444 protein-coding genes, 5 tRNA genes, 19 pseudogenes and 1 riboswitch (2 of these 469 cut by a window edge) are annotated in these 453,652 nt (G+C 69.1%); of the genes and pseudogenes, 278 read left to right on the plus strand and 190 right to left on the minus strand.

All coding sequences use genetic code 11. The features are described from left to right. Nucleotides 1–474, minus strand: the 5' portion of a protein-coding gene (locus tag V9G19_RS11520; RefSeq protein ID WP_462285573.1) for an ABC transporter substrate-binding protein. 114 nt of this gene lie to the left of the window's left edge; the window shows 474 of its 588 coding nt (coding positions 1–474); it begins with the start codon at nt 472–474; its stop codon lies off the left edge, out of view. 483 nt (nt 475–957) lie between these two features. Here V9G19_RS11520 and V9G19_RS11525 point away from each other — a divergent pair, with 483 nt between their 5' ends. Beyond that, nucleotides 958–1,956 (plus strand): Gfo/Idh/MocA family protein, encoded by a 999-nt coding sequence (locus tag V9G19_RS11525; protein ID WP_462285574.1) that lies wholly within the window; start codon nt 958–960, stop codon nt 1,954–1,956. Between the two features lie 127 nt (nt 1,957–2,083). On the opposite strand, the gene V9G19_RS11530 is transcribed toward V9G19_RS11525, so the two are convergent. The 5 genes and pseudogenes from V9G19_RS11530 to V9G19_RS11550 form a co-directional block, all read right to left on the minus strand. Next, nucleotides 2,084–2,809, minus strand: a complete 726-nt coding sequence (locus V9G19_RS11530) for a 6-phosphofructokinase (RefSeq protein WP_462285575.1) — start codon at nt 2,807–2,809, stop codon at nt 2,084–2,086. 46 nt (nt 2,810–2,855) lie between these two features. Further along, nucleotides 2,856–3,218, minus strand: a pseudogene (locus tag V9G19_RS11535) (6-phosphofructokinase); the annotation flags it as partial. Nucleotides 3,219–3,792: 574 nt separating this feature from the next. Beyond that, nucleotides 3,793–3,864: transfer RNA gene (locus V9G19_RS11540), tRNA-Met, on the minus strand. An 85-nt stretch (nt 3,865–3,949) separates the two neighbouring features. Further along, on the minus strand, nt 3,950–4,369 hold the full coding sequence (locus V9G19_RS11545; protein WP_462285576.1) for a septum formation initiator family protein: 420 nt from the start codon (nt 4,367–4,369) through the stop codon (nt 3,950–3,952). A gap of 126 nt (nt 4,370–4,495) precedes the next feature. Continuing rightward, entirely contained in the window at nt 4,496–4,774 is a 279-nt protein-coding gene (locus tag V9G19_RS11550) for a hypothetical protein (protein ID WP_462285577.1), read from the minus strand. A gap of 235 nt (nt 4,775–5,009) precedes the next feature. Between V9G19_RS11550 and V9G19_RS11555 the strand changes: the two genes are divergently transcribed. Both V9G19_RS11555 and V9G19_RS11560 read left to right on the plus strand, forming a co-directional pair. Further along, nucleotides 5,010–5,951, plus strand: coding sequence for a winged helix-turn-helix domain-containing protein (locus V9G19_RS11555; RefSeq protein WP_462285578.1), 942 nt, complete (start codon nt 5,010–5,012; stop codon nt 5,949–5,951). A gap of 75 nt (nt 5,952–6,026) precedes the next feature. Next, nucleotides 6,027–6,569, plus strand: coding sequence for a restriction endonuclease (locus tag V9G19_RS11560; RefSeq protein WP_462285579.1), 543 nt, complete (start codon nt 6,027–6,029; stop codon nt 6,567–6,569). Nucleotides 6,570–6,648: 79 nt separating this feature from the next. Here the strand turns inward: V9G19_RS11560 and V9G19_RS11565 are convergent. From V9G19_RS11565 to V9G19_RS11590, 6 genes and pseudogenes are all read right to left on the minus strand, one after another. Beyond that, nucleotides 6,649–7,389: pseudogene (locus V9G19_RS11565) on the minus strand (MutS-related protein); the annotation flags it as partial. Nucleotides 7,390–7,489: 100 nt separating this feature from the next. After that, nucleotides 7,490–7,816, minus strand: a complete 327-nt coding sequence (locus V9G19_RS11570; RefSeq protein ID WP_462285580.1) for a hypothetical protein — start codon at nt 7,814–7,816, stop codon at nt 7,490–7,492. Next, entirely contained in the window at nt 7,750–8,034 is a 285-nt protein-coding gene (locus V9G19_RS11575) for a hypothetical protein (protein WP_462285581.1), read from the minus strand. Before V9G19_RS11575 ends, V9G19_RS11570 begins: the two co-directional genes overlap by 67 nt. 168 nt (nt 8,035–8,202) lie before the next feature. Beyond that, nucleotides 8,203–8,445, minus strand: a complete 243-nt coding sequence (locus V9G19_RS11580) for a hypothetical protein (protein ID WP_462286226.1) — start codon at nt 8,443–8,445, stop codon at nt 8,203–8,205. 393 nt (nt 8,446–8,838) lie between these two features. Continuing rightward, nucleotides 8,839–9,129, minus strand: a complete 291-nt coding sequence (locus V9G19_RS11585; RefSeq protein ID WP_462285582.1) for a hypothetical protein — start codon at nt 9,127–9,129, stop codon at nt 8,839–8,841. Between the two features lie 25 nt (nt 9,130–9,154). Beyond that, a pseudogene (locus V9G19_RS11590) lies at nt 9,155–9,373 on the minus strand (MutS N-terminal domain-containing protein); the annotation flags it as partial. A gap of 1,003 nt (nt 9,374–10,376) precedes the next feature. On the opposite strand from V9G19_RS11590, the gene V9G19_RS11595 reads away from it, so the two are divergent. The 3 genes from V9G19_RS11595 (at nt 10,377) to V9G19_RS11605 (ending at nt 11,743) form a co-directional block, all read left to right on the plus strand. Beyond that, on the plus strand, nt 10,377–10,616 hold the full coding sequence (locus tag V9G19_RS11595; RefSeq protein ID WP_462285583.1) for a hypothetical protein: 240 nt from the start codon (nt 10,377–10,379) through the stop codon (nt 10,614–10,616). Beyond that, nucleotides 10,613–11,080, plus strand: coding sequence for a GAF domain-containing protein (locus tag V9G19_RS11600; RefSeq protein WP_462285584.1), 468 nt, complete (start codon nt 10,613–10,615; stop codon nt 11,078–11,080). Before V9G19_RS11595 ends, V9G19_RS11600 begins: the two co-directional genes overlap by 4 nt. 171 nt (nt 11,081–11,251) lie before the next feature. Beyond that, nucleotides 11,252–11,743, plus strand: coding sequence for a sensor histidine kinase (locus V9G19_RS11605; RefSeq protein WP_462285585.1), 492 nt, complete (start codon nt 11,252–11,254; stop codon nt 11,741–11,743). Between the two features lie 71 nt (nt 11,744–11,814). Here the strand turns inward: V9G19_RS11605 and V9G19_RS11610 are convergent, their stop codons facing one another. Then, nucleotides 11,815–11,988 carry a hypothetical protein gene (locus V9G19_RS11610; protein ID WP_462285586.1) on the minus strand — a complete coding sequence of 58 codons (174 nt, stop codon included), beginning with the start codon at nt 11,986–11,988 and terminating at the stop codon, nt 11,815–11,817. 14 nt (nt 11,989–12,002) lie between these two features. Between V9G19_RS11610 and V9G19_RS11615 the strand changes: the two genes are divergently transcribed. The 4 genes and pseudogenes from V9G19_RS11615 to V9G19_RS11630 all read left to right on the plus strand — a co-directional run bounded on the left by V9G19_RS11615 (nt 12,003) and on the right by V9G19_RS11630 (nt 13,469). Beyond that, nucleotides 12,003–12,296 (plus strand): response regulator, encoded by a 294-nt coding sequence (locus tag V9G19_RS11615; protein ID WP_462286227.1) that lies wholly within the window; start codon nt 12,003–12,005, stop codon nt 12,294–12,296. After that, nucleotides 12,293–12,496: a response regulator transcription factor gene (locus V9G19_RS11620; protein ID WP_462285587.1), complete on the plus strand. Its 204-nt coding sequence runs from the start codon at nt 12,293–12,295 to the stop codon at nt 12,494–12,496. Before V9G19_RS11615 ends, V9G19_RS11620 begins: the two co-directional genes overlap by 4 nt. A 324-nt stretch (nt 12,497–12,820) precedes the next feature. Then, nucleotides 12,821–13,096 (plus strand): annotated as a pseudogene (locus V9G19_RS11625) (trypsin-like peptidase domain-containing protein); the annotation flags it as partial. Continuing rightward, nucleotides 13,074–13,469, plus strand: coding sequence for a S1C family serine protease (locus V9G19_RS11630; protein ID WP_462286228.1), 396 nt, complete (start codon nt 13,074–13,076; stop codon nt 13,467–13,469). The pseudogene V9G19_RS11625 and the gene V9G19_RS11630, both read left to right, overlap by 23 nt. Before the next feature lie 285 nt (nt 13,470–13,754). Here V9G19_RS11630 and V9G19_RS11635 read toward each other — a convergent pair whose 3' ends face one another. From V9G19_RS11635 to V9G19_RS11680, 10 genes and pseudogenes are all read right to left on the minus strand, one after another. Next, nucleotides 13,755–13,925, minus strand: a complete 171-nt coding sequence (locus V9G19_RS11635) for a hypothetical protein (RefSeq protein ID WP_462285588.1) — start codon at nt 13,923–13,925, stop codon at nt 13,755–13,757. 7 nt (nt 13,926–13,932) lie between these two features. Continuing rightward, complete coding sequence (locus V9G19_RS11640; RefSeq protein WP_462285589.1) at nt 13,933–14,286, minus strand: GNAT family N-acetyltransferase; 354 nt, start codon at nt 14,284–14,286, stop codon at nt 13,933–13,935. Nucleotides 14,287–14,340: 54 nt separating this feature from the next. After that, nucleotides 14,341–15,494, minus strand: a pseudogene (locus V9G19_RS11645) (trans-sulfuration enzyme family protein). Nucleotides 15,495–15,536: 42 nt separating this feature from the next. Next, nucleotides 15,537–15,944 (minus strand): Rossmann-fold NAD(P)-binding domain-containing protein, encoded by a 408-nt coding sequence (locus V9G19_RS11650; protein WP_462285590.1) that lies wholly within the window; start codon nt 15,942–15,944, stop codon nt 15,537–15,539. Between the two features lie 390 nt (nt 15,945–16,334). Continuing rightward, on the minus strand, nt 16,335–16,484 hold the full coding sequence (locus V9G19_RS11655) for a hypothetical protein (RefSeq protein ID WP_462285591.1): 150 nt from the start codon (nt 16,482–16,484) through the stop codon (nt 16,335–16,337). Further along, nucleotides 16,481–17,332 carry an amidohydrolase family protein gene (locus tag V9G19_RS11660; RefSeq protein WP_462286229.1) on the minus strand — a complete coding sequence of 284 codons (852 nt, stop codon included), beginning with the start codon at nt 17,330–17,332 and terminating at the stop codon, nt 16,481–16,483. Before V9G19_RS11660 ends, V9G19_RS11655 begins: the two co-directional genes overlap by 4 nt. Further along, nucleotides 17,308–17,652, minus strand: a complete 345-nt coding sequence (locus tag V9G19_RS11665; protein WP_462285592.1) for a hypothetical protein — start codon at nt 17,650–17,652, stop codon at nt 17,308–17,310. The genes V9G19_RS11660 and V9G19_RS11665 overlap by 25 nt, the downstream gene beginning before the upstream one ends. Nucleotides 17,653–17,689: 37 nt before the next feature. Beyond that, nucleotides 17,690–17,815: a hypothetical protein gene (locus V9G19_RS11670; RefSeq protein ID WP_462285593.1), complete on the minus strand. Its 126-nt coding sequence runs from the start codon at nt 17,813–17,815 to the stop codon at nt 17,690–17,692. Nucleotides 17,816–17,843: 28 nt separating this feature from the next. Beyond that, nucleotides 17,844–18,098, minus strand: coding sequence for a hypothetical protein (locus V9G19_RS11675; protein WP_462285594.1), 255 nt, complete (start codon nt 18,096–18,098; stop codon nt 17,844–17,846). Nucleotides 18,099–18,367: 269 nt separating this feature from the next. Next, nucleotides 18,368–19,231 carry a PspC domain-containing protein gene (locus V9G19_RS11680; protein WP_462285595.1) on the minus strand — a complete coding sequence of 288 codons (864 nt, stop codon included), beginning with the start codon at nt 19,229–19,231 and terminating at the stop codon, nt 18,368–18,370. 519 nt (nt 19,232–19,750) lie between these two features. Here V9G19_RS11680 and V9G19_RS11685 point away from each other — a divergent pair. Together V9G19_RS11685 and V9G19_RS11690 are read left to right on the plus strand one after the other, a co-directional pair. Then, nucleotides 19,751–21,190 (plus strand): annotated as a pseudogene (locus tag V9G19_RS11685) (cation-translocating P-type ATPase); the annotation flags it as partial. Between the two features lie 100 nt (nt 21,191–21,290). Continuing rightward, complete coding sequence (locus tag V9G19_RS11690; RefSeq protein ID WP_462285596.1) at nt 21,291–22,496, plus strand: cation-translocating P-type ATPase; 1,206 nt, start codon at nt 21,291–21,293, stop codon at nt 22,494–22,496. A 133-nt stretch (nt 22,497–22,629) separates the two neighbouring features. Here V9G19_RS11690 and V9G19_RS11695 read toward each other — a convergent pair whose 3' ends face one another. Further along, nucleotides 22,630–23,718, minus strand: coding sequence for a helicase-related protein (locus V9G19_RS11695; protein ID WP_462285597.1), 1,089 nt, complete (start codon nt 23,716–23,718; stop codon nt 22,630–22,632). 15 nt (nt 23,719–23,733) lie between these two features. Here V9G19_RS11695 and V9G19_RS11700 point away from each other — a divergent pair. The 4 genes and pseudogenes from V9G19_RS11700 to crcB all read left to right on the plus strand — a co-directional run. Further along, a pseudogene (locus V9G19_RS11700) lies at nt 23,734–25,356 on the plus strand (ABC transporter ATP-binding protein); the annotation flags it as partial. Next, the gene (locus V9G19_RS11705; RefSeq protein ID WP_462285598.1) at nt 25,353–25,787 is read left to right on the plus strand and encodes a fluoride efflux transporter FluC; all 435 of its coding nucleotides are present in this window, start codon (nt 25,353–25,355) and stop codon (nt 25,785–25,787) included. The pseudogene V9G19_RS11700 and the gene V9G19_RS11705, both read left to right, overlap by 4 nt. Next, nucleotides 25,784–26,137 carry a DUF190 domain-containing protein gene (locus tag V9G19_RS11710; RefSeq protein ID WP_462285599.1) on the plus strand — a complete coding sequence of 118 codons (354 nt, stop codon included), beginning with the start codon at nt 25,784–25,786 and terminating at the stop codon, nt 26,135–26,137. Before V9G19_RS11705 ends, V9G19_RS11710 begins: the two co-directional genes overlap by 4 nt. Continuing rightward, nucleotides 26,134–26,526, plus strand: a complete 393-nt coding sequence (gene crcB / locus V9G19_RS11715) for a fluoride efflux transporter CrcB (RefSeq protein ID WP_462285600.1) — start codon at nt 26,134–26,136, stop codon at nt 26,524–26,526. The genes V9G19_RS11710 and crcB overlap by 4 nt, the downstream gene beginning before the upstream one ends. 7 nt (nt 26,527–26,533) lie before the next feature. Here the strand turns inward: crcB and V9G19_RS11720 are convergent, their stop codons facing one another. The 13 genes from V9G19_RS11720 to V9G19_RS11780 form a co-directional block, all read right to left on the minus strand. Further along, nucleotides 26,534–27,697, minus strand: coding sequence for an iron-containing alcohol dehydrogenase (locus V9G19_RS11720; RefSeq protein WP_462285601.1), 1,164 nt, complete (start codon nt 27,695–27,697; stop codon nt 26,534–26,536). A 123-nt stretch (nt 27,698–27,820) separates the two neighbouring features. After that, complete coding sequence (locus V9G19_RS11725; protein WP_462285602.1) at nt 27,821–28,147, minus strand: putative quinol monooxygenase; 327 nt, start codon at nt 28,145–28,147, stop codon at nt 27,821–27,823. A gap of 64 nt (nt 28,148–28,211) precedes the next feature. Beyond that, entirely contained in the window at nt 28,212–29,690 is a 1,479-nt protein-coding gene (locus V9G19_RS11730) for a hypothetical protein (protein WP_462285603.1), read from the minus strand. Nucleotides 29,691–29,864: 174 nt separating this feature from the next. After that, entirely contained in the window at nt 29,865–30,608 is a 744-nt protein-coding gene (locus tag V9G19_RS11735; protein ID WP_462285604.1) for a glycosyltransferase family 2 protein, read from the minus strand. A gap of 16 nt (nt 30,609–30,624) precedes the next feature. Continuing rightward, the gene (locus V9G19_RS11740; RefSeq protein ID WP_462285605.1) at nt 30,625–31,515 is read right to left on the minus strand and encodes a DUF5926 family protein; all 891 of its coding nucleotides are present in this window, start codon (nt 31,513–31,515) and stop codon (nt 30,625–30,627) included. 9 nt (nt 31,516–31,524) lie between these two features. Then, the gene (locus V9G19_RS11745) at nt 31,525–32,031 is read right to left on the minus strand and encodes an ATP-binding protein (RefSeq protein ID WP_462285606.1); all 507 of its coding nucleotides are present in this window, start codon (nt 32,029–32,031) and stop codon (nt 31,525–31,527) included. A gap of 72 nt (nt 32,032–32,103) precedes the next feature. Then, nucleotides 32,104–33,606 (minus strand): flavin-containing monooxygenase, encoded by a 1,503-nt coding sequence (locus tag V9G19_RS11750; RefSeq protein ID WP_462285607.1) that lies wholly within the window; start codon nt 33,604–33,606, stop codon nt 32,104–32,106. Between the two features lie 10 nt (nt 33,607–33,616). Beyond that, complete coding sequence (locus V9G19_RS11755) at nt 33,617–34,606, minus strand: PfkB family carbohydrate kinase (RefSeq protein WP_462285608.1); 990 nt, start codon at nt 34,604–34,606, stop codon at nt 33,617–33,619. 29 nt (nt 34,607–34,635) lie between these two features. After that, on the minus strand, nt 34,636–34,824 hold the full coding sequence (locus V9G19_RS11760; RefSeq protein WP_462285609.1) for a DUF5302 domain-containing protein: 189 nt from the start codon (nt 34,822–34,824) through the stop codon (nt 34,636–34,638). A gap of 199 nt (nt 34,825–35,023) precedes the next feature. Beyond that, nucleotides 35,024–35,692, minus strand: coding sequence for a response regulator (locus V9G19_RS11765; protein WP_462285610.1), 669 nt, complete (start codon nt 35,690–35,692; stop codon nt 35,024–35,026). Next, on the minus strand, nt 35,689–37,227 hold the full coding sequence (locus V9G19_RS11770) for a sensor histidine kinase (protein ID WP_462285611.1): 1,539 nt from the start codon (nt 37,225–37,227) through the stop codon (nt 35,689–35,691). The genes V9G19_RS11765 and V9G19_RS11770 overlap by 4 nt, the downstream gene beginning before the upstream one ends. A 44-nt stretch (nt 37,228–37,271) precedes the next feature. Beyond that, nucleotides 37,272–38,315, minus strand: a complete 1,044-nt coding sequence (locus V9G19_RS11775) for a D-alanine--D-alanine ligase family protein (protein ID WP_462285612.1) — start codon at nt 38,313–38,315, stop codon at nt 37,272–37,274. Nucleotides 38,316–38,526: 211 nt separating this feature from the next. Continuing rightward, nucleotides 38,527–41,103: a glycogen/starch/alpha-glucan phosphorylase gene (locus tag V9G19_RS11780; RefSeq protein ID WP_462285613.1), complete on the minus strand. Its 2,577-nt coding sequence runs from the start codon at nt 41,101–41,103 to the stop codon at nt 38,527–38,529. Between the two features lie 260 nt (nt 41,104–41,363). Between V9G19_RS11780 and V9G19_RS11785 the strand changes: the two genes are divergently transcribed. After that, nucleotides 41,364–42,650: an aminotransferase class III-fold pyridoxal phosphate-dependent enzyme gene (locus V9G19_RS11785; RefSeq protein ID WP_462285614.1), complete on the plus strand. Its 1,287-nt coding sequence runs from the start codon at nt 41,364–41,366 to the stop codon at nt 42,648–42,650. Between the two features lie 255 nt (nt 42,651–42,905). On the opposite strand, the gene V9G19_RS11790 is transcribed toward V9G19_RS11785, so the two are convergent. The 6 genes from V9G19_RS11790 to V9G19_RS11815 all read right to left on the minus strand — a co-directional run bounded on the left by V9G19_RS11790 (nt 42,906) and on the right by V9G19_RS11815 (nt 47,944). After that, nucleotides 42,906–43,433, minus strand: coding sequence for a helix-turn-helix domain-containing protein (locus tag V9G19_RS11790; RefSeq protein ID WP_462286230.1), 528 nt, complete (start codon nt 43,431–43,433; stop codon nt 42,906–42,908). A gap of 274 nt (nt 43,434–43,707) precedes the next feature. Beyond that, nucleotides 43,708–44,892: an ATP-binding protein gene (locus tag V9G19_RS11795; RefSeq protein WP_462285615.1), complete on the minus strand. Its 1,185-nt coding sequence runs from the start codon at nt 44,890–44,892 to the stop codon at nt 43,708–43,710. Nucleotides 44,893–45,211: 319 nt separating this feature from the next. Beyond that, nucleotides 45,212–45,667: a transposase gene (locus tag V9G19_RS11800; protein ID WP_462286231.1), complete on the minus strand. Its 456-nt coding sequence runs from the start codon at nt 45,665–45,667 to the stop codon at nt 45,212–45,214. 21 nt (nt 45,668–45,688) lie between these two features. Then, nucleotides 45,689–46,336: a response regulator transcription factor gene (locus V9G19_RS11805; RefSeq protein WP_462285616.1), complete on the minus strand. Its 648-nt coding sequence runs from the start codon at nt 46,334–46,336 to the stop codon at nt 45,689–45,691. Beyond that, entirely contained in the window at nt 46,333–47,469 is a 1,137-nt protein-coding gene (locus V9G19_RS11810) for a sensor histidine kinase (RefSeq protein WP_462285617.1), read from the minus strand. The genes V9G19_RS11805 and V9G19_RS11810 overlap by 4 nt, the downstream gene beginning before the upstream one ends. A 4-nt stretch (nt 47,470–47,473) precedes the next feature. Continuing rightward, nucleotides 47,474–47,944 (minus strand): DUF6326 family protein, encoded by a 471-nt coding sequence (locus tag V9G19_RS11815; RefSeq protein WP_462285618.1) that lies wholly within the window; start codon nt 47,942–47,944, stop codon nt 47,474–47,476. A 478-nt stretch (nt 47,945–48,422) separates the two neighbouring features. On the opposite strand from V9G19_RS11815, the gene V9G19_RS11820 reads away from it, so the two are divergent. Together V9G19_RS11820 and V9G19_RS11825 are read left to right on the plus strand one after the other, a co-directional pair. Then, a complete protein-coding gene (locus tag V9G19_RS11820; protein ID WP_462285619.1) occupies nt 48,423–49,073 on the plus strand; it encodes a TetR/AcrR family transcriptional regulator in 651 nt (216 codons plus the stop codon). Between the two features lie 11 nt (nt 49,074–49,084). Then, nucleotides 49,085–49,234: a hypothetical protein gene (locus V9G19_RS11825; RefSeq protein WP_462285620.1), complete on the plus strand. Its 150-nt coding sequence runs from the start codon at nt 49,085–49,087 to the stop codon at nt 49,232–49,234. A 37-nt stretch (nt 49,235–49,271) separates the two neighbouring features. Here V9G19_RS11825 and V9G19_RS11830 read toward each other — a convergent pair whose 3' ends face one another. Both V9G19_RS11830 and V9G19_RS11835 read right to left on the minus strand, forming a co-directional pair. Beyond that, entirely contained in the window at nt 49,272–49,610 is a 339-nt protein-coding gene (locus V9G19_RS11830; protein WP_462285621.1) for an SH3 domain-containing protein, read from the minus strand. A gap of 4 nt (nt 49,611–49,614) precedes the next feature. After that, nucleotides 49,615–50,578: pseudogene (locus tag V9G19_RS11835) on the minus strand (DUF808 domain-containing protein). Between the two features lie 66 nt (nt 50,579–50,644). On the opposite strand from V9G19_RS11835, the gene V9G19_RS11840 reads away from it, so the two are divergent. Then, on the plus strand, nt 50,645–51,265 hold the full coding sequence (locus V9G19_RS11840) for a class I SAM-dependent methyltransferase (protein ID WP_462285622.1): 621 nt from the start codon (nt 50,645–50,647) through the stop codon (nt 51,263–51,265). 6 nt (nt 51,266–51,271) lie between these two features. Here V9G19_RS11840 and V9G19_RS11845 read toward each other — a convergent pair whose 3' ends face one another. The 5 genes from V9G19_RS11845 to V9G19_RS11865 form a co-directional block, all read right to left on the minus strand. Then, on the minus strand, nt 51,272–51,604 hold the full coding sequence (locus V9G19_RS11845; RefSeq protein WP_462285623.1) for a DUF202 domain-containing protein: 333 nt from the start codon (nt 51,602–51,604) through the stop codon (nt 51,272–51,274). A 6-nt stretch (nt 51,605–51,610) separates the two neighbouring features. Then, nucleotides 51,611–51,988, minus strand: coding sequence for a YidH family protein (locus V9G19_RS11850; protein ID WP_462285624.1), 378 nt, complete (start codon nt 51,986–51,988; stop codon nt 51,611–51,613). Between the two features lie 153 nt (nt 51,989–52,141). Next, nucleotides 52,142–53,698: a S10 family peptidase gene (locus tag V9G19_RS11855; protein ID WP_462285625.1), complete on the minus strand. Its 1,557-nt coding sequence runs from the start codon at nt 53,696–53,698 to the stop codon at nt 52,142–52,144. 29 nt (nt 53,699–53,727) lie between these two features. Beyond that, entirely contained in the window at nt 53,728–54,588 is an 861-nt protein-coding gene (locus V9G19_RS11860; RefSeq protein ID WP_462285626.1) for an Fpg/Nei family DNA glycosylase, read from the minus strand. Between the two features lie 30 nt (nt 54,589–54,618). Beyond that, complete coding sequence (locus V9G19_RS11865) at nt 54,619–55,710, minus strand: App1 family protein (protein ID WP_462285627.1); 1,092 nt, start codon at nt 55,708–55,710, stop codon at nt 54,619–54,621. 272 nt (nt 55,711–55,982) lie between these two features. On the opposite strand from V9G19_RS11865, the gene V9G19_RS11870 reads away from it, so the two are divergent. Continuing rightward, the gene (locus tag V9G19_RS11870) at nt 55,983–57,149 is read left to right on the plus strand and encodes a hypothetical protein (protein WP_462285628.1); all 1,167 of its coding nucleotides are present in this window, start codon (nt 55,983–55,985) and stop codon (nt 57,147–57,149) included. Here the strand turns inward: V9G19_RS11870 and V9G19_RS11875 are convergent. Beyond that, a complete protein-coding gene (locus V9G19_RS11875) occupies nt 57,134–57,859 on the minus strand; it encodes a gamma-glutamyl-gamma-aminobutyrate hydrolase family protein (RefSeq protein WP_462285629.1) in 726 nt (241 codons plus the stop codon). The two genes, V9G19_RS11870 and V9G19_RS11875, sit on opposite strands and share 16 nt — an antisense overlap. 31 nt (nt 57,860–57,890) lie before the next feature. After that, complete coding sequence (locus V9G19_RS11880; protein WP_462285630.1) at nt 57,891–60,107, minus strand: hypothetical protein; 2,217 nt, start codon at nt 60,105–60,107, stop codon at nt 57,891–57,893. A gap of 30 nt (nt 60,108–60,137) precedes the next feature. Between V9G19_RS11880 and V9G19_RS11885 the strand changes: the two genes are divergently transcribed. Next, the gene (locus V9G19_RS11885; protein WP_462285631.1) at nt 60,138–61,412 is read left to right on the plus strand and encodes a glycosyltransferase 87 family protein; all 1,275 of its coding nucleotides are present in this window, start codon (nt 60,138–60,140) and stop codon (nt 61,410–61,412) included. A gap of 71 nt (nt 61,413–61,483) precedes the next feature. Here the strand turns inward: V9G19_RS11885 and V9G19_RS11890 are convergent, their stop codons facing one another. Continuing rightward, a complete protein-coding gene (locus V9G19_RS11890) occupies nt 61,484–61,966 on the minus strand; it encodes a hypothetical protein (protein ID WP_462285632.1) in 483 nt (160 codons plus the stop codon). Between the two features lie 4 nt (nt 61,967–61,970). Next, a complete protein-coding gene (locus V9G19_RS11895) occupies nt 61,971–62,543 on the minus strand; it encodes an RNA polymerase sigma factor (RefSeq protein ID WP_462285633.1) in 573 nt (190 codons plus the stop codon). Nucleotides 62,544–62,767: 224 nt separating this feature from the next. Between V9G19_RS11895 and V9G19_RS11900 the strand changes: the two genes are divergently transcribed. Further along, nucleotides 62,768–63,361: a hypothetical protein gene (locus V9G19_RS11900; RefSeq protein WP_462285634.1), complete on the plus strand. Its 594-nt coding sequence runs from the start codon at nt 62,768–62,770 to the stop codon at nt 63,359–63,361. 18 nt (nt 63,362–63,379) lie between these two features. Here V9G19_RS11900 and V9G19_RS11905 read toward each other — a convergent pair whose 3' ends face one another. Then, nucleotides 63,380–63,988 (minus strand): TMEM165/GDT1 family protein, encoded by a 609-nt coding sequence (locus V9G19_RS11905; protein WP_462285635.1) that lies wholly within the window; start codon nt 63,986–63,988, stop codon nt 63,380–63,382. 37 nt (nt 63,989–64,025) lie between these two features. Here V9G19_RS11905 and pheA point away from each other — a divergent pair, with 37 nt between their 5' ends. From pheA to efeB, 4 genes are all read left to right on the plus strand, one after another. After that, nucleotides 64,026–64,970: a prephenate dehydratase gene (pheA, locus tag V9G19_RS11910; RefSeq protein WP_462285636.1), complete on the plus strand. Its 945-nt coding sequence runs from the start codon at nt 64,026–64,028 to the stop codon at nt 64,968–64,970. 145 nt (nt 64,971–65,115) lie between these two features. Then, nucleotides 65,116–65,961: an iron uptake transporter permease EfeU gene (gene efeU, locus V9G19_RS11915; RefSeq protein WP_462285637.1), complete on the plus strand. Its 846-nt coding sequence runs from the start codon at nt 65,116–65,118 to the stop codon at nt 65,959–65,961. Between the two features lie 58 nt (nt 65,962–66,019). Further along, nucleotides 66,020–67,180, plus strand: coding sequence for an iron uptake system protein EfeO (efeO, locus tag V9G19_RS11920; protein ID WP_462285638.1), 1,161 nt, complete (start codon nt 66,020–66,022; stop codon nt 67,178–67,180). Beyond that, the gene (gene efeB / locus V9G19_RS11925) at nt 67,161–68,450 is read left to right on the plus strand and encodes an iron uptake transporter deferrochelatase/peroxidase subunit (protein WP_462285639.1); all 1,290 of its coding nucleotides are present in this window, start codon (nt 67,161–67,163) and stop codon (nt 68,448–68,450) included. Before efeO ends, efeB begins: the two co-directional genes overlap by 20 nt. Before the next feature lie 1,034 nt (nt 68,451–69,484). On the opposite strand, the gene V9G19_RS11930 is transcribed toward efeB, so the two are convergent. The 4 genes from V9G19_RS11930 to V9G19_RS11945 all read right to left on the minus strand — a co-directional run bounded on the left by V9G19_RS11930 (nt 69,485) and on the right by V9G19_RS11945 (nt 72,908). Then, entirely contained in the window at nt 69,485–70,480 is a 996-nt protein-coding gene (locus tag V9G19_RS11930; RefSeq protein WP_462285640.1) for an ABC transporter ATP-binding protein, read from the minus strand. Nucleotides 70,481–70,498: 18 nt separating this feature from the next. Next, nucleotides 70,499–70,927, minus strand: a complete 429-nt coding sequence (locus tag V9G19_RS11935) for a hypothetical protein (RefSeq protein WP_462285641.1) — start codon at nt 70,925–70,927, stop codon at nt 70,499–70,501. Between the two features lie 155 nt (nt 70,928–71,082). Beyond that, nucleotides 71,083–72,084, minus strand: coding sequence for a 1-acyl-sn-glycerol-3-phosphate acyltransferase (locus V9G19_RS11940; RefSeq protein WP_462285642.1), 1,002 nt, complete (start codon nt 72,082–72,084; stop codon nt 71,083–71,085). Beyond that, nucleotides 72,075–72,908 carry a patatin-like phospholipase family protein gene (locus V9G19_RS11945; protein ID WP_462285643.1) on the minus strand — a complete coding sequence of 278 codons (834 nt, stop codon included), beginning with the start codon at nt 72,906–72,908 and terminating at the stop codon, nt 72,075–72,077. The genes V9G19_RS11940 and V9G19_RS11945 overlap by 10 nt, the downstream gene beginning before the upstream one ends. Before the next feature lie 139 nt (nt 72,909–73,047). Here V9G19_RS11945 and V9G19_RS11950 point away from each other — a divergent pair, with 139 nt between their 5' ends. After that, nucleotides 73,048–74,466 carry a L,D-transpeptidase family protein gene (locus V9G19_RS11950; RefSeq protein ID WP_462285644.1) on the plus strand — a complete coding sequence of 473 codons (1,419 nt, stop codon included), beginning with the start codon at nt 73,048–73,050 and terminating at the stop codon, nt 74,464–74,466. A 69-nt stretch (nt 74,467–74,535) separates the two neighbouring features. Next, nucleotides 74,536–75,963, plus strand: a complete 1,428-nt coding sequence (zwf, locus tag V9G19_RS11955; RefSeq protein ID WP_462285645.1) for a glucose-6-phosphate dehydrogenase — start codon at nt 74,536–74,538, stop codon at nt 75,961–75,963. 91 nt (nt 75,964–76,054) lie between these two features. Here zwf and V9G19_RS11960 read toward each other — a convergent pair whose 3' ends face one another. After that, nucleotides 76,055–77,335, minus strand: coding sequence for a diacylglycerol/lipid kinase family protein (locus tag V9G19_RS11960; protein WP_462285646.1), 1,281 nt, complete (start codon nt 77,333–77,335; stop codon nt 76,055–76,057). A 43-nt stretch (nt 77,336–77,378) separates the two neighbouring features. Between V9G19_RS11960 and V9G19_RS11965 the strand changes: the two genes are divergently transcribed. The 5 genes and pseudogenes from V9G19_RS11965 (at nt 77,379) to V9G19_RS11985 (ending at nt 79,642) form a co-directional block, all read left to right on the plus strand. Next, entirely contained in the window at nt 77,379–77,936 is a 558-nt protein-coding gene (locus V9G19_RS11965) for a DinB family protein (protein ID WP_462285647.1), read from the plus strand. Between the two features lie 6 nt (nt 77,937–77,942). Further along, nucleotides 77,943–78,593, plus strand: a complete 651-nt coding sequence (locus V9G19_RS11970; RefSeq protein WP_462285648.1) for a LysE family translocator — start codon at nt 77,943–77,945, stop codon at nt 78,591–78,593. Nucleotides 78,594–78,782: 189 nt separating this feature from the next. Further along, nucleotides 78,783–78,851, plus strand: a pseudogene (locus tag V9G19_RS11975) (RCC1-like domain-containing protein); the annotation flags it as partial. A gap of 85 nt (nt 78,852–78,936) precedes the next feature. Next, a pseudogene (locus V9G19_RS11980) lies at nt 78,937–79,083 on the plus strand (hypothetical protein); the annotation flags it as partial. 73 nt (nt 79,084–79,156) lie between these two features. Beyond that, nucleotides 79,157–79,642 carry an RCC1 domain-containing protein gene (locus V9G19_RS11985; RefSeq protein ID WP_462285649.1) on the plus strand — a complete coding sequence of 162 codons (486 nt, stop codon included), beginning with the start codon at nt 79,157–79,159 and terminating at the stop codon, nt 79,640–79,642. Nucleotides 79,643–79,761: 119 nt separating this feature from the next. On the opposite strand, the gene V9G19_RS11990 is transcribed toward V9G19_RS11985, so the two are convergent. Both V9G19_RS11990 and V9G19_RS11995 read right to left on the minus strand, forming a co-directional pair. Further along, nucleotides 79,762–82,356 carry a CHAT domain-containing protein gene (locus V9G19_RS11990; RefSeq protein WP_462285650.1) on the minus strand — a complete coding sequence of 865 codons (2,595 nt, stop codon included), beginning with the start codon at nt 82,354–82,356 and terminating at the stop codon, nt 79,762–79,764. 72 nt (nt 82,357–82,428) lie between these two features. Beyond that, nucleotides 82,429–82,944, minus strand: a complete 516-nt coding sequence (locus tag V9G19_RS11995) for a hypothetical protein (RefSeq protein WP_462285651.1) — start codon at nt 82,942–82,944, stop codon at nt 82,429–82,431. A gap of 77 nt (nt 82,945–83,021) precedes the next feature. Between V9G19_RS11995 and V9G19_RS12000 the strand changes: the two genes are divergently transcribed. Beyond that, the gene (locus V9G19_RS12000; protein WP_462285652.1) at nt 83,022–83,864 is read left to right on the plus strand and encodes an HAD family hydrolase; all 843 of its coding nucleotides are present in this window, start codon (nt 83,022–83,024) and stop codon (nt 83,862–83,864) included. Then, nucleotides 83,857–84,654 (plus strand): TrmH family RNA methyltransferase, encoded by a 798-nt coding sequence (locus V9G19_RS12005; RefSeq protein ID WP_462285653.1) that lies wholly within the window; start codon nt 83,857–83,859, stop codon nt 84,652–84,654. Before V9G19_RS12000 ends, V9G19_RS12005 begins: the two co-directional genes overlap by 8 nt. 1 nt (nt 84,655) lies before the next feature. On the opposite strand, the gene V9G19_RS12010 is transcribed toward V9G19_RS12005, so the two are convergent. Next, entirely contained in the window at nt 84,656–85,291 is a 636-nt protein-coding gene (locus V9G19_RS12010; RefSeq protein WP_462285654.1) for a VOC family protein, read from the minus strand. 88 nt (nt 85,292–85,379) lie between these two features. Continuing rightward, nucleotides 85,380–86,792, minus strand: coding sequence for an adenylosuccinate lyase (purB, locus tag V9G19_RS12015; protein ID WP_462285655.1), 1,413 nt, complete (start codon nt 86,790–86,792; stop codon nt 85,380–85,382). 147 nt (nt 86,793–86,939) lie between these two features. On the opposite strand from purB, the gene V9G19_RS12020 reads away from it, so the two are divergent. The 13 genes from V9G19_RS12020 to V9G19_RS12080 all read left to right on the plus strand — a co-directional run bounded on the left by V9G19_RS12020 (nt 86,940) and on the right by V9G19_RS12080 (nt 99,293). Next, entirely contained in the window at nt 86,940–87,581 is a 642-nt protein-coding gene (locus tag V9G19_RS12020; RefSeq protein ID WP_462285656.1) for a VOC family protein, read from the plus strand. Nucleotides 87,582–87,819: 238 nt separating this feature from the next. Next, the gene (locus V9G19_RS12025) at nt 87,820–88,305 is read left to right on the plus strand and encodes an SRPBCC family protein (protein WP_462285657.1); all 486 of its coding nucleotides are present in this window, start codon (nt 87,820–87,822) and stop codon (nt 88,303–88,305) included. Between the two features lie 148 nt (nt 88,306–88,453). Next, the gene (locus V9G19_RS12030; RefSeq protein WP_462285658.1) at nt 88,454–88,933 is read left to right on the plus strand and encodes an N-acetyltransferase family protein; all 480 of its coding nucleotides are present in this window, start codon (nt 88,454–88,456) and stop codon (nt 88,931–88,933) included. Beyond that, nucleotides 88,930–89,358, plus strand: a complete 429-nt coding sequence (locus V9G19_RS12035; protein ID WP_462285659.1) for an Rrf2 family transcriptional regulator — start codon at nt 88,930–88,932, stop codon at nt 89,356–89,358. The genes V9G19_RS12030 and V9G19_RS12035 overlap by 4 nt, the downstream gene beginning before the upstream one ends. A gap of 141 nt (nt 89,359–89,499) precedes the next feature. Further along, a complete protein-coding gene (had, locus tag V9G19_RS12040; protein WP_462285660.1) occupies nt 89,500–90,540 on the plus strand; it encodes a 6-hydroxycyclohex-1-ene-1-carbonyl-CoA dehydrogenase in 1,041 nt (346 codons plus the stop codon). A gap of 178 nt (nt 90,541–90,718) precedes the next feature. Further along, nucleotides 90,719–91,855 carry a 6-oxocyclohex-1-ene-1-carbonyl-CoA hydratase gene (oah, locus tag V9G19_RS12045; RefSeq protein WP_462285661.1) on the plus strand — a complete coding sequence of 379 codons (1,137 nt, stop codon included), beginning with the start codon at nt 90,719–90,721 and terminating at the stop codon, nt 91,853–91,855. Then, the gene (locus V9G19_RS12050; RefSeq protein ID WP_462285662.1) at nt 91,855–92,649 is read left to right on the plus strand and encodes a cyclohexa-1,5-dienecarbonyl-CoA hydratase; all 795 of its coding nucleotides are present in this window, start codon (nt 91,855–91,857) and stop codon (nt 92,647–92,649) included. The genes oah and V9G19_RS12050 overlap by 1 nt, the downstream gene beginning before the upstream one ends. Before the next feature lie 2 nt (nt 92,650–92,651). Beyond that, complete coding sequence (bcrC, locus tag V9G19_RS12055) at nt 92,652–93,866, plus strand: benzoyl-CoA reductase subunit C (RefSeq protein WP_462285663.1); 1,215 nt, start codon at nt 92,652–92,654, stop codon at nt 93,864–93,866. Beyond that, nucleotides 93,863–95,173 carry a benzoyl-CoA reductase subunit B gene (bcrB, locus tag V9G19_RS12060; RefSeq protein WP_462285664.1) on the plus strand — a complete coding sequence of 437 codons (1,311 nt, stop codon included), beginning with the start codon at nt 93,863–93,865 and terminating at the stop codon, nt 95,171–95,173. Before bcrC ends, bcrB begins: the two co-directional genes overlap by 4 nt. Further along, entirely contained in the window at nt 95,170–96,513 is a 1,344-nt protein-coding gene (gene bcrA / locus V9G19_RS12065) for a benzoyl-CoA reductase subunit A (RefSeq protein ID WP_462285665.1), read from the plus strand. Before bcrB ends, bcrA begins: the two co-directional genes overlap by 4 nt. A gap of 23 nt (nt 96,514–96,536) precedes the next feature. Next, the gene (gene bcrD / locus V9G19_RS12070) at nt 96,537–97,385 is read left to right on the plus strand and encodes a benzoyl-CoA reductase subunit D (protein WP_462285666.1); all 849 of its coding nucleotides are present in this window, start codon (nt 96,537–96,539) and stop codon (nt 97,383–97,385) included. Further along, nucleotides 97,382–98,392 (plus strand): GNAT family N-acetyltransferase, encoded by a 1,011-nt coding sequence (locus V9G19_RS12075; RefSeq protein WP_462285667.1) that lies wholly within the window; start codon nt 97,382–97,384, stop codon nt 98,390–98,392. The genes bcrD and V9G19_RS12075 overlap by 4 nt, the downstream gene beginning before the upstream one ends. A gap of 37 nt (nt 98,393–98,429) precedes the next feature. Then, nucleotides 98,430–99,293, plus strand: a complete 864-nt coding sequence (locus V9G19_RS12080) for a GNAT family N-acetyltransferase (RefSeq protein ID WP_462285668.1) — start codon at nt 98,430–98,432, stop codon at nt 99,291–99,293. Here the strand turns inward: V9G19_RS12080 and V9G19_RS12085 are convergent. The 11 genes from V9G19_RS12085 to V9G19_RS12135 form a co-directional block, all read right to left on the minus strand. Continuing rightward, nucleotides 99,218–99,718: a low molecular weight protein-tyrosine-phosphatase gene (locus tag V9G19_RS12085; protein ID WP_462285669.1), complete on the minus strand. Its 501-nt coding sequence runs from the start codon at nt 99,716–99,718 to the stop codon at nt 99,218–99,220. The two genes, V9G19_RS12080 and V9G19_RS12085, sit on opposite strands and share 76 nt — an antisense overlap. 27 nt (nt 99,719–99,745) lie before the next feature. After that, nucleotides 99,746–100,285 carry an SRPBCC domain-containing protein gene (locus V9G19_RS12090; protein ID WP_462285670.1) on the minus strand — a complete coding sequence of 180 codons (540 nt, stop codon included), beginning with the start codon at nt 100,283–100,285 and terminating at the stop codon, nt 99,746–99,748. 89 nt (nt 100,286–100,374) lie between these two features. Further along, complete coding sequence (locus V9G19_RS12095) at nt 100,375–101,874, minus strand: hypothetical protein (RefSeq protein ID WP_462285671.1); 1,500 nt, start codon at nt 101,872–101,874, stop codon at nt 100,375–100,377. A 52-nt stretch (nt 101,875–101,926) separates the two neighbouring features. Continuing rightward, nucleotides 101,927–103,633, minus strand: a complete 1,707-nt coding sequence (gene cydC / locus V9G19_RS12100; RefSeq protein WP_462285672.1) for a thiol reductant ABC exporter subunit CydC — start codon at nt 103,631–103,633, stop codon at nt 101,927–101,929. Further along, nucleotides 103,630–105,363: a thiol reductant ABC exporter subunit CydD gene (gene cydD, locus V9G19_RS12105; protein ID WP_462285673.1), complete on the minus strand. Its 1,734-nt coding sequence runs from the start codon at nt 105,361–105,363 to the stop codon at nt 103,630–103,632. Before cydD ends, cydC begins: the two co-directional genes overlap by 4 nt. 3 nt (nt 105,364–105,366) lie before the next feature. Beyond that, entirely contained in the window at nt 105,367–106,419 is a 1,053-nt protein-coding gene (gene cydB / locus V9G19_RS12110; RefSeq protein ID WP_462285674.1) for a cytochrome d ubiquinol oxidase subunit II, read from the minus strand. A gap of 15 nt (nt 106,420–106,434) precedes the next feature. Further along, nucleotides 106,435–107,871 carry a cytochrome ubiquinol oxidase subunit I gene (locus tag V9G19_RS12115; protein ID WP_462285675.1) on the minus strand — a complete coding sequence of 479 codons (1,437 nt, stop codon included), beginning with the start codon at nt 107,869–107,871 and terminating at the stop codon, nt 106,435–106,437. 36 nt (nt 107,872–107,907) lie between these two features. Further along, the gene (locus V9G19_RS12120) at nt 107,908–108,618 is read right to left on the minus strand and encodes a HipA domain-containing protein (protein ID WP_462285676.1); all 711 of its coding nucleotides are present in this window, start codon (nt 108,616–108,618) and stop codon (nt 107,908–107,910) included. Next, the gene (locus V9G19_RS12125; protein WP_462285677.1) at nt 108,549–109,121 is read right to left on the minus strand and encodes a HipA N-terminal domain-containing protein; all 573 of its coding nucleotides are present in this window, start codon (nt 109,119–109,121) and stop codon (nt 108,549–108,551) included. The genes V9G19_RS12120 and V9G19_RS12125 overlap by 70 nt, the downstream gene beginning before the upstream one ends. Further along, complete coding sequence (locus V9G19_RS12130) at nt 109,114–109,404, minus strand: helix-turn-helix domain-containing protein (RefSeq protein ID WP_462285678.1); 291 nt, start codon at nt 109,402–109,404, stop codon at nt 109,114–109,116. Before V9G19_RS12130 ends, V9G19_RS12125 begins: the two co-directional genes overlap by 8 nt. Before the next feature lie 72 nt (nt 109,405–109,476). Continuing rightward, nucleotides 109,477–110,496 (minus strand): molybdopterin dinucleotide binding domain-containing protein, encoded by a 1,020-nt coding sequence (locus tag V9G19_RS12135; protein WP_462286232.1) that lies wholly within the window; start codon nt 110,494–110,496, stop codon nt 109,477–109,479. Between the two features lie 80 nt (nt 110,497–110,576). On the opposite strand from V9G19_RS12135, the gene V9G19_RS12140 reads away from it, so the two are divergent. Beyond that, entirely contained in the window at nt 110,577–110,714 is a 138-nt protein-coding gene (locus tag V9G19_RS12140) for a polysaccharide deacetylase family protein (protein ID WP_462286233.1), read from the plus strand. On the opposite strand, the gene V9G19_RS12145 is transcribed toward V9G19_RS12140, so the two are convergent. Then, nucleotides 110,703–111,461, minus strand: a complete 759-nt coding sequence (locus V9G19_RS12145; RefSeq protein ID WP_462285406.1) for a transposase — start codon at nt 111,459–111,461, stop codon at nt 110,703–110,705. The two genes, V9G19_RS12140 and V9G19_RS12145, sit on opposite strands and share 12 nt — an antisense overlap. 120 nt (nt 111,462–111,581) lie before the next feature. On the opposite strand from V9G19_RS12145, the gene V9G19_RS12150 reads away from it, so the two are divergent. The 10 genes from V9G19_RS12150 (at nt 111,582) to V9G19_RS12195 (ending at nt 120,495) form a co-directional block, all read left to right on the plus strand. After that, nucleotides 111,582–112,073, plus strand: coding sequence for a polysaccharide deacetylase family protein (locus V9G19_RS12150; RefSeq protein ID WP_462286234.1), 492 nt, complete (start codon nt 111,582–111,584; stop codon nt 112,071–112,073). A gap of 149 nt (nt 112,074–112,222) precedes the next feature. After that, nucleotides 112,223–113,134, plus strand: a complete 912-nt coding sequence (locus tag V9G19_RS12155) for a Rossmann-like and DUF2520 domain-containing protein (RefSeq protein WP_462285679.1) — start codon at nt 112,223–112,225, stop codon at nt 113,132–113,134. After that, the gene (gene panC / locus V9G19_RS12160; RefSeq protein ID WP_462285680.1) at nt 113,091–114,071 is read left to right on the plus strand and encodes a pantoate--beta-alanine ligase; all 981 of its coding nucleotides are present in this window, start codon (nt 113,091–113,093) and stop codon (nt 114,069–114,071) included. The genes V9G19_RS12155 and panC overlap by 44 nt, the downstream gene beginning before the upstream one ends. Nucleotides 114,072–114,079: 8 nt before the next feature. After that, on the plus strand, nt 114,080–115,747 hold the full coding sequence (locus tag V9G19_RS12165) for an L-aspartate oxidase (RefSeq protein ID WP_462285681.1): 1,668 nt from the start codon (nt 114,080–114,082) through the stop codon (nt 115,745–115,747). Beyond that, nucleotides 115,744–116,628, plus strand: a complete 885-nt coding sequence (nadC, locus tag V9G19_RS12170) for a carboxylating nicotinate-nucleotide diphosphorylase (protein WP_462285682.1) — start codon at nt 115,744–115,746, stop codon at nt 116,626–116,628. The genes V9G19_RS12165 and nadC overlap by 4 nt, the downstream gene beginning before the upstream one ends. Before the next feature lie 93 nt (nt 116,629–116,721). Beyond that, nucleotides 116,722–117,351 carry a ScyD/ScyE family protein gene (locus V9G19_RS12175; protein WP_462285683.1) on the plus strand — a complete coding sequence of 210 codons (630 nt, stop codon included), beginning with the start codon at nt 116,722–116,724 and terminating at the stop codon, nt 117,349–117,351. Between the two features lie 226 nt (nt 117,352–117,577). Next, nucleotides 117,578–118,309 carry an AAA family ATPase gene (locus V9G19_RS12180; RefSeq protein ID WP_462285684.1) on the plus strand — a complete coding sequence of 244 codons (732 nt, stop codon included), beginning with the start codon at nt 117,578–117,580 and terminating at the stop codon, nt 118,307–118,309. 82 nt (nt 118,310–118,391) lie between these two features. Further along, nucleotides 118,392–119,849: a lysine--tRNA ligase gene (gene lysS / locus V9G19_RS12185; protein ID WP_462286235.1), complete on the plus strand. Its 1,458-nt coding sequence runs from the start codon at nt 118,392–118,394 to the stop codon at nt 119,847–119,849. After that, nucleotides 119,846–120,031 (plus strand): lysyl-tRNA synthetase, encoded by a 186-nt coding sequence (locus tag V9G19_RS12190; RefSeq protein WP_462285685.1) that lies wholly within the window; start codon nt 119,846–119,848, stop codon nt 120,029–120,031. Before lysS ends, V9G19_RS12190 begins: the two co-directional genes overlap by 4 nt. Before the next feature lie 137 nt (nt 120,032–120,168). Continuing rightward, nucleotides 120,169–120,495 carry a histone-like nucleoid-structuring protein Lsr2 gene (locus V9G19_RS12195; protein ID WP_462285686.1) on the plus strand — a complete coding sequence of 109 codons (327 nt, stop codon included), beginning with the start codon at nt 120,169–120,171 and terminating at the stop codon, nt 120,493–120,495. An 18-nt stretch (nt 120,496–120,513) separates the two neighbouring features. Here the strand turns inward: V9G19_RS12195 and ligD (V9G19_RS12200) are convergent, their stop codons facing one another. Then, a complete protein-coding gene (gene ligD, locus V9G19_RS12200; protein WP_462285687.1) occupies nt 120,514–121,398 on the minus strand; it encodes a non-homologous end-joining DNA ligase in 885 nt (294 codons plus the stop codon). Then, complete coding sequence (gene ligD / locus V9G19_RS12205; protein ID WP_462285688.1) at nt 121,398–122,339, minus strand: non-homologous end-joining DNA ligase; 942 nt, start codon at nt 122,337–122,339, stop codon at nt 121,398–121,400. The genes ligD (V9G19_RS12200) and ligD (V9G19_RS12205) overlap by 1 nt, the downstream gene beginning before the upstream one ends. Nucleotides 122,340–122,400: 61 nt before the next feature. Between ligD (V9G19_RS12205) and ku the strand changes: the two genes are divergently transcribed. The 5 genes from ku to ribH all read left to right on the plus strand — a co-directional run bounded on the left by ku (nt 122,401) and on the right by ribH (nt 126,983). Next, nucleotides 122,401–123,261 (plus strand): non-homologous end joining protein Ku, encoded by an 861-nt coding sequence (gene ku, locus V9G19_RS12210; protein ID WP_462285689.1) that lies wholly within the window; start codon nt 122,401–122,403, stop codon nt 123,259–123,261. A gap of 99 nt (nt 123,262–123,360) precedes the next feature. Beyond that, a riboswitch (FMN riboswitch) is annotated at nt 123,361–123,491 on the plus strand. Next, nucleotides 123,488–124,603, plus strand: a complete 1,116-nt coding sequence (gene ribD, locus V9G19_RS12215) for a bifunctional diaminohydroxyphosphoribosylaminopyrimidine deaminase/5-amino-6-(5-phosphoribosylamino)uracil reductase RibD (protein ID WP_462285690.1) — start codon at nt 123,488–123,490, stop codon at nt 124,601–124,603. Its footprint overlaps the riboswitch before it by 4 nt. A 3-nt stretch (nt 124,604–124,606) precedes the next feature. Continuing rightward, nucleotides 124,607–125,239: a riboflavin synthase gene (locus V9G19_RS12220; protein WP_462285691.1), complete on the plus strand. Its 633-nt coding sequence runs from the start codon at nt 124,607–124,609 to the stop codon at nt 125,237–125,239. Next, nucleotides 125,236–126,519, plus strand: a complete 1,284-nt coding sequence (gene ribB, locus V9G19_RS12225; protein WP_462285692.1) for a 3,4-dihydroxy-2-butanone-4-phosphate synthase — start codon at nt 125,236–125,238, stop codon at nt 126,517–126,519. The genes V9G19_RS12220 and ribB overlap by 4 nt, the downstream gene beginning before the upstream one ends. Further along, nucleotides 126,516–126,983: a 6,7-dimethyl-8-ribityllumazine synthase gene (ribH, locus tag V9G19_RS12230; RefSeq protein WP_462285693.1), complete on the plus strand. Its 468-nt coding sequence runs from the start codon at nt 126,516–126,518 to the stop codon at nt 126,981–126,983. Before ribB ends, ribH begins: the two co-directional genes overlap by 4 nt. A gap of 291 nt (nt 126,984–127,274) precedes the next feature. On the opposite strand, the pseudogene V9G19_RS12235 reads toward ribH, so the two are convergent. After that, nucleotides 127,275–129,067 (minus strand): annotated as a pseudogene (locus V9G19_RS12235) (IS1634 family transposase). A gap of 243 nt (nt 129,068–129,310) precedes the next feature. Next, complete coding sequence (locus tag V9G19_RS12240; RefSeq protein ID WP_462284535.1) at nt 129,311–130,417, minus strand: IS110 family RNA-guided transposase; 1,107 nt, start codon at nt 130,415–130,417, stop codon at nt 129,311–129,313. Between the two features lie 365 nt (nt 130,418–130,782). Between V9G19_RS12240 and V9G19_RS12245 the strand changes: the two genes are divergently transcribed. From V9G19_RS12245 to V9G19_RS12265, 5 genes are all read left to right on the plus strand, one after another. After that, nucleotides 130,783–131,691 (plus strand): Fpg/Nei family DNA glycosylase, encoded by a 909-nt coding sequence (locus V9G19_RS12245; RefSeq protein WP_462285694.1) that lies wholly within the window; start codon nt 130,783–130,785, stop codon nt 131,689–131,691. A gap of 19 nt (nt 131,692–131,710) precedes the next feature. Further along, nucleotides 131,711–132,391, plus strand: coding sequence for a Clp protease N-terminal domain-containing protein (locus V9G19_RS12250; protein WP_462285695.1), 681 nt, complete (start codon nt 131,711–131,713; stop codon nt 132,389–132,391). A gap of 49 nt (nt 132,392–132,440) precedes the next feature. Beyond that, nucleotides 132,441–133,289 carry an LLM class flavin-dependent oxidoreductase gene (locus V9G19_RS12255; RefSeq protein WP_462285696.1) on the plus strand — a complete coding sequence of 283 codons (849 nt, stop codon included), beginning with the start codon at nt 132,441–132,443 and terminating at the stop codon, nt 133,287–133,289. 200 nt (nt 133,290–133,489) lie between these two features. Next, the gene (locus V9G19_RS12260; RefSeq protein WP_462285697.1) at nt 133,490–134,290 is read left to right on the plus strand and encodes an ABC transporter ATP-binding protein; all 801 of its coding nucleotides are present in this window, start codon (nt 133,490–133,492) and stop codon (nt 134,288–134,290) included. 60 nt (nt 134,291–134,350) lie between these two features. Next, the gene (locus tag V9G19_RS12265) at nt 134,351–136,849 is read left to right on the plus strand and encodes an ABC transporter permease (protein WP_462285698.1); all 2,499 of its coding nucleotides are present in this window, start codon (nt 134,351–134,353) and stop codon (nt 136,847–136,849) included. 16 nt (nt 136,850–136,865) lie between these two features. Here the strand turns inward: V9G19_RS12265 and V9G19_RS12270 are convergent, their stop codons facing one another. The 3 genes from V9G19_RS12270 to V9G19_RS12280 are packed head-to-tail and all read right to left on the minus strand — an operon-like array spanning nt 136,866 to nt 141,865. After that, a complete protein-coding gene (locus V9G19_RS12270; RefSeq protein ID WP_462285699.1) occupies nt 136,866–138,743 on the minus strand; it encodes a DUF2339 domain-containing protein in 1,878 nt (625 codons plus the stop codon). A 55-nt stretch (nt 138,744–138,798) separates the two neighbouring features. Further along, nucleotides 138,799–139,845, minus strand: a complete 1,047-nt coding sequence (locus V9G19_RS12275; RefSeq protein WP_462285700.1) for an alcohol dehydrogenase catalytic domain-containing protein — start codon at nt 139,843–139,845, stop codon at nt 138,799–138,801. Further along, on the minus strand, nt 139,826–141,865 hold the full coding sequence (locus V9G19_RS12280; RefSeq protein WP_462285701.1) for a HelD family protein: 2,040 nt from the start codon (nt 141,863–141,865) through the stop codon (nt 139,826–139,828). The genes V9G19_RS12275 and V9G19_RS12280 overlap by 20 nt, the downstream gene beginning before the upstream one ends. Nucleotides 141,866–142,019: 154 nt before the next feature. On the opposite strand from V9G19_RS12280, the gene V9G19_RS12285 reads away from it, so the two are divergent. Both V9G19_RS12285 and V9G19_RS12290 read left to right on the plus strand, forming a co-directional pair. Then, complete coding sequence (locus V9G19_RS12285) at nt 142,020–143,036, plus strand: calcium-binding protein (RefSeq protein ID WP_462285702.1); 1,017 nt, start codon at nt 142,020–142,022, stop codon at nt 143,034–143,036. Nucleotides 143,037–143,156: 120 nt separating this feature from the next. Beyond that, nucleotides 143,157–144,179 (plus strand): calcium-binding protein, encoded by a 1,023-nt coding sequence (locus tag V9G19_RS12290; protein ID WP_462285703.1) that lies wholly within the window; start codon nt 143,157–143,159, stop codon nt 144,177–144,179. Nucleotides 144,180–144,257: 78 nt separating this feature from the next. Here the strand turns inward: V9G19_RS12290 and V9G19_RS12295 are convergent, their stop codons facing one another. The 3 genes from V9G19_RS12295 to V9G19_RS12305 all read right to left on the minus strand — a co-directional run bounded on the left by V9G19_RS12295 (nt 144,258) and on the right by V9G19_RS12305 (nt 147,809). Next, nucleotides 144,258–145,364: a S1C family serine protease gene (locus V9G19_RS12295; RefSeq protein WP_462285704.1), complete on the minus strand. Its 1,107-nt coding sequence runs from the start codon at nt 145,362–145,364 to the stop codon at nt 144,258–144,260. Nucleotides 145,365–145,641: 277 nt separating this feature from the next. Then, on the minus strand, nt 145,642–147,108 hold the full coding sequence (locus V9G19_RS12300; protein WP_462285705.1) for a sensor histidine kinase: 1,467 nt from the start codon (nt 147,106–147,108) through the stop codon (nt 145,642–145,644). Continuing rightward, nucleotides 147,105–147,809: a response regulator transcription factor gene (locus tag V9G19_RS12305; protein ID WP_462285706.1), complete on the minus strand. Its 705-nt coding sequence runs from the start codon at nt 147,807–147,809 to the stop codon at nt 147,105–147,107. Before V9G19_RS12305 ends, V9G19_RS12300 begins: the two co-directional genes overlap by 4 nt. Nucleotides 147,810–148,174: 365 nt before the next feature. On the opposite strand from V9G19_RS12305, the gene V9G19_RS12310 reads away from it, so the two are divergent. From V9G19_RS12310 to V9G19_RS12320, 3 genes are all read left to right on the plus strand, one after another. Next, complete coding sequence (locus V9G19_RS12310) at nt 148,175–149,032, plus strand: hypothetical protein (protein WP_462285707.1); 858 nt, start codon at nt 148,175–148,177, stop codon at nt 149,030–149,032. 137 nt (nt 149,033–149,169) lie between these two features. Then, nucleotides 149,170–149,565 carry a cold-shock protein gene (locus V9G19_RS12315; RefSeq protein ID WP_462285708.1) on the plus strand — a complete coding sequence of 132 codons (396 nt, stop codon included), beginning with the start codon at nt 149,170–149,172 and terminating at the stop codon, nt 149,563–149,565. Between the two features lie 9 nt (nt 149,566–149,574). Beyond that, complete coding sequence (locus V9G19_RS12320) at nt 149,575–150,315, plus strand: DUF3027 domain-containing protein (protein WP_462285709.1); 741 nt, start codon at nt 149,575–149,577, stop codon at nt 150,313–150,315. Nucleotides 150,316–150,413: 98 nt separating this feature from the next. Here V9G19_RS12320 and V9G19_RS12325 read toward each other — a convergent pair whose 3' ends face one another. Beyond that, entirely contained in the window at nt 150,414–150,689 is a 276-nt protein-coding gene (locus V9G19_RS12325; protein WP_462285710.1) for a DUF2530 domain-containing protein, read from the minus strand. A gap of 86 nt (nt 150,690–150,775) precedes the next feature. On the opposite strand from V9G19_RS12325, the gene V9G19_RS12330 reads away from it, so the two are divergent. Then, nucleotides 150,776–152,275 (plus strand): NCS2 family permease, encoded by a 1,500-nt coding sequence (locus tag V9G19_RS12330; RefSeq protein ID WP_462285711.1) that lies wholly within the window; start codon nt 150,776–150,778, stop codon nt 152,273–152,275. Nucleotides 152,276–152,287: 12 nt separating this feature from the next. Here the strand turns inward: V9G19_RS12330 and V9G19_RS12335 are convergent, their stop codons facing one another. The 4 genes from V9G19_RS12335 to V9G19_RS12350 are packed head-to-tail and all read right to left on the minus strand — an operon-like array spanning nt 152,288 to nt 154,987. Next, nucleotides 152,288–153,166: a 1,4-dihydroxy-2-naphthoate polyprenyltransferase gene (locus V9G19_RS12335; RefSeq protein ID WP_462285712.1), complete on the minus strand. Its 879-nt coding sequence runs from the start codon at nt 153,164–153,166 to the stop codon at nt 152,288–152,290. 6 nt (nt 153,167–153,172) lie between these two features. Beyond that, nucleotides 153,173–153,445, minus strand: coding sequence for a PLD nuclease N-terminal domain-containing protein (locus V9G19_RS12340; RefSeq protein WP_462285713.1), 273 nt, complete (start codon nt 153,443–153,445; stop codon nt 153,173–153,175). A gap of 4 nt (nt 153,446–153,449) precedes the next feature. Continuing rightward, the gene (menE, locus tag V9G19_RS12345) at nt 153,450–154,640 is read right to left on the minus strand and encodes an o-succinylbenzoate--CoA ligase (RefSeq protein ID WP_462285714.1); all 1,191 of its coding nucleotides are present in this window, start codon (nt 154,638–154,640) and stop codon (nt 153,450–153,452) included. Continuing rightward, nucleotides 154,637–154,987: an ArsC/Spx/MgsR family protein gene (locus V9G19_RS12350; protein ID WP_462285715.1), complete on the minus strand. Its 351-nt coding sequence runs from the start codon at nt 154,985–154,987 to the stop codon at nt 154,637–154,639. The genes menE and V9G19_RS12350 overlap by 4 nt, the downstream gene beginning before the upstream one ends. A 68-nt stretch (nt 154,988–155,055) precedes the next feature. On the opposite strand from V9G19_RS12350, the gene menD reads away from it, so the two are divergent. Continuing rightward, nucleotides 155,056–156,735, plus strand: a complete 1,680-nt coding sequence (menD, locus tag V9G19_RS12355; protein WP_462285716.1) for a 2-succinyl-5-enolpyruvyl-6-hydroxy-3-cyclohexene-1-carboxylic-acid synthase — start codon at nt 155,056–155,058, stop codon at nt 156,733–156,735. Here the strand turns inward: menD and V9G19_RS12360 are convergent. Beyond that, the gene (locus tag V9G19_RS12360) at nt 156,725–157,417 is read right to left on the minus strand and encodes a demethylmenaquinone methyltransferase (protein WP_462285717.1); all 693 of its coding nucleotides are present in this window, start codon (nt 157,415–157,417) and stop codon (nt 156,725–156,727) included. The genes menD and V9G19_RS12360 overlap by 11 nt on opposite strands. Before the next feature lie 40 nt (nt 157,418–157,457). Here V9G19_RS12360 and V9G19_RS12365 point away from each other — a divergent pair, with 40 nt between their 5' ends. The 19 genes and pseudogenes from V9G19_RS12365 to V9G19_RS12455 all read left to right on the plus strand — a co-directional run bounded on the left by V9G19_RS12365 (nt 157,458) and on the right by V9G19_RS12455 (nt 178,936). Beyond that, nucleotides 157,458–158,738, plus strand: coding sequence for an isochorismate synthase (locus V9G19_RS12365; protein WP_462285718.1), 1,281 nt, complete (start codon nt 157,458–157,460; stop codon nt 158,736–158,738). 101 nt (nt 158,739–158,839) lie between these two features. Beyond that, the gene (locus V9G19_RS12370) at nt 158,840–160,144 is read left to right on the plus strand and encodes a geranylgeranyl reductase family protein (RefSeq protein WP_462285719.1); all 1,305 of its coding nucleotides are present in this window, start codon (nt 158,840–158,842) and stop codon (nt 160,142–160,144) included. A gap of 115 nt (nt 160,145–160,259) precedes the next feature. Then, nucleotides 160,260–160,625: an NADH-quinone oxidoreductase subunit A gene (locus V9G19_RS12375; protein WP_462285720.1), complete on the plus strand. Its 366-nt coding sequence runs from the start codon at nt 160,260–160,262 to the stop codon at nt 160,623–160,625. A gap of 22 nt (nt 160,626–160,647) precedes the next feature. Beyond that, the gene (locus V9G19_RS12380; RefSeq protein ID WP_462285721.1) at nt 160,648–161,235 is read left to right on the plus strand and encodes a NuoB/complex I 20 kDa subunit family protein; all 588 of its coding nucleotides are present in this window, start codon (nt 160,648–160,650) and stop codon (nt 161,233–161,235) included. Then, complete coding sequence (locus V9G19_RS12385) at nt 161,232–161,933, plus strand: NADH-quinone oxidoreductase subunit C (RefSeq protein WP_462285722.1); 702 nt, start codon at nt 161,232–161,234, stop codon at nt 161,931–161,933. Before V9G19_RS12380 ends, V9G19_RS12385 begins: the two co-directional genes overlap by 4 nt. 19 nt (nt 161,934–161,952) lie before the next feature. After that, on the plus strand, nt 161,953–163,356 hold the full coding sequence (locus V9G19_RS12390; RefSeq protein ID WP_462285723.1) for an NADH-quinone oxidoreductase subunit D: 1,404 nt from the start codon (nt 161,953–161,955) through the stop codon (nt 163,354–163,356). Between the two features lie 103 nt (nt 163,357–163,459). Then, entirely contained in the window at nt 163,460–164,305 is an 846-nt protein-coding gene (nuoE, locus tag V9G19_RS12395; protein WP_462285724.1) for an NADH-quinone oxidoreductase subunit NuoE, read from the plus strand. 4 nt (nt 164,306–164,309) lie between these two features. Further along, nucleotides 164,310–165,620 carry an NADH-quinone oxidoreductase subunit NuoF gene (nuoF, locus tag V9G19_RS12400; RefSeq protein WP_462285725.1) on the plus strand — a complete coding sequence of 437 codons (1,311 nt, stop codon included), beginning with the start codon at nt 164,310–164,312 and terminating at the stop codon, nt 165,618–165,620. After that, entirely contained in the window at nt 165,617–168,157 is a 2,541-nt protein-coding gene (locus tag V9G19_RS12405; RefSeq protein WP_462285726.1) for an NADH-quinone oxidoreductase subunit G, read from the plus strand. Before nuoF ends, V9G19_RS12405 begins: the two co-directional genes overlap by 4 nt. Beyond that, complete coding sequence (nuoH, locus tag V9G19_RS12410; protein ID WP_462285727.1) at nt 168,154–169,518, plus strand: NADH-quinone oxidoreductase subunit NuoH; 1,365 nt, start codon at nt 168,154–168,156, stop codon at nt 169,516–169,518. The genes V9G19_RS12405 and nuoH (V9G19_RS12410) overlap by 4 nt, the downstream gene beginning before the upstream one ends. After that, a pseudogene (nuoI, locus tag V9G19_RS12415) lies at nt 169,511–170,050 on the plus strand (NADH-quinone oxidoreductase subunit NuoI); the annotation flags it as partial. The gene nuoH (V9G19_RS12410) and the pseudogene nuoI, both read left to right, overlap by 8 nt. Before the next feature lie 11 nt (nt 170,051–170,061). Next, complete coding sequence (locus V9G19_RS12420; protein ID WP_462285728.1) at nt 170,062–170,829, plus strand: NADH-quinone oxidoreductase subunit J; 768 nt, start codon at nt 170,062–170,064, stop codon at nt 170,827–170,829. Then, nucleotides 170,826–171,125: an NADH-quinone oxidoreductase subunit NuoK gene (gene nuoK, locus V9G19_RS12425; protein ID WP_462285729.1), complete on the plus strand. Its 300-nt coding sequence runs from the start codon at nt 170,826–170,828 to the stop codon at nt 171,123–171,125. The genes V9G19_RS12420 and nuoK (V9G19_RS12425) overlap by 4 nt, the downstream gene beginning before the upstream one ends. 16 nt (nt 171,126–171,141) lie before the next feature. After that, entirely contained in the window at nt 171,142–173,076 is a 1,935-nt protein-coding gene (gene nuoL, locus V9G19_RS12430) for an NADH-quinone oxidoreductase subunit L (RefSeq protein ID WP_462285730.1), read from the plus strand. After that, complete coding sequence (locus V9G19_RS12435) at nt 173,076–174,608, plus strand: NADH-quinone oxidoreductase subunit M (RefSeq protein ID WP_462285731.1); 1,533 nt, start codon at nt 173,076–173,078, stop codon at nt 174,606–174,608. Before nuoL ends, V9G19_RS12435 begins: the two co-directional genes overlap by 1 nt. Continuing rightward, entirely contained in the window at nt 174,605–176,176 is a 1,572-nt protein-coding gene (nuoN, locus tag V9G19_RS12440) for an NADH-quinone oxidoreductase subunit NuoN (RefSeq protein ID WP_462285732.1), read from the plus strand. Before V9G19_RS12435 ends, nuoN begins: the two co-directional genes overlap by 4 nt. A 5-nt stretch (nt 176,177–176,181) precedes the next feature. Continuing rightward, complete coding sequence (locus V9G19_RS12445) at nt 176,182–177,183, plus strand: polyprenyl synthetase family protein (protein ID WP_462285733.1); 1,002 nt, start codon at nt 176,182–176,184, stop codon at nt 177,181–177,183. A gap of 40 nt (nt 177,184–177,223) precedes the next feature. Next, on the plus strand, nt 177,224–177,964 hold the full coding sequence (locus V9G19_RS12450; RefSeq protein ID WP_462285734.1) for a polysaccharide deacetylase family protein: 741 nt from the start codon (nt 177,224–177,226) through the stop codon (nt 177,962–177,964). Nucleotides 177,965–177,991: 27 nt separating this feature from the next. Continuing rightward, nucleotides 177,992–178,936: a cation diffusion facilitator family transporter gene (locus V9G19_RS12455; protein ID WP_462285735.1), complete on the plus strand. Its 945-nt coding sequence runs from the start codon at nt 177,992–177,994 to the stop codon at nt 178,934–178,936. On the opposite strand, the gene rarD is transcribed toward V9G19_RS12455, so the two are convergent. Together rarD and V9G19_RS12465 are read right to left on the minus strand one after the other, a co-directional pair. Then, nucleotides 178,933–179,871, minus strand: a complete 939-nt coding sequence (gene rarD / locus V9G19_RS12460; protein WP_462285736.1) for an EamA family transporter RarD — start codon at nt 179,869–179,871, stop codon at nt 178,933–178,935. The genes V9G19_RS12455 and rarD overlap by 4 nt on opposite strands. Beyond that, complete coding sequence (locus tag V9G19_RS12465; RefSeq protein ID WP_462285737.1) at nt 179,868–180,998, minus strand: 2-oxoacid:ferredoxin oxidoreductase subunit beta; 1,131 nt, start codon at nt 180,996–180,998, stop codon at nt 179,868–179,870. The genes rarD and V9G19_RS12465 overlap by 4 nt, the downstream gene beginning before the upstream one ends. A 182-nt stretch (nt 180,999–181,180) precedes the next feature. On the opposite strand from V9G19_RS12465, the gene V9G19_RS12470 reads away from it, so the two are divergent. Then, entirely contained in the window at nt 181,181–181,864 is a 684-nt protein-coding gene (locus V9G19_RS12470; protein ID WP_462285738.1) for a hypothetical protein, read from the plus strand. On the opposite strand, the gene V9G19_RS12475 is transcribed toward V9G19_RS12470, so the two are convergent. The 4 genes from V9G19_RS12475 to V9G19_RS12490 all read right to left on the minus strand — a co-directional run bounded on the left by V9G19_RS12475 (nt 181,842) and on the right by V9G19_RS12490 (nt 187,384). Continuing rightward, nucleotides 181,842–182,441: a hypothetical protein gene (locus V9G19_RS12475; protein ID WP_462285739.1), complete on the minus strand. Its 600-nt coding sequence runs from the start codon at nt 182,439–182,441 to the stop codon at nt 181,842–181,844. The two genes, V9G19_RS12470 and V9G19_RS12475, sit on opposite strands and share 23 nt — an antisense overlap. Further along, nucleotides 182,405–184,792 (minus strand): BTAD domain-containing putative transcriptional regulator, encoded by a 2,388-nt coding sequence (locus V9G19_RS12480; RefSeq protein WP_462285740.1) that lies wholly within the window; start codon nt 184,790–184,792, stop codon nt 182,405–182,407. Before V9G19_RS12480 ends, V9G19_RS12475 begins: the two co-directional genes overlap by 37 nt. Then, nucleotides 184,789–185,337: a GNAT family N-acetyltransferase gene (locus tag V9G19_RS12485; protein ID WP_462285741.1), complete on the minus strand. Its 549-nt coding sequence runs from the start codon at nt 185,335–185,337 to the stop codon at nt 184,789–184,791. Before V9G19_RS12485 ends, V9G19_RS12480 begins: the two co-directional genes overlap by 4 nt. Nucleotides 185,338–185,512: 175 nt before the next feature. Further along, nucleotides 185,513–187,384, minus strand: coding sequence for a 2-oxoacid:acceptor oxidoreductase subunit alpha (locus V9G19_RS12490; RefSeq protein ID WP_462285742.1), 1,872 nt, complete (start codon nt 187,382–187,384; stop codon nt 185,513–185,515). Between the two features lie 107 nt (nt 187,385–187,491). Here V9G19_RS12490 and V9G19_RS12495 point away from each other — a divergent pair, with 107 nt between their 5' ends. The 11 genes from V9G19_RS12495 (at nt 187,492) to V9G19_RS12545 (ending at nt 198,019) form a co-directional block, all read left to right on the plus strand. Continuing rightward, nucleotides 187,492–187,848, plus strand: coding sequence for an NADH-quinone oxidoreductase subunit A (locus V9G19_RS12495; protein ID WP_462285743.1), 357 nt, complete (start codon nt 187,492–187,494; stop codon nt 187,846–187,848). Nucleotides 187,849–187,866: 18 nt separating this feature from the next. After that, nucleotides 187,867–188,436 (plus strand): NADH-quinone oxidoreductase subunit B, encoded by a 570-nt coding sequence (locus V9G19_RS12500; protein ID WP_462285744.1) that lies wholly within the window; start codon nt 187,867–187,869, stop codon nt 188,434–188,436. A gap of 187 nt (nt 188,437–188,623) precedes the next feature. After that, the gene (locus tag V9G19_RS12505; protein ID WP_462285745.1) at nt 188,624–189,961 is read left to right on the plus strand and encodes a hypothetical protein; all 1,338 of its coding nucleotides are present in this window, start codon (nt 188,624–188,626) and stop codon (nt 189,959–189,961) included. A 59-nt stretch (nt 189,962–190,020) separates the two neighbouring features. Next, nucleotides 190,021–190,533 carry an NADH-quinone oxidoreductase subunit C gene (locus V9G19_RS12510; protein WP_462285746.1) on the plus strand — a complete coding sequence of 171 codons (513 nt, stop codon included), beginning with the start codon at nt 190,021–190,023 and terminating at the stop codon, nt 190,531–190,533. Next, nucleotides 190,530–191,483: an NADH-quinone oxidoreductase subunit NuoH gene (nuoH, locus tag V9G19_RS12515; protein WP_462285747.1), complete on the plus strand. Its 954-nt coding sequence runs from the start codon at nt 190,530–190,532 to the stop codon at nt 191,481–191,483. The genes V9G19_RS12510 and nuoH (V9G19_RS12515) overlap by 4 nt, the downstream gene beginning before the upstream one ends. A 157-nt stretch (nt 191,484–191,640) precedes the next feature. Further along, on the plus strand, nt 191,641–192,261 hold the full coding sequence (locus V9G19_RS12520) for a NuoI/complex I 23 kDa subunit family protein (RefSeq protein ID WP_462285748.1): 621 nt from the start codon (nt 191,641–191,643) through the stop codon (nt 192,259–192,261). Continuing rightward, entirely contained in the window at nt 192,258–192,776 is a 519-nt protein-coding gene (locus V9G19_RS12525) for an NADH-quinone oxidoreductase subunit J family protein (protein WP_462285749.1), read from the plus strand. The genes V9G19_RS12520 and V9G19_RS12525 overlap by 4 nt, the downstream gene beginning before the upstream one ends. Then, nucleotides 192,773–193,090, plus strand: coding sequence for an NADH-quinone oxidoreductase subunit NuoK (nuoK, locus tag V9G19_RS12530; RefSeq protein WP_462285750.1), 318 nt, complete (start codon nt 192,773–192,775; stop codon nt 193,088–193,090). Before V9G19_RS12525 ends, nuoK (V9G19_RS12530) begins: the two co-directional genes overlap by 4 nt. Then, nucleotides 193,087–194,976: an NADH-quinone oxidoreductase subunit 5 family protein gene (locus V9G19_RS12535; RefSeq protein ID WP_462285751.1), complete on the plus strand. Its 1,890-nt coding sequence runs from the start codon at nt 193,087–193,089 to the stop codon at nt 194,974–194,976. The genes nuoK (V9G19_RS12530) and V9G19_RS12535 overlap by 4 nt, the downstream gene beginning before the upstream one ends. Next, nucleotides 194,967–196,526 (plus strand): complex I subunit 4 family protein, encoded by a 1,560-nt coding sequence (locus tag V9G19_RS12540; RefSeq protein WP_462285752.1) that lies wholly within the window; start codon nt 194,967–194,969, stop codon nt 196,524–196,526. Before V9G19_RS12535 ends, V9G19_RS12540 begins: the two co-directional genes overlap by 10 nt. Beyond that, nucleotides 196,523–198,019, plus strand: a complete 1,497-nt coding sequence (locus V9G19_RS12545) for an NADH-quinone oxidoreductase subunit N (protein ID WP_462285753.1) — start codon at nt 196,523–196,525, stop codon at nt 198,017–198,019. Before V9G19_RS12540 ends, V9G19_RS12545 begins: the two co-directional genes overlap by 4 nt. Before the next feature lie 194 nt (nt 198,020–198,213). Here the strand turns inward: V9G19_RS12545 and V9G19_RS12550 are convergent, their stop codons facing one another. After that, nucleotides 198,214–200,580 carry an HNH endonuclease gene (locus V9G19_RS12550; RefSeq protein WP_462285754.1) on the minus strand — a complete coding sequence of 789 codons (2,367 nt, stop codon included), beginning with the start codon at nt 200,578–200,580 and terminating at the stop codon, nt 198,214–198,216. Nucleotides 200,581–200,883: 303 nt separating this feature from the next. On the opposite strand from V9G19_RS12550, the gene htpX reads away from it, so the two are divergent. Beyond that, nucleotides 200,884–201,741, plus strand: a complete 858-nt coding sequence (htpX, locus tag V9G19_RS12555) for a zinc metalloprotease HtpX (RefSeq protein ID WP_462285755.1) — start codon at nt 200,884–200,886, stop codon at nt 201,739–201,741. 63 nt (nt 201,742–201,804) lie between these two features. Here the strand turns inward: htpX and V9G19_RS12560 are convergent. Together V9G19_RS12560 and V9G19_RS12565 are read right to left on the minus strand one after the other, a co-directional pair. Further along, nucleotides 201,805–201,978: pseudogene (locus tag V9G19_RS12560) on the minus strand (hypothetical protein); the annotation flags it as partial. A 21-nt stretch (nt 201,979–201,999) separates the two neighbouring features. Then, a complete protein-coding gene (locus tag V9G19_RS12565) occupies nt 202,000–202,671 on the minus strand; it encodes a hypothetical protein (protein ID WP_462285756.1) in 672 nt (223 codons plus the stop codon). 203 nt (nt 202,672–202,874) lie between these two features. Here V9G19_RS12565 and pepN point away from each other — a divergent pair, with 203 nt between their 5' ends. Next, nucleotides 202,875–205,376 (plus strand): aminopeptidase N, encoded by a 2,502-nt coding sequence (gene pepN, locus V9G19_RS12570; RefSeq protein ID WP_462285757.1) that lies wholly within the window; start codon nt 202,875–202,877, stop codon nt 205,374–205,376. Next, nucleotides 205,373–207,229: a glycosyltransferase gene (locus tag V9G19_RS12575; protein ID WP_462285758.1), complete on the plus strand. Its 1,857-nt coding sequence runs from the start codon at nt 205,373–205,375 to the stop codon at nt 207,227–207,229. The genes pepN and V9G19_RS12575 overlap by 4 nt, the downstream gene beginning before the upstream one ends. Here V9G19_RS12575 and V9G19_RS12580 read toward each other — a convergent pair. Beyond that, nucleotides 207,220–207,714 carry a YajQ family cyclic di-GMP-binding protein gene (locus V9G19_RS12580; protein ID WP_462285759.1) on the minus strand — a complete coding sequence of 165 codons (495 nt, stop codon included), beginning with the start codon at nt 207,712–207,714 and terminating at the stop codon, nt 207,220–207,222. The genes V9G19_RS12575 and V9G19_RS12580 overlap by 10 nt on opposite strands. Before the next feature lie 59 nt (nt 207,715–207,773). On the opposite strand from V9G19_RS12580, the gene V9G19_RS12585 reads away from it, so the two are divergent. Together V9G19_RS12585 and V9G19_RS12590 are read left to right on the plus strand one after the other, a co-directional pair. Continuing rightward, a tRNA-Tyr gene (locus V9G19_RS12585) sits at nt 207,774–207,854 on the plus strand. 261 nt (nt 207,855–208,115) lie between these two features. Continuing rightward, nucleotides 208,116–208,295 carry a hypothetical protein gene (locus tag V9G19_RS12590; protein WP_462285760.1) on the plus strand — a complete coding sequence of 60 codons (180 nt, stop codon included), beginning with the start codon at nt 208,116–208,118 and terminating at the stop codon, nt 208,293–208,295. A 6-nt stretch (nt 208,296–208,301) separates the two neighbouring features. Here the strand turns inward: V9G19_RS12590 and V9G19_RS12595 are convergent, their stop codons facing one another. The 4 genes from V9G19_RS12595 to V9G19_RS12610 all read right to left on the minus strand — a co-directional run bounded on the left by V9G19_RS12595 (nt 208,302) and on the right by V9G19_RS12610 (nt 212,197). Beyond that, nucleotides 208,302–208,979, minus strand: a complete 678-nt coding sequence (locus tag V9G19_RS12595) for a GOLPH3/VPS74 family protein (RefSeq protein WP_462285761.1) — start codon at nt 208,977–208,979, stop codon at nt 208,302–208,304. Nucleotides 208,980–209,045: 66 nt separating this feature from the next. Further along, nucleotides 209,046–209,306, minus strand: coding sequence for a hypothetical protein (locus tag V9G19_RS12600; protein ID WP_462285762.1), 261 nt, complete (start codon nt 209,304–209,306; stop codon nt 209,046–209,048). Nucleotides 209,307–209,342: 36 nt separating this feature from the next. Beyond that, nucleotides 209,343–210,386 (minus strand): SPFH domain-containing protein, encoded by a 1,044-nt coding sequence (locus V9G19_RS12605; RefSeq protein WP_462285763.1) that lies wholly within the window; start codon nt 210,384–210,386, stop codon nt 209,343–209,345. A 119-nt stretch (nt 210,387–210,505) separates the two neighbouring features. Further along, nucleotides 210,506–212,197 (minus strand): AMP-binding protein, encoded by a 1,692-nt coding sequence (locus tag V9G19_RS12610; protein WP_462285764.1) that lies wholly within the window; start codon nt 212,195–212,197, stop codon nt 210,506–210,508. Between the two features lie 226 nt (nt 212,198–212,423). Here V9G19_RS12610 and V9G19_RS12615 point away from each other — a divergent pair, with 226 nt between their 5' ends. The 12 genes from V9G19_RS12615 (at nt 212,424) to V9G19_RS12670 (ending at nt 223,807) form a co-directional block, all read left to right on the plus strand. Then, a complete protein-coding gene (locus V9G19_RS12615) occupies nt 212,424–217,919 on the plus strand; it encodes an ATP-binding protein (RefSeq protein WP_462285765.1) in 5,496 nt (1,831 codons plus the stop codon). 72 nt (nt 217,920–217,991) lie between these two features. Further along, nucleotides 217,992–218,243 carry a hypothetical protein gene (locus tag V9G19_RS12620; RefSeq protein ID WP_462285766.1) on the plus strand — a complete coding sequence of 84 codons (252 nt, stop codon included), beginning with the start codon at nt 217,992–217,994 and terminating at the stop codon, nt 218,241–218,243. Beyond that, nucleotides 218,240–219,028 (plus strand): choice-of-anchor I domain-containing protein, encoded by a 789-nt coding sequence (locus tag V9G19_RS12625; RefSeq protein ID WP_462285767.1) that lies wholly within the window; start codon nt 218,240–218,242, stop codon nt 219,026–219,028. The genes V9G19_RS12620 and V9G19_RS12625 overlap by 4 nt, the downstream gene beginning before the upstream one ends. 78 nt (nt 219,029–219,106) lie before the next feature. Next, the gene (locus V9G19_RS12630) at nt 219,107–219,607 is read left to right on the plus strand and encodes an NADPH-dependent FMN reductase (RefSeq protein WP_462285768.1); all 501 of its coding nucleotides are present in this window, start codon (nt 219,107–219,109) and stop codon (nt 219,605–219,607) included. Between the two features lie 86 nt (nt 219,608–219,693). Beyond that, nucleotides 219,694–220,506, plus strand: a complete 813-nt coding sequence (locus tag V9G19_RS12635; RefSeq protein ID WP_462285769.1) for a YwiC-like family protein — start codon at nt 219,694–219,696, stop codon at nt 220,504–220,506. Between the two features lie 133 nt (nt 220,507–220,639). Next, nucleotides 220,640–221,296, plus strand: a complete 657-nt coding sequence (locus tag V9G19_RS12640) for a hypothetical protein (RefSeq protein ID WP_462285770.1) — start codon at nt 220,640–220,642, stop codon at nt 221,294–221,296. A 33-nt stretch (nt 221,297–221,329) separates the two neighbouring features. Further along, nucleotides 221,330–221,402, plus strand: a tRNA-Thr gene (locus V9G19_RS12645). A gap of 29 nt (nt 221,403–221,431) precedes the next feature. Beyond that, nucleotides 221,432–221,505, plus strand: a tRNA-Met gene (locus V9G19_RS12650). 111 nt (nt 221,506–221,616) lie between these two features. Continuing rightward, nucleotides 221,617–221,787: a 50S ribosomal protein L33 gene (rpmG, locus tag V9G19_RS12655; RefSeq protein ID WP_462285771.1), complete on the plus strand. Its 171-nt coding sequence runs from the start codon at nt 221,617–221,619 to the stop codon at nt 221,785–221,787. A gap of 84 nt (nt 221,788–221,871) precedes the next feature. Then, nucleotides 221,872–222,315, plus strand: a complete 444-nt coding sequence (locus tag V9G19_RS12660) for an FAS1-like dehydratase domain-containing protein (RefSeq protein ID WP_462285772.1) — start codon at nt 221,872–221,874, stop codon at nt 222,313–222,315. A 2-nt stretch (nt 222,316–222,317) separates the two neighbouring features. Then, nucleotides 222,318–222,737, plus strand: a complete 420-nt coding sequence (locus tag V9G19_RS12665) for a MaoC family dehydratase (protein WP_462285773.1) — start codon at nt 222,318–222,320, stop codon at nt 222,735–222,737. Next, nucleotides 222,737–223,807, plus strand: coding sequence for a UDP-N-acetylmuramate dehydrogenase (locus V9G19_RS12670; RefSeq protein WP_462285774.1), 1,071 nt, complete (start codon nt 222,737–222,739; stop codon nt 223,805–223,807). Before V9G19_RS12665 ends, V9G19_RS12670 begins: the two co-directional genes overlap by 1 nt. A 3-nt stretch (nt 223,808–223,810) precedes the next feature. On the opposite strand, the gene V9G19_RS12675 is transcribed toward V9G19_RS12670, so the two are convergent. From V9G19_RS12675 to V9G19_RS12685, 3 genes are read right to left on the minus strand one after another with little or no spacing between them, the layout of a single operon-like run. Beyond that, entirely contained in the window at nt 223,811–224,878 is a 1,068-nt protein-coding gene (locus tag V9G19_RS12675) for an adenosine deaminase (protein WP_462286236.1), read from the minus strand. Continuing rightward, the gene (locus V9G19_RS12680) at nt 224,875–225,351 is read right to left on the minus strand and encodes a DUF5709 domain-containing protein (RefSeq protein WP_462285775.1); all 477 of its coding nucleotides are present in this window, start codon (nt 225,349–225,351) and stop codon (nt 224,875–224,877) included. The genes V9G19_RS12675 and V9G19_RS12680 overlap by 4 nt, the downstream gene beginning before the upstream one ends. Nucleotides 225,352–225,372: 21 nt before the next feature. After that, on the minus strand, nt 225,373–226,707 hold the full coding sequence (locus V9G19_RS12685) for a PLP-dependent aminotransferase family protein (RefSeq protein WP_462285776.1): 1,335 nt from the start codon (nt 226,705–226,707) through the stop codon (nt 225,373–225,375). Between the two features lie 129 nt (nt 226,708–226,836). Here V9G19_RS12685 and V9G19_RS12690 point away from each other — a divergent pair. From V9G19_RS12690 to rplL, 8 genes are all read left to right on the plus strand, one after another. After that, nucleotides 226,837–226,909 (plus strand) — tRNA-Trp (locus V9G19_RS12690). A gap of 61 nt (nt 226,910–226,970) precedes the next feature. Next, complete coding sequence (gene secE, locus V9G19_RS12695; protein WP_462285777.1) at nt 226,971–227,219, plus strand: preprotein translocase subunit SecE; 249 nt, start codon at nt 226,971–226,973, stop codon at nt 227,217–227,219. A 111-nt stretch (nt 227,220–227,330) separates the two neighbouring features. Continuing rightward, nucleotides 227,331–228,263 carry a transcription termination/antitermination protein NusG gene (gene nusG, locus V9G19_RS12700; RefSeq protein WP_462285778.1) on the plus strand — a complete coding sequence of 311 codons (933 nt, stop codon included), beginning with the start codon at nt 227,331–227,333 and terminating at the stop codon, nt 228,261–228,263. A gap of 111 nt (nt 228,264–228,374) precedes the next feature. Continuing rightward, a complete protein-coding gene (gene rplK / locus V9G19_RS12705; protein WP_462285779.1) occupies nt 228,375–228,806 on the plus strand; it encodes a 50S ribosomal protein L11 in 432 nt (143 codons plus the stop codon). An 85-nt stretch (nt 228,807–228,891) separates the two neighbouring features. Further along, nucleotides 228,892–229,611, plus strand: a complete 720-nt coding sequence (gene rplA / locus V9G19_RS12710) for a 50S ribosomal protein L1 (RefSeq protein WP_462285780.1) — start codon at nt 228,892–228,894, stop codon at nt 229,609–229,611. A gap of 138 nt (nt 229,612–229,749) precedes the next feature. Continuing rightward, nucleotides 229,750–230,598 (plus strand): LolA-like protein, encoded by an 849-nt coding sequence (locus tag V9G19_RS12715; protein WP_462285781.1) that lies wholly within the window; start codon nt 229,750–229,752, stop codon nt 230,596–230,598. A gap of 255 nt (nt 230,599–230,853) precedes the next feature. After that, nucleotides 230,854–231,510, plus strand: a complete 657-nt coding sequence (rplJ, locus tag V9G19_RS12720) for a 50S ribosomal protein L10 (RefSeq protein ID WP_462285782.1) — start codon at nt 230,854–230,856, stop codon at nt 231,508–231,510. Between the two features lie 75 nt (nt 231,511–231,585). Further along, nucleotides 231,586–231,981 carry a 50S ribosomal protein L7/L12 gene (gene rplL / locus V9G19_RS12725; RefSeq protein WP_462285783.1) on the plus strand — a complete coding sequence of 132 codons (396 nt, stop codon included), beginning with the start codon at nt 231,586–231,588 and terminating at the stop codon, nt 231,979–231,981. Between the two features lie 295 nt (nt 231,982–232,276). Here rplL and V9G19_RS12730 read toward each other — a convergent pair whose 3' ends face one another. Both V9G19_RS12730 and V9G19_RS12735 read right to left on the minus strand, forming a co-directional pair. Continuing rightward, nucleotides 232,277–233,035: a transposase family protein gene (locus V9G19_RS12730; protein WP_462285784.1), complete on the minus strand. Its 759-nt coding sequence runs from the start codon at nt 233,033–233,035 to the stop codon at nt 232,277–232,279. A gap of 83 nt (nt 233,036–233,118) precedes the next feature. Continuing rightward, nucleotides 233,119–233,427: a hypothetical protein gene (locus tag V9G19_RS12735; protein WP_462285785.1), complete on the minus strand. Its 309-nt coding sequence runs from the start codon at nt 233,425–233,427 to the stop codon at nt 233,119–233,121. 277 nt (nt 233,428–233,704) lie between these two features. Here V9G19_RS12735 and V9G19_RS12740 point away from each other — a divergent pair, with 277 nt between their 5' ends. From V9G19_RS12740 to V9G19_RS12750, 3 genes are all read left to right on the plus strand, one after another. Beyond that, entirely contained in the window at nt 233,705–234,463 is a 759-nt protein-coding gene (locus V9G19_RS12740; protein ID WP_462285784.1) for a transposase family protein, read from the plus strand. Nucleotides 234,464–235,516: 1,053 nt separating this feature from the next. Further along, nucleotides 235,517–238,996, plus strand: coding sequence for a DNA-directed RNA polymerase subunit beta (gene rpoB, locus V9G19_RS12745; protein ID WP_462285786.1), 3,480 nt, complete (start codon nt 235,517–235,519; stop codon nt 238,994–238,996). Nucleotides 238,997–239,181: 185 nt separating this feature from the next. After that, entirely contained in the window at nt 239,182–243,087 is a 3,906-nt protein-coding gene (locus V9G19_RS12750) for a DNA-directed RNA polymerase subunit beta' (protein ID WP_462285787.1), read from the plus strand. A gap of 177 nt (nt 243,088–243,264) precedes the next feature. On the opposite strand, the gene V9G19_RS12755 is transcribed toward V9G19_RS12750, so the two are convergent. After that, a complete protein-coding gene (locus V9G19_RS12755) occupies nt 243,265–243,924 on the minus strand; it encodes a response regulator transcription factor (RefSeq protein ID WP_462285788.1) in 660 nt (219 codons plus the stop codon). A gap of 5 nt (nt 243,925–243,929) precedes the next feature. Further along, a complete protein-coding gene (locus V9G19_RS12760) occupies nt 243,930–246,254 on the minus strand; it encodes a sensor histidine kinase (RefSeq protein ID WP_462285789.1) in 2,325 nt (774 codons plus the stop codon). 44 nt (nt 246,255–246,298) lie between these two features. On the opposite strand from V9G19_RS12760, the gene V9G19_RS12765 reads away from it, so the two are divergent. After that, on the plus strand, nt 246,299–246,529 hold the full coding sequence (locus V9G19_RS12765) for a hypothetical protein (RefSeq protein ID WP_462285790.1): 231 nt from the start codon (nt 246,299–246,301) through the stop codon (nt 246,527–246,529). 181 nt (nt 246,530–246,710) lie between these two features. Here the strand turns inward: V9G19_RS12765 and V9G19_RS12770 are convergent, their stop codons facing one another. Further along, on the minus strand, nt 246,711–247,598 hold the full coding sequence (locus V9G19_RS12770; RefSeq protein ID WP_462285791.1) for a hypothetical protein: 888 nt from the start codon (nt 247,596–247,598) through the stop codon (nt 246,711–246,713). Nucleotides 247,599–247,690: 92 nt separating this feature from the next. On the opposite strand from V9G19_RS12770, the gene V9G19_RS12775 reads away from it, so the two are divergent. The 7 genes from V9G19_RS12775 to V9G19_RS12805 all read left to right on the plus strand — a co-directional run bounded on the left by V9G19_RS12775 (nt 247,691) and on the right by V9G19_RS12805 (nt 254,925). After that, nucleotides 247,691–248,494, plus strand: coding sequence for a thioesterase family protein (locus V9G19_RS12775; RefSeq protein ID WP_462285792.1), 804 nt, complete (start codon nt 247,691–247,693; stop codon nt 248,492–248,494). Between the two features lie 295 nt (nt 248,495–248,789). After that, nucleotides 248,790–249,164, plus strand: a complete 375-nt coding sequence (gene rpsL / locus V9G19_RS12780) for a 30S ribosomal protein S12 (protein ID WP_462285793.1) — start codon at nt 248,790–248,792, stop codon at nt 249,162–249,164. Next, entirely contained in the window at nt 249,164–249,634 is a 471-nt protein-coding gene (gene rpsG, locus V9G19_RS12785; RefSeq protein WP_462285794.1) for a 30S ribosomal protein S7, read from the plus strand. Before rpsL ends, rpsG begins: the two co-directional genes overlap by 1 nt. A 114-nt stretch (nt 249,635–249,748) precedes the next feature. Further along, complete coding sequence (gene fusA / locus V9G19_RS12790; RefSeq protein WP_462285795.1) at nt 249,749–251,851, plus strand: elongation factor G; 2,103 nt, start codon at nt 249,749–249,751, stop codon at nt 251,849–251,851. A gap of 109 nt (nt 251,852–251,960) precedes the next feature. After that, entirely contained in the window at nt 251,961–253,157 is a 1,197-nt protein-coding gene (gene tuf, locus V9G19_RS12795; protein ID WP_462285796.1) for an elongation factor Tu, read from the plus strand. A 233-nt stretch (nt 253,158–253,390) separates the two neighbouring features. Beyond that, entirely contained in the window at nt 253,391–254,488 is a 1,098-nt protein-coding gene (locus V9G19_RS12800) for a trypsin-like serine peptidase (protein WP_462285797.1), read from the plus strand. An 8-nt stretch (nt 254,489–254,496) separates the two neighbouring features. Beyond that, nucleotides 254,497–254,925: a hypothetical protein gene (locus tag V9G19_RS12805; RefSeq protein WP_462285798.1), complete on the plus strand. Its 429-nt coding sequence runs from the start codon at nt 254,497–254,499 to the stop codon at nt 254,923–254,925. A 9-nt stretch (nt 254,926–254,934) separates the two neighbouring features. On the opposite strand, the gene V9G19_RS12810 is transcribed toward V9G19_RS12805, so the two are convergent. Continuing rightward, a complete protein-coding gene (locus tag V9G19_RS12810; RefSeq protein ID WP_462285799.1) occupies nt 254,935–255,456 on the minus strand; it encodes a mycothiol transferase in 522 nt (173 codons plus the stop codon). A gap of 132 nt (nt 255,457–255,588) precedes the next feature. Between V9G19_RS12810 and V9G19_RS12815 the strand changes: the two genes are divergently transcribed. The 35 genes and pseudogenes from V9G19_RS12815 (at nt 255,589) to rplQ (ending at nt 275,983) form a co-directional block, all read left to right on the plus strand. Next, nucleotides 255,589–256,164, plus strand: a complete 576-nt coding sequence (locus V9G19_RS12815; RefSeq protein WP_462285800.1) for a GNAT family N-acetyltransferase — start codon at nt 255,589–255,591, stop codon at nt 256,162–256,164. 295 nt (nt 256,165–256,459) lie between these two features. Then, entirely contained in the window at nt 256,460–256,768 is a 309-nt protein-coding gene (rpsJ, locus tag V9G19_RS12820; protein WP_019146773.1) for a 30S ribosomal protein S10, read from the plus strand. An 11-nt stretch (nt 256,769–256,779) separates the two neighbouring features. Continuing rightward, nucleotides 256,780–257,436, plus strand: coding sequence for a 50S ribosomal protein L3 (gene rplC, locus V9G19_RS12825; RefSeq protein ID WP_462285801.1), 657 nt, complete (start codon nt 256,780–256,782; stop codon nt 257,434–257,436). A 4-nt stretch (nt 257,437–257,440) separates the two neighbouring features. Then, nucleotides 257,441–258,124, plus strand: coding sequence for a 50S ribosomal protein L4, sunset domain variant (gene rplD / locus V9G19_RS12830; RefSeq protein ID WP_462285802.1), 684 nt, complete (start codon nt 257,441–257,443; stop codon nt 258,122–258,124). Further along, the gene (gene rplW / locus V9G19_RS12835; protein WP_462285803.1) at nt 258,121–258,420 is read left to right on the plus strand and encodes a 50S ribosomal protein L23; all 300 of its coding nucleotides are present in this window, start codon (nt 258,121–258,123) and stop codon (nt 258,418–258,420) included. Before rplD ends, rplW begins: the two co-directional genes overlap by 4 nt. A 14-nt stretch (nt 258,421–258,434) precedes the next feature. Then, on the plus strand, nt 258,435–259,271 hold the full coding sequence (rplB, locus tag V9G19_RS12840; protein ID WP_462285804.1) for a 50S ribosomal protein L2: 837 nt from the start codon (nt 258,435–258,437) through the stop codon (nt 259,269–259,271). Between the two features lie 12 nt (nt 259,272–259,283). Then, nucleotides 259,284–259,565 (plus strand): 30S ribosomal protein S19, encoded by a 282-nt coding sequence (gene rpsS, locus V9G19_RS12845; RefSeq protein WP_462285805.1) that lies wholly within the window; start codon nt 259,284–259,286, stop codon nt 259,563–259,565. Nucleotides 259,566–259,576: 11 nt separating this feature from the next. Beyond that, a complete protein-coding gene (gene rplV / locus V9G19_RS12850; RefSeq protein WP_462286237.1) occupies nt 259,577–259,960 on the plus strand; it encodes a 50S ribosomal protein L22 in 384 nt (127 codons plus the stop codon). Then, nucleotides 259,960–260,757, plus strand: coding sequence for a 30S ribosomal protein S3 (gene rpsC / locus V9G19_RS12855; protein WP_462285806.1), 798 nt, complete (start codon nt 259,960–259,962; stop codon nt 260,755–260,757). Before rplV ends, rpsC begins: the two co-directional genes overlap by 1 nt. A gap of 4 nt (nt 260,758–260,761) precedes the next feature. Continuing rightward, on the plus strand, nt 260,762–261,181 hold the full coding sequence (rplP, locus tag V9G19_RS12860) for a 50S ribosomal protein L16 (RefSeq protein WP_462285807.1): 420 nt from the start codon (nt 260,762–260,764) through the stop codon (nt 261,179–261,181). Further along, nucleotides 261,181–261,393: pseudogene (gene rpmC / locus V9G19_RS12865) on the plus strand (50S ribosomal protein L29); the annotation flags it as partial. The gene rplP and the pseudogene rpmC, both read left to right, overlap by 1 nt. A gap of 140 nt (nt 261,394–261,533) precedes the next feature. After that, nucleotides 261,534–261,824 (plus strand): 30S ribosomal protein S17, encoded by a 291-nt coding sequence (gene rpsQ, locus V9G19_RS12870; RefSeq protein ID WP_462286238.1) that lies wholly within the window; start codon nt 261,534–261,536, stop codon nt 261,822–261,824. Between the two features lie 70 nt (nt 261,825–261,894). Beyond that, nucleotides 261,895–262,263, plus strand: coding sequence for a 50S ribosomal protein L14 (rplN, locus tag V9G19_RS12875; protein ID WP_462285808.1), 369 nt, complete (start codon nt 261,895–261,897; stop codon nt 262,261–262,263). Between the two features lie 4 nt (nt 262,264–262,267). Then, the gene (rplX, locus tag V9G19_RS12880; protein ID WP_462285809.1) at nt 262,268–262,603 is read left to right on the plus strand and encodes a 50S ribosomal protein L24; all 336 of its coding nucleotides are present in this window, start codon (nt 262,268–262,270) and stop codon (nt 262,601–262,603) included. Then, entirely contained in the window at nt 262,603–263,169 is a 567-nt protein-coding gene (rplE, locus tag V9G19_RS12885; RefSeq protein WP_462285810.1) for a 50S ribosomal protein L5, read from the plus strand. Before rplX ends, rplE begins: the two co-directional genes overlap by 1 nt. Nucleotides 263,170–263,172: 3 nt before the next feature. Then, a complete protein-coding gene (locus V9G19_RS12890) occupies nt 263,173–263,358 on the plus strand; it encodes a type Z 30S ribosomal protein S14 (protein WP_462285811.1) in 186 nt (61 codons plus the stop codon). A gap of 94 nt (nt 263,359–263,452) precedes the next feature. Further along, nucleotides 263,453–263,851 carry a 30S ribosomal protein S8 gene (gene rpsH, locus V9G19_RS12895; RefSeq protein WP_462285812.1) on the plus strand — a complete coding sequence of 133 codons (399 nt, stop codon included), beginning with the start codon at nt 263,453–263,455 and terminating at the stop codon, nt 263,849–263,851. Nucleotides 263,852–263,860: 9 nt separating this feature from the next. Further along, nucleotides 263,861–264,400, plus strand: coding sequence for a 50S ribosomal protein L6 (gene rplF / locus V9G19_RS12900; RefSeq protein ID WP_462285813.1), 540 nt, complete (start codon nt 263,861–263,863; stop codon nt 264,398–264,400). Nucleotides 264,401–264,402: 2 nt separating this feature from the next. Then, the gene (gene rplR, locus V9G19_RS12905; RefSeq protein ID WP_462285814.1) at nt 264,403–264,777 is read left to right on the plus strand and encodes a 50S ribosomal protein L18; all 375 of its coding nucleotides are present in this window, start codon (nt 264,403–264,405) and stop codon (nt 264,775–264,777) included. 46 nt (nt 264,778–264,823) lie between these two features. Next, on the plus strand, nt 264,824–265,462 hold the full coding sequence (rpsE, locus tag V9G19_RS12910; protein WP_462285815.1) for a 30S ribosomal protein S5: 639 nt from the start codon (nt 264,824–264,826) through the stop codon (nt 265,460–265,462). Continuing rightward, on the plus strand, nt 265,462–265,644 hold the full coding sequence (gene rpmD, locus V9G19_RS12915; protein ID WP_462285816.1) for a 50S ribosomal protein L30: 183 nt from the start codon (nt 265,462–265,464) through the stop codon (nt 265,642–265,644). Before rpsE ends, rpmD begins: the two co-directional genes overlap by 1 nt. A 1-nt stretch (nt 265,645) precedes the next feature. Continuing rightward, nucleotides 265,646–266,116 carry a 50S ribosomal protein L15 gene (rplO, locus tag V9G19_RS12920; RefSeq protein ID WP_462285817.1) on the plus strand — a complete coding sequence of 157 codons (471 nt, stop codon included), beginning with the start codon at nt 265,646–265,648 and terminating at the stop codon, nt 266,114–266,116. A gap of 218 nt (nt 266,117–266,334) precedes the next feature. Next, nucleotides 266,335–267,642: a preprotein translocase subunit SecY gene (gene secY / locus V9G19_RS12925; RefSeq protein WP_462286239.1), complete on the plus strand. Its 1,308-nt coding sequence runs from the start codon at nt 266,335–266,337 to the stop codon at nt 267,640–267,642. Between the two features lie 6 nt (nt 267,643–267,648). Continuing rightward, nucleotides 267,649–268,221, plus strand: a complete 573-nt coding sequence (locus V9G19_RS12930; protein WP_462286240.1) for an adenylate kinase — start codon at nt 267,649–267,651, stop codon at nt 268,219–268,221. A gap of 11 nt (nt 268,222–268,232) precedes the next feature. Then, nucleotides 268,233–269,069, plus strand: a complete 837-nt coding sequence (gene map / locus V9G19_RS12935; RefSeq protein ID WP_462285818.1) for a type I methionyl aminopeptidase — start codon at nt 268,233–268,235, stop codon at nt 269,067–269,069. 52 nt (nt 269,070–269,121) lie between these two features. After that, nucleotides 269,122–270,129 carry a TIGR03617 family F420-dependent LLM class oxidoreductase gene (locus V9G19_RS12940; protein ID WP_462285819.1) on the plus strand — a complete coding sequence of 336 codons (1,008 nt, stop codon included), beginning with the start codon at nt 269,122–269,124 and terminating at the stop codon, nt 270,127–270,129. 78 nt (nt 270,130–270,207) lie between these two features. Continuing rightward, nucleotides 270,208–270,573 carry a thioredoxin gene (gene trxA / locus V9G19_RS12945; RefSeq protein ID WP_462285820.1) on the plus strand — a complete coding sequence of 122 codons (366 nt, stop codon included), beginning with the start codon at nt 270,208–270,210 and terminating at the stop codon, nt 270,571–270,573. Between the two features lie 107 nt (nt 270,574–270,680). Beyond that, the gene (locus V9G19_RS12950) at nt 270,681–271,532 is read left to right on the plus strand and encodes a VanW family protein (protein WP_462285821.1); all 852 of its coding nucleotides are present in this window, start codon (nt 270,681–270,683) and stop codon (nt 271,530–271,532) included. A 284-nt stretch (nt 271,533–271,816) separates the two neighbouring features. Continuing rightward, nucleotides 271,817–272,038, plus strand: coding sequence for a translation initiation factor IF-1 (gene infA / locus V9G19_RS12955; protein ID WP_048549119.1), 222 nt, complete (start codon nt 271,817–271,819; stop codon nt 272,036–272,038). Nucleotides 272,039–272,096: 58 nt separating this feature from the next. Further along, nucleotides 272,097–272,210: a 50S ribosomal protein L36 gene (gene rpmJ / locus V9G19_RS12960; protein WP_007928044.1), complete on the plus strand. Its 114-nt coding sequence runs from the start codon at nt 272,097–272,099 to the stop codon at nt 272,208–272,210. 199 nt (nt 272,211–272,409) lie between these two features. Then, on the plus strand, nt 272,410–272,787 hold the full coding sequence (gene rpsM, locus V9G19_RS12965) for a 30S ribosomal protein S13 (protein WP_462285822.1): 378 nt from the start codon (nt 272,410–272,412) through the stop codon (nt 272,785–272,787). Beyond that, nucleotides 272,787–273,185, plus strand: coding sequence for a 30S ribosomal protein S11 (rpsK, locus tag V9G19_RS12970; RefSeq protein WP_462285823.1), 399 nt, complete (start codon nt 272,787–272,789; stop codon nt 273,183–273,185). The genes rpsM and rpsK overlap by 1 nt, the downstream gene beginning before the upstream one ends. A 25-nt stretch (nt 273,186–273,210) precedes the next feature. Further along, nucleotides 273,211–273,819 carry a 30S ribosomal protein S4 gene (gene rpsD / locus V9G19_RS12975; protein WP_462285824.1) on the plus strand — a complete coding sequence of 203 codons (609 nt, stop codon included), beginning with the start codon at nt 273,211–273,213 and terminating at the stop codon, nt 273,817–273,819. A 224-nt stretch (nt 273,820–274,043) separates the two neighbouring features. Continuing rightward, complete coding sequence (locus V9G19_RS12980; protein WP_462285825.1) at nt 274,044–275,069, plus strand: DNA-directed RNA polymerase subunit alpha; 1,026 nt, start codon at nt 274,044–274,046, stop codon at nt 275,067–275,069. 29 nt (nt 275,070–275,098) lie between these two features. Beyond that, a complete protein-coding gene (gene rplQ, locus V9G19_RS12985) occupies nt 275,099–275,983 on the plus strand; it encodes a 50S ribosomal protein L17 (RefSeq protein ID WP_462285826.1) in 885 nt (294 codons plus the stop codon). 105 nt (nt 275,984–276,088) lie between these two features. Here rplQ and hypE read toward each other — a convergent pair whose 3' ends face one another. The 6 genes from hypE to V9G19_RS13015 are packed head-to-tail and all read right to left on the minus strand — an operon-like array spanning nt 276,089 to nt 282,100. Continuing rightward, entirely contained in the window at nt 276,089–277,165 is a 1,077-nt protein-coding gene (hypE, locus tag V9G19_RS12990) for a hydrogenase expression/formation protein HypE (protein ID WP_462285827.1), read from the minus strand. Then, the gene (gene hypD, locus V9G19_RS12995; RefSeq protein ID WP_462285828.1) at nt 277,162–278,259 is read right to left on the minus strand and encodes a hydrogenase formation protein HypD; all 1,098 of its coding nucleotides are present in this window, start codon (nt 278,257–278,259) and stop codon (nt 277,162–277,164) included. The genes hypE and hypD overlap by 4 nt, the downstream gene beginning before the upstream one ends. Further along, nucleotides 278,256–278,525 (minus strand): HypC/HybG/HupF family hydrogenase formation chaperone, encoded by a 270-nt coding sequence (locus V9G19_RS13000; RefSeq protein WP_462285829.1) that lies wholly within the window; start codon nt 278,523–278,525, stop codon nt 278,256–278,258. Before V9G19_RS13000 ends, hypD begins: the two co-directional genes overlap by 4 nt. After that, nucleotides 278,516–280,852, minus strand: coding sequence for a carbamoyltransferase HypF (hypF, locus tag V9G19_RS13005; RefSeq protein WP_462285830.1), 2,337 nt, complete (start codon nt 280,850–280,852; stop codon nt 278,516–278,518). The genes V9G19_RS13000 and hypF overlap by 10 nt, the downstream gene beginning before the upstream one ends. Further along, nucleotides 280,849–281,688 (minus strand): hydrogenase nickel incorporation protein HypB, encoded by an 840-nt coding sequence (gene hypB, locus V9G19_RS13010; protein ID WP_462285831.1) that lies wholly within the window; start codon nt 281,686–281,688, stop codon nt 280,849–280,851. The genes hypF and hypB overlap by 4 nt, the downstream gene beginning before the upstream one ends. After that, nucleotides 281,681–282,100 carry a hydrogenase maturation nickel metallochaperone HypA gene (locus V9G19_RS13015; protein WP_462285832.1) on the minus strand — a complete coding sequence of 140 codons (420 nt, stop codon included), beginning with the start codon at nt 282,098–282,100 and terminating at the stop codon, nt 281,681–281,683. Before V9G19_RS13015 ends, hypB begins: the two co-directional genes overlap by 8 nt. A 172-nt stretch (nt 282,101–282,272) precedes the next feature. Here V9G19_RS13015 and V9G19_RS13020 point away from each other — a divergent pair, with 172 nt between their 5' ends. Genes V9G19_RS13020 through V9G19_RS13045 form a run of 6 tightly spaced genes read left to right on the plus strand, consistent with a single transcriptional unit; the run spans nt 282,273 to nt 287,870 of the window. Next, nucleotides 282,273–284,066, plus strand: coding sequence for an NAD(P)H-dependent oxidoreductase subunit E (locus V9G19_RS13020; protein ID WP_462285833.1), 1,794 nt, complete (start codon nt 282,273–282,275; stop codon nt 284,064–284,066). 4 nt (nt 284,067–284,070) lie between these two features. Beyond that, nucleotides 284,071–284,766, plus strand: a complete 696-nt coding sequence (locus V9G19_RS13025) for a 2Fe-2S iron-sulfur cluster-binding protein (RefSeq protein WP_462285834.1) — start codon at nt 284,071–284,073, stop codon at nt 284,764–284,766. Next, the gene (locus V9G19_RS13030; protein WP_462285835.1) at nt 284,763–285,389 is read left to right on the plus strand and encodes an NADH-quinone oxidoreductase subunit B family protein; all 627 of its coding nucleotides are present in this window, start codon (nt 284,763–284,765) and stop codon (nt 285,387–285,389) included. The genes V9G19_RS13025 and V9G19_RS13030 overlap by 4 nt, the downstream gene beginning before the upstream one ends. A gap of 17 nt (nt 285,390–285,406) precedes the next feature. Next, the gene (locus V9G19_RS13035) at nt 285,407–286,879 is read left to right on the plus strand and encodes a Ni/Fe hydrogenase subunit alpha (RefSeq protein WP_462285836.1); all 1,473 of its coding nucleotides are present in this window, start codon (nt 285,407–285,409) and stop codon (nt 286,877–286,879) included. Next, entirely contained in the window at nt 286,876–287,376 is a 501-nt protein-coding gene (locus V9G19_RS13040) for a hydrogenase maturation protease (RefSeq protein WP_462285837.1), read from the plus strand. Before V9G19_RS13035 ends, V9G19_RS13040 begins: the two co-directional genes overlap by 4 nt. Beyond that, nucleotides 287,373–287,870, plus strand: a complete 498-nt coding sequence (locus V9G19_RS13045) for a Crp/Fnr family transcriptional regulator (RefSeq protein ID WP_462285838.1) — start codon at nt 287,373–287,375, stop codon at nt 287,868–287,870. Before V9G19_RS13040 ends, V9G19_RS13045 begins: the two co-directional genes overlap by 4 nt. 46 nt (nt 287,871–287,916) lie before the next feature. Here V9G19_RS13045 and V9G19_RS13050 read toward each other — a convergent pair whose 3' ends face one another. Further along, entirely contained in the window at nt 287,917–288,075 is a 159-nt protein-coding gene (locus V9G19_RS13050) for a hypothetical protein (RefSeq protein ID WP_462285839.1), read from the minus strand. A 14-nt stretch (nt 288,076–288,089) separates the two neighbouring features. On the opposite strand from V9G19_RS13050, the gene V9G19_RS13055 reads away from it, so the two are divergent. Genes V9G19_RS13055 through truA form a run of 3 tightly spaced genes read left to right on the plus strand, consistent with a single transcriptional unit; the run spans nt 288,090 to nt 289,999 of the window. Beyond that, nucleotides 288,090–288,368 carry a hypothetical protein gene (locus V9G19_RS13055; RefSeq protein ID WP_462285840.1) on the plus strand — a complete coding sequence of 93 codons (279 nt, stop codon included), beginning with the start codon at nt 288,090–288,092 and terminating at the stop codon, nt 288,366–288,368. A gap of 60 nt (nt 288,369–288,428) precedes the next feature. Beyond that, a complete protein-coding gene (locus V9G19_RS13060) occupies nt 288,429–289,142 on the plus strand; it encodes an O-methyltransferase (protein WP_462285841.1) in 714 nt (237 codons plus the stop codon). Further along, nucleotides 289,139–289,999, plus strand: coding sequence for a tRNA pseudouridine(38-40) synthase TruA (truA, locus tag V9G19_RS13065; protein WP_462285842.1), 861 nt, complete (start codon nt 289,139–289,141; stop codon nt 289,997–289,999). Before V9G19_RS13060 ends, truA begins: the two co-directional genes overlap by 4 nt. Here truA and V9G19_RS13070 read toward each other — a convergent pair. Beyond that, nucleotides 289,996–291,348 (minus strand): TrpB-like pyridoxal phosphate-dependent enzyme, encoded by a 1,353-nt coding sequence (locus V9G19_RS13070; protein WP_462285843.1) that lies wholly within the window; start codon nt 291,346–291,348, stop codon nt 289,996–289,998. The two genes, truA and V9G19_RS13070, sit on opposite strands and share 4 nt — an antisense overlap. Nucleotides 291,349–291,567: 219 nt before the next feature. Here V9G19_RS13070 and V9G19_RS13075 point away from each other — a divergent pair, with 219 nt between their 5' ends. The 9 genes from V9G19_RS13075 (at nt 291,568) to V9G19_RS13115 (ending at nt 305,384) form a co-directional block, all read left to right on the plus strand. Next, nucleotides 291,568–293,424, plus strand: a complete 1,857-nt coding sequence (locus V9G19_RS13075; protein WP_462285844.1) for a methylmalonyl-CoA mutase subunit beta — start codon at nt 291,568–291,570, stop codon at nt 293,422–293,424. Continuing rightward, nucleotides 293,421–295,601, plus strand: a complete 2,181-nt coding sequence (scpA, locus tag V9G19_RS13080) for a methylmalonyl-CoA mutase (protein ID WP_462285845.1) — start codon at nt 293,421–293,423, stop codon at nt 295,599–295,601. Before V9G19_RS13075 ends, scpA begins: the two co-directional genes overlap by 4 nt. After that, on the plus strand, nt 295,594–296,598 hold the full coding sequence (gene meaB, locus V9G19_RS13085) for a methylmalonyl Co-A mutase-associated GTPase MeaB (protein WP_462285846.1): 1,005 nt from the start codon (nt 295,594–295,596) through the stop codon (nt 296,596–296,598). Before scpA ends, meaB begins: the two co-directional genes overlap by 8 nt. Before the next feature lie 1,081 nt (nt 296,599–297,679). Next, nucleotides 297,680–299,392, plus strand: a complete 1,713-nt coding sequence (locus V9G19_RS13090; protein ID WP_462285847.1) for an ABC-F family ATP-binding cassette domain-containing protein — start codon at nt 297,680–297,682, stop codon at nt 299,390–299,392. Between the two features lie 107 nt (nt 299,393–299,499). Then, complete coding sequence (locus tag V9G19_RS13095) at nt 299,500–300,267, plus strand: MBL fold metallo-hydrolase (RefSeq protein ID WP_462285848.1); 768 nt, start codon at nt 299,500–299,502, stop codon at nt 300,265–300,267. A 42-nt stretch (nt 300,268–300,309) separates the two neighbouring features. Beyond that, nucleotides 300,310–302,451 carry an alpha-amylase family glycosyl hydrolase gene (locus tag V9G19_RS13100; RefSeq protein ID WP_462285849.1) on the plus strand — a complete coding sequence of 714 codons (2,142 nt, stop codon included), beginning with the start codon at nt 300,310–300,312 and terminating at the stop codon, nt 302,449–302,451. A 21-nt stretch (nt 302,452–302,472) separates the two neighbouring features. After that, nucleotides 302,473–303,639 carry a CaiB/BaiF CoA transferase family protein gene (locus tag V9G19_RS13105; protein ID WP_462285850.1) on the plus strand — a complete coding sequence of 389 codons (1,167 nt, stop codon included), beginning with the start codon at nt 302,473–302,475 and terminating at the stop codon, nt 303,637–303,639. A 3-nt stretch (nt 303,640–303,642) separates the two neighbouring features. Beyond that, nucleotides 303,643–304,440 carry an enoyl-CoA hydratase/isomerase family protein gene (locus tag V9G19_RS13110; protein WP_462285851.1) on the plus strand — a complete coding sequence of 266 codons (798 nt, stop codon included), beginning with the start codon at nt 303,643–303,645 and terminating at the stop codon, nt 304,438–304,440. After that, nucleotides 304,440–305,384, plus strand: coding sequence for a PfkB family carbohydrate kinase (locus V9G19_RS13115; protein WP_462285852.1), 945 nt, complete (start codon nt 304,440–304,442; stop codon nt 305,382–305,384). The genes V9G19_RS13110 and V9G19_RS13115 overlap by 1 nt, the downstream gene beginning before the upstream one ends. A 14-nt stretch (nt 305,385–305,398) precedes the next feature. Here the strand turns inward: V9G19_RS13115 and V9G19_RS13120 are convergent, their stop codons facing one another. Beyond that, nucleotides 305,399–307,588, minus strand: coding sequence for an MMPL family transporter (locus tag V9G19_RS13120; protein WP_462285853.1), 2,190 nt, complete (start codon nt 307,586–307,588; stop codon nt 305,399–305,401). Nucleotides 307,589–307,729: 141 nt separating this feature from the next. Between V9G19_RS13120 and V9G19_RS13125 the strand changes: the two genes are divergently transcribed. The 7 genes from V9G19_RS13125 (at nt 307,730) to V9G19_RS13155 (ending at nt 314,727) form a co-directional block, all read left to right on the plus strand. Continuing rightward, nucleotides 307,730–308,971, plus strand: coding sequence for a sensor histidine kinase (locus V9G19_RS13125; protein ID WP_462285854.1), 1,242 nt, complete (start codon nt 307,730–307,732; stop codon nt 308,969–308,971). Then, a complete protein-coding gene (locus tag V9G19_RS13130) occupies nt 308,923–309,564 on the plus strand; it encodes a LuxR C-terminal-related transcriptional regulator (RefSeq protein ID WP_462285855.1) in 642 nt (213 codons plus the stop codon). Before V9G19_RS13125 ends, V9G19_RS13130 begins: the two co-directional genes overlap by 49 nt. 197 nt (nt 309,565–309,761) lie before the next feature. Further along, a complete protein-coding gene (locus V9G19_RS13135; RefSeq protein WP_462285856.1) occupies nt 309,762–311,090 on the plus strand; it encodes an FGGY-family carbohydrate kinase in 1,329 nt (442 codons plus the stop codon). 26 nt (nt 311,091–311,116) lie between these two features. Then, complete coding sequence (locus V9G19_RS13140) at nt 311,117–311,962, plus strand: class II fructose-bisphosphate aldolase (RefSeq protein WP_462285857.1); 846 nt, start codon at nt 311,117–311,119, stop codon at nt 311,960–311,962. After that, on the plus strand, nt 311,959–312,924 hold the full coding sequence (locus V9G19_RS13145) for a 1-phosphofructokinase family hexose kinase (RefSeq protein ID WP_462285858.1): 966 nt from the start codon (nt 311,959–311,961) through the stop codon (nt 312,922–312,924). The genes V9G19_RS13140 and V9G19_RS13145 overlap by 4 nt, the downstream gene beginning before the upstream one ends. Beyond that, nucleotides 312,917–313,936 (plus strand): zinc-dependent alcohol dehydrogenase, encoded by a 1,020-nt coding sequence (locus V9G19_RS13150; RefSeq protein WP_462285859.1) that lies wholly within the window; start codon nt 312,917–312,919, stop codon nt 313,934–313,936. Before V9G19_RS13145 ends, V9G19_RS13150 begins: the two co-directional genes overlap by 8 nt. Continuing rightward, nucleotides 313,933–314,727 (plus strand): DeoR/GlpR family DNA-binding transcription regulator, encoded by a 795-nt coding sequence (locus tag V9G19_RS13155; RefSeq protein WP_462285860.1) that lies wholly within the window; start codon nt 313,933–313,935, stop codon nt 314,725–314,727. Before V9G19_RS13150 ends, V9G19_RS13155 begins: the two co-directional genes overlap by 4 nt. Here V9G19_RS13155 and V9G19_RS13160 read toward each other — a convergent pair. Both V9G19_RS13160 and V9G19_RS13165 read right to left on the minus strand, forming a co-directional pair. Further along, a complete protein-coding gene (locus tag V9G19_RS13160; RefSeq protein WP_462285861.1) occupies nt 314,720–315,979 on the minus strand; it encodes an MFS transporter in 1,260 nt (419 codons plus the stop codon). The genes V9G19_RS13155 and V9G19_RS13160 overlap by 8 nt on opposite strands. A 28-nt stretch (nt 315,980–316,007) precedes the next feature. Then, a complete protein-coding gene (locus V9G19_RS13165) occupies nt 316,008–316,589 on the minus strand; it encodes a winged helix-turn-helix domain-containing protein (protein WP_462285862.1) in 582 nt (193 codons plus the stop codon). Between the two features lie 238 nt (nt 316,590–316,827). On the opposite strand from V9G19_RS13165, the gene rplM reads away from it, so the two are divergent. Together rplM and rpsI are read left to right on the plus strand one after the other, a co-directional pair. Beyond that, nucleotides 316,828–317,271 (plus strand): 50S ribosomal protein L13, encoded by a 444-nt coding sequence (rplM, locus tag V9G19_RS13170; protein WP_462286241.1) that lies wholly within the window; start codon nt 316,828–316,830, stop codon nt 317,269–317,271. Between the two features lie 29 nt (nt 317,272–317,300). Next, nucleotides 317,301–317,804, plus strand: a complete 504-nt coding sequence (gene rpsI, locus V9G19_RS13175; RefSeq protein ID WP_462285863.1) for a 30S ribosomal protein S9 — start codon at nt 317,301–317,303, stop codon at nt 317,802–317,804. Nucleotides 317,805–317,876: 72 nt separating this feature from the next. Here the strand turns inward: rpsI and V9G19_RS13180 are convergent, their stop codons facing one another. Next, entirely contained in the window at nt 317,877–319,232 is a 1,356-nt protein-coding gene (locus V9G19_RS13180; RefSeq protein WP_462285864.1) for a hypothetical protein, read from the minus strand. A gap of 281 nt (nt 319,233–319,513) precedes the next feature. On the opposite strand from V9G19_RS13180, the gene glmM reads away from it, so the two are divergent. Then, the gene (gene glmM, locus V9G19_RS13185) at nt 319,514–320,866 is read left to right on the plus strand and encodes a phosphoglucosamine mutase (protein ID WP_462285865.1); all 1,353 of its coding nucleotides are present in this window, start codon (nt 319,514–319,516) and stop codon (nt 320,864–320,866) included. Nucleotides 320,867–320,883: 17 nt separating this feature from the next. Here glmM and V9G19_RS13190 read toward each other — a convergent pair whose 3' ends face one another. Next, nucleotides 320,884–321,537 carry a carbonic anhydrase gene (locus V9G19_RS13190; RefSeq protein ID WP_462285866.1) on the minus strand — a complete coding sequence of 218 codons (654 nt, stop codon included), beginning with the start codon at nt 321,535–321,537 and terminating at the stop codon, nt 320,884–320,886. 257 nt (nt 321,538–321,794) lie between these two features. Here V9G19_RS13190 and V9G19_RS13195 point away from each other — a divergent pair, with 257 nt between their 5' ends. Beyond that, a complete protein-coding gene (locus tag V9G19_RS13195; RefSeq protein ID WP_462285341.1) occupies nt 321,795–323,045 on the plus strand; it encodes an IS110 family RNA-guided transposase in 1,251 nt (416 codons plus the stop codon). Between the two features lie 11 nt (nt 323,046–323,056). Here the strand turns inward: V9G19_RS13195 and V9G19_RS13200 are convergent, their stop codons facing one another. Then, entirely contained in the window at nt 323,057–324,742 is a 1,686-nt protein-coding gene (locus V9G19_RS13200; RefSeq protein ID WP_462285867.1) for a fumarate hydratase, read from the minus strand. 28 nt (nt 324,743–324,770) lie between these two features. After that, on the minus strand, nt 324,771–325,694 hold the full coding sequence (locus tag V9G19_RS13205; protein WP_462285868.1) for a carbohydrate kinase family protein: 924 nt from the start codon (nt 325,692–325,694) through the stop codon (nt 324,771–324,773). A 139-nt stretch (nt 325,695–325,833) separates the two neighbouring features. Between V9G19_RS13205 and V9G19_RS13210 the strand changes: the two genes are divergently transcribed. Continuing rightward, the gene (locus V9G19_RS13210) at nt 325,834–326,424 is read left to right on the plus strand and encodes a DUF4245 domain-containing protein (RefSeq protein WP_462285869.1); all 591 of its coding nucleotides are present in this window, start codon (nt 325,834–325,836) and stop codon (nt 326,422–326,424) included. Here V9G19_RS13210 and V9G19_RS13215 read toward each other — a convergent pair. Together V9G19_RS13215 and xseA are read right to left on the minus strand one after the other, a co-directional pair. Continuing rightward, complete coding sequence (locus V9G19_RS13215; protein ID WP_462285870.1) at nt 326,414–326,674, minus strand: exodeoxyribonuclease VII small subunit; 261 nt, start codon at nt 326,672–326,674, stop codon at nt 326,414–326,416. The genes V9G19_RS13210 and V9G19_RS13215 overlap by 11 nt on opposite strands. 48 nt (nt 326,675–326,722) lie before the next feature. Then, complete coding sequence (gene xseA, locus V9G19_RS13220) at nt 326,723–327,964, minus strand: exodeoxyribonuclease VII large subunit (protein ID WP_462285871.1); 1,242 nt, start codon at nt 327,962–327,964, stop codon at nt 326,723–326,725. A gap of 66 nt (nt 327,965–328,030) precedes the next feature. On the opposite strand from xseA, the gene V9G19_RS13225 reads away from it, so the two are divergent. Next, the gene (locus V9G19_RS13225; RefSeq protein WP_462285872.1) at nt 328,031–329,044 is read left to right on the plus strand and encodes a 4-hydroxy-3-methylbut-2-enyl diphosphate reductase; all 1,014 of its coding nucleotides are present in this window, start codon (nt 328,031–328,033) and stop codon (nt 329,042–329,044) included. Nucleotides 329,045–329,088: 44 nt separating this feature from the next. Here the strand turns inward: V9G19_RS13225 and V9G19_RS13230 are convergent, their stop codons facing one another. Beyond that, on the minus strand, nt 329,089–330,303 hold the full coding sequence (locus tag V9G19_RS13230; RefSeq protein ID WP_462285873.1) for a DNA recombination protein RmuC: 1,215 nt from the start codon (nt 330,301–330,303) through the stop codon (nt 329,089–329,091). 51 nt (nt 330,304–330,354) lie between these two features. Between V9G19_RS13230 and V9G19_RS13235 the strand changes: the two genes are divergently transcribed. The 8 genes and pseudogenes from V9G19_RS13235 to V9G19_RS13270 all read left to right on the plus strand — a co-directional run bounded on the left by V9G19_RS13235 (nt 330,355) and on the right by V9G19_RS13270 (nt 335,162). Continuing rightward, on the plus strand, nt 330,355–330,990 hold the full coding sequence (locus tag V9G19_RS13235) for a hypothetical protein (RefSeq protein ID WP_462285874.1): 636 nt from the start codon (nt 330,355–330,357) through the stop codon (nt 330,988–330,990). Next, on the plus strand, nt 330,983–331,507 hold the full coding sequence (locus V9G19_RS13240) for an NUDIX domain-containing protein (RefSeq protein ID WP_462285875.1): 525 nt from the start codon (nt 330,983–330,985) through the stop codon (nt 331,505–331,507). The genes V9G19_RS13235 and V9G19_RS13240 overlap by 8 nt, the downstream gene beginning before the upstream one ends. A 12-nt stretch (nt 331,508–331,519) precedes the next feature. Further along, a complete protein-coding gene (ychF, locus tag V9G19_RS13245; RefSeq protein WP_462285876.1) occupies nt 331,520–332,605 on the plus strand; it encodes a redox-regulated ATPase YchF in 1,086 nt (361 codons plus the stop codon). Nucleotides 332,606–332,823: 218 nt separating this feature from the next. Further along, nucleotides 332,824–333,282, plus strand: coding sequence for a hypothetical protein (locus V9G19_RS13250; RefSeq protein ID WP_462285877.1), 459 nt, complete (start codon nt 332,824–332,826; stop codon nt 333,280–333,282). A gap of 54 nt (nt 333,283–333,336) precedes the next feature. Continuing rightward, nucleotides 333,337–333,540, plus strand: a pseudogene (locus tag V9G19_RS13255) (type II toxin-antitoxin system RelE/ParE family toxin). Continuing rightward, nucleotides 333,527–333,865 carry a HigA family addiction module antitoxin gene (locus V9G19_RS13260; RefSeq protein WP_462286242.1) on the plus strand — a complete coding sequence of 113 codons (339 nt, stop codon included), beginning with the start codon at nt 333,527–333,529 and terminating at the stop codon, nt 333,863–333,865. The pseudogene V9G19_RS13255 and the gene V9G19_RS13260 overlap by 14 nt, the downstream one beginning before the upstream one ends. After that, complete coding sequence (locus tag V9G19_RS13265; protein WP_462285878.1) at nt 333,762–334,376, plus strand: GNAT family N-acetyltransferase; 615 nt, start codon at nt 333,762–333,764, stop codon at nt 334,374–334,376. Before V9G19_RS13260 ends, V9G19_RS13265 begins: the two co-directional genes overlap by 104 nt. Nucleotides 334,377–334,400: 24 nt before the next feature. Next, nucleotides 334,401–335,162, plus strand: coding sequence for an SRPBCC family protein (locus tag V9G19_RS13270; RefSeq protein ID WP_462285879.1), 762 nt, complete (start codon nt 334,401–334,403; stop codon nt 335,160–335,162). 31 nt (nt 335,163–335,193) lie between these two features. Here V9G19_RS13270 and V9G19_RS13275 read toward each other — a convergent pair whose 3' ends face one another. After that, nucleotides 335,194–336,279 (minus strand): hypothetical protein, encoded by a 1,086-nt coding sequence (locus V9G19_RS13275; RefSeq protein ID WP_462285880.1) that lies wholly within the window; start codon nt 336,277–336,279, stop codon nt 335,194–335,196. A gap of 42 nt (nt 336,280–336,321) precedes the next feature. After that, a complete protein-coding gene (gene galK / locus V9G19_RS13280; RefSeq protein ID WP_462285881.1) occupies nt 336,322–337,470 on the minus strand; it encodes a galactokinase in 1,149 nt (382 codons plus the stop codon). A 55-nt stretch (nt 337,471–337,525) separates the two neighbouring features. Here galK and trpS point away from each other — a divergent pair, with 55 nt between their 5' ends. The 12 genes from trpS (at nt 337,526) to V9G19_RS13340 (ending at nt 350,774) form a co-directional block, all read left to right on the plus strand. After that, complete coding sequence (gene trpS / locus V9G19_RS13285; protein ID WP_462285882.1) at nt 337,526–338,554, plus strand: tryptophan--tRNA ligase; 1,029 nt, start codon at nt 337,526–337,528, stop codon at nt 338,552–338,554. A gap of 21 nt (nt 338,555–338,575) precedes the next feature. Next, entirely contained in the window at nt 338,576–339,091 is a 516-nt protein-coding gene (locus V9G19_RS13290; RefSeq protein ID WP_462285883.1) for a 2'-5' RNA ligase family protein, read from the plus strand. A gap of 4 nt (nt 339,092–339,095) precedes the next feature. Beyond that, the gene (locus tag V9G19_RS13295) at nt 339,096–340,193 is read left to right on the plus strand and encodes a YihY/virulence factor BrkB family protein (RefSeq protein ID WP_462285884.1); all 1,098 of its coding nucleotides are present in this window, start codon (nt 339,096–339,098) and stop codon (nt 340,191–340,193) included. 10 nt (nt 340,194–340,203) lie between these two features. After that, a complete protein-coding gene (locus V9G19_RS13300; RefSeq protein ID WP_462285885.1) occupies nt 340,204–341,283 on the plus strand; it encodes a mannose-1-phosphate guanylyltransferase in 1,080 nt (359 codons plus the stop codon). Nucleotides 341,284–341,438: 155 nt separating this feature from the next. Next, on the plus strand, nt 341,439–342,650 hold the full coding sequence (locus V9G19_RS13305) for an amidohydrolase (RefSeq protein WP_462285886.1): 1,212 nt from the start codon (nt 341,439–341,441) through the stop codon (nt 342,648–342,650). A 117-nt stretch (nt 342,651–342,767) separates the two neighbouring features. Then, nucleotides 342,768–343,838, plus strand: coding sequence for a BMP family lipoprotein (locus V9G19_RS13310; protein ID WP_462286243.1), 1,071 nt, complete (start codon nt 342,768–342,770; stop codon nt 343,836–343,838). Between the two features lie 216 nt (nt 343,839–344,054). Then, entirely contained in the window at nt 344,055–345,509 is a 1,455-nt protein-coding gene (locus V9G19_RS13315) for an ABC transporter ATP-binding protein (protein WP_462285887.1), read from the plus strand. Next, a complete protein-coding gene (locus V9G19_RS13320; protein WP_462285888.1) occupies nt 345,506–346,618 on the plus strand; it encodes an ABC transporter permease in 1,113 nt (370 codons plus the stop codon). The genes V9G19_RS13315 and V9G19_RS13320 overlap by 4 nt, the downstream gene beginning before the upstream one ends. Further along, nucleotides 346,615–347,877, plus strand: coding sequence for an ABC transporter permease (locus V9G19_RS13325; protein ID WP_462285889.1), 1,263 nt, complete (start codon nt 346,615–346,617; stop codon nt 347,875–347,877). Before V9G19_RS13320 ends, V9G19_RS13325 begins: the two co-directional genes overlap by 4 nt. A gap of 2 nt (nt 347,878–347,879) precedes the next feature. Next, a complete protein-coding gene (locus V9G19_RS13330; protein ID WP_462285890.1) occupies nt 347,880–348,305 on the plus strand; it encodes a cytidine deaminase in 426 nt (141 codons plus the stop codon). Further along, a complete protein-coding gene (locus V9G19_RS13335; RefSeq protein WP_462285891.1) occupies nt 348,298–349,587 on the plus strand; it encodes a thymidine phosphorylase in 1,290 nt (429 codons plus the stop codon). The genes V9G19_RS13330 and V9G19_RS13335 overlap by 8 nt, the downstream gene beginning before the upstream one ends. A gap of 95 nt (nt 349,588–349,682) precedes the next feature. Then, complete coding sequence (locus tag V9G19_RS13340) at nt 349,683–350,774, plus strand: adenosine deaminase (RefSeq protein ID WP_462285892.1); 1,092 nt, start codon at nt 349,683–349,685, stop codon at nt 350,772–350,774. A gap of 10 nt (nt 350,775–350,784) precedes the next feature. Here the strand turns inward: V9G19_RS13340 and V9G19_RS13345 are convergent, their stop codons facing one another. Both V9G19_RS13345 and V9G19_RS13350 read right to left on the minus strand, forming a co-directional pair. After that, on the minus strand, nt 350,785–351,984 hold the full coding sequence (locus V9G19_RS13345; protein ID WP_462285893.1) for a hypothetical protein: 1,200 nt from the start codon (nt 351,982–351,984) through the stop codon (nt 350,785–350,787). A gap of 31 nt (nt 351,985–352,015) precedes the next feature. Further along, entirely contained in the window at nt 352,016–352,675 is a 660-nt protein-coding gene (locus V9G19_RS13350; RefSeq protein ID WP_462285894.1) for a uridine kinase family protein, read from the minus strand. A gap of 60 nt (nt 352,676–352,735) precedes the next feature. Between V9G19_RS13350 and V9G19_RS13355 the strand changes: the two genes are divergently transcribed. Further along, nucleotides 352,736–353,272: a glycine cleavage system transcriptional repressor gene (locus V9G19_RS13355; RefSeq protein ID WP_462285895.1), complete on the plus strand. Its 537-nt coding sequence runs from the start codon at nt 352,736–352,738 to the stop codon at nt 353,270–353,272. Between the two features lie 20 nt (nt 353,273–353,292). Here the strand turns inward: V9G19_RS13355 and V9G19_RS13360 are convergent, their stop codons facing one another. Genes V9G19_RS13360 through deoC form a run of 3 tightly spaced genes read right to left on the minus strand, consistent with a single transcriptional unit; the run spans nt 353,293 to nt 356,613 of the window. Next, on the minus strand, nt 353,293–354,162 hold the full coding sequence (locus V9G19_RS13360) for an aldehyde dehydrogenase family protein (RefSeq protein ID WP_462285896.1): 870 nt from the start codon (nt 354,160–354,162) through the stop codon (nt 353,293–353,295). Next, nucleotides 354,159–355,604, minus strand: a complete 1,446-nt coding sequence (locus tag V9G19_RS13365) for an aldehyde dehydrogenase family protein (RefSeq protein ID WP_462285897.1) — start codon at nt 355,602–355,604, stop codon at nt 354,159–354,161. The genes V9G19_RS13360 and V9G19_RS13365 overlap by 4 nt, the downstream gene beginning before the upstream one ends. 10 nt (nt 355,605–355,614) lie before the next feature. Then, nucleotides 355,615–356,613 carry a deoxyribose-phosphate aldolase gene (gene deoC / locus V9G19_RS13370; protein ID WP_462285898.1) on the minus strand — a complete coding sequence of 333 codons (999 nt, stop codon included), beginning with the start codon at nt 356,611–356,613 and terminating at the stop codon, nt 355,615–355,617. A 226-nt stretch (nt 356,614–356,839) separates the two neighbouring features. On the opposite strand from deoC, the gene V9G19_RS13375 reads away from it, so the two are divergent. Together V9G19_RS13375 and V9G19_RS13380 are read left to right on the plus strand one after the other, a co-directional pair. Beyond that, nucleotides 356,840–357,463 carry a hypothetical protein gene (locus V9G19_RS13375; RefSeq protein WP_462285899.1) on the plus strand — a complete coding sequence of 208 codons (624 nt, stop codon included), beginning with the start codon at nt 356,840–356,842 and terminating at the stop codon, nt 357,461–357,463. A 12-nt stretch (nt 357,464–357,475) separates the two neighbouring features. Then, nucleotides 357,476–357,610, plus strand: a complete 135-nt coding sequence (locus tag V9G19_RS13380; RefSeq protein WP_462285900.1) for a hypothetical protein — start codon at nt 357,476–357,478, stop codon at nt 357,608–357,610. A 36-nt stretch (nt 357,611–357,646) separates the two neighbouring features. Here V9G19_RS13380 and V9G19_RS13385 read toward each other — a convergent pair whose 3' ends face one another. The 4 genes from V9G19_RS13385 to V9G19_RS13400 all read right to left on the minus strand — a co-directional run bounded on the left by V9G19_RS13385 (nt 357,647) and on the right by V9G19_RS13400 (nt 362,859). Beyond that, nucleotides 357,647–360,115 (minus strand): FtsX-like permease family protein, encoded by a 2,469-nt coding sequence (locus V9G19_RS13385; RefSeq protein ID WP_462285901.1) that lies wholly within the window; start codon nt 360,113–360,115, stop codon nt 357,647–357,649. 6 nt (nt 360,116–360,121) lie between these two features. Continuing rightward, nucleotides 360,122–360,853, minus strand: coding sequence for an ABC transporter ATP-binding protein (locus V9G19_RS13390; protein ID WP_462285902.1), 732 nt, complete (start codon nt 360,851–360,853; stop codon nt 360,122–360,124). A gap of 66 nt (nt 360,854–360,919) precedes the next feature. Beyond that, nucleotides 360,920–361,630 carry a response regulator gene (locus V9G19_RS13395; RefSeq protein ID WP_462285903.1) on the minus strand — a complete coding sequence of 237 codons (711 nt, stop codon included), beginning with the start codon at nt 361,628–361,630 and terminating at the stop codon, nt 360,920–360,922. Beyond that, nucleotides 361,627–362,859, minus strand: a complete 1,233-nt coding sequence (locus V9G19_RS13400; protein WP_462285904.1) for a sensor histidine kinase — start codon at nt 362,857–362,859, stop codon at nt 361,627–361,629. The genes V9G19_RS13395 and V9G19_RS13400 overlap by 4 nt, the downstream gene beginning before the upstream one ends. 235 nt (nt 362,860–363,094) lie before the next feature. Between V9G19_RS13400 and fucP the strand changes: the two genes are divergently transcribed. Both fucP and V9G19_RS13410 read left to right on the plus strand, forming a co-directional pair. Beyond that, nucleotides 363,095–364,450, plus strand: coding sequence for an L-fucose:H+ symporter permease (gene fucP, locus V9G19_RS13405; RefSeq protein ID WP_462285905.1), 1,356 nt, complete (start codon nt 363,095–363,097; stop codon nt 364,448–364,450). Between the two features lie 8 nt (nt 364,451–364,458). After that, a complete protein-coding gene (locus V9G19_RS13410; protein WP_462285906.1) occupies nt 364,459–365,745 on the plus strand; it encodes an ABC transporter substrate-binding protein in 1,287 nt (428 codons plus the stop codon). Nucleotides 365,746–365,804: 59 nt separating this feature from the next. Here V9G19_RS13410 and V9G19_RS13415 read toward each other — a convergent pair whose 3' ends face one another. From V9G19_RS13415 to V9G19_RS13430, 4 genes are all read right to left on the minus strand, one after another. After that, on the minus strand, nt 365,805–367,013 hold the full coding sequence (locus V9G19_RS13415; protein ID WP_462285907.1) for a S53 family peptidase: 1,209 nt from the start codon (nt 367,011–367,013) through the stop codon (nt 365,805–365,807). 26 nt (nt 367,014–367,039) lie between these two features. Further along, complete coding sequence (locus V9G19_RS13420; RefSeq protein WP_462285908.1) at nt 367,040–369,052, minus strand: hypothetical protein; 2,013 nt, start codon at nt 369,050–369,052, stop codon at nt 367,040–367,042. 388 nt (nt 369,053–369,440) lie between these two features. Next, complete coding sequence (locus V9G19_RS13425; RefSeq protein ID WP_462285909.1) at nt 369,441–371,423, minus strand: cell wall-binding repeat-containing protein; 1,983 nt, start codon at nt 371,421–371,423, stop codon at nt 369,441–369,443. A 206-nt stretch (nt 371,424–371,629) separates the two neighbouring features. Continuing rightward, nucleotides 371,630–373,294 carry a phospho-sugar mutase gene (locus V9G19_RS13430; protein ID WP_462285910.1) on the minus strand — a complete coding sequence of 555 codons (1,665 nt, stop codon included), beginning with the start codon at nt 373,292–373,294 and terminating at the stop codon, nt 371,630–371,632. Between the two features lie 83 nt (nt 373,295–373,377). Between V9G19_RS13430 and V9G19_RS13435 the strand changes: the two genes are divergently transcribed. Next, nucleotides 373,378–373,737, plus strand: coding sequence for a hypothetical protein (locus V9G19_RS13435; RefSeq protein WP_462285911.1), 360 nt, complete (start codon nt 373,378–373,380; stop codon nt 373,735–373,737). A 56-nt stretch (nt 373,738–373,793) separates the two neighbouring features. Here the strand turns inward: V9G19_RS13435 and V9G19_RS13440 are convergent, their stop codons facing one another. Continuing rightward, a complete protein-coding gene (locus V9G19_RS13440) occupies nt 373,794–374,627 on the minus strand; it encodes a purine-nucleoside phosphorylase (protein WP_462285912.1) in 834 nt (277 codons plus the stop codon). Between the two features lie 70 nt (nt 374,628–374,697). Here V9G19_RS13440 and V9G19_RS13445 point away from each other — a divergent pair, with 70 nt between their 5' ends. Continuing rightward, the gene (locus V9G19_RS13445; protein WP_462285913.1) at nt 374,698–376,113 is read left to right on the plus strand and encodes an NAD(P)H-quinone dehydrogenase; all 1,416 of its coding nucleotides are present in this window, start codon (nt 374,698–374,700) and stop codon (nt 376,111–376,113) included. Then, nucleotides 376,110–376,544, plus strand: a complete 435-nt coding sequence (locus V9G19_RS13450) for a (deoxy)nucleoside triphosphate pyrophosphohydrolase (protein WP_462285914.1) — start codon at nt 376,110–376,112, stop codon at nt 376,542–376,544. The genes V9G19_RS13445 and V9G19_RS13450 overlap by 4 nt, the downstream gene beginning before the upstream one ends. Nucleotides 376,545–376,562: 18 nt before the next feature. On the opposite strand, the gene V9G19_RS13455 is transcribed toward V9G19_RS13450, so the two are convergent. Next, a complete protein-coding gene (locus tag V9G19_RS13455; RefSeq protein WP_462285915.1) occupies nt 376,563–378,386 on the minus strand; it encodes an amino acid permease in 1,824 nt (607 codons plus the stop codon). A 171-nt stretch (nt 378,387–378,557) separates the two neighbouring features. On the opposite strand from V9G19_RS13455, the gene metA reads away from it, so the two are divergent. From metA to V9G19_RS13490, 7 genes and pseudogenes are all read left to right on the plus strand, one after another. After that, nucleotides 378,558–379,502 (plus strand): homoserine O-acetyltransferase MetA, encoded by a 945-nt coding sequence (metA, locus tag V9G19_RS13460; RefSeq protein ID WP_462285916.1) that lies wholly within the window; start codon nt 378,558–378,560, stop codon nt 379,500–379,502. Nucleotides 379,503–379,595: 93 nt separating this feature from the next. After that, nucleotides 379,596–380,396: pseudogene (locus V9G19_RS13465) on the plus strand (substrate-binding domain-containing protein); the annotation flags it as partial. A 41-nt stretch (nt 380,397–380,437) separates the two neighbouring features. Beyond that, a pseudogene (locus V9G19_RS13470) lies at nt 380,438–380,779 on the plus strand (Na/Pi symporter); the annotation flags it as partial. Nucleotides 380,780–380,847: 68 nt separating this feature from the next. Next, nucleotides 380,848–382,743, plus strand: coding sequence for a translational GTPase TypA (typA, locus tag V9G19_RS13475; protein WP_462285917.1), 1,896 nt, complete (start codon nt 380,848–380,850; stop codon nt 382,741–382,743). 11 nt (nt 382,744–382,754) lie between these two features. Continuing rightward, nucleotides 382,755–383,585: an N-acetyl-1-D-myo-inositol-2-amino-2-deoxy-alpha-D-glucopyranoside deacetylase gene (gene mshB, locus V9G19_RS13480; RefSeq protein ID WP_462285918.1), complete on the plus strand. Its 831-nt coding sequence runs from the start codon at nt 382,755–382,757 to the stop codon at nt 383,583–383,585. Next, nucleotides 383,582–384,067, plus strand: a complete 486-nt coding sequence (locus V9G19_RS13485; RefSeq protein ID WP_462285919.1) for a flavin reductase family protein — start codon at nt 383,582–383,584, stop codon at nt 384,065–384,067. The genes mshB and V9G19_RS13485 overlap by 4 nt, the downstream gene beginning before the upstream one ends. Before the next feature lie 116 nt (nt 384,068–384,183). Further along, the gene (locus V9G19_RS13490) at nt 384,184–385,671 is read left to right on the plus strand and encodes a VanW family protein (protein ID WP_462285920.1); all 1,488 of its coding nucleotides are present in this window, start codon (nt 384,184–384,186) and stop codon (nt 385,669–385,671) included. A 145-nt stretch (nt 385,672–385,816) separates the two neighbouring features. On the opposite strand, the gene V9G19_RS13495 is transcribed toward V9G19_RS13490, so the two are convergent. Next, on the minus strand, nt 385,817–387,223 hold the full coding sequence (locus V9G19_RS13495) for an NAD(P)/FAD-dependent oxidoreductase (RefSeq protein WP_462285921.1): 1,407 nt from the start codon (nt 387,221–387,223) through the stop codon (nt 385,817–385,819). 280 nt (nt 387,224–387,503) lie between these two features. Here V9G19_RS13495 and V9G19_RS13500 point away from each other — a divergent pair, with 280 nt between their 5' ends. Together V9G19_RS13500 and V9G19_RS13505 are read left to right on the plus strand one after the other, a co-directional pair. Then, nucleotides 387,504–389,345, plus strand: coding sequence for a DUF222 domain-containing protein (locus tag V9G19_RS13500; protein ID WP_462285922.1), 1,842 nt, complete (start codon nt 387,504–387,506; stop codon nt 389,343–389,345). A 77-nt stretch (nt 389,346–389,422) separates the two neighbouring features. Next, nucleotides 389,423–389,797 carry a hypothetical protein gene (locus tag V9G19_RS13505; protein ID WP_462285923.1) on the plus strand — a complete coding sequence of 125 codons (375 nt, stop codon included), beginning with the start codon at nt 389,423–389,425 and terminating at the stop codon, nt 389,795–389,797. Here the strand turns inward: V9G19_RS13505 and V9G19_RS13510 are convergent. Further along, on the minus strand, nt 389,794–390,630 hold the full coding sequence (locus V9G19_RS13510; protein WP_462285924.1) for a GNAT family N-acetyltransferase: 837 nt from the start codon (nt 390,628–390,630) through the stop codon (nt 389,794–389,796). The two genes, V9G19_RS13505 and V9G19_RS13510, sit on opposite strands and share 4 nt — an antisense overlap. Beyond that, nucleotides 390,627–391,328 carry a dienelactone hydrolase family protein gene (locus tag V9G19_RS13515; RefSeq protein WP_462285925.1) on the minus strand — a complete coding sequence of 234 codons (702 nt, stop codon included), beginning with the start codon at nt 391,326–391,328 and terminating at the stop codon, nt 390,627–390,629. Before V9G19_RS13515 ends, V9G19_RS13510 begins: the two co-directional genes overlap by 4 nt. A 73-nt stretch (nt 391,329–391,401) precedes the next feature. Here V9G19_RS13515 and fdxA point away from each other — a divergent pair, with 73 nt between their 5' ends. The 3 genes from fdxA to V9G19_RS13530 are packed head-to-tail and all read left to right on the plus strand — an operon-like array spanning nt 391,402 to nt 394,204. Beyond that, the gene (gene fdxA, locus V9G19_RS13520) at nt 391,402–391,728 is read left to right on the plus strand and encodes a ferredoxin (RefSeq protein ID WP_462285926.1); all 327 of its coding nucleotides are present in this window, start codon (nt 391,402–391,404) and stop codon (nt 391,726–391,728) included. A 3-nt stretch (nt 391,729–391,731) separates the two neighbouring features. Beyond that, complete coding sequence (gene dapC / locus V9G19_RS13525) at nt 391,732–392,856, plus strand: succinyldiaminopimelate transaminase (protein WP_462285927.1); 1,125 nt, start codon at nt 391,732–391,734, stop codon at nt 392,854–392,856. A 55-nt stretch (nt 392,857–392,911) separates the two neighbouring features. Next, a complete protein-coding gene (locus tag V9G19_RS13530; RefSeq protein WP_462285928.1) occupies nt 392,912–394,204 on the plus strand; it encodes a citrate synthase in 1,293 nt (430 codons plus the stop codon). An 18-nt stretch (nt 394,205–394,222) separates the two neighbouring features. Here V9G19_RS13530 and V9G19_RS13535 read toward each other — a convergent pair whose 3' ends face one another. From V9G19_RS13535 to V9G19_RS13545, 3 genes are read right to left on the minus strand one after another with little or no spacing between them, the layout of a single operon-like run. Then, complete coding sequence (locus V9G19_RS13535) at nt 394,223–395,050, minus strand: hypothetical protein (RefSeq protein WP_462285929.1); 828 nt, start codon at nt 395,048–395,050, stop codon at nt 394,223–394,225. Between the two features lie 46 nt (nt 395,051–395,096). Continuing rightward, the gene (gene dapD, locus V9G19_RS13540; RefSeq protein ID WP_462285930.1) at nt 395,097–396,041 is read right to left on the minus strand and encodes a 2,3,4,5-tetrahydropyridine-2,6-dicarboxylate N-succinyltransferase; all 945 of its coding nucleotides are present in this window, start codon (nt 396,039–396,041) and stop codon (nt 395,097–395,099) included. A 57-nt stretch (nt 396,042–396,098) separates the two neighbouring features. Further along, nucleotides 396,099–396,728, minus strand: a complete 630-nt coding sequence (locus V9G19_RS13545) for a hypothetical protein (RefSeq protein WP_462285931.1) — start codon at nt 396,726–396,728, stop codon at nt 396,099–396,101. Nucleotides 396,729–396,973: 245 nt separating this feature from the next. On the opposite strand from V9G19_RS13545, the gene V9G19_RS13550 reads away from it, so the two are divergent. The 10 genes from V9G19_RS13550 to V9G19_RS13595 all read left to right on the plus strand — a co-directional run bounded on the left by V9G19_RS13550 (nt 396,974) and on the right by V9G19_RS13595 (nt 404,251). Next, the gene (locus tag V9G19_RS13550) at nt 396,974–397,141 is read left to right on the plus strand and encodes a hypothetical protein (RefSeq protein ID WP_462285932.1); all 168 of its coding nucleotides are present in this window, start codon (nt 396,974–396,976) and stop codon (nt 397,139–397,141) included. A gap of 376 nt (nt 397,142–397,517) precedes the next feature. Beyond that, nucleotides 397,518–398,141, plus strand: coding sequence for a recombinase family protein (locus V9G19_RS13555; RefSeq protein ID WP_462285933.1), 624 nt, complete (start codon nt 397,518–397,520; stop codon nt 398,139–398,141). Nucleotides 398,142–398,145: 4 nt separating this feature from the next. Then, entirely contained in the window at nt 398,146–399,219 is a 1,074-nt protein-coding gene (gene dapE / locus V9G19_RS13560) for a succinyl-diaminopimelate desuccinylase (protein WP_462285934.1), read from the plus strand. Beyond that, nucleotides 399,207–399,992, plus strand: coding sequence for an LOG family protein (locus V9G19_RS13565; RefSeq protein ID WP_462285935.1), 786 nt, complete (start codon nt 399,207–399,209; stop codon nt 399,990–399,992). The genes dapE and V9G19_RS13565 overlap by 13 nt, the downstream gene beginning before the upstream one ends. A gap of 2 nt (nt 399,993–399,994) precedes the next feature. Beyond that, a complete protein-coding gene (locus V9G19_RS13570; protein WP_462285936.1) occupies nt 399,995–400,306 on the plus strand; it encodes a DivIVA domain-containing protein in 312 nt (103 codons plus the stop codon). Further along, a complete protein-coding gene (locus V9G19_RS13575) occupies nt 400,303–400,743 on the plus strand; it encodes an SRPBCC family protein (protein ID WP_462285937.1) in 441 nt (146 codons plus the stop codon). The genes V9G19_RS13570 and V9G19_RS13575 overlap by 4 nt, the downstream gene beginning before the upstream one ends. Before the next feature lie 71 nt (nt 400,744–400,814). Then, nucleotides 400,815–402,011: a hypothetical protein gene (locus V9G19_RS13580; RefSeq protein ID WP_462285938.1), complete on the plus strand. Its 1,197-nt coding sequence runs from the start codon at nt 400,815–400,817 to the stop codon at nt 402,009–402,011. A 128-nt stretch (nt 402,012–402,139) separates the two neighbouring features. Continuing rightward, the gene (locus V9G19_RS13585; RefSeq protein ID WP_462285939.1) at nt 402,140–402,313 is read left to right on the plus strand and encodes a DUF3117 domain-containing protein; all 174 of its coding nucleotides are present in this window, start codon (nt 402,140–402,142) and stop codon (nt 402,311–402,313) included. Between the two features lie 87 nt (nt 402,314–402,400). Next, on the plus strand, nt 402,401–403,888 hold the full coding sequence (locus V9G19_RS13590; protein ID WP_462285940.1) for a leucyl aminopeptidase family protein: 1,488 nt from the start codon (nt 402,401–402,403) through the stop codon (nt 403,886–403,888). Nucleotides 403,889–403,894: 6 nt separating this feature from the next. Next, nucleotides 403,895–404,251: a hypothetical protein gene (locus V9G19_RS13595; protein WP_462285941.1), complete on the plus strand. Its 357-nt coding sequence runs from the start codon at nt 403,895–403,897 to the stop codon at nt 404,249–404,251. On the opposite strand, the gene V9G19_RS13600 is transcribed toward V9G19_RS13595, so the two are convergent. Next, on the minus strand, nt 404,248–404,883 hold the full coding sequence (locus V9G19_RS13600) for an O-methyltransferase (protein WP_462285942.1): 636 nt from the start codon (nt 404,881–404,883) through the stop codon (nt 404,248–404,250). The genes V9G19_RS13595 and V9G19_RS13600 overlap by 4 nt on opposite strands. A 166-nt stretch (nt 404,884–405,049) precedes the next feature. Here V9G19_RS13600 and sigE point away from each other — a divergent pair, with 166 nt between their 5' ends. From sigE to V9G19_RS13620, 4 genes are all read left to right on the plus strand, one after another. Next, a complete protein-coding gene (gene sigE, locus V9G19_RS13605; protein WP_462285943.1) occupies nt 405,050–405,670 on the plus strand; it encodes an RNA polymerase sigma factor SigE in 621 nt (206 codons plus the stop codon). Further along, the gene (locus V9G19_RS13610) at nt 405,667–406,224 is read left to right on the plus strand and encodes a hypothetical protein (RefSeq protein ID WP_462285944.1); all 558 of its coding nucleotides are present in this window, start codon (nt 405,667–405,669) and stop codon (nt 406,222–406,224) included. The genes sigE and V9G19_RS13610 overlap by 4 nt, the downstream gene beginning before the upstream one ends. Nucleotides 406,225–406,613: 389 nt before the next feature. Next, nucleotides 406,614–407,801 carry a S1C family serine protease gene (locus V9G19_RS13615; RefSeq protein ID WP_462285945.1) on the plus strand — a complete coding sequence of 396 codons (1,188 nt, stop codon included), beginning with the start codon at nt 406,614–406,616 and terminating at the stop codon, nt 407,799–407,801. A 38-nt stretch (nt 407,802–407,839) separates the two neighbouring features. Next, nucleotides 407,840–408,307: a twin-arginine translocase TatA/TatE family subunit gene (locus tag V9G19_RS13620; RefSeq protein WP_462285946.1), complete on the plus strand. Its 468-nt coding sequence runs from the start codon at nt 407,840–407,842 to the stop codon at nt 408,305–408,307. Nucleotides 408,308–408,402: 95 nt separating this feature from the next. On the opposite strand, the gene V9G19_RS13625 is transcribed toward V9G19_RS13620, so the two are convergent. The 3 genes and pseudogenes from V9G19_RS13625 to V9G19_RS13635 form a co-directional block, all read right to left on the minus strand. After that, nucleotides 408,403–409,542 (minus strand): Mrp/NBP35 family ATP-binding protein, encoded by a 1,140-nt coding sequence (locus tag V9G19_RS13625; protein WP_462285947.1) that lies wholly within the window; start codon nt 409,540–409,542, stop codon nt 408,403–408,405. 9 nt (nt 409,543–409,551) lie between these two features. Beyond that, on the minus strand, nt 409,552–410,169 hold the full coding sequence (locus tag V9G19_RS13630) for a DUF1003 domain-containing protein (RefSeq protein WP_462285948.1): 618 nt from the start codon (nt 410,167–410,169) through the stop codon (nt 409,552–409,554). Then, nucleotides 410,162–411,441, minus strand: a pseudogene (locus V9G19_RS13635) (magnesium transporter MgtE N-terminal domain-containing protein). The gene V9G19_RS13630 and the pseudogene V9G19_RS13635 overlap by 8 nt, the downstream one beginning before the upstream one ends. A 109-nt stretch (nt 411,442–411,550) precedes the next feature. Between V9G19_RS13635 and V9G19_RS13640 the strand changes: the two are divergent. Then, nucleotides 411,551–412,294: a hypothetical protein gene (locus V9G19_RS13640; RefSeq protein ID WP_462285949.1), complete on the plus strand. Its 744-nt coding sequence runs from the start codon at nt 411,551–411,553 to the stop codon at nt 412,292–412,294. Here V9G19_RS13640 and V9G19_RS13645 read toward each other — a convergent pair. Further along, complete coding sequence (locus V9G19_RS13645) at nt 412,215–412,748, minus strand: hypothetical protein (protein ID WP_462285950.1); 534 nt, start codon at nt 412,746–412,748, stop codon at nt 412,215–412,217. The genes V9G19_RS13640 and V9G19_RS13645 overlap by 80 nt on opposite strands. Nucleotides 412,749–412,819: 71 nt before the next feature. Between V9G19_RS13645 and V9G19_RS13650 the strand changes: the two genes are divergently transcribed. Together V9G19_RS13650 and V9G19_RS13655 are read left to right on the plus strand one after the other, a co-directional pair. Then, on the plus strand, nt 412,820–413,887 hold the full coding sequence (locus V9G19_RS13650; RefSeq protein ID WP_462285951.1) for an HpcH/HpaI aldolase/citrate lyase family protein: 1,068 nt from the start codon (nt 412,820–412,822) through the stop codon (nt 413,885–413,887). Beyond that, nucleotides 413,887–414,750 (plus strand): HpcH/HpaI aldolase/citrate lyase family protein, encoded by an 864-nt coding sequence (locus tag V9G19_RS13655; protein ID WP_462285952.1) that lies wholly within the window; start codon nt 413,887–413,889, stop codon nt 414,748–414,750. The genes V9G19_RS13650 and V9G19_RS13655 overlap by 1 nt, the downstream gene beginning before the upstream one ends. On the opposite strand, the gene V9G19_RS13660 is transcribed toward V9G19_RS13655, so the two are convergent. From V9G19_RS13660 to V9G19_RS13670, 3 genes are all read right to left on the minus strand, one after another. Beyond that, nucleotides 414,737–415,252, minus strand: a complete 516-nt coding sequence (locus V9G19_RS13660) for a DUF6891 domain-containing protein (protein ID WP_462286244.1) — start codon at nt 415,250–415,252, stop codon at nt 414,737–414,739. The genes V9G19_RS13655 and V9G19_RS13660 overlap by 14 nt on opposite strands. Continuing rightward, the gene (locus tag V9G19_RS13665) at nt 415,242–415,478 is read right to left on the minus strand and encodes a hypothetical protein (RefSeq protein WP_462286265.1); all 237 of its coding nucleotides are present in this window, start codon (nt 415,476–415,478) and stop codon (nt 415,242–415,244) included. Before V9G19_RS13665 ends, V9G19_RS13660 begins: the two co-directional genes overlap by 11 nt. A gap of 68 nt (nt 415,479–415,546) precedes the next feature. Continuing rightward, nucleotides 415,547–416,404, minus strand: a complete 858-nt coding sequence (locus V9G19_RS13670; protein WP_462285953.1) for an alpha/beta hydrolase-fold protein — start codon at nt 416,402–416,404, stop codon at nt 415,547–415,549. A 98-nt stretch (nt 416,405–416,502) separates the two neighbouring features. Here V9G19_RS13670 and V9G19_RS13675 point away from each other — a divergent pair, with 98 nt between their 5' ends. Continuing rightward, entirely contained in the window at nt 416,503–417,405 is a 903-nt protein-coding gene (locus tag V9G19_RS13675; RefSeq protein ID WP_462285954.1) for a hypothetical protein, read from the plus strand. Next, entirely contained in the window at nt 417,402–417,755 is a 354-nt protein-coding gene (locus V9G19_RS13680) for a GntR family transcriptional regulator (RefSeq protein ID WP_462285955.1), read from the plus strand. Before V9G19_RS13675 ends, V9G19_RS13680 begins: the two co-directional genes overlap by 4 nt. 15 nt (nt 417,756–417,770) lie before the next feature. Here V9G19_RS13680 and V9G19_RS13685 read toward each other — a convergent pair whose 3' ends face one another. Then, the gene (locus V9G19_RS13685) at nt 417,771–418,607 is read right to left on the minus strand and encodes a serine protein kinase RIO (RefSeq protein WP_462285956.1); all 837 of its coding nucleotides are present in this window, start codon (nt 418,605–418,607) and stop codon (nt 417,771–417,773) included. A 311-nt stretch (nt 418,608–418,918) separates the two neighbouring features. Here V9G19_RS13685 and V9G19_RS13690 point away from each other — a divergent pair, with 311 nt between their 5' ends. Next, entirely contained in the window at nt 418,919–419,872 is a 954-nt protein-coding gene (locus V9G19_RS13690; RefSeq protein ID WP_462285957.1) for a hypothetical protein, read from the plus strand. Nucleotides 419,873–419,944: 72 nt separating this feature from the next. Here the strand turns inward: V9G19_RS13690 and V9G19_RS13695 are convergent, their stop codons facing one another. Continuing rightward, complete coding sequence (locus tag V9G19_RS13695) at nt 419,945–420,199, minus strand: hypothetical protein (protein ID WP_462285958.1); 255 nt, start codon at nt 420,197–420,199, stop codon at nt 419,945–419,947. Then, nucleotides 420,196–420,417 carry a hypothetical protein gene (locus V9G19_RS13700; RefSeq protein WP_462285959.1) on the minus strand — a complete coding sequence of 74 codons (222 nt, stop codon included), beginning with the start codon at nt 420,415–420,417 and terminating at the stop codon, nt 420,196–420,198. The genes V9G19_RS13695 and V9G19_RS13700 overlap by 4 nt, the downstream gene beginning before the upstream one ends. 248 nt (nt 420,418–420,665) lie before the next feature. Here V9G19_RS13700 and V9G19_RS13705 point away from each other — a divergent pair. Further along, nucleotides 420,666–421,869 (plus strand): annotated as a pseudogene (locus V9G19_RS13705) (acyl-CoA dehydrogenase family protein). Nucleotides 421,870–421,885: 16 nt separating this feature from the next. Here the strand turns inward: V9G19_RS13705 and V9G19_RS13710 are convergent. Continuing rightward, nucleotides 421,886–422,038, minus strand: a complete 153-nt coding sequence (locus tag V9G19_RS13710; RefSeq protein ID WP_462285960.1) for a hypothetical protein — start codon at nt 422,036–422,038, stop codon at nt 421,886–421,888. A 174-nt stretch (nt 422,039–422,212) separates the two neighbouring features. On the opposite strand from V9G19_RS13710, the gene V9G19_RS13715 reads away from it, so the two are divergent. Next, a complete protein-coding gene (locus V9G19_RS13715; protein WP_462285961.1) occupies nt 422,213–424,159 on the plus strand; it encodes a potassium transporter Kup in 1,947 nt (648 codons plus the stop codon). Between the two features lie 70 nt (nt 424,160–424,229). Then, the gene (locus tag V9G19_RS13720) at nt 424,230–424,823 is read left to right on the plus strand and encodes a YflT domain-containing protein (protein ID WP_462285962.1); all 594 of its coding nucleotides are present in this window, start codon (nt 424,230–424,232) and stop codon (nt 424,821–424,823) included. On the opposite strand, the gene V9G19_RS13725 is transcribed toward V9G19_RS13720, so the two are convergent. The 3 genes from V9G19_RS13725 to V9G19_RS13735 all read right to left on the minus strand — a co-directional run bounded on the left by V9G19_RS13725 (nt 424,820) and on the right by V9G19_RS13735 (nt 428,417). After that, complete coding sequence (locus V9G19_RS13725) at nt 424,820–426,103, minus strand: DUF2079 domain-containing protein (RefSeq protein WP_462285963.1); 1,284 nt, start codon at nt 426,101–426,103, stop codon at nt 424,820–424,822. The genes V9G19_RS13720 and V9G19_RS13725 overlap by 4 nt on opposite strands. 161 nt (nt 426,104–426,264) lie before the next feature. Then, entirely contained in the window at nt 426,265–427,719 is a 1,455-nt protein-coding gene (locus V9G19_RS13730) for an ATP-binding protein (RefSeq protein WP_462285964.1), read from the minus strand. Then, entirely contained in the window at nt 427,716–428,417 is a 702-nt protein-coding gene (locus tag V9G19_RS13735; protein WP_462285965.1) for a winged helix-turn-helix domain-containing protein, read from the minus strand. The genes V9G19_RS13730 and V9G19_RS13735 overlap by 4 nt, the downstream gene beginning before the upstream one ends. Before the next feature lie 154 nt (nt 428,418–428,571). Between V9G19_RS13735 and V9G19_RS13740 the strand changes: the two genes are divergently transcribed. Beyond that, the gene (locus V9G19_RS13740) at nt 428,572–429,324 is read left to right on the plus strand and encodes a PIG-L deacetylase family protein (RefSeq protein ID WP_462285966.1); all 753 of its coding nucleotides are present in this window, start codon (nt 428,572–428,574) and stop codon (nt 429,322–429,324) included. Here V9G19_RS13740 and V9G19_RS13745 read toward each other — a convergent pair. The 10 genes from V9G19_RS13745 to V9G19_RS13790 all read right to left on the minus strand — a co-directional run bounded on the left by V9G19_RS13745 (nt 429,245) and on the right by V9G19_RS13790 (nt 441,749). Beyond that, nucleotides 429,245–430,567, minus strand: coding sequence for an RNA polymerase sigma factor (locus tag V9G19_RS13745; RefSeq protein WP_462285967.1), 1,323 nt, complete (start codon nt 430,565–430,567; stop codon nt 429,245–429,247). The genes V9G19_RS13740 and V9G19_RS13745 overlap by 80 nt on opposite strands. Before the next feature lie 13 nt (nt 430,568–430,580). After that, the gene (locus tag V9G19_RS13750; protein ID WP_462285968.1) at nt 430,581–430,727 is read right to left on the minus strand and encodes a YciI family protein; all 147 of its coding nucleotides are present in this window, start codon (nt 430,725–430,727) and stop codon (nt 430,581–430,583) included. A gap of 109 nt (nt 430,728–430,836) precedes the next feature. Continuing rightward, on the minus strand, nt 430,837–431,754 hold the full coding sequence (locus V9G19_RS13755; protein ID WP_462285969.1) for a carbohydrate ABC transporter permease: 918 nt from the start codon (nt 431,752–431,754) through the stop codon (nt 430,837–430,839). Next, nucleotides 431,751–432,899 (minus strand): carbohydrate ABC transporter permease, encoded by a 1,149-nt coding sequence (locus tag V9G19_RS13760; RefSeq protein ID WP_462285970.1) that lies wholly within the window; start codon nt 432,897–432,899, stop codon nt 431,751–431,753. Before V9G19_RS13760 ends, V9G19_RS13755 begins: the two co-directional genes overlap by 4 nt. 1 nt (nt 432,900) lies before the next feature. Beyond that, nucleotides 432,901–434,256, minus strand: coding sequence for an ABC transporter substrate-binding protein (locus V9G19_RS13765; protein ID WP_462285971.1), 1,356 nt, complete (start codon nt 434,254–434,256; stop codon nt 432,901–432,903). A 213-nt stretch (nt 434,257–434,469) separates the two neighbouring features. Continuing rightward, entirely contained in the window at nt 434,470–435,957 is a 1,488-nt protein-coding gene (locus V9G19_RS13770; RefSeq protein ID WP_462285972.1) for an aminopeptidase P family protein, read from the minus strand. A 142-nt stretch (nt 435,958–436,099) separates the two neighbouring features. Further along, nucleotides 436,100–438,595: an RCC1 domain-containing protein gene (locus V9G19_RS13775; RefSeq protein ID WP_462285973.1), complete on the minus strand. Its 2,496-nt coding sequence runs from the start codon at nt 438,593–438,595 to the stop codon at nt 436,100–436,102. Between the two features lie 63 nt (nt 438,596–438,658). After that, complete coding sequence (locus V9G19_RS13780) at nt 438,659–440,665, minus strand: hypothetical protein (protein ID WP_462285974.1); 2,007 nt, start codon at nt 440,663–440,665, stop codon at nt 438,659–438,661. 75 nt (nt 440,666–440,740) lie between these two features. After that, nucleotides 440,741–441,145, minus strand: coding sequence for a hypothetical protein (locus V9G19_RS13785; protein WP_462285975.1), 405 nt, complete (start codon nt 441,143–441,145; stop codon nt 440,741–440,743). Between the two features lie 79 nt (nt 441,146–441,224). After that, a complete protein-coding gene (locus V9G19_RS13790) occupies nt 441,225–441,749 on the minus strand; it encodes a MaoC family dehydratase (RefSeq protein ID WP_462285976.1) in 525 nt (174 codons plus the stop codon). A 227-nt stretch (nt 441,750–441,976) separates the two neighbouring features. On the opposite strand from V9G19_RS13790, the gene V9G19_RS13795 reads away from it, so the two are divergent. Then, nucleotides 441,977–442,213 (plus strand): hypothetical protein, encoded by a 237-nt coding sequence (locus V9G19_RS13795; RefSeq protein WP_462285977.1) that lies wholly within the window; start codon nt 441,977–441,979, stop codon nt 442,211–442,213. A gap of 85 nt (nt 442,214–442,298) precedes the next feature. Continuing rightward, nucleotides 442,299–442,625, plus strand: a complete 327-nt coding sequence (locus V9G19_RS13800) for a hypothetical protein (RefSeq protein ID WP_462285978.1) — start codon at nt 442,299–442,301, stop codon at nt 442,623–442,625. A gap of 363 nt (nt 442,626–442,988) precedes the next feature. Here the strand turns inward: V9G19_RS13800 and V9G19_RS13805 are convergent, their stop codons facing one another. From V9G19_RS13805 to V9G19_RS13830, 6 genes are all read right to left on the minus strand, one after another. After that, a complete protein-coding gene (locus V9G19_RS13805) occupies nt 442,989–443,525 on the minus strand; it encodes a hypothetical protein (protein WP_462285979.1) in 537 nt (178 codons plus the stop codon). 73 nt (nt 443,526–443,598) lie between these two features. Continuing rightward, nucleotides 443,599–443,949: a hypothetical protein gene (locus V9G19_RS13810; RefSeq protein WP_462285980.1), complete on the minus strand. Its 351-nt coding sequence runs from the start codon at nt 443,947–443,949 to the stop codon at nt 443,599–443,601. Between the two features lie 84 nt (nt 443,950–444,033). Then, entirely contained in the window at nt 444,034–445,761 is a 1,728-nt protein-coding gene (locus V9G19_RS13815) for a Xaa-Pro dipeptidyl-peptidase (RefSeq protein WP_462285981.1), read from the minus strand. Between the two features lie 93 nt (nt 445,762–445,854). After that, a complete protein-coding gene (locus tag V9G19_RS13820; RefSeq protein ID WP_462285982.1) occupies nt 445,855–446,811 on the minus strand; it encodes an SRPBCC domain-containing protein in 957 nt (318 codons plus the stop codon). Beyond that, on the minus strand, nt 446,808–447,185 hold the full coding sequence (locus tag V9G19_RS13825) for an ArsR/SmtB family transcription factor (protein ID WP_462285983.1): 378 nt from the start codon (nt 447,183–447,185) through the stop codon (nt 446,808–446,810). Before V9G19_RS13825 ends, V9G19_RS13820 begins: the two co-directional genes overlap by 4 nt. Before the next feature lie 158 nt (nt 447,186–447,343). Next, nucleotides 447,344–449,119 (minus strand): acetyl/propionyl/methylcrotonyl-CoA carboxylase subunit alpha, encoded by a 1,776-nt coding sequence (locus V9G19_RS13830; RefSeq protein ID WP_462285984.1) that lies wholly within the window; start codon nt 449,117–449,119, stop codon nt 447,344–447,346. 91 nt (nt 449,120–449,210) lie between these two features. On the opposite strand from V9G19_RS13830, the gene V9G19_RS13835 reads away from it, so the two are divergent. Next, nucleotides 449,211–450,044, plus strand: a complete 834-nt coding sequence (locus V9G19_RS13835) for an aldo/keto reductase (protein WP_462285985.1) — start codon at nt 449,211–449,213, stop codon at nt 450,042–450,044. Between the two features lie 9 nt (nt 450,045–450,053). Here V9G19_RS13835 and V9G19_RS13840 read toward each other — a convergent pair whose 3' ends face one another. Beyond that, the gene (locus V9G19_RS13840; RefSeq protein ID WP_462285986.1) at nt 450,054–450,941 is read right to left on the minus strand and encodes a homocysteine S-methyltransferase family protein; all 888 of its coding nucleotides are present in this window, start codon (nt 450,939–450,941) and stop codon (nt 450,054–450,056) included. A 23-nt stretch (nt 450,942–450,964) separates the two neighbouring features. Between V9G19_RS13840 and V9G19_RS13845 the strand changes: the two genes are divergently transcribed. Beyond that, nucleotides 450,965–451,429, plus strand: a complete 465-nt coding sequence (locus V9G19_RS13845) for a hypothetical protein (RefSeq protein ID WP_462285987.1) — start codon at nt 450,965–450,967, stop codon at nt 451,427–451,429. On the opposite strand, the gene V9G19_RS13850 is transcribed toward V9G19_RS13845, so the two are convergent. Both V9G19_RS13850 and V9G19_RS13855 read right to left on the minus strand, forming a co-directional pair. Continuing rightward, nucleotides 451,415–452,947, minus strand: coding sequence for a VWA domain-containing protein (locus V9G19_RS13850; protein WP_462285988.1), 1,533 nt, complete (start codon nt 452,945–452,947; stop codon nt 451,415–451,417). The genes V9G19_RS13845 and V9G19_RS13850 overlap by 15 nt on opposite strands. A gap of 29 nt (nt 452,948–452,976) precedes the next feature. After that, nucleotides 452,977–453,652: the 3' portion of an AAA family ATPase gene (locus V9G19_RS13855; RefSeq protein ID WP_462285989.1), read on the minus strand. It continues 194 nt past the right edge of the window; the window shows 676 of its 870 coding nt (coding positions 195–870); its start codon lies off the right edge, out of view; the stop codon is at nt 452,977–452,979.

A 453,652-nucleotide genomic window follows, 5' to 3' on the forward strand; every position in this document is an offset into this window, starting at 1 on the left:
GCCGTCGCGCAGCTTGAGCGTCCAGACGTCCATGGCCTCATTCGACGTGAAGCTCTCGGCCAGCCACGGCATCAGTTCGCCGGTCTGGTAGTTGAGGATCAGGAGCGGTTCGAGACAGACCTGGTGGAAACCCTGGTCGCGGCGGTTGCCGGGGACGTAGGGGTTATAGACGCCTTCGGCAGTCCTGCAAGACGCCCACCGTCGATGTCCATGATCACGGTCTTGGCATCGATCGGAGCCTTCGGCGGCGGGTGCAGCTTCTTCAGCCGGCGCTTCGGTCGGTGCGGCTTCTTCGGTCGCGGCTTCTGCTGGCGCGGCCTCTTCCGTCGCGGCTTCGGCTGGCGCGGCCTCTTCGGTTGCAGGCTCGGCTGGCGCGGCCGGCGCCGGCGTTGCCGCGCCGCCACATGCAGCCAGTATCATCGAAAAGATGACAAGCACACTCAAAATCGCAAATGTCCACTTTCCTTTGCGCATACGATACAACCTCCTGGATTGAAAAACTGGGGAACAAAGAAAGGACTATCGTATAGAATTGTTTGCTCTACTGATGGGTCTTTGGCCTCACCCCCCCTTTCTATAGGACAGGCATGCCTGTCGAGTGACGATGTGGTTGGAATTGATAAACGGTAAACTGAAGTGGTGCAACAAAACGACGGGCCGACAACCTTTGCCATTCGAATGTATGTCAGTCATCTTTTGCGCAGACAAACTATAACGCAATGTTTTCGTTTATGCAACCCCCTTCTTTCGCAACCTTTTGCCAATCGATTTGGTTCAGCTCGGGTGAGAGACATCTGGAACTCCCCACGCCTCCAACCTGCAATACGCCAGACCGGACGTTCAGCCTTGTCAGATTCGACAAGGTGCGGTAGCGTATCGATATCTGCCCCTGCGACGTGCTTTTTGTGCAGGAGCAACAATCTTCCTTCTTCAATTGATAGCCAGACAAGAGGACCTATGCCAACCAAACTCGCCCTTGTGGGCGGCGCCCACATCCACACACCCAACTTCGTCAAACGCCTTCAGGCGCGCACCGATGTCAGTATTGCCTACGTCTGGGATCACCAACCGCCGCGGGCAGAACGGTGGGCCGCCGAACTCGGCGCCGCGGCGGTGACCGACCTGACCCGGATTTGGGACGACGCGGCGGTCGCCGCGGTGATTGTCTGCTCTGAAACCGATCGCCACCGCGACCTGGTGCTGCCGGCGGTTGCGGCCCGAAAGCACTTGTTCGTCGAGAAGCCATTGGGCATCGGCGCCGCCGACGCCGCGCAGATGGCGCACGCCATCGATGCGGCCGGCGTGCTCTTCCAGACCGGCTACTTCATGCGCGGACAGCCCGTTCACCTCTTTCTGCGCGAACAGATTCAGCGCGGCGCCTTCGGCAAGATCACCCGAGTGCGTCACTCGAACTGTCACTCCGGTTCGCTCGGACGTTGGTTCGACGCCGGGTGGCTGTGGATGACGGACCCGGCGCAGGCCGGCGTGGGCGCTTTCGGCGACCTGGGCACCCATTCGCTCGACATTCTGATGTGGCTGATGGGCGATGTGGCGCGGGTAACCGCGACGATGGATGTGGCCGTGGCCAACTATGGGCCGACCGACGAGTTTGGTGAGGGGCTGATGGTCTTCGCAAACGGCGTCGTGGGCACGCTGGCCGCCGGCTGGGTCGATGTCGCCAATCCGGTGACAGTGCTCGTCAGCGGCACCGAAGGACACGCCTATGTGCGCGACGGCGCGCTCTATTTCCAGAGCAAGCACGTAGACGGCGCCACCGGCGAAGCACCGTGGACCGCGCTGCCGGAGGCATGGCCGCACGCTTTCGAACTATTCCTGGATGCAGTGGTCGGCAAGCCGGACGTCCCACTCGTCACTGCGCAGGAAGCCGCGGCACGGAGCGCCGTGATGGAGGCGTTCTACGCCGCCGCCGCCCGCCAGGCCTGGGTCACGCTCTGACAGAGTCGCGAAAAGATCGCGTCAAGGAGCATTGTAATAGACGCGGATGCGGATTAGGCGGATTCTCGCGGATTTTAATCCGCGCAGAATCCGCCTAATCCGCGGTCTATTACTGTCTTCGCAATCGCTACCGCTCGCCCAGGCAGACGCCGATGTCGCGCGCGGTCTTGATCCACGGATGGTCGGGCGGGACGAGTTTCACCTTGCCCACCACCTCGGCCAGCGGCACCGCTTCCGCGCCGTCGCCGCGCGCCGCCACCATCACGCCAAAGACGCCCTGGTTGATCAGGTCGGCGCAGGCCGTCCCCAGCCGCGTCGCCAGCAGCCGGTCGGCGGCGGAGGGCGTGCCGCCGCGCTGCAAGTGGCCCAGGATCGTCACGCGCGATTCCAGCCCGGTCAGTTCCTCCAGCCGGCGCGAGAGGCGGAAGGTCTTGTCCAGCATCGTGAGAGTGAGCTTCTCCAACTTCACCTTCGCCCGCTCCTTCTTCTTATCGTCCTTCTCATCTTTGGCCGCCGCTTTATCCGCGGCAACCTTAGCCAGCGCCGCCGCATCCTCCTTGGACATGGCGCCCTCGGAGACGGCGACGATGCTGAAGCCGCTGCCGCGGCGTTGGCGCTGGCGGATCGCCTCGGCCACGACCTCGGTGTCGTAGGGAATCTCGGGCAGCAGGATCACGTCGGCGCCGCCGGCAATGCCCGCGCCCAGCGCCAGCCAGCCCGCGTTGTGGCCCATCAGTTCCACCACGATGATGCGGTGATGGCTGTGCGCCGTGCTGTGCAGCCGGTCGATGGCCTCGGTGGCGATGCCCAGCGCGGTGTCGAAGCCGAAGGTCATGTCGGTGCCCGCAGACATCGTTGTCGATCGTCTTCGGCAGCGTAATCACGTTCATGCCATGCTGGCTCAGGTGGTAGGCGTTCTTCTGCGTGCCGCCGCCGCCGAGACAGACCAGCGCGTCCAGGTGATGCTTGTGGTAGGTCTCCAGCATCACGCTGGTCATGTCCATGGTCTGGTCGCCCACCGGCATCTTGTGCGGCTTGTCGCGGCTGGTGCCCAGGATCGTGCCGCCCACGGTGAGGATGCCCGACATCTCTGCGCCGGTCAGCCGGATCGTGCGGTCCTGCATCAGCCCGCGGAAGCCGTCGCGGAAGCCGATGATCTGCATGCCGTAGGCGCCGATAGCCGCCTTGCCGACGCCGCGGATCGCCGCATTGAGGCCGGGGCTGTCGCCGCCGGCCGTGAGAATGCCAACGAATTGGGCCATGGATTGTCTCCTGTTTCCGTAGGATAATCGTTACGCGTCGCTCAACGGAATGAGATGCTGAGCCGAACATTGCCAGTTGCACATACGCCAGCCCCAGGGGAAACAGCACCGCGGGGTCTTTGTCCAACGTGTAGGCGCGTTCATAGTGAATCAACGCTGTGTCGTCGTCACCCGCCGCCGCGAGGCACATAGCAAGCAGCATCTGCAAGGTCGGCATCGTCTGGGTAGTCAATTACGAGCCGTTCCAGTTCCGGCCCGCGCCTGCTCGATCTGGCCGCGCTCCAGCAAATGGTGCGCGCGTGACTTGCCGGCGTTCAGCGCCGCCCGCCGGTCTGGGGGCAGCGCGCGGAAGGTTGAAAAATTGGGGCGTCGCCATTTGGGCATAAGCAGTTCTCCTGGCCGCATGATAGGCGCAGGAGGGAGGGCTGTCAAAGCCGCATCATCACTGGCAGTTGAATGCACGCGGTTGGCCGGGCAATCAGCGAATGGCCCAATTCAAGTTGGGGCCGCGCTGGCCTGACCAACATCCGCACATAAAAAGAATCGCCGGCAGATTGCCGGCGATTCTTTGAGGTTGCGGGGGTAGGAATCGAACCTACGACCTTCGGGTTATGAGCCCGACGAGCTACCGCTGCTCCACCCCGCGTTGTATTAAGTACAGTATCACAGGCCGCGGTTGCCGTCAAATTGCGCGGGATCGGGAATGAATAGCGTTGTTGCTGCCTGGCTACTCACTGCTCGCCAGCAGGCCAGAGGTCTTCCAGCCAACGCTGCCAGTCCCATTGGGCAGCAGGCTGGGCTGGCGGCAGGGCAACCGGCGCTGACGTTGCGGTCGCCGGAGGGACGAGCACGACTATCGGCTGGTCGCCCGGCTGAACCAGACCAAGATCGTTGCGGGCGGCCGCGTCGATTGCATTGGGCTGCTCAATTGTCTTCAACTCATCCTGCAATACTGCCTGCTGCTGCCGTGCCTGGGCAATCTGCGCCTCTAGCGCCCGAATCTCCGCTTCGACCGCGGCCTTGTCACTGCTGCGCTGCACATAGCCAATGGCAAACAACAGGCAAAGGGCAAGCAAGCCAACGAAGATCAACCGGCCGCTGCGGCGAATTTGGGTGCTAGCTGGTGGAGAACTCAGGTTCGGTGTCGTCATTCGCGCCTATTTCCTATGCGTTATTGACGATTATGACAATTTTTCCTGATTTGTCAAGATACTGTGTCGGCATCGGCCATCGACTCAGGCGGTATCCTGTCAAACATTCCACCATGTCGGCGCCACCTATTCGCAGATGCTCATTTGCAGTTCTTCGTCTTCGTAACAGTGGGGTGTGGATCCTCCGACCACCGGCGCCGTCATCGGCGCCGGCATCGTCAGTTTCACCATCGATGCCATCAATGAACAGAAACGCATCGAACGCCGCGCTGCGACAGCCGGTGCGGCGGCCAACGTCGTCGTGGGGGTGGGCGTGGCGTTGCCGCGCTCCTGGGCATAGCCCGGCAGCACGGACAACACGAGCAGCAGGGCAGCCAAAATAACGATCTCGATAATCTGGCGCATGGTTTCCTCTCCTTGCTACAGGCTTGCACAGTTGCGTTGAATGGTCCCAGGATAGCGACACATGCGCAGGCGTGCGCTGTGTCGCTGCGCACATGGCGGGTGTGCAGTTCGTGTTGCGCGCAGCGACAAGCTACGTTACACTGCCAGGCAGTTCCTCATCGGCATCCAACGGCAGACAAGGCTGATATCGAAATGAGCGATGCAACCGTCCCAAGCTACGACGCCATGATGCAGCATGTTCTGGCCGCGCTCCACGCCCACGACGGCCAGGCGTCCAACGTGGGAGATCGCCGCCTATGTGGCGTGGACGCTGCTGCTGCCGCCCACGGTCACGGAACGACAGCACAAGGAGGGCGCCGCACTCACCGAACTCGAATATCGCCTGCAGTGGACGCGCACCTACCTGCGCCAATCCGGCCTGATCGACAGCACGCGCCGCGGCCACTGGCTGCTCACGCCGGCCGGCTGGCAGACAGAAACGGTCGATCCGGCGGAAGTCGTGCGCGCCGTGCGCAGCCAGATGCGCGCCCGCGCAGTGGAGAAGGGTGGCCAGGCGCCGATCTTTCCGGGCCTGGCCGTGGAGCAGGCGCCCCGATCTCAGCCGGTGGCGTCAGCGCCCGGCCTGCGTTCGCCGACGCCGCTGCTGCCCACCTACACCAACGCCCGTCACTTTCTGCGCATCCTCGACGGCGTCAGCGCCGCGGCCTACTTGGGCATGGCCAGCGCCATCTGGGATCAGCGGGGCAATCCCCGCGAGCAGGTCGACTGGAGCGACCCCGACGCATGGATTGCCGCCCGGCTGGACGGGGACAACCGGATGCTGGCGCTGCGTCTCTGGCACGATTCGCAGCGCCAACTCAATCCTCGCTATACACGGGGTTGCTGGTACTTTGCGGCCAGACACGATCTGCTGAGTCGCGTATCGTGGCGACACCCTGCACGTTACCGACCGCGGCCGCCTGTTCGTCAGCGAGCCGGCGGCGCCCCTGATCGCCGAGATCGACGTCTACGAGGGCGTGCTCACCGTGCTGCAACTGGTGGCCGAACAGGGCGCCGCCCGGCGCAACACGCTGCTGCCCAGCTACAGCGCCTACAGCCGCAGCCAGACGACCTTCCAGAGCGACAACGTGCTCAAGTCGTCCCTCTACGACCGCCTGCGCAACCTGATCGACCGTGATCTTGTCACCGCCCGCGTGTGCAACCTACACAGTCACCGAGGCCGGTCTGCAATACCTGGAACGCTACGCCGGCTATGCGCCGGAACAGGCAGCCCAGCGCCGGCAAAGGCTCAGAACTCTTCCGCCTGGCGCGCGCCGTCAACGACGAGGTGAGGGCGCGGCTGCACGCCTATCTGCTGGAGATGGATGCGTTCAAGTTCGAGGAACTCATCAAACTCCTGCTGGAAGAGATGGGCTACGACAACGTGGCGACCACGTCACCCACCAACGACAAAGGCGTCGACGTCGTCGGCACCATCGAACTGGGCATCAGCGCTGTGCGTGAAGTGCTCCAGGCGAAGCGGCACAAGGGGACGATCAACCAGCCGGTGCTGGACCAACTGCGCGGCTCGCTCCACCGCTTCAATGCCGTGCGCGGAACGATCATCACCACCGGGCGCTTCTCCAAGGGCGTGGAAGAGGCGGCCTTCGAGCGCGGTGCAGCGCCGATCACGCTGATCGACGGCGAGAAGCTGGTAGACCTGCTGGTGGAGCATGAGATCGGCGTGAACCGGCGGCAGGTGGAATACCTGGAGTTCGCACCGGAGAAGTTGGTGCAGTTTCGCGGTGGCAACTGAGGTGGGGACAGGATAAGCGCCCTGCTCACACCACTGCGTCGATGCGCTGCGCCAGCGTGATGTCGGTGCTCCTTTACTGTTACTGTGCGAGTTTCTGCAACTCATACAGCCGGTTCAGCGCGTCGAGCGGCGTCAGCCCGTTCACGTCCAGCTTGCGCAGCGCCTCCACCGCCGGGTGCACCTCGGCAAAGAGCGAAACCTGCAGTCGCAGCGGCGCTCTTGCCCCGCTTTGCTTCCGGCTTCGTAGAGCCGCCGCGGGCCGGCCGCGCCGCTGCGTTCCAGGTCGGTCCAGAATCTCCTCGGCGCGGTTGACCACGGCCAGCGGCAGCCCGGCCATCCGCGCCACGTGCACGCCGTAGGAGCGGTCCGCCTTGCCGGGGATGATGCGCCGCAGGAAGACCACATCCTCGCCGCCGCCGCTGTCGTCCACCGCCACGTTGTAGTTGACCACGTGGGGCAGCCGCTCGGCCAGGTCGGTCAGTTCGTGGTAGTGGGTGGCAAAGAGCGTCTTGGCGCGCAGCTTCGGGTGGTTGTGGATGTACTCGATCACCGCCCAGGCGATGGCCAGCCCGTCATAGGTGCTGGTGCCGCGCCCGATCTCGTCCAGCACCAGCAGGCTGCGGCTGGTGGCGTGGTTGCAGGATGTTGGCGGTCTCCACCATCTCGACCATGAAGGTGGACTGGCCCGCGGTGGATCTCGTCGCTGGCGCCGATGCGCGGTGAAGATGCGGTCCACCACGCCGATGTGCGCCGCGTCGGCCGGCACAAAGCAGCCGATCTGCGCCATCAGCGTGATCAGCGCGGTCTGGCGCAGGTAGGTGCTCTTGCCCGCTCATGTTCGGCCCGGTGATGATGTGCACTGCAGGCTTCCGGCGAGCAGGCGCGGTGTCGTTGGGCACAAAGGGTTCGTCGCGTCAGGCTCAGTTCCACCACCGGGTGGCGCCCGCCGACGATCTCGATGGCCGGCGCCCTCGTCCACGCTCGGGCCGCACGTAGCGGCGCATCAGGCGCCACCTCGGCCAGGCGTGGCGAACACGTCCAGCTCGGCCAGCGCCGCGGCCAGTGCGCAGCAACTGCGCGCCGTGGTGCGGCGATCTGCGCTGCAGACCTCGGCGAAGATGCGCCTGCTCGATCTCCAGCCGCCGCTCGTCGGCGTTGAGCACCAGCGTCTCGTACTCCTTCAAGTCGGGCGTGATGTAGCGCTCGCCGTTGGCGATGGTCTGCTTGCGGATGTAGTCGGGCGGCACCTTGCCGCTCGTGGCGTGTTGGTGATCTCGATGTAGTAGCCGAAGACCTTGTTGTAGCCCACCTTGAGGCTCTTGATGTCCAGCCGTTCGCGCTCGGTCTGCTCCAGGTTGGCGATCCACTCCTTGGCGTGGCGGCTCTTGTCGACCAGGCCATCCAGCTCGGCGTCGAAGCCGGCGCGCAGGATGCCCGGCGTCGGCCAGCGTGGCCGGCGGCTCATCGGCGAGGGCCGACGGTCGAGGAGGGCGAGGACGTCGGTGCAGGGCGGGAGGGGAGGGAGGGGTGATGGATTAGGGTTTCGGCGGTCGCAGGGTTCTAGCCGGTCTTCGGGTCGTCAGCGGCTCACTTCCCCTACGTCCCCAAGACCCCAGCAACCTCACAACCCCACTCAATTGCGGTACGCGTCCCAGCACTTCGCGCATCCCCACCAGGTCGCGCGGCTGCGCAATGCCCTGGATGACGCGGTTGCTCCAGCGCTCCAGGTCGCCGATGCTGGTGCAGATGCGCGCGCGCTTCGAGACGCAGCACCGTGTTGTCGATGAAGCAGCTGCACGGCGTCCAGCCGCCGGTTGATGGCAGCGACATCGAGCAGTGGCTGGTTGAGCCAGCGGCGCAGCAGCCGGCCGCCCATCGGTGTGAGCGTGTCATCGAGCACGCCGAGCAGGCTGCCGCGTGGTGTCGCCGCCGCGCATGCGTCTCGGTCAATTCCAGGTTGCGCCGCGTCGCCTCGTCCAGCGTCATGAACTCGCCGATGGTGTAGCCGTGCAGCCGGGTGAGCAGGCCAAGGGCGCTGGACTGCATCGCCTGCACATAGGTCAGGATGGCGGCCGCCGCGCGCACAGCTTCGGGCCGTGCCCTTGCAGCCCAAAGCCGTCCAGGCTGGCTCACACCGAAATGGCGTTTCAGACTGGCGCTGGCGGTCTCCGGCTCCACCTGCCACGCCTCCACGCTGGAGATAACGGCGCGCAGCGCCTCCACCAGGCCAGTGGATGCTCGACTGTGCTCGGCTGCCAGTCCACGGTGATCAACTCGCTGGGCTGCAGGCGGCTCGACTTCCTCGCCCAGCCGCTGCTCCATCTCGGCGGCGGGCTGCGCCCGCCAGCTGTGTGGCGGCAAACTCGCCGGTGGTGATGTCGCAGTAGGCCAGGCCCGCGAGCGTGCCCGCGCTGCCGCAGGCCACGACAGCCACCAGGTAGTTGTTGCGCCGCTCGTCCAGCATCCCCGGCTCGACCACCGTGCCCTTGGTCACGACACGGCGCACCTCCCGCTCGACCAGGCCCTTGCCCGGCTCGCTCACCTGTTCGGCGATGGCCACACGGTAGCCTGCCTGCCACCAGCTTGGCTATGTAACCGTCGACGCTGTGGTAGGGAACGCCCGCCAGCGGCACACGCTGGTCGTTGCCCACCGGCCGGCTGGTAAGCACCACATCGCAGACGCGCGCCACGATCTTGGCGTCGTCGTCGAAGGTCTCGTAGAAATCGCCCAGGCGAAAGAGCAGGATGCAGTCCGGGTGCTGTTGTTTGATCGACAGGTATTGCTGCCGCATCGGCGTCGTCATAGTCGGCTCAGAATTGTGGCTCGGTCACAGTTGGCTGTTGGATATACGCAGGCCCAAGCAGTATAGCACAGCCATACAGCCGCTGTGGTATGCTACGGTGCGTTCGGGTGCATGCCAGAATTTTGCGTTCGCACCGTCTGCACGCCTCGAACGAAAATTTGGAGGCAGGTTCTGATATAATAGGTAGCTGAACCGCAAGACTTCCAAGGGCTGGCATGGCCCGCCTCAACCGGTTTGTGGTCGGCAAGGCAATTCCAAGATGGAAGACAACGCCAAAACGCACCAGGAGCGCCGCTTGATCGTGCATGACTCACAGCCGCTGGCCGCGTCTGCCGGTCCCACAACTGCCCGGCAGGCCGGCCCATCCACGGTTGAGTCGCTGCTCCTGGTCGACCGGCGCCACCGCTATGTGAGCATCGACGAAGCCTTTTGTCGTCTGCTGGGCGGCGCAACAAGAAGAGATGATCGGGCAACCGGCCGGGCTGCGCATCGGCCTGGATGCGTACGACGAGCACATCCGTCCCGCCATCGAACGCGCATTCGCCGGCGAAGTCGCGGGCGTGGCGCTGCTGACGACGCATGCGATTTTGGGCCGGCTCGACCTGACCTGCCTCTGCTATCCTTGCATCGGCACGGATGGCCACATCGATTCAGTCCTCATCCACGTACAGGGTGCTTCGTCACGCAACAGGGTGCGCCTGGCCGTGCAGCGGCGCAAGCAGCGGCAGGGCGCCCTGCTTGCCCTCGACAGCGCACTGAGCACCGAGGCAAAACTCGAAAAGAATCGGTGCGCTGGCCGTTCACAGTCTGCTCGAACTCGTCGGCTGCTGCGCAGTGACGCTGCGACTGAACCAGCGCACCCTGGTGCTCGACGCGGAGCGCGTAGCCCCGAACGACCGCCTGGTGGTGGCGTCGGCAACCGCAAGCGAACCACTGAAACCGGGCGAGCAGATTGTCCTGCCGCTCCAGGCTCAGGGCATCACCTTCGGGGGAACTGGAGCTTGTGCTCTGCGCGGGCAAGGCCCTGCGTGGGGAAGCGCAACGCTTTGTGGACGCGGTCGCCACCCGGCTGACACAGGTGCTCTTCCGCGACAATGTGCGCGCACAGATCCAGCAATATACCACCAGCCTGGAACGCATCGTCACGGAACGCACGCAGGAGGTAACCCGGCGGCGCCACGCAGCGATGGGCGTGCATGATGTCTTGGGCATGCCGATTCTCCAGATCAGCCGCTGTCCGTGATCCTGGATAACATCGTGCGCCAGGCGGAAAGCATGCTCGGCGCCGATGCCGTCACCATCTTGCAGGCGCAGGGCAAAGATGGCGGCGGCGCCTTTGTGCGGCTTGACGTCGGCGACCCCTACTCGAATATCACTGCTGCGGACCTGGACGAGGTGGAGGCGTCGATCGACCGGGTGCTGCAGCAACGCCAGCCGCTGACCGCTTACGGCGCCGAGCGGTCGGCGCCGACCGACGGTCGGTATCACACGCATCTGGTGGTGCCGATGGTCGTCGGCAGCGAGGTGATCGGCATTGTGGTCTACTTCTTTATGGCGCACCGCGAATTTACCGGCGATCAGATCGACACGGCCGTGGTGTTGAGCGAACAAGCCTTTGTGGCCGTCGCGCAGCAACCGGCTGCAAGAACGCGCCCAGGAGGCTGCGGCGCTGAAAGAGCGAGAGCGGTTGGCCGGCGAACTGCATGATGCAGTCACCCAGAACGATCTATAGCCTCAGCCTCTTTGCGGAGGCTGGTCGCCGCCAGGCGTCGAGCGGGCAGATCGAACGGGCGCAGGCATATTTGCAGCAGTTGAGCGAGACTGCACGGCAGGCCATGAAACAGATGCGGCTCTTGCTCTACGAAGCTGCGGCCTACCGTGCTCGAACAGATCGGGCTGCTGGGCGCGTTGGAGCAGCGGCTGGATGTGGTGGAGCGCCGGCGCGGGCATCGAAGCACACCTGGAAGTCGCCAGCCCCTTTCGCCTGCCGCCTGCGTCGAGGACGGTCTCTATCGCATCGCCCAGGAGGCGCTGAACAACGCCCTGAAACATGCATCGCCGCGCACGCCGTCGACCGCCTGGTGCGGGCGCAGTCGAGCGGCGATGTCGTCACCCTGGAGATGCGCCGACGATGGGGTCGGGTTTACGCCGCCGGCGGCGATCGATGCGAGCAGCATCGGCCTGCTGCACATGCACGAAGGTGCCGGCCGCATGCTAACGCGGACCTGGCCATCGAATCCGCACCCGGCAGCGGCACACGCGTGCACCGTGACCGTGCTCGTCCCGGGCATCGGCGCCACGATGAACCACAGTGACGAGACACCCCCAAACAGTAACGCATACGAGCAGCAGTTGCGTGGCACGTGGTGAGACGCAACACGTGATACAGAATCCGACAGAGTCATGGGGTGTGAGTAAGAAATGCCGTCACTGCGAAATGATCAGGATAGAAAGAGGGAGGCAGGCGTGAGCGAACAGATCAAGGTGTTGATCGCTGACGACCACAATGTCGTGCGGAGCGGGCTGCCGCGCTGCTCCTGGACACCGAGGAAGGCATCGTCGTCGTAGGTGAAGCATCGGACGGCCTGGAAGCGGTCGCCGCGGGTCGTGGTCACTCAATCCGGACGTAATTCTCTTGGACCTGGTGATGCCGCGCATGACCGGGATCGAGGCCATCGAGGCGATCAAGACAGAAAACCCGGATATGCGGATTCTGGTGCTCACCAGCTTCTCCGACGATGACAAGGTCTTTGCCGCGATCAAGGCCGGTGCGCTGGGCTATCTGCTCAAGGACTCCTCGACCCAGGAATTGATCCAGGCGATTCGCGACGTCTACAATGGCGAATCGTCGCTGCACCCCGCGATTGCGCGCAAGTTGATCCGCGAATTGAACCGCGGCCACCCACCTGCCGCCATCCGATGAGCCGCTCACCGACCGCGAGGTCGAGGTGCTGGTCTACGTGGCCCGCGGGCTATTCCAACCAGGAGATCGCCGACGAGTCGGTCATTAGCGAACGCACGGTGCGCACCCATGTGAGCAACATCCTGAGCAAACTCCATCTGGCCAACCGCACCCAGGCCGCTGCTCTATGCCCTCAAAGAGGGTCTGGCCAGCCTGGATGAAGCCAGCCGGTTGATGTAAGGATACGCACGCTGCGATGGAGATTCAGCAAACCGGGGACGCGCCGCCGTGGGCGCTGGCGGCGCACCACGATCACCCTGGCCCTGGCCGGGCTGCTCGTCGGCAGTGGTTTTGTGCTGGGCGGACTTGCGTCGTTTCCCTCTGCCCCGCGTGCCGCCATCGAGCAGGCGCCCGCGCGCCAACTGCTGCCGACGCCCACCGCCCCAGGCGCCAACCAGTCAACACCCACCCCGGACGGCACGGCGGCAGTCGAGGCTGCGGAACTGGATGCCGCCGAGCAGCGCATCGTCGCTTTGTACGACAGGGTGGCGCCGTCGGTCGTCAACATCACCACCCGCGTCCTGCGCCGCGACTTCTTCTACAACGTTCTCCCACAGGAGGGCGCTGGCTCCGGCTTCGTCCTCGACACCGTGGGCCACATCCTGACCAACTATCATGTCATCGCCGACGCCGAGTACATCGAAGTCAGCTTTGGCGATCAACTGGTTGTCGCCGCGACCGTCGTGGGCGCCGACCAGCGCAACGACGTCGCCGTCCTCAAGGTGGACGCACCGGCAGATGTGCTCAAACCGGTCGAATTGGGTTCATCGCAAAACCTGCGCTGTCGGCCAGTGGGCCATCGCCATCGGCAACCCCTTCGGCCAGTTCAGCCGCACGCTGACAACGGGCGTCATCAGCGCGCTCAACCGCACGCTGGAAGGACCGGACAACCGTCCGATCAACGGCGTCATCCAGACAGACGCCGCCATCAACCAGGGCAACTCCGGCGGGCCACTGCTAGACTCAGCGGGCGTGTCATCGGCATCAACTCCGCGATCTTCAGCCCGACAGGGGCCAGCGCTGGCGTGGGCTTTGCCGTGCCCATCGACACCATCAAGCGGATGCTGCCGGACCTGCTCACGTTGGGGCGCTATCGACACCCGTGGCTGGGCGTGCGTTACGGCTACAACCTGACGCCCGGGCTGACCGAAGTGCTGAAACTGCCCGTCAGCGCTGGCGTGCTGCTGGTGCAACTCTACCGTGGCTCGCCGCTGGATCAGGTGGGCGTAGCTGGCGCGCAGCAAGAAACAATCGTCGGCAACCAGCGCGTCTACACAGGCGGCGACATTCTGGTCGTGCTCGACGATATTCCCCTGCGTTCGCTGGAACAGTTGGAAGCGTTGGTTGAGAGTGAGTATGTGGTGGGCGCCGAGGTGACGCTGACGCTCCTGCGCAACGGGCAGGAGATGCAGGTGACGTTTACGCTGGTGGAGGAGCCAGGGTCGTAATTGCCGCGGCCACGCGCACCATCACGATGAATTCGAGATCGACGATTTCCGGCGCGGAGAAGCGCTGCACGGTCATGAAGCCGGCGCGGGCGAACATGCGCTGTGAACGCTGATCGGCGGCGGCAACGGTGCAGCGAAACATCTCCGGCTCAAAATTCGACCGCACCCCAGTCGAGCACCGCTTGCAGGAAAGCGCGCGCGCGCCCTTGTCCCACCAGGTCAGGCCGCAACCCCATGCCCACATCGAGCGCCGGCGCAGTGTAGTCGCCGCCAACCACCTGGGCGTCTTCACCGTAGCAACAAAACCCCACCATTTCGCCACTCGCGTCGCTGGCGTCGCGCACAGCATAGTAGTGATAGTCTGGCCGCAGCAACGCCGCCAGGTCGCTGTCGAAATTCTCCGCGTTCGGCTGGATCAGATGGGTCAGATCGTGATAGCGCCAGCGCAGCACGGCGCTGGCCTCTTCCGTCGTAATCGGTGAAAAATGGTACATTTGCCCCACGAGTCCAGATTTTCACAATCTCTCAATCTCATAATCTCCTGGGCGGCGGCGAGATTATGAGATCGGAGATTCTGGCTGCTTCAGCGCCGCAGCCAGATCGGCGATCAAATCATCCGGGTGTTCCAGGCCGATGGAGATGCGCAGCAGGTCGGGTGGCGTGGTGGTGTGCAGACCTTCCACCGAAGCGCGCGGTGTTCAATCAGGCTCTCAATGCCGCCGAGGCTGGTGGCGCGGGTGAACAACTGCACGCGCGCCGCCACCGCCATTGCTGCCACTGCACCGCCGTGCACCTGGATCGACAACATGCCGCCGAAGAGTTGCATCTGGCGCGTGGCGATGGCATGGCCCGGATGCGTGGGCAGCCCCGGATAATGGACCACGGCGACGGCGGGATGGCCGGCCAGGAACTCGACCACCCGCTGTGCGTTGGCGCTGTGCGCGGCCATGCGGTAAGGCAGCGTACGGATGCTGCGCAGCAGCAGCCAGCAGTCGAAAGGCGACGGCACCGCGCCGCCCAGCGTCTGCACGGTGCGGATGCGGTCGTACACTGGCCCTCGCGCGCGCAGATGAGCGCGCCGCCAAGCAGGTCGCTGTGCCCGCCCAGATACTTGGTGGTCGCGTGCATCACCACGTCGGCGCCGTGCTCGAACGGGCGCTGGCCCAGCGGCGATGGCCATGTGTTGTCGACCGCCAGCAGCGCGCCCGCGGCATGCGCCAGCTCAGCCACCGCGGCGATGTCGGTAATCTTGAGCAGCGGGTTCGACGGCGTTTCTACCCAGACCAGCCGCGTGTTGGGTCGCATGGCGCTGTGCACCGCGGCAAGGTCGGTCATGTCCACCACGCTGAATTGCAGTCCCCACTGCCCCAGCACCTCGCGGACGAGGCGCCCGGTCCCGAAGTAGACATCGTCGGGCATGATGACGTGGTCGCCCGGCGCCAGCGCTTGCAAGAGCGCGGTGGTGGCTGCCATGCCTGAGCCAAAGGCCAACGCCGCTGCGCCGCCTTCCAGTGCGGCCAGCGCCTGCTTCCAGCGCGCGGCGATTCGGATTCTCCGAGCGAGAATAAACATAGCCATCGGTGTAGGAGCCATCCGCCTGGCGCTCGAAGGTCGTGGAAAGATGGATCGGCGGCATCACGGCGCCGGTCGCCGGGTCCGGGCGCCGGCCCGCGTGGACGGCGATGGTTTCGATGTGGGTGGATGTGGTCATGCGCGCGGAATCCCCGTAATCCGAATCCCGCTGCCTTGCACCTTATTGCGCACGTTGACGCCGATCAACATGGCGGTCAGCCCTTCGACGACGGACGAGTTGGCCAGCGGGCCGGCGTCCACGCCGAAGAAGCCGGCGGCAGCAATGAATCTCACGGGTGACAGCCTTGGCCTCTTTGCTGTCGCCGGTGTAGAGCACATCGCAGTCAGCCTGCCAGTTCAAGTCCTTGAGGTGCCCGGCAGCGATGTTCTGGAACGCCGCCACGACGATGGCTTCCGGGCCAAGCTGGGCCTGCAACTCCTCGGCAGCAGAACCGGCAGCGGGCCGCCAGACCGTCGCCACCTTGGGCGGCTTGAGCGGCACGACCACGGTGATCACCGTCTTGCCCTGGCTGCCGGCAATGATCTGCTCCGCGGTGCCGTGCTGCGCCTCGTAGGGCACGCTGAGCACGACCAGGTCCGCGGCTGCAGCAGCGCCGGCGTTGGTCTCGCCGCTGATCGGCCGCGCTGCCCGGCGGCAGCAGTGCGCTCAACTCGGCGGCCACGGTCACGGCCTTCTCCGCACTGCGGCTGCCGATGCACGATCGGATAGCCGGCAACTGGCCCAGCGCACGGCCAGCCCGGAACCTTCTGCACCTGTCCCGCCGATGACGGCGATGGTTGGTTTGGTCATAAACTGCCTCAACAAATTGTGAATTGTGAATGATCAATTGTGAATTGAGAAGTAGGCGTATCCTGTTAGCTATCCGCTCAGGTGTGGATAATGACGCCATCAAACCCTTTGCGTCTTCGCACCTTTGCGTCTTTGCGTTAAAAAGCTCATTGCGTTGAGAAGTTCTCGTCAGAACATCGCCCAGTAGCGCTCCCAGGTGCGGGCAGCGATCTCCCGGCTGCGGGCGGTGATCGCCGCCTCGTCCAGCGTCAGCAGCGCGCGGTCGCGCATGAGCACCTGGCCATGGGCGATGGTGCTGTGGACGTGGCCGCCGCTCACGCCAAAGAGGATATGCCAGGGCAGGTTCTCCGGCTGTCAGCGGCGTCGTCGGGTAGTAGTCGAGCAGGATCAGGTCGGCGTAGGCGCCCGGCGCAATGATCGCCCACCGGGTGATCGAAGAAGACGCCAGCCAGCCGCCGGTTGTTGTGCACCGCCATCTGGATCACCTTGTCGGCGCCCAGATAGCGCGGGTCGCCGTGCGCCAACTTCTGCAGCATGTCGGCCACCTTCATCTCGGCGAACATGTCGTTGCTGAAGCCATCGTTGCCCAGGCAGACGGGCATCCCGCCGCGCAGCATCGGCGTGATCTCGGCTGCGCCCACCGCGTTGTTCATGTTCGAGCGCGGCTGGTGGGTGACGAAGGTGCCGGTCTCAGCCAGCAGCGCCGTCTCCCAGGCATCGATGTGGATGCAGTGGGCCATGATGCTTTCGGGCCCGGTGATGCCGAAGCTGTGCAGCCGTTCCACGCAGCGCTTGCCCGAGCGTGGCCAGGCTGTCGTATTCGTCAACCGGGTGTTCGGCCACATGGACGTGGAAGCGTGCTGGCCTCTGCCGCGGCAGGCCTCCAGCGTGGCGTCGGCGAGGGTCAGGCTGGCGTGCAGGCCAAAGGTGGCGGCCAGCCGCCCGTCGGCCGTCTGTCGCCACTGCGCCAGCCGCTGCGCGAAAGCGCACATTCTCGCGGATGCCGGCGTGCGCCGCGGCCGTCGCCGTCGCGGTCGGTGACCTCGTAGCAGAGCGCGGCGCGCAGCCCGCTGGCCGTCACCGCCGTCGGCAATCACATCCAGGCTGCCGTCGATGGCGGTCTGGCTGGCGTGGTGGTCGATCAGCGTCGTCGTGCCGTTGCGGATGGCATCCGACCAGGCAGACCTCCGCCGAAGCGCGCACGCCGTCCAGGTCCAGCGCCTTGTCCAGCTTCCACCAGAGCGAGTTCGAGAATCTCCGGGAAATCCTTGGCCGGCGGGCCGGGAATGTACATGCCGCGGGCAAAGGCGCCGTAGAAATGGGTGTGCGCGCAGATCTGCCCCGGCATCAGCACGAGGCCGTGGGCGTCCCAGCGTTCGTCGTCGGGGTAGGCGGCCAACAGGTCGGCGCTGGCGCCCACGGCGTCGATCTGCGCGCCGCTGTAAGCGGACGGCGCCGTCGGCCAGGATGCGGTTTTCGTCGTCAAAGGTGATGACGTGTGGCGTTGTGGATGATCATGGTCGTTACTCGCTGGGAACCAGGGCGATGACTCGCAGCGGGCTGCCCGAACCGGCAACCAACTTCAGCGGCGCCGCAATGACGATCGCGCCGGTGGGTAGCAGGATGAGGACGTGCGGGCGTGCGCGCATGACGGGTCTCCTTTCCGATGTGGGTCGATCAGGCAACGGGACCAGTAGCGCTGGCGGGACGCTGCTCGCCGGCGGGGCGCTGCTTGTATTCCTCGAACTGGCGCTGCAACCTGGCTTGCTGCGCCAGCGCGGCGCGCTCGCCCTCGTCCAGCGCGTAGTCCAGCCGCGAGCGATAGTTCTCGTCATAGGTGGTCTTGGGCGCCGGGCCGAAGAAATAATGATAGACCATGGCCACCGCGGCGCCGGCCACCGCGCCGATCAGTAGATAGGATGTTTTGCCCACGTGTGTGCTTCCCTCCGCTGGTTGCTTTGACTTTCCGCCATTATAACGGCGGAAGGTATCTTCTCAATATTCCGGGTACGGGCACGATATATCGTGCCCGTACGGTTGGCGCTCCCCAGATTATTGAGAAGATACGCGGGAAGAGAGAAAAGAAAACCTCCCGCCAGTGAGTATGGCGGGAGGCGGTGAATGAGAGGATGCGGGGGAGAAACGGGTGAGCGGGTGAGACAGATGCATTACCCTCGTCACCCCCTCACCCGTCAGTCATTCTAACTCGCACTGCCGTCGGTGATATCGATATCCTGCACCTTGACTGCGCCCTGCGCCTGGCCGTTCACCGGAACGATGGGCGCATTGCCGTCGGGCATGAACAGGCCAACCACGGCGTAGAGCATGGCGCCCAGCCCCAGGGTGCCGACGGCAAAGGCGGCCCAGATCAGGCGAATCAGGTTCGGGTCGATGCCGTAGCGCTCGCCCAGCCCACCGCAGACGCCCATGAAGACCCGGTTCGTCGTGCTGCGCTTGACCGGCACGCTGTTGCGCAGGTTGGTGAAGCCGTCCTTGACCTGGTCGCCGCTGGGCAGTTTCTCGCCCATCGAACCCATGGCGCCCTTCACCTTGGCCGTGGCGTCGGCAATGTCCTGGTCGACGTTGCGCTGCGTGTTGGCCCGCCAGAGCAGGTAGCCCGCACCGATCAACAGGGTCGGCCAGAAGAGCACATTGACGATGGTCCAGAAGGCGCCCCACAAACCAGGCAGGATGCCCAGGTTGGCCAGCAGCCAGAAGGCGCCGAGACCTACCAGGATGCCGGCGGCCCAGGTGATGCCCTGCTGGTTCAACTGCACGGCAGGCGGCGCCACCTGGCCCACGCGGTTGTCGCCCACGGGCAAGAGCAGCGCCAGCATCAGGTAGGCCAGGAAACCGCCGCCCCAGGTGGCAAAGGTCGCCACGATCCAGATCACCCGCACCAGCACGGGATTGATGCCCAGGTATTCAGCCACGCCGCCACAGACGCCGCCGATGATTTTGTCGGTGGCGCTGCGATAGAGCATGCGCCGCACTGGGACGGCGTTCTGGCCGTTCTGCTGCGTGCCCTGCTGGGTGGCGCCGGTTTGATCTTGTACAGTGTTCATAGAGACTCCTTCTCCGTCAACTTTCCTCGAAACCCTGTTCGAGCCTTCGCCAATTCTGCTGCGGCAGGCGCTGCTGGGCATTGTTGCCTCATTCAGCAGCGTTCCTACCGGTTTTGTGCGCTGTCGGTGAACATTACGAGGGTCTGCGCAAGAAGGTTGCAGATTTCGCAGATCTCGTCCGAAAAGCGCCGCCGCGATCATCTGGTCTGTGGTGATGAGGACGTCAAACGTCAAACGTCATGCGTCACGCTGTATCCGTGCGCCCATTGACGCCTGACGCCTGAAGTTTGGCGCCTGCCTTCCCAATCTACCAATGGAACAACCCTTACCGGCTTCGGCGGCAAATATCGTCATAATGGCGGACTTGGGGAGTAGCCACCGCATCTGCGGTGTGGGCAATCGTCATGACGAGCTGAACAGCTCCGGTTGCCCGGCAGAAGTCATTTCTGTAGGCGAGACCATCGACCTTTCGAGGCGATGGTCTCGCCTTTTTGTTTGTCTTGGAGAAGGTAGCGAACGATGGCGCAATGGTATCGGCAAACAGCCGACGCAGTACAAAAGGAACTCAATACAGATGCCGCGCAGGGTCTGAGCAGCGCAGAAGCCGCAACCCGGCTCCAGCAGGTCGGCCCCAACGAGCTGATCGAGCGCGGCGGGCGGTCCCCCTGGCAGATCCTGTGGGAGCAGCTCACCGCCACGATGGTGCTGATCCTGCTGGCCGCCGTGGTCGTGTCGGCGTTCTTGCAGAAGTGGCAGGAGGCGGCGGCCATCCTGGCCATCGTGCTCCTCTTTGCCTTCCTGGGTTTCATCCAGGAATACCGTGCGGAGCGCGCGATGGCGGCGCTCAAGAAACTCGCCGTGCCCAACGTGCGTGTGCGCCGTGACGGACGCATCCAGGAACTGCCGGCGCACGACCTTGTCCCTGGGGACATCATCCTGCTGGAGGCCGGCAACCGTGTGCCTGCCGATCTGCGCTTGCTCGAGAGCATCAACCTGCGCGTGCAGGAGGCGGCGCTCACCGGCGAGTCGGAAGCGGTGGAAAAACAGGTGGAGGCCATCGACCGCGCCGACCTGCCGCTCGGCGACCGGCGCAACATGGCCTACATGGGCACGACTGTGACCTACGGGCGCGGCGCCGGCGTGGTCGTCGCCACGGGCATGCAGACCGAACTGGGCAACATCGCCGGGCTGCTGCAAGATGTGGCAGCCGAAGCCACGCCGCTGCAGAAACGCCTCGACTATGTGGGCAAGGTGCTGGCGCTGGTAGGCGTCGCCGTGGCCGCGGCCATCGGCGTCGCCGGCTACCTGCAGGGCGAATCGCTCGACGAGGTCTTTCTGCTGGCCGTCGGCATCGCCGTCGCCGTCGTGCCCGAAGGGCTGCCCGCGGTGGTGACGATCACGCTGGCCCTCGGCGCGCGGCGGATGCTGGCGCGGCAGGCGCTCATCCGCAAACTGCCGGCGGTGGAAACGCTGGGGTCTGTCACGGTGATCTGCTCGGACAAGACCGGCACCCTCACGGAGAACCGCATGACCGTGACCATTTTGGATGTCGCCGGCCACCGCGCCGTGGTGGACGAGACGTTGAACGCGCGCGGCGACGCCAAACTTGATACGGCCGATCACCTGGACACACCGGACAGTGCGCTCAAACTGCTCCTGGTTGGCGGCGCCCTGGTCAACGACGCCGAACTCCAACTCGACTACGCCAACGGCAGCCAGCACTACCACGCCATCGGCGACCCGACCGAAGGCGCGCTGGTCATCGCCGCGGCTCGTTTCGGCCTGATGAAACAGGCGATCGATCAGGAAATGCCCCGCGTGGGTGAGTTGCCCTTCGACTCGGAACGCAAGCGCATGACCACGCTGCACCGGCCTGGCCACGCCGCGTTACTCCCCGTGACCCTGAGCGAGGATGAAACTATCGCCTTCACCAAGGGGTCGGTCGATGGCCTGCTCGACATCAGCACGCAGGTCTGGGAGGGCGGCCGCACCCAGCCGCTGGACGACAACCTACCGCCGGCGCATCGAGGACGCCAACCGCAGCCTGGCCGAAAACGGGATGCGCGTGTTGGGCGTCGCCTTCCGCACGCAGCGCGATACGGCGATCGTCGAAAACGACCTCACCTTCATCGGCTTCATGGGCATCATCGACCCACCGCGGCCCGAGGTGAAGGCGGCGGTTGCCACCTGCAAGAGCGCCGGCATCCGTCCGGTGATGATCACGGGCGACCACCCGCTGACCGCGCTGCACATCGCCAAAGAACTGGGCATTGCCGACGCGCAGAGTCGCGTCCTGACCGGCGTCGAACTGGAGCGATTGAGCAGTGAGGAACTGGACGCCAACGTCGGCGGCGTTTCCGTGTTTGCCCGCGTCTCGCCCGAGCACAAACTGCGCATCGTCGAGGCTTTGCGCCGCCAGGGCCAGATTGTGGCAATGACCGGCGACGGCGTCAACGATGCGCCGGCGCTCAAACAGGCGGACATCGGCGTGGCGATGGGCATCACCGGCACCGACGTCTCCAAAGAGGCGGCCGACATGGTGCTGCGCGACGACAATTTTTCTACGATCGTGGCGGCGGTCGAAGAAGGCCGCGTCATCTACGACAACCTGCGCAAGTTCATCAAGTTCAGCATCGGCGGCAATGTCGGCAAGATTACGGCCATGGTCGGCGGTGTGCTGGCCGGCATCACGACGCCGCTGCTGCCGCTGCAATTGCTCTGGTTGAACCTGCTCACCGATGGCCTGTTGGGCGTGGGCCTGGGCGTCGAACCGGCGGAACGCAACGTGATGCGCCGGGCGCCGGTGCCGGCGGATGCCGGCATCTTCAGCGGCGGCGTGGGTGGCCACATCGTGCGCACGGGCATCGTGATCGGCGCCGTGGGCTTGGGCGTGGGGCTGTACGCCTACTGGGCGGGCAACCCCGGCTGGCAGACGATGCTTTTCGCCACGCTGGCCTTTGCCCAGGTGTGGCAGGCCCTCGGCATCCGCACCGGCAACGAGTCGCTCTTCCGCGCCGGGCTGTTCACCAATCTGCCGCTGCTTGGCCTGGCTGTCCTGGTGGTCGTCCTGCAACTGGCTGCCATCTATCTGCCGTGGCTCCAGTCGTTCATTGGCACGACGCCGTTGAGCGGGCAGGACCTGCTGCTGACATTTGTGGCGGGCGGCCTGGTGTTTGTAGCGGCGGAAATCGAGAAGGTCTGGGTGCGGTGGCGGTTGCGCCGCAGGCGCCGGCGCTGCAGGGCATGGCCCAGCGGCGCTGACTGAGAGCAGGCTGAGCGTCTGTTCGATCGCCAGTACTTGGAGGTGCGGGCGCCTGTCACTTTGATGAAGGTTAACAAAATCAACCGGTAAACAATGCAGGGACATGAAATTTCATGCCCCTGCATTGTTGCCGAATCTATTTGTCAGGGCTTCCGCCGGCTGCGCATGTCGCAGCCGGCGGAAGCCCTATCTGTAAATCTGCATGAAAGTAACGGGCGCCTTGTCCATTATCGCCTTGACAAGCGCTATGCCTGCGTCCCCTGGCGACGGCGGGCGGGCCGGCGCAGACTTGGCCTGGAGGCCGCCTCAGTTGCGGGCGGCTTCTCCTGGGCGTGGGATTTGACCGGCGGCGCCGGCTGCTGCTGCGCTGCGCTGCCGTGTGCCGTGCTTGGCCTGGCCAGACTGGCTGCCGCCCGGCTCTGCCGTGTGGGCCGGCAGCGGCTGATGTTTGGAATAGCCCTGCTGGCCGCCACTTCGGTCGCCGGCGTGGGATGCAGAGACTGGGCTTGGTGTAGCCCTGTTTGCTGCTGTTGCGTGATTCCGTGCCACGGCTGGGCTGGGACTGGCGGCTGGCGTAGCTCGGCTGCGCCGGACGGCTCTGCCCGCCGGCGCTAGCGGCATAGCCGGCATAGTCGAACCCGGCCAGACGGCGGCGTTCCACCGGGTTGCCCAGCACCTTCTCGATGGCCCGCACCATCGGTTCGTCGTCCTGTTCGGTGAAGGTGAACGCTTCGCCGGTCAACTGGGCGCGGCCGGTGCGCCCGATGCGGTGCGTGTACGCGTCCACCGTGTCGGGCATGTCGTAGTTGATCACGTGCGAGACCGAAGCCACGTCGATGCCGCGGGCGGCGATGTCGGTGGCGACGAGGATGTCGTACTGGCCGCCGCGAAAGCCGTTGATCGCAGCCTGCCGTTTGTTCTGCGCCATGTTGCCTTGCAGCGCGGCGACGCGATAGCCGCTCTTCTCCAGCGTTTCGGCCAGAGAGCGGGCGCGGCGCTTGGTGCGCGTGAAGATCAGCACACGTTCCGTCGGCGTCTGCTGGAGCATCGTGAGCAGCAGCTTGGTCTTGAGACCGTCGGGCACCGGGTAGAGCGCGTGCGACACCGTCTCGGCGGGTGCGATCATGCCGATCTGCACCGTGACCGGGTGGGTGAGGATGTCGCCGGCCAGGCCGCGGATTTCGTCCGGCATGGTGGCCGAGAAGAAGAGCGTCTGGCGCTTCACCGGCACATGCTTGAGGATGTCACCGCGCTCGGGCGCATCCTCCTCCTCGTGCTGGGCTTGTATGCGCTCGCCGGACTGCTGTCCTGGGCGCAGGGGCGGATCATCGTCCATATCGTCAACGGCGCGGTCTATCGCCTGCGTCGTGACGTGGAGGAAAAGCTGGCGCGGCTGCCGTTGTCCTACTTCGATTCCCAGCCGCGTGGTGAGTTGCTGTCGCGGGTCACCAACGACGTCGACAATATCGGCACCTCGCTGCAACAGACCCTCGAGCCAACTGGTGACCAGCTTGCTGACGGTGGTCGGCGATGCTCGTCATGATGTTTTGGGTTTCGCCGCTGCTGGCGATCATCGCGCTGGTGACGATCCCGGTGTCGCTCGCCATCACGGTGGCGGTCGGCAAACGGTCCCAGGTCCAGTTCGTCCAGCAGTGGAAGAGCACCGGCGACGTCAACTCGATCGTCGAGGAGACCTTCACCGGCCACGGACTGGTCAAGGTGTTCGGCCGCCAGCGGGAGGTCGCCGGAGCGTTCGCGGCGGCCAATGAGCGACCTGCGCACGGCGACCTTCGGTGCGCAGTTCATCTCCGGGCTGATCATGCCGCTGATGATGTTTGTCGGGAACCTCAACTACGTCCTTGTCGCCGTCGTCGGCGGGCTGCGCGTCGCCCACGGGACGATGAGCATCGGCGATGTCCAGGCATTTATCCAGTACTCGCGCCAGTTCACCCAGCCGCTCACCCAGGTCGCCTCGATGGCCAACCTCATGCAGAGTGGAGTCGCCTCTGCCGAGCGGGTTTTCGAGGTGCTCGACGCGCAGGAGCAGGTGCCCGATGCCGCCGATCCGGTGGTCGTCGAGGACCCGCACGGACGGGTGGCCTTCGAGGACGTGTCGTTCTCCTACCGGCCGGACAAGCCGCTGATCGAGCACCTGAACCTGTGTGTCGAGCCGGGTCAGACCGTGGCCATCGTCGGTCCGACCGGCGCCGGCAAGACGACCCTGGTCAACCTGATCATGCGGTTTTACGAGCTGGACGGTGGCCGGATCACCCTCGACGACGTCGACATCGCCGAGCTGAGCCGCTCCGGCCTGCGCGACGAGATCGGCATGGTGCTGCAGGACACCTGGCTCTTCGAGGGGACGATCCGCGACAACATCGCCTACGGCAAGCCGGGCGCCACCGCCGCCGAGGTGCGCGCGGCGGCCGAGGCGACCTATGTCGACCGGTTCGTCCATTCCCTCCCAGAGGGATACGACACCAAGCTGGACTCCGAGGCCAGCAACATCAGCGCCGGGGAGAAGCAGTTGATCACGATCGCCCGGGCGTTCATCTCCGAGCCGGCGCTGCTCATTCTCGACGAGGCGACCTCCTCGGTCGATACGCGGACGGAGTTGCTGGTGCAGCAGGCGATGCATGCCCTGCGCCAGGACCGGACCAGCTTCGTCATCGCCCACCGGCTCTCAACGATCCGGGACGCCGACCTGATCCTCGTCATGGAGGACGGCCGGATCGTCGAGCAGGGCTCCCATGCCGAGTTGCTCGCCGTCGGGGGCGCCTTCTCCCGGCTGTATGCCGCGCAGTTCGCCGGGGCGCTCACCGAGGTGGACGAGCCCGAGCCGGTGGGGACACCGGTGCCGTGAGCCCCGGCGAGCAGCGCGACGTCCTGGCCGTGATCGCCGCCGGCGGGGCGCTCGGAAGCCTGGCCCGCTGGGGCCTGGCGGCGGCGCTGCCCCACCCGGCGAGCGGCATACCGACGGCGACGTGGATCGCCAATGTGACCGGTGCCGTCGTCCTGGGCGCACTGATGGTGTTGGTGACCGAGGTGTGGCCGCCGCGGCGCTACCTGCGTCCGTTCTGGGGGGTCGGGGTTCTCGGCGGCTACACGACGTTTTCCACCTATGTGCTCGACATTCATACCCTGCTGCGTTCCGGGGCGGGACCGGCTGCGGGGGTGTATCTCGCCGGCACGATCGTCACCGGCCTGCTCGCCGCCTGGCTCGGGATCGCTGCCGTGCGGGCCGCCGTCGCCGCCCGGGGCCCCCGGCGGCGGCTGGACAAGGAGGACAGATGACCCTGCTCGGCCCGGCCACGCGGTTGACGATCATCATCGGCGAGAGCGACCAGTGGCATCACCGGCCGCTCTATACCGAGATCCTTCATCGCGCCCACGCCGCCAATCTCGGCGGCGCCACGGTGATGCGCGGGATCGAGGGGTTCGGCAAGTCGAGCCGGATCCATACCAACCGGCTGGTCTCGCTGAGCGAGGACCTGCCGGTGCTGATCGTCATCGTCTCCTCGCGGGAGCGGATCGAGGCCTTCTTGCCGGTCGTTGAGGAGCTGGTCACCGAGGGGCTGGTGATGCTCGATCCGGTGGAGGTCGTCAAATATGCCGGGCGCGGCGGCTCGGCGGGGCAGCGGTGAGCGCCGGCTGGGTCACGCCGCTGCTCGTCGTGACCGGCGGTGCGGTCGGAGCGCCGCTGCGCTATCTGGTCGACCGGCAGATCCAGGCGCGGCATGACAGCGTCTTCCCGTGGGGCACGCTCATGGTCAATGTCCTCGGGTCCCTCATTCTGGGTGTCGTCGCCGCCGTGGTGGCGGCTCACGCCGCAGCGGCATGGCTGCTGACCCTGCTCGGCGTCGGCCTGTGTGGGGCGCTGACGACATTCTCGACATTCAGCTACGAGACGGTCCGGTTGGCGCAGACCGGCTCGTGGGTGGTCGCCGCGCTCAATACCGGGGCGAGCGTGGCCGGGTCGTTCGCTGCGGTGAGTGCCGGGTGGTGGCTGGCCACGGTCGCTACTTGCGGGTAGCCAGCAGTTACAGCGACCCGGTGAGGATCGCGCCGAGGTCGTCGTGGGTCAACTCCACGGGGTTGGCCTTCATGCTGCTGGCCTGCATGCCCCGGCCGATCAACTCGGGGATGTGCTCGGCGAGCACGCCGTAGGCCGCCAGCCCCGACAACCCGAGCGCCTGGCGTTGAGCGTGCAGCCAGGGCGGAACGTCATCGGGACTTGCGTCCGGGTTGCCGGTGAGCAGGACGGCGATCTCGGTGAGCTTGTCGAGCGCCGGATGCTCGATGTCGCGACGGCGCAGCGCGGCCAGGTTGACCTCGACGACCGCCGGGAGGAGCACGCCGCACACGGCGCCGTGGGGAGCGGCATACCGGGCACCGAGGACGGCGGCGAGGCCGTGCACCGCGCCCAGCCCGGAGTTGGCCAGGCACAACCCGCCGAGCAGGCTGGCCAGGGCGAGATCGGCCCGCACCTGCGGGTCCCCAAGCCCATCCCGCACGCCGCGGGCCAGCGAGCGGGCCGAGCGGCGGATGCCGTCGCGGGCCAGGGCGTCGGTGACCGGATTGGCCCGGGCCGACAGCAGCGGTTCGATGAGTTGGGAAAGCGCATCGGAGCCGCTGGCCGCCACGGTGGCGGCGGGGGTGGCGAGCAAGAGGTCGGGGTCGACGACAGCAGCGCGCGGCAGCAGCAGCGGGCTGCGCAGGCTCGCCTTGACGTCTCGCGCCGACAGGACGGCGTTGCGGGTGACCTCCGAGCCGGTGCCGGCGGTCGTCGGCACGGCCACGCACGGCAGCGATGGCGTGCTCAATGGCCGGCCGTGGCCGACGACCTCGAGGTGATCGAGCGGGTCGGTGCCCGAGGCGGCGAGCGCGGCCAGCGCCTTGGCGGCATCCAGGGCGCTCCCGCCGCCGTAGCCGAGCACGCCGTCGCAGCCGCTGCCGAGCAGCGCCGCGACCCCGTCGCGGATCAGCTCCACCGAGGGCTCTCCGGCAGTCGCGACGGCGTCGGACTCGATCCCCTTCTCTCGCAGCGCCGCGCGGATCTCCTCGGCGCGGCTGGTGGTTGCGCCGGTGACCACGAGGACGCGGGTGACCCCGAGCGCGGTGAGGATGTCCGGGACCTCGCTCACCCGCCCGGCGCCGAAGCGGATATCGGCCGGCGTGACCAGCTCGAAGCGGGGTGTGGTCACCACAGAGTCCTCGTGACAGGAGCCTTCGAGGCGAGCTTGCGGGAGTCGCTCACGACGGGCCTTCCCGACGGGAACTCACGACGGGAACTCGCGACGGCTGGCAACGGCGCTCACAACCGGCGCTCACGACTGCGTACTCACCCAGCCGAGGTCGCCGGGTGAGTGGTTGGCGAATTTCGTTGCCTGCCGCGGCCGGGCCATCATCGGGGCGACGGCGTCGCGCCAGGCGGCATAGTGCGCGGTCTCCTTGTGGGCGGCCGCTGCGGCCTCGTCGTGATAGATCTCCACGAGCACGACGTGGGCCGGGTCGTCGCGGTTTTGGATGACGTCGAAGCGCACGACACCAGGCTCCTCCCGGCTGGCGCGGGCGTTGGCCTCGCTCGCGGCGAGGAAGTCCTCCACCCGATCGGGCAGCACGGCGATATCGACATGGACGATAAGCAGGGCCATGCGAATGACATTAGCGCCGCGACAGGTGACCTGCAGGAGGTGAGGCATGCCGCACCCGCGCAGGTCACCCCGCGCGCGGCCGGCGTCGAACCGAGGACGACGTGCTCGCGAGCCAGGCGAGCGCCAGCCAGACCAGCACGGCGGCCGCGGGGGCGGCATCCCGTCGCCAGCCGAGCGTGACGGCCTCGACGGCCGGGGTCATGCCGACCACGCGCCCGGGAACATAGGCCAGACCCAGGACGAGGGCGCGGGCGATCTGCAACCGGTCGAGCGCGGTCACGACGATGGGCGGGAGGAGCGCCCAGACGAGCTGGTCGTACCACGGCAGCGAATAGGGCGCGGCGGCGGCATACGCGAGGGAGAGGACGAGCGTGAGGCGGATCGCGACGTCGCCCGGCCGGCCGTTGCCCGGTCCGACGATCCGCCACAGGCACCACGCGAGGAGCAGGCACATGATCGCCGCGGCGACAAAGATCACCGAGCGAAGCGTCGAGTCGCCCAGCGCCCCCCCGAACCACCCGTAGGCCTTGCGCCACGGCGTGGCCAGCGAGATCGACCGACGGGAGCGGCCGAGTTGGTCAAAGACGTGTGGCCCGGCCCATAGCTGGGTGGGGGCAACGACCAGCCCCGCGCCGAGGAGGAGCAGCGCGATCCGCCCGGCCGATCGCGTTGGCGAGCGAGCGTCACCCGTCGACGGCCCGGCCAATCGCCGGCGGGACTCGACCACCCAGCCGGCGACGATGGCGACAAGGACGACGCCGGCGGTCACCTTCGCCCCGATCGCCGCACCGGCGGCCAGCCCGGCCGCGAGGGCCAGAGTCAGGCGGTGGGACCGGGCGAGTAGGAGTGCGGCGAGTGCGGCGGCCGTGGCGAGCAGGTCGACGTGGGCGCCCAGGACCGCGGTGGCGAACAGCACCGGGTTGAGCGTCCACAGCGCATCGACCCTCCCGGCATGCTGGGGGAAGAGCCGGCGCAGCAGCCACCTCGCGGCCAGCCAGGCCAGGACGATGAGCAGCTGCCAGACCCAGACGACCTGGCGCAGGTTCTCGCCCCCACCCCACGCGGCGACGGCCTGGGCGAGGGTCGCCACCGGCCCATAGATGCTCGGCGTCTGTTGCCAGGGCGGCTGCACCCCGCTGGTCACCGGATCGTGCCCTCCGCCCCACGCGATCGGGGATTCCACCCACGGATCCCCGCCGAGTAGCGCGATCCGCCCGTAGGCCGCGTAGTTCGTGTGATCCGCCGACCCGAACGGCATTGTCACCAGCGCGGCGATAGCGAGCGCAGCGATCACTGTCGGCCGGGCGGGACGCGGATCGCGCAGCGCCAGAACAACACCCACGGCGCCAAGCACGTATGCCGCGGCCAGCGCCACGGACGTTGCCGCCGGCCCTAGGGCCCACGGCAGCGCCCCGGGCGCCCAACCGCGGGGCCCCAGCGGCGGCTTGGCGGCGCTCTTACCGAGGATGCCGATAAGGACGAACAGGGCGAACGCGGTCGCGAGTGCTGCCCGCCCGGCCAGGAACGAACGCGGCCGGGGCATGCGGGTCAGTCTAACCACGGCAGGTCGCCGGCCGACCGTGGCGCCCTGGCTACGTCCCGTCGAGCAAGGACGGTGCCAAGCGTCGCTGTCCTGCAGGAGGTGCCGTATACCTCACCTGTTGCAGGACACCCGCCCGCTGGCCGGCGTCACCGTCCGCGCCGTGCGAAAAAGCGCTCACCCTCCAGTGCGGCGACCGGTGCGCCGGCTTGCGGCGACCACGCGGGCGATGTCGCGCAGCTGCTTGGCGCGGTGTAGCCGCCCGCGCCAGTCGGTGCCGGAGGCGCGGTGGGTGAAGCTGACCGGGACCTCCTGCACCCGCAGCCCGGCGCGCAACACGGCCAGCAGCAGGCCGACCTCGACGCCCCAGCCGGGGGCGAGCGGGAGCGCGGCGTCGAACGCCGGCCGGGTCAGGCAGCGCATGCCGTTCAGCGGCTGATTGATCGCGACCCCGGTCGCGCGGGCGATCTCGCGCTGGGCCATCCGGACCGCGCGGCCGCCGCCGCGGGAGCTGTTCTCGCGCGGGATATTGGCGACGGTCACATCCGCTTTCCCGGACAGCACAGGAGGGATGAGCGGGGCCAACCCCGCGGCGCTTGCCACGAGGTCGGCGTCGATGAAGAGCAACGCGTGTGGCCGGTCGGGGGCGTCCACCGCAGCGACCCGCGCCGCGCCGGTGGTCATCGCCGCCGCCTTGCCCCGGTTGGCCGGATGCCGCACGACGTCGGCGCCGGCACTGGCGGCGAGCTGCGCGGTGGCGTCGGTGCTGCCGTCGTCCACGACGACGACCAGCTCGACGTGCGGCAATTGCGCCGCCGCAGCCACCGTGTCGGCGATCCGGTCGGCCTCGTCATTGGCCGGGATGACGACCGCAACCGCGGCCGGAGCTGCCGCGCCTGGCAGGCCCGCGCCCGCCGTCACCGGGCTTCCCCGCCGGTCAACGCAGCGTGACCTGCCGGCCGAGCAAGCCGTTCTTGGCGCGCCGCTCGTCGGGGGTGAGGACGGCGTCGCTGCGGGCGGCGGCATACCGCTCGGTGAAGGCGGCCAGCGCGTCCTCGTAGTCCGCCGCGGGCGTGTCGCCGACCAGTTGCCACACCGGCACGAGCAGGCCACACGCGCGGAAGGCACCTAGCAGCCGGGTGCCGTGTCCCAGCGTGTCGCTGCCGGCGGCATGCAGCCGGGCCAGGGCGTCGGTCGCCGTGTCTTCGTCGTCGGGAAGCACCAGGCGCAGGTGGGCGCGTCCCGCGAGCAGGCACCAATAGGCCGACGGTGCCGAGGTCATCTTGGTCGTCGGAACGACCGAGGCGTTGGCGCGCTCGAGCGACTGCTGGGCCTCGCCGTCCAGGTCCTGGCCCTCGACCCAGAAGTCGAAGCCCTCGTGGACGTCCACCTGCGGCGCTTGGCTGGTGTCGACCAGGTCGGCCAGCGGCGGGGTTGCATCGGTGGCCAGTGGCACGCGCGGCAACGGGGTGCCCGGCGCGGCGTCCAGTGCGGCGAGCAGCGCGCTGGCCAGGTCCCGGGAGGCATCGCCGCTTCCGCTGCCCGATTGCGTGCCGATCAGCACCGCCCCGTCGCTGCGCCGGATGGCCGGCCACGCCATCGGCAACACGGTCGCGACCGTCACCGCGTCGGGGCCGCTCTCCGGAGCCACCCCGGCCGCTAGCGGCAGGGTCACCGTCGCGGCCGGGAGGATCTCCTTCATCGCTACCCAGTCGGTCTCACCGGGCATGCCGGCGAACGGCCGGGAGGCGTATGCCGCGGGCCCGCGCCCACGGTCCTGACCGCGCTCCTGCTGCCCGGCTTGCTTGCGTCGCGATGCCTTACCCATGGGAAGCGATCATGCCCGACGCCGCGAGGGGCCGCCGAGGGAGGCCCACACCGTGATCGAGCCCTTCTTCTCGCTGACCCCCCACTCGTGCGCCAGCGAGCGCACGATCCGCAGCCCGCGGCCGGACGGGGCGAAGACGGCCTTGGGCATCGCCTTGGGCGCGGTCTCACCCCCGCCATCGGTGACGTCCACCTCGACGACGCCGTTCTTCTCCGTCCAATGGACCCGGACAGTGTTGTCATGCAACGGTTTTGCATGACGCAAAGCATTTGCGACGAGCTCGCTGGCCACGATCGCGACCTCGTCGATCGTCTCCTCGTCCACCTCGCGGGCGGCCAGGTCCCGACAGATAGCGGTCCGCACCCGCGGGATGGACGAGCCGCGCCACGGTGCCCGGATCGTGCGGGCATTCCCGACCCCGATCGTCCCCCCGAACTCGTCGAGGTCGACCTTGGGCCGGCTGGCCTTGGGCCTCTCGGACGCGTCCTTCGCGCCGGATGTGCTGGCCTTGTCCACCATCGGTCCCCTTCGTGCTGTTCGGCTTCCCGCGTGCGAGTTTTCCCGGCGCTCGGCTTTCCGGGCCCGAGGCTACCCGGCCAGAGATCGCCGGACTGGCGCTGGCGTGCGGCGAAAAGTCATGCCCTCCTCGACCCGGGCATGCCGGCCCAGGCGCCGCCGCTCGGCGAGGTAGTTCTGCCGCACCTGCCACACGCCGCGCCCCGTCTGCCGCGGCAGCACGTCCGCTCCGCGCTGGATGTAGCCGGCGGCGAAGTCCATCAGCGGCCGGGTCGGCTCCCCCGGTGCCGGCGCATCCGGCCAGGCCGAGCCGAAGCCATGCCGGTCCAGGTAGCCGATCAGCCGGCATACATAACGACTGACGAGATCGACCCGCAACGTCCACGAGGCGTTGATATAGCCCACGGCGAGAGCAAAATTGGGCACTCCACAGAGCATGATCCCGCGGTAGGTGACGGTGCTGGCCAGGTCGACCGGCCGGCCGTCGACGACCAACTCGGCGCCGCCGCCAGGGCGCAGGCGTAGCCCGGTCGCGGTGACGACGATGTCGGCGTCGAGGTGCCGCCCGCTGCGCAGCGCGATCCCATGCTCGGTGAACGTTTCGATCGTGTCGGTGACGATCTCGGCGCTGCCGTCGCTCAGCGCGGCATACAGGTCCCCGTCGGGGACGAGGCACAGCCGCTGGTCCCACGGGTTGTAGCGCGGGTTGAAGTGTACATCGAGTGGATAGTCCGGCGGGAGGAGTTTGGCCGCGTCGCTGCGAATGAACCGGCGCACGAGGTCCGGCCGGCGACGGCTGACCTGATAGAGCCCCCACGCCTGAATGATGTGACTCCACCGGGTCAGTCCGTATGCCGCTCGCGCCGGCAGCGCTCGCTCGGCAACGTCGGCGATGGGGTCCTTCGAGGGCATATTGAGGACGTAGGTCGGGGAGCGTTGCAGCATCGTCACGTGCCCGGCGCCACCACGGGCCATCGCCGGGACGATCGTGACCGCGGTCGCGCCGGAACCGATGACGACCACCCGCTGGCCGGTGAAGTCGAGGTCGTCCGGCCAAAACTGCGGGTGGACGACCCGGCCGCCGAAGCTCCCCAGGCCGGGCAGGTCCGGGGCGTGCGGGTTCTCGTAGTCGTAGTAGCCCGAGCAGGCATACAGGAAGCGGGCGGTGACCGTGCGTTCGCTGGCGATGCCATCAGCGTCGGTGTGGGTCGCGGTGACCGTCCAACGGGCCTGCGAGCTCGACCACTCGGCGCGAATCACGTTGTGGCGGTAGCGGATGTGATCCTCGACGGCAAACTCGCGGGCGGTGTCCTGGATGTAGCTCCGGATATCGTCGCCGTCGGCGAGCGCGTGCGCGCCGCGCCAGGGGCGGAAGGCGTAGCCGAGGGTATACATGTCGGAGTCGGAGCGGACGCCCGGGTAGCGGAAGAGGTCCCACGTCCCGCCAATCGCCTCGCGGGCTTCGAGGATGAGGTAACTGGTGCCGGGCAGTTCGCGCTGCAGGTGGCAGGCGGCGCCGATGCCGGACAGGCCGGCCCCGATGATCAGGACGTCGACGTCGGTGGCGCTGGACACAGACTCTAAGTTATCGGTCAGTTCGCAGGGACGTGGGTGCGGGAGCGTGGGTGCCGGCTCTTGGGTCGTCACCAGGGGAGGGCCACGACGCGAGGAAGGCGTCGATCTCGGCAGCGGTGGGGGCGGTGTTGGGGCCCTTGCGGGTCACCTTGATCGCGCCGGCGGCGTTGGCTCGCCGGGCGGCCTCGACCCAGTCGGCGCCGGAGGCGCGCACGGCGACCAGGACGCCGGTATGGGTGTCGCCGGCGCCATTGGTGTCCACCGGGGTCTGCGGAAACCCGGGGACCGGTGTGTTTCCCCCGGCGACGCGCACGATGCATCCCCTGGGCCCGTCGCGGACCACGACGACGGCGTCGGAGCCAAGCCGGTCGGCGACCGCCATGCAGGACTTGGCGATCGGGGCCAGGCCGGTCAGGTCCTCGGCCTCATCGGCGTTGGACGTCCACACCGAGGTCCGGGCCAACATCCGCTCCTGCAGCGAGGGTTCGAGGGCGGCGAACTCGGCGCCCGGGTCGAGCACCACGACCACGCCCGGCGCGAGGGTTTCCAGCCAGCTCAGCAGCGGATCCCGGGTGCGCCCGAGCAGCGAGTAGCCGCTGACGCACACGAGATCGCCCGGTGCCGGCTGGCACGCGTGCAGCGACTCCGGGGTGATCTGCCGCTCGGCGCCCTGAGTGGTGACGAACGTGCGCTCGGCGGTCGGCTCGATCATCACGAAACAGATGCCGGTGTCGAGATCGGGGATCGGGGCAGCGCTCAGCGTGACGCCCTCGGCGGCCAGGGCCGCGCGGATCCGGTCGCCGTTCGGTCCGGTGCCGTGGGCGCCGGCATGCACGCACGTGGCCCCGGAGCGCGCGGCGGCGAGGAGGATGTTGACGGCGCCCGCGGCATACAGCTGGTGCATCTGCGCCATGACATTGCCGCCGCGGCGCGGCAAGGCCGGGATCTCGACGACCTCGTCGACCAGAGCCTGCGCGGTATGGATGACGCGTGCTGTCACGGGTGGCAATCCTGCCACCCGCGCGTGGGTTATCCGCCGGCCTTGCGGCGGAACATCTTCTGGTGCGCCTCGGGGCCGTGCGAGTGCTCCACCTTGCCGTGCTCGCCGGTGTCGGAGACGTCGACGCCGCCGCCCTTGGCCTTGCGCTCGAGCGCCTCGCGGAACTTCCGCTTGGTCTCCTCGTCCGGAACCGACCGCTTCGGGCTGCCCTTGCTCATGGCGTCATCCTCTCATCGGCCCGGATGCCGGGCGGAAGCCTTCACCGTCACGTTTCGCGGCGATCGGCTCGCGTTTACCTACGTGATGCGTGTCGCTACCAGCATGTCATCGCACCACGGGATAGAACCATGGAATAAGGACCCGGCCAAGTATGAGGTGGTCGGGTCCGTGGTTTGCGCCAGGGACCAACTCATCGACTCAGCTGGCGCCGGTCAGCCCGTGCTCGTGGGCGAAGACGACGATCTGGACCCGGTCGCGCAGGGCGAGCTTGCGCAGGATTGCCCCGACATGGGTCTTGACCGTCGATTCGCTGGCGAAGACGCTGGCCCCGATCTCGGCGTTGGAGTAGCCCTTGGCGATCAGTGCCAAGACCTCCCGCTCCTTCTCGGTCAGCATTCCGTAGGCCGCAGGCACCGCCGCCTTGGTCCGGAACTGGCCGTCGAGCAGCGTCGTCAGATCGCGAGGGGCGAGGACGGCGTTGCCGGCGTGCACGGTGAAGATCGCCTCTGCGAGCATTGTGGGGGTCGCGTCTTTGAGGAGGAAGCCGCTGGCGCCCAACCGGATCGCGGTTGCGGCGCGGTCGTCGAGGTTGAACGTGGTCAGCACGATCACCCGCACCGGCTTCTCCCGGGCGGCGATGCGGGCGGGAGCGAAGATCTGGCGGGTGGCCTCGACGCCGTCCATGATCGGCATCCGGATATCCATGAGCACGACATCGGGGGCGAGCGACTCGACGGCGGCGACCGCCTCCGCTCCATCGGCGGCCTCGCCGACCACCGTGATTCCGTCGTGGGCGTTGAGGATGCGCGCCACCCCGGCGCGGAAAAGCTCCTGGTCATCGACCAGGAGCACTCCGATATCGCTCATTCCTGCCCTTCCGCAGTCACCTCGGCCGAGCGCAGCGGGAGCCACGCGGTCGCGGTGAACACTCTGCCACCGGCGTCCGGCTCGACGTCGGTGACCAACTGGCCACCCACCGATTCGAGCCGATAGCGCATCGAATCGACCCCGAGACCGCCGCTGGCGTTCGGGCCCGCAGTGGGCAGGGGACGGGTCGACTCGGACTCCACAAGGTTGCGCACGCTGATCCGTAGCTGGGCGGCCCGCCAGTCGACCGGCCACTCCTGCTCCACCCAGACCGGGCCACTGCGGCGGCCGTGCTTGAGCGCGTTGGTCAGCATTTCCTGCAGCACCCGGTAGGCGACCTGTTCCAGATCGGGCGGCAGCGGCCGCGGGGTGCCGATCACATGCCGGCGCACGTCGTTGCCGGCGGTGGCCACCCCGTCGATGAGCGCGTCCAGCCCGGTCTGGGGCGCCTGCTCCCCGGTGGGCGAGGGCTGCAGCACGTGACGGACGTCCTGCAGCGACCGGCGCGCCGACGTGGCGACATTGCTCAGCGTCTCGCGCATCTTGTCCACCTCGTCATCGCCGAGGTATTGCGCAGATTGGGCCTGGGCGAGGATGACCGCCAGGGAGTGGCCGACGACATCGTGGACATCGCGGGCCAGCTGCGCCTGCCCGGCCTTGAGTTCGGCAACCTGCTGGGCGTAGCCGCGTTCGCGTTCGGCCAGTTCGCGCTGGGCCTGGGCCGACTCTTCCCGCTCCCGGGAAAGCTGGAGGGAACGTCCGAACCGTCCAACCGTCCACGGCAGCACGAGGAGGAGGGCCCAGGCCATGCCGGGAGCGGCCGCTTGGCTCGCTATCTGATCCCAGGGCAGGGCGAACGGAGCGCCCGCGTTCCACTGCCGGGAGAGGACATCGATGTGGGGCGCCGCCAACGCCACCAGGCCGGCGATGGGGGAGAGCAGGACGACCGTCCCGCTCAGCCACCGCAATCCGCGGCTGCCGAAGCGCGCGCAGCCGAACACGATGATCGACGCCGTTGCGATTTGGGCGAACAGGGCCGCCCCGGTCAGCAGGCCCACGCCGAAACTGACGATCAGCAGCAGCAGGCCGACTCCCGGCACACGCCGGAAGCTGCCGCCCGCCGCCACCGCCGACAGCAACATCAGCGCGGACACGCCGGGGGAGGGATAGTAGCCGCTGACGTCCATCGACCAATAGACGGCGACGACGATCAGGACAGCGAGAACCTCCGGCCACCACTCTCGAGCGAGGTCGACTGCGCCGGTGGGCAGTTGCAGCGGCGGCAGTTCCGGCCGCCCCGGCCGCCGCGGCTCGGGCAGGCCGGTCGCCCACGGCGCTCCTCCATCGGGTGGCCCCTGGTGCCAGTAGCTGGAACCAGAAGGCCCGGACCAGCCCGAGCCGGACCCGCTGTCGCCGCTCGCGCCGGAACCGCTTGCGCCCGTATGGGGGGCCGGGCCCGCCGCGGGCGCTGCCGCGCCCTCGCCGGCAGAGGTGTCCCCGGGTGCGCCAGTGGCGCTCGGGGGTTCAGGGGTCACTGGGTCAGTATGGCTAGCGGTTGTGACCGGTCCGGCGCTGGACATCAGCGGGCCGTCTCCACGAGGGCGTCGAGCAGCGCGGGATAGCTGGTCCCCGCGGCCGCAAACAGGCGAGGCACGGCATCCCGCCGGCCGAGCGCCGGCGCCAGGTCGACGTCATCGAGCACGGCGGCCCGCGCCCCGAGGGTGAACGTCACGGTCATCGCCCCGGTGGCTCCGAGCGCGGTGAGCAAGGTCAGCGCGTCGTGGTCGATCCGGCGCCGTTGGATCGGATCCAGTTGCGCCACGGTCACGGCGCTGCCCCGTCCGGTGCCGACCGGCATGCCAGAGCCGGGGCGACCCAGGTCGGGTCCCGGGCCGGTGTGCGGCGGGCGGGCCCCCGTCCGCCCGCCGCCGCCGAAGGGGCGCCCCGCCCCCACCGGGATCTCGCCGGTCCAGGAGGGCGTTGCCGCCCCCGCCGCCGGCCGTTCGAGGTAGGGCGGTGAGACCAGCGCCGCGCCGTCCGCGCGCCGCAAGACGGCCACGGTGACCCGCTCGCCGTCGAGGGCTTGCTCGACGACGGCGTGATCGGCATACGTGAAAGCGCGCTCCAAGGCGAGCGGGAACTCGGTGGCGCACGCGACGTGAGTGCGGCCGGGCACCGGCCCGCGGGTTGCCGGGCGCACCTCGACAGGGTCGAGGTAGTCGAGGCCGCGGGCCAGAGACCGGGAGACCCGGACGCCCGGGGCGACGTCGAGGCCGGCATCCTGCGCGGCCAGCCGGGTCGCCCACCAGTTGTGGCCGAGCATGATCGCGGCGGGCCGGCTCCCGGCGACGGGCACGCCGGCGAGCGCGCACAGCGCGGCCAGATTGGGGTCACCCGAAAGCGGCATGGCCAGGTCGGCGGTGGCCAGCACCGATACCGCCGCGGCCAGGCTAGCCGCGGGCGATTCGCCGAGAAGCTGGCTGCCGAGGTGCCACAGCCGCGAATGGACGCTCAGGCGCACCACCTCGTGGCGCTCGGCGAGGCCGGCGATCACCGAATCGGACCAGTGGGTGCGGTCCGCCTCGATGACCGCGACCCGGCGCATGGTGGGTTCCCCTCTCACCCCGTTAGCATCGTATGCCGCGCGGTGCCACCGCCTCCACCTGAGGTACCACGTCGGTGTCCGCAGGTGCCGACGACTTCGCGCACACAGGTCCCTGACGACTTAGCGCACCCTGGTCAACCTGCCGATAAGCAGCACCGTATTGCCCATCGAGGAACTTCTGCTAGCAGAGGTTCCTCGGCCCGCCCCGCAGCCCGCCCCGCAGCCCGCGCTACTTCAGCGGCTTGGTGTGCCAGATCCGGTCGATGTAGTCGCGCATCGAGCGGTCGGAGGAGAAGAAGCCGCTGCGCGCCACATTGAGGATCGCCTTGCGGGACCAGGCGTCCCGGTCGGCGTATGCGGCGTCCACCCGGGCCTGGGCGTCGATATAGGACTGGAAGTCGGCCAGGGTCAAGAAGCGGTCGTTGTAGAGCAGGTCGTCGAGCACGGGAGCGACCGACTCGCGGTTGCCTTCGGTGAAGTGACCGCTGGCGATCAGGTCGATCGCCGACTTCAGCAGCGGGTTCGATTCGTAGACCTGGCTGGGGACATAGCCGTGCGACTGCAACTCGACGACCTCGGGCTCGGTCATCCCGAAAAGGAAGAAGTTGTCGTCGCCGACCAGCTCGCGGATCTCGACATTGGCGCCGTCGTCGGTGCCGATCGTCAGCGCGCCATTGAGCGCGAACTTCATGTTGCCCGTTCCCGACGCCTCCTTGCCGGCCAGCGAGATCTGCTCGGACAAGTCGGCGGCCGGGATGAGCTTCTCGGCGAGGGTGACGTTGTAGTTGGGCGGGAAGGCGACATACAGCCGGCCCTGCGTGCGCGGGTCGGTGTTGATCGTGGCACCGACCGCGTTGATCAGGTGGATGATCTCCTTGGCCATCCGATAGCCGGGTGCGGCCTTGGCGCCGAAAATGAACGTCCGGGGCGTCACGTGCGCCGGGTCGACCGCGCCCGAGAGGATCTGCTCGTAGGTGGAGACGATATGCAGCAGCTTCAGCGACTGCCGCTTGTATTCGTGCAGCCGCTTGACCATGGCGTCGAGCAGGTGGTCGGCCGGCAGGTCGATGCCGTCGCGGGCGAGTAGGAGCTGACGCAGCCGCTCCTTGTTGGCCGACTTCACCGCGCGGAAGCGGGCCCGGAAGTCGGCCTCCTCGGCATACGGCTCGAGCTCGGCGAGCCGGTCGAGGTCGGTCACCCAGCCGACCCCGATCGTCTCGTTGATTAGCTGGGAGAAGTTCCAGTTCGCCAGCCGGATGAACCGGCGCGGGGTGACGCCATTGGTGACATTGGTGAACTTCTCGGGCCAATAGTCGGAGAAGTCCGGCAGCACCTTGTCGCGCAGCAGCTGGGAGTGCAGCTCCGCGACCCCGTTGACCTTCGAGCCGGCGACGGTCGCGAGGTAGGCCATCCGCACCGCGCGCTCGGGATAGTCGGCGACGATCGACATCCGCCGCACTCGCATCTCGTCACCCGGGTAGGCCGCGCGCACGTCCGCGAGGAAGTCGTCGTTGATCCGGCAGATGATCTCCAGGTGACGTGGGAGCAAGCGCCCGAGCAACTCGGTCGGCCAGACCTCCAGGGCCTCGGGGAGCAGGGTGTGGCAGGTGTAGGCGAAGCATTGCTGGGTGACCTGCCACGCCTCCGCCCACGGCATATCGCGCTCGTCGACGAGGATGCGCATCAACTCGGGGACGGCGATGACCGGGTGGGTGTCGTTGAGCTGGAAGATGATCCGCTCGGGCAGATGGTGCAGGTCGAAGTCTTGCGGAAGCTCGCGATCGATGAAGTCACGCAGCGAGCAGGCAACGAAGAAGTACTGCTGTTGCAGGCGCAGCTCGCGGCCTTGCGGGGTCGAGTCCTCCGGATAGAGGACCTTGGAGATGTTCTCGGCGAAGGTCTGGGCGCGCACCGCCTCGGCGTAGTCGCCCGAGTTGAAGATGTCGAGGTCGAAGGCCTTGGTCGCCTGCGCCGACCACAGCCGCAAGGTGTTGACCCGGCCGTTGTGATATCCGGGGACCATGTAGTTGTAGGGGATGCCGAGGACATTCCACGACGGCACCCACCGGGTGCGCGTCTCCCCGTCCTCGTCGGTGTAGGTCTCGGTGTGCCCACCGAAGTCGACCCGCACCGAGTTTTCCGGGTGTGGATACTCCCACGGTGAGCCGAGCGCGAGCCATGCGTCGGGCTGCTCGACCTGCCGGCCGTCAACGAAGGTCTGCCGGAAGATGCCGTACTCGTAGCGGATGCCGTAGCCGATGCACGGGATGTTCAGCGTGGCTAGCGAATCAATGAAGCAGGCCGCCAGCCGCCCGAGGCCGCCATTACCGAGGCCCGGCTCGACCTCCTGGGCCCGCAACGTCGCCAGACTGATCCCGCAGGCCGCCAGGCCGTCCTCGACGATGTCGCGCAGATCGGTCGCGAGCAGGGCGTTGCCCAGCTGGCGGCCGAGGAGGTATTCGGCGGACAGATAGCCGACGGTCTTGGCCTTGGTCTCGCGCTGCACCCGGCTGGTCTCCAGCCAACGCGCGGCAAGGTAGTGGGCGACGGTCCGCGCCAACGCGAGGTATTGGTCGTTGACCGTTGCCCGGGCGAGCGCGACGCCTTGGCCGTAGTTGAGTTCGCGGAGGAACTCCCGCACGAACCCCTCGACCGAGTGCGGGGGGGTGACGATGGGACCGGTCGCCAACGGGTGGGTGGCGGTGGACTCCGGGCCGTAGCGATGCTCGTCGGTGCTCGGCCGCTCGTCGGCAGGGACGGCGTCCAGGGTCGTCCGGAAGGGTTCGGCAGGCACAGCGATGGTCACAGGATGTCCTTCGTTGCGGATGGGGACAGCGCCCTCCCGGGCAACGCTGCCGGGGGCGGCGCCGTGGTAGCGCTTTCATGGGGTTCTTAGACACCTAGGATACCCGGGCGTCGGCCCTGCCCAATCGCCGACAGATCGGCTGACCCGATCGGCCCCGGGGCCGTGCGCGCTAGTGTCGGACGCGGACACCGGACCGACCGCGGCGTTCGCGCCATCCCGAGAACGCGGCATACCAGAAAATGAGGCGAAGGAGCCCGGCCATGACCGACTCAGCGATGCACGATCCCGAACTCGTCTTCCACTCCTGGTCGGCGCAGGCGGCGCTCAATCCGCTGGAACTGGTCGGCGGATCGGGTGCCGTGATCCGCGATGCCGCGGGAACGGAATACCTCGACTTCTCGTGCATGCTCGTCAACGTCAACATCGGTCACCAGCACCCGGCGGTGGTGGCGGCGATTCAGGAGCAGGCGGCGACCTTGGCGACGGTCGGCCCGGCGTTCGGCTCCCGGGTGCGGGGCGAGGCGGCCCGGCTGATCCTCGACCGCGCGCCGGGCGGGTTCACGAAGGTGTTCTTCACCAACGGCGGCGCCGACGCCAACGAAAACGCCATCCGGCTGGCGCGCCTGACCACCGGCCGGACCAAGGTGCTCTCGACCTACCGGAGTTACCACGGCAATACCGGCGCGGCGATCGTCGCCACCGGTGACTGGCGCCGGATGCCCAATGAGTATGCCGTGGGGCACGTCCACTTTTTTGGCCCCTACCTGTATCGCTCGGAGTTCTGGGCGAGCACGCCGCAGGAGGAGAGCGAGCGCGCGCTGCACCACCTGCGCCGGGTGATCGAGGCCGAGGGACCGCAGACGATCGCGGCCATCCTGCTGGAGACCGTTCCCGGCACGGCCGGGATCATGGTTCCGCCGCCGGGATACCTCCAGGGTGTCCGCGAGCTGGCCCACCAGCACGGGATCGTCCTCATCCTCGATGAGGTCATGGCGGGGTTCGGCCGGACCGGGGCGTGGCTGGCGCTCGACAACTACGGGGTGGTGCCGGACCTGATCACCTTCGCCAAGGGCGTCAACTCCGGCTATGTCCCGGTCGGTGGCGTGATGATCAGCGAGCCGATCGCCAAGCAATTCGACGAGCGGGTCTTCCCCGGCGGGCTGACCTATTCGGGGCATCCGCTGGCGATGGCCTCGATTGTCGGCGCGCTGACCGCGATGGAGTCCGAGGGGATCGTCGAGAACGCCGCCCGCATCGGCGAGCAGGTCCTCGCCCCGGGGCTGCAGGCGCTGGCGCAGGAGATCGAGATCATCGGTGAGGTCCGTGGCCTGGGCGTCTTCTGGGCGATCGAACTCGTCGAGGACCGGGCGAGCCGGGCACCGCTGTCCGCCGCCCGGATGGGCGCGATCAAAGCGGGCTTGCTCAACGCGGGCATGCTGCCGTTCGTCCAGGACAACCGGATCCACGTCGTCCCGCCGTGCTCGATCACCGACGAGCAGGCCCAGCGCGGGCTGGAGATCTACCGCGAGGTGCTCGCCAGCGCCTGACCCCGGGCCGACGCGCCCGTGCGAGCATGGATTTATGCCGGACATCCGGGTCGCAGCTGCCGCCGCGCTGATGCTGACGCTGTGCGCCCGTTCGGGGGACCTGGGTCGGGACATACCACGAGGAGATGCCCGGTGGCGATGGTCTCCACACCTGCTCCGGGGTTTCGGGGACGGTGACGGACAGGTCGATGATCCGCCCGTGGTGTCCGGCAAGGCTGTTCGCTTGCGCTTCGGTCGTGGCGTGCTTCTCGGTGGTCATCGCTGCTCCTGCTCTTCGTGGGTGATCGCTTCGGGTGGGATCGGATGCGCGGCGACAACCAGCCGGTGCCGGCGGACATCGGGAGCGGTCTCGTCGTGGTATTTCGCTGTCAGGGCGATAACCGCATCCCGCAGGTCGGCGGTGAAGGCCGCCCGGTCCGTCGCGCTCGCGAACCGGATCTCGGTGTCGATCGCCAAGCTGGCCAACGGTTTTCCTGCAGCCTCGGCCAGACCGGCGAGCAGGGAGACCTCACGGATCACGCGGGCCGGGAGCGCAAGGAGATAACGCGTCGAGAGCCGGTCGGTCCGCTCGGGGGCCGGCGCCAATGGCCCGAGGGCGTCCGGAGCGACGAGGTACGCCGTCGCGCTCGCCTGCACAAGGCGCTCCTGCAAGCCGCGGCGCTGGCGCACCCCCACCTGGACGACCAAGCCGTGATCCTCCAGCGCCCGCAGGTGATAGTTCACCCGCTGCCGGGGTATGCCGAGCGCCGCACCGACGCTGCTGGCCGACCCCGCCTCGACCAGCGCGGCGAGGACTTACACCCGGGTCGGCTCGAGCGCCGCCGCAGCGACCACCGGCTCGGCGATCACCTGGAGATCCTGCATACAAGTTTGGCGCCTGCGACTCGCGGGAGGGCCTGGTCCATGTTTGCGCCTCGACGGTCAGCGGCTGCTCGCGGACGGGTTTGTCCTCGACGGCAACGCCCGCCGCGAGCCAGCGCCGAAGCCGAGCTGGCCAAAGTGGAGACTCCCAACGCCCGTTGGCGTGTCGAACCGGTTACACCGTTTTCGTGGCCGCCTAGCCGGGTGCGGTGTGGCGGCGAATGTAGTCGGCGAAGCCGGGGAGGGTGAAGCGCAGGTAGCCACGCTGGGTGTCATCGATGATGGCCTTATCGATCAGCCGGGCTCGGTAGGTGCTGATATCGGTGGCGACGGCTTGCTCGATGTCGCGGCGGGCGATGTCCCCGCTGGGGGTGGGGGCTGCGGTCGCCATGGCGGCCAGGACGGTGCGTTCGACCTCGGAGACGGAGGCCCAGCGCGCGTCGTAGAGGGCGGTGATTTCTGCCGTGCCGGCAGCCGCGCCGGCGTCTGCGACGCCGCTTGTGATGATGGCGCCGGCGTTGGGGCGGGCAGTGCGCCAAGTGGCTGAGCCGATGATTTGGACGAAGTGGGGGTAGTGCTGGGCGGCCGTGACGGCGATGTCGAGAGCGTCCGGTTCCCAGGTGACGTCGAGGTCGCGGGCCGGGGCTTGGAGGGCGTCAGACAGTTCCGTGTCCGTTAGCTCGGGCAGGGTCAGCCAGCGGCTGCGTTCCCCGAATGTGGCGGCGGCGGTCAGGACACCTCCGACGGAGGGGATGCCGGCCCCCATCAGCGCGAAGGGGTTGTGGTGTCGGTCGTGGCTGAGGTTTTGCAGGGCGTTAAGCAGGATCGCGAGTTCGCCGGGTGCGCCGGCGTGCAGTTCGTCGATGACGATCAGCAGTCCGACGCCTTGCCGTCCGCCGCTGCCGCTGGCGGCGCGGGCGGCAAGGTGGAGGGCGTCCTCGACGGCGGAGATGGCGCCAGCGGGTGGGTGGGGGTGTTCTTGGCGGGAACGGGAGAGGCTCAGGCCGAGGTTCGCCACGGCGGGGACGGCGAACTCGACGCCGATCCGGTCAACGGCGTTGCTCCAGCGATTGGGGGCCGGGAGAGCGTCTGCTGCGCGGAGGGCGCGATCGATGGTGTAGGTCAGATCTCCGAGGAACGGCTGGCCGCGCTGACAAGACGTCCAGGCGGTGATGAACCCGTCCTGGTGGGCTTGATCGCGAATGGAGTCAAGGAGGGAGGTTTTGCCGATTCCACGGGGCCCGGTGATGACCATGGGTGGTCCGGCCATGTCTCCATAGGCGATGACCGGGGCCAGGTAGTCGCGGATCGCCTCCTGTTCAGCCTTGCGGCCGGCCAGGTGGCGAGGCACCTGGCCGGGGGTGTAGGGGTTGGGCAGCACCGGGCCTCCATGATGTATGGATCTTTATATTCCTGCACTTTCATAAAAAAGCATACGCCGCACGACGTCCGGGTCGAGCACGACCCCGGACGCCACCCCGATCCACCGCGTCGATGAAAGCGGCGATGTCCACGACGAGAGACCCTCAGGGGTGAAAGGAACGCTCGCACCAGAGCTGAGCGATCCCTTCGCAACGGCGTGCGCCGCGCGCCGGAATCCCCGCGCGGCTGATCGATCGGTATGCCTGCCGGGTGCTCCTCGCCGCGGAGCGCGACCCTGCCCTCGGGGCGGCCTTTTGGCGGCTGACGCAGCTCCAGACCTAACCGGAGTCCCTGCTCGCACCCCCGATCCTGTGGCGTCCCCTCACGTCTCGGCCAGCCCAGACGATACTGCCGGCCGTCCAGGTAGCACCGCTCTGGGCGTGAAAAGGACGGGCCACGCTAAGGTGCTTCTGTAGGTGGGTGTTGCCGTGTCGGGAACGTCCGGAGCGGGACTTGCCGGCGCACTCGTGCTGACCGGGGCACATCCCGGCCCTGGACGCCAGGCGCGCGGATGTGCCGAATACGGTTATGTTGAGGCCGATCTCGCGATGATGGCCTCGGCGATGCGACTGGTCCACTCCGGGGATCGTGGTCAGTAGGTCACCCTCGGTGGCGAACGGGCCGATCAGAGCATCGACCGCGCCCGAGACCCGTTCGATCGATCGAGCACGCGAAGATCCACTGCCGGCACCGCCACTGGTTCCTCCTTCCGGTGGCCTCGCTTGTCGGGCCAGCCCCCGGTCTACCTGACAGGGTCACACGCGCTTGGTGTGGTAGGCCCACATGGCGATCTCGACCCGGTTGCGGACCGCGAGCTTGGCCATCAACGACGCGACGTGGGTCTTGACCGTGCTCAGGCTGATGAAGAGGTCAGCGGCGATCTCGGCATTGGTCCGGCCGCGGGCGACCAACAGCAGCACCTCCTCCTCGCGCTCGGTGAGTGGGTCGATCGGTTGGATCGCCACCTGCGGCGCCCGGTCGACGAAGGTTTCCAGCACCCTGCGCGTGACATTCGGAGCGATCAGGGCGTCCCCGGCCGCGGCGGCGTGGATGGCCTGGACGAGGAGATCCGGCCCGGCGTCCTTGAGCAGGAACCCGCGAGCCCCGGCGGACAGGGCGCCGAGGATGTACTCGTCGAGATCGAAGGTCGTGATGACGACGACCGCCATCGGATCCGGCACGTCCGGCCCGGCCAGCCGCCGCGTCACCTCCACGCCGTCGAGCCCGGGCATCCGGATGTCCGCCAGGAGGACATCGGGACGCAGCCGGGTCGCGGCCTCCAGCGCCCCGGGCCCGTCGGCCGCTTCCCCCACGACCTCGAGGCCGGGTTGTGCATTCAGGATCATCACTAGCCCCGTGCGGACCAGGTCCTGGTCGTCTGCCACGACAACGCGGATGGTCACGCGCGGACCTCCGCCGGGAGTTCTGCCTCGACGACCCAGCCACCCTCGGCCCCCGGCCCGGCAGCGAGGGATCCGCCGAGGAGGTGAGCGCGTTCGGTCATACCAGTCAGGCCGAAGCCGGGCTCGGGACCTGGGCCGGGATGGGGCAGTCCGTCATCGGCGATGCGCACCCTGACCACCTCGCCCACGCGGCATATCTCGATCCCGACACGGGTGGCGCTGCGCGCATGCCGGATGGCGTTGGTCAGGGCCTCCTGCACCAAGCGGTAGATCGCGGCATCCACGGGAGCCGGCAATCGGGTCACGGCGCCGGCGAGCGAGATCTCGATCGCGGGGCTGGAGTCGGTGCGGGCCAGGCCGGCCAGGTCCGCGACGCCCAATCGCGGTGCGTAGGCGTCCCATTCGTCATCACGCAGCACCCGCACCATGGCCCGCATCTCCGCGAGGGTGCGCGACGCCTCCGACTCGATCGCGGCCAGGATCTGGGCCGCCTGCAGGGGCTGGCTGCTGGCCACCACGCCGCCGGCCTGCGCCTGCACGGCGATGGCCGAGATGTGGTGGGCCACGGTGTCGTGCAGTTCGCGGGCCAGGGCCAGTCGCTCCTGGTTGCGGATCTCGCGGTGCTGGCGCTGCCAGAGGGCGGCGCGATAGCGGAACACCGCCGCGAGGGCGGCGATCAGGAGCAGTAGCAGGCTCCCGCCGACGAGTTCTGCCCCGCCCGCCGAGGTGGCGGACATGCCGAGCGCGACGACCGCCGCGACGAACGGCATACCCAGCGCTATCTCTCGTCCTGCGCCCCACCGCACGAGGGAATAAAGCAGGATCAGGACGACCATCATGGAGTACAGGCCAAGATCGCCGCTGCGCGTGGACAACTGGATGACGGACAGCACACCGGCGACGCCGAAGCCGGCCACGCAGGCCAGCAGCGGACGACTGCGGCGCCACAGCAGGGCCGGCGTCAGCGCCATGGCCAGGACGGTCACGAAGGGCTGCCCGGCCAGGTCCGCACGGGCGAGGCCCTCGACCAGCGCGGCGGCTTCGAATCCGCTGACCAGGAGCCAGTCGAGTCGGCTCACGGGTGGGGCGCCCGCGGGCCGCGGCTCGCGCCAGATGGAGCGCCAGAGGATCACCGCCTCAGCGTAGGACCAGAGCCGCGGGGTCGGAGGTCGATGCCGACGGCGTGCGACGCCAGGTCCAGGCGGAGTGCAGGATGCAGCCGAGGCAGATCAGCTCGACCGCGAGACCGAGACCGTAATAGGCCAGCCACTCCCCGCCGGCGAGGTTGAACGCCATGTAGGGGATGAGGAGGGTGGCCACGACGAGGTTCGTGGCGCGGTTCGCGCGGGCGGGCAGGGTCGTGGAGAGCAGGATCATCAGGGCCGGGATCGACGTGGCCGCGAGCGCAGTGACCGCGAACGTCTGGGTGATCTCGAAGGTGAAGACCTTGCCGTCGAGGATGTCCTCGATCACACCCGGCTTGTAGAGGCCGAGCAGGTCGACGTAGACGTAGAGGACCATGAAGCTGGTCCAGGCTGCGGCGAGCCTGACCCGGATCGGAACCACGTGGTCCCGTGCTCGGGTGAGTTCTGTTCTCTGGGTTGTCATCTGGAAACTCCGTTGCGTGCGTCGGATGGTTGGTCCCATCACGATGACTGCACCCCGTATGCCGGCACATCAGCCCGAGGACTCCAATAGGCCCGGCCGAAAGGACGGCTCGGAAACCGAGCTTTTGGCCGATCCGTGTAGCTCAGGTATCGCGTTACCCGTGGGACACGCTGGCACGGGCCGACGCTGGCCCCGAGACGATCTCTATCGCGTGCAGCGGCGTGACGGACACACAGTTGACCCGCCGTGACGACGCGATGCGTGCCGCGCATCCGGCCGGGTGGTCGCACGGTGCAGGGTGATCTCGGTTGTGCACGATAAAGCATCGGGAGGTTGCTGCCGGCGAAGAGTGTCGCCGCCACGGCCCCGAGGATGACGGGCAGGTCCATGGGGTTCCTCCTTCCAAATTAAGTAGATCAGTGACTCACCCGAAGTAGCTTTTTGGTAAGATTCGTGTCAACCCAAATGAGGAGGAGCAGTGCCGGAACCCGCGACGCAGGCCCGCCGCGCATACAACAGCCCCACGCGCCGGGCCCGGGCCGAGCAGACCGAACGCCGCATCGTCGACGCAGCCGCAAGCTTGCTTCGGGACAAGGGCTGGGCCGGCACGACCCTGAGCGATGTCGCCGACGAGGCCGGCGTCTCATCGGCGATGCTGTACAAGGCTTTTCGGACCAAGGCCGACCTCGTCAAGCGGGTGTACGACGTCACGCTCGTCGGCGACCAGGCGGACGTGCCCTTTCGCGAACGGCCGGAGTTCCGGGCCGTCCTCGACGACCCTGACCCGGCGTCGAAGGTGGCGGGATATGCCCATCTGATGCGGCTGGTCGCCGAACGCATCCTGCCGGTCTACGAACAGATCCGAGCGGCGGCGACCGCCGGAGATGAGGATCTGGCGCCGATCGCCGACACCGCAGACACCGAACGGCTCTTCGGCGCCCGAGGAATCGTTGCCGACCTCAGGGCGATGGGCGCGCTCGGACCCGGGGTGCAGGAGGCCCGGGCCGTCGACCTGGTGTGGATGGCGATGTCCCCCGAGTTCTGGTCACTCCTGCTGCGCCGCGGTTGGAGCTGGGATGAAGCCGAGACCTGGGTCGCCGGCCACCTGTGCGCGATCCTGTTGGGCTGACCACGTCCCGGGTGGGGGCGATCAAGGCGGGGGTGCTCGAGGCGCGCATGCTGTCGTTCGTCCAGGACAACCGCATCCACGTCGTCCCGCCGTGCGTCATCACCGACGAGCAGGCCCAGCGCGGACTGGAGATCTACCGGCAGGTCCTCGCCGGCGCCTGAGGCAGTGCAGGTTGCCGGTGGGAGGGCCCAGACTCGTTCAGGGCTCCAGCGTCGAGATCGGCACCCAGCCTTCCCGCCCGTCGGCTGCGCGGCACCAGTACCAACCGCTCACAAGGTCCTCATCGAGCACCTCGAGGACCTGGCCCACCTCGGTGGGCAGTTCGGTGGTGTCGTATGCCGCGACCACCTCCGTCGGGCCCTCGTCGCCGAGGAGGTGGCGTGCCGGGACCCACCCACTGCCGTGCGCAGTGGTGACGAAGACGAACTCCGGCCAGGTCTCGTCGCGCCGGCCGCACTCAACCTGCTCGCCGGGGGCGACCCGCAGCGGGGGCCGTTCGGGGATGTCGTGCGCCGTGCGTGCCGTGACTCGTCGCATCGTCCTAGTGGTGCTCGGCGGGGGCGTGGCTGTCGCCTCGAACACGGTGGACCACGGTCATGATCGCCACGACGATCGCGCCGACGATCAGGCCGACGATTGCCGAACCGAGGGTGTTGACGCACCAGCCGAGGAATCCGCCGAGGGCGCCGGTCGCGTGGTGCGACGTTCTCCTCCAGGTGGTGGACCAGCCCATAGGGGCCGTGCCAGCCGAGGTCGTCGGCGCCGACGAGCAGGATATGGCCGCCGACCCACAGCATTGCGACGATGCCGATCGTGGAGAGCGCGGCGAGTAGCTTCGGCATACCGGCGACCAGGAGGCGACCGACGCGCTGAGCGCCGGCCGACGGGCGCTCGGCGAGGCTGAGCCCGATGTCGTCCATCTTGACGATGAGGGCGACCACGCCATAGACGAGGGCCGTGATCACGATCGCGACGACGATCAAGATGATCGCGCGGGAGATGAACGGCTCGTGGCTGACCTCGTTGAGGGCGATCACCATGATCTCGGCAGACAGGATGAAGTCGGTGCGGATGGCACCGGCGACCATGGTCTTTTCCTGGTCCTCGCTTTGCATCGCGGCCGGCGCCTCGACCTCGCCGTGGTGGCCACCGCCGAACTTCTCCCAGATCTTTTCCGCGCCCTCGTAACACAGATAGGTCCCGCCAACCATGAGCAGTGGGGTCAACAGCCAGGGGACGAACTGGCTGAACAGCAGAGCGGCCGGGAGGATGAACAGCAGCTTGTTGCGCAGCGACCCAATGGCGATCCGCTTGATGATCGGCAGCTCGCGGTCGGCGGTGAAGCCGTGAACATAACGCGGCGTCACTGCCGTGTCGTCGACGACGACGCCGGCAGCCTTGGCGCTGGCCCGGCCGGCCGCGGCGCCCACGTCGTCGATGGAGGCGGCCGCGAGCTTGGCCAGCGCGGCGATGTCGTCGAGCAGCGCGACGAGGCCGCCAGCCATGGGGTCGTGCTCCTTTGTTTTGGGTCGGGAGCGTTCAGGGTATCTGGCCGAGGCAGACTAAAGCGTGTGAGCGACTTCGACGCCAGGGCGAAAACCTGGGATGACGACCCCGACAAGATCGCCCGTTCGCGAGCCCTGGCAGCAGCGATCCGCGACCGGGTGGAGCTTCGCTCGAGCACCCGGCTGTTCGAGTATGGCGCAGGAACCGGGCAACTCGCCCTCGCCCTCGCCCCGCACGTCGCCACGGTGATGCTGGCCGACGCGTCGGCCGGGATGATCGCGGTCGCGCGCGAGCGGCTGGGTGCCGCGGGGCTCGACCCGGATCGCGCCATACAACTCGACCTGCTCACCGACCCGGCGCCGGACGAGGAGTTCGATCTCGTCGTCAGCGCGATGACCCTTCACCATGTCCCCGACATCCCGGCACTGCTCACCGCCCTGCACGGCCTGCTCGCCTCGGGCGGCACGATCGCGCTGTCCGATCTCGACGCCGAGGACGGCTCGTTCCACAGCCATGACCACGACTTCACCGGGCACAACGGCTTCGACCGGGCGGCGTTGGGAACCCAAGCGCGGGCGGCCGGCTTCACCGACATCGCGTTTAGCACGCCCTTAGAGGTCACCAAGGAGGTCGACGGGGTGGCGCGCGCCTTCCCACTGTTCCTGCTCACCGCTCGCCGGGGGTGACCCTGCTCAGCTCGTCACGATGATGCCGAGCGCGACTGCCCCGACGACGAGACACAAGGCGGTCAGCCCGACCACCTCCTCCGCGGCGCTGCCGTGCTCGGCCAGCACCTCGCGGCGCCGCCGGTGGCGCAGGCGGGCCAGACCGCCCGCGGTCACGAGCCCGGCGATCACCGGGAGCAGCGCCGTGAACCCCTGGGAGGGCAACCAGCGCAAGAAGACCGACGAGAGGGCGAGCACGGCGAGCAGGGTCCGGCCCCAGGACAGGTCGGTGCGCTCGCCCGCCAGGCCGACGTCGCGCGGAATCGCCGCCGGGTCGGGGGCGTGGCGCCAACCAGGCATGGCGGGTCAGCCGTGCACGATGATCGAGAGCGCGAGCGCAGCGGCGGCCAGGGCGACCCCGCCCGCCAGGACGATCGCGATCGGGTTTAGTGGCAGCGGCCTGCCCTGTCGCATTGCCCGCTCTAGCGTGACCCAACGCCAGCAGGAGGCGGCGGCAAGCGCCATACCGAGGCAGACGAGCACGAGCGCGAGCGCGCGCCGGGCTGACACGCTCAGCGCATCGCCGGCGAACGCCTCGATCGCCACACCCCCGGCGAGCAAGGTTAGGCTGGTCCGGATCCAGGCAAGGAAGGTTCGCTCGTTGGCGAGGCTGTAGCGCGGGTCCGGCTCCGCGCCCGGCCCGAGCACCCTCCGCTCGAACCGGCCCGCGCGCTCCGCACTCACCGCGCCCGGACCCAGGTCATGGCCGCAGGATAGTGCGCCCCCGGCTCCCCCACGCCGAGGTCTGGTGTTTTCGCCGAGGTCGTACTACCGCTCATCAGACCTCAGCGAAAACACCAGACCTCAGCGTATTTTTTGGGGGTTGGTTACCGGGGGTTAACGTCGGCTGGCGCGGTGGACGAAGTCGGCCAGGTCGGCGCTTTGCCGCAGCCGGGACTCCTCGTGGACATACATCATGTGGCCGGCGTCGTAGTAGGCGCGCTCGATGTTGGCGCGCAGCCGGTCGGGCAGTTGCAGCCGGGCGAGGACCTCCTCGGCGGCGGCGGGCGGCGTCGCGCCGTCATAGACGCCGAAGGCAACATGCACCAGCAGGTGCGGGTTTTGCCGCATCGCCCGCTCCAACAGCGGCGAGACGTCGATCGGCCGGCCCTCGAAATCCTTGTAAGACCACGGGTGCACGCGTTCGGTGATCCATTCGTAGGCGAGGTCGTTCTCGTAGCCGAGTTCGACGCGCAGGTAGTGGTTGATCGCCGCGGCGAACGCCCCGTCGATCGCGTCCATGGACGGGTCGGCGTCCATCTGTTCGGCGATCGCGCTGCCGGCGGGGCCAGTGGCACGGGAGTCGAGCCGGCCCACGGTGAGCCGCTGGTCACGCAGCAACTCGCCGAAGTACCGCCAATGCTCGATCCGCAACTCGGCGCGGTCGATGTAGTCGGCGCTCAGGCCGGTCAGCTCGGCCAGCCGCTCGACGGCCGCGGCCCGCTCCGCCGGGGCGAGGCGAGCGCCCCGGGACAGGACCCACGGGTAGTCGCGCTCGGCATACGACTCGGCGGCGGCGACGACCTCCTCGCGGGTGCGGCCGGGGTGCTTGCCGTGCCGGTGGGCGGTCGCGGCATAGAACGGCAGGTAGAGGACGTGCGCGCGGTCGTTGCGCTGCTTGTCGAAGTCGACCGACGACAAATCGAGCACGCTGGAGATGAGGATCAGTCCGTTGAGGTGCATCCCGCGGCGGCGCTGCAGGTGCTCGACGAGCGCGGCGCCGCGGAGCGTGCCATAGGACTCGCCGACCAGGAACTTGGGCGAGAGCCACCGGTTGTTGCGTGTGGTCCACATCCGGATCAGCTCGCCGATCAGCTCGATGTCGGGGGCATAGCCGTGCCAGTCGGCTGGCTTGCCGCCCTCGACCGCCCGGGTGTAGCCGGTCGACATCGGGTCGATGAACACCAGATCGCTATGTGCCAGAAGGGTTTCGGGATTGTCGACCAGCCCGTATGGCGGCGGTTCGGGCGCGTCCACATCGCCGCTCACCACGCGTCGCGGACCGAGCAGGCCCAGGTGCAGCCAGACGCTGGAGCTGCCGGGACCGCCGTTGAAGACGAACGCCACCGGGCGCTGCGACGGGTCGGCGTCATCGAGGGTGTAGGCGGTGAGGAACACCTCGGCCCGCGGTTGCAGGCCGCCGAAGACACCGTCTTCCAGCTTTTCCTCGCGCAGCACGACCCGCCCGGCCGTCGCCGTGTAGGTCAGCGTCTGCTCGCCCACGCGGAGGGTATGCCGCGTGGTGACCAGGTCGTCCTTGGGCTCGGCCGGGCGGCTGGTCGTCTGGGTCGTCGAGGTCTGGGTCGAGACGACGGTCCGCGGCTGCTCCAGCGGGGGCGAGGTGTCCGGTGGGGTGGTCGGCTCGGGCTGCGTCGGCGGTGTGGGGGTGGTCACGGCGAAGACCCTAGTGCGGGCCCGGCCGCTCACTTGAGAAACTTCGAGGTTCTCCGGTCGGCGAGCGGTTTGCCGCCGGTCTGGCAGGTCGCGCAATACTGCAGCGAGGAGTCGGCGAAGGACACCTCGCGCACGACGTCGCCACACTCCGGGCAGGCCTCGCCGGTGCGGCCGTGCACGCGCATTCCGGCGCGTTTGGCGTCCTTGAGTTCGGCGGCGGGTTTGCCGGACGCGGCGCTCACGGCGTGGGCCAGCGTCTCGGTCATCGCCTCGTAGAGCCGGGCGACGGCATCCGCGTCGAGACCGGCAGCCAGGGCAAAGGGGGACATCTTGGCCACGTGCAGGATCTCGTCGGAATAGGCATTGCCGATGCCGGCGATGATCCCCTGGTCGCGCAGCACCCCCTTGATCTGGGCGCGGCGCCCGGCAAGGATCGCCGCGAACGCCTCCCGGGTGAAGTCGGCGGCGAGCGGGTCCGGCCCGAGCGAGGCGATCCCGGGCACCTGCTGCGGATCGCCGACGATGTATGCCGCGAGCCGCTTCTTGGTGCCCGCCTCGGTCAGGTCGAATCCGGAGCCGTCGGACAGCCGCACGCGCAGCGCGATCGGCGACTTGCCCGGCCGCAGCGTCGCCGTCGAGAGCGTATCCGACCAGCGCAGCCAGCCCGCACGGGCCAGGTGGAAGATCAACTGCGTTCCGCCGCAGTCCAGGTCGAGGAACTTGCCGTGCCGGGAGACCGAGTCGACCGGGGCGCCGACCAGCGCGGCCGGGGGCGGGTCGAAGGTCTTCAGCACCGAGATCGATCCCAGCTCGACGCCGACGACGGCCTGCCCGACGGCGCGCGACTCCAGGAACGCGCGCAGCGCCTCGACCTCGGGCAACTCGGGCATGTCGGCTCCTCGCGATCAGTTCTCGACAATTCAGTTCTCGACGACGACATCGCTGGGGACCGGCATACCGTCCAGGGCGACGCACAGCAGCCGGGCCAGGCCGTAGCCGTCGCTCGCCCGGCAGATCGGCACCGTCGCCCGGCGACGCCGGGTGGGGCCGAGGGGGTCGCTGGCCACCGGCGTGAAGTGCGAGAGCAACTGCTCGCGCGCCGACAGCACCCGGATGGCGATCGCGCGGACCGTCTCGGGGCGTTGCTCGGCGAACTCGCCGTAGATGCTCGGGTCGTGCTGGCCGTCGTCGCCGATCAGCACCCATTCGATCTGCGGCAGCTCGCGGGCCAGCCGGTGCAGGCAGGCGCGCTTGTGATCCTGGCCGCTGCGGAACCAGCCGGTGTTGGTCGGCCCCCAGTCGGTCATCAGCAGCGGGCCGAGCGGATAGCCCTTGTCGGTGAGGAAGCGGGTCAGCTGCGGCACGGTGTTCCACGCGCCGGTCGAGACATAGACGATCGGGGCTCCCGGATGCCGCTGCAGCAGGTCGCGATAGAGCGTCGCCATGCCGGGGACCGCCTTGCGGGCGCCCTCGTGCCGGACGAAGGTGTTCCACGCGGCGATCAGCGGGCGGGGGAGCATCGTCTTGATCACCGTGTCGTCGATATCGCTGACGATCCCGAAGGTTGTCTGGGGATCGGTGATCACGAGGGGGGCCTCGCCGCGCACGCCGCTGGCGGTGGTCAGGTTGGCGGTGTGCCAGCCCGGGGGGAGGTCGTGGTCGGCGACGAGCACGTCGAGTATGCCGCTGCGGTCGGTCCGCGCGCGGATCGTTCGGGCGCCGACCTCAATGGTGACTGGGGTGTTCATTGCGGGTGTCGTGAGGAAGGAGCGCCAGCCGCGCCGCAGCCGCAGCGCGTGGGTGCGCTGCAGCGGCGAAGCCACCGCATCGGCCTCCTCGACGTCGTGCGGGTGACGGGTCATCAGCAGCCGCGCGAGCACGCGCACGTGTCCGGTGGACCCATAGCCGGTGAACCCGATGAACCGCAGTGTCCAGCCGCTGCGCGCGAGTGCCGCCGACTTGGCCGCATTCCACCGGTCCTCTAGGACTGCGGCGGCGTGCGGCTTGGCCATGGCAGGCACAGTAGTTGGGTTGCCCGTCAACCCCAACCCCCGGCTGAGGTCAGTTCCTGTCGCGGCCAACCGTCACGGGTGGTTGCCGGGACCCGACGCTCGCGCTGATCAGTTCAGCGGATGATCGACCAGGCGGGGGCGCCGAACTGATCGATGACTGGCCGTCCGGCTCATCGGCTAGGGTCAACAGCGCGTGGCTGGGTGGAAGCGATCGCCGATGAGATGATCGGCTGGTCCACCTGATCGACCGCCGCCCGGAGTGATGTCGTCGTATGCCGCCCCTGCGCATCAACACGCTCGGCACGCGCTGGGAGGTCGACCTCGACGGGCTGGAGCGGGACAGCGCCGACGGACTACGCCGGTTGTGGCGTGACTGCGGCGACTGGACCGCCGACCCGAGTGAGCCGCCGGGTTTTCCTCGTCGGCTGCGGGCTGCGCACGAGCCCCCGGGCGACGACCCGCTCGGGGAGCGGCACCTGCTCCTGCCGGGGGAACCGGAGGCCATCGCGTATGCCTTCTCCGGAGAGCTGACCGCCAAGGCCATCGCCGCCCAGGCCGGCCGGCTCACCTTGCTGCACAGCGCGGCTCTCGCCCACCCGGAGACCGGCGCTACCGTCTTGCTCATCGCTTCCTCGGGCACGGGCAAGACCACCGCCGCGTGCCGGTTGGGGCGGCGGCTGAGCTATCTGAGCGACGAGACCGCAGCGGTCCGCGCCGACCTGAGCGTGATCGCGCACGCCAAACCGCCGTCGATCGTGCAACCGGGCGGCGGCAAGGCCGAAGCCGCGCCAGCCGACCTCGGCCTGCTGCCGGTGCGGCGGGACGCGTGGGTTGCGCTGACCGTGCTGCTGGATCGGGAGGAGGGGCGGGCGCCGCAATTGGAGCCGGTCGCCTTGGTGGATGCGCTGGTCGCGGTGATCCCGCAGTCCTCGTCGCTGCCGGCGCAGGCGGCGCCCTTTTCCGCGCTCGTCGGGGTGCTCACGGCCGGCGCGGGCGTGCACGTCCTGCACTATGGTGAGATCGACGAGGCCGCCCCGCTCCTGCTCGAGGTCCTCGGTCAGGTCGCGCGCGGGGACAGCAGCGCTCCGGAACTCGAGCTGGTCGGGCCGGATGCGGCATACGAGGGACAGGCCTGGGTGTCCGAGCCGGGGGTGACCGAACTGTCGATCACCCCCGAACTTGTGGTGACGCGCGGGGCGTGGGTCGATGCGGTGCGCGTCGCGGACGAGGTGTTGGTCCTCAACGGGCCCGGGCCAATGCGGCTGATGGGACTGGGGTCGACGCTGTGGCTGGCCGCCGATCGCCCGCGCACCGTCGCCGAGCTGGCTGCGGCGGTCCTCGCGGCGCATGGGCCGCATCCGGAGGCCGACCGGATCATCGGCGAGTCCGTGGCGGCGCTCGCCGGCCAGGGCCTGCTCAGGCCTCACCCCGGGGGCTGAGTCACGCTCGCGGAAGCGGCCGTCACGAGGGCCTCGAACAGCCGCAGATCGGTCCCTGCCTCCGGATGCCACTGCACGGCCAGCCGCCACGGCTGCGCCGGGTCCTCCATCGCCTCCAGCGTCCCGTCCGGCGCGTATGCCGCCGCGACATACCCCGGATGCGTCGCCACCGCCTGGTGGTGGTAGCTCGGCACGGTCACGCTCTCGCCGAGGATCCCGGCCAGCCGCGTCCCCTGCACGACGGCGACCGGGTGGTTGTTGAAGGTTGCCACCGCGACCGCGTGCTCGTCGCTGCCGACGACGTCGGGCAGGTGCTGGATGAGGGTGCCGCCCGCCGCCACCGCCATCACCTGCATTCCCCGGCAAATCCCCAGCGTCGGTATGCCGCTCGCCGCGCTCATGCGCGCCAGCGCCAGTTCGCTCGTATCGCGGTCCGGGCGGCCCGCCTGGACGCTCGGGTGCGGCTGGGCCCCGTAGCGGCTCGGCTCGACATCGGCCCCGCCGACGAGGACGAGGGCGTCGACGTGCTCCAACAGCTCGGCGGCGAGGGCATCGTCGCAGTCCAGGCGCGGCGGGATGACCAGGGCCAGGCCACCGGCCGCCTGGACAGACTCGACGTAGGTCTGCGGCAGCACGCTGCTCGGGGCGCCGATCCACCCGGCGCGATCGATCGGCTCGACGTAGCAGGTGATGCCGATGACCGGGCGCACGGCGAGGACCCTAGCGGTTCCCGGGCTGGGGCTAGGCAACCGGCTCATGCCCGGCCGCCAGCTCCCGCAACAGCGTGTGCGTGGCGATGACGATGGCCAGGGGGATCGTCACGGTGGCGCCGACGGCCGGGATCGCCACGCCGGAGTCGTTGATGAAGAAACCGATCGTCATCACGATTAGCCAGGCGATCAGGCCGGGACGCAGTGCCGGGATGCGTTCGAAGGAGGCGTGCAACGCCCGGGAGCCCCACGAGGTCGGCCGCAACAGCACGAGGATCGTGAACAGCAACCCGAAGGGCACGAGCAGGGAAAGGGTGTTGCTGAACAAGATCCCGAGGTTCTGCTCGGCCTTGCGCACCACGATGTCCCACGCGCCGCCGGAGCCGAGCGCGTCGAAGAAGCGGCCGAGGTGGGACTGTTTCTCGGGCGGGCGCAGCGAGTCGAGGAAGGCCACGAGCAGGAACAGCCCGGCCGTCACGGCGCCGGTCAGCAGCCCGCGGCGCCAGGTCATCCGCAGCCCGAGGATGGCGAGTACGAGATAGGCCAGGCCGGGCAGCAGGGCGGGCGGCCCACCGCCATCGGCTCCCCAGGCCGGATTGCCGTCGATGACGACGGCAATCAGCCCCACCGTGGCCACCAGCGCCGCCGCGCCACCGCGCCGCCCGGCGCGGACCAGCGGGTGGCTGAGCGCGATCGCCAGCATCAAGGTGGCGCTGGCAAAGAGCGAGAAGGTGACATTGCCCATCCCATAGAAGCGGCCGCCGACGACCGGTTGCAGCCCCATCAGCGAGGACTGCTGCAGTCGCGAACCCGTCATGACGTCGATCGCCAGGACGAGCACCGTGGCCGCCGCGACGACCGCGACCGGGCCGAGCAACCGCCGCCCGGCGGGAGGCAAGACGGCCGGCGCCAAGATGAGCGCGACGAACAGTGCGACCGAGCCGATGATCGCCGGCAACGGATGGTCGGCGCGCCACCACGGCAGCAAGTTGGCCAGGAAGCTCGCCGCCGGCACAGCCGACGCGGCGAGCGCGATGCGTCGCACCCAGCGCACCAGCCGGGTGCGGGTCGCGTCGCTGCCGGTGCGGGTCGCCCACACCCGCCAGACCACCAGATAGATGACCAGCTGAGCGATGACCAGGCCGTGGAAGAACGGCGGCACGAGGTCGTGGATCTCGTGCGAGGCCTGGTCGAGGTCGACCAGGTGGCGACGGCGGTCCTCGGCGCCGGCGTCGCTGTCGCCACCGTCGGCCCGCGCATCGAGGGCCTTGCCGCCCTGGCCGGCGGGAATGCTCGCGCCGGCGGCCCGCAGGATCGTCACGGTGAGGTCGGAGCTTTGGGTCAGGCCGAGCTGGCGCGTCGAGGGCGAATAGAGATGTCCCGGGGCGACACCGTCGCCGCGGGCGACGATCGGACGCAACCGGCTGGACCGGCCGGCGTCGCTCAACCCGGCGACGATGAGCGTGGCGTTGGGCGGCAGCCGTTCGGCGATCGTGCCGACGGTGTGGTCGATCCCGCGCAGTTGCTCGGCGGTGCTCGGGCCGGGCGCGCTCTCCCCGGTGCCGAGGTCGGCGGGATCGCGCACCGATCCGGCGTCGATGACGACCACGCGGGCGCCGGGGGGCAACCCCTGGGCTGCGTCCGTCACCGGATGGGACTCCTCGACCCGCCCGTCGCTGCGCGCGAGCGCCAGCGCCGCCCCCGGCCCGTATGCCGCGGCCCGCACTCCCGTCGCGGCGAGCTGGTCGCCCAGCGTGCCCGGCTCGGCGTCGAACCGCAGGCTGTGCGCCGCCGCGACATAGGCATCCCAGCCGTCGACCCGTCCGGCGCGGACCGGCGCGATGCCGGGACAGCCGTCGGTCAGCGGGCGAAGCGACTTATCGCCGAGCGGTGCTGCCGCGCGTTGCCCGGCCGACAACGACAGCCAGCCGTCGACCGGGCAGGTGTTGGGGTTGACCGAGCGGACGCTGACGGTCGCCGACGCGCCCGCGCGCAGCAGCCCCCACAGCGCGGGCGTGGCCTCCGGGGTGACGTCGGCCCAGGTGAAGCCGCCGGACCCGATCACGACGAGCGGGGCGCCGGCCGCGCCGATCGCCGAGTTGGCTGACCCCGTCTCGGTGCCCTGCCCGGCTTCGGTGCGCTGCCCGGCTTCGGCCGAGGCGCCCGGCGAGAGCAGGGCCGCGAGCAGGGTGGCCGGGAGGAGGAATAGACCCAGCACGACGAGGACTCGGTGGGCGGGTCGCGGCACTCGCCCAGGCTAAAGGTCACAATGGGGCACGTGAGCACCGCCGCACCGTTGTCGCCCGCGACGGCGACGCAGCGGCATACCGGATCTACCGGACGCTGGCTGCTCGCGGCCGTCATCATCGCCGCCGCGGCGGCGATCCCCGTCGCTCGCTATCTCATCTTCTGGCCGCTCGATCAGTGGCAGGTCGACGTCGAGGTCTATCGGGAGGCCGGGGTCTCGTTGCTCATCGGGCGGCCGGTCTATTCGGCGTTGACCGAGGCGCCGCAGCTGCTGCCGTTCACTTATCCGCCGTTCGCGGCCTTCCTGGCGCTGCCGCTGGCGCTGGTGCCCTTCCCGGTCGCTGCCTGGGCGTGGACGTTCGGCCAGGTGCTCGCGACCACCGCGATTGTCTGGTATGCCGGATACCGGCTCATCCACCGGCACGGCCGCGCCGACCCGCTCATCCTGGCCGGGCTGACGGCGCTGATGTTGTGGCTGCATCCGGTCTCCGACGGCATCCGCTTCGGGCAGATCAACGCCTTCCTCGTCCTCGCGGTGCTGATGGATCTGCGCCGGCCGCGGCCGCGGCTGCTACGCGGGGTGCCGCCCGGGGTGCTCGTCGGGCTGGCGATGGCGGTCAAGCTGACGCCCGGCGTGTTCGTGATCCACTATCTGCTCTGCCGACGCTGGCGCGAGGCGGCCACGGCGATCGGGACCGCCGTGCTGGTCACCGTGCTCGCTGCGCTCGCGGCACCGGCGGCGTCGGTCACCTTCTGGGGCTCGGCCCTGCAGGACCCGGCCCGGCTCGGACCCAACCGTGGCACAAGCAATCAGTCGATCCGCGGGGTGCTCTTGCGCCTGGGGCCGCAGGGGTTGCCCGGCACGCTGCTGTGGCTCGTGCTGGTTGCGGGCGTCGGCTGGTTCGGGTTCCGCCTGGCCAAGCGCGCGTATGCCGCGGGCGACTCGATCGCCGAGGTCGCCACCGTCGGGCTCCTTGCCTGTCTGCTGTCGCCGGTCGCATGGATCCACCACTTCCACTGGATCGTCGTGGTCATCCTGGCGATCCTGGGCCCGGACCCGTGGCGCGACCGGCGGCGCTTGCTCGCCGGCGCGCTGGTCACCGGGTGGTTCCTGTGCCGGCTGCCGTGGTGGGGGATCTCGTGGATCGCCAGCGCCTGGCCACCGCTGGTCGTCGGCCGGATCCTGCAGAACGCCGACCTGCTCGGGGCGCTCGTCGCGTTGTGGTTGCTGGCCTGGTCCCGGCCGCTGGGGGAGCGTGATCCCGGACAGTCAAACGATCAATGGACCCAGGCGAGCCCTACTTGAACGGTCATATCTGCCCCGGGGGCGGACTTTGATCGTTTGAGTGTTCGCATTCCAGCTTCTCGGGCTCGCGGTCACAGCTCGATGACTTGGGTGACGATGGCCGGCCGGCTCGGGCCGTGCGCGGGACCGGTGCGGATGACGAAGCACATCCGGCCGTGGGGGAGTTCGTCGAGGACGAAGCGGCCGTGGCTGTCGGTGACGGCACGGGCCAGTGGGGTTGAGGTGACCTCGGGCCGGTGGACGCTCACCTCGGCCCCGCCGTGGGTGACCCAACCGTCCAGCCGCAGCAGGCCACGGTCGTCCTCGCTCACGCCGAGCATGACGCTCAGGCTCGCGCTGGAGAAGGTGATCGACGGGGGGCTTTCGGCGATCGTCCGCAGCGCCGGAACCGCGGCGGCGGTCAACGCGGCGACCTCGGCGTTGAGGAGTCGGACGGTCAGCGCGAACTTCACCTCCTCGACCAAGTCGTCGGGCATGGGATCGAGCGCGTCGAGGACATCGCGGACCTCGTCGAGCAGAGGGGATTCCGGGGTGTCGAAGGTGCGACGGATCATGTGATCACTCCGTCCAGCGGGGGTCGTTGGAGAGGGATGTGCGGAGCTTGCCCAGACACCGGCCCCGGGTGGGTCCGATGCTCCCGACGGGGATGCCGAGGTGGGCAGCCAACCCGGCATAGTCGGGACGATCGGCATACGCGATCACGCTCATCAGCTGTTGGCACAAGGCGGTCAGGCCGCTGATGTGTTCCCAGAGGATCGCTTGCCGTTCGTTGAGTTCGGCCAGGGCCTGCGGCCCGGGCGTGAAGGTCGGCAGGTGGGCCGTTTCGTCCAACTCGACCTCGTTCCGGGATGGCCGTGAGGAGCGGCGCCAGGCATCGCGACGCACGGTGACAAGCAGCCACCCGACGACGGCGTGGGGATCGTTGATGCCGTCGCTGTGGGTGACCAATTGCAGCCAGGCCGATTGGACCGAATCGCGGGCGTCGTCACTGGAGAGGCCCTGGGCGCGGGCGAGGCGCCACAACATCGGCGTGAGCAGATCGACCAGGTCGCTCATCCCCGCGGGATCGCCGTCGCGATAGGCCGCGAACGCCGCGGTGGCGCGGTCGATCAGCGTCTCCTGCGCGCTCATGGCGGCCCTTCGGTCCGGCGGGGGTGGATCGGTCACAAGGCAAGGAGCACCCGGCGACCGCGGTGATACCTCACCCCGCGAGTCTGACGCAACTCGGTTTTGTCGTCACCCCCCCCGACCGCAACGGCACACCCCCGCGCAGCTCACCAACCTCCCGGCTCCAAACACGCACACGTGATGTGTTGTAATTAAGTAAGCAACGCAGCGAGTGAGAGGAGATCGGTATGTATCCGTTTGCGGGAATGGACTGCGGCCCGGGTGGGCGTGGTGGCGAGCGCGGGCCGCGGGCGCGGGGCGGTTTCGGCCGGCCCGGGGGTTGGCAGGTCGACGGCCTGCCCAACGCCGACGACGCGGCGTCGTGGTTCGCCGGCCGGTTGCCCCAGGGGTGGTTCACCTCGGTCGATGTGATCGTCGACCGCGAGGAGATCACCGTGATCGGCACGCTCGCCGAGGACGCCACTGATGCCGCCCAAGACCAAGGTCGGATCGCCCGCTTCCGCGCCGATACCCGGGCCGAGCGGATCGCCATTGCCCAAGAGGCCCAGGCCCGCTATGGCCGCAAGGTCAGCTGGGGCGCGCGGCTCGGGACGGCCACCGAGATCTTCACCCACGTCTCGGTGCCGGTGATGACCCGGCTGAAGCAGCCCGAGCGGCAAGTGCTCGACACCCTCGTCGACGCCGGAGTCGCCCGGTCGCGCTCCGATGCGCTGGCCTGGGCGGTGCGCCTGGTCGGCGAGCACAGCGCCGAGTGGCTGGAGCAGTTGCGCGAGGCGATGAGCGAGGTCGACAAGCTGCGCGCGGAGGGCCCCACGCTCTGACGGACCCGTCCGGCACGCTCAGCGCACCAGCTCGATCACCGTGAGGGTGGCGAGCAGCAGGCAGACGATGCCGCCGATCCGGCGGATGGTCGCCAGCCGCAGGTAGCGCAAGACCGTGCGGCCAAGCGCGGCGGCGAGCGCGGCGATCAGCGCCAGCGCGGTGAACGAGCCAACGCCCACCGAGAGCGGATCGTGATAGCGCGCGGCGAGCGAGGCGGTCAGGATCTGGGAGAGGTCACCCCACTCGGCGAGGAAGAGCACCAGGAAGCTGGCCCCGACCGCACGCAGCCCGGTCGCCGGCGCGCTGGCCTTGGCGGCGAATTCCTCCTCGGCCTCGGCTTCCTCGGCGTCGGCCTTGGACGCGCCCCGCAGGAGGAGTAGGCCGCCGAGGGCAAACATCGCCGCCGCCAGGATCTGCACCGGCTGATGCGGCAGCCGGGACAACAGCCCGCCCAAGGTGACCGCCACGGCCGTCTGGACGAGGAAGGCCGACGCGACCCCGAGCCAGACCTGGAGCGGGGGATAGCGAGTGGCGAGGACCAGCGTGGCGATGAACGTCTTGTCGGGCAACTCGACCGGGAAGATGAGCGCGAAAACGATCGCAGCGGTCGCAATGCTGAACGTCATCGCGGGCAAGCGTAGCCGCACCTTTAAGCTTCCGCCCGTGCCCACGCCCACCACCGCCCGTTATGGCTACTTCGGCCCCGCCGGAACCTTCACCCAGATGGCGCTGCTCGACTGGGGGCCGGCGCGCGGGGCCGAGCATGCGGCATACGCCTCGGTGGATGCGACGCTCGCGGCCGTCCGCGAGCGGGCGGTCGACGCGGCCGTTGTGCCGATCGAGAACTCGGTCGAGGGCGGCGTGAGCGCGACCTTGGACAACCTGGCCACGGGCGAGCCCCTGATTGTCGTCGGCGAGGTGCTCGTCAAGATCCGCTTCGTGCTGGCGGCCCGTCCCGGCACGACGCTCGATCAGATCCGCACCGTCGGCACGCACTCGCACGGCTGGGCGCAGGTGCGCGGTTGGATGGCTGGCCACCTGCCCGAGGTCACCTATGTCCCGACGCTGTCGACCGCCTCGGCCGCGGTCGACCTCGCGCCGGGCGGCGAGGGCCGGCACGATGCCGCGGTGTGTGCGCCGATCGCCGCGAAGCAGGCCGGCCTGGAGGTCCTCGCGGACGATATCGGGGATGTCAAGAAGGCGGTCACCCGCTTCGTCGTCGTGGCTCGGCCCGATCACATCCCCGCGCCAACCGGCGCCGACAAGACGACGCTCGTCCTCTATCAGCGGGCCGATCACGCGGGCGGGTTGATGGGGTTGCTGGAGCAGTTCGCGGCCCGCGGGATCAATATGACCCGTCTGGAGTCGCGACCGACGAAGCACTCAATGGGCGACTACTGCTTTTCGGTCGACATCGAGGGCCACGTCCAGGACGAGCGGGTGGGTGAGGCGCTGATGGGCCTGAAGCGGGTGTGCGCCGACGTCGTCTTCCTCGGCAGCTATCCCCGCGCGGATCGCGCCCGGGCCCACATTGCGCCGTTCAACGCCGATGGCGACTTCCGCGCCGCGGCCCGCTGGCTGGATGGCATCCGCGGGCACGTCGGCTGAATCCGCAGTGTTGGCAGAGGTCACCGCACCACCACTGCGAAACTGCGTGACCTCTGGGCCATGGGGTAGTGAGACTGGATTGACGCGGGAAGTTAGGTTAGGCTTACCTTAGTTCTCCCAACCCTCGGTCGACCGGAGTGACGTCATGCTGCTCAGCAATGCCCTCGTCGGGCTGCGTGAGGGACTCGAGGCCAGCCTGGTCGTGATCATCCTCATCGCCTTCCTCGTCAAGACCGAGCGGCGGTGGGGGCTGCGTTGGGTCTGGGCGGGAGTCGCCACCGCGGTGGTGCTCTCGGTCGCCCTCGCCGGCGCCTTGACCTATGGCACCCGGCAGCTCTCCTTCGAGATGCAAGAGCTGATCGGAGGCAGCGCCTCGATCCTCGCCGTTGGCTTCGTGACCGCGATGGTGTTCTGGATGCGCCGCGCCGCGCGCACCCTGTCCGGCGAACTCAAGGGGTCGATGGACCGGGCACTCTCGGCCGGAGGCCTGTGGGTCGCGCTCGTTGCCTTCCTCGGCGTCGGACGAGAGGGTCTGGAGACCGCGATCTTTTTCTACGCGACCGCGCAGGCGGCAGGCGCCGGGACGCTGACTCCGCTTCTTGGCTGGGTGCTGGGTATCGGCGGCGCGGTCGTGCTCGGGGTCTTGATGTATCACGGCGCGATCCGCTTCGACATCGGGAAGTTCTTCCGCTACACCGGGATTTTCCTCGTGATCGTGGCTGCCGGCATCCTCGCCTATGGCATCCACGACCTGCAGGAGGCCGCTTTCCTGCCGGGCCTGAACGCCCTCGCCTTCGACGTCAGCCACCTCATCGAGCCCGGCGGCTGGGTGGCGACCCTGCTGAAGGGGATCGTCAACTTCACCCCGGCGACGACCTGGCTGCAGGCGATCGCCTGGAGCGCCTATATCGCGATCGTCCTGCCGCTCTTCCTGCGCCCGATGCGCGCGCCCGTGCGCCCCCCGGTGGCGGCTTCCGCCTCGGCGCGCTGACCCACCCTCGTCCACCCTCCTGCCCGTCAAACCCGATCTTGTCCAAGGAGTTTTCTGGATGTCAGTTCGTATGCCGTTGCCGCCCAGCCTCGCTCTCGCCGGCGCCGCCGCGCTCGCGTTGAGCGCGTGCGGGGGCGCGGGCACAACCGCCAGTTCGGCCGGTGGTGATGGGTCCGGTGCCGGCCCGATCGCCGTGACCGCGACCGACACCGAATGCACGGTCGCGACCAACACCGCAGCGGCCGGGACGATCGTCTTCCGGGTCACCAACGCCGGCAGCAAGATCAACGAATTCTATGTCTATGCCGAGGGCGACCGGATCGTCGGCGAGGTCGAGAACGTCACGCCCGGGCTGAGCCGGGACTTCCACGTCACTGTCGCCGAGCCGGGAGACTATCAAACGGCCTGCAAGCCGGGGATGGTCGGTGACGGCATCCGGGCGGCGTTCACGGTGACCGGTGACGCACCGGCCCCCAAGACCGCCGATCAGGACCTGCAGGCCGCCGTCGCCGGCTATCAGCGGTGGGTGGGCAGCCAGGCGGACGCTTTCCTCGCGCGCACAACGGAATTCGTTGCTTTGGTCAAGGCCGGCAAGGTGGCGCAGGCCAAGGCGCTCTATCCGGTCGCCCGGTCCTATTGGGAGCGGATCGAGCCGGTCGCCGAGTCCTTCGGCGACCTCGACCCCAAGATCGACGGCCGCGAGGACGTCATTGAGGAGGGGATGGAGTTCACCGGCTATCACCGGTTGGAGAAGGACCTCTGGGTCGACGGCCTGCAGGACGACAGCGACGCGATCGCCGACCAGTTGCTCGCCGACGTCACCGAGCTGGTCGGCCTGACCAAGAAGGTCGAGCTCAACCCCCTGCAGCTGGCCAACGGGTCCAAGGCGCTGCTCGACGAGATCGCCACGGGCAAGGTCACCGGGGAGGAAGAACGCTACAGCCACACCGATCTGTGGGACTTCGAGGCCAACTTCGAGGGCTCCAAGCAGGCCATCGCCGAGCTGCGACCGTTCTTGACCACGCAGGCACCCGAGCTGGTAGCCGAGATCGACGCGACGGGCACCTCCCTCGGTGACCTGCTGGAGACCTACCGTGACGGTGACGGCTTCGTGCTCTACACCGACCTGACCAAGAAGGACGTCAACAAGCTGACCCAGGCACTGGATGCCTTCTCCGAGAACGTTGCCCAGGTGGCCGGTGTCGTTGCCGAGCAGTGAGCTGCGCGCGTCGGTCACCAGCCGGCGCGGGGTGATCGGCACCGGGGCGGGACTCGCCGTCGGCGCGCTGGCGGGCGGAGCGGCATACGGGCTGATGCGGGAGGAGATGCCCGCCGCGCACCCCGCGGGCCCGGCCGTCCCCGACGGCCAGGTGCCATTCCGCGGGGTCCACCAGGCCGGGATCGTCACACCCGCTCAGGACCGGATGCACTTCGTCGCGCTCGATGTGATCACCGAGGACGGCGAGCAGCTGCGTGCGCTGCTCACCGCGTGGACCCTGGCCGCCGAGCGGATGACGTATGGCGCGGAGGCGGTCCCCGGCGGCTCGGTGGGTGGCGGACCGTACCGGGTGCCGGCCGACACCGGGGAGGCGCTCGACCTGCCCCCGTCCAATCTGACGATCACGATCGGCTACGGTCCCAGCCTGTTTGACCGCTTTGGGCTGGCGCACCGCAAGCCGGCCGGGCTGCGGGAGCTGCCCGGGTTCCGCGGTGACGACCTCGATCCGGCGGCGTGCGGCGGCGATATAGCGATCCAGGCGTGCGCGGATGATCCGCAGGTTGCCGTCCACGCGGTGCGCAACCTGATCCGGCTCGGCTTCGGGGTCGTCGCCGGCCGCTGGAGCCAATTGGGTTTTGGCAGAACGAGTTCGACGAGCACCAGCCAGGCGACGCCGCGGAATCTGTTCGGCTTCAAGGACGGCACCGCCAACATCAAGGCCGAGGATGCGGCCGCCTTGGCGCGGCACGTGTGGGTGGCGGCCGAGGACGTGCCCGGCGCGGCCGAGTGGATGACCGGTGGCAGCTATCTCGTCGCCCGCCGCATCCGGATGCACATCGAGGTCTGGGACCGCACCCACCTGCAGGAGCAGCAGGACGTCATCGGCCGTGGCAAGCTCGCCGGCGAGCCGCTGGGGCAGAAGGCGGAGTTCGACGCGATCAACTTCTCCGCCAAGCGAACTGACGGGGAGCCGGCGATCCCGCTCGCCTCCCATGTGCGCCTCGCACACGCCGACAACCTCGACGGCATCAAGCTGCTGCGCCGCGGCTACAACTTCACCGACGGCTCCGACGGCCAAGGTCATCTGAACGCCGGGCTGTTCTTCATCGCGTTCATGCGCGACGCCCACGCCCAGTTCGTCCCGATGCAGCGCGCCCTTGCCGCCCGGGACCTGCTCAACGAATACATCGAGCACACCGGCTCGGCCGTCTTTGCCTGCCCGCCCGGTCTTAGCGAGAGCCAGGACTGGGGCGCCCAGCTCTTCGGGTGACCCGGGTGCCGCAACGCATGGTGGCGAGCATTCGACGCTATGTGCGCCGCTTCACGAGATCCGATCGTGTGTGTCGAACATAGGCAAGGCCAACGAGAAGTGCGGTTGTCCCAACAAGATAGGCGGTCGCGTGCCAAAGTGAGAAACCCCTCGAGGCGAGATCACACCCATAGCCCGCATTCGGCGGACACACCGTGTAGGTGTAACTACCGCGGCCGTAAATGAAGCCAAAAACATTGCTCAACATGGTCCATGGGCTGAGATGAACTAAGGCGGCCCATGCCTGAGGTGGGAGTTCTACAAGGGTGGTCCAGATTGCGATGGCGGCGATTCCGCCCAGTGCTGATCTCGCCAACATCCCCACACCGAATCCGAGAATCGCTGCCAAAAAAACTATACCGGCAGCGCGCGCCGCGGCTGGCGCAACCGGGCCCCACTGGAATTGGTGCCGTTGGGTGCGAGCCAGCGCCCAGGCAAGTGCACCACCTATGCTCCCCACGAGTACGCCCAACGCCATGTGCTGGGTCGCCCACGCCCCGGTTGCACCCAACCGTTCGCGAAAGTATCGTCCCTTGACTTGGTTGACTACTGAATCCAGGTCGACATTCGAGGACGTGAAGTCCATTCCGGTGCCCAACAGCATTCCGCCGAACGCGGTGGCGCAAAAGACCAGCGAAAGCCATGCAAACAAGCGCACGGCATCCTTGGGTGACGCTTCGTTAAGCCGGACATATGCAGACCGCTGCGGCTCTTCTGCACCACAGTCGTATGACGGTGGTAGTGAACCCGTGACCTTTGCCTCCTCGCATCCACGCAGTCGGTCTGCGCCGTCCTGGGCCCACTGCGCCTGGGCTTGTTCCCATTGCTCCTCCATTGCGGCGACCTGGGTCGCGGGTGGAGGACGGTGATCCATCCAAAAGCCAATTAGCAGTGCCGTGCCAACAACGCAGGCGATCGCATGCGCCGCAAGCGCAACCGGTCTGGCTGCCGTTCGCGCGAAGTATCGGGGACGTGCACGATTCCATGTCAATCCCTTAACGGACACCGATTGACCTCCGCCTCGATTGGCGCGCTGGGAGCGCGGACGGGTGCGCGTTCTGGCTTGTCGCGGTAACGAAGAATTCTTCAAGGGAAGTCGACGCGGGTATCACCCGGTCGGGGAATAGTTCGGCACCGGCCAGACAGCGGACGATGACTTGTGAAGGAGCGCCAGTCACGCGCAACGCGTCGTCGTCCTCTGCCGTGTGGCCCCAGCCCCGTTGGGTGAGTGTCTCGGCGGCACGGTCGCGATCGTCCGCACTCGGGAACCCGACAATGACTGACCGTGGAGCGCGGAGGAGCTGACCCATGGATCCAGCCGCAACGACCCGTCCCCCTTGCAGGACCGTCGCCGAATCCGCGATCGGTTCCAACTCGTAAAGTTTGTGACTCGACACCATGACGAGCTTTCCCCCGTCGGCGAGTTGGCGCATCAACTGTTGCATTCGTGTAGTGCCGTCGTAGTCGAGTCCGTTTGTGGGCTCATCGAGGATTAGCACCTGCGGATCATGGATCAGGGAGGCGGCCATCGCCAAGCTCTGGCGTTCGCCGGTGGAGTACTGGCGGGTTCGGCGGTTTACGAAACGGGAAATGGAGCATAGCTCGACGACATCTTCCACGCGGCTCAACGGCACCCCCGCTCCGCGGGCGAGTACCGCTAGGTTGTCGCGGCCGGAGAGCTGCTCGATGAATCGCGGCTGCTCTAGTGCCGCGCCAAACGAGCCCCGGATGACTCGGTCTATTGACACCCCCGCGAAGCTCACGTGGCCCGAAGTGGGTGAGTATAATCCAAGAATTATTCTCATCAGTGTGGACTTACCGGCGCCGTTGGGTCCCAGGAGAGCGTGCACCTCGCCGCAGGAAGCCCGCAATTGGACGCCGTCAAGCAACAGTTTCTGCCTGCGTCGAAAACCACTGACGACGCTCTTACTGACTGCATCCACAACCAGGTCGTCGCCGGAACCTGTCGGCGCAATTGCGGGCCTTCCCACGTCGATAATCCGGCAAGATCAGAACGTGGTGGTTCTCGTTGAGCAGGTGGAATCAACCGGCTGGTCGGCGTTTACCCATCCGTATCCATAGGTGGCCTTCGCCTTCGGCACGTACGTGTCCACTTCCTTGCGGTGCGAGACTCCACCCGTTACGTCATCGCCCGAGGTCCACTGCCAATAGGTGTGGTTGTCGGTATCCCTGACCCGAAGAACTACGTTGTTGTACGTAGCGTCGTTGTTGATCGTGTACGTCATGTAGTCGACGTACCACTCGTCGGTGTCGCCGGTGATGTAGCGGAGGGTGACGGTGAAATCCTCGCCGTCGGCATAGCAGTGCCCGCTGACGACGTAGGGAGCCCGTTGGCCTTCAGTGGCAGCCGCATCGGAAGGGATGGTCGCCAGGGCTAAGGCCCCCGCAAGCGCCGCACCCACATACTTCCTTGCCATCTCTCTCTTTCTCTCTCTCGATTGGCGAGGACCTGGGGATTGTTGGCCCCCATGTGCAGTCAACGCTCAGGCGTGCAGGCTCGCAACCGGAGGGAATGTGATGCCGCTCACCGCCCCGTCGCGGTCGCAAGTCGCCCCGTCCGGTTTTGTCGGGCCTAGTCGCGGCCCTCGACCCAGGTGTCGATCTCGGTCCAGCGCTGCGCGAGCCAGGCCTCGATGGCGGCAGGGTCGCGGGGGACGGACTCGGCGGCATACGTCCAGGTGTGGACGAGGAAGGGGTGCTCGAAGGGGATCGCGGCATAGATGTCGCGGACGCCGGTCAGCCGGCCCAGGCCGGCGTGGGCGACGATCATGACGTCGGCGTCGGGGCGGGCCTGCAGGGTCGCGATGACGCCTTTGGTCTTGGGCGGCAACACATTCCGCAACCGCTCCGCCTGCTTCACTCGGGCCGCCTGACCGCGTTCACGCAACCGGGCGATCAGCCGAGAGCGCCGCGAGGGACTGAAGTTCTGCCCCTCGGGGAACATCAGCAAGGCATCGTCGCGCCCGAGCGAGTCGGCCAGGCGGCGCACGCCGCTCAGCCGGTCATCCCCGGCGCCGGACAGGGACGGGACGAAGTCGGAGCCGAGCCGGGTCAAGATCAGGTCGATTCCGGGATCCCAGCGCAGCGCGTCGGCCAGCACGATCCGCGGGAGTCGCCCGGCGGTGCGCGACAACAGCCAGGCCACCGCCAGCGAGTCCGCCGGCCCGGCGTGCCGGGCGAAGGCGAGCAGCGGACGCTCCGGGTCACCGAAGTCCATCACCGTATCCAGCCGCACCTCGAACCCGACCCACTTCTTGCCCACCCGCATCGCGGTGTCGAGGACATCGGCCAGCAGCTGTTCGTGGTCGGCCTTCCAGGTCGGTCCGCTGCCGCGGGGGTCGGCCAGCCGCAGCCGCCAGCATCCGGAGAGCAGCTGCACGTCCAACCAGACGACGAGCAGCGTCAGCCCGGTGGCGCGGAAGAGCCGGGCCCTCCGGTCCACCAGCGACGCCACGGCGCCCGCAACCAGGACCGGCAGGCCGAGGATGGTCGTCAGGATAGCCACGCTCGGCCACACCAGCCGCAGCAACCGCCGCACGATCACCGGCGGCGGCCGCACCGAGGTCAGCGCCACCGCTCGACTCCCTCCAGATAGTCGATCGACGCAGCGTATGCCGCGTCCATCCGCTCGCGCATTCGCTGGCCGCGCGCCTGCGCGATCGACACCGTCGGGGAGCTGCTCACCCCGCTCGGGAGGATGTGCAATGCGACATCGTCGGGCACCGAGGCGATCTCGTCGACGAACCGGTGCCGGCGGGAGATCTCGAAGGCCACAGCCGCCACCGCCCACGGCGTCGTTGGCGGCTTGAGTTGCTGCTCGACCCTCCCCACCTGGAGCACGTAGATCTCGCTGGCGCCGAGGGAGAGCGCCCGCCCGACCGGGATCGAGTGCACCAGGCCGCCGTCGAGATAGTGCCGGCCGCCGATCTGCACCGCGGCGAACAGGCCGGGCACCGAGCAGGACGCGAGCACCGGCGGAGCCAGCGGGCCGGAGTCGAACCACGTCGCCGCGCAGTCCTCAATCTCGGCGGCCACACACTGGAAGGGCACGGTCAACTCCTCGAACGTCGTGACCGGCAGATAGCGCTCGACGAGCAGCTGCAGCGGGGCGTGGGAGAGGACATGGGTGCGGTTGCGTGGGATCTGTGCCACCTGACGCAACGGCCGCTGGGTGAACAACCCCTTGCGGACCACCTCGTGCCACACCTCGCCGAGGCGGTCGGCGCCTGCCTCGCTGGGGTCGGCAGCGGCGAAGGCCCCGTTGAGGGCGCCGATGCTCGTGCCGAGCACGAGATCGGGGGTGATGCCGGCGCTTGCGAGGGCGCGCAGCATGCCGACCTGGGTCGCCCCGAGCACGCCGCCGCCGCCGAGCACGAAGGCCGTTGTGCGCGAACTCACCCGCGACAGCCTATTCATCCCCGCGTAACCGAGCGTCGCGCAGAGCGGACACGGCGAGCCGCCGTGCCGGGAATGCGGCATACTGGGGCATTCGTCTGGGCGGCTGTGACCTGCGGTCGCAAGGAGGGGCAAGCACACCGTGAACAAGCGCGCCAAGGTTCTCGTCTCGTCGGCGGTCGCCGTTCCGCTCGTGTTGGCCAGCGGGGCGACCGCGTATGCCGCGCACTACCGGCACCGGGCGCTGCCGGGCAGCAGCATCGCCGGGCTCGACGTCGCCGGCATGAGCCGGGACGAGGTGGCCACGGCGCTGCGCGAGCGGGCCGCGGGGGTCGCCGTCGACGTGAGTTCGTCTGCCGGCTCCGGCAAGGCCTCGCTCGCCGAACTCGGGTATGCCGTCGATGTCGACGCCAGCGTCGAGCGCGTCTTCGACGCCAACGGTGACTGGTCGGCATACGCCCGATCGCTCTTTGGCGACTCGCCGGTCGATGTGGTCGTCACTCGCGACCCTGCGGCCTTCGACGCCTATGTCGCCAAGCTGGCCGCGAGCGAGGTGCGGCCCGCGACGAGTGCCACGGTGGCCCGCGCCAAGGACAAGAAGTCCTTCGCCGTGACCCCATCGGTGACCGGCCACGCCGCCGACGCCACGGCGCTGCAGGAGGTAGCCGCGCGGGCGGCCAATTCGTTGACGTCGGCGTCGGCCTCGGTCGCCATCGTCGACCAGGCCCCCGAGGTCACGACGGCCGAGGCCAAGGAGGTCGCCGACGCGGCCAATGCGCTGGTGCGTCGCCCGGTCCAGATCAGCGCCGGCAAGGAGAAGTTCACGGCGTCCACCGGCGAGAAGGCGTCCTGGGTGAGCATCCCCGACCAGGACGGCGAGCCGGTCGAGCCGGTCGTCAGCCGCAGCCGGGTCGCGTCGTGGGTGGCCAAGGCCGTCAAGTCCGTCGACACCGAACCCCAGGACGGCAGCCGGCACCTGAGTTCGAAGGGCAAGGTGGTGCGAGTCGTCACGCAGGCCGTTGACGGCGTCAAGGTGACCAATGCCGACGACGTCGCCGCGAGCATCGTGACCGCCTTGGACGCTGGCTCGGACGCCAAGACGCGCTTCGCGACCAAGACCCTGAAGGCGACGTGGACCGAGCGCACGCTCGCCCCGGGCGCCGAGAACCTCGCCTACCCCGCGGTGGCGGGCGAGAAGTGGATCGACCTCAACCTCTCCCGGCACACGATGACCGCGTATGTCGGCGGCTCGACCGCCTTCGGGCCGGTCCTGATGGTCAACGGGGCTCCGGCAACGCCGACGGACGTCGGCACATTCAGCATCTACTGGAAGAACCCGCTGATGACGATGCGGGGCCAAAACGCCGACGGCACCGACTACGAGACGCCCGACGTGCCCTGGTCGTCGTTCTTCAACGGTGGCGAGGCGTTGCACGGGGCCTACTGGCGATCCAGCTTCGGGTATGCCGCCTCGCACGGCTGTGTCAACCTGCCGATCCCGACGGCCAAGTGGGTTTATGACTGGGCGCCGGTCGGCACCCCTGTGGTCTCCCACTACTGAACTCCGGTTACCGCTCGCGGCTGCGGGTCAGCGCTGGCGCCCGCGCCGCACCGGGGCCAGGATGGGCGCATGGCTGCCCCGCTGACCGTCATCCTCTTCGGTGCTACCGGTGATCTATCCAAGCGCAAACTGATCCCCGGGCTGCTCCACCTCTTCCAGAGCCGGCTGCTCGACGACATGCGCGTGGTGGGGACCTCGCTCGACGACATCAGCGTGGACGCCTTCCGGGACCTGGCACTGGTCGCCATCCGCGAACACAGCACCCGGACGCTCAAGGACGAGGACTGGGCCGAGTTCAGCAAGCGCCTCGACTACGTCCCGCTGTCCGCCGGCCCCCAGGCGCTCAAGGACGCCGTGCTGCGCGCCGAGGAGGAACTGCCGGGCGACAACGAATTGCGGCTGCACTACCTGTCGGTGCCGCCCAAGGCGGCCCTCGCCGCCGTCGGGATGATCCGCGACGCCGGATTGGTCGAGCGCTCGCGGATCATCATGGAGAAGCCGTTCGGCACCGACTACGCCTCCTCCCGCAAACTCAACAGCCAACTGCACGAGGTTTTCGACGAGGAGCAGATCTTCCGCATCGACCACTTCCTCGGCAAGGAGGCGGCGCAGAACATCCTCGCCTTCCGCTTCGCCAACGGCCTGTTCGAGCCGATCTGGCACCGCAACCACATCGACCACGTGCAGATCGATGTCCCGGAGACGCTCGGGCTGACCCAGCGCGCCGACTTTTACGAGCACACCGGCGCCTACCGGGATATGGTCGTAACCCACCTGTTCCAGGTGCTGGCCTTCACCGCGATGGAGCCTCCGACCGCGCTGGAGCCGGCGGCGATCAACCGGGAGAAGACCAAGGTCTTCCGCTCGATGATGCCGGTCGAGCCGGCCAATGTCGTGCGCGGCCAATACCAGGGCTACCGACTGGAGCCGGGCGTCGCCGCCGACTCCGAAACTGAGACCTTCGTGGCGCTGAAGTGCTTCGTCGACAACTGGCGCTGGGCCGGCGTGCCGTTCTTCCTGCGGACCGGAAAGCGGATGGCCGAGGGTGCCCGGATCATCTCGATCGCGTTCAAGGAGCCACCGCGTTCGATGTTCCCGCCCGGTTCCGGCGTCGGCGACCATGGCCCGGACCACCTGACCTTTGACCTGTCCGACCAGCCGCGGATGTCGCTGTCGTTCTATGGCAAACATCCCGGTCCGGGCTATCGCCTCGACAAGCTGTCGATGCAGTTCGCGATGTCGGAGACCACGTGGGCCGGCGCGCTCCTGGAGGCCTACGAGCGGCTGATCTATGACGCCACCCGCGGCGACAGCACGCTGTTCACCTCGGCCAGCGGAGTCGAGCGCCTCTGGGAGATCAGCCAGCCACTGATCGACAACCCGCCGATCGTGCGGCCGTACGACCCGGGCACCTATGGCCCCAACCAGATCCACCAGCTGATCGCGCCCTTCGCCTGGCGGCTGCCCTTCGAGCGCAAGTGGCGCGAGCCGAGCTGACCAACCCCGCCGACCCCCAACCCCGCCGAGGTCTGCACTTTTCGCTGAGGTCGTACGAAATTTAGTACGACCTCAGCGAAAAGTGCAGACCTCAGGGCATGTGGTGGCCGGTGCTCGCGCTCGAGGCGTCCTCGACGCGCGGGCGCACCTCGACGGTCGCGCCGACCCGCACGAGGAGGGCGCGCGGGGCGAGTTGGACGCGCACGTGCGCCGCCTCGCCGATGATGTCGCCGTCGACCTGGACGACCGTCGGGTTGTCGGTCGTGACGTCAAAGCGCAAGCCCGTATGCCGCGCCATCCGCTCGTGGCGCGCCTTGCGATCGAGCGTGAGCACCCGAGCGAGAATGATCACCCAACCGGCAAAGCCCTTGGGCGAGAGCAGAACACAGTCGAGCACGCCGTCGTCCGGCTGGGCATCGGGCATCAGGTTGATCCCGCCGGTGAGACGGCCACAGTTGCCGACCAGCACCGTGCGCGCATAGGCCCGCACGGGGTCCCCGCCGTCGACCTGGACCTCCACCTTGAACCGGGGCCCGAGCATATTGCGCAATCCGGTGGCGACATAGGCCGGCCAGCCCATCTTGGCCTTGGCCTCCGCGGTGGTCTCGGCCATGATCGTCGCGTCCAACCCGACGCCGGCCATCACCAGGAAGTGATGCCGGATCGGCTCGTCCGGTGCTTCTGCTTCGGCCGCGGCTGGAGCCGCGAGTGCCTCGGGCGCCGAGGAGTCGCCCGCTGGGTCCGCGGCGGCGGGCACCGCCTCCGCGGCGAGCGCAGCCTCCGCAGCGAGCGCGGCCTCGGTGGAAGCCGTCGGCGGCTGCGGGGTCGGCGGGTCGAGGCTGACCCAGCCGACGTCGATCGGGCGGTTGCGGCCCTGCAACGCCAGGCGCAACGCGGCGGAGAGGTCGTCCAGCGGCAGCTCGAGGTTGCGCGCCAGCAGGTTGCCGGTGCCGGCGGGCAGCAGGCCGAGCGGCGTGTCGGTTCCGACGAGCGCGGTGGCGACCGCCCGGACCGTGCCGTCGCCCCCGAGCGAGGCGACCATGTCGACGCCCTCGGCGAGCGCCAGCCGGGTCTGCCCGGTCCCGGGGTCTTCGACGGTCGTCTGATAGATCAGCGGCGGCGCCCAGGCCAACTCGTGGGCGATCCCGTTGAGGCGGTCGGTGACCGCGTCGAGATCGGGAAACTTCGTCGGGTTGACGACGACCGCGAAGCGCCGCTGCCGCGGCTGGGCACTCATCCGGCGGAAGCTGTCCCGGTGCGGCCGCGTGGCCACCGGGCGTCCCGGTCGGATGTTCGCCGCCAGCACGAGCGCCACCGCGACCAGGCTCGCGCACACGGCGAGGACGAGCACCAGGGCGAGGGCGTTCGTCACGGAGGATGAAACTATCAGCGGGGCGGGAACGGCATACGGCAGCATGGCAGTTGTGACCGACCAGACCGACCGCGAGACGCCCGCGGCACCCCAGCCGGACGACAAGGACTGGACCTGGGTCCTGGACCGGGCCTGCCCCGAATGTGGCCTCGCTGCGGGCGCCATCGCGCCCGCCGACCTCGCCGGCGCGATCGCGCAGGCGACGCTGCCGTGGGCGGCGATCCTCGCCCGCCCGGACGCCGCCCGGCGTCCCGCGCCGAAGGTGTGGTCGCCGCTGGAATACGGCTGCCACATCCGGGACGTATGCCGCATCTTCACCACCCGCGCCCGCGCCATCCTCGACGAGGACGACCCGTTGTTCGCGAACTGGGACCAGGACCGCTCGGCGCTGACCGGCCGCTATTGGGCCCAGGACCCCGTTGTCGTCGCTGGCGACCTCGCCGCCGCGGCCGAGCGGCTCACGCAGACGTATGCCGCCGTCCCCGACGGGGCCTGGGAACGTCCCGGCCGCCGCAGCAACGGCTCGGTGTTCACCCTGCATACCCTCGGGCAGTACCTCGTGCACGACCTCGTGCACCACCTGTGGGACGTTCGGGCCTAAGCAGCGATGCCCGCATTCAACCTGTGGCTGGGGTTCCTCCTGGCGTGCGTGATCATCGTTGCCATCCCCGGGCCGAGCCTGCTCTTCGTCATCGGCCGGGCGCTTGCCGAGGGCAAGCGGGTCGCCCTGTTGTCGGTGCTCGGCAATGCCAGCGGCATCCTGGTCCAAATCGTGGCGATCGCGCTGGGACTGGGGCCGCTCGTCGCGGCGAGCGCGACGGCATACGGGCTGTTGAAGCTCGCCGGGGCGGCCTATCTGCTCTGGCTCGGGATCCAGGGGATCCGCCATCGCGGCGGGGCCGAGCGGGTGCTCGCCGGCGTGGAACGGCCGCGCCGGCGCGCGCGGCACGCCCTGCGCGACGGTTTCCTCGTCGGCGTGACTAACCCCAAGACGATCGTGTTCTTCGTCGCCTTGTTGCCGCAGTTCGTCAACCGGTCGGGGCCGGTCGCCGCGCAGATGATCGTCCTCGGGTTGACCTTCTTTGCGGTCGCGGTGACCAGCGACAGCATGGTCGCGCTGGCCGCGGGGTCGGCGCGAGACTGGTTTGCCCGCTCTCCGGCCCGGCTGCGGCGGATGGAGGTTGCCGGCGGGGCAATGATGATCCTGCTCGGGGTCGTGCTGGTCTTCACCGGCCGTCCGGAGCCCGCGGCGGCCTAAGCGGCGTCGCGTTCTGACCGGGCCTATTTCGCCATTCTGCCGACGCGGGTCGATCGCTCCACCTAGCGTGACGGCAGCCGATCCGAAGGGAGCTTTCCATGCGCCGCGCGCCGACGGGGCGTGGGTGCTGTGTCTTCTTCACCGGCCGCGGCCGGTGCGACACTCGCCGCGGGGACGGCCCTGCGCCAGGTGGCCGCTGGCCGCACGCACACGTGCGCGGTCACCACGGCGGGGGCAGCCGTGTGTTGGGGGGACAATTCCGCGGGCCAACTCGGCAGATGGGACCCGGACGACCAGAACCAAACCCGTGGCCGTTCTCGGCCTCGGGTCCGATGTCTTGTCGGTGACGGCCGGACACCTCACCTCCTGCGCGGTCCTCGAAGACGGCCGCGCGAAGTGCTGGGGTGCCAACGGGTTCGGCCAACTCGGTGACGGGACGACGATCGACCGCGTGCGCCCGATCGCGGTCCGGGGGATCCGGGTCCGCTCGATTTCCGCCGGTCTCGGAGCACGGCCTCGGCGCGGGTGTCACGGCGATCTCGGCCGGATTCGAGAACTCGTGCGTGCTGACCAGCCGCTGCGGGGTGCGCTGCTGGGGCTATCACGCGTTCGGCGCCATCGGAGACGGGACCACTACCAACCGCCCGACCCCGGCCCGTGTCGTCGGTCTGCAATCGGGCGTCGTCGCGATCTCGGCCGGTGGATTGTTCGCGTGCGCCGTCAATGCTAACGGGGTCGCGAAATGCTGGGGCTTCAACGGCAGCGGCCAGGTCGGGGACGGCAGCACCGTCAACCGGCTCGTTCCGGCGCAGGTGCGCGGCCTGCGGTCGCAGGTCGCGGCAGTGACAGCGTCGAACGACCACATTCGCGCCCGCATGACCGATGGCTCACTCCGGTGCTGGGGTAGCAACACGCACGGGGAACTCGGCGACGGCACCCGGACCGACCGGCACACGCCGGTGGCGGAAAGGACCCGGTCGGCACGGTTGTCGCGCGCCAAAACGTACCAACACGGTCCTCTCGACCCGGCCGGACCTACCCACCGGTAGCCCGTCGTCCGGCGCCCAGCATCGGTCCAGCCACCACGCCACTCACCGAACTCTTCGGATCAGTGGCCCGGGCCGGCTGCGCCGGCCACAGTGGAGGCGGGAAGAGAGAACTCTTCGAGTCAGAAAGCCAGCCGGGAGCCGAATGCCGCGAACACGCCGGCCAGCTCGTCGGTGCTGGTGATGGCCTCGGCCAGGGCCTCGTCCGTGGGCGCGCCGTCGGCGAGCCGGCGGTGATAGCGCGTCATGACTGCGGCGGCGAGGTCGTCTGGGACAGCGGTATGCGCGGCGACGACGCAAGCCGCCCCCAGGGCCAGCAGGGTCGCCGCGAACCCGAGCGCCTCCTCGCCTGGACGGGGGGTGGCGCGGCCGACCTCGCAGGCCGCCAGGACGACGTGCCGGGCGCTCACGCCCCGGGCTTGCAACTCGTGGGCGAAGAGTGGCCCGTCGGCGAGTTCGAGGTGGGAGAAGAGCGGGCTGCGCGGCTCGTGGTGCCCGTGCGCGGCGATGTGCACCAGGTCGCAACGCGCAACTGCGGTCAGCACCTCGGCCCGGGTGCTCAACCGGTCGGGGGCCACTCCGCGTCGGCGCCAGGCGGCACGGACGGCCGCCCGTTCCACGTCAGCGGCGGCGCCCAGTCCCGGGCCAGCCACGAGCGCCATCGCCGGAATGGCCGGATCGGCCGACCGGGCAGGATCATCTCCTCGCGTGCGCAGGTAGCTGGTCACCGACCGCGCGACGGTCACGGGACGACCGGCGAGCGAGGGCAGCAGCGCCCACGGCAGACCGCTGATCGGCCGCGTCGGAACGACCACCAGCCGCAGGTCGCTCCTGCGCACCTCGGCGAGCAAGGCCGCGTCCAGTTCGGCAAGTTCGGCGGCCAGCGAATCCCGCACCGCACCCGCGAGCGGGCTGCGTGGCTGGGTGAGGGCGGCGCGCAGGTCGGCGTGGACGCGGCGGACGAGTTCCACTGCCCGGTCGGCGGGAAGGCACGGGACCACACGCGCGCCTCCCGAGGAGACGACCAGGACCGCGATCGCATCGTCGACGCGCAGGAAGCTGCACAGGTCGGCGCCGTCGCTGTCCAGCCGCTCCCGGGCCTCGCGGAAGGGCAGCACCGGCACGCCGGCGCTGGTGCCCTCGGCGTGAAGTGACCAGTCCCGCAGCCGGATTTCCCGCTCGATCGCGGCGATCTCGGCCCGTATGCTGCCCGCGGCGCTCGCACTCCCGGCCCCGGCGAGCTGAGCGCGCGCCCCGCGCAGCCGGGCGACCAGTTCCGCCGTGCGCGGGTCGTCCGGCGGCCGCACCGCCGCGAGGTTCGCGGTCGCCGCCCGCCAGCGCTCGGTGGCGGAGTAGACCGCGCCGGGTCCCGACGCCACCGCCTGCTCCAGATCAAGGTCGATCAGCGGCTCGGTGTGCAGCGCTCGCGCGGTGCCCAGGTCGAGGCTGACGATCCGGGACTGCTCCCTGGTCAGTTCGTCGGCGGCTCGACGTAGCTCCCGTCGCGCCCGCGTCTGCTCACCACGGGCCAGGGCGCTGGCCGCCCGGATGCGCCGCCACCGCAGCCGGTCGCTCAACGATGCAGCGGCGGGCACCCGCGGGCGATGGAGCAGCGTCTCCGCGGCGGCCGGTTCGGCGGCCAGGGTGGCCTCGGCGACCAGCAGATGCGCGGGTAGCTCGAGGTCGCTGCGGGTGCGCAGCGCCCGCCGGGCGATCGCCGCGGCCGCGTGCCGGATCAGCGCCGGCTCCTCGCCGAGCGCGAACCGGGCGGCCAGGCCCGCGAGCCGGGCCGGATCCCCCTGCGGCCCGGCTGCCTGCCTGCCGAGATGCTCCTCGGCGGCCAGGGCCGCGGCATACGCCTCCTGGTGCCGGCCGGCAAGCCGCAAGGCCTGGGAGAGCGTGGTCTCGATCTGCGCGACGATGAGGTTTTGTCCGGCGGCCAAGCTCTCGGGGACGGCGGCAGCGAGGACCTCGATCGCCTCCTCGACCAGGCCCGCCTCCAAGAGAACCTTGCCCTGGTCGAGGCGGCCCGGCCCCCGGGTGACCGTGACCTCCATCGCGTCGGCGCGGGCCATCGTCGCCAGCGCCCGGGGCAGGTCGCCGGAGAGGTAGGCGAGGGTGCCGGAGTTGTAGGTCGCCATGAAATGCTCGGTCGGGTAGCGCTCGAGCGTCGCCAGCGCCAGCAATTGCTCGTTGTCGGCGGCGGCCGCGCTGTGGTTGCCCAGATGGGCGTGCAGCAGGGCCCGGTTGAGCAGCACGATGATGAGGTCCTGCTCGGTCAGCAGGTGTTGGACGGGGCGCAGCGCCTGCATCTCGGCCAGCGCGTCCCGCAGCCGCCCGACATTGGCCAGCAAGACGGCGCGCTGGCGTGCGATGAGGGCGTGCAGGTGTGGTTGGTCCGGGCCGGCGATGGTGCTCGCCTCGTCGAGCAGGGCCAGGCCGTGGCGCAGTTTTCCCGCGGTCACGTCGACGAAGGCGAGCCCGATGCGCGCGCGCACGGCGAGTTCGCGGTGCTCAGCCACTTGCGTCTCGGTCGGCGTCATGTCGGCCAGGCGCGCCAGCAGCTCGGCGTAGTCGTGCTCGGCCGGGGCGTGCCGGCCGGCGTTGTTGTGGGCGAGGGCGCGTTCGCGCAGTTCCCACAGCTCGGGCAGGGCGCGCGAAGGCGCCGCGACGGCCGGCGCCGGGGGCGCGGTGGGCGGGTGCGGCGGGCCGGACACAGGTGGCCCTTCCTGGATGATGCGGTCAGCTCGCCCGGCAGCGTAGCGCCTCCCCGCCGCCGGGCGCTGCAGTCAGGGTCTCGCGGCGTCCCCGTCGCGTTCGAGCCCAAGCGGTATCGGCGCGGACAGCAGGGTGTGCCGCGGCTCGGCCACGCGGACGAGGAAGACATGCCGGCCCGGCCGCAGCCCCTCCAACACGAACCGGCCGAACTCGTCGGCGGTCGTGTGCGCCGCCGGGTCCAGAGTTTGCAGGAGGAGGGGGTCGGGATCGGCATACGCACCGATCTCGGCGCCGGGGCGGGTGGCCCAGCCGTCCAGCCGCACGGTGCCGTCGGGCAGTGGGGAGGGCGCAATCAGGACGCTCACGGCCGAACTGGTGAGGGTGACCGCCGCGCCGGGCAGCGTGCGGTCGCGCACCGCCAGCAGGTCTGCATCGACGATCTGGGCGAGTTCGGCCTCGAGGCCGGCCACCGCGATGGCGAACTTGGCATCCTCGGCCAGACTCACCGGCACCGGATCGAGATCGTCGAAGAGATCGTGAAGCTCCAGCAGCAGGCGCTCGTCACTCGGCTCGGATCGTGCACCCATGTCAACCCCCTTGCCGACCAACCCCGATGGATCCACGATAGCGGCCGGGTTTGCGGCGCAGCGGATAACGTTCGGGTGTGCATCCGGCCCACCTCGTCGCCCTCGACATCGACGGGACCACGATCACCCACACCGGAGACCTGCGCGACCCGGTCCGAGATGCCGTGGCTCGCGCAGCCGCGGCGGGGCATCACCTCGTGCTCGCCACCGGCCGCACCGTCCTCGGCACGCTGCCGATCCTCGATCGGCTGAACCTGCGCAGTGGGTATGCCGTCTGCTCCAATGGCGCCGTCACGGTCGCCCTCGACCCGGGTCACCCGAGCGGCTACGACATCATCGAGGCGGTGACCTTCGACCCGGCGCCTGCGCTGGAGTTGTTGCGGGACGCCTGGCCCGATGCCGTGGTCGCCGTCGAAGACCTCGGGGTCGGGTTCAAGGTGAGCGCGCCCTTCCCCGATGCGCTCGACGGGGTCGTCACGGTCGTCCCGTGGGAGGAACTGATGGCGGCGCCGGTCACCCGGCTGACCTTCCGCAGCGCGACCGGGACGAGCGAGGACTTCCTCCGGCTGGCGCACCGGATCGGGTTGCACGAGATGAACTACGCGGTCGGCTTCTCGGCCTGGCTCGACATCAACCCCGAGGGCGTCTCCAAGGGGTCCGCCTTGGAACATGTCCGCCGCCGCCTCGGGGTGGACGCGCACCACACCGTCGCCGTCGGGGATCAGCGCAATGACATCGAGATGCTCCGGTGGGCCCGGCGCGGCGTGGCGATGGGCAACGCCCCCGCGGAGGTCCAGGACGTCGCCGACGAGGTGACCGGCACGGTCGAGGAGGACGGGCTGGCCCAGGTGCTCGACTCCCTTCCGGGGATCCTCCACGACGCGATCCGCGGCGGGGCAGGAGCGTCCGGACATGCCTGACCTGCTCATCACCTCACCGGCCAATCCCCGCCTGAAGCAGGTCATTGCGCTACGCACGCGCCGCGGCCGCACGGCGAGCGGACTGACCTGCGTGGAGGGGCGCGACGAGCTCGCGCTGGCCTTAGGTGCGGGCGTGCTCCCGCGCACGCTCTTCCACTGCGCCGAACTGATGGCTCCCGGCGGCGGTTCGGTGGTGGACGACGTCCGGACGCGGGGCGCCGAGACCGTCGCCCTCGGGCGGGCGGCATTCGAGAAGGTGGCCTATCGAGAGGGTCCCGACGGTTTCCTCGCCGTGGTGGCCAGCCCCGGCATAGCGCTCGGCGACCTCGAGGTGGCCGCGGGCGGGCTGATCCTGATCGCCCAGGCGATCGAGAAGCCCGGCAACCTCGGGGCGATGCTGCGGACCGCCGACGCCGCGGGGGTCGCCGCCGTCATCGCCGCCGATCCGGTCACCGACTGGGGCAACCCCAACGTCATCCGGGCGAGCAAGGGGACGGTCTTTTCGGTCCCGGTGGCCAGCGCGGATACGGCCACCACACTGACCTGGCTCGCCGAGCGCCGCTATGTCCTCGTCGCCACGACACCGGCGACCGAGCTGCTGCACACCCAGGCCGAGCTGACCGGCTCGATTGCCGTCGCTGTGGGCGCCGAGAAGTGGGGCCTGGACGCGGCGATGCTGGCCGCCGCGACGATCCGGGTGCGGATCCCGATGGCGGGTCGCGCCGACTCGCTCAACGCCGCGACCTCGGCCGCGATCGTCCTGTATGAGGCAATCCGCCAGCGCGGCTGACTCAGATCGTGACCCTGCCGTCGGGAGTGTTGAACGTGACCGCCATCAGCCCCGGCGTGCCGTGCGGCGCGACGAACGTGAAGTGGATGACCGAGGAGGTCGTCTCGGCGGGCAGGCCGAGCCAGTCCTTGACCCGCTCGGGGTCGCCGCCGATCTCCAACGACTCGATCGTGACCTCGGTGTGGGCCTCATCGGACGGGTGCGGGCTGTCGGCTTCCCACTCGACAAAGAACGGCAACTGCGGATCGGACTGCAGGCCCCGGACCCCGAGCTGGCGCCACCGGAATTCGCGCCCGTCGGCGGTGCGCCGGTTGCCGTCAACCGCCGAGCGGCCGATCCGACGCTCGAGGCCGGCCAGGTCGTCCACCCGCACGACCCAGCCGATCCAGCCGCCGCCCATCTCGCTGCGGGCACGGACTGCCTGACCGAAGGGCGCCTTGTCGGCGGCCGGGTGGTCGAGGACCTCGACCACCTCGAGATAACGCTCGTGCGCCAACGGCAAAATGACATTGCGCGTGCCGAATCTCGCGTGAATCCCGCCCTCGACCGGCTCGACCCCGAGTTCGGCTGCCAGGCGCTCGGCCGTCGCCTGCAGGCCGTCGCGCTCTGCGGCATAGGAAACGTGATCCACGCGCATGGGCTCATCGTGGCACACCCCAAGGGGTGCTCATGACCACGGTCCGCCACCGCCAGACCGGTGGAACCGTTTTCGCGAGCAGGAGGTTTCAGTCGTCGAGGTGGTCGACCAGGCGCGGCGCCAGACCGACGTATGCCGCCGGGCTCAGCTCCCGCAGCCGGCTCGCCGCCTCGGGGGGCAGGCCGAGCCCGTCGACGAAGGCGCGCAGCTCGGCCGCGCCGATCCGGCGTCCGCGGGTCAGCTCCTTGAGCCGCTCATAAGGGTTGGCCATCCCCGGGATCCCTTGGGCGGCAAGGGCTCTCATCACGGACTGGATGGGCTCGGCGAGCACCTCCCAGTTCGCGTCGAGATCGACGGCCATGACCTCGGGGGCCACGTCCAGCCCGGCGAGACCACGCGAGACGTTGTCGAGCGCGAGCAGCGAATGCCCGAGCGCGGTCCCGATGTTGCGCTGCATCGAGGAGTCGGACAGGTCGCGTTGCAGGCGCGAGGAGACCAGCGTCGCGGCGAGGACGTCGAGCAGGGCATTGCTCACCTCGAGGTTGGCCTCGGCGTTCTCGAAGCGAATCGGGTTGACCTTGTGCGGCATCGTGCTCGACCCGATCGTCCCCTGCCCCCGCACCTGGGCGAAGTAGCCGAGCGAGATGTAGCTCCAGACGTCCGTGCAGAGGTTGTGCAGGATCCGGTTGAACCGGGCCAGATCGGCATACAGCTCGGCCTGCCAGTCGTGGCTCTCGATCTGGGTCGTCAATGGATTCCACGTCAGGCCGAGACTCTCGACGAAGGCCCGGCTGATCGCCTCCCAGCCGGCGTCCGGAACCGCGGCCAGATGGGCTCCATAGGTGCCGGTCGCGCCGTTGAACTTGCCGAGATATTCCGCGTTCTCGATGCGGCGCAGTTGCCGACGCAGCCGCCAGGCGATGACGGCTAGCTCCTTGCCCATTGTCGTCGGGGTGGCCGGTTGCCCGTGCGTATGCGCGAGCAGTGGCACCGCGCGCAGTTCCCGGGCCATCGCCTCCAGCTGGCCCAGGACGGCGCTCGCTTTGGGTAGCCACACCGAGGTGATCGCACCGCGCACCATCAGGGCATAGGACAGGTTGTTGACGTCCTCGGAGGTCGCGCCGAAGTGAATGAGCTCGGTCAGCGGGTCGTCGGCGGCACGTCCCGGGAGCGCGGCGAACCGCTCCTTGAGGAAATACTCGACCGCCTTGACATCGTGCTGCGTCGTCGCCTCGATCCGGGCGAGCGCCGTAATCTCCTGCGGCCCAAAGCTTTCCGGTATGCCGCGCAGCGCCGCCTGCTCTTGCGCGCTGAGCACCCCAACACCGGAGATAACACTGTTATCGGTCAGGTAGATCAGCCATTCAATCTCTACCCGGATGCGCTCGCGGTTGAGCGCCGGCTCGGAAAGATGGTCGACCAGGGGGGCAATGGCGTCGCGATAACGGCCGTCGAGGGTGCCGAGGGCGATCGGGGGCTCGGCTCCGGCGAGGGAGAACATGCCGCCAGTCTCCCGCACGCCCACGCGGGGATCGCGGCGGCGTCCACCGGATGAATGCCGCATGACCTATCTGGTCTCGAGCGGCGGCGCGTACCACGATGGGACGCCGCGCGGCCGGCCGGGCCGCTCGGCACCAAACCGGAGGGTATGCCGATGCCCTCGGTGTGGACGACCTACATCGCGGCTGACTCCGCCGACGCGATCGCCGAGGAGGTCACGGCCGCAGGTGGGACCAACCAGATGCCGCCCTTCGACGTGGGCGACGTCGGCCGGATGGTCATCGCCAATGACCCGATCGGTGCCGCCTTCGGGGTGTGGCAGGCCAAGGGGCACAATGGTGCCGGGGTCTTCAACGAGGACGGTGCCTACTGCTGGAACGAATTGCACACGCTCGACTATGAGGCGGCGAAAGCGTTCTACGGCAAGGTCTTCGGCTACACCTTCACCGAGATCGGTGACGGCGAGAACTTCGCCTACTCGACGTTCTCCATCGACCGCGGCGGGGCCGAGTCCTCGATCGGCGGGATCAACGACGAGACCATGATGGGCGGCGCCGAGATGTCCTATTGGCTGACCTGGTTCCAGGTCGCCGACTGTGACGCCGCCACGACCAAGGCTGCCGAGCTCGGTGCCACGGTGATGACCGGACCGGACGACAGCGCGTTCGGACGGATGTCGGTTGTCACCGGGCCGCAGGGCGAGGTCTTCGGGCTGATCGACCCGACGACGACCCTGGCTGTGGAGGACACCGTGGTCGAGGACTCGGCCACGGAAACCGACTTGGAGTAACCAGCACGTCTGCCGGTCGCAGCTCGCGAGGCATTTCGGCGGTTTTGTCTATGGGGTGGTCACCCCATCGACAGCAGCGCAAGTCCGGCCCACAATAGCTGCCACGGGAGCCGCGGTGATGACGGCGAGCGGGGGCGCGTTCGTCATCACCGCGGCAATTTCATGCTCGTTTCTGCCGCCGGTGCCGGTGGCGGGCATGGTGGCCGGGTGAGCTGGTGGATGGGGTTCAATTGCCGACATGAGCGTCGCCGCGCGTCCACTTGCCGCCACGATCGAGATCGCCGCACCTGCGGAGGCGGTGTGGGCGGTGGTCTCCGATGTGCGGCGCACCGGGGAGTGGTCACCCGAGTGCCGCAAGGTGCTTGCTCGAGGGCCCGTGAGCGAGGGCTCGCGGATCGTGGGGCTCAACCGGCGGGGCCTGATCGTCTGGCCGACCACGGCCAAGGTGGTCCGGTGCGAGCCGGGCAAGGCGATCGCCTGGCGGGTCACCGAGAACGGCACGACCTGGTCCTACGAGCTGGAACCCTCGGCGACTGGCACCCGGCTGACCGAGCGGCGCGAGGCGAGCGCCGGCGTCACGCGCCTGTCCGCGACGTTCACCGCAGCTCTGCTGGGCGGCAATGACGAGCACTCCGACGAACTGGAGCAGGGCATGCGGGCGGGATTGGCGACGATCAAGCAGATCGTCGAAGCGCGGCAACCGGGGCACGCCGGAACCTGGTGATTCGGCGATGGCCGATGGGTCGGTGAACCCATCGACGCAACCGGATGTGCGCGAGAGCATCGTCTCGTGGGGTGAGAGACGTGCGCAGAGGCGGTGCTGCCGAGGGCCGCCGCCGCTGCTGCCCTCCCCCGTCGATTAGCCTGCCCCCATGCCGGATGCCGTGACCGCTGACCCCATTCGGGTGCGTACTGCCCGGGAGGACGACATCGCGGCGATCGTGGCGATGTTCCCCGCAGCCGAGGGCTTCGACGACGCCTATTGGCGGGGCCGGTTGCGCGCGTGCACCGAGGAGCCCGACAAGCGATTCTTCCTGGCCGCCGAACATGACGGTCGCTGCGTTGGCGCAATCCTGGGCGAGGTCCGTGCGCTCGAATTCCGATCGCGACCGTCGGGCAATCTGTTCGCCACCGTCACCTCACCCGAGTCGCGCGAGGCGGGTATCGGCAGTGTGTTGTTCGAGGCCCTATGCGACCGGTTCACCGCGGCTGGGGTCGATGTCGTGCGGGCGATGGTCCGCAAGGACGAGGCGCTGGACATGGCGTTCCTGCGCAGTCAGGGGATGACGGCCGGACCGTTCGTCCAGATGCAGATGCGGTTGCCGCGTCACGGGATGCGCGAGTCCGAGTGAAGCTGCAGACCGCCACCCGCCTCGGGGTGTATGCCGTGCTCGACCTCGCGGCGTCGCCGTTGCAGGCGCGCTCGGTCACCGAGATCGCCGAGCGCCGGGGCGTCTCGGTCAACCACCTGTCCAAGGTCATGCGGACGCTCGCTGCGGCGGGCCTGGTCGAGGGCGCCCGGGGCGTGGGAGGCGGCTATCGCTTCGTCGGCAACGCCAAGCGACTCACCCTGCTCGAGGTGATCGAGCTCTTCGAAGATCCGGTCGGTGAGTCGAGTCGCATCCTCGACGCGCAATTGCCGGACGTGCCGGTTCTCGATCAGATCCTCCGGGAGATCGACGATGTGACCCGGCTCACGCTAGACTCGATAAGCATCGCGACGATGATCCGGTTATCTGCGGAATTGGTTGTCCGACAAGAGAATAACGTCCAATAGCGAGGGCTGCGCGCGCGACAGAGCGGTCGGATCGAGCGGTTGACGCTAAATAGGTATAGCGGTACCGTTTTAGGCAGTGGCTCCCCGTCACATCGTGATCGCGATAGAGATGGAGGTGCGGATATGGGGCATCGCTGGCAGATGACAAGCCCAAGCGCTCCCCTTGAGCGGACCGAGATGGACGTGGTCGCTCCGCCCGCGGGTCACGTGGTCGTGGAGGTGGCCGGCTGCGGCATTTGTCATACCGACCTCGGCTATCTCTTCGACGGAGTCCGCACCAACCAGGCGCTGCCGCTCGTCCTCGGGCACGAAATCAGCGGCCGCGTCGTCGGCACCGCTGCGGATACGGCGGACTGGCAAGGACGGGCCGTTCTCGTCTGTGCGGTGATCCCGTGCGGCCGGTGCGAGACCTGTGCTCGGGGACGGAGCACGATCTGTCCCGATCAGCAAATGCCGGGCAACGACATCGACGGCGGGTTCGCCACCCACGTCACGGTGCCCACGTCGGGGCTGTGCCCCATCGACGAGGACCGCCTCGCCGCGGTGGGACTCGACCTCGCCGACATCGCGGTCATCGCCGACGCCTTCACCACTCCCTATCAGGCAGTGGTCCAGGCCGAGGTCGCTGTCGGCGACGTCGCCGTGGTCATCGGCGCCGGCGGCGTCGGCTCCGGGTGCGTGCAGATCGCCGCCGCCATGGGCGCCGCCGTGGTCGCCATCGACGTCGACGACGCCAAGTTGGCGGTGGTGGCCAATCACGGTGCGGCGCTGACCGTGAACTCGCGCGAGCAGGACCCGCGCGGACTCAAGCGCCAGATCGCGGCGTTCGCGGCCGAACGGGGCCTGCGCTCGCGCGAATGGACGATCTTCGAGTGCTCGGGCACCGCGGCCGGGCAGTCGACCGCCTGGGGACTTCTCGTCCACGGCGCCACCCTCGCCGTGGTGGGATTCACGATGGACAAGGTGGAGATCCGCCTGTCCAACCTCATGGCCTTGCACGCCCGGGCCCTCGGCAATTGGGGTTGCCCGCCAGAGCTCTACCCCGCCGTCGTCGATCTGGTCCTCGACGGGCGGGTCGCCATATCGCCGTTCATCGAGCGTCACTCGCTCGAGGACATCAACGACGTCCTGACCGCCGTGCACGAGCGCCGCATCACGCGGCGGGCGATCGTCGTTCCCTAGCCGGGGTCCCCCTGCCGGGGGCACCGACTCGTCATCAACGCGCCGGCACCGGTTGCGTCACCGCTGCCATCGGGCAGGTCCGTCTCGTCGACAACGGCTCCCGTGGCACCGCCCCACCCGGCTGCTCGTCGCCCTTCCTGCCACCCCGCTCCACCACGCCCTCTTGGAGGTTCCCGCAATGCGTCCCGACACCCAGGCACTCGTTTCCGCCGGAGCACCGGTCGATCTGGCGGATCACAACGTCGCGCCCTTCCTCGACGGGTTGGGGGTGCTTTATGAGAAGCGTCCGCTGCTCGACGGCGACGGCGCGCCGGTCGAGGGCCTCTACAACGCCTGGATCACGTTGGACAACCCGTCCCAGTTCAACTCCTACACAACGGACATGGTCAAGCAGGTGATCCTCGGCTTCCGCGCCGCATCGAACGCACGCGACGTGGTCGCCGTGGTCTTCACCGGAGCCGGTGACAAGGCCTTTTGCACCGGCGGCAACACCAAGGAATACGCCGAGTATTACGCGGGCAACCCGCAGGAATACAAGCAGTACATGCGGCTCTTCAACGACATGGTCAGCTCGATCCTCGGCTGCGACAAGCCGGTCGTCTGCCGTGTCAACGGCATGCGCATCGGCGGCGGCCAGGAGATCGGGATGGCCTGCGACTTCTCCGTCGCCTCCGATCTGGCCCGCTTCGGCCAGGCCGGCCCCAAGCACGGCTCGGCCCCGATCGGCGGCGCCACGGACTTTCTGCCCGTGCTCGTCGGGGTCGAACGGGCGATGGAGTCGATCGTCTTGTGCAAGCCGTGGTCGGCCCACCGGGCCCTGCGCGAGGGGCTGATCACCGACGTCGTCCCGGCCTTGCGGGTCGACGGTGAGTGGGTGCCCAACCCGCTGGTGTGGACCGACCGGATGCTCGACGACCGCGGCCGGATCATCCATGGCGACTCCAAGGCCGGCGCCGATCTCGATGCCGCCAAGCAGGTCATGGCCTCCGGGACGGTCGACCTCAGCCTGCTCGACGCCGCGGTCGAGCAGCTGTGCACCGAGTTGTCCCTCACCTTCCCCGACTGCACCAACAAGACGGTCTTCGAGATCCGCAAGCCCAAGCTGATCGCCTGGAACGCCAACAAGGAGAACTCGCGCGACTGGCTGGCGCTGAACATGATGACCGAGGCCCGCACCGGCTTCCGCGCCTTCAACGAGGGCACCAAGGCCGACCGCGAGACCGACTTCATCGGCCTGCGGCAGGCACTCGCCGCCGGTATGCCATGGACCGAGAACCTCATCGAGTCCGTCCTTCCCGGCAAGGGGACGGCCTGATGACCACCTCGAGCCGGGAGGGCGCCCCGCCCGCCTCGGTGGACGTCTGGCACGACCGCGACGACCGGGTCGTGCGCGTCCGGCTCGCCCGCCCAAAGGCCAACGTGCTCGATGCCGACATGGTCGCCCAGCTGCGCGAGGCATTCGGAGTCGTCGCGAGGGACGGGCACGTCAAGGCGGTCGTGCTCGACGCCGCCGGCCCGCACTTCAGTTTCGGCGCCAGCATCGAAGAGCACCTCCCCGACGCGGTAGCCGGGATGCTCGCCGGCTTCCACGCCCTCATCCTGGAGATGCTGGCCTGCCCGGTGCCGGTGCTGGTCGCCGTTCGCGGCAACTGCCTCGGCGGCGGCCTCGAGCTGGCCAGCGCCGGCACCCTCCTGTTTGCCGCACCCGACGCCCGGCTCGGCCAACCCGAGATCCTGCTCGGCGTCTTCGCGCCGGTCGCCAGCTGCATCCTCCCCGAACGGATGGGTCAGCAGGCCGCCGACGAGCTGCTGCTCTCGGGGGCACACATCGCCGCCGACGACGGGCTCCGGCTCGGGCTGGTCGCCGCCGTCGCCGACGACCCCGAAGCCGCCGCCCTGGCGTGGTATGACACCCACCTCGCCGGGAAGTCCGCGGCGGCGCTGCGCCTGGCGGTCACCGCCGCGCGCGGCCCGTTCGTCGACCGCATCCGTGCCCGCCTCACCGAGGTGGAGCACCTCTACCTCACTGACCTGATGTCAACCCACGACGCTCTCGAAGGCCTCACCGCCTTCCTGGAGAAGCGTCCCGCCCAATGGAAGGACGGCTGACAATGACGACAACCGTGACTCACGACACCACCGCTGCGGGTGAGCCGGCGCACGGCGTCGACGAACTCGTGGCCCGGGCTCGAGAGATCTTCGACGACCTGGACTTCGGCACCGCGCGCGCCTGGAAGGCCGCCGGCGAGAACCGCCGCGTCGTGGCCTTCATGCCCACGTATGTCCCTCGCGAACTCATCCACGCCGCCGGGATGCTCCCCCTGGGAGTTCTCGGCGGGGGCGACAACCTCGAGGTCATCCACGGCGACGCCTACTACCAGAGCTACATCTGCCGCATCCCCCGCTCCACCCTCGAGCTGGGCATCACCGGCCGGCTCGACTTCGTCGACGGCTTCGTGTTCCCGTCGTTGTGCGATGTCGTCCGCAACCTCTCCGGGATCTGGAAGCTCCTCTTCCCCAACGTCTATGTCCGCTACTTCGACGTGCCGCAGACCTTCCGCAAGGACATCGCCGGGGAGTACTACATCCGCGAGCTGCGCGAGTTGCGCTCCGGGCTGGAGGAGCTGCGGGGCGCGCCGATCACCGACGACGAGCTGGGGGCGAGCGTCGCGGCATACAACGAGAATCGTCGCCTGGTCCGTGAGGTGTATGGGCTGCGCGCCGAATCCCCTTGGCTGGCACCGACATCGGAGGTCTATCTGCTGATGCGGGCCGGTATGGTGCTCCCGGTCGAGGAGCACAACACCCTGCTCGTCGACTACCTCGCGGCCACCCGGGCCCAGCCACGGGCGATGCGCGACAACGGGCGGGTCGTCATCAGCGGGGCGTTCTGCGAGCAGCCACCGCTCAACCTCATCAAGGCCATCGAGATGTCCGGCTGCTATGTCGTCGACGACGACTTCATGCTCGTCAACCGGTGGCTCCTGGACGACGTCTCCACCGAGGGGGATGTGCTGACCAATCTGTCCGACACCTACCTGACCCGGTCGATGGAAAACGCCGCGAAATACCAGCCGGACCTGGCCGTCAAGGGCAAATACGTCGTCGACTCGGTGCGCGACAACGGGGCCGAGGGCGTGATCTTCGCGGCGCCAAGCTTCTGCGACCCCGCCCTGCTGGAGCGGCCGATGCTCGAAACCCGTTGCGACGCAGCCGGAATACCCTACATCGGATTGAAGTATGCCGAGAACTCCGGCCAAATGCAGCCCGTCCGGGAGCAGGCCGGCACCTTCGCCGACTCCCTCAAACTCTGGAGCACATCATGACCACTGCGACCACCGCCGCACCCGTCGTCAAAGACGACTCGATGGAGCGTCAGAAGGCGCTCATCGCGAGCAATTACGAGGCGTTGACCAGCGCACACGAGACCGGCCGCAAGGTCGCCTCGACGTTCGTCCCGGGCAACCTCAACGAGTTGATCATGTGCTTCGACCTGGTCAACAACCTGCCCGAGATCAACGCGATCCAAAACGGCATGCGCAAACTGTCCGGTGACTACATCGCCGAGGCCGAGAAGCACGGTCACTCCGAGGACGTGTGCACCTATGTCAAGGCCGACATCGGCATGATGGCCAAGGGCAACCTCTCGCCCAACGGCAAGCCACTGCCCAAACCCGATGTCCTGCTGCTGTGCTACACCGGCTGCTTCACGTTCATGAAGTGGTTCGAGTTGGTGCGCGACGAATACAAGTGCCCGACCGTGATGCTCCAGGTCCCCTACCAGGGCGACGGCGAGATCACCGACAACATGCGGCAATACATCGTCAAGCAGTTGAAGGAAGACGTCATCCCCACCCTGGAGCAGGTCTCCGGGGTCAAGTTCGACATCGACCGGCTGCGGCAGTATCTGACCGAGTCGCGCAAGGCCGAGGAAGACCTGGTCTGGGTCGTCCAGAGCGCCAAGAACGATCCCTCCCCGATCGACGCCTACTTCGGCGGCGTCTACTACATCGGGCCGATCTTCACCGCGTTCCGGGGCACCGAGAAGGCGACCGACTTCTACCGGCTGCTGCGCTCAGAGATCGAGCAGCGCCTCGCCGCCGGTCTCGGGCCGGTGACGCCGATCGGGGACATGACCGATCAGCGTTACCGCCTGGTCGTCGAAGGCCCCCCGAACTGGACCAACTTCCGCGAGTTCTGGAAGATGTTCTACGAGGAGGGCGCCGTCGTCGTCGCCTCGACCTACACCAAGGTCGGCGGCACCTACGACCTCGGCTTCCGGCACGACCCCGACCATCCGCTGGAGTCGCTCGCGGAATACTGCTTGACCTGCTACACCAACCGGAACCTGCCGCAGCGGGTCGATCAGATCACCCGCTACATCGAGGAGTACAAGGCGGACGGGTTGCTGATCAACTCCGTCAAGAGCTGCAACAGCTTCTCCGCCGGCCAACTGATGATGATGCGCGAGGTCGAGAAACGCACCGGCAAACCCGGCGCCTTCATCGAGACCGACCTCGTCGATCCGCGCTATTTCTCCGCCGCCAACGTCAAGAACCGGTTGGAGAGCTACTTCCAGATGATCGAACAGAAGCGCTCCGGCGCTTCGGCCACCGAGGGAGTATCGCGATGAGGACCTTCGTGGGAATCGACCTCGGGTCGACGACGACCAAGGCCGTGATGATGGACGAGTCCGGTGCCTCCCTCGGGCGGGGCATCACGAACTCCCGCTCCAACTACGACACGGCGGCAGCGGTGTCGAAGCTGGAGGCCACCGTCGATACCCGGTTCACGCTGTTCCGGCGCGCTCTCCTTGCCGGGGCAGCATCGGCGGCGGACGGCGTCGATGAGTTCCTCGCCGACCTCGAACGCCACTATCGCCGCGTGCAGTTCCTCGACCAGGTCGACGACCTCGAGGCGACGTGCGCCCGCTACAGTTCCGGCAACGGCGGCAAGCGGGCCAACGTCGGCCGTGGCAGCGCGCCGACCCAGCAGGACCAGAAGGCGCTGGCGGAAGCGTTCGACACCGTGTTCGGCCAGTTGCGCGGCCACGCTGCGGAGATCTTCGCCAAGGGCGCGACCCGCAAGTCGGACTTCTTCCGTGACATCGCCGGCTCCCGGGTGATGACGCTCGGTGAGCCGGTTTGCGCCGAGCTGGCGTTGCCCTTCGACACCCTGCTCAACGTCTATGACAAGTCGATCATCGAGGTCGAGAACCGGCCCCCCGCCGGCAGCGTCGAATCGACGTTCATGCGCGCCCTCGACGGGCTGCTCGAGGACGGCACCAGCCTGCCCACCGAGCTGGTGAACTCCGCGGTGCAGGACGCCCTCGGTGTTCCCCTGGAAGAGACCTACGTCGTCGGGACCGGCTACGGCCGGGTCCGGTTGCCGTTCCCCAAGGAGCACATCCGCTCCGAGATCCTCTGCCACGGCCTGGGCGCGCACATGATGTATGACGGGACCCGCACCGTCCTTGACATCGGCGGCCAGGACACCAAGGCCATCCAGGTCGACGGCGACGGGATCGTCGAGAGCTTCCAGATGAACGACCGGTGCGCGGCCGGGACCGGACGCTATCTCGGCTATGTCGCCGACGAGATGAAGATGGGCCTGCACGAGCTCGGTCCGCTGGCGATGAAGGCGCACAAGACGTTGCGGATCAACTCGACGTGCACGGTGTTCGCCGGCGCCGAGTTGCGCGACCGGCTGGCGCTCGGCGACCGGCGCGAGGACATCCTCGCCGGGTTGCACCGCGCGATCATCTTGCGGGCGATGTCGATCATCGCTCGCTCCGGCGGCATCCGGGACCAGTTCACGTTCACCGGTGGGGTCGCCAAGAACGAGGCGGCCGTCCACGAGCTGCGCCAGCTGGTCGCCGACAACTACGGCGAACGCACGATCAACATCAACCCGGACTCGATCTATACCGGGGCGCTCGGCGGTGCCGAGTTCGCCCGGCGGGCCGCCGTCTGACCGGCACCGGAAGGAGACACGACATGACCACCACAATCGGCATCGACATCGGAGCCGGTGCCGCCAAAACCGTCCTGTTCGAGGTCGGCGACGACACCCGCTGGCTCGGCCGGCAGGTCGAACGAATCCGCCAGCGCGATCCCTATCGGCTCGCCGGCGAAGCCGTCGACCGCATGCTCGCCGAGCACGGCATCACCCGCGAGGACGTCGACTACATCGCGACCACCGGAGACGCCGACGGCATCGAGTGGAGCACCGGGCACTTCTATTCGATGACGACCCACGCCCGGGGCGCCATCTATCTGCAGCCCGACGCGGTCGCCGTCCTTGACGTCGGGGCCCTGCACGGCCGGGCGATCCACATCGACCCCCGCGGCAAGGTGCTCGCCTCGCAGATGACCAGCCAGTGTGCGTCCGGGTCCGGGCAGTTCCTGGAGAACATCGCCCGCTATCTCGGCATCGCCCAGGACGAGATCGGCCTGATCTCGCTCGAGGGGCAAAACCCGGAGAAGGTGTCCTCGATCTGTGCCGTGCTCGCCGAGACCGACGTCATCAACATGGTCTCGCGCGGCATCGCGGCTCCCGACATCCTGCGCGGCATTCACCTGTCGATGGCCGGCCGGCTCACTCAGCTCATCCGCCGGCTGAAGCTGCGGGGCGGGACCGTCCTGGTGACCGGCGGACTCGGGTTGGATCCCGGCCTGATCGGAGCGCTGCAGAACTCCTTCGCGGAGGCCAAGATCCCGTTGCAGGTGGCCAGCCACGACGACGCGATCTATGCCGGCGCGATCGGCGCCGCGCTGTGGGCCGCCTTCCGCCACGACAAGCTCGCCGCCCAGCGGGTCCCACTAGCAGTAGGGAGCGCGTCATGACCACGACCACCCCGATCGCCGGCGTCTCCGTGCGGCGGATGACCCCGGAGGCCCTCCCGGACGTTGTTCGGATCGACGAGGCGACGACCGGCCGGCCGCGCCCTCGATTCCACAGAAAACGGGTCATCTCCCTGGATCAGGACGACCGCGACATCGCGCTCGTGGCCGAACGCGACGGCCAGACGGTCGGATTCGCCTTCACCCGGGTCTTCGAGGGCGAACTCGGGATGGCCGCCCCCGTCGGCGTCCTCGACTGGATCGGCGTGGATCCCCCACAGCGCGGGGCCGGCGTCGGCCGGATCTTGTTGGACGCCACGGTCGACGAACTCGATCGCCGTGGGGTGCACCAGATGCGCACCCAAGCGGCGTGGAACGAGCACAACCTCGTCGAGTTCTTCGCGGCCAACGGTTTCCAGCTCGCCCCACGAATCGCGATCGATCGACCGGTGGACCTGCCGCTCGACGACGAGTTCCAGAGCCGGGTGCCGCCACTGGCGACCCTGGACGAGGACGCCTGGGTGGAGCCCGACCGCGCCCTCGAGGTCGACTTCGCGCCAGAGGTGCCGCCCGACGTCGTGTTGGTGCGCTCGTTGGAGGAGTCCGATCTCGAGGACGTGGTGCAACTCGACCGGCTCGCCACCGGGCAGAACCGGGTCGAGTATTACCAGCGGATGGTCGAGGAGGCGCTGCACCTCACCGGGATCCGGCTGTCGCTCGTTGCCGAGTTGGAGGGCCGCCTCGTCGGCGTGATGATGGTGCGCGCGGACTACGGCGAGTTCGGCAAGGTCGAGTCGGGCGCGGTTTTGGACACGGTGGTCGTCGAGCCGGGCCTGGAGGGCCGGCACGTGGCCCGGGCCATGCTCGGCCAACTCCTCGGCAACCTGAAGTCCCTGTGCGTCGACGTGCTGCGCACCGAGGTCGCCTGGGACGACGTCGCGCTGGTGCGCTTCTTTGCCCACAACGGGTTCACCCACGCCCAACGGTTGTCCTTCGTCCGGGAGCTGTGATCACCGGCCGAATGCGCTGGTGGTTGGATGGTGTGTCGTGTCAGCCATCCCCGAGGTTCAGCTGGTCCGCACGCGGGCCGAGTTGTGTGCAGCCGCCGGCGCCGATGACGCGTTCGCGCGCCTCGACCCGCCGGAGGTACTCGACGAGGCCTATGCCCTGGGCGCGACCGTCGGCTGGCTGCGCACCTCGATCACCCGCAAACCCTCCTTCACCGCGTGGGGGCCGCGGCTGGCCGAGTTCATCGACGCGTTGTCCGGGGCGGGCGTCCTGGACGGCCTCCGACTGGGGTGGATCACGGTGCCGCGCAGCGACTTCGCGGTTGTTGGGCAGCGGTTCGCGCTCCGGGCAGGAGGCGACTGGGACTGGATGTGGACCGACGGCATGCCGGCGGTCGTGCCGGGCGAGGAGCGGTTGGTCGCGCTCGACGACACGCGCGACGCGGCCGAGATCACCGCCTTCGCGGCGCGGGAGAATCCGCGCTTCGAGGGCCATCCCGGGACCGGCCAGTCCGCGTCCTGGTTGGGCGTTCGCGACGAGGCCGGCGACCTGGTGGCCTGCGGCGCGATTCAGCGACTCGGGTCGGGAGTTGCGCATCTGGCCGGGATCCTCAGCGCCGAGCGGGTGCGCGGCCAGGGCCTCGGCCGCGCGATCAGCGCCGCGCTGACCCGCGGCGCCGTCGAGCGCGAGGGCGTCTGCACTCTCGGGATGTATGCCGACAACACCGTCGCCCGCACGCTCTATCATTCGCTCGGCTATCGCACCGACAAGGAGTGGGCCAGCCGGCTGGTTGCCAGAATGACACCGGCCGCGACCGACCCTGGCGATCAGCCGCCTGCCAGCGCATTCTTGACGTGCGCGATGATGCCGGGCACGGCGGCCTGCATCTCGGCATACGTCTGATCGAAGGCCGCGGCGCGGCCATACCACGGGTCGTCGACGTCGAGCGTGCCCGCGGCGACGGCTTCGGGGTCGAAGCTGCGGATCAGCCGGAGGTGATCGCGCTCGCCGTCGCCGGCGAGCCGCTGCAGCGAGCGCAGGTGCCAGCTGTCGGCGGCCAGGATCAGGTCCCGCTCGGCGATCCACGAGCGCTCGATGCGCCTGGCTCGGTGGGCGCCGCCGCCCCAGTCGGCGTGCCCGTTGCGGGTCAGGACCGCGAGGGTGCGTGCGTCCGCCGGGTTGCCGAATTCCTCCGCCGAGGTGCCGGCCGAGTCGATCTCGACCTGCCCGGTCAGGCCTTCTCGGTCGACGGCCTCGCGCAGCAGGAACTCCAGCATCGGGGAGCGACAGATATTGCCGGTGCAGACGACGCAAATGCGGTAGGTCACCGGCCCATTGTCCGCCGTGCCGCCGGCTCAGCCGCGCCGGCTCGGCGTGATCTCCCAGAGTTCGCGCGGCAGCGGCCGGCCCACTTCGAGATAGGTCTTCAGCCCGGCGAGCATGGCGCTCCACCCCAGCGCGGCCCGCTCGAACTCGCGCTCGTCGCGCAATCCCTCGTGGCGCAGGTCGATTCGAGTCATCGTGCGGGTCGGCGTCAAGGTCACGTGGACCCGGGACGCGCCCTCATAGGCCGGCACCCGCGACGGGCCGAAGGTGAAGTCGAGATGGCGGGGACGCTCGAGCGCCAAGACGATCCCGCCGGCGTCCGCGACGCCGGAGCCGTCGGTCCGCAGGTGGTCCCACCGCTCGCCCGGCTGCCAGGAGGAGCGGATCGCGTGATTCCAGTAGCGCGCGGTCGCGGCGGGATCGGTGAGGGCAAACCAGACGGCGTTCGGCGGCGCCAGCACAAAGGTGAGCGCGCTGAAGGTCCGTTTGGCGAGGATCGGGCGGTGGCTGGGTGCTCCGAGGTGGCGCGCGCGGGCGAGGGAATGGGTGCGGATCGCAGCAGTGCTCACGACGCGTCCTCCGTCCTTGGGGGAGAACTCCACGGTAGCGCAACTTCGGGCACCCGGACGGGGATGTGACCGTCGCGACGGGCGCCCGGCTACTGATAGGTGACCAGCGACGGGAACGGCTTGACCTCGGCGACGGTCTGGGCCGGCGTGAGCATCGGGGTGTCCTCGTCGATGAAGTTTTTCCAGCCGAGGAAGACCCCGTCCGGAAGGTCCCTGCGAATGACGTCCCAGGTGGTCTGCTTCATCGGCTGGCTCCCGGAACCATCGACATGGATGACCACCTGCAGCTCGTCGTGATCGAGGTTGATCAGGCTTCGGTCGCGGAGCATCTGCAGCTGGAATTGATGCAGCACCAACAGTTTTGGTGGGAGGTTATGGCTGCGGACCACGTCGGCGAGCCAGGCGGCGACCGCGTTGACCTCGGCGGCCTCGACGTGCCCGATCCGACTGAGCGGCAGCTCGCCCGGTTGCAGCCGCCACTCCGGGTCGAGGGCGAGGCCGACACCGGGGCGGGCGAGCAGATCGGCATACGACTGCGCTTGGGTGAGGAAGTCGCTGCGGCCGGGCTGGAGGTCGAGGATGCAATAGATGCCGGCCTTCTCCGCGACGTCGATCCACTCGGCCAGCACGTCCGGATCGGTGGCCGCCGAATAGCTGCCGTCGCTGCCGGGCGCCGCGGCCGCGACCGTCGCGATGAGTTCGAACGCCGGGCGCACGGGCTGCTTGAGCACCTCGGCATACTGCGCGGCGAGGTCGCCGGCCCGGCTGACGGCGCTTTGGGCATCCTGCTCCCCCAGCAGGCCGAGAGACGCCGTCAGCGGGTTGCCATAGATCGCGACGTAGTGGTTGGCGGGCAGGGCGAGGATGCCGCCGCCGGGGATCTCGGGCGCAGTGCGGGCGGTGGCGAGGCGCGCGACGAAGCGGCTGGTGCTGCCGAAGGCCGAGCCCACGGCCACGACGGTGGCCTCGGGTGCGGCGCGCAGTGCCGTGATCGTGGCGGCATCGGCGCGGGGGTCGGCATTCGTGGCGTGGAGGCGCTTGGCCCCGGCGGCCGTCGCGGCCGCGGCGATCAGCTCGGGAGTGTCTGTGCCGTCGGCCAGCAGCAGCGCGCGCCCGGGGCCCGGGACCGCGGGCAGGTCAATGCGCGGTTTCGGCGGGGTGGAGCCGGTTGATTCGACGATCCGGCGGTCACCCACCGGCAGATCGCGACCGGCATACGAGATGATCTCGCGGGCGCCGAGGCGATCGAGTTCGGCGGCCAGGTGCTCGTCAACCCGCAGGACGGGGACGCCGAGGTGCGCGGCTGCGGCTGCGGCGGCCGGCCAGCGGGCGCGATCGTCACCGGCGACGACCACGACCGGGGCACCGGTGAAGAAGGCCCGGGCGGCGGCGCGCAACGCCTTCGGGGTGTCGCTGGCGGGAAGCACAACGCTCTCGCCGCTCGTCAGCCGGATGCCCCGCTCGCCCGCCCGGTCGCCGGCGGAGTCGGTGCAGGCCGACGCGGTCATGGTGGCCGCGGCCCCGAGCAGAAGGGATCGCCGCGTGGTGGCCGGCACCTGCGGTCGGGGCCGGGGCTGGGTGGGCGACACCGGTCGATGGTAGGCGGTGGCGTTCGGCTCGTCGCTCAGGCGGCGCGGTGTGTCACGGCGCGGTGTCAGCGGACGGGTTATGGGCGGGCGTGGAGGTGTCCGGAGCGGCGAGCCACAGCGTCGCGCCGAACCCATCGCGGCCGTCCTTGCGGTGGGAGACCATGACCAGCGTGCGCCCGCGGGAGCCGGCGATCAGGTCGGCGACGACCTCGCGGGCGGTTGCCGAGTCGAGGTGGGCCACCGGTTCGTCGAGCAGAATGACGGGGCGCTGCGACAGTAGTGCGCGCGCCAAGGCGAGCCGGGCCTGCTCACCGCCGGACAGGCCCCGCCCCCCGGTGCCGAGCCGGGTGTCGAGGCCGTCCGGTAGCGCGGCCAGCCAGGGGCCGAGCCCGGCCTGCCCGAGGGCGTCGCGGATGGCGTCGTCCCCGGCCATACCGCCCGAGGCGAAGCGCAGGTTCTCCCGCAGGGTGGACGCAAAGACGTGGGGGCCGTCGTCCACGACGGCAAACCGGGCGCGGGCCCGGCGCAGGGGGAGGGCGAGCGCGTCGTCGGCGTCGATCCGATAGCGGCCGTCCTCGGGGTCCAGCTGCCGGGCCAGGACGGCCAGGATCGTCGATTTCCCGCCGCCGTTGGGGCCGGCGATCGTCAGGTGGGTGCCCGGTGGCAGATCCAGGTCGGTGGGCGCGAGGGCCAGCGGCCGATCCGGTGCCCAGCGCGCGCTGATGCCGGTCAGCCGTAGGTGCGGGGCTTGGCGAGTTGGTGTGTGGGCGCCGGTGTCGAGGCTGGGCGTGATCGCGGTCGACTGGGGAGCGGCAACAGCGGGGTCCTGGGCGAGGACGCGCCGCAGGCGGTCGGCGCTGCCGCGTGAGCGCGCCAGAGCGCGCGCGGCTTCGGCGAGCGGGGTGAGCGCGTCGGCGGCGGCGACCGGGGCAAGGACGAGCAGGGCCGCGACGGGGGGTGCGTGCGTCGTCGGGTCGTTACCGAGCAGGAGGGTGACGGCGAGCGTGGCCAGGCCGACGGCAAGCATGATCCCGGCGGCGGCGAGCGCCCGGCCCCGCGCTTGGTGCAGCACCCGGCGACGCAGGTCGTCGTGCGCGGCCGCCGCCTGGGCCAGGACCTCGGCGGTGCCATTGACTGCCCGGATCTCCTCCCCCTGGATGGTAATGAGCGCGGCGAGGCGGGTGATGTCGGCCCGCGCCTGGCCGATCTCGGCGTTCCCGAAAAGTTCCAGCCGGTAGCTGATCGCGCAGATCGCGGTCACGGCAACCCCGAGGGCGAGCAGGATGCCGCCGGTGCGGATGTCGATCAGCCCGGTGACCAGCGTGGTCAGCGCCCAGGCGACGATCGCGGACAACCCGGGCACGGTCACCCGGATCTGCGCGCCGACGACGTCGTCGAGATCGTCGACGACCCCGGTGAGCAGGTCGGCGCGCCCGCGCCGGCCGAGGCGCGCGGGGGTGAGCGGGATGAGGGCGGCATACGTCGAGGTGCGCCGGCCCGCGAGGTCACGCAGGGCGGCGTCGTGGGTGAGCTGCCGTTCCCAATAGCGCAGCGCCGGGCGAGCCATGCCAAAGGCGCGGACGGCGACGATGGCGGCGAGCAGGGTCAGGATGACCGGCCGCTCGCTGGCCCTGACAATCAGCCAGCCGGACGTGGCCGTCAGCGCCACACCGCTGGCGAGGGCGAGGCCGCCGATGACTCCGGCGAGGACCAGCGGCCGGGTCAGGCGCAGGATGCGCAGGTCGGGCAGGTCGCTCACGATGAGGCCCCCTCGACCGGGTGGTTCCCCAACGACTGGTCGACTACCTCGGCCCACTCGGCGGGGGTTCCGGCGGGCCGGGTCAGGTGGACGTGGGCGTCGGCGATGTCGACCAACTCGCGGCGATGGGTGACGGCCAGGACGCAGGCCCGGGTCGCCAGTTCGGCGATCGCCGTGTGGGCGATGGCGGCGCTCGCGTCGTCGAGGTGTGCGGTCGGCTCGTCGAGCAGGATCACCGATTCGGGCGCAAGCAGCGCCCGGGCGAGGCCGAGCCGGGCCCGCTGTCCGGCCGACAGCCCAAAACCGTCGTCCCCCAACGTGGTTTGCAGCCCCTGGGGCAGGCCGGCCACGGTGCCGTCGAGCCCGACGGCCCGCAGTGCCCCCCACTGGGCAGCGGTCGGTGCGCCGGTCCCGAGGGCGAGAGCGGCGGCCACCGTGCCGGTCGGGATGAACGGCCGCTGGGTGACCAGATGAGCCCGTGGGGCTCGCAGCCCCCCGGCATCGGGGCGCCGCAGGCCGGCGATGAGGTCGAGCAGCGTGGTCTTGCCGACGCCGGACGCGCCGGTCACCACGGTCAACCCGGGCCCGGCTCGCAGGGTCAGGTCGTTGATGACCCGCTCGTTCGCGCCGGGATGGGAATAGCCGACACCGCTGAGTTCGACTTCGTATGCCGCTGCTCCCGTGCCCTCGTCTGGTCCGGTTCGCGGTCGAGGTGAGGCGACCCGCCGAAGCGTAGGCGTGGTCTTCGGCATGTCCGTCTTCGGTGTGTCTCCTGCGCTCGAGTCGTCGTCCGCGTCAGGCGCTAGCGCCACGGTGATCTCGGCGAGCGCGCTGGCCCCGTCGGCGGCATTGTGAAACTCCTGGCCGACTCGGCGCACCGGCCAATAGGCCTCCGGGGCAAGTAGAATGGCCACCATCGCGGACGACAGGTCCATCGACCCGTGCGCCAACCGTACTCCGCTCAGGACGGCAACAATGGCGACCGAGATCGTGGCGAGCAGCTCGAGTGCGGCCGAGGAGAGAAAGGCCAGCCGCAGCGTCTTCATCGTCGCCGCGCGGTGCCGGTCGCTCACCTCGCCGATGGCCGCGATCTGCTTCTCGGCCCGGCCGTAGCTCACCAGGGTGGGCAGTCCCCGGACGACGTCGAGGAAGTGCCCGGCCAAATCGGCGAGCGCCCGCCAGCGCCGCTCGGTCTGCTGCTGGGTGGTCTTGCCGATCAACGCGGCAAAGAGCGGCAACAGCGGGAGCGTTAACACGACGACCAGCGCGCTCGGCCAATCGACCAGCGCCAGGATGCCGATCGCTCCGACCGGGACGACCGCGGCGGTGAGCAGCGCGGGGAGGTAGCGAGCGGCATACGGCTCAATGGCCGTGCTTCCAGCGGTGGCGAGCGTCAATGCCGTTGCCGGAGCGGGGCGTTCCTCGGCGGGGCGGGATGCCCAGGCGGCCAGCAGCCGCTGGCGCAGGGCGGTGGCGACGCTGACGCCGGCCCAGGCCGCGGCATACTCGGCAAGGGCGGCGAGCAGGGCGCGAGCGGCGAACAGGCCGGTGAGCCACAGGGCCGGCGTCAGCACCGGCTCGGAGCGGGCGATCGCGACCACCACGCCGGTCAGGGCGAAGGCAGTTGCGATCGTCGAGATCCCTTGGGCAACACCGACCATCCCCAAGGCCACGAAGGGGCGACGGGCCTCGGGGATGGCACGGAAGAGCCGGGGATCGAGCGGCCGCACGCGTCAGCGCGCCGCCGCTGCCGGGACCTCCAGCGGGTCCTGCGCCGGCGGGATGTGTGCGGTGCTGATCCGTTTGCGGAAGACCCAGTAGGTCCATCCCTGATAGAGCAGGACGATCGGGGTGAAGACGAGAGCGGCGATCGTCATGATCTTCAGCGTGTAGTCGGTGCTGGACGCGTTGTCGATCGTCAGGCTGTTGGCGGCGGCCGTGCTGCTCGGCATCACGTCCGGATAGAGCATGAGGAAGTAGGTCGCCACGGCGAGGCCGATCGTCAACGCGGTCGCGAGGAACGCCTTGCCCTCGGCGCCGGTGTTGTTGAACGCCAGGGAGGCGAGCAGGCACAGGGCGGCGAGGACGGTTGTGGCCCACGACCAGATGCTGCCTCGGGTGACGCCGAGGACGAGCAGCAGGGCGACGGCGAGGACCGCCGTCATCAGGCCGGTCTTGGCGGCGAACCGGCGGGCGTCGGCGCGGATCGGCCCGTCGGTCTTGAGGGCGACGAAGTAGGCGCCGTGGGTGAGGAAAAGCGCGACGAAGGTGAGGCCGCCGATCAACCCGACCGGGTTGAGCAGCGTGAACAGGTTGCCGGTGTATTCCATGTTCTCGTCGATCGGGACGCCGTTGACGATATTGGTCAGGGCGACGCCCCACAGCAGCGCCGGGAGCACCGAGCCGACGACAATCGCGATGTCCCACTTAGCTTTCCACGAGGATGACGCGCGCTTGCCACGGTAGTCGAAGCCCATGTTGCGGACGATCAGCGCGACCAGGATGAGCAACAGCGGCAGGTAGAAGCCGCTGAACAGCGTTGCGTACCAGTGCGGGAAGGCGGCGAAGGTAGAGCCGCCGGCGGTGAGGATCCACACCTCGTTGCCGTCCCAGACCGGGCCGATCGTGTTGAGCAGCACACGCTTACGCTTCTCGGTGTCCTCGGCGTCGACGCCCTTGCCGAGGATCGGCAGCAGCATGCCGACGCCGAAGTCGAATCCTTCGAGAACGAGGTAGCCGGTCCACAGCACCGCGATGAGAAGGAACCAGATCACTGCGAGGTCCATGTCGGTTCTCCGTTCTCAGTACGCGAATTGCAGCGGCGAGTCTTCGGTGAGATCGCCTGGTGCCGTGGGTGGTTCGAAGGGTTCGGCGCCCTTCTTGACGTAGTCGGTGAACAGCTTGACCTCGACGACGGCGAGAGCGGCGTACAGCAGGGTGTAGACGATCATCGAGATCAGCACCTCGGCGGCCGAGACCGATGGCGAGACGCCGGTCGACGTCGTCATCAGCCCATTGACGATCCACGGTTGCCGGCCGACTTCGGTGAAGACCCAGCCAAAACTGTTGGCCAGCACCGGAGCCAGCGGGGCGCCGATGGCGACGAACGTCCACCACGGGCTGCGCGGCACGCCGCCCTTGTGGGTCGACCAGAGGACCGCGATGGCCATCGCCATCGTCAGGAAGCCGAAGCCCATCATCCAGCGGAACGACCAGTAGGTCAGCGGAATGAACGGGGTGTAGGTCGAATCCTGCACGAGCGAGGAGGAACTCGTGCCGTATTTTGCGATCAACTGCTCGCGCACGTCGTTGATGCCTTCGACCGGCTTGTCGAGGCTGCCCGTCGCCATGAAGCCGAGCACGCAGGGGACCTTGACCGCGAACTTCTCGTTGAGCCCGTCGGGCGTGCCGACGGTGAAGATCGAGAACGGCGCGCACGAGTCGGAGTTTTGATAAAGGGCCTCTGCCGCAGCCATCTTCATCGGCTGGACTTCGGTCATGATCTTTCCCTGCGCGTCGCCGGAGACGATCACGCCGAGGCTGGCGACGAGCGCGACGATGGCCCCGAGGCGGGCCGAGCGGCGATACAGCGGGGTGTCCTCGGCTGGCCGGTTGCGCCGCATCAGCCAGACCGAGACCCCCATGACGACGGCCCCGCCGACCATATAGGCACTGGTGATGACGTGGGGGAAGGTGACGAGCTGGACCTTGTTGGTGAGCACCGCGAGGAAGTCGGTCATCTCGGCGCGCCCGGTCTCGGGGTTGAACGTGTAGCCGACCGGGTTCTGCATGAACGAGTTTGCCGCGAGGATGAAGTAGGCTGAGAAGACCGTGCCGATGTGCACGAGCAGCATCGTCAGCGCGTGCAGCTTTTCGGGGATCTTGCCCCAGCCAAAGATCCACAGTCCGAGGAAGGTCGACTCGAGGAAGAAGGCGAGCAGCGCCTCGAACGCCAGCGGAGCGCCGAAGATGTCGCCGACGAAGCGGCTGTAGTCGCTCCAGTTCATCCCGAACTGGAACTCCTGGACGATGCCGGTGACCAACCCGAGGGCGAAGTTGATCGTGAACAGCTTCCCGAAGAACTTGGTCAGCCGCAGGTAGTCGGGGTTGTGCGTGCGCACCCACTGGATGTGGAAGTAGGCGACGATCGCGGACATCCCGATGGTGATGGGGACAATGAGGAAGTGATAGACGGTCGTGATGGCGAACTGCCACCGCGCCAGGTCCAGGGCATCCATGTGGAACGCGCTCCCGGTGGGATCTTTACCGAATGCTTACCAAGCCACTTTAGTACCGCTGGGGGTATGTGCCGTGCGATGGGGGCGCCGTGTGATGCGAGTTACTCGTCGGTAGTCCCGGGTTCGTTCGCCGAGTTGACCGATCGTGTAGGTCAACGGCTGCTCTGGCGACCATTGAGCTACACGATGATGGGCAAGCGCGCCCACCCGGGACTCGCCGCCGATGCTCATCGCCGGCCGGGCGGTTGGCAGCGGCCCGAAGGCGCCCCAGCTGTTCAGGTCGAAAAGCGGCGCTAGCCGGACCTCCTCCCGGCCCAACAGCAGCGCGTAGTTGCGCGCGTGGGCGTCCGTGCCGCCGACGAGCGCATTGAACACCAGGGCTTGGGCGAACCGGAAGGTATCGTCGGCGGGAGCCGAACTCACCGACCGGATCAGCGCCCCGAGGGCACCCGCGGTCGGGCCGCCCTCCGACTCGTACTTGCGCCGCGGCTCCACGCCGAGGGCCTGGGCGCCGTCCTCCTGGTGCACGCGCACCACCCCGGCCGGGGTGACTAGCCGGTCGAAGCGCTCGGTCACCAGGACGCGGACGCCGGCAAAGGTCGAGTAGGTCGACAGCGGCGACCGCCAACCCGATCGCCGCCGCGGTGCGCATGGTCCAGGCCTCGACCGCGTCCTGGTCAGGCAGCGACGGGATCGCGGGCTTGAGGATGTGGGGTGGATGCGGCGGCACCCGACGGCAGCGCCCACCCGTCATCCGTATGCCGCAGAGCGACTTTCGCCTGTGCCCCGGCGAGGCTGAACCGCCCGGTGCCGGCGAGGTCGTCGGTGATCGGGACGTCCGCGAGGGCCGCCACGACGAGGTCGCGCACGTCGGCTTCGGTCAACGGCTCAATCGTCTCTGGCCGGGCGAGAACGGTGTCCAGTCGCTCGGGGCGGACGAACTGCGCGGCCCCGGCCACGTCCTCTCCGACTGCGGCGAGCAGGGGGAAGGGTTGATCTGCGATGATCCCGAACCGGCGGCGCCACGCCCTCACCAGGGGTGGGCGGTCGGGGAAGAGTCCTTCGATCCACGGCCGGATCGCCTTGTCTTGGTGCCGGGTTTGAGTGAGGGGCAGTGATACCGACAACGGACCGATCGCGTCGGCTGCGGGGAGGTAACGCAGGCGCATCCGCCCGTTGCGAAGCCACTCGAGTTCGCCGACAACGCTCGTCTCGCGGACGATGAGAAGGAGCCGCCCGGACTCAGCCATCCGTCGACCTCGTGTGCGCGGCGATGATCGCGCTCAGATCGACCGGCGGACTCGGCGGCGGGCTCGGCGGAGGGGGCGCCAGCGTCACCTCCAGCCCGAGCGCACCCAAAACGCGGAAGATCATGGCCAATGGCGCGGATCGTTTGTCTCCCGATTCAAATCCCACCAGCCACTGTCGACCGACGCCCGCCAGCTCGGCGAGCCGAGCCTGAGTGAGCCCGCGGGCTTCGCGCGTCTCCTTGACCAGCCGACCGAACGCATGCGCGGAGGTGACTGTCGTCATACGGCGACACTAGCAAAGGAGTCGTATGGCGACCACGCTATTCGTGTCGCCATACCGCGACGCTTCTCCTCCTCATGTCGTGCGCGCGGCGGTGGGTGGGACGAGCTGGATGGTGACCGGTATGCCGTTGAGCACGGCATTGGCGCCGATGCTCTCGGTGCGCTCGGGGTCGGTGAGGTCGTTGATGCTCACGCCCGGGAGGGTGGTCGCGTTCCGGAGTTGCACGCCCGGCATGGCGTGGCCGTAGCCGTGGGGAAGGCTGACGACTCCCGGCATCATCTCGTCGCTGACGTGGGTGTCGATGCGCACCTTGCCGGTGCTGGAGGTCACCTCGACAACGTCGCCATCCGAGATGTCGCGGGTGGCCGCGTCGTCGGGATGGATGAGCAGCCGGTGGCGGGGGCGGCCGCTGGTCAGCCGGGGAAGGTTGTGCATCCACGAGTTGCCGTCGCGCTGGCTGCGTCGGCCGACGAGCAACAAGTCACCCTCGGTGGTCACCGGGGCGGCATCAAGGAGTGCGGGGAGGGCGTCGAGGACGAGCGGGACGGCCAGGTCGATGCGCTTATTCTTGGTGTGCAGCCGCCCGGGTAGCTGCGGCTGCAGCGGGCCAAGGTCGACGCCGCCCGGGGTCTGGGCCAGCGTGGCGACCGACAGTCCCCGCCGGCCGGTGCGCAGCAGCACGTCGACCTGCTGTTTGGGCGTTGTCCGGAACCTGGCCTGGGCCTCGATGGCGCCCGGAAGTCCGATCGCTTTGTGCAGCATACGTTTTGCGAGGCCGAGCCGACTGGGGTCGGGTTTGGCGGCGGCGCGCCTAGCCCGGATCCGCAGCGCCAGCGCGCTCGCGATCTGCCAGTCGTGGCGCGCGTCCTGAGGTTTCTCAAAGAGCGCCGGGCTCCAGCGAGCGGTGTTGCGGACGGCGAGGGCGTGGAAGATCAAGTCGTAGTGCTCGCGCTCGAGCGGGCCGGCCGGGGGGAGGATGACATCGGCATACCGGCTGGTCTCGGTGATGTAGAAGTCGACGGCGATCCCACGGCGAATGGCGCTGGGGGGGTGCAGCCTGTCTTCTCGGCGCGGTGGCTGCGGCCGGCGCAGTCAACGGAACTGGTCACACGGATACTCCGCGAGAGCGCAGTCGCGTTGACCCCGAGGCGATCAGCTCTGTCAGCACTGCCGTGGGCGTTGTCGCGCTGACCTTTGACGACGGGCCCGATCCCCGGTTCACCCCTGCCGTGCTGGACGTGCTCAACGACTGGAACGCAACCGCCACCTTTTTCGTCATCGGTCGCAATGAGGCTTATTCACGAGGCTAGTTTCAGGAATTGTAGCCCGAGGACAGCGGTGATGGTTTGAGCGAATGTGTGGTAAGGCCGCCGGTAGTCGGTGTGGAGGATCCGCCAGGTTTTCAGGTGGGCGATGGTTCGTTCGATGGTGGCGCGGATCGCGTTGAGTTCTTTGTTGAATTGTTTCCGGTCGTCGGTGAGTTCTCCCTTGGGTGGCTTTTTGATGGGGGTAATCAGGCCGGCGCCGATGTAGCCTTTGTCCGCGATGATCGTGGCGTCACGGTCGCCGTCCAGGAGGCCGCTGGCGCGCAGGGCGGTCAGGTCGTGGGTGGACCCGGGAAGGGGATCGGAGACCCACAGCAGGCGACCCGACAAGGTGGCGGCGACCTGGACGTTGACACCGGTGGTGTGGTGTTTGCCGGAGTAGAGGTCGGGAACATCGGCCCAGGACCAGCACGGGAGCAGAGTTCCGTCGATGATCAGCACGACCTCGGGGTCGAGGTCGTCCGCGACCGGGATCCAGTCGGCGGTGGCGTCGGCCAGCACCGGGGTCATCGCGGCGATCGTCCGCGAGATCGTGGGCTGGGAGGTGGCGTACCGGTCGGCCAGGTCGTCTTGGGTGTGGTTTCGCCGCAAATAGGTCAGGGTGATGATGATCGACTTCCGTAATCCCAGCGACGGCGGGTAGGCCAGCGAATATCCCGCGTTCTCCAGGTCGCGGATCAGGAGGACGAGACGGTCGATCTGGCCCCTGGTGTAACCGGTGGTAGAATACATTCGCGACAGTCCGATCTGGAGGTTTGAGTGTGGAAACCAAATCTTCTCTTGGAGCGGGCTGTCGCTTTGTCAGGCGCTCCGATCAGAATGTCGCGATTGTATTACATTCCCCAACCGTGAATAAGCCTCAATGCAGCGAAGTACCCAGAACTTGTGGCTCGGATCGCGGCTGAAGGGCACGAGATCGCCAATCACACGCACGACCATTTGTGGTTGGACTCAGCTGCGGCCAATGTGATCGCGGAGCAGATCCGCAGCGCGGAAGAGATAATAGAAGGCTATTCCGCTGGGCGGTGGTTCCGGCCGCCGCGTGGGTGGACCAACCACGAGGTGGCACGGGAGGCGCGTGACCAGGGACTGCGCTCGGTCTTTTGGAGCGGCAGCTTTGAGGGGCATCAGGCCAAGGGGGTCGCCGAGGCGACGCGAATCGTCGTCGAGGACGCCTCGCCAGGCGCGATCATTCTCTGTCATGACGGTGGTCGTCTCGACGGCCCCAATCCCCAAGACGTCGACCGTAGCCGCACTGTCGAGGCGCTCCCGGGCATACTTTCCGGCCTACTCGCCAAGCAACTGAGCCCCGTCTCCCTTACCCGCCTCATCGGCCCGCAATGACACGGTGATCCGCGAGTCGTCGAGATCCCACCAGCCGCGCGTTGCCCTGCCAACGCGACAGGAGCAGGTGATCGCCAACCGGGGGCGACGCGCGCCATTCGGTGATGCGCCCACGCCCCCGGGCCTCGCGGCGGTGACAAGATAAGCCGGTGACCACGCCGCCACTGCTGCCACCGGGGCGGTTGCGTGTCGGGGTCGTCGGGGTCGGCCGGGTGGGCGCCGTGCTCGGGGCGGCCCTGGGCCGCACCGGCCACCTCGTCGTGGCAGCCAGCGCGGTCAGCGAGGCCTCCATCGCCCGGGCCGAGGCGCTCTTGCCGGACACCCCGATCGTGCCCGTTGACGAGGTCGTTGCGGCCAGCGACCTGGTGCTGTTGACCGTGCCGGACGACGCGCTGACCCCGCTCGTGGCGGGCCTGGCCACCACCGGAGTGTGGCGTCCCGGTCAGCTCGCCGCGCACAGCAGCGGCCGGTCCGGGCTGGCCCCGCTCGCCCCGGCCATCGCCGCCGGCGTCGGCGGCATGGCCGTCCACCCGGCGATGAGCTTCACCGGCACCGAAATGGACATCGTCCGGCTGCGCGACTGCTGTTTCGGGATCACCGCACCACCCGAGCTGCAGCCGGTCGCGGAGGCGCTGGTCGTCGAGATGGGTGGCGAGCCGGTGGTCATCGATGAGTTCGACCGGGTGCGCTATCACCTGGCGCTGGTGCATGGCTCCAACTACCTGATCACGCTGACCGCCCAGGCGTTGGAGATCCTGCGGGGCGCGAGCGTGAGCGATCCGGGGCGGGTGCTGCGACCGCTGATGAACGCCGCCCTCGACAACGCGTTGCGCGCCGGTGACGCCGCTCTCACCGGTCCCGTGGCCCGCGGCGATGCCGGTACCGTTGCCGAGCACCTCCAGGTCCTGCCCGCCGAGCACGCGGACGTCCGGGAGGTCTATCGTGTCCTGGCCCGGGCCACGGTGGTCCGGGCCGAGCGCCAGGGGCGCCTGGGCGCGGCGGCCGCCCGGGCCATCGATGCCGTACTCGACGAGGAGGACGAACGTGACCAGCGCGACTGACGAGGCCACACCGAGCGCCGCGGCCGCTGCCGGGCCGGTCGTGTGCCGCACCCGCGACGAGTTGCGGGCCGCGCGAGCCCAGCTGAGCGGCGCGAGCATCGCGGTGGTGATGACCATGGGGGCGCTGCATGAGGGTCACGCCACGTTGATCCGCCGAGCCCGCGAAGACGCCGACCATGTCATCGTGACGATCTTCCTCAACCCGCTCCAGTTCGGGCCGAAGGAGGATCTCTCCCGCTATCCGCGCACCTTCGACGCCGATCTGGCGATCTGCACCCGCGAAGGCGCCGACCTCGTCTTTGCCCCCAGCCCCGATGTCGTCTATCCCGAGGGTGACCCCGGGGTGCGCATCTCCGCGGGCCCTCTCGGCACGGTCCTGGAAGGCCAGTCCCGGCCCGGGCACTTCGACGGAATGCTCACGGTCGTGGCCAAGCTCATGCACCTGACCGCGGGCACGGCCTTCTACTTCGGCCAAAAGGACGCGCAGCAACTGCTGCTCATCCGCCGGATGGCCCGCGACCTCGACTTCGCCAGCCGGATCGTGTCGGTCCCCACCGTCCGTGACCCGGACGGGCTGGCGATGTCCAGCCGGAATGCCTACCTCACCGAGTCCGACCGCGAAGTTGCCCTCTGCCTGTCCAAGGCGTTGCGCGCCGGGGCTGCCGCCGCCCCGGAGGGCCCGTCGGCGATCCGGCGGGCGGCCCGGGCGGTGCTGGTCGCCGAGCCGCTGGTGCTCGTCGACTATCTCGTGCTGGTCCACCCGACCTCGCTGCGCGACGTGCCCGAGTGGTATCGCGGGGAAGCGCTGCTCGCCGTCGCGGGCAAGGTCGGCACGACCCGCCTGATCGACAACAGCCCGGTCCTGGTCGGCCCCGGAGGCGGCGCGCTCGACGTGTTCAGCAACCCCGACGCCGCGCCCGAGACCGGGATGCTCTGATGCCCCGTATGCCGATCCCGCGCTGGCTGCGCGCCCCCAAACCCGGGTGGATCGCGGCCGCCGATGTCGTCGTCGTCGGCTCGGGGATCGCCGGCCTGACCTGCGTGCTGCGCCTGCGCGAACGCGGCCTGAAGGTCCTGCTCGTCACGAAGACCGTCCTTAACGAGGGCTCGACGACCTGGGCCCAGGGCGGCATCGCCGCCGCGCTGGACCCGGAGGACTCCCCCGGGGAGCACCTCCAAGACACCCTGGTGGCCGGAGTCGGCCTGTGCGACGAAGGCGCGGTGCAAGCCCTGGTCACCGAGGGCCCGCAACGGGTGCGCGAACTCGTCGCTCTCGGCGCGAACTTCGACCGGGCGGCCGACGGCGAGATCCTGCTCACCCGCGAGGGCGGCCATCACCGCGACCGGATCGCTCACGCCGGGGGCGATGCCACCGGCGCCGAGATCTCCCGCGCGCTCATCGAAGCGCTCGGCCGGGTCCGTGACGACCCCGGCATCGAGGTGATCGAGCACGCCCTGGTCGTCGACCTCCTCCACGATGACGGCGACCGGGTCTGTGGCGTCACGCTGCACGTGCTCGGCGAGGGCCAGGTCGACGGCGTCGGCGCCGTCCACGCCCGCGCCGTCGTGCTCGCGACCGGTGGCTTGGGCCAGATCTACTCCTCGACAACCAACCCCAGCGTGGCGACCGGCGACGGCATGGCCGCCGCCCTGCGCGCGGGCGCCCGGCTTGGCGACCTGGAGTTCGTTCAATTCCACCCCACGGTGATGTATCTCGGCGAGGGCTCAACCGGCCAGCAGCCGTTGATCTCCGAGGCCGTGCGCGGCGAGGGCGCCGTCCTCGTCGACGATCAGGGGGTGCGCTTCATGCAGGGCCTGCACCCGCTCGCCGACCTCGCCCCCCGCGATGTCGTTGCCCGAGCGATCATCGCCCGGATGCGCCAGAACGGCGCCGAGCACGTGTGGCTGGACGCCCGCCATCTCGGCGAGGAGTTCCTCGAGCAGCGCTTCCCGTCGATCGTCGCCCGCTGCCGCGAGCTGGGCTTCGACCCCGCGACGCAACTGGTCCCGGTGGCCCCGGCCCAGCACTACGCCTCCGGCGGGGTTTGGACCGATCTGCGTGGCCGCTCCTCGCTCGATGGCCTGTATGCCTGCGGGGAAACCGCCTGCACCGGGGTTCACGGCGCCAACCGGCTCGCCTCCAATTCGCTGCTCGAGGGTCTGGTCTTTGCCCACCGGATCGCCGAGGATATCGCCGACCGGGTAGCCGCCGGTGAGCTGCCCGAGGTCGTCGTCCAGTTGCGGCGCGAGCCCGGCAAGCGCGGCGGGCTCGTGGACGCCGAGCGCCGCCTGGAGGTGCAGCGCGCCATGACCGCGGGCTCGGGACCGGTGCGCTCGGCGGACTCGACGCTGACCACCCGCGCCGTCCTGGAGGAGTTGTTGACCCGGCCGGGCAAGGAGATCACCCCCGCGGCCTGGGAAACCACCAACCTCGCCCAGATCGGGCTGGCGTTGACGATCGCCGCGCACGCCCGGGAGGAAACCCGCGGTGGGCACGAGCGCGCCGATTTCCCCGATCGGGACGACGTCAACTGGCTCGGTCACCTCAGTCACGTCCGTGGCCCCGAGGGCATCGTGATGACCTACACCCCGGCAAAGGAGTTCACCCGATGAGCAACGAGCAGGACCTCGGCTTCCCCACCGAGGAGGCGCTGCGTGTGGTCCGGCAGGCGCTCGCGGAGGACCTCGGCGGGCTGGACGGCGTCGATGTCACGACCGAGGCGACGATCGACCCCGCCGCGACGTCGACCGGTCACGTCGTCGCTCGGGCCGGCGGGGTCGTGGCCGGCCTGCCCGTCATCGCCATGGTCTTTGCCGAAGTGTGCGCCGGCAGCGACGACACCCGGGTCGACGTCGCCCTGCGCGCCGCCGACGGGGACCGGGTCGAGCGCGGCGACGTGCTCGCCGAGGTGACCGGCTCGACCCAGGCGATCTTGACCGGGGAACGGACGATGCTCAACATCCTCTCCCGCATCTCGGGGGTCGCGACGGTGACCCGGGAGTGGGCCGATGCGCTCGCGGCATACGAGACCACGATCCTCGACACCCGCAAGACGACGCCCGGCCTGCGTGCGCTCCAAAAATATGCCGTGCGCGCGGGCGGCGGCACCAACAAGCGGATGGGCCTGTATGACGTCGCGATGATCAAGGACAACCACAAGCTCGCCGCGGGCTCGATCACCGCTGCCTTCGACCGGATCCGCGAACGCTTCCCGGATGTGCCGATCCAGGTCGAGGTCACGACCGCCGACGAGGCCCGAGAGGCGATCGCCGCCGGAGCGCGGTTCATCATGTGCGACAACATGTCTCCCGAGACGCTGCGAGCCACGGTCGAGGCCATCGAGGCTGCCGGCGAGGAGGTCGAGGTGGAAGCGACCGGCGGCTTGACGCTGGAGCGCGCCGGCGAGTATGCCGCGACCGGAGTCGACTATCTCAGCGTCGGGGCGTTGACCCATTCGGCCGCGATCTTGGACATCGCGTTGGATCTGGTCTGATCCGCAGTCCACGAGTTTCGCCAAAACGCTGCGAGGCCAGCGGTGGCGCTGGCAGCCTGGAGGAGCAGGCTCCCCGCGGCGGAAGGAGCCATCATGGCTCGGTATGTGACGCGTTTGCTCGCGGTCTCGAGCGCGGTGACCGCGCTCGCGGCCATTGGTGCTGGCCCGGGAGCCGCCGTCCCGGGCGAGGCGTCCGGGCCGGTTCCGGTGGCGAGCGGGTTGAACAATCCGCGCCAACTCAGCTTCGCGCCAAATGGCGCTCTGTATGTCGCCGAGGCCGGGACGGGCGGCTCCGGCCCGTGCGTGGACGGCGCGGAGGGCGAGGTCTGCTTTGGGCCTACGGGGTCGGTGACGCGCGTGGCGGGTGGACGCCAATCTCGGGTCATCACCGGTCTTCCCTCGCTCGCCGGCGAGGGCGGGGCCGCCGCGACCGGGCCGGCAGACATCGTCGTGCACGGGGACGGCAGCTATGCGCTGGTCATGGGGCTGGGCGGCAACCCGGCCGTGCGTGCCGACCTGCCGCCCGCCGGCAAGCAGTTCGCAACGGTCTTGGGTGGCCGGCTCGGCGGGCGCCGCTCGATAACCGCTGACCTCGGCGCCTACGAGGCTGCCCATAACCCGCATGCGCAGGGCGTGGACACCAACCCGACGTCGATCGAGATGGTCGGCGCCTCCCACCTGATCGTTGATGCCGGCGGGGTCGTCAAGATCCCGATCGGCTAGCGACGGGTGTCCTGCAACAGGTGAGGTATACGGCACCTCCTGCAGGACGGCGGGTCGGGCCAGCGACGGGTGTCCTGCGACAGGTGAGGTATACGGCACCTCCTGCAGGACGGCGGGTCGGGCCAGCGACGGGGTGTCCTGCAATAGGTGAGGTATACGGCACCTCCTGCAGGACGGCGAAGCAGGCCAGCGTGGGGGTGTCGGTGGCTGCGGATAGCGTTCCGGCATGAGGTGGTTGGAGCCGCTGCCGGTGCGGCGGATTCGTCGCGCCGCGGACGCCGACCTGCCCGACGACCAGTGGCCGCTCACGATGGGGCCGGTGCGCCAGCTGCTGCGCGACGGCCTGGAGCTGGGCCGGGTCACGATCTTGGTCGGTGAGAACGGCACCGGCAAGTCCACGCTGGTCGAGGCGATCGCGATGGCCTTCGGGATGCCCGGTGAGGGCGGCTCGACCGGCGCGATGCACGCGAGCTATCCGAGCGAGTCGCCGCTGCACGAGGCGTTGACGATCGAGCGCGGCCCCGGCGGATCGCGCTGGGGATACTTCCTGCGCGCGGAGACGACCCACGGGCTGTTCACCTACCTCGCGCTCAACCCCGGCGCTCGGGATCCCGACTTCCACCGCTTCAGCCACGGGGAGTCCTTCCTCGCCATGCTGAGTTCGGGGCGCTTCCGCGGCGATGGGTTCTTTGTCATGGACGAGCCCGAGGCGGGGCTGTCGTTCTCGGCCCAGCTCGCCCTCATCGGCCAACTGCACGGCTTCGCGCAGGCACGCAGCTCCCAGGTGCTGATCGCGACGCACTCACCGGTGTTGGCCAGCATTCCGGGAGCGCGGATTCTCGAGCTCGACGAGTCGGGTTATCACGAGCGCGAGTGGGCCGATCTGGAGGTCGTCGACCACTATCGCCGCTTCTTAGACCAGCCGCAGCGCTATCTGCGGCATGTGGTCGATGCGTGAGCAAGCGCCGGCCCGGGCCGCTGGCTCAACGTAGGCTTTGCCGGTGACCGACCAGCAGCCGCCCCACGACATCTCCGAGCAGATGCGCATCCGGCTGGCCAAGCGCGCGCGCCTGCTCGCCGAGGGGATCGAGCCCTATCCCGTCGATGTGGGCCGCACCCATACCCTCGCCGAGGTCCGCGAGCGGTGGGGGGGCCTGGCGACCGGTGAGGAAACCGAGGACGTCGTCACCGTCGCCGGGCGTGTGGTGTTCAGCCGCACCACCGGCAAGCTCGCCTTCGCCACCCTCCAGGAGGGCATCGGCACCCGGCTGCAGGTCATGCTCTCCCTGGCCGAGGTCGGTCAGGAGTCCCTGGATGCGTGGAAGGCCGAGGTCGACCTAGGCGACCACGTCGCCGTGCAGGGACGGGTGATCTCCTCCAAGCGCGGCGAATTGTCGGTGCTGGCCACGCGGTGGCAGCTGGCCAGCAAGGCGCTGCGCCCGCTGCCGGTGCTGCACAAGGACCTCGCCGAGGAGACGCGCGTCCGGCAGCGGTATGCCGACCTGATCGTCCGCCAGGAAGCGCGCGACATGGTCCGGCTCAAGGCGGTGACGATGCGCGCGATCCGCGAGACCATGCACGCCCACGGCTATATCGAGGTCGAGACCCCGATTTTGCAGCTGATCCACGGGGGCGCCCACGCCCGACCGTTTCGCACGCACATGAACGCCTTCGACCAGGAGATGGTGCTGCGCATCGCCTTGGAACTCAACCTCAAGAAGGCCATCGTCGGCGGCGTCGACCGGGTCTTCGAGATGGGCCGGATCTTCCGCAACGAGGGCGTCGATGCCACCCACTCGCCCGAGTTCACGATGCTCGAGGCCTATCAGGCCTATGGCGACCAAACCACGATCGCCGAGCTGACCACCGAGATCTATCTGGCCGCCGCCGACGCGATCGGTTCCCGGCAGTTCGAGACCCCCAAGGGCGTCGTCGATCTCGACGGGCCGTGGCGGTGGCTCCCGGTCTACGACGCGGTCAGCGAGGCGGTGGGCCAGCAGGTCACGATCGAGACCGACGCGGCCACGCTGCGGGCGATCGCGCAACGGCATACGGTCGCGCTCGAGCCGGGATGGGACAAGGACAAGATCTTCCTCGAGCTGCTCTCGGAGCTGGTCGAGCCGCACCTGGCGCAACCAACCTTTTTGTGCGACTACCCGGCGATCGCCCAGCCGCTGGCCCGGCCACACCGCTCGCTGCCGGGGCAGATCGAGGCCTGGGATCTGATCATTGCCGGGGTCGAGCGGGCGACCGGGTTCTCTGAGCTGGTCGACCCGGTGATCCAACGGGAGGTGCTGACCGCGCAGTCGTTGCTCGCCGCCGGCGGCGATCCGGAAGCCATGCAGTTGGACGAGGACTTCTTGCGCGCGCTGGAGTATGGCGCGCCGCCGATGGGCGGGGTTGGGGTGGGCTTGGACCGGCTGGTCGCGTTGTTCACCAGCGCCAGCTTGCGTGAGACGATCTTGTTCCCCCATCTGAAGCCGGAGGCCAACTCATGAACTCCATCTGGCCGTATGCCGCGGCGTTACTCCCCTCGATCGGAGTCGGCTACATCTTCTATCTGATCATCAAGAACATCCTTGAGGGTGATCGGAACGAACGGCTGGCGCAAGCGCGTTGGGAAAAGGAGCAGGAGCGGGCGGTCGCGGGACAATCACCCGATCCTCGGACTCAGCCCTAGCCGGGAGCTTTCCCTGCCGGTTGGGCCGCGACATTTCTCGGCGGCTATTCTGCCGCGGCATCAAGATTCGGTGCCGGATCGAGTATGGTGGGAGCATCCACTAGTTAGACGAAGGGCGGCTATTAATGGTTCAGCGCGTGCAGGTCATGCTTGTCGATGACATCGACGAGTCGGCCGCTGCCGAGACGGTGAGCTTCGGCCTCGACGGCATCACCTACGAGATCGACCTCAATGAGGCGCACTCCGACGCGTTGCGTGGCGACCTGGCCAAATGGATCGGCCACGGTCGGCGCACCGGCGGACGCAAGTCCTCCGCTCCAGCCGGAGCCACGATTCGGGGTGCGGGCCGGCGCGAGGATCTGGGCAAGATCCGGGAGTGGGCGAGGGACAACGGTTTTCAGGTCAGCGATCGCGGGCGCATCTCGGCCGTGGTCCAGGAGGCCTACGACGCCGCACATAAGTAGGCTCGTGGGGCAGGCTGCCTACCGAGTCGTGAGCGGCGCGAGCAGATCCCCCCATGCGGCGAGTCGGTCAATGGCGTCATCGAACAGCACCTGTTCGATGACGCCCTCGCCGTGTGCCGCCGCCTCGATTTCGGACCAGGTGCGTGGCGCGGCCACGGTGGGTGTTTCCCGGCCGCGCAGCGAGTAGGGGCAGATCGTTGTCTTGGCGGCGACATTCTGGCTCCAGTCCAAGAACACCTTGCCGGGCCGCAAGGACTTCGTCATTTTCCACAGAATGAGATCCGGAAAGCGCTTGGTCAGTTCCTGGGCGAGCGTTGCCGCGAGATCGCGAACCTGATCGGAGCGAAGGTCCCCGCCCAGCGCGGCATACAGCTGCATCCCTTTGCTTCCCGAGGTCACCGGGAACAACTCCAGTCCCAGGTCTTCGAGCCGTTCGCGGACGTGCACCGCCACTTGTGCACATTCGCGCAGCCCGGCGGGTTTGCCGGGATCGAGATCGATCACCATCCGATCCGGGTTGGCCCGGATCCCCTCGCCCGCCACCTGCCACTGGGGCACGTGGAACTCCACCGAATTCAAGTTGACCAGATAGGTCAGGTCGGCCAAATCCGTGATCATGGGATAGGTGATGTCGTCGATCCGGGTGCGCGGCAACCACGACGGCGCCCCGGACGGCAGGTTCTTCTCGAAGAAGGACGGGCCGGCCACCCCGTGCGGCCAGCGCACGCGCGTCACCGGGCGCCCGGCCATGTGGGGGAGCATGACCGCGCCGACCTGCGCGTAGTAGTGGAGCACCTCGGCCTTGGTGGTCTCCGTCGCCGGGTAGAGGATCTTGTCGAGGCTGGACAGCCGCAGCGTTCGCCCGGCCACCTCCACCCGGGTCCCGGTCGCGGGCGCGGCCATCAGGACTCGGCGCTCCACGGCCGCAGTGCCTCCGGATCGAGGTCGTGCCGCACTCCGAGGAAGGCCGGCTGCCTCAACCGCCCGGCATCGGTGACGCCGAGGGCGCGCACGTCGATCACCACCTGAGGCTCGACCCAGGTGGTCTCGCGCGCGTCGACCGCGGGCACCTCGTCGGCGAAGGGCGAATCGGGGCGGGTCAACGGGGCGAGCAGGGCGGCCACGTCCGCGGCGACCCGGCCGGCCAATCCCGCGCCGATCCGGCCGGCATAGGCCCAGCCCGAGGTGATGGGCACCCCGATGAGCAGGGCCCCCAGGCGTGCCGCGCTGCCGGTCTCGGCGCGCCAGCCGCCGACGACGACCGACACCGTCTGCCGGTTGCTCGTCTTGCGCCAATCCGGCGTGCGGCGACCGGCCAGATAGGCGGCGGACCGGCGCTTGCTGACGATCCCCTCCAAACCCTGCTCACGCGTGGCCGCGAGCAACTGCGCCCCCGCGTCATAGGTGGGCGGCACCTGCCAGTGGAGCCCGTCCAGGGCCAGGCGCTCGAGCAACTCGCGCCGTGCCGTCCACGGCAGCCCGGTGACGTCCTGACCAAACAGGCGCAGCAGGTCAAAGATCATGTAGGTGACCGGCCGGGTCGCCGCGAGCCGCTCGGCCTTGCGGCGGTCTTGGACGTGCATCCGCGCGGCGAGGGCGGCGAAGGACGGCCGGCCGCCGTCGAGGGCGACCACTTCGCCGTCGATCAGCAGGTCGTCATAGGCGCGGGTCAGCCCGGCCAACTCGGGGAAGCTGGCCGAGACGTCATTGCCGCGTCGCGAATACAGGGTCAGCTGCCCGTCTCGGACGTCGGCCAGCAGCCGCATCCCGTCCCATTTGACCTCGTGCACCCAGTCCGGCCCGGACGGCACGGTGTCCGCCATGGTCGCGAGCATCGGCTGCATGGGCCCATCCTGACACCGTGCTCCTGACCCCGTGCCCGCGCCAGCGTGGGAGACTGCGGCCATGCGCGCGATCTGGAAGGGTGCCGTCTCCTTCGGGCTGGTCAACGTCCCGGTCCGGCTCTATGCCGCGACCGAGAATCACGACGTGCAGTTCCGGCAAGTGCACCGCACCGACGGTGGCCGGATCAAATACCAGCGGGTGTGCTCGATCGACGGCGAACTTGTCTCCTATGACGATATCGCCAAGGGGTATGAGACCGAGGACGGCGACATGGTCGTGCTGACCGACGAGGACTTCGCCGAGCTGCCGACCAAGTCCAGCAAGGAGATTGCCGTCGAGAAGTTCGTGCCAGCCGATCAGATCGACCCGATGCTGCTCGACAAGTGCTACTACCTCGAGCCCGACAAGGCGGCCGCCAAGCCCTATCTGCTGTTGCGTGATGCGCTCGAGACCGAGCAGCGGATGGCGCTGGTCACCGTCTCCATCCGCACCCGGATGACGATGGCGGTCTTGCGGGTCAAGGACGGCGTCATCGTCATGCAGACGATGTTGTGGCCGGACGAGATCCGCAACCCCGACTTCGCGGCGCTCGGTGACGACCAGGAGGCCAGCGAAAAGGAGCTGGCAATGGCGCACCTACTCGTCGAGCAGTTGGCCGGCGACTACGACCCGAGCGAATACGAGGACGACTACGCCAGGGCACTGCAGGAGTTGGTGCGCGCGAAGGTCGAGGGCGGCGAGGTCACGGACCTGCCCAAGCCGGCGGAGGAGTCCGGCGAGGTCGTCGACCTGCTCGCCGCGCTCGCCAAATCGGTCGAGAAGGCCAAGGCGGCCCGCGGGGAGGCGTCCGAGCCGCCGCCGGAGGCGAAGCCGGCCAAGAAGGCCGCCGCCAAGACCGCGGCCAAAAAGAAGGCCGGCTGAGCACGCCGGCGCCGACTGAGCACGCCGGCGCCGCCCGGTGTGACGCCCACGACGTGGGCGCCGCTGGCCAGCCGTGCCGGCCGGTGACAGACTGGGGCCCAACGTGCTCCGGGGTCGGTGTAATTCCGAACCGGCGGTGACAGTCCGCGACCCGGCCGCAGCCAGCGGTCGGTTGACCAGGTGCAATTCCTGGACCGACGGTGAAAGTCCGGATGGGAGGCAGCGCGTGGCCGCGGCGTTGTGCCGCGGCGGCAAGGTTCGGCGCCCGCGCGCCGGCCGCTTCTTGCCATTGCCCGGGGCTCGGCACGACGAGCGTGAGGGCACCACAGTGGATCCGGCGACCGGCTTGATGCGGCGGGCGCTGGCGGCTGCCCTCCTTGGGCCCGAAGTCGACCCCAACCCGCGCGTCGGGTGCGTGCTCACCGACGCGTTTGGCCAGGTCGTCGGCGTCGGCCACCATCGTGGGGCGGGGACGCCGCACGCGGAGGTCGACGCCCTGCGGCAGGCGGGCGAGGCGGCACGCGGGGGAGCGGCATACGTCACCCTGGAGCCGTGCGACCACACCGGGCGCACGGGGCCGTGCTCGCTCGCGCTCATTGAAGCGGGGATCACCCAGGTGCGGTATGCGGTCGCCGACCCGGGGGCGCGAGCCGGCGGCGGGGCCGCCCGGCTCGCCGCCGCCGGGATCGAGGCCGCGCCCGGTCCATTGGCGACCGACGCCGAGGCCATCAACCGCACCTGGCTGTTCGCGGCCCGCACCGGTCGCCCGTTTGTCACGTGGAAGAGCGCGAGCACCCTCGATGGCAAGGTGGCCGCGCGCGACGGGTCGAGCCGGTGGATCACCGGCGCGGCCGCCCGGGCGCAGGCGCACGCGCTGCGCGCGCGTTGCGGAGCGGTCGTCGTCGGGACCGGTACGGCGCTGGCCGACGACCCGGAACTCACCGTGCGCGGGCCGGACGGGCAGCCCACGCCCGCGCAGCCGTTGCGGGTCGTGGTCGGGACGCGCGACCTCCCGGAGGCGGCGCGGGTGCGCGATGACGCCGCGCCGACCCTGTTGCTGTCCACCCACGATCCGGCTGCCGCGCTCGCCGCGATCGGCGAGCGGGGCATCCACCATGTGCTGCTCGAGGGTGGCCCGACCCTGGCGGCCGCCTTTGTCGCGGCGGGCCTGGTCGATGAGTTCGTCGCCTATCTCGCCCCGGCCCTGCTCGGGGCCGGCCCCGCCGTCCTCGCCGACCTGGGGATCACGACGATCACCGACGCCCTTCGCTTTGAGATCACCGACGCCGCCATCGTCGGCGGCGATGTCCGCGTCACCGCCCGACCCCAGCGAAGGAGATAACCCGTGTTCACCGGAATCGTCGAAGAACTCGGCACCGTCGTAGCTATCGAGCACGGCGCCGACTCTGCCCGCCTGCGGGTGCGCGGGCCGCTCGTCACCGCGGACGCCGTTCACGGGGCCTCGATCGCCGTCAACGGCGTCTGCTTGACGGTCACCGACTGCGCGGGCGGCGAGTTCGCCGTCGACGTCATGGCCGAGACCCTGCACCGCACCGACCTCGGCGCCCTTTCCCCGGGGGATCGGGTCAACCTCGAGCGGGCGATGTCCGCCGCCGGCCGCTTCGGCGGGCACATCGTCCAGGGGCACGTCGACGCCACCGCGGTCATCTCGGCCCGCGAGCCGGGCGAACGCTGGGAGATCGTCCGCTGCTCGCTGCCACCCGACCTCGCCCCTTATCTCGTGCCCAAGGGCTCGATCACGGTCGACGGGGTCTCGCTGACCGTTGTCGATGTCGGGCCGCAGGAGTTCTCGGTCTCGCTCATCCCGACCACGCTGGAGTTGACGACCTTGGGGACCAAGGCCGTCGGCGCCACCGTCAACCTCGAGGTCGATGTCCTCGCCAAATACGTCGAGCGGCTGCTGGCCGCCCGGCTCGACAGCGCCCCTCGCCCCGCAACCAAGGAGCAGACCACATGACCGGTCTGGCCACCGTCGAGACCGCCCTGGACGCCCTGCGTGCCGGGCTGCCCGTCCTGGTCGTCGACGACGAAAACCGCGAAAACGAGGGCGATGTCGTGCTCGCCGCACAGACGCTCACGCCGGAGTGGTTGGCCTGGACGATCCGGCACAGCTCGGGATACCTCTGCGCGCCGCTGACCGCGCAGGTGGCCGACCGGCTCGACCTGGCGCTGATGGTGCCCAAGAATCGCGACCCGCTGCGCACGGCATACACCGTCAGCGTGGACGCCGCCAGCGGCGTGACCACGGGGATCTCGGCGGCCGATCGCACCCGCACCGCGCGCGTTCTGGCCGACCCCGGCGCCGGCCCAGCCGATCTGATCCGGCCGGGACACCTGATCCCGTTGCGTGCCCGCGAGGGCGGGGTGCTGGTGCGGCCGGGACACACCGAGGCGACCGTCGACCTGTGCCGCCTCGCCGGGCTCGCGCCGGTCGGTGTGATTGGCGAACTCGTCGAGGACGACGGGACGATGACGCGGCTGCCCGGGGTGCTGGCACTGGGGGAGCGGCACGGCCTGGCGGTGCTGACGATCGCCGACCTGATCGCCTGGCGCCAGCGTCACGACCGGTTGGTCCGGGTCGCTGACACCGTGATTCCCACTACGCACGGCCGGTTCCGCTCGATCGCCTACCGGGACAGCCTGACCGGCGATGAACACCTTGCCCTGATCAGCCCCCGCGGCCTCGGCTCGGAGGCGCCGCTGGTGCGGCTGCACTCGGAATGCCTGACCGGCGACGTCTTCGGGTCGGCCCGCTGCGATTGCGGCCCGCAGCTGCAGCAGGCGCTCGCGCGCGTCGCCGCGGAGGGGGGCGCGGTCATCTATCTGACCGGCCACGAGGGCCGCGGAGTGGGGCTGGCCGAGAAGCTGCGCGCCTATGAACTGCAGGATCTCGGCATGGACACCGTCGATGCGCAGGTGGCCCTCGGGTTGCCCGTTGACGCCCGCGACTACACGGCCGGGGCGGCGATCCTGCACGACCTCGGCGTCGGCGCCGTCCGGCTGCTCACCAACAATCCCGCCAAGGTCGAGGGCGTGCGCGCCCACGGCATCAGGGTCGCCGAGACCGAGAGCCTGCGAATTCCGCCGCTGCCCACCAATCTTGCCTATCTGCGCACCAAGCGCGACCGGCTCGGCCACGACCTCGACCCCGATCCGGACCCCGAGGTCGCCCAGCCGCGAGCGCCGCGGCGCGGTCGGGCGGTCGCTGCTGTCTGCGGCGTGCGGAGCCTGGGGTGAGCGGCGCCGGCGCCCCGAGTGTTGCCGTCGACGGGTCCGGGATGCGCGTGGCCGTCGTCGCCGCGTCCTGGCACGAGGAGGTCATGGGCGGCCTGCTCGCCGGCGCCCGCCGCGGGTTGGCGGACTGCGGCGTGGCCGACCCGCTCGTGGTCCGGGTCCCGGGAACGATCGAACTCAGCGTGGCCTGCGCCCGGCTGGCCCCGTCCCACGACGCGCTAGTCGCGCTCGGCGTCGTGATCCGCGGCGGCACCCCGCACTTCGACTATGTCTGCCAGAGCGTGACCTACGGCCTGACCGAGGTCGCGGTGCGAACCGGCATACCCATCGGCTTTGGGGTGTTGACCTGCGACGACGTCGAGCAGGCCCGCGACCGCGCCGGCCTGCCCGGCTCGGCCGAGGACAAGGGTCACGAGGCCGCCGTGGCCGCCCTCGCCACCGCCGTCGCCTTGGCGCCCCTGCCGTAGAGCCCCCGAGGAACTTCTGCTGATATGTAGGGCCCGTTTGTCAAGTGGCAGGGTGAAGCGGGGTCCTCTCTGGCCGGAGGGGACCCCGCTTCGTCGTTCATCGGAAAGTGGTGGCCGGGAGACAGCGTGTCAATCGACGCGCGGTCAGTCTGATATACGCGGGTTGGTTACCGCAGGGCCCTGGTTTCGGCTGGAGAGTCTCGGCTGGTCTAGGCCGAAGTTACGGCTGGTTGACGTGGCGAACCCCCTGCTGGGCAGGGGGTTCGCTGGTTTGGGTGTTGGTGGTTCTGTCTACTTGCCGTTGATGGTTAGGGGGATGGGGGCGTTTAGGAGGGCGAAGGTGTGGCGTTGGGTGGGGGTGGGTTCGGCCAGGGTGGGCACGAGGGGTGTGGTGTGGTCGGTGCCGTAGCGCAGGTCGTTGCGGGTCAGGGTGGCGAGGTGTTTGAGCAGGGCCGGGAAGGACCGCACGGGCTGGTCGTGGTCGTCGGTGTGTCGGGAGGCTTTGCGGTCCGCGGCTGGGGAGCGGTGGGCGGGGGCGACCGGGTCGGCGGGTGTTGGCGGGTGTTCGTCGGTGTAGGTCAGGGGGGCTAGGGTGGCGCGTAGGTGCCAGTCAGGTAGGCGGCGAGCATCACAATCAGGACGTGGGCGCGGACGCGGTCTTCGAGGCGGTGGTAGATCGGGCGCAGGTCGAGGTCGGTGGCTTTGATGCTGCGGAAGTCGCGTTCGACGTGGGCGAGGTTTTTGTAGGCCTGGACGATGCTGGCGGGGGTGAGGGTCTCGGCGGGCGTTGGGGTGCGTAGCACGTAGATGCCGTCGAGGGCGGCTTCGGCGGCGATCTGGCTGGTTTTGCGGGTGATCACCACGGTGGTGTCGGTGATGGTCAGGTCGAAGTGTTTGGCCATCGGGTATTTGTTGAGGAGTTTGCCGACCCGCAGGCCGATCGTGTCGGCGCCGGCTAGCCGGCCCTCGGCCACTGCTCGCTGGGTGGGGGCCAGGGCGGTTTCGGTGGCGGTGAGCAGGTCCTCGCGTTTGCGGGCGCGTTCGGTGGCCAGGAACGGGTTGCGGCAGGCGATCAGCCGTTCCCCGGGGTAGTCGGGGTGGCTGATTTCGGCCAGGTTGTGTTCATCGAACAGGGTTGGTTGAAGCGGGCCGCCCTCGGCGGCAAGGGTTTTGATCGCGGGGGCGCGGAGCGCGGTGATCCAGCCGAGGTCGGCTCGGGTGGCCGGGTCGGTGTTGGTGTGGCGGATCGCGGTGATCCGGGCGGTGGTGATCATGCCGCGGTCGCCGACCATGACCATCTCGGTGAGTTTGAAGGTGTCCCGCACCAGGGTGACGGCCTCGATGAACGCGGTGGGGTCGGCGGTGTTGCCGGGGAAGACCCGGATCGCGACCGGGCGACCGGCCGGGTCGGTCAGCAGCCCGTACTCGATCTGGGTGCGGTTCTTCTTCCCGTCGCGGGAGTAGCCGCGCCGGGCCAGTGGGCAGTGGCTGCCTTCCATCCACGAGGACGATAGGTCGAACAGCGCCATCCGGGCGGGGTTGGCGTCGGCGGCCAGGTGGCGCCGGGCCAGCTGCTTCTCGATCGCGTCCTGGCGCCCGAGTAGCCAGTCCATCGCCGCGTAGACCTCGTCGGTGGAGGCACCGGCCAGGTCGAGGTCGACGCCCAGGGTGGTGTCGGCCCACCAGGAGATGGTCGCCAGCTTCGAGCCGGGTGCCAGCACTCGGGCGATGATCAGCCCCATCGCCAGGTCCCGGGCCCGCCCGGGCGGCCCGAGTAGCCCGGGTAGGCCCAGGGCCCGGGCTTGGGCCCACACCGCGGCCACATGCCCGTGCGGCAGGGAGCGGGTGATGGTGGCGGCCTGGTCGGCCGGGATGAACGCCTGCCCGGCCAGGCAGGCCCGGATCACCTCGATCAGCTCGGCCGGCAGGTGGGAGAGGTTCGCGACCGTCTCGTTGCGCACCTTGCCGTTCTCCCGCCAGGAACGCCGCAACAGGTGGGTCTCGTAGTCCCGGGCCACCCCGTCCTTACCAACATAGTGACGACGGTGCGTGGTCACATGAACCGCTCCACCACGTTTCGCCATACCGCCAAAATATCACACCATGCCGGATCGATCGATCCACTTTAGTGACGACACACCGAGGGGTTAGAAGCCGCATCACTGCAGGTCAAAACGGGGATCAGCCCTCAAACCACTCGCAACTTCGGTTAGGGTCGAGCGTCGCCCCGGCAAGGCTCGGGGTTACTCATAGCAGGTTCGCTGGTTCTCTCCTCGCGCTGCTGCCCGGACACCAGGGGTGTTCCGTGAACGAGGCGTGGTGTGTGGTTAGGTGTCCATGGTGGCCAAAGACCAGCACCAGCCGGCCAGTTCGCGGGCGATGGCGGTGTTGGCGACGGTGTGCCGTTTCTTGTGTGCGGTCATCCGCTGCCAGGACCGGTGCAGCCGCCGGTTGCCGGCGTCACCGCGTTCAGCGGCCACGGCCGGTGCCAGCGCCCACCGTTGCTGCATGGTTTTCCCGGGGGTGTAGGCCTTCTTGTGGTGCCAGGCGGCCTCGATCAGCAGCCGCCGGGCGTGGCTGTTGCCGGTCTTGGTGATCCCTCCTTGGACCCGGCTGGCGCCGGAGGACGACTCGGACGGCACCAGCCCGAGGTAGGAGCCGATCGAGGACCCGGTCAACCGGTGCCAGTCCCCGATCTCCACCGCTAACGCGAACCCCGTCAGTGTCGAGATCCCCCGCAGGCACCCCAACCGTCGGGTGATCGCGGTGTACTCGCTGTCCGCGGCCAACGCCAGGATCTGCTCATCGAGCCGGTCGCGGCGGGCCAGGAGCTGGGTGACCGCGGTGTAGCCATCATCGAACGCGGCCCGTGTCCCCACGCCGTCAGCCCCCAGCTCGTGCGTGCCGATCCGGCGCAGCCACCGGTCATGGCCACCGGTCCAGGCCTTGCCCTGCAGGTAGACATAGCCGTGCCGCAGCAACAACTTCGACAGCTGGTGGCGGGCGCTCATCAACGCCGCCCGGACATCCTCGCGGGCCCGGACCAGATCCCGGGCCGATTCCTGCGCCGGCGTCGGGATGGTCACCGCGACGATGTCGTCATTGCGGGCCAACCGCGCCAACAACATCGCATCCCGCCGGTCGGTCTTAACCCGCTCCCCGCTCGGACGCAACAACTTCGACGGAGCCGCCACCTGCGTGCGGTGACCAGCGGCTAGCAACCCCCGCGCCAGGCCATACCCGGTCGGGCCCGCCTCATAGGTCACCAGCACCGGACCATGCTGCCGCGTCAGATCCGTGACGAACCCGACCACATCCACGGTCCGCGGCCAGACCACCCGCTCGATCACCTCACCGGTCCTCGTGTCGATCGCGGCCGCCCGCACCGACCGGGCGTGGACATCCAACCCAAGACTTGTACGCTCAGTAAACACCGGAGCCTCCTATCCATCGGCCACCAGCCAGCCCTTCTGGCCAGGTGATCCCCGAGTTGTGGCATACGCGAGGCTCCGGCCACAACCCCCACAAGATCATCCACTCACCGGACCCGGGCCAAACCTGCCAACGCGCCAGAGGAGTCAACGTGGAGCACGCGCAGCGCAGCGAGCATGAACGACGTTGAGACCGACAAGCGATGGCAGACAATCACCCGCGCCGGCGAATGGAACCTTGCCGAGGCCGAACACCCGGAACACTCGCCAACCCCCATAGGGTCTAGCAGAGGTTGCTCGCCTCCCACTAGGTTGCTGCCTATAGGGAGGCCGACCAACCTGCGCTGAGGCGGGGTTAGAGTCGCGGCATGCCCGAGGGTCACACGCTGCACCGGCTCGCGGGCGCGCTCGACCACGCGTTCGCCGGCACGACCCCGACCGTGACCAGCCCGCAGGGGCGCTTTGCCGACGGAGCCGCGCTGCTGACCGGCCGGCCGCTGGAGTCCGCCGAGGCCTACGGCAAACACCTCTTCGTCCGCTTCGCCGGTGACGCCGTGCTGAACGTCCACCTCGGCCTGATCGGCTCCTTCGACGTGCTTCCGTATGCCGATCCCGCCGGTCCGCCGGCGCCCGTCGGGGCCGTGCGCGTCCGGCTGGTCAACGACAGCGCGTATGCCGATCTGCGCGGCGCGACGACCGTGCAGCTGGTCACGCCCGCCGAGATGGCGGCCACCATCGCCCGCCTCGGCCCGGACCCGCTGCGCGCCGGCACCGCCGGCAACGAGCCGGAACGCTCGCTCGCCCGGCTGGCCCGCACCACCCGGCCGGTCGCCGAATGCCTCATGGACCAGACGATCATCGCCGGCGTCGGCAACCTCTACCGCTGCGAGGTGCTCTTCCGCCACCGCGTCGATCCCTTCGTCCCGGGCGCCAAGGTCAAGAAGCGGACCTGGTTGACCATCTGGGACGACCTGATCGAGCTGATGCGGCTCGGCGTCGCCTTCGGCCAGATCCTCACCCTGCAAGACCAGGTCATCGAAGCCAAAACGATTCTCGGGGAACGTGACCCGACGGCATACGACCCGGGCTGGGCGGGGCTGATGCCCGGCGAACGCGGCGACTTCGTGCGCGGGCGCACCGGCGGGCACTTTCCGCGGGACTTCGCCGTCTACCAACGCGACGGCCTGCCGTGTTTGGTGTGCGGGTCACGAATCCGCACGCGCGTCCTCGCCGGGCGTAACCTCTTTTGGTGCGGCCGCTGCCAGCGAAGACACTAGCCAATCCCACTGGAGGGAAATGTTCGAACGGTTCACCGACGCGGCCCGCCGCGTCGTCGCCCGGGCGCAGGAGAAGGCCCGAGAGCTCAAGAGTGCCGAGATCGGGTGCGAGCACCTGCTGCTCAGCGTTGTGGACGATGCCGGCATCGATGTCGCCCTCACCGCCACATCGTGGCCCAGCGAGACCATCCGGGACGCGGTTCTGGCCGAGATCGCGACCCGAAGCCCCGAGCGACGGCCGCCCTCGCCGCTCAATGTGCCGTTCACGCCCGTGGCCAAGCAGGCGCTGGAGAGCGCGCTGCGAGAATCGCTGCGCGAGGGCTCCGGCTCGATCACCGCGGCCCATCTGCTGCTCGGCGTGGTTTCCGCAGCCGACGACCCGGCTGCGGTGGCGCTGGCCCACCTCGGCGTGACCGCCGACCTGCTGCGCCCTCACCTGCTGTCCGCCGACCAGCCGCGGCGCGGGGCCACGTCGCCACCCGCCCGCCAGCCTGGACCCGCTCTCGGTCCGTGGGTGGCCGAGGTGACCAGGCGGGCGCACGGCTGGGCCGAGGCGCTCGGCGCGGGCGAAGTGCGCGCCGAGCACGTGCTGCTCGCCGTGCTCAACGAGCGCGACAGCGCCGCGCTGGCAGCTTTGCGTGACAGCGGCGCCGACCTGGCCGCCCTGCGCGATGCTCTCCTCGACCTCGGCTCCGAGTGACCGCAAACTCGATCAAGCCATTCCTCGTCGGCCTCGGTAGCGTCGCAGCATGCGCTATGGATTCGTCGTCCCGTACGCCAGCGAACCCGAGTTCGCCGAACTCGCCGCCCTCGGTGAGCAACACGGCTGGGACATGGTGTTCACCTGGGAGGGCGTCTATCGCTGCGACGCATGGGCCACGCTCGCAGCAGCGGCGATGCGGACCGAGCGGGTCCGCCTCGGCACCCTGATCACTCCGGCCGCACGCTACAAACCGTGGGACTTGACTCAGCGGGTCGCCTCGGTCGATCGGCTCTCGGGCGGTCGCGTCACCCTCGGCGTCGGCCTCGGCGCTCTCAATCAAAACTGGCTCGCCCTCGAGCCCGACGAGCCACGCAAACAGCGCGCCGAGAAGCTCGACGAGTGCCTCGACATCTATGTCGGTCTCCTTGCCGGACAACCTTTTTCGTATGCTGGGCAGCACTGGTCCGCGCAGCCAGTCACCGAGCTTCTCCCCCCGCCGCCGGTTCAGCGTCCGCACCCGCCCGTCTGGTGCGTCGGTGCCCTGGTTCCGGGACGCAAGCGGCAACCCTCGCTGGAGCGGGCTGCCCGGTGGCAGGGCGTCTTCCCCGCGGTCGCCGCCGGCCAAGAAGGCTTCTCCGGCCTGACAATTGAGGCTTTTGGTGAGATCGTCGAGCGACTCCGGGCTTTGCGCCGTGCGGTCGGATTGCCTTGGGAGAGTTACGACGTCGTCGTCGAAGGGGACAGCTTCGGCGACTTCGGCGATATCCATGGCCCGACGCAGCCCTGGGCCGAGGCGGGCGCCACCTGGTGGGTCGAGTCCTGGTGGGACGTCGAGGAAGGCCCTGCGGGTCTGGCGGAGATCCAGCGACGCGTGGTCTCGGGGCCGCCGATTTGACCGGCGCTCATACTCATCGAAGCCGGCCCCGGGGGCCAGGGTGCGGCACGCGGCAGACCAGCTGTCGGTGAGCCTCGGCACGCCGACCCCGGTGCCACACGAATCGGGGTTGTTCCGGATCCTGGACGGTAATCAGATCCGGGTCGTGTCAGGGAGGAAGCCACGTGCGCGCGCCGGCATGCGCGGGTAGTCTCGGGCTCATGGTTCAAGCAGGGGTGACCACTTCATCAACCGCGCCCGCGTTCGAGGATTCCGCGACCACGTCGCCGATCGCCGCTCGCACCGAGGGCCTGACCAAGATCTACGGCAAGGGCGATGCCCAAGTCGTCGCGCTCGGCGGCGTCAGCGTCGCCCTCAACGCTCACGAGTTCACGGCGGTCATGGGGCCGTCGGGCTCGGGCAAATCCACGCTCATGCACTGCGCGGCCGGCCTCGATGAGGCCACGTCCGGGCGGGTCTTCATCGGTGACGTCGAGTTGACGTCCCTGAACGAGAAGGACCTGACCCGGCTGCGTCGCGACCGCATCGGGTTCATCTTCCAGGCCTTCAACCTGATCCCGACGTTGACGGCCAAGGAGAACATCCTGTTGCCGCTCTCGATCGCCGGGCGCGAGCCCGACCCCGCCTGGTTCGACCAGGTGATCACGACCGTCGGGCTCAGCGAGCGGCTCGGCCACCGGCCCACCGAGCTTTCCGGCGGCCAGCAGCAACGGGTGGCGTGCGCCCGCGCCCTCGTCTCCCGGCCCGACATCATCTTCGCCGACGAGCCGACCGGCAACCTCGACAGCAAGTCCAGCCGGGAGGTGCTGGAGTTCCTGCGCCGCTCGGTGAGCGACTTTGGCCAGACGATCGTCATGGTCACCCATGACCCTGTCGCCGCGAGCTACACCGACCGTGTGCTCTTCCTCGCCGACGGGCTCGTCGTCGAGGAACTGCGCTCGCCGACCGCCGAGACGGTCCTCGAACGCATGGGCCACCTCGACGCGACGCCGGGAGTCTGAGGTCCGCCGATGCTACGCGCAAGCCTGAAATCATTGCTGGCGCGCAAGATGCGCCTGCTCATGAGCGCCGTCGCGGTGGTCCTCGGGGTCGCCTTCGTCGCCGGCTCGTTCATCTTCACCGACACCCTCGGCAAGTCGTTCGACTCGATCATGACCAACTCGGTCGGCGACGTCGTCGTGCGCTACAAGAGCGCGGGCGACATGGAGAATTTCGGCACCAGCACCGAGACTCTCCCCGGAAGCCTGGTCAAGCAACTCGCCAGCATCCCGGGCGCCGCCCGTGCCGACGGCAATGTCACCGACATCGGCACATTCGTGGTGTCCAAGAAGGGCAAGCTCATCGGGGGTCAAGGAGCACCCGGGATGGGCGTCAACTACACCGGTGGCCCGGCCGCCAACGGCAACGCCGGTTACGAGCTCGGCAGCGGCGAATGGCCCAAGCAGGACAACGAGATCGTCCTCGACGAGCGAAGCGCCAAGACCGGCGGCTACGTCATCGGCGACCCCGTCGATGTCGTGACCGCGGGCGCGCAGGCGCGCGTCGAACCCAAGCCCAAACTCGTCGGCCTCCTCGAGCCCGGCGGCTCGCTCGTCGGCGCCAGCGTCGTGGTCTGGACCACCCATCAGGCCCAGGCCCTCTATCTGGGCGGCAAGGACGTCTACAACGACATCTGGGTCACCCGCGCCGACGGCACCTCCCAGGATGAGCTGCGGGCCGAGGCCGCCAAGCTGCTGCCCGCCGACGTCGAAGCGGTCGCCGGTGACACGGCCGCCGAGGAGGCGTCCTCGCAGATCCAAAAGAGCCTGAGCTTCATCACCAACTTCCTGCTGATCTTTGCCGCGGTCGCGCTGATCGTCGGCTCGTTCATCATCGTCAACACCTTCTCCATCCTGGTCGCCCAACGGATGAAGGAGCTGGCGCTCTTCCGCGCGATCGGGGCCTCCCGCAAGCAGGTGGGCCGCTCGGTTCTCGTCGAGGCGTTCGTGGTCGGCCTGATCGGCTCGACGCTCGGCTTGGCCGTCGGGGCCCTGCTCGCGATGGCGATCAGGGCGCTCTTCGGGATGGTCGGGCTCGACCTGTCCGGTGCCGGCCTCGTCTTCGCGCCGCGGACGATCCTGGCCTCCTACCTCGTCGGGATGGTGGTCACGCTGCTCGCGGCCTACCTGCCGGCGCGGCGCGCGGGCAAGGTCCCGCCGATTGCCGCGATGCGCGACGATGTGACGCTCACCGAGACCTCGATGCACCGCCGGGTCATCGTCGGGGCCGTCCTCGCTGCGCTGGGCGCGGTCGGCCTGGGCCTCGGCCTCTTCGCCGACGTCGCCAAACCGCTGTGGTGGATCGGCGCCGGCATCCTCGGCGTGCTCCTTGGGGTCGCCCTGACCTCCCCGCTGGTCGGCCGCCCGGCGATCCGCGGCCTCGGACTGATCTACCGGCGCCTCTTCGGCACCGTCGGGACGATGGCCGAGGAAAACGCGCTGCGCAACCCGCGGCGCACCGCCGCGACCGCGTCGGCGCTGATGATCGGCGTGACGTTGGTCTCGATGATGGCCGTCTTCGGGGCTTCGGCCAAGGCCAGCATCGCCGGCGAGCTCGAGGAGACGTTCAAGGCCGACTATCTCGTCTCGAACGCGATCGGGCAGGACTTCTCGCCGAGCGTCGGCGACCAGATCGCCAAGACGCCCGGGGTCGCCACCGTCTCCCGGGTGCGGTGGGGCAGCGGTAGCGTGGACGGCAAGGATGCCTGGCTCGCGGCGATCGACCCGGCCACCTACGGCCAGGTGCAAGTGACCGAGATGACCAGCGGATCCCTGGCCGACCTGCGCCGGGACACGCTGTTTCTCTCCACGGACGAGGCCAGCAAGCGTGGCCTGACGGTCGGGGAGAAGGCCACGGTCACCCTCGGCGGCAAGGACCGGCAGATGACCGTCGCCGGGATCTTCAAGGCCGGAGCCGGCACTCCGTCGAGCACCCTCGTCAGCCTCGACACGTGGACCGCCGCGGGTATGCCGGCCAAGGATGCTCAGGTCTTCGTCAACCGGGCCGACGGCGCCGACGCCACCGCGCTCACGGCGGCGATCGAGAAGCTCACCGCCGACCTGCCGACGGTCAGCCTCAAGGACATGCAGTCGTATGCCGATGAGCAGTCCGCGTCGATCAACCAGTTGCTCTACATGATCTATGCGCTGCTCGGGCTGGCCGTCGTCATCGCCATCCTCGGCATCATCAACACGCTCGCGCTGTCGGTGATCGAGCGGACCCGTGAGATCGGGTTGCTGCGGGCCGTGGGCTTAAGCCGTCCCCAGTTGCGCCGGATGCTGCGCCTGGAGTCGGTCGTCATCGCCATCCTCGGCGCGGCGCTCGGCGTGGGCCTCGGCCTGGTCTTCGGCGTCGCCATCCAGCGAGCCCTGGTCGACGAGGGCTTCACGACGCTGCGCATCCCGTGGCTGCAACTCGTGCTGTTCGTCGTGCTCGCCGGCATCGTCGGGGTCCTCGCTGCGCTGTGGCCGGGGCGCCGGGCCGCCAAGCTGCAGATCCTCGACGCGATCCACAGCGAATAGCCGCCCGCTCGGCCCGTCACCCCCGGCTTAGGTCGGGGGTGACGTGCGTGCGGTCCAGGGCACGTGCATAGCCGGCGCCCATCGCGAGCAGCGCCAGGCCGGCACCGATGAATGCCACCACGCGCACAATGCCGTCGAGGGCGGCGAGGTCGAACAGCAGCAGCTTCGCCACGGCAACCGCGGCCAGGACCAGGCCCATTCGCAGCGAGAGCGTCGCGTCCCTGTTGCGCCGCAGCCCGTGCATGAGCAGGTATGCCGCGGCCGCGGCCCACAGCAGCGTCGCCAGCCCGTGGCCGGTCACGAAGCCACCCGCGTGCGCGCCCAGCCGCTCGCCGATCAACGTCGCGGCCCCGACCACCACCGCGCTGGCGCCGATTACGACCAGCGGCCAAGAGAGCAGCAGCGTCCACGAGGTCGTGCCCGCAGACGCGGCCTGGGCGGGTCGCTGGACGGCGTCGAGGACGCCGGGCAGCAGGATGCCGAGCACCGCGACCAGCCCCGAGGCAACGACGTCGGTGACCTCGATTGAGGTCAACGCCAACGGCTGGCTGAGCAGCCTGGGGATCAGCGGCAGATAGTCAAGCAGCGCGAGCGCCGCAAGTGCCAGGGCGCTGACCGGCGCCCACCGATGCGTGGCTCCCCGCGCGGCGGGAGTGCGGGCACCCACCAACGCCAGCGCAGCCAGGCCGAGCAGGGTCGCCGGCCGCGAGTGCTCCGGTGCGCCGTTGATGGCGGCGAGCACGGCCAACCCGACCCCCAGCCCACCCGCCCACGGCGACAGCGCCAGCGCGGGCATCATCGGCGGCGTGGGACCGGCAAGCAGGGCTACCGCGAGGTGAACCGCGGCTGCCGCGGCGGCCACCACCCACAATCGCGCACCCGCGCCGTGAGCGGCGCTCAGCACCGGGACACAAGTGGCGAGGAGCACCGGGGTGAAGAGCGCGGTCCGGGCACGCAGCCGGGTTCCGATGAGCGCGGTGCCGAGTTCCACGGCGGCATACGCAACGGCCAAAACGAAGACGGGATGCCCGGGCTGCGCGTCCGAGGCGGCCACCAGCGCCGCCGCGGCCGGCAGGCTGCGCACCGCGTGCAGGGCGAGCCAGGCCCGGCCGATGTGGGCTGGATAGGCCGCCGCGGCCAGGACGACGAGGAAGCCGGCGCACAGCAGGTAGCGGCCGTCCGCGACGGCCGGCGCGAGCGGGGCGACACCGCCGACGGTGATCAGCGCGAGCAATTGCCGATCCCAGGCGCGGGCCAGCACCACCCCGCTGGCGGCGATCAGCCCCCCGATAACCAGCCCGGTGGCCGGGGGCAGCCAGCGATAGATCGCCGTGACCGCGACGACATCGAGATAGGCGGTGGCATAACCCGCGGCCGCGATCGCGACGGCCCCCGCGCGGCGGCTCGGGTCACGATGCAGCCGCATGGCGACGCCAACCAGGGTGGCGGCCAGCACGGCCGCGCCCCCCACGCGGGCGCCGGGGCCGAGCAGCCCGTGCTGGATCGCGAAGGCGAGCAACAACACCACGCCGATGAGCAGGACACCGGCTCCCGCGACGCCAAGCGCCCGGATGACCATGCCCTCGCGCTGCCACCACGGAGGTGGGAGCTGCGCCGCAGCGATCGAGCCGCCCGGCGTGGCGACGGCTGCCGTGCTCTGGGCGGGCGGGGGCGTCGACGGCGCCGGGGGAGTGCCGGGCCGCACATCCGGGGCGGCCGCCGCTGGCCTCTCCATAGCGGCGGCCGCCTCCGGCTGCGGTGGCACGACAACCCGCTCGGCGACCAGCTTCGTCCGTAGTGCCGCCAAGCCATTGCCCACGGCATACAGCCGGGTCATGGCCTCGGCGAACTCCTCCTCCAACAGACGAACATCGTCGAGATCGGTAGGTGCCATACCGCCATCGTCGATCGCCGGGAGCGGCCGTGTCCTGAGTGCCGCTACTCAACAATCAACGCGACGGGTCGATCAGGCGGATGCCACCCGGCGCCGCCTCGTCCGGCGTCGCCAGGTCGGGTAGCGCCGCTGCTGCCTCGGCCAGCGAGATCACGTCGCTGACCAGCGCATCGGGCTCCACCTCCCCGGCGACCACCGCCGCGAGCAGCTCCGAATAGTCGCCGGCCGCCATCCCGTGCGAACCGAGCACCTGCAACTCCCGAGAGACGACCAATTCAAGCGGAAGCTCACTCAGCGGCCGGTCGAGCAGGCCCACCTGGACGTGGCGCCCGCCGCGGCGCAGGGCGGCCAGGCTGGCGGTGGCCAACGTGGGCGATCCCAGCGCGTCGAGGCCGCAATCGGTGCCGTCCGGTGCAACCTGCCGGACGAGCGCGGCGATCTCCTGCGCCGTCGCGGCGGCACCGACCCCGATCGTGGTGGCGCCCAAGGAGGTTGCCCGGACCAACGCGGCCGCTGAGATGTCGACGACGACCGAGTGCGCTCCCAGGGCACGGGCGATCATCACGGCGGCGAGCCCGACGCCACCGGCGCCATACACGGCGACGGTCTCACCCGGCCGCAGTCGGGCAACGGCAGTCAGAGCCCGCCACGCGGTCGCGAACCGGCAGCCCAATGCCGCGGCGGCCGGGTCGGAGACGGCGTCGGGCAGCGGCACGAGATTGACCCGGGCGTGGGGGACGGCCACGAACTGGGCGAAGGATCCCGGGTCGGTGAAGCCCGGCTGGCGCTGGGTGCGGCAGATCTGGCCCGATCCGCGGCGGCACTCGGGGCAGGCGCCGCACGCGCACACGAAGGGGACGACGACGCGGCGGCCCACCAGGTCGGGGTCGGAAGGTGCAGCGCGGACGACACCGGCGTATTCGTGGCCGGGGATGCACGGCAGGACAACGTCGGCATCGTGTCCGGTCCAGGCGTGGAAGTCGCTGCGGCACAGTCCCGTCAGCGCCACCTCGATGACGGCGCCGTCGGGTTCCGGCGTCGGGTCGGGGATCTCGACCACCTGGAGGGCGCCGCCGAATGTGTCATAGCGCAGCGCGCGCATCGGTCACCTCCTCGCTGGCGGCCAGGGCCGCCGGCAGCGGCAGTGAATGGACGATGTCGAGTTCGCTCACCGCGCGGGTGAGCACGACATAGAGCCGCCGCAACCCGGTGCGCACGTCGGGTTCGGCGGCGACGATGTCGGCGGGCTCGACCACGACGACCCGGTCGAATTCGAGCCCCTTGGCGACCGAGGCCGGGATCACGTCGATGCGGTGGTCGACGTCGCCGTGATCGGCGCCGAGAACCCCGTGCTCAAGACCGGCGACGCTCAGCGCCGCCGAGATCGTGGTGACATCCGCGTCGCGGGCGATCACGCCGACCGAGCCCGGAGCCAGCGCGGAGGCCCGGACCGTGTCGATCACACCCGGAATGAGCGCGTCCGCGCGCGTGCGGTGCACATCGAGGCGCCCGGGATTGTGGCGCACCGACTGGGGTGGGCCGAGCCCGGGAGCGATCTGCGGGAGGAGGCGCGCGGCATACGAGATCACGGTGGCGGGGACGCGGAAGCCGCGGTCCAGGACCTCGATGTGACTGTCCGATTTTCCCAAGTGCCGCAACGAATCTTGCCATGACGCGGTTGCCCACGGCGTCGTGCCTTGGGCGATATCACCAAGGACCGTCGCCGCCCCCGTCGAGCAGCGGCGCCCGACCCCGCGCAGCTGCATCTGCGAGAGGTCTTGTGCCTCGTCAAGGATGACGTGCCCGAGGCTCGGCGTGCGCTCGAGCAGGTCGACGAGTTCGTCGAGGAGCACCAGGTCGGCGGCCGACCAGCGCGCGCTGCCAGGGGTGCGTGGAGGCTTCTCCCAGCGCAGCAGATCCTGCTCGGCCGGCTCGAGGATCCCGTCGGCGGCTGCGGCGAGAAGCCGCTCCCCGCTCAACAGGGCATGCAGCACCTTGGCTGGATCCAGGCTGGGCCACAACGCTTTTGAATATGCTCTGACCGCAGTGCTGCGGGCGACCGCGTCGTGAACGCGGTCGTCCGGCATCTCGCCGGCGCGCTCCATCTGCACCAGCACGGCATGGGCCAGCCGCTGTGGAAGCATCGCCTGCGCCGCGTGATATCTGGCGCCCCGATCGCGCAACTCGCCGACGATCTCCTCGACTTCGAATGCCGGAAGCCGCCATTTGCGCACCCCACGCGGCACGACGAGCGCCTGCGTGGGGCTCTGGACGCTGAGCCACACGGCGCGGTGCAGCACCGCGGCGAGCCGGGCGTCACCCTTGAGGCGGGCCCGTTCGGCCGTGTCGGTGCCGCGGGCCGGGCGGCTGGCAAAGAGGTCGGCCACCGTCGTGTGTGCCACCCGGACTTCGCCGAGTGCCGGGAGGACGGCGCCGATATGGTCGAGGAACGCCCGGTTGGGTCCGATCACCAAAACCCCTTGCCGGGCAAGGCGTTCCCGGTGGGCATAGAGGAGCCACGCGGCGCGGTGGAGCCCGACAGCGGTCTTGCCGGTGCCCGGTGCCCCCTGCACGCAGATCGTCGTCTCGGCGTCGGCGCGGACGATCGCGTCCTGCTCCGGCTGGATGGTCGCGACGATGTCTCTCATCGGGCCGACCCGGGGCCGCTCGATCTCGGTTGCCAGGATCGCACTCGCGCTCTCGTGCTCCTGCGCATCGAGCAGATGCTCGTCTTCGTATGCCGTCAGCTCGCCCCCGCTGACTCCAAACCGACGACGCATGACGACACCCATCGGATCGGTCCGGCTGGCTCGGTAGAACGCGGTGGACACCGCAGCCCGCCAGTCGATCACCAGGGGATCGCCGGATTCGTCGCTAACATGCCGGCGACCGATATGCCAGCTTTCCCCATCGCTCAGGTCGAGCCGGCCAAAAAACAACGTACTTCCCGGGTCGTTGCGCAGCGACTCGGCGCGGTAGTAGAGCGCCCGGGCGAGATAGGCGGCGGCGATCGGGTCGGCAGCGGTCGCATCCAGGTCCTCGGTGCGCTGGCGCATCCGGGCGAGCGCGGCCCGGGCTAGATCAAGATGAGCCCGTTCACGGTCGAGTTCGGTCGCGGGCATCGGGATACTCTGCCATACCCGGAACCTGGCGGTGGTGCCCCCGACTCTCTATCCTGCAAGTGCACGATGCCCCGGCCGTCGAAGCCACGTGGGGAGCCTTGCGCGGCAGCGGGACTCGGGTGTGCAGTGCGCGATCGACCATGGGAGGGAAGGCATGACAGTACGCATCAGCCCGCTGTTGGGGGCGGCAGCCGTCGCGTCGGCGGTCCTAGCCGGGGGCGCCGGAGCCACCGAGCGGAGCGCGCCGGCCAACGACAACTTCGCCAACGCCTACACGCTCACCGGCTACGAGTCGCAAGGCCGCGGGACGAATGTCGGGGCGACCGGCCAGCCCGGCGAGCCCGGCGGCCACGAGGTGCTGAACACGGTGTGGTGGAAATGGCGCTCGCCCGCCACTGGCCGGGCCACCTTCGACACGCACGGCTCCGCGCTCGACGACGCCTACCTGTGCGTCTACTACGGCGCCTCCCTCGCCACCTTGACTCAGCTCGGCTGCGACGACGACGATGGAATCGGGCTGGACTCGGCACTGCGGGCAGATGTCGTCAGGGGCCGCGTCTACTACATCCAGGTCGACGGCGCCTTCGCCAAGGTCGGCGGGCTCGTGGTCCGCGCGCGCTTCCCCCGGTGCAACGGCGTGACCGCCACCGTGGACTTGACGGTGGAGACGCAACACGCCTCCAACGCTGACGACATCATTGTCGGCACCGACGGCCCGGACAGGATCGACGGACTCGACGGCAATGACACGATCTGTGGTTTCGGCGGGGACGACCTGATCGGTGCCGGGCCGGGTGACGACTTCGTCGTGCCAGGCCCCGGCAATGACTCGGTCAATGGTGGCGTGGGCGTGGACACGCTGAGCTATCGCGATCTGCGCTCGGCCGGTTCTCGGGTGACCTTCGACCTGGCAGTCACCACACCCCAGAGCACCGTCTCGTCCGGCACTGACCGGGCCGTCGTCTTCGAGAACCTTCACGGCGGGGCGGGCAACGACGTGCTCAAGGGCAATGCCTCCGACAATGCCATCCTTGGCGGCGCGGGCGACGACGACCTCGCCGGTGCCGGCGGGAACGACACCCTCGACGGTGGTGGCGGTGTGGACCGGTGCACGGGGGGACCCGGCAGCGACACCTGGACCGCCTGCGAGACGGTGATCGGATTCCCCTGATGGGCACGGGAGTTCAGGTTTGACGGGCTGCGGTGCTGTCCTTAGAACGGGGGACATGCGCCCCGGCTGACATTGCCACCATTCTGGGTGGGTCGGAGTCGACCAAGGAGAGGAAACAGGATGAAGACTCGACGGATCAGTTCGGTTCTTGGGGTGGCGTTGGCGGCGAGCGCGTTGGTCGCCGGAACGGCCGGAGCGGGGGCCGCCGAGCGGCGCATGCCAGGCAATGACAATTTCGAGAACGCCTACCGGCTGACCGGCTACGAGGCCTCCAGCAGCAGCACCACCGTGGGCGCGACCGGACAGCCGGGCGAGCCCGGAGGCAGCGGCACGATGAACACCGTCTGGTGGAAGTGGGTGCCGCCGATCAGCGGACCGGCCAGCTTCGACACCTACGGCTCGGCGCTCAACGATGCCTATCTGTGCATCTTCCGCGGCTCGTCGCTGGGGTCGTTGACCAACCTCGGCTGCGACGACGACGGCGGCATGGGCCTGTCCTCGGCGCTGCGCGTCTACGTGACCAAGGGCACCACCTACTACCTGCAGGTCGACGGCTGGGGCAGCAACGTCGGCGGCGTCATCGCCCGCGCCCGGTTCGCGCGCTGCAACAACATTCCGGCCACGGTGGACATGACGATCGACGGCGAATACCCGACCAGCGGCAACGACATCATCGCCGCCACCGAGGGCAACGACGTCATCGACGGCCTGGGCGGCAACGACGCAATCTGCGGGCTGGGCGGCGACGACCAGATCGGTGGCGGCCCGGGCAACGACTACATCGACCCCGGCACCGGCGACGACTGGATGAACGGCGGGTCGGGCACCGACACGGTGAGCTACCGCTGGCTCGGCGCGACCAAACCGGTCCAGTTCGACCTGTCCAAGAGCGGGGCGCAGTACACCGGGTCGTCCGGCTACGACCGGGCGGCATACATCGAGAACCTCGAGGGTGGCTCCGGCAACGACACCCTCAAGGGCAACGCGGCCGCCAATGCCCTGATCGGCGGTGGCGGCAACGACACGCTGTCCGGTCTGGGCGGCAACGACCGGCTCGACGGCAAGGGCGGAACCGACCGCTGCGACGGTGGCCCGGGCCTGGACAGCTGGGCGAGCTGTGAGATCCGGATCGGTTTCCCCTGATCAACGCGGGATCGCCTGAATGACGACGGCGGGGAGGTGCTCGGGAGAGCACCGCCCCGCCACCGCGCTGGTTAGCGGCTAGTTGTCCGGGCGCGCCGCCAGCGTGACCGAGATCTCCTGGCGTTGCCCGTCCCGGATGACGGTCAGCGTCACCGTGCCGCCGACCGTCTGCTCCCGGATGTGCCCGATCAGCGAGATGGCGGACTCGACGGGTTCGCCATCGACGGCGACGACCACATCGCCGTCACGCATCCCGGCCTGCTGTGCGGGGGTGTCGGGCTCCACCCGGCTGACCTGCGCGCCGGCCAGGGTAGCGCTCCCGTCCTTGGCCTCGCCGTCGTCGAGGTTGACGCCGAGGTAGGCATGGGTGGCCTTGCCGGTCTTGATCAGCTGGTCGGCGATCGCGCGGGCCTCGTTGACCGGGATGGCGAAGCCGATCCCGATATTGCCGCCCGAGCTACCGGTGCTCGCGATCGAGGAGTTGATGCCGATCAGCCGGCCGGCGCCATCGACGAGGGCGCCGCCGGAGTTCCCGGGGTTGATCGCCGCGGATGTCTGGATCGCGTTGGTGACGACCTGCGTTGCCGATGTCTGACCGAAGTTCCCGGACTGCTCCTGGGTTTCCACGGGCCGGTTCAGGGCGCTGACGATCCCGGTTGTCACCGTGCTTGCCAGGCCGAGCGGGTTGCCGACCGCCATGACCGGGTCGCCGACCTTTAGGGCGTCGGAATCACCGAAGGCGATGGGCTTGAGGCCGCTCGGGGGATCGGTGAGCGTGATCACCGCGAGATCGGTGGCCGCATCGGTCCCCGCGACCGTCGCAGCCAGAATCCGCCCGTCGGAGAGCGTGACCTCGATCGAACCCTCGTCAGCGCCGTCGACCACGTGATTGTTGGTCAGAATGTGGCCGGCGGAGTCGATGACCACCCCGGAGCCTTGTGCGGTGCCACCTTGGACTTGGAGTTTGATCGCCACGACGCTCGGGGTGGCCGCGGCAGCGGTCGCCGTCCAGTTCGGTGCATTGGGAGCGACTTGGCTGATCGTCGACGCGCCGGTCGTGGGCGAGTTGGGCGAGGCGGACGACGACGTGACCGGAGGGGTAGCGGTCGCGTCGTCGTCCGCCTGCATAACGGCATACGTCCCGCCGGAGGCCAAAGCCGCGGTGAGCGCTGCCAGGGCGACCATCCCCGGCCACTGTCGACGCGGACGCTGCGGGCTCATGGGAGGGGTTGCCTGCGGCGCCGCCGGTGACGGGGTGGTCCACGCGGTCGAAGGGGGCTCGCCGGCGGGAGGGCGAGAGGCCGAGGTGCGATCGCCGAACCACAGAGGACTGGTCGGCGGGGTCGTTCCAGGTTCCGGCTGCTCGTGGTGGGCCTGGGAGGGGATGCCCACGCTGGTGCCGTTCTCGCTCATCCGGGGTGTGCTCCTTCTGCGTGTTCCTGACCACTTAACCCGCCCAAGCTCAAGGACTGCTGGGGCCGGCCTGAGAGTTGGCTGTGGGAAGTTGGACCACAAAGGTGGCGCCACCGCCCGCTGTCTCGGCGATGCCGACCCGGCCGTGGTGCCGCGCGGCGATCGCGGCAACGATCGCCAACCCGAGCCCCGTGCCGCCGCTGGCCCGCGAGCGCGCCTTGTCGGCGCGGAAGAAGCGCTCGAAGACCCGGCGGGCCGTCGCCTCGTCGATCCCGGCGCCATGGTCGCGGACCTCGATGACAGCGAGGGCGCCGTCCTCGGCGGTCCCGACCGCCACCTCGATCGGGGTCCCCGAGGGCGTATGCCGGATGGCATTGGTCAACAGATTGCCGAGCATCTGGTGCAGCGCCTGCTCGTCGCCATCCACCATGACCGGAGCGAGTGCGCGGTCCTTGCCCTGCAAGGAGATCCGCCGCTCCGGGTCGCGGACTCGGGCGTTTTGCACCTGCTCGGCGGCAACCACGGTGACGTCGAGCAGGCCCTTTTCCAGCGGGCGCTCCTCATCCAGGCGGGCGAGCAGCAGCAGATCGTCGACGAGATGGGACATGCGCGCAGCCTGGGTCTCGATCCGGTTCATCGTCTCGGGGATACCGCTCGGGGGCACCGCGCCTTGGCGGTAGAGCTCGGCATACCCGCGGACGGTGGCAAGCGGCGTGCGCAACTCGTGCGAGGCGTCGGCGACGAACTGGCGCATGCGTTCCTCGGAGGCCTCGCGGACCTGGAAGGACTTCTCCACCTGAGAGAGCATCGTGTTCAGGGACGCGGAGAGGGAGGCAACCTCTTCGGGCATCGCTCGCTCCGGGACGCGCTCGCTGAGGTTCCCGGTGGCGATGGCCGCGGCGGTCTGCTCGATCCGGGTCAGCGGCCGGAAGGCGCGGCTGGTCGCAAACCAGCCGATTACGGCGCACGCCAGGCTCATGCCTAGCCCGAGAAAGGCGATGAACTGGAGCAGGTAGGTGACCGTGTGTCGCAGGTCGGTTAGCGGCTTTGCCACGATCAACGTCGCGCTGCCGTCGCGAGTCAGGCGCGCCACCGCGCGCCATTTGACATCGCCCTGCTTCGACTCGAGCGTGAACGGCTTGCGGGATAGGACCCGTGGGTCCTTTGCGGGCAAAGTTGTGGGTGCGGGCAGGTCGGGCGCGTCGTTGGCCTGCCGGGTCCGAAGGTGCATGCCGGAGGTGGCGTCGTAGAAGCTGACGGCATACTCATTGATGCTGGGCCCGCCGTCGCCGGCGCCCAGCCAGTCTTGCAAGGCCCGGTTGGCAACAAAAGTGCCATTGCGTCGCAGCGTGTCATCGACCCGCTGGGTCAGGTCCCGGTTCATCAGATAGGCCGTGGCCGCTGCCGTGAGGCTGAGCGCCAGGATGAGCAGGACGAGCATGATGGCGATCAACCGGGCGCGCAGCGGCAGCCGCTGCAGGTGCTCCATCGCGGAGCGGGGTGACGGCGCCGTCACGCGGGTGGTTTGCGCAGCACGTAGCCCACACCCCGCTTGGTGTGGATCAGCGGCGGTCGGCCCTCGGTGTCGATCTTGCGGCGCAGGTAGGAGATATACGACTCGACGATCCCCGACTCGCCGCGGAAGTCGTAGTCCCAGACATGGTCGAGGATCTGCGACTTCGACAGCACCCGGTTGGGGTTGAGCATGAGATAACGCAACAACTTGAACTCGGTCGGCGAGGTGTCGATCGACTGCCCCCCGCGGCGGACATCGTGAGTGTCCTCGTCGAGTTCCAGGTCCTCGAAGCGCAAAATGGCCCCCTCGTCGAGTTCACCCTTGGTGCGGCGCAGAACGGCCCGGATGCGGGCGATGACTTCCTCGAGGCTGAACGGTTTGGTGACATAGTCGTCCCCGCCGACCGTCAACCCCTTGATCTTGTCGTCGACCGAGTCGCGGGCGGTGACGAACACGATCGGTGCCCGTCGGCCGCTGTCGCGCAACTTGCGGGTGACGGTGAAACCGTCCATATCGGGCAGCATCACATCGAGGACGACGAGGTCGGGATCGTGCTCGGTGGCCGCCTTGATCGCGGCGCTGCCGTCGCCCGCCGTGACGACCTCGAAGCCCGCGAACTGCAAGGAGGTCGCGAGCAACTCCCGGATGTTGGGCTCGTCCTCAACGATCAACAGCCGGGCCTCGGGGTCGGCGGCGCTCATGGGCTGAGAGTGCGCGCCCAACCTGGGAGTTGCCTGGGAGGGAACTGGGCTTGCTGGAAGAGCGTAAGGGCTGGTCCAGGCCGCCCGGCGGCGGGATTGGGAACGAGCGACCGGAATGGAATGTCGTTACCAGCGATTCGCTCTCTTACTATGATTCCATGCCTTCCAGCCTCGAGTCAGCGTCCTCCCCGAGTCGACGGACCGTGGCTCGAGGTGCGGTCTGGACGGTTCCGGTCGTGGCCGTTGCAGCCGCCGCGCCCACTTATGCGGCCAGTGGGAGCGCGTGCACTACCGGTCAAGCAGTCCGGTACACCGCCCCTGCCCCGAGCACCGCGTCGGCGACAGCCGTGACGACGAGTTATGTCGTGCCGACGGGCGTGAGCTTCCTCTGCTTCCGCATCGACGGCGGCGGCGGTGGCGGGTCCGCGGCGCGCGCTGGGGGGTCGGGTGCCCGTACCACCGGCCGGATCGCCGTGACCCCGGGGGAGACGCTCACCCTCACCGTCGCGGCAGGCGGGGTCCGGACCTCGGGGAGTTTGGGCGGCGCCGGGGGCGGCGGCTACGGCAACGGCGGCTCCACGGTCGCGACGAGCACAACCGGGTTCTCCGGCGGTTCCGGCGGCGGCGGTAGCGCGATTCTCCGGGGGGCGACCCCGCTGGTCGTCGCGGGCGGTGGTGGCGGCATCGGCGGTGACCGTGAGCGCAACTCGGGGGGCTATACGTGGGCCTTCAGTGGCGGGCCCGGCGGGGCAGCCGGATCCGGTGGCGCGGCCTCGAGCTCGGCTCTGTCCCCGGGGTCCATCACCCTGAGCGTCCCCGGCGGATCGGGGGCGATCGGTGCCTCCCCCGGCGGCGCCACGACGAATCCGACGTACACCCCGGGGAGCGGCACCCCCAGTGTGCAGAGCGCCGACGTGAAACCGGGTGCGGCCGGAGTCGGCCGCAACGGCGCTGACGGAGTGCTCGCTCAGGGCCAGCCCGAGGACACCTTCCAAAGCGGCGCCGGCGGCGGCGGCTACGCGGGCGGCGGCTCCGGCGCGTGCCTGGGCATCCGGACCAACGTCCCCGCCGCGACCGGAAATGTCTCTACGGCCGTCGGTGGAGCCGGCGGCGGCGGCAGCAGCTACATCGGTGGGGTCACGGTGGTATTCACCCAGGGCCTCGCCGGGAACGGCGCGACGACTGCCGGCACGCGCCCGCCGGGCGCGATCGTCCTCTACTAACCACGGGCAACTCGCCGGACTGCGCTCGCGGGGCACGTGGTGGTTCCCTGGGCGCGAACGCGGCTTTGCGGAGGATAGCCTTGTCCCGCGCGCACCATCCGTGTGCCGCGTTCACCAGTCGTGACGGAAGGTGCACGGTGCCAACTGGCAGGGTCAAGTTCTTTGATGCCGACAAGGGCTTCGGCTTCATCAACAGCGACGAGGGCACCGATGTCTTCCTCCCCGCCAGCGCGCTGCCGGCCGGGACGACGGCCATCAAGGGGGGCACCCGCGTCGAGTTCGGGATTGTCGAGGGCCGCAAGGGCGCCCAGGCCATGGCGGTTCACCTGCTCGATCCGGCGCCGAGCGTGCAAGCCAACCGGCGCGAGCGGGACCGCAAGTCCACCGAGGACCTGGTCGTGATCGTTGAGGACCTGATCAAGCTCCTCGACAATGTCTCCAACAGCCTGCGCCGCGGGCACTACCCCGACCGCAGCACCGCCCACAAGCTGGCGCAGCTGTTGCGCGGTGTCGCCACCGACCTGGAGGCCTAGGAGGCGCCGATGTCGGCCGCGATCAAGGACGACCCCACGCTGCTCGCCAGCGCCGGCCTGGCCGAGGCTGTGCTCGCCGAAGCCGCCGAGCCCGACACCATTGGTGACCACCTCGGCGCCGTGATGATCGGTGACCGGCTGGCGGTCCACTACTTCGTCTGCACCAATGTGGCATACCCAGGCTGGAACTGGGCGGTCACGGTGGCACGCGCGCCGCGCTCGAAGGTCGCCACCGTCTGCGAGTCCGCCCTCGTCCCCGGCGCGGGGGCGCTGTTGGCGCCCCCCTGGGTTCCGTATGCCGCTCGCCTCGCCCCGGGCGACATCGGCCCGGGAGATGTCACCCCCTATCTCGCCGACGACCCGCTCCTCGAGGCAGGCTTCGAGGCGACCGGCGAGGAGGAGGTCGACGCCCTCGCGCAGTGGGAATTGGGCCTGGGTCGACCCCGGGTGCTGTCCGCCGAGGGCCGGGAGCGGGCCGCGCAGCGGTGGTATGACGGGACCCACGGCCCCGCGGCTGCGGTCGCCGTCAAGGCCCCCGCGCACTGCTCCACCTGCGGGTTCTACGTGCCGATGGCCGGTGTGCTGCGCGCGGTCTTCGGTGTTTGCGCCAACGCCTGGTCACCCTCGGACGGCACAGTCGTCAGCCGCGACCACGGCTGTGGCGCCCACTCCGAAATCGACTTGGTCCAACCCGACCCGCCCAAGGTCCCCGAGCCGATCGTCAACGAGTTCGCCCTCGACGAGCTGTGACCAGAATTCGCTGAGGTCTGCACTTCTGGCTGAGGTCGTACTACCAGTCGTCCGACCTCAGCCAAGAGCGCAGACCTCAGCGGATTTGTTGCCGCCGCTCAGTAGTGCTCCTGCGGATCGGCCGGGCGAGCGGCGGCCGCATTGCCCCGGCCGCGGCGGACGTAGACATAACCGATCGCCCCGAGTGTCAGGCCGGTGACGCAGGCCCACGGCCACCAACTGCGCTCGCCGGCGTGTAGCCGCGGCACGAGCAGGATGACAGCGAGCGCGAGCGCCCATACGGCCATCCCGGCCAGGACGATCGAACTGTTGCGCACGCGCAGCGGCTCGGGCGCGACCGGCGGTCTGCCGTTGTCCCGGCGCAGCGTGCTCACCCCAGCACTTTACATTTGCGTTAAACCCCGCGCGTCGCCGCCGGGGCGGCTCGGCGGGCGGCTCGGCGAGGAATATCGTCGGCGCCATGGCGCAGCGCACCAATCTCCCCCGCCGCTCGAGCCCGCCCCCGGCGCCCGCATCGGGCCTGGACGGCTTCTTCGGGATCACCGCACGCGGCTCGACCCTGGCCCGGGAGGTCCGCGGCGGCGTCGTGACCTTCTTCACGATGGCCTACATCGTCGTGCTGAACCCGCTGATCCTCGGCTTCGCCAAGGACGCGGACGGCGCCTTTCTCGGGGGAGGTCCCGGGGACGGGTCCAACCTCCCAGCGATCGCGGCCGGGACCGCGCTGGTCGCCGGCGTCATGACGATCCTCATGGGGGTCATCGCGAACTACCCGCTGGCCCTGGCCACCGGCCTGGGGTTGAACGCCTTCGTCGCCTTCGCGATCGCCTCGCAGATGACGTGGGCCGACGCGATGGGCCTGGTTGTCCTGGAGGGGCTGATCATCCTCGTGCTCGTCCTGACCGGCTTCCGGACAGCAGTCTTCCACGCCGTCCCGGCGCAGTTGAAGATCGCGATCTCGGTGGGCATCGGGCTGTTCATCGCGCTGATCGGCTTCGTCGACGCCGGGTTCGTGCGGCGGACCGCCGAGGGCCCGGTGCCGGTCCAACTGGGCACCGACGGCTTCGTCAACGGCTGGCCGACGTTTGTCTTCATCCTCGGGTTGGTGCTCGTCATCGCGTTGTGGGTGCGCAAGGTGACCGGCGCCATCCTGCTCGCGATCGTCGCGACGACGGTGGTCGCGATCATCGTCGAGGCGGTCGGCAAGATCGGCCCGCAGGTCGAGGGTGACAAGGTCAACCCGGTGGGCTGGAACCTCGTCATCCCCGGCCTACCCGACACGATCATCGACACCCCGCATTTGGACACGGTCGGACAGTTCTCGCTCTTCGGCTCGATCGAGCGGGTGGGCTTCGTCGCCGCCGTGTTGTTGGTGTTCACGCTGATGCTCGCGGATTTTTTCGACACCATGGGCACGATGACCGCCATCGGGCACGAGGCCGGCCTGCTCGACAGCGAGGGACTGCCGCCGCGCACCGAGGCGATCCTGGTCGTCGACTCGATCGCCGCGGCGGCCGGCGGCGCGGCCGGGGTCTCCTCGAACACGTCATACATCGAGTCCGCCTCGGGTGTCGGCGAAGGGGCCCGCACCGGACTGGCGTCGGTCGTCACCGGCGTGCTCTTCCTGCTCTCGATGGTCTTTGCGCCCCTGGTCCGGGTGATCCCGAGCGAGGCGGCCGTCCCGGCCCTCGTCCTCGTCGGATTCCTGATGATGCAGCAGGTTAAGGAGATCGACTGGGACGACCTGGAGATCGCGATCCCGGCCTTCTTGACGATCGTGCTGATGCCGTTCACTTACTCGATCACCGTCGGGATCGGCGCCGGTTTCGTCACCTATGTGCTGCTCAAGGTCCTCCGCGGCAAGGCGGGCACCATCCACCCGCTGATGTGGGTTTGCGCCGCCTTGTTCGTTGTCTACTTCGCGATCGACCCGATCAAGTCGCTCCTCGGCGTGGGCTGAACCGACGCCGGCTCAGGAAGCGGCGAGCGCGAGGCCGGTGCTCAGCAGCACGGCATACAGCAATTCCAGCCAGCCGGTGGCGCTGAGCACCGGGATCAATTCGCGGCCCTGGGCGCCGCCGGCGAGCCGCTGGAAATTCCGGATGCCGAGCGGCAAGGCGGCCACGGTCAGCACCGCCCACGGGGCCCACAATGCGGAGTAGGCGCCGAGGAGGAAGGCGATCAGCACCAGGGCGACATACATGGACCGGCTGCGCCGGTCACCGAGCCGCACCGCCAGGGTGCGTTTTCCGGCGACCGTGTCGCCGGGGATGTCGCGCAGGTTGTTGGCCACCAGGATGGCGCTGGCGAGGGCGCCGATCGCGCACGCGCCGAGCACCGCTGCCCAGGTCACCGTGTGGGCCTGCGTGTATGCCGTACCGAGAGTGGCGACCAGCCCGAAGAAGACGAAGACATTGACCTCGCCGAGACCGCGATAGCCATACGGCTTGTTGCCGCCGGTGTAGCGCCAGGCAGCCACGATGGCGAGCGCGCCCAGGAGGAGCAGCGGGAGGGTGTTCGAGAGCGCGACCAGCGCGAGCCCGGCCAGCGCTGCCAGGCCGAAGAAGGCGAACGCCATCAATTTGACGTTGCCGGGATCGGCCAGGCGCTGACCGACGAGCCGCACCGGACCGACCCGGTCCTGATCGGTTCCGCGGATGCCGTCGGAGTAGTCGTTGGCGTAGTTGACGGCGACCTGCAGGCTGAGCGCGACGATTAGGGCCAAGACGGCCAACGCGAGATTGGCCGTGCCTTCCGCGGCCGCGGCGCCGGTGCCCACGAGGACCGGGGAGATCGCTGCGGGCAGAGTGCGTGGGCGCGCGCCGGCCACCCATTCGGCGGTTGTCGCCATCGACCCTCAGAGGTTCTTGAGGAAGTCGGGGTCGTCGTCGGGGCCGATGGGCCGACCTGGCCGCGCAGCGCCACCCGGGGCTCGCCCAGGCAGTGTGAAGGCCGTGGGCCGTCCGGCGAACCACCATCCGGCCGACCCGGCGAAGGGGAAGAGCAAGATGACGAACACCCACACGACCTTGGGGAGCCCCCGGACCTTGTCATCGGGCGTCTGGACGCAGTCGACGACCGAGTAGATCGCCACCACCAGGGCGGCGAGCCAGGGCAATAGGCGAAGCATGTGCCTATTCTCCCACCATCTGGCGGGCGACCAGCGCGGCCACAGCCGTCCGGTCGGGCTTGCCCGGGCCGCGCTCCGGCAGGGCGTCCACCACGATCACCCGCCGGGGCAGCGCGTGTGCCGAGAGCTCACCACGCAGACGCTCGCGCGCCCACGCCGTGGCCTCGCCGGCCCCGAGGACTCCGCTGCCCGAGTCGACGACCAGGGCGAGGGCGAGCGCCCGACCCCACTGGGCGTCGGGGACACCGACCGCCACGGCGTGGGTCACACCGGGCAGATGCATCACGGCCGCGTCCTCCACGACCCGCGGGTGGACCTTGTAGCCACCCGTGACGATGACGTCATCACGCCGGCCGAGGATCCGCAGCCGGCCGTCGGGCTCGACCTCGCCGAGGTCGTCGGTGCGGAACCAGCGCTCGCCCGCCGCGCTGACGAAAACCTTGGCGGTGCGGGCGGGCAGACCGAGATAACCCTCGGCCAGCGTGGGACCGGCCAGGCGCACCCGCCCGTCCGGCTCGACAGCGACCTGGGTGCCCGGCAGGGCCAGCCCGTTATAGACGCACCCCCCGGCGGTTTCGCTCATGCCATAGGTCGCCACCAGCCGCACCCCCACCGCCCGAGCCCGCTCGCGTAGAGCCGGGGAGAGCGCGGACCCGCCGACGAGCACGGCGTCGAAGCGGGTCAAGGCGTCCGCCCCCGCGACGTCGGCGAGCAGCCGAGCGAGCTGAGCCGGCACCAGCGAGGTGTAGGCCCGCTCCGGCCCGGATCCGGCGGCCAAGCGCTGGGCCGCGCGCACGAACGCTGCGGCCGTGAAGCCGCCGCGGCGATCCACCGCCACCGCTCGGGTGTCGGCCAGGCGGGCGCGCACGAGCACCTGAACCCCGGCGATGTGCGCCGCCGGGAGAGCGAGCAGCCAGCGTCCCGGGCCGCCGAGCGCTGCGTGGGTGGCGGCGGCGCTCGCCCGCAGCGCCGCGCCGGTCAGCAGGGCCAGCTTCGGGGCCCCGGTCGAGCCGGAGGTTCCGATCGCGAGGGCGAGCCCGTCGGGCAACCGCGCCGGGTCGTGCGGCGGGAGGGGGAAGGGAGCGGCGGCATACGGAACGATCGGCGGGCCGCCGGCGAGGGCACGCTCCAAGGCCATCCTGAGCCGGGCCAGGTCTGCGGCATCGACCGGCACCAGGGCCGGGCGCTCGGTCACTCGGCGAGGAAGGCCGCCGCCCGGTCCTTCGGCCGCCCGATGATCGCCCGGTCGCCACGGACCAGCACCGGCCGCTGCATCAGCTCCGGATGGGCGAGGAGGACCTTGATGACCTTGCCGGCGGTGTCGACGTCGGCGTCGGTCAGGCCGGCCGCGGCGAAGCCCGGATCGCGGCGGACGAGATCGCTGGGTGCGTCCTCCAGCTTGGCGAGCAGGTCGCGCAGCTCGTCAGCGGTCAACGGCTCCCGCAGGTAGTGCCGGATCTCGACCTCGGCCCCGGCCTGCTCGGCGTTCTCGAGGGCGGCTCGGGAGGTCGAGCAGCGGGGGTTGTGCATGATCATCGTCATTCCCCCATCCTCTCCCACCGTGCCGACAGCCCCGGATCGGCGCCGGCGCCGCTGGCATGATCAAGCCCGTGCCCCCTCCCACCCTCGATCTCGCTCGCGCACTGCTCGACGAGGCCACCGACGCGGGCGTCGCCGAGATCGTGGTCTGTCCCGGGTCGCGGTCGGCTCCGCTGGCGTATGCCGCCCTAGCAGCGGCCGAGTCCGGCCGGGTCCGGCTGCACGTGCGGGTCGATGAACGCAGCGCCGGCTTCCTCGCGCTCGGGCTGGCCAAGACGTCGCGGCGCCCGGCCCTTATCGTCACGACCTCGGGGACGGCGCTCGCCAACCTCCACCCGGCCGTCCTGGAGGCGCACCACGCCTGCGTGCCGATGCTGGTCGTGTCGGCCGACCGGCCGCATGAGCTGCGGCACAGTGGGGCAAATCAGACCACGGTTCAGCCGGGGATGTTCGCCGAGGCGGTGCGCTGGGAGGCGGACGTGGCCGCGCCGGGACCCGAGGCAACGCACGCCGCAACCCACATCGCGGCGGCCCGACCGCTAGCGCGGGCGGCATACGCGGCGGCGGTGGGGAGCGCTGGCGATCCCGGTCCGGCGCACCTGAACCTCTGCCTCCGCGAGCCACTCGTTCCGGACGCCTGGCCGCTGGAGCCTCCCATCCCACAACACCCCCCAGCCTTATCCCCCCCTTCCGCACAGGCGCCGACCTCGGACCACGGGCCGACGCATCGGGCCCGCACGCTCGTCGTTCTCGGCGACCTCGTCGATCCGGCGACCCGGCCGGTGGTCAGCGCCTGGGCGCGCGTCCAGGGCTATCCGCTGATCGCCGAGCCGTTCGGGCTGCGCCGCGAGGACGCGGCGCTGCCGCACGGGCCGCTGCTCCTCACCGACCCGGGCTGGCTGGCCGCCCATCTGCCCGAGCGGGTGCTCACCGTCGGCCGGCTCACCCTCTCCCGCCCGGTCACGGCGTTGTTGCGCACCCGCGGGCTGGTCGTCGAGGCGATCACCGACCGCGCGCTGGTTCCCGATCCGGCGGGCGTGGTCTGCGCCAGCCACCCGTTCGAGGCGCTTGGGGACCCGCAATCCCACCCGCCCACCGCGTGGGGGCGAGCCTGGCAGGCCGCGGGAGAGGATCTGGCCCGGCGGCTCGCCGGCGCGCCACCGGCCTGGGACACCGGGGCGGGGTGTGCCCGCGCCGTGGCCGCCGGCGTGCCGGCCGGCGCCCACCTTTTCGTGGGCCCCTCCAACCCCGTGCGCGATCTCGACGTCGCGGTGGCACGCGTCCCCGACGGGGTGACGGTCGTCGCCAACCGGGGGTTGGCCGGGATCGACGGTTGCCTGGCGACCGCGGCCGGCATCGCGTATGCCGAGGGGGCGGCATACGCGCTGCTCGGTGACCTGACCTTCCTGCACGATGCCAACGCCCTGCTCATCGGCCCGGCCGAGGAGCGACCCGACCTCAGCGTCGTCGTCGTCAACGACGGCGGCGGTGGGATCTTCACCTTGCTCGAGCCGGGCGCCCCCGAGCTGTCCAAGGCCTTCGACCGCCTCTTCGGCACGCCCACCCAGACCGACATCGGCGCCCTGTGCAGCGCTCACGGCGTGCCCCATGTCCTCCCGACGTCGCCGGACGCGTTGGCGGAGGCGATCGGCGCGCCGCCCGACGGCATCCGGGTCATCGAGGTGCGCGTGCGGCGCGAGGGTCACCGAGCCGAGCGCGAGCGGCTGCGGACGTTAGCCGTTAGGCCTTGACCGCGCGGTGGATGGCGACGATGCCGGCACTGAGATTGCGCCACTGCACCTCGGCCCAGCCCGCGGCCGAGATCTGCGCGGCGAGAGCGCGCTGGTCGGGCCAGGCGCGGATCGACTCGGCGAGATAGACGTAGGAATCGGGGCTCGAGCTGACCCGGCGCGCGACGGGCGGCAGCCAGCGCATGAGGTTGTCCATGTAGACGCGGCGCAGCAGGCGAGGGGTGGGTGAGCTGAACTCACAGATCACCAGGCGCCCGCCCGCTCGGGTGACCCGGGCGAACTCTCGCAAGGCGGCCGCGGTGTCGGCGACATTGCGCAGCCCGAAGGACATCGTGACCGCGTCGAAGGCCCCGTCGGCAAACGGCAACCGGGTCGCGTCGGCGGCCGTGAACGCGAGGTCGGCGCGGCGGCGCCGCCCCACGCGGAGCATGCCGAGGGAGAAGTCGGCGGGCACAACCTGGACCCCGGCGTCGGCGAAGGGCTCCGAACTCGTCCCGGTGCCGGCCGCGATGTCGAGCACGCTCTGGCCGGCCCCCGCCCCAACGGCGTCAACCACGGCGCGCCGCCACAACCGGTCGATCCCGAAGGTGAGCACATCATTGGTCAGGTCGTAGCGCTCGGCGACGTCGTCGAACATCGCGGCGACCTCGCCCGGATTCTTGGCCAAGGTGGCGCGGCTCATGGACAGCATCCTGCCCCATCGGCCGTAGGCTTCTGGACCGATGACCACGATGCCGACTCCCGCCACTCCCGCGCTCGTGGCTCGCACGTCCCGGGTGGCCACGCCATCGACGGCGCTGCTCGACCTGCTTCCCGCCGGCACCGACCCGCGTGAGCTGTGCTCGTGGGTGCGCCGCGGCGAGGGAATGGTCGGGTGGGGCCGTGCGCTGACCCACGAGGTCCGGGGCCCGGATCGCTTCGCCGAGGCCGCCGCGTGGTGGCGGAGGGTGTGCCAAACCGCGGTCGTGCGCGACGATGTCGAGTTGCCCGGGACCGGTCCGCTCCTCTTCGCGGCCATGACGTATGCCGCCTCCTCGGACGCGGCCTGCACCCTCATCGTCCCGGAGGTCGTCGTCGGCCGCCGCGGTGCCGACGCCTGGCTGACCACCATCACCACCGACGGCTCGCTGCCGTATGCCGCCGCGCCCGGCCCCACCACGCCTCCCCGCGCCCCGGGCGAGGTCGGGTTCGCCGACGGGGCCAAATCCGCGGCCGACTGGGAGTTGGCCGTCGGCACGGCGGTCGAGCGAATCACCCGTGGCGATCTCGACAAGGTCGTGCTCGCTCGCTCGCTCATCGCCCGGGCCCCCGCGCCCATCGATCCCCGGTGGTTGTTGCACCGGCTGGCCGACCGCTATGACAACACCTGGGTCTTCGCGGTCGGTGGCCTGATCGGCGCGACCCCGGAGATGCTCGTGCGCCGCGACCGCGGCCTGGCCACCTCCCGGGTGCTCGCGGGCACCATCCGGCGCACCGGCGACGACGCGCACGACCTCGCGCTGGCGGCCTCTTTGGCCCGCTCCTCTAAGGATCTGGAGGAGCATGAGTATGCCGTCCGGTCGGTCGCCGACGCGCTGGGCGCGCACTGCTCGTCGATGTATGTCCCGGAAGCACCCTTTGTGCTGCACCTGGCCAATGTCATGCACCTGGCCACCGATGTCGCCGGGGTCGTCGAGGACGGCTCGTCCGCGCTCGACCTCGCGGCCTCCCTCCATCCGTCGGCCGCGGTCTGCGGGACGCCGACGGTGCTCGCGGACGCCTTGATCGCCGAGTTGGAGGGCATGGACCGCGGCCGGTATGCCGGTCCGGTCGGCTGGATGGACCGCTCCGGGGACGGCGAATGGGGCATCGCCCTGCGATGTGGTGAGATCGCGGTCGCCGACCCGTGCCAGGTGACCCTGTATGCCGGGTGCGGGATCGTCTCCGGTTCCAACCCCGAGGCCGAGGTTGCGGAGTCTGACGCCAAGCTTGTGCCGATGCGGGACGCGCTCACCGGCGGCTGATCCGGCACAGTTCAGCTTAGGTAAGCCTTACTTATGCCCAACTGCCGTGCCTGACCTAGACTCGCGACGTTCGTGAAACCGTTCACAAACCGCGAGGGGATATGACCGCAGCGTCACCCGGCGGCGGCGAGCACGCCGACGTCATCGTTGTCGGGGCCGGGCCGGCAGGCTCGGCGACAGCGGCCTACCTCGCGATGGCCGGCCTCGATGTGTTGGTCTTGGAGAAGACCCGCTTCCCCCGCGAAAAGATCTGCGGCGACGGCCTGACCCCGCGGGCGGTCAAGGAATTGATCACCTTGGGCATCCCCACCCCCGAGTCCGAGGGGTGGATTCGCAACAAGGGCCTGCGGATCATCGGCGGCGGCATGCGGCTGCAACTGGACTGGCCCGACCTGGCCAGCTTCCCGCCATACGGTCTGGTCCGGACCCGTCAGGACTTCGACGACATCCTCGCCAAGCACGCCGTCAAGCACGGCGCTCACCTGCGCGAGTCGACCCATGTCACCGGCCCGATCCGCGACGAGAACGGCCGGATCGTCGGCGTCACGGCCAAGGCCAGCGACGAGTTGGGCCGCGCCGTCGGCCCCGATCAGCGGTATGCCGCCCCCCTGGTCATCGCCGCCGACGGCAACTCCTCCCGGCTGTCGATGGCCATGGGGCGCCAGAAGCGCGACGACCGCCCGATGGGTGTGGCCGTCCGCACCTACTACACGAGCCCACGCCACGACGACGACTACCTCGAGTCGTGGCTGGAGTTGTGGAGCCAGGACAACGACGGCAACAAGATCCTCCTACCCGGCTACGGCTGGATCTTCGGCGTCGGCGACGGCACCTCGAATGTCGGGCTTGGCATCCTCAACACCTCCTCCGCCTTCGGCAAGACCGACTACAGGGACGTTTTGCGCCGCTGGGTTGCGACCATGCCCGCGGAGTGGACCTACACCGACGAGACGATGGTCGGCCCGATCCGCGGCGCGGCGCTGCCGATGGGCTTTAACCGGCAGCCGCACTATCGCGACGGGTTGTTGCTCGTCGGCGACGCTGGGGGGATGGTCAACCCGTTCAACGGCGAGGGCATCGCCTACGCGATGGAGTCCGGCCGCCTGGCCGCCGCGATCATCGCCCAAGCCTTCGCCCGCGACGACGACGCGGGCCGCGAGCGCGTCCTGCGGTCCTACCCGAGCGTCATGAAGGACGATCTCGGGGGCTACTACACGCTCGGTCGCTGGTTCGCCACGGCAATCGGCCACCCCGAGGTGATGCGGCTGGCCACCAAATACGGGTTGCCGCGCACGACGCTCATGAAGTTCCTCCTCAAGATCATGGCCAACCTGGCCGAGCCCCGCGGCGGCGACCTGTCCGACCGGCTCATCGTGGCGCTGTCCCGGCTGGCACCGGACGCGTGACACCCCACGCCGTGAACCCGCAACCTGCGCGCGCTAGCCGGGCCGCCACCCCTAGGATTGAATGGCCCACGTCGGTGACCTGCACCACACCTGAAGAAAGGGAAGTCGGTCGGCCATGAACGAGCACCCTTATCTGCCGCTGCTGTTCTTCCTCGCGTTCGGCGCGGCGTTCGCGATCTTCTCGGTCGCCATCGCGCCGATCACCGGCCCGCGGCGCTACAACCGGGCCAAGATGGACGCCTACGAGTGCGGCATTGAGCCGAGCCCGCAGGCAACGGGCGGTGGTCGGGTGCCGATCAAGTACTTCCTGACCGCGATGCTGTTCATCATTTTCGACGTCGAGTCGGTTTTCCTCTATCCGTTCGCCGTCGCGTTCAAACAACTCGGCTTGTTCGCCTTGGTCGAGATGATCCTGTTCATCGTCACCGTTTTCATCGCCTACGCCTACGTCTGGCGTCGCGGTGGGCTGGACTGGGACTGACCGGAGGGCAAAGGACCACTTCATGGGTATCGAAGAGAAACTCCCTGCCGGCTTCCTGCTGACGACGGTCGAGCAGGTCGCGGGCCAGTTGCGCAAACGGTCGGTGTGGCCGGCGACCTTTGGCCTGGCGTGTTGCGCGATCGAGATGATGGCCACCGGCACCCCCGACTACGACATCGCCCGCTTCGGCATGGAGAAGTTCTCCGCTTCGCCCCGCCAGGCCGACCTGATGATCGTCGCGGGCCGGGTCAGCCAAAAGATGGCGCCGGTGCTGCGTCAGGTCTACGACCAGATGCCGGAGCCCAAATGGGTGATCAGTATGGGGGTGTGCGCGAGTTCCGGCGGCATGTTCAACAACTACGCGATCGTCCAGGGGGTCGACCACATCGTCCCCGTCGACGTCTACCTACCGGGGTGCCCGCCGCGACCGCAGATGCTGCTCAACGCGATCCTCACCCTGCACGACCAGATCCAAAACTCCAAGCTCGGGGTCAATCGGGTGGCGGCGGCCCGGGCCGCCGAGGAGGCAGCCCTCCGGGCGACGCCGACCCAGCTGATGGCCCCGACTCACGACCACGGCCAGGCCCTCGGGCGGGGGGTCACGGCATGAGTGAGCCAACGACGCCCGAGAACCTGCCGAGCGCCCCCGGGACCACGCCGGAGCCGGTGCAGATCGGCGAGCGCACCGGCATGTTCGGTGCACGCAATGGCAGCGACACCTCCGGCTACGGCGGGCTCGTCTCCCCGATCCTTTTCCCGGGCGCGGCGGTGCGCCCATACGGCGGGGATTTCGACGCCATTGCCGATGCGCTTGAGGCGCGGGTTGATCCCGAGGCAATCACGCGCATCGTCATTGACCGCGGTGAGATGACGATCTTCGTGCCGCGTGAGCACCTCCCGCGCATCGCCCAGGTGTTGCGCGACGACACGCGGCTGCGGTTCGAGATGTGCGTGTCGGTCTCCGGTGTGCACTATCCGAGCGATTCCGGGGCCGAGTTGCACGTCGTCTACCACCTGCTGTCGATCACGCACGGCTCGCGCCGACTGCGCCTGGAGGTCACCGCACCCGACGCCGATCCGCACGTGCCGAGCATCGTGGCGATCTATCCCGCCGCCGACTGGCACGAGCGCGAGACCTGGGACATGTTCGGCGTCATCTTTGACGGGCGGGCGGCGCTCACCCGGGTGTTGATGCCCGATGACTGGCCCGGACACCCGCAACGCAAGGACTACCCCCTCGGCGGGATACCCGTGGAGTTCAAAGGCGGCACTGTTCCGCCGCCCGACCAGCGGAGGTCCTACAACTGATGATCGGAGGGGAGCCCCGATGAGCAGTGACAGCACGATCTTCGAGCGGGCCGACGACGAGTTCGAGACCGAGGCGACCGAGGAGATCGAGACCCCCGACGTTTTCGCGCCTCCTGGCTCGGACCAGGGCGACGCGCGCGTCTTCACCGCCCAAGGCGGGGACTGGGACGACATCGTCGGCGACGTCGGCTCGCTGCCGGAGGAGCGCATTGTCGTCAACATGGGGCCGCAGCACCCGTCCACGCACGGTGTCTTGCGGCTCATCCTCGAGCTTGAGGGCGAGACCGTCACCGAGGCCCGGGCAGGCATCGGTTATCTCCACACCGGCATCGAGAAGAACATGGAATACCGCACCTGGACCCAGGGCGTGACCTTCTGTACGCGCATGGACTATGTCATGCCGCTGTTCACCGAGACGGCCTATTGCCTCGCGGTCGAGAAGCTCCTGGGGATCACCGACCAGATCCCGGAGCGGGCCAGCGCGATCCGCGTGCTGATGATGGAACTCAACCGCATCGGCAGCCACCTGATCTGCCTGGGCACCGGCGGGATGGAGCTCGGAGCCACCACCGTCATGACCATCGGCTTCCGCGAGCGGGAGCGCATCTTGTCGGTCTTCGAGATGATCTCCGGCTTGCGGATGAACCACGCCTACATCCGGCCCGGCGGTGTCGCGCAGGACCTGCCCGCCGGCACGATCCAAGCCATCCGGGAGTTCATTCCCCAGTTGCGCAAGGGGTTCCGTGAACTCGAGGGGCTCATGCTCGAGAACCCCATCCTCAAGGGCCGGATGGTCGGCACCGGATACCTCGACTTGACCGGTTGCATGTCGCTGGGCATCACGGGCCCGATGCTGCGCAGCGCCGGCCTGCCACACGACCTGCGCCGGGCCAGTCCCTATTGCGGCTACGAGAAGTACGACTTCGACATCGTCACCCGCAATGATGCCGACGCCTACGGCCGACTGCGCATCCGGGTAGACGAGATGTGGCAGTCGCTGCGCATCGTTGAGCAGGTGATCGATGAGTTGCAGAACGACTCCGGTCCGGTGATGGTCGCTGACAAGCGGATCGCCTGGCCGGCCCAGCTGTCCGTCGGTCCCGACGGGCAGGGCAACAGCCCGGCACACATCAAGGAGATCATGGCCACCTCGATGGAGTCGCTGATCCACCACTTCAAGCTGGTCACCGAGGGATTCCGCGTCCCCGCGGGACAGGCCTACTGCGCCGTCGAGTCGCCCAAGGGCGAGCTCGGGTGCCACGCCGTCTCCGACGGCGGCACGCGCCCCTTCCGGGCTCACTTCCGCGAGCCGAGCTTCAACAACCTGCAGGCGGTCGCCGCCCTCTGCGAGGGCGGTCAGGTGGCCGACGTCATCGTCGCGGTCGCCTCGATCGACCCTGTTATGGGAGGTGTCGATCGATGACAACGACCATCGCAGTGGGGGCCCGGGGTCCCCGCGAAGTATCGAGCGGAGCTTGCGGAGCGAGAACTTCGTGGGGTGGGGTTATGGGGGGAGTGGACCGCTGATGGAGAACTACGGCGAACAGACGGCGTCCGGCCACTTGCGGCTCAGTGCCGAGAGCAAGCAGCCGTATGCCGCGGACGTCCGGGAGCAGTTGGTCCAGGACGCGCAGCTCGTCATCGCCCGCTACCCGCAGCCGCGCTCCGCGCTGTTGCCGCTGCTGCACCTGGTGCAGAGCGTCGACGGCTATGTCACCGGTCGGGGCGTCGGGCTCTGCGCCGAACTCCTCGGCCTGACCGAGGCCGAGGTCAGCGGCGTGGCCACGTTCTACACCCAGTACAAGCGCCACCCCAATGGCGATTACACGGTGGGGGTGTGCACCAACACGCTGTGCGCGATCATGGGCGGCGACCAGATCTGGGACGCGGTCAGCGACCACCTCGGCATCGGCCACGACGAGACCACGAGCGACGGCGCGGTCACGCTCGAGCGAGTCGAATGCAACGCCGCGTGTGACTACGCCCCCGTCGTCATGGTCAACTGGGAGTTCTACGACAACCAGACGCCCGAATCCACGCTCGCGCTGGTCGATGACCTGCGCGCCGGGACGCCGGTGCGCCCGAGCCGCGGCCCGGGCCGGCAGTGCACGTTCAAGGAGACCGAGCGGGTGCTGGCCGGCTTCCTCGACGGGCTGGCCGACGAGGGCGTCGGTGCCGGACCGGCCTCGCTCGCGGGGCTGCGGGTTGCGCACGCGAACGGCTGGCGCGCACCCGGCATCGAGGAGTCGGGCGCGCCCGCGTACCCGAGCGATCTCGCCCAGACCGTGGCCCAGAGCAAACGCGCCCAGATGACGGCTGTCGCTGGTGAGTCCCTCGAACGGGCCGAGCAGACCGAGCAGGCAGGGGAGTGACCCGATGACGACCCTCACCCCGATCTTTACCCGCTGGTGGGACCAGCCGCAGTCGTGGACCCTGCAGAGCTACGAAGCCCACGATGGCTACCAAGGGCTCGCCAAGGCGCTGTCGATGACCCCAGCCGAGATCGTGCAGAGCGTCAAGGACTCCGGCCTGCGCGGCCGGGGTGGGGCGGGCTTCGCCACCGGCATGAAGTGGGGCTTCCTGCCGCCGCCGGACGGCGGTCCCCGCTACCTCGTCGTCAACGCCGACGAGTCCGAGCCGGGCACGTGCAAGGACATCCCGTTGATGTTGGCGACGCCGCACTTCCTCATCGAGGGCGCCGCGATCACCTCCTTCGCCATCGGGTGCAACCACGCGTTCATCTATCTGCGCGGCGAGGTCGTCCACGTCTACCGTCGGCTGCTGCGCGCGGTCGAGGAGGCGTATGCCGCGGGCCACCTCGGCACGAACATCCACGGCTCCGGCTTCGACCTCGACGTGACCGTTCATGCGGGCGCTGGCGCCTATATCTGTGGTGAGGAGACCGCGCTGCTCGACAGCCTCGAGGGCCGGCGGGGCCAGCCGCGGCTGCGGCCGCCGTTCCCGGCGGTCGCCGGTCTCTACGCCCGCCCGACCGTCGTCAACAACGTCGAGTCGATCTCTTCGGTCGCCCCGATCCTGCTCTACGGCGACGAATGGTTCGCTGCCATGGGCACCGAGAAGTCCAAGGGCTTCGGCTTCTTCTCCCTCTCCGGGCACGTCAAGAACCCCGGCCAGTATGAAGCTCCGCTCGGCATCACCTTGCGTGAGCTGATCGACATGGCCGGCGGGATGCGCGATCCCAGCCACCCGCTGAAGTTCTGGACCCCGGGTGGCTCCTCGACACCACTGTTCACCGCCGAGCACCTCGATGTGCCGCTCGACTTCGACGCGGTCGCCGCGGCCGGCTCGATGCTGGGCACCCGGGCACTGCAGATCTTCGACGACACCACCTGCGTGGTCCGCGCCGTCGACCGGTGGATCGACTTCTACAAGCACGAGTCGTGCGGCAAGTGCACGCCGTGTCGCGAGGGCACGTGGTGGCTCAAGCAGATCCTCGGCCGCCTCGAGCACGGGCAGGGCGACGAGGAAGATCTGGAGAAGCTCCTCGATGTCAGCGACAACATCCTCGGCCGCAGCTTCTGCGCCCTCGGTGACGGGGCCACCTCCCCGGTGACGAGCAGCATCCAGTATTTCCGCGACGAGTACCTCGAGCATTTGACGCACGGCGGTTGCCCCTTCGACCGCTCCGCGTCGACCCTGTTCGCGAAGGAGAGCGCCTCGGTATGACCAGCACACCGGGCGACCAGCCGCCCCAGAAGGCCCCGAGCCAGCCGCAGAGCCCGAGCTCGGGAGGCGATGCCGTCGCCAAACCCGGCCAGGCCGAGGCCCCCAAGGACAACGCGGTCGCGACCCAGGATCTCATCACGCTGACCATCGACGATGTCGAGGTGTCCGTTCCCAAGGGCACGCTGATCATCCGTGCCGCCGAGCAGATCGGGATCGAAGTCCCGCGGTTTTGCGACCACCCGGGTCTCGACCCGGTCGGCGCCTGCCGCCAGTGCCTCGTCGAAGTGTGGATGCCCGGGCCGCCCGGTCCCGACGGCACGCCGGCGCCCCCGCGCCAGATGCAGGGGCCGCCCGGCCGGATGAAGCCGCAGGCCTCCTGCACGATGACCGTCGCGCCGGGCATGGTCGTCAAGACCCAGTACACCTCGCCGGGCGCGGCCAAGTCCCAGGCCGGCGTCATGGAGTTGCTGCTGATAAACCACCCGCTCGACTGCCCGGTCTGCGACAAGGGCGGGGAGTGCCCCCTGCAGAATCAGGCAATGAGCAGCGGGCGGGCGGTCTCGCGGTTCGAGGACTACAAGCGCACGTATCCCAAGCCGATCAATATCTCCAGTGAAGTCCTTCTCGACCGGGAGCGGTGCGTCCTGTGCGCGCGCTGCACGCGCTTCTCCGACCAGATCGCCGGCGACCCGTTCATTGCGCTCGTCGAGCGGGGCGCCTTGCAGCAGGTCGGTATCTACGAGGAGCAGCCGTTCGAGTCCTACTTCTCCGGCAACACCGTCCAAATCTGTCCGGTCGGTGCCTTGACCGGGGCGGCCTATCGCTTCCGCAGCCGCCCCTTCGACTTGGTCTCCACCGCAGGCGCGTGCGAGCACTGTGCGAGCGGGTGCGCGATCCGCACCGACCACAGGCGCGGCAGCGTGCTGCGCCGGATGGCGATCAACGACCCCGAGGTCAACGAGGAGTGGAACTGCGACAAGGGCCGGTGGGCGTTTAAGTCGCCGACCGTCGGTGACCGGATCTCATTGCCGCTTGTGCGCGATGCCGCGGGCGAGCTGCAGGTTGCCTCCTGGCCCGAGGCGCTCGCGGCCGGCGCTGCCGGTCTGGACGGCGCCAAGGCGGCGGCCTTGACCGGTGGCCGGATCAGCGTCGAGGACGCCTACACCTACGGCAAATTCGCCCGGATGGTGCTCGGCACCAATGCGATCGACTTCCGCGCCCGCCCGCACAGCGCCGAGGAGGCGCAATTCCTCGCCGCCGCGGTCGTGGCCACCGGCCCGGCCGGGGGCGCGGTCACTTATGCCGATCTCGAGCACGCCACGCACGTGCTGCTCGTCGGCTTCGAGGCCGAAGAGGAGAGCCCGATCGTGTTCCTGCGGCTACGCAAGGCCGTCCGCAAGAACAAGGCGGCGGTCTCGGCGGTCGCGCCGTTTGCGAGCCGCGGCCTGGAGAAGCTGGCCGGAACCCTCCTTCCGGCCGCTCCCGGCACCGAGCCCGATGTGCTCGCCGCCGACGCCGCCGCGGCGGCGCTCGCCGGGGAGCGGGCGATCATCCTGGTCGGCGAGCGGCTCGGCGCGGTGGCCGGAGGCCTTCGGGCAGCCCTCGACCTGGCCGAGCGGACCGGGGCTCGGCTCGCCTGGGTTCCGCGTCGTGCCGGCGAACGTGGCGCGCTGGAGGCGGGCGCGATCGGCGACCTGCTTCCGGGTGGTCGCCCGGCGCGCAATATCGATGCTCGCGCCCAGGTCGCCGCCGCATGGGAGGTATCGGAGCTGCCCGACGACGCCGGGCTCGACACCGCCGGCATCCTCGCCGCGGCGGCGAGCGGCGAGGTCACGGCGCTGGTCGTGGGCGGCGTCGATGCTGCCGACCTCGGACCCGACGCGGGCGCCGCCCTGGCCAGGGCGTTCGTCGTATCGCTCGACTACCGGCCCTCGCAGGTCACCACGCACGCGGACGTCGTCCTCCCGGTTGCGCCGCACGCCGAGAAGTCCGGCTCCTTCGTCGACTGGGAGGGCCGGGTGCGGCCCTTCGCGGCGGCGTTGGAGACTACTGCCCTGTCCGACTACCGCGTTCTCGACCTGCTCGCCGACGAGATGGGCCACTTCCTCGGCGCGCGATCCCTGGCCGCGCTGCAAAGCGAGATTCAGGCGATCGGCCCGTGGACCGGAGCCCGCGTCGAGCGCCCGGCAACTGCTGCATCGGCGCTGCCGCAGCCCGGAGCGGGGGAGTTCGTGCTCGCCAGCTGGCATCACCTGCTCGACCGCGGATCCTTGCAGGATGGCGAGCCCTATCTCGCGGGCACGGCCCGGGCCGCAGTGGCCCGGCTTTCGCCCGCCAGCGCCGACGCCCTCGGTGTCGGCGACGGTGAGGTCGTGACCATCACCGGCCCAGCAGGATCGATCAGCCTCCCGCTGGCGGTCACCGAAATGGTCGATCACGTCATCTGGGTTCCCGCCAATTCCGCCGGCTGCCGGGTCAGCGATCTGGGCGTCCCGGTCGGCCAACTCGTCACCGTCAACCCCGGAGGTGCCTCGTGAGCGCTGTCAGCCTGCTCGGCTCGCTGGTGACGGCCGAGCTGCCGGCCCCCTCAGTCGAGAACCCGGTCGCGGATTTCAGCGACACCCCGCTGTGGCTCTCCCTGCTCAAGGCGCTCTTCGTCTTTGCCTATTTGCTGATCCAGACCCTGCTCGTCATCTGGTTCGAGCGGCGGGTCATCGGGCGGATGCAGCAGCGCCCCGGACCCAACCGGTTCGGTCCGCTCGGTCTGTTCCAGACGCTCGCTGACGGCGTGAAGCTGGCGCTGAAGGAGGACATCACCCCCAAGAACGCCGACAAGTTGATCTACCTGATCGCGCCGGCCTTCTTCGCCTCGATGGCCTTCGTGTCCTTCTCGATCATCCCGCTGGGTCCGGCGGTGTGGATGTTCAACCACTACACCCCGCTGCAGCTGACCGACCTGCCGGTGGCCGTGCTCCTGGTGTTGGCCGTCGCCGGCGTCGGCGCCTATGGCGTGGTGCTGGCCGGCTGGTCGTCCGGTTCGACGTATCCGCTGCTCGGCGGGCTGCGCAGCAGCGCCCAGATCATCTCCTACGAGATCGCCATGGGCCTTTCGCTCGTGGCCGTGTTCATCTTTGCCGGATCGATGTCGACCAGCCAGATCGTCGCGGCCCAGCACAACCGCTGGTTCATCCTGCCGTGCATCGTCTCCTTCGTCATCTATGTGATCACGATGGTTGGCGAGACCAACCGGCTGCCCTTCGACCTGGCCGAGGGCGAAGGCGAACTCACCGCCGGCTTCATGACCGAATACTCCTCGATGAAGTTCGCCATGTTCTTCCTCGGCGAATACATCAACATGTTCACGGTCTCCGCGCTGGCGACCACCGTCTTCCTCGGGGGCTGGCAAGCCCCACCGGGAATCGCGGCGATCAACAGCGGCATGTTCAACCACGGCTGGTGGCCGCTGCTGTGGTTCACGCTGAAGATGTGGTTGTTCCTCTTCTTCTTCGTCTGGCTGCGCGGGTCGTTGCCGCGAACCAGATATGACCAGTTCATGCACTTCGGCTGGAAGTTCCTCATCCCCGTCACCATCGTTTGGGTGGTCGCGGTCGCCTTTATCCAGGCGGCGACCGAGGGCTGGCTCGGCACCAACACCGTGACCGTCGCCGCACGCACCTACAACACCTCGCTGCTCATCGTCATCGGGGTATTGGCGCTGCTCGTGCTCACGGCCACGTGGATCTGGGACGGCAAACAGGCCCGCAAGGCCGAGGCCGCCAGCCCGGCGGTGCCCGACACGATCGATCCCTTTGCCGGGGGGTATCCCGTACCCCCCCTGCCCGGCCAGCGGCTGAGTGAGCCGGCGGCGCCCGCGACCTCGGAGGTGGTCCATGGCTGAGGAGAAGAAGCCCGGCTTCTTTGCGGAAATGTTCGCCCCTGTTGCCGGTTTCGGGGTGACCTTCGCGACGATGTTCCGCAAGGTAGTGACCGAAGAGTATCCCGAGGTCAAGCGGCCCACCCGACCGCGATTCCACGGTCGCCACCAGCTCAATCGGCACCCCGACGGGTTGGAGAAGTGCGTCGGGTGCGAGCTGTGTGCCTGGGCCTGCCCGGCGGACGCGATCCTCGTCGAAGGCGCCGCCAATGACGACAGCGAAGGCGGCAGCGGCCGGTTCTCACCGGGGGAGCGCTTTGGCCGCGTCTACCAGATCAACTATCTGCGGTGCATCTTCTGCGGGCTGTGCATCGAGGCGTGCCCGACCCGGGCGCTGACTATGACGAACTTCTATGAGTTGGCCGACGACAATCGTGCCGACCTGATCTTCACCAAGGAGCAATTGCTCGCCCCGCTCGCCGCCGGTATGGTCGCGCCGCCACACGCGATGGCACCGGGCATGGAGGAGCGCGACTACTACCAGGGGAAGGTCACAGGTGAAGCTTCATGACCGGCACCGGTGAGGCAGTAGCCTTTTGGATCCTGGGCACGGTCGCGGTGCTCGGGGCAGTGACGCTGCTCTTTGCCCGCAAGACCGTGTATGCGGCCATGGGCATGGCTGTGGTGATGCTCATCCTCGGCATTTTCTACATCGAGCACGGGGCACCCTTCCTCGGCGTCGTGCAGATCTTCGTCTACTCCGGCGCCGTGATGATGCTCTTCCTCTTCGTGCTCATGTTCGTCGGCGTCGACTCCTCCGATTCGCTTATCGAGACCATCAAGGGCCAGCGGTGGATGGCGGCCCTGCTGAGCCTCGGGCTGGCCGTCATGCTCGTCGGCGCCATCGGCCGGATCACGGTCGACGGCACGCCGACGCTGACCGCGGCCAATGCCGACGGCAATGTCACGGCGATGGCCAATGTCATCTTCGGCAAATACGTGTGGGTCTTCGAGATCACCAGCGCCTTGCTGATCACCGCGGCGCTCGGTGCCATGGTGCTCGCTCACCGTGAGCGGATGGGCGTTCGGCCGAGTCAGCGGGAGCTGTCCCAGGAGCGCGTGCGGGCCAATCGATTCGTCGCCGGGTATCCCGCTCCCGGCGTGTATGCGCGGCACAACGCCGTCGACACGCCGGCGCTGTTGCCGGACGGAAGCCCGAGCGCGTTGTCGGTCTCCCGCACGCTCGTCGAACGCGATCAGATCGAGGGCCCGGGCCGCTTCACCACCGCCGAGCAGAACCTGCAGCACGAGATCGAGGAGGGCCGGACGCGATGAACCTGATGAACTACATCTATCTGGCGATCATCCTCTTCGCCCTGGGCGGTGCGACGGTGCTCATGCGTCGCAACGCGATCATGGTCTTCATGGGCATCGAGCTGATGCTCAATGCGGCCAACCTTGCGTTCGTCACCTTCGGGCGGATGCACGAGTCCCTCGAGGGCTCAGCGATCGCCTTGTTCGTCATGGTGGTGGCTGCCGCCGAGGTCGTCGTCGGTCTCGCGATCATCATGGCGATCTTCCGTGCCCGCCGTTCGGCCTCGGTCGATGACGCCAACCTGCTGAAGCTGTAGAAGGAGTCAAGACACGATGTCTTCCCTCGCCCTCCAGATCACGCAGGCCACCGCCGCGGTTGACGCCGGCCCGGTGACGCTTGCGGGCTGGCTGCTCATCGGGCTGCCCCTCGCCGGGGCTGCCGTGCTGCTCCTCGGCGGCCGGATCACCAACAGCTTCGGTCCCGGTTTGGCGACGGGGCTGTCTTGGGCCAGTTTCGGCCTTGGCGTTGTGGCCCTGATCCAAACGCTTGGCGCCGACCCCGAGGGCCGGGCCTCGCATCAGCAGTTGTTCACCTGGATCACCGCCGGCAGCTTCAACCTCAATGCCGGGATCCTGCTCGATCCGCTCTCGCTCAGCTTCGTCCTGGTGATCACCTTTGTCGGGTCGCTGATCCACGTCTACTCGCTCGGCTACATGAGCCACGACCCCGACAGGCGGCGCTTCTTCGCCTACCTCAACTTCTTCGTCGCCGCGATGCTGCTGCTCGTCCTCGCCGACTCTTACTTGCTGCTGTTCGTTGGCTGGGAGGGTGTGGGCCTGGCCTCCTACCTGCTGATCGGCTTCTGGAACCACAACCCGGCATACGCGACCGCCGCAAACAAGGCGTTCGTCGTCAACCGGGTCGGTGACATGGGCCTGTCGCTGGCGATCGCGCTGATGTTCGCGACGTTCGGTGCGGTCGACTTCGCCAGCGTCGACGCGGGCGTCGAGCATGCCAGCACGGCGGCGTTGACCGCGATCGGCTTGCTCTTGCTCGTCGGGGCCTGCGGCAAATCCGCTCAGTTTCCCTTGCAAAGCTGGCTCGGCGACGCCATGGCCGGCCCGACACCGGTCTCGGCGCTCATCCACGCGGCAACCATGGTTACCGCGGGCGTCTACCTCGTCGTCCGCAGCCACCACATCTTCGAAGCGGCACCCAATGCCCAGCTTGCCGTCGCGATCGTCGGCGCCATCACCCTGCTTTACGGCGCGATCGTCGGCTGCGCCAAGGACGACATCAAGAAGGCGCTCGCTGCATCGACGATGTCGCAGATCGGCTACATGATGCTGGCCGCCGGGCTCGGGCCGGTCGGCTACGCGTTCGCGATCTTCCACCTGCTCACCCACGGCTTCTTCAAGGCCGGCATGTTCCTCGGCGCGGGATCGGTCATGCACGGGATGAACGACCAGGTCGACATGCGCCGCTTCGGCGACCTCGCCAAATACCTGAAGATCACCTGGATCACCTTCGGCCTCGGCTGGTTGGCGATCCTCGGGGTGCCGCCGTTCTCCGGCTTTTGGTCCAAGGACAAGATCATCGAGTCCGCCTTCATCGGTGAGGGCTGGCGACCGTGGGTCTTCGGCCTTGCGGCGCTCATCGGCGCGGGGATCACCGCCTTCTACATGTCCCGGTTGTTCTTCATGACCTTCCACGGCAAGGAGCGTTGGACCGAGCACCAGCATCCGCACGAGTCCCCGCTGACGATGACGATCCCGATGATGGTGCTCGCGCTCGGGTCGGCCGCGCTCGGTGCCATCCTCGGCCCGACCGGCATCTTCAGCACCTGGCTCGAACCGGTCACCGGTCATCACGAACACGGCGAACCGGTGCTCGACCCGATGGTCCTCATCGCGTTGACGTTGATCCTCGTCGCCGCGGGGGCGGGCCTGGCGTGGCTGCGCTATGCCCGCGACGATGTTCCCCAGTACGCCCCGGCCGGCAACGCGCTGACCCGGGCCGCGCGCAAGGACTTGTATCAGGACGACATCAACGAGGCCGTGTTCATGTGGCCGGGGATCAGCCTGGCCCGATCGGTCATCTGGAGCGATAACCACGGGGTCGACGGCGGCTTCACCGGCTTGGCGAAGCTGACCGCCGCAACCTCCGACCGATTGCGGACGCTGCAGAACGGCTTCGCGCGCTCCTACGCCTTGACGATGCTCGCCGGTGTCGTCGCCGTCTTCGGTGCACTGTGGGTGATCAACTGATGGAGACCTTCCCCTGGCTGACCGTCTTGCTGGTGCTCCCGCTCGTCGGGTCACTGCTCGTGGCGGCCTTGCCCGCAGCCATGGCCGACAAGGCCAAGGGTGTCGCGCTGTTCTTTTCGCTCGCGACCCTCGCCGTGGCGATCGGGGCCGTGACGCAGTTCCAAGCCAACTCGCTCGAGCAGTTCCAGCTCACCGAGGTCCATGAGTGGATCCCGAGCTTCGGGGTCTCCTATGCCCTCGGCGTCGACGGGATCGCGCTGTCGCTCATCGTGATGTCGGCGGTGCTGGTGCCGATCTGCATTCTCGCCGGCTGGCACGACATCCCCGAAGGCGGGGCGCGAGAGAAGAACTACTTCGCGCTCACCTTGTCCTTGCTGGCGTTCATGGTGGGGGTCTTCGCCGCGACCGACGTCTTCCTGTTCTACGTCTTCTTCGAGGCGATGCTCATCCCGGTCTACTTCCTGATCGGGTCCTATGGCGGTCCCGGCCGCCAGTATGCCGCGGTGAAATTCCTCCTCTTCTCCCTGGCGGGCGGGCTGGTCATGCTCGCCGCCGTGATCGGCCTCTATGTGCATGGCCCGGGCGGCTCCCAGGGCTTCCTCGTCGACAACCTCACCGGGCTGACCATCAACCCGACCACCGAGAAGTGGTTGTGGGTCGGGTTCTTCATCGCCTTCGCCGTCAAGGCGCCGATGTGGCCGGTGCACCCTTGGCTTCCCGATGCGGCCGCGGCGGCCAAGCCCGCCACGGCCACCCTGCTCGTCGGTGTCCTGGACAAGGTCGGCACCTACGGCATGATCCGCTTCTGCCTGCAGTTCTTCCCTGAGGCCAGCAAGTGGGCAACGCCCGTCGTCATCGCGCTCGCGGTCGTCTCGATCATCTATGGGGCGCTGTGTGCGATCGCCCAGAACGACCTGCTCCGCCTGATCGCCTACACCTCGATCAGCCACTTCGGCCTGATCGTGCTCGGGATCTTCGCGATGACCACGCCCGCGGGCGCCGGTTCGGCGACCTACATGATCAACCACGGCTTCACCACGGCCGGGCTCTTCCTCGTCGCCGCGATGCTGATCCGACGCCGCGGCAGCACCCGGATCTCCGACTTCGGCGGGTGGCAGCGGGTCACACCGGTGATTGCCGGGGTCTTCCTCATCTCCGGCCTGTCCAGCATGTCCCTGCCCGGGCTGGGGTCCTTCGTCTCGGAGTTCCTCGTGCTGATGGGGACCTTCGCGCGCTACAAGGGAGCCGCGGCGATCGCCACGATCGCGCTCGTCCTCGCGGCGCTCTACATCTTGTGGCTCTATAAGCGCGCGATGACCGGACCCGCCCCTGAGCTATCCGGGCCGGTGCGCGATATGACGCTGCGGGAGAAGGTCGTCGTGGCGCCGCTGCTCGCCGCCTTCATCGTGCTCGGCGTCTATCCCAAGCCCCTACTCGACGTCGTCAACCCGGCCATGCAGCGCGTCCTTAGCATCGCCGGGGTCTCCGATCCGGCGCCCGCGATCGCCTCGACCTCCGGGAGCCAAAAGTGACCAGTCTCGCCGTCCCCGCCCAGTTCCAGGCCGTCGCGGTCAACTACTGGGCGATCATGCCGATCCTCGTCGTGTTCGGCGGGGCGCTGGTCGGCGTGCTCATTGAGGCGTTCGCGCCGCGCCCGGTGCGGCATACCCTCCAAGTCGTCGTCACCGTCGTCACGCTGATCGGCGCCCTGGTCGTTCTCGTGCTCAAGTCCCGGCACGACGAGGGCATCACCCTGGGCGGCGCCATCGTCATCGACGGGCCGGCGCTGTTCATGATGGGCTCGGTGCTCGTCTTGTCGCTGCTTGCCGTCCTGCTGATGGCCGAGAAGTTCTCCAGCACCGGCGCCGACGCGTTCACTCCCATGGGTGCCGCGGTGCCCGGCTCGAGACTGGAAGCGACCGCCACCGAGGCGGGGTGGGGGACCGGCGAGGTCTTCCCGCTTGCCCTATTCTCGATTGCGGGAATGATGATCTTCCCGGCCGCCGGCGACCTGCTGACGATGTTCGTTGCCCTGGAAGTTCTCTCGTTACCGCTTTACATTCTCACCGGGCTGGCTCGCCGCAAGCGGCTGCTGTCGCAGGAGGCGGCGCTGAAGTACTTCCTGCTCGGCTCGTTCTCCAGCGCCTTCTTCCTCTTCGGCTCTGCCCTGCTCTACGGCTACGCGGGCTCGGTCGGCTTCGGCGCGATCTCCGAGGCGATCAGCGCCGGCGCCGTCACTTACAACGGCCTGTTGTTGCCCGGGGTCGTCTTCGTCCTGGTCGGGCTGCTGTTCAAGATCGGTGCCGTGCCCTTCCATGCCTGGACCCCGGATGTCTACCAGGGCGCGCCCACTCCGGTGACCGGGTTCATGGCGGCCTGCACCAAGCTGGCCGCCTTCGGCGCCATCCTGCGCCTGGTCTATGTCGGGATCGCCGCGAACCGGTGGGATTGGCGGATCGGGGTCATGGCGGTGGCCGCGCTGACGATGGTCATCGGCTCGATCCTGTCGGTCACCCAAACCGACATCAAGCGGCTGCTGGCCTACTCCTCGATCGCCCACGCCGGCTTCATCCTCACCGGCGTGCTCGCCTTCGACAAGGCCGGGGTCTCCGGCGTGATGTTCTACACGCTCGCCTACGGCCTGGCGACGATTGCCGCCTTCGGAGTAGTGGCCTTGGTGCGGCAGCGCGACGGCGGCGGCGAGGCCACCGGGCTGACGCAGTGGGCCGGCCTGGGACGCTCCCACCCGGTGATCGCCGGGGTCTTCGGGCTGTTGTTGTTGACCTTCGCGGGGATCCCGCTCACCTCCGGCTTTACGGCCAAGTTCGCGGCCTTCGCCCCGGCGGTGGCAACCGGCGGGCGCGGCGCGGTGCTGTTGGTGGTGATTGGCGTGTTATGCAGCGCGATCACGGCATTCGTCTATGTCCGGATCATCGTGCTCATGTACTTCACCGAAGGCAGCGGCGACGTCGTCGCTCTCACTCCGTCGGTGCTGGCCACCATCGCCTTGGCGGCGGCGGTGATCGCCACGATCGGTCTCGGGGTGATGCCCGGGCCGGTGCTCGACCTGGCCGGGCAGGCCAGCCAGTTCCTGCGCTGACCTTGATGCCGAGCCGCGCCACCGTCCCCTCGCTGCCGGGAGTTTCTCCTGGTCTGCTGGCGCGCCTGGATGCCGGGCTCAAGGATGTCGAAGCGCTGCTGAACACGCGCGTCGACCACGACGATCCGTTCATCGCCGAAGCCAACGCCCACCTGCTGCACGCCGGCGGCAAACGCTTCCGGCCGCTGCTGACCATGCTGGCCGCCGAGCTGGGCGACGGGATCTCGCCGGGGGTCATCGCGGCGGCGGCGGGGGTGGAGCTGACGCATTTGGCCTCGCTCTATCACGACGACGTCATGGACGAGGCCGTGACCCGTCGGGGCGCGCCGAGCGCCAATGCCAAGTATGACAACTCCACGGCAATCCTGGTTGGGGACCTCTTGTTCGGCACGGCGTCCGACATCATCGCCGACCTCGGCCCGGAAGCGGTGAAGATCCAGGCGCAGACCTTCATCCGGTTGTGCTCCGGCCAGATCCGCGACGACCGGCCGTGCCCCGTCGACGTCGATCCGCACGCCTACTATCTTGGGGTCCTCGCCGACAAGACGGGAGTGCTGATCGCCACTGCTGCTCGCTACGGCGCGATGCTCGCCGGCTGCTCCCCGAAGACCACGGGGATCGTCACCGAGTTCGGCGAGCGGGTCGGTATCGCCTTCCAGCTGGCCGACGACCTGATCGATATCACCTCCACCGTCGATGTCCTCGGGAAAGCTCCCGGAACCGACATCCGGGAGGGCAAACGCACGCTGCCGATCATCTATGCGCTCGAGTCGACCGATCCGGCAGATGCCCGGCTGCATGAGCTGCTTCGCAAACCCACGCCCACCGAGGACGAGGTGAACGAATCGCTCGCCCTGCTCCGCGGGCACGCAGCGATGGGGCGTGCCCAGAAGGAGACCCTCGCAATGGCGAGCGCCGCCCAGGCGGCGCTGGACCCGCTGCCCGACGGCGAGGTCAAGGCGGCGCTGCAGAGCCTCGCGCTGCGGGTGGTTCGGCGCGACGCCTGACGCCCTATACGGAGTATGCTGCCGGGGAAGGGGGGATCAGGTGGTGCTGACGAGGCGGGTCCTGCTCGGTGGGGGAGTGGCCGGTGTGCTCTCCGGCGCGATCGTGACGCAAGCGGTAGCCCGCCGGCCGGAGCACACGACGACCATGGCAGCGCGCCGACGGGTCGATCCGCACGCGGTCTTCCAGTTGCACGGCAGCTCGCGTCGGCTCGCGCTCACCTTCGACGACGGACCGGACCCGGACTACACCCCGGCGATCTTGGCAGCGCTGGCTGCGGCCGGGGTGCCGGCCACCTTCTTTGTCATCGGCAGCAACGCGGCGCGCTATCCCGAGCTGATCGAGGCGATCGCCCAGGGAGGCCACCACATCGGCAATCACACCCAAGACCACATCTGGCTCGACCAGCTGCCGAGGGCCGACGTCGCCAGGCAGATCCGCGGTGCCGACCACACCCTGGGCCGGCTCGGGGTGACGCCAAATCCGCTCTTTCGCCCGCCCCACGGGTGGACCAGCCGGACTGTCGCCGACACGGCCAGCGCGCAGCACAAGACTGCCTATTACTGGACCGATTGCCTGGAGGCACATACCTCCCTCGGCCCGGCGGCCGCGGCCGACGCGGTCGTGGCCCAGACCCGGCCGGGCGCCATCATTCTTTGCCACGACGGCGGTCGCGTGGACGGCCCCAACCCGCAACGTGTGGACCGCTCGCGAACCGTGGCTGCCCTTCCGCGTCTCATCGACGGGCTGCAGCGAACCCGCTTCCGGTTCGTCACCCTGTGACGGTGGCAGCGCCCCGGACAGCGCATAATGAAAGCCGTGGTCGCACCCCGGGGAAACCTCACGCGTTATGCCTGGCTCTCCATCGCCGCCGCGGTCGCGACCATCGCCCTGAAGTTCGGGGCCTACCTGCTCACCGGGTCGGTCGGGCTGCTCTCGGACGCGGCCGAGTCGATCGTCAACCTCGTGGCGGCGTTTGTGGCGCTGCTCGCGCTGCACGTCGCCGCCCGTCCCCCCGATTCGGACCACCACTTCGGCCACGCCAAGGCCGAGTACTTCTCGGCGGTCGTCGAAGGGCTGATGATCTTCCTCGCGGCGATCTTCATCCTGTTGACCTCGGTGGAACGATTCCTCAACCCGGCTCCGCTGGAGAACGTCGGGGTCGGTTTGGGGATTTCGGTCGCCGCCTCGGTGCTCAACGGTGTCGTGGCGCTGGTGTTGCTCCGGGCCGGCCGGACACACAACTCGATCACGCTGATCGCCGACGGCAAGCATTTGCTCACCGATGTGTGGACCTCGGTCGGTGTCGTCGCCGGCGTCTTGCTCGTCGCGCTCTCGGGGTGGGAACGGCTGGATCCGATCGTCGCCTTCGCGGTTGGTTGCAACATTATCTGGACGGGGTGGCACCTGATCAGGCAATCCGTCGACGGCCTGATGGACAAGGCGCTGGACGCCGAGCGTGAGGCCGAGGTTCGCGCGGTCCTCGACCGCTTCACCACCGACGAGGTCTCCTACCACGGGCTGCGCACCCGCGAAGCCGGACACCACGTCTTCGGCTCGCTGCACGTGCTCGTCCCGGGCGCCTGGAGCGTCCAGCAGGGCCACGACCTGCTCGAAGACATCGAGGAAGCGCTGCGATCCGGGCATCCGCAGCTCGAGATCAATATCCACCTCGAGCCGCGGGAGGACCCCCGGGCCTACGAGTCCGGGGACATCCCGAGCGACGTTGCTGGCCCAGGGATGCCCTCCGCCTAGGCCTCCAGGCCCGGCTCGGCGGCCGCCAGCGACCGTCGCCCGCGCCGCGCGGCCAGCAGGGAATCGCTGCTGAGCAGCACGAGGGCGATCCAGACGATCCCGAAGCCGATCCACAACGCCGTGCTCACCTGCTCGCCGAGCCACCACACGCCGACGAGCAGCTGCATCACGGGAGTGATGAACTGGATCAGCCCGATCGTCACGAGCGGCACCCGGCGCGCGGCAGCAGCGAAAAGCAGCAGCGGAACCGCGGTGATGATCCCAGCCAGGGCAAGCAGCAGCGTGTGTTCCGCGCCCTGCCCGAAGGTCGTCTCTGCGCGCGCTCCGACGATCAAAACGATCCCCACCGCGGGCAGCGCCAGGACGAGCGTTTCGGCGGCCAGGGAGTGCAGCGGCGCGACGCTGACCCCGATGCGGTTCTTCAGTAGCCCATACAGGCCGAAGGAGAACGCCAACGTCAGCGAGATCCAGGGGAAGGGGCCCCCGGCAACGGTCAGATCGACGGCGGCGATGGCGCCCACGGCAACGGCGAGCCACTGCAGCGGGCGCAGCCGCTCGCGCAGCACGAGCACCCCCAGCGCGACGGTCACCAGCGGGTTGAGGAAGTAGCCGAGGGCTGCCTCATACGTCCGACCGGTCAGCACCGCGAAGACATAGATCACCCAGTTGACGGCGATGAGGAGAGCGGCGAGGGCGAGCGCGCCGGCCACCTTGGGCTGCCTGGCCAGCTCGCGCAACCAGCGCCAGTCGCGCCGGATGACCAGAACAAGCAGGCAGGCCGCCAGCGTCCACAGAATCCGGTGGGCGAGGATCTCCCATTCCCCGGCGGGTTTGAGCCCGTGGAAGTAGAGCGGGAAGAGACCCCACAGGCCATACGCCAAGAAGGCGTATGCCGTGCCTCGACTGTGCTCGCCCGCGGTGTCTCGTTGGCTCACTCCACCGTCCAGGTGTCCCTGCCGGCCAGCAGAGCGTGGAGGTCGGCGTCCGACGCCGGGCGGGTGGCGGTGCTGACTGCGGCATCGATCTGCCAGCGGACCTCGTCGTCATAGGTCGGGCGCTCGACCTGGCGGAAAATCCCCATCGGCACGTGGGTCAGGTTTCCGGTGTCCAATCGGCTGAGCGCGAACTGCTGGCTGGGGTCGGCCGCCGTCGCGTCGTGCACGACGATCGCCTCCGGGTCGGCTTCGGCCTCGGGCACGAACCGCATCCCGGCGGACCCAGCCCGAACGAGGACCTGGCGCTCGTCGGCGCGGCCGACGCGGACCGCCTCTCCGGTGGCGAGATGGACCAGCCGGGCCTGCTGTTGGTCGCGATCCTTGATGGCATCGAACGCGCCGTCGTTGAAGATCGGGCAGTTCTGATAGATCTCGACCAGCGCCGCGCCCCGGTGCGCCGCGGCAGCGCGCAGGATCTCGGCGAGATGTTTGCGGTCGTTGTCCAGGCTGCGGGCCACAAAGGTTGCCTCCGCGCCGAGGGCCAGGCTCACCGGGTTGAACGGGTGATCGACCGAGCCGGCAGGCGTCGACTTGGTGATCTTGCCCTGCTCGGACGTCGGCGAATACTGACCCTTGGTCAGCCCGTAGATCCGGTTGTTGAACAACAAGATCGTGAGGTTGACATTGCGGCGCAAGGCGTGGATGAGGTGATTGCCGCCGATCGAGAGCGCATCGCCGTCACCGGTGACCACCCAGACGGACAGATCCGGCCGGGCCGTGGCCAGGCCGGTCGCGATCGCCGGCGCCCGGCCGTGGATCGAGTGCAGGCCATAGGTGTCGAGGTAATAGGGGAAGCGTGAGGAACAGCCGATCCCGGAGATGAACACGATGTTCTCGCGGCGCAGCCCAAGCTCGGGCAGGAAGGCCTGGACGGTGTTGAGGATGATGTAGTCACCGCACCCCGGGCACCAGCGCACCTCCTGGTCGGAGGTGTAGTCCTTGCGACCAGCGGCGGGGGCATCCGGGGCCAGTCGGGGCACCAGGTCATCGCCGCGCCGGCTCGGCATACCGAGATCGGTGGCTCCGAGCGTCTCCCCCAAGGCGGCGGGCATGGATGACGCGGGCATCTTCATCTCCTTTGGCGGTCCGGATCACGGGCCATCGACCATCGTATGCGCGTTTGGGTCGACCAAAGCGCTTGTTTCGGGGTGTGGGCCGACGGACTGGCGACAGATCGGCGACAGCGCCGCCCGATGAGGTATGAGTGCCCGGCCACAAGGCCGGCACGGACACCCTTGGGAGGAATCAGATGTTCAGACCAGCGTTCACGGGCGCCGTGGCCGCCCTCGCCACCGTGGCGGCGGGCGGGATTGCCGCCGCGGACGGCCCGGCACCAGGCGCTAGCACCGCCGCGCACGGCGCCTACTTCCGCGATGCGTTCAACTTCGATGCCCCCGGCTGGCGCAATGTGCTCGGGCACTGGCGCGTGCGCGACGGCAACCTCGCCGCCGTCGGCGCCGCAGGCAGGTTGAGTTCCGTCGCGCACGCGGGCAGCTACGGCGAATTCGACTACGAGGTCCGGATGAACCGCACGGGCAATAGCGATGGCAGCGCCCCGAACTGCCTGATTGTGCGCGCCAACGCCACGCGGGTCGTCAACGATCTGTGGCTGCCCGGTTACTACTTCTGCTACACCAACCGGGGTGAGGCCCTCATCGTCGCCTTCGATGGCCGCGGGCAACGGCGTGAGCTGATGGACTACACCCCGGTCGAAGAGATCGGCACCGGCAGCGGCTATCGCACTGCTCGGGTCGAAGCCGTGGGCTCCTACTTCGCGTTCTCGGTCAACGGCAAAGCCATCTGGTCCGGCCACGATGATCTAGCGCGGTCGGGTCAGGTTGGCGTGGGCTTCTATGTCGAGCCGGGCAAGCGGGGCCAACTCGCCGTGGACAGCGCGAATCTCGGTCCGGTCAGGACCCGCGCCGGCCGTTGACCTCCGCCGCTGGTTGGTCCGCCGCGGCGCGGACCAAACCGGCGCAGCGGGTGAAGTCGAGCGTGGCGAGCAGCGGACCGGCGGTGGTGAGCGCCACGCGGTGGCGTTCGACGACCCGCTGCTGCCAGGGGGAAAGCACGACGCCGGCGGCGCGCAGCCGCTCATCCGCCAAGGCGAGGACCTCCGCCGCGCCCGGAGCGTCCAGCCCGGCCATGGCCGCGCCTGCCCCGGCGAGCATTTCGCCGGTGACGACGAGATCCCCGCCGCCGATCACACCGTCCAGCGATTGGGCGAATCGCGCGAGCGCCGCAGCCGGTTGATCGCAGCCGAGTGCGGCCCACCCCGCGTTGACGGTGAACAGCGAGGTCGGTGCGAGGCCGAGCCGGTCGCCCACGCTGGCCAGCGCTCGGTCGAGGATCGTCAGCGCCTCGCCCGGACGATCCGAATCGATGAGCGCCAGAGCGACTTTGGGCACGACCTGGGCGAGATCGACGGCGCTAGGGTCGGCCGCGATCAACCGCCACGCCCGCTCACTCGCGGTCACCGCCTCCGCGGGACGCTCCAGGGCGGCCAGCATGACGGCCTCCGCCCCGAGGGCTTCGGGCAGGTGGTGCTCAGCGCTCGCGCGGGCAACGGCCACGGCCGCCTGCGTGCAGGCCAGCGCCCCCGCGAAGTCACCATGCACATAGCGCCCGACCGACCGCAGGATGTGCAGCCGCGCCAGCCAGTCCCCCTCGCCGGCGAGCGGAGCAACGAGCCGGTCGAGTCGGGCGCGCTGGGCCGCGCCCTGGTCTTGCGGGAGCAGGGCCGCCTCGAAGAGTTCGAGGATGGCCGTGTGCCGCTCGTCGAGGACGCCTGCGGCCAGGGCAGCCCGGACCAGGCGCAACCCCTCGTTGCCGGTCTCGACAAAAACCAATAGCGGGACAACACGATCGCGAGATCACCGAGCGTCTCACGGTCAGCCTCGGCGAGCGCGCTGTTCAGCGCCGCCAGGTAGTCGCCATAGGACGCCGACACGTCGAGGACGAGCGCATCGGTAAGCGGACGGTCACGCCAGCGCGCGGCATACCAGCGGCGGTGGCGCTGGCGCACCGCAGCGTCGCCGCCGCTCTCGGATAGGCGTTCTCGGGCCAGCGTCTGCACGCTGCGCAGCATCCGGATCCGGACCGTCCCATCGCCTCGATCGATCTGCAGCTGCGCCTCCCGGATGAGGGTGCGCACGACGGCCGGCACATCGACGGTGGCGCCGTCCGCGCCGGGCGGCACCCGGCCGACGATGGCCTCCGCGGCGGCCATGTCGAAGGAGCCGGCGAAGACCCCGAGCTGGCACAACACGGTCCTCGCCGCCGGCGTGAGCCGCTCGATGCTCCACGTCAACGTCTCGCGCAAGGTCCGCTGGCGCTGCCCGCGGTCACGCTCGGCGGACTCGAGGTCGAGCGGCGCGTCGCCGAGAGCGAGCAAATCGGCCACCGACATCGTCGCCGCCTGGCCGGCGACGATCTCCAGCGCGAGCGGCAATCCGTCCACTCGGCGGGTGATCTCGCCGACCCTGCCCACGTCAACGGGCGACAGCTCCAGGTCGGGTGCGTGGTCACCGAGCCGATCGAGCAGCAGCGCGACCGCGGGCGCGGCTCGCGTCTGCGCCAGCGTCGATCCCGGCGCGGGGGCCGCCAACGGCCGCAACAGAATCCGCCGTTCGCCTACCAGATCCAAGGGTGTCCGCGAGGTGACGACGATCCGGGTCCCGGCGCACCGCGCGAGGATGGCGGACACCACCTCGACGGTCGCGGCGAGTGCCCACTCCGCCTCGTCGAGCAGCAAGAGGCGATCGGTGGTTCCGAGGCCCGCGACCACGGCGTCGAGCGGATCACCCGGCGCGAGGGTCAAACCGGCGGCGCGGGCGATCGTTTCGGCCACCTCCGCCACGGTGGCGTCCGCCGTCGCCGGCAGCTCGGCATACACCATCGCCGGCTGGGGCGGGCGCCGGGCGGCGAACTCGGCGAGCAGCCGGCTCTTGCCCACCCCGCCCGGCCCGACGATCGTGATCAGGGGTCGCCCGGAGGTCACTTCGTCGGCCAGGGCCTGCAACTCGGCGTCCCGGCCGACGGTCACCGTTCGCGGGCGGGGGGCGATCCCGCGGGCTGGCCGTGGCGGCAGTCGGGGCGCCGGCGCGATGTCCTGCGCGAGAATCCGCGCGTGCAGGTCCGCCGTCGCCGGGCTCGGGTCGATCCCGAGCTCGTCGCGCAACGCCCGGCGAAGGGCGTCGTAGACAGCGAGCGCCTCGCCTTGCCGGCCGGTGCGATAGAGGGCCTCCATGAGCAGTTCGTGGGCACGCTCGCGCAGCGGTTCCCGGCCGACGAGGTCGCCCGCCAGCAGGATGGCGTCGGCGCACCGCGCTGGTGATCCGGCGGCCAGCAGGCGCTCGGCCAGCTGCTCGGTGGCGGTGTCACGCAGCTCGTGCAACCGGGGACGATCGGTCGCCACGAGCGCGTCGCTGACCCCGGCATACGCCTCGGGCCCGGTCCACAGCGCGAGGGCGCGCCGAAGCAGCTCGACGATCTCGCCGTGGCGCTCAGGGACCATGGCCTGGGCCGCAGTGACGAGCCGAGTGAACTCATCGGCGTCCACCCGGATATCGCGGGCGAGGTGATACCCCTGGTCGTGCCGGGTGATCGAGGCGTGGCCGAGGGCTCGGCGCAGCCGGGCGATGACGGTGTGGACGACCGACGCATCGAGGCGGTGAGCATCATCCGCCCAGACGGCGTCGAGAATCAGCTCCGGTGACAGCGGCCGCCCGCGGCGCAGGACCAGCAGCGCCAACACGTCGCGGGCGCGCTGGCCGCGCACGGCGTTGGGGTTGGGGCCGGCCTGCAGGGCGCCCAAGACCTGGAAGTCCACCCGCGCCATGAAAGCACGGACCGTGCTCACGCGCAGGCGGTTTCGCCATATCCGAGGCTGCCGGTGTGCGCCCGGATCGCTGCTCGCAAGTCGGCGACCGCGAAGGTGAACCGGGTGTCGTCCCCGGGGTCGGCCACGGCATCGCAGCGAGCCAGCCACCGGCGCACCGGGTCATTGCTGGGCAGCGTGTGGCAGGCGAAGCGATGCACCCCCGCATGACTGGCGGCGCTGGCGAGCGCATCGGCAAGCATCAGGCCGATGCCCTGCCCGTGCAGGTCGTCGACGACGGTGAGGGCAATCTCCGCCGTATGCCGCTGCCCGCGATCTCGCGTCCATTCCCCGTGCCCGAGGGGACGGGCCCCGGCCATCGCGAGGAGGACGACGCGCTCACCGGGCACCACGTTGGCGAGTTGGCTGAGATAGCTTGCGGGAAGGCGAGGGACGCCGGTGTGGAAACGTCGCCACCGGGAGCGGTCGGAGAGGCTGTCAAACACCTGCCGGACCAGCGCGATCTCGCCGCCGGCGAGGGCGTGGACTCGCACCGGTGCGGTGACGGCAGACGTCGAACTGTTCATGGTTGGCTCCCTTGGCTCGTGAACTCGATCGAGCCACTGTGGCCAGGGCGCCTGTCACGCTCCTGTCAGCGCCCGACCCGAGACCGCCGCGCGCCACGTGCGGAGAACCCGTGCCGACAGCCCCCGTGGTTAGGGCCCGTTGGCGACGCCGAGAATGTCGGTGACGATGTCGGCGCTAGGAGCCGCTGATGCGGGTGATCTCGTCAACCAACTCGCTGGTGGTGAACGGCAGGCCGCGGACACGGGCATACGAGATGGCGTCGACGAGATAGGCCGCCCGCACCAGCAGGGCCAGTTGGCCGACGTTCATCTCGGGGATGAGGACGCGACGATAGCCGCGGACGACCTCGCCGGTGTTGGCGGGGAAGGGGTTGAGGTGGCGCAGGTGAGCGGTGGCAACCGGCACACCGCGGGCGCGGGCGGCGCGAGCCGCGGCGGCGATCGGGCCAAAGGTCGAGCCCCACCCGAGGACGAGGATCTCGGCCTGCCCGCTCTGGTCGTCCACGGTGAGCGGCGGGATGCTCGCGGCGATTCCGGCGACCTTGGCGGCCCGCAGCTGCGTCATCCGCTCGTGGTTGTCCGGGTCATAGTTGATATTTCCCGTGACGTCGGCCTTCTCGATGCCGCCGATGCGGTGCTCCAAGCCTGGGGTCCCAGGGATCGCCCAGGCGCGGGCCAGGGTCTGCGGGTCGCGGGCATAGGGATGGAAGACCGGGGTGCCGGAGCCGTCGACGCCATTGGGCGCGGTCGCGAAGTCGACGGTGATTTCGGGGAGTTCGCCGGGGCTCGGCAGTCGCCAGGGTTCGCTGCCGTTGGCGAGGTAGCCGTCCGAGAGCAGGACGACCGGAGTGCGGTAGGTCGTCGCGATCCGGACGGCCTCGAACGCGATGTCGAAGCAGTCCGCCGGTGATTGAGGGGCGATCACGGGCACGGGCGCTTCACCATTGCGGCCGAACATCGCCTGCAACAGGTCGGCCTGCTCGGTCTTGGTCGGCAGCCCGGTCGAGGGTCCGCCACGTTGGACGTCGACGACGACCAGCGGCAGCTCGAGGCTGACCGCCAGACCGATCGTCTCCGACTTCAACGCCAGGCCGGGACCCGAGGTCGAGGTGACGCCGAGCGCGCCGCCAAAACTCGCGCCGAGCGCGATGCCCACGCCGGCGATCTCGTCCTCGGCCTGCAGGGTCATCACGCCGAACCGTTTGAGCGCGGAGAGCGTGTGCAGGATGTCGCTGGCGGGGGTGATCGGATAGGAGCCGAGCACCAGTTGCAGGCCGGCCCGGTGCGCGGCGGCGACCAGGCCATAGGCCAAGGCGGTGTTGCCGGTGACATTGCGATACCGGCCCGTCCGCATCGGTGCCGGGGCCACTTCGTATGCCGTGGCGAAGCTTTCGGTCGTCTCGCCGTAGTTCCAGCCGGCCTCCAAGGCGGCGAGATTGGCCGCGAGGATGTCCGGTTTGGCGCCGAACTTCGATTGCAGGAACGCTTGTGTGCCGGTCATCGGCCGGCCGTACATCCAGGACAACAGGCCGAGGGCGAACATATTCTTCGCGCGTTCCTTGTCCTTGCGGGTCAAGCTGGTGAACGGCGCCAGGGCCTCGACGGTGATCGATGTGAGCGGGACCGGGTGGAGGTTCCAGCTGTCCAGGCTGCCGTCGTCGAGGGGCGAGGCGGCATACTCGACCTTGCTCAGATTGCGCTTGGAGAACTCGTCGGCGTCGACGATGATCGTTGCCCCGCGAGGGAGATCGGCCAGGTTGGCCTTCAGCGCCGCCGGGTTCATGGCCACCAGCACATCGGGAGCGTCTCCGGGGGTCAGGACGTCGTGATCGGCGAAGTGGAGTTGGAAGGACGACACGCCGGGGAGGGTGCCCTGAGGGGCCCGGATCTCGGCGGGGAAGTTCGGCAAGGTCGCGAGGTCGTTGCCGAGTCCTGCGGTCTCGGCGGTGAACCGGTCGCCGGTCAGCTGCATACCGTCGCCCGAATCTCCCGCGAAGCGGATGACGACACGGTCAAGACGGGTGCGGGCGGTGTTGTCAACGGTCATCGGGTCAACCCTCCAGCCCGTGGGGTGCCGGGCATCGCCCAATGTTAGGCACGCCTTGGCTGCCCGCAGAGCTGCGGTCGCTATTCGAAACCGTTAGCGTGTGCCCTGTGCGTCCGTATGTCGTGGTCGCGGCCGTCGTGCTGGCCGGCCTGTTGCTCGTGATCGCCGCGGCGGCGGCCCGCTCGCTGCTCGCGCCCCGGGCGCCCACGCCGATGAAGGCCACCACCTACGAATCCGGTGTCGACCCGGTCGGCCGGGACTGGGCCCAGACCCAGGTGCGCTACCTCGGCTATGCCTTCCTCTATGTCGTCTTTGCGGTCGACGCCGTTTATCTTTTCCCCTGGGCGCTTGTGGTGCGCACCGACCTGGGGGCGGCGAGCCTGATCGAGGTGGGCGTCTTCGTCGGGATCGTCCTGATCGGCCTTGCCCATGCCGCCCGTCGGGGGCTGCTTGCCTGGGTCTGACGCCCTAGGGTATGGGGCATGGCAATCGACCTGCCGACCCCGACACTCGGGCCGGTGGCGGCGCATGCGCCAAAGCCGATGCGGGTCGTCCTCAACTGGGGCCGCCGCTACAGCCTGTGGGTCTTCAACTTTGGGTTGGCCTGCTGCGCGATCGAGTTCATTTCCGCGTCGATGGCGCGCCACGACTTCATGCGACTGGGAGTGATCCCGCTGGCGCCCGGTCCCCGACAGGCGGACCTGATGATTGTCAGCGGCACCGTCACCGACAAGATGGCGCCGGCAGTCCGGCGACTCTATGACCAGATGCCGGAACCCAAATACGTCATTTCATTCGGCGCCTGCGCCAACTCCGGCGGCCCCTACTGGGATTCTTACAGCGTGACCAAGGGGGTCGACACGATCATCCCGGTCGATGTTTACGTTCCCGGCTGTCCGCCCCGTCCCGAGGCGTTGTTGCACGGCATACTCAAACTCCAGGAGCGGATCGCCGGCGAGCGACTCAACGCCGCTGACCTGCGGCGTTATCGGATCGGCCGCCCCCCGGGTGCTGGGGAACTCACCCGGCCGCTGCAGCCGTCGCCGGAGTGATTCCAGCCGAATCACCTGTCTCGTCCTGTGAACGAATTGATGACGGCGCCTGCGTTGCGGTTGACAGGGGGTGTGATCATGCGTTTTCCTTCTCCCGGCGTCGGTGCTTACCCCCGTTCTGTTTCCGACGCCTTTACCAGGTCGAGGCACCCCCGAGCGTCGACCGGCTTTCCGGAAGGTCCCCCGCATGTCCGGTTCACAGACCCTTGGCGACCCGCTGCTCGGTTTCGCTAATGACTCCGCTCCCTCGCTGCTGCCCGCAGGTGTCAGCCGTCGTGCCACGCTCGCCGGCTTGGGCGGTCTTGCCCTGCCCGCGATGGCGGGTGCAATGCGGCCGCTGGAGGTCGGCAAGCAGTACCGATCCACCGGCCGCACCCTGACCGACCTCACGCGCACACTCGGCGTTTGCATCTCCGGGTCCGGCAACCAGGACTCCAACCTCGCGGCGCTGCGCGGCATCGGCGCCACCTGGGTGCGGACCAAGGTCCACCTGGGCTACCGCAGCCAGCCGACGTGGTTCGCCAAGCTGGCCGCCAACGGCATCAAGGTCAACGGTCTGATGGGCAACCCGGATGGCGACGGTGGCACGCCGGAGCAGCTGGTTGCTCGCGTCGCCGAGTCGCTCGCGCCCTACATGAACAGCCTCGAAGGCGCCAACGAGTGGAACCTCAACGGCGGGTCCGACTGGCTGCCCGAACTGGTCAACCACCAGACCCGGCTGTGGAATGCCGCCAAGGGCAATGCGGTCACACGCGGGATCCCCGTGCTCGGCCCCGCCCTCGGGATGCGTCAGGGCTATGAGGAGTTCGGCAACCGCAGCAGCATCATGGACTACGGCAACTTCCACCTCTACACCGGTGGCTATGTTCCCGGCTACCGGACCGACGACATGATCGCGCGCCAGCGGATCGTGTGCGGCAGCAAGCCGATGTATGTCACCGAGACCGGCTGGCACAACGCCGTCAACTGGCGCGGCCCGCACTACTACACCCCCGAGGCCGTCGCCGGCCTTTACGCGCCCCGGCTGCTCCTTGAGTACTTCATCCGCGACGTGCCCAAGTTGGCGATCTACAAGCTCACGGACAGCAACGACCCGGACAAGAACGACCGCGAGTCCAACTTTGGCCTGCTGCGGGTCGACGGGTCGCGCAAGCCGGCCTACACCTCGTTTGCCAACCTCAACACGATCATGACCCGGCAATACCGCACCGGCGGCCGGGCGGGCACCCCGTTGAGCTTCACCTTCCGCGGCGGTCCCGCCGACCTGCGCACCGCCTTGGTGGCTCGCCCCGACGGGCGCTATCTGTTCTTTCTCTGGCGTAGCCAGGCCGCCGTCTGGGACCCCAAGAAGCGGCTGAACCTGACCCCGACCACGGAGACGGCGACCATCGACTGGGGCGGCACGCGCAGCGTTCGCCGGTTCGCTCCGGCGACCTCGTCCACGGCCATCAGCACCACAACGACCAGCCAGTCCTCGGTCGAGCTGAAGGCGCAGCTGGAGGTCCTCGAGGTTTCGCCGGCCTGAGCCGTTCGGCTCGTGTCCGGGACGAGCGCCGAGCGTCAAGGGTGACTAGGCTGCCTCGCGTGGGCGACGAGCGGCGCGAGGTCACGCCGCAGCAGTGGGCGCAAGCGGCTGCGGCGGCGCGAGCGGAGGGGTTCGACTTCTTCGACTGGCTGACCGCGGTCGACCAGGCCGACGGGGACCCGCCCGGCGTCGACATCGTGCTGCGTCTGCTCGATGACCGCAGCCCGGGGGCGCTGCGCGGGCTGCTGCTCTCGATGCGGCTCCCCGCGGGTCAGCCGCTGGCGAGCATCACCGCGATCTTTCCCGGGGCGGCCTGGCATGAGCGGGAAACTTTCGAGATGTTCGGCGTCGACGTCGCCGGCTTCAACGACGGCAGCGGCCTCGGGATCCGGCCGCTGCTGCTTCCGGACGGCTTCGAAGGGCACCCGCTGCGCAAGGACTTCGTGCTGACCGCCCGGGTGTCCAAGGACTGGCCGGGAGCCAAGGAACCGGGCCAGCCGCACGGCGGGGGGCCCGGGCGACGCAAGATGATGCCTCCCGGCGTTCCGGCCCCGGAGTGGGGGCCACGATGACCTGGCTGGAGATCGGCATCCGCGCCGCCGGAGTGCTCGCGGCTTTTCTTGTCCTGCCGCTGCTCGTCGGGCAGACCGAGCACAAGGTGATGGCGCACATGCAAGGCCGCCTCGGGCCGATGTATGCCGGGGCTTACCACGGCTGGGCGCAGCTGGTCGCCGACGGGGCCAAGTTCGTGCAGAAGGAGGATATCGTCCCGGCCGCTGCCGACCGGCGGGTCTTCAAGCTCGCGCCCGCGCTGGCGCTCATCCCATATCTGGTCGCGCTCGCCGCGATCCCGGTGCATCCCGGCTTCGCCGTCGCCGACCTGCCCGGCGGGGTCCTTTTCGTCCTCGCAGTTACCAGCGTCGGCATCCTCGGCACGCTCGTGGCCGGCTGGGCCAGCGCCAACAAGTACGCCCTGTTGGGGGCGATGCGGTCGGCCGCGCAGCTGCTGGCCTACGAGCTGCCGATGGTGATCGCGGTCGCCTCGGTCGCGTTGGCCGCCGGGACGCTCAGCCTCGGCGCGATCGTGCAGGCGTGGCAGCCGTGGTGGCTGCTCTGGCAGCTGCCGGGCGGCCTCGTCTTCCTCACCGCCGCGGTCGCCGAGTTGCAGCGCCCGCCGTTCGATATGCCGATCGCCGACAGCGAGATCGTCTTCGGCGTCTACACCGAGTACACCGGGCTGCGGTTCGCGCTCTTCCTGCTCGCCGAGTATGGCGGCATCGTCGTGATGTCGCTGCTGTTCTCGACGCTCTATCTCGGCGGCTGGCGCGGACCGTTCGACGACATCGCCGGCTGGGCCTGGACGCTGCTCAAGGGGTTCGCGGTTGCCGTGCTGATGATCTGGATCCGCGTCTCCTGGCCCCGGCTGCGGGAGGACCAGCTGCAGCGCTTCGCCTGGCTGGCCCTGATCCCACTCGCCTTGGCGCAGCTGGCGCTGACCGCGCTCGTGATCGTCCTCGGGTGACCGGCCGCTAGCCAGCGTGAAGGTCTCTGGTCGCGATAGCAGCCAGAGACCTACACGGTGACCCGGAATTCTCTGGTGGCGGCGATATTGGGCAACGTGCCGATGGCAGACCCGTGCCTGCTGGCCCGAGTCGGCGCACCCGGCTAGGTTGGAGAGCGTGAGCGCGCGCAGGGGTCTGGTGCCCGGCCTGGTCAAGGGCATGGCGACGACCGCGCGCACGATGGTGCGGCACGCGCATACGGCCGAATACCCCGATGTCCGACCGGAGTTGCCGCCGCGCTCGCGGGGGGTCATCGCGCTGCTGGAGGAGAACTGCACCTCGTGCATGTTGTGCGCCCGGGAGTGCCCGGACTGGTGCATCTATATCGACGCCCACAAGGAGACCGTCCCCGCGACCACGCCCGGCGGGCGCGACCGGCAGCGCAACGTCCTCGACCGCTTCGCGATCGACTTCTCGCTGTGCATGTATTGCGGGATCTGCATCGAGGTCTGCCCGTTCGACGCGCTGTTTTGGTCCCCGCAGTTCGAGTATGCCGAGTTCGACATCCATGACCTGCTGCACGAGAAGGACCGGCTCGGCGGCTGGATGGAGTCGGTCCCGCCGCCGCCCGCCCTGGATCTGGCCGCTGCGGACCCGGCCGAGATTGTCGCGCAGCGGGCGCCGGCGCGGCCGGCCAGGGCGGCTGGCGCCGGGGAGCGCCCGGAACGGCCCGCCAGGGCGCGTCGCCAGACGCCCCCGACGCCGGTCGAAGGTCCTGCCGGCGAGGCCGGGTCGTGACCGGTCTAGATATCGCGTTTGCGGCGACCGGGGTGATCACCGTCGGTGCTGCGCTCTTGGCCGTCACCACGCGCCACCTCGTCCACGCGGCGCTGTGGCTCGTGCTCAGCCTCGGCGGCCTGGCCGGCTGCTATCTCGTCCTCGGCGCCGAACTCGTTGCCCTCGTGCATGTCCTGGTCTATGTCGGCGCGGTCGTCGTCCTCGTTATCTTTGCGCTCATGCTCACCCGGGCACCGATCGGCCCGCGCGCCGAGCACTCCACCTCCCGGCTGCACCGTGCCCTGGCCGGCGTCATCGCTGCCGGGCTCGCGGCGCTACTGCTGGCCGTGTTGTTGCCGCTCGCCGGCGAGCAAGCAGTGGCCATCACCGACGCCGACTCGACGTCGATCGCCCAACAGCTATTCACCACGTGGGTGTGGCCCTTCGAACTGCTCTCGGTGCTGCTGCTCATCGCCCTCGTTGCGGCCTTGGCCGTGGCCCGTCCGGGCAGCCGCCCCGCTGGGGGCCACCGATGATCCACCTCGCCCTCCCGTATGCCGTGGCCGCCCTCCTTGTCGCGATCGGCGCCTTTGGCATCCTCGCCCGCCGCAACGCCGTGCTCGTGCTGATCGGGATCGAGCTGGTGCTCGCCGGGGCGGGGCTGCTGCTCGTCACCACCGGCGCCGTTCAGGGCGATCGCTGGCAGGCCGGCAACATCCTGACCCTCTTTGTCATCACGATCGCCGCGGCCGAAGTCGTCGTCGCGCTCGCGGTCATCGTCGCGCTCTTCCGCCGCGGCGCGAGCATCGACCTATCCGAGCGCTCCGCGTCGCCCGAGGTGTCGCCGTGATCGCGGGCGCGCTGCTCGCCCTGGCCATCGGGTTGCTGCTGGGCGGGGGAGGGTTGACTCTGCTGGTGGGGCACGCGCGGCCCCGGCTGGCCGCGACGGTCGCCGTGGTGGCCGGTGTGGCCGCCGCGGGCGTGGGGGTCGCTGCCGCGCTGGGGAAGCAGGGGCCTTGGCGGGCGCCGGTGTTGTGGCCCGACCTGCCCGGGCTGAACGTGGGGGGCCAGATCGTGGGCACCCCGGTCACCGACGCGATCGCCCTGACCGTCCTGCTGGTGACGCTCGCCGTGCAGATCTTCGCCGCCTGGTATCTTGCCGGCGACGACCGCTATGCCTCCTTCGCCGCCACCGTCGGGCTCTTTGCCGCCGCCATGCTGCTCCTGGTCACCAGCCGCGACCTAGTGCACCTGCTCGTCGGCTGGGAAGTGATGGGCTGGTGCTCCTACCTGCTGATCGGGCACTGGAGCCGCAAGGCGACCGCCCGCCGCGCCGCACTCAAGGCCTTCCTCGTCACCCGGCTCGCCGATGCCGGCTTCGTCATCGGGATCGTCGTCCTCGCCGCGACCTACCAAACCACCGACCTCGACCTGATCCTCACCCTGGCCACCGATCCGAGCTTCGGTCAGACGTGCACCACCTGCGCCAGCCCCCCGAACGCGACCGTCGCCTTCGCCCTCGCCGCCCTCGTCGTCGGCGTGCTCGGCAAGTCCGCCCAGATCCCCTTCCAGGACTGGCTCACCGACGCCATGGAGGGCCCGACCCCCGCCTCGGCGCTGATCCATGCCGCCACGATGGTCGCCGCCGGCACCTGGGTCCTCGCCCAACTCGCCCCGCTCCTGACGTATGCCGCCGCCGCCCAATGGATCCTGGCGCTCAGCGTCGCCGCGACCATGGTTCTCGCCGGCTTCGCCGCCTTCCTCCAAACCGACCTCAAGCGCCTGCTCGCCTGGTCAACGATCTCCCAGATCGCGGTCATGCTCGCCCCGCTCGCGGCGGCGCCGGCGGCTGCGCATTTCCGCCTCCCGAGCCCAGCCGCGCACCCGGAACCGGCCGCCGAGGCCGCGATCGGGCACCTCTACGGCCACGCGATCTTCAAGGCGCTGCTGTTCCTCACCGTCGGCTGGCTGTCGGTTGCGGCCGGCTCGACCGCCGCCCGGGCGTTGCGGGGCAGTGGTCGCGCGCACCTGCTCGCCCGGCTCGCCTGGGGCATCGGCCTGGCCAGCCTTGCCGGGGTCCCGCTGACCGTCGGCGGCTTCTCCAAGGAGCATGTCATCGACGTCGCCGCCTGGGTCGACACCGAGCCGGGCCCGGGACTGCGCCAGGGGATCGTCACCGTGGCGCTGCTGCTCACCGTCGCCCTCACCGCCGCGTATGCCGCCCGCGCCTACGCCGTCGTCGCCTCCGGCCCCGCCGAGGCCGGCAGTCATGCGTCCGGCCCGGACGGGGGCGTGCGCCTCGTCCTCGGGCTGCTCACCCTCGCCTGCCTGGCCGGCAGCGCGATCTTCTTCCTCGGCCCCCTGTCGGCCGGGCACTTCTCGGTGCTGGTCCTCGGGCTGTCGGTGGCCCTGATCCTCCTCGGCGCCACCATTGGCTGGCGATGGCGGCCCGACGACGACCTCGAACCCACGGCGTGGATGCGCGCGGCCAGCGCTGGCTTCGGTGCCGACGGCGCCTATCTTTCGCTCGTCGCTCGCCCGGTGCTCGCCCTGGCGCGCGCGGTTGCCTATCTCGACCGTGAGGTCGTCGACATCTATGTCCGCGCCGCAGCGGTCGGCACCCGTGGCGTGGGTGCCCTCGGGGCGCGCGCCCACGAACGCGAGCGGATCGCCACCACCCTCGTCTGGGTCCTGCTCGGCCTGCTCGCGCTCGCGGGGGTGGCCTGGTGGGTGTGATTCTCGTTGCGCTGCTCGCCCCGGGGGTCGCGGGGATGTGGCTGGTCCTGGCCGGGCGGGCGCTGGGGGCGCGAGCGGCATACGGGCTGGCGGTGGTCGCGAGCGGGGCGGCGCTGATCGCGACCAGCCTCGCGGTCGCGACCGGCGCGCAGTGGCGGCGCCCGTGGATCGCCGCGCTCGGCGTGGACTGGGCCTTCGCCTCGGACTGGGTCAGCCGACCGCTGCTCGTGCTCACCGCGGTCGTGACCATGCTCGTCGTCCTGCACGGGTTCGACCACGCGCCGGAGGGACCTCCCGGGCTCTTTTTCGGTCTCGTGCTGCTCGTCGAATTGGGAGCGCTGGCATGCTTTTTCGCCCGGGACGTCGTGCTCTTCTTCGTCGCCTTCGAGATCGTGTTGATCCCGATGTGGGTGCTCATCGGGCGCTTCGGCGACCCGCACGATCCGCGGGGGCGGGCGGACGCGGCGGGGCGGTTCGTGCTGTATACGGCGCTCGGGTCGACAACGATGCTGGCCGGGATTCTCGCGTTGGTTCGCTTCGGCGGGACCGCCAGCATGGACCGATTGCCGTTGGTCGGGATGACCGACAAGCAGCAGCTGGTCGTCGCCGTGTTGCTCAGCCTGGGTCTGGCCGTGAAGGTTCCGCTGTTCCCGCTGCATACCTGGTTGCCGGCGGCGCACACGATCGCCCCGACCGGCGGGTCGGTGTTGCTGGCGGCGGTCCTGCTCAAGATGGGCACCTATGGCCTGATCCGGCTGCCGGGCGAGATGACGCCGCGCGGGTTCGCCCAACTCGGTCCGATCCTGGCGGTGCTCGGTGTTGCCGGCATCCTGTGGGGTGGTCTGGCCTGCCTGGTCGAGCGGGATCTCAAGCGGCTGATCGCCTTTTCCTCGGTGGCCCACATGGGTTTTGTCGCGCTCGCCCTCGGCTCCGGATCGCCGGTGGGCGTGCGCGCCGCGGTGCTGACCAATGTTGCCCACGGGGTCGTCTCGGCCCTGCTGTTCGTCGTCGTCGGTGGGTTGAAGGAGCGGTGGGGGAGCACCGATCTCGCGGTGGTGCGGCCGGCGCTGCGCGAGGTCTGGCCGCGCTTCGGGCTCGCGCTCATGCTCGGGCTCGCCGCCAGCCTCGGCCTGCCCGGCCTGGCCAATTTCCCCGGCGAGTTCCTCTCCCTGTATGCCGCCTGGACCAGCCCCGGCCCAGGCACCTACGTCGATCTCGGCGTCACGTACCTGCCGCCTGACACGGGGGTGCTGCTGCGGGGATGCGTGGTCGCGGCCGCCTTCGGCGCGGTGCTGGCGGCGGCATACTGCCTGCGGGTGGCGGCGCTGGTCTGGGTTGGTGACGCAGTCGGCGGCGCTGCGGGCGACGAGGTCGGCGGTGACGGCGGGGGCGGCGAGGAGCGCGAAGGGCGCCCGCGGATTCTGCGGGAGATGACCGCATCCGAGCAACTCGTCTGCGGGATCCTTGGGCTTGCGGTGGTCGTTCTCGGCATCCTGCCCGGCCTGCTGTTGCCGGCCGCGGGGGCGATGCTGACCGGGGGTGGGCCGTGAGCGTCGTCTCCTTCGACTGGTTGGTCCTCGCGCCGGCGCTGGCACCGATAAGTGGCGCGCTGCTCGTCCTGGTCCTCGACATTCTTGCGTCGCGGGCGAGCGGGTTGCATCTGCCCGTCGGCTTGGTGGCCCTCGGCGCGGGGATCGGCGCCCTGCCCTTCGGCGCATTCGACAGCGTGACCGGGCGGACCCTGTGCCTGCCCGCGGGGCCGGACGGGGCCTGCTTCTACGAGGGCACTGCGTGGGGGGCGACGCTGCAGTTGATTGCTCTCGGCGCCAGCCTGCTCGTGTTGCTACTTCTCGGCCCGGGCACCGGGCACATCTCCCGCGCGCAACGCGGGGGACCCGCGGTGACGGTGGCGCTGGTGCTGACGGCGACCGCGGGGGCCGTTGTCGTCCCGGCCGTGCGTGACCTGCCCAGCTGGCTGATCGCGATCGAGCTCGCCACCTTGCCGGCGGTCGCTTTGGTCGCTTTATCGCGCTCGCCCGGGGCCCAGCGCGGCGCGACCGCGCTGCTGATGACCTCGCTGACGTCGTTTGGGCTGCTCGCGGTCGGGCTTGCGTTGTGGGTGCTGGCCACGGGTGACGCCCGGTTCGCGCCGGACACAGTCGCCGCAGCCTGGGCCGATGCCGACCATCACCGGGCGCTGGTCATGGCGGTGCTTTTCTTGCTCGCCGGGCTGGGTTTCAAGTTGTCGGCGGTGCCGTTCCACACCTGGACGCCGCAGGCGTTCGTCCCGGCGGACGAGGCGGTCGCCGCGCTGTTGGCGACCACGTCCAAGGTGGCTGCTCTCGGCGCGGTCGTCGTCGTGGTGCGCCCGTTCGTCGCGCCGGCCATGGACGGCGAGGATGGCCGGGGGACGATCATCGTCATCCTCGCGGTCATCGCGCTGGCCTCGATGACGCTCGGCAATCTGGTTGCGCTCACCGCGGACGACCCGGTCCGGCTGCTCGCCTGGTCGACGATCGCGCAGGGCGGCTGGGTGCTGCTGCCGATGGCGGTCCTCGGCGAGGGCGGCATCGCCGCCGCGGTCACCTACCTGCTGGTGTATGCCGCTGCCACCCTCACGGTCTTCGCCGTCGCTGCCGCTGCGCACAGCGGAACGGAGGGTGCGGGGGAGCGCTCGCTCGCGGCATACCGGGGCATGGGGCGGCGCCAGCCGCTGCTGGCTGGCGCGCTGGGTCTCGGGCTGCTCACCTTGGCCGGGTTGCCGCCCGGGATTGCCGGGCTGTTCGCCAAGATCGTCGCGTTGCGTCCGATCGTCGGGGCTGGCTATTGGCTGGTTGTTGCCGTGGCCGTCGTCAATGTCGTCATCGGCCTGGCCGTGTATCTGCGCTGGCTGCTCGTCCTGGTCTCGGGCGGCCCCCCGCCCGAGACCCCGCGTCAGCGGCTCGATCCCGGCCTGCTCGCCGCCCTGGTGCTCGCCACGGTGGTTCTTGTGGTGGCCAGCGTCGTGCCGGGCCTGATCCTCGGCCTCGCCGGGCTGGCCTGACGGGTGCTGGGGGCAGGGGGGCCGTCACGGAACCGACGCCGGCAAGCGGAAGCTTGGGTCCTGGCCGGGTAGCTGGATGCGATGTGTCGCGCGGCGTGGGGTGGGCCAGCGACCAGTGAGCGCGGGCCCGGCGTGGCCGAGCACAGCGGCCATGGGTCCGGCCCGGGGTCGACGGGGTGGTCAGGCCGCGCCGGTCAGGTGGGGCGGTGGCCCCAGCCGAGGGCTGGGGGTGGGATGGAGAGGTAGGTGTGGCCGGTGGGGGTGGTGATCGCGGTGATGTGGGTGCGGGGCCTGGCGTTGCGGGCGATGTGGGTGTTGCGGTCGGTCTCGGGTCCGGCGGCGTAGGCGGCGATCTCGGCGCGGGTTAGGACGCGGGTGGTGAACCCGGGGAGGTCTTTGGTGTAGTTGCAGCCGGCGGACAGGCCTTGCCCGTTCTGGTAGCTGGTGGGCCCGCCCTTCGCGGCGGGGACGGCGTGGTCAGCGTGGCGGATGGGGGCATCGCAGTGGGGCATGCGGCAGCGGTCGTCGCGCAGGATGAGCAGGGAGCGCAGTAGGGGTGGGAAGAGGCGGGCGGTGGATTCGAGGGCGATCAGGTCGCGCCGGTCGGGGCTGGTGAACGCCCGCCGCAGGGACGCCGCGGCGGGGTGTTCGCCGGGGCCCGGCGGACCGCAGTGGTTGTCGGGGGTGTCGGTGTCGGTGTCGGGGGTGTCGCAGCCGCAGAGGAGCCATTCGCGGGCGAGGGCGGCGGGGATGGTGCCGTGGCCGAGGATGCGGACGGGGTCGGCGGCGCCGGCGCAGCGGCTGCCCTCGCCGGGGCGGTGCCAGGCAGGCTCGGTGGGTGGGTGCTGGTCCGTCGGGGTTGGCGGCTCGCCCGCCGGGGCTTCGGTGATGGGGTCGGACTCGGTGGCGGGGTGGCTGTCGGGATGCGTGTCGGCGGGGTCAGGGGGCCGCTGGTCGGCGAGGACGCCGGCGGGGTCGGTGTCGTCGGGATCGGCGGCCTTGTCCGGGTCGCCGCGATCGTCACCGGGATCAGCAGGTGCGGCCGGTTCAGCAGGTCCGGGAGATGCGGCGAGTTCCGCGGCGGGACGACTCTCATCGGCCGGCTGGCTCCTGCTGCCCGCGCGGGTGTCGGCGGGCTCGGCGCCGCCATCGTTCGGCTCGTTGTGGGTGTCAGGGTCTCCGGGCCCAGGCTGGTCGGTGGGCTCGCCGTCGTCGGTGGGGTCAGCGTCGGCAGTCTCGTTCGCGCCGCTGTCGCTGCCGGTGGTGTCGGTGGCACGGCTGTCGGCGGTGCTGTCGCTGTCGGTGTCGGAAGCGCCGGTGGTGTCGGTGGTGTCGGTGGTGTCGGTGTCGGTGTTGTCGGTGGTGTCACTGGGGGCGGTGGGGGTGAATAGGTCGTTCAGGTCGTTGAGGTTCTTGCCGTACAGGTTGTCGGGGGTCATCACCAGGGTGACCGCGGCCGGGGGGAACTGCCCGGACGCCAGCCCAGACAGCCGGGCGATCGCGGTGTCGGCCAGCACCTGCGAATAGGTCCGCTCCCCCGGCGGGTCGTCCGGGTCGGCGCCGGCGAGCACGCCGGTGGCGTGCCGGTGCAAACACGCGTACGCCGACACGATCCGCGGCAACGTGTCCAAGAGGGTCAGGTAGGCCATCCCGTCCGGCGCCGGCCGGGTCCACGCTCCCCGGGAGGAGACCGCTTTGGCGTGCCTGGCCAGGACGGCGTCCGGGTCGAGCCGGGCGGCGACCTGGGCGGCGGCGGCCCGCGCCTGCGCCAGGGTCAACACCGGCAACCGCTCCCCGAGCTCGGCGTCCAGGAGGCGCTGGTCGTCCTCGGACAACCCGGCGGCTTCGGCGCAGACCGCGCCCGCGACCGCCGGGGAGATCAGGCCCGCGGTCAGGGCGGCCAGGGTGTGCGGTAACACGCTGGTCAACGCCCGCGACTGGGACAGCTGCGCCTGCGCCGCCGACGGGCTACACCCGCGGGCCAGCGCGAGTTGCGGGGTGATTCCCCGGCTCGCCGCCCGCGGCGAGAGCCCGCGGGCGTGCGCGTCGGCGGTATGGGTGTCGGCGAACGCGACGCTCACTCGCGCCTGGGCCGCCGCCAGGGCCGCTTTGAGGCGTTCACACACGCTCAACACCTCGATCCGCTCCCCCTGCCCCGCGTCCTGGGCCAGGCCGTCGACCTCGGCCAACGCGTCGGTGATCGCGGTCAGCCAGGCCACCTGATCGCTCGCCCGCTGTGGTGCCCCCACCAGCTCCGCGAACCGCGACCCGCACTCATCCCCACCCTCGCCGCCGCCGGGGTAGCCGCCGCGGCCGCGGCGGGGGAACTGGGCGGCCTCGTAGTCCTCCATGTCCGCGCGGATCTGGGCGAAGAACGCGGCCTCCTCGGCCGCGTCGGCGAACATCGGCTCCTCATCCCCGCGTTGCAGCAGCGCCAGCTCTTCCTCCGGACTCAGCTGACCGGCCAGCCCGTCACAGTCATCAAAGAAGTCATTCACGGTGTGGTCCCAGCCGCCATCGTCCCCGGGGGTTCCGGGGGTGGTGGGTAGGATCGCCGTCATACTCAGAATTATACTAGATTACCTGTGAGTAGTCAAGAACAAAGCTCGGATTATTGGAGCCGGGATTGTCATTGGGCTGGAACGCAATCGACCAAGTGCTGCCATGCCCGCCGGGGTGGCTGGCTCAGGCGACCTCGGTCCGCTCGGCCCGCCCCGGCGAATCGTTAGGTCTCGCTTTGGGGGAGGGGCCTCGGGCACCGTCGTGTCAGGCGTGGAACCGATGACGTCTGCCCGTGTTGTGAGTGATCTGTGAGCGGCCCCGACCAGGGAACGAACCGGGCTGGAAGGAGCGTTGCACCAGGCATGCACAACCATTTCAACGGGCTGAAGACCGCCGGGCTCTTCGGCCTCATCTGGGTCCTGCTACTCGGCATGGGCTCGATCATCGGCAGCGGGAAATACATCTACCTGTTCGCTCTCTTCGGCCTGGCCATGACGTTCTACTCCTACTGGAACTCCGACAAGCTGGCCATCCGGGCGATGCATGCCTACCCGGTCAGCGAGGCCCAAGCGCCGGGCATGTATCGCATCGTCCGCGAATTATCCACAGCGGCAGGCAAACCCATGCCGCGGCTCTATGTCTCGCCGACGCAGGCGCCCAACGCGTTCGCCACCGGGCGCAATCCCAACTATGCCGCCGTCTGCTGCACCGAGGGGATCTTGAACCTGCTCGATGAGCGTGAGTTGCGCGGCGTGCTCGGCCACGAGCTGATGCACGTCTACAACCGCGACATCCTGACTGGCTCGATTGCGGCCGCGCTCGCCGGGGTGATCACCTCAGTCGCCCAGATGGCGATGTTCTTCGGCGGCAGCGACGAGGACCGTCCCAACCCGATCGCCCTGCTCGGCATGGCCCTCCTCGCGCCCTTCGCCGCAATGGTCATCCAGATGGCGATCAGCCGCACCCGCGAATACGACGCCGACGAGGACGGCGCCACGCTGACCGGCGACCCGCTCGCGCTGGCCTCGGCGCTGCGCAAACTTGAGATGGGCACCCGCCGCGCCCCCCTCGCGCCGACACCCCAAGTGGTCAACAGCTCCCACATGATGATCGCCAATCCCTTCCGCGCTCAGGACGTTTCGCGCTTCTTCGCCACTCACCCCCCGATGGGCGAGCGCATCGCTCGCCTGGAGGCCATGGCGCGCAGACCGCGACCCTGAAGCCGACAACCGAGAACCCGCGGCGGGCCCTGCACACCGCGGGTTCTCGGGATGATGCCTGACCTACTTGGTGAAGGTGTAGCTCTCCGTGACCGGCTGAACCGTCTTGGTGCCGGAGAACGTCGCGGTGTAGGTATAGGTGCCGCGGGCAAGGACGCCGAGCCGGATCTCGGCAACCCCGTTGGTGACCGGGTCGGACCCAACGACAGCGCCATTGCGCTTTACCGTGACCATGCCGCCGTTCGGGTTGCCGTCGGGCTAAGCGTTCACCCGGACGACGAGGAAGGTGACATTGCTGGCATTCGTGCGCGTGCTGACGGTCAGATCGGCGCTCACGCGGTTGCCCAGGTCGTAGGTCGTCTCGCCGAGCTTGATCGCATGCAGCGTGTTGACTGCGGGGACGCCCAGCACCCATCCGGCCTGGACGATGGCGCCGGCGGGGAAGGCGGCTCGCCACTCGGCCAGACTGCCGTAGTAGGGAGATCCCTGGCCGTCGTTGTTGCCACCGCCAGGAGCGATGTATGGCGCCTTGGCGCGCATCGCCGCCGACCAGCCCTCGGTCAGCCACCACGTCCCGTTGTAGATCGACTCGTAGACCAGCGTCCCGTCATAGCTGCCGTCGCCGTCGATGTCGATGCGCAGATTTAGGCCCGCCTCGCCGCTGCCGGACACCACGCCGGCGAGGGGCACGACCACGTCGAAGTAGCCGGCCGCCTTGTCGGTCGAGGTGGTGCCCCTGGTCCAGACGTGCATGCCGCCGCCGGCGAATTCCACGTGCCCCGTTGCCCGGGTTTGTGACGTGTCGATGTGGTCGCGGTCAACCACGTAGGCCGCGGCCTGTGCCGGCGGTGCGGAGATCACGCCGGCGATGAGGAGAGTGAAGGGGACGGCCGCGGCCAGCCCCCGGGAGAATTGGTTGGCACTGCGCATTGCGATACTCCAGATTGCGAATCACTGTGATCGGAGGTGAGCAGCAGCGCATATGACGTTCCCCAGCCCAGTCGGATCGTAACGTCGATACCCAGCCCTCGGATAGAGCGCTCGGGCACCAATTTCGCGGAGCGTTGTGCCTCTGGTGCAGTTCGCGGGCCGCCCACGGTCTGCGCGGCCATCGGAGCGGGCAGGATGACCGTATGCCGAGCCTGACCCGCGCCGAGGCGCAGCACCGTGCCCGCGCGATTCAGGTCACCCACATGAAGGTCGACCTCGACCTGGACCAAGGGGATCGGCACTTCGGCTCGACGACCACGCTCCGGTTCACAGCGAGCGAGCCCGGGACGTTCGTCGATGTGCGCGCCCACCACCTGCGCCGAATCACGCTCGACGGCACCCGAATCGACCCGGCGAGCGTGGCCGACGGACGCCTCCCGCTGGACGGCCTGGGCGGTGAGCACGTCCTGCAGATCGCGGCAACGATGGCCTACAGCCAGGATGGGCAGGGGCTGCACCGCAGCCTCGACCCGGCCGACGGCAACAGCTACGTCTTCGGGCATATGTTCCTCGACGCCGCCTCGACTGTCTTCGCCTGCTTCGACCAGCCGGACCTCAAGGCCCCGTATGCCGTGACCGTCCGAGTTCCCCAGGACTGGTCGGTCCTCGGCAATGGCGCCGCTCGGGAACTCGGGCCGGGACACTGGGAACTGGCCCAAACCCCGCCGCTCGCAACCTATTTCGTCACGATCTGTGCTGGGCCATGGGCGAGCGTGCGGGAGGTGCACGACGGCATACCCCTGGGCGTGCATGCCCGCGCCTCGCTGGGCGAGCCGCTGCGGCGGCAGGCGGGGCAGCTGCTCGCGCTGACCGGCCAGTGCCTCGACTACTACCACGAGCTGTTCGGCATCCGCTATCCGTTCGGCGAGTACCACCAGGTGTTCGCCCCCGAGTTCAACGCCGGCGCGATGGAGAACCCCGGCTGCGTCACGATCCGCGACACTTATCTCTTCCGCGGCGTCGCCACCGAGGACGAGATCCTCACCCGCGCCAACACGATCGCCCACGAGATGGCGCACATGTGGTTCGGCGACCTGGTCACCATGCGCTGGTGGGACGACCTGTGGCTGAACGAGTCGTTCGCCGAATACATGGCGCACCGCACCTGTGTCGCCGCCACGCAGTACACCGGGGCCTGGGTCGACTCGACGATGGCCCGCAAGCTGTGGGGTCACTCTGCCGAGCGGGCACCGTCGCGACACCCGGTGGCCGGATCACCCGCTCCCACGGCGCAGGCCGCGCTGAACAACTTCGACGGCATCTCCTATGCCAAGGGCAGCGCCGTGCTGCGGCAGCTGATCGCCCACATCGGCGATGACGCGTTCGTCGCCGGCGTGCGGGACTATCTCGGCCGACTGGCCTTCGGCAATGGCGAGCTTGCCGACTTCCTCGGCGCCATGGAAACAGCCGCCGGTATGCCGCTGCGCGAGTGGAGCACGGCCTGGCTCGAGACCGAGGGACTCGACCAGCTGAACGTCTTCCAGGACACCGGCCGGGTCGCCCGCGGGACACCGCCGGAGTATCCGCGCGCCGGGCGGCCGCACACCTTCGATGTCGCCGGGTTCACCGGCGATGCGGAGGTCTTCCGGGTCTCCGGGACACTCACCCGCTCCACGGCCCGGTGGCCGGAGCTGGCCGCCGCGCCGACCGCCCGGATCGTGCTCCCCAACGCGGCCGACCTGACCTGGGCGGTGAGCGGTCTGGACGCCGAGACCCGGCGCAACCTGCCGGACGGCCTAGCCGGCATACCCGATGCCCAGGCTCGCAGCGTGGCCTGGCTGGCGCTCATCGACGGAATGCACCTGGCCGCCGTCGACCCGCGAGAGGTCTTGCGCACGTTCACTCGCGCCTGGCCGAGCGAACGCAACGAGTCGATCCTCAACCGGGTGAGCGGCCACATCCTCGGCCGCGTCATACCGGTCTTCCTTCCCGAACCCGAGGTTCCGGCCGCCGAAGAACTCGTCGCCGCGGCCAGCAACGAGCTGCTGCGCGGCGCCACGACCGTGGGTGCCCGACTGATCGCCGCGCGCTGCCTGGTCCAGTCGAGCACCGACGAGGCGCTGCTGCGGCGCTGGCTGACCGGCGCCGACCTGCCGCCGGGGCTCGATGAGGATTCGGACTTCCGCTGGTTCGTCGTGCGCGCCCTCGCCCGTCGAGCGTGGATGCCGGCCGAGGAGATCGAGCGCTATCGCGAGCTGGATGCCAGCCTGGCCGGGCAACAAGCCGCGCTCGCCGCGCTGGCGCTGCGGCCGACCGCGACCGCCAAGGAGTGGGCCTGGGCCGAGCTGACCGGCAACCCGCGACGATCCAACTACGACCTCAACGCGATCGCCGGGGCGTTCTGGTCCAGTCCCGAGGTCGACCTCGTGCTCCCGTATGTCGAGCGCTACTTCACCGATATCCCGGCACTCGCGGCGCGGGTCGGTGAGGACGCCCTCGGCACCGTGGCCGCGCTGGCATACCCGTTGCGCGTCGTCGCGCAGCGCACGCTCGATCTCGGCGTCGCCGCCCTCGCCCGGGGCGACCTGACGCCCGCGGTCACCAGGGCCATCGTCGATGCCCAGTCCAAGCTGACCGAAGCCCTTGCCTCTCGGGCGGCCTTCTGGCCGCCCGAGGCCGAACGCTGCGTTCCCCGACGGCCGTGACGACCGATCCCGAACGCACGCCGAGCTTCCAGCACGTGTTGCTCACCCGGTTCAGCGCCGTCCTGCACGCCGGCCAGCCGCCCGTCTCTCAGGGGTGGTTGGACTACCGGATGGCCTTCTTCTACGACGCCTGCTACCCGTCGGTGACCCGGCAACGCGGCGCCGACTTCGACTGGCTGATCCTGTTCGACGACCGGTGTGACGACGACTTCCGCGAGCTGGTCGAGGACCTGGCTCAGGACGCGTTCACGCCGGCCTGGACCCACGTGCCGTTCCGCCGCAACAGCTTCGCCGCACCCGTCGCAGACCACCTCGCCGGGCGCGGGCCGAGCAGCCACTTGATCACCACCCGTATCGACTCCGACGACGCGATGGCAATGGATTTCATGGCCGCCGTGCAGTCCCAGTTCGCCGGGCAGGACCGCCTGTTCGTCAACTTTCCCCGCGGCATCCAGATCGATCGCTCCGGCGCGGTCTATCGCAGCGACATCCTCTCCAGCCCCTTCCTCTCGCTCATCGAACGCCGCACCACGGCCCCGCCGGACACCGTGTATGTCGCCAAACACGCCTGGGCCCGAGCCCACGGCCCGGTCCGCGAAGTGCAGGCCCCGGTCATGTGGGCCCAGGTCGTCCATGGCATCAACCTGTCCAATATCGTCAATGGTGTCCGCGTCCCCCCGGCCATCGTCGCCGAGCGGTTCGACTTCGACCTCGGCTATGACGCCGCGATCTCGGGTATGCCGCTCGCCCGCGCCCAGGCCCGCCACCTCGCCAAGCTCTCACGGTTGTGGTCGACCCACCCCGGTGAGTTGACCAAATGGGCCGAGGCGCGCGCCTGGACCCTGCGCGGCACGCACGAGCGCGCCCAGGATGACGGCCAGACCCTCAGCGACCGGATGCTCGCCGCCGAGCGGAGCGCGCGGCAGGCCTGGCAGGACTCCGGGCTGCGTCGGCGGTTGAGCACGGCCCGCGGGGCAGCCCGGGACGCCCGCTGGCGGCTGCGTGGCGAGATCAACGCCCGCGTGTCGCAGCGACTGGTTCACCTGGCCGGCGATCTCGAGGCCGTGCTCGCGGCGCCGCGCGTCGTCGTCCTCGCGGAATACGCGACCACTCGCGCGCTGCGGCCCGATGCCCTCGCCATCGCGTCGGCGTATGCCGCTGCCGGGCTGTCCGTCCTGATCGTCGCGGCGTCCGATCCATGGCGTCGGCTGCGCGTGGCCGAGGTCCCGGCTGGAGTGGCCGTGGTGCGCCGGCCCAACGCCGGCTACGACTTCGGGTCCTGGTCGGCCGCGCTCGCGGCATACCCGATCCTCGCCGGCAAGGACCTCGTCGTGCTGACCAACGACTCCCTGCTCGGGCCGTTCGGGCCGCTGGATGATCTGGTCGCCCGGATCGATCGAGCACAAACCGACGTGTGGGGGCCAACCGAATACGCCTTCCCCCGGCGCTACGTGCAAAGCTACTTCCTCGCCTTCCGCGGCGGGGTGTTGCAGCACCAGCCCGTGCGTGACTTCTTTGCGACTGTCCGACCGCAGCGCAGCAAACTCGATGTCATCCACACCTACGAGGTCGGGCTCGCCGGGGTGTTGGACGCCGCTGGGCTGAGCTACGCGGCGGAGTGGACCGCAGCGTCACTCGGCCTTCCCGAGGGCACCAATGTGTGCATTGACGGCTGGCGCCAGCTGCTCGACGCCGGATTCCCGTTCGTCAAGCGCACGCTGATCGAGCTGGAGCACCTCGCGCCGCTGCGCGTCCAGGTGCTCGACTATCTCGCCAAACGCGACGACTGGGCCCCGGGGAGTGGGCGTTCGAGTTCCAGCTCCGTGACCAGCCACAGACGAGCTCAGCGGTAGTTGGTGAACTGCAGGGCGACGTCGAGGTCCTTTCCCTTGAGCAGCGCGATGACCTGCTGCAGGTCGTCGCGGGACTTGCTGCTGACCCGCAGCTCGTCGCCCTGGATCTGGGCCTTGATGCCCTTGGGGCCCTCGTCACGGATGATCTTGGCGATCTTCTTGGCGTTGTCCTGGTCGATACCGTTCTTGAGGGGGCCCTGCAGCCGGTATTCCTTGCCCGACGCCGTGGCCTCCTTGTCGCCGAAATCGATCGACTTCAGGCTGACGCCGCGGCGCACGAGCTTGGTCTCGAACACATCGAGGGCGGCGCGAACACGCTCGGGGGAGTTGGCCGTGATCAGCACCTGCTCGCCGGTCCACTGGATGGATGCGCCGACGCCCTTGAAGTCGTAGCGCTGGGCGATCTCCTTGGCCGCCTGATTCAGGGCGTTGTCGACCTCCTGCTTGTCGACCTTGCTGACGATGTCGAAGGTGGAATCGGCCATCCGGACCTACCTCGTTTTCGCGTTGGGTGATTGGCTTGCTATCCTTCCATGCGCAGCACGGCAGGTTGCCCGAGCGGCCAATGGGAGCGGACTGTAAATCCGTCGCGAAAGCTACCAAGGTTCGAATCCTTGACCTGCCACCCGTGTCGACCGGCCCCTGATCAGCGGAAACGCGAGTCAGGGGCCGTTTGTATCGGTGTGTCCTCGATTTGTCCGACGTCGCCTTGGCGGATTCGCCCAGTGGAGTTTGTTACGGTCGAGGTTCGCCAGGGGCAGCCGCCAGGAAGCGGGAGCGGGTGCCTTGCCGATCCCCAATCCCGCGGAAGTGACTGATTCATGATGCGACCATCCGCTGCTGTTACCGTCCGTCGAGGCCCTGAGCTGACCTGAGCGAGCTACCCATGTGGGATTCCGTCATCGAGCACACTTTCCACCTCAGCCATGACCGGCCGTGCCTGGGCTGCGGACACGCCGAGCACACCTACCTGCCGTGCGATAGCGGCTGCGGGTGCCCCCGCTCGCCGATCCCCGGGCTGGACGGGGACCTGCTGAAACCGGCCGCGGTCGCCCGGCGGCGCTGACGCCGGTCAGCGATTGGTCGCGACCACGGCGGCGGCCGAGATCGCCCCGTTGATCTGGGCGATCGCGTCCTTGACCGCCTGCCCGGCCCAGGCCTGCGCCGCGATCTCCTTGCCCCGGCGCCGGGCCGCCTTCTTGTCGGTCTCGTCCGAGATGACCTTGGTCAGCATGTCGGTAGCCACGAGCAGCGCGATCAGCGCTGCGGTAGCCTGACTCGGCTCGGCGCCGAGCAGGGCGGCATCGACCCGTTGACGCACCGCCCGCTCCGGCTGCGGGTCGCGCTCGGGATAGACGTCGACCGGCACGACACCCAGGACGACGCGGCGCTCGTGATCGAGGATGCCGGAGGTGACCAGCCGCTCCATCAGATCGTCGGCCAATCCCTTTCCGACCTTGCCGCCGGCCCACCGGATCAGGACGTCCTTGGGCTTGTGGCCGGCGAATTTGACCGCCTCGATCAGCGCAGTGTCGAGGATGCGGTCCTCGGTCGTGCGCTCGAGCAAGACCGTGATGCGGTCGCGCTCTCGCCACGGCAGGTGGTGTGGGGTGACACCGATCCGCTCCCGCAGCGCGAGTTCGACGAGCAGGGCACCGCAGACCGCCAGGCGCACGTGCTGGGCCGAGGCCCGCAGCTTCCCGGTGTCCTCGGTCCGGGAGAGGAGGAGGAACTCCTCGGCGATCAACATGCCCTCACCGTAGCCGCCTCCCGGCAGCCCCGGGATCTTCTCCTGGAGATCGCGTGGCCGGCGTCCTCAAAAGAGTTCCCAGACGCCCTTGACGAGGATGGCCAACACCAGCAACGTCGCGGTGACGAGGACGATCAGCCCGAGGACGGTGAGCGTCCAGCGCACCGCCTGCCGCTGCGGGGAGGCCGGCCGCGCGTCCTGGATACCGGCGCCAGCACGAGGGTCACCGGTCAGCAGACTGGCACCGGGGCGCCCGTCGCGCAGCACGGCGAGGAGGGCGCTCACGCCGGCAACGGCCAGCAGCGCCGGGATGAGCAGCCGCACCATGACACCATTCTCCTCCCTGATACGCCCGCGCGCCGGTCAGGGTTTGGCCTCCGGGGTGACGATCGCGCTGCCGTAGCTCGGCTGATAGGGGTTGAGCCCATTCTCGATCGCGCGGTTGTTGTTGTATTCCTTGGCCGAGCCGAACGGCTTGATCTTCGCTTCGGTGATCTCGGCCTCCAGGCGAGCGATCCGCGCCTCGGCCTCCTTGACCGCGACCTGTGCCTGCGCCGCGGCCTTGGCCGCCTCGGCGTCGGCGATCGCCTTGGCCTGCTGGGTGTCGGCCTCGGCGACCGCCTTGGCCTTGGCGGCGGCCGCCTGGGCCCGGGCCGACTCTTCGTTGGCCAGGGCATCAACGAGAGCCGCTGCTGGGCGGGGCTGTTGGATGAGCGCCGAGAAGCCCTGGAAGAACTCGTCCTCGCCGGGCATCTTCTGCTGGATCAAGGCGGCGAGCTGCTCGTTGACGGTCCGGTTCATCTCGTCCTTGATCGTCGGATCGGCATACAGCTCCTTCCAGGTGTATTTCTTGGCGACTCGATCCAGCGTCGCGTCCAGGGCGGGAGCGAAATACAAATCGAGCATCCGCTGCCAGCCGCGCGGCGTGGCTGACCATTCGTCCGAGCTGGTGTAGAAGGAGGCGTAGCGGTTGCCGATCGCGTCGTGGAAGCGGGTCAAGACCGCGCAGTCGACGTTGAGCCGGAATTCCACCGAACCGGGGACCTCCAGCTGCTGATAGTCCTTGGACACCACCGAGAACGGGCCGTGGTCGGCGTCTTGGCCACCGGTGAAGTTGTAGGTCCGTTGCGAGGCGGGATACCAGTAGTAGCGATCTCCCGGTCGGCGGATCTCGCGCGAGTTCGCCGCGACGCAGCCCTTGGAGTTGGGTGCCTCGATGACGCCACCGCCCTTGTGGACGGCCACCTCGTCGGCGGGTGAGGCAACGGTGCGGATCATGCTGAGCGCGCCGACAACGAGTGCGGCAACGAGCGCGAGAATCGCGATGGCGCGCAACCGTCCGCCGGCGCTGCGAGTGGGTGCACCGATCGGCGCGGGGCTGGTGGTCGTCGTGTTGTTTCGGGCCACGGCGGCCGGTCCTCCTTCGAACATGGCGCAGGCCGGCCCGGCGGCCGGCCTGCCTGGTGTGGTGCTTGGACGATTGTGCCAGGCCGGTTGGTTCCCTGGCCTGGCCGGACGCGCCGGGGTTAGCCCTTCAGCTCGGGGAACATGTCATCGCGCCACTCGTTCGCGGCGGCCCCGGGGGAGTCCTCCTCCCGCTGGCGCAGTTCCACCCGCCGGATCTTGCCGGAGATCGTCTTGGGCAGCTCGGAGAACTCCAACCGGCGGATCCGCTGGAAGGGCGCCAGGTGTTCTCGGCAATAGGTCAGGATCGACAGGGCGGTCTCGCGGGTCGGTTCGTGCCCGGCGACGAGCACGACGAATGCCTTGGGCACGGCCAGCCGCACCGGGTCCGGCGCCGGGACGACGGCGGCCTCGGCGACCGCCGGGTGCTCGATCAACACCGATTCCAGCTCGAACGGGCTGATCTTGTAGTCGCTCGCCTTGAACACATCGTCGGTGCGCCCGACATAGGTGATGTAGCCGTCGGCGTCCCGGGAGGCGATGTCGCCGGTGTGGTAGTAGCCGCCGGCCATGGCGGACGTGTTGCGCGCGTCGTCGCCTTGATATCCGGTCATCAGGCCCAGCGGGCGGTCTTCGAGGTCGAGGCAGATCTCCCCCTCCTCGTCGGTCGGCTCGTTGGTCAACGGGTCAACGAGGACGATCGGCATACCGGGAAGGGGCTTGCCCATTGAGCCCGGCTTGACCACGTCGCCGGGGCAGTTGCCGATCTGGGCGGTGGTCTCGGTCTGTCCGTAGCCGTCGCGCAGCGTCATGCCCCAGTGCTTGTCGACCTGGGCGATGACCTCGGGGTTGAGCGGCTCGCCGGCGCCGATGACCTCGCGCAGGCTGCCCGGCCCACCGGACAGGTCGGCGTTGATCAGCATCCGCCACACGGTCGGCGGCGCGCAGAAGGAGGTGACGTGGTTGTCGCGCAGCACGGTGAGTAGCGCGGCCGGATCGAAGCGGCTGTAGTTATAGATGAACACCGTCGCCTCGGCGATCCACGGCGAGAAGAAGCACGACCACGCGTGCTTGGCCCAGCCGGGGGAAGAGATGTTTAGGTGGACATCGCCTGGGCGCAGCCCGAGCCAGTACATCGTCGACAGGTGACCGAGCGGATAGGACTGTTGGGTGTGCTCGACGAGCTTGGGGCGGCTGGTCGTGCCGCTGGTGAAATAAAGCAGCAACCGGTCGGTCGGCGCGGTGCCGGGGTGCTCGGCCGGCGCCACCTCGCTCTCGTATGCCGCAAGCAGATTCTCCCAGCCGGCCACATCCCCGACGCTCGCCTTGAGATAGTCGCCGGGCACGTCGGCGAATTTGTCGGTGTCGGCCGGGTTGCAGACAACCGCCTTGGCGGCGCCGCGCTCGATCCGGTCGCGCAGGTCGTTCGGCCCGAGGGCCGTGGTCGTCGGCATGATGACCGCACCGCGTTTCATCACCCCGAGCATCGTCGACCACAGCTCGACCTGGTTGCCGAGCATGACGATCACCGAGTCGCCGCGGCCGATCCCGTGGCCGGCCAGCCAGGCGGCGATCTGGTCGGACGCCGTGGCCATCGCGTCGAAGGAGACCTCCTGGCGGCGCCCGTCCTCCTCGACGATGATCAGCGCGGGTTGGTCGTTGCCGCGGGCGATCGCGTCGAACCAGTCGATCGCCCAGTTGAACCGTCCCCCGAGGTTGGGCCACCGGAACTCGTCCACCGCCCGGCTGTGGTCCTCACGCAACGCGATCAACTGATCGCGCGCCTGACGGTAGGCCTCGGTCACCTTCGACATCGTTGTCGCCTTTCCTTGGTCGGGAGGATCGGGACACACTCTGCCAGGCGTCCGCCACTCAGCCGTGCCTGGGTGGGCGCTGGTGAGCTACGTAACCGTGACTCGCGGACTGGTCACGCGTCCAGCTCGATCGGCGTCGCCGCGGCGCGCTGGGGGCGTGCGACCCACCCCAGTCTCCCCTAGGCTGTGATGCAGGTTACAGAGGCGTAAACCTCAGGAGGCAACGGTGTTCTCACGGATCGCAGTCATCAACCGGGGCGAAGCGGCCATGCGTCTGATCCACGCAGTCCGCGACCTCAATGCCGGCGCTGGCAGCGGCCCGTCCATCGAGGTCGTCGCCCTGCATACCGAGGGGGAGAAGACGGCGATGTTCGTCCGCGAGGCGGACATCGCCTACAACCTCGGGCCGGCATCCGCGCGCCCCTATCTCGACCACGCGGTCCTCGAACGGGCCATGAAAGAGACCGGCGCCGACGCCGTCTGGGTCGGCTGGGGGTTCGTCGCCGAGGACGCCAGCTTCGCCGATCTGTGTGCCCGGATCGGGGTCACCTTCATCGGGCCGAGCGGCGAGGCCATGCGCAAGCTCGGCGACAAGATCGGCAGCAAGCTGATCGCCGAGGAGGTCGGCGTGCCGGTGGCGCCGTGGAGCCGCAGTGGTGTCGACACCCTCGAGGAGGCCACGGCGGCCGCCGCCCAGGTCGGCTATCCGCTGATGCTCAAGGCCACCGCGGGCGGCGGCGGCCGCGGCATCCGCAAGCTGACCAGCGACGCCGAGCTGGAGGCTGCCTTCCAGCTCACCCGGGACGAAGCCCTGCGCGCCTTCGGCAATGGCACCGTCTTCCTGGAGAAGCTCGTCACCGGCGCCCGGCATGTCGAGGTCCAGGTCATCGCCGACGGGCGGGGCAGCGCCTGGGCGCTCGGGGTGCGCGACTGCTCGGTCCAGCGGCGCAACCAGAAGGTCATCGAGGAGTCTTCCTCGGTGGTCATGACGCCCGAGCAGGCGCAGGTGCTCAAGGACAGCGCCGAGCGGCTGGCGATCGCCGTCGACTACGCCGGTGCGGGCACCGTCGAATTCCTTTTCCAGCCCAGCGACGGCACCTTCGCCTTCCTCGAGGTCAACACCCGGCTGCAGGTCGAGCACCCGATCACCGAGGTCACCACCGACACCGACCTGGTCAAGCTGCAGATCCACGTCGCCTCGGGCGGGCGGCTGGAGGGCACCAAGCCGCCGGAGAAGGGGCACGCGGTCGAGGCGCGCCTCAACGCCGAGGACCCCGACCGGGACTTCGCACCGGCGCCGGGCAGGATCGCGCACCTCGACTTCCCCAGCGGCCCGGGCATCCGCGTCGACACCGGTGTCGGAGAGGGCGATTCGATTCCGGCGGACTTCGATTCGATGATCGCCAAGATCATCGCCTACGGCAAGGACCGGGACGAGGCGCTCGCCCGGCTGCGCCGGGCGATGCGTGAGACCAGCGTCGTCATCGAAGGCGGGGCGACCAACAAGAGCTTCGTCCTCGACCTGCTCGACCAGCCCGAGGTCCTCGACGGCAGCGCCGACACCGGCTGGATCGACCGCGTCCGCGGCGAGGGCCGGCTGATCAGCACTGCCGGCACCGGCGTCGCCCTGGTCATGGCCGGCATCGAGGCCTACGAGGACGCCGAGGCGCTGGAGCGCAGCCGGCTGCTCACGACCGCGCGAGGTGGCCAACCCCAGGTCCAGCACCAGGTCGGCCGGCCGGTCGAGCTGAAGCTGCGGGGGGCGGCATACAAGGTGACGGTCTTGCGCATGGGCACCGACCGGTTCCGGGCCACGGTCGCCAGCGCGAGCGAGACGCGCCGGGTCGACGTCACGCTGACCCGGCAGGGCCCGTATGCCGCGCGCCTGCGGGTCGGCGGGAGCACCTATCGCCTGCTGTCGGCGACGCACGGACCCGTCCATCTCGTCGAGGTCGACGGTGTCACCCACCGGGTCAGCAGGGACGAGGGCGGCGTCATCCGGTCGCAGTCGCCCGCGCTGGTGGTCGCGACCCCCGTCGCCGTCGGGTCGGAGGTGGCCGCGGGGTCGCCGGTGCTCGTCCTGGAGTCGATGAAGATGGAGACCGTCCTGACGGCGCCCTTCGCCGCCCGGGTCAAGGAGTTGCATGTCTCGGCAGGCAGCCAGGTCGAGACCGGCGCGCCGCTGGCGCGCCTGGAGCCCCTAGGCGACGGCGACGACGACGCGAGCGCCGCGGGCGGCGAGGCAGTCCCCCTGGGGCTGTCCGAGGACGACGCCGCCGCCGAGCCGGCCGACCGCGCCAGGCAAGCATTGCGGGATCTGCGGGCGATGGTCCTCGGCTATGACAGCGATCCGGCCGAGAAGGACGCCGGCCTCGCCCGCTACCTGCAGGCGCGGGCCGAACTCGCTGCGGTCGGCCAGGTGCCGCTCGCCGACGAACTCGACCTTCTTGAGACGTTCGCCGATTTCGCCGAGCTCAGCCGCAACAAGCCGCGGGAAGAAGTCGAGATCGACGACTTCCGGATTCACTCGCCGCGTGAGTATTTCCACACCTATCTGCGCACCCTCGACCCCGACCGCGGTGCCCTGCCCGAGGAGTTCCGCCAACGGCTGATCCGGGTGCTGCGGCACTACGGCGTCGACGGGCTGGAGCGCAGCCTTGAGCTTGAAGCCGCCGTCTTCCGCCGCTTCCTCGCCGGGCAGCGGTCCTCCCCGGAGGTCCAGCTGACGATCGCGGTGCTGCAGCGGTGGCTGGTCGAGCCCCGGCCCGCGGCGCCGCTGGACGAAACCGCGCGCGACGTCCTGGAGCGCCTGATCTCGGCGACCCAGCTGCGCTTCCCGGTCGTCGGCAACCTGGCCCGTAGCGTCCGCTTCCGGTGGTTCGACCAGCCCTTCGTCGACGCCGAGCGCAAGTCCGTCCTCGACTCGGTGTCTGCCGAGTTGGAGGCGCTGCACTCCTTGCCGGACGGCCCCGAACGCACCCGCCGCCGCGAAGCGCTCGCCGACATCCCCGAGCGGATCGTCAGCTTCCTCGGTGACCGGCTGCGGCCGGGGACACCGGCGCGCGAGGCCATGCTGGCCGTGCTCATCCGGCGGCACTACCGCGAGCACGAGATGCTCGACCTGCGCGAGTTCGACGTCGACCGTCGGCCCTTTGCCAGCGCGAACTACACCCTGGACGACCGGCCGTCGCACCTGATCACCACGGTGGGCCAGCACGACGAGCTGGTCGTCGGCAGCCCGCTCGTCGAGGCCCTGACCGGCCTGCTCGGGCACAGCGGGCGCCAAGAGGTCGTCGATGTCTATATCCACACGCCGGACCTGACCCTCGACGAGGATGCCGCGTCGGCCCAACTGGCCGAGCAAGTCGCGGCGCTGCCGTTCGTGCACACGCTGCGCCGGATCGCCGTCGGCGTCGTCCGGGGCGAGGGCGTCGAGGTCGGCTACTTCACCTTCCGGCCCCAAGGCGACGGCACCGTGATCGAGGACGTCCCGGTTCGGGGCATCCACCCCATGGTGGGTCGGCGGTTGAACATCTGGCGGCTGCGCGACTTCGAGTTGACCCGGCTCGAGGCGCCCCGCGATGTGCTCCTGCTACACGGCGTCGCCCGGGAAAACCCGCGCGACCAGCGGCTGTTCGCGCTTTCCGAGGTGCGCCAGCTGGCGATCGTGCGGGACGCGAAGGGCCGCGTCGTGGAACTGCCCCATACCGTGCGTGCCCTGGCCAACTGCCTTGAGGCGATTCGCCGCGCGCGGGTCTTCCTCGGCGACGTCGGCAGCGAGCTGGACATGAACCACATCTGGATCGGTGTCTGGCCGGTCATCGACGCGCGTGCACAAGAGCTCATCGCTCTCCAGCACAGCGTCGCCCCCATGACGGCCGGGGCGGGCATCGAGGAAGTGCGCTTCGAAGGGCGACTGCGCGGCACCGATGGCGGCGCCGTCCCGATCGTCGCCCGGCTGACCGCACAACCGGGGTCGACGATGCTGGCCTCGATCGAGTCGCCGGCCACCGACCGGCTCGCTCCGCTCGACTCGTATGCCGAAAAGGCCGTCCGCGCCCGACGTCGCGGACAGGTCTACCCCTACGAACTCGAATCCCTCATCACCGGCGACGGCGGCACCATGCACGAATACGACCTGGACGGCGAGGGCAGCCTCGTCCCGGTCCAGCGCGCGCATGGCCAAAACACCTCCGGAATCGTGTGTGCGGTCGTCACCACGCCGACGCGGCTGCATCCCGAGGGGATCAAACGTGTTCTCCTGGCGGGAGATCCGTTGCGTTCCCTGGGGTCGCTGGCCGAGGACGAGTGCGCGCGGATCGTTGCCGGGATCGACCTCGCCGAGGAGTTCGGGGTCCCGCTGGAGTGGTTCGCGTTGTCGGCCGGTGCCCGCATCGCGATGGACTCGGGCACCGAGAATATGGACTGGGTCGCCCGCGCGTTGAAACGCATCGTCGAGTTCACCCAAGGTGGCGGCGAGATCAATATCGTCGTCGCTGGGATCAATGTCGGCGCCCAGCCCTATTGGAACGCCGAGTCCACGATGCTGATGCATACCAAGGGTGTGCTGATCATGACCCCGGACAGCGCGATGGTGCTCACCGGCAAGCAGTCGCTCGACTTCTCCGGGGGCGTCAGCGCCGAGGACAACTTCGGGATCGGCGGCTACGACCGGGTCATGGGGCCCAATGGGCAAGCCCAGTACTGGGCGCCCGACCTGGCCGGTGCCGCCGAGATCCTGCTCACCCACTACGACGCCACCTATATCGCCCCCGGCGAGGACGGTCCTCGGCACGCGCCGAGCGTCGATCCGGTCGATCGCGATGTCACCTTCTCGCCGCACACCGTCGAGGGCATCGATTTCGCCACGATCGGCGACATCTGGTCGGCGCAGAGCAATCCCGAGCGCAAGAAGGCCTTCGACATCCGCACGGTCATCCGGGCGGTCGTTGACCAGGACCACTCGATGCTGGAGCGGTGGGCGGGGATGGCGGACGCCGAGACCGCCGTGGTCGTCGACGCCCGGCTCGGCGGCCACTCGGTCTGCCTGATCGGGATCGAGTCCAAGGCGGTCCCGCGGCAGGGCTTCCCCCCGACCGACGGCCCCGACTCCTACACGGCCGGGACGCTCTTCCCGAAGTCGTCCAAGAAGGTCGCCCGGGCGCTCAACTCCGCCTCCGGGAACCGGCCGGTGGTCGTCCTGGCCAACCTGTCGGGCTTCGACGGCTCGCCCGAATCGATGCGCGGGCTGCAGCTGGAGTATGGCGCCGAGATCGGGCGGGCGATCGTCAACTTCGACGGGCCGATCGTCTTCGTCGTCATCTCCCGCTATCACGGTGGCGCCTTCGTCGTCTTCTCCAAGGCACTCAACCCGCGGATGACCGTGTTGGCCATCGAAGGCTCGTATGCCTCGGTGATCGGTGGCGCCCCGGCCGCCGCCGTCGTTTTCAGCCGCGATGTCGACAAGCGCACCTCCGCCGATCCGCGCGTGAAGGAGCTGGAGTCGCGTCTGGCCGAGGCAGCCAACGGGGACCGCGCAGCCGTCGCCGCCGAGCTCGCCGAGGTCCGCAAGTCGGTCCGGGCCGAAAAGCTCGGCGAGGTGGCCAGCGAGTTCGACACGATCCACGACATTCACCGGGCCGTCCGGGTGGGGTCGGTCGATGAAGTCATCGCCGCCGCGGACCTGCGGCCGCGGATCATCGCGGCGCTCGACGTGGGCTGAGCAATCATCCCCGGCGCGACACCGCTGGTTCACCCCACGGACGCGCCGGGGACGCCGGGGGTCGCTAAATCAGTGGCTCATGCGAATCCGCCGTCCCTTGTCGACATCCGTAACCCGGCCGCCCCGACACTGCTGGACTCGATCGCGGCGCCGGGCGCCAACAGCGTTGCCGTTAACGCGGGCCTGGTGGCGATCGCCCAGCAGTCCGATCTCAAGACCGACCCGGGTGTGGTCGCGTTCTACGACGCCGGCTCGTATGCTGAACGGGGCCGGGTCAGCGTCGGTGCGCTACCCGGGTCACCGGCATCCGCGCCCTGGGGTTGAAGGACCACTCGGTCAACCGCAACGCGCTGGATCCCTCCGACAAGGACGGCGGCGTGCACATCCGCGCCGGCGCCGTGCGTGGCATGTATCTCCCGGACGGGATCGCCCACTACGCCGTCGGCGGCACGGGATATCTCGTCACCGCCAACGAAGGCGATGCCCGCGACTACGACTGTTTTGCCGAGGAGGAGCGGGTTGCCGACCTGACGCTTGACCCGCGGGTCTTCCCCAATGCGGTGGCCCTGCAGCAGGACGCCAACTTCGGCCGGCTCACGGTGACGACGACGGCGCCGCAGAGCGCTCGCGGTTACACCCAGCTGCAGTCCTTCGGCGGCCGGTCGATCTCGGTGCGGAATGCGCGCACGGGCGCCCTGGTCTGGGATTTCGGCGCGAGCGTCGAGTGGCTGACCTCCCGCCGGGTGCCCGCCCTGTTCAACGCGGACAACACCGAGAACGGTGCCGACAAGCGCAGCGACAACAAGGGTCCCGAGCCCGAGGGTGTCGACCTCGGCACGATCGGCGCCAAGACCCACGCTTTCGTCGGCCTGGAGCGGCAAAGCGGCATCGTCGTCGTCGACGTGAGCGACCCGGCCGCCGGGCAGATCGTCGGCTACGCGAGCAACCGCGACCCGGAGGGCGACCCCGAGGCCGGCACCGCAGGCGACCTCGGCCCGGAGGGAATCCTCTTTGTGCCCGGTGCCGACAGTCCCAACGGACGGCCGCTGCTGATCGTCGGGAACGAGGTCTCCGGCACGACGACGATCTGGCAGGTCGCCGCGCGCTGACTTAGGAATGCTCCGGGTGTGGGCATGGTTAGCGCTTCAATAAGCGTGATTCTGTCCCCCACTCAAGGAGCACCACCTGTGAAGATCGGCATCATCATCGGATCCATCCGCGAGGGCCGCGCCGCCGAGGCCGTCGCGACCTGGGTCTTGGACCACGCCCAGGCCCACGGCGGCGCGGACTTCGAGCTGGTCGACCTGTTGAAGTTCGACGTCCCGCTGCTCACCTCGGCCACCGTGCCCGGCGCCGCCAACAAGCAGTACGACGACGAGCGGGTCACTCACTGGAGCCAGGCGATCGACTCCTTCGACGGCTTCATCTTCGTCACGCCGGAGTACAACCACGGCGTCCCCGGGGCCTTCAAGAACGCCTTCGACTCCCTCGGCAACGAGTGGGCCGGCAAGACCGTCGGGTTCGTCTCGTATGGCGCCGAGAGCGGCGTCCGCGCCGTCGAGCACTGGCGCCAGATCGTCGCCAACTTCCACATGGCCGCCGTCCGCCAGCAGGTGTCGGTCTCCCGGTTCCTGGAGTTCGACCGGAGCGCGGTTCACGCCCGAACGAGCGCCGGGTCGACGAGCTGAACACCCTGCTCGACCAGCTCCTGAAGCTGACCGCCAAGCTGCGCGGCTGAGCAGCGACATCCTTCGAGCGGCATACCCTGGGAGGCATGACCTCCCCCACGACCGCGGCGCCTGCCGCCCGGCCCGGTGACGGCCGGGGCCGGCGCCGTCGCCGTGCCCCGGGGTGGGTGCCCAATCAGCACGGCGCGTGGGCGATGCTCGCAACACCGCTGCTCGTCGGCATCCTGGCCAGCCAGCCGCGCTGGGTGCATGTGCCGCTCACGGCGTTCTGGTTCGCTGGTTACTTCGCGTTCTTCGCTGCCGGACTGTGGCTCAAGGCGCGACGCCGGAAGCGCTACTGGCCGCCGGTGCTGGCATACGGCATCACCAGCGCTGCCCTGGGCGGGGCCGTCCTGGTGATCCGGCCGGAGTTGGTGCGGTGGGCGCCGCTCTTCCTGATTCCCCTCGGCATCGGCCTGTATGCCGCGGCCCGCCGCGACGACCGCTCGCTGATCTCCGGCCTCGCGACGACGCTCGGCTCCTGCCTGATGACGGTGGTGGCGTATGACGCGGGCGGCGGCACCGACTGGCCGCGGGCGTGGCTTCTCGCCGCCGTCCTCGCGGCCTATTTCGGCGGCACCGTCGTCTATGTGAAAACCATGATCCGGGAGCGGGATTCGGCGGCGCACTACTGGCTGTCGGTCGGCTGGCACGCGTTCGCCACGGTGGCGATGGCCTGGGTCAGCTGGCCGCTTGTTGCCGTCTTTGCCGTGCTCACCACTCGGGCCGCCGTCCTGCCTCGCCTGGCCCGCCCGCTGACCCCCAAGACCGTCGGCCTCATCGAGATCGCCGCGACCCTCGCCGTCGCCGGCTGCGCCCTCGCCAACGGTGCCCTCCTGCCCGCCCCCCACATTCGCTGAGGTCTGGTGTTTTTGCCGAGGTCGGCATACCGATCATCCGACCTCGGCCAAAACACCAGACCTCGGCGTGGGTAGTTTTGTTGTGTACTAGTGCTCAGGCGGGCAGGCCCCGGGTCAGGCCAGAATCAGGCGCATGTCGACGCGCACCCGGTGGTGGCTCACCGCCCTCGTCCTCCTGCTGACCGTCATCCAGCTCGCGGTGGGCGCCTTCAGCGGGCTGCCCCAGTTCGCCGGCAAGGGCTTCGGGGCCCGGTTGTGGGCCTACCCGCTGATGATGCTGCTCGTCCCGGCGATCTGGTGGGGCTGGCGCACCCGGGCGGCGCGGGCAGCGGGGGAGGGGCGGGCCGCGGCATACGGACGAGGCGTGTGGGAGGACGGCGTGCCGTGGGGTGCGTTCGCGCTGATCATGCTGCCTTTCCTCGTCGACGTTTCCGGCAACACCCTCGACCTGTATGACGCCGTCGTCTGGTGGGACGACGCCAACCACTTCGTCAACTGGATCTTCCTCAACGCCGGTCTCGGACTGCTGCTGCTCCACGGCATCGAGCGGCCGTGGGCGCGTGTGCTGCTGGTCACAGGCCTCGGCGCAATCCTCGCGATCGGCTGGGAGCTGGGGGAGTGGTACACCTTCATCCGCCACGGCACCGAACTGGACACCGCCTATCAGGACACCCTCGGCGACGAGGCGCTGGGCACCCTCGGTGCCCTCGTCGCCGGATTGCTCCTTGCGCGCAACCGGAAAGTGCCCGCGCCCGGCCGCGATTTCTCCCAGTCGGGCCGGGCCGTGTAGGCTCTCGGTCGCACTCCCCGCGGGGGCGTGCAGGCCTCCTTAGCTCAGTCGGCAGAGCGTTTCCATGGTAAGGAAAAGGTCGTCGGTTCGATTCCGACAGGGGGCTCGGGTCGCCCTCCAAGGGGGTCCGTCCGAGGCGGGATAGCTCAGCTGGTCAGAGCGCACGACTCATAATCGTGAGGTCGCGGGATCGAGCCCCGCTCCCGCTACTGCCCGGGCGATTTCGTGGGAACGAATTCGCTCGGTACGCTGTTATGTCGTTGTCGCGGCAGCCCCGCCGCGACGCCGTCTCCCATTCGCCGACGAAGTAGGTTGCTCCCGTGGCCAAGAAGACCACCGAAATCCGCCCCAAGATCACCTTGGCGTGCACCGAGTGCAAGGAGCGCAACTACATCACGGAGAAGAACCGCCGCAACAGCCCCGACCGGCTCGAGCTGGCCAAGTTCTGTCCGCGCTGCAGGAAACACACTCCCCACCGCGAGACCCGCTAAGGTCCCTCCGCACCGCAGACAACCCGTCCCCGAGCCGACCGGCCGGGGGCTTGTTGTTTGTCCGGACCCCATAGGCTGTCCGCTATGCCAGTGAACGAGGACTATGTCGGCCGCAGCTTCGCGGCCGTCGGCCCGTATGCCGTGGATGCCGCGATGATCGCCGCCTTCGCCACCGCGGTGGGATCCACCGATCCGGTGCACTTCGACGCGGACGCGGCACGCGCGGCCGGCTATCGCGACGTCATCGCCCCGCCGACCATGGCCGTGCGCTTCGACCAGCTCGCCTCGAGCGGCTACGTCAAGGACCCGGAGGCCGGTATCGACTTCTCCCGCGTCGTGCACGGCGAGCAGAAGTTCGTCCACCACCGCCCGATCACCGCCGGCGACGAGCTGACCGCCCAAAGCACCGTCGACAGCATCCGCAGCGCCGGCGGCCACTCGATGATCACCGTCCGCAGCGAAATCACCGCCGGTGATGAGCCGGTCGCGACGACGACCTCAACGATCGTCGTCCGGGGAGGGGAGTGAGCATGGCCCGCCAGTTCAGCCAGGTCACTGTCGGCGAGCAGTTCGGCCCGGTGAGCGTCCCCGTCGGCCGCGACACGCTGGTCGCCTATGCCGGCGCCTCCCTCGACCAGAACCCGATCCACCAGGACGAGGCGTTCGCCAAGAGCGTCGGGTTGCCCGATGTCATCGCTCACGGCATGTGGACGATGGGCGCCGCCGGCACCTTGGCCGCCGACTGGGCCGGCAACGCCGGCCGGGTCGTCGAATACGGCACCCGGTTCACGAGCATGGTCATCGTCCCGCCCGAGGGCGCGACCCTGGAGGTCAGCGGCGTCGTGAAGTCCCTTGATGAGGCCACCAAGCGGGCCACCGTCGAATTGACCGCCACCGCGGCCGGCCAGAAGGTCCTCGGCCGATGCCTGGCGGTCGTCCAGCTCGACTGATGCGCACGGAGGCCGACGCCCCGCTCGCCCCCCTGACGACGATGCGGGTCGGTGGCCCCGCGCGCCGGCTCGTCGTCGCCGAGACGACCGAGGAACTGATCGGCGCCGTCCGCGAGGCGGACGCTGCCGGCGAGCCAGTGCTCGTCCTCGGCGGCGGGTCCAATGTCGTCCTGCCCGACGCCGGCGTCGATGGCACGGTCGTGCACGTGGCCACTCGCGGGATCACCCGCGAGTCGGTCGACGCCTGCGCCGGCGCGTTGGTCACCGTCGCGGCCGGAGAGTCCTGGGACGACGTCGTCCAGCACGCGATCGCCGAGGGCTGGTCGGGGATCGAGGCGCTCTCCGGCATCCCCGGCAGCACTGGCGCCACCCCGGTGCAGAATGTTGGCGCCTACGGCCAGGAGGTCGCCCAGACAATCGCCCGCGTGCGCACCTGGGACCGGGAGCGACAGCAGGTCCGGACCTTCGCCGCGCTCGACTGCGCGTTCACCTACCGCAATTCGCTGTTCAAGGCGACCAGCCGCTATGTCGTTCTCGAGGTGAGCTTCCAGTTCGTCCTCGGCGACCTGTCCGCCCCGATCGCGTATGCCGATCTGGCCACCCAACTCGACACCGACCTCGGCGCCCGCGTCCCGCTCGCCGAGGCCCGCGCGGCCGTCCTGGCCCAGCGCAGCAACCGCGGGATGGTCCTCGACCCCCAAGATCACGACACCTGGAGCTGCGGGTCGTTCTTCACCAACCCGATCCTCAGCGTCCCGCAGTTCGACGCGCTGCAGGCGCGCGTCCACGACCGCCTCGGCCCGGATGCCGCCCCCCCACGCTTCGCCGACGCCGACGGCAATGTCAAGACCAGTGCCGCCTGGCTGATCGAGCGCGCCGGTTTCCCCAAGGGATTCGGTATGCCGGGCCCGGCCGCCATCTCCACCAAACACACGCTCGCGATCACCAACCGGGGCGGCGCCACCGCCGCCGACGTGCTCACCTTGGCTCGCACCGTCCGCGACGGCGTCTACTCGGCCTTCGGGGTGACGCTCGTCAACGAGCCGATCCTGGTCGGCGCCCAGCTGTAGGCGTCAGCTACCGGCCGGGTCGACAGCGCAGTCGAGCCAGGCGTCGATCCCGTCGAGTATGTTGGCGCGCACCTCGCCCGGGGCGGAGCTGGCATGCACCGACCCCCGGGCCAACTGCGCCAATTCGGCATCGGAGAAGCCGAACACCTCTCGCGCCGCCGCATACTGCGCCGTCAGCCGCGAGCCGAACAGCAACGGATCGTCCGCGCCGAGCGCGACCGGTATCCCCGCCTCGACCAGGCGGCGCAGCGGCACCTCACCCGGCTCGGCATAGACCCCGAGGGCAACATTGGACAGCGGGCAGACCTCCAAGGCGACCTCGTCAGTGATCAGCCGCTCCAGGACACGCGGGTCCTCGACCGACCGCACTCCGTGACCGAGCCGGTCCGGCTCGATGGCATCGAGGGTGTCGGCGACCGCCGTCGGGCCGAGCAACTCGCCGGCGTGGGGCACCAGCGCCAGCCCGGCTCGCCGGGCGATCGCGAACGCTGGCGCGAACTCGCGGGTTTCGCCGCGTCGTTCGTCATTGGACAGCCCGAAGCCGACGACCGTTCCGGGTGTGTCCCCGGCATACTGCGCTGCCAGCCGGGCCAGCGTGCGCGCCTCCAGCGGATGGCGGATCCGGCTGGCCGCGACGATCACCGTCATCTGCGTCACGCCGGCACGGGAGACGCGGGCCGCCTCGTCGAGGATGATTTCCAGCGCCGGGGAGATCCCGCCGACGAACTGCGCATAAGACGTCGGGTCGACCTGCAGCTCCAGCCAGCGCGACCCCTCGGCGGCATCGTCGGCCGCGGCCTCGCGCACCACCCGGCGCAGGTCGTCCTCGCGGCGCACGCAGGCGCGGGCGGCGTCATACAGGCGCTGGAAACGAAACCAGCCGCGCTGCTCACGCACGCTCGCCAGCTGCGGTGGCCACTCGCTCAGCAGGGCATCGGGCAACCGGATGCCGTGCTCTCGGGCCAACTCGGCCAGGGTGTCGGACCGCAGCGACCCGGTGAAGTGCAGATGCAGGTGGGCCTTGGGCAAAGCCGCCAGGTCGCGACTCCCCGCCGCCGCGGGCTCGATCAGTCCTCGTCCTCGATGATGTGCATCGCGGCCTCCTCGGCCGAGGCGGCCGCGCCATCGACACCGACATCGCGCCCGACGATGTGCGGGTCGCTGTCGTAGTGGGAGCCCTCGTCGGGGGCCACGAGCCGGCCGGCGCGTCGCTCACCGACCTCGTGGTCGCCGAGCCAGTCGTCCTCGGCGGCGATCGCGTCGGGATCGTCCCCGCCGACCCGCTCCTCGTCGACGCCCAGGCGGCAATAGGGGTCGGGCTCCTCTTGCGCCAAGCGCTCGTCGATCGTCTCCTCGTGCGACTGCTCGGCCGCGGTCACGCCGTGATAGCGCGACCCGCGGTCGGTGTCAGACGGCGAGAACCCACGATCCAGCACGTCCTCGACACCGTCATAGATGAGAGTGTCTTCCGGCTGCAGCTGGTCTTCGTCGTCCACGCTCCAGGCGCCCAGGTCGTCGGTGATGGTCTCGTTCGGCTCCGACATAAAGCCCATCCTATGAGCCGACTAAGCGCCTTCGGGTGTGCTCTGTGTCGCGGAATGCCGTCCGGCCAGTTCTTCGGCGGCTGCCAGCGCCACGCAGGTCGCGACCCCGGCCATCGCCGTCTCGACGTCCGCCAACACCGGGAACGACGGCGCCAGCCGGATGTTGCGATCGCGCGGATCGTGGCCGTGCGGGAAGGACGCGCCCGCCGGGGTCAGCACGATCCCGGCGGCCTTGGCCAACTCGACAACGCGCCCGGCGGTGCCGTCGATGACGTCGAGATTGACGAAGTAGCCGCCGCTCGGCTTGGTCCACGTGGCGATCCCCAGCCCGTCCAGTTCGGCGGTCAGTGCCGCGTCCACGGCGGCGAACTTCGGGGCGAGGATCTCGCGGTGCTTGACCATGTGGTCACGCACCCCCTGTGCGGTCTCGAAGAACTGGACGTGGCGCAGCTGGTTGATCTTGTCCGGCCCGATCGAGGCGTACTGGTAATGCCGCAGATACCAGGCGACGTTCTCCGTGCTGGCGGCGAGGAAAGCGACGCCGGCCCCGGCATACGTGATCTTGCTCGTCGAGGCGAACATGATCGGCCGGTGCGGGTTCCCCCCGGCCGAGGCAACCGAGAGGATGTCGACGCCCTTGGCCTCGTCCTCGGTCAGGTGGTGGAAGGCGTAGGCGTTGTCCCAGAAGATCTTGAAGTCGGGGGCGGCGGTGGGCATCGAGGCGAGCATGGCGGCGACCTCCTCGCTGATGATCGCTCCGGTGGGGTTGGCGTAGGTCGGGACGATCCACATCCCCTTCACGGCCGGGTCGCCCTTGACCAGCGCCTCGACGGCGGCCGCGTCCGGGCCGTCGGTGTGCATCTCGACAGGCAGCATCTCGATGCCGTAGGAGTCGAGCATCGTGTAGTGCCGGTCATACCCCGGCACCGGGCAGACGAACTTGACGACCTCCTCCCGGTTCCACGGCCGCGGCGAGTCCACGCCGCCATGCAAAAGCAGCATGACGAGCGTGTCGTGCATCATCGTCAGGCTGGAGTTGCCGCCCGCCACGACCTGGCCCGGCTCGACCCACAGCAGGTCGGCGAACATCTCGCGGATCTCCCGGATACCGGACAGCCCGCCGTAGTTGCGCACGTCAACCCCGTCGGCATCGGTGTGCCCCTGCGGCAGCCCCGCCAGCCCGTCGGCCAGGTCGAGCTGCGCGCTCGAGGGCTTGCCCCGCGTCAGGTCCAGGCGCAGCCCGCGCTCGCACAAGGCCGCGTATGCCGCGCGCTTGCGCTCCACGAACTCCTGGAGTTCCGCCGGGGTCAGGTCGGACAAGGGGCGCTGCTGCGGCTGCTCGGTCACGAGCGCCATCGTTCCACCTCGGGCATTCAGTTCGCATCCGCCCGGCATGGTCCCGTATGCTGAGCCCTCGGAGTGCGTCCGCAGTGGCCTGCCCGCACTCACCACCGGGAACCCGCGCCTCAACCCGCGCGTTCCCGTAGGGCAGTGGCTCAATTGGTAGAGCACCGGTCTCCAAAACCGGCGGTTGGGGGTTCGAGTCCCTCCTGCCCTGCGTTGCCGGCGCCTTCCCGGGCCCGAGCAGATCAGTCCGTGACACCGAAGGAAGCACTCCAGTGACCGACGTGGGCGCCCCGGCCCGCTCCTCCAAGCGGAGGGACGGCAAGGGTCTATCTCCCGTGGCCCGGCTGCGACTGTTCGTCAAGCAGGTGCTGGACGAGCTGCGCAAGGTGGTGCGGCCGACCCGCTCGGAGCTGGTCAACTACACCGCCGTGGTCATCGTCTTCGTCTCGGCGGTGATGGCGTTCACCGCGAGTATCGACTACGGCTTCACCAAGCTCGTCTTGTGGGTGTTCGGCGGCTGAGTGTTCATCGGCTGAGTGTTCAGCGGCGCAGCGCCCGGCGGTGCCAACCGTCGGTGCCGGTCGCGGGTTGAGCGGCCGAGGCAATGAGGACCAGGACGTGAGGAAGAATTGATGTCGCAGCAGGAGTTCGAGCCGAGCCCGGCCGAGGACGACCTCGAGGAGGCACAGGTCGAGACCGTCGGCGACCCCAGCGACAGTGCGCTCGAGGACAGCGCGCTCGAGGCGATCGACGCCGAGGAGGGCTTGACGGACGAGCCCGACGCGACAGCCGAGTTCGGCGCTGACGACGAGGTCGACGACGATCCGGACGAAATCCACGCATCCGACGATGACGAGTCCGACGATGACGACGTGTCCGCAGCTGAGGCGGCCGAGGACGCCGCCGACGACGATGGCGATCTCGCGGACGCGCCGGCCGACGATGAGTTGCCCGCCGACCCGGTGCAGGCGTTCAAGGACGACCTGGCCAGCAAGTTCGGCGACTGGTATGTCATCCACTCCTACGCCGGCTACGAGAACCGCGTCAAGCACAACCTGCAGACCCGGATGACCTCGCTCAACATGGAGGACTACATCTTCGAGGTGCAGGTCCCGATGGAGACCGTCACCGAGATCAAGAACGGCCAAAAGAAGCAGGTCCACCGCGTCCGCATGCCCGGCTACGTGCTCGTGCGCATGGAGATGACCGACGAATCCTGGGGCGCGGTGCGGCATACGCCCGGAGTGACCGGCTTCGTCGGCAACGCGCACGCGCCCGTGCCGCTCGGGCTCGACGAGGTCTTCTCCATGCTCAAGCCCGCCGACCTGGAGACCGCGGCCGCCGCCGGCTCCGGTGCCGCCACGGCCCCGACCAAGACGGCGCCGAGCACCATCGTCGACTTCGAGATCGGCGAGTCCGTCACGGTCATGGAGGGCCCGTTCGAGACCATGCCGGCCACGATCTCCGAGATCAACCCCGACACCCAGAAGCTGAAGGTGCTGGTCTCGATCTTCGGCCGCGAAACCCCGGTCGAGCTGGCGTTCAACCAGGTCGCCAAGATCTAACTACACCTCCGGGGGGCTCCGCCCCCCGGACACCCCCGGAAAGACAACTGCATAATTTCACTGCAACCGAGTCATCGCCCACGGCGTCGGCTCACGAACAAAGGAAGAGCAATGCCTCCCAAGAAGAAGGTCTCCGGCTTCATCAAGCTGCAGATCCAGGCCGGCCAGGCCACCCCGGCGCCGCCCGTCGGGCCGGCGCTCGGTCAGCACGGTGTCAACATCATGGAGTTCGTCAAGGCCTACAACGCCGCGACCGAAGCCCAGCGCGGGAACGTCATTCCCGTCGAGATCACCGTCTATGAAGACCGGTCGTTCACCTTCATCACCAAGACCCCACCGGCCGCGGAACTGATCAAGAAGGCCGCCGGCGTCGCCAAGGGCTCCGGCGAGCCGCACAAGACCAAGGTCGCCAGCCTCACCCGCGAGCAGGTCCGCGAGATCGCCGAGACCAAAATGGCCGACCTCAACGCCAACGACATCGAGATGGCGATGCGCATCATCGCCGGCACCGCCCGCTCGATGGGCATCACCACCCAGCTCTAAGCAGCACCACAGAACGACAGGCACCACCCGTGGGAGGGGTCCGCGCTGGACCCCGTCACCACACCTCCCAACCGAAGGAGCAGCAATGAAGCAGCGCAGCAAGGCCTATCAAGCCGCGGCCGAGAAGATTGACCGCACCAAGACCTATTCGCCGGCCGAAGCGGTCCACCTCGCCAAGGAGACCGCGACCACCAAATACGACCCGACGGTCGAGGTCGCCTTCCGGCTCGGCATCGACCCGCGCAAGGCCGACCAGATCGTGCGGGGCACCGTCAACCTGCCGCACGGCACCGGCAAGACCGCCCGGGTGCTCGTCTTCGCCAACGGTGAGCGGGCCGACGCGGCCACCGCTGCTGGCGCCGACTTTGTCGGCAGCGACGACATGATCGAGAAGGTGTCCGGCGGCTGGCTCGACTTCGACGCCGTGGTCGCCACGCCCGACCTGATGGGCAAGGTCGGCCGCCTCGGCAAGATCCTCGGCCCACGCGGCCTGATGCCCAACCCCAAGACCGGCACCGTGACGATGGACACCGGCAAGGCCGTCAGCGACATCAAGGGCGGCAAGATCGAGTTCCGCAACGACAAGCACGCCAACCTGCACTTCATCATCGGCAAGGCGAGCTTCCCCGAGAAGGCGCTGCTGGAGAACTACGCCGCGGCCCTCGATGAGGTGCTGCGGCTCAAGCCGTCGGCGTCCAAGGGCCGCTATCTGCTCAAGGCGACCATGGCCACCTCGATGGGCCCCGGCATCCCGCTCGACTACACCAAGACCCGCAACCTCACCGACGAGGAAGCCCCAGCCTGAGGTATGCCGCGTAGCGGCCGGCTCCACCGGGAACCGGCCGCGGGGGCATACCGTCTGATGGGCGGCCTGCCGGGAGGACCGGCCGACCATGAACGTCTATCCGGGCATGACCCCTGCCCGGGAATGGGAGAGACCCCGATGAAGAAGCTGACCCTGGCCGCCGCCGTGGCCGCCGCCGCCCTCACGCTGGCCGGCTGTGGCGGCGGCGACACCAAGACCGACACCTCGACATCCACGAGCGCCGCCGCCTCGACCGGCAGCGCCACCGGCCAAGCCAGCGCCTCGAGCACCGCCACGGCGAGCGGCTCGGCCACGGCGACCGGCACCGAGTCCAGCGAGGCGGGTGGTGGCGGGAGCGCCTCCTCGCTTACGGACGCCAAGGTGGGCGACGAGGTCGACGCCGCCGTGGTGGCCCAATCCCTCACCGAGGCGTTCAAGGACGGCTCTAGCGGCCACATGGTTATGGATATGGGCAGCGGCGTGAAGGCCGAGGGCGACTTCGCGGTCGTCGGCGGCAAGCAGAACTCGACGATGACCATGGACATGGGCGGCCAGAAGATGGAGATGATCTCCGTGGACGGCGTCACCTACATCAAGTCACCGCTCTTCGGCGGCGGCACCAAGTGGGTCACGATGGACCCGGCCACCGGCGGCGCACCCGACGTGGGCGCCTACACCCCGGACAAGATCGCCAAGGCGTTCGGCAACCAGAAGGCCAAGGTCACCGCCAAGGACGGCGACACGACGACCGTCGAGATGGATCTCGACCTCAAGCAGATGATGGACGCCCTGGGCGGCTCGGAGTCGCTCGGCTCGGCGACCGGCAATCTGCCGGACAGCATTCCGGTCACCTACACGATCGACGGCGAGGGCCGGCCGGTCAAGACCGTCATGGAGATGGGCACCAAGATGACCGTCACCTACTCCGACTGGGGCAAGTCGGTCTCGATCGAGGCACCGCCGAAGTCCGAGGTCACCACGATGTGACCCGCGGGGACTATTGCGTCCGCGGTCGATTTGGTCGCGGACGCCGGTCGCGGCTAGGCTTGACGCGACCAATGACCGCCGGTTGCCTCGCGGCATACGCCATGAGGCCGAAGGTTCCGCAACGAGCGGGCAACCAGCGCAGGCCACGTGCTCGACCCGCCGCACCTCCGGTGCCGCGCCTCCCGCCCCGTGCCCTGCGCCGGGGCTCTTCTCGTTGATGGGCCCACCCGACCGGCCCAGACGAAGGAGGCCCAGATGGCGACCACCGGCAAGTCCGGCGCCATTGCCGAGCTGACGGAGAAATTCCGCAACTCGAACGCGGCCGTTCTCACGGAGTATCGCGGCCTGACCGTCAAGCAGCTCACCGAGCTGCGGACCGCCCTCCGTGGCAACGCCACCTACGCCGTGGTCAAGAACACGCTGACCGACCTTGCCGCCAAGGAGGCCGGGGTGAGCGCCTTCGAGGGACAGCTCACCGGCCCGAGCGCCATCGCGTTCATCGACGGTGACCCCGTCGAGGCCGCCAAGGGCCTGCGTGACTTTGCCAAGGCCCACCCGCTGTTGGTGATCAAGGGCGGTGTCCTCGACGGGCGCGCCCTGAGCGCCGATGAGATCAAGAAGCTCGCCGACCTGGAGTCGCGCGAGGTTCTGCTCGCCAAACTCGCCGGGGCGATGAACGCCTCGCTGAGCAAGGCCGTGTCCCTGTTCGCTGCGCCGCTGTCGCAGGCCGCTCGCCTCGTCGAGGCCCTGCGCGCCCAGGTCGAGGCAACTGCCCCCGCCGACCCTGCTCCGGCGGCCGACGAGGCTTCCGCTGCGGCCGACGCTGCCGCGGATGCTCCGCAGGATTCCGTCGAGGCTCCCCAGGACGCCCCGGCCGCCGACGTCGCCGAGGGTGGCGACGCACCCGCCTGACCCCGCCCTGGGAGCAGGCACTTATCACCGCACGCCACTCACGGCAGACGAAGTAACAGAAAGGACGCCACCATCATGGCGAAGCTCAGCACCGACGAGCTCCTTGACGCGTTCAAGGAGATGACCCTGATCGAGCTCTCCGAGTTCGTCAAGCAGTTCGAGGAGACCTTCGGCGTCACCGCCGCCGCCCAGGTCGTGGCCGCCCCCGGCGGGCCCGCCGCTGGTGGGGCTGGTGGCGAGGTCGCCGCCGTCGAGGAGCAGGACGAGTTCGACGTCATCCTCGAGGCCGCCGGCGAGAAGAAGATCCAGGTCATCAAGGAGGTCCGCTCGCTGACCTCCCTTGGCCTGAAGGAGGCCAAGGACCTCGTCGACGGCGCCCCCAAGGCCGTCCTGGAGAAGGTCGACAAGGCTGCGGCCGAGAAGGCCAAGGAGCAGCTCGAGGGAGCCGGCGCCACCGTCACTTTGAAGTAACCCGTCGGGCCCGGGTGAAACATCCGAGCGCCCGCATCACGCGGGGCGGACCGATCGTGGTCCGCCCCGCAGCCTTTCCACCGCAATGGCTCGCGTCCCGGCGAGCGCGCGCGTCGTCGCCCCTCTGGGGGCGCGGCGGAAGAGTTGTTGGAATTCGACAACATGTTTCCGACGGCGTCTTTGCCGGCTCCTTGTGTGCCTCAGGGTAGCAGTGGGTCACCGGATCGGATGTTCTGTCGTACGGACAGCGTGACACTCTCTTACTCCATCCAATCGAGTGTTCCTTGAGGCTTATTCACGAGGCTAGTTTCAGGAATTGTAGCCCGAGGACGGCGGTGATGGTTTGAGCGAATGTGTGGTAGGGCCGCCGGTAGTCGGTGTGGAGGATCCGCCAGGTTTTCAAATGCGCGATGGTTCGTTCGATGGTGGCGCGGATCGCGTTGAGTTCTTTGTTGAATTGCTTCCGGTCGTCGGTGAGTTCTCCACCGGGTGGTTTCTTGATCGGGGTGATCAGGCCGGCGCCGATATAGCCTTTGTCGGCGACGATGGTGAGGAGTTCCTCGGTGTCGAGGACTCCGTGGGTGCGCAGGGCGGTCAGGTCGTGGGTGGACCCGGGAAGGGGATCGGAGACCCACAGCAGCCGGCCGGCGAGGGTGGCGGCGATGTGGACGTTGACACCGGTGGTGTGGTGTTTGCCGGAGTACAGGTCGGGGATGTCGGCCCAGGACCAGCACGGGAGCAGGGTTTCGTCGATGATCAGGGGGACGTCGGGGTCGAGGTCGTCCGCGACCGGGATCCAGTCGGCGGTGGCGTCGGCGAGGGCGGGGGTCATCGCGGCGATCGTCCGCGAGATCGTGGGCTGGGAGGTGGCGTACCGGTCGGCCAGGTCTGCTTGGGTGCTGTTTCGCCGCAAATAGGTCATGGTGATGATGATCGACTTTCGCAGCCCCAGCGACGGTGGGTAAGCCACTGGATATCCTGCGTTCTGCAGGTCGCGGATCATGATGACGAGACGGTCGATCTGGCCCCTGGTGAAACCGGTGGTAGAATACATTCGCGACGGCCCGTTCTGGAGTGTTTGAGTGTGCTAACCCAATTCTCTCTAAGGGCGGGCTGTCGCTTTGTTAGGCGCTCCGGTCAGAATGTCGCGTTTGTATTACGTTCCTCCCCCTGAATAAGCCTCCTTCTGCCACCGCATCCGACATTTACGACGTCCTGAATTACGACTTCGCCTTTACAGATTTCACCGTGGTATTCAATTCGAGCCAGGACAGTACCCGTCCAGCCACGGACATCGTCTATCAGCAGTTCGACCAGGGTTTTGGTGCCGGAGCCCTTGGATTCACATGGTGCCGTCTGGGCATCGATACACTCCGATGCGACCAGCACTATGTCAGGTTCAGGGATACATTCGGTGATTCCATCGTCTGCCACGAGTCCGGTCATGCGGTTGGATTGACCCACGGAAGCGACGCCGATCCTCCTGTGGGAAATACGGACTCCGATCTCGCTTGCGTGCAGACCAGCCGCCCTTTAGCTGGATGGCCAACTTATCTTGGGTCGCATAATCGGGCCCGTATCAATGCGACGTATTGAGGCTTATTCAGGGGGAGGAACGTAATACAAACGCGACATTCTGACCGGAGCGCCTAACAAAGCGACAGCCCGCCCTTAGAGAGAATTGGGTTAGCACACTCAAACACTCCAGAACGGGCCGTCGCGAATGTATTCTACCACCGGTTTCACCAGGGGCCAGATCGACCGTCTCGTCATCATGATCCGCGACCTGCAGAACGCAGGATATCCAGTGGCTTACCCACCGTCGCTGGGGCTGCGAAAGTCGATCATCATCACCATGACCTATTTGCGGCGAAACAGCACCCAAGCAGACCTGGCCGACCGGTACGCCACCTCCCAGCCCACGATCTCGCGGACGATCGCCGCGATGACCCCCGCCCTCGCCGACGCCACCGCCGACTGGATCCCGGTCGCGGACGACCTCGACCCCGACGTCCCCCTGATCATCGACGAAACCCTGCTCCCGTGCTGGTCCTGGGCCGACATCCCCGACCTGTACTCCGGCAAACACCACACCACCGGTGTCAACGTCCACATCGCCGCCACCCTCGCCGGCCGGCTGCTGTGGGTCTCCGATCCCCTTCCCGGGTCCACCCACGACCTGACCGCCCTGCGCACCCACGGAGTCCTCGACACCGAGGAACTCCTCACCATCGTCGCCGACAAAGGCTATATCGGCGCCGGCCTGATCACCCCGATCAAGAAACCACCCGGTGGAGAACTCACCGACGACCGGAAGCAATTCAACAAAGAACTCAACGCGATCCGCGCCACCATCGAACGAACCATCGCGCATTTGAAAACCTGGCGGATCCTCCACACCGACTACCGGCGGCCCTACCACACATTCGCTCAAACCATCACCGCCGTCCTCGGGCTACAATTCCTGAAACTAGCCTCGTGAATAAGCCTCATTGATCGGGGTGACATCAAATGCTTCCTTCCAGAACGGTCCTGATAGCCGCCGTCATCGCGGTCACGGTTACCGGCTGCGGCTCCGGTCTCTCGCGGACGCAGTCGATGAGCCTCCCGGCCGCCAGCGCCCAGACATCCGCCAGTGCCACGACGATGGGTCTCAAGAACGTCGACTCGCCAGCCGGGGTCGACGGCTCATCTTTTGTGGACTTCGCCTATGATGTTACGTCGGTCAACGATTGGCGCACGTATGCCGATCACCTGGTCGACTTCGAAGTTGCGTCGGAACGGAAGGTGCCTGCGCCGGACGACACCCCTGCGCATGGGCGTGATCTCGTCCCACGCACGGTAACTATCCGCGTTCTCGGAGTTCCTTGGTCCCGGACCGGCGCGAAAACAATCGACCAACGAACGCTAGATATTGATGCCGGGGGGTGGCTGGTGGAGGCAGGGAAAGCCGACGTCCCCGTGCGCTTTAGCGGTGGAGCTTGGCTGATGGTCGGCGATCGCTACCTTGCCCCCTTCATGGCGCCTTCATGGCCTATCGCGCCGACCAGCCCTGGACACCCGTTACCGGGACGGGTCGAGCCGTGCTGGCGTACGACGGAGCTGTCGTCGGGCAGGGCGAGCGCATCGAACCGCTTGGTGATCGGAGTCGGTTCATCGGCAAGGACGCCAGTGAGGTGGCGGCCACGCTGAGGGGCTCCTGACACCGCCTCTCCAGGCGGCACGCGGGGGGCCGGCGCTGGGCCGGCGCCGTCCGGTTGAGCCCGTCCGGAAGGCGCGTCCGCTTGACGTATGCCGCGCGGCGCGCCATCCTCTACGCGTCGCTTGGCGACCGCCGTCCAGCGAGGCCGTTGGAACGGTTTGGACAGCCATGCCTTCCTCATGTATCGTGGCGCTTTGCGCTGTCCTCCCTCCCTCCTGCTCCTGCACTATCGGTATGTCCCCGGGCCTGTCGCCCGGTGTGCCGTGCTGCATGAACCTGACCGGTGGGGTGATGTGCGTTTGAAGACCAGTCAGGCCCGTGGAAGGACCCTCCTTGGCTGCCGCGCGCACCGCTTCAGCACCATCCGCAACGACGGCTTCCGGTCGTCTCTCGTTCGCCAAGATCCGCGAACCCCTCGAAGTCCCTGATCTGCTCGCCCTGCAGACCGAGTCTTTCGACTGGCTGCTCGGCAACGAGCGCTGGCAAGACCGGGTCGCGCTCGCTCTTCAGGAGGGCCGGCGCGATGTGCCGGACCGCTCCGGGCTGGAGGAGATCTTCGAGGAGATCTCCCCGATCGAGGACTTCTCCGGCTCGATGAGCCTGAGCTTCCGCGACCACCGCTTCGAGGAGTCCAAGTACTCCATCGAGGACTGCAAGGAGCGCGACCAGACCTACTCCGCGCCGCTGTTCGTCACGGCCGAGTTCATGAACACCACGACCGGCGAGATCAAGAGCCAGACGGTGTTCATGGGCGACTTCCCGCTCATGACCGAGCGCGGCACGTTCATCATCAACGGCACCGAGCGGGTGGTCGTCTCCCAGCTCGTCCGCTCCCCGGGCGTCTACTTCGAGCGCACCCCGGACAAGACGTCCGACAAGGACATCTACACCGCCAAGGTGATCCCCAGCCGCGGCGCGTGGCTGGAGTTCGAGATCGACAAGCGCGACATGATCGGCGTGCGCGTCGACCGCAAGCGCAAGCAGTCGGTCACCGTCCTGCTCAAGGCCCTCGGCATGTCCGAGGCGCAGATTCGCGAGGACTTCGCCGGCTACGAGTCGATGGAGCTGACCCTCGAGAAGGATCACATCGCCGGCCAGGACGACGCGCTGCTCGACATCTACCGCAAGCTGCGCCCGGGCGAGCCGCCGACCCGTGAGGCCGCCCAGACCCTGTTGGACAACCTCTACTTCAACCCCAAGCGCTACGACCTGGCCAAGGTCGGCCGCTACAAGATCGGCCGCAAGCTTGGCCGCGACGTCGACCTGCACGAATCGGTGCTCAGCCTCGAGGACATCGTCGCCACGATCAAGTACCTCGTTGCCCTGCACCGCGGCGACGAGACGATCGCGGGGATGCGCGAGGGCGAGCAGGTCGAGTTGACCGTCGAGACCGACGACATCGACCACTTCGGCAATCGTCGTCTGCGCAGCGTCGGCGAACTCATCCAAAACCAGGTCCGCACCGGCCTGTCCCGGATGGAGCGTGTCGTCCGCGAGCGGATGACCACCCAGGACGTCGAGGCGATCACCCCGCAGACCCTGATCAACATCCGCCCCGTGGTGGCCTCGATCAAGGAGTTCTTCGGCACCTCCCAGCTCTCGCAGTTCATGGACCAGAACAACCCGCTCGCCGGGTTGACCCACAAGCGGCGCCTCTCGGCGCTCGGCCCGGGAGGCCTCTCTCGTGACCGCGCCGGGATGGAGGTCCGCGACGTCCACCACAGCCACTACGGCCGGATGTGCCCGATCGAGACCCCGGAAGGTCCCAACATCGGGCTGATCGGCTCGCTCGCGTCGTATGCCCGGATCAACGCCTTCGGGTTCATCGAGACGCCCTACCGCAAGGTCGAGGCCGGCAAGGTCACCGACGAGATCCACTACCTGTCCGCCGACGAAGAGGACAAGCATGTCATCGCCCAGGCCAATGCGGCCCTGGACGCCGACGGCAGCTTCGCCGAGGACCGGGTCCTGGTGCGCACCAAGGGCGGCGAGGCGATCGACGTCGCCGCCGACGACGTCGACTACATGGACGTCTCCCCGCGCCAGATGGTCTCCGCGGCCACCGCGATGATTCCGTTCCTCGAGCACGACGACGCCAACCGGGCCCTGATGGGCGCCAACATGCAGCGCCAGGCGGTTCCGCTGGTGCGCAGCGAGGCCCCACTCGTCGGCACCGGCATGGAATACCGCGCCGCGCTCGACTCCGGCGATGTCGTGCGGGCCGAGAAGTCCGGCGTCGTCACCGAGGTCTCGGCCGACCTGGTCACAGTGGCGGGCGACGACGGCACCTACCGCACCTACCGGATCGCCAAGTTCGCCCGCTCCAACCAGGGCACGTCCTACAACCAGCGGGTCATCGTCACCGAGGGCGACCGGCTGGAGGAGGGCACCCTGATCGCCGACGGTCCGGCGACCGACGGTGGCGAGATGGCGCTCGGGCGCAACCTGCTCGTGGCGTTCATGCCGTGGGAAGGTCACAACTACGAGGACGCGATCATCCTCTCCCAGCGCCTGGTCCAGGACGACGTCCTCTCCTCAATCCACATCGAGGAGCACGAGGTCGACGCCCGCGACACCAAACTGGGCCCGGAGGAGATCACCCGCGACATCCCCAATGTCGCCGAGGACGTCCTCGCCGACCTCGACGAGCGCGGCATCATCCGCATCGGTGCCGAGGTTCGCGACGGTGACCTGCTCGTCGGCAAGGTCACGCCCAAGGGTGAGACCGAGCTGACCCCCGAGGAGCGGCTGCTGCGCGCGATCTTCGGCGAGAAGGCCCGCGAGGTCCGCGACACCTCCTTGAAGGTCCCGCACGGCGAGACCGGGACGGTCATCGGCGTCAAGGTCTTCGACAAGGACGACGGCGACGAGTTGCCGCCGGGCGTCAACCAGCTGGTGCGCGTCTATGTCGCCAACAAGCGCAAGATCACCGACGGCGACAAGCTCGCCGGCCGCCACGGCAACAAGGGGGTCATCTCCAAGATCCTCCCGGTCGAGGACATGCCCTTCCTCGAGGACGGCACCCCGGTCGACGTCGTGCTCAACCCGCTCGGCGTGCCCGGCCGGATGAACATCGGCCAGGTCCTGGAGCTGCACCTTGGCTGGGCCGCCAGCCGCGGCTGGCAGGTTCCCGACGGGGCGGAGTGGGCCGAGCGCCTCGGCGAGGAGGCGCGCACCGCCCCGCCCGGCACGCGCGTGGCCAGCCCGGTCTTCGACGGTGCCCGCGAGGAGGAGATCTTCGGTCTGTTGGAGAACACCAGCCCGACCCGCGACGGCCAGCGCCTGGTCGCGCGGGACGGCAAGGCCCGGCTCTTCGACGGCCGCTCCGGCGAGCCCTTCCCGGCGCCGGTCTCGGTCGGCTACATGTACATCCTCAAGCTGCACCACCTCGTGGACGACAAGATCCACGCGCGCAGCACCGGTCCGTACTCGATGATCACCCAGCAGCCGCTCGGCGGTAAGGCCCAGTTCGGTGGCCAGCGCTTTGGGGAGATGGAGGTCTGGGCCCTGGAGGCCTATGGCGCCTCCTACGCCCTCCAGGAGCTGCTGACGATCAAGTCCGATGACGTGAACGGCCGGGTGAAGGTCTACGAGGCGATCGTCAAGGGCGAGAACATCCCCGAGCCGGGCATCCCCGAGTCCTTCAAGGTGCTCATCAAGGAGATGCAGAGCCTGTGCCTGAACGTGGAGGTCCTCTCCCGCGACGGCAGCGCGATCGAACTGCGCGACAGCGAAGACGACGTCTTCCAGGCCGCCCAGGAACTCGGCATCGACCTCTCCCGCCGCGAACCCTCCTCCGTCGAGGAAGTCTGACGATCAAGCCCCAGGCCCCGAACCGGAAGGTCGCCCTGCGACCGAGGGTTCGCCGGGGAAACCGCGAGCGAAGCGCGCCTGGTTTCCCCGGAACAGGGCCGAGTCGGGCGCAGCCCGTCCTGGCCGGGAACGGCCCACATTGCTAGTGACACGTTCGATTCGGAACGAAAGTAGGGAAGCACGAAGTGCTTGACGTGAACTTTTTCGATCAGCTGCAGATCGGCCTGGCCACCGCGGAGGACATCCGCGAGTGGAGCAATGGCGAGGTCAAGAAGCCCGAAACCATCAACTACCGGACGCTGAAGCCGGAGAAGGATGGGCTGTTCTGCGAGCGCATCTTCGGTCCGACCCGGGACTGGGAGTGCGCCTGCGGCAAATACAAGCGGGTCCGCTTCAAGGGCATCATCTGCGAGCGCTGCGGCGTCGAGGTGACCCGGGCGGCGGTGCGCCGCGAGCGGATGGGCCACATCGAGCTGGCCGCCCCGGTCACCCACATCTGGTACTTCAAGGGCGTCCCCAGCCGCCTGGGCTACCTGCTCGACCTGGCCCCGAAGGACCTGGAGAAGGTCATCTACTTCGCGGCATACATGATCACCAGCGTCGATGAGGACCAGCGGCACGCCGACCTGCCCTCCCTCGAGGCGCAGATCGAGGTCGAGAAGAAGGAGATCGAGAACCGGCGCGACGCCGACATCGACACCCGCGCCAAGAAGCTCGAGGCCGACCTGGCCCAGCTCGAGGAGGAGGGTGCCAAGGCCGACGTGCGCCGCAAGGTCCGCGACGGCGCCGAGCGCGAGATGGGCCAGATCCGCCGGCGCGCCGACCAGCAGGTCGACCGGCTCGACCAGGTCTGGGACCGGTTCAAGAACCTCAAGGTCCAAGACCTCGAGGGCGATGAGATCCTCTACCGCGAGATGCGCGACCGGTTCGGCCTCTACTTCGAGGGCGGCATGGGCGCGGCCGCGATCCAAAAGCGGTTGGAGACCTTCGACCTCGACGCCGAGGCCGCGAGCCTGCGCGAGATCATCGCCACCGGCCGGGGCCAGAAGAAGACCCGCGCCCTGAAGCGGCTCAAGGTCGTCTCTGCCTTCATGACGACCGACAACAACCCCGCCGGTATGGTGCTCGACGCCGTCCCGGTGATCCCGCCGGACCTGCGCCCGATGGTCCAGCTCGACGGTGGCCGGTTCGCCACCTCCGACCTGAACGACCTCTACCGCCGGGTCATCAACCGCAACAACCGGTTGAAGCGGCTGCTCGACCTCGGCGCGCCCGAGATCATCGTCAACAACGAGAAGCGGATGCTGCAGGAGGCCGTGGACTCGTTGTTCGACAACGGCCGTCGTGGCCGTCCGGTCACCGGGCCCGGCAACCGGCCGCTGAAGTCGCTGTCCGACATGCTCAAGGGCAAGCAGGGCCGCTTCCGGCAGAACCTCCTCGGCAAGCGCGTCGACTACTCGGGCCGGTCGGTCATCGTCGTCGGCCCGCAGCTGAAGCTGCACCAGTGCGGCCTGCCCAAGACGATGGCGCTGGAGCTGTTCAAGCCGTTCGTGATGAAGCGCCTGGTCGACCTCGACCACGCCCAGAACATCAAGTCGGCCAAGCGGCAGGTCGAGCGGCAGAAGCCGGTCGTGTGGGATGTCCTCGAAGAGGTCATCACCGAACACCCGGTGCTGCTCAACCGGGCACCGACCCTGCACCGCCTCGGCATCCAGGCCTTCGAGCCCCAGCTGGTCGAGGGCAAGGCCATCCAGATTCACCCGCTCGTCTGCACCGCGTTCAACGCCGACTTCGACGGTGACCAGATGGCCGTGCACCTGCCGCTGTCGGCGGAGGCACAGGCCGAGGCCCGCATCCTGATGTTGTCCTCCAACAACATCCTCAAGCCGGCCGACGGGCGCCCGGTGACCATGCCCACCCAGGATATGATCATCGGCCTCTATCACCTGACGTCGGACTCGGGGGCGATCTATCTCGATGAGGCGCAGGAGCATCTGCGCACCTTCGCCACGCCCGCCGAGGCACGGATGGCGTTCGACGCCGGCGAGATCGAGATCGGCTCCGTGGTCAAGATGCGCCTGTCCGACGTCGTCCCGACGCCGGGGACCGAGCTGCCCGAGGACGCCGAGGTCGGCGAGGACGGCACCGTCGACACCCTGCTGGTCGAGACCACCCTCGGTCGCGCGCTGTTCAACGAGGCGCTGCCGCACGACTACGCGTTCGTCAACGAGGCCGTTGACAAGAAGCGGCTGTCGATGATCGTCAACGACCTCGCCGAGCGCTACAGCAAGGTCCAGGTCGCCGCATCGCTCGATGCGCTCAAGGAGGCCGGCTACTACTGGGCGACCCGCTCGGGAACGACCGTGGCCGTCGCCGACGTGGTCACGCCCGAGCGCAAGAGCGAGATCCTCTCCACCTATGAGGCCAACGCGACCAAGGTGCAGACCCAGTTCGATCGCGGCCTGATCACCGACGACGAGCGCCGCCAGGAGCTCATCGAGATCTGGACCAAGGCGACCAACGAGGTCTCCAAGGAGATGGAGTCCAACTTCCCCAAGAACAACCCGATCTATCGGATGGTTCACTCGGGAGCGCGAGGCAACTGGTTCCAGTTGCGCCAGATCGCCGGCATGCGTGGCCTGATGGCCAACCCCAAGGGCGAGATCATCCCGCGCCCGATCCGCACCAACTTCCGCGAGGGCCTCTCGGTGCTGGAGTTCTTCATCTCCACCCACGGCGCCCGCAAGGGGCTGGCGGACACCGCTTTGCGGACCGCCGACTCCGGATACCTCACCCGGCGGCTGGTCGACGTCTCCCAGGACGTCATCATCCGCGAGGAGGACTGCGGCACCGAGCGTGGGCTGACCATGCCGATCTCGGTAACCGGGGAGAGCGGCCGCCAGGTCCACGAGGAGGTCGAGACCTCGGTGTATGCCCGCACCCTCGCCGAGGACGTCGTCGACGCCACGGGCGAGGTGCTCGCTGAGGCCGGCATCGACCTCGGAGACGTGGTCATCGGTGCGCTCTTCGGCGCGGGCGTCGACACGGTCAAGGTCCGCTCGGTCCTGACCTGCGAGTCCCGCGTCGGCACCTGCGCCAAGTGCTATGGCCGCTCCCTGGCGACCGGCAAGCTGGTCGACATCGGTGAGGCCGTCGGCATCATCGCCGCTCAGTCCATCGGTGAGCCCGGCACCCAGCTGACGATGCGGACCTTCCACACCGGTGGTGTGGCCGGTGACGACATCACCCAGGGTCTGCCCCGTGTCGTCGAGCTCTTCGAGGCCCGCACCCCCAAGGGGGTCGCGCCGATCGCCGAGGCGAGCGGCCGGGTGGAGATCGAGGAGACCGACAAGACCCGGCGGATCATGCTGACCCCGGACGACGGCTCCGAGGACCACGCCTACCCGGTGAGCAAGCGGGCCCGGCTGCTCGTCGCCGACGGCGACCACGTCGAGGTCGGCGCCAAGCTGGTCCAGGGCGCGATCGACCCTAAGCAGGTGCTCCGCATCCAGGGCCCGCGGCAGGTGCAGATGCACCTGGTCGACGAGGTCCAGGCCGTCTATCGCCAGCAGGGTGTCGCGATCCACGACAAGCACATCGAGGTCATCGTCCGGCAGATGCTGCGCCGGATCACGATCATCGAGTCCGGTGACACCGACCTACTCCCCGGCATGCTCTCCGAGCGCGGCCGCTTCGAGCAGGAGAACCGGCGGGTCGTCGGCGAGGGCGGTCGCCCCGCCTCCGGTCGTCCGGAGCTGATGGGTATCACCAAGGCCTCGCTGGCTACCGACAGCTGGCTCTCGGCGGCCTCCTTCCAGGAGACCACCCGGGTGCTGACCGAGGCGGCGATGGAGGCCAAGTCCGACCCGCTGCTCGGGCTGAAGGAGAACGTCATCCTCGGCAAGCTGATCCCGGCCGGCACCGGCCTGACCCGCTACCGCAATATCACCGTCGAGCCGACCGCCGAGGCGCGCGCCGCGATGTATGCGATGCCGAACTACGACGAGTACGCCTACCCCGTCTTCGGGGCCGGCACCGGCGAGGCGATCCGCCTCGACGACGCCGAACTCGGCTTCGACCGCTTCGACTAGTTCCTATTGATTCCTCACCTCAACGCTCGGCGGGGTGGCGTGCTTCGCTACGCCACCCCGGCTCGCTTGATCGTCGAAGAATCGTCCGGGGTGGCGACGAAGGAGCCGATCCGCCGAGCGTTGAGGAGAGAAATCAAAAGTAATCGCGGCTGACCGGGCGGGAGGGGTAGCGCCCGGTCAGCCTCGCGGGATGTGCTCCAAGTGGCCGTCGGCGATTGCGGCGCGAACCACATCGCGCGGCGACCACACGTGCCTGCCTAACTCGCGGTAGCGAGCGCAGGCGCGGTTGAGGTAGGTGTTGACCGTCGACAGGCTGATCGGTGGTTGCATGGTGGAACCGATCGACTTGCGGGGGACGCCGTCGGCGAGCAGCGACAGTACCTCGATCTCGCGCGGGGCCAATTCGGCCGCGAGCGAGGGGTCGGTCATCAACACGAAGGCCAGGTCGCTGGAGACGGCATACTCACGTCCCCCGACATCGCGCAAGGTGGTGACGATCTGGTCGGCAGGGTCGGACTTGAGCGCGAGCCCGCTCGCGCCCGCGGCGATTGCCTTGCGGATCGGGACCGGGCGCAGTTCCGAGGTCAGGACGACAACGGGTGTGCCGGCCCCGGTGAGTTCGTGGATGGCCTCGAGGGACTCCTCGTCGGTGCGCAGATGCAGGTCGACCAGCGCGAGGTCCGGCGGCTGCGGCAACGCGGCGATGGCCTCGCGCAACTGCTCCCAGGAGGTGGCCGAGGCCACGAGTTCGATGTCGGGCGCGGTGCGGGCGACCAACGACATGATGCCCTCGACGACGATCGGATGATCGTCGACGGCAACCACGCGCAGACCCATGGCAGTCATTGTGGTTGCTGCACACCCGCCTCACTAGTCGCACCATTCGGGGACGGGCCGCAGGCAACCGTCCGACGGGCGAGCAGCCCATCCTCCAGGGGAGTCGTGAGCCAGCCCTGCGCGCCGAGTGACTCGGCGACGTCGCTGGCCGGCATGGGGTGGACCAGCACGCTCAGCCGCCACCGGTCGTCGGCGGCCAGGCCGGTCAGATCGACCTGGGAAACGGGCATGCGGCTGAGGGCAACAAGCGCACCGGAGCAGACGTCGAGCACATCTGCGGGAATGCCGCTGGACAGCCGCAGGCGGACCTCGGCGCCCTGCCGGCGCAAATCCGCCATGGTCCGCCGCAAGTGGACGTGGTCACCGACCATCAGCGCCTCCCGCAGCGATTCCTCCAACGCTTCCGCCCGCGATCGCACCGGGCTGAGGTCGTCGCCATCGGCGAGACTCTCCGCCTCTCGCAGCAGCGACCGCAGCGGTTCGAGGTCCCTGCTCAGGCGTTCGGTCAGGCGCCGATCGAAGGCCGCGGTCGAATTGGCCATGGCCGCGGCCAGCGCCGAGTCATGCTCTGCCTGATACAGGGCCCACGCCATTCGCTCCGCCCCGATGCGCACTGCCATCGCCAAGGCCAAGGTGATCAGCGGAGCCATCGTCGGCGCGAGATAGGGCATCCACTCGGCGACGGATGTCACCGTGTGCATCGTGGATGCGGCGCTGGCGACGGCGAGCCCGGCACCGCAGATCACGCTCTCGCGCCGCGGCCGATAAATCGCGAACAGCGTCACATAGGCTGCGGCGGCGACCGGCATCCACAGGAGTCGGGGGTGTGGGGCCTCGGGGGGGAGCACCAACCCGTTGAGGACCGTGACGCCCCATGCGATGGCGGTCAGTCCGGCCGAGGCGGCAACGGACAGGCGATCATGCCGCAGGGCGCTCCACGCGCTCGCGGCGCCGGCCGCCACGATAACGACGCTAGCCACCGTCAGAATCCCGGCGCCTGGGAATTGGCCGCTCATGAGCAGCCCGAACCAGAGTCCAAGGCCGAGTCGAGGCGCAATCATCAGCACGAGGTAAGGGAACATTTCGCTGATCAACCCGGCGCCCAGGACCGACGGGTCCGGGTCCTCGGCCGGGCTCCAGGTCAGCTGGACCCGCGTCCCGGACCCGGGGGCAGAGGCGATGGTGGCGGCGCCACCGACATCCCGCATGCGATCCTCGATCGAGGACGCCAGTCCACGCCGCTCGGTGGCCTGGGGGTGAAAACCGACCCCCGCGTCGGCGATGGTCACCGTCAGCACCATCCCGCGGACGGCGACCGCCACGCTTGCCCGATCGGTCTGTGCGTGCTGGGCGACGTTGCGCAACGCCTCGCGGGTCGCCGCGCGGACCGCATCGACCACCTGCATCGGCAAGGCTACTCGCAGCGGCGAGCGGACATCCACCTGGATCGGGACGTCGTCCTTCACCGAGTTGAGGAAACCGCCGGCTTCGGCCTCGGCCTGGGCGGCCAGCACCTCCTCGACCCGCCACCGCCGGCCGGTGGCTCGTCGGCCCGGCACCCGCTGCCGCATCCGCCCGACCGCCGACCTGATCTCCGGCAGCGTCACCGGCTCGCCCGCCATCGCGAGCATGCGCAGGACGTGGAGGATCTCGTCGTGGACGAAGCGGTCGACTTCCTCGGTGCGGCGCTCGTCGTCCTGCTGCTGCAAGGCCGAGGCCCGGGCGCTCTCGTTCTCTTCCCGGGCCGCATCGACCGAGCGGGCGGCGCGACGGCACATGGTCCCGACGATCCACGCCGATGCGGTCAACAAGACCATCTGGCCGGTCGCGGCCACCACCTCAAGCCACCGGGTCAGGTGTGGCAGCGCCGGTGCCGGCGCCCAGGTGTTCCATCGGATCACGACATTGAGCGCCAGCAGTAGGCCGGCCAGCGCCCATCCCCACCGCATTTGCGCCAGCGTCAGGAAGCTGCAGGTGGTGATGATGAACGCGCTCGGCCACCACGTGTCCGCCAATTGCGGCGAGACCTGGGTCATCGGGGCCGCGAGGCACAGGCCGGCCGCACCCATCACGAGCACGACCCAACTGCCGAGCGCGCGCCAGCGCCATACGCGCGTGACGGCGATGATCGTGAGCAGGGCGGCCGCCATCAGCGTGACTCCGACCGCCGTGCGGGCCTGGCTCACGTCGACGGAGGTGGAGGCGACACCGACGAACGTCAGGTTGAAGGTGACGACGAGGACGACCAGCGCGATGCGGATGGCATTCTCGACGACCTCGGCCCACGTCCGTGCCCGGGTGTCGACGTAGGCCTTGCGGGCCGTCCGCATGGGGGCCATGGTAATCGCGTGGCCCGTGGTTAGGGTGGGGAACCATGGAGGAGAAGTCGCCGGATCTGCGCCGCAGTCTGGCTGGCGGCGCCCTCGTCGCGCTCGGCCTCCTCGGGCTGTTGCGGCTGGCCGGTCCCGCCCGCCTGGCCGCCATCCTCGCCCTCGGGCTCGGCGCCTTCTATTTGAACAAGACCGACCCGCGCCGCCTTGCCGCGATCCTCGCGGTGGTCGCCATCGGTTTTGGGTTCGCCGCCTACCGCGCCTGGCATCGGTAGATGCCGTCCCTGCTGACCCTGAACATCTCTCGCCCGCCGCTCGGCCGGGCGCGCGCCATCTTGGACTATCTGTGGCAGCGCGAGGAGGAGATCCTCGTCCTCACCGAGGTCGGCCGGTCATCGGGATCCGATCTCATTGCCGCCGTATGCCGGGCCGCCGGCCACGCGGTCCAGTCCTCCTTCACCGGCGTGGACGGCCGCTCCCGGCCTGCAGCCCCTGCCCGAGCGGCGCAACCCGGTCGATCTCCACGACCTGGGGCCCCTGATCCGTCGGGATCCGCCGCCAGTCCTTTCCTTCTACTCCGACGTCAATGAAGGGGCCGAGTTGACCCCAGACCTCTCGCGGGTGGGGGTAGCCGATGGGCTGTGGCCGGGCCGGGAGCGTGTCCACCCACGGCTGCGAGTTCCACCCGCGGAGGCGGACGGGACTCCATGGGTCGCGCCGAGCCCCGGCTCGGCAGTCGTTCGACAACGGAACCCGAGTGCCGTGCAGGGTGCAGACGAGTTCGCTGACCGGCACGGCGTAGAACTGGCTGGCCAGGAGGGAGATGAGTTCCTCCGCAGCGAGCGGCTCGGCCTGATTGATCCACCCCGCCTGGCTGTCCGAACCCCAATTGACCACTGGGGCGATGTCGAAGCCGCACGCCGGATTGGGTGGGGTCATCACCAGCGTGTGCGCGTAGGTATCCACCCATGGCGCCACCTCTTGGACGGCCCACATCAGGTCCGAGCCCGTGCAGGACGCGACGGCGGTCTCGCTCAGCTCGATCCGCTGCCACGACGTCGACATGGCGGCGAGATGCACTCGCATCCGGCCGCTCATGACCGTGCTGTAGTAGCTGTCCGCCGCCGCGACGGCCGCCGTCATCCCCGCGCGGGGATCAACCGTCGGCGGGTCCTCGGCCCAATAGGCAAGAACCACGGCGACGTCCATGACGTACGCGTCGTCATCGGCCGCGGCATCCCGTGGCGGCACCGAGCCGGCCGGTCCGCAACTCCACCCGATCGTGGCCACCGCGGCGATCATCGCGATGGCGAAGCGAACCAGTTGGACCCGCGCTGACCCCATAGGCCGAACGTACGCCCCCGGGGGTGACCCGGCAAGGGAACACCGTTGGGCCCGGCCGAATGCGCCGGGCCAGGACGCGAGAGACTAGGGCGGTGACGAGCGCTGCCCCCTCCTACTACGAGTTCCTCGGCGCCGGCGAGCACGGTGACCGCTTCGCGGGCACCTGGCACACCGGCGGGCCGTGGAGCGCCGAGCACCAGCACGGCGGACCGCCATCGGCGCTGCTCGGCCGGGCGCTGGAGGCCGCCGTGGTGCCCGGCGGGTTCGTGGTCAGCCGGATGACGATCGACCTGCTCGGCGCCGTGCCCGTCGGCGAGGTCGCGGTCAGCGCCCGGATGCTGCGTAGCGGCCGCGCCGTCCACCTCGCCGAGGCAACGCTCGCCGACGTCGCAACCGGCAGGCCGGCGGCCCAGGCGCGCGCCTGGGCGGTGCCGGACGGCCCGGGACCCGTGGTCAACGACAGCGTGCCGACCAGCCGCCCGGACCAGGGCAAGGCCGTTCCGCCCCCGCCCGGCTGGGTGCGCGGATACATCGATTCGATCGACTGGCGGTGGATCGTCGGCGCGGTCGGCGAGGCGGGCCCGGGGCTGGTCTGGATGCGGCCGCACCTGCCCTTGCTCGAGGGTGAGGCACTGAGCCCACTCCAGCGCATCCTCGTCTGCGTCGACTCCGGGTCGGGGATCAGCGCCGAACTCGACATCCGCGAATGGGATTTCCGCAACACCGACCTGACCGTGCACATCGTGCGGCCGCCGGACGGGGAGTGGCTGTGCGTCGACGCCCTGACCACCATCGCCGGGGTCGGGATGGGCGCCTGCCGGACGACGGTCAGCGACCACCGCGGCATCGTCGCCTTCAGCGCCCAGTCGCTGCTGGTCCGACCCCGCACGGGGTGAGGCGACCAGGGCCATACACCCAACCGATTTTGTCCGGGTGCCCCGGGCCACTAAACTTGAACCTTGTGTCTGTGTGTCCGCACGCGCGCGTGCCCGCACAGGCAGGCAGCAGTCCAGGGTGACTGATGTGCCCACACCTCTCGCCGGGCAATCCACTTCGGCCATGCGGCCGGTCGCTGGAGAGTGCAGGGGAGAGCGCCCGGAGCGACACGCCCGACCACGGGGGTCGAGCATCGGGCATGACTAGGAGTGGCCGCGACGGTGCGGTCGTCACGACGATAACGAAGGACGCAGTTTGCCTACCATCAATCAGCTGGTGCGCAAGGGCCGGCAGGACAAGGCCGCCAAGGTCAAGACGCCTGCCCTGAAGGGCTCGCCGCAGCGCCGCGGGGTGTGCACCCGGGTCTACACCACCACCCCCAAGAAGCCGAATTCGGCGCTGCGCAAGGTCGCGCGCGTGCGCCTGACCAGCGGCATCGAGGTCACCGCCTATATCCCCGGGGTCGGCCACAACCTGCAGGAGCACTCGATGGTGCTCGTGCGTGGTGGCCGGGTCAAGGACCTCCCCGGTGTCCGCTACAAGATCATCCGCGGTGCCCTCGACACCCAGGGCGTCAAGAACCGCCAGCAGGCCCGCAGCCGCTACGGCGCCAAGAAGGTGAAGAAGTAATGCCTCGCAAGGGTCCCGCCCCGAAGCGGCCGCTGGTCGTCGACCCCGTCTACAACAGCATCCTGGTGACCCAGCTGGTCAACAAGATCCTCCTGGACGGCAAGAAGTCGATCGCCGAGCACATCGTCTACGGCGCCATGGAGGGCGTGCGCGCCAAGACCGGCACCGACCCGGTAGCCACGCTCAAGCGCGCGCTCGACAACGTCCGCCCCTCCCTGGAGGTCAAGTCCCGCCGCGTCGGTGGCGCGACCTACCAGGTCCCGGTCGAGGTCAAGCCCAACCGGGCGACCACGCTCTCGCTGCGCTGGCTCGTCGGCTATGCCCGTCAGCGCCGCGAAAAGACGATGACCGAGCGCCTGACGAACGAGATCCTCGACGCCTCCAACGGCCTCGGCGCAGCTGTCAAGCGCCGCGAGGACACCCACAAGATGGCCGACTCCAACAAGGCCTTCGCGCACTATCGCTGGTGACCCCAGCAGGACGTATGCCGCTCGCCTCCGCGGCTAGCGGCATACGGCCGCAGCGGGCGTGAGCCCGCCCGACGACACACCTGATTCGCAACGAGCGAGATGAGATAACCCACAGTGGCTAAGGACGTCCTCACGGACCTGAACAAGGTCCGCAATATCGGCATCATGGCGCACATCGACGCCGGCAAGACGACGACGACGGAGCGCATCCTCTTCTACACCGGCATCACCTACAAGATCGGTGAGGTCCACGACGGCGCGGCCACGATGGACTGGATGGAGCAGGAGCAGGAGCGCGGCATCACGATCACGTCGGCCGCGACGACGACCTTCTGGCACGACACCCAGATCAACATCATCGACACCCCCGGCCACGTCGACTTCACCGTCGAGGTGGAGCGGTCGCTGCGCGTGCTCGACGGCGCGGTCGCCGTCTTCGACGGCAAGGAGGGCGTCGAGCCGCAGTCCGAGACCGTCTGGCGCCAGGCGGACAAGTACAACGTGCCCCGCATCTGCTTCGTCAACAAGATGGACAAGCTCGGGGCCGACTTCTACTTCACCGTGCAGACGATGACGGACCGGCTCGGCGCGACCCCGCTCGTCATGCAGTTGCCGATCGGTGCCGAGAGCACCTTCACCGGCGTCGTCGACCTGCTGACGATGAAGGCCTTCACCTGGCGCGGCGAGACCAAGCTCGGTGAGGACTATGAGGTCGAGGACATCCCCGCCGACCTGCAGGAGCGGGCCGAGCAATACCGCAGCGAGCTCGTCGAGAAGGTCGCCGAGTCCGACGACGAGCTGATGGAGAAGTACCTCGAGGGCGAGGAGCTGACCATCGAGGAACTCAAGGCCGGCATTCGCCGGATGACGATCAACTCCGAGATCAACCCGATCTACTGCGGCTCGGCGTTCAAGAACAAGGGCGTCCAGCCGATGCTCGACGCCGTCGTGGACTTCCTGCCCAGCCCGCTCGACGTGCCCGACATGGTCGGTCACGCCCCGGGCAACGAGGACGAGCACGTCACCCGCAAGGCCGACGCCAAGGAGCCGTTCGCGGCGCTGGCGTTCAAGGTCGTCAGCCACCCGTTCTTCGGGCGCCTGACGTATGTCCGCGTCTACTCCGGCGAGGTCACCCCGGGCACCCAGGTGATGAACTCGACCAAGTTGCGCAAGGAGCGCATTGGCAAGCTTTTCCAGATGCACTCCAACAAGGAGAACCCGGTCGACAAGGCCTCCGCCGGCCACATCTACGCGATGATCGGCCTGAAGGAGACGACGACGGGCGACACTCTCGCCGACATCGCCAAGCCGGTGATCTTGGAGGCGATGACCTTCCCCGAGCCGGTCATCCAGGTCGCCATCGAGCCCAAGACCAAGGGCGACCAGGAAAAGCTCGGCACCGCGATTCAGAAGCTCGCCGAGGAGGACCCGACCTTCCAGGTCAGCCTCGACGACGAGACCGGGCAGACAATCATCGCCGGTATGGGCGAGCTCCACCTCGACATCCTCGTCGACCGGATGCGGCGCGAGTTCAAGGTCGAAGCCAACGTCGGCAAGCCGCAGGTCGCCTACCGGGAGACCATCCGCCGCGGCGTCGAGAAGTACGACTACACCCACAAGAAGCAGACCGGTGGCTCCGGCCAGTTCGCCAAGGTGCAGATCGCACTCGCGCCGCTGGACACCTCCGAGGGCGAGTTCTACGAGTTCGAGAACAAGGTCACCGGTGGCCGCGTCCCGCGCGAATACATCCCCTCGGTCGACCACGGCATCCAGGACGCCATGCAGTACGGCACCCTGGCCGGCTACCCGCTCGTCGGGGTCAAGGCGACGCTGCTCGACGGTGCCGCTCACGACGTCGACTCCTCGGAAATGGCGTTCAAGATCGCCGGGTCGATGGCCTTCAAGGAGGCCGTCCGCAAGTGTGACCCGGTGCTGCTCGAGCCGATGATGGCCGTCGAGGTGCGCACGCCCGAGGAATACATGGGCGACGTCATCGGCGACATCAACTCCCGCCGTGGCCACATCCAGGCCATGGAGGACATCAGCGGCGCCAAGGTCGTTCGCGGCCTGGTCCCGCTGTCGGAGATGTTCGGGTATGTCGGCGACCTACGGTCCAAGACCCAGGGCCGGGCGAACTACTCGATGGAGTTCGACTCCTACGCCGAGGTGCCCAAGAGCGTCGCCGAGGAAATCATCAAGAAAACTCGTGGTGAGTGACCGGTAGACTCTCCGGTCGACACCCAACGCGTTACCCACCCCACCCGCCGCGTCCGCCGAGAAGGTCGTAAGCGGTACCAATGAGAGAAGTCCTGAGGAGGACAAGCAAGTGGCGAAGGCAAAGTTCGAGCGGACCAAGCCGCACGTCAACATCGGCACCATCGGTCACATCGACCACGGCAAGACGACGTTGACCGCGGCGATCTCCAAGGTCCTGCACGACAAGTACCCGGACCTGAACCCGGTGTTCGCGTTCGACGACATCGACAAGGCGCCGGAAGAGAAGCAGCGCGGCATCACCATCTCGATTGCGCACATCGAGTACCAGACCGAGGGCCGGCACTACGCGCACGTCGACTGCCCCGGTCACGCCGACTACATCAAGAACATGATCACCGGTGCCGCCCAGATGGACGGTGCGATCCTCGTGGTCGCCGCCACAGACGGCCCGATGCCGCAGACCAAGGAGCACGTCCTCCTGGCCCGCCAGGTCGGCGTCCCCTACATCGTCGTCGCGCTCAACAAGGTCGACATGGTCGACGACGAGGAGATCCTCGAACTCGTCGAGATGGAGGTCCGCGAGCTGCTGTCCGACTATGAGTTCCCGGGCGATGACCTGCCGGTCGTGCGGGTCTCGGCGCTGAAAGCCCTCGAGGGCGATGAGGAGTGGGGCAAGACCGTCCTGGAGCTGATGGACTCGGTCGACTCCTACATCCCCGAGCCCGAGCGCGACATCGACAAGCCGTTCCTCATGCCCGTCGAGGACGTCTTCACGATCACCGGCCGTGGCACCGTCGTCACCGGCCGGATCGAGCGCGGTGTGCTCAAGGTCAACGAGGAAGTCGAGATCGTCGGCATCCACGAGGGCCCGGCCAAGAAGACCACCGTCACCGGCGTCGAGATGTTCCGCAAGCTGCTCGACGAGGGCCGCGCCGGCGAGAACGTCGGCCTGCTCCTTCGTGGCGTCAAGCGCGAAGAGGTCGAGCGCGGCCAGGTCGTCGTCAAGCCCGGCTCGATCACCCCGCACACCGGGTTCGACGCCAACGTCTACATCCTGTCCAAGGACGAGGGTGGCCGGCACACCCCGTTCTACGACAACTACCGTCCGCAGTTCTACTTCCGGACCACCGATGTGACCGGCGTCGTCCACCTGCCCGAGGGCACCGAGATGGTCATGCCCGGTGACAACACCGAGATGTCGGTCGAGCTGATCCAGCCGATCGCCATGGAGGAAGGCCTGAAGTTCGCGATCCGCGAAGGTGGCCGCACCGTCGGCGCCGGCCGGGTCACCAAGATCACCAAGTAACACCTGCGGGGGCGTCGTGCCCCTCGGACCCCCCGAAAGGCGTGGTCCTCGCCAAGCGAGGGCTGCGCCTTTCGGGTTCGCCGACGGTTGGGCGGCGGCGCCAGGACTCCATCGGCCCGCGACGCCTAGCCTAGCGGACGTATCGCATTCAGTGTGTGTATCACTCCGCGGCCGAGTTCCTCATTGAGGGTGGCTGCACTGGCAGCCAACAACCCGAGGGGAGTTGCCGCAAAATGTCCACAACCACCCGTCGCCGCGTCCTGATCGCCGTGACCCTCGCCAGCTCGACGATCGGGCTCAGCGTGGCTCCCGCCGGCGCGAGCACCGAGACCGAACCTCCCGCGAGCACCGGCTCCACGTCAACGCTTGCCCCGGTGCTCCTGCCCGGCATGCGTGCCGCCCGGACTTACACCGCGGCCGAGGCCCGAGCCTTCGACAAGACCGGGGGCGACCCCAAGGTTCTCGCCTACTGGACCCGCGCGCGGATGCGGGCGGCGAAGTCGCTCGACCTCCCGGGAGACCGGGCAGTCATCGACAAGACCGTCGACAAGCTGGCCAGGTCGCGGCAGGCACCCCAGACCACCGCGCCGGTGGCCGGCAGGATCGCCGCCGCGCAGGCAAAGACACCACCGGTCACCAACTTCTCCCGGACCAACGGAAAGCTGTTCATCGGCGGCTACAACAGCACCAGCTGGTGCTCCGCCTCGGCGGTCAACACCACATCTGAACGGGTCGTCATCACCGCCGGCCACTGCGTGCACTCCGGCAAGGGCGGGAACTGGCTGAACAACCTGGTCTTCGTGCCCGGATACAACGGCTACGCCAGCGACCCCGCCCCGGTCGGGATGTTCCAGGCCTACCGGCTGCGGACCTTCAACGCCTGGATCAACAACGGCGGCCAGTACCTCACCACGGCCACCCTCCCCGGCTTCCAGCGAGACGTCGGGTTCGTGACCACCTACAGCGGCGGCGACTACGGCACGACCGTCGTCCGCACCGTGGGCGGCCACGGACTGGCCTACAACGGCGGCTACTCGTGGGACGTCTCGCTGTTCGGCTACCCCGGCAACAAGAACTCCGGCAAGGTCATGTGGGCCTGCTGGGGCACCACAGCCGCCGACACGTGGGCCTATCGCACGAGGATCGACGGTTGCGGCTTCGGCGGCGGCTCGTCCGGGGGCCCGTGGCTGTGGCAGTACAGCAACTCCACCGGGCTGGGCTACGTTCGGACCGTGATGTCCACGTACAACTCCTCGCTGAACCGCAACGCGGGTGCCTACTTTGACACCGCCGTCTACAACGCGCTCCAGGCCGCCAACGGCGACTGGTGACCCCTATCGTGACCAGACTGCTCCGGTCGGCCCTGCTGGCCGGGGCAGTCGCCGCCGCCTGCGCCTGCTCCGCCCCCGGGAGTGCCGGCGGTTCGGACACGCCGGACCCGCGGAGCACGCGGACCACGGCGCCGACGTCGGGGTCGGCGCCAGTCCAACAACTCGCCCTTCGACCCGATCTCGATGCCGCGTATGCCGTGACCTGGCCCTGGCGGTTGGTCGGCGACGCCACCCTGGAGTTCCGCGGACCGGCGGGACCGGCCGCCTGTACCGCGGCTCGGGTCACCCTCGATGAGGGGTCCAGTCAGGTGACGGTGCGCCTGGAGATCGGGGGAATCCCCGGAGCCGGTGAGTGCGCCGCTATCGCCGAGGCCTCCCGCGTCGAGGTTCCCCTGTCGGACCCGCTGGGGAACCGCGCGGTCCGGGTCCGCCCGTGAACGGCGGCGTCAATAGCCGATCGTCCAGCGTGCCACCAGCCCGCGCAGGTATTGCGCCTGAGCCACGTGAGCGACGGCGTCGTCGATAACGCTGACCAGCCGCACCCCGCGAGTCACCGGCGGCTCCCAACGCCGGTCGACGATTTCATCGAGGTCGCTCTCGCCGAGGCCGCCGACATAGGCGAGCGTCGCCGCGACCACCGCCTGCAGGTAGTCGGCGAGCATGGCGGGGTCCGACACCTGAACCTTGGCGACGTCAGCGGGGGAGTCGCCGAATCCCATCGCCTCGACCGGCCGATCCAGCGCGAAGCGATCCGCCCAGCCCCCGGATCGCCATACCTCCTCGGCGCCGGCAAGCTCCGCGACCTGCGCGTCCTGCTGCCGGGCGGCGTGCCAGAGCAGCCAGGCGATCGAGCTGTGCTCGGCATCCGGCATCCGGTTCAGAACCTCAAGGGGTATGCCGTCGAGCACCTGCCGAGCGCTGTCGAGCGGTCGTGACGCGGCATCGATGAGGACCTCCCGGGCATCCATGAAACCAAGCCTGCCACCGATCAGCGCGCCGCTTCGCGCATCCCGGTGAGCCGGTCGCGAGTTTCCACGGCCGGAAACCACGCGACCGCCCAAGGACCACAATGGCCGCGTGCACTCGACTCGCGGCCGCCGATGACCCCGCGCTACCCACCGCGGGGCAAGCCGGTCCTGCAGACCGACCGGCTGACCCTGCGCCCGCTGACCTGGGATGACCAGCTCGAGCTCGAGCGCCTTGACGCCGACCCCGAGGTGATGCGCTATCTCGACCGGCCGCGCACGCCCGATCAGATCCGCGAGCGTTTCCTCGCCCGGACCGACCCCTCCCACGACGCGATGGGCCTCGGCTACTGGGTCGGCCTGGAGGAGGGCCGCTTCGTCGGCTGGTGGCTGCTCACCCCGGAAGGACCCGGCGTGGCCGATATCGGCTGGCGCCTCCACCGGGCGGCCTGGGGGCGCGGCCTCGCCAGCGAGGGCGCCCGCGCCGTCGTCCGGCACGGCTTCGCGACCGTCGGCCTCGAACGGATCGTCGCCGACACCATGGTCGTCAACCACGCCAGCCAGGGCGTGATGCGCAAGATCGGGATGCGGCATACGGGCATCGAGCATCGCGACTGGGAGCATCCGCTGCCCGGGGCCGAGCAGGGGGAGTGGCTCGCCGAGATCACCCGGGAAGAGTGGCTCGCGCAGAGCCGCGATCACCAGGGCTGATTTGGCCTGCGCAAGCTCGGCATGGCAAGATAGTCAGGTTGCTTGTGCGGCGTCGACCCCCGTCGTGCGCCCGCCGTGAGAACGCATCGAACCGCCTGACCAGGCGGGGCGACACACGCGGGAACGTGCAAGCCCGGCCATGCCGGACCAACCGATCAACCCAACGGTCGCGGGAAACCGCACGCCGTCGGGCCGCGGAGCGGGTGCGACACACCCGAGCGCGGGGGTCGGAGGTGGCCCGGTGCAGCCGACCTGGATTTTGGTAGTTGGACGGCGAGAGAGAGACGACCACACGATGGCGGGACAGAAGATCCGCATCCGGCTGAAGTCGTATGACCACGAGGTCATCGACAGCTCGGCGCGCAAGATCGTCGACACGGTGACCCGCGCGGGCGCGACCGTTGTCGGACCGGTGCCGCTGCCCACGGAGAAGAACGTCTTCGTGGTCATCCGCAGCCCCCACAAATACAAGGACTCCCGCGAGCACTTCGAGATGCGCACCCACAAGCGCCTCATCGACATCATCGACCCGACGCCCAAGGCCGTCGACTCGCTGATGCGTCTCGACCTGCCGGCGGACGTCAACATCGAGATCAAGCTCTAAGGACCGCCGACATGACTCACGCAACTGTGCGCCCCGTCAAGGGCGTGCTCGGCGAGAAGCTCGGGATGACGCAGGTCTGGGACGCCGACAGCCGCCTCGTCCCGGTCACCGTCGTCCAGGCCGGCCCCTGCGTCGTCACGCAGGTGCGGGGCGTCGAGACCGACGGCTACGACGCCGTCCAGATCGCGTATGGCGCGATCGACCCCCGCAAGGTCAACCAGCCGATGTCCGGCCATTTCGCCAAGGCCGGCGTCACCCCGCGTCGCCACCTGGTCGAGCTGCGCACCACCGATGCCGCCGACTACACGGTCGGGTCCGAGGTCACCGTCGAGGTCTTCGAGGCCGGCCAGAGCGTCGACGTCTCGGGCACCACCAAGGGCAAGGGCTTCGCGGGCGTTATGAAGCGGCACGGCTTTAAGGGTGTCTCGGCCTCCCACGGCGCCCACCGCAACCACCGCAAACCGGGCTCGATCGGTGGCTGCTCCACCCCGGGCCGGGTCTTTAAGGGCATGCGCATGGCCGGCCGGATGGGCGGCGAGCGTCAGACCACCCAAAACCTGACGATTCACGCCGTCGACGCCGAGCGCGGCCTGCTGCTGATCAAGGGGGCCGTGCCCGGTCCGCGCGGTGGCATCGTCCTCGTCCGCAGCGCCGCGAAGGGAGCCTGATCCCATGACCGCCAAGGTGATCGACATCGACCTGCCCGCCGAGATTTTCGACGTGCAGACCAATGTCCCGCTCATCCATCAGGTCGTCGTCGCCCAGCTCGCCGCGGCGCGCCAAGGCAGCCACGCCACCAAGACCCGCGGCGAGGTCCGCGGCGGTGGCCGCAAGCCCTACCGCCAAAAGGGCACCGGCCGCGCTCGCCAGGGCTCGACCCGGGCGCCGCAGTTCGCTGGCGGTGGCACCGTCCACGGCCCGCAGCCGCGCGACTACACCCAGCGCACCCCCAAGAAGATGAAGGCCGCCGCCCTGCGGGGGGCCCTGTCCGACCGGGCACGTCATGGCCGCATCCACGTCGTCGAGTCCCTCGTCACCGGCGAGGCGCCCTCGACCAAGCAGGCCGCCGAACTGCTCAGCGGACTGACCGAGCGCCCCAACCTGCTCGTCGTCCTCGACCGCGCCGACATGGTGTCGCTGCTGTCGGTGCGCAATCTGGCCGATGTCCACGTCCTGGCCGTCGATCAGCTCAACACCTATGACGTGCTGTGCGCCGATGACATCGTCTTCACCCGCGCCAGCCTGGACGCCTTTGTGACCGGCCGGAGCCCAGCGAGCCAGGAGGTCCAGGACGCGGCGGCTCCCGAGGTCCAGGACGCCCCGGCCGCTGACACCACGACGGAGGAGTCCGAATGAGCACCCCCGCCAAGGACCCACGCGACATCCTGATCGCGCCGGTCGTTTCGGAGAAGTCCTACGGCCTCCTCGAGGAGGGCAAGTACACCTTCATCGTCGACCCCCGCGCCAACAAGACCGAGATCAAGATCGCCATCGAGTCGATCTTCGGCGTCAAGGTCGACTCCGTGCACACGATGAACCGACCCGGCAAGGCGCGCCGCACCCGCTTCGGGGCCGGCAAGCGCAAGGACACCAAGCGCGCGATCGTCACGCTGCGCGAGGGCGCCATCGACATCTTCGGCGCGGGCGCCTGAGGAGCTGAATAGACATGGGAATTCGCAAGTACAAGCCGACGACTCCCGGTCGTCGTGGGGCGAGCGTGGCCGACTTCGTCGAAGTCACCCGCGCCACGCCGGAGAAGTCGCTCGTCAAACCGTTGAGCAAGTCCGGCGGCCGCAACTCCAGCGGCCGGATCACCACCCGCCACATCGGCGGGGGCCACAAGCGCGCCTACCGGGTGATCGACTTCCGCCGTCACGACAAGGACGGCGTGCCGGCCAAGGTCGCCCACATCGAGTACGACCCCAACCGCACCGCCCGGATCGCGTTGCTGCACTATGCCGACGGCGAGAAGCGCTACATTCTGGCTCCCAACCGGTTGCGGCAGGGCGACACCGTCGAGAACGGTCCGACCGCCGACATCAAGCCCGGCAACAGCCTGCCGCTGCGCAACATCCCGACCGGTACGGTCGTCCACGCGGTTGAGCTCAAGCCCGGCGGCGGCGCCAAGATCGCCCGCTCCGCCGGCGTCCGCGTGCAGCTCGTCGCCAAGGACGGCCCGTTCGCCCAGCTGCGGATGCCGTCCGGCGAGATTCGCAACGTCGACCTGCGCTGCCGCGCCACCATCGGTGAGGTCGGCAACGCCGAACAGTCCAACATCAACTGGGGCAAGGCCGGCCGGATGCGGTGGAAGGGCAAGCGCCCCACCGTCCGCGGGGTCGCGATGAACCCGGTCGACCACCCGCACGGTGGTGGCGAGGGCAAGACCTCCGGTGGCCGCAACCCGGTCTCCCCGTGGGGCCAGCCCGAGGGCCGCACCCGCCGCCCCGGCAAGGAGAGCGCCAAGATGATCGTCCGCCGCCGCCGCACCGGCAAGAAGCGCTGATAGGAGCCTGACATGCCACGCAGTTTGAAGAAGGGCCCCTTCATCGACGCCCACCTGCAAAAGAAGGTGGACGACGCCAACGCCAAGGGCTCCAAGAACGTCATCAAGACCTGGTCGCGCCGCTCGGTCATCGCGCCGGACTTCCTCGGCCACACCTTCGCCGTGCACAACGGCCGCACCCACATCCCGGTCTTTGTGACCGAGTCCATGGTCGGCCACAAGCTCGGCGAGTTCGCGCCGACCCGCACCTTCAAGGGTCACATCAAGGACGACAAGAAGGGCCGCCGTCGATGAGCGAGGTCACCATGGAAGCCAAGGCGGTCGCCCGCCATGTGCGGGTCGCTCCGCAAAAGGCGCGCCGGGTCGTCGCCCTCATCCGCGGCAAGCAGGCCACCGACGCGGTCGCCGCGTTGATGTTCGCCCCGCAAACCGCCAGCGAGCCGGTGCTCAAGGTGCTGCAGAGCGCGATCGCCAACGCCCGGGTCAAGGCCGACGCCGCCGCGGAGGCCTTCGACGAGCGCACGCTGGTCATCACCGAGGCGTATGTCGACGAGGGCCCGACGATGAAGCGGTTCCGTCCGCGGGCCCAGGGCCGCGCGAGCCGGATCAACAAACGCACCAGCCACATCACCGTTCACGTGGCCCCCAAGACCACCTCGACCACCGCCGGAAAGGCAGGCACCCGCTGATGGGGCAGAAGGTCAACCCGCACGGCTTCCGGCTGGGCATCACCACCGACCACAAGAGCCGCTGGTTTGCCGACTCCACCAAGGAGGGGCAGCGCTACCGCGACTACGTCAAGGAAGATGTCGCGATCCGCAAGCTGATGTCCCAGGGCATGGAGCGCGCCGGCATCTCCCGCGTCGAGATCGAGCGCACCCGTGACCGCGTGCGCGTCGACATCCACACCGCCCGCCCCGGCATCGTCATCGGCCGCCGCGGCGCCGAGGCCGACCGCATCCGCGGCGAGCTGGAGAAGCTCACCGGCAAGCAGGTCCAGCTGAACATCCTCGAGGTCAAGAACCCCGAGATCGACGCCCAGCTGGTCGCCCAGGGCATCGCCGAGCAGCTCAGCGCCCGCGTCACTTTCCGGCGCGCGATGCGCAAGGGCATGCAATCAGCGCTGCGCGCCGGTGCCAAGGGCATCCGGATTCAGTGCTCCGGCCGTCTCGGCGGCGCCGAGATGAGCCGTTCCGAGTTCTACCGCGAGGGCCGCGTCCCGCTGCACACCCTGCGGGCGAACATTGACTACGGCTTCTTCGAGGCCAAGACCACCTTCGGCCGGATCGGCGTGAAGGTGTGGATCTACAAGGGCGATATGACCGAGAAGGAGTTCGCGGCCCAGCAGGTCAACGCGCCGCGCGCGCCGCGTGGTCCGCGCCGTGACCGCGACGACCGCCCTGCTCGGGCTCGCCGCGACGCCGCCCCCACCACCGAGCCCACCGAGGCGCCCGCTGCGGCCGCCGAGGAAACCCAGGGAGCGTAATCACATGTTGATTCCCCGTCGCGTCAAGCACCGCAAGCAGCACCACCCCGGCCGCTCCGGGATGTCCAAGGGCGGCAACAACCTCGCCTTCGGCGACTACGGCATCCAGGCCCTCGAGCCCGCCTATGTCACCAACCGGCAGATCGAGTCCGCCCGTATCGCGATGACCCGCTTCATCAAGCGTGGCGGCAAGGTGTGGATCAACATCTATCCCGACCGCCCGCTGACCAAGAAGCCGGCCGAGACCCGGATGGGCTCCGGCAAGGGCTCGCCCGAGTGGTGGATCGCCAACGTCAAGCCGGGACGTGTCCTGTTCGAGCTCTCCGGTGTCCCGGAGGACGTCGCTCGCGAGGCCATGCGCCTGGCGATGCACAAGCTGCCGATGAAGACCCGCTTCGTCCGGCGTGAAGGTGGTGACATCTGATGGCAATCGGATCCAAGGACCTGACGCCGACCGAACTGCGCGGTTTCGACGAGGAGCGCCTCGGCGAAGAGCTGCGCAAGGCCAAGGCGGAGCTGTTCAACCTGCGCTTCCAGTCGGCCACCGGCCAGCTGGAGAGCCACGGCCGCCTGCGCGCGGTCCGCAAGGACATCGCCCGGATCTACACCGAGATGCGCGAGCGGGAGCTCGGCATCGGCGGCACGGAGGCGTGAGCATGACCGAGAACACCGTGACCGAGGACAGCGTGACCCAAGACAGCGTGACCCAAGACAGCGTGACCCAAGACAGCGTGACCCAAGACAGCGTGACCGACACCGACGTGACCCCTAAGGCCGTGACCGACCCGGCCCCATCGACCGCGGCCGCGGGTGTGGAGCGCAAGTACCGCAAGGCCCGGCAGGGCTATGTCGTCAGCGACAAGATGGACAAGACCGTCGTCGTCGAGGTCGAAGACCGCGTCAAGCACGCCCTCTACGGCAAGGTCCTGCGCCGCTCCAGCAAGGTCAAGGCGCACGACGAGCAGAACACCGCCGGCGTCGGCGACCGTGTGCTGATCATGGAGACCCGTCCGCTGAGCGCCACCAAGCGCTGGCGCGTCGTCGAGATTCTGGAGAAGGCCAAGTGATCTCACCCCATTCGATTCTTCACTCCCTCCGCTTCGCTCCTTCCGCAAACAATCGATCGGGGGCCCCGAGATGATCCAACAGGAGTCGCGTCTCAAGGTCGCCGACAACACCGGCGCCAAGGAGATCCTCTGCATCCGCGTGCTCGGCGGCTCCGGCCGGCGGTATGCCGGGATCGGCGACACCATCGTCGCGACCGTCAAGGACGCCATCCCCGGCGGCAACGTCAAGAAGGGCGATGTCGTCAAGGCCGTCATCGTGCGCACCGCCAAGGAGCGGCGCCGACCGGACGGCAGCTACATCCGCTTCGACGAGAACGCCGCCGTCATCCTCAAGAGCGACGGCGACCCGCGCGGCACCCGCATCTTCGGCCCGGTGGGCCGCGAGCTGCGCGAGAAGCGGTTCATGAAGATCATCTCGCTGGCACCGGAGGTGCTCTGACCCGATGGGCACAATGAAGATCAAGAAGGGTGACACCGTGCAGGTGCTCACCGGCAAGGACAAGGGCAAGCAGGGCAAGGTCATCGCCGTCGACACCGAGACCCAGCGGGTCACCGTCGAGGGCGTCGGCCGGGTCACCCGGCACGTCAAGCCGGGCCCGCGCGGCACCGGCGGCCTGGTCACCCAGGAGGCCCCGCTGCACGTCAGCAACGTCGCGATTGTTGATCCCGAAGACAAGCGACCGACCCGCGTTAAGACCCGCGTGGAGCAGGTCGAGCGGGACGGCCGCACCAAGACCACCCGGGTGCGCGTCGCCGCCCGCTCCGGCAAGGACATCTGATGACTGAAACCGCCACCCCGGCCGCGCCGCGGCTGAAGGCCCGGTATGCCGAGCAGATCCGCCCGGCGCTGTCCGAACAGTTCGCCTATGGCAACGTCATGCAGGTCCCGGGCGTCGTCAAGGTCGTCGTCAACATGGGCGTCGGCGATGCCGCCAAGGACTCCAAGTTGATCGAGGGCGCCATCCGCGACCTGGCCGCGATCACCGGCCAAAAGCCGCAGGTGACCAAGGCCCGCAAGTCGATCGCCCAATTCAAGTTGCGCGAGGGTATGCCGATCGGCGCCCACGTCACGCTGCGCGGCGATCGGATGTGGGAGTTCCTCGACCGGCTCGTCACGATCGCGCTGCCGCGTATCCGCGACTTCCGTGGCCTTTCGCCGCGGCAGTTCGACGGCCGGGGCAACTACACCTTCGGCCTGAACGAGCAGTCGATGTTCCACGAGATCGACCAGGACCGGATCGACCGCGTCCGCGGCATGGACATCACGGTCGTGACCACCGCGACCACCGACGACGAGGGACGCGCGCTGCTGAAGGCGCTCGGCTTCCCCTTCAAGGAGAACTGACGCATGGCCAAAACCGCTCTGAAGAATAAGGCTGCCAAGAAGCCGAAGTTCAAGGTCCGCGGCTACACCCGCTGCCAGCGCTGCGGCCGGCCGCACTCGGTCTACCGCAAGTTCGGCCTGTGCCGGATCTGCCTGCGCGAAATGGCCCACCGCGGCGAACTGCCCGGCGTCACGAAGTCCAGCTGGTAGCCCAGCCTTCCCGACCAGACCACAACTACAGCGCAGGTCCGCGCGCGGCGTAACCGTGCACGGAAACCGCGGTGAGAGAGGGCAGATCAGCCCGATGACCATGACCGACCCGATCGCGGACATGTTGACCCGCGTCCGGAACGCCAATTCGGCGCACAAGGACGAGGTTTCCATGCCGTTCTCGAACCTCAAGTCGCATATCGCCGAAATCCTCCAGGCCGAGGGCTATATCGCCTCCTGGAAGGTGGAGGACGCCGAGGTCGGCAAGACCTTGACGATCAACCTCAAGTACGGCCCCAACCGGGAGCGCTCGATCGCCGGTCTGCGCCGGGTCAGCAAGCCCGGGCTGCGGGTGTATGCGAAGTCCACCAACCTGCCCAAGGTGCTCGGTGGCCTCGGCATCGCGATCATTTCCACCTCGTCCGGCCTGCTCACCGACAAGCAGGCGGCCAGCAAGGGTGTGGGCGGGGAAGTCCTCGCCTACATCTGGTAGGAGCACCGCATGTCTCGAATCGGACGCCTTCCCGTCGCCATCCCGAGCGGCGTGAACATCACGATCGACGGTCGAACCGTCACGGTCAAGGGCCCCAAGGGCGAGCTGTCCCATGTCGTCGCCGAGCCGATCACGGTCGCCCAGGGCGATAACGGCCTCGAGGTCAGCCGCCCCGACGACGAGCGGCTCTCCCGGTCGTTGCACGGGCTGACCCGCACGCTGATCAACAATATGGTCCTCGGCGTCACCCAGGGCTATGAGAAGAAGCTCGAGATCGTCGGCACCGGCTACCGGGTGATGGCCCGCGGCTCCAACCTGGAGTTCGCGCTCGGCTACAGCCACCCGATCACCATCGAGCCGCCCAAGGGCATCACCTTCGCCGTGGAGAACCAGACCCACTTTTCGGTGCAAGGCATCGACAAGCAGCTGGTCGGCGAGGTCGCCGCCAACATCCGCAAGCTGCGCAAACCCGACCCCTACAAGGGCAAGGGTGTCCGCTACGCGGGCGAGCAGATTCGCCGCAAGGCCGGCAAGGCCGGGAAGAAGTAGTCATGGCAATGATCGTCAAGCGCGGCGCCTCCAAGGCCGCTGCCCGTGGCCGGCGGCACGCCCGCGTCCGCAAGCATGTCGTCGGCACCACCGAGCGTCCCCGTCTGGTCGTGACCCGCAGCGCCCGGCACATCGTCGTCCAGGTGGTCGACGACTCCGCCGGCGCGACGCTGGCCAGTGCCTCCACGATGGAAGCCGGCCTGCGCACGGCCGAGGGCGACAAGAGCGCCAAGGCAAAACAGGTCGGCGAGCTTGTCGCCCAACGCGCCAAGGACGCCGGCATCACCGCCGTCGTCTTCGACCGTGGCGGCAACAAGTACCACGGCCGCATAGCCGCCGTCGCCGACGGCGCCCGCGAAGGAGGCCTGTCGCTATGAACACCCAGTTCCTGAACGCCACCACCTGGATGATGAGGACAATCTGATGCCCGGACCCCAGCGTCGAGGCACCGGCGCCGCCGACCGCGGCGACCGGACCAACGAGCGCGGCGAGCGTCGCGGCCGGGACGGCGACCGCCGCGACGGTCGCCGTGACGCCGCCGAGAAGAGCCAGTATCTCGAGCGCGTCGTGACCATCAACCGGGTCGCCAAGGTCGTCAAGGGTGGCCGTCGGTTCAGCTTCACCGCCCTGGTCGTTGTCGGCGACGGCGACGGCACCGTCGGCGTCGGCTACGGCAAGGCCAAGGAAGTCCCCGCGGCGATCGCCAAGGGCGTAGAGGAGGCCAAGAAGGCCTTCTTCAAGGTTCCGCGGATCCAGGGCACGATCCCGCACCCCGTGCAGGGCGAGGCCGCGGCCGGTGTCGTCATGCTGCGCCCCGCCGCCCCCGGTACCGGGGTCATCGCCGGCGGACCGGTCCGCGCGGTCCTGGAGTGCGCCGGCGTCCACGATGTGTTGTCCAAGAGCCTCGGCTCGGCCAACTCCATCAATATCGTCCATGCGACCGTCGCAGCCTTGAAGGGCCTGGAGCGTCCCGAAGCGGTCGCCGCCCGCCGGGGCCTGCCGCTGGACGAGGTCGCTCCGGCCGCCATGTTGCGCGCCCAGGCCGCCGGGGCAGGTGCGTGATGGCCCGCCTGAAGGTGACCCAGAGCAAGGGCATCGTCGGCGAGAAGCACAGTGCCCGCGAGACTCTGCGCACGCTGAGCCTAAAGCGCATCGGTGATGTCGTCGTCAAGGAAGACCGACCCGAGATCCGGGGCATGGTCCGCACGGTCCGCCACCTGGTGGCCGTCGAGGAGGTTGAGTGAGATGGCCGAGCAGGCCGACTCGGGCACGCACGCCCTGAAGGTGCACCACCTGCGTCCGGCTCCGGGCGCCAAGACCGCCAAGCCCCGCGTCGGTCGGGGTGAGGGCTCCAAGGGCAAGACCGCCGGCCGCGGCACCAAGGGCACCAAGGCCCGCTACCAGGTTCCGGCGAGTTTCGAAGGTGGCTCCACCGCGATCCACATGCGGCTGCCGAAGCTGCGCGGTTTCAAGAACCCGTTCCGGACCACCTATCAGGTCGTCAACCTCGACAAGATCGCGGCGCTCTTCCCCGAGGGCGGGCCGGTCAGCGCCGCCGACCTCGTCGCCAAGGGTGCCGTCCGCGCCGGTTCGCCGGTCAAGGTCCTCGGCACCGGCGAGATCGGTGTGGCCATCCAGTTGAGTGTCGATGCCGCCTCGGCCAGCGCCAAGGACAAGATCGAGGCTGCCGGCGGGAGTGTCACCACCGCCAACTAAGACCCCCACAACTGGGTGCGAGGTGATGTCTGCCGTGCGGTGAGGCCCCGATGGGAACTCACCCCACGGCATACGTCGTTGGCAAGCCAGTGACCTCCCCGGCGGGCACCCGCCGCCGGGAGGTCCGGGGTATGTTTCTCGGGCGAGGGCACACCCGCCCGACCGCATCAAGAACCCGACGGGCCGGCATACCGGACCCGCGTGTGAAGGGGACCAGGTTGCTCACCGCCTTCGGCCGCGCGTTCAAGACGCCCGAGCTGCGCAAGAAGCTGCTGTTCACGCTGTTCATCATCGTGCTCTACCGGTTGGGCTCCCACGTGCCGACCCCGGGTATCAGCTATGGCGCCATCCAGGAGTGCATGAAGAACACCCCGAACACCGGCTTTCTCGGCCTCGCCAACCTCTTCAGCGGTGGGGCGCTGCTGCAGCTGTCGATCTTCGCGCTCGGGATCATGCCCTATATCACCGCGAGCATCATCGTCCAGCTACTCACGGTCGTCATCCCCCGGTTCGAGACCCTCAAGAAGGAGGGGCAGACCGGGCAGGCCAAGATGACGCAGTACACGCGTTATCTGACGATCGGCCTCGCCGTGCTGCAGAGCGCGACCCTGGTCACCTTCGCCCAAAACCCCTCGGCCCTCTTCGGGCCGTCCTGCACCAGCGTCCTCGTCGACGAAGCCATCCCCACCATCTTGATCATGGTCTTGACGATGACCGCCGGCACCGGGCTGATCATGTGGCTCGGTGAGCAGATCACCGACAAGGGCATCGGCAACGGGATGTCGATCCTCATCTTCACCTCGATCGCCGCCCGTTTCCCGGTGTCGCTGTGGCAGATCAAGAAGGAGCAGGGCTGGTTCACCTTCGGGGTCGTCGTCATCTTGGGCTTCTTGATCATCGCCCTGGTCGTCTTCGTCGAGCAGAGCCAGCGCCGCATCCCGGTGCAGTACGCCAAGCGGATGGTCGGCCGGCAGATGTATGGCGGCACCTCGACCTACATCCCGATCAAGGTCAACATGGCCGGCGTCATCCCGGTCATCTTCGCCAGCTCGCTGCTCTCCTTGCCGATGATGCTCGCCCAGTTCAACAGCGACCCGGCCAACCCCGCGGGGTGGGTCACGTGGATCGACCGCTACCTCGCCCGTGGCGACCACCCGATCTACATGATTCTCTACACAGTTCTGATCATCTTCTTCACCTTCTTCTACGTCTCGATTACGTTCAATCCGGAGGAGGTCGCCGACAACATGAAGCGGTACGGCGGGTTCATTCCGGGCATCCGGGCCGGTCGCCCCACGGCCGAGTACCTGCAGTACGTCCTGACCCGGATCACGATCCCCGGCGCTACCTACTTGGCGGTCATCTCCTTGATCCCGCTCTTCGCCTTCAGCATGATCAACGCCGATCAGAACTACTTCCCCTTCGGCGGGACCTCGATCTTGATCATCGTCGGTGTCGGGCTGGAGACCGTCAAACAGATCGAGGCGCAGCTGCAGCAGCGCCACTACGAAGGGTTCCTGAGATAGCCCATGATGCGGATGATCATCTTCGGCCCGCCAGGTGCGGGGAAGGGCACGCAGGCGCGACGCATCGCCGAGCGCTACGGCATACCAGCCATCTCGACCGGAGAGATCTTCCGGTCCAACATCAAGAACGAGACCGCCCTCGGGCTGCAGGTCAAGGAGATCCTCGCCACCGGCGGCTACGTCAACGACGACATCACCAACGCCATCGTCGCCGACCGGCTCGCGCAGGAGGATTGCGCCCCGGGCTTCCTCCTGGACGGCTATCCCCGGACGGCCGAGCAGGTGGATGCGCTCGATGTCGAACTCGCCGCCCGCAGCAACGAGCTTGATGCCGTCCTCGAGCTGACCGTCGATGACGAGGAGGTCGTCGGCCGGCTGCTCAAGCGCGCCGAGATCGAGAACCGCATCGACGACACCGAGGAGGTCATCCGGGAGCGGATGGCCATCTATCACCGCGAGACCCAGCCGCTGGCGGCGATGTATGCCGCGCGCGGCCTGCTCGTGCAGGTCGATGGGCTCGGCGACATCGACGACGTGAGTCTGCGTATCGGTGAGGCGCTCGACGGGCGCGTGCGCTGACGCGCGTGGGTATGTTCGCGAGGGAACGGATCAAGGCCAAGGACCTTGCCGACGTGCGCGCCATGCGCCCGGCGGGTCTGCTGGTCGCCCAATGCCTCGCGGCCCTGCACGCGGCGGCGGTCCCGGGCCGCACCACCGGTGAGTTGGACGATTTGGCCGAAGCGTTCATCCGCGAGCGCGGCGGCCGTCCGTCGTTCGCGGAGGTGCCCGGCTACCGGCATACGTTGTGCACCTCGGTGAACGAGCAGATTGTCCACGGGATCCCCGGTGACCGCGTGCTCGAGCGTGGCGACCTGCTCTCGATCGACTGCGGCGCGATCATCGACGGGTGGCACGGCGACGCGGCGATCTCCCTCATTGTCGGCGGTCGCGAGATTGGTGAGCCCGCGGACGTCGAGTTGATGGACGCCACCTTGGACTCGTTGTGGGCCGGCATCGGCGCGCTCGAGGTGGGCCGGGGACTCTATGAGGTCGGCGCCGCTATCGAAGCCTCGATCGAGGAATCCGGCGCGCAGGACGGACGGACATACGGCATCGTCGAGGACTACGTGGGGCACGGCATCGGCCGCGAGATGCACATGGAGCCCAATGTCCCCAACTACCGGGTCAAGGGCAAAGGGCCGACGGTCAAGAACGCAACCACCGTGGCGATCGAGCCGATGGTCACCCTTGGCGACCAGGCCAACGAGGTGCTCGCCGACGAGTGGACGGTGGTGACCCTCGACCGGGCGCGGGCCTGCCACTGGGAGCACACCGTGGCCGCGCACTCCGGCGGGCTGTGGGTGCTCACGGCACTGGATGGTGGCGCCTCCCGGCTGGGGCCCAAGTTCGCCCCGCTCGGCGACTGACCACGGCGACGCAGCCCTCCTGGCCCTAGGCTGGCGCTTCAGGAGGCTAGTCATGAAGCTCGATGTCACAGCGATTCTGGGGCCCACCGAGGTCGGCGGGTTCGTCCAGCGCGCCGAGGCAGCGGGTGTGGACGGGTTGATGCTCGCCGAGATGCAGCACGAGGTCTTCGTCGGGCTGACGGTGGCCGCGCTCGCGAGCACGCGGTTGGAGCTGACCAGCGGGGTCGCGATTGCGCTGGCGCGCAGCCCGATGGTGCTCGCCCAGCAGGCGTGGGACATCCAACGGCTGTCCGGCGGGCGGTTGCGGATCGGGCTTGGCTCGCAGGTCAAGGCGCACATCACCAGCCGGTTCGGGATGACATGGGACAAGCCGGCCGCGCAGATGCGCGAGTTCGTCCAGGCGGTGCGGGCGATCTGGACGTGCTGGCAGGATGACGTCCCGTTGCGCTTCGCCGGCCGCTACTATCGGCACTGGCTGATGACCCCGGCATTCAATCCCGGGCCGATCCCGCAGGGCCCGCCGCCGATACTGCTCGCCGGCGTCGGCAAGCTGATGATCCGGGTGGCCGCCGAGACCGCGGACGGGCTGATCACCCACCCGCTGACCAGCCTCGCCTATCTGGACGACGTCATCCGGCCGGCGATCGCCCGCCGGCGCCCGGACGGCGCCGGGCCGTTCGAACTGTGCACTCAGGTGATGGTCGCCACCGGCCGCACGGCTGATGAGGTGGCGACCAATCGCGCGGCTGTTGCCCGGCAGATCGCCTTCTATGCCTCAACTCCGGCCTATCGCGGGGTGCTGGACCACCACGGCCTCGGCGGCTTCGGCGAGGAGGCGGGCCGGCTCGCGCGCGATGGTCAGTGGGAGGCGATGGGCGAGCTGGTCACCGACGACATCTTCGACCTCTTCGCCATCAGCGGCGACCCGGACAGTGCCGGCCGCGCGCTGCTCGAGCGCTGCTCCGGGCGAGTGGACCGGATCGGCGTCAATCTGCCCGGGGCCGTCGCTCCCGACGTCGCCCTCGACGTGGTGGCTGCGGCGCGGCGCCAAGCCGGCTGAGGGCCCGCAACGGAATCTTCCGTCTCGCGGGAGCGTTGACGCACGCGATCGGCATACCCGAAGAGAAGGACGCTCGTCATGGCCACCCGCACCGTCACCGCCGCGGACATCCAATCCACCGTCACCGACAACGACATCGTGCTGCTCGACTTCTGGGCCAGCTGGTGCGGCCCGTGCCGGGGCTTCGCCCCGGTCTTCGAGGAGGCCTCGAGCAAGCACCCGGACATCGTCTTCGGCAAAATCGACACCGAAGCCGAGCAGGCCCTGGCCGGGCAGCTGCGGATCACCTCGATCCCGACGTTGATGGCCTTCCGCGAGGGCATCCTGGTCTTCAACCAGGCCGGCGCCCTCCCGGCCGCAGGGCTGGAGCAGGTCATCGAGGGCGTCAAGGGCCTGGACATGGAGCAGGTCCGCAGCCAGCTGGTCCCGGCCGACCAGGCCTGATCCAACCCACGGTGACCCGCAGCAAAACGCCCGTCGCCGGAGACAACCGTTAACCGTGCGCCGGACGTCTACTCGCCGTAGAGTTCGCTCACGGGGAGGGGCAGGTCATGGATGTGCGGGCGAGGCGAGCCGATCTGGTGCTGCGTGCCCGCCGAGGCGCCGGGCCAGGCTACCGGCGCATCAAACGCGAGTGGCAGTGGCGCCGCTGCGGCGCCGATCTCAACCTGACCACCGCCACAAGCAGCGATTTCCCGTATGCCGTGATGCGGCATACGACACCCATGTTGCGCCAGCTGCACGGATTGCCGATGCAGCTGCAGCACAACAAGATCACAAACCTCCGGCTCGCAGCCGCGCCGTTGGACGGCCGGGTGCTAGCACCCGGGCAACGCCTGTCCTTCTGGAAGTTCGTCGGGAACCCCTCCGCCCGGCGCGGCTTCCTTGACGGGGTCGTTCTGGACGACGGTGTGCTGCGGGCCGGAGTTGGCGGCGGGCTGTGCCAACTGACCAATTTGCTTTACTGGATGACGATTCACACTCCGCTGACCGTGGTCGAGCGATGGCGGCATACCTATGATGTCTTCCCCGACAACAACCGCACCCAGCCGTTCGCTTCAGGTGCGACCTGCGCCTATCCCGCGCTCGACCTGCAGATCGAGAACCGCACCGACGCGACCTTCCGGCTCGGGCTGAGCGTGGGGGAGAGCGACCTGAGCGGCGAGTGGCGCAGCAACCGGGAGCCGCGGCATACCTATCAGGTGTATGAAGCAGTGCACGTGATCACCACCGAGGGCCCGGGGATCTACATGCGCCGCAACATCATCCGGCGTCACGTCATCGACCGCGACGGCATCGAGATCGGCGACGAGCTGGTCAGTGAGAACCACGCCCAGATGATGTATGAACCGTTCCTCCCGCCCGCGCCGGTTCGCGAGGGTATCGGCGGCGGCGCCCGCTGACCTGCGCTGCCCACGCGACTCGGACCACGCTCGCGCCCCCGCGCTCAGCCCGTCAGGTGAGCCGTAGCGACGCCATGACGTCGCTCCGGCTCATGTGACGGGGCCAAGCCGGTCTGGCACGCGGCGTGGCTGGCTCGCCGATTTCGGGTGCGGCATACCGATCCCGTATGATGGAGCGTCGGTCACGTGTGCGCATGCACCCAGTGCATCCCACCGGGGCCGATTTCGTTTGGCCGGTTCCAACCTCAAGCGGGGCCGGTCGCCAACCAGGATTGACGGAGGATATGGCCAAGAAGGACGGGGTCATCGAGGTCGAGGGCACGATCGTCGAGGCGCTCCCCAACGCGATGTTCCGCGTGGAGCTCACCAACGGTCACAAGGTTCTCGCCCACATCTCGGGCAAGATGCGCCAGCACTACATCCGGATCCTCCCCGAGGACCGGGTCGTGGTGGAGTTGAGCCCCTATGACCTGACCCGTGGGCGCATCGTCTTCCGCTACCGCTGATGCAAGACCCGGGGGCCAGCACGACGCCCGGGACGCCGATCGAGAAAAGACCGAGGCAATGAAGGTTCAGCCGAGCGTCAAGAAGATCTGCGACAAGTGCAAGGTGATCCGCCGCAACGGGCGGGTCATGGTGATCTGCGACAACCTGCGCCACAAGCAGCGCCAGGGCTGAGCACCGGCACGAGCCGCAGCCGATTCGAGACCGACAACTACACAAGACACGCAGCACCCGACCCCCGCATTCGGCGGGACGTCACCCCCGGCCCGGAGGCCGGGGACGGGAGCGCACGGCATACCAGAACAGCCGTGAACAACGCGACCGACCGGCGCTGCACCCACACCTCCGGAAAACAGCAAAGGAATGCTGCTAGATGGCACGACTCGTAGGAGTCGACCTGCCGCGCGAGAAGCGCGTCGAGGTCGCCCTGACCTACATCTTCGGGGTGGGTCGCACCCAGTCCAAGAAAGCGCTCGAGGCGACGGGTGTCGACCCGTCCATCCGCGTCAAGGACCTCGTCGACGACCAGCTCGTCGCCCTGCGTGACTACCTCGAAGGCAACGTCCAGATCGAAGGTGACCTCCGCCGCGAGATCGCCGCCGACATCCGCCGCAAGCAGGAGATCGGCTCGTATGAGGGGCTGCGCCACCGCCGCGGCCTGCCGGTGCGCGGTCAGCGCACCAAGACCAACGCCCGCACCCGCAAGGGCCCCAAGCGCACCGTCGCTGGCAAGAAGAAGGCTGGTAAGTAATGCCTCCCAAGGCTCGCGCCGGCGCCAAGGTGCGCCGCAAGGTCAAGAAGAACGTCGCCGTGGGTCAGGCCCACATCAAGTCGACGTTCAACAACACGATCATCTCGATCACCGACCCCACTGGCGCGGTGATCTCGTGGGCCTCGGCCGGCCAGGTCGGTTTCAAGGGCTCGCGCAAATCCACCCCGTATGCCGCGCAGATGGCCGCCGAGGCCTGCGCACGCCGGGCGATGGAGCACGGCATGCGCAAGGTCGACGTCTTCGTCAAGGGCCCCGGCTCCGGGCGTGAGACCGCAATCCGTTCGCTCACCGCCGCCGGGTTGGAGGTCGGTGCCATCTCCGATGTCACCCCCAGTCCGCACAACGGTGTCCGCCAGCCCAAGCGCCGCCGCGTCTGAGCCCGAACGGAGAGTCTGACTAGTTATGGCCCGCTACACCGGCCCGATCACCAAGAAGTCCCGCCGCTACAAGCTCGACCTGGTCGGCGGCGACCGCGGCTTCGAGCTGCGTCCGTTCCCGCCCGGGCAGCACGGCCGCCGCCGCATCCAGGAGAAGGAATACCTCACCCAGCTTCAGGAGAAGCAGCGCGCCCGGTTCACCTATGGCGTCATGGAAAAGCAGTTCCGCCGCTACTACGAAGAGGCGGCCACCCGCCCCGGCAAGACCGGTAGCAACCTGCTGACCATCCTCGAATCCCGGCTCGACAATGTCGTCTACCGCGCCGGCCTGGCCCGCACCCGCCGCCAGGCGCGGCAGCTGGTCACCCACGGCCACTTCGAGGTGGGCGGCGTGCGCGTTGACGTCCCGTCCTACCGCGTCGAGCAGTACGACATCATCACGATCCGCAAGCAGTCCATCGAGTCCTTCCCGTTCCAGCTGGCGCGGGAGACCTTCGGCGAGCGCCCGGTCCCGGCCTGGATGCAGGTCGTCCCCGGCAGCCTGCAGATCCTCATCCACCAGCTGCCCGTCCGCGAGCAGATCGACACCCCGCTCACCGAGCAGCTGATCGTCGAGTTGTACTCGAAGAACTGACCGACCCACTCGCCCGGCCCCTGGGTCGCGGCGGTGGCGGCGGTGGCGTGACGCAACTTCTGCTAGCAGCAGTTAGTCGACCTCCCCCTAGGTTGCTAGCTATTGGGAGGCTAGCAACTTCTGCTAGCAGAGGTTGCTCACGCCGACCCGAGCCGGACATACCGAGGTTCGGCTCGGCATACGTGATCGTCAAATAGCGGTCGATCGCGAGAAAGAAGAAAACAGTGCTGATCGCACAGCGTCCCGTCCTCTCCGAGGAGGTCGTGGCCGACAACCGGTCCCGGTTCGTCATCGAGCCCCTCGAGCCCGGATTTGGCTACACCCTCGGCAACTCCCTGCGCCGCACGCTCCTGTCGAGCATCCCCGGCGCCTCCGTGACCAGCTTGCGCATCGACGGCGTGCTGCACGAGTTCTCCACGATCCCCGGGGTCAAGGAGGATGTCACCGAGATCATCCTCAACGTCAAGGCCCTGGTCGTCTCCTCCGAGGAGGACGAGCCGGTCGTCATGTACCTGCGCAAGCAGGGGGCCGGCGCCGTGACCGCGGCCGACATCGCTCCGCCGGCCGGGGTGGAGATCCACAACCCCGACCTGCACATCGCCACGCTCAACGACAAGGGCAAGCTGGAGATGGAGCTGACCGTCGAGCGCGGCCGCGGCTACGTCTCGGCCCAGCAGAACAAGACCGGCGACCAGGAGATCGGCCGCATCCCGGTCGACTCGATCTACAGCCCGGTGCTTGCCGTCACCTACAAGGTCGAGGCCACCCGGGTCGAGCAGCGCACCGACTTCGACAAGCTGATCGTCGACGTCGAGACCAAGAACTCGATGGCCCCGCGCGACGCGATGGCCTCCGCCGGCAAGACGCTCGTCGAGCTGTTCGGCCTGGCGCGCGAGCTCAACGTCGAGGCCGAGGGCATCGACATGGGCCCCTCGCCGACCGACGCCGCCCTGGCGGCCGACCTGGCGCTGCCGATCGAGGACCTCGACCTGACCGTGCGGTCATACAACTGCTTGAAGCGCGAAGGCATTCACACCGTCGGCGAACTCGTCGGCCGCAGCGAGGCCGACCTGCTCGACATCCGCAACTTCGGCACCAAGTCCATCGACGAGGTCAAGGCCAAGCTGCACGGCATGGGCCTGGCCCTGAAAGACAGCCCTCCCGGGTTCGACCCCGGCGCCCTGTCCGACGGCTACGACGACTTCGACGAGGACGACGACTTGTCCTTCGCCGAGGATGAGCAGCTCTGAGACACCCCACGAAGTTCTAGGAGACATCAATGCCTTCCCCTACCAAGGGTCCCCGCCTGGGCGGCGGCCCGGCTCATGAGCGGCTGATCCTCGCCAACCTCGCGACGGCGCTGTTCGAGCACGACTCGATCACGACCACCGAGGCCAAGGCCAAGCGGGTGCGTCCGCTCGCCGAGCGGTTGATCACCTTCGCCAAGCGCGGCGACCTGCACGCGCGCCGCCGGGTGATGACCGTGGTCCGCGACAAGAACGTCGTCCACCGCCTGTTCGTTGAGATCGCCCCCGACATGGCCGAGCGGCCCGGCGGCTACACCCGGATCACCAAGATCTCCCCCCGCAAGGGCGACAACGCGCCGATGGCAATCATCGAACTCGTCCGCGAGCCGGTGACGGCCAAGCCGAAGCGGGCCGCCGTGGCCGAGGCCGAGGGTGCGACCAAGCGCGCGGCCAAGGAGCGGGGTGCCGAAGAGCCGGCGGCCACGACGCCCGTGGCCGATTCCGGTATGGCCGCCGCCGTTCCCCCCGCGCAGGCGGAGGACGCCGGCGCCGAGGTTGCCGACCTGACCACCGCCGAGCCGGTCGCCGCGACCGCGGCAGCCGGCCTGGCCGTCGTGGCCGACTCCGGCGAGCTGGCTGAGGAGTCGGCCGAGCAGTCAGCCGAGAAGCAGGAGCAGGAGCAGCCGGCCGCGGTCGAATTGCCCGCGGCCGCGGTCGCCGCCACCGCGGACGGCTCTCCTCCCGAGGGCTACCCGGTCAAGGGCAATGCCGACTCCGGGCTCTACCACGTCGAGGGCTCGCAGTGGTATGACGCCACCGAGGCCGAGTTCTGGTTCGAGGACGCCGCTGCTGCCGAAGCTGCAGGCTTCAAGCCAGCCGGCGGCCCTGAGAAGCAGCGCGTTGACGACGACGCCTGAGCCGGTCTAAGGATCAGCGAGGTCGAGAGTGCACGACTTGCCGTAATGGCACCGCCATTACGGCAAGTCGTGCACTCTCAATGGGGATCGTCTAGCTCCAGCAAGTCAGCAGATTCGGGGCAACTGCTCGCCAAGGGGCAGGTCGACGACCCGGGTGCCGCCGATGGCGGTCCGGGCGACGACGATCCCGGGATGCTCGGCCGTCGTATGACCGATCGCGACCGACTGAGCGCCGACGGCCACCGAGCGCATGGCCGCCAGCGCGGTCTCCGCCTCGCCGGCACGAACTATGGCCACCAGGCGACCTTCGTTGGCGACATACAGAGGATCGAGCCCGAGGATCCCGCAGGCGGCCCGGACGGGCTCGAGCACGGGCACCGCGTCGTCGCGGATCTCGATCCCGCAGCCGGAGGCGGCGGCCAGCTCGTTCAGGACGGCCGCGACCCCACCGCGAGTGCAGTCCCGCATGACGGCGACCTCGGCGCCGCAGCCAAGCAGCGCCGCAGTCAATTCATGCAGGGGCGCGGTATCGCTGACGATCTCGGACTCGAACTCCAGCCCATCCCGGACCGACAGCACCGCGACCCCATGGGCCGCGATGGGACCGGACAGGAGGACGACGTCGTCGGGCTGGATCCGCTTCGGCCCCAGCATGATCCCGTCCGGGATCACGCCGACGCCGGCGGTCGTCACATAGAGACCGTCGCCGCGCCCGCGTTCGACGACCTTCGTGTCGCCGGCGACGATTGACACCCCCGCCGCGCGGGCCGCCGCGCCCATCGTCTCGACGACGATCCCGAGCTCCGCGACGGGCAAGCCCTCCTCGAGGATCAGCGCCGCGGACAGCGCCAGCGGACGCGCACCACCGACCGCGAGATCGTTGACGGTGCCGTTGACGGCGAGGTCGCCAATGTTGCCGCCGGGGAAGAAGCGCGGGTGAACGACATACGCATCCGTGGTGAAGGCGAGCCGAGCACCAAGCACGCCGAGGACGGCGGCGTCCCCCAACTCCTCGAGCACGCCATCGAGTGGCCCGCCACGGAATGCGGGCAGGCACAAGTGCTCGACCAGCTCGGCAGTCAGCCGTCCGCCGCCGCCGTGCCCGAGGACGACTGCCGGATAGTCGCGCAGCGGCATCGGGCAGGACCACGCGGCCGGATTGGGAGGCGTGGTGGCAGTCATCGCGCCACCTCGAGTCGCCGGAACTGATGGTATGCCGCGCACGCTCCTTCCGCGGACACCATCGGCGCCCCGAGTGGGCTGCGCGGAGTGCAGGCCGTCCCGAAGGCGGCGCACTCGGTCGGCTTGATCAGCCCCTGGAGCACCTCTCCCGCACGGCATTCCGCCGGCTCGCTCGCGCCGATGCCCGTGACGTCGAACCGCGCTGCGGCGTCGTAGCTGGCATACGCGGGCGCCAGCCGCCACCCCGACCCGGGGATCACCCCGATCCCGCGCCACGCCCGGTCGCAGACGGCGAAGACTTCCGCCACCACCTCCCGGGCACGCGGGTTGCCGTCCGGGGCGACCACCCGGGCATACGCGTTCTCGACCTCGTGCCGGCCGGCTTCGAGCTGGGCGACGGTCCGGCGGATGCCCTCGAGAATGTCGAGCGGCTCGAAACCGGTCACGACGATCGGCACCCGGTAGCGCCCGGCCAGCGGCCCATACTCGGCCAAGCCCATCACCGTGCACACGTGCCCGGCGGCGAGGAATCCCTGCACCCGGCAGGCCGTGCTGTCCATGATCGCCGCGATCGCCGGCGGCACCAGCACGTGCGAGACCAGGACGGAGAAGTTGGGTATGCCACGCTGCGCCGCCAGCCGGACCGCCATCGCGTTTGCCGGTGCGGTCGTCTCGAAACCGATGGCGAAGAACACGATTTCCCGGTCGGGGTTCTCGCTCGCCAGCCGGACCGCGTCGAGGGGGGAGTAGACGACGCGGACATCACCGCCCGTGGCGCGCACTCCGAAGAGGTCGGTGGCCGACCCGGGGACCCGCAGCATGTCGCCGAAGGAGCAGAAGATCACCTCGGGTCGCGCCGCGATGGCCAGAGCCTGGTCGATCGCGGCCAGCGGGGTGACGCACACCGGGCAGCCGGGGCCGTGGACGAGCTCGACCTCGGCGGGCAGCAGCTGGTCGATCCCGTTGCGGATGATGCTGTGCGTCTGGCCACCGCAGACCTCCATCAGGGTCCATGGCCGGGTGACGCTGGCGGCGATCTGCGCGAGCAGTCTGCGGGCGAGGGCGCCGTCCTGAAACTCCTTGACGTACTTCACCCCGCGCCCCCCGGCTCCTCGATGGCGCCCAGTTCCTCCTCCAGCGACCCGAGTTCGCGAAACGCCGCCAGCGACGCGAGCGCCGACTCCTCGTCTACCACCGAGAGGGCGAACCCGACGTGCACCAGGACATAGTCGCCCTCGGCCGCCTCGGGCACGTACTCGGTGCACACCTCCTTGACGACCCCGCCGAAGTCGACCCGCGCCATGGCGACGCCATCGGCGCTCCGCGTGGACACCACCCGGCCGGGCACGCTCAGACACATGGGGTGCTCCTGTCCTGTCCGCCGGTGGGCTGGGAGACGATTCTTGCACCGCCGGCCGCAGCGACGGCCGCCTGACCGAGCGCCAGGCCCCCGTCGTTCGGCGGCACCCGCCGGTGGACGAGGACGCGAAATCCCCGGGCGCGCAAGGCATCGACGCAATCCCGGACCAGCACGGCGTTGGCGAAGACCCCGCCGGTCAGCCCGACGGCACGCACATCGGTGTCGGCCACGATCCGGTGCGTGGCTTCGGCGACCGAGTCCGCCAACGCCCGGTGGAAAGCCCGGGCCGATGCACCTGCGGGTATGCCGTTCCGCCGGTCCGCGACCGCCTGCGCCACCCACGGACGCGGATCGAGGACGATCCCGTCCGGGTCGTCGTGGACGCTCACGCTCCAGCCCGGCACCGGGTCGGCCGTCGTATGCGGCTCCGCCCAGGCGGCCGCACATGCTTCGAGTTCGATGGCCGCCTGGGCCTCGTAGTCGATGGCGTGCCGGACGTCGAGGAGCGAGGCGATCGCGTCGAACAGCCGCCCGGCACTCGTCGTCGGGGTGCAGTGCGAGCCGGTGGCGAGCATCCGACAAAGCACGCGAATATCGCTGTCTGGCAACGCGTTCCCACTCGCCGTGCCCTCGACGCTCAGGCCCGCGGCGGCGAGATGTGCCAGCGCGGTTCGGGCCGGATGCCGGATCGCGGCGTCGCCACCGGGCAAGGAGACCGGGCGTAGGTGACCGACCCGGCGGACCGCGGCATACGACCCGAGCAGGAACTCCCCACCCCAGATCGTGCCGTCGTCGCCGTAGCCGGTCCCGTCGAAGACGATCCCGAGCACCGGCTCGTCCGGGGAGATCCGGTGCTCGGCGAGCAGCGCGGCGACGTGGGCGTGGTGATGCTGGACGTCCGCGTGCGGCACCCCGAGCCGGGACGCGTGCTGCGCCGCCCAGCGACGGGAGAGGTATGCCGGGTGGCGGTCGCTGATGACCATCTCGGGCCGGACCCGCTGCAGTGCTGCCAGCGTCGACGCCGTCCGGTCGAGCATGGCGAGGGTCGCCAGGTTCTCGGTGTCCCCGACGTGCTGGCTGAGCCAGGCCTGACCCGCGGCGGCGACGCAGACCGTCGTCTTCAGCTCCCCGCCGACCGCGAGCAGCGGGAGCGCCGGGACCGGCAGCGGCAAGGGAGCGGGGGCGATGCCGCGGCTGCGCCGCACCGGCTGCATGCCGTCGGAGCCGACCCGGACCACGGAGTCGTCGCACGCGACATGGATGCGGCGGTCGTGGTGGCAGAAGGCGTCGGCGATGCCGGCAAGACGGTCCTCGGCCTCGCCGGCGTCAATGCAGATCGGTTCGTCCGCGAGGTTGCCGCTCGTCATGACCAGCGGCCAGGGCGCGCCGGCGTCGGCGAGGAGATGGTGCAGCGGCGTGTAGGGGAGCATGACCCCGACCGTCCCGGTGCCCGGGGCGACCCGGTCGGCCAGGTCCCGCTCCCGGGCGGCGGCGACGACGATCGGGCGGCTGGAGCCGGTCAGGGCCCGCGTAGCTTCCTCGCTAACCGCCGCGATCTGCTGGGCCGCAAGGAGATCGGGCACCATGACCGCCATCGGCTTGCCGCCGCGGCGCTTGCGCTCGCGCAGCCGGTCCACGGCCGCCGGGTCGCCGGCCGCGCAGACCAGGTGGTAGCCGCCGATGCCCTTGACCGCCACGATCCGTCCGGCCTGCAGCAGCCGCACGAGGTCAGCGACCGGAATCGACAGCCGCGGCCCACAGTCACCGCACGCGGTGGGCTGGGCGTGGAAGCGCCGGCTCGCCGGATCGGCATACTCGACCTGGCAGGCGGCGCACAGCGGGAAGTCCGCCATCGTCGTGTTGACCCGGTCGTAGGGCAGCCGGGTCGTCATCGAGTACCGCGGACCGCAGTTCGTGCACGCGATGAACGGGTAGCCGAAGCGTCGGTCCGCCGGGTCGCGTAGCTCGCGCAGGCAGTCGTCGCACACCGCCGTGTCCGGCGGAATCGACGTCACGCCGGCACTGCGGCCGGAGGCAGCGATCACGAATCCCTTCTGCACCAAGGGATTCGGGTCGATCACGGACACCGACACGCTCTCGACCCGCGCCAGCCGCGGCGCCTCCGACGCGAGCCGGCGATGCAGCTCGGCCAGCGCATGCGGATCGCCCTGGGCCTCGAGGACGACGCCCCCAGGGTCGTTTCCGACATACCCGACCAGCCCGAGCCGGCCGGCGAGCGCCACGGCGAACGGGCGGAACCCGACGCCCTGCACGGTCCCCGTCACCCGGATCCGGACCCGCTCGGTGACGGGTTGCTCTGGTGTCATCTGCCTCGGGTCACCCCGGGCCGGGCTCGTCGTGCGGGCACTACCCCCGTCAGCCAGTCCAGCCAGGCTCTCACCCCGTCCCCCGTGCGGGCGCTCAGCTGCAGAACGCGGGCATCGGGATTGACCCGGCGCAGGTTGCCCTCGAACAGATCAACGTCAAGGTCGAGATGGGGAAGCAGGTCGATCTTGTTGACCAGCACGAGCTCGACGCTGCGGAACATCACCGGGTACTTCAACGGCTTGTCCTCGCCCTCGGTGACCGCGCTGATCATCACCCGGTGATGGGCGCCCGTGTCGAACTCCGCCGGGCAGACGAGATTGCCGACATTCTCGATGAGGACCAGGTCGAGGGCGGCCAGGTCGAGCCCGGACAGGCCCCGGGCCACCATCGGTGCATCGAGATGGCATTCACCCCCGAACCCGGCGCTGGTGTTGACGAGGGCGACCTGGGCCGCGTCGGCCGCCAGCCGGTCCGCGTCGAGCGAGGTCTCGATGTCGCCTTCCACGACACCCGCGCGAATCCCTTTCTCGCGCAACGTGCGCAAGGTTGTCGCGAGGAGCGTTGTCTTGCCGGCCCCGGGGGAGGACATGAGGTTGACGCAGGTGACGCCCGCCGCATCCAGGGCGGCTCGATTCGCCGCGGCGGCCCGGGCGTTCTCGCCGAGGATGTCCTGCAGCACGCTGATCCGTTGCCCGCCGGTCCGGTATGCCGAGTGGTCGCCCGCCGTTGTCGGCTGCCGGTCTTCGTGGACCTGCGCGGTGCCGTCGTGGTGACTTGTCGACCCGCCGTCGTGGAGATGCGTCGTGCCGTCGTTGTGGATGTGGAACCTACCCACGCCGCCTCGCCCCCGCCCCGGCCGCCTCCGGACACGCCTCGTCGGCATACCCACCCGCTGCGGCCCCACCGACGTCGTCGGCGAGTTCGATGGCCACGACCTCCAATTCGGTGCCGCCCCGGAGCACCAGGTCGACGCCGCCGCAGCCACCGCATTCGAGGTCCAGGACGGACTCGACCGTCGTGTGGGCGGCGCAGGTGCGGCATACCCCCTGGGCGGGGACCACCTCACACCGCAACCGGGACCCGGCGAGCGCGCCGCGAGCACTGACCGCCTCCCAGCACGCCACCAGCGACTCCGGGACGACCTGACGCAGGGAGCCGATGCGCACGTCGACCCAGGCCACCGCCGCGCCCGCGGCGGCGCGCTCGACGATGGCATGGATGGACTCGCACAGAGCCAGCTCGTGCATCCGTACACGATCGCACGATCGCCCGGCGCAGCCCGTGGCCGGTGACCGATCTCGCATTCCGACCCGTAGCGATGGCCGCATCCGGGGCCTAACGTGGCTGCCAGGACCCGCCGGCGCAGCCGGGGCCGAAACACCCGAGGCGATCGCCGGCCACGACCAAGGCTGGTGTTCCATGAGCGCCGACGTAGACGGCATCCTCGAGAGCTACGGCCGCGACCGCTCCCGGCTGCTCGACATGCTGTGGCGGGTGCAGGACGCCTGTGGCTACATCCCCGACGACGCCGTGGCCGAGCTGGGCGCCGGCCTCGGCCTCTCCCCGGTCGAGGTGCGGGCCACCGCGAACTACTACCACTTCTTCCACGACCGCCCCGCCGGCCGGCACCGGATCTATCTCGCCGACACCGTCGTGGCCAAGATGGCCGGCTATGACGCGGTCCTGGACGCGCTCACGCGGCATACGGGCGCGGCGCTCGGCGAGGTCGACCCGAGCGGCGAGTTCGGGCTGTTCACGACCCCGTGCATCGGCCTGTCCGACCAGGAGCCGGCGATGCTCGTCGATAAGGTCGTGTTCACCCGGCTGCGCCCCGGGAAGGTCGCCGACATCATCGAGCAGCTGCGTGGCGGCCGCAGCGCCGAGCAGATCGCCAATCCGGCGGACCTGCCACGAACCGACCTGGCCTACGTCGAGACCCTGGTCGAGTCCAATGTCCGCACCCGCGGTCCGGTGCATTTCGGCGCCCAGCCGGACCATCGCGCCCTCGTGCGCGCGTGCTTCGTCCAGCCTCCCGAGCAGGTGACCGAGCTGATCACCGAGGCCCGCCTGCGCGGACGCGGTGGCGCCGGCTTCCTCACCGGGCTGAAGTGGCAGCTGTGCACGGCGGCGGCGGGTGAGCGCAAGTACGTTATCTGCAACGCCGACGAGGGCGAACCGGGAACCTTCAAGGACCGGGTGCTGCTCACCCGGGCACCCAAGCAGGTCTTCGTCGGCATGATCATCTGCGCCTACGCGATCGGCAGTTCCAGCGGCATCGTCTACCTGCGCGCCGAGTACTGGTACCTCAAGGACTACCTCGAGGCGCAACTGCAGCAGCTGCGCGACGACGGCCTGCTCGGTCACGACATCGGCGGGCGGCGCGGGTTCGACTTCGACATCCGCATCCAGATGGGCGCCGGATCGTATGTCTGCGGGGAGGAGTCGGCGCTGATCGAGTCCTGCGAGGGCCGGCGTGGCTCGCCGCGGGTCAAGCCGCCGTTCCCGGCCCAGAAGGGCTACCGCGGCCAGCCGACGTGCATCGACAACGTCGAGTCGTTCGCCTGCATCACCCGGATCGTCGAACGCGGGCCGGAGTGGTTCACCACCTTCGGCACCGAGGAGTCCACCGGGACCCGATTGGTCTCCGTCGCCGGCGACTGCAGCCGGCCCGGGGTCTACGAGATCCCCTGGGGCACCACCGTGCGGACCATGCTCGACCAGGCGGGCGCCGCCCACGCGTGGGCGGTCCAGGTCAGCGGCCCGTCGGGTGAGTGCGTCAACGTCGCCGACGAAGGGAGCCGGCGGCTCGCCTACGAGGACCTGTCGTGCAATGGGGCGATGACGGTGTTCGGGCCGGGACGCGACCTGCTCGGGATCGTGCGCGACTACCTGCAGTTTTTCGTCGGCGAGTCGTGCGGGATCTGCGTGCCGTGCCGGGTCGGCAATGTCGCCCTGCTGGACAAGCTCGACCTCGTCATCGGCGGCCGCGCCGAGCAGCGCGACTTGGACGACCTCGTGCGCTGGGGAGCCATCGTGCGCTCGATGAGCCGGTGTGGCCTCGGCGGCACCTCACCCAAGCCGATCCTCACCACCTTGGCGAAGTTCCCGCAGCTGTATGCCGGCCGGCTCGCCACCCAGCGCGGCCCCCTCCTCGCGTCCTTTGACCTGGCTGCGGCGCTGGGCGCCGCCGAACCTTCGACCACGGGAGCGTGACGCGATGGGCGTCCAGATGAGCATCGACGAGACGGCGATCGTCGCCACCGAGGGCCAGACCGTCGTCGAGGCCGCCGCCGAGCATGGCGTCTACATCCCGACGCTGTGCTCCATGCCCCACCAGGACAGCGTCGGCACCTGCCGCGTGTGCTCGGTCAAGATCAACGGCCACGTCATGGCGGCGTGCACCGTCCGGGTCCGGCCCGGGATGGTCGTCGAGGTCGACTCACCCGAACTGGCCGACATGCGCCGGGCCGTGCTCGAACTGCTCTTCGTCGAAGGCAACCACAACTGCCCGAGCTGCGAGAAGAGTGGGCGCTGCCAGTTGCAGGCCGTCGCCTACGAGAGCGGGATGACGGTGGCCCGGTTCCCCTATCGGTATCCCGTCCGCGAAGTGGACCACACCTCGAGCACGATCTGGCTCGAACGCGACCGGTGCATCCTCTGCCAGCGCTGCGTCGAGCTCATTTGCGACGACGCCACCGGGCAGCGGGTCTTTTCGATCAGCCGTCGCGGCCCGCAGGCCCGGATCGAGATCGACACCGCTCTCGCCGATGCCATGTCCGAGGAGGCGGTCGAGCGGGCGGGCGACATCTGTCCGGTCGGGTCCATCCTTCCCAAGGGGGTCGGGCACGACACCCCGATCGGCGATCGCCGCTTCGAGGTCGAGTCGGTGCGGAAGTGGTCGATGACGTCATGAGCGGCGAACCCGGCGCCATCGCCTCCCACGAGCTCCCGCGCACGCCGCTGCCCGAGGCGCAAGCCGCCCTGCGCCGCGACAAGATCAAGATCGCGACGATCTCGCTGTGCGGCTGCTGGGGCTGCAACCTCTCGATCCTCGACTGCGACGAGCGCATCCTCGGGCTGCTCGACAAGGTGACGATCACCCGCTCCTCCTTCACCGACATCAAACGCATTCCCGAGCGGTGCGCCGTCGGCCTCGTCGAGGGCGGCGTCGCCAACGAGGAGAACATCGAGACCCTGGCCCACTTCCGCGAGAACTGCGACATCCTCATCTCCGTCGGCGCCTGTGCCGTATGGGGCGGGGTCCCGTCGCTGCGCAACACCCTCCCGCTCGCCGACGTGCTCCGTGAGGCGTATGTCGACTCGGTGACCGCCGTGGCGGGCGCGCCCGCCATCGTTCCCGCGCACCCGGATTTGCCGCGGCTGACCGTCAAGGTCTTCCCCTGTCACGAGGTCGTCCACATGGACTACTTCCTCCCCGGCTGCCCGCCGAGCGGGGATGCGGTCTTCACGGTCCTCGACGATTTGGCTTCCGGCCGGCCGGTCGACCTCCCGACCTCCTTGACCAAGTTCGATTGAGCGAGACAGGAATCCCGATGGGACGCAAGATCGTCATCGACCCGGTGACCCGCATCGAGGGTCATGGCAAGGTCGTCGTCAACCTCGACGACGCCAACCATGTGATCGACGCTCGGCTGCACGTCGTCGAGTTCCGCGGCTACGAACGCTTCGTGCAGGGCCATCCCTACTGGGAGGCTCCCGTTCTGCTGCAACGGATCTGCGGGATCTGCTTCGTCAGCCACCACCTCGCCGGCGCCAAGACGCTCGACGACATCATCGGGTCGCGGATCGGCAGCGACTACGCCATCGGCCCGACGGCGGAGAAGATGCGCCGCCTGGGGCACTACGCGCAGATGCTGCAGTCGCACGCGACGGCCTACTTCTATCTCGTTGTGCCGGAGATGCTTTTCGGGATGGACGCCCCGCCCGAGCAGCGCAACGTCCTCGGCCTCATCGAGGCCGACCCGTCCCTGGTGCGCCGCGTCGTCGCCCTGCGCAAGTGGGGCCAAGAACTCATCCAGGCGGTGTTCGGCAAGCGGATGCACGGGCTGCTCGCGGTCCCTGGCGGGGTCCAGAAGTGCCTGACCGTCGATGAGCGGGACCGGTTCGTCAATGGCGACGACACGATCCCCTCCCTGGCCCAGGTGATGGAGTATGCCGCCGACGGACTCGAGCTGTTCCGCCGCTTCCACGCCGAGCACCGCGACGAGGTCGACACCTTCGCCCCGGTGCCGGCCCTGTCGATGTGCCTCGTCGGCGATGATGGGGTTGTCGACTACTACCACGGCAGGATTCGCGTCGTCGACCAGGACAAGCGGGTCGTCGAGGAGTTCGACTACCACGACTACCTCGACCACATCGCCGAGGCCGTCGAACCGTGGAGCTACATGAAGTTCCCGTTCCTCAAGCGGCTCGGACGGCAGGCCGGCTCGGTGCGGGTCGGCTCACTGGCGCGGCTCAACGTCAGCCCGACGATGAGCACCAAGCACGCTGCCGACGCGGCCGAGGAGTTCCACGCCTACACCGGCGGTCGCGCCAACGACAAGACCCTGCACACGAATTGGGCGCGCACCATCGAGATCGTCCACGCCGCCGAGGTGATCGAGCAACTCTTGCACGACCCGGACATCCTGCGTCACGACGCCCTCGTGGCCAGCCCACCCGAGCGGGCGTGGACGGGTGAGGGGATCGGCGTGGTGGAGGCGCCCCGCGGCACGCTCCTGCACCACTACCGGGCCGACCGCGAAGGCCCGGTCACCTTCGCCAATCTCATCGTCGCCACGACCCAGAACAACGAGGTCCTCAACCGCACCGTCGCCGCGGTCGCCGAGCAGTACCTCGACGGGTGCGCCGACATCACCGAGGGCATGATGAACGCCGTCGAGGTGGGCATCCGGGCATACGACCCCTGCCTAAGCTGTGCCACGCACGCGCTCGGTCAGATGCCGTTGGTCGTCTCCGTCCACGGCCCGGACGGGGCCCTGCTCGCCGAACGAGCCCGGTCGTGACCGCGCTGCTCGACCTGGTCGGCGAGGCCGATTGTCTGGTCTATGGCATCGGCAATGAGGGCCGCGAGGACGACGGCCTCGGCTGGGCCTTCGTCGAGGACCTCGAGCGCGGCGGCGCCGGGCAGGCGCAGTTGCTGCGGCGCTATCAGCTCGCCCTCGAGGACGCCGACCTGATCGGGCGGATGCGGCGGGTGCTCTTTGTCGACAGCACCAAGGATCCGGTCGTTCCCTCGTATGCCGTCACTCGCCCGAAGCCGCGGCTGGACTTCACCTTCACCTCGCACGCGCTATCCGTTCCCGCCCTGCTGGCCACCTGCCGGATCTGCTGCGAGCGCACGCCCGAGGTGTGGCTGCTCGCGATCCGCGGCTACCAGTGGGACCTGAAGGTGGGCCTGAGCGCGGGGGCCGGCCGCAATCTCGACGCGGCGCTGACCTTCGCCCGCTCGCCCGATCCCATCCCCACGTCCCACCCGGCCCCGACTGGAGGAGTCCGATGACCGACCAGCACAACGACATCGCCGCCGCGATCCACGACGCCCCGATCGGATCCTTCGTCGGCCGTCGCGGAGCGGAGGTTCTCGCTGCCTTCGCCGGCGAGCAGACGGCGATGCGGGCGGGGGAGTTTCTCTTCCACGAGGGCGACTACGCCTCGACGTTCTACATCGTCATCTCGGGGCAGCTGGCCTTCGTCAAGAAGGCCACCGCCAAGCGTCCCCAGCTGGTGCTGCACGTCCTTGAGAAGGGCGACCTGGTCGGGGAGCTCAGCTTCATCGACGGCCACCAGTACACCCTCAGTTGCGCCGCCCTCGGCGACGCCGTCGTGCTCTCCTTCAAGGTCGGCGATCTCTCGCAGCTGGTCGAGGAGCACCCCCGGGTGATCTACGACTTCATGCGCGCGATCATCGCTCGGGTCCACCAGACACGGGCCTCGATCAGCCGCCAGCATCTGGAACTGGCCGACTACATCGCCACCGGCGGGAAGCGGCAATAGCTATCGGCCGGCCACCGGTGGCGGCGCCCAGGGCGCCGCGACTGGATCACGGCGCGAAGAGCGCCGCGACGAAGTAGTCCTCGCCTGGCCGGGTCAAGGTGGTCGTCGAGATGCGGGACATGGTGTCGAGTTGGTAGGTCTGAACCAGCGGGCGGGGGAAATCCTCGTTGAGGATGCCCAGAAGGAATAGCCGGTCGTTCGTCACCTGAAGATCCACAGGTGGACACCGACCCGGCCGACGGCCTGCCCTTCCTCGTCGCCACCGGGTTGTCCGAGGACGACGCGGTGGCCCTCTGGCAGTCGGTCATCGCCTTCGTGCTCGGTTATGCCACCTTCGCCTCCGAGGCCATCATCGGCGACGTCGACTACTTGCCTGTGAGCTTGGCGAGACGAATGCGACGCTGGGACAGGGCGACCGCTCGGCGCGCTCTGCAGGCGCGGCTCGCGGCATACGACATCGGCCAAGACCGCAACGGAGAGGATTTCCACGGTCGCTGACTCGGCCCTCCAACTGGCCGAGCATTCGACACGAGCGGGTGAGCCGATTACGTTGCCGTCGTGATCGATCGCAAACTCACCGGAATCCGGAATGCGCTCACCCACCATGGCACCCCGCTCGCGCAGGCCGTCGCCGCCGCGCTCGGGCGGAGTGCCGACGACGATCTCGAGGAGGCTGAGCGCGCCGGGATTGCCGTCATCGAAGCGCGGCGCGCGAAATTGCTGAAAGACGCCAGCCTCGTGCCCGGCTACCCGGACCTGACCGTCCGCAACGCCACGGCGAAGGCGAGCAAGAACGCCCACGAGGCCCGCGTGATCTTCCTGATTCTGCGCGGCCAGGGCGCCCTGACCGGCGTGGAACTCGGCGCCAACATGGGGATCAGCGGGGCCTACCAAGCCCTGGCGCTGCAATTGAACGGTGGGGGACAATTCATCTCCCTCGAGGGCAGCGAAGGCCGGGCCGCCTTGGCCCGAGAGACGGTCGCGCCCTACGACAACACCGAGATCCGCGTGGGGCAGTTCGATCAGACTCTGGAGCTGACGCTGGCGGAGTTGGGCGAGCTGGACTATGCCTTCGTGGACGGCAATCACCGGCGCGACCCGACCCTCGAGTACTTCGAGTTGATCCTTCCCCGGGTGCGGCGTCCGGGAGTGTTGCTGTTCGACGACATCCATCACAATCCTGGCATGGACGAGGCGTGGGCGGTCATTGCCGCGGACCCGCGGGTGTCCCTGGACTGTGGACCTGGGCCGGATCGGCCTGTGCCTCATTGAGGGATGACGAGCCTCCCCGCTCGGGCACGCAGCGGGTGCGGATCGACCTTGCTTACGACGGGCGCGCCTTCTCCGGCTGGGCCGCCCAACCCGGGTTGCGCACGGTCGAGGACACCCTCGCCGCCGCGCTCACCACGATCCTGCGGACGATCGAGCCGGTGCGGCTGGTCGTCGCCGGGCGCACCGACGCCGGTGTCCATGCCCGTGGCCAGGTGGTCCATGCCGATCTCGATGCCGCCGCGTATGCCGCGCTGCCCGGCCGCAACGACCGCTCGCCCGAGCGAGCCGCCCGGGACCGGCTGAACGCCGTCCTCCCCGACGACGTCGTGGTCCGCCGGGTCGCCGCCGCCCCGCCCGGCTTCGATGCCCGCTTCGCTGCCGTATGGCGCCGCTACCGCTACCGGATCTGCGACGATCCCGCCGCGTTCGACCCGCTCCGGCGCCACGACACGGTCGTGATCAACGACCGCCTCGACCCGGGCGCGATGACGCGCGCCGCGCAGCGGTTGCTCGGGCTGAACGACTTCGCCGCCTTCTGCAAGCGCCGCGACGGCGCGAGCACGGTGCGCACGCTGATCGACTACTCCTGGTACCGCGAGGACGACGCCACCGTCACCGCCACCGTGCGCGCGGACGCCTTTTGCCATTCGATGGTGCGTGCCCTCGTCGGCGCGCTCGTGCCCGTCGGCCTGGGGCGGGCGCCGGTGAGCTTTCCGGCGGAAGTGCTGGCGGGCGGCATACGAGATCCGCGGGTGAAGGTCATGCCCGCCCATGGGCTGTGCCTGGAAGAAGTCGGCTATCCACCGGACGACCAGCTCGCGGTCCGGGCGGCGCAGGCGAGAAACCGCCGGGGTTAAACCGCTGGCAGGTGGGCCAGGGCGTCGGCCAGGTCGGCGTCGGAGAGGGGATCGTCCCCCAGTTGGCCGGCGAGATACTTCTCGTAGGCACCGAGTTCCAGCAGGCCGTGTCCGGACAGGCCGACGACGATGACCTCCTCGGTGCCGGACTCCTTGGCGGCCAACGCGACCCGGCGAGCCTGCGCCAGCGCGTGGGCGGACTCCGGCGCGGGCACGATGCCCTCGACCCGGGCGAACTCGACCGCGGCCTCGAAGCACTCGTTCTGGTGCAGGGCGGCCGCCTCGATCAGGCCCTCGTGGAAGACGTGCGAGACCAGCGGCGCCATCCCGTGGTAGCGCAGCCCGCCGGCGTGAATCGGCGAGGGTACGAAGTCGTGGCCGAGGGTGTACATCTTCATCAGCGGCGTCAGGCCCGCGGAGTCGCCGAAGTCATAGCGGTATTCGCCGCGGGTCAGGGTGGGGCACGAGGTCGGCTCGACCGCGGTGATGGTCGGCGACAGCCGGCCCTGGAGCTTCTCGCGCAGGAAGGGGAAGGCGAGCCCGGCGAAGTTGGAACCTCCACCCGCGCAACCGATCACATGGTCGACGGCGGACTCCCCGGCCTTGGCCAATTGCGTCAGGGCCTCCTGACCGATCACCGTCTGGTGCAGCAGCACGTGGTTGAGCACGGAGCCGAGGGCATACTTCGCGCCCTCGTCCTGGGCGGCCAGCTCGACCGCCTCGGAGATCGCGATTCCGAGCGATCCGGGGTGGTCGTCGGGGAAGGCCCGGCCGGACTGGGTCATCCGCGACGGCGAGCGGTGCACGGTCCCGCCGAACACCTCGATCAGCGTGCGGCGTTGGGGTTTGGTGTCAAAAGAGACCCCGACCTGCCACACCTCGCAGCTCATGTCGAACAGCGCGCACGCATAAGCCAGCGCCGTGCCCCACTGCCCGGCACCCGTCTCGGTGGTCAGCCGGGTGATGCCGTGCAGCGAGTTGTAATACGCCTGCGGCACCGAGGTGTTGGTCTTGTGCGAGCCGGCTGGCGAGACGCCCTCGTACTTGTAGTAGATCCGAGCCGGCGTCCCGAGCCGCTTCTCCAGGCCCAGCGCCCGATACAGCGGGGAGGGCCGGTAGCCCCGGTAGACGTCGCGCACCGGTTCGGGGATCTCGACGTACTGCTCCTGGCTGACCTCCTGCATGATCAGCTCGATCGGGAACAGCGGGGCGAGGTCGTCGGGACCGACCGGCTCGTGGGTCGCCGGGTGCAGCGGCGCGGGGGGCGGCGTCGGCAGGTCGGGGACGATGTTGTACCAGTGGGTGGGAAGCTCGGACTCGTCGAGGGTGATCTTGCGCTGGTCGGTCACTGCCGCTCTCTTTCGTATGCCGCTCGACGGGCCGGCTCCGAACCCGTGCCTGCACCCTAGCGGGAGTCCGCCCGGCCGGTCCGGGCGAGGTCGTCGTGGTGGCGAAGCTCTCCCGAGGCGGGCCCCAGCCGGGCCCAGTCCTCGGTAGGCTGATCGGGATCGGCGAGGGTGCCCGAGACGATTGATGGCGCCCCGATGCACCGCAGGCAAGGAGCGAGGATGTCCGACACGATGTCGCTGGCCGGCGATTTCCCGGCGCAAACCGAGGACGACTGGCGGCGCCTGGTCGCGGGCGTGCTCAACAAGGGCCGGCCCGAGGACAAGCACCTCTCCCCGGAGGAGGCCGAGGCCAAGCTGCGAACCGGGATTCCGGGCGGGCTGAGCATCGAGCCGCTCTATGTCCGGCCTGAGAGCCCCCGGGCCCTCGGGTTGCCGGGCGAGATGCCGTTCACGCGCGGGCGCGCGCTGCGCAGTCCGACGCTGCCGTGGGATGTGCGCCAACTCCACGATGATCCCGATACCGCCGCCACGCGCGCGGCGATCATGGACGACCTGGAGCACGGCGTCACCTCGGTCTGGTTGCACGTCGGGGCCGACGGTCTGGCCGTCGGCGATGTGGCGATCGCGCTCGGCGGCGTCGACCTGGCCATCGCCCCGGCAGTGGTCTCGTCCTGGGACGACCAACCGGGCGCCGCCGCGGCGTTGTTGGCGGTCTTGTCGGAGGCGGATTGGGCCGTCGTGCAAGGCAACCTCGGTCTCGACCCGCTCGGCGCCGCGGCTCGCACCGGAGAGGCGGCGGACCTGTCCGGCCTTGCCAAGGGGGTAGCCGATGTCGCCGACTTCCCCAAGGTGCGCGCCATCACGGTGGACGCGCGCCCCTACTACGACGCCGGCGCCGATGGCGTCGACGAGATTTCGTATGCCGTTGCCACCGGCGTCGCCTATCTCCGCCGCCTGGAGAGCGACGGGGTCGGGCCGGAAAAGGCATTCGGCCAGATCGATTTCCGCGTCTCTGCTACCGCCGATCAGTTCCTCACGATCGCCAAGCTGCGGGCCCTGCGCCGGGTCTGGGCTCGTGTCGGTGAGGTCGTCGGCGTGCCCGCGGACGCCCGCGGCGCCTATACCCACGCCGTGACCGCGTTGCGGATGTTCACCCGAGACGATCCCTGGACCAATGTGCTGCGCAGCACGATCGCCGCCTTTGGCGCCTCGGCCGGTGGAGCGGACGCGATCACCGTGTTGCCCTATGACACGGTTGCCGGTCTGCCGGAGCGGTTCTCGCGACGGCTGGCCCGCAACACCCAGATCATCCTCGCCGACGAGTCCAATGTCGGACGGGTCACCGACCCCGCCGGCGGCGCTTGGTATGTCGAGGATCTCACCGACGAGGTCGCCGAGAAGGCGTGGGCCGCGTTCCAGGAGATCGAGAGCGCCGGCGGCATGGCCCAAGCCCTTGCCGACGGTGTTGTCGCCCAACGTATCTCGGACGACCGTGACGCCGAGGCCGGGCAGCTGGCCAGCCGGCGCCATCCGATCACCGGGGTGAGCATGTTCCCGCTCGCGGCCGAGCAGCCGGTGCAGCGCAGGAAGCGGACGGCTTTGGCCACGTCGGATAAGGCACTTGTGCCGCATCGGGATTCGCTGGTCTTCGAGGCGTTGCGGGACAGGTCCGCTGCGTTCGCCACCGCCACGGGCGCGGCGCCGACCGTCGGGCTCGCCGCCCTGGGAACCCGGCGCGACTTCGGCGCGCGGGAGACCTTCGTGCAGAACCTCCTCGGCGTCGCCGGCATCGGCACGGTCACCCAGGAGGGCGACGACTCGGCCGCCAAGGCAGCCGCTGCCAGCCCGGACACGGTCGTGATCGCCTGCTCGCCCAAGGGATATGGGAAATACGCTGCGGACGCGGTCGCCGCCCTGCGCGCGGCCGGCGTCGGTCAGGTGCTCGTCGCCGGGCGCGCCAAGGAACTCGGCGAGACCACGGTCGACGGCGCGATTTATGACGGCATGGACATCGTCGCCTTCCTCGGCGGACTACTCGACCGACTCGGCGCCCCGGCGGAAGGAGCCTCCCGATGAGCATCCCGACCAGCTTTGCCGACGTCGACCTTGCGGCGACCGGCGACGAAGGAGCCTCGGTGGCCGAGGCGACGGAGCGCGCGAGCGCAGCCCCCCGAGAGTCGTGGACAACCCCCGAGGCGATCGAGGTCGCGCCGCTCTATACCGAGCAGGATCTCGCCGGACTCGACTTCCTCGATACCGTACCCGGAGCGCCGCCCTTCCTGCGTGGCCCCTATCCGACGATGTATGTCCAGCGGCCGTGGACGATCCGGCAGTATGCTGGCTTCTCCACCGCCGAGGAGTCCAACGCCTTCTACCGGCGCAATCTCGCTGCGGGACAAAAGGGTTTGTCGGTCGCCTTCGACCTGGCCACCCACCGCGGCTACGATTCCGACCACCCGCGCGTTGCCGGAGACGTCGGCATGGCCGGGGTGGCGATCGACTCGATCTATGACATGCGGACGCTGTTCAGCGGCATACCACTGGATCAGATGAGCGTCTCGATGACGATGAACGGTGCGGTCATCCCGATCCTCGCGCTCTATGTCGTTGCGGCAGAGGAGCAGGGGGTCGCGCCGGAGAAGCTGGCCGGGACCATCCAGAATGACATCCTCAAGGAGTTCATGGTCCGCAACACCTACATCTATCCGCCGACTCCGAGCATGCGGATCGTCTCGGACATCTTCGGCTACACCAGCGAAAAGATGCCGCGGTTCAACTCGATCTCGATCTCTGGATATCACATGCAGGAGGCCGGGGCGACCCAGGACCTCGAGCTGGCCTACACCCTGGCCGACGGCGTCGAATACATCCGGGCGGGCAAGGCGGTCGGCCTCGCGGTCGACAAGTTCGCCCCCCGGCTGAGCTTCTTCTGGGCGATCGGCATGAACTTCTACATGGAGGTGGCCAAGCTGCGCGCCGCCCGGCTGCTGTGGGCGCGCCTGGTCAAGGAACAGGGCGGCACCAACCCCAAGTCGCTCTCGCTGCGCACCCACAGCCAGACCTCCGGCTGGTCGTTGACCGCGCAGGACGTGTTCAACAATGTCGTGCGCACCTGCATCGAGGCGATGGCGTCCACGCAGGGGCACACGCAGTCGCTGCACACCAACGCGCTCGACGAAGCGATCGCGCTGCCAACGGATTTCAGCGCCCGCATCGCGCGCAACACGCAGTTGCTCATCCAGCAGGAGTCCGGAACCTGCCGCACGATCGACCCGTGGGCCGGATCGGCATACGTCGAGAAGTTGACGCACGACCTGGCCGAGCGCGCGTGGGAACACATCCAGGAGGTCGAGGCGGCCGGCGGGATGGCCAAGGCGATCGAAGCCGGCATCCCCAAGATGCGGATCGAGGAGGCGGCCGCGCGGACCCAGGCGCGGATCGACTCCGGGCAGCAACCGGTGGTCGGCGTCAACACCTATGTCGTCGCGGAGGACGAGGCGATCGACGTCCTCAAGGTCGACAACGCCTCGGTCCGGGCCCAGCAGATCGCCAAGCTGGAGCGGTTGCGCGCCGAGCGCGACGAGCAGGCCTGCCAGGCGGCGCTGACCAAGCTCACCGAGGCGGCGCGCACCCCCGACGGCACGTTGGCGACCAACCTGCTCGCCTGCGCCATCGACGCCGCCCGCGCGATGGCGACCGTCGGCGAGATGTCCGCGGCGATGGAGGAGGTCTTCGGGCGCTACACCGCGCAGATCCGTACCATCGGAGGCGTGTATTCCGCCGAAGCCGGGGATGACCAGGGCGTCAAGACCGCGCAGCAATTGGTCGAGGAATTCGAGGAGGCCGAGGGCCGGCGCCCCCGGATCCTCGTGGCCAAGATGGGCCAGGACGGTCACGACCGCGGGCAGAAGGTGATCGCGACCGCCTTTGCCGACCTCGGCTTCGACGTCGATGTGGGTCCGCTCTTCCAGACGCCCGAGGAGGTCGCGCGTCAGGCCGTCGAGGCCGACGTCCACATCGTCGGGGTCTCCTCGCTCGCCGCCGGGCACCTGACGCTCGTCCCCGCGCTGCGGCAGGAGCTGGATAAGCTCGAGCGCCAGGACCTGATGATCGTCGTCGGCGGCGTCATCCCGGCGCAGGACTTCGACGAGCTGCGCGCGGCCGGTGCCGATGCGATCTATCCTCCCGGCACGGTCATCGCGACCGCCGCGATCGACCTGCTGAAGGACCTCCGGGCGCGCCTGGATGCGTGAGATCGATGTCGCCGCGCTGACCGACGGCGTCCTCGCCGGGTCCCGCGCGGCGATCGCCCGCGCGATCACGCTCGTCGAGTCGCACCGGCCCGACCACCGGCCGAAGGCGAGCGAGTTGGTGCGGGCGATCACGCCGCATACCGGCGCCTCGGTGCGGGTCGGGATCACCGGTGTGCCGGGGGCCGGGAAGTCGACGTTCATCAACGCGCTCGGGGTTCGGCTGATCGATCGCGAGCACAAGGTCGGTGTCGTCGCCGTCGACCCCAGCTCGCGCCGCACCGGCGGCTCGATCCTCGGCGACCGGACCCGGATGGCCGACCTGACCGCCCTCGACGGGGCCTTCGTGCGGCCCTCACCGAGCGGCAAGCACCTCGGCGGGGTCGCCCGGGCGACGCGCGAGTCGATGCTCATCCTCGAGGCCGCCGGCTTCGGGGTGATCATCGTCGAGACGGTTGGCGTGGGGCAGAACGAGATCGCCGTGTCGGAGATGGTCGACACCTTCTTGCTGCTGACCATCGCCGGGGCCGGGGATCAACTGCAGGGGATCAAGCGCGGGATCATCGAGCTCGCCGACGTCATCGCCGTCAACAAGGCCGACGGTGACAACGAGGGCCGGGCCAAGGTCGCCGCCCGCGACCTGAAGACCGCGATGCGGTTGATGCTGCCCGGCAAGGACGTGCGCCGCCCCGAGATCCTGACCTGCTCGGCGCAGACGGGCGCGGGTCTGGACGAGGTGTGGCAGGCCGTTCTGGATCACCGGGCGCATCTGGAGTCCGAGGGATCACTGGCCGCGCGCCGGGCGCGCCAGCAGGAGGACTGGATGTGGGCGATGGTGGATGCCCACCTGACCGACGCCGTCCGCGACTCGCCGTCGGTGCGGGCGATGGTGCACGACCTGACCGAGGCCGTGCGCACCGGCCGGACGAGCGCCGTGGAAGGTTCCGAGCGGATTCTCGGCTCGTATGCCGCGGACCTGCGCAGGTCTTCCCCAAGCTGACGCATTGCCGAGCAGCGCGCATTCGAGGCTGCGAGAGATGGGCTGAGAGAACAGACGTGTCACCTCACGGGGCGTCTCGGGTTGCGGGGGGGCTAAACGCTCGACAATGGTCTGGCGACAGGTCGTCGCGTCTGGCTACGGCGTGGGAGGTCGTCATGAAATCTTGGCTTCCTGACTGACAAGGCGCAATCCTGGCCGACGGTTTTCGCATCCTGGTACTTCGCCGTCGGTCCGCTCACCGGTGTCGCTGCAGGGACGCTGGCCTGCCTGTGGCCGGCGTGGCGGGCCGCCCGGGTCGCGCCGGCAACTGCAATGAGATGGAGTAGCCGCCGTGAGGCGTCCGCGAGAAGTCGAGATGGGAGCACGTGCAACTCCTGCACCACGTCGGCATCGTGGCCCCTTGCTCGTCCTAGTCGTCCTGATGTTGGTCGCGACGGTCACGACAATTCGGGCGTGGGCGGTCGAGGGAGCCTTCGAAGGCTGGGCTCGGGCGCCGATTGTCGGCAGGGAGGTTGCTGTGGTGTGTCCATCGCCGGCTGGGGAATCGGTGGGCGCCACTCGCCTGCGTGACCAACGGGGGAGATTCACCTTGACGCTTGACTCGGTCACCGGGAACGGGCAACTCCGAGCGTGTCTCGCAACGGCAGGGCCCCGGCAGATGGCGGTGGATTTTGTGGCTGTAACGACGACCCCCCCGGACTCGACGTTCGCCTCTACTGCGAGTTCGCTGCCCTACCGGGGCGGCCACGTCCGCATTGTCTATGGCCGAGTCGATGAGAGTGTGGAGAGCGTTGTCATTCACACCCGGGCCCATCGGGGGATCCAGGCGACCGTCGCCGAAAGTTGGTTCGCAGCCTGGTGGCCGACTCGCCGATACGAGTCCAGGCTTCTGGCCGACCTCGACCCCACCCTCGAATTGACCACCAAAGAGGGAGAGTCGTCCTACTTTCGGCTGCGTGCGTTTCCGAAGCGGTGACGCGCAGCCGATCCCATGCTCTGTCCCCAGCTCGGCGGCGAATAGCCGGATCGGATGGGACAAATCGGTTGGACGACGGCTCGAAATACCCCATCCTTGACCCCCGTGGGTCACATCGAAATCACCGGAGTCGAGTTCACGCTGCCCGACGGGCGGCCGCTGTTGCGCGATGTCAACCTGCGGGTCGGTGAGGGCGCCAAGGTCGCGCTGATCGGGCCCAACGGGACCGGCAAGACCACGCTGATCCGGATGATCGCCGGCGACCTCGCGCCCGACGACGGCACGATCGTGCGCTCCGGGGGGCTGGGGATCATGCGCCAGTTCATCGGGCAGGTCCGCGACGAATCCACCGTCCGCGACCTATTGCTGCTCGCCGCCGCCGGGCCGGTCCGCAAGGCGGCCGCCGAGATCGACCGCACCGAATTGCTCATGATGGAGCGCGATTCCGAGGCCGACCAGCTCGCCTACGCCCAGGCACTCGTCGACTGGGGAGACGTCGGCGGCTACGAGGTCGAGACCTTGTGGGACGAGTGCACCGTGGCCGCGATCGGTATGCCGTTCGAAAAGGCCCAGTGGCGCAAGGTCACCACGCTCTCGGGTGGGGAGCAAAAACGGCTGGTGCTAGAAGCACTGCTGCGCGGGCCGGAGGACGTGCTCATCCTTGATGAGCCCGACAACTACCTCGACGTGCCCGGCAAACGCTGGCTCGAGGAGCGGCTGCATGCCTCGCCCAAGACCGTGCTCTTCATTAGCCACGATCGGGAACTGTTGTCCCACAGCGCAACCCGCATTGCCACGCTGGAGCCCAATCCGGCCGGGGCGAGCATTTGGGTGCATCCGGGGCCGTTCACGACCTACGACCAGGCCCGCCAGGACCGCAACGACCGGCTCGATGAGCTGTTGCGCCGCTGGGAGGAGGAGCACCAGAAGCTGAAGGACCTGGTGCAGATGTACAAGGTGAAGGCGGCCTACAACGACGGCCTCGCCTCGCGCTATCAGGCTGCCAAGACCCGGCTGGCGAAGTTCGAGGAAGCCGGACCGCCGGAGCGAGTTCCGTTGCGGCAGAACGTCCGGATGCGGCTGACCGGTGGCCGGACCGCCAAGCGCGCGGTCGTTTGTGAACGCCTGGAGTTGCAGCTCGTCGCTCCGGACGGCGGGGCACCAACCCCGCTGATGAAACCCTTCGACGCTGAGCTGTGGTTCGGTGAGCGGATCGCGGTGCTCGGGTCGAACGGATCGGGGAAGTCGCACTTCCTGCGGCTGCTCGCTGCCGGCGGCAGCGATCCCGACATCGAGCACCGCCCTGTCGGGGACATCGCGCCGACGCCGGTGGCGCACACCGGGATTGTCCGGCTGGGTTCGCGAGTGCGCCCGGGCTGGTTCGCCCAGACCCACGATCACGCGGCGCTGCCCGGCCGGACACTGCTGGAGATCCTCCACCGCGGCGACGAACAGCGGGCGGGCAAGCCACGGGAGGAGGCAGCCAAGGCGCTGGACCGTTATGGCCTGGCGATCGCGGGTGAGCGCACCTTCGAGATGCTCTCCGGCGGGCAGCAGGCCCGCTTCCAGATCCTGCTGCTGGAGCTGTCCGGCGCGACCATGCTGCTGCTCGACGAACCCACGGACAACCTCGACCTGCACTCGGCCGAGGCCCTCGAGGAGGCGCTCGACGCCTTCGAGGGCACGGTCGTGGCCGTCACGCACGACCGGTGGTTCGCCCGGCAGTTCGACCGCTTCCTGGTCTTCGGATCCGACGGACGGGTCTACGAGTCGCCCGATCCGGTGTGGGACGAGTCGCGCGTGCAGCGCCAGCGTTGACGTCGCGGGCACACCTGGATCGCGGTGCGGCGCCGCGACGCCAACTCCTCCACGGATCACGGGCCTGGTAGACAACCTCGGGAATCGACTGCTGCGAGACTGCTCGGATGCGGACCTTGACCGTCCTTGGCGCCAGCGGGGGCTTCCCGGTGGCGGGTCAAGCCTGTAGCGGGTTCTTGATCGACTGGGATGGCTACCGTGTCGTTCTCGATCTCGGATACGGCGCCCTCGCGTGCCTGCTGTCCCATGCGCCCGGAGGCGTCGTGGACGCGGTGGTGATCACACACGAGCACCCCGACCACCGCATCGACCTGCACGGCCTGTTCCGCATCTACCACTACAGCGACCCCAGGCGCGACCGGCTCCCTCTGTACGCACCCGCCCACGTCCTAGAGCGACTGGCCGGGCTCGAGCCCGATGCAAAGCCGACCGACGTGTGCGCCCTCCACGTCCTGCCGGGGACCTATAACCTCGGCCCGTTCACGCTCAACGGCATCCAGCTCAGGCACTTCGTTCCCAACGTGGGCGTCCGCCTCGACGCGCCCGGGTATGCGTTGGCCTACACCGGGGACACCGGGCCCGACCCGTGCCTGGTCGACCTGGGGCGCAACGTGGCTTTGTTCATCGTCGAGGCCACCGATCGACCCGGCAAAACCGGCGCTGCCACACGCAACCTGCTGACCGCCGACGAGGCCGGACAATGGGCCGCCCGCGCGAACGCTGCGCGTCTGCTGCTGACCCACTTCTGGCCCGGAACCGACCGGCATGAAAGTGCGGCCAGGGGCCCGCAAAGCGTTCTGCGGCCCGGTGCTGATCGCCACGCAAGATCTCCAGATCTCACTCGACAGCGCGAGCACGAACACTCCCGAAGATGACAAGTAGCCGTGGCGGAACGCCCTCGTGGGTATCTTGCTCGGGTGACCCGCCGCCGTGCCTACATTCTCGTGCTCGTTGGGGTGCTCGTGGGAGCCGTCGTGGCGGGCGTCGTCACGCGAGGCAAGGACAGTCCCCCGGCGCGAGTTACCAGCCCGCTGAAGCTGTCCGACACGGAGGTGGCGAACTTGGCGCGGCGAGTGGCGCCACCTCGCCACGAGAACTTCTACTTCGTCATGGCCGACCGGTTCGCCAACGGCGACCCGGGCAACGACCGCGGCGGGCTGAGCGGCGACCGGACGGTCACCGGCTTCGACCCGAGCGACAAGGGCATGTATCACGGCGGTGACCTCGCCGGGCTCACCGCGAAGCTGGACTACGTCAAGGGCCTTGGCACGACGGCGATCTGGCTCACCCCGTCCTTCGTCAACCAGCCGGTGCAGGGCAGCGGCGCCGACGTCAGCGCCGGCTATCACGGCTACTGGATCACCGACTTCACCCGGATCGACCCGCACCTCGGCACCAACGACGAGATGACCGCGCTCATCGACGCCGCGCACGCGCGTGGGATGAAGGTCTACTTCGACATCGTCACCAATCACACCGCGGACGTCATCGGCTACGAGGGCGGCGACACGGCATACATCTCGAAGGAGACCAAGCCCTATGTCGACGCCTCCGGCACGGTCTTCGACGACGCCAAGCTTGCCGGCCAACAGAGCTTCCCGGCGCTCACCCCGGATTCCTTCCCACACAAGCCCATTTTCCGCAGTGAGGCCGACAGCAAAGCGAAAACGCCTGCCTGGCTGAACGATCCGACGCTCTACCACAACCGCGGCGACTCGACCTTCGAGGGCGAGTCGTCGACCTACGGCGACTTCTACGGTCTCGATGACCTATTCACCGAGAACCCCACGGTGGTCGACGGGATGATCGAGATCTACCAGAAGTGGATCGATTTTGGCATCGACGGCTTCCGCATCGACACCGTCAAGCACGTCAACCTGCAGTTCTGGCAACGCTTCGGGCCCGCGCTGATGGAGCACGCCAAGGCCGCCGGCAACGACGACTTCTTCATGTTCGGCGAGGTCTATGACACCGACCCGGCGGCGATGTCCCAGTATTCAACCGTGGGCGCCCTCCCGGCCACGCTCGACTTCGGTTTCCAAAGCGCCGCAGTCGATTTCGCTTCCGGACGCCCGGCCACACGCCTGCAGGAGCTGTATGCCGCGGACGACGACTACCTGGACGCCGACTCCAACGCCTATGCGCTGCCGACCTTCCTCGGCAACCACGACCTCGGCCGGGTCGCCTCCTTCCTCAGCCCCAGCGCCGTGGATGATTCCGACCTGCTCCGCCGCATCGAGTTGGCGACAGCGCTGATGTATCTGACCCGCGGCCAACCCGTCGTCTACTACGGCGACGAGCAGGGCTTTATCGGTGCCGGCGGCGACAAGGACGCGCGGCAGGACATGTTCGCAACCAAGGTGGAAGAGTATGCCGCCGACGCCATCGTCGGCGGCGACGCCGGCTCACGCGATCGCTACGACCGCGGGGCTCCGCTTTATCGCCACATCGCGGAGCTGGCCAAACTTCGCGCCGACCATGCCGCCTTGCGCACCGGCATCCAGATCGAGCGGTATGCCGCGGACACCGAGGGCGTCTATGCCTTCTCCCGCATCGACCGGGAGAGCAATGTCGAATACCTCGTCGCCGTCAACAATGCCGCCGACGCACAACCGGTCACGGTCGCCAGCGCCTCACCGGGCATCCGGTTCGACCCGGTCCTCGGCGAGGTCGAGGCAACCACGGCCGACGCCCAGGGTAGCCTGGGGTTCGCCGTTCCCGGGCGCAGCGCGATCGTGCTCCGCGCGGCCGGCCCGATTCCGCCGGCTCAGGCCGCTCCCGAGGTCACGGCGCTCACGCTCGGCACGGGCGGCGCGCTCAGCGGCCAGGCCAAGGTGAGCGCGCAGGTCCGGTCCTCCAGCCCCGTGGAGGTGACCTTCGCGCTGCGTGAGCGAGGGCACGCGGACTGGACGGTCGCCGGGACCGACGACAGCCCGGCATACGGGCTCTATCTCGATGCCGACCGGCTCACGCCCGGGGACTATGAGATCGTCGCCGTCGCCCGCACCCTGGACGGCAAGCTCGGCTATGCCTCGGGAACCGCTCGCGTCGAGCCCTGAGCGGCTTGCTAGCCTGCCCGTATGACCACGTCACCGCCGCGGGGGCCGCTGTCCGACGTGGTGGTTGTGGAACTCGCGGGGATCGGCCCGGCGCCGTTCGCGGCGCTGCTGCTCGCCGAGCTTGGGGCCGATGTGGTCCGCATCGAGCGGCCGGGCGGGGTCTCGCCGCTGGGCGATGTCGGCGGGTTGAGCCGGTCTCGGCCCAATGTGGCGGTCGACGTCAAGAGCCCCGCGGGCCGCGACGTCGTCCTGCGGCTCGTCGAGGGTGCCGACGTCCTGATCGAGGGCTTCCGGCCGGGCGTGGCCGAGCGCCTCGGGCTGGGCCCGCAGGATTGCCACGCCCGCAATGAGCGGCTGATCTATGGCCGGATGACCGGCTGGGGTCAGACCGGGCCGCTCGCCCCGACCGCGGGGCACGACATCAACTACGCGGCCCTAAGCGGTGCGCTGCATTTGTGCGGCACGCCGGAGCGCCCGCTGGCGCCGGTCAACGTTGTCGCCGACTTCGGCGGCGGGACGCTCTATCTCGTCATGGGCATCCTCGCCGCCCTGCACGAGCGCACGGCGACCGGCCGCGGCCAGGTCATCGACGCGGCTATGGTCGACGGCGCCGCATCCCTGGTGACGATGATGTATGGCATGCTCGCGAACGGCTCGTGGGAGGACCGGCGCGGCGTCAACATGATCGACGGTGGCCTGCCCTGCTATGGCACCTATCAGTGCGCGGACGGCAAGTGGGTCGCGGTGGGGGCCCTGGAGCCGCAGTTCTGGGCCGAGCTGAACGCCAAACTCGGCGTGAGTTTCGATCTGCCGCAGTTGGATCCGGCAGGATTCGCCACCCAACGGGCGGCCTACGAGGCGGCCTTCGGCTCGCGCACCCGCGATGAGTGGGCCGAGCATTTCGCCGGCAGCGACGCGTGCGTCACCCCGGTGTTGAGCATGACCGAGGCGCCGGAGCACCCGCACAATCTCGCTCGGGGGATCTTCGCCCGCCTCGACGGTGGCGCCGCCCCACGGATCGCACCCCGCTTCTCCGGCGGCGAACTCCCCGATCCCACGGCCGCTCGCGTCGTTGGCGCCGACACGGTCAGCTATCTGGCGCGGCACGGCTTCACCGCGGCCGAGATCGATGACCTCCTGCGGGCCGGGACGATCCGGCAAGCCCCCGAACCCGAACCGAAGGAGTAGCCGATGACCCAGCCCGGCGCGCGCGTTGTCGTGACCACCGAGGGTCCGGTCGCGACGATCACGATGACCGCCCCCGAACGGCTCAATGCCGTCGATCCGGCGATGCTGGAGGAACTCACAGCGGCGGTCGGCTCCCTCGACGCCGACCCCGCTGTCCGCGTGATCGCGATCACCGGAGCGGGCCGCGGCTTTTGCGCCGGAGCCGATCTTGGCGCCGGCCGGGACATCACGCCCGACAATCAGCAGGACGTGGACCTCAGCGCCACCCTGTATGGCGCCGGGCGTCTCGTCCGCGCGATTGTCACCGCGCGCACGCCGACGGTCGCGCTCGTCGGTGGTGTCGCGGCCGGCGCCGGGCTGTCGATCGCGCTGGCGTGCGACTACTCGCTCGCCACCGAATCGGCGAGCTTCACGATGGCCTTCGTCAAGATCGGGCTGATGCCCGACTGCGGCTCCACGGCGCTCGTCGCGGCCAACATCGGGCGGGCGAAGGCGCTGCGGATGGCGCTGACGGGGGAGCGGATCCCCGCTCCCGTCGCCGAGGCGTGGGGGCTGATCTGCGAGTGCGTCGCCGACGAGGCGTACGCCGAGCGCTCCCGCGCGCTGCTCGCCCAGCTGGCCGGCTCGGCCCCGGTCGCCGTGGCAGCCACGTCGGCGGCCGTCACCGCCGCCGTCCTCGACCTCGAGGCCGCGCTCGCCGTCGAAGAGTCCGGCCAGGTCGCCCTGTTGCAGACGGCGGACTTCCGTGAGGGGGTGGCGGCCTTCCTCGAGAAGCGCGCGGCCCGCTTCCAGGGACACTAATGCCGTCACCGGCGGCGCTGGTGGCCTCTGCCGGCGTCGTCACCGTCGACCTGATCCAGGTCGTCGATCACACCCCGGGCCGCAACGAGAAGATGGTCGCGGTTAGCCAGCGGCTGGAGATCGGTGGCCCTGCGGCCAATGCGGCGCGCACCGTCGCAGCCCTCGGCTGCACCGCCCGGCTGATCGCGCCCTATGGCGCCGGCCCGTTGACGGGGTTCATCCGCGAGCAACTCAGTGCCGCGGACATCGATTGGATCGATCCGATCGCGGGCCAAGCTAATCGCTCGCCGCTGTCCTCGGTGCTGGTGCATCAGCCGACGGGGGAGCGCAGCGTGGTCTTCGGCGGCGGCTCGGCCTGGCGGCCGGCGGACCGGTCCGAGGCGGCTATGTCGGCGTGGCTCGCCGACGCTGGGGCGGTGCTGATCGACGGGCACGGGGGCGCGCTGCCCGCCGTGATCGCGGGCGCCGCGCACGCCCGGGACCTGCCGGTCATCCTCGACGGCGGAAGTCACAAACCGGGCATGGAGGACTATCTGCCGCACGTTACGCTCGCTCTCCTGTCGGCGGACTTCGCACCTCCCGGCGGTGGTGACCCGCTGGCATGGGCCCTTGAGCACGGCGCAGCCGAGGCCGCCCGTTCGGCAGAAGCCGACCCGATCATCTGGCGAACGGCATACGGAGACAGGCAGGTCCCGGCGCGGCCGGTGGAGGCAGTTGACACTCTCGCGGCGGGTGACGTGCTGCACGGTGCGGCCGCCGCCGCGCTCGCGGTCACCGGTGGTGACCGCGAACGCATGGGCGAGGTGCTCGGCTTCGCCGCCGTGGTGGCCTCGGAGTCGGTGCGCTTCCCGGGGGCGCTCGGCTGGGCGGCGGACGAGCGCGTGCTCGCCGAAGCCCGGGCCGAGCTGGCGCGATTGGCCGCGGTTGGTCCTGCCGACCGCTGACCTGCTGCCTGCCGTCACCGGCCCGCGTGGACCAAGTCTCCGGGCGAGCGTTCGGGCGCGGACACGGGCGCCGGGCCGTGGGTCCGGCCGCGCCGCCGCAGGCCTGGCCACCAGGCGCGCTCACCCATCAGCACCAGCGCGGCTGGCAGCATGACCAGGCGAATCACGGTGGCGTCCAATAGGATTGCCGCCGCCAGGCCGACGCCCATCATCTTCATCTCCAGCATCGAGAGCGTGGCAAAGATGGCGAAGACGGACACCATGACCGCCGCCGCGCTCGTGATGACCCCGGCCGTGTCGGCGATGCCGCGGCGCACCGCCTCGCGCGCCGGCATCCCGGCGGCGGCGTGCTCGCGGATCCGGCTGAGCACGAACACGTGATAGTCCATCGACAACCCGACGAGCACCGTCATGACAAAGAGCGGGATCCAATCGATGATGAAGCCGGGGCTGTGGAAGGCGAGCACCGACTCGAAGTTGCCGTCCTGGAAGACCAGCCGGAGCACGCCGAAGGCCACCCCGACCGACAGCAGGTTCATTGCGGTCGAGGCGAGAGCCAACGGCACACTGCGGAAGGCGGTCAGCATCATCAGCAGGGTCAGCAACAGCACGCCGCCGATGACGATCGGCATCCGGCCGTTCTGCCGGTCGGCGAAGTCGATGCTCTCTGCGGGGCCGCCGCCGACGGCATACGTGACATCGAGCCGATCCAAGGCTGCGGGGACGAGGGACGTACGCAGCTGCCCGATCGCCTTATCCACCCGGGGATCGCGCTCCTCGAAGGGGATGGTGAGCCGGAGGCTGGTGACCGTGCCATCGGCGGAGACGGTGATCGGGTCGATACCCGGATCGATGAAGGACGAGCCACGCTGAGCGGTCGCGGCGAGGTCGCGCAGGGCCTGACCGACGACACCGGCCTGCGCGGAGGTCGCGCGGACGACGACGACTGCCCCGGTGCCCTGCGACGGGAACTTCTCGACCATCGCGTTGAGGGTGGCGACCTCGGGAATGTCCTGCGGGAGAGTCTGCAGGTTCGCACTGTGCAGGCGCATTCCCACAGCCGGGACCGCCAGCCCAAGGGTGATCGCGAGCGCGGCGACCAGCGCGGCGAGCGGATGGCGGACCACAGGCGTTAGCAACCGGGTGCTGATGCCGCCCTGACCGATGCGACGGTTTAGCCGCCACAACAACGGAATCCGCGGACGGTCCACCCACCGGCCGAGCGTGACGAGCAGTGCCGGAAGCACGGTGATGGAGCCGATGACGGCCACGGCCACCACAATGATCGACCCGGTGGCGAGTGAGGTGAACGTGGCCTGCCCGATGAGATACAGCCCGGCCATGGACGCGATGACGGCGCCGCCGGAGACCAGGATGGCGTGGCCGGAGGTTTGGGCGGCGGTGGACACCGCGTCCAAAGTGGTTGCGCCCTTGGCTCGTTCCTCGCGTTCCCGCTTGAGATAGAACAGCGAGTAGTCGACCCCGACCGCCATACCGATAAGCACGATCATCGAGTTGACCGTCGGCTCGGCGTGGATGAGATGCGAGATCGGCGCCGCCAGACCCATCGTGGCGGCGACGGACGTGCCCGCCAACAGCACGGGGACACCTGCGGCGATCAGAGCGCCGAAGGCCAGGAGCATGAGGATCCACGTCGCCGGCAGGCTGACGTATTCCGCGCTCTTGAGATCCTCGGCCACGCGCGCGTTGATCCCGTCATCGATCGTCAGATCACCGGCCTGGCGAATCTGCAGGCCGGGGTGCAACCGCTGGACAGCGGTGGTCACTGCGGTCAATGGAGCCGCATCGTCCGCTCCGGGTTCGAGGGCGACATTGACGAGCGCGGCGGAGGAGTCGGCGTTCCACGCCACCGGATCGACCGCGGCGACCCCCGGGGCGCGGGCGAGTTGCTCGGTCAATTGCTCGGCCGCGCGGTCGGCGGCGTCGCGGTCCAGCGCGCCGGAGGCCGCGGTGATCAGGACGCTCTCCGTGGCCGGGGCGGCGATTCCCGCCTCGTCGAGCATGGCGGCGGCCCGGCCGGACTCGCCGAGTCGATAGTCGGCGTCGGTCGTCGGACTCGGCGGGATGGCGATGGCCAACCCGACCGCGAGCGCGACGAAGGCGAACCAGCCGGCGATGGCCCGCCAGGGATGGGTGGCGCTCCAGCGCGCCGCGACGGTGGGCAAGGCGGTCAGGCGAGGCATATCCCCTCCTGGGGAAGTCATTCGGTATGGACGTAGCCAGCGTCGTCCGGTGTGCCCCGGTTGTCGGGAGCGCAGCCACCACCGCACCCGGTGGTGCTAGGACTACTGCGGCCGGGGCGCCGCGTCCGTCAGGATGGAGCCATGTCCCGTTCTCGCGCCGCGCGGTTCCTGGCCACCGGCTATGCCGTCGGCCATCTGCTGCTCGGCGTGTTGCTGGCCGTGCTCGTCACCATCGGGATTGCGGGTTTCGCGTTGACCATCGTCGGCATCGGGCCGGTGCTGCTGCGACCGTGGGTGAGCGCCGTCTCGGCCCAGGCCCAGCTGTATGCCCGGATGGGCGCCAGCTTCTTGGGCCGCCCGGTGCCGGTTGACGTGCCGGCGGTCAGCGGCAAGAACCCGTGGTCGCAACTGTCCGAATGGGCTGGGCAGCGACGCTTTTGGCAGCTCATCCTGTGGATTCTGTTTGCTGCCACCGTGGGAATCGTCCTGTCCGCCCTCGCGGCGGCGCTGCCGTTCGGCGTCATCGCCCTGACCGTTCTGGCGATCGTCTTTGCCGCGTCGGGACTCTCGAGCCATGTCCTGCTCGTGACCGTGCTCGCGTCTTGCGCAATCGTCGCCGCACTGGTCTGGTGGTTTCTCGGCAATGTCTTCCTGGAGTGGCGCTGTGGCATTGAGGCGGCCATTCTGGAGCCCGATGCCAACGCCCTGCTCGAGCAGCGCGTCGCCGATCTGACCGCCTCTCGCGCCGACACCGTCGACGCCTCGGCCGCCGAACTGCGCAGAATCGAGCGAGACCTGCACGACGGGGCCCAGGCGCGACTCGTCGCTCTCGGAATGAACCTCGGCATGGCGGCCGACTTGCTCGAACAGAACCCGCAGCTGGCCCGCCAACTGCTCCAGGAGGCGCGCGAGTCGACCGGCGCGGCGCTGGGCGATTTGCGCTCGGTCGTCCGCGGCATACATCCTCCTGTCCTCGCCGATCGCGGCCTGGTCGGCGCGGTCCAGGCGCTCGCTTTGGACATGGCCATTCCCGTCACCGTTGACGCGGCGCTGCCCGCGCGGCCGCCGGCACCGATCGAATCGGCCGTCTATTTCGCGGTCGCCGAGTGCCTGGCCAATGTCGCCAAGCACGCCCGCGCCGAGAACGCCTGGATCGTGATCGCTGCGTCGGGGAGCACGCTACGTGCGGTTGTGGGCGACGATGGTCGCGGCGGTGCGGATCTGCACGCCGGCACCGGACTTCGCGGAATCGCTCGCCGTCTGGGTACCTTCGACGGCACCATGGATCTGTCGAGCCCGATCGGCGGGCCGACCGTCGTGACCCTGGAGGTGCCATGCGTCTGGTCATCGCCGAGGACAACGCCCTCCTCCGTGACGGGCTAAGCAGGCTGCTCACGGCATACGGCTGTGAGGTGGTCGCCGCGCTCGAGGGAACCGACGGGCTCGATCGGGCGCTGCTGCGTCCGGACGTCGACGCCGCCGTGCTCGATGTGCGCCTGCCGCCCAACTTCACCGACGAGGGACTGCGCGCGGCGATCGCGGCGCGGAGCGCTCGCCCTGGCTTCCCGGTCATGGTGTTGAGCCAGTATGTCGAGCACCTCTATGCCCGTGAACTGCTCGCCTCGGGCGAGGGTGCGGTCGGATATCTCCTGAAGGACCGGGTTGCCGACGCCCGGGAGTTCGTCGACAGCGTCCGGCGAGTGGCGGGAGGGGGGACGGTTCTCGACCCGGAAGTCGTCGCCGCGCTGATGAAACGCCGGGGCGCGGATCCGATGGACCGTCTGACCACTCGGGAGCGAGAGGTGCTGGCGTTGATGGCCCAGGGCCGCTCGAATGCGGCGATCGGCGCCGAACTGTTCGTGACGGAGAAGGCGGTTGCCAAACACATCAACGGCATCTTCACCAAGCTGGACCTGCCCGTCGACGGCGACGACAACCGCCGCGTCCTCGCCGTGCTCGCCTATCTGAACCTCTAGCCGCCGCTCACCGCCGCTCACCGCCGCTCACTTCGCCGAGGTCTGGTGTTCTTGCTGAGGTCGGACTACCGGTAGTACGACCTCAGCGAAAAACGCAGACCTCAGCGCACTTAGGGCGCCGGGGGGTTGACGCGGCGCTTGGGATCTGCTAATTTTTCCAATGAAACCCAACATAATCCAATTTGACCGGAGGGGTTATGGGGCGGTCCCTGCTTGCCGGCATCGACGCGGGCACGACCTCGATCAAGGCCTTGCTGCTCACCCCCGACGGCACCGAGGTTGCCCTCGGGCGCGCGCCGACGCGCTGGGAGGCAACGCAGTTCGGCGCCGAGACAAGCGCCGAGCACGTGCGTGATGCCGCTCTGGCGGCTCTGGCCGATGCCCTGCGGCAGTGCCCGGAGGATCGCATCGCCGCCGTCGGTGTGGCGAGCATGGCCGAGTCAGGTGTCCTGACCGACGACTCGGACACTCCGCTCGGGCCGGTGATCGCCTGGCACGACCACCGGGACGAGGCCGAGCTCGCCGACCTCATTGCCACCATCGGGGGCGACCGCTTCTGCGCGACCACCGGGCTGCCGCTATGGACCCTGTGGAGCCTGACGAAATATCGCTGGCTGACAACACATCTTCCGCAAGTCCGGGAGACGACTCGGCGCTATCACGTTGCCGAATGGATCGTGCGATCCCTGGGCGGCGAGCGGGCCAGCGAGCTGTCCCTCGCGTCGCGCACCGGATGGCTGGACCTGCATCGGGCCACCGCATGGCCGGAGAGCCTCGAGTGGTCCGGTGCCCCGCGCTTCGTCCTGGCCGACCTGGTCAGCGCCGGAACCCCTCTTGGCCGGGCCGCAACCACCGGCGACCTCGCCGCGCTCAACGGTGCCGTTCTGACCGTCGCTGGCCACGACCACCAGGTCGCCGCGGTGGCGCTGGGCTGCCACCGTCCCGGCGCCGAGTTCGACTCCTGCGGAACCGCCGAGGCCCTGTGCCGCACTGCGCAACCGGGTCTGGCGCAGGACGTCGTTCTCCAACTGACCCGCCGCGGGGTCACAGTGGGGTGGCACGCCGCCCCCAATCGGTGGTGCCTCCTCGGCGCGACCCAAGGAGGCCTCCTGCTCGGCAAGGTCATGTCGGCGCTCGGCGTCGAGCCAGGCGTCCTCGCCCAGCTGGACCGCGCCGCCGCCACGGCCCCCGATCGCCCGGGCGCGGTGACCCTCGGCCCGACCGCCAGCGACATCACGATCGATGCGCAGGCCACTCCGGGTGAGGTGTGGCGTGCCGCCACCCGGGCGGTCACCCGGCAGGCCACCGAGCTCGCGGCGGCTTTGAGCGCTGCGTCCGGCCCGCGGAGTTCGTTGTCGGTAGCGGGCGGCTGGACTCACAGTGCCGCGCTGATGACAGCCAAATCCGCTGGAGCAGAACATCTCCGGCTCGCCGACACGCCCGAGGCAGGATGCCGGGGAGCCGCCATCTTCGCCGGCCTCGCCGCCGGTGCTTATGCCTCGCTCGACGAGGCCCCCACGGTCTGACCTATCCCGTAACAAGGAGCCCACCCATGCCACTCGTCACCACCGCAGCCCTCATCGAGGACGCTCGCGCCAACGGTCGGGGCATCGCCGCGTTCAATGTCATCACCCTGGAGCACGCCGAAGCGATCGTGCAGGGCGCGCAGCACTCGGGGCTGCCCGTCATCTTGCAGATCAGCGAGAACGCCGTGGAATTCCACCACGGGTTGCTGGCGCCAATCGCCGCCGCGACCCTCGCCATCGCCCAGTCGGCAGACGTGGCAGTGGCCGTGCACCTCGACCATGTCGAGGACGAAAACCTGCTGCGGCAGACGGCCGACGCCGGGCTCAGCTCGGTCATGTTCGACGCCTCCCACCTCGACTACGCCGACAATGTCGCGGCCACACGGGCGGCCGCGCAATGGGCGCATGCCGCCGGGCTCTATCTCGAGGCCGAGCTGGGCAAGGTCGGCGGCAAGGACGGGGCGCACGCGCCCGGTGTGCGGACCGACCCGGACGAGGCCCGCGCCTACGTGGAGGCCACGGGGGTGGACGCGCTCGCCGTCGCGGTTGGCAGCTCACACGCCATGACCGAGCGGTCCGCCGCGCTCGACCTCGACCTCATCGCGCGGCTGCGCGCGGCGCTGCCGGTCCCGCTCGTGCTGCACGGATCGTCGGGGGTCCCCGACGACACGCTGGCCGCGGCCGTCCGGGCCGGCATGGTCAAAATCAACATCGGCACCATCCTCAATGTCGCCTTCACCGGTGCCGTCCGCTGCGCGCTGGCTGGCGACGCGAGCCTCGTCGACCCGCGCAAATACCTCCGGCCGGCCCGCGACGAGATCGCGCAGGTCGTCGCCCGGATGGCCCATGTGGTGGGGGGTCCGGACGCGTGATCGTCACCGTCACCCTCAACCCCAGCCTGGATCTCACCTACACGCTGAGCGAGTTCCGGCTGGGTCAGGTCGACGTGCACCGCGCCGAAACCACGACGCTGGAGGCGAGCGGCAAGGGCGTCAACGTCTCCCGCACACTAGCGCTCGCCGGCGTGGCGACGACCGCCGTGCTCCCCATCGGCGGTCGGACCGGCGACCATCTGCGCGATCTGCTCGTCGCCGACGGCCTCGCCTGCGCCACGGTGGACGTTCCCGGCGAGACGCGGATCAACACCTCGCTGCTGCTCTCGTCGGGCGTCACCGTCAAGGTCAACGGGCCGGGGGCCCCCTTGTCCCGCGAGGCGATCGACGCCGTGCTGGCTGCGGCCGGTCAAGCCCTGGACGCCGCCGGCGATACCCCCGAACGGTGGCTGGCCGTGTGCGGGTCGTTCCCGCCCGGTGTGGCACCGGACGTGGTGACCGAGTTCGTGGACCTGGCCCATCGGCATACGGCACAGGTTGTGGTGGACATCTCGGGGCCAGCACTCAACGCCGCGTGGATCGCTGGGGCCGATCTGCTCGCGCCCAACAGCCTCGAACTCGGCGAACTCATCGGCAAGGACCTCGGTGACGCCGACGCGGCGCAGGTCGCTGCCGCGGCCGCCGAGCTGGCGCGCACGTCCGGGACCGAGTTCCTGGTGAGTATGGGCAGCAGGGGCGCCGTCTTTGCATCGCATACGACCGTGCTCCACGGGCTCGGCCCGGCGTTGACGCCGGTCAACACGGCCGGCGCAGGAGATGCCTTCCTGTCCGGCTGGCTTGCCGCCCAAGGGACTTTGCCCGACCGTATGCGCCGCGCCCTCGCGTTTGGGCGCTCCGCGTGCCTCTCGCCGCACACCGTCGATCCCCACCCCGGCACGCATGGGGTCGACGGGCTGACTGTCCACGAGATCATCCCCCAGAAAGCCGAGTCCCATGCCTGATATCCGCCGCGTCGTCGTCACCGGTCTGGACACCATCGAGGTGCGCAGCGAAGCACCCGCGGCGCTCGGGCCCGGGATGGTCCGGGTCCGCACGGTGACGATCGGCGTATGCGGCTCGGACACCCACGCGGTGCACGGCACACACCCGCTCATCCCCTTCCCCTATTTCCCGGGGCACGAGGTGACCGGCGTCGTCACCGAGCTGGGTGCAGGGGTTTCGACCGTCGGGCTGGGGGAGCGGGTCACGGTTGAGCCCACCTTGCCGTGCTGGAACTGCAAGCAATGCCGGCAGGGTCAGGAAAACCTGTGCGAGAACTTGGAGTTCTTCGGCTGCGGCTACGAGCAAGGCGGTATGGCGGATGAGTTCGTCGTCCGGGCCGACCGGCTGCATCACATCCCCGACGCGCTCGATGATCTGCAGGCCGCGCTCATCGAACCGCTGTCCACGCCCGTGCATGCCGGCCGCATCTGCGGGCCGTTGCGGGACAAGGCGATTGCCATCCTCGGCTGCGGAACCATCGGCCTGCTCATGCTCGCCGTCGCCCGCTATGAGGGCGCCCGAGCCGTTGTCATGACCGACCCGCTGGCGGCCAAACGCGCGATGGCGATGGCCCGTGGGGCCGACGCCACGGTGGACTCGACCGACCCCGAAGTCGTGCGCCTCGTCCGGGACGCCCTGGGCGAGAGCGCCGACGTCGTCTTCGACTGTGTGGCGATCGGTCCCACGATCGCCGCTGCCGTCGCGATGGCGACTAAGGGTGGGACCGTGGCGATCGTCGGCGTCCCCGCGAAGGATGTTGTCATTCCTGTTATCACAGTGCAGGACAAGCAAATCCGGATACAGGGGTGTGCGACTTACGTGCCGCAGGACTATGCGCGCGCCATCGAGATGCTGTGCGCTGGTGCGGTCACGGCGGACCTGATCACCGCCGAGTTCCCGTTGGCCCAGAGTGGGGAGGCCTTTGCTGCCTCGGCCGGCGGTGAAGAAGTCAAGGTGCTGATCCGTCCATGAGCGGCGCCCGGGGCGGCGCTGGTGAGGCTCACCTGGCGGCCTCCCGGCACAGGGCGATCCTGCGAATGCTCGACACGCATGGCCAGGTGAGTGCGGCCGGCCTGAGCGACGAACTCGGGGTCACACACGAGACCGTCCGCAAGGATCTCGTTGCCCTGCAGGAGCAGGGACTGCTTAAGCGGGTCCACGGCGGCGCGGTCCGGATTGGATCGGTTGCCGACGAGCAACTGCTAGTCGCCCGGACGCAGCAGGCCGAGGAGAAGGCCCGGATCGGGGTGGCGGCCCTACAGTTTGTTCCTGAATCGGGTGCCATCTTGCTCGATTCCGGGTCGACGGTTGCGGCCTTGGCCGCGTGTCTGCCGGTTAATCCCCGTCTGATTGCCGTCACCAACTCGCTACCGATCGCGCTCGCGCTGCTTCCCAAGGTCGGCTCCGTCACCACACTCGGAGGGCGGCTGCGGGCCGAGACCCACGCGACGGTCGATGATTGGACGCTGCAACACCTGGAGGCGATCCGGACCGACGTCGTCTTCCTGGGAACCAATGCCCTCTCACCGACGCATGGTCTCGCGACGCCCGACCAGGCGGAGTCCGCGGTCAAGGCCGCGCTGGTGCGGGCCGCCCGCCTGCGCGTCTTGTTGGCCGATCACACCAAGGTCGGCGTGGAATCCGTCTATCGGTATGCCGATGTGCAGGACATCGACGTGCTGGTCTCGGATGCGGGGCTCCCGGCCGCGGTGGCCGCCGAACTCGAGCGCGACTGCGGTGTCGAGGTGGTCCGCGCTAGATGACTGTCTGGGAGTGCGTGGCCACCTCGGCGCGGCGAGCGGGCAGGTAGCACCCGACGCCGACGATGCTGACCAGGCCCACCACGAGCATCGCCGTTGCGATCGAGGTCCGGTCGCCGAGGAGACCGGCGAGCGGGGCAACCGTGCCGTAGGCGAGGAAGGCCATCATCGAGTTCATTGACAGCACGGTCGCTCGATTGCGGGAACTCGCCTCGCGATGGAGCAGGGCCGAATGCGGGGGGCCGTTGAACCCATGCGCGGAGTAGGTGAACAGGTAGGCGACGATCAGGGCCACCGGGCCCATCGTCATGGCCATGACGACCACGCCGATGCCATTGAGCAACCGGCCGAGCATCGCCGTGCGGGCAATGTCGATCCGGCGGGAGGTCACTCCGGCCAGCCAGGTCCCGAGCGAGAAGATCGCCCAGCCGACGGCCGCGACCGGACCCATCGTGGCCGCCGCCTTCTGCTGGGTCCCGAGGAACTCTTCCAGGCGCAGCGGCAGGAGCGACTCGAAGGCGATCATCCCGATCGACCAGCACACTTCGGCCAACACGATGCCCAGCAGAACCTTGTTGCGGCCCAGGAGTTTCAAACCGTCGGCGATGACGTGCGGTGCCTTCCGGACCGAGCCGGCAACCATTGCCCGGCGGCGCTGACCAGAGGGGTGTCGAGGCGTCTCCTTCAGCAGCACGGCCACGGCGAGCAGGTGAGCGAGGTTGAGGGCGGCGAAACACCAGACGGCAAGATCGATCGCCGGCGCCGAGCGGACCGGGTGCCACCAGATGAGGGCGCCGCCGATGACCGAGCCGAGGGCGATGGCCAGGCCGAGGAAGGTGCCTTGCCGGGAGAGCTCTTGGTCGACATCCTTGCCCGGCGTGGTCGCATGCACTTCGTCGACGAACCACGCTTCGAGCGGCCCCGAGTCCAACGCCCGGAAGATGCCCATTAGGGCCGCCGCCCCGACGAACGCCCAGAAGGTGTAGGCGAAGACGTAGGCAAGGGCCGCAAGGACATTCACGACGGCCGCCGCGAGATAGACCGCCCGCCGGCCGAAGGCATCGGCGAAACCACTCGTCGGGAGTTCCAGGGCGAAGGTGACGATCCCGGATACGGCGGCATAGGTCAGGGCCTGGGCCACGGTCAGGCCGCGTCCCGTGGCGAGCAGGACGAGGATCCCGACGACCAGCCCAACGGGGAACCATCGCGTCACGGTCAGGATGTAGAAGACGCGCCGCGCGTGCGCCGGACTCATGGTTGGAGGTGTGGTCTCTCCATGGGGCTCACGCACGGGGTGCCTTGTCCAGGTCGACGGGATAGAAGACCAGATAGGTCGCGATGCGTTTGGCCTCCGGATTTCCTTGCCCCACGCGGCGATAGCGCTTGACCACCTCATCGATCTCGGCGTGCATCGCGCGTAACTGGCTGGCCGTGACCAACACCGTGTCGTCGTTCATCCCGGCACTGTCGCGCCATGGAGCCGGCCAGTTGTGGCGCACATCGAGCCAGCGCCCAAACTTCTCGGTGAAGTGCTTCAACCAGTCGCGTTCGAGCCAGCCGAGCGCGGTTGCCGCGTCCTCGTCGTCGTCGAAGTCGCTCCTCTCGAATTGCGTCATCTCGCTCGCCGCCGCCCACACTCGCGACTTCGCATCGCCCTCGCCGGTGTCGACGACCAAACCCACCTCCGCCAGCTTGCGCAGATGGTATGAGGTGGCTCCCGAATTCGTGTCGAGGTGCTTCGCCAGGGCGGTAGCTGTCGACGGGCCGTTCAGACGCAGCGCTCCGACGAGGCGGGAGCGAAGCGGGTGGGCGAGGACCCTGACGGAGGCCGAGTCGAGGCGGATGTAGGACGCGGAGTCGGTCATAGTTCGCACAATACTTCTGCATAGCTTCTTTGCACAAGTCTTATGCAAAGAAGTTGTGTGACCTGGTTCGCGCAGGTCAGCGGTACAGCGGGAAGCCATCAGGCGGATTTGGGCGGGGGGTCCGCCGCCCGTAGAATTGCTGGCTGTTGTGCCGTGCGCCCCTGGTGGGCGGCCTCACCCGCCCGGCGGGAGCACGCGGCATACCGACCCGAATCCGATCGCAAGCAAAGGCAAGATGTTGCGCACCTACACCCCCAAGGCGAGCGAGATCACTCGCCAGTGGCATGTCATCGACGCCACCGACGTTGTGCTCGGCCGGCTCGCCAGCCAGACCGCCGCGCTGCTGCGTGGCAAGCACAAGCCGACCTTCGCCGCCCACGTGGACACCGGCGACTTCGTCATCATCGTCAACGCCGACAAGGTCGCTTTGACCGGCGCCAAGTTGGAACAGAAAAGGGCCTTCCGTCACTCCGGCTACCCGGGTGGGCTGAAGTCGGAGAGCTATGCCGAGTTGCTTGAGCGCGACCCGGCCAAGGCCGTCGAGAAGGCGGTGCGCGGCATGCTCCCCAAGAACACCCTCGGCCGCCAGCAGCTGAGCAAGCTCAAGGTCTACGCTGGCGCGGAGCACCCGCACTCGGCCCAGAAGCCGGCCCCGTACACGATCTCCCAGGTCGCTCAGTAGCGGCAGACGAATACAGAGAAGGAACAGCCGTGACTGACACGACGTACGACACCTACACCGACGAGGACGTCGAACTCACCGAGTACACCTCCGAGTCCGAGGGGCCGGTGGCCGGTGCCGAGCCGGCCCCCAAGCCGACGGCGTCCGCTCCGGGCTCTGGGACCGGGCGGCGCAAGCAGGCGATTGCCCGGGTCCGCATCGTCCCCGGCACCGGCGAATGGACGATCAATGGCCGCAGCCTGGAGAACTACTTCCCTAACAAGGTTCACCAGCAGATCGTCAACGAGCCGCTGTCCGTGCTGGAACTCGATGGCGCCTATGACGTGCTCGTGCGCGTCCACGGCGGGGGGCCGTCCGGTCAGGCCGGCGCGGTCCGTCTTGGTGTCGCCCGGTCGCTGAACGGGGTCGACGCCGACCTGAACCGCCCGGCGCTGAAGAAGGCCGGCTTCCTCACCCGGGACGCCCGCGTCCCCGAGCGCAAGAAGGCCGGTTTGAAGAAGGCCCGCAAGGCGCCGCAGTACAGCAAGCGCTGATCGGCTGCCGCAGCCAGCACAACAGCCGGGGGGCGATGGCCCCCCGGCTGCTTCTTGTCCCCTGCGGGTTCGTCAGTTGGTGATCTTGACCAGGCTCACCGCGGGGCCGACCGGAATCGTGAACGAGGTCGCGGCACCGGTTGGGATACCCGCGGCGGGAGTCTGCGCCAGATCCTTGTAGAGCTTGATCCGGCGCGGGGAGGTGAAGGTGAGCTTGGTCGAGACGCTGCCCTTTGGTGTGGGCACGTGCGTGGATGCGTTGAACACCGACACCTTGCGCCAGATGGCCAGCCAGTATTCTCCGGGCGCCTTCTGTAGCAGGACGGTCTCCAACCCGAGCCGGCTGCAGTCCGGGCAGCCGTAGGACAACGCGGTCGGGGTGAACGACGCCGACCCGCCCCGCAGCAGCGACGTCAGATTGTGGGTCGCGACGGCGTGCGGCCGCGCCTGGCCGTTGCTGCGGAAGAAACCGAAGTATTGCTGGTATTGCGGTTCGGCGCTCGGTTCGTCGAACAGTTCGTACATGTAGGTGCGTTGGATCCCGATCCGGAAGGCATCGAGGTAGGCACGAGGCATGTACGTGGCGGCGCTCTGTTCGTCGATCCGGCCGGAGAACTTGCCATTGGGATCGGTGTTGTAGCCGGTCTCGGTGATGATGACCGGCTTGTCCTTGGAGATGTAGTAGGCCTCGAACTTCAGCCGCTGGTCCATGGAGACCGCACGCTCCACGGTGGGCGGCTTGACGTTGAACTGGCTGGGTGTGTGATACGGCGTGGAGTCGCGGAACTTCGACTCGGGCGTCTTGCCCACATAGTAAGAGTGGATATTGCCGGAGTCGAAGTACCGGTTCATCGGCTGGCCGTTGCCGTCGGTGGTCATCAGGTGCGCGGTTTTGGGCATGTTGTAGCCGAGCAGCGAGGGGCCGATCAGCTTGGCCCCGGGTGCGAGCCGAGAGCGCATCTCGTACATCGCGATCATCGCCGTCTTCAGCGCCGTGGGCCAGTCCTGAACCTTCGGATACCGGTTGTCGTACTCGGTGAAGGTTTCCAGGGCGTCGGTGTGCTGGGTCAACTGGTTGTTGACCAGGTAGTCGATGGTCTTGGCGACGGCGCCGCGCAGGTCGGCCTCGGTCGGTTTGGACTTCATCGGCCGCGCGACCACCATCGTCAGCTTGACGCCCCGTTGTCCCAGCGCGCGCGTGGCGGCGATGCCCTTCTTGATGCCGGGATCGACGCCCTCACTGTTGGTCATGTTGTTGCTGCGGACATAGCTGACGCCCAGGTATTGGACCTTCTCGACGATCTCTGCGGCGTTCGGATAGTCCCGATCGCTCAGGTGCGCGACGATCCCCATCGAGCCGATGAACTCGCTGGTGCGCCGCGGCATCACGCCGGCGGCAGCGGACGACTCGGATGATGCTGCGGCCATTCCATCACCCGTCGCGCCGAACCAGGCTGGCACGGCGACGGCGGTCAGCACCGCCGTGGCGCGGCGCGCGCGGCGCGTGTGAGATATCGATGTCGGCATAGGATTTCCCCTCGGTACGCTTGGCCCCCCGCAGCGATCATAACCAGACTCCGCGGGCTGTGTCTGCCGTTGACCTCGGTTTATGGGACACCCCGAGGGTGCCTGCCGCGGCAGAGGTCGGGCTTAGCATGCCCTAGTGCCGCTCAGCAGGAAGCGGTCTTTGACGGAAGGCGCAGGACTTTATGGCACGACTTTTCGGCACCGACGGCGTGCGCGGGCTCGCCAACGAGGACATCACGGCCGAGTTGGCCCTGAGCCTGTCAGTCGCCGCGGCGCACGTGCTTGGGAGCGCCGCTCGCGACGTGGGCCGCAAGCCAAAGGCCGTGGTCGGCCGCGATCCCCGCGCCTCGGGTGAGTTCCTATCGGCGGCCGTGATCGCGGGGCTCGCGTCGGCGGGGGTCGACGTGACCGACGCTGGGGTGTTGCCCACTCCCGCGATCGCTTTCCTGACGGCCGACATGGACGCTCATTTCGGTGTGATGCTGTCCGCATCCCACAACGCCATGCCGGACAACGGGATCAAGTTTTTTGCCGCCGGGGGACACAAGCTGCCGGACGCCGTCGAGGACCGGATCGCCGCTCGGGCCGGTGCGGACTGGACTCGCCCCGTCGGGGCTCAGGTCGGGCGCGTGCACACCAGCCGGGCCGGTCAGGCTCGGTATGTTGCGCACTTGCTCGCCGCGCTGCCGAATCGTCTGGACGGCGTGCGGATCGTGATCGACGGTGCCCACGGCGCGGCCAGCGCCGTCTCTCCCGAGGTCTTCCGGCTCGCCGGAGCCGAGGTGTATGAGATCGGGTGTCAGCCGGACGGGCTGAACATCAACGACGGCTACGGATCGACGCACCTGGAGCACCTGCAGGATGCGGTGGTCACCCGGGCCGCCGCCTTCGGAATCGCCCACGACGGCGACGCCGACCGCTGCCTGGCGGTCGATCACAACGGTCAGGTGGTCGACGGGGACCAGATCATGGCGGTGCTGGCGCTGGCGTTGAAGGAGCGTGGCCGCCTGGCCGACACCACGCTGGTTGCGACCGTCATGTCCAACCTGGGGCTGCTCCAGGCAATGACCCGCGAGGGCGTGAGCGTCCTTAAGACCGGGGTCGGGGACCGCTACGTCCTGGAGCAGATGCGTGCCGGCGGATACACGCTCGGCGGCGAACAATCCGGCCATGTCATCCTGCTTGACCACGCGAGCACCGGTGATGGAGTGCTGACCGGGTTGATGCTTGCGGCGCGGGTGGCCGAGACCGGCCGCCCCCTCGCCGACCTTGCCGCCGTGATGACCCGCCTGCCGCAGGTGCTCGTCAACGTCAAGGGCGTCGATGTGACCCGCGTCGCCAGTGACCCCGATCTGCTTGCCGCCGTCGCCGCCGAGGAAGCCGGCCTGGCCGAAACCGGCCGGATTCTGCTACGCAAGTCCGGCACCGAGCCGCTGGTGCGGGTCATGGTCGAGGCGGGAAGCTCGGCGCAGGCCCAAGCTGTCGCCGATCGCCTTGCCGGCGTTGTGCGGGACCGATTGACGGTGCCCGTTTAGCCGCCCGCCGTAGGCGGTTAGGCAGCCGACGCCGTGCCGATGTCGCCGATGACGTGGATCACGTGCGCGACCCCCTCGGCAAGGTCGTATTCCGCACCCACGATCGCGACGCTGCCCTTCTCGACCGCCTCCGCAATGACCGGGGACCGTTCCGTCATTAATTCGCAGGTGGCCCGGACATGGGCGTGTTCGACCTGCTCGACGGTCGGGCGTGGCGTCTCGGCGCGTGCGGCGAGGTAGCTCGGGAAGACCCGTTCAACGATGTCGCGGATGTAGCCGCGCGGCATGGTTCCGTCCTGCACGGCGCGTATCGCTGCCGCCACCGCCCCGCAGGTGTCGTGACCGAGAACGACGATGAGGTGAGCCTGGAGGACCTGCACGCCGAATTCGAGGGATCCGAGCACGCTGGGGTCGATGACGTGCCCGGCGGTCCGCACCACGAACAGATCGCCGAGGCCCTGGTCGAAGATGATCTCCGCGGCCACCCGTGAGTCCGCGCACCCGAAGAACACGGCAAACGGTGCCTGCTTGGCGGCCAACAGACTGCGGCTGTGAACGTCCTGGTTCGGATGGACGTGATCGCCCGCCATGAAGCGAGCGTTGCCGGCTTCGAGGATTCTCCAGGCCTCGGCCGGGGTGCGCGGGCGGGCAGCGTCGGGCGCGGCGCTCACTGGTCTACCTTCCTTGTGTCAGTGATCGCCTGATCGCTGATGCACCCGTGGTGCCACCAGGCCATCGCCCTGCTCGCTCGACGCGTTGGATGTCCAGCATGAGATCTGCGGGGTCTGGTGGTTACCCGGGACGTACGGACCGTCGACAGGGCTGAGCGCCTCCGAGCGCCGATCAGTGAGCGAACCGGCAGCTGCGTCCCGGAACCATCGGCACATGCGGGTGCCTCCCCACTGGGATTAGCAGCGAGGAGGCTGACGTGAAGTCTGCCAGTAACACCCTGCCCGATACACCCCCGAACGCGGTGACCGCGGGCATTGATTGGGCCCGCGATGACCATGCCGTGTGCATCGTCGATGACCGCGGCCGTCAACGGGCCCGCACCATGGTCGACCACACCGCCTCCGGCCTGAGTGCGTTGGTGCGGTTCCTGGGCCGCCACGGCGTCGGTGAGGTCGCCATCGAACGCCCGGACGGGCCGGTCATCGACGCCCTGCTGGCGGCCAAGCTGACCGTTGTGGTGATCAGCCCGAACCAGGTCAAGAACCTGCGCGGTCGTTACGGCTCGGCTGGAAACAAGGACGACCGGTTCGACGCCTTCGTGCTCGCCGACACTCTGCGCACCGACCGGCCCCGGCTGCGGGCTTTGGTCCCCGACACCGAGGAGACGGTCGCGTTGCGGCACGCGTGCCGCGCCCGCAAGGACCTGGTCAATCACCGGGTTGCGGTCACCAACCAGCTGCGCGCCCACTTGCGCAACGTCTTTCCTGGCGCGGTTGGCCTCTTCGCGGCCTTGGACTCGGCCATCAGCCTCGCGTTCATCTCCCGGTTCACCAGCCAAGCCCAGGCCGACTGGCTGACCCCCACCCGGCTGGCCGCCTGGCTGGCCAAACACGGCTACTCCGGCAAGAAGGACCCCGCCGTCCTGCACGCCCACCTGACCGGCGCGCCCCGCGGCCTGACCGGGCCGACCGCCAAGACCCAAGCCGGGATCACCCGCGCCTACCTCGCCGTCGCCGCCACCCTGGCCGAGCAGATCACCACCCTCACCACCCAAATCGAGGCACAACTGGCGGCGCACACCGATGCCCACATCTTCACCAGCCTGCCGCGCTCCGGAACCGTCCGCGCCGCCCGGCTGCTCGCCGAGATCGGCGACTGCCGCGGCAAATTCCCCACCCCCGAATCCCTGGCCTGCCTCGCCGGCGTCGCCCCCTCCACCCGCCAATCCGGCAAGGCCCGCGCGGTCACCTTCCGCTGGGCCTGCGACAAACAACTGCGCGACGCCGTCACCGACTTCGCCGGCGACTCCCGACACGACAACCCCTGGGCCGCACAGCTCTACAAACGCGCTATCGACCGCGGACACGACCACCCCCACGCCGTCCGCATCCTGGCCCGAGCCTGGCTCTTCGTCATCTGGCACTGCTGGCAAAACAACACCGCCTACGACCCCGACCGACACCAAGCGCTCCAACGACTCCTCACCCAACAAAACAGGGCGGCTTGACACAGGGCTTCTCATGTCAGCCCGGGGCGTTTGGGGATGGTCATCGTCACGGGCTTGACGACCTCGGCGAAGAAGTCGTTGCCCTTGTCGTCCACGACGATGAAGGCCGGGAAGTCCTCGACCTCGATCTTCCAGACCGCTTCCATCCCGAGTTCGGGGTATTCCAGCACCTCGACCGATTTGATGCAGTCCTGGGCGAGCCGGGCGGCGGGGCCGCCGATGGAGCCGAGGTAGAAGCCGCCGTGGGCGGCGCAGGCGTCGGTCACCTGTTTGCTCCGGTTGCCCTTGGCCAGCATGACCATCGAACCGCCGGCGGCCTGGAACTGGTCGACGTAGGAGTCCATCCGCCCGGCGGTGGTCGGGCCGAAGGAGCCGGACGGCATACCCTCTGGGGTCTTGGCCGGGCCGGCGTAGTAGACCGGATGATCCCGCAAGTAGGTCGGCATCTCCTCGCCGGAGTCGAGGCGCTCCTTGATCTTGGCGTGCGCGATGTCGCGGGCGACCACGAGGGTCCCGGTCAGGGACAGGCGGGTCTTGACCGGGTGTTTGGTCAACTCGGCGAGGATCTCGGGCATCGGGCGGCTCAAGTCGATCCGCACGACAGCGTCGGAATCGTTGCCGCCGGCGAGCGATTCGTGCGTTTCCTCGGGCAGGAAACGGGCGGGATTGGTCTCGAGCTGCTCGATAAAGACGCCCTCGGGGGTGATCTTGGCCAGCGCCTGGCGGTCGGCAGAGCACGAGACGGCAACCGCGATCGGCAGCGAGGCGCCATGCCGGGGCAGGCGGATGACGCGAACATCGTGACAGAAGTACTTGCCACCGAACTGGGCCCCGATCCCGAAGTCGCGGGTCAGCTGGTGGACCTGCGCCTCCAGGTCGGGGTCGCGGAAACCGTGGGCGGTCATCGCGCCCGCGGTGGGAAGGTGGTCGAGATACTTGGCGCTGGCATACTTCGCCGTCTTGAGCGCGAACTCCGCGGAGGTCCCGCCGATGACGATCGCCAGGTGATAGGGCGGGCACGCCGCGGTGCCGAGACCCCGCAGCTTCTCATCGAGGAAACTCATCAGCCGATCGGGGCTAAGGACCGCCTTGGTCTCTTGGAAAAGGAAGGACTTGTTGGCCGACCCACCGCCCTTGGCCATGAACAGGAACTTGTACGTGTTCTCGTGTCCGGGGGCGGTATCGGCATACAACTCGATCTGCGCGGGCAGATTGGAACCGGTGTTTTTCTCCTCCCACATCGTCAGCGGCGCCATCTGGCTGTAGCGCAGGTTGAGGCGGGTGTAGGCGTCGTAGACGCCGAGCGAGATCGCCCGCTCGTCCGGTCCGTCGGTCAACACCCGCTGCCCGCGTTTGCCCATGACGATGGCGGTGCCCGTGTCCTGGCACATCGGCAGCACCCCGCCCGCGGCGATGTTGGCGTTCTTGAGCAGGTCGAGGGCCACGAACTTGTCGTTGTTGGACGCCTCGGGGTCATCGAGGATGTTGCGCAGCTGCTGCAAGTGAGCCGGCCGCAGATAGTGCGCAATGTCGTGCATCGCGGTCTCGGTCAGCAACCGCAAGGCCTCGTCGGACACGCGGAGGAAGTCCTGACCCCCGGGGCCGCGAAGAACATCGACCCCCTCGCTGGACACCAGGCGATACGGAGTCTCGTCCTCGCCGATCGGCAGCAGATCCTCGTATGCGAAGTCCGACATCCTTCTCCTCGTTCGTGCGTCGGCGTGATCAGAGTTCGTCGAGGCTGGGCGCGTAGGCGCCGGCACGGGAGACGGTGATCGCGCCGCAGCGAGAGCCGCGCCGGATGGCCGGGATGACCGCCTCGACATCGGCCCGGAACAGACGATCCCGCTCGGCGAGACCACCGATGAGCCCCGCGGTGGACAGGCCGGAGAGCAGGCCCGCCATGAACGAATCCCCGGCGCCGACCGTATCGACCACCCGAGTGGGCGGCGCTGCCAGCGTGACATATTCCCCAGTGGTGGTCAGCCGGAAGCTGACCCCGTCGGCCGCGCGGGTCGCGACAGTCAGGCCAGGACCGAGGTTTCCCCACCGCGTCAAGACTTCCTCCAGACCGACTCCCGGATAGAGGAGCTCGAGGTCGTCGCTGCTCGCCTTGACGACATCGCAATAGCCGATAATCGACTCCATCTGGGCCCGGACCTTGTCGAGATCGCCCATGATCGACGGGCGGATGTTGGGGTCATAGGAGATCGTCGCCTGCACCTTGCCGCGCTGCAGCGCCGAGACGACGTCATTGGTCCCGGGCAGCAGGACAGCGCCGATCGAGCCGGTGTGGATGTGGCCGACCTCGGGGCCGATGTCGATGGGGCCCGGATCCCAGTGCAGGTCGAACTCGTAGGTGGCGGCGCCGCCCTCGTCGAGCATGGCCTTGGCCGTCGACGTCGGCTGGTCCTTCGATCCGGAGTCGACGGTCACGCCGCGCCGCTCCAGGTGGTCGCGGATGCGGTCGCCGCGGGCGTCGGAGCCCAAGCAGGTCGCCAGCCGGACAGCGTTGTCGAGTCGGGCCACCCCGACCGCGACATTGGCCGGCGAGCCGCCGACGTGCTCGACCGGGTTCTCGGCATACCGCTGCACGATGTCGATCAGCGCCTCGCCGATGATCAGGAATCGCTCCGAACCGTCCGCCATTATCTGTCCCTTCACCACGTCGACACTGACCCCACCGACTCTAGCGCCGCAGGCAAGGGCGTGCGCGTGGTGGTAGCCACCGCGGCGGCGGCACGACCCAGGATTCACCCGACGCCGGTTCATGGGCGACGATAGGCGCATGAGTGAACAGGTCGACGTGGGCCTCTCGCAGGCCCGGCCCGCGGGTCGGGGGGCGAGCCACTATGCCCGCGGCACGGCCGCCAATATGGTCCGGTCGCTCCTCGTGATCGGCGCTCTGATGGCGGGGCTGTTCTTTGCGGTGGCGCGCACCAACACCGTGTCTGTCCCCCAGGTCGACGTCGACGCGATGGCCCGCCAGGTCGTCGCGAACACCGGCTGGCCGATCGAGGTGGCACGGGACCTGCCGGACGGCTGGACGGTGAGCGCGGTCCGCTTTGCGACCTCTACGGACGGGCTGAAGACCTGGCATGTCGGCTATCAGACCGAGGACCGCAAGTATGTCGCGGTGGAGCAGACGATCGACGCGAGCGCCGGCTGGGTCCGGGCCCAGACCAACCGGGCGCCGATCACCGGATCGGTGAGCGCCGGTGGTCGCGAGTGGGCGGTCCATGTCCGCGACCAAAAGGTCCAGAACAGCCTGGTCAACGACCCGCCGCAGACGGGCCGGCTGACGACGCTGCTCACTGGAGACGGCTCGGTGGCCGACCTGCAGGTGCTCGCCGAACACCTGCAGGGGTTCACGACGTAGGCGTGGGCGGCACGGCGGCCTCGGCGGCATCGAGCCACTCGGTGCACCGGGCAGCCAGCGCTTCTGCGCGCTGCCACAGCGTCATGCTCTCCTCCAACCCGACGCGACCTCCCTCCAGGCGTGCGACGATGGCGACCAACTCGTCGCGGGCGTGCTCGTAGCCGAGCGTCGAGACATCGCCGGGATCCGGTGTGGCGGAATCGGCCTCGGTGCCGGGTGGGATCTGGTCCGGCTCTGGGGCGGCGCTCATCGGGCAACTCCTTTGGGTCGGCGGTGGCCGGCGGGCATGAATCGGTGGTCAGGAATCGGTGGCCCGGACGGGGAAGTCGCCGCGGGCCACGCGCACCCGCAACAGGTCACCGATCGCGATGCTCGCCTGGTCGGTGACTACGGTGCCGTCGGGCTCGGTGACGATCGCGTAGCCCCGATCGAGGGTTGCCTGGGCGGACAGCAGCCGGGCCTGGGTGCGCAGGTGCCCGACGCGCTCGCGCTCGCGCTGCACTCCGGCGAGCAGTTGTTGGCGGGCGCGTGCCCGCCAAGCCTCGATCTCGGTCCGCTGCGCGCGCACGTATGCCGTGCGATCGCGCAGCACGGGGCGGCGAGTCAGCTCGGTCACGAGTGTGCGCTCGCGGTCGAGGCGCTCGCGAGCCAGTCGGCTGAGAGCCTGGCGCTGGGCACGCAGCCCGGCGCGCTCACCGGCCGCGTCGGGAACGATCAGCGCCGCGGCGTGCGTCGGTGTCGAGGCGCGAGCGTCCGCGACGTGGTCGAGCAGGGGCGTGTCGACGTCGTGCCCGATCGCGCTGACGATGGGGGTGCGCGCGGCAGCGACCGCGCGCAGCAGGGCCTCGTTGCTGAACGGCAGGAGATCCTCGACCGACCCGCCACCGCGGGCGATGACGATCACCTCAACGTCGGCGAGGTCGTCGAGTTCGGCGAGGGCTCGGCATACGTCCTGCACGGCGGTGCTGCCCTGGACCGCGACCGAGCGGATCTCGAAACGCAGGCTGGGCCAGCGGCGGCGGGCGTTCTCGACGACGTCGCGCTCGGCGGCACTGGCCCGCCCGCTGATCAGCCCGACGGTGTGCGGGAGGAACGGGAGCGCGCGCTTGCGCTCGGGCGCGAACAGCCCTTCGGATGCCAGCGTCGCCTTGAGGTATTCGATGCGGGCGAGCAACTCCCCGACCCCAACCGGACGGATCTGGCGGGCATCGAGCAGCAACGTGCCCCGTCCCTCCCAAAAGGAGGGCTTGGCCTGGATGACGACCCGTTCGCCCGGTTGCAGGGGGCGGGGCATGGCGGCCAGGGCGTTGACCGAGATCGCCACCGACAGCGACATGTCGACGTCGGGGTCGCGCAGCGTCAGATAGGTCGTCTTGGCGCCGGGGCGGTGGTTGAGCTGGACGACCTGACCCTCGACCCACAGCACCGACATCCGGTCGACATACTGGGCGATCTTCATGCTGAGCAGGCGAACGGGCCAGGGCGACTCCGCGGTGGTCTCGGCCGCTCTCTCGGGCAGCCCGGCGGTGCTCGTCGACACAAGGTCGAAGCGTAGGCGCTCGATCTGACATGGGGGCTGGTCGACCCGCCAATCTAGAATCGGGGTATGCCCGAGACACCCAAGCGCGTGCTGCTGGCCGCCCCGCGTGGCTATTGCGCGGGCGTGGACCGCGCCGTCGTAACCGTGGAGAAGGCGCTCGAGCTCTATGGCCCGCCGGTCTATGTGCGCAAGCAGATCGTGCACAACCGGCACGTCGTCACCACTTTGGAGAAGCGGGGGGCGATCTTTGTCGAGGAGACCGAGGACGTGCCCGAAGGCGCGACCGTAGTTTTCTCGGCGCACGGGGTAGCTCCGGTCGTCCACGAGCAGGCGCGCGAACTCAGCCTCAAGACCATCGATGCCACCTGTCCGCTGGTCACCAAGGTCCACAGGGAGGCGGTCCGCTTCGCCGGCGACGACTTCGACATCCTGCTCATCGGGCACGAGGGCCACGAGGAGGTGGTCGGTACCTCGGGAGAGGCCCCCGAACACATCACGCTCGTCGACGGCCCCGACGACGTGGCCAATGTGCAGGTGCGCGACCCGGAGAAGGTCGTCTGGCTCTCCCAGACCACGCTCTCGGTGGACGAGACCATGGAGACCGTCCGCCGGCTGCGCGAGCGGTTCCCGGCGCTGCAGGATCCCCCGAGCGACGACATCTGCTATGCCACGCAGAACCGGCAGCTGGCGGTCAAAGACATGGCCGCGCAAACCGACCTGATGATCGTCGTCGGCTCGCGCAACTCCTCCAACTCGGTGCGGCTGGTCGAAGTGGCCCTGGAGCATGGCTCGCGGGCGGGACACCTGGTCGACTACGCCGACGAGATCGACGAACGCTGGCTCGACGGTGCCTCGACCGTGGGCGTCACGAGCGGGGCGTCCGTTCCCGAGGTGCTCGTTCGCGATGTCCTCGCCTGGCTCGCCGAGCGTGGCTTCGATGACGTCCAGCCGGTCATCGCGGCCCAGGAGTCCCTCGTCTTCTCCCTCCCCAACGAGATCCGCCGCGACCTGAAGGCACGCGGGTTGTCCGATCGGCTAACGCACGACGGCGCCGCAGCCGATGCCGGCTCGCTGCACTGAAATCACTGCACTGAAATCACTGCACCGAAATCACTGCACCGACATCAGCCGGCGGCGGATCTGCCCCTCCCCTCCCCTCCCGTCTCCCCCGGCGCCGAGCCGTGCGGCAGGCCGAGGTCGAGTTCGGGCCGGGCTTCGGCATCGGCCACCGCGTCGATCAACTCGATCGCCGTCAGCGGGCGAATGGCAGCGGTCACCGGCCGCTGCTCTGGCAGGAGATCACTGGCTAGGCCGAGGTCCTGCATCCGCCGGGCGGTGACCAAGACCCGGGACTCCATCGCCCCGACAACGGCGTTGTAGGCCTCCACGGCGCTCGTCAGGCTGCGGCCGAGCTTGACCGTGTGCGCCCCGAGCGTGCCCAGCCGGGCATACAGCTCGCGGCCCAGGCCGAGCAACTCCTCGGCATTGGCCGACAGGGCATCTTGCTGCCAGGTGAAAGCCACCGACCGCAGCAACGCGAGCAGCCCGCCCGGGCCGACGAGAACCACGTGTCGGCTCAACGCGCTCTCGTGCAGTGCGGGATCGGCCGCCAGCGCCGCCGACAGCATGGCCTCGGACGGCACGAAGCAGACCACCGCCTCCGGTGAGCCCGTGAACGCCGACCAATACTCCTTGCCGGCCAGTGACCCGACGTGGCCCGCGAGGGCCCGGGCGTGCTCGCCGAGCAGCCGCGTGCGGTCTGCGGCGGGAAGATCCTCGGCCTGGGCCCGCAGGAAGGCAGTCATCGGGACCTTGGCGTCGATGACCAAGCGCCGCTCGCCTGGCAACTGGACGACGACGTCCGGGCGCACCCCCTGGGCGTGCCGGCTGACCGCCGACACCTGTTCGTTGAAGTCGCAGTGGGCCAGCATCCCGGCGTGCTCCAGGACCCGCCGCAATTGCACCTCACCCCAGGCGCCCCGAACCGAGGAGGCGTTGAGCGAGCCGGCCAAGGACGCCGTGTGCCGCCCGAGGCTCGATGCCTCCTCCTCGACCCGGCCCAAAGCCGAGCGGATCGTCGCGAACTGGCCGACCCGATCGCGCTCCAAGGCCGCGACCTGGCGCTCCATCCGCCCGAGGGTGTCGTGCACCGGCCGCAGGACCGCGGCCGTCTCGGAATCCTCGCCGAGGGCGGCCTCCAGGTCGGACACCCGCAGCCGCAGCAGGTCGCGCTCGGTCACCGCCTGCACCAGGACGGCGGCGGCGCGGAAGTGGACGAGCAGCCCGGCCAGGGTTGCGCAACCCAGCGCGATGGCGACGGTGAGGATCCAGGGCTCCATGCGGCATACGCTCCCAGAGGGCACCGACAACGCCCCGGTAGCCTCATCGTCGTGACTGAGCCGGAGAGCATCGAGGCTTATGCCGAGCGGGTCTATGCCGCTCAGGCCGCTGCGGGGGGCCACCTGCCGTTGGCTGCGGACGGTTTCACCAGCTGGGCGGTCTTTCCCTTCGAAGGGGAGTTGCGGGCAAAGCCGCTCGAGCCGCTCGTCGAAGACGAAGCACCGCGGGCCGGCGAAGACCCGGACACCTGCTGGTGCACCGACTCCGGCCGCACCACCCCCGACTGGCCGGTGGTGTGGCACAACGAGACCTGGCACATCAAGACCGCGCCCCCGTCCGGCTCGCCGCTCATCCTGGTCCTGGAGCCGAACGCCCACCACGACCTGGCCGACCTGCCGCCCGACCTCGCGGCCGAATACGGCGTCCTCAGCGTCCTGCTCGTGCGGGCCATCGAGGCGCTGCCGAGCGTGGGACGCTGCCACACCGCCCGATGGGGCGACGGCGGGGCACATGCGCACGCATGGTTCCTGGCCCGCCCGGCCCGCCTGCCCCAGCTGCGGGGCACGTTCATGGCGGCGTGGGACGACATCCTTCCGCCGATGCCGGCCGCGGCCCGCGACGACAACGCGGATTTCGTCATCGACCGGCTGATCGCCGACCACGGGGGCGAGCGCGCCGGTGGGTGAGCCGCATACGCCCGGATCGGGGATCCACTGGGACGACGCCAAGCGCCTGACGTTCATCCGCACCCTCAACGAGCGGCTGCCGACCAAGCGCGTCATCGCCCAGGGGGTGTTGCGCAACGAGTGGGGGGAGGTGCTGCTCTGCGAGCTGACCTACAAGAAGGAGTGGGACCTGCCGGGCGGGGTCGTTGATCCGGGGGAGTCCCCGGCTCACTGCGTCGAACGGGAATGCCGCGAGGAGTTGGGGCTCGAACTGCCGGTCAAGGAACTGCTCACCACCTCGTGGTTGCCGCCCTATCGCGGTTGGGACGATGCGATCGCCTTCCTCTTTGACCTCGGCGTCGCCGATTCCGCCCTGGTGGAGTCGATGACCCTGCAACGGCGAGAGATCGCGGCTGTCCACTGGTGCGACGCCGACGCAGTGGCCACGCGCACGGCGGAGTACGCCGCCCGCCTCATCGTCGCCGCCCTGTCCGGGGTCGCGGCCTATCTGGAGGATGGCCGCGTGAGGCGCGGGTAGAATCTTGACCCCGTGGCTCTCACCATTGGCATCGTCGGACTGCCCAACGTCGGCAAGTCGACCCTCTTCAACGCGCTGACCAAGAACAATGTGCTCGCGGCGAACTATCCGTTCGCGACGATCGAGCCCAACGTCGGCGTCGTCCCACTCCCCGACGCCCGCTTGGGCCGGCTGGCCGAGATCTTCAAATCCGAGCGGATTCTGCCGGCAACCGTCTCCTTCGTCGACATCGCCGGGATCGTCAAGGGCGCCTCGGAGGGCGAGGGGCTCGGCAACAAGTTCCTCGCCAATATCCGTGAGGCAGACGCGATTTGCCAGGTCGTGCGCGCCTTCGTCGACGACGACGTCGTGCACGTCGGCGGCTTGGTCTCGCCGAAGGACGACATCGAGATCATCGAGACCGAGCTGATCCTCGCCGACCTGCAGACCTTGGAGAAGGCGGTGCCGCGGCTGGAGAAGGAGGTTAAGGGCAAGAAGGTCGACAAGGCGGTCCTGGACACCGCCGTCGCCGCCCAGCAGGTGCTCGAAAAGGGCAAGACTCTGTATGCCGCGGGACCGGCCGCCGGCGTCGACGCCGGCTTGGCAGCGGGGCTCGGTCTGCTCACGACCAAGCCGTTCATCTACGTCTTCAACCTCGACGAAGACCAACTCGCCGACACCGAGGTTCAGTCATCGCTGCGAGAGCTCGTCGCCCCGGCGGATGCGGTCTTCCTCAATGCCAAGCTCGAGATGGACCTGATGGACATGTCCGACGAGGAGGCACTGGAGCTGTTGCAGAGTTTCGGCGCGGAGGAGTCGGGCCTGGATCAGTTGGCGCGCACCGGCTTTCACACCCTCGGGTTGCAGACCTATCTGACCGCGGGGCCCAAGGAATCCCGCGCCTGGACCATCCACCAGGGCTGGACCGCGCCGCAGGCTGCCGGTGTCATCCACACCGACTTCCAGAAGGGCTTCATCAAGGCCGAGGTGGTCTCCTTCGCCGACCTCGACGAACTCGGCTCGATGGCCGCCGTCAAGTCCGCCGGCAAGGCTCGCCTTGAGGGCAAGGACTACGTGATGGCCGACGGCGACGTGGTCGAGTTCAGATTTAACGTCTAGCAAGGATCGTGTAGGTCATCGGTCGCCCTGGCGACCGATGACCTACACGATCTTGGGCCGAGGCGGGAGCGATCGGCGGCCGCGAGCGCGGGTTCGTTCCACCGACGCTCCAGCTACAACGGGTTGTTGCCGGAGAAGCACGTCGCCGTCCTCGGGGCCGGGGCGTCTTGCTCAACCCGCGCACCGGCAACATTCTGCCGGCGTGGATGAGAGACGAGATGGACGACGATCGCCTGCTGGGGATCTTGGGGTCGAATGGCGCGGGCAAGACCACGCCGATCCATGTGCTGGTGTGCGCCGACTTCCCCTACCCGGTGCCGCTCCCGCTGACTGCCGCGGACCGGGACGGCGGGTCCTGGTGGCCGCTGTCGATGCGTCAGGTCGAGACCTGCCGCACCCTCGTGTTCGACGCCCCTCGCCGTGCCTGCGCGCGTTCTTTGAGTCCCGGGTGGTCGACAACCTCGACATCGGTCGCCCGGATCGGGTCGAGGTCATCTTCACCGGGCGATCGACCCGACGTGGCTACCCGCGACACCTGCGGGGTCACCATCAACGCCGACTACAAGCACTCCCGGATCAAGCAGCACCTCAAGGACGGTCGCGCCCTGCGGATCGAAACCGTCTTGAAACCCCCGACGTGTCGGGCAGGGTTGTGTCCTTGCGAGCCCAGCCTTTGAGCGGGCCGCACCGTCCATCCTCACCGAGGATGGCAGGAGGTCGCCCCACGGCTCATCCGGGTGGCTCTACGTAAGCTTCGCCAAGTTGGCTCCGCTGACCCGCTTGACGATCTTCGATCGCCCCCGGCAATCGGCTCGAATCGCTCAAGGGTGACCGGGCCGGCCAGCACAGCATCAGGATCAACAGACCAGTGGCGCATCTGTTTCAGATGGGCGGACGCCGGACCAGAGGAGGTGGAGATCGCTGACTACCACTGAGAAGATCGCACCGATCCACCCTGGGGAGGTCCTCATGGAGGACTTCATCGCGGGCTTCGGGATCACGCAGAACAAGCTCGCCGTGTCGATCGGCGAGCCACCTCGCCGGATCAACGAGATTGTCCACGGCAAGCGAGGCATCACTGCCCATACCGCGCTCCGGCTAGCATCTGACCGTCGCGGGAAGGGAAGCCGCCATCGAGAGGAGCCGCTCGGCACGGTTGTCGCCACCAGGCGTACCGAGAAGCTCCTCTCGACCTGGACCAGCGGGCCAATCACTATCCGGTCCGGCCGCTTGGCATTCACCCCGGGTTCACGCGTCTGATCTAGGCTCGGCGCGTGCCACAGGAGAACGCGCAACCGGATGCCCCCGGGGCCGACTGGGTCATCGCGCCGGCGTCGGCGCCGGTCACGATCCTCGAGGCGCCCACCTGTTCGACAACGAGGTCACCGACGACGGCGCCCGCGACTTCCTCTCCCGGGACGGGCACGTGCTGCTTATCGCCCGAGACCGCGACAACCACCCCATCGGGTTCGTCACCGGTGTGGAGATGCGTCACCCGGACAAGGAGCCCGAGATCTTTGTCTACGAACTTGGTGTTGACGACGACTGGCGGCGCCAGGGCGTGGCGACCGCCCTGCTGGAGGCGCTGGAGGAGCACGCCGTCGACCGCGGCTGCCGGGGGCTGTGGACCGGCACGGAGCGCGACAATGTGGCGGCGCTGGCGACCTATCGCGGCCGCGGAGGCGTCGTCGAGGATGACTCGGTGATCGTCACGTGGGACGAGTTGCCCGACGACGCGCTCGACGCGCGCCGACAGGCCGCATCCGGCTGACGTTTCGTTCGCAGAAGGAGAATCGTGAATCCCGTTGTCCTGCTCGTTCTTGAGGGTCGGGTGCCTGACGGTGGGCAAGCCGCTCTCGAGGAATTCCTTGCCGAGGCGCGTGCGTACTACGAGGCCAACGACGGAAATCGCCTTGCCCTCCACTGGAATCGCGACGACCCCTGCCGGTTCCGCGAGACGATGAGCTATGCGAGCGAAGCGGCATACCTCGCCGATGATGAGCGCACGCGGTCCGACGCGAGGATGCGGGAGGTGCTCGAGCGCTGGCGCGCTCTGTTGGACGGGCCGCCCGAGGTTTCCGTATGGCGCCCGGCCACCCTCTCGGCGCCCGAAGCGCAGCGGGTGGTCACGGCTACACGAGAAATCGCCGCGAGCGCCGACACGATCTTCGAGTTCATCGCCGACCCCACGCGCCAGCCGCAGTGGGACGGCAACAACAACCTCAGCCAGGCCGCGCCCGGCCAGCGGGTGCGGGCAGTCGGCGACGTCTTCGTCATGCATACGACGAAAGGCATGGTCCGTGACAACCACGTCGTCGAGTTCGAGGAGGACCGCCGCATCGCGGGGAAGCCCGCGGAATCAGGTGGCGCCCCGATCGGACACCTGTGGCGCTGGGAGCTGGAAACCCTGGCCGACGGACGCACCCGAGTGACCCACACCTATGACTGGATGAACCTGCACGACGAGCGTCGCTTCGAGCGCGCGAAGTCGACGACGAGCGAGCGGTTGCTGGCCTCGATCGACCGGCTGGCGCGGCTGGCCCAGTCCAGCTGCTAGGGCGCAGACAGGCGACCCTAGGCACTCGGCGTCACCGCGGCGGCCGTGGCCGGCCGACGCTCCCCTTCGATCCGGGCAGGGCCAGCACATCAACCGCCTCGACGTGCTCGGCGATGGGCTCCAGCCGCACCAGGGCGCGCAGCACGAGGGCGGTCGCGACATCCGACTGGTGACCCTTGCGGCCGAAACTATGCTCCGCGAATCCCCGATAGGCCGACTTCGGGATGACCTGCCCGTCGCCGTCCAGCACGTATGCCGTCACGCACGCCCCGATCTCGGCCATCGCCTGCGTATCGGCCGGGTCCGCGGCCGGGGCGGCCCAGGTCCGCGGGAAGCGGCCGAGGGTCGCCACGACCTCCAGCGCCGAATACCACGTCGGCGGCCATTTGCCTTCCTTGAACGAACGGCCGTGGCCGAACATGTACGGCTGCTCGTTGCCGCGCCGCCGCCACACCTCCAGCGGAGTCCGCGTCGCAGCGTCCAGCCCGGCGGGCCTCGCCTCGTGGGGGAGCAGCGCATAGACGCGCAGCGCTTGGAGGGTCACCTGGGGGCACACGTCCGCCTTCCGGCCCGGCCCGCGGAAACCCACCGCAGGGTCTGGGACACACCGCCAGCCCGCCCCCTGCGGCGTCTCGGCCAGGGCTGCGCTCATGACCTCGATTCCCGCTTGCACAACGGGATCGGCGCCGCGCCCACCCCGGATGAGTGTCTCGAGGATCGCGTGGTGGTCGCACGGCAGCGATGACCAGCCGGTCCGGCCGCGGTAGCTCCCGAGCGACTGGAGGCGGCCTCTGTCATCCACGTGCCGCGTCATGGCATCGAGGCAGGCGTCGATGCGACCGTCGTCACCGGGCCGGACCCCGATGTCGAACAGCTGCCGCAACAGATTCGGTGCGAAGGAGGGCGCGGGGTGTCCGGAGATCCGGTTCTCGATCTCCCACGGAACGAGCCGATCAAGCAGGTCGCGCGTGTGCGGGTCGCCGAGCACCTGCCGACGGGTCTCCGTCACCACGGGATCGCTGTGCGGCCTCCGCTCGATCTCGGTCAAGGCCACCCAGCGCGCCGCGGGTTCGTCGGACCCAACCAGCCGCTCCACCCACGGCGGCTGCACGATCACACCAACGACGGTACTCCCCGGTGACCCCCTGATCCGCTGCGGCTACTCGTCTCGGCCCGCACCCGCCGACGCAGCCACCTCGAAGCAGTTCGGCTCCCGAAAGCCCTGTTGCGCGAAGGCGGTTCGCACGGCTTCGGCGGTAGCGGGCAGGATGTCCGCGGGCACAAGCGCGATCGCCGAGCCGCCGAACCCGCCGCCGGTCATCCGCGCGCCCAGGGCGCCGGCACCGGCCGCCGCCTCGACCGCGGTGTCCAACTCGGGGCAGGAGACCTCGTAGTCGTCGCGCAACGACGTATGGCTGGCCGTGAAAATCGCTCCCACGCGGCCGTATTCGCCCGCGCGCAGCGCCACGACGACGTCGTTGACCCGGCCGATCTCGGTGACCACATGTCGCACCCGCCGGCGCATCCCGTCCTCATCAAGGCGGGCCAGCGCGGCGGGCAGGTCGGCCACCTCGCGCAGCGTCTCGACTCCAAGAATGGCGGCGGCCCGCTCGCAGGTGGCCCGGCGCGCGCCATACTGACCGTCCACGAGTTCGTGGTGTGCGCGGGTGTCGATCACGAGCAGTGCGAGGCCGGCTGCGGCCAGGTCGACCGGCACCTGCTCGGTGTGCCCGTCCCGGCAGTCGAGCAGCAGCGCGTGGTCGGCGCGGCATAGCAGCGACGCCGACTGGTCCATCCCCCCCGTGGGCGCGCCGGCGATGTCGTTCTCGGCCCGGCGGCATACCGAAACCAGCTGGGCGCGACCCGAGTCCGTCGACAACAAGTCGAACACACACAGATCGCTGTATGCCGCGGCCACTGCGCATTCCAGCGCCGCAGACGAGGACAAGCCAGCGCCGAGCGGCACCCGGCCGTCGATCGCCAGATCGAGCCCGGGCACGGGGAACCCCGCCCGTTCCAAGGCCCACGGCACCCCGGCGACGTATGCCGCCCAACCCTCGACACGTCCTGGCCCCACCTCGTCCAGGGACACCTCGACGAGGCCGTCGGCCTGGACGCTCACGACGCGCAGGCGACGGTCCGCGCGGGGAGAGGCCGCGGCATACGTGCGCTGGGGGAGGGCGATCGGCAGCGCGAGCCCACCGTTGTAGTCGGTGTGCTCGCCGATCAGGTTGACCCGCCCGGGCGCGCTCCACAGCCCCTCGGGCGCGCGACCGAAGGCGACCCGGAAGGCCTCGCGCGCGTCCATCCGGCCACCCTAATCCTGGTGAGCGATCGGCCAACCGGCTGGCAGAATGGGACTCATGCCCGCCGACCCCGGCGCCACCCCGGCGCGCCCGAAACGAATCTTCTCGGGGATGCAGCCGACCTCCGACTCGCTGCATCTCGGCAACTACCTCGGGGCGTTGGTTAACTGGGTCAAGCTGCAGGACGACTATGACGCCTACTACGGCGTCGTCGACCTGCACGCCCTCACCGTGCCGACCGACCCGGAGGTGCTACGCCGGCGCACCCGTGTCACGGCCGCGCAGTTCCTCGCCGGCGGTGTCGATCCAGACCGGGCAACCCTCATGCTGCAAAGCCTCGTCCCCGAGCACGCCGAGCTGGCGTGGATTCTCTCCTGCCAGACCGGGTTCGGCGAGGCCAGCCGGATGACGCAGTTCAAGGACAAGACCGCCAAGGGCCAGCAGGCCAACGTCGGGTTGTTCACCTATCCGATCCTTATGGCCGCCGACATCCTGCTGTATGACGCGGATCTGGTCCCTGTCGGCGAGGACCAGCGCCAACACCTGGAGCTGACTCGCGACCTGGCAGAGCGGATGAACGCGCGCTTCGGCCCGCTGCTGACCGTGCCCGAGCCGTTTATCGTCACCGGCAGCGCCAAGATTCAGGATCTGCAGGAGCCGACGGCCAAGATGTCCAAGTCGCTCTCCAGCGACCTCGGCCTGATCGACCTGCTGGACGACCCCAACCGGATCACCAAGAAGATCAAGTCCGCAGTCACCGACAACGAGCGCGAGATCCGCTATGACCCGCAGGCCAAGCCGGGGATCGCCAACCTGCTGGTCATCCACTCGACCCTGTCGGGGACGCCGATCCCGCAGCTGGAGCAGGCGTTCGCGGGCCGGGGCTATGGCGACCTTAAGGGTGCGGTCGCCGAGGTTGTCGTCACGGCCTTAGAGCCGTTCCAAACCCGGATGCGCGAGTTGCTCGCCGATCCCGGTGAGCTGGACCGCATCGTCGCCGACGGATCGGCCAAGGCGCGCGTTGTCGCCGCCGACGTGCTGGGCCGCGTGCGGGATGCGGTCGGGCTGTTGCCGCGAGTTCGCTAACCACCGGTAACCTGCGTCGTCATGCCCACCATCGGCGTCGCTGTCGCGATCCCCGAACCGCATGCCGGTTTCCTGCAGGAGCGCAGGGAATCCTTCGGCGACCCCCTGGCTCACGCCATCCCACCGCATGTCACGCTGTTGCCGCCGACCGTCGTCGACGTCAACGACTTGGCGGCCTTCGAGGAGCACCTCGCCAAGGTCGCGGCTACCCACCCGAGCTTTGATATCGCGCTGGAATCGACCGGGACCTTCCGGCCGGTCTCCCCGGTGGTTTTCGTCCGACTGACCCGGGGTATGGCCGAATGTGAGGCGTTGGAGAGCGCGATCCGGACCGGGCCGGTCGTCCGCGAGTTGGATTTCGACTACCACCCGCATGTCACGGTCGCGCACCAGATCAGCGAGGAGGAGCTGGATGCGGCCTTTGTCGACCTCGATGACTTTGCGGTGACCTTCCACGTTCCGGCCTTCCACCTCTACCACCACGGGGACGACGACGTCTGGCGCCCCGTGCGCGGCTTCGACCTGCAAGGGGAGTGATCCCGTGGAGAAGCTCAAGGCAGTGTGGAAACGGATTCAGGCGAGCGATGCTTGGCGGGCCTGGTCGCGGTATGGCGATGCCCGCGGCAGCCTGCTCGCCGGCGGGGTCACCTACTTTGCGTTCTTCTCGCTGTTCCCGGCCATCGCGCTCGGTTTCACGATCTTTGGGCTCGTCCTGCGCGACCAGCCCACTCTGCTCGCCGACGTCCAGGAGGCGATCGAGAAGCAACTGCCCGGTTTTGTCAAGGGCGACGCCAACCCCGACGGTTTGATCCCCATGGCGATCCCGAGCGGGACGACGTTGAGCATCACCGCGATCGTCGGTGTGCTCGGGCTGCTCTGGGCCGGCCTGGGCTGGCTCGGCGCGCTGCGTGACGGGATCCGGGCGATCTTCGGGGTCGAGGGGTCGCCGGGCAACGTCGTGACCGCCAAGCTGCGTGACCTGCTGGTGTTGGCCACCCTCGGCCTCGGCGTCGTGCTCGCCGCGATGGTCAATGCGATCACGAGCGCTGTGGCCGGCACGGTCGCGGGCTGGATCGGGCTCGGTGAGCAGGCATGGATTGTCACGATCGCGGGCTTGCTCGCGTCTTTCCTTGCTAACGCACTGCTCGTCGCGCTCATGCTGCGGGTGCTCTCGGGCGTGGAGCTGCCCTGGCGGGCGGTGCGCAATGGCGCGATCTTCGGTGGGGTCGCGCTTACCCTGATCCAAACCTTTGCCTCGCGGCTGATCGCCGGGACGGTGGGCAACAAGCTGTTTGCCTCGATCGCGCTGGTCGTTGGGTTGCTTGCCTTCCTCAACTTCATCGCGCGGGCGATGCTGCTCTCGGCGGCTTGGGCGGCCAACGATATCGACGCGATCCACGCGGCCGCCGCCACGACCAGCGATGGCGAGCGCGAGAAGCTCGTAGAAGGCCCGCCGACGCAGGCGCAGGCCGCCGCCGAGTGGCGGCATCGGCGAGGGACGGGGCTGCCGGCCTGGGACCAGCGCGCGGTCGACCGGGCGAGTATCGCCTCGGGCGCCGTCCTTGGTGCGGCCGCGACGGCTGCCGCCGGGCTGGTCGCCGGCGCGCTACGGTCGATCCGCGGGCGGCGCGGGAGATAACGTCACTGCCATGGCCGTTCCCTTCGACTCCTTTTGTGCCGTCATTCCCGCGGGGGGTGCCGGCACGCGGCTGTGGCCGGTCAGCCGGGCCGCGTCACCCAAATTCCTGCACGACCTGACCGGCGCGGGGAGCACCCTGCTGCAGGCGACCGTTGCCCGGCTGCAGCCGCTCGCCGGCGATCGCATCCTGGTGGTCACGGGCACCGGGCACGCGCCCTTTGTGCGAGAACAGGTGCCGCAGCTGCCCGACGAGAACATCCTGGTCGAGCCGACTCCCCGGGACTCGATGGCGGCGATCGGCCTGGCGGCCGCAGTGCTGGAAGCCCGCGACCCGGACGCGATCCTCGGTTCGTTCGCCGCCGACCATGTCATCACCGACGAGGCCGCCTTCGACCAATGCATCGCCGAGGCCATCTCCCTTGCCGTCCAGGACCATCTGGTCACGATCGGCATCGCGCCCACGTATGCCGCGACCGGCTTCGGCTACATCCAATCAGGCAAGCCTGTGGCCGGCTTCCCCAGCGCCCTGCACGTGCGACAGTTCGTCGAAAAGCCGACCGCTGAGCGGGCCGCAGCCTACCTCGCCACTGGCGAATTCCGTTGGAACGCTGGGATGTTCGTTGTCCGTGCGCGGCGGCTGCTCGACCTGTTGGGACAGTGGCAGCCGCAGTTCACGGCGACGCTGCGCGAGCTGGCGGCCAGCCCGGAGCGGCTGGACGACCTGTGGCCGACGTTGCCCAAGATCGCTATCGACCACGCCATCGCCGAGCCGGCGGCCGACGCGGGTCAGGTCGTCGTCGTGCCGGGGCTTTTTGGCTGGGACGACGTCGGGGACTTCGACTCGCTGGCCACCCTGGTTGCCCCGGGCCCGCAGGGGATGCGGGTCGTCGGCGACCCGACGCTCGTCGAGGCGATCGACAGCAGCGGGATCGTCGTCACCCGAGACCGGCTCGTCGCCGTGCTCGGGCTGGAGGATGTCGTGGTCATCGATACCGAGGACGCCCTGCTCGTCACGACCGCGGCCCGCGCCCAGGACGTTAAGTCCCTTGTCGAGCGGCTCAAGGCCACCGGGAGGGCGCGGCTGTGCTGAGCCGACAAACCCACTGAGGCGCCAAACCCGCTGAGGCGCCAAACCCGCTGAGGTCTGGTCTCTTTGCTGAGGTCGTCATACCGGTAGTACGACCTCAGCAAAAACACCAGACCTCAGCGGAGTTGCCTTCGCCCACGGATAAGCTGACGATCGACATGATCCCGCCTCCCTTCTCTGCCCTGTGCGCCGCCGTCGACGCCGTCGTCCCCGACCTGATCGGCCTGCGCCGGGATCTGCATCAGCACCCGGAGCTGAGCCACGAAGAGCACCGCACGACCGCGGTCCTCGCCGAGCGTCTCGCGGCGAGTGGGATCCGCCACCGCCGGCTGACCTCGACCGGGGTGATCGCCGATCTCGGCCCGGCGGACGCCACCGTCCGGGTGGCGCTGCGGGCCGACATCGACGCCCTCCCTGTGCGCGAGCGGACCGGACTCGACTATGCCTCGATCAGTCCCCAGGTCTGCCACGCGTGCGGCCACGACGTCCACACGGCCGCGCTCTTTGGCGCGGCCACGGCGCTGCACGCGCTGGAAGCTTTCCTCGCCGAGACCCGCTCGGCCGTGCGGCTGTTCTTCCAGCCCGCCGAGGAGTCCATCCCCGGCGGCGCCGACGCGATCATCGCCGAGGGCGGGATGGAAGGGGTGGACGCGGCATACGCGCTGCATTGTGACCCCGGGCTCGATGTCGGCAGCGTCGGGCTGCGCGAAGGACCCCTCACCGCGGCATGTGACCGAATTCTGGTCTCGCTCAAGGGTCATGGCGGACACACCTCGCGCCCCCACCTGACCGAGGACCTGACCTTTGCCCTCGCGAAGCTGATCACCGACGTCCCGGCGATCCTCTCCCGACGGGTCGATCCCCGATCGGGCGCGCTGCTCGTGTGGGGCCAGATCCACGCCGGTCGCGCGGGCAATGTGATCCCGTCGACCGGAGAGGCCGAAGGCACCTTGCGCGTCCTCGAGGCCGACGTCTGGCACGGCTTGGAGCCGCTGGTCGCCGAGATTGTCGAGGACGTGATCCGCCCCTTCGGCGTCCAGGCCGAGCTACAGCACATCCGCGGCGTACCACCGGTCGTCAACACCGCCGACGCCATCGCCGACCTGCGCACCGCGGCAGCAGCTGTCGACCTCGCGACCGTCGCCTCGACGCAGTCGATGGGCGGCGAGGACTTCGCCTGGTATCTCCATCATGTGCCCGGGGCGATGGCCCGGCTCGGCACCCGGGCCCCCGGCGGACGGACCTACGACCTGCATCAAGGCGACCTGATCATCGACGAGGCGGCGATCGCGGCCGGCGCCAAACTGCTCGGCGCGGTGGCGCTGAGCGCGATCGCGCGGCATACCGCTGCGCACGTCCCGACTTCGTAACGGTTGCCACGTCCGGCACGTCAACGACGGCACGGCGGCTCCGGGGAACTATCCTTCGATCGGTTGGCGCGTTGATCTGCGCCACGAACGGGACAAAGGAGAACCACCTTGCGTCAGATGATGAAGCTCGCCGTCGCGATCTCGGCCGGAGGCCTGGTCCTCGCCGGATGCGGCGGGGGCACCAGCAAGGAGAGCAGCAGCAGCGCGGCCAACCCGTCGGCGAGTGGCAGCTCGGCGCCATCAGCGGCCACCGACGTCAAGGTCGGCATGGCCTATGACGTGGGCGGGCGCGGCGACCAGTCGTTCAACGACGCGGCCGCGGCCGGCCTGGACAAGGCCAAGTCCGAATTCGGCCTCGAGACCAAGGAAGCCACCGCGGTCAACGGCGAGAACGAGGCCGCCCGTGAGGAGCGCCTTAACCAGCTGGTTGAAGCCGGCTACACCAACATCGTCGCCGTCGGCTTCGCGTATGCCGCCTCGGTCGGCAAGGTGGCCAAGGAGAACCCCGACGTCCACTTCGCGATCATCGACGACGCCTCGGATGCCTCCAAGGGCGACAACGTCGCCCAGCTGACCTTCGCCGAGCAGGAGGGCTCCTTCCTCGTCGGCGCGGCCGCCGCGTTGAAGACCAAGGAAGACCACATCGGCTTTGTCGGTGGCGTCAACGTCCCGCTGATCGTGAAGTTCCAGGCCGGCTATGAGGCCGGTGCCAAGGAGGTCAACCCCAAGATCAAGATCGACTCGACCTACCTGACCCAGCCGCCGGACTTCAGCGGCTTCGGCGACCCGGCCAAGGGCAAGACCGCCGCCGAGGGCATGTACCAGGGTGGGGCCGACATCGTCTACCACGCCGCCGGCGGCTCCGGCGCGGGCGTGTTCACCGCCGCCAAGGACGCCGGCGGCATGGCCATCGGCGTCGACTCCGACCAGGCCAAGACCGCCGAGGAAGCGGTGCGCGACGTGATCATCACCTCGATGATCAAGAAGGTCGACGTCGCGGTCTACGACTACCTGTCCAAGGCCGTCAATGGGTCCGCCCCGGCGGGCAATATCGTCTATGACCTCAAGGCCGACGGCGTGGGCTACTCCACCACCGGCGACAAGCTCGGCGCCGACGTGATCGCCAAGCTGGAGGACTACAAGGCCAAGATCATCGCCGGCGAGATCAAGGTTCCCGACACGATGTGACCCTCCCCGATCGGGATGAGGCACCGGGGCCTGGGTGACGTTGTAGCGTTCACCCGGGCCCCGATGTCGTTGTCGGAAGCTGCCGGAGCATGAGGAGGCGCCGCCATCACTGCCACCGCCACACCGCCTGCCGCCACCGCGGAGCTGGCCGTCGAAGTCACGGGCATCACCAAACGCTTCCCCGGGGTCGTCGCCAACAAGGACATCACTTTTGCGGTGCGCCGCGGCACCGTGCACGCGCTCGTCGGCGAAAACGGCGCGGGCAAGTCGACGCTGATGAAGATCCTGTATGGCGTCCAGCGCCAGGACGAGGGGACGATCAAGGTCGACGGCCAGGAGATCACGCTGCATTCGCCGTCCGATGCCATCAAGGCCGGTGTCGGGATGGTGTTCCAACACTTCATGCTCGCCGACAACCTCACCGTTCTCGAAAACGTCGCCCTCGGCGCGGAAAAGCTGCACGGCATCGGCGGCGCCGCCAAACGCGAGATCCGGCGCATTTCCGCCGAGTACGGCCTGAACATCGACCCGGACGACCTCGTCGCCGACCTCGGCGTCGGGGACCGGCAACGGGTGGAGATCCTCAAGGTCCTCTATCGCGGAGCCAAGATCCTCATCCTCGACGAGCCCACCGCGGTTCTGGTCCCGCAGGAGGTCGATGAACTGTTCGACAACCTGCGCGAACTCAAAGACGAGGGCCTGACCGTCATCTTCATCTCGCACAAACTCGACGAAGTGCTCAAGGTCGCCGACGCGATCACGGTGATTCGCCGGGGCACGACGGTCGCGTCCGTCGACCCCAAGTCGGTCAACGCCCGCCAGCTCGCCGAACTCATGGTCGGCTCGGAACTGCCCACGCCGCAGACCACCGAGTCCACGGTGACCGACCAGGTCGTGCTGCGCCTGCGTGACATCACGCTGGCCGGCACCGAGGGCCGCGACCTGCTGCACGATATCGACCTCGACATCCACGCCGGCGAGATCGTCGGCATCGCCGGCGTCGAGGGCAACGGCCAGGCCGAACTCGTCGAGGTCATCATGGGCATCCGCGAGCCGAGCGCCGGCATCGTCGAACTCGAAGGCACCGACATCTCCGACTGGGACGTCCGCGAGATTCGCGAGGCCGGCGTCGGCTACATCCCCGAAGATCGGCACCGGCACGGCTTGCTGCTCGAAGCTCCGTTGTGGGAGAACCGCATTCTCGGCCACCAGACCGAGCGGCCCAACGAACGCCGTGGGTTGATCGACGCCCGCGCCGCCAAGGCCGACACGGCCCGGATCGTGCGCGAATACGACGTCCGCACCCCCTCGATCTATGTCACCGCCGGCTCGCTATCCGGCGGCAATCAGCAAAAGCTCATCGTCGGGCGGGAGATGAGCCATCAGCTGAAGGTGCTGGTCGCCGCCCACCCGACCCGCGGTGTGGACGTCGGCGCCCAGGCGTCGATCTGGGACCTGATCCGCCAGGCCCGGCGCGAGGGCCTGGCGGTGCTGCTGATCAGTGCCGACCTGGAGGAGCTGATCGGGTTGTCCGACACCATCCGGGTGATCTTGCGCGGCCGGCTGACCGGTGAGTTCGACCCCGACACGGTAACCAGTCAAGACCTCGGCTCGGCGATGACCGGCGCCGACAGCCCGCACGACGTCGACACCCCGCGGGACGCCCAATGAGAACGCTCAATGTGCGCCGGGTGCTGCTCTCCATCGGCGCCCCGATCCTCGCGCTGCTCGTCGCCTTCGCGCTGACCTCGCTGGTGCTGGCGGCCCTCGGCGACCCGGTGCGCGATGTGTGGATCACGATGCTGAGCAAGCCGAAGCCGCGCCAGATCACCAATATCGTCAACGGTGCGATCGTCCTCTATCTGTCGGCGATCGCCGTGGCCGTCGGCTTCCGGATGAACCTGTTCAACATCGGGGTCGACGGCCAATACCGCGTCGGCTCCTTCGCGGCCGCCCTCTTCGCCGGGCAGGCCTGGCTGCCGGGGCTGCTCAATGTGCTCGTCACGATCGTCGTCGCGATGGTGGCCGGCGGGCTGTGGGCGAGCATCGCGGCCTACCTCAAAGTCACGCGCGGGGTGAGCGAGGTGATCTCGACGATCATGCTCAACGCGATCGCCACCGGCGTCGTCTCGTGGTTGCTGCTCAAGGTCGCCGTCCGCACGGCCGGGTCCAACGCGATCGGCACCAAGGTCATCCCCGAGTCCTCCCAGCTCGAGGGCTTCAAGCTCATCCCGGGCGCGACCAACCGGGTCTACAGCCTGCTCATCCTGGCCGTCGTCGTTGGCTTCCTTTATTGGTTCGTGCTCGGCAAGACCCGCTTCGGCTTCGACCTGCGCGCCACCGGCGCATCCGAGACCGCGGCGGTCGCCAGCGGGGTCAAGGTCAAGCGGATGGTCATGACCTCGATGATCGCCTCGGGCGCGCTCGCCGGCCTGGTCGGTATGCCGCTGCTCTTCGGTCAGGACCACTCCTACGGCACGACCTTCCAGGCCGGTCTCGGGTTCGCCGGGATCGGGATCGCGCTGCTGGGGCGCAACAACGCGATCGGGATCGCCTTTGCCGCGCTGCTGTGGAGCTATCTCGACACCCAGGCCAACGGCCTGCAGATCCGCGCCGGTGTCGCGCCCGAGCTGGTCTACATCATCCAGGGCATCATCCTGTTCGCCGTCGTCATCGCCTACGAGGGCGTGCGCCGCCTCGACATCCGCCTGGAGCAGCAGAAGGTGGCCCGCGAGTTGGCCGCGAGGCGCAGCCCCGCGCGGGAAGGGGCACCGGCATGAGCACCTCCCTCCAAGCCGGCGCCGAGGTCGTCCCCGACCGGGACGGCCGGCGCGGATTCGATTGGCGCCGATGGGGGTTGATCGCTCTCGGCGGCCTGATCGCCGTGTCCGTGCTGCGGATCGTCACCGGCGCCAACGACCTGGATTCCTCCGGTGCGGTCGCGGCCGCGTTTGGGTTGGCGGTGCCCATCGCCCTGGCCGGCCTCGGCGGGTTGTGGTCGGAGCGGGCCGGCGTGGTCAATATCGGCCTGGAGGGAATGATGATCCTCGGGACCTGGTCATCGGCCTTCGCGGCCTACCACTGGGGCCCGTGGGCCGGCATCCTCGGCGGCGCGCTCGGCGGTCTCGTCGGCGGCCTGATCCATGCGGTGGCGACCGTCTATTTTGGCGTCGATCACATCGTCTCCGGCGTGGCGCTGAACATCATCGGTCTCGGGATCGCCAAATACCTCGCCTCACGCTTTTTCACCGGCCTTCCCGGAGGCGGCCCGACCCAGTCGCCGCCGCTGCCGCGGCCACCCAACCTGTCCGTGCCCTTCGTCGGTGCCCCGCTGCTGTCCTTGGAACGGCGCCGAATCGTCTTGCTGTCCGATCTCGCCGGGATCGTGCGCGGGCTGATCACCAATGTCAATGTGCTCACGGTGATCGCGCTCGGCTTGTTTGTGGCGACCTGGTGGGTGTTGTGGCGCACCGCGTTTGGGCTGCGGCTGCGCTCCGTCGGTGAGTCCCCGGCCGCAGCCGAATCGCTTGGTGTCAACGTCTACCGATACAAGTTTCTCGCCGTGCTCGCCTCCGGCGCCTTCGCCGGGCTGGGTGGCGCCTTCTTGACGTTGGTGGCCTCCAACCTCTTCCGCGACGGCCAGACCGGCGGCCGCGGATATATCGGGCTGGCGGCGATGATCTTCGGCAACTGGCGGCCCGGCGGGCTGCTCGCCGGCTCGGCCCTGTTCGGCTACACCGACGCGCTGCGGTTGCGCGGCGGCTCTAGCGTGCACGCCGTGCTGCTGCTGGTCGCGGTGCTGCTGATCGTGGTCGGCGTGTGGCAACTGGTCCGCAATCGGCGGGTGGTGTCCGGGCTGCTGGCGGTCGTGATTGGCATCCTGACGGCGTGGTGGTATTTCGCCGCCGACGCCGTCCCCGGTGAACTCGCCGGCACCCTGCCCTATGTCACGACCCTGCTCGTGCTCGCCTTCGCCTCCCAGCGCTTGCGGATGCCCGCCGCCGACGGCCTGGTCTATCGCAAGGGTGGCGGACACTAGCGGTGGCGGACGTCGACTGGGAGGCGTTGCGCCTCGCCGCGGTTGACGCGATGGCGCACGCGTACTGCCCATACTCGAATTTCCAGGTGGGAGTCGCCGGATTGACGACCGACGGGCGGGTGTTTGCCGGGTGCAATGTCGAGAACGCCGCGTATGGCGTGGGGTTGTGCGCGGAGTGCGGGATGGTGTCGGCGTTGCAGCTCGGCGGCGGTGGCCGCCTCGCCGCGGTCTATTGCGTCGGCCACGACGGGAAGGCGCTGATGCCGTGTGGCCGGTGCCGGCAGTTGTTGTGGGAGCACGGCGGTGCCGACTGCCTGCTGATGACGCCCGAGGGCGTGTTGCCGATGTCGGCCGTGCTGCCCCAGGCCTTCGGCCCCGACAATCTGACGAGGGTGGCGACCAGCGAGGGACCTTCCGGCCATGGGTGAAGCCTTCGATGCCGTCGATGTCATCATCACCAAGCGCGACCGGCGGGAGCTGACCGACGAGCAGATCCGCTGGGTCATCGACGCCTACACCCGCGGCGTGGTGGCCGAGGAGCAGATGTCCGCCCTCGCGATGGCGGTGCTGCTCAACGGGATGACCCGCCGCGAGATCGCGACCTGGACGTCGGCGATGATCGCCAGCGGGGAACGGATGTCCTTCTCCGCGTTAGGAAAGCCCACCGCCGACAAGCACTCGACCGGGGGAGTGGGCGACAAGATCACCCTCCCGCTCGCCCCTCTCGTGGCCGTCTTCGGCGTCGCTGTGCCGCAACTGTCCGGGCGCGGGCTCGGCCACACCGGGGGCACCCTCGACAAGCTGGAGTCCATCCCCGGCTGGCGGGCCAGCCTGTCCAACCAGGAGATGCTGCGCCAGCTCGATGAGGTCGGCGCGGTCATCTGCGCCGCCGGCTCCGGGCTCGCGCCCGCCGACAAGAAGCTCTATGCCCTGCGCGATGTCACCGGGACGGTCGAGGCGATCCCGCTGATCGCCAGCTCGATCATGTCCAAGAAGATCGCCGAGGGCACCGGCGCGCTCGTTCTCGACGTCAAGGTCGGCTCCGGCGCCTTCATGAAGAACCCCGATGACGCCCGCGAACTCGCTCGCACGATGGTCGAGCTCGGCGCCGACGCAGGAGTGAAAACCGTTGCCCTGCTGACCAATATGCATACCCCGCTCGGCCTGACCGCCGGCAATGCCCTCGAAGTCCGCGAGTCGATCGAGGTCCTCGCCGGTGGTGGTCCACCGGACGTCGTCGACCTCACCGTCCGGCTCGCCGAAGAGATGCTCGACGCCGCCGGACGTGGCGGGCAGGACGTTCGCTTGGCCCTAACGGATGGTCGGGCGATGGACGCCTGGCGGCGGATGATCGCCGCCCAGGACGGCGACCCGGACGCGCCACTCCCGGTCGCCGGGGAGACCGAGGACATCCTCGCCCCAGCCGACGGTGTCCTCACCACTCTGGATGCGTATGCCGTGGGGGTCGCCGCCTGGCGGCTCGGCGCCGGACGGGCCCGCAAGGAGGACCCGGTCCAGGCCGGCGCGGGTGTCGAGTTGCACGCCAAACCGGGCGCGGTGGTGCGCGGCGGGGAGAAGCTGATGACCCTGCATACGGACACCCCGGATAAGTTCGAGCGTGCGAAAGGGGCACTCGCGCAGGCGTTCACGATCGCGTCCCATGGATCACGGCCGGATCTGCCCCCGCTCGTCATCGACCGGATTGGTTGAGGCTCACTGCGGATGGCGCGCGAATGCCGCAGTCCCAACGACTGCGAGCGTGATCGCGCCAGCCACCGGACGGGCACACGGCATACCATCGGCGGATGCCAGAGAAGACGATCAGCTCGGCGGTGGCTGCGGCACCCAAGGTCCTGCTCCACGACCACCTCGACGGCGGGGTCCGCCCCCAGACGATCGTCGAGATCGCCGGCGAGATCGGGTATGCCGTTCTGCCCGCCACCGACGCCGAGCGCCTCGGCGCGTGGTTTCGCGAGAGCGCGGACTCCGGCTCCCTGGTTCGCTACCTGGAGACCTTCGAGCACACGGTCGCCGTGATGCAGAGCGCCGCCGGGCTGCACCGGATCGCCACGGAGTGCGTCCTCGACCTGGCCACCGACGGCGTCGTTTATGCCGAGTCGCGCTACGCGCCCGAGCAGCATCTCGACGGCGGACTTCGGCTCGAAGAGGTCATCGAGGCGGTCAACGCCGGCTTCCGCGACGGGGAGGCCGAGGCGGCGGGGGCCGGGCGGCCGATCCGCGTGCGGGCGCTGCTGACCGCGATGCGGCATGCGGCCAAGTCCCGCGAGATCGCCGAACTCGCCGTGCGCTACCGCGATGACGGTGTCGCCGGCTTCGACATCGCCGGTGCCGAGGCGGGATATCCACCCACTCGGCACCTGGACGCCTTCGAATACCTGCAGCGCCAGAACGCCCATTTCACGATCCACGCCGGCGAGGCGTTCGGGTTGCCGAGCATCTGGGAGGCAATCCAGTGGTGCGGCGCCGACCGGCTCGGGCATGGCGTGCGTATCGTGGACGACATCGACACGAGCGGCGAGCAGCCGCGCCTGGGCCGGCTCGCGGCATACGTCCGAGACACGCGGATCCCGCTCGAAATGTGCCCGACGAGCAATATCCAAACCGGCGCGGCAAGCGATGTGGCGACCCACCCGATCACGCTGTTGAAGGACTTGCGCTTCCGGGTGACGATCAACACCGACAACCGGCTGATGAGTGGGACCAGCATGAACGCGGAAATGCAGCAGCTGATCGATCACGCCGGCTGGAGCCTGAGCGAGTTGCGCTGGGCCACGATCAACGCGATGAAATCGGCCTTCTTGCCCTTCGATGAGCGCCTGGCGATCATCGATGCCCAGATCAAGCCCGGGTATGCCGCGCTCGGCGTGACTGCCTAAGGCCGCCACCTCAGTCGCTGCTGCTCCCGCTGTCGCTGCTCCCGCTGGACGACCCGCTGTCACCACCCCATTCGCTGCCTCCGGGCGGGGGTGCGGGCTGGGGCACCGGCGGCGGTGGGTAGTTTGCGTCCGGGGATGAGGCCCACCCGTAGGGATAGGCGGTACCTGCGCTCGCCGCGGGCGGGTAGGGATCGGACGAGGGCGGCTGCCGCTGGCCGAAGAGCGGGGGAGCGGCATACGGCGAAACGCCCTGTGGGGGCGGGAGAGTCCCACCCGGATAGGCGAGCTGAGGCCCATATCCGCTGGCGGCCGGCAGGGTGGCGATGGCCTCCTCGCGGCGGCGGGCATCGAGATACATGAGCGTCAGATAGGCGGCCGAGTAGGCGCCGTAGAGGAAGGCCAGCACGAGCATGATCGCGATCGCCGGGAGCATTGCCCAGGTCAGGCCCTGGGCGTTGCCCGGGTCCATCACGGCCGCGGGCACGACGGCGATCTGGGTGACGACGCTGATCGGGATCGCGAGGACATAGAGCAGCACCAGCCGCCCGAGCGTGGGCCACCACTGGCCCCGGGTCAACGCCCAGCTGCGCTGCGCTGCCGCGATCGGCCCGGCCTTTTCGAGGGCGACCACCTGGGCGACGAAGGTGAGCTTGACGGCGAGCACCGCATAGAGCGGCAACGCCAGGATGAAGAGCACAAACATGAGCGCGACCGCCCACCCCTCATGCCCGGCCGCGGCAATGGCCGTGATGATCGCCCCGATCACGCCGGTGACGACCAGCATCACGAGGAAGCCGAGAATCACCAGCGCCAGCAGTCGCCAGACGATCCCGCCGGCGGCGCGCCACAGCGACGGCAGCGATGGACGCGCGCCGAGGGCCACCTGGTAGGCGCCGATGGTCGTGGCGCCGGAGACGCGAACCGCGGCATACGCCATCGCCAGTCCCCCGAGCACGCCGGCGAGCACTGCAGCCAGACCCGTGCCCGAACGGGCGGCGCCGTCGGTGGCCACCGAGGTCCCCGCGAGCGCGACGATGACGAGGGCGAGCAGGAGGCCGGGCACGACGAGCAGCAGCGGCAGCCCCAAGAAGATCGCCGGCGCGGCGCGCACGGTCCGGAACGCCCCGGAGACGATGTCGCCCACGTCGAGCACCCGGTTGGGCACGGTCGGCTGGACGGGGGTGACGACGGCATCGTCGGGTGTGGACATCAAGACCCCTGGCGGCAAGACGGCAAGAGCCTCATCGTATGCCGCTGCGGCCCTCCGCCTCGGCCGCTCGCGCCACGGGATCCAAGGCGGCCAGGAGTTCGGCGGCTGTTGTCGGGGAGGCGCCCTTAGCCTGCGCCCGTGCGATCAGCGTCGGCTCGGCACGCATCAGCGCCCACCCCCTGCGCGCGAGCACGAGCGGCGGCTTGCGGCGCTCCTTCACGTCGCGGACCAGCCGGCGAATCATTGTCGTCAACGGCCGGCCGCGAACGCACCAGGCCCCGTGCAGCAGACCGCGCTCGGCCAGCGGACCGATCAGCTCGGCGGCAAAAACGCCCTCGGCGATGACGATGTGGGTCGGGGCGCAGCCGATCCGATGGCTGCCTACGCGTCGGCTGCGGGAGATGTCGTAGTCGGGGAGCTCGGCCGACCCGGTGGTGACGAGCGCCTCCAGGGCGCGCGCTGCCGCGGCCCCGTCCCAGCTGCGGGGGTCGTCCCAGTCCGGCAGGGCCAGCGTGCGGTGCCGGGGAAGCCTCGGGTCGTCCTCGTCGAGATAGAAGTCGTCGAGCCGGACGATCGGCCAGCCGTGCCGGCGGTGAAGCTGATCGGCGAGGCGGGTTTTGCCGGAGCCGCTTGGACCGCACAGCAAGAGCACGCGTGCCCGACTGCGATCTCGAGGCTCGTCGTCCGGCACCAGGCAACCGTATCCGCATCGCCAGGCACCGCAGGACGCTCGGTTGCCCGAGTCGCTACGATGCCCATCGTGCAGACTCTCGTTCTGACCGTCTCTGGCGACGACCGCGCTGGGCTGGTGAGCGCCCTGGCGGAGGCGGTGTCCGGCAATGGCGGCAACTGGGAGCGTAGCCAGCTCGTCGAACTCGGCGGCAAGTTCGCCGGGATCGTCCTGGTGACCGTCGATGAGGCCTCCGCCCCGGCGTTGCGGGCGGCGCTGGACGGGTTGAGCGGCCTGCTGGCGATCGATGTGGACCGGGGGGAGGCGCCCGAGGCTGCTGGGGAGGACGGCAGCACCGAGCGGATGGTGCGCCTAGACCTGCTCGGCAATGATCACCCCGGCATCGTCAGCGCGATCAGCGGCGTGCTCCATCGCCATGGCCTCAACGTCGAGGAGCTGACCACGGTGACGCGCGATGCGCCGATGGCGGGGGGCCAGCTTTTCGAGGCCCATCTCGTGGCGCGTGTGCCCGAGGGTGGCGATGTGGCGAGCGTGCAGACCGACCTTGAGCAGTTGGCCAGCGAGATCCTGGTCGACGTCACCGTCGAACTCGACTGACCGCGCGGCGGTGCCCTAGCCTAGCGGCCCTTGGGATGCCAGACCGTCTTGGTCTCCAGGAACGCTTCGAGCCGGGCCAGGCCGGGATCGGCCAGCCAGTCCTCCTCGGCAGACACCGGGCGGCGCACCCGTTTGAGGTTGTCGGCGGCCGCGCGCTCCAGGGCCGCCCAGTCGAGCTGCGTCCCGGCAGCTCCGGTCAGGTCGATCGCGTTGACGTCGCGGTGACTGGCCAGCCACGGCGCCATCTCGGCCGGGTCGCCGGTGAGGAGGTTGACGACGCCGCCGGGCACGTCGGAGGTCGCCAACGCCTCGGCGAGGGCGATCGCCGGCGTCGGCCGGTCCTTGCTGGCCACCACGACCGCGGTGTTTCCCGGCGTAACGATCGGGGCGACAACGCTCACCAGGCCGAGCAACGAACTCTGGTGCGGCGCAATCGCGGCCACCACGCCGGTCGGCTCCGGCGCGGAAATGTTGAAGTAGGGACCGGCGACCGGGTTGAGGCCGCCGTGGACCTGGTGGAATTTGTCGGTCCACCCGGCATACCACACCCAGCGGTCAATCGCCGCGTCGACGAGAGCGGCGGCGCGGGCGGCGGTCACTCCCTCGGCGGCGCGAACCTCGCCGACGAATTGCGCCTTGCGCGATTCCATGACTTCGGCGACACGATAGAGGACCTGCCCGCGGTTGTATGCCGTTGCTCCCGCCCACCCCGGCTGCGCCTTGCGAGCGGCGACAACCGCGTCGCGGGCGTCCTTGCGGGAGCCGAGCGCTGCGTTGGCGAGGAAGCCGCCGTTGGCGTCGGCGACGGCATACGACCGGCCGGACTCGCTGCGCGGGAAGGCGCCGCCGACGTAGAGCTTGTAGGTCTTCTTGACCTCGACCCGGCTCACTTGGTGGCCTCCGTCGTGACATAGGCAGCCAGGCCGTGCCGGCCGCCCTCGCGGCCATAACCGGACTCCTTGTAGCCGCCGAAGGGGCTCGCCGGGTCGAAGCGGTTGAAGGTGTTGGCCCACACCACGCCGGCACGCAGCTGATCGGCCATCCACAGGATGCGGGAGCCCTTCTCGGTCCAGATCCCGGCCGATAGCCCGTAGGGCGTGTTGTTGGCCTTGGCGACCGCCTCGTGCGGCGTGCGGAAGGTCAAGACGGACACGACCGGCCCGAAGATTTCCTCCTGGGCGATCCTGTGCGTCTGGCTGACTCCGGTGAAAACCGTTGGCCGGAACCAGAATCCCTTGCTGGGAAGCGCGCAGCCGGTGTCCCAGCGGGCCGCGCCCTCGGCCTCGCCGACCGCGCACATGTCGCTGACCCGCTGCAACTGGACCTTGGAGTTGATCGCGCCGATGTCGGTGTTCTTATCGAGCGGGTCACCGACCCGCAGGTGCTCCAGGCGGCGCTTGAGCCGCCGGTCGACCTCGTCGGCGATCGACTCCTGGACGAGCAACCGTGAACCGGCGCAACAGACATGGCCCTGGTTGAAGAAGATGCCGTTGACGATCCCTTCGACCGCCTGGTCGATCGGGGCGTCGTCGAAGATGATGTTCGCGGCCTTGCCGCCGAGTTCGAGCGTCGCCTTCTTGGGTGCGCCGGCGATCGAGCGGGCGATGGCCTTGCCGACCTCGGTCGAGCCGGTGAACGCGATCTTGTCGATCCCCGGGTGCTCGACGATCGCCTGTCCGGTTGCACCGGCCCCGGTCACGATGTTGACGACGCCCGGCGGCAGGTCGGCCTGCTGGCAGATTTCGGCAAAGAGAAGTGCGGTCAGGGGAGTGGTCTCGGCGGGCTTGAGCACCACGGTGTTGCCGGTCGCCAGCGCGGGAGCGACCTTCCAGGACAGCATGAGCAGCGGGAAGTTCCACGGAATCACTTGCCCGACAACGCCATAAGGCATCGGATTGGGCCCGAGCGAGGCATAGTCGAGCTTGTCTGCCCAGCCGGCGTGATAGAAGAAGTGCGCTGCCGCGAGCGGAATGTCGACGTCGCGGGACTCCTTGATCGGCTTGCCGTTGTCGAGAGTCTCCAGGACCGCGAACTCGCGCGCCCGCTCCTGCAGGAGACGCGCGATCCGGAAGAGGTACTTGCCACGGTCGGCGCCCGGCATCCGGGACCACACTCGGGTGTATGCCGTGCGCGCGGCCCGCACGGCGGCGTCGACATCCGCAGGGCTCGCCTCGCCGACGTCGGCCAGCACCTCCTCGGTGGCGGGGCTGATCGTCTTGAACGGCACGCCGGTGGCTTCCACCCAGCGTCCGCCGATGAACAGGCCGTAAGCCGGGTGGATGTCCACGACAGCGCGAGACTCGGGCGCGGGAGCGTAGTCGAACTTCGTCATGTCTGGCCCGTCAGTAGAGGCTGGGGGAGTCGTCGGTCACGTAGTCGGGACCCGAGTAGGCGCCGATCGCCATTCGTTGCCGTTGCAGCAGCAGGTCATTGAGCAGGCTGGAGGCGCCGAAACGGAACCAGGAGTTGTCCAGCCAATCCTCTCCCGCGACCTCGTTGACGGCGACCAGGAATTTGATCGCGTCCTTGCTGGTGCGGATGCCGCCGGCCGGCTTGACGCCGATGTGTTCACCGGTGAGCGAGCGCCAGTCGCGCACCGCCTCCAGCATGATTACGGTGACCGGCAGGGTAGCGGCCGGGGAGACCTTGCCGGTGCTCGTCTTGATGAAGTCGCCCCCGGCGAGCATCGACAACCACGATGCGCGCCGGACGTTGTCATAGGTGACCAGCTCACCGCTCTCCATGATCACTTTCAACCGCGCCGTGCCGCAGGCATTCTTGACGGCCACGATCTGATCGAAGACCGTCAGGTAGTCGCCGGCGAGGAAGGCCCCGCGGTCGATCACCATGTCGATCTCGTCGGCACCGGACTCGACCGCGAACGCGACATCCGCCAGTTTGACCGGCAGGCTCGCTCGTCCGCTGGGGAAGGCCGTGGCGACGGCGGCGATGTTGACCCCGCTGTCGGTGCCGAGGACATCCCGGACCACGGCGACCATATCGCCATAGACGCAGACGGCCGCCGGGCGCGGAGTGGCGGGGTCGGTGGCGTCGGGAAGGAGTGCCTTGGCGCACAGGCCGCGGACCTTGCCCGGGGTGTCGGCGCCTTCGAGCGTGGTCAGGTCGATCATCGATATCGCCAGGTCAATCGCCCACGCCTTGCTGGCGTTCTTGATCGAACGGGTCCCCAGGCCGGCAGAGCGCGCCTCACACCCGACCTGGTCGACGCCGGGCAACCCGTGCAGCCAGCCGGCCAGGGCGCTATTGGTGAGGCGGGCGACCCCGAGCAGGTCACGGGCCCGCTGGCTCGCATCGACACCGGTGCCGGTCGCTGAAGTCACGCGGCGCAGTCTAGTCAGGCGCGCCGTCAGCGGACGGGGTCATGGCCAGGACAAAGGGCTGGATCTTGTCCAGTTGCGCGGTTACTACCGCCAATTGACAAGAACTTTCTTCCCAACACGCCAGGAATACTCGCCGGTAACGCCGTAGTCTCCGCGCATAGGGAAAGTCGCCTGCCGGAAGTTATTTCCGGGGGGTTCGGGGTTAGGTCAACCTTAGGAGTGCTGCGTGGGTGGCATTAGTAACGATATTATTCGGGACGCCCAGCCGTCGAGTCGTCGAACGCTCGCCAAAGGCGCCGCCTGGTCCATTCCCGTGATGGCAATGGGGAGCTTCGCGCCGGCCCGCGCGGCCAGCTTGCCCCCCGGCCTGCAGGGTTGGGTCAACCTGATCAAGGGCTGCGACACCCAGAGCCCCCGCAACATGACCGTGGAGATCAACGGGATCGGCAACTACCCCACCCGCGGGCTGTGGGTCTACAACACCACCCCCACAACGGTCATTACCGGCGCGAAGTTGACCCTGTATTTCCCGAGCGACTGGAATGTCACCAGCATAACGGCGGCCACCGGCAATTCAGGCTGGTCGGTGCCAGCTCCGGATAGCAGCGTCCCGGTGAAGCCGGGGTTGCAGGCATATAGCACAACCTACACCGGCACCTGGCAATATGTGGCCGCCTCCGGAGGCAATCCGGCCTATAGCTACACGGTCGGACAGCCGCATTTCATGGCCACGGCCGTCGTGACGGCGGGACAGGGCTACTGCAGCACAAATGGCTTCCCCGTCACCGCGCGACGGACCGTCTTCGTCAACGGCCATGAGGTCACCTTTGAACGATCCATCCTGCTCTGAGAGGAGTGCCCGATGAGCACTATCCCCGCGGCAAGCGACACGCCGAAGCCGGCGACGACCAAGCAGTCGAAGCACAAGCCCGCTCGACGGTCCCGGAAGACTCCGCCCAAAGACCAGCCGATCATCTACATCTCCAAGCTGATCTAGGTCACGCGGGCCTGGCTGGCTGACGCGCGCCGAGAGCTACTCGGCGGCGATCGCGACCGAGGGCGGGACCCGACCGGCTTGGCGGGCGGGCAGCACCGAGGCGAGCAGGCCGGCGACGAGCGCCACGGCCATGATCAGGAGCAGGCGCGAGACCGGGAGGTCGGGACGCACTTCGACATCGGCACCGAGCAGCGCATACGCCCCGCAGATCCCGTATGCCGCGCCCAGCGCCACGCCAAGCAGCGCACCGACGACGGCTATCAGCACCGCTTCGATGGCCAAGGTCGCGCGCAATTGCCGGGCCGTGAGGCCGAGTGCGCGCAGCAGGCCGTTCTCGCGGGTCCGCTCGATCACCGAGAGCGACAACGTGTTTCCGATGCCGACGAGCGCGATGAGCACGGCGACCGCGAGCAGGGCCGCGGCGACGAGCACCATCGTGTCGAGCATGCTCTGGATGCGCTCGCGCCCGTTCGCTCCGCTGCTCAGGTCGAGACCTGGGAGATCACGCACGGCCGCCTGGACGCCGTCGGTGACCGCACCGGCATCGGCACCGCCCCTCATCCGCAACCAGAGGGACGTCACCGGGGCAGCGGGCGCGAGCGCCGCCAAGGTTTGCGCATCGATCAGCGCCTCGTGTCCGTTGGTTGCCGCGAGGACGACCCGCAACTCCCGGGCCGGGCCGGAGCCGGCGCTGACCGTGACCGGCTGTCCGGCCTTGAGCCCCCGGCTCGCGGCGAAGCTGGCGGCGACCACGAGTGAATCCGGGCCGACCGGGCGCAGTCCCTCGGCGTATCGCGTCACCTGCCGGGCCGCGTCGGTGATGCCGACAGCGCGCACGGGGTCGGTGTCGCCAGCGATCCGCAGGTCCGCGCCGGCCAGCGGGGCCGACGCGGCGATACCGTCGACTGCGGTGGCCGCGGCAACCGTTCCGCGGGGGATTTCCTTCGGCGCCGCCAGCGCGATATCGATCGGGTACTCCTCGTTGATCAGGCCCGCCGCCGAGCGCTGGGTCGTGGCTCCGCCCACGACGAGCATCGAGATCAAGGTGACCCCGACGAGGAGCGCCGACGTGGTCGCGCTGGCCCGGGCGGGGTTGCGGACCGCGTTCTCGACGGCCAGCTCGCCCGGTGCACCGAATGGCCGTCCGGCCACCTTGCCGATCCCGGCGAGCAGCGCCGGGACGAGCACGCTGCTGGTCAGCAGCACACCAAGGAAGGACAGCGCGCCCCCGGCCAGCCCGGCGGGCAGTGACGCCCCGGCGATGACGACCGCGAGCAGGCCGACACCGAGGGCCATCACCGTGAACCCAAGGGCGATTCGCAACCGCCCGGCGCGGGACCCAGCGATCACCGCGGCCTCCGGTCGCAGCGCCGCGACCGGCGGGACTCGGGTGGCCCGCCAGGCCGGCCGCAGGCAGGCGAGCACGGTGACGACGACGCCCAGAAACAGCGGGATCAGGATGGCGACCGGCGTGATCGCCACCCCCTCGAGCGGCAGTCCGGCGCCGCTGTCACCGGCCAGCCCGGCGGCCACTGCGGCCAACCCGACGCCCAGCGCGACCCCGGCGACCGAACCACACAAGCCGAGAGCCGCGGACTCGATGACGTTGGCGCGCAACAGGACTGACCGGCTCACACCGATGCAGCGGATCAGCGCGCTCTCGCGCATCCGCCGGGAGGCGAGGATCGCATAAGTATTGCCGATGACGAGGGCGGCGGCAAAGAGCGAGATTCCGGCGAAGCCGAGCAAGATCGCGCTGATGAAGTCGGTTCCCCCGGTGACGTCGGCGACCAACTGGTCGGCATACGCCGGGCCGGTGCGCACCTCGGCCGCGCTGCCGAGCGCGGCCTGGACCGACCGCACGACGTCTGCGGGCGACGACCCCGGTGCCCCGGACACGAACAGCGCCTGATAGCTGTTATCGCCGCTGATCGCCGCGACGGTCGCGCTGGTGGCAAAGACGACGGGGGTCCCGCCGGCATACTGCGCGTCCGCGCCCGCATCGACGATCCCGACGATTGCCGTCGTCGTGGCGCGACCACCGTCCAGCGGCGAGATGCTCCAGCTCTCGCCAAGGTGTTTTCCGGACGCGGCCTGCGCCGAGAGCGAGATCGCGATCTCCTTGTCCGCCGTGGGCATTCGACCGGCGCTCAAGCGCGCCTTGCTACCCGGGGACGGTGGCGTCGACAGCACGACGAACCGCTCGACATTGCCCGTGCCGGCGAGTCCGGGCTGGGTCCGGACGGCCCGGACCTGGGCCACGCCATCGGCCTTCGTCACCGCTTCCAGCGCCGTGGGCGGCAGCCCGCCGCCCCGCCCGGACGGCGAAGCGACCGCGGCATACGTCGGGATATCGCTCGAGATCGCGGCCGTGACGCCCCGGGAGAGAGTCGCACCGAGCGTGAGCGCCGCGGCGACGAAGGCAACGCCGAGGGCGATCGCGAGTGCCGGGGCGAGATAACGCCGGGGCTGGGTGCGCAGATTCGACAGGGCGAGGGTCAGCATCGTGGATCACGCGCCGATTCCGCTGAGCGCGTGCAGGATCGCGTCGTCCGTCGGCGCGAGCAAGTCGTCGACGACGAGGCCGTCGGCGAGCATGAGCACCCGGTCCGCGTATGCCGCGACGTTCGGGTCGTGAGTGACCATGACTACCGTCTGGTCCAGGCCGCGCACGCACTCGCCCAGGTAGCCGAGCAACTGGGTGGAGGACGCGCGATCGAGGGCCCCGGTGGGTTCGTCGGCAAAGATGACCTCGGGCCGACCGATCAGGGCGCGGGCGACGGCGACCCGCTGTTGTTGGCCGCCGGACAACTCGCTGGGGCGGTGGCCGAGCCGATCCTCGATGCCCAGCGTCCGCGCGATCTCCATCAGCCACGGCCGGTCGATCCGGCGCCCGCCGAGCCTGGCCGGCAGGGTGATGTTTTGCTCGGCGGTCAGGGTCGGGATGAGGTTGAACGACTGGAAGACGAACCCCAGGCGGTCCCGGCGCAGGCGGGAGAGCGGGGCGTCCGCGAGCGTGCCCAGCTCGGTCTCGCCGAGGAAAACCTGCCCGCTCGTGGCCGCGTCCAGCCCTGCGAGACAGTGCATGAGCGTGGACTTACCGGACCCTGACGGGCCCATGATCGCGGTGAAGGCGCCCGCGGCGAAGGCGGCGGTGACGCCGGCCAGCGCGGTGACGCGGCCGTCGCCGGCCCCATAGATCTTGGTCAGGTCGGTGCAACGAGTGGCGATGGGAGAGTGCATGTTTCCAGCCTTCCCCGGCAGGCCACCCGGCGCGTCTGGCCGCGGTCGGTGACGGCGCGGCGTCGACTACGACTGTGGTCTGATCTCCACCAGACCAGTCTCGTAGGCGAGCATCACCATGTGGACCCGGTCACGCAGATCCAGCTTGTGCAGGATGCGACCGATGTGGGTTTTCACCGTGCCCTCCGCCATGAACAGCGACGCGGAAATCTCGGCGTTGGTCAGCCCCTGGCCGACGGCGGTGAGCACCTCGATCTCGCGCGGGGTCAGCGGCCCCAGCCGTTCTCGTGCCGGCGCGCTCGCGCTCGCGCTCGCGTCCGGCAACTGGCCGGCCACATGCTCCAGCAGGCGCCGGGTCGTCGAGGGCGCGATGACCGAATCTCCCCTGTGGACCGCGCGAATTGCGCTCAACAACTCGGCGGGACCGGCATCCTTGAGCAGGAAGCCGGCGGCGCCGGCGCGCAGCGCGGCAAAGGCATACTCGTCCAGATCAAAGGTCGTCAGCACCACGACGCGTGGGCCGGAACCCATTGTGGCACAGATCGTTTCGGTCGCGGCGACCCCGTCCATACGCGGCATCCGGATGTCCATCAGCACGACGTCCGCGGAGGTTCGCGCCAGCAGGTGCAGCGCCTCCTGGCCGTCGCCGGCCTCACCAACGACGACCATGTCCTCCTGGGCGTCGAGCACCATCCGGAAGCCGGCGCGCACCAGCGCCTGGTCGTCGACGAGGGCGATCCGGATCGGGAATTCGTGGTCGGTTGCGTTGTCGCTCACTGCTTCTCCTTGGTTGGTAGCTCTGCATCGACGCGCCAGCCGCCACCAGGGCGCGGCCCGGCGGTGACGGTCCCGGCGACGGCGCTGGCTCGCTCGCGCATCCCGATCAACCCGCTGCCGACACCGTCGATGCGGCCAAAGGCCGCCGCCCCCCGGCCGTCGTCCTCAATGGTCACGCGCAAGGGGTCGCCGTGCTCGATCCGCGCAACGACCCGTGCTCTCGGCCCCGCGTGCCGCAACACGTTCGTCAATGCCTCCTGCACGATCCGGTATGCCGCGAGCCCCACCTCCCGGGGCACCGGTCCGTCACCGATGATCGTCAGGTCCGCGTCCAAACCCGCGGCGCGAACGCCCTCGACAAGATCGTCGATTTCGTTGAGTCCTTGGGCCGGAACGTATTCCGCGTCCGAACCCTCCTCGCGAAGCACCCCCACGAGCCGCCGGGTCTCGGCAAGTGCCTCCCGCGCGGTCGCGCCAACCGTCGTCAACGTGCGGTGCGCCTGAGCGCGATCCCACGCCGGCGCATGCTCGGCGGCATACGCGGCGCCGTCGGCCTGCACGACGATCACCGAGAGGCTGTGCGCGACGATGTCGTGCATCTCGCGCGCAATCCGGGTCCGCTCGGCCTGCGCCGCCAGCTCCTCGCGCTGGGCGCGGTCGCGCAACAGCGCCGCATTCTGCTGGGCCAACCGGTCGAGCACGTCGGCCCGCTTGCGATTGAGATCGCCCCAGACCCACGCGAGCGCTGGGAAGGCCGTCATGAACACCGTGGAGGCCACCGCCGACGGCCAACTCGTCTGGACGCCCCAGTCCAGGACCGCGAGCACCCCGGAGACGAGGATCGGGGCCAGCCCGAGCCGCCGCCACCGGGCCGACGGCGCCCAGCGCGCCAACCCATAACTGACGACCAGCACCGCGATGTCGCTGGGAACCATGGTGTCGCTGACCAGCAGTTGCGCCAGGCACGCGGCGACGACGACCCAGAACGCCAGGACCGGGCGACGTCGGCGCCACAGGACCCCAGCGGCGTGACCGATCGTCACCGCCGCCAGGGTGACCGTCACCGCCCGGGTGTTGGTGCGTGGCGGGTCGGGGGTGGCAATCACCGTGTAGAAGCCGAGGACGAGCCAGAACGCGCCGGCCAACACGATGTCGAGAAGAACCGGATGAGTGCGGGCCCACGCCGACAGCCGGGCACGTCGCCCCGAAACTGCGGGTGCTGAGGTCACAGCCCGGAGCCTAGAGCGGCCTTAGGTTCCGCGTCGTCCGACCACGGTCGGAGCCATCGGTCGCCGAACGACGGTGTGACGGTCCAGTAACAGTTTCTGGGGTGTCGGTCACGACGCGGTCGCACCAGTTGCCACTCGTGCACCAGCGGCGTAGGTTCACGCCAGGGCCGAAAAATCTTCGGCCCCGACTCAACGAGGCGTCGAGCAGGATCGGGACGCCGGACAAGGGGTTCGGGTGAGCGGAACGACCGAGCAGCAGGGCGCCACCGTGGCGCCCGAGGCCGGGAAAGATCCCGTCGGCGGCAACGAGCCTCTGGTCGGACGGGGAATGTTTGTCCTCTTCCTCGCCTTGATTGCCTGCTTCACCGCGTGGGGGATCGCGGCGGACCTGACGACACCGATGGTGGCCGGGTTCAAACGGATCTTCGAAATGAGCACCTTCCAGGCCTCACTGGTGCAGCTCGCCTACTTCGGCGCCTACTTCCTGCTGGCGTTGCCGGCCGCCTTCATCAACCAGCGCTTTGGTTACAAGGTCGGTTTGTTGGCCGGGCTCGGGCTCGCCGCGATCGGCGCGTTCGCGTTTTATCCGGCGAGCAAGATCATGACGTATGGCGCCTTCCTCGTCGCGCTCTTTGCGATGGCGGCCGGCTGCTCGATCCTGGAGACCTCGGCCAATCCCTATGTGATCGCCCTCGGCCCGGAGTCAACGGCCACGCGGCGACTGAACTTCGCTCAGGCGTTCAACCCGCTCGGCACCAACATCGGGGTCCTCCTCGCCGCGACGCTGATCCTGCCGAAGCTGGAGGACAACCCGGTCGACCTGTCGTCGCTGACACCCGAACAGTTACATACCATCCGGGCCGGCCAACTCGGCGCGGTCATGGGCCCCTATCTGGGGCTCGCCTTCCTGCTGCTCGCTATCTGGATTCTCATCGCCATCCAGAAGTCGCCGCCGATCCAGGAGGAGTTCCACGCGACCGAGCCGGGCGAGAGTGATCAATCGATCGCCTCGGTCCTTTGGTCGCGCAAGCGCTACCGCTTCGGCGTCGTCGCGCAGTTCTTCAACGTCGCGGCCCAGGTGTGCTGTTGGACCTACATCATCCAATATGTCCAGCAGGCCATCGGCGGCAGCCTGGCCCTCGGTGGCTATCTGCTTCAGGTGAGCCTGATCATCTTCCTCTTCTCCCGCTTCTTCATGACCTGGCTGATCGGCAAGATCCGGGCTACAAAGGTGCTTGCCGCCCTCGGGGCACTCGCCGTGGCGCTCTGCCTGATCGCGGTCGTCTCGCCCAATATCGTCGGTGTCGCCTGCATCGTCGCGATCTCGTTCTGCCTGTCGCTGATGTTCCCGACGATCTATGGTGTGGCCCTGCAGGGCCTCGGGCCGGCGACGAAGTTCGGGGCCGCCGGACTGGTGATGGCGATCGTCGGCGGCGCGATCATGCCGCTGGTCCAGGGCGTCGTCATCGACAAGACCTCACCGGCTATCTCATTCATCGTGCCGGCCCTTTGTTTCGCGGTCGTCACGTCCTACGCCATCTACGACCTCAAGGCGCCCGGCGGCAGCGCCGTGCTCGCCTCGGAAGGGTGAGGAAAGACATGTCCACCCCCAAACCACTCGTCCGTATGCTGTGCGCCGCCTCCGTCGCGGCGCTGGCCATCACCGGCTGCACCTCGCCGAAGGAGACCAGCGCCGACAACGCCACCGACACCCTCGAGGTCATGTCGTGGTGGACCTCGGCGTCGGAGGCACCGGCCTTCAAGGTCTTCATCGACGCCTTCACCAAGGCCAATAGCGGTGTCACGGTGACCAACGCCGCGGTCGCCGGTGGCGCCGGCAGCCAGGCCCGTGTGGACCTGGCCAAGCGGCTCTTGGACGGCAACCCGCCCGATGTCTGGCAGACCTTCGACGGGGCCGCCACCGCCGCCTTCGTCCGGTCCAAGCAGGTCCGCGACATCAGCTCGGTCTTTTCCGGGATCTCGGAGAACATGAATCCGACGATCCTCAAGGCTGTCACGGTCAGCGGCAAGCAATACGCCATGCCGACGGGCGCCCACCGCAGCAATGTCCTCTTCTTCAACAAGGACGTGCTGAGCAAGGCCGGGGTCACCGCGCCGGCGCAGGGCTACACCCGCCAGGCCTTCCTCGCGGACCTCAAGAAGGTCAAGGACTCCGGCGCCACCGCCTTGTGCCTCGGCGGCAAGGACAGCTTCACCACCGCTGAACTCTTCGAGAACGTCCTGCTCGCCAACATCGGCACCGACGGGTGGCAGAAGGTCCAGGACGACAAGCTCGATTGGGGAGGCAAGAGCGTCAAGGCCGCGCTGACCGAGTTCGACACCGTGCTCGGCTACGCCGACCCGGACGCCGACAACCAGTCCTGGGACCAGGCCGTTGCCAAGCTCGCCAAGGGCGAGTGCGCCTATCTGACGATGAACGACTCGGCATACGGCGAAGTGGTCAAGGCAGGCGGCACCGACGCGACGGTGGGCGAGGTCGCCTTCCCCGGGACCGACGGCTCCTATCTCGCCGTCGTCGATGTCTTCGTCGCCGCCACCACGGCAAAGAACGCCAAGAACGCGCTGGCCTTCCTCAAAACCCTCGCCGACCCCACGGCTAACCTCGAGTTCAACAAGATCAAGGGGTCGGTGCCGGTCTTGAAGAACGTCGACGTTGCCTCCCTGTCGACCTACCAACAGGCCGCCTCCAAGGCGTTGTGGGCCGGCCCGGTCGTCCCGTCGATCGTCCACGGCGAGGCGATGCCGCCGGCCTTCACCCAGGGCTTTTTCGACGGCGTGTCGACCTATGTCCGCACCCGCGACGCGAGCGCCTTCCTCACCAAGATGAGCGAGGCGGTCAACAGCTACCAGCCGGCCGGACACTGACCGGAAACCACACTGCCGCCCCAGCCGAATCGGCTGGGGCGGCAGTTGTGTGGTCACTGTCAGAGACCGCGCAGGCCGCGGGGCGAGCCGACGCCGGTGGGAGCGTCATACCCCTTGACGCCGTTGCACAGATAGTCGCCGCCGCACGACCCGTTGCTGCCGCCGACGACGTCATAGAACGCGCTGCGGGTCTGGTAGGGGATGCGGGTGGTGAACGTCGACCCATTGCCGCGGTTGCCGATCATGCCGGCCACCAAGGGGGCCGAAGCGCTGGTGCCGCCGCCGACGATCCAGCCCGGCGGAATCCCGAACGGGTTCTCGTAGCTGTCGTAGAAGGCGACCCCGGTGTTCGGGTCGGCGACCGCCGCGACATCGGCCACGGTCCGCATCTGGCAATGCCCGTCCGTTTGGACTGCGCCCTTGGGCACGTATGCCGAGCAGCCACTCCCGGCGCCCCACCACACGTCCTCGTCGAAGCCGCGCGGGTTGCTCGCCCGGTTCAGCGCCGTCCCACCGACCGCCAGGACGCGCCGGAAGACCGCCGGCATTTGTGCCTGGGTGAAGCCCCAGTCGCCGCTGGAGGCCACCGAGATCGTTCCCGGGTGCTCATAGGCGTCCCGCATCGACCACATGCCGCCGTATTCGCTGGCGCCGTAGCTGTGCGAGATGACGGGAGCTCCCATCCGCCACGCCTGCCGGGTCGCCTCAGCCATGCTGGTGAGGTAATTGTCGTCGGACTCGACGAGCAGGATCTTGCACGTCGGGCAGCCGGCCGAAACCATGGCCAGGTCCATCGACCCCTCCAGCGCCCAGCCACCGTCGGGCTCGGGGTAGTTGCCCTGCTGGCCGCGCTGGTTGACCTTGCGGAAACAGCCGTTGGCGGTTGTGCATGGGGGCAGGCCCGCCGTGCGGCGATAGACCGCCAGGTCGCGCTCGGCGTTGGGCACGTCGAAGGCGATGACGATGGCGACGGTCCCGGTTGCCCCGCGCGCCGGGATCTGGTAGGCCGCCTGCAGGTCGGCGGCCAGGTAGCCGTCCGGCCGCTTCGCTCCGGCAGCGGTTGACGGTGCCCGGAAGCGGCTCATGCACCGGGCATAACCCTCCCGGCGCTCGGCCGAACAGGGCACGCTGGGGCGCGCCGCGGGGGCGGCGACCGGAGCGGTGGCGGCAGGCGCCCCCGCCGATGCGGCCGTCGGGAGGATCCCGGCGACGACGGTGCCGGCTGCTGCCAAAATGGTCAGCCCGCGGCGCACGATGGTCGATCTCATGATCTTCTTCTCCTTTGCTGGGTGGCTCACCGCGGCAGCAGGAAAGCGCCGTCGATGGTTTCGGTCAGGGTGGAGCCGGCGGCGTCGGTGACGACGACCTTCAGCCCGGCGGTGCCGGAGCCGCGTGGCACGGTGATGGCGGCGCGATAGTTCGCGCCCGATCCGGTGACCGGGGCTGTGGTCCAGGTGTGGCCGTCATACGAGATCCACGCCTTGACTGAGCGGATGCCCCGGGGTGTCAGGCGACCGACCTGGTGGACCAGGATCCCGATGCTCTGGCTGCCCGCCGACAGGCGGTTGTCGACGTCGACTGCCGCCTGGTAGTCGGCCGACAGCATCGGCAGCGCTCGGCAGCTGTCACCGCCTGGGCACTCCCCGCCGGGCGGGAGGGCGATGGCAGCGGACAACGGGGTGCTCATCTCGGTGGTCAGGCGGGTTGTCTGCCGGAACGGGCTGCCCGAGCGGGTCGCGCTCTGCCGGGCGGTGATGACCTTGGCCCCCGCGGGGATCGCCCCGCCCGCGTCATAGAGGAAACCCTCACCGGAAGCGATCGTGCTGGCGTCGGCGAGCACGGCATACGTCCCGCGAATGGAGTTCGCGATCATGTCGGGGTTGCCGAAGTGGCGCGGGTTGGTGTCGGACATCGGCAAGGAGGTGACGATGACCTGGCCGTCTTGCACGCAACTCCAGCAGACCGGCTGTTCGGTCTGTGGGAAGTTGCTGTGCAGTGGCGCCGCCAGCCACGGGTCGGCGAAGACGCGCCCGGGTGTCCCCGGCGAGGCCAGTTCGTTCTGCCAGCCGGCGAACGTCATACTCTCATCGTCCTGGACGGCGAAGAGTTCACCATTCTGGTTTAGGCCAGGGCCTGCGCTCAGGTAGCGGGTCAGCTTCGGCCCGGTGAGGCGCACGCCCATACCGAATCCTCCGGACTCGTTCCCGACGTAGCTGGTGAACATTGAGCGGGAGTAGTCGCGCAGGCCGTGCACGACGCTCTTGGCCGTGGTCATCGTGCGGTCGTTCTCCACGAACGTCACCGGTGCCGCGGGCAGGCGGCCGGTCTTGCTATTCAGCGTCGCCACGATATAGGGCGACCGGGCGCTCGCCGGCGAGCCGGCGAGCACCGATTGGACCAGCGCCTGCTCACCGTGCAGGGGGCCGACGGTCGGGGCAAACTCGACCGGCAGGTCGCCGGGTGCGAGGAGTCCGAAGCTCATGCTGGAGCCATAGGGATCGCCGGGGATGTTCCGCTCGAGCGAGGTGAAGGCGAACGAATCGGCCAATGGCTTGCTGACCCGCGTGCTGAGCGCCTGGGTGGCCGTACGCAGATCGAGCGTGGCCGTCCGCGGCCCGGTGACCGTGAACTCGGGTGAGGCGGCCAGGTAGCCGGCGCTGAGATCCGCCTCGAAGCCGGAGCCGAGAAGCTGGTAGGTGCCGGACGGCATGGACACCTTGGCGATGCCCTTGTAGTTGGCGAACGCCATCCCGCCACCCTTGCCGGCGTCGGTGACGTTGAGATAGCCGACCGGGCCTGGTGCAGGGCGCCCGTCGCGGCCGATGAGGCGGAGGGTCACCGTGTGCATGGGCCAACGGGCCGCCGGGTCGCCCGGGTCGGCCATCCTGACCGCGCTGAGGCCGGCGAAGAGGGTCGCGGCGCTGGTGCCCGCCAGGGCGCGGCCCAGGGCGCGGCTGCTGCTCGGCGTGATGAAGCCGCGGCCGGTCAGGCCGCTGCGCCCGGTCACCTCCACTCCGGGGACGGCGGTGGCGGCGCCGGCCGAGGCATAGCTGAGGGTGACCGGGGTGCGCCCGCCGGTTCGCTGCGCGATCCGGGTGGCGTTGAACAGCTGCGGGTCGAGCTTGGTCCCGACCACGTCCTGGACGCTGCGGGGGATGAGGTAGGTCGCCCCGCCCACGCGCATAGACGTTGCCGCGCCGCCCGAGATCCGACCGAGGATGCTGGTCCGTGGGGCGCCCGTGGGTCCGGTGGAGAGGCCGACGAGGTCGCCGGTTGGGAGGGTGACGATCTGGCTGGGTTTGGCCACGGCGGGTGCAGCTCGGCCCTCCGGTGCGGCTCGACTGGCCCTCGTCGTGGGTGTCGCCACGGTCTCGGTGCCCTGTGCTCCGCTTGCCGGGGCGATCCCGGCGAGGGCGGCGGCGAGCCCAGCTGCCGCTGCGATCGCTGGTGTTGTCTTCCTGCGCACTGCTTGGTTCCCCTGTCTGACGCAGTCGGTGCCCGCGACTATCCGCGCGCACCAGGGAACCACTGGTTCCCCGCCTGCGATCCTGGCACAGATATACCGAGTAGGTCCACCGGTCCCCGGTCATCCGCCCTCAACCCCTCCATGCGCCGAGGTCTGCACTTTTAGCCGAGGTCGTACTACCGGCAGTACGACCTCAGCCAACAGCGCAGACCTCGGCGGGATTCCGGCGTCAGCGGTGGCGCGTCACATAGTGCTCCAGCTCGGCTTCGACGCTGGTGTTCACCGTCGCCGGGCCGCCGAGGATGACGATCTTTTGCGGGTTGAGCCGCTCCAGCTCGGTGTCGATCGACGGCGGGATCTCGCCGGACTTGACAAGCAGCATCGGGCCGGGGGTGTGGCCGGCGATGGGGGAGCCGGACAGGGCGTCGGTGAAGATCTGGCCCGAGGCGATGAACGCGATCCGCACGCCGGGGCGGAAGGACTTGGCGCTGATCTTGGCCGAGGCCTCATACCGGTCCAGGCCGTCCCAGCGGTCGACGATGCCGGAGGTGTAGCGCTTCAGCGCCTGCTGGACCCCGTCGTCAATGGTCGCCGGGCCGCCGAGGACGACGATGTCCCGGGGCCGCAGGCGGGCCAGTTCGGTGGCGATCGACGGCGGGATCTCGGAGTTCTTCACGAGCAGCATCGGTCCGGGGGTGTGGCCGGCGATGGGCGAGCCGGACAGGGCGTCGGTGAAGATCAGGCCGGAGGCGACGAATGCCGTCTCCACCCCCGGGTTGAACGACTGGGCGCTGATCTTGGCCGAGGCCTCATACCGATCGGCGCCGTCCCACCGCACGACCGCGCCGCTGGTGTAGCTGCGCAGCTGGCTCTCCACGCCCCTGGTGATCGTGTTCGGGCCGCCGAGGATGACGATCTTGCGGGGCGCCAGCCGTCGCAGCTCGGCCTGGATCGCGCCGGGGATCTCGTCGGTGCGGACCAGCAGCATCGGGCCGGGGATATGGCCGGCGATGGGGGAGCCGGACAGGGCGTCGGTGAAGATGAGTCCGGAGGCGATAAACGCGGTGTCGACCCCAGGGTTGAACGACTGGGCGCTGATCTTGGCCGAGGCCTCATACCGGTCGGCGCCATCCCACCGCTCGACCTTGCCGGCCGGTGGGTTGCCGCCCACCGTGAAGTCGACGCTCGCGGTTTGGCTGGTGCCGTCGGTGAACTCCGCGCGCGCGGTGGCCGTGTAGTCGCCGGCGGTCAGGCCGCGTGCCGTCGCCGACCAGTTACCGAGGGTGTCGATCGACGCCGCGATGTCCGCCCCGAGCCCGGAAACGGTAACCGAGCGGACGGTATTGGGCTGGGAGTTGGTCAGGTTGGCGGCCAGCGTGGACGGATCGAGCACCACCGTGCACGATTCACCGGTGGCGTCGGCCAACACCCGGAGAGGTTGCCCGCTCTCGCACGAGTCGGCGCCGAGTTCTCGACCGATGGCAAAGGTCCGAACCTTCACTCCGGACGACCGTAGCCGGTCCATCGTGCCGTCCGTGACGTCATTGATGGGTTCGCCATCGGACATGAAGAAGAGCCATCTGGACCCGGGTTGACTCTCCAATTCGTCGAGCGCGGTGCTGATGGCATCTTCGTAGTCCGTGCTCGCGGCAAGGGCGTGCTCGACGAACTGCCCCACGCGTTGCACGTCCAACGATCGGCCGACCCCCTCGACGTTGGGTTGTGCGCCGTCGCGGCGCCCCGGAGCAATGAGCGTTTCGCCTGCGGTCGAACTCATCTGTGCCGCTACCGCTTCGCCGGCAAAGGCGAGGACCCCAACCCGGATGTTGTCGGCGCTATCCGGAATGGCGGCGATGTCCCGGTTCACGGCGAGCAGCCCCGCGATCTCGCAGTCCAGGACGTCTCCGATCGCGCCATCGCCGTTCAAGTCGTCGGCGGCGTTGACGGTTCGATCGCCCGTGCAGTCCAGGCCGTCGGGGTCTTCGGTCGATGACGACAGGTCGGCCGTATACAGGATCCGGTGTTGTTCCCGCGCGCCGTCGGTGCCAGCGGTGCCGCGCACGGTGAGGTCGCCGACGGGCACGGTGGCGCCGGCGGTGGGATAGCTGATCGTCACTGTGTTGTCGGCCGCGTTGGCGGCCGGTGCGGTCATCCAGGGGATGGCCAGCGCGAGGGAGACGAGCGGCGCGAGCGCCGCTTTGGCAAGCTTCATCAGGGTCCTTCCCAATGTGGCAAATGACCCCACCCGCGGCCTGACAAGCCGTCGCGGACGGGGCCACGATGGCGTTGGTGCCTTCGACGCTAGGAGCCTCGCGCGGGAGGAAAGTCCAACACTGCGAGTACTTGTCCCCATGCGAACCTGCGTGATATAGCCCCAGCCCAGGGATTCATGAGGTCTTGGCCCATCAGGTCAGGGGCTCACGACGCGTGAGTGATGTCCGCCATCGCGACCCGTATGCCGCTGAGCCGGTCTGCGGCGCGCTGCCGGGCCGCCGGCAGGTCGCCCGGGTCACTCACGGCTTCGATCACCTCGAGATAGATCTTCAGCTTGGGCTCGGTGCCGGACGGGCGGACGATGATCCGGGAGTCATCGGCCAGGTAGCAGCGCAGCCCCTCGGTCGGCGGCAACCCGGCCCCGCCCTCGGCGAGATCGTCGGCGCGCGCCACGGCGATGCCCGCCACCTCGCGCAGGGGCTCGCGCCGCAGCCGGTCCATGACGGCACCGATCAGGGCCAGGTCGGCGACTCGGACCGAGAACGCATCGGTGGCATAGACCCCGTGCGCGATCGCCAGTTCGTCGAGCAGCCCCTGCAGATCGCTCCCGGCGGCCCTGCGGGTGGCGGCCAGCTCGGCGAGCAGCAGCGCCGCGCTCACGCCGTCCTTGTCGCGCACCCGGCCCGGGTCGACGCAATAGCCGAGCGCCTCCTCATACCCAAACGCCAACCCGGGGACCCGGGCGATCCACTTAAACCCGGTCAGCGTCTCCTCATGGGCAACACCGGCTGCCGCACACATCGCTCCGAGCAGCCGGGAGCTGACGATCGAGTTGGCGCAGGTCGCGTCCGCACCCACGCCGCGGGCCAGGACGTGCGCGCCGAGAACCGCGCCGAGTTCGTCGCCGCGCAGCATCCGCCAGCCGCCGGCGCTGGGGATCGCGGCGGCGCACCGGTCGGCGTCCGGATCGTTGGCGATCACCAGATCCGGCCCGGTCTGCTCGGCGAGCGCCAGCGCGAGGTCCATTGCCCCCTGTTCCTCGGGGTTGGGGAAGGAGACGGTCGGGAACAGCGGGTCCGGCTCGGCTTGGGCCGCAACGGGAATCGGCTCAGCGAACCCGGCGCGGACGAAGGCCCGGCGCACCGTCTCGCTGCCCACTCCGTGCATCGCCGTGTGCACGACGCTGATTGCGCGCGGCGCGTCCGGATTCACAACGGCTGCGGCATCGTCGAGGTAGGCCTCCACGACGTCCTCCCCGAGTGTCTCCCACCCGTCGTCGGCCAGCGGCACCGACCTGACCGAATCGACGCCGGCGATCCGGTCGGCGATCAGCTGGTCGACCGGCGGCACGATCTGGGAGCCGTCGCCGAGATAGACCTTGTAGCCATTGTCCTGGGGCGGATTGTGGCTGGCCGTGACCATCACGCCGGCATCCGCGCCGAGGAATCGGATGGCATAGGCAAGGACCGGCGTGGGCAGCGGGCGCGGCAGCACCGCCGCCCGGCCCCCCGCCGCCGTGACGACCGCCGCTGTATCCCGGGCAAAGACGTCGGAGTTGAACCGCGCATCAAAACCGATCACGACAAAAGGCTCGGCGACAACGCTTTTCAGGTATGCCGTCAGCCCCACCGCCGCCCGGATCACCACTGCGCGGTTCATCCGGTTGGGTCCGGCGCCGAGCGCCCCGCGCAGCCCGGCGGTCCCGAACTGGAGCGTCCCGGCGAAGCGGTCGGCCAGGTCGGCTGCGGCCGCCTCATCACCGCCCTCGGCTGTCGCGATCACCGATTCGAGTTGGGCGCGGGTCTGCGGGTCCGGGTCCTCACCCGCCCACGCGCGGGCCTGGGCGAGCAGGGCGGGAGGGGACGGCATACGGGCTCCTTGGGCCGGCGAGCGGTATCGGCTCAGACCATATCCAGTGGCGATCCCTTGCCCCGGCTCGCAACACTGGCCGTATGCCGTGGCACCTCCTCGCCGACCGCACCCGCACGCTCCCGCCGCCGCCACCTTTCGTGCGGGAGGACCTGCTGTTTCCGCGCGCCGAAGGGATCCGTGCGTGGCTCGATCTGCTCGCCGACGAGATCGCCCCGCGCATCGAGGCCACGCAGGACGGGCCGATCGTCTGGTCCTCGCTGTGGCCCGCGCGCCCGGCTCTGCGGATCGTGCTGGACGTGACGGCCCACGGGAGCGAGACCGCGTTGCGCTTCCGGCTGGAATCCCCTGAGCCGGTTGACGATCCATCAGCCGTCGGCCACTATCGCCGCCGCCTCAACGAGCTCTTCTTCCGCGACCTGCGCCAGACCTACGGCCAGTGACCGGCGCGAGCGCGTCTGGCAATTGTCGGGGTCGCGCAGAACTCTGTGTGGGGTGACTAGATGCGCGTGACGATCTGCCCCAGCAAAGCCCCGCAGCGGGCGCCAGCGGCTTGGCCGGCCTCGATCACCTCGGCATGGGACAGCGGGGTCGCCGAGATGCCGGCGGCGGGGTTGGTGACCAGCGAGATGCCGAGCACCTCCAAACCTGTTGCCCGGGCAGCGATCGCCTCCAGCGTCGTGGACATGCCGACCAGGTCGCCGCCGAGAATCCCGGCCATCCGCACTTCCGCGGGCGTCTCGTAGTGCGGGCCGCGGAACTGGACGTAGACGCCCTCGTCCAGGCTGGGGTCGACCTCGCGGGCGAGGGCGCGCAGGCGGGGGGAGTAGAGGTCGGTCAGGTCGACGAAGCTCGCCCCCTCCAGCGGGGAGGTCCCGGTGAGGTTGATGTGGTCGCTGATCAGCACCGGCGTGCCCGGGGCCCACTCGGGGCGCAACCCGCCGCAGCCGTTGGTCAGCACGATCGCCCGGCACCCGGCCGCCGCGGCGGTGCGCACCGCGTGCACAACCGCGCGCACGCCGCGGCCCTCGTAGACGTGGGTCCGGGTGCCGAACACGAGCGCCCGCCGGCCGCTGTCGCCGATGGCGACCGAGCGCATCGTCCCCGAGTGGCCGGCGACTGCGGCCTTGGCGAAGCCGGGAACCTCGGTGTTGTCGATGCTCGCCAGCGTGCGGCCGATCCGGTCGGCCGCCTCGCCCCAGCCGGAGCCGAGCACGAGCGCCAGGTCGTGCCGCTCGGCGCCGGTGCGCTCGGCGATGACGGCTGCCGCTGCCGTCGCCACCTCGGCGGGGTCGGCACCGGGGGCGTCCAGGGGGTTGTCCGGCTCGTTCACCCGCGCAGACTACCCCGCGGTTTGCGGCTACCTTGTGGCTGCACAGGTGCACCGGGCGAGAGGCGGGCGGATGAGTCAGCACAATCGGGTCGTCGTCGTGGGTGGCGGGCCGGGCGGGTACGAGGCCGCGCTGGTGGCCGCTCATCTGGGTGCGGCTGTCACGGTCGTCGACAGCGACGGTCTGGGCGGGGCGGCGGTGCTCACCGACTGTGTCCCCAGCAAGACGTTGATCTCGACTGCCGACTACCTCGGCGAGCTGGAGGTGGCGGCCGATCTCGGCGTCCACCTGGGCGACGACGAGGGCGAGGAGATCGCGCACGCCAGCGCCGATCTCGCCCGAGTCAACACCCGAGTCCTCGCGCTGGCCAAAGCCCAGAGTCAGGACATCGCCCGCCGCCTCGGCGAGGTGGGTGTCCGGGTGGCGCGGGGAACGGCATACATCGAAGCCCCCGATCGCGTCCGGGTCGACGGCGAGGACGACCGCGAGGTCTTGCCCGCGGATGTGCTGCTGCTCGCCACCGGTGCCGCGCCCCGAGTCATGGCCACGGCCACACCCGACGGCGAGCGGATCTTGACCTGGCAGCAGATCTATACGCTGCCGCGCCTGCCCGAGCACCTGATCGTCGTCGGCTCGGGAGTCACCGGCGCCGAGCTGGCCCAGGCCTATCTCGGGCTCGGCTCGCGGGTCACGCTCGTCTCCAGCCGCGAGCACGTGCTGCCCGGCGAGGACCCGGACGCCGCGCGCGTCATCGAGGAGGTGTTCACCCGGCGCGGTATGAGCGTGCTTGCCCGCTCCCGGATGGCGGCCGCCGAGGTGATCCGCAACGATGCCGGGGCACCAACCGGGGTGCTCGTCACCCTGGAGGACGGGCGCGTCATCGACGGCTCGCACGCGCTGCTCGCGGTCGGGTCGGTGCCGCGCACATCCGGGGTCGGTCTGACCGAAGCCGGGATCGCGCTCACGCCCTCGGGCCACATCGCCGTCGACCGGGTCTCGCGGACCTCCGTCCGCGGGGTGTATGCCGCGGGCGACTGCACCGGCGTCCTCCCGCTCGCGTCGGTCGCCGCGATGCAAGGCCGGATCGCGATGGCGCACGCCCTCGGCGACGCGGTCGCGCCGCTGCGGCTGGAGATCGTCTGCGCCAACATCTTCACCGACCCCGAGATCGCCACGGTCGGGGTGTCCGAGAAGCAGATTGCCGAGCGGGGGCTGCAGGTGCACGCCGAGACGATCCCGCTCGGGCGCAACCCGCGCGCCAAGATGCTCGGCATCGCCGACGGCTTCGTCAAGCTCTTTGCCGAGCCTGGATCGGGGACCCTGCTCGGTGGCGTGATCGTCGCGCCGCGGGCCTCGGAGCTGATCTTTCCGGTCACGCTCGGCGTCAGCCACCGACTCAACGTCGACCAGGTTGCCAGCGCCTTCACCGTCTATCCGAGCCTGACCGGCTCGATCGCCGAGGCCGCCCGCCGGCTGCACGGAACGTGAGCGCCCAGGCCGAGCCGCCGCGGATCGACGTGGTCGCGGCGATCCTGCTCGACTCGCTCACCACGCCGACCCAGTTGCTCGCCGGGCGCCGCACCGAGCCGCCGTTGCTGGCCGGCGGCTGGGAGATCCCCGGCGGCAAGGTGGACCCGGGCGAGAGCAGCGAGCAGGCGCTGCACCGCGAGATCGCCGAAGAGATCGGCGTGCAGATCGTGATCGGGCCGCAGGTGCCCGGGCCGCTGGCCGGGTGGTGGCCGCTCGGTCTGCGCTACCGGATGCTCGTCAACCTGGCCGAGATCTGCGCGGGCACGCCCGAGCCGCTGGAAGACCACAGCGAGCTGCGCTGGCTCGCGCCCCCGGCCCTGTGGAGCGTGGACTGGCTGCCCGCCAACCGGCCGATCATCACCGCCGCCGCGGCCTTGCTCTGGCCGTGACGGCGGCAACGCCGGCGATCACACCCGGACCAACGGCGCGACGACGACGTGCAGCAGCGGGATGTCGTACTTCTTCCGGGCCTCATCAACGACACCACTGCGCAGCCAGTTCGACTGCTCCTCGGGCTGAGTGGAGATCACCAGTTGGTCGGGGTTGAACGAGCGCACCGCTGCGTCGAGGGCCACTGCTGGCCGGTAGTCGCCGAGTTCACCGGTCACCGAGAGCCCTTGGGCGCGAAGGATACTCAGCGTCTCCTGCAGGCGCTCCTGGGCAGCCTGGGTGGTGGCTTCCCAGACGTAGGCCGCCCCCTCGTGCATCGCCTGACCGGTGTCGACCGGGTTGGCCGGCACGATGACGTGATAGCGGGCGCGCCCCGATCCCTCGATGCGCTGCAACGCCTCGTGCAACTCGTGGGCCGCCATCGTCCGGTTGGCAATGACGAGCACCCGCGAAGGCGCCGCGGCCGTCGCCGCGCGCTCCGGCGGGACCGAGCCGCCGCGGAGGCGGACGACGACATACATCACGAGGACGATGCCCCACGAGAGCAGGCTCAGCAACAGCTGCGAGCGGGTCGAGCCGTCGATGCCCATCTGCACCAGGACCGCGACGATGCCGAGGGCGGTGAGCAGGGTCAAGACGGGGAAGGCCCACATCTTGACCATCAAGTCTTCGCTGCCGGTCCTGCGGCGCAAGACATATTGCGAGATCGCGATCAGCAGGTAGACAAAGAGGATCACCGCGCCGGAGGAGTTGAGCAGGAAGAGGAAGACCGTCTCGGGCCACAGAAAGGCCGCGATGACGCAGGCGAACCCGACGACCGTCGAGGACAGGATCGCCCACACCGGGACACCTCGGCCGTTGACGGTGAGCAGCCGCAAGGGCGCTTCCCGGCGGGCCGCCAGGACGAACAGCATCCGCGAAGCCGTATAGAGGCCGGAGTTCAGGCACGACAAGACCGCCGTGAGGACGACGGCGTTCATGACGTGATCGGCATACGGCAAGCCCATTTCCTTGAAGGCGGCGACGTATGGCGAATCGCCCAACTCGGTGTCGTTCCACGGCAAGATCGTCACGAGCAGGAAGATCGAGCCGACGTAGAAGATCCCGATCCGCATGATCACCGACTGGGTGGCCTTGGCGATCGCCTTCTCGGGATCGTGCGATTCGGCGGCCGCGATGGTGGCGATCTCGGCGCCGACCATGGAGAAGATCACCACGACGATCGCGGCGAAGACCGCGCCGATTCCCTTGGGCATGAACCCGTCGTGCTTGGTCAGGTTGGAAAAGTCCATCCCGTGCCCGCCCCAGACGCCGAGGATGTAGGTCACCCCGAGCGCGAGGAAGAGCATGATGGCCGCGACCTTGATCCCGGCGAACCAATACTCGAACTCGCCGTATGACTTGACCGAGAACAGGTTCGTCGCGGTCATCAGCGACATCAAGAGCAGCGCCATCAGCCACAGCGGCGCATCGATCCAATACTGCAGGATCTTCGCCCCTGCGACCGCTTCGAAGCCGACGACGATGACCCAGAAGTACCAATAGAGCCAGGCCACGGAGAAGCCGGCCCAGCCGCCCAGGGCGGAACGGGCGTAATCCGCGAACGATCCGGTCGACGGATGCGCGGTCGCCATCTCTCCGAGCATCCGCATGACCATGATGATGAGCAGGCCGCAGAGGGCATAGGTGACGAACGCTGCTGGCCCGGCGGCCTGGATCACCGCGCCCGAGCCGACAAAGAGCCCGGCGCCGATGACCCCGCCGATGGCAATCATCGTCAGGTGGCGCTGTTTGAGGCCCTTTTGCAGATCGCCGCTGCCTGCGGGTGCAGGTGCTCCCATGGAGGTCCCTCGCTTCCTGCCGGTCGATCGCGTCCGCGGCGATCGTATGGATGCAACTGTGGCACTGGCCCGGTCGAGCGTCCACTACAAGCGGTCAACACATGGGACGCCGCGACAACGTTCGAGGGCCGACGGAGACAATGGCGGGGCGTATGAGCGAAGGAGGAGTAGGTGCCCGTCAACATCCCCAGCGCCCTGCCCGCCCGGCAGATCCTGGAGAGCGAGAACGTCTTTGTCATGACCCAAGGGCGAGCCGTCCACCAGGACATCCGCCCGCTGCGCATCGCGATCGTCAACCTCATGCCGACCAAGATGGCGACCGAGACCCAGCTCTTGCGGTTGCTCGGCAACACCCCGTTGCAGCTCGAGATCACGCTCGTGCGCATGGCCACCCACGACCCGCGCAACACCGCCCAAGCGCATCTGGATGCGTTCTACACGACATTCGAGGAGGCCAGGGCCTCCCGGTTCGACGGCTTGATCATCACCGGCGCCCCGATCGAGACCCTTCCCTTCGAGGAGGTCGACTACTGGCCCGAGCTGTGCCAGATCATGGACTGGAGCCGCGACCACGTCTTCTCCACCTTGCACGTCTGCTGGGGGGCGCAGGCGGGGCTGTACCGACACTACGGCATACCGAAATACCCGTTGCCGGACAAGATGTTCGGTGTCTTCCCGCATCGTGTGCTGGATCCGCGCAACCGGGTGCTCAGTGGTTTCGACGAGGTCTTCCCGGCGCCGCATTCGCGGCATACCGAGACCCGGGCGAGCGATATCGAGGCGACGCCGGGCATCCAACTGCTCGCCGTCTCCGAGGAGGCGGGCGTCTATCTCGCCGGGAGCACCGACGGCCGTGAACTCTACGTCACCGGCCATCCGGAGTATGAACGCGACACCCTGAAGGCGGAATACGACCGGGACATCGGCCGCGGCCTGGACATCGCCGTCCCTCGGCACTACTACCCGGGCGACGACCCGAGCCGTCCGCCGATGGTGACCTGGCGTTCGCACGCTTTCCTGCTCTACGCCAACTGGCTGAACTACTGCGTCTACCAGCGCACTCCGTTCGATCTGGAGACGATCTCGTCCCAGACTCCGCAGTTCGACGACGACTGACGTTCAGCAGATCTTCCAGGCCGCGCCTACGCCTCGTGCGGCCCCGGCCACCTTCGCCTGGTTCGTTAGCGCCGTGATCCGGAGGTCGACCTCGCCATCGCCGACTATCCGATCTCGGCCCAGGCGCTGGACGAGCAGAAGGTCGAGCAGTTTCCGGTGGCGATCGCCGCCGTTGCCGTCGTGCACAATCTCGACCTGCCCTCGGGTCAGATACTGCGGCTCGACGCGGCGACGACCGCGGACATCTTCCGCGGCGCGATCACGACGTGGGATGACCCGGTGCTTGCCCAGCTGAATCCCGGTGTGTCGCTGCCCAATCTGACGATCCATCCGGTGTATCGCAAGGAGGGTTCGGGCTCGACGCTCGGATTCACGCGCTATCTGAGCGCAGGCAGCCGCGACTGGCAGGACGGTCCGGGCTCCGGCACCCTTGTGACGTGGCCGGTCGGCCGGGCGGCCGAACGCTTCAGCGGGCTGATCTCGGCCGTTCGCGGCACGCCGGGATCGATCGGCTATGTGGAGTTCGGCCAGGCGGTCCGGGCCACCCTCAAACCGGCCGCGATGGCGAACGATTCCGGCGGTTTCGTCCCGCCCGGTAGCGCAGGAATGCAAGGAGCGGTGGCCGGTGCGGACTGGTCTGCCTCGGGCCGGTATGCCGATCCCCTCGCGATCGCCGATGACGACGACGCCTATCCGCTCACCGTCGCCATCGATGCGATGGTCCGCGACGACCCCCGCTACCGCGGCGAGCGTGACCGCGCCCTGCGCTTCCTGAGCTACCTGCTCGATGAGTATGACGGGGTGGCCGAGGACCTCGGCTACCTCCCCTTGCCGTCCTCGGCGGCGGCCGCTGTCCAGGAGCACTGGCGCAGCGCGTTCGGCGTCGACAGCTAAGCCGTTGACGGCTCCACCCATGTCGAAGGGACAACTGCGCGATGGAAGTTGATCTGTTCAAGGAAGTCCTCGTGCCCGTGATCGGCGGCCTTGGTGTCTTCCTGCTCGGTTTGGAGTTCATGGAGAACGGCATCCACGCGCTGTCCGCCAACAAGATGCGGTCGTGGATGGCCAAGATGGCCGGCAGCCCGGGCAACGGCGTCCTCGCCGGGACGGTCATCACCGGGATCATCCAGTTTTCGACCGCCTTGACCGTGATGACCGTCGGGCTGGTCAACGCCGGGGTGTTGTCCCTGCGGGGCGCGATCGGCGTCATCATGGGCGCCAACATCGGCACGACGCTCGGGAACGGGTTGATCGCTCTCCCGCTCGGCCCGCTCGGCTTGCTCTTTGGGGGCATCGAGCTTCGCCGGATTCGGCGCGGGCGGGGGTGGCCTGAGAGAATCGGGCAATGCCCACGCCGTCCCGCAGCGACATCCGCAATGTCGCCATCGTCGCCCACGTCGACCACGGCAAGACCACGCTCGTCGACAAGATGCTCTGGCAGGCGGGGGCCTTCGGCGAGCACCAGCATGTCGACGAGCGGGCGATGGACTCCGGCGACCTGGAGCGGGAGAAGGGGATCACGATCCTCGCCAAGAACACCGCGATCCGGTATGCCGGCAAGGCCGCCGCCGCGGCCGGCCTCCCGGAGGGCGTGACGATCAACATCATCGACACTCCCGGGCACGCCGACTTCGGCGGTGAGGTCGAGCGCGGCCTGTCGATGGTCGATGGGGTCGTGCTGCTCGTCGACGCTTCCGAGGGCCCGCTGCCGCAGACCCGGTTCGTCCTGCGCAAGGCGCTCGCCGCGCACCTGCCGGTTGTGCTGTGCATCAACAAGGTCGACCGTCCGGATGCCCGGATCGCCGAGGTCGTCGATGAGGTCTACGAGCTGTTCATGGATCTGATGGAGGACGGCGGCAACGCCGAGCACGTCCTCGACTTCCCGATCGTCTATGCCTCGGCCAAGGCCGGCCGAGCCTCGCTGATCCGCCCGGCGGACGGCAGCCTGCCGGAGGAGGAGGACCTCGAGGCGTTGTTCGCCACCATCCTGGCGACCGTCCCCGCGCCGAGCTATGACGACCAGGCCCCGCTGCAGGCCCACGTCACCAACCTCGATGCCTCCAGCTATCTCGGCCGGATCGCATTGCTGCGCGTGCACAACGGGACGATCCGCAAGGGCCAGCAGGTCGCCTGGTGCCGCGCCGACGGGTCGGTCGCCAAGGTGAAGATCACCGAGCTGCTGATGACCGAGGCACTCGAACGCAAGCCGGCCGAGTCCGCGGGGCCAGGTGACATCATCGCGATCGCCGGGATTCCCGACATCATGATCGGCGAGACCCTGGCCGACCCGGACGACCCGCGCCCGCTGCCCCCAATCACCGTCGACGAGCCGGCGATCTCGATGCTCATCGGCACCAACACCTCGCCCATGGCCGGCCGGGTGCGCGGCGCCAAGGTGACCGCCCGCCTGGTCAAGGAGCGCCTCGACCGTGAGCTGGTCGGCAATGTCTCGCTCCGGGTTCTGAGCGTGGACCGGCCGGACGCCTGGGAGGTCCAAGGGCGCGGTGAGTTGGCGCTGGCGATCCTCGTCGAGACCATGCGCCGCGAGGGCTACGAGCTGACCGTCGGCAAACCCCAGGTCGTCACCAAGGAGGTCGACGGCAAACTGCACGAGCCGGTCGAGCAGCTGACCATCGATGCGCCCGAGGAGTTCCTCGGGACGATCACCCAGGTCCTTGCGGCCCGCAAGGGCCGGATGACCCAGATGACCAATCACGGCACCGGCTGGGTGCGCATGGAGTTCCTCGTCCCCTCCCGTGGGCTGATCGGCTTCCGCACCGAATTCCTCACCGAGACAAAGGGAACCGGCATCGCCCACCACGTCTTCCACGGCTACGAACCGTGGGCGGGTACGATCACGACCCGGATGACGGGCTCGCTGGTGGCCGACCGGGCGGGCGCGGCGACGTCATACGCGATGTTCAACCTGCAAGAGCGTGGGACCCTCCTCGTCGAGCCGACGACCGAGGTGTATGAGGGGATGATCGTCGGCGAAAACTCCCGAGCCGACGACATGGACGTCAACATCACCAAGGAGAAGAAGCTAACCAACGTCCGCTCCTCAACGGCCGAGGTGCTGGAGCGGCTGATCCCGCCGCGGCGGCTCTCGTTGGAGCAGTCCCTCGAGTTCTGTCGCGAGGACGAGTGCGTCGAGGTGACCCCGGAAGCGGTGCGGATCCGCAAGGTCGAGCTCGACCAGACTCTTCGCGCCCGCGCCGCCGCGCGCGCCCGCAACTCCTAAGGGCCCTTCCCATGCGCGTCCTCTATGTCCATGCCCACCCCGACGACGAGACGATCGCGACCGGCGCCTCGATCGCGCTGCTCGGCGCCGAGGGACATGACGTGCACGTGCTCACCTGCACCCTCGGCGAGCAGGGCGAGGTGATCCCGCCGGAGTTGGTCCACCTCGGCGCCGACCACGACGATGACTTGGGGCGGCACCGAATTGGCGAACTCTCCGCCGCGCTGGAGGTCCTCGGAGCGACCGGGCACATCCTCGGCGCCGACCGGCGGCGGTTCTCGCGCTATCGCGATTCCGGTATGGCCGGTTCGCCCAGCGCCGCGCGGCCGGACGCCTTCGTCAACGCCGATCCCGGTGAGGTGATCGCGCTGATGCGCGCGACCATCGCCGAGATCCACCCCGACATCGTGGTCACCTACGAAAGCCGCGGCGGCTACGGTCATCCCGACCACATCCAAGCCCATCGGGTCGTCTGTGCGGCGATCGCGACGATGGCAACCCCACCCCATACGTATGCCGTGTTCACCCCGATTCCGTGGGCGGTGGCGGACCGCGCCTGGGTGCAGGCGCACGTCGAGGAGGCGGGTATCGGCATACCGGCACAGGGGGATCCGTTCCCGGAGTCGGTGCTTCCCGAGGATCTGATCGCGATCGTGCATGAGGGCGGCGACGCCCGGCACGGGCAGGCGCTGGCACTGCACGAGCACGCGACTCAGGTGCGGGTTTTCGACGGCTGGTTTACGTTGTCCAACAACATCGCCCAGCGACTGTCCGGGCGAGAGGCGTGGGCCCGGCTGGATGTGCGGACCGGGCTGCTCCAGTCCAGGGAGGCGAAGACATGACGATGCTCCAGGACGATTTCCGGGCGGCGATGGGCCGGCTGGCGGCCGGGGTCGCCGTGTTGTCGACACGGGTCGGTGGACACGACCACGCGATGACGGCCAGCTCGGTCTGCTCGGTCTCGCTGGAGCCACCGCTCCTGCTCGCGTGCGTCGAAGTGGCCGCGCGCTTCCACGATGCCGTCGTCGAGTCCGGGCTGCTCGGAGTCAGTCTGCTGGGACACCCGCAGCGGCCACACGCCGAATGGCTGGCGACGCCCGGCAGGCCGATGGTGGGAGAGTTCGCCACGGTGCCGACCCACCGGGCTCCGTCGGGTGTCGTGCTGCTCGACGAGAGCCTGGCCACGCTGGATTGCCAAACCTGGGCCGTGTATCCCGCCGGGGATCATTCGATCGTCGTCGGCGAGGTGTTGGCGGTCACTCTCGCGGACGACCCCGACCCGGCACTTGTTTACTACCGCAATCGTTTTGGGCGCATTGCATGAACGAAGGTCAACCGAGCGCGACGACCGCGCGTGGCCGAGCGCCCGGGAAAGGCCCGACGGACGATGCGGGCGGGCGGCCCGCGACGCCCGCCCGCCGACGCCGTTGGCCGTGGGTTGTGGCGGCAAGCGGCGTGCTGGTCGTCGGCGCGTATGGCGCTGTGGCCCTCATCGCCGCAGGCAAGACCCCGTCCGATGCCACGATCTCCGGGGTGCAGGTGGGCGGTCTCGACCGAGACGATGCGGTCGCCACCCTGACCGAAGGGTTGTCGAGCCGGGCCGCGGCGCCGCTGCCGATCGCCTTCGGCGACAAGAGCGTCGATTTAGATCCCAGGGCCGCGGGCTTGGCCGTCGACTATGCGGGATCGATCGACGGGCTCACCGAGGTGAGCTTCAATCCGGCCGACCTGATCGCCAAGCTGCGTGGCTCGGTCGATCGGGAGGCCACGCTGCTGGTCAAGGCCGGGGCCCTGCGCCCCTATCTGGAGAAGCTCACTGCCCCCGTGGAGAGCGAGCCCAAGGACGCCACGATCGCGTTCGCCAAGGGCGAACTGGATGTGACAACGGGGGTGAACGGCGTCGAGGTGGACCTGGGGGAGACCGAGAAGGCGGTAATCGCAGGCTGGCTGCGGGCTCCACGCGTTCAGGGTGTCACCCGGTCGATCCGGCCCGAGGTGAGCGACGACGAGGTCGCCGCGGTCAAGGAGGAGGTCGCCGACAAGGTTCTCGCGGGGCCGATCACGCTCGAGGTCGACGGCACGGAATTCGACGTTCTCGAGCGTCCCATCGCTGACGCGATCAGCTTCCCGGTGAGCGAGGGGCGACCGCAAGCGGCATACGACACCAAGAAGCTTGTTGCCGCGGTGCGCGCGGCGGGCCGGGAAGCGGGCGCCCTGCGCGCACCCAAGGACGCGCGAGTCACCTCCTCCGCGGGCTCGTTCAAGGTCGTGCCGTCGCAGGACGGCACCGACGTGGACGGGTCCGCCGCGGTCGCGGCGATCAAGGAAGCCATCGGCCGCGAGGGCCGCTCCGCGCAGCTGACGTCGACGGCCGCGGCGGCCGAGTTCACCACCGCTGAAGCCAAGGCCACGATGCCGACGGGCGTCATCTCGACGTTTACGACCCAATTCCCCTACAGCCCGGACCGCACGCACAACATCACGCTTGCCGCTCGCGCGCTCAACGGGGTTTATATCGCTCCGGGAGAACAGTTCTCACTCAACGGGACGCTCGGGGAACGAACCCCCGAGAAGCGCTACCGCGGCGCGCCGGTGATCTATGACGGCCGGTTGACCAAGGACTACGGCGGCGGCATCTCTCAGGTCTCGACGACGCTGTTTAACGCGGTCTTCTTCTCCGGCGCGCGGATCGACGAATTCCTGCCGCACAGCTTCTATATCTCGCGGTATCCGATGGGGCGCGAGGCGACGGTCTCCTGGCCGAATGTCCCAGAAGTTCACCAACACGACCAATGGCGGCATCATCATCCGCACCACGGTCGACTCCAACTCGATCACCGTGACGTTCTATGGCAAGAAGACGTGGGATATCGAGGCGACGCTCGGTCCGCGGGAAAACATCACCCAGCCCAGGACGATCCACGATGACAGCGAGGGGTGCGTGCCGCAATCGCCGGGTGAAGGTTTCGACGTGACCGTCGGGCGCGTGTTCAAGAAGTCGGGCAAGGTCGTCGACACCACCTACTTCACGACTCGCTACATCCCTGAGGATCAGGTCGTCTGCGCCTGATCCTCAGTTGTTGAAGCCCACGCCGAAGCGGTCGAGGGCACGCAACAGCGGGCCGCGCCGGCCGCTAGCATCCTCGCGGGCCAAGGCGCCCCGCGTGGCCTGCACCGCCAGCCAGCGGGCCGGTTCGGCGGGGAAGGGCAGCGGCGCCTGGCGCACCATATGCAATTGTGTGCGCTCGGTCGTGCGTCCCTGCACGAGGTCGAGGGCGACCTGGGCGCCGAAGCGAGAGGCCGCGACCCCGAGCCCGGTGTAGCCGACCGCGAACGCCACCCGGCCGCCGTGACTGGTGCCGAAGTAGGCGGTGAAGCGGCTCGTGGTGTCGACCAGGCCCGCCCACCGGTGGGTGATCGGGTGCTCGGTCAGCGCGGGGAAGGTCTTGCGCAGGTTGCGCACCAGCATGGCGTGCGAGGCGTTGCGCTGCTCGCGCGAGGGGTGGGTGTCGTTGCCGTAGTAGTAGATCGCGTCGTAGCCGCCGAAGAGGAGGCGATCGTCCGGGGTGAGGCGGTAGTAATGGAACTGGTTGCCGGAGTCGGTGATCCCTTGCCGATCGGGCCAACCGATCGCCTGGAGTTGGTCGTCGGTCAGTGGCGCCGTCGCCACCACGTGATCCCAGACCGGCAGCACGCGGGCCCGGATGCGCCGCAGCAGCGGCGGGTAGGCGTTGGTTGCCAGCACGACGCGGCCGGCGCGGATGGTGCCGGCTCGGGTGCGGACGAGCACCGGGCCGCCCTTCTCCCGGCTGAGGCCTTCGACCGGGGTCCGCTCGTGGAGCACCGCGCCGCGGTCCTGAGCGGAGGCGAGCAGGCCGCGCAGGAGGCGATAGGGGTCGACCAGGCCGCCGCCCGAGCGGATGCGCAAGCCCGCGAGATAAGTCGGCGAGCGCACGTCCTGGGCCAGCGCCTCACGGTCGAGCAGCTCGGCATCCTCGCCCCAGCGCTGATACAGCTCGTATGCCGCGCGCAAGTGCGGGACCTCGTGTGCCCGGGTGGCGACGACCGTCTTGCCGCACATCCGCAGATCGGCGTCGATGCCCTCGGCGGCGACGAAGTCAGCGATCTGGCGGAGGTTCTCGCGGCCGAGCCGCAACAAGGTGGTCAGGTCGCGTGGCTCGGTGGCCGCACCGTGGGTGAGGCCGTGGGTGAGCGAGTCGGACACGAAGCCGCCGTTGCGCCCGGAGGCGCCGCTGCCGACCACGCCGCCCTCGAGGAGGAGCACACGCAGTCCGGGGTGCTCGATCGTGGCCTCGATCGCCGTCCACAGCCCGGTCAACCCGGCGCCGACGACCACCAGGTCGGCGGCAGTTCGACCCGTGAGTGGCTCGGAGACCGGCTCCGGGTCCTGCTCTCCCCACCAGACCGGCCGGGCCACCGCCTCGGCGAGTGCGGGCGGGAGGTGCGGAGTGGCCGTCATGTCATCCAATCCTTGCACCGGTGTTGGGACGGGGCAATGTCAGATAGGCCATGCTCCACCCGTCGGTGCGCTGCGGAAGTTTCTTGCCCTGCAGCCGATTCAACGCTGCCGACCGCGACGTCGCCCGCCCACGGAGGTGCCCTGCGAAGGGTGCGGTATAGCTCACCTCTTGCAGGTCGGACCCTCCCAAGCGGCGAGCGACTCGCGCACCCGAGCGTCAGAGCAAGAATTAATAACTATGTCCTTATATACTAGTAAGTAATCAAATATGATTACTGCTATGACCTTCAGCCTCCGCGATCCGCGCCAGCCGGGCTACTGCCGGCTGGCCGAGGAGGAGGCGTTGCATCTGGGGCTGATCACCCTCGATGACCTCATCCCCGCCCACATGCGCGAACGCGAGCACGCCGAGGACGAGGCCTTCCTCGCCGAGCGCGCCCGCGGATGGCGACCCATCGACGAGCGCTTCGCGCAGTACGCCGATGACGATGGCTTTGTCTCCTCTTTCGTCATCGAGCAGATCGAGCGCGAAGAACGCCGCGCCTGCCGCCAACGCGCCGCCCAGCAGCGCGCCGCCCAGCAACGCGCCGAACGCAAGCACCGCGCCAAGGCCCGCCGCGCCGCTCACCGCCGGGCGAAATCCCGACGGCTCGATGCCCGGCAGGTTCAACGCACTGACCCTGCTGTCGACACTCTGGCAGCCGGCACCGACAACGACCCGGCAGCGGCAACGCTCCCGCTCCCGCGGCCGGATCAGGTCGAGCCGGTGGCACCTGGTGAGCCCGGAGCACCCGCATCACCGGGTTCAGCGGGTTCAGCGGGTTCAGCGGGTGGCGCGGATCAGGTGGCCTGTCTGCGGGCAATGATCGAGCTGCTCGCCGACGTCGACGGCCGCGACGGCGGCTGCACCGCCGCGACCCGGATCGACCTGATCGCCGTGTGTGAACAACTCAAAGGGTCCCTGAGCGCGGCCCAGGCGCGGGTCAGCGTGGCGTTCGCCGACGCTCAGGCTGACGCGGCCGAGGCCGCGGGGGAGTCGGTGCGGGCCGCGCAACGCGGGATCGCGCCGCAGCTCGCGTTCGCGCGGCAGTGCAGCCCGGCCACCGCCGACCAGCACTTGAGCCAGGCGCAAGCGTTGACCAGCGTGCTGCCGCATACCTTGCAGGCGCTGACTCGCGGGGCAATCACCCCGGCCCAAGCCAGCGCGGTCCACGCGGCAACCACCGGTTTGAGCCCCGAGCAGATCGAGGCGCTCGATGAGCGGCTCGCCGACCGGTTGCCGGTGCTGAGCTACCACCAGCTCAAAGCGGCCGCCGCGCAGATCGCGGCCGAGATCAACCCCGCCGCCGTCGTGGAGCGCCACTCCCGCGCGGTCCGCGAGCGTGGCGCGTGGACTCGGCCCGCCCCGGACGGGATGGCCTATCTGACCATCCTCGGGAAGCTGTCCGAGATCGTGGGCGCGTTCGCCGCGCTCAAGCAGCACGCCACCGCCGTGGTCGCTGGACACGTCCCGAACGACCCGCTCAACGACCGCAGCTACAGCGCGGTCCTGGCCGACACCGCCCTGGCCCGGATCAGCGGCCTGGCGCCCGGCGAGGCTCACCCGGTCGCGGTCACCTTGGTGATGACCCCGGAAAACCTCTTCGGCAAAACCGCCAACGACGTCACCACTCTCTTCACGCCTACCCCACCCGCGGCGCCCGAGACCGGCAAGCCAGCCACCGCCGAGCCCGAACCGTGCAAGCCCGAGGCAGACACCACACCCGAGGACGGCATCGCAACCGAGGACGGCATCGCAACCGAGGACAGCGTCGAGACCCAGCCAACTGCTCCCGAACCCGGCCCCGGCTGGCATCGTCCCGGAGAGGGCACCCGCTGTCGCGGAGCAAACACTCCGGTGCGAGTCCTCGGCCACGGCACCATCCCCGCCGCCATCGTCCGCGACTGGCTGCTGGCCGGCTGCGACAACCCCGACTTCGACCCCGGCAACCGCGCCCACCCCGACCACGGTGACCACCCCGACCACCCCGACCCCGCCGGCCGACCGACAGAGCACGCGGGGCCCACCCCGCGGCGGTCACCCTGCAACGGGCGTTCACCAGCCCCGACGGCCGCGACCTGATCGCCCTCGAATCACTGGCCCGGCTCTTCCCCCCACCGCTTCGTTCGCTGCTCATCCTGCGGGATGACCGCTGCCGGATGCCGTTCTGCGAGGCCGACATCCGCCACGCCGACCATATTCGGCCCGCCACCGAAGGCGGCCCCACCAGCTACGGCAACGGCCAGGGCCTATCTGCGCGCTGCAACTACACCAAAGACCTGCCCGGGTTCACCACCCGGGTGCTGACGCCCGCCGAGATCGCGGCATACGCCGCCGGCCCCGAGACCGACCGCAACACTCACATCGCCCGCGAGGCCGGCCCCGACACCCACGTCACCGCCGTCACCACCCCCACCGGCCACACCTATCTGTCCGCGGCTCCGCCCGCCCTCGGCTGGGGCCAGCGTCGCGGCCGACGCGACGTGGCTGCCCGATGGGTCGGGACTTCGCGCCGCCGCCATCCCGCTCCTTAACGTCGTTTCGCCGTCTCTGACACGTCCTGGGTGAACATTACGTAGGCGTGGTGCGGAATGAAGCCGGCTCGGCGATAGAGGGCGAGCGCCGGGGCGTTGTGTGCCCACACCTGCAGATGCAGCCGCGGCACGCCGGCCTCGGCCGCGAAACGCGCGAGTGACGCGAGCATCTCGCCGGCCAATCCGCGCCGCCGGTATGCCGGGTCGACCCACATCGCGGCAATTCCACCCCACCCGGCGCTCACGCCAAGCCGGCCGATGCCGACGATCTGCCCGGCCGCGCGCGCTGTCACAAAAACCTGGGCCGGCGAGCCGGTGAGGATCGCCCGCGCCGCCGCGCGGTCGTTCTCGCGGTAGGAGCCGTATGCCGTCAGCCACTCCTCGCTCAGCTCCGCCGACAGCTCAAGCATCACGGCGCCCCCAACCGGTTCCGCGGCGGCGCCCCCCGAACTCGCCACCAACCCCGTGCTCGCGGTGAGGAAAAGCGTGGGGTCACTCGCGGCATACCCGCGCCGGATCGCCTCAGCCGCAACCGCATCGGCCGAGGGATCGAAGCCGACCCGACCGGCGACGACGAACACGGCGGGGAGGGAGCGGGCGGCATACCACTGCTCGACAGCCTCCAGCGCGGCCGAGAGCGGCAGGTCCGGGTCGCCCAGCGGGATCACCGAGTTGGCCCGGTTGGTGAAGCCGAGGCCCGCGCGCAGCACCCACTCCCCGAGGCGCTCGACCTCGATCGGCGGCCACGCCCCGGCCGCGGCCCACTGCACCTGCAGGGCGGTCAACTCGGCGCCGGGCGCCACCGCGCCGGAGTTCACTGCCCCGGAACTCACGCCGGGAGGTAGGTGCCCAGGAACTTCACGGTCAGTGCCCAGGCGATCGTCGCGGCCTCCGGGTGATAGGAGACGAAGTCGTCGTTGTCGAAGGCGTGGTCGGCGCCCGGATAGGTATAGAACTCGACGTCCTCGCCGGCCACCGCCGACCGGATCCGCTCGACCGTCTCCCGATCGATATAGCTGTCGGCGCTGCCGAAATGGTGCAGGCTCGGGCAGGTCACCCGCGGCGCCAACTCAAGCAGCCCGGGCAGCGCCGAGCCGTAGTAGCTGATCAGCGCCGCCGGGCTCGTCTCGGCGGCGATAGTGAACGCCAGCCCGCCGCCGAAGCAGAAACCGACCAGCCCCACCGGCCCGCTGACTTCGGAGCGCCCGGCCAGCCATTCGTAGGCCGCGACCCCGTCACCCACCCCGGCCGCCCAGTCGAAGCGCTGCACCAGTTCCAGCCCCTCGGCCAGCATGTCCGGGCCGTTGGCGACCCCCGCAATTCCCAGCCGCCAATAGAACTGCGGGGCCAGCACCACATAGCCGAGCGCGGCCAGGTCGGCGGCGCGGCGCTCGACATACGGGCTGATCCCGAAGATCTCCTGGACCAGGACGATCCCGGGTCCCCGCCCGCTCGGGGGCAGCCACAACAGCCCAGGCAGTTCACCAGTCGGGAGGGGCACGGCAACGGCGGACGGGTCGGCACTGGTCACCCGCGCAGTATGCCGCCTCACCCCATCCGGGACGGGAGGCGGTGGTGACGTCCTGGTGCCTAGAATGCCGAATATGACCTATGTGATCGCCTTGCCGTGCGTGGACCTGAAGGACCGGGCCTGCGTCGAGGAGTGTCCGGTCGACTGCATTTATGAGGGCGAACGGATGCTCTACATCCATCCGGACGAGTGCGTCGACTGCGGCGCCTGCGAGCCGGTTTGCCCCGTGGAGGCGATCTATTACGAGGACGACGTGCCCGAGCAGTGGGCCGACTACTACAAGGCCAATGTCGAGTTCTTCGACGATCTCGGCAGCCCGGGCGGAGCCGCCAAGATGGGCGTGATCCCCAAGGATCACCCGATCGTCGCCGAGTTGCCGCCGCAGCAGCACGACGAGTGAGCGATGCGCTCACTGCCTGGCTTTCCGTGGGACTCGCTCGTGCCCTACAAGGCCCGGGCGAGTTCCCATGAGGGCGGGCTGATCGACTTGTCCGTCGGCACCCCGGTCGATCCCACCCCCGATGTCGTATGCCGCGCGCTCGCCGCCGCGTCCGACGCGCCCGGATACCCCGCCACCATCGGGCGGGCGGACCTGCGCCAGGCGATCGCCGCCTGGTTCGAGCGGCGCCGGGGCGTGCCCGGCGTGGACCCGGACTCGGCGGTGATCCCGACCATCGGCAGCAAGGAATTGGTCGCCTGGCTCCCGACGTTGCTCGGCCTCGGACCGGGCGATATCGTCGCGTTTCCGCGCGTCGCCTATCCCACCTATGACATCGGTGCCCGGCTCGCCGGCTGCGCCCCGCTGCCGATGGACTCGATCACTTCCCTCGGTCCGCTGACCGCCGCGACGACCCCGAGGCTGATCTGGCTGAACACACCGGCCAACCCGAGCGGCAAGGTTCTCGGCGTCGATCACCTGGCCAAGGTGGTGCGCTGGGCGCGGCGCCACGGGGTGATCGTCGCCAGCGACGAGTGCTATGCCGAACTCGACTGGCGCCTCGACCGTCCGGCAGGAGATCCGCCCACCACACCCAGCCTGCTCGACCCGCGGGTCACCGAGGGCGACCCCAGCGGCCTGCTCGTGGCCTACAGCCTGAGCAAACAGTCCAATCTCGCCGGCTATCGCGCCGCCTTCGTCGTCGGCGACCCGGAACTGATCGATCCGATCGCGCAGGTCCGCAAGCACGCCGGGATGATGCTGCCGGCCCCGGTCCAGGCCGCCATGGTCGCGACGCTTACCGACGACGAGCACGTCGCCGTTCAGCGAGAGCGCTATCGCGCCCGACGGGAGCGGCTGCGGGCGGGAGCCTCGGCATACGGGCTGCAGGTGGAGGACTCCGAGGCGGGGCTCTATCTGTGGGCGAGCGCGGGGGAGGACTGCTGGACGACGGTGGACCGGCTCGCCGACCTGGGGCTCTTGTGCGCGCCGGGATCGTTCTATGGCGCGGCAGGCGGCCAGCATGTGCGGATCGCGCTGACGGCCACCGACGCCCAGATCGACGCCGCCGCCCGGCGCCTCGGGGCATAGCCGCAAACCGGGGTCACCCGACACCGAAGCGCCGCACTGCGGTAGTTTTCGCCTCATGACACAGGCGAGTGACGGGATCCTGCGCGTCGACGACAAGGAACTAACGCTGCGGCGGGTTGCGGGGACCGTGGGCGAGGACGGGCTGAACATCTCCAGCCTGCTCAAGGACTCGGGCATGGTCACGCTCGACGCGGGCTTTGTCAACACCGCCTCCTGCACGAGCGCGATCACCTACATCGACGGTGACAAGGGTGTCCTGCGCTACCGCGGCTACCCGATCGAGGAACTCGCCAAGAACTCGACCTACCTGGAAGCGTCCTACCTGCTCATCTACGGCGACCTGCCGAGCAAGGCGGAGATGGAGTCCTTCAAGGCCAAGATCATGCGGCATACGCTGCTGCATGAGGACCTGAAGGACTTCTTCAATGGCTTCCCGCGCGACGCCCACCCGATGCCGGTGCTCTCCAGCGCGGTGTCGGCGCTGTCCACCTTCTATCAGGACAGCCTCGACCCCTTCGATGAGGACCAGGTGGAGATCTCGACCTTCCGGCTGCTGGCCAAGTTGCCGACGATCGCCGCCTACGCCTACAAGAAGAGCGTCGGCCAGCCCTTCCTCTATCCGGACAACTCGCTCTCGCTGACCGAGAACTTCCTGCGGATGACGTTCGGCTTCCCCGCCGAACCCTATGAACTCGACCCGACGATCGTGCGCGGCCTGGATCTGCTGTTGCTGCTGCACGCCGACCACGAGCAGAACTGCTCCACCTCCACTGTCCGGCTGGTCGGTTCCTCCCAAGCGAATCTGTTCGCCTCGGTGTCGGCGGGGATCAACGCGCTGTTCGGTCCGTTGCACGGCGGGGCCAATCAGCAGGTGCTGGAGATGCTCGCCCAGGTTAAGGATTCGGGCGAGAGCCCGAAGGACTTCATGATGCACGTGAAGAACAAGGAGACCAAGCAGAAGCTGATGGGCTTCGGCCACCGGGTCTACAAGAACTACGACCCGCGCGCCTCGATCATCAAGCAGACCGCCGACGACATCCTCGCCCGCCTCGGAACCAACGACCCGCTGCTGGAGATCGCCAAGGAGTTGGAGGAGATCGCCCTGGCCGACGACTACTTCGTCGAGCGGCGCCTTTACCCGAATGTCGACTTCTATACCGGGTTGATCTACAAGGCGATGGGCTTCCCGACCCGGATGTTCACCGTGCTCTTTGCCCTGGGACGACTGCCCGGCTGGATCGCCCAGTGGCGCGAGATGATCGCCGACCCGACGACCAAGATCGGGCGCCCGCGCCAGGTCTACGTCGGCGAGGGCGAGCGACACTACGTCGCTCTCGACGAGCGCTGACCGCGACCGGCGGGGGCCTCAGCCAAGGGTGATCGTCACCGTTGTTCCGTTGGCCGCGGCTGCGGTGGTCTCCCACTCCAGGGCCGCGCGGCCGCGCTCGCGCCGCCAGGCGCGGTCGGCGACCGCGACGTCGGTGACGCCATATTCGTCGGCGCTCGCCACCGCCCACGAGGCCACTCCCCAGGCCGCCTGCTGAATGGCCGTATGGACAGTGACCCTCCCGTCCGGATCCACGCTCCCCGCCTGCCCCGTCTCGGTGCGCATGGCGGCGACCAGCGCCGCGGCGCCGGCTCCCTCGCCCGGGCCGGGCAGACGGCAGCCGAGGCCGGCGGGGGAGTGCCCATAGAGGGTGGAGGCGAGGACGCGGCCTTGACCCTCGTGATCGGAATACGCGGAGGGGTAGGCGCTGCGCTGGACCTCCTGGGCGACCAGGGTGATCTCCATGTCGGCGTAGCCGTCGATCTTGACCAGCGCGTCGTAGAACGCGTTGGTCGCATAGACGGGGTCTTGCACTTGCTCGGCGCTGCCCCAGCCCTGGGAGGGGCGCTGCTGGAACAGACCGAGCGAGTCCCGGTCGCCGTGCGCGAGATTGCGCAGGTTGGACTCCTGCAAGGCGGTGGCCAGGGCGATGGTGGCGGCGCGGGCGGGTAGGCCGCGTTTGCTCGCGATCGCGGTGATCGTCGCCGCATTGCGGGTCTGCTCAGGGGTGAACGCGAAGCTCGTTCCGCTTGCCGTCACCCGGCAGGTCGGCCCGGTCTGCCAGCGATAGCCGAACCAGCCGAGCGTGCCGATCCCGACGACGAACGCCACGAGCGCGGCGGCGACGAGCACGCGGCGCAGGGTCACAGCCGGTCAGTCATTTCCAGGTAGGCAATCGAGGCAAATGTCGAGGTCAGTCGTTGGCGTGCAGGGCCGCGTTGAGGTCGACGCCCTTGGCGCGTGGGCGGACCTCGACCCGGCCGGTCACCGAGTCGCGGATGAACAGCATGTTGGAGCCTCCCGACAGCTCCCGCGCCTTGTGGACCGACCCGTCGGGCATGGTGACCTTGGTGCCGGCGGTGAGATAGAGGCCGGCTTCGACGACGCAGTCGTCGCCGAGAGCGATGCCCAGCCCGGACTCGGCGCCAAGCAGGCAGCGCTCGCCGATCCGCACCCGCTCGGTGCCGCCACCGGAGAGCGTGCCCATCGTCGAGGCGCCGCCGCCGACGTCGGAGCCGTCGCCGACGATCACGCCCTGACTGATCCGCCCCTCGATCATCGAGGTGCCCAGCGTGCCGGCGTTGAAGTTGACGAAGCCCTCGTGCATGACCGTCGTGCCGCTCGCCAGGTGGGCACCGAGGCGGACCCGGTCGGCGTCGCCGATCCGCACCCCGGCAGGGATGACGTAGTCGACCATCCGCGGGAACTTGTCGACGCCATAGACGGCGACCGGCCCTCGCCGGCGCAGCCGGGCGCGGGTTCGCTCGAAATCCTCGACGGCACACGGGCCAGCGCTGGTCCACACCACATTGGGTAGGACGCCGAAGATGCCGTCCAGGTTGATGCTGTTGGGGGTGACCAGGCGGTGGCTGAGCAGGTGCAGGCGCAGGTAGGCATCGCTCGTGCCGGCGGGCGAGGCGTCGAGGTCGATCTCGACGAACGCCACCTCGGTCCGGACGCCGCGCTCGGGGTCGGCTGCGGCGAGCCCGGTGAGGTCCTCCGGTGCTTGAGTCCCGTCGGGCGCTCCGAGCGCGGGTCCCGGGAACCAGGTGTCCAGGGTCTGGCCGGAGTCCGTGATGGTCGCTAGGCCATGACCCCAGGCGGTGCGCGCGGGCGAGGGACTCTCCGATGCAGGCATGGCCGTCATCGTAGGTGGTCGGCCCGACCGCGCCGCTGCGTACCTGGGTCTCGCGGCTCAGTGGTGACCGAAGCCGCCGCCCAGCACGCCGGCGTCGAACGCCTTGAGCACGGACGCCTTGTCGGCCTCGGTCAGCTTGCCGGCCTTGACGGCCTCGTCGAGTCGGGCGCTGAACGCCGCGCGGGCGTCGGCCTGGCGCTCGGCGCGCAGCGCGTCCAGGGCGGCGGTGACCTTGGCTTGGTCGATGCCCAACTCCTTGGCCAGGGCCGCCGCGAACTCCTGCTGCCTGGCGGTGCGCTCGGCCTCGGTCGGCGGGCCGGTGCGGTCCTCGTCGGAGTCCTGCATGCTGGTGCGGACCTTCTGCAGGGCGGCGGTCAGCTTGGCCTCGTCGACGCCGAGCTGGTCGGCCAGCGCGCTGGCGTCCATGCCCCAGCCCATGCCGCCGCGACCCATGCCATCCGGGCCGTGGCCGTGGCGGCCGAAGCCGCGGCCGGGCATCCCGTCGGTTGTGCCCGGTGTGCCGGAGTTGGCCGAGGCCGCGCCGGAGGACTCGGACGGGCTGGAACTCGGGGTGGAACTGGGCGAGGAACTCGGGTCGGCGGTCGCCTGGGAGATCCCGACCCCGGTCGCGATGGCGGCCAGGACGGCGACGGCGCCGACGGAGAGGGTCTTGGGAAGCGAGGCCATGGGAGAGCAACCTTTCATCGCGGGGAACTGCCTGCTTCCAGCATTACTCCCGAAGCTGTCAGGAGGCTGTGCCTCAGCTTGGAGTCCAGATCACCACCGTTTTGTCGTCGACGAGCAGGTCGACGCCGACGCCTCGGCATCTACGCGGGCCGGGCTCGATGGGAACTCCCGCCCGAAACATCACCAGACCGTTTCGGTCGGTCCGGTAGAACGAACCTTGACTCACCCCACCTGAGGAGACCGCCATGACGCAGGAGGCGCGGATCAGCTCGACGGCGACGAGCGAGACCGAGCGGGCTCGCCAGGTCGAGGAGGCCGTGCACAGTGTGCAGATGGAAGGTCTGGACCTCTCCCGGCCGACGCGGCCGACGCGGCCGACGCGGCCGAGTACGTCGCCGGTCGCGGGGGAGTAGTGAGCGCGGCCGCCGGGCGGTCGCCGCTGCTGCCGGTCGGCCCGTAGCTCGCGCCGCGACCCGGCCCGCCCCGCGCGCGCGATGATCGAGCAGGTCGACCCGTACACCGACACAGAGACGGGCATCCTCCGCAACCGGATCGGTGCCCGCACGCAAGCCGCCCTCGACCAGGCGCGAGATGTTCCACGCCATCACGACCAAGGTCGAGTCGCGCGATCGCGCGCCGGGGCGTAGCGCGCTAGACGTGGCCGGCCTCGCGTTCGGGACGACGGCGACCGAGGCCACCGAGACCACGCCGTCGACGACGCGCACCGCACCGCCTCGGACGCCCCCGGGGGCGATGAGCGATCGTCCCCCAGGGATCGGAGACTGACCCATGAGCACCGTGATCGGCTATGCCCGGGTGAGCACCCACGAGCAGGACACCGTCGCCCAGGAGGCCGCCTTACGGTCGGCCGGAGCGGTCCGCGTGTTCGTCGACCACGCCACCTCGTCACGGCGCGAGGATCGGCCCCAGTGGATCGCCTGCCTGGACTACCTGCGCCCCGGTGACACGCTGCTGGTGTGGCGGCTCGACCGGCTCGCCGGAACCCAGACACTCGCAATCGAGACCATCAACGACCTGCACGAGCGAGGCGTGCAGATCAAGAGTCTGACCGAGCCGGACATTGACACCACGACCCCGATGGGCCGCGCGCTGTTCGGCATCGTCGCGGTGTTCGCCCAGCTCAGGGTGGACACGATCCGGGAGAACACCAGGGCCGGGCTGGCACGCGCTCGGGCCGAGGGCCGCGTCGGCGGCCGGCCAACCGTGATGACCCCGGCCCGGGTCAAGGAAGCGGTGCGGATGCGCGCCGATGGCCAGAGCCTCGACGCGATCGCGAACGTGCTCGGTGTGGGCCGCTCGTCGGTCTCGCGTGCTCTCGACCGCCTGGACGAGGACGCCACCGAGACGGCACCTGGCATACCCAAGAGCGGACATGCGCGGCGGTTAAGGTGACGCCATGCCGAATCCGCTCGACCTGAGCGCCGACGTCGTCGCCGTGACCACGGCGATCTGCGATATCCCGTCGGTCAGCCAGCAGGAGCAGCAGCTCGCCGACACCATCGAGGACGCGCTGCGGCCACTCACCCACCTGGAGGTCAGCAGGCTGCAGAACACACTCATCGCGCGCACGCGCCTCGGGCGTGCCGAGCGGGTCGTCATCGCCGGGCACATCGACACCGTCCCGGTCACCGTGGATCCGCCGAACCTGCCGACGGCCACCGTCGACGGCGTCCTGAAGGGTCGCGGCACTGTCGACATGAAGGGCGGTGTGGCGGTCATGCTCCGCCTGGCCCAGGCCCTGCCCGAGCCGTCCCGGGATGTCACCTACGTCTTCTACGAAGCGGAGGAGATCGACACCCAATACAACGGGCTCACCCTCGTGGAGCAGCAACGCCCCGAGCTGATCACCGACGCCGACTTCGCGGTCTTGATGGAGCCGACCGACGCCGCCGTCGAGGGCGGCTGCAAGGGCACCCTGCGCGCCGAGATCACGACCAAGGGCATCGCCGCCCACTCCGCCCGGCCGTGGAAGGGGCACAACGCGATCCACGACGCTGGGGAGATCCTCGCCCGGCTGGCGGCATACCGGCCGCAGTCGCGCGAGGTCGACGGGCTGGAGTTCCCCGAGGCGCTCAACGCCGTCCTGATCAGCGGCGGCACGGCGACCAATGTCATCCCCGACCGGTGCGTGGTCACCGTCAACTACCGCTATGCGCCGTCGGTCAGCGCCGAGGAGGCCGATGCCCACGTCCGGCAGGTCTTCGCCGGCTTCGATGTCGCGGTCCTCGACAACGCCCCGGGCGCCCGGCCCGGCCTGCACCTGCCGGCCGCGCAGGCGTTCATCGCCGCGCTCGATGTCCCGGTGACCGCCAAACAGGGCTGGACCGATGTCGCCCGGTTCTCGGCGATGGGCGTTCCCGCGGTCAACTTCGGCCCGGGCGATCCCAACCTCGCGCACATGGACGACGAGCGCTGCCCGGTCGAGCAATACACCCGCTGCGAGGAGGCGATGGCCCGATGGCTTCGGTGAAACCGCCCGCGCCCGAGAACGTCTACCAGCGCGGCCCGATCACCCTGCGCCGCGGCCAGGTCCCGGCGAGCACCACCGACCAGCGCCTGCTCGACGGGCGCGGCCCGAGCGACTGGGTGCACACCGACCCGTGGCGGGTGCTGCGCATCCAGAGCGAGTTCGTCGAGGGCTTCGGCGGCCTGGCCGAGGTGGGCCCGGCGGTGTCGGTGTTCGGGTCGGCGCGCACGCCGCGGGGGAGCGCGGCATACGAGCTGGGTGAGCGCATCGGCGCGGCGCTCGTCGAGGCGGGGTATGCCGTGATCACTGGCGGCGGGCCGGGGGTCATGGAGGCCGCCAACAAGGGCGCCCTCGAGGCCGGCGGCACCTCGATCGGCCTCGGCATCGAGCTGCCGTTCGAGCAGGGCCTGAACGAATACGTCGACCTCGGCGTCAACTTCCGCTACTTCTTCGTCCGCAAGACGATGTTCGTCAAGTATGCCGAGGGCTTCGTCGTCCTGCCCGGCGGCTTCGGGACGCTGGACGAGCTGTTCGAGGCGGTCACCCTCGTGCAGACCCGGAAGGTCACCTCCTTCCCGATCGTCCTGCTCGGCAGCGACTATTGGAGCGGGCTGATCACCTGGCTGCGCGGCTCCGCGCTCGGGCACGGCATGATCGGCGCGCGCGACCTGGAGTTGCTGCACGTGACCGACGACGTCGAGGAGGCCGTGTCGATCATCGTCGCGGTCGATCACGGGCTGGGCGTCGACCCGGGCACGCCGAGACGGAGTGAGTGACCATGATCTGGGTTTTCTTCCTCGTCGTTGCGGTGATCGTCGCCGCCTATCTCGCCGCGCTGCTGCTCGGGCGCGCCTCCTATGACCCGATGCCCGAGGCGACCCACACCCGCCCGCTGGTTCGGCTGCCGGAGAATGCCCGCGCCCGCGACATCGACACCCTGCACTTCGACACGGCGATCCGCGGCTACCGGATGGACCAGGTCGACGACGTGCTCGACCAGTTGCAGGCGCGGCTGGCAGCATACGAGGAGCAGGAGGGGCCGGCGACGGTCAAACTCGCGCCCCGGCGCCGCCCGGCTGCCGAGGAGTGAGCGCGTTCACGATCACCCGCGTGGTGGCCGCCCCCGTGGACGTCGTCTGGGGCCGGCTGACCGACTTTGCCCGTCATGGTCAGGCCGTGCCGCTGACGGTGACCGACCTCGATCCCGGCCCGCCGGGTCCCGGCTGGCAGTTCGTCCCCCGGACCGGGATCGGCCGGGCGCGGGTCGCTGATCACATGATCGTCACGATCTGGTCACCACCACGCCCGCAGCGGATGCGCGGACGCTTCCGGGTGGTCAAGATCGGACCGTGGCTACGGGGTTGGGCGCAGGTGAGCGTCGAGGAGGTGGCCGGCGGGACACTGGTGACGTGGACCGAGGAACTGGGGCCCCGGATCGACCCGGCCCCGCTGCTGACCCGGCCGCTGGCGGCCAGGTTGGGGAGGCGGCTGTTCGCCCGGGCGCTCGATCGGGTGCTGCGCCCCTAGCCACGCGCATTGCCGCCGTCCGGACCACCGCCGCCAGGGACGCGCTCGTCGCCCGCGCGCTCGCTCACCCGGTGCGCACCGTGCTCATGGCGTATGCCGCCAGCCGGCTGATCGCGCTGCTCGCCATGTGGGTCGCCGCCACCTGGTTCCAAACCCCGGCCGGAGTCGGTCACCTGCACCCGAGCGTCGCCGACATGCTCGGCCTGTGGGATGCGACCTGGTATCGGCGGATCGTCGAACAGGGCTATCCCGCGGGACTGCCCACGGACCCCGAAACGGGCCTGGTCACCTACAGCGCGTGGGCGTTCTTCCCGCTCTTCCCGTTGATCGTCCGCGCCCTCGCCGCCACCGGGCTGGGCTTCACCGTCGCGGCCGTCCTATGCAACCTCCTGCTCGGCGCCGCCGGAACCGTCCTCGTCTGGCGGATCACCGGCCTGGCCACGCACGCTGCACCCCAGGCGCACCGCGACCGGCTCGCGCTGGTCGCCGCGTGCCTGTGGTGCCTGTATCCCGCCACCGGGATCTTGCTCATGCCCTATAGCGAGGCGCTCGCGCTCGTGTTGATCGCGGGGTCGATCCTGCTGATCATGCGGCGGCGCTATCTGAGCGCGTCGGCGCTGATCCTGCTGCTCGGCTTCACCCGGGCGATCGCCCCAGCCCTGGGGGTGGTCGTCATCGTCCACCTGGCCGCCCGGTTCCGGGCCAAGCGGCCGGGCTGGCGCCGGGCCTTCGCCGGGGAGCGGGCGGCGGTCGCCGTCCTGGCGGTCGCGGTCGCGGTCTCCTCGGTCGCGTGGCCGGTGACGGTCGGGCTGTTGACCGGCGAACCGTTCGCCTTCTACGAGGTGCAGGCGGTCTGGGGTCAGCGCCCGGACAAGGGGCCGTTCGTGCTGTGGCTGAGCTGGGCGTGGGGTATCCACGGCCTCTTCGGTGTGGCTCTCGTCGTCGGCTGCCTCGCGGCCTATGTCACGCTCGTCGCCGGGCGTCACGGCCGGTGGCTGCCGCTCGAGGTCCGGGCCTGGGCCTACGCCTACCCGCTGTATCTCTTTGCCGTCGTCCGCCCGATCACGAGCATGTGGCGCTTCCTGCTGCTCGACTTCCCGATCGCCGCGCTGGTCGCGAGCGTCGCCATGCGCTCCTCCAGCGGCGGCCGCGTGCTGCCGCACTGGCGCCGGCGAGTCGCCGTCCTGGTGGTCCCGCTCGTTGCCGGGATGTTCTGGTGGACCGCGACCCTGCTCACCTATGTGCCGTGGGGTGCAAGCCCGCCGTGAGCCTCGGTGAGGGCGATTTCACGTTCGCGGGCGGGGGGAGGGATAATGGGCGGGTTAGGCGATGGGGCGCGCTCAGGTCAGCTGGTTCGCGGCAGGGTGCGTCCTTCGTGACCCAAGGAAGGATTGCCATGGCGGCCATGAAGCCGAGGACCGGCGACGGTCCCCTCGAAGTGACCAAGGAAGGCCGCGGCATTGTGCTGCGCATGCCCTTGGAGGGGGGCGGCCGGTTGGTCGTCGAGATGACGCCCGACGAGGTGCGCGCCCTTGGCGACGCCATCGACAACTGCGATGGGCTGAACTGACCGCACCGCCCGCCTCAGCAACTCAGCGGCGCCCCGAGCCGACCGGCTCGGGGCGCCCCTTTTGCGGTTAATCGGTAAGGTGGCGCGGTGCTCGACCAGTTGCGCCCGCTCCTGCCCGAGGTCACGCTGTCCGCGCCCGAGGCCCCCGCTTCGCTGCTCGCTCCCGACGCCGCCGTGACTGCCTACGTGCTCCTGATCCCCGATGGCGGGGCGTGGCCGTCGGCTGCGCGCGGGCGGACGGCCGCCCTGGGCCTGCCGGTCGCCGAACTGGAGTCGGCGCTGGAGGCCCCCAAGCCGATGAGCGCCTCCGCCCCGACGCCGGTGGCAGGTGCGGTCGGGTTGGTGGTGCTCGCCGGAATCGGCGACGGCAGCGCCCACCAGGCCCGCTTGGCCGCGGCGGCCGCGGCACGGGCGGTGCCCAAGGCAACCGCCGTCATCATGGACGGGCCCGACGACCTGCCCCTGGACGCGGTCATCGAGGGATTGATCCTCGGCAGCGCCAAACCGGTCAAATGGCTGGCCGCCGGGCCATCCGCCGAGCGCACGCTGCGGCAGATCATCCTCCTCGGCATCCGCGATGACCGGGCGGTCCAGGCCGGCCGCGACGGTGCCGCCGTCACCCTGCTCGCCCGGGCGCTCGGCGCCACCCCGAGCAACATCAAAAACCCCGCCTGGCTGGCCGCAATCTCCGAGCAGGCCGCCGTTGCCGGCGAGCTGACGATCACGGTCTGGGATGAGACCGAACTGGCCGAGCGCGGCTTCGGCGGGATCCTGGCCGTTGGTGGCGGCTCGAACACCCCGCCGCGGCTGGTGCAACTCGACTACGACCCCGACGGGACCGGCGCCCCGCCGGTCGTGCTCGTCGGCAAGGGGATCACCTTCGACACCGGCGGACTCGACATCAAGCCGCCGACGAACATGGTGCTGATGAAGACCGACATGAGCGGCGCCGCCGCCGTCTTGTCGGTGCTCGCCCATTGCCGCGAGGCCGGGGTCCGGCGCCGGGTGATCGGCCTACTTCCGTTGGCCGAGAACGCGGTCGGGCCAGCGGCATACCGGCCGAGCGATGTGATCACCAGCTTTGGCGGGCGCACGGTCGAGATCGTCAACACCGACGCCGAGGGCCGGATCGTGCTCGCCGATGCGATCGCGTATGCCGTGGCCGAGCTCGACCCGGACGTCGTCGTCGACATCGCCACCTTGACCGGCGCGGCCCGGATCGCGCTCGGCACCACGATGGCCGCGTCCTTCGGCACCGACCCCGGTGTCCTAGGCGCGCTCCGGCTGGCCTTTGCCGAGGCTGGTGAGCACCTGTGGCCGCTGCCGTTGGTGAGCGACTACCGCCCGGCGCTGGATTCCCCGGTCGCCGATATCGCCCAGATGGGTCCGCTCGGCAAGCCGGCCGGCGGCGCCATCATGGCGGCGCTGTTCCTGCAGGAGTTCGCCGGGGAGGTGCCCTGGGTGCACCTCGACATCGCCGGCCCGGGGCGTTCGGAGACCGATACGGGGATCGTGCACGTCGGTGCGACCGGCTACGGTGCCCGTGGTCTGTTGCGTTGGCTGACAAAGGAGTAGGCCCTGATGAACGCCGGTTTCGGCCTCGCAGTGCGCTGGCCGCTGGAGAACACCCGCCCCGAGATGGCCGGTCAACTGCGCGAATACGTCCTCGGCACCTCCCTGGCCCGCTTCATGTTCCTCGACGGGCTGGCGTTCAAGGTGTGGCGGATGCGCGAGGGGGAGTGGTTCGAGGGGACCTACATCTTCGACTCCGCGGCCGAGCGCGACGCCTTCCGCGCCGAGTTCGAGTCCGGCCTGGCGACCTCTCCGGTCAGCCACATGATCGGCTCCATCCCGCGCACAATCGAGAACTTCGAGGTCGTCGCGATCGCCGAGGGCCCGGCGAAGTTCCGCCGCGGCGCCGGCCCGGGGCGGATCTAACTCCGTTTGACGGCGACAACCAGACCGTCGCCGACCGCTAACAGGTTGGTGACCAACCGCTCGTCGTCGCGCAGCGCCCTGCCGAGCTGACGCAGCGCCCGGGTCTTGGCGTCGCGCGCCGCGGGGTCGGCGACCTTGTCGTGCCAGAGCATATTGTCCAGCGCGAGCACACCGCCGGGGCGCAGCAGGCGGATCGCGTGCTCGACATAGGTCGGGTAGCTCTCCTTGTCGGCGTCGATAAACACCAGGTCGTATGCCGCATCGGCCATCCGCGGCAGCACCTCCAGCGCCGCCCCGGTGATCACCCGGGTGCGCTGATGGGCGATGCCCGCCTCGGCATACGCGGCTCGGGCGCTGCGGGAATGCTCCGGCTGCAGGTCGATGGTGGTCAGGACGCCGTCTGCGGGCATCCCGTCGAGCAGCCACAGTCCAGAGGTGCCGGCCCCCGAGCCGATCTCGACGACCGCCCGGGCCCCCATCGCTGCCACCAGCATGCGCAACGCCGCCCCGACGCCGGTTCCCACCGGCACGGCGCCCAGCTCGCTGCCGGCCCGGCGCGCCGCCTCGGCGATCGGGCTCTCCGCCGCGAACTCCTCGGCATAGCTCCAGCTGGCCAGCTTCGCTGTACTCATGGACGTCAGCTTAGGTGTCGCACGCGCGGGGCGCCGAGCGGTGCCCGCGGCGAGCGGCATACAGGAAAAACCCAGCTTGGTCGGGAACCATAACGGGTGCGCACGCGTATCAACGACGACAGGCCACACAGGGGGGCGTGCGCCAGCGGACCTTTGGAGGGACACGATGACCGAGACGACCAGCACCGCCCCGGCGGCTGGCGGCTGGGAGCCGCCGAGCTGGGAGGCGATCGTCGAGGAGCACTCGGCGCGGGTCTACCGGCTCGCCTACCGCCTGACGGGCAATGTCCATGACGCCGAAGACCTCACCCACGACGTGTTCATCCGGGTCTTCCGCTCGCTCGGGACCTATTCGCCGGGCAACTTCGAGGGCTGGCTGCACCGGATCACCACCAATGTCTTCCTCGACAAGATGCGCCGCAAGCAGCGGATCCGCTTCGACGCGCTCTCCGACGAGTCCTCGGCACGCATCCCCAGCCGCGAGCCGTCCCCCGATCAGGCGTATGCCGATCGCCACTTCGACGACGACGTCCAGCGCGCGCTGGACACGCTGCCGCCGGACTTCCGCGCGGCCGTCGTCCTGTGCGACATCGAGGGCCTGTCGTATGAGGAGATCGCGGCGACCCTGGGGATCAAGCTCGGGACCGTGCGCTCGCGCATCCACCGCGGCCGCGCCCAACTGCGCGAGGCGCTGGCCCACCGCTCACCCGAGGCGGTCCGCGCCGCGAAGGCGGCCGCCGCCGTTGCCCCGGCCGGGGGGCGACTCGCGCCGGCGGGCGCGCTGTGATCCGCCCGCGGGGGGCACGGGGGTGCCTCGGCGACCTGGTCGGGGACTATGTCGAGGCGGCGCTGCCGGCGCAGGAGAAGCTCGCCTGGGACCGGCACCTGGTCGCCTGCATTGGCTGCCGCGGAGCCGTCGACCTCGAACGTCGCCTCAAGGACACCCTGCGCGCCGCCCCCCGGGTGCCGGACGACCTGCGCGGCCTGCTGCTCTCGGTCTCGCAGGAGATCCCGGTCGCGGTCCCTGCGACGTCCGTCCCGGACGCTCCGGCGCGGCCCGGACCCGACCTCGGCGTGGCCGTGCTGGCGCCCGGCGCACCGGCCCAGCACCGCTCGATGCTGCGCGCCGCCGTCTTTGCCACGGCCGCGGCCAGCGCCTCGGTCGTGGCCGTGTGGGGGATCGCGATGGCGCCGGCCACCGGCCCGATCCGCACCGGCCCCGGCGCCGTGACACCCCGGCCGGTTAACGAGGGCGTCGCGCCGACCCGCCTCCAGCTGGGGGTCGTCGGCGAGCCGGTGCTGTCCCGAGAGGCGCTCCCCGGGGCACAATCGACCCCATGACCGCCGGACCGCCGCCGCGCACCCCACTGTGGGGAGGCTCCGGCGACGCGCCCCCCACCGAGCCGTTGCCGCAGGGCGCGCCGCCACGCGGGGACGCGCCACCGCAACCGAGCCAACCACCGTCAACCGGCTGGGACACCTGGAACTGGGCGACCCCGGCCGGGGCTACTCCGGCCGGGGCTACTGCGGCCGGGGCTACTGCGGCCGGGGCTACTGCGGCCGGGGCTACTGCGGCCGGGGCTACTGCCGAGGAACCTCTGCTAGCAGCAGTTAGTCGACCTCCCAGTACCTTGCAACCTATTGGCGCGCAAGGAACCTTTGCTAGCAGAAGTTCCTCACGCGCGGGCGGTGGGGGTCAGGCCGGGGGACCGGCGGCCGAGGCCTTCGGGGTGCCAGCGGCCGTGCCGGACAGCCAGCCCTATGGCCAGGCGCAGGCGTGGACCTCGGGCTCCTGGACACCGGACGGCGGCGTTCCCCTGCCCGCCGGACCCCCTGGCCGGGCCCGCGGCCCCGGCTGGCCCGCGGTGATCTCGGTCGCCGTCGTCACCGGGCTGATCGCCGCCCTCCTCGGCGGCCTCGTCGGTGCCGGCCTGCGCGATGGGCTGCCCGGGGTGCTGCCGAGCGCCCAGTCGGGCTCGACCGTGCGCCCCGAGGGCAGCATCGCCCGGATCGCCGCCGACGCGCTGCCCAGCATCGTGACGATCCGTGCCGCCGGCAACGGCGAGAGCGCCACCGGGTCGGGCTTCGTCTACGACAACGCCGGCCACGTCGTCACCAACAACCACGTCGTCGAGGGCGTCGGCGAGGACATCCAGGTCGTCCTCAGCAGCGGCGAACGCATCGAGGCCAGCGTGGTCGGCACCGACGACGCCTACGACATCGCGGTCCTGGCGACCGGACGCACCAACCTACGCGCGTTGCCGATCGGCGACAGCGAAACGGTCGTCGTCGGCGACCCGGTGCTCGCGGTCGGCGCGCCGCTCGGGCTGTCGAGCACGGTGACCTCCGGCATCGTCTCGGCGGTCGACCGCCCGGTGGTCGCCGGCGATGCCTCCACCCGCTCCTATATCAACGCGATCCAGACCGATGCCGCGATCAACCCCGGCAACAGCGGCGGTCCGCTGCTCGACGCAGCCGGCCGAGTGATCGGGATGAACTCGGCGATCGCCGCGCCCCCCGGCAGCTCCCCGGGATCGTCGGGCAACATCGGCCTCGGCTTCGCCATACCGAGCGCGCAGATCGTCAAGACCGCCGGCCAATTGATCAGCAAGGGCAGCGCCGAGCACCCGGTCATCGGCGTGCTGCTCGATGAGAACTATGTGGGCCAGGGCGCCAAGGTGCGCGAATCGGAGGCCAATGGCGATCCGGTCGTGGATAACGGGCCCGCCGATCAGGCCGGGATGCAGCCCGGCGATGTCATCCTCAGCTTCGACGGGCGCCAGATCACCGACGCCGACGACCTGATCGTCGCGATCCGCGCCAAGAGCGTCGGCGACTCGGTGCGGATGACGGTGCGTCGGGACGGGCGCACCGTAGATGTCACAATGACTCTGCAAGCCGCACCGAAGAAGAACTGACCCAAGACCGACCGGCCACCCAGCGAGGACACTTGTTCATGGATTGGAGCGAGTGGGTGGTGTGCATCGTGCTGGTCCTGGTCATCATCGGCCCGCAGCGGATGCCCGAGTATGCCGCCAAGCTCGCCCGCGGTATCCGCCAACTGCGGCTCATGGCCGACGGCGCGCGCGACCAACTGCGCGAACAGATGGGCCCCGAGTTCGACGACATCAACTGGCGCCAGTACGACCCGCGGCAATACGACCCTCGCAAGATCGTCCGGGACGCCTTGCGCGAGCCGCTCGAACAGGCCTGGTCGCCGGTGGGTCAAGAGATCGGCTCGGTCCGCGACTCCGCCCGTGCCCTGGCCCGCGTCGAAGACCTCCCCGGCCACGCCGGCGGCGCCCCGCCGGAGGACGACGAGGACGACGGGATGGACTTCGCCTCCCCGATGCGCTACGACAGCGGCTACGAGGACGGCGACGACGCCGACTACCAGGTGCCCTACGACCTCGAGGCCACCTGACCCGGGGCGAGGAACCTCTGCTAGCAGCAGTTAGTCGGCCTCCCACTACCTTGCTACCTATTGGCGCGCGAGGAACCTTTGCTAGCAGAAGTTCCTCAGGCTCGGGCGGTGGGGGTCAGGCCGAGGGAACGGCCGGCCAGCCCGCGGGTGCGGCCGGCGAGCTGCGTGGCGATGCCGAGCAAGGCCCTTGCCGCAGGGGTGTCCGGGTTGCCCAGGACAACCGGGGATCCGGCATCGGCACCCTCGCGCAGGGCGACGTCGAGCGGGATCTGGCCGAGCAGCGGCACGTCGGCGCCGGTGAGCGCCGTCAGCGACTCCGCGACCGTGGCGCCGCCGCCGGAGCCGAAGATCTCCTGCCGGCTACCGTCGGGCAGCTCCAGCCAGGACATGTTCTCGACCACTCCGACGATCCGCTGCCGGGTCTGGGTGGCGATCGAGCCGGCGCGTTCGGCGACCTCGGCGGCGGCCGTCTGCGGGGTCGTCACGACGAGGATCTCGGCGTTGGGCAGCAGTTGCGCGATCGAGATCGCGACATCACCCGTGCCGGGCGGCAGGTCGAGCAGCAACACGTCGAGGTCGCCCCAAAAGACGTCGGCGAGGAACTGGTTGAGCGCCCGGTGCAGCATCGGTCCACGCCAGACCACCGGCTGGTTGCCGGGGACGAACATCCCGATCGAGATGACCTTCACCTCGTGCGCGATCGGCGGCAAGATCATGTCGTCGACCTGGGTGGGCTGCCCGGTCACCCCGAGCATCCGCGGGATCGAGAAGCCATAGATGTCCGCGTCAACGACCCCGACCTTCAGGCCCTGAGCGGCCAGGGCGACCGCGAGATTGGCCGTGACCGAGGACTTGCCGACCCCGCCCTTGCCGGAGGCCACGGCATACACCCGAGTGAGCGAGCCCGGCTTGGCAAAGGGCACCTCCTTCTCGGGAGCGCCGCCGCGCAGCTTGGTGCGCAAGGCGGCCCGCTGCTCTTCGCTCATCACCCCGAGCGTCACGTCCACGGACGCAACGCCGGGGACCGCCTGTAGCGCAGCCGTCACATCACGCGTCAGGGTCTCCTTGAGCGGGCAGGCCGCCACGGTGAGCAGGATCGTCACCGCGACCGCCCCGGCGTCATCGATCGTCAACGCGTCGACCATGCCGAGGTCGGTGATCGGCTGGCGAATCTCCGGGTCGTTGACGCGCGCCAAGGCGGCGCGCAGGGCCTGCAGGTCAGGGCGTTCCGTCACCCCGACAGCCTACGGTGTCCCGTCCGCCTTCGCGGATCGCGCGGTCTTGGCCTGCGCCTTCGACGCTTGGGACCGCGCCTTGGCTCGCGCCTTGGCCTTGGCTTTGGCCTTGCGCTTGGCCCTGGCCTTGATCTGGGCCTCCCGGTCGTCGAGTTCCTCCAACAGGTCCCGCAGCTCGCTCCGGATGAAGTCGCGGGTCGCATTGTCGCGCAGCGCGATCCGCAGCGCCGCCACCTCTCGGGTCAGGAACTCGGTGTCGGCGAGGTTGCGTTCGTCGCGGGAGCGATCCTGCTCCAAGGCGACCCGGTCGCGGTCGGCCTGCCGGTTTTGGGCGAGCAGGATCAGCGGCGCGGCATACGACGCCTGCAGGCTCAAGATGAGCGTGAGCAGGGTGTAGTTCAGCGCGCGCGGGTCGAACTGCGCCTCCTTCGGACCCCAGGTGTTCCACGCCAGCCAGAGGGTCACAAAGACCGTCATCCCAAAGATGAACATCGGGGTGCCCATGAACCGGGCAAAGGCCTCGCTCAGCTTGCCGAACGCCTCGGAATCGAGCCCGCTGGGCCGGGTGACCAGCTGGCGGCGCCGCTCGGCGGGCTGGTCGAGCCGAGACGTACGCAGCTCAGGCATGGGTCACCCCATGCCGTTCGTCGCGCCAATCCTCGGGCAGGATGTGGTCGAGCACGTCGTCGACGGTCACCGCTCCGAGCAACCGATTGTTCTCGTCGATGACCGGGAGGGAGACCAGGTTGTAGGTCGCGAACGTGCGCGTGACCCGGCCGAGCGTCGCCCCCACCTTGAGCGGCTCGATGTCCTTGTCCAGGAACTGCCCGACCGAGGCGTGCGGCGGCTCGCGCAGCAGCCGTTGCAGGTGCACCAGCCCGAGATAGCGCCCGGTCGGCGGTCTCGTGCGGTGCCCGGCAGACGAAGACGGTCGTCGCGATCGTCGTCTGCACCTCCTCCCGTCGCACCAGGGCAAGCGCCTCGGCGACGCTCGCCTCCGGGCCGAGGACGATCGGCTCGGTGGTCATCAGGCCGCCGGCGGTGTTCTCGTCATAGCTGAGCAGCCGGCGCAGCGGGGCGGCCTCGTCCGGCTCCATCAAGGTCAGCAGTTCCTCGGCCCGCTCCGGGGGCAGGTCCTTGAGCAGGTCGGCCGCGTCGTCGGGCTCCATCGCCTCCAGGACGTCAGCGGCCCGCTCGAGCGGGATCGAGGTGACGATCTCGACCTGGTCGTCCTCGGGAAGCTCGGCCGATGACATCGGCCAGGCGCTCGTCGTCGAGGGCGGCGACGACCTCGAGCGCGGCGCTTGGGCGCCAGATCGTGGATCGCCTCGGCGAGGTCGGCCGGCTTGAGGTCCTCATACTCCTGCAGCAACCGGGCGGCCGACTGCTGCTCACCGGACTCGTGCAGGCCGCTGACCGTCGTCGATGGGCGCGACGAACGTCGCCCCGCGCCGGGTGCTCCACCGCCCGAGCGCGCTCGCGGCGCGGTGGCTCTCCCGGCAAAACACCTTGGTCACCCACCAATCCCGGTTGCGTTCCCACTCGATGCCGACATCCTCGACGGTCGCCGACACGACGCCGTTGTCGGTCCGCACCTGCACGGGCCGTTCGATGAGTTCGGCGAGCACCAGCGTCTCGGTGGCGCGCTGCTCGAATCGGCGCATGTTGACCAGCCCCGTGGTGATGACCTGGCCGCCGTCGACCGAGGTCACCCGGGTCATCGGCACGAACACCCGCCGCCGCCCGGGAACCTCCACCACCAGGCCGATCACGCGGGCGGCGCCGTTGGCGGGAAAAGACGACGACGACGTCGCGCACCCGGCCGACCTGGTCGCCCAGCGGGTCGAACACACGCAGCTTCGCCAGCCGAGCGACGAAGACGCGGGTGGGGGCACTCACGAGGTCAGGCTAGTGCGCGGCCCAACGAGGGGGCGCATTTCGCTGGCATAAGCCGCTGGAGTGGCGCACACTTGCGGGAAGGTTCCGCATTGAAGGTGGAGGTGTCGCCATGTCCGATCACATCCCAGCCGGTATGCCGGTCCTCTCGGCCGGCAAGCACCCCAACCCGCGTCGGGGGGCCTGCTTCATGGAGTTCGCGTCTTATCTCGCCGGAGAGCGGTGGAGCGACGAGCCCACCTGCACCCACCCCTTGCTCGCGCTGATTGCCCGGCTGGTCAATGACTCCGTCGACGGCGGGCACCGGGCCCGGCTGGTCCCGCTCGTCCCCGACGTCGTCGGGCTGAACTCACCCGATATCGCGCTCGATGCCCTGCTCGCGATGCGGGTCATCGAGGCCGGGCTGCCGATCGCCCCCTTCGAGCGGCAGCGGCTCCTCGCCGCCGGGCTGGTCATCCTGGAGTCGACGCTGCCAACCCTGCCCGACCGGGTGGCCACCGACCTGCGCCGCCGGGTCCCGGCCGCCTTCGCGACGGCGCCCGACATGGAGGCCTGGGGCCGGCGCCACGTCACTCGCGGACAAACCGAGAAGGTGCTGCGGGACAAGACCTTCCCCGGGATTGCCATCAACGGCGTGATCGGTGTCGCTCAGGCCTGCGTGGACGACCCCCAGGACCGGCTGGTCGCCCTGTTGCACGACTGCATCGCCGACGCCCGCGCCTTCGTCGGGGTGGCGCCCCCCGACCCGGACCGGCCCCCCGCGTCGCTACCGCCGATCAACCCCGACGAGGTCGCCGCCCGCGACCGCCGAGATGTCGCGGTCGCCAGCCGGCTGTGGTCCCTCGTGCGGGGGTGACGGGAGCGGCGCCGGACTGCTCGGCATACGAGCCGGGGCCCTGGCGGGGCTGCCCGAACGGCCGCAGCTCATAGATCGTGCCGGACTCTCGCCACCGGGCGAGTTGGTCGTCGGTGGCGTTCAGCCGCTCGGCGGCCAGCGCCGCCGCGGCGGCTTCCCAGCCTGAGTCTTCGGCGGTCACCACCCGCGCGGCGGCATCGACCTGAAGCAGCCGGCCGCCAGAGTCCTTGCTGCGCAGCACCAGCCGCACCTGCTCGGGCAGGTCGGGCAGCTGCTGCTCGCCCGCCCCGGTGACGATCAGGACGGCACCGTCGAGCACGGCATACCAGAGCGCGCGGGAGCGCTCCTCGGTCTCGACCCAGCACACCGACGACTTGGCGAGCGCCTCGGCCAGCAGCGCGGTGACATTCAGCGGTGGCGGGCCCTCGGGCGCTGCCTTCGCTGGCTCGGTCACAGGGCAACTGTGTCACACGTCCCGTCACCCCCGCCCGCCGTCGCGGCAACCGCGCTGCTAGCTTGCCCAATATGCGTAGTGCAAAGGCGTTCTTCGCTCCCTTGGCCGTCGGCGCTCCCGCCCCCGTGCGAGAGGTCCCAGCCCGGCCGAGCCGGATGATCCATTTCTTCGACCCGAGCAACGAGAAGATGGCCGCCAAGGTGCCCAGCCTCGTCGGAACCGTCGATGTGCTCCTCGGCAACCTCGAGGATGCCGTCAAGGCAGACAAGAAGGAGGCGGCCCGGGCGGGCCTTGTCGCGATCGCCCGGTCGACCGACTTCGGCGAGCACACGCAGTTGTGGACTCGGATCAACAGCCTCGACAGCCCGTGGGTGCTCGATGACCTGATCACGCTGGTCACCGAGGTCGGGGACAAGCTCGATGTGATCATGGTGCCCAAGGTGCAAGGCCCCGAGGACATCCACTACGTCGACCGGCTGCTTGCCCAGTTGGAGGCCCGCGCCGGCCTGGAGCGGCCGCTGCTGGTCCACGCCATCTTGGAGACCGCGCGCGGCATGGCCAATGTCGAGGAGATCGCGGCGGCCAGCCCGCGGATGCAGGGCATCTCGCTCGGCCCGGCCGACCTCGCCGCCGACCGCCGGATGAAGACCACCCGGGTCGGGGGCGGCCACCCCGGCTATCTCGTGCGCGAGGACCCCGTCGACGGCAACATCGAGGGCGAGCGCGGGATCTTCCAGCAGGACCTGTGGCACTACACGATCGCGCGAATGGTCGACGCGTGCGCGATGAACGGGATCTTCCCCTACTACGGGCCGTTCGGGGACATCAAGGATGTCGTCGCGTGCGAGGACCAGTTCCGCAACGCCTTCCTCCTCGGCTGCGTCGGCGCGTGGTCGCTGCACCCGGCGCAGATTGCCATCGCCAAGAAGGTGTTTAGCCCCTCGGCGGCCGATGTCGCTCACGCGCGGCGGGTCAAGGAGGCGATGGGCGACGGCACCGGCGCGGTCATGCTCGACGGCAAGATGGAGGACGACGCCTCGCTCAAGCAGTGTCTGGTGATCCTCGCTCTCGCCGACCAGCTCTCCGCCAACGACCCCGAACTCGCCGAACTCTATGCGGCACAAGGAAGTGACGCCTGATGTCCAGCGACTACCGCGCCCGCCGCTCGGCCCTCTATATGCCCAGCTCCAACCAACGGGCACTGGAGAAGGCCAAGACGATCCCGTGCGACGCGCTCATCCTCGACCTGGAGGACGCCGTCGCGCCCGACGCCAAGGACGCGGCCCGCGAGAATGCCTGCGCGGCGGCGAGTTCCGGCGACTACGGGCGACGCGAGATCACCATCCGGGTCAATGGCATCGGCACCGAATGGCACGAGGCCGACATGGAGGCGGCGTGCGCCGCCGCGCCGGACGCCATCGTCGTGCCCAAGGTGAGCTCCGCCAAGGAGGTTAAGACCCTGGTGACGTCGATGACCCGGTTCGGCGCGCCGCAGCAGACCAAGCTGTGGGCGATGATCGAGACGCCCAAGGCGATCTTCAACGCGCGCAAGATCGGCGAGGCCGACGAACGGCTGGTCTGCTTCGTGCTCGGCACCAACGACCTGATCAAAGAACTGCAGGTTCAGCACGTCCCGGGTCGCGCGCCGCTGCTGACGTCGCTGTCGATCGCCGTGCTTGCTGCCCGGCGCGCCGGGATCACCGTGCTGGATGGGGTCTACAACGACGTTAAGGACGCCGACGGCTTCGCCGCCGAGTGCACGCAGGGGCGCCAATTCGGGTTCGACGGCAAGACCCTGATCCACCCCGGCCAGGTCGAGCCGTGCAATGCCGCGTTCGCGCCCAGCGCCGAGGAGGTCGACCAGTCACGGGGCATCGTCGATGCGTGGCGGGCCGGCGGCGGCGGGGGAGTGATCACCTACAACGGCCGGCTGATCGAGCAACTGCACGTCGACATGGCCGAGCGCGTTCTCGCGATCCACGAGGCGATCACCGCCTCCTAGAGTTCAGCTTTCGGTTGGCAACCTTGCGGCGCCAGTCGAGGTCGGTCACCAGGATGCGCGAGCTGGGCTGGCCGTCCCAATCGACGGTGAGACCTTCGGCGCGCAGCAGGCTCACGGCGTCCTCGGCGATGCCGCGGTCGAGGGCGGCCAGGCCGGCGCGGATGCTGTCCTGATCGGCGGTGCGGTCGATCATTCCGGGGCGCTCGAAGCCGCCGTAGGACAGGTCCAGGTCGCTGCCGCCGGGCGCGAGCCGCTCCGCGTCCTGCTCGTGGAAGAAGACATAGCCGCGGGCGGTGTCGGCGCCCTTGCTGTCACCGATCTCGGCGTGCCCGCAGGTGTTGCAGCAGGTGAAGTTCATCCGGGTGACGATCCTGGCCTGCCCCATCGCCTCGAACGCCCGGAACACGGCGGTGGCATCCCCTTCATCGGGCCAGCGGGCATGCTCGGTCCGGATCTCGGCGAGGACCTCGTCCAGGGCGGTTTCGACCTGCTCATCGCTCAGCTCGGCCCAGGCCTCGTCGTTGCGCGACCATCTCGACGACCCGCTCGCGGACCTCCTCCTCGGTGGCGAACCCCGGGCCGAGCAACTCGTGGATCCAGTCCGTGAGACTCTCGTATGCCGAATCCGAACTCCCCGCCCCGGGGCCCGTCGGTCCCCGGCTGCGGACCGGCCAGCAGCCGGCGCCGGGGCGGGCGATGGTCCAGGTGGTGGTGTCTGCCGGCGCCAACGATCGAAGATCCCCATGCCGCCATCTTGGCGCAGATTACTGTCGAACCGGGCGGAGCGAGCGGGCGGTCAGCCGAGCTGGGCGAGCAACCAGTCGAGTTGGGCTCCGGCATGCGAGCGCCAGTATGCCGCCGTGTGATCGCCGTCGTCGAAGGTCACCAGCGCGTGCGGGACGCGTTTGGCGAACGCCTTGTTGGCGGCATAGAAGTAGTCGTCGCGGCCGCAATCGAGGCGGATCGGGATGTGGGCCAGCGCGTTTGCCCGCGTGAAGACGTCGTGGGCGAGGAAGTCCTCGCGGTCGTCGAAGGCGCCGGCAGCGCTCTGGGCCGGGTCGGTCCACAGGGCGGCGCTGGCGGCGACGACGCCGTAGACGAGGTCGGGACCCAGGTCGCTGGCTAGGAGCAGCGCGCCATACCCGCCCATCGAGAAACCGAGGAAGGCGATCTTGGCGGCATCGGGGACCCCGGTGAGTTTGCGGGCAATCGGCACGAAATCCTGGACGACCATGGCGGCGGGATCGACGCCGGGATGTTGCCCGTTGCCGGAGGTCACCGCTCGGCGTTTGTGCCAGTAATAGTCGCCGCCGCTGACCGCGGCCACCGCGAGCCCGGTGCGTTGAACGTGCGCGCCGACGTCGAGCACGTCCATCATCTTGGGTCCGTTGAGGCTGTACCCGTGCAGCGCGATGACCAGGCCGCGGGCGGGCCGATCCGGCCGGACGATCTCATAGGCGATCTGCTCATTGGGCAGGTATGCCGAGGTGATCGTGCCCGTGTCGGTCTGGACCTGCCGGGCCAGGCGCGCGCCCGCGTCACCACCTCCCCGGCACCCGGTGACCGTTCCCCCGACGGCGAGCGTCGCCGCACCCGCGGCGAGCAGGGAACGGCGGCTGAGGCCCGGGGCGTGCGGCCGGCTACCGTGGGGCATTCCTTACCCTAACCCTTGCGGACGAGGGGGTGTTGACGACCGGGGATCGACGCGCTACTTTTGTAGCAGTACAAAATGGCACAAAGGAGATGAGGAGAATGGTCGTCGCGCTTTCCCCAGTCACCGCGGTGGAAATCACGTTTGGTGAGCGGACCGGTCGGATCGTGTTGCTGGCGATCGTCTTCGTTCCCTTTGTGGTTTTCGTCTGGGCGTCCCGAGACCGCCTGGTGGGCAACGAGATCCGTCGGCTGCAGCGCCTCGCCAGTCTCCCCGACGCGGGGGTTGATCAGCCTCTCCTGGTGCAGCGGCTGCGCCAGCGCCAGACCGGCCGGGCCATCGGCGTCACGGTCGCGATGCTCATCATGGGCCTGGCCCTTGTCTGGGCCGACCCAGTCATGCCCTGGATTGTGTTCGCGGCACCCATCGGCGCTGGCCTGGGCACGGTGCTCGGTCAGCTTCGCCCGCTCGCGGCCGGTCCCCGTCCGCGGCTGGCCCAGCTGCGGCGCCGTGAGATCGGCGACTATGTCACCCCGCTCGAGCTTCGACTTCTCGTGGGCGCCTTCGCCACCGTGCCGCTGGCCCTCGCGCTCATCGTCGTGGCGGCGGCCACCGGGTCACCCCCGGTCGGGAGGGTGCTGATCGGCTGCGCGCTGCTCGTCCTGGTCACGGCCGCGGCATGGCTGATTCGGGCTGCCACGGCCCGGGTGCTCGGCTCGTCCGTCGAACTCGGGAGCGTCGTCGGCCTGGAGTGGGAGGAAGTGATCCGCGCCCAGACGCTGCGCGATGTCGTCGGCGCCGCCGCCTGCCTCGCTGCCGGTGGCAGCGCGGGTGTGTTGTGGTGGCTTTCCGGCAACCCGGGGTTCCCGCAGTGGTTCGAGGCCGGCGCGATGGTCCTGGTTGCGTCGGCGCTCGCGCTCGTCCTGGTGCTCGTGCTGGCCGCAACCGCGGACTCGCGCTTTGCCTGGGCGCGCGGGCACGCGCTTGCGGGGCTCGACGGATGATCCTGAGCGTCGACTCGGGGTCGGTTGTGCCGGCATACGAGCAGATTGTTGGGCAGGTCGTGGCGGCGGTGCGCTCGGGCGCACTGCTGCCGGGGACAAAGCTGCCGACCGTGCGTCAGCTCGCCGGCGACCTCGGGTTGGCGACCAACACCGTGGCGCGGGCCTACCGGCAGCTGGAGGGCGAGGGAGTCGTGGCGACGAACCGGCGCAATGGCACGGTCGTCGCCACGCCCCCCTCCGCCCGGGCCGATGAAGAGGTCGCTGCGGCCGCCGTGCTTTTCGTCAAAGCGGCGCAGCGCTCCGGGCTCGGCATCGGGGACGCGATGAGCGTCATCCGCGAGGCGTGGTAGCCCTCACGAGCGGCGTCACCAGCGCGATGTCGCCGCCGCGACGAGGTCGCCGAAGAGCTCTTCCTCGTCCACCTCCAGGCCCTTGCTGACGAACCAGCTGCACAGGTTGTGAACGTCGCGGTGCAAGAAGTCGAAGCCCTGCGGGTTGCCGATGATGTCGACGATCTGTGGCCAGTCGATGAAGACCAGCCGGCCCTCGTGCAGCAGGATGTTGTAGGCCGACAGGTCGCCGTGCGTCCAGCCGTGTAGCGCGAGGCGGGTCAGCACCTCGCGAGACTGCTCGAAGAGATCGGGCAGGTCGTCCCGGTCGGGGCGCGCGCTGGCCAGGCGTGGCGCGGCGACGCCGTCGGTGCCGATGAACTCCATCAGCATCTCGGTGTGCGAGAGCTGGACCGGATAGGGGACCGGCAGGTCCAGGTCCCACAGCGCTTTGAGCGCCTCGAACTCCGCGCCCGCCCACTGCCCGGCGATGACCTCGCGGCCGAAGTCGGTGCGGCGGGCCATGGCGCGCATCTCGCGGGAGCGGCGTACCCGCCGGCCTTCGAGGTAGCCGGCATCGCGGTGGAAGAGGCGGTGCTCGCCGGTGCGGAAGCGTTTGGCGGCCATGATGACGTCGGCGGCCGGCGCGTCTGTGCCGTCGGGCACCCAGCGGCGCACGACGTGGACGTCGGCCTCCTTGCCGGTCTTGAGGACCCCCAGGTCCTGCTCGACGGCACCGAGGTCGGTGATGACCCAGTCGGGCCGGGGTTTGGGCCCGTGTGTGGCGCCGTCCCAGGTGGACCAGCGCTCGCCCTCGGGCGGGGCGTCGGGGAAGCTATCGATCGCGAAGGACGTCGCGTCCGATCGTGGCATTGCGGAACTCCTGACGAGTGGTGTTTTGGGGGCGGGGCAGGTCAAGGCCCAAGACAGTCATGGCCGGCCTCCTTCACTCGTCGGACGTGTTTGCGCGTGCCAGTCAAGCGGAAGGGCGTGGCACGCGCAACCGGTTTTCTCCCTACTCGGGGTAGGTCTGCGAAAAGGTGCGGCGGGACGCACCTTTTCGCAGACCTAACTAACGCGGGACTCGCGTATCCACAAGGTCGTGGCCGCCAGGCCCATCCGCTATCCACAAGGTCGAGCCCGTGGAGTTGCCCACGCGGCCCCGGGCACCGGACCGTAGCCGGGTGACGACCATGCTGCCCACCTCGCGGAAGGAGGAGATCCGGGCGCGTCAGCTGTGGCGCCGCGCGGCCGCGGCGCGGTTGGCAAGCGAGCACGGTGGGGTCGTCGATCGCCGGCAACTCGCGGCGCTCGGGATCACCCGTTTCGAGGTGCGCGGCGAGATAGCGGCCGGCCGCTGGGCGAGCGCGGGGATCCACACCCTGGTCATCGGCGGCTCGGTCGTCGTCGGCTCGGGCAGGCCGACCGGAACCGGCTTGTCCTGGCAGGCGGTCTGGGAGTCTGCGCCAGGAGCGCTGCTCGACGGCGCGTCGGGTTTGGTCGCATCGGGGCTGACCGGTTTCACCCCCACGGTGATCGATGTCAGCGTCCCGCGCGACGCGGTGGTGCATCCGCTCGCCGGCGTGCGGGTCCGCCGCCGCCGGGTACTCGTTGCCACCGCGCACGGGGGCGTACCGCGCACACCTGTAGAGACGGCAACCATCCGGGCAGCCCAGATGGCCGTCAGCGATCGCCAGGCGGCGTTGTTGATTTGCTTGCCGATCCAGCAGCGGCTGACCTCACCCGCGAGACTGCTCGTGGCCTGGCGGCAGGTGCGTCGCTCACCGAACCGGCGCTTCCTCGATGCCGTCGTCCGCGATGTGTGCGACGGGGTTCACTCCCTCGGTGAGCTCGACTTCGCCGGGGAGTGCCGCCGGCGGCGCATCCAGGAACCGGTGCGCCAGAGTGTTCGCCGTGGGCCACACGGGCGGGTGTATCTGACGCCGAGTTCGGTTGTGGCCTGGTCGTCGAGATCGACGGGATCCAGCACCGCGAGGGGCTGGCCGAGGTCGACGATGCGTTGCGCGCCAACGCGGTGTCGATGGAGCGGCACCCGGTCCTGCGGATTCCGGTGCTGGGACTGCGGATCTGTCCAGACGCCTTCATGGACCAGGTGGCGGCGGCAATCGCCGGGCTGACTCGCGGGTAGGTCTGCGAAAAGGTGCGCCCGGTCGCACCTTCTCGCAGACCTACCCGCCGGTCGAGGCCGGTCAGCGGGTCTCGGCGCCCACCAGGCGGCGCCGGCCGCGCAGGGCGACGACGAACGCCAGCCCGGCGGCGGCGATCGGGACGGCGAAGGCCCGGTGCGCACCCGCCGACTCGATCACCTGTCCGCCCAGTCCGGCGCCCACGCCGACCCCGACGAGCATGCCGGTGACGACGATCGTCATGCCTTCGTTCAGCTGGGCGGCCGGGACGAGGCGTTGGCACAGGGTCATCGCGGTGATCAGCGTCGGCGCGATCACCAGGCCCGCGACGAAGCCGTTGATCCCGAGAGCACACCCGGCACGACGAGCAGGGGCAGGAGCATGACGAAGAGCGCGAACGTGTATACCGTCATCCGCGGGGCGATGCCGCCCACCGCCGGGACGAGCCCGAACGCGAGGCCGTAGGCGCTGACGAAGAAGTGGCTCGCGCGCGGCATGACCTGCAACACGGCATACGGGGAGAAGAGTCGGCGCACGATGCTCGATTCTCGGTCGCCGACCCCGGCGCCGTCGAATCCGTTGATCGGCGGATCGGCGCCGCTACACCACGACGACGACGGCTCGATCGCAGCCCCGGCACGTCGTCAGCGCCGCTGACGTCGCGAACTGACTCGGCGGGGGCGCGTGGGAGGCCTCACACGCCCGGGGCTGGGCTGAGAGTGCCCGCGAGCGGCATACTGCCAACGAGGCCTTCTCAACCCCAACGCAAGGTGGCGATCGACGTATGTCCCGGCTGCAGACGACTGAAAACCTCACCGAGGAGCAGCGGGAGCTGCTGAAATTGGTGCGGGAGTTCGTCAACGAGCAGATCATCCCGGTCGCCACCGAGTTGGAGCACAAGGACGAATACCCACAGGCGATCGTCGACCAGATGAAGGAGCTGGGGATCTTCGGGCTGATGATCCCCGAGGAGTACGGCGGGCTGGGCGAGTCGCTGCTGACCTATGCCCTGACGGTCGAGGAGATCGCCCGCGGCTGGATGTCGGTCTCCGGCATCATCAACACCCACTTCATCGTCGCCTACATGCTGCTGCACCACGGCACCGAGGAGCAGAAGCAGCGCTACCTGCCCAAGATGGCCGACCGGCGAGATCCGCGGGGCGTTCTCGATGTCCGAGCCGGCGCTCGGCTCCGACGTCGCGGCCATCAAGACCAAGGCCGTGCGCCAGGGCGAATCCGACGACTGGGTGATCACCGGCCAAAAGATGTGGCTGACCAACGGCGGCTCCAGCAATCTGGTCGCGGTGCTCGTCAAGACCGACCTCGGCCACTCCAGCGTCTACAAGAACATGACGACCTTCCTGATCGACAAGGAGTCCGGCTTCGGCGAGACCGCCCAGGGCGTCATCGTCCCCGGCAAGATCGAGAAGATGGGCTACAAGGGCGTCGACACCACCGAACTCGTCCTCGACAACCACAAGTCGAGCACGGCCCAGATCCTCGGCGGCGAGCCGGGCAAGGGTTTCTACCAGATGATGGACGGCGTCGAGGTCGGCCGAGTCAACGTCGCCGCCCGCGCCTGCGGGGTCTCGCTGCGTGCGTTCGAACTCGGCATCGCCTACTCCCAGCAGCGCGAGACCTTCGGCAAGAAGATCGCCGACCACCAAGGCATCCTGTTCCGCCTCGCCGACATGGCAACCAAGGTCGAGGCCAGCCACCAGATGATGGTCAAGGCCGCCCGGCTGAAGGACTCCGGCGCCCGCAACGACCTCGAGGCCGGTATGGCGAAGTATCTCGCCGCCGAGAACTGCGCCGACGTCGTCGAGCAGTCCTTCCGGATCCACGGCGGCTACGGCTACTCCAAGGAGTACGAGATCGAGCGCCTCTACCGCGAGGCGCCGATGCTGCTGATCGGCGAGGGCACCGCCGAGATCCAGAAGATGATCATCGGCCGGCGGCTGCTGGAGGATTACAAGCTGCGCGGCTGAGCCCGGATGCGGTTCGTCAGTCGCGGTGACCGGTGTTCCGTGCGGGTTTCGGCGGCGTCTTGGGCAGCACGACGACCGCGCTGCCGCCGCGGGCGGGGTAGGCCCTGATCGCCTTCGCCAGCTCGAGGTCGGCGGCGCTGGGGCGGAGACTGCGGAGGAACTTTCGCATGCCTCCAGGGTTACGCATCCATGATCCATACGTCCAATGACTAGGTGATCTAGTAATGATGCCGCTCACGCATCATTAACCGGGTACGCGGCGCGTTGGAGTGACTCAATGACGCGCGTCCCAACCGCCGGGCGCTGCACGCGAGCCGACGGGAGCGGCATACGATCACGACTTGTGACGACCACCGCGCCCAGCGTTGCGACGGAACCCGCACACGAGGGCGGCCACGGCGCAATCGGCGTGCTCATGCTGGCCGCGCTCGGCGTCGTCTTCGGCGACATCGGGACCAGTCCGCTGTATGCGATGCAGACTGTCTTCACGATCGACGACGGCTTCGTCAAACCGACCTCGGAGGACGTCTACGGCGTGATCTCGATGGTCTTCTGGGCGATCACGCTAATCGTCTCGATCAAGCAGCTGATGTTCATCCTCAAGGCCGACAACGACGGCGAGGGCGGCATCCTCTCCCTCGCCTATCTCACCCGCCACTACGTGCCCAAAAACAGCCGCCGCTACGGCCTGGTCATGGTCCTCGGGGTCTTCGGCGCCTCGCTCTTCTTCGGCGACAGCCTGATCACCCCGGCGATCTCCGTGCTGTCGGCCGTCGAGGGCCTGAAGGTCTCCGCGCCCGGGCTGGAACACGTCATCTTGCCCATCGGGGTCACCATCATCACCGCGCTCTTCGCCGTGCAGCGCTTCGGAACCCATCTGGTCGGCCGCTTCTTCGGCCCGGTCATGGTGCTGTGGTTCCTCACCCTCGCCGCGCTCGGCATCCCGCACATCGTCGCCGACCCGGCCGTCCTCGGCGCGCTCTCCCCGCACCACGCGTTCGGGTTCGCCTTCCGTCACCCCTATATCGCCTTCATCGCCATGGGCGCGGTCGTCCTATCGGTCACCGGCGCCGAGGCGCTGTATGCCGACATGGGCCACTTCGGTCGCAAACCGATCGTCCGCGCGTGGTTCTTCCTCGTCTTCCCGTGCCTGACGTTGAACTATCTCGGCCAGGCGCAGCAGATCCTCCACCACCCGGAAACGGCGACCTCGCCGTTCTTCCATCTCGCCCCGGACGCGCTGCAACTGCCGCTGGTCGTGCTCGCGACGCTGGCGACGATCATCGCCAGCCAGGCGGTCATCTCCGGCGCGTATTCGGTGGCCAGCCAGGCGCAGCGGCTGGGCTACCTGCCGCGGCTGACCGTGCGGCATACCTCCGAGCATGGCGGGCAGATCTATATCCCGTCGGTCAACTGGCTGCTCTTCGGGGGCGTGCTGCTGCTCATGCTCGCCTTCCGCGCCTCGGAGAAGCTGGCCACGGCATATGGCGTCGCGGTCACCCTCGATCTGATGCTCACCACCGGCTTGTTCTGCGTGTATGCCGCCGCCCGGCACAAGTGGCCGATGTGGAAGGTCGCGGCGTTTGCCGTCGTCTTCGGGGTCATTGAGTTCAACTTCTTCGCCGGCAACGCGGCCAAGGTCCTCCACGGGGGCTGGCTGCCGCTGCTCGTCGCGGCGACGCTGGTGCTGGTGATGATGACCTGGCGCCGCGGACGCACTCTGGTCACGGCACGCCGGACCAAGCTTGAGGGCGACCTGCAGACCTTCTTGGTCGACGTGCGCGAGAGCCTGCGTGGTGACCCGTCGACCCACGAGTATCTCACCCGCGTCCCCGGCACCGCCGTCTTCCTCCACCCCACCAAGGTCACGACGCCGCTGGCGTTGCGGGAGAACGTGAACTTCAACAAGGTGCTGCACCGAGAGGTCGTCATCGTCAGCGCCAATGTCCGCAACGTCCCGCACGTCGCGCTTGCTGAGCGGGTCAGCGTCGACCATCTTGGCGACGAACTCGACGGGATGACCCATGTCGGCATCGACTTCGGGTTCCAGGACGACCAGGACGTGCCCGCCATGCTGGCGCTGGCCCGAGACCGCGGGCTCAAGGCGGACGTCTCCGATCCCGTGTACTTCGTCTCCAAGATCACCGTCCACCGCTCCGACCGGCCCGGTATGGCCGGCTGGCGCAAACGCCTCTTCGTCGGCCTGGCGCACAATGCCGCCTCCCCGACGGAGTACTTCCGCCTGCCGATCGGCCAGGTTGTCGTCATGGGCGCGCAGGTGCGGTTCTGAGGCCTTGCCGTTGAGCGTCTGCCGGGGTGCCGTCCAGCAAATATCCAGCCAGCATTGAGACAATGAGGCCATGACGACGCAACCGATGGGCGCCCGCGGTCCGATGGGGCAGGCGGCGTTCAAACTCAACTACCCGATGTCGCTCGGGGTCTACGACAGCTATGGCGAGGCCCAGAAGGCGGTCGACTACCTTTCCGACAACGACTTTCCCGTCCAGAACGTCTTGATCGTCGGAACCGACCTCAAGCAGGTCGAGCGGGTGACCGGGCGGCTCACCCGCGCCCGGGTCGCCCTCGGTGGCGCCCTGTCCGGCGCCTGGCTCGGTGCCTTCGTCGGGCTGATCTTCTCGATGTTCGAAGACGGTGAGACGCTCATCCGGATCCTCAGCACGGTTGTCTTCGGTGCGCTGTTCGGCCTGGTCTGGGCGCTGATCGGCTATGCGATGACCAAGGGCCAGCGCGACTTCACCTCGGTCAGCCAGGTCGTGGCCACCCGGTATGAGGTGCTCACCGAGCACAACCTGATCGCCCAGGCGCGGGAGCTGCTCACCCGGATGGACCCGATGAAGGCCGCTCAGGCCCAGGTCGCCGAGGCCCAAGCCCGGGCGTATGCCGAAGCGCAAGCCGCGCAGCAGAATCCGCCGCAGCAGTCCGCCGGAGGTTAGCGCGCTGGGGCGATGAGCGCGATCCCGGCTCGTGTCCAGGCCACCCGACCGGTGGCGGGTGCGGTCGCCAGCTGGGCCCGCATCCACTGCGGGTTCACGGTTTCGGAGCGCAGGTCCAGCAGCAGCCAGGTGGTTGTTGGCACCTCGGCGATCCGAGCCGGCGGCGGAAGCAGTCTGGCCCGCAAGCGGGGCACGGTATGCGGCGCCAGCCTCGACTCGGTGAGCACCGCTGCGCCGGCGGGTGCCCGCTCGATCGCGGCACGGACCGCTTCGAGCCTCGCTGTTGGGTTTCTGGGGCCCGTGAACGCACCGGCGAGCGGGCCGGTCATCACGACCGTCGTGGCGCACACGCCGACAAGCACCAAGGCACGCGTGCAGGTGGGCGACCACTGGCTCCCCCGGATCCGGCGCCAGCCGTCGAGCGCCGCGAAGGCAAGGGCAACCTCGGCCAGCATCGTGTAGTGGAATTCCAGACCCCAATAGTGCGAGTTGTCGGCCGCGTACCGAGTCAGTGCCGGGAGGGCGAACGCGGCGATGAGCGGTGAGCGCAGCCCCAGGAACCCGGTGCCGCACAACAGGATCAACGTCGTCGTCGCGCCGCGCCCGTCGCTGACCAGGCTTGTCCATAGCGAGCCGAGCGGCGACTGCGTGGTGTGCCGGTAGCCGTAGACGTGCCCGGGGTGGAGAGCGGGAAGTACCGCGCCGACGACCACGACGAGCCAGGTGAGGGCGGCGGCGGCCAGGCAGATCGCGGGCGCCCACCGGCGACGCGCAGCGAGCGCGATGGCGATGCTGAGCGCGAGGAACGGCATGTCCTCCTTGACGAGCAGGAGCGTCCCGGCCCAGGCCGCGCAGCGCCACCAGCGCCCCGAAAGATAGGCATCCAAAGCCAGGGCGAGGAGTGGTAGTCCGAGCCCGACCTCGTGGAAGTCGAAGAGCAGACCGCTTTGCATACCGGGGCTGACCGCCAGAGCCAGCCCGGTCAGGGCGCCGGCCGGGTGGCGCGCGATGCGGACGCCGGCGCGGGCGGTCACGGCCACGCTGGCGCCGCCGCAGATGGCCTGAATGATGAGCAGGCACCGCGGATCGGGCCAGATCTTCCACGGCAGCGCCAGCACGGCGATCAGCGGGTGGAAGTGATCGCCCCAGATCAGGAAGCCCTTGATCTCGCTGACCGGCGCCTCGCCCCGAGACAGGTGGTCGATCGCCGGGCCGAAGATCGCCAGGTCCATACCGGTCAGCAGATTGGTATGCCGCGCGAGGGCGGCCGCGGCATACACCAGCGTCGTCAGCGCGCCGAGCGCGAACGGGATCCCCAGTATGCGCGCGGTAGCGGTTGGTTGTTTCGACGCGGAACGGTTTTCGAAGTCGCCAGGACAAGGAGTCCGGAGCGTGCTGACGCCATCCCTCCACGGTGCGGCGTGAGTGTTCTTGCTCGGCTTCAGGATTGCAGCGGCTCGTCGTCAAGTGCGTTGCGGGGGAGAGCGATCCGGAAGTGGGCAGGTTGCGGATCGATGATGGCGATGTCACCGCCGTGCAGCCGCACGCATTCGCGGGCGATCGTCAGGCCAAGGCCATTCCTTTGCCTGGCGCGGGAGTCGTCGCCGCGTGCGAAGCGGTCGAACGCGACGGCGGCGAAGTCGTCGGGCAGACCCGGCCCGGAGTCGTCGATGTCGATGAGCACCTGCTCGGCGGCGGTGCCGTCCACGCGGACGTTGATGGGCGGCCTCCCGTGGAGTTCGGCATTCTGGAGGAGGTTGCCGAGGGCGCCGCCGAGCATGCGTGGATCGGCGCGGAGGGTGACGTTGCCGAAGGTGCGTAGCTGCAGATCGCCAGCCACGGCGACGTCGCCAGCCACGGCACGCACAATTCCCGCGAGGTCGACGGTGTCGGTGAGGAGTTCTGCCCTGCCGGAGTCCAATCGGTCCAGTTCGAGCAGTGCCTCGCTGAGTCCGGTCAAGCGGCGCAGCGCCGCCACCAGTCGAGCGATCGCGTCGTCGTCGGGTGCACGGGCCGCCAACGTGGAGGCCGTGGCGAGCAGGGTCGCGGTGGGTGTGCGCAGTTCATGGGCGGCGTCGGCGGCGAATCGCCGATGGCGGGCATCGCTGGCACGCAGGTCCGCGATCAGCTCGTTCAGCCGCCCCGCCATTGTGTTGAACGAGGCGGCCATGGCCTTGAGTTCGGGCGGCCCGGTGACCGGCACGCGCGCGGTGAGATCACCACCGGAGAGGGCTTCGGCGGCCCGGCCCGCAGCGCGGACCGGGCGTTCGATGCGACCGGCGACGACCCAGGCCACGAGCGCACCGAGGATCACCCCCGGGAGGGCGGCGGCCCCCAACCACCGTAGCGCCTCGCGAACCGGGCGCAGCGCCGCGTCGAGATCGACACTGGTCAGCGCGACGAACTGCCGGGCCTCGGGCTCGGCCGCGACCTTGAAGTAGCGCGCGGTGAGACGCAACGTGTGGCCGCCGACCCGCCTGTCCCACTGGACGATTTCTCCCATGGGTTCATTGGTCGGTCCCGCGATCTCCAGGGCCTCGTGCAGGTCAAGCCCGTCGGGCAGGGAATTCGAGCCCGCGCTCACATAGCCGGGAATATTGCCGTAACCGAGCGTCCCCGCAAACGTGCTGACGCTGTCGGTGCGGGCCACCACGATCGTGCTGCCGCTAAGGAGCCACCGGGGCAGCTCGTCGGTGAGTCCGTCCCCGCGTTGCCAATGCGTGAGCCTCGCGGCGATGGCATCGATATCGGTGTCCTGCAGGCGTGCGGCCTCGGTGGCGCTGATGCGGGCATTCGCCTCGCGGGTTGCCGCGGCATAGGCGAGCAGACTTACGGCAGTCAGGGCGAGGGCGAGGATGGCGGTGATCATCAGCGTCAGGCGTACCCGCAGACTCATGTGCGTTCCAGCCGGTAGCCGATGCCCCGCACGGTGACCAGCCACTCCGGGTGCGCGGGATCCGCCTCGATCTTGGTCCGCAGCCGTTGCACGCAGGCGTCGACCAGGCGACCGTCGCCGGCATACCCATAGCTCCACACCCGCTCCAAGAGCACCGGCCGGCTGAGCGCCTGCCCCCGATGGTGGGCGAATTCGACGAGCAGCCGTAGCTCGGTGGGAGTCAACGGGATTGGTTGGCCGTCCCGGGTCGCCTGCATGGCACTCTCGTCCAGGAGCACGGTGCCGATGCGATGCGCCGCCGCGGGAGTGGGTGCGATCGCGTCCGAGGTGGGCGCGATATCGCCGGTGCGTCGCAGCACCGCCTTAATCCGGGCATCGAGCACGCGCGGCTCGACCGGCTTGGTGACGTAGTCGTCGGCCCCGCATTCCAGGCCGACCTCGATATCGATCGGGTCGCCGCGGGCGGTGACCATGATGATCGGGACGCTGCTGTGGTGGCGGACGCGGCGGCATACCTCAAAGCCGTCGAATCCGGGCAGCATCACGTCGAGCACGATCACCTCGATGCCCGTGAGCGCGTGCTCGGCCGCGGCCGGCCCGTCGCCGACCGCGGTTACGGTGTGGCCGAGGGCCGACAGTGCCAGGGACATTGCCGCCTGTAGATCGGCGTCGTCCTCGACCAGCAGCACCCGACTCACCGGTTCAGCATGTCAGGGCGATGTCCTGGCCGTGTTGTGGTTCTGTCACGATCGAGCGAGGCATGGCCACCCGGACGTAGCACTCTCGGGGAATCCCGACGGTCGGCAGGGCGAGTCCCGGGCGGTGCCCTGACGCGGGGATAGCCTGGGTCGCATGAGCCAGCCAGCCAGGACGCAGCCCGAGCCTGCCCCGCTGGAGACCTTCCCGGACGACATCGACAGCGTGCTATGTGTTGTCGCCCACCCCGACGACCTCGAATACGGCACGTCGGCTGCGGTCGCGGCCTGGACGTCCACCGGAAAACGGGTCGCCTATTGGCTCGCCACTCGGGGCGAAGCCGGGATCGACACGATGGCCCCCGCGGAGGCCGCTCACGTGCGGGCGGCCGAGCAGCGTGCCGCCTGCGCGGCGGTCGGCGTCGAGGACCTCACCTTCGGCGCGCATCCCGACGGGGTGGTGGAATACGGCCTGGCCTTGCGCCGGGACATCGCCCGCGAGATCCGCCGCCACCGTCCGGACCTCGTCCTGACCCTCGCCTACCACGAGCGGTTTGCCGGGGGCATGCTCAACCAGGCCGACCACCGGGCCGTCGGCCTGGCGTGCGTCGACGCGCTGGCAGACGCCGGCAACCGCTGGGTCTTCCCCGAATTGATCGACGACGGCTTCGAGCCGTGGTCCGTGCCCTGGCTGGCCATTGCGGCAGCGGAGCAGCCGACGCACTACGTCGAGGTGGCCGACGCTGTCGAGGCGGGCATCGCCTCGCTGGAAGCGCATGCGGCCTACAACTCCGCACTCCCGCAGAGCTTTCCGCGACCGCGGGACCTGGTCACCTCGATCCTGAGTGCCGGCGGACAGGCCGCCGGCGTGGAGTTTGCCGCAGCCTTCGAATGCATCCGGCGCGGCTGAGCACGCGTGAGGTCAGCTCTGCGACCACGCGGCGAGTCGCTGCTCGAGGTGGTGGCGCGCCGGCGGATCGTGGGTGAGCGAGATGCCCTTCGCCAGGGCGGCCTTGGCCGCGTTGAGGTCGCCGAACGTGGCAAGCAGGTGGGCCCGGGTGACCCAGGCCGGCTGGTAAGCGGTCTGCCGTTCCGGCGAGGGTGTCGAGCACGGTGAGGCCGGCTGCCGCTCCTTCCACCTCACCGGTGACAGCGGCCAGGGCGGTCACGGCTGCGAGGGTGGGGGCGATGCCGGCGAGGGTGCGATGCAGCTCCAGCAGGAGGCCCGGGTCGGGCGCCGCGCCGTCGACGCGGCGGCAATGCAGTGCCTGGATGGCGGCCTCCAGCTGGAAGCGGCCCAGCTGTCCGCGTCCGCTGGCGGTGGCCAGGTGAGCGCGCCCGCGGGCGATCAGCGCCGCGTCCCACTGGGATGGATCCTGCTGCGCCAGCGGCACAAACCGCCCGTCGGGGTCGAGCCGTGCCGGACTGCGCGCCGCCGAAAAGCTCACCAGCGCCGCGAGCCCGCGCACCTCCGCATCCTGCGGCAATACCTGGGCGAGGACCTCGGCGAGCTGCCACCCCTCGGGCGGGCGCTCGCGGGGCAGCGGCCCAGTCGACCACTCGATGGTGTATGCCGCATAGACCGCTTCCTGCAGCGCGTCCAGTCGCCGGGGGAGGTCGGTGCGATCGGGGATGCGGAAGGGGATCCGGGCCGCCTTGATCCGGGCCTTGGCGCGGGTCAGGCGAGTGGACATCGTCGGTGCGGGAACGGCATACGCACGCGCGATCTGTGCGGCGGTGAAACCGAGAACCGTGTTGAGCATCAACGGCGTCCGGTCGGCGAGCGCAATGGCTGGGTGGGCGCAGACGAGCATCAGCTCCAGCCGGCGGTCGGGGATCGCGTCGGGATCGATCTCCTCCAGAATGCTCGGCAGGTCGGGCGCGGACGGCTCGAGGACCTGTGTGCGCGTGGCTTCGGCGGACTTCCATTGATCGCGCAGCCGGTTGCGGGCGACGGTGAGCAGCCACGCGTCCGGATTGGCCGGTATGCCGCTGTGCGGCCAGCTCGTCAGCGCGCGTTCGAACGCGTCGCCGAGCGCGTCCTCGGCGGCCGCGATGTCGTTGGTCACGGCGCTGAGCAGAGCGAGCAGACGGCCATAGCCGGCGCGGGCCCGCTCAGCAGCGAGGGCCCGCACCGGCTGCGGCGTCGTCATCGCGCCCGCATGCTCAGCGCGACCAGGCGCCGTCGACATAGGAGGTCGCGGCCGGGCGGACCTCGATCACGCCCCACGCCGCGGCCGGGCACTTTTCCGCCCAGCCGAGCGCCGCGTCGAGGTCCGGCACGTCGACGACGAAGACGCCGCGGCCGGACACCCCCATGACGATCGACGAGGCCGCGATTCGTCACCCGAACCGAGAAACATGACAACGGGCCCGCCCCCAGGAGGAAGGAGGCGGGCCCGGCATTTGGCCGGTGGAGCGGTCAGCCCTTGACCGCGCCCGAGGTGAGGCCGCGGACGAAGAAGCGCTGCAGGCCGAAGAAGACCACCATCGGCAACACCATCGAGATGAAGGCGCCGGCGGTGAGCAACTCCTGGCCCTGGCCCTGGGTGCCGAGCAACTGTTGCAGCTTGACGATCACCGTGGCGTTGGTGTCGCTCAGGAACAGCGTCGCGATCAGCAGGTCGTTCCACACCCACAGGAACTGCAGCGTCGCGAAAGCCGCCATCGCCGGCATGGCCATCGGGGCGACCAACTTCCAGAACGTCTGGAAGTGGGTGGCGCCGTCGATCTTGGCCGACTCCACCACGCTATACGGCAGCGTCGACATGTAGTTGCGCAACGTATAGATGCAGAGCGGCATACCGAATCCGGTGTGTAACAACCAGACCGCGATGTATTGCCCCGAGATCCCCAGGCCGCGTGGGCCGAGCATGTCGAGCATCGGCTGGAAGGCCACCTGGATCGGCACGACCATCACCGCGACGATCGCGATGAACAGCAGGTCCTTGCCGGGGAAGTCCATGAACGTGAACGCGTATGCCGCGAACGCGGCGAACATGATCGGCAAGATCGTCGCCGGGATGGCGACGACCAGACCGTTGAGGAAGGCATTGCCGAGGTCGGACTTCTCGAACACCTGGCGGTAGTTGTCGAAGGTCCAGCTGGTGCCGAACGGGTTGAACACGGCGTGCCACCAGCCGGAGGACTGGGCGTCGTCCCGGCTGCGGAAGGAGGTGACGAGCAGCCCGATCGTCGGCAAGGTCCAGATGATGCACAACAGCACCATCGAGACGATGGAGAACGTGCTGCGGGGGCGGCCGTCCTTCATCAACTTGCGGTTGCGGTAGGGCTTGGCGTCGGAAACGACGGGAGCCGGAGTCATGGCGGTGGAACTCATCGGTTCAGCTGCTCCTCACGGAAGGTCTTGACCTGGTACCAGAGGATCGGCATGACGGCGATGAGCAGCACGACGACGATCGCCGAGGCCAGGCCGGCCTGGCTGTTGGCGAACATCTGCTTGAAGAACAGGTTCGCGATCACATCGCTGTTGTCCCGGCCATTGGTCAGGACGTAGACGATGTCGAAGACCTTCATCACGAGGATGACCACGGTGATGAAGACGGTGATGATCGTGCCGCGGATCTGCGGGAGCACGACCTTCCAGAAGATCTGGAACTCGTTGGCGCCGTCGATGCGGGCCGCCTCCAGGGTGTCTTCGGGCACGCCCTTGATCGCCGAGGAGAGCAGGATCATCGAAAAGCCGGCTTGCAGCCAGATGAGGATGACCATCATCAGCAGCGAGTTGAGCTTCCCGTTGTCGATCTGCAGCCAGGTCTTCGGCTCGACCCCGAACTTGGTGACGATCGCGTTCAGCAAACCGGTCTGCGACTGGGTCTTGTCGTTGTAGGCGTAGACGAGGTTCCAGATCGCCGAAGCGCCGACGAAGCTGATCGCCATCGGCAAGAAGATGACCGACTTCGCCGTCTTCTCGCCCTGGGCCGACAACTTGTCGGCCAGGACGGCGACGATGACGCCGATGGCGACGGTGATCGCCGGGACGATCGCCAGCCACAGGACGTTGTTGACGATCGCGCTCCAAAACTCCGAGGACTTAAAGATCGACCGGTAGTTGTCCAGGCCGACGTATGCCGTGGAGTCCCGGTTGGCGAAGGAGTAGTTGATCGTCTGCACGGTCGGGTAGATGAGCATCAACGCGATCAGCCCGAAGCCCGGCAGCAGGAAGGCGTAGGGCATGACGCCTTGAGAGAGCCGGTTGGGCAGTCCCTCGACGAACATGTTGACGAAGTAGAAGAGCAGGGCGGCCCCGCCGACGCCCGCGACGAGAGCGATCAGCCCCATCAGGATCTTGTTGTCGAAGTACCACTCGGGGTAGTACCCGATCGAGAGGAAGAGGTTGCCGAGGGCCCACGCGGTCACGACCACGCCGAGCAGGCCGATGGCGACCTTGGCGATGTTGGCGCCCGAGTTGGGCGTTGCCGGCTCCTTGGAGGCCACCGGCACGGTGTCTACTGCGCTCGCCATGTCAGCCCTTCGGCCAGCTTTTCTCGATATTGGCCAGGGTGGTCTTGTCGTCCTGGCCGCCCATCCACTTGACCATCTCGGTCCAGAAGGTGCCGGAGCCAACCTCCTTGGGCATCAGGTCGGAGGCGTCGAAGCGGAAGACGTCGGCCTCGGCGACGATCTTGGCCATCTGGCGGGTCACATCATTGGGGTAGTTGGCGCCGTCGAAGGTCTTGTGCGGCGACAACCAGCCGCCGGCCTTGGCCCAGGGCGCGCCGAACTTGTTGGAGGTCAGGAACTTCATGACCTCGATCGAGTCCTTGTCGTTGCCGTTGAAGAGAGCCGCGAGGTCGCCACCGCCGAGGATCGGTTGGCCGTTGTAGCCGCCGTCGAGCCGCGGGAAGACGAAGATGCCGACCTTGTTGTCGAGGTCGGCCTGAACGGGCTTGGGCAGGAAGCCGGAAGCGAAGTTGCCCTGCCGCATCAGGTAGCACTTCGGCGGGGTCTGGAAGGCCGGGGTCATCGCGTCGCCGAACTTGGTGTTGATGATGTTCTTGGCGCCGCCGAAGACGTTGTCCGGAGTCTTGGCGAGCTTGCCGAACTCGGCGAGCGCCTTGACGATCTGCGGGTCGTCGAACGGGATCTGGTGGCTGACCCATTGGTCATAAACGGCCGGGCCGTCGACCCGCAGGACGTATTCCTCGAGCCAGTCGGTGCCGACCCAGCCGGTCGCGGCGTCCGAGCCCCAGCCCATGCACCACGGTGCGGTGCCCTTGGCCTTGATCGCGTCGGTGGCCTTGGTCAGGTCCTGCAGCGTCGTGGGTTCGGTGCTCTGGCCGGTTTCCTCATAGGCGGGTTTGGGATACCAGACGATCGACTTGACCGCCATGCGCATCGGGGCACCATAGGAGCGGCCGGCGTGGCGGGTGAAGTCGAGGAAACCGGGGATAAGGCTGGCATCGAGGGCGTCGTAGTCGAGGTAGGTGTCGATCGGCTGCACCTTGCCGGCAGCGGCGAGTTCGATCAGCCCGCCCGGCTGGGGGAAGAGCGCAATGTCGGGCGAGTCGCCGCCGCTGACCTTGGTCTTGACGATCGTCGTGAAGTCGGAGTTGGCGGTGTATTGGACGTCGATTCCGCTGGACGTCTCGAACTCCTTGAGGGATTCCTCGAACAAGGCCTGCTCGTCGCCGCCGAAGGCGCCGAGGATCTTAACGACCTTGTCGTCGTCCTTGTTGGCGTTGTCGACGACCGTCTGGCCGCCGGTGGCGGCACCCCCGCTGTTGGCGTTGGGGTTTTGCAGACACGCACTCAGCGTGCCGGCCGTGAGCAATGCACCTCCTGCGGCGATCAGCCGTCTGCGCCGCTGGACCTGCGCCATGTGATCTCCTTCGATTCTCGCGCAGCGCTCGGGCACGCGAAACGACCCCGGCGCCGCGCTTAGTGGTGCGCCTGTTGTATCTGGTGCTGGTGGGAAAAGCCACCGGGCACGCGGGGTCGATACCGCTTTGTGACCATGATTTGCGCGTTCAAACTGTGGCGCAATCGGGTCCTTTGGTCACATGGTCAAACCAGGAACCTAGCTACCCTCAGCTCAGCGTGCCTGGACCCCGGCGATCCAGGCCTCGACGGCGGCGCGATCGCGCGGCATACCGGCAGAGAGGTTCTCGCTCCCGTCGTTGGTGACCAGGACATCGTCCTCGATCCGGATGCCGAACCCCCGGAAGCGCTCCGGCGCCAGCTCGTCGTCGGCCTTGAAATAGAGCCCCGGCTCGACGGTCAGCACCATGCCCGGGCGCAGCTCGGCGTCCTTGTATTCCTCCCGCGTGGCGAGCGCGCAGTCGTGGACGTCGAGCCCGAGGTGGTGGCTGGTGCCGTGCACCATCCAGCGGCGGTGGTATTGGCCGTGCTCCTTGTCCAAGGTGGCCTCGACATCGATCCCCTCGGGCAGCAGGCCCCAAGCGTGCAGGTGCTCGGCGATGACCCGGATGGCGGCCGCGTGCACGTCGCTGAACGCGTTGCCGGGCTTGACCGCGGCGATGCCGGCCTGCTGGGCGGCATACACCGCGTCGTAGATCTCCGCCTGGGCGTCGCTGAAGGTGCCGGCGACCGGGAGGGTGCGGGTGATGTCGGCGGTGTAGAGCGAGTCAACCTCGACGCCTGCGTCGACCAGGATCAGCTCGTCGCCAGCGATCTCGCCGGTGTTCTTGACCCAGTGCAGGGTGTTGGCGTGATCGCCCGCGGCGCAGATCGAGTCGTAGCCGACGCCGTTGCCCTGATGGCGGGCATGCAGGCCGAAGATGCCCTCGACCCAGCGTTCGCCGCGGCCCGTCTCGGCCAGCCGGGGAAGCTCGGCGATGATGGCCTCGAAGCCGACCTGGGTGGCGGCGATCGCCGCGCGCAGCTGCTCGATCTCGTGCTCGTCCTTGACCATCCGGGCCAGCGAAATCGCGTGCGCGAGTTCGTCATCGGCCGCCTCAAGGTTTTCCTTCTCGCGGCCCTCGGAGACCCGGCGCTCGTCCACCTGCGCGGTCAGCTGCGGGTCGCAGTCGCGGACGATCCGGACGACGACCTCGCCGGCATCCTTGGCGATTGCATCGAGGAAGTCGTCGATGTGCCGCCCGGTCAGCCCGGCCTCGGCCTCGATGTCGGCGATGCTCGGCCGCGCCCCCACCCAGAACTCCCCGAACCGCGCGTCGTCGAAGAACTCGTCGGAATCGCGCGAAGCCAGCGGCCGGAAGAACAGCACCGCGTCGTGCCCGTCGTCGGTCGGATCGAGGACGAGGACCGCGTCCGGCTCCCGGTCGGCGCCGAAGCCGGTCAGATAGGCGAATGCCGTGTGCGGCCGGAAGGCATAGTCGGTGTCATTGCTGCGCACCTTCAACCCGCCCGCCGGGATGACCAGCCGCTCACCGCGGAACTGCTGCGACAGCGCGGCCCGGCGGACAGCGGCATACGGCGCCGAAGGCATGCGGTCCGGCGTGGCGTCGCCTCGCGGCGACCAGCCGGTCTTGACGAACGCGCGGAACTCGTCGGTGGTCTCTCGCGAGCGGTTGTCGGCCACCTTTTGCTTCTCACTCACAGCCGTATGCTGTCACGCCCCGCTGGCGGAGATCTCACGAAGTCTGGTGCTCGATGGGTAGACAAGCGGTGCGAAACTCGGCGCCGACCTCCACCGCGAACGCCCGCCCCGGAGGGTGGGGCGGGCGTTCGCAGTCAGGCGGTCACTCCACGACGAGCGTGGGGGTGCGCCGCTGGACGAGGGTGCCGTCGCCGACCTGGCCCTGGTCGTTCGCGCCCCAGCAGTAGGCCCGCGAGCTCACCTGGTCCAGCACGCAGGCGTGCGCCGTGCCGGCGGCAAGCATCCCGGCGCTGTTGCTGCCGAAGTTGGCCACCGGTTGCGGCACGGTGGCGTCGCCGACGGTGGAGCCGGTGCCGAGCTGGCCCTGGAGGTTGCGGCCCCAGCAGTAGGGCTGCCGGCTGACGTTGACAGCGCAGGTGAACGCCAGGCCGCCGCGCATGCCGACGATTCCGGTCGACATGCCGCTGACCATGACGGGGGTCAGCCGGGTCGTCCGGGTGCCGTCGCCGAGCTGGCCGTTGGCGTTGGCGCCCCAGCACTTGGCCCAGCCCTGGGAGGCGTGGGCGCAGGTGTGGTTCTTGCCGGCCCAGATGCCGGCGATACCGCTGGCCATGGTCTTGACCTGGACCGCCTTGGTGCGGTTGGTCCGGGTCCCGTCGCCGAGTTGACCGGCGGCGTTGTTGCCCCAGCACTTGGCGGCTCGGACCGTGGTGACGGCGCAGGCGTGTCCGGCGCCGGCGGTGACCTGCACGGCGCCGCTGACGCCGCTGACGGTCTTGGGCTGGGCGCCATACGTCAGACCCCAGCAGCGCACCGCGCGAGCGGCGTTAACCGCACAGCTGAAGGCGTCACCGGCGGTGAGCGCCCGCACCCCTGAGGTCAGCCCGAGGACCTGGACGGGGGTGGTGCGGTTGACCGTGGTGGTGTCACCGAGCTGGCCGTTGGCGTTCAGGCCCCAGCACTTGATTGCTCCGACCTGGTTGGCGCAGGCGTGGTTCGCGCCTGTCCAGACCACGGTCACGCCGGAAGACAAACCGCTGACGGCGACTGGCGCCACCGAGTCGGTCGTGGTCCCATTGCCGAGCTGGCCGTAGGCGTTATCGCCCCAGCACTTGACCGCGCCGCCGGTGGTCACGGCGCAGGTGTGTCCCAAGCCGGCGCTGACCTGCTTGTAGGTGGTGGTGGTTGGGCCGGTGCAGCCGTTGACCTGGACCGTGTATTGGCCGAGCGAGGCGTAGTCGGTATACCCAGTGCTCGCGGTGCCATAGCCGACGCCATCCACCTCGACGTAGTAGGTGCCGGCTGGCAGTGTGGTGCTGGCCGTCGCGCCGAGCCCGCCGGCGACGTCGTAGTCGACCATGGTGGCCGGTGGATCGGCCGAGGCGAGCGTGCCGCCGCTCGCGTCGAGTATCCGGACGCGGGCGTCGAGGTTCGGGCTTCGTGGCCCCGGATTGACCGCGGCTGAAAGGGTGGCCGAGCACGTCGTCGTCACGGCGAAGACGTCGACGTCGGAACGGGTCGACACGATGCCGCTGCCGGTGACCGGGAATGTGCCGGATAAAGCGGTGGCCGATGCCGGCGAGTCGCCGTGATCGTCCGATCGGTAGGACAGGCCATTGGCCTGAATGACGACCAAGTCGTCCTCGGTGTTGTTGGCGCCGGAGTACTCACCCGCGCTCCACTGGACAACCGGGCGGTAGTAGCCGACGCCCATGACCGGCGCCCACATGGCATGACCCTGGTAATAGGCCGTGCCATCAGTCAGGCCGTCGTGGTAGAGCCCCAGGTTGTGGCCGACTTCGTGGGTGACCGCTTCGGCGATGTACTTTTCGCCGTTGCTGAGCATGTGCGGAAAGACAAGTGCCGGTTGGTAATACTGGTGACTTGAGGTGAGGTCGTAGACGCCAATGTATGCCACGCCACCGCAACTGTCGCTACAGATGTTGCCCGACAGCTCCCAACTCGCCGTGACTAGGGCCCGGGTCCCGAAGTAGGGGTCGCCCGATCCGCTTCGGTCGATCGCCGCCACACCGGGGTCCTGGGTCGTCACATCGACATCGAAAGGTGCGTAGTCCTCGGCAACGCGTTGGAAGATGCCTTGGACGGCGTCCATCTCGGCGTTGTTGAAGCTGGGGTCGGAGTCGAGGCTGAAGCCGGGCTGGTAGTTCGTCGACACGCCATAGTTCGTGTTCCACGCCGTTCCCGAGATCACCTCGCCGTCGAAGTCGAGATAAATAACCTTGCTCGAGCCGGGCTTGGAGTGCAGCTGGAAGGTCTGCTCATACGGGTAGGGGCCGCGCTCAGACCGAGTGGACGCACCCGGTGCCGGCGGGATCGTCGGCTTGGGGTCGATCGCCAGGACGTGCCCGGTCCGATCGATTCGCATCGCCTTGTCACTCAACAGGTCTCGCAGCTTCGTCCGCGTCAACGCGTTGATCTTGGCCACCTGATCAAGGCGATCACCAAGTGCCGCCTCCGCGGCCTTCCCGCCGATCGGGGTGGCGAAGGCCGCGCCCAAGTCGAGGCTTTCCCCACCTCCCGTTCCGGCCATTGCTGGTGCCCCGAACGCCGAGGCGGTCAATGCTGCTGCGGCGAACGCGGCCACCGTGGCCGTGCGTCGCCATACGCTGAATCCCATGTTCTTCTCCCTTCCGCGCGGCGACATCCTTGCGCCCGGAAGGGATCTTGGCCAGCCCCCCATTTAAGGGACGTGACCGGACTGGGCCAACGGCTGCCGCGTCGTCCGATCGGCAAGACCGGCCGTTCGGCTGCGTAGCTCGCCAAGCCAGTCCAGATCTCCGGGCTGGAGCCGGCCGGCAGCCGATAGTTCCTGCAAAAGTTCGTCGGCACGGGTGTAGGCGGCCAGGGCGGCGTCCCAGTCGGCGCGGGCGTCGTGGACCCGGCCGACATTGTTCAGGCAGACGGACAGGTCGCGTTGTTCCTGGGGGCCGCCGATCCGGGCGTTCAGGTCCTCGCGCAGCTGTAGTAGCGCTTGAGCCTCGGCCGAGGCGGCAGCACGGTCGCTGCTCAGCCAAAGCTCGTTAAGGAGAGCGGAGCGCAGCGCCGCTTCCACATCAGCCGGCAGATCGGGCACGTCGAGCCCGGACCGCAGGTCCGCTATCGCGCCCGCTCCATCCCCCGTGCCGGCGCGCCCGACGGCTCGGGCACGGTAGAGCCAACCGAGGGCGAAGCCATCGCCCCGCCGACGTGCCTCGTCGGCGGCGAGGCGCCAGGTGTCGGCATCGGCCTGCAACAACCGCTCAGGAGGCACCTCCAGGACGTGTCGGAGCCGATCGACCCAATCCTCGTCGTCGGACTGGGTGAGGGCGGCCCGGCCGCCAACGCCCTCGACTGGGGCAGGCGTGCCGGCGGCAGACGGGCGAGTCCTGGCGCCGTCGCTGGGGCCCGCCATGGGCACGCTCGTCACGAGGAGGTCAATGATCGACCACAGGTCCGACGCGTGATGCTGGAAGAGCGTCTTCGCCGCCTCGGGGAGGATCAGGATCAGTCCACCCCAAGCATGCCGCATACGCTCACGGCGGTGATTGAGCTCGGCTGCCAACACGTCCCACGCGCGAAGCCAATCCGTATCGTGTGCCGACGTCGGAGACGTTTCCAGCCACGTGCAGCCGCCGGGCCCGGCGGCGTTTCGCTCTAGCCAGGCATAGCTGTCGGCAAGGGCCGACGCGGACGTTGGCCGCAGGATGACGAAGGGTTGGACGTGACGTTGACGATTCCACTCCGCACGACTGCGCAACTCGTCGCTCAGACGCGCGTCCGAGGTCACGACGACGCCGAACCAGAAGGATCGCGATCGATCGAGATGGCGGCGCAGCCGCGCCCAGGCGTCGTCGACGGGGTCCTTGGTCATGGGCTCTCGAGCGGCTGCCGGTCGAGCTCTGCGCGGATCAAGGGGTGGACGTCGAACCAGTACTTGACGTTCATGTAGCCGAGGACGAGATGGCGATCGAACAGGCCGGCCAAGGACTCCCACTCGCCCTGGCTGTGCAGCGGGATCGCGTGAGTCGCAGCGACATACCGAACACGCCCGCTCGTCGTCCGCGATCGGCGTGAGCTGTTCGGTGCCGAGTTGGATCGCCCGTTCGAGGGTCAGGGGACCGAATGGCAACTGGTCGGTGACCGAGGAGGCGTTCAACAGCAGGTGCAACAGGTCGCGCAGGTGGCCCCCGCTGGCGGCGAGCAGGAAGTCGACATCGGAGTCCCTCGCGAAGAGCCGGTCCAGCTCTCCACCGGGAACCCTGCGGACCACGAGCTCCCGCAGGGCGATCCCCTGCCGGAAGCCAGTGCCGTCCTCCTGCGCGATCTTGACGTTGACGACCCGCCTGACCCCGCCGTCGAGATGCAGCCATTGCGGGACGACGAAGACCATCCGAGCCGAGGAGAGCCGGATCGTCGATCCATGTTGGTCGAACAGCGTCTGCAGTGCGCGCCGGACCTCGCTGAAGTCGGTTCCCCGCACATGGTCGAGGGAGTCGAAGAGGACCACCAACCCCGACCACGGCCGCCCCTGCCTCTCCCAGACCTCGCGAAGCCGATTGCTGAGCTCCTGGACGACGCGGTCGGCTTCATCGGACAGTTGGCTCACCCGCCCGCCAAGGTAGGCCTGCATCGCGGCAACGAAGGATTCATCCTGACGAAGCTCGGCCTTGACGTTCACCTTTGCGCTGAGCAAGCCGGACAGATCCATGCCGAGGGCCACCTCGGCCGATGGCGCGATCTCGACCCGATCGATGATTCCCCGCCACCACTGCGCCAGGCGTCCTCACCCGATTGCGATGGCTTCGTCGACCGGGATCCAGCGCTCCTCTGCGACACCATCCGAGATCGCGCCCACCATGGCGTAGAGGAACTCAACGACCTCGAGGGGTCTGCGGAGATTGAGGTAGTCCTCGAGGTTGACGTCGAGGACCGCGAAACCGCGAGCTGTCAGTTCACCTTTCAGGCGCTGGACCTGGGTGCTCTTGCCGGACCCACGCGTGCCAGTGAGATACGCCATGGTCCCGGCCTGACTGCGGGCAATGATGCGCGTCAACTCGGTGATGACGTCGGGTCCGAACGCCTGGGGATGAGCCGTGACGTCGACATGCCGCGGATCGTCGGGCGTGAGTTCCCGTTGCTCCAGCGCCTGGTGGAACTCGGCGAGGAAGAACTCGTCGTCCGGGGTCATGGAGCGCAGTGTATTCCCGGCGTTCTCGCGTCAACCCCGGTGTCGGGGCTGGCTGCAGAGCTCGGTAGGCGCAGTCGGGCTACTCGCCGGTCCAGTTCTTGTCCGGTCGGGGGACCGGGCGGCCGGGCTGCTCGCCGCCGCGGGCCTGAAGGTAGTTGTTCTTGGGCACCATCACCTTGCGGCGGAAGATACAGACGACGTTGCCGTCCTGGTTGTAGCCAATCGTCTCGACATACACGACCCCGCGGTCGTCCTTGGAGGAGGACTCCCACTTGTCGAGGACCTTGGTCTCGCCATACAGAGTGTCGCCGTGGAAAGTTGGGGCCACGTGCCGCAGCGACTCGATCTCCAGGTTGGCGATCGCCTTGCCGGAGATGTCGGGCACGGACATGCCGAGCAGGATCGAATAAACGTAGTTGCCGACGACGACGTTCTTGCCGAACTGGGTGGTCTCCTCGGCGTAGTGGACGTCCAAGTGCAGCGGGTGGTGGTTCATCGTCAGCAGGCAGAAGAGGTGGTCGTCGAACTCGGTGACCGTCTTGCCCGGCCAGTGCTTGTAGGTCGCCCCGACCTCGAACTCCTCGTAGCTGCGCCCGAACTGCATACCTCATCCACTCCTTTGTGCCGTATGTGGCTTCCATCCTCGCCTGCGCACCCGCCTTCGGGCACCGGCCGGCGTGGTGGGTTCCCTCACAGCCCGGTTGCCCCGCAGCCCGCGCACGCGGCGTTGGCGCGGGCGGCACTACACACCCGGCCCGTGACCGCTGCTGGCGCCGACCGGCGCAGCCCGCGAACAAGCGCGGGCGAACGCATTGTGGCGGCCTGGGGGCTGTGCCTGACCGTGCTGCTCCTCGCTTCCTTCCTCGGCGCATCGACCCTCATCGCGGCCGCTGGCTGCGCGGTATGCCGCTGGCGATCCTCGCCAGCCTCGGCGCCGTCGCGGCGCTCACCCGTTCCGCGCTGGCCGACCTGCCGGCGACGATTTCGCACGGTGTGCACGCCTCCACCCTGCTCGGCGGGCACGCGGACCTCGTGCGGGTCGACCCCTTCGGGCTGGGGCCGATCTGACCAGCCAGATCATTTCGTCGACGACTCTCGCCGTCGTGGTGGCGACCGGCGTGCTCCTGCTCGGCCGCAGCGGCATACGAGCGATTTGCCGGGGGCGGCGCTGCTCGTCGTTGGCGCGCCGCTGAGCGGATGGTGGGTCTTTCGCGGTTGGCGGGCGGCTGGCTCCCACCAGATCGACGTCAATCTCGCGGTGCCGGCCCTCGCCGCGGTGGCCGTGACGGCCGCGTTCACAGCGATGCATCTGGCTCGGCCGTTCGGGTATGCGAGTACGTGGGACTCCGACGTCGCCACAACCGTCGGGACCTCGGGGGCGGTGGTCGGCCTGGCGCCCGGCGACGCGGCGATCACGCAGCGGAACCTGGCCACCGCGCAGGAGATCGGTCTGTTCCCGGTATGCCGTTGCTCGACCTGACCGGCGACTCCCCGGGCTACCAGTTCCAGCTTGGGCTGAAACCCGTTGGTCAGGACTGGATTCTCGGCGGCTACCCGGGTAGCGACGCAACGGCCCGCTATGTCATCGGTCTCGATGCCTGTGCCATGCGCGGAGCTTGGGTCCTCACCGCCCCCGGCACGCCGCGCAATATCGACCCTGCTTGCTGGACGCTGTCGGACTCGACTTGGCCCGTGATTTCTCCCAGGTGGGCACGCTGTCCGCTATGCCCCGGACGCGGGAGCGGCAGGGGTGACGATGCACCTATGGGAGCCGCGTGACCCCGCCCAGGTGCCCGGATGCGCGACCTGAATGGCTGCGGGGTTGCGGCAGTAGTGGCGCCCGTCAGGGGCGCGCCGGGCCGAGTTTGTCCAACAGCAGCTGCAGCCCGCGCCGGGCGGACTGTTCGCTCGCCCGGACCCGCTCCTGCATCTGCCGGGCCTCGTCGAGCGCCGCGGCGGCGCGCTGCTCGGCGGCTCGGCAGGCCTCGACGCCCTCCTGCCGCTCCTGGTGCTGCGCGCGTTGATCGTCGTGGAAGCGGGCCACCTCGGCGCCGGCCAGTTCCACGGCGCGATCGAGCAGGAAGCGGTATGACGTCCGGATCTTCTTCGCGGTCGTCTTGCGCTCGAGCGCGTCGACCTCCTCCTCGACCGAGCGGCGCATGAAGATCAACGGGTCGGACACATACGGGGAATTCGCGGCGAGTTCGGCCCGGGCCAGGCGATCCTGGGCGTCGGCCAGGGAACGCTCGGCCTCCCGGACGGCGCTCGCGGCCGCCTCTAGGGCCGGTGCCAGCCGGTTCTCCAACACATAGACCAACTGCTCCCGCTCCCCGGCGGCCAGGCCCTCGCCGGAGTGGGCCAGCGGTCGGTCGTCAGTCATGCCGGCCCAGTTCGCATCTTAAGTCCATCGTCACACTCTCTCATCGCTGAGCGCGCCCCGGCGCGCCGCCCAGTCAGTGGTTGGTGACCGTCACTCGCCTGCCGTCCGGCCGCTCCCAGGAGATTCGGTCGAACGGACGGCCAGGTTTAGTGGTGCCGACTTCGGTCCACAACACGGCGTGGTCCGTCCCTGGGATCGGCGCGATCTGCGGGTCGTCGGACCAGGTGAGGATCGGCGCAGAGGTCAGTTTCGGCCGCGCCGCGCCGGCGTCGACAAGCATGGCGAAGAACCCGGTCTGGCCACCTTCAGGGGTGTCGAACGAGGTGACGGTCAGCGCATACGCCATCCGCAGCAGCGGCGTCTGCGCGGCCTCGACGAACGCCGTGAACTCGGCGTCGCGCCTGGCCTTGGCAGGTCCGAACACTCCCGCACCCTCCTTCTCGGCTCATCCTCCGACACGGAGTTGGGCGCGGAAAGGTTGCCTGCCGGCGAGGGTTCGGCCGGCTCGTTAGGGCAGCGGCTGCGACAACGGGAGTGTCACTGTGCTGAGCCGGGAGTCGACGGTCATGACATTGCCCGCGGGCGGGCGGATCGTGAAGTCGTGATCGGTCTGCAGCAGCGTGACCGCGACCTGGTGTCCCGCGGGGACGATGTGATCGGTCGCCTCGAAGTCCACCGCTACCGTGAGCGGCTGTCCGGGCGTGATCGGGTCGGTGCGCCAGAGCGAGTTGCGGTTTTGCGGGTCGGCCCAGCCCATCGTCACCAGTTCCGCGCTCCCGTTGGGGGCGAGGTCGAAGACACCGAGTGACAGATTGGCCGCGCCCTGACCGAGCGTCATCCGGACCGACGCCGACGCGAAGCCCGACATCCGGGTCTCGCGCGCGAGCCGCCCGGAGGCGAAGGCGAGACCGGAGGGGCGGCGCGGGCGCTCGGTGAAGGATTGCAGGCTCTGGTCGGGCCGGTCGGTGAAGCGCAGCTGCGCGGCAGGGGTGCCGGCGCGCAGCGTCAGGTCGGCGAGCGCCACGGAGCGGGGGCGGGAGCCGGGGACGGGCCAATCGGCATACCGGCGATTGCTGCCGTTGTCGTCCTGGATGATGGCGCGCAGGTCGTTCTCGACGCCATTTCGCACGCCCATGACATAGCGGGTGAACCAGCGCGACTGGGCCGCGATCGGTGGCGGCCCGCCGTGGCCACCCTGGTGCCAGAAGATCTTCGCGGGCGTGCCCTGGGCGCGCAGCGCGCGATACCAGCGGCCGGCTTGGGAGGGTTTGACGTTCCAGTCCTGCAGGCCGTGGGCGACGAACACGGCGGCCCGGACGTTGGCGACATCACGCAGGTAGCTGCGCTGCTGCCAAAACCGGCTGTAGTCGCCGGTGCGCCGGTCCTGGCGCCGGGCGAGGTCGCGGATCACCGGCGTGCAGATGCCCGGATTGGCCCGGGTGAGAACGAATTTGGCGAGCACGTCGGTGTCCTCGCCCTGGTAGCCCTCGGGCGCGACGACGGCCCCGCCGGCGCGGTAGTAGCCATACCAGTCGGAGATCGCCGAGATCGGGATGATCGCGTTGAGGCCGGCGACGCCGGTGCTGGCGACGGCATTGGGCAGCGTGCCGTTGTAGGACGTGCCGATCATCCCGACGCTGCCGGTGCTCCAGGTGGCCCGGACCGGCTTGCTGTCGGGGCCGGTCGCGGTGGCGCGCCCGGCAAGCCAATCGATCACCCGCTTGGGCCCGAGGGTCTCGTTGGTCCCGCCGGTGGTCGGGCAGCCGGTGGACGGCCCGGTGCCGAGCGCGTCGGCCTCGACCCAGGCGAAGCCGCGGCTGATCCACTGCTTGGCCGTCCAGATGTCGACCGGTCGGGTTTGGTCCGCGGTGCGGGGGTCATAGAGCGGGTGGTCGACGTCGTGGTTGGGCACGTCGTTGACGCCGGCGAAATAGGGACTGGCCTCGAAGATCACCGGCACCCGGGCGGGAGCGTCCTTGGCGCGCGCCCAGCGCACGTGGATGCGATCGGGCGTGCCGTCGCGGTCGGAGTCGACGGGCACGGTGACCCAGCCGCGGCCGGTGACCCAGTCGCGGGGGTCGGTCGAGAACACCGGCTGCGCCGCGCCGTCGACGATCACCGGCTCGCGGGTGGTGGTTGTCCGCGCGCTCGCCGCGCCCCCGGCGAGGATCGTGCCGGTGACGACCGCGCCGGTCACCAGGACCGCGCCGATGCTCCTCGTATGCCGCATGCGCATGCCGGCCACCCTAGCCAGGCCGCCTCGCCGAGGTCTGCGTTTCTTGCCGAGGTCGTACTACCGCTCATCAGACTTCAGCGAAAAGTACAGGCCTCAGCGCGGTTGGAGGTTGGTCAGCTGGGTGACGTGGGCCGGCAGGTGGAAGGTGGCCTGGCCGACGGCGGCGAGGGACCACCAGGCGCGCGGGGCGTCCAGGACGACCTGACCGTCGTGGGTCAGCCGGCACGGCACCTCGCTCTCGCGCTGGTCGGGGTCCAGCCGGGCCAGCAGGGCCTGGAGGGTCGCGGCCTGGCGCCGCCCGAACGCGACCAGGCCGGCGTGATCGCCGCAGCGCTCGATCAGCGCGCCCATGACCGCCCGGTCCTGGCTCAGGTCGTTCGCGAACGCCGGTGTCTCCCGATGGATCAGGGCGCGGCATACGCCGGACATGGCGATGTCGTTCAGCGCGACGTGGGCGATCGTCAGCGGCGCGTCCCACTCGCCGTCCGGCGCCGGACCAAACTGCCCGGTCTCGGCGAGGTCATAGAAGCTCGCGTATGCCGCAGCCAGCGTCGCCAGGTCGCCCTCGTCCGGCCGGTGGTCGCCCTCGATGAGGTCGCCGAAGTGGTCGAGCACCGAGCCCCAGGCCCCGGGCCGGGCATAGACAGCGCGCCGCAGCATCGCGGACTCGCCAAACCGTTCCCAGCCGCGGTGCTCGACGTCCACCCGGGTGCCCCCGGCGACGGCGGTGAACGACACCTCGACCTCGCTCGCCTCCTCGGGTTCGCGACCGGGATGCCATTGCAGCACAAGCCGATTGGGCGGCTCGTAGGCCGTGACCTCGGCCCACACGCAGCGCCGGCCGTCCAGGGCAGTCTCGATGATCTCCTCACCCTCCAGCGCGACCGTCCCGTCGCTGCCGAAGGCCCCGTGGGTGGTCAGCGGCCACCACGCGCCGAGGTGGTGGACGAAGGCGTCGAATGCGCGATCCGGCGGGATGCCGACGACAGCGGCGCGCATGATCGGGGCAGCGGATTGCGTGCTCGAGTGGGGGGTGGCGTGGCTGGTCATGGGATATCTCCGGTCGCGTCGGTGGGATGGTTGGGATGGGCATGGTCGGCGGCACGGGCGACGCGTCCGTCGGCCGTCTCGACATGGGCGACGAAGGCGGCCAGGACGTCGTCCCAGAACGAGTCGACCCAGGCCCGGACCTGCGTCATCCCGGCCAGGTCGACGCGATAGAGCCGGGCGGCCCCGTGGTCGCGCGAGGTGACCAGCCCGGCGCCGCGCAGCGCCTTCAGGTGCTGGCTGACCGCGGGTTGACTGATCGGCAGGGCGTCGGTGAGTTCCCGGACGGACAGCTCCCGGTCGCGCAGCAGCTCCAGCAGGGCGCGACGCGTCGGGCTGCCGAGGCAGTCGAACGCCGCCGCACTCTCATAAGTCACACCTAATGATAAGCACAGACTTATGCAAATACCACCGAGGTCTGTGTTTCTTGCCGAGGTCGTACTCCGCGAAGTACGACCTCGGCAAGAAACGCAGACCTCAGCGACTTTGTTGAGCTCCGGCGAGTGTCCGGGCGCCAGGCGCCAGGCGTCAGGCGTCAGGCGTCGGTGATCTCGGCCAGGACCTGGCCGTTGGTGACCGTGGCGCCGACCTGGGCGCTCAGGCTGGTGATCGTGCCGGCCTTGTGCGCGTTGATCGGCTGCTCCATCTTCATGGCCTCCAGGACGAGCACGAGTTCGCCGGCGGCGACCTGCTGGCCCTCCTCGACGGCGATCTTGACGATCGTGCCCTGCATGGGCGCGGTCAGCGAGTCGCCCGAAGCGGCCGCGCCGCCCTTGGCGCCGGCCGAGCGGCGGGGCGCCTTCTTCTTGGCGCCACCACCGGCGCCGCCACCACCGAGGGACAGGCCGCCCGGCAAGGAGACCTCGAGGCGCTTGCCGCCGACCTCGACGACGATGTTCTGCCGCTCCTCGGCTTCATCCGCCTCCCCGGTGGGACCGGCATACGGGGCAATGTCGTTATCGAACTCGGTCTCGATCCACCGGGTGTGGACCTTGAAGCTCTCATCGGGGTTCGCAGGCGCGAAGTCGGGGTTGGCGACGACCTTGCGGTGGAAGGGGACGACGGTCGGCATGCCCTCGATCACCAGCTCGTCGAGCGCCCGGCGGGAGCGCTCGATCGCCTCCTGCCGGGTGCGGCCGGTCACGACCAGCTTGGCGATCATCGAGTCGAACGCTCCGGCGATCGTGTCGCCCTCGACGATGCCGGCGTCCCACCGGACGCCGGGGCCTTCGGGCACGTTCATCTTGGTGACCGTGCCTGGCTGCGGCAGGAAGTTCAAGCCGGCGTCCTCGCCGTTGATCCGGAACTCGATCGAGTGCGCGTGCGGCTCGGGGTCGGTGAACGAGAGCGCCTCGCCGTTGGCGATCTTGAACTGCTCGCGGACCAGGTCGATGCCGGTGACCTCCTCGGTGACCGGGTGCTCGACCTGCAGGCGGGTGTTGACCTCGAGGAAGGAGATATCGCCCTGTGGGCCGACGAGGAACTCGCAGGTGCCGGCGCCGACATACCCGGCCCCCGTGAGGATGGCCTTGGACGCGCGCAGCAACTCGGTGTGCTGCTCCTCGGTGAGGTAGGGCGCGGGCGCCTCCTCGACGAGCTTCTGGTTGCGCCGCTGCAACGAGCAGTCCCGGGTGGAGACCACGACGACGTTGCCGTGCTGGTCGGCCAGGCACTGGGTCTCGACGTGACGCGGCCGGTCGAGGAAGCGCTCGACAAAACACTCGCCCCGGCCGAACGCGGTCACGGCCTCACGGACCGCGCTTTCATACAGGTGCGGGATCTCCTCCATCTCGCGGGCGACCTTCAGGCCCCGCCCACCGCCACCGTATGCCGCTTTGATCGCCACCGGCAGCCCGTGCTCCTTCGCGAACGCGACGACCTCGTCGGGACCCTCCACCGGATCCGGTGTCCCGGGCACGAGCGGCGCGTCGGCGTCCAGCGCGATGTGCCGCGCCTTGACCTTGTCGCCCAGGCTGTCGATGGCCTCGGGGCCAGGACCGATCCAAATCAGGCCGGCGTCGATGACCTTCTGCGCAAAGGGGCCGTTCTCGGCGAGGAAGCCGTATCCGGGGTGCACCGCGTCGGCCCCGGCCTGGTGGGCGATCTCGATGAGCTTGTCCTGCAGCAAGTAGGAGTCGGCAGGCGTCGAGCCGCCGAGGGCGTATGCCTCGTCGGCGACCTTGACGTGCAGGGCGTCCCGGTCGGGCTCGGCATACACGGCGACCGATCCGATGCCGCTGTCCTTGCAAGCGCGGGCGATCCGGACGGCGATCTCGCCACGGTTGGCGATGAGGACTTTGCTGATGGCCATATCGCCGAGCCTAGTGGGTATGCCGCGGGCTCCCGGAGCCCGTGTGACCTCGCGCACCCGTCGCGGCCGGGGGGCGACCTAGGGTGGCGGTATGACGGTCCCCACGCTCGCCTTGTCCACCGGCTCCGGCTCGATCGAGATCCCGCAGCTCGGCTTCGGCTCGTGGCAGGTCCCCGACGAGGAGGCGTATGCCGCGGTGGCCGAGGCGCTGCGGGTCGGCTACCGGCATGTCGACACCGCCCAGCTTTACGAGAACGAGGGTGGCGTCGGCCGGGCGATCGCCGAATCCGGTGTGCCGCACACGGACCTGTTCGTCACGACCAAGGTCTGGCCGACCGATTACACCCGCGCCGAGACGCTGGTGGCGTTCGACGCGAGCCTGCGCCGGCTCGGGCTGGAGACTCTCGACCTCTATCTGCTGCACTGGCCCGCCCCGAGGCGGAATCAATTTGTCGAGGCGTGGACGACACTGCTCGAGTTGCGCGACAGCGGGCGCATCCGGGCCGTCGGTGTCAGCAACTTCACGCCCGAACTCACCCGCCTGCACGACGCGACCGGCGAGTGGCCGGCGATCAACCAGGTCGAGCTGCACCCCTACCTGCAGCAACGGGAGCTGCGCGACTTTCACGCGGCGAACGGCATCCTGACCGAGGCGTGGAGTCCGTTGGCCTCCGGCAAGCGGGTGCTGGCGGATCCGGTCATCGCCGACATCGCCGCGCAGCACGGCGTCTCGTCGGCGCAGGCGATCATCGCCTGGCACCTGGCGATCGGCAATGTCGTGATCCCGAAATCGGTGACGCCGAGCCGGATCACGGAGAACTTCGACGTCCTCGGAGTTGCGCTGGACGACGACGACCTCGCGGCGATCGAGGGGCTGGACCAGGGCTTCCGCACCGGCCCGGACCCGACGCAGTTCAACGGGTAGCGGGTCGCCTCAGCGCAGTCGGGCGGCTACTTCGCGGATATGGTCCGGCGAGGAGCCGCAGCAGGCGCCGATGACGTCGACGCCGAGGTCGCGCAAGTGCCGGGCGTGCTCACCCATCGCCACAGGGTCGACCGTGTAGTCGAAGGAGTCGCCGTTCAGTTGCGGCAACCCGGCATTGGACTGGGCCACGATCAGAAGCCGGTCGTGGCCGGCCCGGGCGGCGACCAGCTCCCCGGCGATCTGGATCATCTCCTCCGGGCCACGCCCGCAGTTGGCGCCGATCGCGTCCACGCCCTCGGCCGCGAGGGCCGTGACCGCGGCGGACGGTGCGAGCCCCATCATCGTGCGCAGGTTGGTGTCGAAGCTGAAGGTGGCGATGATCGGCAGGTCGGGGGCGACCTCGTGGGCGGCGGCGATGGCGGCCGTGGCCTCGCCCAGATCGCTCATCGTCTCGATCAGCACGAGATCGATCCCGCCGTCGACCAGGCCGCGCAGCTGCTCGGCGAAGTGAGCCTGGGCCTGCTCGGGGGTGAGCGTGCCCAGCGGCTCCAGTAGCTCGCCGGTGGGCCCGAGGTCGCCGGCCACCAGGGCATCGTGCCGGTCGGCGACGCGGCGGGCGATCGCGGCCCCGGCGCGGTTGAGCTCGTGCACCCGCTCAGCCAGGCCGTCCATGGCCAGGCGGGGCGCGGTGCCGCCGAAGGTGTTCGTGGTCAGGATCGTGGCGCCGGCGGCGGCATACTCCTCGTGGAGGGCCTTGATCGCATTGGGATTGTCCACGTTCCAGCGCTCGGCGACCTCACCGGCCGGCAGGCCACGGTCTTGGAGCAGCCAGCCGTAGCCGCCGTCGACGATGGCGGGCCGGCCGGCGAGCAGGGCGGTGAGGCGGTTCTCGGTCACGCAGCGCACCCTATGCTGCCTCGGTGACCGACTACCGCATCCGGACCCTGGAGCTGGTGGTCGGCGTCGGGGAGATCCCGTGGGCGAGTCCGGGCGAGTTTCCCGTGGTCGACTTCCTGCTCGACGGCCGCGACCTGCGCGACTGGCTCGACCCGATCGAGCGCGCCGAGCGGGGCGAGACGGGCGGCTACCTCGGCCACCGAGCCAGTTCCGACATCCGCGGTCTTCTCGAAGGAACCTGGTCGGGAGACGGCGCGGGGACGGAGGACTATGGCGGCCGGGTGGCGCTGCTGGGCTGCACCTGCGGGGACATCGGCTGCGGCCCGCTGTGCGTGCGGATCGAGCGCGAGCCCGGGTGGGTGCTCTGGCGGGACATCGTCCGCTTCCGTGGCCCGTTCTTCGACTACGGCGACATCACCTTTCGCTTCGCGCAGAGCACGTATGCCGCTGCCATCGACCGCTTCGAGGCCGCCTCACACGGGCAGTAGCCGGGCGACGAAATGCCGCAGTTGGCCGAGGCTGCGGCACTCGTGCATGTCGACGATCTCGGCGTAGCGGTGGGCGACCGAGTCGCCGGAATCCCATTGGCGGGACGGCTCGGGGTTGAGCCAGATGACGGCCTTGGCGCGTTCGTTGATGGCGTGCAACGCGTCCAGGCCGGGGTCGGTGTGGTTGGTGCGGGCATCGCCGAGGATGAGCACGACCGTGCGGTGCCCGACCGCGTCGAGATGGTGCTCGGCGAAGTCCACGAGCGCGGTGCCGTAGTCACTGTTCTTGTGCCACTTGGTCATTCGCGCGACATCGTCGAAGGCGCGGCTGAGGTCGGCGCCCGGGGCGGCCCGGGTGACGACCTCGGTCAGCTCGTCGACGACGTTGACGAAGCCAAAGATCCGCACCCGCCGGAAGGCGCCCGCCAGGGCCTGGACGAGCATGATCGTGAACCGGGAGAAGCCCGCGACCGAGCTGGACATGTCGCACAACAGCACGAGGTCGACCCGTGATCGGGTATGCCGCTGGAAGGCCGGCCGCATCGGCACCCCGCCGGTGGCCATCGAGCGGCGCAGCGTGCGCCGGATGTCGATCGGCGCGCCCCGGCCGAGACGACGCCGGGCCGCGAGCCGGGTGGCGAGTTTGCGCGCGAGCGGGCCGATCGCGCGGCGTAGCTCGGCGAGTTCCTCCGGGCCGGCGAGCACGAAGCTGGTCTGCTCGGCGGGGGAGCGCACGGCATACCGGGCGATGCGCTCGGTGCCGCGGATCTCCGCGTTGCGGCGGCGGGTCTCGGCCTCGACGCGCCGCCGGAAGGCGGCGACCTCCGCGCGCAGTTCGTCCCGGGAAAAGCCCGCCGCCATGCCGGAGCCGGCACCCGCCGAGCCGGCGCCGCGATTGGGGCCTGCTTGTTGGGCAAGGGATTCGGCGAGCGCGATCGCGGTCTGCGGGTTGAGCGCGTCCAGGGCCTGGGCAGCCGAGAAGCTGCCGAGCGTGGCCTGGTTGGGCAGCTGCCCGAGGGTTGCGACGACCTCGGCGGCGAGGGCCCGCACGGTGGCGTCGTCGCCGCTGGCGAGCGCCGCGGCCAGGCGCTCGCGCAGGTCGGCGGCCGCCTCTCGCCGGCTCGCGGCGTCGACGGGGGCGACGGGGATGGTGCGGCCCGGGTTGCCCGCGTCCCCCGGCCCTGCCGTGCTGTCGCTAGCCGCGTTGCTGAGGGCGGCGCGCTGGCCGACGGCGGCGGGGAAATAGACGTCGAAGAGGTCGTCGAAGACCTGACGGTGCCCGCTGCGCCGCAACAGGGTTGCCGCCATCGCCTCCCGGAGCCGTTCGCGGTCCTCGAAACCGAGGATCGTGCTCGCTTGGCCGGCGTCGATGAGTTCGGTGGTGCCCACATTCAGTCCGTGGCCGCGCAGCGACTCACCGAAGGCGACCAGCCGCGGGCTGAGCGCCGAGGGGTCTCCCGCGGGTCGTGCAGGCGCAGGAACGCCCGGCGGCGGCGGGGGAGCGGGTGGGAGCGGCATACGGGCGGCGGCGGTTGTTGGGCCGAGGGTTAAAGGTCGAGCGCGTGCCGGGCGCGGACGATGTCGTCCTGATGCTTCAAGAGCACGCCGAGGTTGTCGCGGACGTGCTCCGGGGTCATGTCGTCGGCGCCCAGCGCGACTAGGGTGCGGCCCCAGTCGACGGTCTCGGCTACCGAGGGGGACTTGCGCAGTTTCAGCATCCGAAGCCGATTAGCCAGGCGGACAACGGATTCCGCGAGCGCGGAAGTCATCTCGGGCACCTGGAGTTCGACGATGCGCTGCTCCAGCTCGGGGTCGGGATAGTCGATGTGCAGGAAGAGGCAGCGCCGGCGAAGGGCTTCGGATAGCTCGCGGGTGGCGTTGGAGGTGAGCACGACGACGGGAGCGCGCTCGGCGTGGATCGTGCCGAGCTCGGGGACGGTGACCTGGAAGTCGCCGAGGATCTCCAGCAACAGGCCTTCGATCTCCTGGTCGGCCTTGTCGAGTTCGTCGACGAGCAGCACGGTCTCGCCGCGCGCCTGGATGGCCTTGAGCAGTGGTCGGGGCAGGAGGAATTCGTCGGTGAAGATGTCGCTGCGCAGCTCGTCCCAGCTGTGCCCCTGCTCGGCAGTGATCCGCAGCAGTTGCTTGGCGTGATTCCACTCATAGAGCGCCCGGGCCTCATCCACGCCCTCGTAACACTGCAGCCGGATCAGCTCGCCGCCG

Origin of the sequence: Nostocoides sp. (genome assembly GCF_037045025.1) — a bacterium.
In the GTDB taxonomy this organism is placed as follows: domain Bacteria; phylum Actinomycetota; class Actinomycetes; order Actinomycetales; family Dermatophilaceae; genus Nostocoides_A.

Bases quoted from the DNA above. Each gene is read 5' to 3' on its own strand.
- V9G19_RS11525 (WP_462285574.1), top strand. From the start codon at position 958: ATGCCAACCAAACTCGCCCTTGTGGGCGGCGCCCACATCCACACACCC.
- V9G19_RS11530 (WP_462285575.1), bottom strand. From the start codon at position 2,809: ATGTCTGCGGGCACCGACATGACCTTCGGCTTCGACACCGCGCTGGGC.
- V9G19_RS11545 (WP_462285576.1), bottom strand. From the start codon at position 4,369: ATGACGACACCGAACCTGAGTTCTCCACCAGCTAGCACCCAAATTCGC.
- V9G19_RS11550 (WP_462285577.1), bottom strand. From the start codon at position 4,774: ATGCGCCAGATTATCGAGATCGTTATTTTGGCTGCCCTGCTGCTCGTG.
- V9G19_RS11555 (WP_462285578.1), top strand. From the start codon at position 5,010: ATGTTCTGGCCGCGCTCCACGCCCACGACGGCCAGGCGTCCAACGTGG.
- V9G19_RS11560 (WP_462285579.1), top strand. From the start codon at position 6,027: ATGCGCCGGAACAGGCAGCCCAGCGCCGGCAAAGGCTCAGAACTCTTC.
- V9G19_RS11575 (WP_462285581.1), bottom strand. From the start codon at position 8,034: ATGAGCCGCCGGCCACGCTGGCCGACGCCGGGCATCCTGCGCGCCGGC.
- V9G19_RS11580 (WP_462286226.1), bottom strand. From the start codon at position 8,445: ATGGGCGGCCGGCTGCTGCGCCGCTGGCTCAACCAGCCACTGCTCGAT.
- V9G19_RS11620 (WP_462285587.1), top strand. From the start codon at position 12,293: ATGAGCCGCTCACCGACCGCGAGGTCGAGGTGCTGGTCTACGTGGCCC.
- V9G19_RS11630 (WP_462286228.1), top strand. From the start codon at position 13,074: ATGTGCTCAAACCGGTCGAATTGGGTTCATCGCAAAACCTGCGCTGTC.
- V9G19_RS11635 (WP_462285588.1), bottom strand. From the start codon at position 13,925: ATGTTTCGCTGCACCGTTGCCGCCGCCGATCAGCGTTCACAGCGCATG.
- V9G19_RS11670 (WP_462285593.1), bottom strand. From the start codon at position 17,815: ATGCGCGCACGCCCGCACGTCCTCATCCTGCTACCCACCGGCGCGATC.
- V9G19_RS11680 (WP_462285595.1), bottom strand. From the start codon at position 19,231: ATGAACACTGTACAAGATCAAACCGGCGCCACCCAGCAGGGCACGCAG.
- V9G19_RS11690 (WP_462285596.1), top strand. From the start codon at position 21,291: ATGCGCGTGTTGGGCGTCGCCTTCCGCACGCAGCGCGATACGGCGATC.
- V9G19_RS11710 (WP_462285599.1), top strand. From the start codon at position 25,784: ATGACCCTGCTCGGCCCGGCCACGCGGTTGACGATCATCATCGGCGAG.
- V9G19_RS11725 (WP_462285602.1), bottom strand. From the start codon at position 28,147: ATGGCCCTGCTTATCGTCCATGTCGATATCGCCGTGCTGCCCGATCGG.
- V9G19_RS11730 (WP_462285603.1), bottom strand. From the start codon at position 29,690: ATGCCCCGGCCGCGTTCGTTCCTGGCCGGGCGGGCAGCACTCGCGACC.
- V9G19_RS11740 (WP_462285605.1), bottom strand. From the start codon at position 31,515: ATGGGTAAGGCATCGCGACGCAAGCAAGCCGGGCAGCAGGAGCGCGGT.
- V9G19_RS11760 (WP_462285609.1), bottom strand. From the start codon at position 34,824: ATGAGCAAGGGCAGCCCGAAGCGGTCGGTTCCGGACGAGGAGACCAAG.
- V9G19_RS11765 (WP_462285610.1), bottom strand. From the start codon at position 35,692: ATGAGCGATATCGGAGTGCTCCTGGTCGATGACCAGGAGCTTTTCCGC.
- V9G19_RS11785 (WP_462285614.1), top strand. From the start codon at position 41,364: ATGACCGACTCAGCGATGCACGATCCCGAACTCGTCTTCCACTCCTGG.
- V9G19_RS11815 (WP_462285618.1), bottom strand. From the start codon at position 47,944: ATGACAACCCAGAGAACAGAACTCACCCGAGCACGGGACCACGTGGTT.
- V9G19_RS11830 (WP_462285621.1), bottom strand. From the start codon at position 49,610: ATGCGACGAGTCACGGCACGCACGGCGCACGACATCCCCGAACGGCCC.
- V9G19_RS11845 (WP_462285623.1), bottom strand. From the start codon at position 51,604: ATGCCTGGTTGGCGCCACGCCCCCGACCCGGCGGCGATTCCGCGCGAC.
- V9G19_RS11860 (WP_462285626.1), bottom strand. From the start codon at position 54,588: ATGCCCGAGTTGCCCGAGGTCGAGGCGCTGCGCGCGTTCCTGGAGTCG.
- V9G19_RS11865 (WP_462285627.1), bottom strand. From the start codon at position 55,710: ATGGCCAAGCCGCACGCCGCCGCAGTCCTAGAGGACCGGTGGAATGCG.
- V9G19_RS11870 (WP_462285628.1), top strand. From the start codon at position 55,983: ATGCCGCCCCTGCGCATCAACACGCTCGGCACGCGCTGGGAGGTCGAC.
- V9G19_RS11890 (WP_462285632.1), bottom strand. From the start codon at position 61,966: ATGATCCGTCGCACCTTCGACACCCCGGAATCCCCTCTGCTCGACGAG.
- V9G19_RS11895 (WP_462285633.1), bottom strand. From the start codon at position 62,543: ATGAGCGCGCAGGAGACGCTGATCGACCGCGCCACCGCGGCGTTCGCG.
- V9G19_RS11900 (WP_462285634.1), top strand. From the start codon at position 62,768: ATGTATCCGTTTGCGGGAATGGACTGCGGCCCGGGTGGGCGTGGTGGC.
- V9G19_RS11905 (WP_462285635.1), bottom strand. From the start codon at position 63,988: ATGACGTTCAGCATTGCGACCGCTGCGATCGTTTTCGCGCTCATCTTC.
- efeU (WP_462285637.1), top strand. From the start codon at position 65,116: ATGCTGCTCAGCAATGCCCTCGTCGGGCTGCGTGAGGGACTCGAGGCC.
- efeO (WP_462285638.1), top strand. From the start codon at position 66,020: ATGTCAGTTCGTATGCCGTTGCCGCCCAGCCTCGCTCTCGCCGGCGCC.
- V9G19_RS11935 (WP_462285641.1), bottom strand. From the start codon at position 70,927: ATGGCAAGGAAGTATGTGGGTGCGGCGCTTGCGGGGGCCTTAGCCCTG.
- zwf (WP_462285645.1), top strand. From the start codon at position 74,536: ATGGCTGCCCCGCTGACCGTCATCCTCTTCGGTGCTACCGGTGATCTA.
- V9G19_RS11965 (WP_462285647.1), top strand. From the start codon at position 77,379: ATGGCAGTTGTGACCGACCAGACCGACCGCGAGACGCCCGCGGCACCC.
- V9G19_RS11970 (WP_462285648.1), top strand. From the start codon at position 77,943: ATGCCCGCATTCAACCTGTGGCTGGGGTTCCTCCTGGCGTGCGTGATC.
- V9G19_RS11995 (WP_462285651.1), bottom strand. From the start codon at position 82,944: ATGGGTGCACGATCCGAGCCGAGTGACGAGCGCCTGCTGCTGGAGCTT.
- V9G19_RS12005 (WP_462285653.1), top strand. From the start codon at position 83,857: ATGCCTGACCTGCTCATCACCTCACCGGCCAATCCCCGCCTGAAGCAG.
- V9G19_RS12010 (WP_462285654.1), bottom strand. From the start codon at position 85,291: ATGCGCGTGGATCACGTTTCCTATGCCGCAGAGCGCGACGGCCTGCAG.
- purB (WP_462285655.1), bottom strand. From the start codon at position 86,792: ATGTTCTCCCTCGCCGGAGCCGAGCCCCCGATCGCCCTCGGCACCCTC.
- V9G19_RS12020 (WP_462285656.1), top strand. From the start codon at position 86,940: ATGCCGATGCCCTCGGTGTGGACGACCTACATCGCGGCTGACTCCGCC.
- V9G19_RS12025 (WP_462285657.1), top strand. From the start codon at position 87,820: ATGAGCGTCGCCGCGCGTCCACTTGCCGCCACGATCGAGATCGCCGCA.
- V9G19_RS12030 (WP_462285658.1), top strand. From the start codon at position 88,454: ATGCCGGATGCCGTGACCGCTGACCCCATTCGGGTGCGTACTGCCCGG.
- had (WP_462285660.1), top strand. From the start codon at position 89,500: ATGACAAGCCCAAGCGCTCCCCTTGAGCGGACCGAGATGGACGTGGTC.
- oah (WP_462285661.1), top strand. From the start codon at position 90,719: ATGCGTCCCGACACCCAGGCACTCGTTTCCGCCGGAGCACCGGTCGAT.
- V9G19_RS12050 (WP_462285662.1), top strand. From the start codon at position 91,855: ATGACCACCTCGAGCCGGGAGGGCGCCCCGCCCGCCTCGGTGGACGTC.
- bcrC (WP_462285663.1), top strand. From the start codon at position 92,652: ATGACGACAACCGTGACTCACGACACCACCGCTGCGGGTGAGCCGGCG.
- bcrB (WP_462285664.1), top strand. From the start codon at position 93,863: ATGACCACTGCGACCACCGCCGCACCCGTCGTCAAAGACGACTCGATG.
- bcrA (WP_462285665.1), top strand. From the start codon at position 95,170: ATGAGGACCTTCGTGGGAATCGACCTCGGGTCGACGACGACCAAGGCC.
- bcrD (WP_462285666.1), top strand. From the start codon at position 96,537: ATGACCACCACAATCGGCATCGACATCGGAGCCGGTGCCGCCAAAACC.
- V9G19_RS12075 (WP_462285667.1), top strand. From the start codon at position 97,382: ATGACCACGACCACCCCGATCGCCGGCGTCTCCGTGCGGCGGATGACC.
- cydB (WP_462285674.1), bottom strand. From the start codon at position 106,419: ATGGACCTCGCAGTGATCTGGTTCCTTCTCATCGCGGTGCTGTGGACC.
- V9G19_RS12115 (WP_462285675.1), bottom strand. From the start codon at position 107,871: ATGGATGCCCTGGACCTGGCGCGGTGGCAGTTCGCCATCACGACCGTC.
- V9G19_RS12125 (WP_462285677.1), bottom strand. From the start codon at position 109,121: ATGGCTGAGTCCGGGCGGCTCCTTCTCATCGTCCGCGAGACGAGCGTT.
- V9G19_RS12130 (WP_462285678.1), bottom strand. From the start codon at position 109,404: ATGACGACAGTCACCTCCGCGCATGCGTTCGGTCGGCTGGTCAAGGAG.
- V9G19_RS12145 (WP_462285406.1), bottom strand. From the start codon at position 111,461: ATGTATTCTACCACCGGTTACACCAGGGGCCAGATCGACCGTCTCGTC.
- panC (WP_462285680.1), top strand. From the start codon at position 113,091: ATGCCGTACTCGACGAGGAGGACGAACGTGACCAGCGCGACTGACGAG.
- V9G19_RS12165 (WP_462285681.1), top strand. From the start codon at position 114,080: ATGCCGATCCCGCGCTGGCTGCGCGCCCCCAAACCCGGGTGGATCGCG.
- nadC (WP_462285682.1), top strand. From the start codon at position 115,744: ATGAGCAACGAGCAGGACCTCGGCTTCCCCACCGAGGAGGCGCTGCGT.
- V9G19_RS12175 (WP_462285683.1), top strand. From the start codon at position 116,722: ATGGCTCGGTATGTGACGCGTTTGCTCGCGGTCTCGAGCGCGGTGACC.
- V9G19_RS12180 (WP_462285684.1), top strand. From the start codon at position 117,578: ATGAGGTGGTTGGAGCCGCTGCCGGTGCGGCGGATTCGTCGCGCCGCG.
- lysS (WP_462286235.1), top strand. From the start codon at position 118,392: ATGCGCATCCGGCTGGCCAAGCGCGCGCGCCTGCTCGCCGAGGGGATC.
- V9G19_RS12190 (WP_462285685.1), top strand. From the start codon at position 119,846: ATGAACTCCATCTGGCCGTATGCCGCGGCGTTACTCCCCTCGATCGGA.
- ligD (WP_462285687.1), bottom strand. From the start codon at position 121,398: ATGGCCGCGCCCGCGACCGGGACCCGGGTGGAGGTGGCCGGGCGAACG.
- ligD (WP_462285688.1), bottom strand. From the start codon at position 122,339: ATGCAGCCGATGCTCGCGACCATGGCGGACACCGTGCCGTCCGGGCCG.
- ku (WP_462285689.1), top strand. From the start codon at position 122,401: ATGCGCGCGATCTGGAAGGGTGCCGTCTCCTTCGGGCTGGTCAACGTC.
- ribB (WP_462285692.1), top strand. From the start codon at position 125,236: ATGACCGGTCTGGCCACCGTCGAGACCGCCCTGGACGCCCTGCGTGCC.
- V9G19_RS12245 (WP_462285694.1), top strand. From the start codon at position 130,783: ATGCCCGAGGGTCACACGCTGCACCGGCTCGCGGGCGCGCTCGACCAC.
- V9G19_RS12250 (WP_462285695.1), top strand. From the start codon at position 131,711: ATGTTCGAACGGTTCACCGACGCGGCCCGCCGCGTCGTCGCCCGGGCG.
- V9G19_RS12255 (WP_462285696.1), top strand. From the start codon at position 132,441: ATGCGCTATGGATTCGTCGTCCCGTACGCCAGCGAACCCGAGTTCGCC.
- V9G19_RS12260 (WP_462285697.1), top strand. From the start codon at position 133,490: ATGGTTCAAGCAGGGGTGACCACTTCATCAACCGCGCCCGCGTTCGAG.
- V9G19_RS12265 (WP_462285698.1), top strand. From the start codon at position 134,351: ATGAGCGCCGTCGCGGTGGTCCTCGGGGTCGCCTTCGTCGCCGGCTCG.
- V9G19_RS12270 (WP_462285699.1), bottom strand. From the start codon at position 138,743: ATGGCACCTACCGATCTCGACGATGTTCGTCTGTTGGAGGAGGAGTTC.
- V9G19_RS12275 (WP_462285700.1), bottom strand. From the start codon at position 139,845: ATGCGCGCGCTGCGCTATGACACATTCGGCGGCGCCCTCCAGGTGGTC.
- V9G19_RS12280 (WP_462285701.1), bottom strand. From the start codon at position 141,865: ATGCCCGCGACCGAACTCGACCGTGAACGGGCTCATCTTGATCTAGCC.
- V9G19_RS12285 (WP_462285702.1), top strand. From the start codon at position 142,020: ATGACAGTACGCATCAGCCCGCTGTTGGGGGCGGCAGCCGTCGCGTCG.
- V9G19_RS12290 (WP_462285703.1), top strand. From the start codon at position 143,157: ATGAAGACTCGACGGATCAGTTCGGTTCTTGGGGTGGCGTTGGCGGCG.
- V9G19_RS12295 (WP_462285704.1), bottom strand. From the start codon at position 145,364: ATGGTCGCCCTGGCAGCGCTCACCGCGGCTTTGGCCTCCGGCGGGACG.
- V9G19_RS12305 (WP_462285706.1), bottom strand. From the start codon at position 147,809: ATGAGCGCCGCCGACCCCGAGGCCCGGCTGTTGATCGTTGAGGACGAG.
- V9G19_RS12320 (WP_462285709.1), top strand. From the start codon at position 149,575: ATGTCGGCCGCGATCAAGGACGACCCCACGCTGCTCGCCAGCGCCGGC.
- V9G19_RS12330 (WP_462285711.1), top strand. From the start codon at position 150,776: ATGGCGCAGCGCACCAATCTCCCCCGCCGCTCGAGCCCGCCCCCGGCG.
- V9G19_RS12335 (WP_462285712.1), bottom strand. From the start codon at position 153,166: ATGGCGACAACCGCCGAATGGGTGGCCGGCGCGCGCCCACGCACTCTG.
- V9G19_RS12340 (WP_462285713.1), bottom strand. From the start codon at position 153,445: ATGCTTCGCCTATTGCCCTGGCTCGCCGCCCTGGTGGTGGCGATCTAC.
- V9G19_RS12350 (WP_462285715.1), bottom strand. From the start codon at position 154,987: ATGACGATGATCATGCACAACCCCCGCTGCTCGACCTCCCGAGCCGCC.
- V9G19_RS12360 (WP_462285717.1), bottom strand. From the start codon at position 157,417: ATGAGCCGCGCCACCTTGGCCAAGAATCCGGGCGAGGTCGCCGCGATG.
- V9G19_RS12365 (WP_462285718.1), top strand. From the start codon at position 157,458: ATGACCACGATGCCGACTCCCGCCACTCCCGCGCTCGTGGCTCGCACG.
- V9G19_RS12370 (WP_462285719.1), top strand. From the start codon at position 158,840: ATGACCGCAGCGTCACCCGGCGGCGGCGAGCACGCCGACGTCATCGTT.
- V9G19_RS12375 (WP_462285720.1), top strand. From the start codon at position 160,260: ATGAACGAGCACCCTTATCTGCCGCTGCTGTTCTTCCTCGCGTTCGGC.
- V9G19_RS12380 (WP_462285721.1), top strand. From the start codon at position 160,648: ATGGGTATCGAAGAGAAACTCCCTGCCGGCTTCCTGCTGACGACGGTC.
- V9G19_RS12385 (WP_462285722.1), top strand. From the start codon at position 161,232: ATGAGTGAGCCAACGACGCCCGAGAACCTGCCGAGCGCCCCCGGGACC.
- V9G19_RS12390 (WP_462285723.1), top strand. From the start codon at position 161,953: ATGAGCAGTGACAGCACGATCTTCGAGCGGGCCGACGACGAGTTCGAG.
- nuoE (WP_462285724.1), top strand. From the start codon at position 163,460: ATGGAGAACTACGGCGAACAGACGGCGTCCGGCCACTTGCGGCTCAGT.
- nuoF (WP_462285725.1), top strand. From the start codon at position 164,310: ATGACGACCCTCACCCCGATCTTTACCCGCTGGTGGGACCAGCCGCAG.
- V9G19_RS12405 (WP_462285726.1), top strand. From the start codon at position 165,617: ATGACCAGCACACCGGGCGACCAGCCGCCCCAGAAGGCCCCGAGCCAG.
- V9G19_RS12420 (WP_462285728.1), top strand. From the start codon at position 170,062: ATGACCGGCACCGGTGAGGCAGTAGCCTTTTGGATCCTGGGCACGGTC.
- nuoK (WP_462285729.1), top strand. From the start codon at position 170,826: ATGAACCTGATGAACTACATCTATCTGGCGATCATCCTCTTCGCCCTG.
- nuoL (WP_462285730.1), top strand. From the start codon at position 171,142: ATGTCTTCCCTCGCCCTCCAGATCACGCAGGCCACCGCCGCGGTTGAC.
- V9G19_RS12435 (WP_462285731.1), top strand. From the start codon at position 173,076: ATGGAGACCTTCCCCTGGCTGACCGTCTTGCTGGTGCTCCCGCTCGTC.
- V9G19_RS12445 (WP_462285733.1), top strand. From the start codon at position 176,182: ATGCCGAGCCGCGCCACCGTCCCCTCGCTGCCGGGAGTTTCTCCTGGT.
- V9G19_RS12455 (WP_462285735.1), top strand. From the start codon at position 177,992: ATGAAAGCCGTGGTCGCACCCCGGGGAAACCTCACGCGTTATGCCTGG.
- V9G19_RS12465 (WP_462285737.1), bottom strand. From the start codon at position 180,998: ATGCCCGCGTCATCCATGCCCGCCGCCTTGGGGGAGACGCTCGGAGCC.
- V9G19_RS12470 (WP_462285738.1), top strand. From the start codon at position 181,181: ATGTTCAGACCAGCGTTCACGGGCGCCGTGGCCGCCCTCGCCACCGTG.
- V9G19_RS12475 (WP_462285739.1), bottom strand. From the start codon at position 182,441: ATGCTGGCCGCCCTGGAGCGTCCCGCGGAGGCGGTGACCGCGAGTGAG.
- V9G19_RS12485 (WP_462285741.1), bottom strand. From the start codon at position 185,337: ATGAACAGTTCGACGTCTGCCGTCACCGCACCGGTGCGAGTCCACGCC.
- V9G19_RS12490 (WP_462285742.1), bottom strand. From the start codon at position 187,384: ATGACCGTTGACAACACCGCCCGCACCCGTCTTGACCGTGTCGTCATC.
- V9G19_RS12500 (WP_462285744.1), top strand. From the start codon at position 187,867: ATGGCAATCGACCTGCCGACCCCGACACTCGGGCCGGTGGCGGCGCAT.
- V9G19_RS12505 (WP_462285745.1), top strand. From the start codon at position 188,624: ATGTCCGGTTCACAGACCCTTGGCGACCCGCTGCTCGGTTTCGCTAAT.
- nuoH (WP_462285747.1), top strand. From the start codon at position 190,530: ATGACCTGGCTGGAGATCGGCATCCGCGCCGCCGGAGTGCTCGCGGCT.
- nuoK (WP_462285750.1), top strand. From the start codon at position 192,773: ATGATCCACCTCGCCCTCCCGTATGCCGTGGCCGCCCTCCTTGTCGCG.
- V9G19_RS12550 (WP_462285754.1), bottom strand. From the start codon at position 200,580: ATGACGGCGATCCTACCCACCACCCCCGGAACCCCCGGGGACGATGGC.
- htpX (WP_462285755.1), top strand. From the start codon at position 200,884: ATGCACAACCATTTCAACGGGCTGAAGACCGCCGGGCTCTTCGGCCTC.
- V9G19_RS12565 (WP_462285756.1), bottom strand. From the start codon at position 202,671: ATGCGCAGTGCCAACCAATTCTCCCGGGGGCTGGCCGCGGCCGTCCCC.
- pepN (WP_462285757.1), top strand. From the start codon at position 202,875: ATGCCGAGCCTGACCCGCGCCGAGGCGCAGCACCGTGCCCGCGCGATT.
- V9G19_RS12580 (WP_462285759.1), bottom strand. From the start codon at position 207,714: ATGGCCGATTCCACCTTCGACATCGTCAGCAAGGTCGACAAGCAGGAG.
- V9G19_RS12590 (WP_462285760.1), top strand. From the start codon at position 208,116: ATGTGGGATTCCGTCATCGAGCACACTTTCCACCTCAGCCATGACCGG.
- V9G19_RS12595 (WP_462285761.1), bottom strand. From the start codon at position 208,979: ATGTTGATCGCCGAGGAGTTCCTCCTCCTCTCCCGGACCGAGGACACC.
- V9G19_RS12600 (WP_462285762.1), bottom strand. From the start codon at position 209,306: ATGGTGCGGCTGCTCATCCCGGCGCTGCTGGCCGTTGCCGGCGTGAGC.
- V9G19_RS12610 (WP_462285764.1), bottom strand. From the start codon at position 212,197: ATGTCGAAGGTGACCGAGGCCTACCGTCAGGCGCGCGATCAGTTGATC.
- V9G19_RS12635 (WP_462285769.1), top strand. From the start codon at position 219,694: ATGACCTCCCCCACGACCGCGGCGCCTGCCGCCCGGCCCGGTGACGGC.
- V9G19_RS12640 (WP_462285770.1), top strand. From the start codon at position 220,640: ATGTCGACGCGCACCCGGTGGTGGCTCACCGCCCTCGTCCTCCTGCTG.
- V9G19_RS12660 (WP_462285772.1), top strand. From the start codon at position 221,872: ATGCCAGTGAACGAGGACTATGTCGGCCGCAGCTTCGCGGCCGTCGGC.
- V9G19_RS12665 (WP_462285773.1), top strand. From the start codon at position 222,318: ATGGCCCGCCAGTTCAGCCAGGTCACTGTCGGCGAGCAGTTCGGCCCG.
- V9G19_RS12670 (WP_462285774.1), top strand. From the start codon at position 222,737: ATGCGCACGGAGGCCGACGCCCCGCTCGCCCCCCTGACGACGATGCGG.
- V9G19_RS12680 (WP_462285775.1), bottom strand. From the start codon at position 225,351: ATGTCGGAGCCGAACGAGACCATCACCGACGACCTGGGCGCCTGGAGC.
- V9G19_RS12685 (WP_462285776.1), bottom strand. From the start codon at position 226,707: ATGGCGCTCGTGACCGAGCAGCCGCAGCAGCGCCCCTTGTCCGACCTG.
- nusG (WP_462285778.1), top strand. From the start codon at position 227,331: ATGTCGCAGCAGGAGTTCGAGCCGAGCCCGGCCGAGGACGACCTCGAG.
- rplK (WP_462285779.1), top strand. From the start codon at position 228,375: ATGCCTCCCAAGAAGAAGGTCTCCGGCTTCATCAAGCTGCAGATCCAG.
- rplA (WP_462285780.1), top strand. From the start codon at position 228,892: ATGAAGCAGCGCAGCAAGGCCTATCAAGCCGCGGCCGAGAAGATTGAC.
- V9G19_RS12715 (WP_462285781.1), top strand. From the start codon at position 229,750: ATGAAGAAGCTGACCCTGGCCGCCGCCGTGGCCGCCGCCGCCCTCACG.
- rplJ (WP_462285782.1), top strand. From the start codon at position 230,854: ATGGCGACCACCGGCAAGTCCGGCGCCATTGCCGAGCTGACGGAGAAA.
- rplL (WP_462285783.1), top strand. From the start codon at position 231,586: ATGGCGAAGCTCAGCACCGACGAGCTCCTTGACGCGTTCAAGGAGATG.
- V9G19_RS12730 (WP_462285784.1), bottom strand. From the start codon at position 233,035: ATGTATTCTACCACCGGTTTCACCAGGGGCCAGATCGACCGTCTCGTC.
- V9G19_RS12735 (WP_462285785.1), bottom strand. From the start codon at position 233,427: ATGACCGGACTCGTGGCAGACGATGGAATCACCGAATGTATCCCTGAA.
- V9G19_RS12740 (WP_462285784.1), top strand. From the start codon at position 233,705: ATGTATTCTACCACCGGTTTCACCAGGGGCCAGATCGACCGTCTCGTC.
- V9G19_RS12755 (WP_462285788.1), bottom strand. From the start codon at position 243,924: ATGGGTCTGCGCGTGGTTGCCGTCGACGATCATCCGATCGTCGTCGAG.
- V9G19_RS12760 (WP_462285789.1), bottom strand. From the start codon at position 246,254: ATGCGGACGGCCCGCAAGGCCTACGTCGACACCCGGGCACGGACGTGG.
- V9G19_RS12765 (WP_462285790.1), top strand. From the start codon at position 246,299: ATGGAGGAGAAGTCGCCGGATCTGCGCCGCAGTCTGGCTGGCGGCGCC.
- V9G19_RS12770 (WP_462285791.1), bottom strand. From the start codon at position 247,598: ATGGGGTCAGCGCGGGTCCAACTGGTTCGCTTCGCCATCGCGATGATC.
- rpsG (WP_462285794.1), top strand. From the start codon at position 249,164: ATGCCTCGCAAGGGTCCCGCCCCGAAGCGGCCGCTGGTCGTCGACCCC.
- V9G19_RS12800 (WP_462285797.1), top strand. From the start codon at position 253,391: ATGTCCACAACCACCCGTCGCCGCGTCCTGATCGCCGTGACCCTCGCC.
- V9G19_RS12810 (WP_462285799.1), bottom strand. From the start codon at position 255,456: ATGGATGCCCGGGAGGTCCTCATCGATGCCGCGTCACGACCGCTCGAC.
- V9G19_RS12815 (WP_462285800.1), top strand. From the start codon at position 255,589: ATGACCCCGCGCTACCCACCGCGGGGCAAGCCGGTCCTGCAGACCGAC.
- rpsJ (WP_019146773.1), top strand. From the start codon at position 256,460: ATGGCGGGACAGAAGATCCGCATCCGGCTGAAGTCGTATGACCACGAG.
- rplC (WP_462285801.1), top strand. From the start codon at position 256,780: ATGACTCACGCAACTGTGCGCCCCGTCAAGGGCGTGCTCGGCGAGAAG.
- rplD (WP_462285802.1), top strand. From the start codon at position 257,441: ATGACCGCCAAGGTGATCGACATCGACCTGCCCGCCGAGATTTTCGAC.
- rplW (WP_462285803.1), top strand. From the start codon at position 258,121: ATGAGCACCCCCGCCAAGGACCCACGCGACATCCTGATCGCGCCGGTC.
- rplB (WP_462285804.1), top strand. From the start codon at position 258,435: ATGGGAATTCGCAAGTACAAGCCGACGACTCCCGGTCGTCGTGGGGCG.
- rpsS (WP_462285805.1), top strand. From the start codon at position 259,284: ATGCCACGCAGTTTGAAGAAGGGCCCCTTCATCGACGCCCACCTGCAA.
- rplV (WP_462286237.1), top strand. From the start codon at position 259,577: ATGGAAGCCAAGGCGGTCGCCCGCCATGTGCGGGTCGCTCCGCAAAAG.
- rpsC (WP_462285806.1), top strand. From the start codon at position 259,960: ATGGGGCAGAAGGTCAACCCGCACGGCTTCCGGCTGGGCATCACCACC.
- rplP (WP_462285807.1), top strand. From the start codon at position 260,762: ATGTTGATTCCCCGTCGCGTCAAGCACCGCAAGCAGCACCACCCCGGC.
- rplN (WP_462285808.1), top strand. From the start codon at position 261,895: ATGATCCAACAGGAGTCGCGTCTCAAGGTCGCCGACAACACCGGCGCC.
- rplX (WP_462285809.1), top strand. From the start codon at position 262,268: ATGGGCACAATGAAGATCAAGAAGGGTGACACCGTGCAGGTGCTCACC.
- rplE (WP_462285810.1), top strand. From the start codon at position 262,603: ATGACTGAAACCGCCACCCCGGCCGCGCCGCGGCTGAAGGCCCGGTAT.
- V9G19_RS12890 (WP_462285811.1), top strand. From the start codon at position 263,173: ATGGCCAAAACCGCTCTGAAGAATAAGGCTGCCAAGAAGCCGAAGTTC.
- rpsH (WP_462285812.1), top strand. From the start codon at position 263,453: ATGACCATGACCGACCCGATCGCGGACATGTTGACCCGCGTCCGGAAC.
- rplF (WP_462285813.1), top strand. From the start codon at position 263,861: ATGTCTCGAATCGGACGCCTTCCCGTCGCCATCCCGAGCGGCGTGAAC.
- rplR (WP_462285814.1), top strand. From the start codon at position 264,403: ATGGCAATGATCGTCAAGCGCGGCGCCTCCAAGGCCGCTGCCCGTGGC.
- rpsE (WP_462285815.1), top strand. From the start codon at position 264,824: ATGCCCGGACCCCAGCGTCGAGGCACCGGCGCCGCCGACCGCGGCGAC.
- rpmD (WP_462285816.1), top strand. From the start codon at position 265,462: ATGGCCCGCCTGAAGGTGACCCAGAGCAAGGGCATCGTCGGCGAGAAG.
- rplO (WP_462285817.1), top strand. From the start codon at position 265,646: ATGGCCGAGCAGGCCGACTCGGGCACGCACGCCCTGAAGGTGCACCAC.
- V9G19_RS12930 (WP_462286240.1), top strand. From the start codon at position 267,649: ATGCGGATGATCATCTTCGGCCCGCCAGGTGCGGGGAAGGGCACGCAG.
- map (WP_462285818.1), top strand. From the start codon at position 268,233: ATGTTCGCGAGGGAACGGATCAAGGCCAAGGACCTTGCCGACGTGCGC.
- V9G19_RS12940 (WP_462285819.1), top strand. From the start codon at position 269,122: ATGAAGCTCGATGTCACAGCGATTCTGGGGCCCACCGAGGTCGGCGGG.
- trxA (WP_462285820.1), top strand. From the start codon at position 270,208: ATGGCCACCCGCACCGTCACCGCCGCGGACATCCAATCCACCGTCACC.
- V9G19_RS12950 (WP_462285821.1), top strand. From the start codon at position 270,681: ATGGATGTGCGGGCGAGGCGAGCCGATCTGGTGCTGCGTGCCCGCCGA.
- infA (WP_048549119.1), top strand. From the start codon at position 271,817: ATGGCCAAGAAGGACGGGGTCATCGAGGTCGAGGGCACGATCGTCGAG.
- rpmJ (WP_007928044.1), top strand. From the start codon at position 272,097: ATGAAGGTTCAGCCGAGCGTCAAGAAGATCTGCGACAAGTGCAAGGTG.
- rpsM (WP_462285822.1), top strand. From the start codon at position 272,410: ATGGCACGACTCGTAGGAGTCGACCTGCCGCGCGAGAAGCGCGTCGAG.
- rpsK (WP_462285823.1), top strand. From the start codon at position 272,787: ATGCCTCCCAAGGCTCGCGCCGGCGCCAAGGTGCGCCGCAAGGTCAAG.
- rpsD (WP_462285824.1), top strand. From the start codon at position 273,211: ATGGCCCGCTACACCGGCCCGATCACCAAGAAGTCCCGCCGCTACAAG.
- rplQ (WP_462285826.1), top strand. From the start codon at position 275,099: ATGCCTTCCCCTACCAAGGGTCCCCGCCTGGGCGGCGGCCCGGCTCAT.
- hypE (WP_462285827.1), bottom strand. From the start codon at position 277,165: ATGACTGCCACCACGCCTCCCAATCCGGCCGCGTGGTCCTGCCCGATG.
- V9G19_RS13000 (WP_462285829.1), bottom strand. From the start codon at position 278,525: ATGTGTCTGAGCGTGCCCGGCCGGGTGGTGTCCACGCGGAGCGCCGAT.
- hypF (WP_462285830.1), bottom strand. From the start codon at position 280,852: ATGACACCAGAGCAACCCGTCACCGAGCGGGTCCGGATCCGGGTGACG.
- V9G19_RS13015 (WP_462285832.1), bottom strand. From the start codon at position 282,100: ATGCACGAGCTGGCTCTGTGCGAGTCCATCCATGCCATCGTCGAGCGC.
- V9G19_RS13020 (WP_462285833.1), top strand. From the start codon at position 282,273: ATGAGCGCCGACGTAGACGGCATCCTCGAGAGCTACGGCCGCGACCGC.
- V9G19_RS13025 (WP_462285834.1), top strand. From the start codon at position 284,071: ATGGGCGTCCAGATGAGCATCGACGAGACGGCGATCGTCGCCACCGAG.
- V9G19_RS13030 (WP_462285835.1), top strand. From the start codon at position 284,763: ATGAGCGGCGAACCCGGCGCCATCGCCTCCCACGAGCTCCCGCGCACG.
- V9G19_RS13035 (WP_462285836.1), top strand. From the start codon at position 285,407: ATGGGACGCAAGATCGTCATCGACCCGGTGACCCGCATCGAGGGTCAT.
- V9G19_RS13045 (WP_462285838.1), top strand. From the start codon at position 287,373: ATGACCGACCAGCACAACGACATCGCCGCCGCGATCCACGACGCCCCG.
- V9G19_RS13075 (WP_462285844.1), top strand. From the start codon at position 291,568: ATGTCCGACACGATGTCGCTGGCCGGCGATTTCCCGGCGCAAACCGAG.
- scpA (WP_462285845.1), top strand. From the start codon at position 293,421: ATGAGCATCCCGACCAGCTTTGCCGACGTCGACCTTGCGGCGACCGGC.
- meaB (WP_462285846.1), top strand. From the start codon at position 295,594: ATGCGTGAGATCGATGTCGCCGCGCTGACCGACGGCGTCCTCGCCGGG.
- V9G19_RS13095 (WP_462285848.1), top strand. From the start codon at position 299,500: ATGCGGACCTTGACCGTCCTTGGCGCCAGCGGGGGCTTCCCGGTGGCG.
- V9G19_RS13105 (WP_462285850.1), top strand. From the start codon at position 302,473: ATGACCACGTCACCGCCGCGGGGGCCGCTGTCCGACGTGGTGGTTGTG.
- V9G19_RS13110 (WP_462285851.1), top strand. From the start codon at position 303,643: ATGACCCAGCCCGGCGCGCGCGTTGTCGTGACCACCGAGGGTCCGGTC.
- V9G19_RS13115 (WP_462285852.1), top strand. From the start codon at position 304,440: ATGCCGTCACCGGCGGCGCTGGTGGCCTCTGCCGGCGTCGTCACCGTC.
- V9G19_RS13120 (WP_462285853.1), bottom strand. From the start codon at position 307,588: ATGCCTCGCCTGACCGCCTTGCCCACCGTCGCGGCGCGCTGGAGCGCC.
- V9G19_RS13125 (WP_462285854.1), top strand. From the start codon at position 307,730: ATGTCCCGTTCTCGCGCCGCGCGGTTCCTGGCCACCGGCTATGCCGTC.
- V9G19_RS13130 (WP_462285855.1), top strand. From the start codon at position 308,923: ATGCGTCTGGTCATCGCCGAGGACAACGCCCTCCTCCGTGACGGGCTA.
- V9G19_RS13135 (WP_462285856.1), top strand. From the start codon at position 309,762: ATGGGGCGGTCCCTGCTTGCCGGCATCGACGCGGGCACGACCTCGATC.
- V9G19_RS13140 (WP_462285857.1), top strand. From the start codon at position 311,117: ATGCCACTCGTCACCACCGCAGCCCTCATCGAGGACGCTCGCGCCAAC.
- V9G19_RS13150 (WP_462285859.1), top strand. From the start codon at position 312,917: ATGCCTGATATCCGCCGCGTCGTCGTCACCGGTCTGGACACCATCGAG.
- V9G19_RS13155 (WP_462285860.1), top strand. From the start codon at position 313,933: ATGAGCGGCGCCCGGGGCGGCGCTGGTGAGGCTCACCTGGCGGCCTCC.
- V9G19_RS13160 (WP_462285861.1), bottom strand. From the start codon at position 315,979: ATGAGTCCGGCGCACGCGCGGCGCGTCTTCTACATCCTGACCGTGACG.
- V9G19_RS13165 (WP_462285862.1), bottom strand. From the start codon at position 316,589: ATGACCGACTCCGCGTCCTACATCCGCCTCGACTCGGCCTCCGTCAGG.
- V9G19_RS13180 (WP_462285864.1), bottom strand. From the start codon at position 319,232: ATGGCCGCAGCATCATCCGAGTCGTCCGCTGCCGCCGGCGTGATGCCG.
- glmM (WP_462285865.1), top strand. From the start codon at position 319,514: ATGGCACGACTTTTCGGCACCGACGGCGTGCGCGGGCTCGCCAACGAG.
- V9G19_RS13200 (WP_462285867.1), bottom strand. From the start codon at position 324,742: ATGTCGGACTTCGCATACGAGGATCTGCTGCCGATCGGCGAGGACGAG.
- V9G19_RS13205 (WP_462285868.1), bottom strand. From the start codon at position 325,694: ATGGCGGACGGTTCGGAGCGATTCCTGATCATCGGCGAGGCGCTGATC.
- V9G19_RS13210 (WP_462285869.1), top strand. From the start codon at position 325,834: ATGAGTGAACAGGTCGACGTGGGCCTCTCGCAGGCCCGGCCCGCGGGT.
- V9G19_RS13215 (WP_462285870.1), bottom strand. From the start codon at position 326,674: ATGAGCGCCGCCCCAGAGCCGGACCAGATCCCACCCGGCACCGAGGCC.
- V9G19_RS13225 (WP_462285872.1), top strand. From the start codon at position 328,031: ATGCCCGAGACACCCAAGCGCGTGCTGCTGGCCGCCCCGCGTGGCTAT.
- V9G19_RS13230 (WP_462285873.1), bottom strand. From the start codon at position 330,303: ATGGAGCCCTGGATCCTCACCGTCGCCATCGCGCTGGGTTGCGCAACC.
- V9G19_RS13250 (WP_462285877.1), top strand. From the start codon at position 332,824: ATGGACGACGATCGCCTGCTGGGGATCTTGGGGTCGAATGGCGCGGGC.
- galK (WP_462285881.1), bottom strand. From the start codon at position 337,470: ATGGACGCGCGCGAGGCCTTCCGGGTCGCCTTCGGTCGCGCGCCCGAG.
- trpS (WP_462285882.1), top strand. From the start codon at position 337,526: ATGCCCGCCGACCCCGGCGCCACCCCGGCGCGCCCGAAACGAATCTTC.
- V9G19_RS13290 (WP_462285883.1), top strand. From the start codon at position 338,576: ATGCCCACCATCGGCGTCGCTGTCGCGATCCCCGAACCGCATGCCGGT.
- V9G19_RS13300 (WP_462285885.1), top strand. From the start codon at position 340,204: ATGGCCGTTCCCTTCGACTCCTTTTGTGCCGTCATTCCCGCGGGGGGT.
- V9G19_RS13305 (WP_462285886.1), top strand. From the start codon at position 341,439: ATGATCCCGCCTCCCTTCTCTGCCCTGTGCGCCGCCGTCGACGCCGTC.
- V9G19_RS13310 (WP_462286243.1), top strand. From the start codon at position 342,768: ATGATGAAGCTCGCCGTCGCGATCTCGGCCGGAGGCCTGGTCCTCGCC.
- V9G19_RS13320 (WP_462285888.1), top strand. From the start codon at position 345,506: ATGAGAACGCTCAATGTGCGCCGGGTGCTGCTCTCCATCGGCGCCCCG.
- V9G19_RS13325 (WP_462285889.1), top strand. From the start codon at position 346,615: ATGAGCACCTCCCTCCAAGCCGGCGCCGAGGTCGTCCCCGACCGGGAC.
- V9G19_RS13335 (WP_462285891.1), top strand. From the start codon at position 348,298: ATGGGTGAAGCCTTCGATGCCGTCGATGTCATCATCACCAAGCGCGAC.
- V9G19_RS13340 (WP_462285892.1), top strand. From the start codon at position 349,683: ATGCCAGAGAAGACGATCAGCTCGGCGGTGGCTGCGGCACCCAAGGTC.
- V9G19_RS13345 (WP_462285893.1), bottom strand. From the start codon at position 351,984: ATGTCCACACCCGACGATGCCGTCGTCACCCCCGTCCAGCCGACCGTG.
- V9G19_RS13355 (WP_462285895.1), top strand. From the start codon at position 352,736: ATGCCCATCGTGCAGACTCTCGTTCTGACCGTCTCTGGCGACGACCGC.
- V9G19_RS13365 (WP_462285897.1), bottom strand. From the start codon at position 355,604: ATGACGAAGTTCGACTACGCTCCCGCGCCCGAGTCTCGCGCTGTCGTG.
- V9G19_RS13380 (WP_462285900.1), top strand. From the start codon at position 357,476: ATGAGCACTATCCCCGCGGCAAGCGACACGCCGAAGCCGGCGACGACC.
- V9G19_RS13385 (WP_462285901.1), bottom strand. From the start codon at position 360,115: ATGCTGACCCTCGCCCTGTCGAATCTGCGCACCCAGCCCCGGCGTTAT.
- V9G19_RS13390 (WP_462285902.1), bottom strand. From the start codon at position 360,853: ATGCACTCTCCCATCGCCACTCGTTGCACCGACCTGACCAAGATCTAT.
- V9G19_RS13410 (WP_462285906.1), top strand. From the start codon at position 364,459: ATGTCCACCCCCAAACCACTCGTCCGTATGCTGTGCGCCGCCTCCGTC.
- V9G19_RS13415 (WP_462285907.1), bottom strand. From the start codon at position 367,013: ATGAGATCGACCATCGTGCGCCGCGGGCTGACCATTTTGGCAGCAGCC.
- V9G19_RS13425 (WP_462285909.1), bottom strand. From the start codon at position 371,423: ATGAAGCTTGCCAAAGCGGCGCTCGCGCCGCTCGTCTCCCTCGCGCTG.
- V9G19_RS13430 (WP_462285910.1), bottom strand. From the start codon at position 373,294: ATGCCGTCCCCTCCCGCCCTGCTCGCCCAGGCCCGCGCGTGGGCGGGT.
- V9G19_RS13435 (WP_462285911.1), top strand. From the start codon at position 373,378: ATGCCGTGGCACCTCCTCGCCGACCGCACCCGCACGCTCCCGCCGCCG.
- V9G19_RS13445 (WP_462285913.1), top strand. From the start codon at position 374,698: ATGAGTCAGCACAATCGGGTCGTCGTCGTGGGTGGCGGGCCGGGCGGG.
- V9G19_RS13455 (WP_462285915.1), bottom strand. From the start codon at position 378,386: ATGGGAGCACCTGCACCCGCAGGCAGCGGCGATCTGCAAAAGGGCCTC.
- typA (WP_462285917.1), top strand. From the start codon at position 380,848: ATGCCCACGCCGTCCCGCAGCGACATCCGCAATGTCGCCATCGTCGCC.
- mshB (WP_462285918.1), top strand. From the start codon at position 382,755: ATGCGCGTCCTCTATGTCCATGCCCACCCCGACGACGAGACGATCGCG.
- V9G19_RS13485 (WP_462285919.1), top strand. From the start codon at position 383,582: ATGACGATGCTCCAGGACGATTTCCGGGCGGCGATGGGCCGGCTGGCG.
- V9G19_RS13495 (WP_462285921.1), bottom strand. From the start codon at position 387,223: ATGACGGCCACTCCGCACCTCCCGCCCGCACTCGCCGAGGCGGTGGCC.
- V9G19_RS13500 (WP_462285922.1), top strand. From the start codon at position 387,504: ATGACCTTCAGCCTCCGCGATCCGCGCCAGCCGGGCTACTGCCGGCTG.
- V9G19_RS13505 (WP_462285923.1), top strand. From the start codon at position 389,423: ATGCCGTTCTGCGAGGCCGACATCCGCCACGCCGACCATATTCGGCCC.
- fdxA (WP_462285926.1), top strand. From the start codon at position 391,402: ATGACCTATGTGATCGCCTTGCCGTGCGTGGACCTGAAGGACCGGGCC.
- dapC (WP_462285927.1), top strand. From the start codon at position 391,732: ATGCGCTCACTGCCTGGCTTTCCGTGGGACTCGCTCGTGCCCTACAAG.
- V9G19_RS13530 (WP_462285928.1), top strand. From the start codon at position 392,912: ATGACACAGGCGAGTGACGGGATCCTGCGCGTCGACGACAAGGAACTA.
- dapD (WP_462285930.1), bottom strand. From the start codon at position 396,041: ATGCCTGCATCGGAGAGTCCCTCGCCCGCGCGCACCGCCTGGGGTCAT.
- V9G19_RS13545 (WP_462285931.1), bottom strand. From the start codon at position 396,728: ATGGCCTCGCTTCCCAAGACCCTCTCCGTCGGCGCCGTCGCCGTCCTG.
- V9G19_RS13550 (WP_462285932.1), top strand. From the start codon at position 396,974: ATGACGCAGGAGGCGCGGATCAGCTCGACGGCGACGAGCGAGACCGAG.
- V9G19_RS13555 (WP_462285933.1), top strand. From the start codon at position 397,518: ATGAGCACCGTGATCGGCTATGCCCGGGTGAGCACCCACGAGCAGGAC.
- dapE (WP_462285934.1), top strand. From the start codon at position 398,146: ATGCCGAATCCGCTCGACCTGAGCGCCGACGTCGTCGCCGTGACCACG.
- V9G19_RS13565 (WP_462285935.1), top strand. From the start codon at position 399,207: ATGGCTTCGGTGAAACCGCCCGCGCCCGAGAACGTCTACCAGCGCGGC.
- V9G19_RS13570 (WP_462285936.1), top strand. From the start codon at position 399,995: ATGATCTGGGTTTTCTTCCTCGTCGTTGCGGTGATCGTCGCCGCCTAT.
- V9G19_RS13585 (WP_462285939.1), top strand. From the start codon at position 402,140: ATGGCGGCCATGAAGCCGAGGACCGGCGACGGTCCCCTCGAAGTGACC.
- V9G19_RS13595 (WP_462285941.1), top strand. From the start codon at position 403,895: ATGAACGCCGGTTTCGGCCTCGCAGTGCGCTGGCCGCTGGAGAACACC.
- V9G19_RS13600 (WP_462285942.1), bottom strand. From the start codon at position 404,883: ATGAGTACAGCGAAGCTGGCCAGCTGGAGCTATGCCGAGGAGTTCGCG.
- sigE (WP_462285943.1), top strand. From the start codon at position 405,050: ATGACCGAGACGACCAGCACCGCCCCGGCGGCTGGCGGCTGGGAGCCG.
- V9G19_RS13620 (WP_462285946.1), top strand. From the start codon at position 407,840: ATGGATTGGAGCGAGTGGGTGGTGTGCATCGTGCTGGTCCTGGTCATC.
- V9G19_RS13630 (WP_462285948.1), bottom strand. From the start codon at position 410,169: ATGCCTGAGCTGCGTACGTCTCGGCTCGACCAGCCCGCCGAGCGGCGC.
- V9G19_RS13640 (WP_462285949.1), top strand. From the start codon at position 411,551: ATGTCCGATCACATCCCAGCCGGTATGCCGGTCCTCTCGGCCGGCAAG.
- V9G19_RS13650 (WP_462285951.1), top strand. From the start codon at position 412,820: ATGCGTAGTGCAAAGGCGTTCTTCGCTCCCTTGGCCGTCGGCGCTCCC.
- V9G19_RS13655 (WP_462285952.1), top strand. From the start codon at position 413,887: ATGTCCAGCGACTACCGCGCCCGCCGCTCGGCCCTCTATATGCCCAGC.
- V9G19_RS13670 (WP_462285953.1), bottom strand. From the start codon at position 416,404: ATGCCCCACGGTAGCCGGCCGCACGCCCCGGGCCTCAGCCGCCGTTCC.
- V9G19_RS13675 (WP_462285954.1), top strand. From the start codon at position 416,503: ATGGTCGTCGCGCTTTCCCCAGTCACCGCGGTGGAAATCACGTTTGGT.
- V9G19_RS13680 (WP_462285955.1), top strand. From the start codon at position 417,402: ATGATCCTGAGCGTCGACTCGGGGTCGGTTGTGCCGGCATACGAGCAG.
- V9G19_RS13685 (WP_462285956.1), bottom strand. From the start codon at position 418,607: ATGCCACGATCGGACGCGACGTCCTTCGCGATCGATAGCTTCCCCGAC.
- V9G19_RS13710 (WP_462285960.1), bottom strand. From the start codon at position 422,038: ATGCGAAAGTTCCTCCGCAGTCTCCGCCCCAGCGCCGCCGACCTCGAG.
- V9G19_RS13720 (WP_462285962.1), top strand. From the start codon at position 424,230: ATGACGACGCAACCGATGGGCGCCCGCGGTCCGATGGGGCAGGCGGCG.
- V9G19_RS13730 (WP_462285964.1), bottom strand. From the start codon at position 427,719: ATGAGTCTGCGGGTACGCCTGACGCTGATGATCACCGCCATCCTCGCC.
- V9G19_RS13740 (WP_462285966.1), top strand. From the start codon at position 428,572: ATGAGCCAGCCAGCCAGGACGCAGCCCGAGCCTGCCCCGCTGGAGACC.
- V9G19_RS13745 (WP_462285967.1), bottom strand. From the start codon at position 430,567: ATGACGACGCCGCAGCCGGTGCGGGCCCTCGCTGCTGAGCGGGCCCGC.
- V9G19_RS13755 (WP_462285969.1), bottom strand. From the start codon at position 431,754: ATGAGTTCCACCGCCATGACTCCGGCTCCCGTCGTTTCCGACGCCAAG.
- V9G19_RS13760 (WP_462285970.1), bottom strand. From the start codon at position 432,899: ATGGCGAGCGCAGTAGACACCGTGCCGGTGGCCTCCAAGGAGCCGGCA.
- V9G19_RS13765 (WP_462285971.1), bottom strand. From the start codon at position 434,256: ATGGCGCAGGTCCAGCGGCGCAGACGGCTGATCGCCGCAGGAGGTGCA.
- V9G19_RS13775 (WP_462285973.1), bottom strand. From the start codon at position 438,595: ATGGGATTCAGCGTATGGCGACGCACGGCCACGGTGGCCGCGTTCGCC.
- V9G19_RS13780 (WP_462285974.1), bottom strand. From the start codon at position 440,665: ATGGATCTGTCCGGCTTGCTCAGCGCAAAGGTGAACGTCAAGGCCGAG.
- V9G19_RS13785 (WP_462285975.1), bottom strand. From the start codon at position 441,145: ATGACCCCGGACGACGAGTTCTTCCTCGCCGAGTTCCACCAGGCGCTG.
- V9G19_RS13790 (WP_462285976.1), bottom strand. From the start codon at position 441,749: ATGCAGTTCGGGCGCAGCTACGAGGAGTTCGAGGTCGGGGCGACCTAC.
- V9G19_RS13805 (WP_462285979.1), bottom strand. From the start codon at position 443,525: ATGACTGACGACCGACCGCTGGCCCACTCCGGCGAGGGCCTGGCCGCC.
- V9G19_RS13815 (WP_462285981.1), bottom strand. From the start codon at position 445,761: ATGCGCATGCGGCATACGAGGAGCATCGGCGCGGTCCTGGTGACCGGC.
- V9G19_RS13820 (WP_462285982.1), bottom strand. From the start codon at position 446,811: ATGACCAGCCACGCCACCCCCCACTCGAGCACGCAATCCGCTGCCCCG.
- V9G19_RS13830 (WP_462285984.1), bottom strand. From the start codon at position 449,119: ATGGCCATCAGCAAAGTCCTCATCGCCAACCGTGGCGAGATCGCCGTC.
- V9G19_RS13835 (WP_462285985.1), top strand. From the start codon at position 449,211: ATGACGGTCCCCACGCTCGCCTTGTCCACCGGCTCCGGCTCGATCGAG.
- V9G19_RS13850 (WP_462285988.1), bottom strand. From the start codon at position 452,947: ATGCCGCTCCCACCCGCTCCCCCGCCGCCGCCGGGCGTTCCTGCGCCT.